Annotated in this window: 373 protein-coding genes and 5 tRNA genes (2 of these 378 cut by a window edge); 181 read left to right on the plus strand and 197 right to left on the minus strand. The window is 44.7% G+C overall.

Annotated features, from left to right (window positions below):
* Positions 1 to 828: the 3' portion of an NCS2 family permease gene (locus BC643_RS14250; protein WP_120273718.1), read on the plus strand. 465 nt of this gene lie to the left of the window's left edge; the window shows 828 of its 1,293 coding nt (coding positions 466–1,293); its start codon lies beyond the left edge, outside the window; the stop codon is at positions 826 to 828.
* Between the two features lie 128 nt (positions 829 to 956).
* Positions 957 to 1,031 (plus strand) — tRNA-Val (locus BC643_RS14255).
* 185 nt (positions 1,032 to 1,216) lie between these two features.
* Here BC643_RS14255 and BC643_RS23535 read toward each other — a convergent pair.
* The 4 genes from BC643_RS23535 to BC643_RS14275 form a co-directional block, all read right to left on the minus strand.
* A complete protein-coding gene (locus BC643_RS23535) occupies positions 1,217 to 1,549 on the minus strand; it encodes a hypothetical protein (protein ID WP_211338061.1) in 333 nt (110 codons plus the stop codon).
* A 125-nt stretch (positions 1,550 to 1,674) separates the two neighbouring features.
* Complete coding sequence (locus BC643_RS23765; protein ID WP_394340509.1) at positions 1,675 to 2,067, minus strand: DUF6527 family protein; 393 nt, start codon at positions 2,065 to 2,067, stop codon at positions 1,675 to 1,677.
* Complete coding sequence (locus tag BC643_RS14270) at positions 2,045 to 3,223, minus strand: ThiF family adenylyltransferase (RefSeq protein ID WP_120273719.1); 1,179 nt, start codon at positions 3,221 to 3,223, stop codon at positions 2,045 to 2,047. Before BC643_RS14270 ends, BC643_RS23765 begins: the two co-directional genes overlap by 23 nt.
* Positions 3,198 to 3,440: a multiubiquitin domain-containing protein gene (locus BC643_RS14275; RefSeq protein WP_120273720.1), complete on the minus strand. Its 243-nt coding sequence runs from the start codon at positions 3,438 to 3,440 to the stop codon at positions 3,198 to 3,200. Before BC643_RS14275 ends, BC643_RS14270 begins: the two co-directional genes overlap by 26 nt.
* A gap of 403 nt (positions 3,441 to 3,843) precedes the next feature.
* Between BC643_RS14275 and BC643_RS14280 the strand changes: the two genes are divergently transcribed.
* The 5 genes from BC643_RS14280 (at position 3,844) to dcd (ending at position 6,815) form a co-directional block, all read left to right on the plus strand.
* Complete coding sequence (locus BC643_RS14280; protein ID WP_120273721.1) at positions 3,844 to 4,188, plus strand: helix-turn-helix transcriptional regulator; 345 nt, start codon at positions 3,844 to 3,846, stop codon at positions 4,186 to 4,188.
* A 12-nt stretch (positions 4,189 to 4,200) separates the two neighbouring features.
* Entirely contained in the window at positions 4,201 to 4,716 is a 516-nt protein-coding gene (locus BC643_RS14285; protein WP_120273722.1) for an ImmA/IrrE family metallo-endopeptidase, read from the plus strand.
* Between the two features lie 180 nt (positions 4,717 to 4,896).
* Complete coding sequence (locus BC643_RS14290; protein WP_120273723.1) at positions 4,897 to 5,190, plus strand: hypothetical protein; 294 nt, start codon at positions 4,897 to 4,899, stop codon at positions 5,188 to 5,190.
* A gap of 4 nt (positions 5,191 to 5,194) precedes the next feature.
* A complete protein-coding gene (locus BC643_RS14295) occupies positions 5,195 to 6,238 on the plus strand; it encodes a hypothetical protein (RefSeq protein ID WP_120273724.1) in 1,044 nt (347 codons plus the stop codon).
* Entirely contained in the window at positions 6,225 to 6,815 is a 591-nt protein-coding gene (dcd, locus tag BC643_RS14300; protein WP_120273725.1) for a dCTP deaminase, read from the plus strand. The genes BC643_RS14295 and dcd overlap by 14 nt, the downstream gene beginning before the upstream one ends.
* A gap of 120 nt (positions 6,816 to 6,935) precedes the next feature.
* Here dcd and BC643_RS14305 read toward each other — a convergent pair whose 3' ends face one another.
* From BC643_RS14305 to BC643_RS14330, 6 genes are all read right to left on the minus strand, one after another.
* Positions 6,936 to 7,865: a phage/plasmid replication domain-containing protein gene (locus BC643_RS14305; RefSeq protein WP_120273726.1), complete on the minus strand. Its 930-nt coding sequence runs from the start codon at positions 7,863 to 7,865 to the stop codon at positions 6,936 to 6,938.
* Positions 7,866 to 7,953: 88 nt separating this feature from the next.
* Complete coding sequence (locus BC643_RS14310) at positions 7,954 to 8,430, minus strand: hypothetical protein (RefSeq protein WP_120273727.1); 477 nt, start codon at positions 8,428 to 8,430, stop codon at positions 7,954 to 7,956.
* Entirely contained in the window at positions 8,417 to 8,845 is a 429-nt protein-coding gene (locus BC643_RS14315) for a hypothetical protein (RefSeq protein WP_120273728.1), read from the minus strand. The genes BC643_RS14310 and BC643_RS14315 overlap by 14 nt, the downstream gene beginning before the upstream one ends.
* Positions 8,845 to 9,138 carry a helix-turn-helix domain-containing protein gene (locus tag BC643_RS14320; protein WP_120273729.1) on the minus strand — a complete coding sequence of 98 codons (294 nt, stop codon included), beginning with the start codon at positions 9,136 to 9,138 and terminating at the stop codon, positions 8,845 to 8,847. The genes BC643_RS14315 and BC643_RS14320 overlap by 1 nt, the downstream gene beginning before the upstream one ends.
* A gap of 188 nt (positions 9,139 to 9,326) precedes the next feature.
* Positions 9,327 to 10,211, minus strand: coding sequence for a hypothetical protein (locus BC643_RS14325; RefSeq protein WP_147377234.1), 885 nt, complete (start codon positions 10,209 to 10,211; stop codon positions 9,327 to 9,329).
* Positions 10,212 to 10,237: 26 nt separating this feature from the next.
* Entirely contained in the window at positions 10,238 to 11,386 is a 1,149-nt protein-coding gene (locus BC643_RS14330) for a site-specific integrase (RefSeq protein ID WP_120273731.1), read from the minus strand.
* A gap of 167 nt (positions 11,387 to 11,553) precedes the next feature.
* On the opposite strand from BC643_RS14330, the gene BC643_RS23410 reads away from it, so the two are divergent.
* From BC643_RS23410 to BC643_RS14385, 12 genes are all read left to right on the plus strand, one after another.
* Positions 11,554 to 11,617: transfer RNA gene (locus BC643_RS23410), tRNA-OTHER, on the plus strand.
* A gap of 323 nt (positions 11,618 to 11,940) precedes the next feature.
* Entirely contained in the window at positions 11,941 to 12,600 is a 660-nt protein-coding gene (locus BC643_RS14335; RefSeq protein WP_120273732.1) for a porin family protein, read from the plus strand.
* A 298-nt stretch (positions 12,601 to 12,898) separates the two neighbouring features.
* On the plus strand, positions 12,899 to 15,322 hold the full coding sequence (locus BC643_RS14340) for a TonB-dependent receptor (protein WP_120273733.1): 2,424 nt from the start codon (positions 12,899 to 12,901) through the stop codon (positions 15,320 to 15,322).
* 25 nt (positions 15,323 to 15,347) lie between these two features.
* Positions 15,348 to 16,169 (plus strand): DUF4249 family protein, encoded by an 822-nt coding sequence (locus tag BC643_RS14345; RefSeq protein ID WP_120273734.1) that lies wholly within the window; start codon positions 15,348 to 15,350, stop codon positions 16,167 to 16,169.
* Positions 16,170 to 16,453: 284 nt separating this feature from the next.
* The gene (locus BC643_RS14350; RefSeq protein ID WP_170154565.1) at positions 16,454 to 17,020 is read left to right on the plus strand and encodes an RNA polymerase sigma factor; all 567 of its coding nucleotides are present in this window, start codon (positions 16,454 to 16,456) and stop codon (positions 17,018 to 17,020) included.
* 48 nt (positions 17,021 to 17,068) lie between these two features.
* Positions 17,069 to 18,244 carry a FecR family protein gene (locus tag BC643_RS14355; protein ID WP_120273736.1) on the plus strand — a complete coding sequence of 392 codons (1,176 nt, stop codon included), beginning with the start codon at positions 17,069 to 17,071 and terminating at the stop codon, positions 18,242 to 18,244.
* An 88-nt stretch (positions 18,245 to 18,332) separates the two neighbouring features.
* Positions 18,333 to 21,926, plus strand: coding sequence for a SusC/RagA family TonB-linked outer membrane protein (locus tag BC643_RS14360; protein WP_120273737.1), 3,594 nt, complete (start codon positions 18,333 to 18,335; stop codon positions 21,924 to 21,926).
* Positions 21,927 to 21,937: 11 nt separating this feature from the next.
* The gene (locus tag BC643_RS14365) at positions 21,938 to 23,419 is read left to right on the plus strand and encodes a RagB/SusD family nutrient uptake outer membrane protein (protein WP_170154566.1); all 1,482 of its coding nucleotides are present in this window, start codon (positions 21,938 to 21,940) and stop codon (positions 23,417 to 23,419) included.
* A gap of 32 nt (positions 23,420 to 23,451) precedes the next feature.
* Positions 23,452 to 24,408 (plus strand): putative zinc-binding metallopeptidase, encoded by a 957-nt coding sequence (locus BC643_RS14370; protein WP_120273739.1) that lies wholly within the window; start codon positions 23,452 to 23,454, stop codon positions 24,406 to 24,408.
* Between the two features lie 81 nt (positions 24,409 to 24,489).
* Positions 24,490 to 26,886: a zinc-dependent metalloprotease gene (locus BC643_RS14375; protein WP_120273740.1), complete on the plus strand. Its 2,397-nt coding sequence runs from the start codon at positions 24,490 to 24,492 to the stop codon at positions 26,884 to 26,886.
* A gap of 30 nt (positions 26,887 to 26,916) precedes the next feature.
* Entirely contained in the window at positions 26,917 to 29,238 is a 2,322-nt protein-coding gene (locus BC643_RS14380) for a DUF5117 and DUF5118 domain-containing protein (protein ID WP_170154567.1), read from the plus strand.
* 14 nt (positions 29,239 to 29,252) lie between these two features.
* A complete protein-coding gene (locus BC643_RS14385; protein ID WP_120273742.1) occupies positions 29,253 to 32,468 on the plus strand; it encodes a DPP IV N-terminal domain-containing protein in 3,216 nt (1,071 codons plus the stop codon).
* Between the two features lie 152 nt (positions 32,469 to 32,620).
* Here the strand turns inward: BC643_RS14385 and BC643_RS14390 are convergent, their stop codons facing one another.
* Positions 32,621 to 33,910, minus strand: a complete 1,290-nt coding sequence (locus BC643_RS14390) for a DUF4861 domain-containing protein (protein WP_120273743.1) — start codon at positions 33,908 to 33,910, stop codon at positions 32,621 to 32,623.
* A 490-nt stretch (positions 33,911 to 34,400) separates the two neighbouring features.
* Between BC643_RS14390 and rplM the strand changes: the two genes are divergently transcribed.
* The 5 genes from rplM (at position 34,401) to BC643_RS14415 (ending at position 39,345) form a co-directional block, all read left to right on the plus strand.
* Positions 34,401 to 34,859 carry a 50S ribosomal protein L13 gene (rplM, locus tag BC643_RS14395; protein WP_120274300.1) on the plus strand — a complete coding sequence of 153 codons (459 nt, stop codon included), beginning with the start codon at positions 34,401 to 34,403 and terminating at the stop codon, positions 34,857 to 34,859.
* 2 nt (positions 34,860 to 34,861) lie between these two features.
* On the plus strand, positions 34,862 to 35,248 hold the full coding sequence (rpsI, locus tag BC643_RS14400) for a 30S ribosomal protein S9 (RefSeq protein ID WP_120273744.1): 387 nt from the start codon (positions 34,862 to 34,864) through the stop codon (positions 35,246 to 35,248).
* Between the two features lie 111 nt (positions 35,249 to 35,359).
* A complete protein-coding gene (gene rpsB / locus BC643_RS14405) occupies positions 35,360 to 36,193 on the plus strand; it encodes a 30S ribosomal protein S2 (RefSeq protein WP_120273745.1) in 834 nt (277 codons plus the stop codon).
* A 33-nt stretch (positions 36,194 to 36,226) separates the two neighbouring features.
* Complete coding sequence (gene tsf / locus BC643_RS14410) at positions 36,227 to 37,054, plus strand: translation elongation factor Ts (RefSeq protein WP_120273746.1); 828 nt, start codon at positions 36,227 to 36,229, stop codon at positions 37,052 to 37,054.
* Between the two features lie 152 nt (positions 37,055 to 37,206).
* Positions 37,207 to 39,345, plus strand: coding sequence for a rhamnogalacturonan lyase (locus BC643_RS14415; protein ID WP_170154568.1), 2,139 nt, complete (start codon positions 37,207 to 37,209; stop codon positions 39,343 to 39,345).
* 72 nt (positions 39,346 to 39,417) lie between these two features.
* Here BC643_RS14415 and atpG read toward each other — a convergent pair whose 3' ends face one another.
* From atpG to pyrH, 18 genes are all read right to left on the minus strand, one after another.
* On the minus strand, positions 39,418 to 40,296 hold the full coding sequence (gene atpG, locus BC643_RS14420) for an ATP synthase F1 subunit gamma (protein WP_120273747.1): 879 nt from the start codon (positions 40,294 to 40,296) through the stop codon (positions 39,418 to 39,420).
* Between the two features lie 45 nt (positions 40,297 to 40,341).
* Positions 40,342 to 41,919, minus strand: a complete 1,578-nt coding sequence (atpA, locus tag BC643_RS14425; RefSeq protein ID WP_120273748.1) for a F0F1 ATP synthase subunit alpha — start codon at positions 41,917 to 41,919, stop codon at positions 40,342 to 40,344.
* Positions 41,920 to 41,934: 15 nt separating this feature from the next.
* Positions 41,935 to 42,483, minus strand: coding sequence for an ATP synthase F1 subunit delta (gene atpH, locus BC643_RS14430; RefSeq protein ID WP_120273749.1), 549 nt, complete (start codon positions 42,481 to 42,483; stop codon positions 41,935 to 41,937).
* A 4-nt stretch (positions 42,484 to 42,487) separates the two neighbouring features.
* Complete coding sequence (gene atpF / locus BC643_RS14435; protein ID WP_120273750.1) at positions 42,488 to 42,982, minus strand: F0F1 ATP synthase subunit B; 495 nt, start codon at positions 42,980 to 42,982, stop codon at positions 42,488 to 42,490.
* A 71-nt stretch (positions 42,983 to 43,053) separates the two neighbouring features.
* Positions 43,054 to 43,320 (minus strand): ATP synthase F0 subunit C, encoded by a 267-nt coding sequence (gene atpE, locus BC643_RS14440; protein WP_120273751.1) that lies wholly within the window; start codon positions 43,318 to 43,320, stop codon positions 43,054 to 43,056.
* Between the two features lie 25 nt (positions 43,321 to 43,345).
* On the minus strand, positions 43,346 to 44,470 hold the full coding sequence (atpB, locus tag BC643_RS14445; protein ID WP_120273752.1) for a F0F1 ATP synthase subunit A: 1,125 nt from the start codon (positions 44,468 to 44,470) through the stop codon (positions 43,346 to 43,348).
* A gap of 55 nt (positions 44,471 to 44,525) precedes the next feature.
* On the minus strand, positions 44,526 to 44,675 hold the full coding sequence (locus BC643_RS23415; RefSeq protein ID WP_170154569.1) for a hypothetical protein: 150 nt from the start codon (positions 44,673 to 44,675) through the stop codon (positions 44,526 to 44,528).
* Between the two features lie 234 nt (positions 44,676 to 44,909).
* On the minus strand, positions 44,910 to 45,125 hold the full coding sequence (locus tag BC643_RS14455; RefSeq protein WP_120273754.1) for an AtpZ/AtpI family protein: 216 nt from the start codon (positions 45,123 to 45,125) through the stop codon (positions 44,910 to 44,912).
* Positions 45,097 to 45,477, minus strand: a complete 381-nt coding sequence (locus tag BC643_RS14460) for a bactofilin family protein (RefSeq protein WP_120273755.1) — start codon at positions 45,475 to 45,477, stop codon at positions 45,097 to 45,099. Before BC643_RS14460 ends, BC643_RS14455 begins: the two co-directional genes overlap by 29 nt.
* A 116-nt stretch (positions 45,478 to 45,593) precedes the next feature.
* Positions 45,594 to 46,061 (minus strand): MaoC family dehydratase, encoded by a 468-nt coding sequence (locus tag BC643_RS14465; protein ID WP_120273756.1) that lies wholly within the window; start codon positions 46,059 to 46,061, stop codon positions 45,594 to 45,596.
* Between the two features lie 22 nt (positions 46,062 to 46,083).
* Positions 46,084 to 47,079, minus strand: coding sequence for a beta-ketoacyl-ACP synthase III (locus BC643_RS14470; protein WP_120273757.1), 996 nt, complete (start codon positions 47,077 to 47,079; stop codon positions 46,084 to 46,086).
* A gap of 240 nt (positions 47,080 to 47,319) precedes the next feature.
* Positions 47,320 to 47,505 carry a 50S ribosomal protein L32 gene (gene rpmF / locus BC643_RS14475; RefSeq protein ID WP_120273758.1) on the minus strand — a complete coding sequence of 62 codons (186 nt, stop codon included), beginning with the start codon at positions 47,503 to 47,505 and terminating at the stop codon, positions 47,320 to 47,322.
* 11 nt (positions 47,506 to 47,516) lie between these two features.
* Complete coding sequence (locus tag BC643_RS14480; RefSeq protein ID WP_120273759.1) at positions 47,517 to 48,053, minus strand: YceD family protein; 537 nt, start codon at positions 48,051 to 48,053, stop codon at positions 47,517 to 47,519.
* 114 nt (positions 48,054 to 48,167) lie between these two features.
* Positions 48,168 to 49,325, minus strand: a complete 1,158-nt coding sequence (locus tag BC643_RS14485; RefSeq protein ID WP_211338062.1) for a sensor histidine kinase — start codon at positions 49,323 to 49,325, stop codon at positions 48,168 to 48,170.
* Positions 49,326 to 49,485: 160 nt separating this feature from the next.
* Positions 49,486 to 51,390, minus strand: coding sequence for a 1-deoxy-D-xylulose-5-phosphate synthase (dxs, locus tag BC643_RS14490; protein ID WP_120273760.1), 1,905 nt, complete (start codon positions 51,388 to 51,390; stop codon positions 49,486 to 49,488).
* A 111-nt stretch (positions 51,391 to 51,501) separates the two neighbouring features.
* Positions 51,502 to 52,284, minus strand: a complete 783-nt coding sequence (locus BC643_RS14495) for a histidinol-phosphatase HisJ family protein (protein ID WP_120273761.1) — start codon at positions 52,282 to 52,284, stop codon at positions 51,502 to 51,504.
* 170 nt (positions 52,285 to 52,454) lie between these two features.
* Positions 52,455 to 53,018 carry a ribosome recycling factor gene (frr, locus tag BC643_RS14500; RefSeq protein WP_120273762.1) on the minus strand — a complete coding sequence of 188 codons (564 nt, stop codon included), beginning with the start codon at positions 53,016 to 53,018 and terminating at the stop codon, positions 52,455 to 52,457.
* 108 nt (positions 53,019 to 53,126) lie between these two features.
* Positions 53,127 to 53,837, minus strand: coding sequence for a UMP kinase (pyrH, locus tag BC643_RS14505; protein ID WP_120273763.1), 711 nt, complete (start codon positions 53,835 to 53,837; stop codon positions 53,127 to 53,129).
* Positions 53,838 to 54,017: 180 nt separating this feature from the next.
* On the opposite strand from pyrH, the gene BC643_RS14510 reads away from it, so the two are divergent.
* The 3 genes from BC643_RS14510 (at position 54,018) to BC643_RS14520 (ending at position 56,807) form a co-directional block, all read left to right on the plus strand.
* Entirely contained in the window at positions 54,018 to 54,278 is a 261-nt protein-coding gene (locus BC643_RS14510) for a hypothetical protein (protein ID WP_120273764.1), read from the plus strand.
* 66 nt (positions 54,279 to 54,344) lie between these two features.
* Positions 54,345 to 55,898, plus strand: a complete 1,554-nt coding sequence (locus BC643_RS14515; protein WP_120273765.1) for a glycine--tRNA ligase — start codon at positions 54,345 to 54,347, stop codon at positions 55,896 to 55,898.
* Between the two features lie 435 nt (positions 55,899 to 56,333).
* Positions 56,334 to 56,807, plus strand: coding sequence for a hypothetical protein (locus tag BC643_RS14520; protein WP_120273766.1), 474 nt, complete (start codon positions 56,334 to 56,336; stop codon positions 56,805 to 56,807).
* A gap of 72 nt (positions 56,808 to 56,879) precedes the next feature.
* Here the strand turns inward: BC643_RS14520 and BC643_RS14525 are convergent, their stop codons facing one another.
* From BC643_RS14525 to BC643_RS14540, 4 genes are all read right to left on the minus strand, one after another.
* Complete coding sequence (locus tag BC643_RS14525; protein WP_120273767.1) at positions 56,880 to 57,806, minus strand: Gfo/Idh/MocA family oxidoreductase; 927 nt, start codon at positions 57,804 to 57,806, stop codon at positions 56,880 to 56,882.
* A gap of 80 nt (positions 57,807 to 57,886) precedes the next feature.
* A complete protein-coding gene (locus BC643_RS14530) occupies positions 57,887 to 59,197 on the minus strand; it encodes a nucleotide sugar dehydrogenase (RefSeq protein ID WP_120273768.1) in 1,311 nt (436 codons plus the stop codon).
* Positions 59,194 to 59,760 carry an acyltransferase gene (locus BC643_RS14535; RefSeq protein ID WP_120273769.1) on the minus strand — a complete coding sequence of 189 codons (567 nt, stop codon included), beginning with the start codon at positions 59,758 to 59,760 and terminating at the stop codon, positions 59,194 to 59,196. Before BC643_RS14535 ends, BC643_RS14530 begins: the two co-directional genes overlap by 4 nt.
* Positions 59,750 to 60,850, minus strand: coding sequence for a DegT/DnrJ/EryC1/StrS family aminotransferase (locus BC643_RS14540; protein ID WP_120273770.1), 1,101 nt, complete (start codon positions 60,848 to 60,850; stop codon positions 59,750 to 59,752). Before BC643_RS14540 ends, BC643_RS14535 begins: the two co-directional genes overlap by 11 nt.
* A 163-nt stretch (positions 60,851 to 61,013) precedes the next feature.
* On the opposite strand from BC643_RS14540, the gene BC643_RS14545 reads away from it, so the two are divergent.
* From BC643_RS14545 to BC643_RS14555, 3 genes are read left to right on the plus strand one after another with little or no spacing between them, the layout of a single operon-like run.
* Positions 61,014 to 62,303, plus strand: a complete 1,290-nt coding sequence (locus tag BC643_RS14545) for a glycosyltransferase family 4 protein (protein WP_120273771.1) — start codon at positions 61,014 to 61,016, stop codon at positions 62,301 to 62,303.
* Positions 62,304 to 62,340: 37 nt separating this feature from the next.
* Positions 62,341 to 63,465: a glycosyltransferase gene (locus BC643_RS14550; RefSeq protein WP_120273772.1), complete on the plus strand. Its 1,125-nt coding sequence runs from the start codon at positions 62,341 to 62,343 to the stop codon at positions 63,463 to 63,465.
* Entirely contained in the window at positions 63,462 to 64,316 is an 855-nt protein-coding gene (locus tag BC643_RS14555; RefSeq protein ID WP_120273773.1) for an alpha-1,2-fucosyltransferase, read from the plus strand. Before BC643_RS14550 ends, BC643_RS14555 begins: the two co-directional genes overlap by 4 nt.
* A gap of 15 nt (positions 64,317 to 64,331) precedes the next feature.
* Here BC643_RS14555 and BC643_RS14560 read toward each other — a convergent pair whose 3' ends face one another.
* Both BC643_RS14560 and BC643_RS14565 read right to left on the minus strand, forming a co-directional pair.
* Positions 64,332 to 65,168 (minus strand): glycosyltransferase, encoded by an 837-nt coding sequence (locus tag BC643_RS14560; protein WP_120273774.1) that lies wholly within the window; start codon positions 65,166 to 65,168, stop codon positions 64,332 to 64,334.
* Positions 65,169 to 65,199: 31 nt separating this feature from the next.
* Positions 65,200 to 66,690 (minus strand): lipopolysaccharide biosynthesis protein, encoded by a 1,491-nt coding sequence (locus tag BC643_RS14565; protein WP_120273775.1) that lies wholly within the window; start codon positions 66,688 to 66,690, stop codon positions 65,200 to 65,202.
* A gap of 71 nt (positions 66,691 to 66,761) precedes the next feature.
* Here BC643_RS14565 and BC643_RS14570 point away from each other — a divergent pair, with 71 nt between their 5' ends.
* From BC643_RS14570 to BC643_RS14610, 9 genes are all read left to right on the plus strand, one after another.
* Positions 66,762 to 69,269 carry a YfhO family protein gene (locus tag BC643_RS14570; protein WP_120273776.1) on the plus strand — a complete coding sequence of 836 codons (2,508 nt, stop codon included), beginning with the start codon at positions 66,762 to 66,764 and terminating at the stop codon, positions 69,267 to 69,269.
* Positions 69,241 to 70,119: a cell division protein FtsX gene (locus BC643_RS14575; protein ID WP_120273777.1), complete on the plus strand. Its 879-nt coding sequence runs from the start codon at positions 69,241 to 69,243 to the stop codon at positions 70,117 to 70,119. The genes BC643_RS14570 and BC643_RS14575 overlap by 29 nt, the downstream gene beginning before the upstream one ends.
* Before the next feature lie 26 nt (positions 70,120 to 70,145).
* Positions 70,146 to 70,403: a DUF3098 domain-containing protein gene (locus BC643_RS14580; RefSeq protein WP_120273778.1), complete on the plus strand. Its 258-nt coding sequence runs from the start codon at positions 70,146 to 70,148 to the stop codon at positions 70,401 to 70,403.
* Between the two features lie 78 nt (positions 70,404 to 70,481).
* Complete coding sequence (locus tag BC643_RS14585; RefSeq protein WP_120273779.1) at positions 70,482 to 71,366, plus strand: undecaprenyl-diphosphate phosphatase; 885 nt, start codon at positions 70,482 to 70,484, stop codon at positions 71,364 to 71,366.
* Positions 71,367 to 71,563: 197 nt separating this feature from the next.
* Complete coding sequence (truB, locus tag BC643_RS14590) at positions 71,564 to 72,277, plus strand: tRNA pseudouridine(55) synthase TruB (protein WP_120273780.1); 714 nt, start codon at positions 71,564 to 71,566, stop codon at positions 72,275 to 72,277.
* A 96-nt stretch (positions 72,278 to 72,373) separates the two neighbouring features.
* Positions 72,374 to 73,423, plus strand: a complete 1,050-nt coding sequence (queA, locus tag BC643_RS14595; RefSeq protein ID WP_120273781.1) for a tRNA preQ1(34) S-adenosylmethionine ribosyltransferase-isomerase QueA — start codon at positions 72,374 to 72,376, stop codon at positions 73,421 to 73,423.
* Between the two features lie 113 nt (positions 73,424 to 73,536).
* Entirely contained in the window at positions 73,537 to 74,010 is a 474-nt protein-coding gene (gene rnhA, locus BC643_RS14600; RefSeq protein WP_120274302.1) for a ribonuclease HI, read from the plus strand.
* A gap of 71 nt (positions 74,011 to 74,081) precedes the next feature.
* A complete protein-coding gene (locus tag BC643_RS14605) occupies positions 74,082 to 75,317 on the plus strand; it encodes a 3-deoxy-D-manno-octulosonic acid transferase (protein WP_120273782.1) in 1,236 nt (411 codons plus the stop codon).
* A 327-nt stretch (positions 75,318 to 75,644) separates the two neighbouring features.
* Positions 75,645 to 78,209, plus strand: coding sequence for an adenosylcobalamin-dependent ribonucleoside-diphosphate reductase (locus tag BC643_RS14610; protein ID WP_120273783.1), 2,565 nt, complete (start codon positions 75,645 to 75,647; stop codon positions 78,207 to 78,209).
* An 88-nt stretch (positions 78,210 to 78,297) separates the two neighbouring features.
* Here BC643_RS14610 and BC643_RS14615 read toward each other — a convergent pair whose 3' ends face one another.
* From BC643_RS14615 to BC643_RS14635, 5 genes are all read right to left on the minus strand, one after another.
* Entirely contained in the window at positions 78,298 to 79,329 is a 1,032-nt protein-coding gene (locus BC643_RS14615) for a DUF4837 family protein (protein WP_120273784.1), read from the minus strand.
* 124 nt (positions 79,330 to 79,453) lie between these two features.
* Complete coding sequence (gene tatA / locus BC643_RS14620) at positions 79,454 to 79,654, minus strand: twin-arginine translocase TatA/TatE family subunit (RefSeq protein ID WP_120273785.1); 201 nt, start codon at positions 79,652 to 79,654, stop codon at positions 79,454 to 79,456.
* Positions 79,655 to 79,706: 52 nt separating this feature from the next.
* The gene (gene rseP, locus BC643_RS14625; protein ID WP_120273786.1) at positions 79,707 to 81,041 is read right to left on the minus strand and encodes an RIP metalloprotease RseP; all 1,335 of its coding nucleotides are present in this window, start codon (positions 81,039 to 81,041) and stop codon (positions 79,707 to 79,709) included.
* A gap of 6 nt (positions 81,042 to 81,047) precedes the next feature.
* Entirely contained in the window at positions 81,048 to 82,220 is a 1,173-nt protein-coding gene (locus tag BC643_RS14630; RefSeq protein WP_120273787.1) for a 1-deoxy-D-xylulose-5-phosphate reductoisomerase, read from the minus strand.
* 8 nt (positions 82,221 to 82,228) lie between these two features.
* Positions 82,229 to 83,089 carry a M23 family metallopeptidase gene (locus BC643_RS14635; protein ID WP_120273788.1) on the minus strand — a complete coding sequence of 287 codons (861 nt, stop codon included), beginning with the start codon at positions 83,087 to 83,089 and terminating at the stop codon, positions 82,229 to 82,231.
* A 210-nt stretch (positions 83,090 to 83,299) separates the two neighbouring features.
* Between BC643_RS14635 and BC643_RS14640 the strand changes: the two genes are divergently transcribed.
* A tRNA-Met gene (locus BC643_RS14640) sits at positions 83,300 to 83,372 on the plus strand.
* Between the two features lie 66 nt (positions 83,373 to 83,438).
* Here the strand turns inward: BC643_RS14640 and BC643_RS14645 are convergent.
* The 3 genes from BC643_RS14645 to BC643_RS14655 form a co-directional block, all read right to left on the minus strand.
* Positions 83,439 to 84,659: a hypothetical protein gene (locus BC643_RS14645; RefSeq protein WP_120273789.1), complete on the minus strand. Its 1,221-nt coding sequence runs from the start codon at positions 84,657 to 84,659 to the stop codon at positions 83,439 to 83,441.
* Positions 84,660 to 84,876: 217 nt separating this feature from the next.
* Complete coding sequence (locus BC643_RS14650; RefSeq protein ID WP_120273790.1) at positions 84,877 to 85,509, minus strand: NAD(P)H-dependent oxidoreductase; 633 nt, start codon at positions 85,507 to 85,509, stop codon at positions 84,877 to 84,879.
* 39 nt (positions 85,510 to 85,548) lie between these two features.
* The gene (locus BC643_RS14655; protein ID WP_120273791.1) at positions 85,549 to 85,983 is read right to left on the minus strand and encodes a MarR family winged helix-turn-helix transcriptional regulator; all 435 of its coding nucleotides are present in this window, start codon (positions 85,981 to 85,983) and stop codon (positions 85,549 to 85,551) included.
* A 267-nt stretch (positions 85,984 to 86,250) separates the two neighbouring features.
* Here BC643_RS14655 and BC643_RS14665 point away from each other — a divergent pair, with 267 nt between their 5' ends.
* Positions 86,251 to 86,979: a peroxiredoxin-like family protein gene (locus tag BC643_RS14665; RefSeq protein ID WP_120273793.1), complete on the plus strand. Its 729-nt coding sequence runs from the start codon at positions 86,251 to 86,253 to the stop codon at positions 86,977 to 86,979.
* 81 nt (positions 86,980 to 87,060) lie between these two features.
* On the opposite strand, the gene BC643_RS14670 is transcribed toward BC643_RS14665, so the two are convergent.
* Positions 87,061 to 87,621, minus strand: a complete 561-nt coding sequence (locus BC643_RS14670) for an NADPH-dependent FMN reductase (protein ID WP_120273794.1) — start codon at positions 87,619 to 87,621, stop codon at positions 87,061 to 87,063.
* Positions 87,622 to 87,760: 139 nt separating this feature from the next.
* Positions 87,761 to 88,375 (minus strand): superoxide dismutase, encoded by a 615-nt coding sequence (locus BC643_RS14675; protein ID WP_120274303.1) that lies wholly within the window; start codon positions 88,373 to 88,375, stop codon positions 87,761 to 87,763.
* A 115-nt stretch (positions 88,376 to 88,490) separates the two neighbouring features.
* Between BC643_RS14675 and BC643_RS14680 the strand changes: the two genes are divergently transcribed.
* Positions 88,491 to 89,147: a helix-turn-helix transcriptional regulator gene (locus tag BC643_RS14680; protein ID WP_211338063.1), complete on the plus strand. Its 657-nt coding sequence runs from the start codon at positions 88,491 to 88,493 to the stop codon at positions 89,145 to 89,147.
* Between the two features lie 9 nt (positions 89,148 to 89,156).
* On the opposite strand, the gene BC643_RS14685 is transcribed toward BC643_RS14680, so the two are convergent.
* The 14 genes from BC643_RS14685 to BC643_RS14755 form a co-directional block, all read right to left on the minus strand.
* Positions 89,157 to 89,369 carry a DUF2569 family protein gene (locus BC643_RS14685; RefSeq protein ID WP_120273795.1) on the minus strand — a complete coding sequence of 71 codons (213 nt, stop codon included), beginning with the start codon at positions 89,367 to 89,369 and terminating at the stop codon, positions 89,157 to 89,159.
* Between the two features lie 71 nt (positions 89,370 to 89,440).
* Positions 89,441 to 91,966 carry a glycoside hydrolase family 95 protein gene (locus tag BC643_RS14690; protein ID WP_120273796.1) on the minus strand — a complete coding sequence of 842 codons (2,526 nt, stop codon included), beginning with the start codon at positions 91,964 to 91,966 and terminating at the stop codon, positions 89,441 to 89,443.
* Positions 91,967 to 92,101: 135 nt separating this feature from the next.
* Positions 92,102 to 93,223, minus strand: a complete 1,122-nt coding sequence (locus BC643_RS14695; protein WP_120273797.1) for a glycoside hydrolase family 88/105 protein — start codon at positions 93,221 to 93,223, stop codon at positions 92,102 to 92,104.
* A gap of 42 nt (positions 93,224 to 93,265) precedes the next feature.
* Complete coding sequence (locus BC643_RS14700; RefSeq protein ID WP_120273798.1) at positions 93,266 to 94,600, minus strand: rhamnogalacturonan acetylesterase; 1,335 nt, start codon at positions 94,598 to 94,600, stop codon at positions 93,266 to 93,268.
* A 52-nt stretch (positions 94,601 to 94,652) separates the two neighbouring features.
* Positions 94,653 to 96,575: a rhamnogalacturonan lyase gene (locus tag BC643_RS14705; protein WP_120273799.1), complete on the minus strand. Its 1,923-nt coding sequence runs from the start codon at positions 96,573 to 96,575 to the stop codon at positions 94,653 to 94,655.
* 26 nt (positions 96,576 to 96,601) lie between these two features.
* Positions 96,602 to 98,116 (minus strand): rhamnogalacturonan acetylesterase, encoded by a 1,515-nt coding sequence (locus tag BC643_RS14710; protein WP_120273800.1) that lies wholly within the window; start codon positions 98,114 to 98,116, stop codon positions 96,602 to 96,604.
* Between the two features lie 53 nt (positions 98,117 to 98,169).
* Positions 98,170 to 99,258, minus strand: a complete 1,089-nt coding sequence (locus tag BC643_RS14715; RefSeq protein ID WP_120273801.1) for a glycoside hydrolase family protein — start codon at positions 99,256 to 99,258, stop codon at positions 98,170 to 98,172.
* A 161-nt stretch (positions 99,259 to 99,419) separates the two neighbouring features.
* Positions 99,420 to 103,139, minus strand: coding sequence for a DUF4450 domain-containing protein (locus BC643_RS14720; protein ID WP_147377235.1), 3,720 nt, complete (start codon positions 103,137 to 103,139; stop codon positions 99,420 to 99,422).
* A gap of 19 nt (positions 103,140 to 103,158) precedes the next feature.
* Entirely contained in the window at positions 103,159 to 106,062 is a 2,904-nt protein-coding gene (locus tag BC643_RS14725; protein ID WP_120273803.1) for a glycoside hydrolase family 2 protein, read from the minus strand.
* A gap of 28 nt (positions 106,063 to 106,090) precedes the next feature.
* Complete coding sequence (locus BC643_RS14730; RefSeq protein ID WP_211338064.1) at positions 106,091 to 108,238, minus strand: hypothetical protein; 2,148 nt, start codon at positions 108,236 to 108,238, stop codon at positions 106,091 to 106,093.
* Between the two features lies 1 nt (position 108,239).
* Positions 108,240 to 111,098 carry a glycosyl hydrolase gene (locus BC643_RS14735; protein WP_120273804.1) on the minus strand — a complete coding sequence of 953 codons (2,859 nt, stop codon included), beginning with the start codon at positions 111,096 to 111,098 and terminating at the stop codon, positions 108,240 to 108,242.
* Between the two features lie 41 nt (positions 111,099 to 111,139).
* Positions 111,140 to 112,351, minus strand: a complete 1,212-nt coding sequence (locus tag BC643_RS14740) for an oligogalacturonate lyase family protein (RefSeq protein WP_120273805.1) — start codon at positions 112,349 to 112,351, stop codon at positions 111,140 to 111,142.
* Between the two features lie 636 nt (positions 112,352 to 112,987).
* Positions 112,988 to 117,388 (minus strand): hybrid sensor histidine kinase/response regulator transcription factor, encoded by a 4,401-nt coding sequence (locus BC643_RS14750; RefSeq protein WP_120273807.1) that lies wholly within the window; start codon positions 117,386 to 117,388, stop codon positions 112,988 to 112,990.
* A gap of 155 nt (positions 117,389 to 117,543) precedes the next feature.
* Positions 117,544 to 119,073: a hypothetical protein gene (locus BC643_RS14755; RefSeq protein WP_147377236.1), complete on the minus strand. Its 1,530-nt coding sequence runs from the start codon at positions 119,071 to 119,073 to the stop codon at positions 117,544 to 117,546.
* A 254-nt stretch (positions 119,074 to 119,327) separates the two neighbouring features.
* On the opposite strand from BC643_RS14755, the gene BC643_RS14760 reads away from it, so the two are divergent.
* Positions 119,328 to 120,020, plus strand: a complete 693-nt coding sequence (locus tag BC643_RS14760; protein WP_120273809.1) for a response regulator transcription factor — start codon at positions 119,328 to 119,330, stop codon at positions 120,018 to 120,020.
* An 11-nt stretch (positions 120,021 to 120,031) separates the two neighbouring features.
* Here BC643_RS14760 and BC643_RS14765 read toward each other — a convergent pair whose 3' ends face one another.
* Positions 120,032 to 121,036, minus strand: coding sequence for a bile acid:sodium symporter family protein (locus tag BC643_RS14765; protein WP_211338065.1), 1,005 nt, complete (start codon positions 121,034 to 121,036; stop codon positions 120,032 to 120,034).
* Between the two features lie 286 nt (positions 121,037 to 121,322).
* On the opposite strand from BC643_RS14765, the gene BC643_RS14775 reads away from it, so the two are divergent.
* From BC643_RS14775 to BC643_RS14795, 5 genes are all read left to right on the plus strand, one after another.
* Complete coding sequence (locus BC643_RS14775) at positions 121,323 to 122,048, plus strand: ABC transporter ATP-binding protein (RefSeq protein WP_120273811.1); 726 nt, start codon at positions 121,323 to 121,325, stop codon at positions 122,046 to 122,048.
* An 11-nt stretch (positions 122,049 to 122,059) separates the two neighbouring features.
* Complete coding sequence (locus tag BC643_RS14780; RefSeq protein WP_120273812.1) at positions 122,060 to 123,310, plus strand: ABC transporter permease; 1,251 nt, start codon at positions 122,060 to 122,062, stop codon at positions 123,308 to 123,310.
* 152 nt (positions 123,311 to 123,462) lie between these two features.
* Positions 123,463 to 124,725: an ABC transporter permease gene (locus tag BC643_RS14785; protein WP_120273813.1), complete on the plus strand. Its 1,263-nt coding sequence runs from the start codon at positions 123,463 to 123,465 to the stop codon at positions 124,723 to 124,725.
* A gap of 59 nt (positions 124,726 to 124,784) precedes the next feature.
* The gene (locus tag BC643_RS14790; protein WP_120273814.1) at positions 124,785 to 125,909 is read left to right on the plus strand and encodes an efflux RND transporter periplasmic adaptor subunit; all 1,125 of its coding nucleotides are present in this window, start codon (positions 124,785 to 124,787) and stop codon (positions 125,907 to 125,909) included.
* A 158-nt stretch (positions 125,910 to 126,067) separates the two neighbouring features.
* The gene (locus tag BC643_RS14795; RefSeq protein ID WP_120273815.1) at positions 126,068 to 127,384 is read left to right on the plus strand and encodes a TolC family protein; all 1,317 of its coding nucleotides are present in this window, start codon (positions 126,068 to 126,070) and stop codon (positions 127,382 to 127,384) included.
* A gap of 247 nt (positions 127,385 to 127,631) precedes the next feature.
* Here BC643_RS14795 and kbl read toward each other — a convergent pair whose 3' ends face one another.
* A complete protein-coding gene (kbl, locus tag BC643_RS14800) occupies positions 127,632 to 128,819 on the minus strand; it encodes a glycine C-acetyltransferase (protein WP_120274307.1) in 1,188 nt (395 codons plus the stop codon).
* 190 nt (positions 128,820 to 129,009) lie between these two features.
* On the opposite strand from kbl, the gene BC643_RS14805 reads away from it, so the two are divergent.
* Complete coding sequence (locus tag BC643_RS14805; protein WP_120273816.1) at positions 129,010 to 129,747, plus strand: dioxygenase family protein; 738 nt, start codon at positions 129,010 to 129,012, stop codon at positions 129,745 to 129,747.
* On the opposite strand, the gene BC643_RS14810 is transcribed toward BC643_RS14805, so the two are convergent.
* Both BC643_RS14810 and BC643_RS14815 read right to left on the minus strand, forming a co-directional pair.
* Positions 129,744 to 130,361, minus strand: coding sequence for a ribonuclease HII (locus tag BC643_RS14810; RefSeq protein ID WP_120273817.1), 618 nt, complete (start codon positions 130,359 to 130,361; stop codon positions 129,744 to 129,746). The genes BC643_RS14805 and BC643_RS14810 overlap by 4 nt on opposite strands.
* A gap of 73 nt (positions 130,362 to 130,434) precedes the next feature.
* The gene (locus BC643_RS14815) at positions 130,435 to 131,562 is read right to left on the minus strand and encodes a glycosyltransferase family 4 protein (protein ID WP_120273818.1); all 1,128 of its coding nucleotides are present in this window, start codon (positions 131,560 to 131,562) and stop codon (positions 130,435 to 130,437) included.
* Positions 131,563 to 131,724: 162 nt separating this feature from the next.
* On the opposite strand from BC643_RS14815, the gene BC643_RS14820 reads away from it, so the two are divergent.
* The 6 genes from BC643_RS14820 to BC643_RS14845 all read left to right on the plus strand — a co-directional run bounded on the left by BC643_RS14820 (position 131,725) and on the right by BC643_RS14845 (position 138,686).
* Complete coding sequence (locus BC643_RS14820; RefSeq protein WP_120273819.1) at positions 131,725 to 133,101, plus strand: oligosaccharide flippase family protein; 1,377 nt, start codon at positions 131,725 to 131,727, stop codon at positions 133,099 to 133,101.
* Positions 133,098 to 133,733, plus strand: coding sequence for a DUF3267 domain-containing protein (locus tag BC643_RS14825; protein WP_120273820.1), 636 nt, complete (start codon positions 133,098 to 133,100; stop codon positions 133,731 to 133,733). Before BC643_RS14820 ends, BC643_RS14825 begins: the two co-directional genes overlap by 4 nt.
* Positions 133,734 to 133,782: 49 nt before the next feature.
* A complete protein-coding gene (locus tag BC643_RS14830) occupies positions 133,783 to 135,996 on the plus strand; it encodes an APC family permease (RefSeq protein WP_120273821.1) in 2,214 nt (737 codons plus the stop codon).
* A 245-nt stretch (positions 135,997 to 136,241) separates the two neighbouring features.
* Positions 136,242 to 137,495 carry a tyrosine-type recombinase/integrase gene (locus tag BC643_RS14835; protein WP_120273822.1) on the plus strand — a complete coding sequence of 418 codons (1,254 nt, stop codon included), beginning with the start codon at positions 136,242 to 136,244 and terminating at the stop codon, positions 137,493 to 137,495.
* A gap of 74 nt (positions 137,496 to 137,569) precedes the next feature.
* Positions 137,570 to 137,884 (plus strand): hypothetical protein, encoded by a 315-nt coding sequence (locus BC643_RS14840; RefSeq protein ID WP_120273823.1) that lies wholly within the window; start codon positions 137,570 to 137,572, stop codon positions 137,882 to 137,884.
* A 298-nt stretch (positions 137,885 to 138,182) separates the two neighbouring features.
* Positions 138,183 to 138,686, plus strand: a complete 504-nt coding sequence (locus BC643_RS14845; protein WP_120273824.1) for a hypothetical protein — start codon at positions 138,183 to 138,185, stop codon at positions 138,684 to 138,686.
* Positions 138,687 to 138,918: 232 nt separating this feature from the next.
* On the opposite strand, the gene BC643_RS14850 is transcribed toward BC643_RS14845, so the two are convergent.
* The gene (locus tag BC643_RS14850; protein ID WP_120273825.1) at positions 138,919 to 139,329 is read right to left on the minus strand and encodes a helix-turn-helix domain-containing protein; all 411 of its coding nucleotides are present in this window, start codon (positions 139,327 to 139,329) and stop codon (positions 138,919 to 138,921) included.
* Positions 139,330 to 139,599: 270 nt separating this feature from the next.
* Between BC643_RS14850 and BC643_RS14855 the strand changes: the two genes are divergently transcribed.
* Positions 139,600 to 141,201 carry a hypothetical protein gene (locus BC643_RS14855; RefSeq protein ID WP_120273826.1) on the plus strand — a complete coding sequence of 534 codons (1,602 nt, stop codon included), beginning with the start codon at positions 139,600 to 139,602 and terminating at the stop codon, positions 141,199 to 141,201.
* 11 nt (positions 141,202 to 141,212) lie between these two features.
* On the opposite strand, the gene BC643_RS14860 is transcribed toward BC643_RS14855, so the two are convergent.
* From BC643_RS14860 to BC643_RS14925, 14 genes are all read right to left on the minus strand, one after another.
* Positions 141,213 to 141,908 carry a M48 family metallopeptidase gene (locus tag BC643_RS14860; RefSeq protein WP_120273827.1) on the minus strand — a complete coding sequence of 232 codons (696 nt, stop codon included), beginning with the start codon at positions 141,906 to 141,908 and terminating at the stop codon, positions 141,213 to 141,215.
* Entirely contained in the window at positions 141,908 to 145,000 is a 3,093-nt protein-coding gene (locus tag BC643_RS14865) for a type I restriction endonuclease subunit R (RefSeq protein ID WP_120273828.1), read from the minus strand. The genes BC643_RS14860 and BC643_RS14865 overlap by 1 nt, the downstream gene beginning before the upstream one ends.
* 11 nt (positions 145,001 to 145,011) lie before the next feature.
* A complete protein-coding gene (locus BC643_RS14870; RefSeq protein WP_120273829.1) occupies positions 145,012 to 146,853 on the minus strand; it encodes an ATP-dependent helicase in 1,842 nt (613 codons plus the stop codon).
* On the minus strand, positions 146,846 to 148,606 hold the full coding sequence (locus tag BC643_RS14875) for an ATP-dependent nuclease (RefSeq protein WP_120273830.1): 1,761 nt from the start codon (positions 148,604 to 148,606) through the stop codon (positions 146,846 to 146,848). Before BC643_RS14875 ends, BC643_RS14870 begins: the two co-directional genes overlap by 8 nt.
* Before the next feature lie 5 nt (positions 148,607 to 148,611).
* The gene (locus BC643_RS14880) at positions 148,612 to 149,940 is read right to left on the minus strand and encodes a restriction endonuclease subunit S (RefSeq protein ID WP_120273831.1); all 1,329 of its coding nucleotides are present in this window, start codon (positions 149,938 to 149,940) and stop codon (positions 148,612 to 148,614) included.
* Positions 149,941 to 149,944: 4 nt separating this feature from the next.
* Complete coding sequence (locus BC643_RS14885; protein ID WP_120273832.1) at positions 149,945 to 152,410, minus strand: type I restriction-modification system subunit M; 2,466 nt, start codon at positions 152,408 to 152,410, stop codon at positions 149,945 to 149,947.
* A 3-nt stretch (positions 152,411 to 152,413) separates the two neighbouring features.
* Positions 152,414 to 153,394, minus strand: a complete 981-nt coding sequence (locus BC643_RS14890) for a nucleotidyl transferase AbiEii/AbiGii toxin family protein (RefSeq protein ID WP_120273833.1) — start codon at positions 153,392 to 153,394, stop codon at positions 152,414 to 152,416.
* Positions 153,379 to 154,107, minus strand: a complete 729-nt coding sequence (locus tag BC643_RS14895) for a DUF6088 family protein (protein WP_120273834.1) — start codon at positions 154,105 to 154,107, stop codon at positions 153,379 to 153,381. The genes BC643_RS14890 and BC643_RS14895 overlap by 16 nt, the downstream gene beginning before the upstream one ends.
* Positions 154,108 to 154,234: 127 nt before the next feature.
* Positions 154,235 to 154,537 carry a hypothetical protein gene (locus BC643_RS14900; protein ID WP_120273835.1) on the minus strand — a complete coding sequence of 101 codons (303 nt, stop codon included), beginning with the start codon at positions 154,535 to 154,537 and terminating at the stop codon, positions 154,235 to 154,237.
* A 3-nt stretch (positions 154,538 to 154,540) separates the two neighbouring features.
* Positions 154,541 to 155,272: a relaxase/mobilization nuclease domain-containing protein gene (locus BC643_RS14905; protein ID WP_120273836.1), complete on the minus strand. Its 732-nt coding sequence runs from the start codon at positions 155,270 to 155,272 to the stop codon at positions 154,541 to 154,543.
* The gene (locus BC643_RS14910; protein WP_120273837.1) at positions 155,269 to 155,601 is read right to left on the minus strand and encodes a plasmid mobilization protein; all 333 of its coding nucleotides are present in this window, start codon (positions 155,599 to 155,601) and stop codon (positions 155,269 to 155,271) included. The genes BC643_RS14905 and BC643_RS14910 overlap by 4 nt, the downstream gene beginning before the upstream one ends.
* Before the next feature lie 535 nt (positions 155,602 to 156,136).
* On the minus strand, positions 156,137 to 157,309 hold the full coding sequence (locus tag BC643_RS14915; protein ID WP_120273838.1) for a VapE domain-containing protein: 1,173 nt from the start codon (positions 157,307 to 157,309) through the stop codon (positions 156,137 to 156,139).
* Between the two features lie 88 nt (positions 157,310 to 157,397).
* Positions 157,398 to 157,694 carry a helix-turn-helix transcriptional regulator gene (locus BC643_RS14920; RefSeq protein ID WP_120274308.1) on the minus strand — a complete coding sequence of 99 codons (297 nt, stop codon included), beginning with the start codon at positions 157,692 to 157,694 and terminating at the stop codon, positions 157,398 to 157,400.
* Between the two features lie 158 nt (positions 157,695 to 157,852).
* On the minus strand, positions 157,853 to 158,656 hold the full coding sequence (locus BC643_RS14925; RefSeq protein WP_120273839.1) for a hypothetical protein: 804 nt from the start codon (positions 158,654 to 158,656) through the stop codon (positions 157,853 to 157,855).
* Positions 158,657 to 159,794: 1,138 nt separating this feature from the next.
* Here BC643_RS14925 and BC643_RS14930 point away from each other — a divergent pair.
* From BC643_RS14930 to BC643_RS14955, 5 genes are all read left to right on the plus strand, one after another.
* Positions 159,795 to 160,526, plus strand: a complete 732-nt coding sequence (locus BC643_RS14930; protein WP_120273840.1) for a tail fiber domain-containing protein — start codon at positions 159,795 to 159,797, stop codon at positions 160,524 to 160,526.
* A 70-nt stretch (positions 160,527 to 160,596) separates the two neighbouring features.
* The gene (locus BC643_RS14935; protein WP_120273841.1) at positions 160,597 to 161,037 is read left to right on the plus strand and encodes a T9SS type A sorting domain-containing protein; all 441 of its coding nucleotides are present in this window, start codon (positions 160,597 to 160,599) and stop codon (positions 161,035 to 161,037) included.
* 17 nt (positions 161,038 to 161,054) lie between these two features.
* A complete protein-coding gene (locus BC643_RS14940) occupies positions 161,055 to 167,027 on the plus strand; it encodes an FG-GAP-like repeat-containing protein (RefSeq protein WP_147377237.1) in 5,973 nt (1,990 codons plus the stop codon).
* Positions 167,028 to 167,515: 488 nt separating this feature from the next.
* Positions 167,516 to 168,130 carry a hypothetical protein gene (locus BC643_RS14950; RefSeq protein ID WP_120273844.1) on the plus strand — a complete coding sequence of 205 codons (615 nt, stop codon included), beginning with the start codon at positions 167,516 to 167,518 and terminating at the stop codon, positions 168,128 to 168,130.
* A gap of 82 nt (positions 168,131 to 168,212) precedes the next feature.
* Complete coding sequence (locus BC643_RS14955; protein ID WP_147377238.1) at positions 168,213 to 168,653, plus strand: hypothetical protein; 441 nt, start codon at positions 168,213 to 168,215, stop codon at positions 168,651 to 168,653.
* Between the two features lie 475 nt (positions 168,654 to 169,128).
* Here the strand turns inward: BC643_RS14955 and BC643_RS14960 are convergent.
* Positions 169,129 to 169,202, minus strand: a tRNA-Ala gene (locus BC643_RS14960).
* A gap of 123 nt (positions 169,203 to 169,325) precedes the next feature.
* Between BC643_RS14960 and BC643_RS14965 the strand changes: the two genes are divergently transcribed.
* The 3 genes from BC643_RS14965 to hflX all read left to right on the plus strand — a co-directional run bounded on the left by BC643_RS14965 (position 169,326) and on the right by hflX (position 172,128).
* A complete protein-coding gene (locus tag BC643_RS14965; RefSeq protein WP_120273846.1) occupies positions 169,326 to 170,000 on the plus strand; it encodes an energy transducer TonB in 675 nt (224 codons plus the stop codon).
* Positions 170,001 to 170,137: 137 nt separating this feature from the next.
* On the plus strand, positions 170,138 to 170,824 hold the full coding sequence (locus tag BC643_RS14970) for an energy transducer TonB (protein WP_120273847.1): 687 nt from the start codon (positions 170,138 to 170,140) through the stop codon (positions 170,822 to 170,824).
* A 77-nt stretch (positions 170,825 to 170,901) separates the two neighbouring features.
* Positions 170,902 to 172,128: a GTPase HflX gene (gene hflX, locus BC643_RS14975; protein WP_120273848.1), complete on the plus strand. Its 1,227-nt coding sequence runs from the start codon at positions 170,902 to 170,904 to the stop codon at positions 172,126 to 172,128.
* Positions 172,129 to 172,224: 96 nt separating this feature from the next.
* On the opposite strand, the gene BC643_RS14980 is transcribed toward hflX, so the two are convergent.
* Complete coding sequence (locus BC643_RS14980) at positions 172,225 to 172,782, minus strand: 30S ribosomal protein S16 (RefSeq protein WP_120273849.1); 558 nt, start codon at positions 172,780 to 172,782, stop codon at positions 172,225 to 172,227.
* Between the two features lie 279 nt (positions 172,783 to 173,061).
* Here BC643_RS14980 and BC643_RS14990 point away from each other — a divergent pair, with 279 nt between their 5' ends.
* The 4 genes from BC643_RS14990 (at position 173,062) to ppk1 (ending at position 178,051) form a co-directional block, all read left to right on the plus strand.
* Positions 173,062 to 173,766: a hypothetical protein gene (locus tag BC643_RS14990; RefSeq protein WP_120273851.1), complete on the plus strand. Its 705-nt coding sequence runs from the start codon at positions 173,062 to 173,064 to the stop codon at positions 173,764 to 173,766.
* Positions 173,767 to 173,905: 139 nt separating this feature from the next.
* Positions 173,906 to 174,995, plus strand: a protein-coding gene (gene prfB / locus BC643_RS14995) for a peptide chain release factor 2 (RefSeq protein WP_394340510.1) whose coding sequence is annotated in 2 segments (ribosomal slippage) — positions 173,906 to 173,959 and positions 173,961 to 174,995 — 1,089 coding nt in all. Because the reading frame shifts where the segments join, the coding sequence is not laid out codon by codon here.
* On the plus strand, positions 174,988 to 175,590 hold the full coding sequence (locus BC643_RS15000) for a GNAT family N-acetyltransferase (protein ID WP_170154570.1): 603 nt from the start codon (positions 174,988 to 174,990) through the stop codon (positions 175,588 to 175,590). The genes prfB and BC643_RS15000 overlap by 8 nt, the downstream gene beginning before the upstream one ends.
* 64 nt (positions 175,591 to 175,654) lie before the next feature.
* A complete protein-coding gene (gene ppk1 / locus BC643_RS15005) occupies positions 175,655 to 178,051 on the plus strand; it encodes a polyphosphate kinase 1 (protein WP_147377239.1) in 2,397 nt (798 codons plus the stop codon).
* Between the two features lie 7 nt (positions 178,052 to 178,058).
* Here ppk1 and BC643_RS15010 read toward each other — a convergent pair whose 3' ends face one another.
* Entirely contained in the window at positions 178,059 to 178,847 is a 789-nt protein-coding gene (locus BC643_RS15010; protein ID WP_120273855.1) for a hypothetical protein, read from the minus strand.
* Positions 178,848 to 178,915: 68 nt separating this feature from the next.
* Between BC643_RS15010 and BC643_RS15015 the strand changes: the two genes are divergently transcribed.
* From BC643_RS15015 to upp, 10 genes are all read left to right on the plus strand, one after another.
* Positions 178,916 to 179,431 (plus strand): TrmH family RNA methyltransferase, encoded by a 516-nt coding sequence (locus tag BC643_RS15015; protein ID WP_120273856.1) that lies wholly within the window; start codon positions 178,916 to 178,918, stop codon positions 179,429 to 179,431.
* 49 nt (positions 179,432 to 179,480) lie between these two features.
* Positions 179,481 to 180,422 carry a hydrogen peroxide-inducible genes activator gene (locus BC643_RS15020; RefSeq protein WP_120273857.1) on the plus strand — a complete coding sequence of 314 codons (942 nt, stop codon included), beginning with the start codon at positions 179,481 to 179,483 and terminating at the stop codon, positions 180,420 to 180,422.
* A 182-nt stretch (positions 180,423 to 180,604) separates the two neighbouring features.
* Positions 180,605 to 180,676, plus strand: a tRNA-Glu gene (locus BC643_RS15030).
* Between the two features lie 33 nt (positions 180,677 to 180,709).
* Positions 180,710 to 180,961, plus strand: a complete 252-nt coding sequence (rpsT, locus tag BC643_RS15035) for a 30S ribosomal protein S20 (RefSeq protein WP_120273859.1) — start codon at positions 180,710 to 180,712, stop codon at positions 180,959 to 180,961.
* Positions 180,962 to 181,070: 109 nt separating this feature from the next.
* Positions 181,071 to 181,760 (plus strand): RadC family protein, encoded by a 690-nt coding sequence (radC, locus tag BC643_RS15040; RefSeq protein ID WP_120273860.1) that lies wholly within the window; start codon positions 181,071 to 181,073, stop codon positions 181,758 to 181,760.
* Between the two features lie 9 nt (positions 181,761 to 181,769).
* Positions 181,770 to 183,089, plus strand: coding sequence for a polysaccharide deacetylase family protein (locus tag BC643_RS15045; RefSeq protein ID WP_120273861.1), 1,320 nt, complete (start codon positions 181,770 to 181,772; stop codon positions 183,087 to 183,089).
* Complete coding sequence (locus BC643_RS15050) at positions 183,082 to 183,990, plus strand: hypothetical protein (RefSeq protein ID WP_120273862.1); 909 nt, start codon at positions 183,082 to 183,084, stop codon at positions 183,988 to 183,990. Before BC643_RS15045 ends, BC643_RS15050 begins: the two co-directional genes overlap by 8 nt.
* Positions 183,987 to 184,928, plus strand: coding sequence for a polysaccharide deacetylase family protein (locus BC643_RS15055; RefSeq protein ID WP_170154571.1), 942 nt, complete (start codon positions 183,987 to 183,989; stop codon positions 184,926 to 184,928). The genes BC643_RS15050 and BC643_RS15055 overlap by 4 nt, the downstream gene beginning before the upstream one ends.
* On the plus strand, positions 184,928 to 185,995 hold the full coding sequence (locus BC643_RS15060) for a GNAT family N-acetyltransferase (protein ID WP_120273864.1): 1,068 nt from the start codon (positions 184,928 to 184,930) through the stop codon (positions 185,993 to 185,995). The genes BC643_RS15055 and BC643_RS15060 overlap by 1 nt, the downstream gene beginning before the upstream one ends.
* Before the next feature lie 48 nt (positions 185,996 to 186,043).
* Positions 186,044 to 186,706, plus strand: a complete 663-nt coding sequence (gene upp, locus BC643_RS15065) for a uracil phosphoribosyltransferase (RefSeq protein WP_120273865.1) — start codon at positions 186,044 to 186,046, stop codon at positions 186,704 to 186,706.
* A gap of 47 nt (positions 186,707 to 186,753) precedes the next feature.
* Here upp and BC643_RS15070 read toward each other — a convergent pair whose 3' ends face one another.
* Entirely contained in the window at positions 186,754 to 187,548 is a 795-nt protein-coding gene (locus BC643_RS15070) for a class I SAM-dependent methyltransferase (protein ID WP_211338066.1), read from the minus strand.
* Positions 187,549 to 187,610: 62 nt separating this feature from the next.
* Between BC643_RS15070 and BC643_RS15075 the strand changes: the two genes are divergently transcribed.
* From BC643_RS15075 to BC643_RS15100, 6 genes are all read left to right on the plus strand, one after another.
* On the plus strand, positions 187,611 to 188,084 hold the full coding sequence (locus tag BC643_RS15075) for a regulatory protein RecX (RefSeq protein ID WP_120273866.1): 474 nt from the start codon (positions 187,611 to 187,613) through the stop codon (positions 188,082 to 188,084).
* A 247-nt stretch (positions 188,085 to 188,331) separates the two neighbouring features.
* Positions 188,332 to 191,970 (plus strand): DNA polymerase III subunit alpha, encoded by a 3,639-nt coding sequence (gene dnaE / locus BC643_RS15080; protein WP_120273867.1) that lies wholly within the window; start codon positions 188,332 to 188,334, stop codon positions 191,968 to 191,970.
* Between the two features lie 133 nt (positions 191,971 to 192,103).
* Positions 192,104 to 192,421 carry a thioredoxin gene (trxA, locus tag BC643_RS15085; RefSeq protein ID WP_120273868.1) on the plus strand — a complete coding sequence of 106 codons (318 nt, stop codon included), beginning with the start codon at positions 192,104 to 192,106 and terminating at the stop codon, positions 192,419 to 192,421.
* Between the two features lie 70 nt (positions 192,422 to 192,491).
* On the plus strand, positions 192,492 to 193,028 hold the full coding sequence (locus BC643_RS15090) for a dihydrofolate reductase family protein (RefSeq protein WP_120273869.1): 537 nt from the start codon (positions 192,492 to 192,494) through the stop codon (positions 193,026 to 193,028).
* A 34-nt stretch (positions 193,029 to 193,062) separates the two neighbouring features.
* A complete protein-coding gene (locus BC643_RS15095; protein WP_120273870.1) occupies positions 193,063 to 193,524 on the plus strand; it encodes a PaaI family thioesterase in 462 nt (153 codons plus the stop codon).
* A 36-nt stretch (positions 193,525 to 193,560) separates the two neighbouring features.
* On the plus strand, positions 193,561 to 194,493 hold the full coding sequence (locus BC643_RS15100; RefSeq protein ID WP_120273871.1) for a DUF58 domain-containing protein: 933 nt from the start codon (positions 193,561 to 193,563) through the stop codon (positions 194,491 to 194,493).
* Positions 194,494 to 194,495: 2 nt separating this feature from the next.
* On the opposite strand, the gene BC643_RS15105 is transcribed toward BC643_RS15100, so the two are convergent.
* Together BC643_RS15105 and prmC are read right to left on the minus strand one after the other, a co-directional pair.
* Positions 194,496 to 195,560 (minus strand): endonuclease/exonuclease/phosphatase family protein, encoded by a 1,065-nt coding sequence (locus BC643_RS15105; RefSeq protein WP_170154572.1) that lies wholly within the window; start codon positions 195,558 to 195,560, stop codon positions 194,496 to 194,498.
* A 107-nt stretch (positions 195,561 to 195,667) separates the two neighbouring features.
* Entirely contained in the window at positions 195,668 to 196,525 is an 858-nt protein-coding gene (gene prmC / locus BC643_RS15110) for a peptide chain release factor N(5)-glutamine methyltransferase (RefSeq protein ID WP_120273873.1), read from the minus strand.
* A gap of 38 nt (positions 196,526 to 196,563) precedes the next feature.
* On the opposite strand from prmC, the gene ribD reads away from it, so the two are divergent.
* Positions 196,564 to 197,604, plus strand: coding sequence for a bifunctional diaminohydroxyphosphoribosylaminopyrimidine deaminase/5-amino-6-(5-phosphoribosylamino)uracil reductase RibD (gene ribD / locus BC643_RS15115; RefSeq protein ID WP_262697252.1), 1,041 nt, complete (start codon positions 196,564 to 196,566; stop codon positions 197,602 to 197,604).
* A gap of 7 nt (positions 197,605 to 197,611) precedes the next feature.
* On the opposite strand, the gene BC643_RS15120 is transcribed toward ribD, so the two are convergent.
* Positions 197,612 to 198,013: a DUF6146 family protein gene (locus tag BC643_RS15120; protein ID WP_120273874.1), complete on the minus strand. Its 402-nt coding sequence runs from the start codon at positions 198,011 to 198,013 to the stop codon at positions 197,612 to 197,614.
* Positions 198,014 to 198,106: 93 nt separating this feature from the next.
* Between BC643_RS15120 and cls the strand changes: the two genes are divergently transcribed.
* The 3 genes from cls (at position 198,107) to BC643_RS15135 (ending at position 201,723) form a co-directional block, all read left to right on the plus strand.
* Positions 198,107 to 199,573, plus strand: a complete 1,467-nt coding sequence (gene cls / locus BC643_RS15125) for a cardiolipin synthase (RefSeq protein ID WP_120273875.1) — start codon at positions 198,107 to 198,109, stop codon at positions 199,571 to 199,573.
* Between the two features lie 231 nt (positions 199,574 to 199,804).
* Positions 199,805 to 201,274, plus strand: a complete 1,470-nt coding sequence (locus BC643_RS15130) for a RimK family protein (protein ID WP_120273876.1) — start codon at positions 199,805 to 199,807, stop codon at positions 201,272 to 201,274.
* On the plus strand, positions 201,271 to 201,723 hold the full coding sequence (locus BC643_RS15135; RefSeq protein ID WP_120273877.1) for a GNAT family N-acetyltransferase: 453 nt from the start codon (positions 201,271 to 201,273) through the stop codon (positions 201,721 to 201,723). The genes BC643_RS15130 and BC643_RS15135 overlap by 4 nt, the downstream gene beginning before the upstream one ends.
* Positions 201,724 to 201,791: 68 nt before the next feature.
* On the opposite strand, the gene BC643_RS15140 is transcribed toward BC643_RS15135, so the two are convergent.
* From BC643_RS15140 to sppA, 5 genes are all read right to left on the minus strand, one after another.
* The gene (locus tag BC643_RS15140; protein ID WP_120273878.1) at positions 201,792 to 202,748 is read right to left on the minus strand and encodes a pyridoxal-phosphate dependent enzyme; all 957 of its coding nucleotides are present in this window, start codon (positions 202,746 to 202,748) and stop codon (positions 201,792 to 201,794) included.
* An 11-nt stretch (positions 202,749 to 202,759) separates the two neighbouring features.
* Positions 202,760 to 203,461 carry a PrsW family glutamic-type intramembrane protease gene (locus BC643_RS15145; protein ID WP_120273879.1) on the minus strand — a complete coding sequence of 234 codons (702 nt, stop codon included), beginning with the start codon at positions 203,459 to 203,461 and terminating at the stop codon, positions 202,760 to 202,762.
* Between the two features lie 2 nt (positions 203,462 to 203,463).
* Positions 203,464 to 204,276, minus strand: coding sequence for a purine-nucleoside phosphorylase (locus BC643_RS15150; protein WP_120273880.1), 813 nt, complete (start codon positions 204,274 to 204,276; stop codon positions 203,464 to 203,466).
* Positions 204,221 to 205,321, minus strand: a complete 1,101-nt coding sequence (gene lpxK / locus BC643_RS15155) for a tetraacyldisaccharide 4'-kinase (RefSeq protein WP_120273881.1) — start codon at positions 205,319 to 205,321, stop codon at positions 204,221 to 204,223. The genes BC643_RS15150 and lpxK overlap by 56 nt, the downstream gene beginning before the upstream one ends.
* 140 nt (positions 205,322 to 205,461) lie before the next feature.
* Positions 205,462 to 207,225, minus strand: a complete 1,764-nt coding sequence (gene sppA / locus BC643_RS15160; RefSeq protein WP_120273882.1) for a signal peptide peptidase SppA — start codon at positions 207,223 to 207,225, stop codon at positions 205,462 to 205,464.
* A 91-nt stretch (positions 207,226 to 207,316) separates the two neighbouring features.
* Between sppA and folK the strand changes: the two genes are divergently transcribed.
* From folK to BC643_RS15195, 7 genes are all read left to right on the plus strand, one after another.
* On the plus strand, positions 207,317 to 207,805 hold the full coding sequence (folK, locus tag BC643_RS15165; RefSeq protein WP_120273883.1) for a 2-amino-4-hydroxy-6-hydroxymethyldihydropteridine diphosphokinase: 489 nt from the start codon (positions 207,317 to 207,319) through the stop codon (positions 207,803 to 207,805).
* Positions 207,806 to 207,925: 120 nt separating this feature from the next.
* The gene (locus BC643_RS15170; protein WP_120273884.1) at positions 207,926 to 209,155 is read left to right on the plus strand and encodes an LL-diaminopimelate aminotransferase; all 1,230 of its coding nucleotides are present in this window, start codon (positions 207,926 to 207,928) and stop codon (positions 209,153 to 209,155) included.
* 85 nt (positions 209,156 to 209,240) lie between these two features.
* Entirely contained in the window at positions 209,241 to 209,855 is a 615-nt protein-coding gene (locus BC643_RS15175; RefSeq protein WP_120273885.1) for a MarC family protein, read from the plus strand.
* Positions 209,856 to 209,956: 101 nt separating this feature from the next.
* Positions 209,957 to 210,733, plus strand: a complete 777-nt coding sequence (locus BC643_RS15180; RefSeq protein ID WP_120273886.1) for a carboxypeptidase-like regulatory domain-containing protein — start codon at positions 209,957 to 209,959, stop codon at positions 210,731 to 210,733.
* Positions 210,734 to 210,850: 117 nt separating this feature from the next.
* Entirely contained in the window at positions 210,851 to 211,672 is an 822-nt protein-coding gene (locus BC643_RS15185; protein WP_120274311.1) for a pseudouridine synthase, read from the plus strand.
* A 38-nt stretch (positions 211,673 to 211,710) separates the two neighbouring features.
* Complete coding sequence (locus BC643_RS15190) at positions 211,711 to 212,199, plus strand: RNA polymerase sigma factor (RefSeq protein WP_120273887.1); 489 nt, start codon at positions 211,711 to 211,713, stop codon at positions 212,197 to 212,199.
* A 1-nt stretch (position 212,200) separates the two neighbouring features.
* Positions 212,201 to 212,857 carry a hypothetical protein gene (locus BC643_RS15195; protein WP_120273888.1) on the plus strand — a complete coding sequence of 219 codons (657 nt, stop codon included), beginning with the start codon at positions 212,201 to 212,203 and terminating at the stop codon, positions 212,855 to 212,857.
* Positions 212,858 to 212,861: 4 nt separating this feature from the next.
* On the opposite strand, the gene BC643_RS15200 is transcribed toward BC643_RS15195, so the two are convergent.
* Positions 212,862 to 213,119 carry a hypothetical protein gene (locus BC643_RS15200; protein WP_120273889.1) on the minus strand — a complete coding sequence of 86 codons (258 nt, stop codon included), beginning with the start codon at positions 213,117 to 213,119 and terminating at the stop codon, positions 212,862 to 212,864.
* 237 nt (positions 213,120 to 213,356) lie between these two features.
* Here BC643_RS15200 and era point away from each other — a divergent pair, with 237 nt between their 5' ends.
* The 3 genes from era (at position 213,357) to BC643_RS15215 (ending at position 217,496) form a co-directional block, all read left to right on the plus strand.
* On the plus strand, positions 213,357 to 214,241 hold the full coding sequence (gene era / locus BC643_RS15205) for a GTPase Era (protein WP_120273890.1): 885 nt from the start codon (positions 213,357 to 213,359) through the stop codon (positions 214,239 to 214,241).
* A 129-nt stretch (positions 214,242 to 214,370) separates the two neighbouring features.
* Positions 214,371 to 215,681, plus strand: coding sequence for a ribosome biogenesis GTPase Der (der, locus tag BC643_RS15210; protein WP_120273891.1), 1,311 nt, complete (start codon positions 214,371 to 214,373; stop codon positions 215,679 to 215,681).
* A gap of 216 nt (positions 215,682 to 215,897) precedes the next feature.
* Positions 215,898 to 217,496: a SulP family inorganic anion transporter gene (locus tag BC643_RS15215; protein ID WP_120273892.1), complete on the plus strand. Its 1,599-nt coding sequence runs from the start codon at positions 215,898 to 215,900 to the stop codon at positions 217,494 to 217,496.
* 68 nt (positions 217,497 to 217,564) lie between these two features.
* On the opposite strand, the gene BC643_RS15220 is transcribed toward BC643_RS15215, so the two are convergent.
* Positions 217,565 to 218,332: a TIGR00266 family protein gene (locus BC643_RS15220; RefSeq protein WP_120273893.1), complete on the minus strand. Its 768-nt coding sequence runs from the start codon at positions 218,330 to 218,332 to the stop codon at positions 217,565 to 217,567.
* 335 nt (positions 218,333 to 218,667) lie between these two features.
* Here BC643_RS15220 and BC643_RS15225 point away from each other — a divergent pair, with 335 nt between their 5' ends.
* From BC643_RS15225 to BC643_RS15250, 6 genes are all read left to right on the plus strand, one after another.
* Positions 218,668 to 219,375, plus strand: coding sequence for a 3'-5' exonuclease (locus BC643_RS15225; protein ID WP_120273894.1), 708 nt, complete (start codon positions 218,668 to 218,670; stop codon positions 219,373 to 219,375).
* Between the two features lie 240 nt (positions 219,376 to 219,615).
* Complete coding sequence (locus tag BC643_RS15230) at positions 219,616 to 220,317, plus strand: 3'-5' exonuclease (protein WP_170154573.1); 702 nt, start codon at positions 219,616 to 219,618, stop codon at positions 220,315 to 220,317.
* A gap of 37 nt (positions 220,318 to 220,354) precedes the next feature.
* Positions 220,355 to 222,247 carry a DUF294 nucleotidyltransferase-like domain-containing protein gene (locus tag BC643_RS15235; protein ID WP_120273896.1) on the plus strand — a complete coding sequence of 631 codons (1,893 nt, stop codon included), beginning with the start codon at positions 220,355 to 220,357 and terminating at the stop codon, positions 222,245 to 222,247.
* 51 nt (positions 222,248 to 222,298) lie between these two features.
* On the plus strand, positions 222,299 to 222,715 hold the full coding sequence (gene arfB / locus BC643_RS15240) for an alternative ribosome rescue aminoacyl-tRNA hydrolase ArfB (protein WP_120273897.1): 417 nt from the start codon (positions 222,299 to 222,301) through the stop codon (positions 222,713 to 222,715).
* A 3-nt stretch (positions 222,716 to 222,718) separates the two neighbouring features.
* Positions 222,719 to 223,360 (plus strand): YiiX/YebB-like N1pC/P60 family cysteine hydrolase, encoded by a 642-nt coding sequence (locus tag BC643_RS15245; RefSeq protein ID WP_211338067.1) that lies wholly within the window; start codon positions 222,719 to 222,721, stop codon positions 223,358 to 223,360.
* Positions 223,361 to 223,461: 101 nt separating this feature from the next.
* Positions 223,462 to 224,121 (plus strand): hypothetical protein, encoded by a 660-nt coding sequence (locus BC643_RS15250; protein ID WP_120273899.1) that lies wholly within the window; start codon positions 223,462 to 223,464, stop codon positions 224,119 to 224,121.
* A 23-nt stretch (positions 224,122 to 224,144) separates the two neighbouring features.
* Here the strand turns inward: BC643_RS15250 and BC643_RS15255 are convergent, their stop codons facing one another.
* Both BC643_RS15255 and rlmH read right to left on the minus strand, forming a co-directional pair.
* Positions 224,145 to 227,807 carry a sensor histidine kinase gene (locus BC643_RS15255; RefSeq protein WP_120273900.1) on the minus strand — a complete coding sequence of 1,221 codons (3,663 nt, stop codon included), beginning with the start codon at positions 227,805 to 227,807 and terminating at the stop codon, positions 224,145 to 224,147.
* A 9-nt stretch (positions 227,808 to 227,816) separates the two neighbouring features.
* Positions 227,817 to 228,290, minus strand: a complete 474-nt coding sequence (rlmH, locus tag BC643_RS15260) for a 23S rRNA (pseudouridine(1915)-N(3))-methyltransferase RlmH (RefSeq protein WP_120273901.1) — start codon at positions 228,288 to 228,290, stop codon at positions 227,817 to 227,819.
* A 182-nt stretch (positions 228,291 to 228,472) separates the two neighbouring features.
* Here rlmH and BC643_RS15265 point away from each other — a divergent pair, with 182 nt between their 5' ends.
* Positions 228,473 to 228,865 (plus strand): DUF4783 domain-containing protein, encoded by a 393-nt coding sequence (locus BC643_RS15265; protein ID WP_120273902.1) that lies wholly within the window; start codon positions 228,473 to 228,475, stop codon positions 228,863 to 228,865.
* A 3-nt stretch (positions 228,866 to 228,868) separates the two neighbouring features.
* Positions 228,869 to 229,870 (plus strand): YihY/virulence factor BrkB family protein, encoded by a 1,002-nt coding sequence (locus tag BC643_RS15270; protein ID WP_120273903.1) that lies wholly within the window; start codon positions 228,869 to 228,871, stop codon positions 229,868 to 229,870.
* Positions 229,871 to 229,889: 19 nt separating this feature from the next.
* On the opposite strand, the gene BC643_RS15275 is transcribed toward BC643_RS15270, so the two are convergent.
* The 5 genes from BC643_RS15275 to BC643_RS15295 all read right to left on the minus strand — a co-directional run bounded on the left by BC643_RS15275 (position 229,890) and on the right by BC643_RS15295 (position 234,742).
* On the minus strand, positions 229,890 to 230,762 hold the full coding sequence (locus BC643_RS15275; protein ID WP_120273904.1) for a rhomboid family intramembrane serine protease: 873 nt from the start codon (positions 230,760 to 230,762) through the stop codon (positions 229,890 to 229,892).
* A gap of 55 nt (positions 230,763 to 230,817) precedes the next feature.
* Complete coding sequence (locus BC643_RS15280; RefSeq protein ID WP_120273905.1) at positions 230,818 to 231,546, minus strand: rhomboid family intramembrane serine protease; 729 nt, start codon at positions 231,544 to 231,546, stop codon at positions 230,818 to 230,820.
* Between the two features lie 81 nt (positions 231,547 to 231,627).
* Entirely contained in the window at positions 231,628 to 233,508 is a 1,881-nt protein-coding gene (gene mutL / locus BC643_RS15285; protein WP_120273906.1) for a DNA mismatch repair endonuclease MutL, read from the minus strand.
* A gap of 9 nt (positions 233,509 to 233,517) precedes the next feature.
* Complete coding sequence (locus BC643_RS15290) at positions 233,518 to 233,814, minus strand: hypothetical protein (protein WP_120273907.1); 297 nt, start codon at positions 233,812 to 233,814, stop codon at positions 233,518 to 233,520.
* Positions 233,815 to 233,932: 118 nt separating this feature from the next.
* Positions 233,933 to 234,742, minus strand: coding sequence for an ion transporter (locus BC643_RS15295; RefSeq protein ID WP_120273908.1), 810 nt, complete (start codon positions 234,740 to 234,742; stop codon positions 233,933 to 233,935).
* A 115-nt stretch (positions 234,743 to 234,857) separates the two neighbouring features.
* On the opposite strand from BC643_RS15295, the gene BC643_RS15300 reads away from it, so the two are divergent.
* From BC643_RS15300 to BC643_RS15315, 4 genes are all read left to right on the plus strand, one after another.
* Positions 234,858 to 236,396, plus strand: coding sequence for a YifB family Mg chelatase-like AAA ATPase (locus BC643_RS15300; protein ID WP_120273909.1), 1,539 nt, complete (start codon positions 234,858 to 234,860; stop codon positions 236,394 to 236,396).
* Between the two features lie 138 nt (positions 236,397 to 236,534).
* Positions 236,535 to 242,096, plus strand: coding sequence for an alpha-2-macroglobulin family protein (locus BC643_RS15305; protein WP_120273910.1), 5,562 nt, complete (start codon positions 236,535 to 236,537; stop codon positions 242,094 to 242,096).
* A gap of 55 nt (positions 242,097 to 242,151) precedes the next feature.
* The gene (gene pbpC, locus BC643_RS15310) at positions 242,152 to 244,506 is read left to right on the plus strand and encodes a penicillin-binding protein 1C (RefSeq protein WP_120273911.1); all 2,355 of its coding nucleotides are present in this window, start codon (positions 242,152 to 242,154) and stop codon (positions 244,504 to 244,506) included.
* Between the two features lie 178 nt (positions 244,507 to 244,684).
* On the plus strand, positions 244,685 to 245,350 hold the full coding sequence (locus BC643_RS15315; protein WP_120273912.1) for an inorganic pyrophosphatase: 666 nt from the start codon (positions 244,685 to 244,687) through the stop codon (positions 245,348 to 245,350).
* A 64-nt stretch (positions 245,351 to 245,414) separates the two neighbouring features.
* On the opposite strand, the gene BC643_RS15320 is transcribed toward BC643_RS15315, so the two are convergent.
* The 6 genes from BC643_RS15320 to BC643_RS15345 all read right to left on the minus strand — a co-directional run bounded on the left by BC643_RS15320 (position 245,415) and on the right by BC643_RS15345 (position 251,300).
* Entirely contained in the window at positions 245,415 to 246,272 is an 858-nt protein-coding gene (locus tag BC643_RS15320; RefSeq protein WP_120273913.1) for a hypothetical protein, read from the minus strand.
* A gap of 230 nt (positions 246,273 to 246,502) precedes the next feature.
* Complete coding sequence (locus BC643_RS15325) at positions 246,503 to 247,000, minus strand: dihydrofolate reductase (RefSeq protein ID WP_211338068.1); 498 nt, start codon at positions 246,998 to 247,000, stop codon at positions 246,503 to 246,505.
* A 73-nt stretch (positions 247,001 to 247,073) separates the two neighbouring features.
* Entirely contained in the window at positions 247,074 to 247,868 is a 795-nt protein-coding gene (locus BC643_RS15330) for a thymidylate synthase (protein ID WP_120273915.1), read from the minus strand.
* A 126-nt stretch (positions 247,869 to 247,994) separates the two neighbouring features.
* Positions 247,995 to 248,903: a substrate-binding domain-containing protein gene (locus BC643_RS15335; protein WP_245994981.1), complete on the minus strand. Its 909-nt coding sequence runs from the start codon at positions 248,901 to 248,903 to the stop codon at positions 247,995 to 247,997.
* Positions 248,904 to 249,199: 296 nt separating this feature from the next.
* Positions 249,200 to 250,702 (minus strand): NupC/NupG family nucleoside CNT transporter, encoded by a 1,503-nt coding sequence (locus BC643_RS15340; protein ID WP_120273916.1) that lies wholly within the window; start codon positions 250,700 to 250,702, stop codon positions 249,200 to 249,202.
* Between the two features lie 10 nt (positions 250,703 to 250,712).
* The gene (locus BC643_RS15345) at positions 250,713 to 251,300 is read right to left on the minus strand and encodes a bifunctional nuclease family protein (protein WP_120273917.1); all 588 of its coding nucleotides are present in this window, start codon (positions 251,298 to 251,300) and stop codon (positions 250,713 to 250,715) included.
* Positions 251,301 to 251,664: 364 nt separating this feature from the next.
* Here BC643_RS15345 and rplU point away from each other — a divergent pair, with 364 nt between their 5' ends.
* From rplU to serS, 3 genes are all read left to right on the plus strand, one after another.
* A complete protein-coding gene (gene rplU / locus BC643_RS15350; protein ID WP_120273918.1) occupies positions 251,665 to 251,976 on the plus strand; it encodes a 50S ribosomal protein L21 in 312 nt (103 codons plus the stop codon).
* 21 nt (positions 251,977 to 251,997) lie between these two features.
* Positions 251,998 to 252,264, plus strand: coding sequence for a 50S ribosomal protein L27 (rpmA, locus tag BC643_RS15355; protein WP_120273919.1), 267 nt, complete (start codon positions 251,998 to 252,000; stop codon positions 252,262 to 252,264).
* A gap of 193 nt (positions 252,265 to 252,457) precedes the next feature.
* A complete protein-coding gene (serS, locus tag BC643_RS15360) occupies positions 252,458 to 253,732 on the plus strand; it encodes a serine--tRNA ligase (RefSeq protein WP_120273920.1) in 1,275 nt (424 codons plus the stop codon).
* A gap of 336 nt (positions 253,733 to 254,068) precedes the next feature.
* On the opposite strand, the gene BC643_RS15365 is transcribed toward serS, so the two are convergent.
* The 12 genes from BC643_RS15365 to BC643_RS15420 form a co-directional block, all read right to left on the minus strand.
* On the minus strand, positions 254,069 to 255,742 hold the full coding sequence (locus BC643_RS15365) for a tetratricopeptide repeat protein (RefSeq protein WP_245994983.1): 1,674 nt from the start codon (positions 255,740 to 255,742) through the stop codon (positions 254,069 to 254,071).
* Positions 255,743 to 255,905: 163 nt separating this feature from the next.
* Complete coding sequence (locus tag BC643_RS15370) at positions 255,906 to 256,547, minus strand: deoxynucleoside kinase (RefSeq protein WP_120273922.1); 642 nt, start codon at positions 256,545 to 256,547, stop codon at positions 255,906 to 255,908.
* 77 nt (positions 256,548 to 256,624) lie between these two features.
* The gene (locus BC643_RS15375; protein WP_120273923.1) at positions 256,625 to 258,724 is read right to left on the minus strand and encodes a prolyl oligopeptidase family serine peptidase; all 2,100 of its coding nucleotides are present in this window, start codon (positions 258,722 to 258,724) and stop codon (positions 256,625 to 256,627) included.
* A gap of 66 nt (positions 258,725 to 258,790) precedes the next feature.
* Positions 258,791 to 259,276, minus strand: a complete 486-nt coding sequence (locus tag BC643_RS15380) for a hypothetical protein (protein WP_120273924.1) — start codon at positions 259,274 to 259,276, stop codon at positions 258,791 to 258,793.
* A gap of 91 nt (positions 259,277 to 259,367) precedes the next feature.
* Entirely contained in the window at positions 259,368 to 261,659 is a 2,292-nt protein-coding gene (gene pnp, locus BC643_RS15385; protein WP_120273925.1) for a polyribonucleotide nucleotidyltransferase, read from the minus strand.
* 104 nt (positions 261,660 to 261,763) lie between these two features.
* The gene (rpsO, locus tag BC643_RS15390) at positions 261,764 to 262,033 is read right to left on the minus strand and encodes a 30S ribosomal protein S15 (protein ID WP_120273926.1); all 270 of its coding nucleotides are present in this window, start codon (positions 262,031 to 262,033) and stop codon (positions 261,764 to 261,766) included.
* Between the two features lie 254 nt (positions 262,034 to 262,287).
* On the minus strand, positions 262,288 to 263,784 hold the full coding sequence (locus tag BC643_RS15395) for a RagB/SusD family nutrient uptake outer membrane protein (protein ID WP_120274313.1): 1,497 nt from the start codon (positions 263,782 to 263,784) through the stop codon (positions 262,288 to 262,290).
* A 21-nt stretch (positions 263,785 to 263,805) separates the two neighbouring features.
* Entirely contained in the window at positions 263,806 to 267,267 is a 3,462-nt protein-coding gene (locus tag BC643_RS15400) for a TonB-dependent receptor (protein ID WP_211338069.1), read from the minus strand.
* Positions 267,268 to 267,400: 133 nt separating this feature from the next.
* The gene (locus BC643_RS15405) at positions 267,401 to 268,444 is read right to left on the minus strand and encodes a FecR family protein (RefSeq protein WP_120273927.1); all 1,044 of its coding nucleotides are present in this window, start codon (positions 268,442 to 268,444) and stop codon (positions 267,401 to 267,403) included.
* A gap of 69 nt (positions 268,445 to 268,513) precedes the next feature.
* On the minus strand, positions 268,514 to 269,092 hold the full coding sequence (locus BC643_RS15410) for an RNA polymerase sigma-70 factor (RefSeq protein WP_120273928.1): 579 nt from the start codon (positions 269,090 to 269,092) through the stop codon (positions 268,514 to 268,516).
* Between the two features lie 100 nt (positions 269,093 to 269,192).
* On the minus strand, positions 269,193 to 270,227 hold the full coding sequence (locus BC643_RS15415; RefSeq protein ID WP_120273929.1) for a potassium channel family protein: 1,035 nt from the start codon (positions 270,225 to 270,227) through the stop codon (positions 269,193 to 269,195).
* Positions 270,208 to 271,587 (minus strand): DUF2851 family protein, encoded by a 1,380-nt coding sequence (locus tag BC643_RS15420; protein ID WP_120273930.1) that lies wholly within the window; start codon positions 271,585 to 271,587, stop codon positions 270,208 to 270,210. Before BC643_RS15420 ends, BC643_RS15415 begins: the two co-directional genes overlap by 20 nt.
* 189 nt (positions 271,588 to 271,776) lie before the next feature.
* On the opposite strand from BC643_RS15420, the gene BC643_RS15425 reads away from it, so the two are divergent.
* A complete protein-coding gene (locus BC643_RS15425; protein ID WP_120273931.1) occupies positions 271,777 to 272,304 on the plus strand; it encodes a VTT domain-containing protein in 528 nt (175 codons plus the stop codon).
* A gap of 91 nt (positions 272,305 to 272,395) precedes the next feature.
* On the opposite strand, the gene pyrF is transcribed toward BC643_RS15425, so the two are convergent.
* The 3 genes from pyrF to BC643_RS15440 form a co-directional block, all read right to left on the minus strand.
* Positions 272,396 to 273,229, minus strand: a complete 834-nt coding sequence (gene pyrF / locus BC643_RS15430; RefSeq protein ID WP_120273932.1) for an orotidine-5'-phosphate decarboxylase — start codon at positions 273,227 to 273,229, stop codon at positions 272,396 to 272,398.
* A 41-nt stretch (positions 273,230 to 273,270) separates the two neighbouring features.
* Positions 273,271 to 274,356: a peptide chain release factor 1 gene (prfA, locus tag BC643_RS15435; RefSeq protein ID WP_120273933.1), complete on the minus strand. Its 1,086-nt coding sequence runs from the start codon at positions 274,354 to 274,356 to the stop codon at positions 273,271 to 273,273.
* Between the two features lie 82 nt (positions 274,357 to 274,438).
* Positions 274,439 to 275,605 carry an AIR synthase related protein gene (locus BC643_RS15440; protein ID WP_120273934.1) on the minus strand — a complete coding sequence of 389 codons (1,167 nt, stop codon included), beginning with the start codon at positions 275,603 to 275,605 and terminating at the stop codon, positions 274,439 to 274,441.
* 183 nt (positions 275,606 to 275,788) lie between these two features.
* On the opposite strand from BC643_RS15440, the gene BC643_RS15445 reads away from it, so the two are divergent.
* Positions 275,789 to 276,952, plus strand: a complete 1,164-nt coding sequence (locus tag BC643_RS15445) for an MFS transporter (RefSeq protein WP_170154574.1) — start codon at positions 275,789 to 275,791, stop codon at positions 276,950 to 276,952.
* Between the two features lie 64 nt (positions 276,953 to 277,016).
* Here BC643_RS15445 and ilvA read toward each other — a convergent pair whose 3' ends face one another.
* The 4 genes from ilvA to BC643_RS15465 all read right to left on the minus strand — a co-directional run bounded on the left by ilvA (position 277,017) and on the right by BC643_RS15465 (position 284,966).
* A complete protein-coding gene (gene ilvA / locus BC643_RS15450) occupies positions 277,017 to 278,273 on the minus strand; it encodes a threonine ammonia-lyase (RefSeq protein ID WP_120273936.1) in 1,257 nt (418 codons plus the stop codon).
* 91 nt (positions 278,274 to 278,364) lie between these two features.
* Complete coding sequence (gene porE / locus BC643_RS15455; protein ID WP_170154575.1) at positions 278,365 to 280,368, minus strand: PorE family type IX secretion system protein; 2,004 nt, start codon at positions 280,366 to 280,368, stop codon at positions 278,365 to 278,367.
* 190 nt (positions 280,369 to 280,558) lie between these two features.
* Positions 280,559 to 282,607: a M13 family metallopeptidase gene (locus tag BC643_RS15460; RefSeq protein WP_211338070.1), complete on the minus strand. Its 2,049-nt coding sequence runs from the start codon at positions 282,605 to 282,607 to the stop codon at positions 280,559 to 280,561.
* Positions 282,608 to 282,776: 169 nt separating this feature from the next.
* On the minus strand, positions 282,777 to 284,966 hold the full coding sequence (locus tag BC643_RS15465; protein WP_120273938.1) for a glutamine synthetase III family protein: 2,190 nt from the start codon (positions 284,964 to 284,966) through the stop codon (positions 282,777 to 282,779).
* Positions 284,967 to 285,520: 554 nt separating this feature from the next.
* Between BC643_RS15465 and BC643_RS15470 the strand changes: the two genes are divergently transcribed.
* From BC643_RS15470 to BC643_RS15480, 3 genes are read left to right on the plus strand one after another with little or no spacing between them, the layout of a single operon-like run.
* Complete coding sequence (locus tag BC643_RS15470; protein ID WP_211338071.1) at positions 285,521 to 286,768, plus strand: glutamine synthetase family protein; 1,248 nt, start codon at positions 285,521 to 285,523, stop codon at positions 286,766 to 286,768.
* A gap of 11 nt (positions 286,769 to 286,779) precedes the next feature.
* On the plus strand, positions 286,780 to 287,859 hold the full coding sequence (locus BC643_RS15475; RefSeq protein WP_211338072.1) for a hypothetical protein: 1,080 nt from the start codon (positions 286,780 to 286,782) through the stop codon (positions 287,857 to 287,859).
* Positions 287,860 to 287,861: 2 nt separating this feature from the next.
* On the plus strand, positions 287,862 to 288,710 hold the full coding sequence (locus tag BC643_RS15480) for an HAD-IIA family hydrolase (protein WP_120273940.1): 849 nt from the start codon (positions 287,862 to 287,864) through the stop codon (positions 288,708 to 288,710).
* 162 nt (positions 288,711 to 288,872) lie between these two features.
* On the opposite strand, the gene BC643_RS15485 is transcribed toward BC643_RS15480, so the two are convergent.
* A complete protein-coding gene (locus BC643_RS15485; RefSeq protein ID WP_120273941.1) occupies positions 288,873 to 289,895 on the minus strand; it encodes a glutamine synthetase beta-grasp domain-containing protein in 1,023 nt (340 codons plus the stop codon).
* A gap of 417 nt (positions 289,896 to 290,312) precedes the next feature.
* On the opposite strand from BC643_RS15485, the gene BC643_RS15490 reads away from it, so the two are divergent.
* Entirely contained in the window at positions 290,313 to 290,744 is a 432-nt protein-coding gene (locus BC643_RS15490) for an FKBP-type peptidyl-prolyl cis-trans isomerase (RefSeq protein WP_120274317.1), read from the plus strand.
* 105 nt (positions 290,745 to 290,849) lie between these two features.
* Here the strand turns inward: BC643_RS15490 and BC643_RS15495 are convergent, their stop codons facing one another.
* Positions 290,850 to 291,389, minus strand: a complete 540-nt coding sequence (locus BC643_RS15495; protein WP_120273942.1) for an RNA methyltransferase — start codon at positions 291,387 to 291,389, stop codon at positions 290,850 to 290,852.
* Positions 291,390 to 291,409: 20 nt separating this feature from the next.
* Positions 291,410 to 292,681, minus strand: a complete 1,272-nt coding sequence (locus tag BC643_RS15500; protein ID WP_120273943.1) for an arginine deiminase — start codon at positions 292,679 to 292,681, stop codon at positions 291,410 to 291,412.
* A gap of 109 nt (positions 292,682 to 292,790) precedes the next feature.
* Here BC643_RS15500 and BC643_RS15505 point away from each other — a divergent pair, with 109 nt between their 5' ends.
* On the plus strand, positions 292,791 to 293,378 hold the full coding sequence (locus BC643_RS15505; RefSeq protein ID WP_120273944.1) for a DUF4294 domain-containing protein: 588 nt from the start codon (positions 292,791 to 292,793) through the stop codon (positions 293,376 to 293,378).
* A complete protein-coding gene (thpR, locus tag BC643_RS15510; protein WP_120273945.1) occupies positions 293,378 to 293,944 on the plus strand; it encodes an RNA 2',3'-cyclic phosphodiesterase in 567 nt (188 codons plus the stop codon). The genes BC643_RS15505 and thpR overlap by 1 nt, the downstream gene beginning before the upstream one ends.
* A 5-nt stretch (positions 293,945 to 293,949) precedes the next feature.
* Here the strand turns inward: thpR and BC643_RS15515 are convergent, their stop codons facing one another.
* Positions 293,950 to 295,365, minus strand: a complete 1,416-nt coding sequence (locus BC643_RS15515; protein WP_120273946.1) for a sugar transferase — start codon at positions 295,363 to 295,365, stop codon at positions 293,950 to 293,952.
* Positions 295,366 to 295,428: 63 nt separating this feature from the next.
* Complete coding sequence (locus tag BC643_RS15520) at positions 295,429 to 296,283, minus strand: hypothetical protein (protein ID WP_120273947.1); 855 nt, start codon at positions 296,281 to 296,283, stop codon at positions 295,429 to 295,431.
* Positions 296,284 to 296,421: 138 nt separating this feature from the next.
* Here BC643_RS15520 and BC643_RS15525 point away from each other — a divergent pair, with 138 nt between their 5' ends.
* The 4 genes from BC643_RS15525 (at position 296,422) to ispE (ending at position 301,647) form a co-directional block, all read left to right on the plus strand.
* Entirely contained in the window at positions 296,422 to 297,072 is a 651-nt protein-coding gene (locus BC643_RS15525) for a protein-L-isoaspartate(D-aspartate) O-methyltransferase (RefSeq protein ID WP_120273948.1), read from the plus strand.
* A gap of 63 nt (positions 297,073 to 297,135) precedes the next feature.
* Positions 297,136 to 297,774: an MBL fold metallo-hydrolase gene (locus BC643_RS15530; protein ID WP_120273949.1), complete on the plus strand. Its 639-nt coding sequence runs from the start codon at positions 297,136 to 297,138 to the stop codon at positions 297,772 to 297,774.
* Positions 297,775 to 297,916: 142 nt separating this feature from the next.
* A complete protein-coding gene (gene gcvP, locus BC643_RS15535) occupies positions 297,917 to 300,781 on the plus strand; it encodes an aminomethyl-transferring glycine dehydrogenase (protein ID WP_120273950.1) in 2,865 nt (954 codons plus the stop codon).
* Between the two features lie 53 nt (positions 300,782 to 300,834).
* Positions 300,835 to 301,647 (plus strand): 4-(cytidine 5'-diphospho)-2-C-methyl-D-erythritol kinase, encoded by an 813-nt coding sequence (ispE, locus tag BC643_RS15540; RefSeq protein WP_120273951.1) that lies wholly within the window; start codon positions 300,835 to 300,837, stop codon positions 301,645 to 301,647.
* A gap of 46 nt (positions 301,648 to 301,693) precedes the next feature.
* On the opposite strand, the gene BC643_RS15545 is transcribed toward ispE, so the two are convergent.
* The 4 genes from BC643_RS15545 to tgt form a co-directional block, all read right to left on the minus strand.
* A complete protein-coding gene (locus BC643_RS15545; protein WP_120273952.1) occupies positions 301,694 to 302,017 on the minus strand; it encodes a biotin/lipoyl-containing protein in 324 nt (107 codons plus the stop codon).
* A 17-nt stretch (positions 302,018 to 302,034) separates the two neighbouring features.
* Complete coding sequence (locus BC643_RS15550; RefSeq protein ID WP_120273953.1) at positions 302,035 to 303,579, minus strand: acyl-CoA carboxylase subunit beta; 1,545 nt, start codon at positions 303,577 to 303,579, stop codon at positions 302,035 to 302,037.
* Between the two features lie 200 nt (positions 303,580 to 303,779).
* Complete coding sequence (locus tag BC643_RS15555; RefSeq protein ID WP_120273954.1) at positions 303,780 to 304,874, minus strand: LptF/LptG family permease; 1,095 nt, start codon at positions 304,872 to 304,874, stop codon at positions 303,780 to 303,782.
* Positions 304,871 to 306,001 carry a tRNA guanosine(34) transglycosylase Tgt gene (gene tgt / locus BC643_RS15560; RefSeq protein ID WP_120274318.1) on the minus strand — a complete coding sequence of 377 codons (1,131 nt, stop codon included), beginning with the start codon at positions 305,999 to 306,001 and terminating at the stop codon, positions 304,871 to 304,873. Before tgt ends, BC643_RS15555 begins: the two co-directional genes overlap by 4 nt.
* 142 nt (positions 306,002 to 306,143) lie before the next feature.
* Between tgt and BC643_RS15565 the strand changes: the two genes are divergently transcribed.
* The 9 genes from BC643_RS15565 (at position 306,144) to BC643_RS15605 (ending at position 314,997) form a co-directional block, all read left to right on the plus strand.
* Positions 306,144 to 307,277, plus strand: a complete 1,134-nt coding sequence (locus tag BC643_RS15565) for a glycosyltransferase (RefSeq protein WP_120273955.1) — start codon at positions 306,144 to 306,146, stop codon at positions 307,275 to 307,277.
* Positions 307,268 to 307,879 (plus strand): RNA polymerase sigma factor, encoded by a 612-nt coding sequence (locus BC643_RS15570; protein WP_120273956.1) that lies wholly within the window; start codon positions 307,268 to 307,270, stop codon positions 307,877 to 307,879. Before BC643_RS15565 ends, BC643_RS15570 begins: the two co-directional genes overlap by 10 nt.
* Before the next feature lie 57 nt (positions 307,880 to 307,936).
* Entirely contained in the window at positions 307,937 to 308,572 is a 636-nt protein-coding gene (gene rsmG, locus BC643_RS15575) for a 16S rRNA (guanine(527)-N(7))-methyltransferase RsmG (RefSeq protein ID WP_120273957.1), read from the plus strand.
* An 85-nt stretch (positions 308,573 to 308,657) separates the two neighbouring features.
* The gene (gene rpmH / locus BC643_RS15580; protein ID WP_120273958.1) at positions 308,658 to 308,816 is read left to right on the plus strand and encodes a 50S ribosomal protein L34; all 159 of its coding nucleotides are present in this window, start codon (positions 308,658 to 308,660) and stop codon (positions 308,814 to 308,816) included.
* Positions 308,817 to 309,012: 196 nt separating this feature from the next.
* A complete protein-coding gene (locus BC643_RS15585) occupies positions 309,013 to 309,825 on the plus strand; it encodes a PASTA domain-containing protein (RefSeq protein ID WP_170154576.1) in 813 nt (270 codons plus the stop codon).
* Positions 309,825 to 310,889 carry an RluA family pseudouridine synthase gene (locus BC643_RS15590; RefSeq protein WP_120273960.1) on the plus strand — a complete coding sequence of 355 codons (1,065 nt, stop codon included), beginning with the start codon at positions 309,825 to 309,827 and terminating at the stop codon, positions 310,887 to 310,889. The genes BC643_RS15585 and BC643_RS15590 overlap by 1 nt, the downstream gene beginning before the upstream one ends.
* Before the next feature lie 178 nt (positions 310,890 to 311,067).
* A complete protein-coding gene (locus BC643_RS15595; RefSeq protein ID WP_120274319.1) occupies positions 311,068 to 312,045 on the plus strand; it encodes a D-alanine--D-alanine ligase in 978 nt (325 codons plus the stop codon).
* Between the two features lie 128 nt (positions 312,046 to 312,173).
* Entirely contained in the window at positions 312,174 to 313,733 is a 1,560-nt protein-coding gene (gene dnaB, locus BC643_RS15600) for a replicative DNA helicase (protein ID WP_120273961.1), read from the plus strand.
* The gene (locus BC643_RS15605; RefSeq protein WP_120273962.1) at positions 313,699 to 314,997 is read left to right on the plus strand and encodes an asparagine synthetase B; all 1,299 of its coding nucleotides are present in this window, start codon (positions 313,699 to 313,701) and stop codon (positions 314,995 to 314,997) included. The genes dnaB and BC643_RS15605 overlap by 35 nt, the downstream gene beginning before the upstream one ends.
* 132 nt (positions 314,998 to 315,129) lie before the next feature.
* Here BC643_RS15605 and BC643_RS15610 read toward each other — a convergent pair whose 3' ends face one another.
* From BC643_RS15610 to BC643_RS15645, 8 genes are all read right to left on the minus strand, one after another.
* Positions 315,130 to 315,960: a DUF4843 domain-containing protein gene (locus tag BC643_RS15610; RefSeq protein WP_120273963.1), complete on the minus strand. Its 831-nt coding sequence runs from the start codon at positions 315,958 to 315,960 to the stop codon at positions 315,130 to 315,132.
* Between the two features lie 21 nt (positions 315,961 to 315,981).
* Positions 315,982 to 317,412 carry a RagB/SusD family nutrient uptake outer membrane protein gene (locus tag BC643_RS15615; protein WP_170154577.1) on the minus strand — a complete coding sequence of 477 codons (1,431 nt, stop codon included), beginning with the start codon at positions 317,410 to 317,412 and terminating at the stop codon, positions 315,982 to 315,984.
* Between the two features lie 21 nt (positions 317,413 to 317,433).
* Complete coding sequence (locus tag BC643_RS15620) at positions 317,434 to 320,535, minus strand: SusC/RagA family TonB-linked outer membrane protein (protein ID WP_120273965.1); 3,102 nt, start codon at positions 320,533 to 320,535, stop codon at positions 317,434 to 317,436.
* Between the two features lie 610 nt (positions 320,536 to 321,145).
* Positions 321,146 to 322,606, minus strand: coding sequence for a SusD/RagB family nutrient-binding outer membrane lipoprotein (locus BC643_RS15625; protein ID WP_120273966.1), 1,461 nt, complete (start codon positions 322,604 to 322,606; stop codon positions 321,146 to 321,148).
* Positions 322,607 to 322,621: 15 nt separating this feature from the next.
* Positions 322,622 to 325,918, minus strand: coding sequence for a SusC/RagA family TonB-linked outer membrane protein (locus tag BC643_RS15630; RefSeq protein WP_120273967.1), 3,297 nt, complete (start codon positions 325,916 to 325,918; stop codon positions 322,622 to 322,624).
* Between the two features lie 372 nt (positions 325,919 to 326,290).
* Complete coding sequence (locus BC643_RS15635; RefSeq protein WP_120273968.1) at positions 326,291 to 327,052, minus strand: YjjG family noncanonical pyrimidine nucleotidase; 762 nt, start codon at positions 327,050 to 327,052, stop codon at positions 326,291 to 326,293.
* The gene (gene rsmI, locus BC643_RS15640) at positions 327,053 to 327,727 is read right to left on the minus strand and encodes a 16S rRNA (cytidine(1402)-2'-O)-methyltransferase (RefSeq protein ID WP_120273969.1); all 675 of its coding nucleotides are present in this window, start codon (positions 327,725 to 327,727) and stop codon (positions 327,053 to 327,055) included.
* Positions 327,728 to 327,754: 27 nt separating this feature from the next.
* Positions 327,755 to 328,612 carry a hypothetical protein gene (locus tag BC643_RS15645; protein WP_120273970.1) on the minus strand — a complete coding sequence of 286 codons (858 nt, stop codon included), beginning with the start codon at positions 328,610 to 328,612 and terminating at the stop codon, positions 327,755 to 327,757.
* A 145-nt stretch (positions 328,613 to 328,757) separates the two neighbouring features.
* On the opposite strand from BC643_RS15645, the gene BC643_RS15650 reads away from it, so the two are divergent.
* Both BC643_RS15650 and BC643_RS15655 read left to right on the plus strand, forming a co-directional pair.
* The gene (locus BC643_RS15650; protein WP_120273971.1) at positions 328,758 to 329,327 is read left to right on the plus strand and encodes a thymidine kinase; all 570 of its coding nucleotides are present in this window, start codon (positions 328,758 to 328,760) and stop codon (positions 329,325 to 329,327) included.
* 15 nt (positions 329,328 to 329,342) lie between these two features.
* Entirely contained in the window at positions 329,343 to 331,826 is a 2,484-nt protein-coding gene (locus tag BC643_RS15655) for a bifunctional UDP-N-acetylmuramoyl-tripeptide:D-alanyl-D-alanine ligase/alanine racemase (protein WP_120273972.1), read from the plus strand.
* A gap of 108 nt (positions 331,827 to 331,934) precedes the next feature.
* On the opposite strand, the gene BC643_RS15660 is transcribed toward BC643_RS15655, so the two are convergent.
* Positions 331,935 to 332,672: a lysophospholipid acyltransferase family protein gene (locus BC643_RS15660; protein WP_120273973.1), complete on the minus strand. Its 738-nt coding sequence runs from the start codon at positions 332,670 to 332,672 to the stop codon at positions 331,935 to 331,937.
* 178 nt (positions 332,673 to 332,850) lie between these two features.
* Between BC643_RS15660 and BC643_RS15665 the strand changes: the two genes are divergently transcribed.
* From BC643_RS15665 to BC643_RS15690, 6 genes are all read left to right on the plus strand, one after another.
* Positions 332,851 to 333,738 carry a LysR family transcriptional regulator gene (locus tag BC643_RS15665; RefSeq protein WP_120273974.1) on the plus strand — a complete coding sequence of 296 codons (888 nt, stop codon included), beginning with the start codon at positions 332,851 to 332,853 and terminating at the stop codon, positions 333,736 to 333,738.
* 74 nt (positions 333,739 to 333,812) lie between these two features.
* Positions 333,813 to 334,751, plus strand: coding sequence for a YeiH family protein (locus BC643_RS15670; protein WP_120273975.1), 939 nt, complete (start codon positions 333,813 to 333,815; stop codon positions 334,749 to 334,751).
* A 198-nt stretch (positions 334,752 to 334,949) separates the two neighbouring features.
* Positions 334,950 to 337,448 carry a CoA-disulfide reductase gene (locus BC643_RS15675; RefSeq protein WP_120273976.1) on the plus strand — a complete coding sequence of 833 codons (2,499 nt, stop codon included), beginning with the start codon at positions 334,950 to 334,952 and terminating at the stop codon, positions 337,446 to 337,448.
* Positions 337,449 to 337,743: 295 nt separating this feature from the next.
* Positions 337,744 to 339,033, plus strand: coding sequence for a fibrobacter succinogenes major paralogous domain-containing protein (locus tag BC643_RS15680; RefSeq protein WP_120273977.1), 1,290 nt, complete (start codon positions 337,744 to 337,746; stop codon positions 339,031 to 339,033).
* Between the two features lie 43 nt (positions 339,034 to 339,076).
* Positions 339,077 to 339,859: a hypothetical protein gene (locus BC643_RS15685; protein WP_120273978.1), complete on the plus strand. Its 783-nt coding sequence runs from the start codon at positions 339,077 to 339,079 to the stop codon at positions 339,857 to 339,859.
* A 111-nt stretch (positions 339,860 to 339,970) separates the two neighbouring features.
* Positions 339,971 to 340,855, plus strand: a complete 885-nt coding sequence (locus BC643_RS15690; RefSeq protein WP_211338073.1) for a 3-keto-disaccharide hydrolase — start codon at positions 339,971 to 339,973, stop codon at positions 340,853 to 340,855.
* On the opposite strand, the gene BC643_RS15695 is transcribed toward BC643_RS15690, so the two are convergent.
* A complete protein-coding gene (locus BC643_RS15695) occupies positions 340,843 to 341,424 on the minus strand; it encodes a GNAT family N-acetyltransferase (RefSeq protein WP_170154578.1) in 582 nt (193 codons plus the stop codon). The genes BC643_RS15690 and BC643_RS15695 overlap by 13 nt on opposite strands.
* Before the next feature lie 287 nt (positions 341,425 to 341,711).
* Between BC643_RS15695 and BC643_RS15700 the strand changes: the two genes are divergently transcribed.
* On the plus strand, positions 341,712 to 342,269 hold the full coding sequence (locus tag BC643_RS15700) for a PhnA domain-containing protein (protein ID WP_120273980.1): 558 nt from the start codon (positions 341,712 to 341,714) through the stop codon (positions 342,267 to 342,269).
* Positions 342,270 to 342,360: 91 nt separating this feature from the next.
* Here BC643_RS15700 and BC643_RS15705 read toward each other — a convergent pair whose 3' ends face one another.
* From BC643_RS15705 to BC643_RS15715, 3 genes are all read right to left on the minus strand, one after another.
* Positions 342,361 to 344,913, minus strand: a complete 2,553-nt coding sequence (locus tag BC643_RS15705) for a zinc-dependent metalloprotease (protein ID WP_120273981.1) — start codon at positions 344,911 to 344,913, stop codon at positions 342,361 to 342,363.
* Between the two features lie 112 nt (positions 344,914 to 345,025).
* Positions 345,026 to 346,372 (minus strand): RagB/SusD family nutrient uptake outer membrane protein, encoded by a 1,347-nt coding sequence (locus BC643_RS15710; RefSeq protein WP_170154579.1) that lies wholly within the window; start codon positions 346,370 to 346,372, stop codon positions 345,026 to 345,028.
* An 18-nt stretch (positions 346,373 to 346,390) separates the two neighbouring features.
* Positions 346,391 to 349,453: a SusC/RagA family TonB-linked outer membrane protein gene (locus BC643_RS15715; protein WP_120273983.1), complete on the minus strand. Its 3,063-nt coding sequence runs from the start codon at positions 349,451 to 349,453 to the stop codon at positions 346,391 to 346,393.
* Between the two features lie 645 nt (positions 349,454 to 350,098).
* On the opposite strand from BC643_RS15715, the gene BC643_RS15720 reads away from it, so the two are divergent.
* Positions 350,099 to 350,878, plus strand: coding sequence for a hypothetical protein (locus BC643_RS15720; protein ID WP_120273984.1), 780 nt, complete (start codon positions 350,099 to 350,101; stop codon positions 350,876 to 350,878).
* 103 nt (positions 350,879 to 350,981) lie between these two features.
* Here BC643_RS15720 and BC643_RS15725 read toward each other — a convergent pair whose 3' ends face one another.
* From BC643_RS15725 to BC643_RS15755, 7 genes are all read right to left on the minus strand, one after another.
* The gene (locus BC643_RS15725) at positions 350,982 to 351,698 is read right to left on the minus strand and encodes a hypothetical protein (protein WP_120273985.1); all 717 of its coding nucleotides are present in this window, start codon (positions 351,696 to 351,698) and stop codon (positions 350,982 to 350,984) included.
* Positions 351,698 to 356,425, minus strand: coding sequence for an efflux RND transporter permease subunit (locus tag BC643_RS15730; protein WP_120273986.1), 4,728 nt, complete (start codon positions 356,423 to 356,425; stop codon positions 351,698 to 351,700). Before BC643_RS15730 ends, BC643_RS15725 begins: the two co-directional genes overlap by 1 nt.
* A 5-nt stretch (positions 356,426 to 356,430) precedes the next feature.
* Entirely contained in the window at positions 356,431 to 359,517 is a 3,087-nt protein-coding gene (locus tag BC643_RS15735) for an efflux RND transporter permease subunit (RefSeq protein ID WP_120273987.1), read from the minus strand.
* Positions 359,518 to 359,530: 13 nt separating this feature from the next.
* The gene (locus tag BC643_RS15740; protein WP_120273988.1) at positions 359,531 to 360,589 is read right to left on the minus strand and encodes an efflux RND transporter periplasmic adaptor subunit; all 1,059 of its coding nucleotides are present in this window, start codon (positions 360,587 to 360,589) and stop codon (positions 359,531 to 359,533) included.
* A gap of 31 nt (positions 360,590 to 360,620) precedes the next feature.
* Positions 360,621 to 362,111, minus strand: a complete 1,491-nt coding sequence (locus tag BC643_RS15745) for a TolC family protein (RefSeq protein ID WP_120273989.1) — start codon at positions 362,109 to 362,111, stop codon at positions 360,621 to 360,623.
* 128 nt (positions 362,112 to 362,239) lie between these two features.
* Complete coding sequence (locus BC643_RS15750; protein ID WP_120273990.1) at positions 362,240 to 365,572, minus strand: golvesin C-terminal-like domain-containing protein; 3,333 nt, start codon at positions 365,570 to 365,572, stop codon at positions 362,240 to 362,242.
* Positions 365,573 to 365,677: 105 nt separating this feature from the next.
* Positions 365,678 to 366,571 (minus strand): ABC transporter ATP-binding protein, encoded by an 894-nt coding sequence (locus BC643_RS15755; protein WP_120273991.1) that lies wholly within the window; start codon positions 366,569 to 366,571, stop codon positions 365,678 to 365,680.
* A gap of 283 nt (positions 366,572 to 366,854) precedes the next feature.
* On the opposite strand from BC643_RS15755, the gene BC643_RS15760 reads away from it, so the two are divergent.
* Both BC643_RS15760 and BC643_RS15765 read left to right on the plus strand, forming a co-directional pair.
* Positions 366,855 to 367,466 carry a hypothetical protein gene (locus BC643_RS15760; RefSeq protein ID WP_120273992.1) on the plus strand — a complete coding sequence of 204 codons (612 nt, stop codon included), beginning with the start codon at positions 366,855 to 366,857 and terminating at the stop codon, positions 367,464 to 367,466.
* Positions 367,467 to 367,657: 191 nt separating this feature from the next.
* Positions 367,658 to 368,605: a mechanosensitive ion channel family protein gene (locus BC643_RS15765; protein WP_120273993.1), complete on the plus strand. Its 948-nt coding sequence runs from the start codon at positions 367,658 to 367,660 to the stop codon at positions 368,603 to 368,605.
* Between the two features lie 111 nt (positions 368,606 to 368,716).
* On the opposite strand, the gene BC643_RS15770 is transcribed toward BC643_RS15765, so the two are convergent.
* Positions 368,717 to 369,394 (minus strand): hypothetical protein, encoded by a 678-nt coding sequence (locus tag BC643_RS15770; protein WP_120273994.1) that lies wholly within the window; start codon positions 369,392 to 369,394, stop codon positions 368,717 to 368,719.
* A 168-nt stretch (positions 369,395 to 369,562) separates the two neighbouring features.
* Here BC643_RS15770 and BC643_RS15775 point away from each other — a divergent pair, with 168 nt between their 5' ends.
* The 3 genes from BC643_RS15775 to BC643_RS15785 all read left to right on the plus strand — a co-directional run bounded on the left by BC643_RS15775 (position 369,563) and on the right by BC643_RS15785 (position 373,336).
* On the plus strand, positions 369,563 to 371,188 hold the full coding sequence (locus tag BC643_RS15775; RefSeq protein ID WP_120273995.1) for a sensor histidine kinase: 1,626 nt from the start codon (positions 369,563 to 369,565) through the stop codon (positions 371,186 to 371,188).
* 14 nt (positions 371,189 to 371,202) lie between these two features.
* The gene (locus BC643_RS15780) at positions 371,203 to 371,898 is read left to right on the plus strand and encodes a response regulator transcription factor (RefSeq protein ID WP_120273996.1); all 696 of its coding nucleotides are present in this window, start codon (positions 371,203 to 371,205) and stop codon (positions 371,896 to 371,898) included.
* 223 nt (positions 371,899 to 372,121) lie between these two features.
* On the plus strand, positions 372,122 to 373,336 hold the full coding sequence (locus tag BC643_RS15785; RefSeq protein ID WP_120273997.1) for an acyloxyacyl hydrolase: 1,215 nt from the start codon (positions 372,122 to 372,124) through the stop codon (positions 373,334 to 373,336).
* A 10-nt stretch (positions 373,337 to 373,346) separates the two neighbouring features.
* Here the strand turns inward: BC643_RS15785 and gldB are convergent, their stop codons facing one another.
* Both gldB and BC643_RS15795 read right to left on the minus strand, forming a co-directional pair.
* Positions 373,347 to 374,345 carry a gliding motility lipoprotein GldB gene (gldB, locus tag BC643_RS15790; RefSeq protein ID WP_120273998.1) on the minus strand — a complete coding sequence of 333 codons (999 nt, stop codon included), beginning with the start codon at positions 374,343 to 374,345 and terminating at the stop codon, positions 373,347 to 373,349.
* Between the two features lie 191 nt (positions 374,346 to 374,536).
* Positions 374,537 to 375,352, minus strand: coding sequence for a hypothetical protein (locus BC643_RS15795; RefSeq protein WP_120273999.1), 816 nt, complete (start codon positions 375,350 to 375,352; stop codon positions 374,537 to 374,539).
* A 305-nt stretch (positions 375,353 to 375,657) separates the two neighbouring features.
* On the opposite strand from BC643_RS15795, the gene BC643_RS15800 reads away from it, so the two are divergent.
* The 3 genes from BC643_RS15800 (at position 375,658) to BC643_RS15810 (ending at position 378,940) form a co-directional block, all read left to right on the plus strand.
* Positions 375,658 to 376,320, plus strand: coding sequence for a porin family protein (locus BC643_RS15800; protein WP_120274000.1), 663 nt, complete (start codon positions 375,658 to 375,660; stop codon positions 376,318 to 376,320).
* A 128-nt stretch (positions 376,321 to 376,448) separates the two neighbouring features.
* On the plus strand, positions 376,449 to 378,092 hold the full coding sequence (locus BC643_RS15805) for an NAD+ synthase (RefSeq protein ID WP_120274001.1): 1,644 nt from the start codon (positions 376,449 to 376,451) through the stop codon (positions 378,090 to 378,092).
* Between the two features lie 146 nt (positions 378,093 to 378,238).
* The gene (locus BC643_RS15810) at positions 378,239 to 378,940 is read left to right on the plus strand and encodes a Crp/Fnr family transcriptional regulator (RefSeq protein ID WP_120274002.1); all 702 of its coding nucleotides are present in this window, start codon (positions 378,239 to 378,241) and stop codon (positions 378,938 to 378,940) included.
* A gap of 459 nt (positions 378,941 to 379,399) precedes the next feature.
* Here the strand turns inward: BC643_RS15810 and BC643_RS15820 are convergent, their stop codons facing one another.
* From BC643_RS15820 to BC643_RS15840, 5 genes are all read right to left on the minus strand, one after another.
* Complete coding sequence (locus BC643_RS15820) at positions 379,400 to 380,887, minus strand: Gfo/Idh/MocA family protein (protein ID WP_120274004.1); 1,488 nt, start codon at positions 380,885 to 380,887, stop codon at positions 379,400 to 379,402.
* A gap of 120 nt (positions 380,888 to 381,007) precedes the next feature.
* Positions 381,008 to 381,289 carry a pyrimidine/purine nucleoside phosphorylase gene (gene ppnP / locus BC643_RS15825; protein WP_120274005.1) on the minus strand — a complete coding sequence of 94 codons (282 nt, stop codon included), beginning with the start codon at positions 381,287 to 381,289 and terminating at the stop codon, positions 381,008 to 381,010.
* 595 nt (positions 381,290 to 381,884) lie between these two features.
* On the minus strand, positions 381,885 to 382,652 hold the full coding sequence (locus BC643_RS15830) for an SDR family NAD(P)-dependent oxidoreductase (RefSeq protein ID WP_120274321.1): 768 nt from the start codon (positions 382,650 to 382,652) through the stop codon (positions 381,885 to 381,887).
* 30 nt (positions 382,653 to 382,682) lie between these two features.
* Positions 382,683 to 383,549, minus strand: coding sequence for an MBL fold metallo-hydrolase (locus BC643_RS15835; RefSeq protein ID WP_120274006.1), 867 nt, complete (start codon positions 383,547 to 383,549; stop codon positions 382,683 to 382,685).
* 91 nt (positions 383,550 to 383,640) lie between these two features.
* Positions 383,641 to 384,153, minus strand: a complete 513-nt coding sequence (locus tag BC643_RS15840) for a phenolic acid decarboxylase (protein ID WP_170154580.1) — start codon at positions 384,151 to 384,153, stop codon at positions 383,641 to 383,643.
* Between the two features lie 109 nt (positions 384,154 to 384,262).
* On the opposite strand from BC643_RS15840, the gene BC643_RS15845 reads away from it, so the two are divergent.
* Positions 384,263 to 385,033 carry an AraC family transcriptional regulator gene (locus BC643_RS15845; RefSeq protein WP_120274007.1) on the plus strand — a complete coding sequence of 257 codons (771 nt, stop codon included), beginning with the start codon at positions 384,263 to 384,265 and terminating at the stop codon, positions 385,031 to 385,033.
* Positions 385,034 to 385,165: 132 nt separating this feature from the next.
* Here BC643_RS15845 and BC643_RS15850 read toward each other — a convergent pair whose 3' ends face one another.
* From BC643_RS15850 to BC643_RS15860, 3 genes are read right to left on the minus strand one after another with little or no spacing between them, the layout of a single operon-like run.
* On the minus strand, positions 385,166 to 385,915 hold the full coding sequence (locus BC643_RS15850; protein WP_147377241.1) for a carboxypeptidase-like regulatory domain-containing protein: 750 nt from the start codon (positions 385,913 to 385,915) through the stop codon (positions 385,166 to 385,168).
* Complete coding sequence (locus BC643_RS15855; RefSeq protein WP_120274009.1) at positions 385,855 to 386,739, minus strand: M56 family metallopeptidase; 885 nt, start codon at positions 386,737 to 386,739, stop codon at positions 385,855 to 385,857. The genes BC643_RS15850 and BC643_RS15855 overlap by 61 nt, the downstream gene beginning before the upstream one ends.
* A gap of 1 nt (position 386,740) precedes the next feature.
* Positions 386,741 to 387,100, minus strand: coding sequence for a BlaI/MecI/CopY family transcriptional regulator (locus BC643_RS15860; protein ID WP_120274323.1), 360 nt, complete (start codon positions 387,098 to 387,100; stop codon positions 386,741 to 386,743).
* Between the two features lie 298 nt (positions 387,101 to 387,398).
* Here BC643_RS15860 and BC643_RS15865 point away from each other — a divergent pair, with 298 nt between their 5' ends.
* The 4 genes from BC643_RS15865 to BC643_RS15880 all read left to right on the plus strand — a co-directional run bounded on the left by BC643_RS15865 (position 387,399) and on the right by BC643_RS15880 (position 390,054).
* The gene (locus tag BC643_RS15865) at positions 387,399 to 387,800 is read left to right on the plus strand and encodes a GNAT family N-acetyltransferase (protein ID WP_120274010.1); all 402 of its coding nucleotides are present in this window, start codon (positions 387,399 to 387,401) and stop codon (positions 387,798 to 387,800) included.
* A gap of 35 nt (positions 387,801 to 387,835) precedes the next feature.
* Positions 387,836 to 388,363, plus strand: coding sequence for a hypothetical protein (locus tag BC643_RS15870; RefSeq protein ID WP_120274011.1), 528 nt, complete (start codon positions 387,836 to 387,838; stop codon positions 388,361 to 388,363).
* 21 nt (positions 388,364 to 388,384) lie between these two features.
* A complete protein-coding gene (locus BC643_RS15875; RefSeq protein WP_120274012.1) occupies positions 388,385 to 389,464 on the plus strand; it encodes a carboxypeptidase-like regulatory domain-containing protein in 1,080 nt (359 codons plus the stop codon).
* Between the two features lie 125 nt (positions 389,465 to 389,589).
* On the plus strand, positions 389,590 to 390,054 hold the full coding sequence (locus tag BC643_RS15880) for a hypothetical protein (RefSeq protein ID WP_147377242.1): 465 nt from the start codon (positions 389,590 to 389,592) through the stop codon (positions 390,052 to 390,054).
* Positions 390,055 to 390,155: 101 nt separating this feature from the next.
* On the opposite strand, the gene BC643_RS15885 is transcribed toward BC643_RS15880, so the two are convergent.
* The 9 genes from BC643_RS15885 to BC643_RS15925 form a co-directional block, all read right to left on the minus strand.
* Complete coding sequence (locus BC643_RS15885; RefSeq protein WP_120274014.1) at positions 390,156 to 392,636, minus strand: TonB-dependent receptor domain-containing protein; 2,481 nt, start codon at positions 392,634 to 392,636, stop codon at positions 390,156 to 390,158.
* 241 nt (positions 392,637 to 392,877) lie between these two features.
* Complete coding sequence (locus BC643_RS15890; RefSeq protein WP_120274015.1) at positions 392,878 to 394,152, minus strand: MFS transporter; 1,275 nt, start codon at positions 394,150 to 394,152, stop codon at positions 392,878 to 392,880.
* Between the two features lie 56 nt (positions 394,153 to 394,208).
* The gene (locus BC643_RS15895; protein WP_120274016.1) at positions 394,209 to 396,845 is read right to left on the minus strand and encodes a DUF5686 and carboxypeptidase regulatory-like domain-containing protein; all 2,637 of its coding nucleotides are present in this window, start codon (positions 396,843 to 396,845) and stop codon (positions 394,209 to 394,211) included.
* Between the two features lie 80 nt (positions 396,846 to 396,925).
* Positions 396,926 to 398,254 (minus strand): SpoIID/LytB domain-containing protein, encoded by a 1,329-nt coding sequence (locus tag BC643_RS15900; protein WP_120274324.1) that lies wholly within the window; start codon positions 398,252 to 398,254, stop codon positions 396,926 to 396,928.
* A 67-nt stretch (positions 398,255 to 398,321) separates the two neighbouring features.
* The gene (locus BC643_RS15905; protein WP_120274017.1) at positions 398,322 to 398,714 is read right to left on the minus strand and encodes an endonuclease domain-containing protein; all 393 of its coding nucleotides are present in this window, start codon (positions 398,712 to 398,714) and stop codon (positions 398,322 to 398,324) included.
* Positions 398,715 to 398,819: 105 nt separating this feature from the next.
* Positions 398,820 to 399,770 carry a DUF4922 domain-containing protein gene (locus BC643_RS15910; RefSeq protein ID WP_245994984.1) on the minus strand — a complete coding sequence of 317 codons (951 nt, stop codon included), beginning with the start codon at positions 399,768 to 399,770 and terminating at the stop codon, positions 398,820 to 398,822.
* 22 nt (positions 399,771 to 399,792) lie between these two features.
* The gene (locus BC643_RS15915) at positions 399,793 to 401,241 is read right to left on the minus strand and encodes a glycosyltransferase family 2 protein (RefSeq protein WP_120274019.1); all 1,449 of its coding nucleotides are present in this window, start codon (positions 401,239 to 401,241) and stop codon (positions 399,793 to 399,795) included.
* Positions 401,242 to 401,305: 64 nt separating this feature from the next.
* Positions 401,306 to 402,814 carry a glycoside hydrolase family 10 protein gene (locus BC643_RS15920; protein ID WP_245994985.1) on the minus strand — a complete coding sequence of 503 codons (1,509 nt, stop codon included), beginning with the start codon at positions 402,812 to 402,814 and terminating at the stop codon, positions 401,306 to 401,308.
* Between the two features lie 62 nt (positions 402,815 to 402,876).
* The gene (locus BC643_RS15925; RefSeq protein ID WP_120274020.1) at positions 402,877 to 403,974 is read right to left on the minus strand and encodes an acyltransferase family protein; all 1,098 of its coding nucleotides are present in this window, start codon (positions 403,972 to 403,974) and stop codon (positions 402,877 to 402,879) included.
* A 171-nt stretch (positions 403,975 to 404,145) separates the two neighbouring features.
* Here BC643_RS15925 and BC643_RS15930 point away from each other — a divergent pair, with 171 nt between their 5' ends.
* The 3 genes from BC643_RS15930 (at position 404,146) to BC643_RS15945 (ending at position 406,518) form a co-directional block, all read left to right on the plus strand.
* A complete protein-coding gene (locus BC643_RS15930) occupies positions 404,146 to 404,982 on the plus strand; it encodes an ATPase (protein WP_120274021.1) in 837 nt (278 codons plus the stop codon).
* A gap of 470 nt (positions 404,983 to 405,452) precedes the next feature.
* Positions 405,453 to 406,052 carry a hypothetical protein gene (locus tag BC643_RS15940; RefSeq protein WP_120274023.1) on the plus strand — a complete coding sequence of 200 codons (600 nt, stop codon included), beginning with the start codon at positions 405,453 to 405,455 and terminating at the stop codon, positions 406,050 to 406,052.
* Positions 406,053 to 406,137: 85 nt separating this feature from the next.
* Positions 406,138 to 406,518 (plus strand): VOC family protein, encoded by a 381-nt coding sequence (locus tag BC643_RS15945; RefSeq protein WP_120274024.1) that lies wholly within the window; start codon positions 406,138 to 406,140, stop codon positions 406,516 to 406,518.
* 65 nt (positions 406,519 to 406,583) lie between these two features.
* On the opposite strand, the gene BC643_RS15950 is transcribed toward BC643_RS15945, so the two are convergent.
* From BC643_RS15950 to mfd, 3 genes are all read right to left on the minus strand, one after another.
* On the minus strand, positions 406,584 to 408,266 hold the full coding sequence (locus BC643_RS15950) for a TonB family protein (protein ID WP_120274025.1): 1,683 nt from the start codon (positions 408,264 to 408,266) through the stop codon (positions 406,584 to 406,586).
* A 1-nt stretch (position 408,267) separates the two neighbouring features.
* Positions 408,268 to 408,657, minus strand: a complete 390-nt coding sequence (locus BC643_RS15955; protein ID WP_245994987.1) for a BlaI/MecI/CopY family transcriptional regulator — start codon at positions 408,655 to 408,657, stop codon at positions 408,268 to 408,270.
* A gap of 127 nt (positions 408,658 to 408,784) precedes the next feature.
* Positions 408,785 to 412,108: a transcription-repair coupling factor gene (mfd, locus tag BC643_RS15960; protein WP_120274026.1), complete on the minus strand. Its 3,324-nt coding sequence runs from the start codon at positions 412,106 to 412,108 to the stop codon at positions 408,785 to 408,787.
* Positions 412,109 to 412,295: 187 nt separating this feature from the next.
* Here mfd and BC643_RS15965 point away from each other — a divergent pair, with 187 nt between their 5' ends.
* Entirely contained in the window at positions 412,296 to 412,637 is a 342-nt protein-coding gene (locus tag BC643_RS15965) for a thioredoxin family protein (RefSeq protein WP_120274027.1), read from the plus strand.
* A gap of 111 nt (positions 412,638 to 412,748) precedes the next feature.
* Here the strand turns inward: BC643_RS15965 and BC643_RS15970 are convergent, their stop codons facing one another.
* The 12 genes from BC643_RS15970 to BC643_RS16025 form a co-directional block, all read right to left on the minus strand.
* Positions 412,749 to 414,914: a TonB-dependent receptor gene (locus BC643_RS15970; protein WP_120274028.1), complete on the minus strand. Its 2,166-nt coding sequence runs from the start codon at positions 414,912 to 414,914 to the stop codon at positions 412,749 to 412,751.
* Positions 414,915 to 414,975: 61 nt separating this feature from the next.
* The gene (locus BC643_RS15975; protein ID WP_120274029.1) at positions 414,976 to 415,386 is read right to left on the minus strand and encodes a Fur family transcriptional regulator; all 411 of its coding nucleotides are present in this window, start codon (positions 415,384 to 415,386) and stop codon (positions 414,976 to 414,978) included.
* Positions 415,387 to 415,457: 71 nt separating this feature from the next.
* Positions 415,458 to 416,855, minus strand: coding sequence for an alpha/beta hydrolase family protein (locus tag BC643_RS15980; RefSeq protein WP_147377243.1), 1,398 nt, complete (start codon positions 416,853 to 416,855; stop codon positions 415,458 to 415,460).
* Positions 416,856 to 416,908: 53 nt separating this feature from the next.
* Positions 416,909 to 418,237, minus strand: a complete 1,329-nt coding sequence (locus tag BC643_RS15985; protein WP_120274031.1) for a serine hydrolase domain-containing protein — start codon at positions 418,235 to 418,237, stop codon at positions 416,909 to 416,911.
* Between the two features lie 122 nt (positions 418,238 to 418,359).
* A complete protein-coding gene (locus BC643_RS15990) occupies positions 418,360 to 418,881 on the minus strand; it encodes a hypothetical protein (protein ID WP_147377244.1) in 522 nt (173 codons plus the stop codon).
* Between the two features lie 19 nt (positions 418,882 to 418,900).
* Entirely contained in the window at positions 418,901 to 420,568 is a 1,668-nt protein-coding gene (locus tag BC643_RS15995; protein WP_120274033.1) for a rhomboid family intramembrane serine protease, read from the minus strand.
* 93 nt (positions 420,569 to 420,661) lie between these two features.
* Positions 420,662 to 421,672, minus strand: coding sequence for a hypothetical protein (locus tag BC643_RS16000; protein ID WP_120274034.1), 1,011 nt, complete (start codon positions 421,670 to 421,672; stop codon positions 420,662 to 420,664).
* A 97-nt stretch (positions 421,673 to 421,769) separates the two neighbouring features.
* The gene (locus BC643_RS16005) at positions 421,770 to 422,240 is read right to left on the minus strand and encodes a DUF4328 domain-containing protein (protein WP_120274035.1); all 471 of its coding nucleotides are present in this window, start codon (positions 422,238 to 422,240) and stop codon (positions 421,770 to 421,772) included.
* 72 nt (positions 422,241 to 422,312) lie between these two features.
* Positions 422,313 to 423,155: a DUF4349 domain-containing protein gene (locus BC643_RS16010; RefSeq protein ID WP_120274036.1), complete on the minus strand. Its 843-nt coding sequence runs from the start codon at positions 423,153 to 423,155 to the stop codon at positions 422,313 to 422,315.
* A 36-nt stretch (positions 423,156 to 423,191) separates the two neighbouring features.
* Positions 423,192 to 423,812 (minus strand): hypothetical protein, encoded by a 621-nt coding sequence (locus BC643_RS16015; protein ID WP_120274037.1) that lies wholly within the window; start codon positions 423,810 to 423,812, stop codon positions 423,192 to 423,194.
* Positions 423,813 to 423,818: 6 nt separating this feature from the next.
* On the minus strand, positions 423,819 to 424,328 hold the full coding sequence (locus tag BC643_RS16020) for a hypothetical protein (RefSeq protein ID WP_147377245.1): 510 nt from the start codon (positions 424,326 to 424,328) through the stop codon (positions 423,819 to 423,821).
* 154 nt (positions 424,329 to 424,482) lie between these two features.
* Positions 424,483 to 425,007, minus strand: coding sequence for an SMI1/KNR4 family protein (locus BC643_RS16025; RefSeq protein ID WP_120274039.1), 525 nt, complete (start codon positions 425,005 to 425,007; stop codon positions 424,483 to 424,485).
* Positions 425,008 to 425,624: 617 nt separating this feature from the next.
* Here BC643_RS16025 and BC643_RS16030 point away from each other — a divergent pair.
* The gene (locus BC643_RS16030; RefSeq protein WP_120274040.1) at positions 425,625 to 426,494 is read left to right on the plus strand and encodes a Cbp1 family collagen-binding glycoprotein adhesin; all 870 of its coding nucleotides are present in this window, start codon (positions 425,625 to 425,627) and stop codon (positions 426,492 to 426,494) included.
* A gap of 106 nt (positions 426,495 to 426,600) precedes the next feature.
* Here the strand turns inward: BC643_RS16030 and BC643_RS16035 are convergent, their stop codons facing one another.
* On the minus strand, positions 426,601 to 427,944 hold the full coding sequence (locus BC643_RS16035) for a dihydroorotase (protein ID WP_120274041.1): 1,344 nt from the start codon (positions 427,942 to 427,944) through the stop codon (positions 426,601 to 426,603).
* Between the two features lie 106 nt (positions 427,945 to 428,050).
* A complete protein-coding gene (locus BC643_RS16040; protein ID WP_120274042.1) occupies positions 428,051 to 428,800 on the minus strand; it encodes a polyprenol monophosphomannose synthase in 750 nt (249 codons plus the stop codon).
* 222 nt (positions 428,801 to 429,022) lie between these two features.
* Between BC643_RS16040 and BC643_RS16045 the strand changes: the two genes are divergently transcribed.
* The gene (locus tag BC643_RS16045; protein WP_120274043.1) at positions 429,023 to 430,585 is read left to right on the plus strand and encodes a sigma-54 interaction domain-containing protein; all 1,563 of its coding nucleotides are present in this window, start codon (positions 429,023 to 429,025) and stop codon (positions 430,583 to 430,585) included.
* A 50-nt stretch (positions 430,586 to 430,635) separates the two neighbouring features.
* Positions 430,636 to 431,103 (plus strand): GNAT family N-acetyltransferase, encoded by a 468-nt coding sequence (locus BC643_RS16050; RefSeq protein ID WP_120274044.1) that lies wholly within the window; start codon positions 430,636 to 430,638, stop codon positions 431,101 to 431,103.
* A gap of 119 nt (positions 431,104 to 431,222) precedes the next feature.
* Here BC643_RS16050 and BC643_RS16055 read toward each other — a convergent pair whose 3' ends face one another.
* Positions 431,223 to 433,862, minus strand: coding sequence for a right-handed parallel beta-helix repeat-containing protein (locus BC643_RS16055; protein WP_147377246.1), 2,640 nt, complete (start codon positions 433,860 to 433,862; stop codon positions 431,223 to 431,225).
* Between the two features lie 4 nt (positions 433,863 to 433,866).
* On the minus strand, positions 433,867 to 434,397 hold the full coding sequence (locus BC643_RS16060) for a T9SS type A sorting domain-containing protein (RefSeq protein WP_120274046.1): 531 nt from the start codon (positions 434,395 to 434,397) through the stop codon (positions 433,867 to 433,869).
* 644 nt (positions 434,398 to 435,041) lie between these two features.
* Here BC643_RS16060 and BC643_RS16065 point away from each other — a divergent pair.
* From BC643_RS16065 to BC643_RS16130, 14 genes are all read left to right on the plus strand, one after another.
* Complete coding sequence (locus BC643_RS16065; RefSeq protein ID WP_120274327.1) at positions 435,042 to 435,407, plus strand: DUF423 domain-containing protein; 366 nt, start codon at positions 435,042 to 435,044, stop codon at positions 435,405 to 435,407.
* Positions 435,408 to 435,875: 468 nt separating this feature from the next.
* On the plus strand, positions 435,876 to 436,226 hold the full coding sequence (locus BC643_RS16070) for an NADH-quinone oxidoreductase subunit A (RefSeq protein ID WP_120274047.1): 351 nt from the start codon (positions 435,876 to 435,878) through the stop codon (positions 436,224 to 436,226).
* A gap of 11 nt (positions 436,227 to 436,237) precedes the next feature.
* Complete coding sequence (locus BC643_RS16075; protein WP_211338074.1) at positions 436,238 to 436,777, plus strand: NADH-quinone oxidoreductase subunit B; 540 nt, start codon at positions 436,238 to 436,240, stop codon at positions 436,775 to 436,777.
* Positions 436,778 to 436,786: 9 nt separating this feature from the next.
* Positions 436,787 to 437,242, plus strand: a complete 456-nt coding sequence (locus BC643_RS16080; protein WP_120274048.1) for an NADH-quinone oxidoreductase subunit C — start codon at positions 436,787 to 436,789, stop codon at positions 437,240 to 437,242.
* A gap of 9 nt (positions 437,243 to 437,251) precedes the next feature.
* Positions 437,252 to 438,379, plus strand: a complete 1,128-nt coding sequence (locus tag BC643_RS16085) for an NADH-quinone oxidoreductase subunit D (RefSeq protein WP_211338075.1) — start codon at positions 437,252 to 437,254, stop codon at positions 438,377 to 438,379.
* 12 nt (positions 438,380 to 438,391) lie between these two features.
* Positions 438,392 to 439,480, plus strand: a complete 1,089-nt coding sequence (nuoH, locus tag BC643_RS16090) for an NADH-quinone oxidoreductase subunit NuoH (protein ID WP_120274049.1) — start codon at positions 438,392 to 438,394, stop codon at positions 439,478 to 439,480.
* An 11-nt stretch (positions 439,481 to 439,491) separates the two neighbouring features.
* Positions 439,492 to 439,974, plus strand: coding sequence for a 4Fe-4S binding protein (locus BC643_RS16095; RefSeq protein ID WP_211338076.1), 483 nt, complete (start codon positions 439,492 to 439,494; stop codon positions 439,972 to 439,974).
* A complete protein-coding gene (locus tag BC643_RS16100; protein WP_120274050.1) occupies positions 439,971 to 440,486 on the plus strand; it encodes an NADH-quinone oxidoreductase subunit J family protein in 516 nt (171 codons plus the stop codon). Before BC643_RS16095 ends, BC643_RS16100 begins: the two co-directional genes overlap by 4 nt.
* A 4-nt stretch (positions 440,487 to 440,490) precedes the next feature.
* A complete protein-coding gene (nuoK, locus tag BC643_RS16105; RefSeq protein ID WP_120274331.1) occupies positions 440,491 to 440,808 on the plus strand; it encodes an NADH-quinone oxidoreductase subunit NuoK in 318 nt (105 codons plus the stop codon).
* 119 nt (positions 440,809 to 440,927) lie between these two features.
* Positions 440,928 to 442,847, plus strand: coding sequence for an NADH-quinone oxidoreductase subunit L (nuoL, locus tag BC643_RS16110; RefSeq protein ID WP_120274051.1), 1,920 nt, complete (start codon positions 440,928 to 440,930; stop codon positions 442,845 to 442,847).
* Positions 442,848 to 442,880: 33 nt separating this feature from the next.
* Complete coding sequence (locus BC643_RS16115; protein ID WP_120274052.1) at positions 442,881 to 444,386, plus strand: complex I subunit 4 family protein; 1,506 nt, start codon at positions 442,881 to 442,883, stop codon at positions 444,384 to 444,386.
* 27 nt (positions 444,387 to 444,413) lie between these two features.
* Positions 444,414 to 445,838, plus strand: coding sequence for an NADH-quinone oxidoreductase subunit N (locus BC643_RS16120; protein ID WP_120274053.1), 1,425 nt, complete (start codon positions 444,414 to 444,416; stop codon positions 445,836 to 445,838).
* A 16-nt stretch (positions 445,839 to 445,854) separates the two neighbouring features.
* Positions 445,855 to 446,178, plus strand: a complete 324-nt coding sequence (locus tag BC643_RS16125; RefSeq protein ID WP_211338077.1) for a hypothetical protein — start codon at positions 445,855 to 445,857, stop codon at positions 446,176 to 446,178.
* A gap of 307 nt (positions 446,179 to 446,485) precedes the next feature.
* Positions 446,486 to 447,718 (plus strand): acetate/propionate family kinase, encoded by a 1,233-nt coding sequence (locus BC643_RS16130; protein WP_120274055.1) that lies wholly within the window; start codon positions 446,486 to 446,488, stop codon positions 447,716 to 447,718.
* 148 nt (positions 447,719 to 447,866) lie between these two features.
* Here BC643_RS16130 and BC643_RS16135 read toward each other — a convergent pair whose 3' ends face one another.
* The gene (locus tag BC643_RS16135) at positions 447,867 to 449,051 is read right to left on the minus strand and encodes an OmpA family protein (protein WP_120274056.1); all 1,185 of its coding nucleotides are present in this window, start codon (positions 449,049 to 449,051) and stop codon (positions 447,867 to 447,869) included.
* Between the two features lie 713 nt (positions 449,052 to 449,764).
* Here BC643_RS16135 and BC643_RS16140 point away from each other — a divergent pair.
* From BC643_RS16140 to BC643_RS23795, 3 genes are all read left to right on the plus strand, one after another.
* Positions 449,765 to 450,445, plus strand: coding sequence for a hypothetical protein (locus tag BC643_RS16140; protein ID WP_120274057.1), 681 nt, complete (start codon positions 449,765 to 449,767; stop codon positions 450,443 to 450,445).
* A 148-nt stretch (positions 450,446 to 450,593) separates the two neighbouring features.
* Positions 450,594 to 452,522, plus strand: coding sequence for a peptide-N-glycosidase F-related protein (locus BC643_RS16145; RefSeq protein ID WP_120274058.1), 1,929 nt, complete (start codon positions 450,594 to 450,596; stop codon positions 452,520 to 452,522).
* Positions 452,523 to 452,652: 130 nt separating this feature from the next.
* Positions 452,653 to 454,938: an NADP-dependent malic enzyme gene (locus tag BC643_RS23795; RefSeq protein WP_120274059.1), complete on the plus strand. Its 2,286-nt coding sequence runs from the start codon at positions 452,653 to 452,655 to the stop codon at positions 454,936 to 454,938.
* A gap of 194 nt (positions 454,939 to 455,132) precedes the next feature.
* Here the strand turns inward: BC643_RS23795 and BC643_RS16155 are convergent, their stop codons facing one another.
* The 4 genes in view from BC643_RS16155 to BC643_RS16170 are tightly spaced (at most 40 nt apart) and all read right to left on the minus strand, a layout consistent with a single transcriptional unit that may run on beyond the window.
* Positions 455,133 to 456,524, minus strand: coding sequence for an efflux transporter outer membrane subunit (locus BC643_RS16155; RefSeq protein WP_120274060.1), 1,392 nt, complete (start codon positions 456,522 to 456,524; stop codon positions 455,133 to 455,135).
* 24 nt (positions 456,525 to 456,548) lie between these two features.
* Positions 456,549 to 459,698 carry an efflux RND transporter permease subunit gene (locus BC643_RS16160; RefSeq protein WP_120274061.1) on the minus strand — a complete coding sequence of 1,050 codons (3,150 nt, stop codon included), beginning with the start codon at positions 459,696 to 459,698 and terminating at the stop codon, positions 456,549 to 456,551.
* Positions 459,699 to 459,714: 16 nt separating this feature from the next.
* Positions 459,715 to 460,884, minus strand: coding sequence for an efflux RND transporter periplasmic adaptor subunit (locus tag BC643_RS16165; RefSeq protein WP_211338078.1), 1,170 nt, complete (start codon positions 460,882 to 460,884; stop codon positions 459,715 to 459,717).
* Positions 460,885 to 460,924: 40 nt separating this feature from the next.
* Positions 460,925 to 461,373 carry the 3' portion of a MarR family winged helix-turn-helix transcriptional regulator gene (locus BC643_RS16170; protein WP_120274062.1) on the minus strand. The gene runs 1 nt beyond the window's last position, so 449 of the gene's 450 nt are visible here — the last part of the coding sequence; the start codon is cut by the window's right edge — 2 of its three bases fall inside, at positions 461,372 to 461,373; its stop codon occupies positions 460,925 to 460,927.

The raw sequence follows: 461,373 nt of genomic DNA on the forward strand, positions 1-461,373 counted from the left end.
GCTAATCCGGCGACTTTTGTTGGATTGGGAAAATTCACCCCAACTTTGCTGATTGGTATTGCCGGGTTGGTGATTACTGCTGTTTTGGAAGTGAAAAAAGTACGCGGTGGAATTTTCTACGGTATTATCATTACGACGATAATCGCATTGATTGCCGGTCAGGTTACTCCGCCGGATAGTCTTATTTCGATGCCACCGTCAATTAGTCCGCTGGTTCTGCAGCTCGATGTTTTGTCGGCTTTGAAATTTAGCTTGATTGGTGCGATCTTCTCGTTCATGTTCGTTGACTTGTTTGACTCGGTAGGTACCATTGTGGCTTGTTCGTATGAAGCGGGTTTTGTGGATAAAGACGGCAAAGTAGAACACGTTGACCGTATTCTGGAGGCTGATGCTGTGGCAACTGTTGCCGGTGCTCTGTTGGGAACCAGTACAACAACTACTTACATCGAGTCTGCTTCGGGAATTGCGAATGGTGCTAAAACCGGTTTTGCATCGGTAGTAACAGCGGGTTTGTTTTTACTGGCGCTGTTGTTTGCTCCGATTATCGGTATTGTTCCTGCTTATGCAACAGCTCCCGCTTTGATCATTGTTGGGGTGTACATGTTCAAAAATATCAAGCAGATTAACTTTACTGATTTCTCGGATTCAATCCCGGCATTCCTGACAATCATCCTGATGCCGCTGACCTACAGTATTTCAACTGGTTTGTCGTTCGGATTCATTTCGTTCATCCTGTTGAAATCAGTTGCAGGTAAGTTCGAAGAGATCTCTTGGCTGATGTGGATCATTGGTGCACTTTCTGTGGTCAACCTTTGGTTGGGCGTTTAATTTGAAAGTAAGAGAATCAAAACATACAGGAAGGAGCTTCATCAACGGAGCTCCTTTTTTTATAACATAAAATGAAAATACAACCGGGCATTTTTCGAATTGAAAAATTTGTATTTTTGCCCGCACACGGGTTGTTAGCTCAGTTGGTTTAGAGCATTACCTTGACAGGGTAGGGGTCACTGGTTCGAATCCAGTACAACCCACTTAGTTACGACGTTTCAACAAGGAATGAGTAACAAAATAGTAACACAAGTCAACGCTTAGGCTATATGTTTGTACGAACATCTGCTAATGGATGGTGAATTTGTTTAACTACATTGCGTGAAAGACATCGAGCTTGATTACTTCTAACCGAAATCTACATTTTCAATGCAGCAATAAATGAAAGCTATCGAGAATGATTATCGTGGGTTCTACAAGATTGCTCTTGATCTCGTTTACTTTGTTCCATTTTCTCTATTATCTGAGCAACGTATTTCTGGTATGGAGTCTGTTTTACTCCGTTTATTATATCATCAGCTTCACTTGTTGCACGGGGCAGTACGTAAGGCATTAGCTTAATGATGAAGTCTGCTTTTTCCTTTGGTTCCAGTTTTATCAACAATTCAGGTAGGGTTTCAATCTCGTCAGTAATCGCCTGATGTATCATTTCCTTTAAACTACCAGTTAGCTTATTTGGCGTCCCTTTTGTTCTTCCTCCTGTTTTAATCCCTTTCGCCATAATCTATTTTGGTCTACTTTAGATAAAGATAATAGAAATTCCATTGATTGATGGTTAGCGTATAAAAAATATCAGCTGATGGACAGTGTGTAGAACGAAATGGATTCCACCTCCCAGTTATTTGTCTAGAATGTGAAATATGAAATGAGTTTGTTCCAAAATAGAACTGGTTTTGACTTAGTACATGATTTGCTGCTCCGTTCTCGCGATTGCTTTCTACGACGTGCTTTTATTTGTCTTTTTGACCATTTTTCGGCCCAAATAACCTTGTTATTTTTAATCCAGTAGTGTGATTGGCATTCAAAACTCCAGTTTCCTATCGAAGGGTATAGAGATATTTGTTCTCCGTTGTAGGTTAATTCCCAATCAGATGGAGATAACGGTGTTACTACTTCATTTCCACAGCCGCACATACATTTGTGAACGGCAGTGTTGTAGTAAGTTGTAATGTAAACGATTCCTGAGTCTAAGGAATCAGGAATCGTTTTTACGAATTTAAACGTCACATTTTTCTTCATTATTTAAAAAGGAATTGTTGATAGAGTAGACAGAGTGAAACTCTTGTTCTAGATCTTGGTAGAATCCGGATAGCTTTTTCCATTTTAAGACTGCCTGAGCGGCATTTAGCATGTTTAGTTCAGCTATTTGGATATTTGTAACATAGTCGTTTTCTGTTTCAACACCACTTGGCAAATACTTATCCAAATGATCATTCTTTTGATGATTCGCCGACGTAACTCTTACTTGTCCGATTAGAGCGTCATCTACAACATTAACACCCAGACCGACGTCAATTATTGTTATTGATTTAGTCATGCAATAATTAATCAGCGTCCTTCTTGCTCTATTATTATCAATACAAATGAATACAAAATTGAGGTTTTGAAGGTTCTCGAAGTTCTCTTCAGTAACATAGTAGTTATGAGCGAAAATTGCTTTACGCATATTTGAGTAGATGCGATAGTAGTAATCTACTTTACTGATTGAATTTTCGAGTTCCTGGATGCTCGGCGCTCCCGGTGATCTAAAGGCATTGTGGTTCAGAAATACATCTCCGTCGTAGATGTGAATCTCTTGAACTCTTGTCTTTGCTATTAAATCAAGGATATACGCCCCCGTCCCCCCCATTCCTATGATGCCGATCTTTTGATTTGAGAATTTTTGGTTGATGGAATCAATATTGGCCCTACTGGAATTGGTATCAATATAGTGGAAGACTGCTCCTTCCTCATCGTCAACGACTGGCAGATATGGTTTTTCCGTTACTGTCGCATCAATCGACTTAGCAGGAGCAGAAACAATCTCTGCGTACCTCTTTATCTTTTCATAATAGTTTGCATATCCCTCAGGGGGCTTGTTTGAAAATGAAAAGCTAGCCCTTACCGAGTTCCCCAAAAGGGTACCATTATTTGCATGCCTTATTTGTTCAATTGATGATCCATTTTTATTGCAGGGATATTCTCCACTAAACATTATTACATGTGTCTCAGGCTTTATAGTGCTTGACCCACTAATGTTCAACGTTGAAATCAAAATGCCATATTTAATCTCTCGATTTGAATTTACATATGGGATATGGTGGGCAAATAAATGCCCACCATTAATTTCAATACTGTAGCCTTCGTCTCGAAGGCGCTTCAGGTCTTTACTATGATTTATCAGTTGCTGTGACATTGAAGATCATTTTATGTTTGACATTCACAAAATCACCGGCAACCAAACTCCCTTGCGGTTTTTCATTTTGTCCGCGGGTGAAAGTCACTGTGTAAATCGTTCTATCGTTGTTCTGATAGGTTCCAAATGCAAGTGTTACCACTTGTTCGAATGTAATGGCCTTGTCGTTCCATTCTTTTTCGCGGCCATTTATAATTAAAATAGTTGCGTGCGTCATAATGATTGTATTTGACGGTTAATAATTATTTTGTGCTGAATAATCCATCCTCCCTCAACAGGATAGGTCGCGTTTACTGAGGTCAAAAAAGCACAGTGTCTATCGATTAGCTTTCGATAAACCTAACAGTCAAATACTAAGAATTTGGATTTCTCAAGAGAAGGTGTTACCTTTGGGGTCTCAAACACAAAGAAAAGACACATTTTCTTTAAAAATACAAGCTCAGTTTAACTGGGCTTTTTTTATTTAACTTCTGTCTACATATTGACTCTTTTAAATTTCATTCAACAAATATAGTAAACAAAATCGAATAATCAATAAAAATGCCATTTATTTTTATGTTTGTATCACAAACGTTTGTAATGTAAACCTTTTTTGCTATATTTACCAAATAAACTTTAGTATGACAGAACAAGAACTCGAATTATTTTACTCCCAGCTATCAAATAAAATAGTTGAGTTGAGATCTAACCTGAACCTTACACAGCAGGTTTTTGCAGATGAATTAAACATTTCGAGGGCATCGATTGTCAATATTGAAAAAAAACGACAACGACCTACGATTCATCTTCTTTATAAGATTTCCGTCTTAGCGCAGGTAGAAATGAATTATTTTTTTGATTCTTTCAATAATCAGAATTTGATGGATGGGAAAATTTCAGATAAAATAGACAAGAAGAAGCTTAATGAAGATGAAAAGTTAATGCTGAAAAATTATATCACTAAGCAATTTATTTCTAAAAAATAAAATTGTATCGAAATGATAAAGATTAAAGACATAGAAAGAAAAGCTCAAGAAATACTGTTACAATTAAAAATTAATAAAGCTCCAGTACCTATAGAAGAAGTCGTCGTGAGTTTAGGGTTAGTAATAGACAAGGGGATCTTTGGAGATACAATTTCTGGATTTCTTTTAACTAAAGAAAATGTGAATCTTATCGCGGTAAAATCAACAGAAAGTGAGGTCCGCCAAAGGTTTACTATTGCTCATGAGCTCGGACATTTTTTGTTTCACAGCACTAATAAGGATGATATCTTTATCTCAAATGTTCTTTTTAGAAATGAAAGTTCTTCTACTGGGGAAATAAGAATGGAGAGAGAGGCAAATTCGTTTGCAGCAGCGATTTTAATGCCGGCTAAGTTTATTAATGATGAAATACAAAATCTAAATAACAAGTTGACAGTAGAGGAAGCGATAAAAGATTTAGCTGACGTGTTCAAAGTTAGTGAGGTTGCTATGACCTATAGATTAACTAACCTTGGTTACAATATCTAAACGTGTAAGAACACTTTAAATATGAAGGCTTTTTTCATATTCAGTTGACAAAAGGGTGTTTTTAACAGATAGAGGTTCATAACTTTCGCGATAATTGGTGATTTATTCTCCGGTGATATTATTCTTTTTCATATAGAATTTGTTTAATTTGTTGATATATGTTTCATAAAAATACTCCCTATGTACTTCGCGTTAAAACAAGACAAAAATAGTTCGGAAGCATATTTGAACTTTTTGGAGGATATAATTGATCGAGGAAATAAGGAATATGCTATTATCTTCAGTCAAATAGTTGATCAAGCGCAAAGATTGGCTAAGACCGGAGATTTTTATTCTGTTGATAGTGATAGATTTGGCATCGTGAGCTATTTTTCTAGATTTAAGGGGGTTATTGATGGAATGGATTATAAAGCACTGCAAATAAACGACTATAGGAAATTGAAGAGTTGTTTAGAGCAAGAAGCAATCTGCTAACCTTATGTCACCAGAGCTTCTTAGTCTCCATGTGTCGCAGCTAAATAGGGCTGTTGGTAGATCAAAGACCAACAAATACGCAGATCCTAGAAAGCAAGATTACCATGCTTCGTTAATTGAACTATTTAGCAAAGTATCGACTACGGAATTTTCGAAGGCGAATGATACGGAGCGGAAAGAGTTGAAATCGATTTTAGATTTTTGTTTTTTAAGCATTGAATTTCTAGATAATAGCACGCTTGTTAATATTCCGTATGAAATTGTTTATTGTTTAGAGAAAGCGTTACAAGATTGGGATAATTCCAATGACTACATTATTGTAACGTCGCTTCAAAATAATCTTCTAAGTTATAGTTTTGATCCTACTTTAGCTTTAGATGTCACTATTTATGATTTGATAAGAGCTAAATATTCAATTGAATTTAGGCATAAATTAATTCAAATAAATTTGCCCAAATATCTAGCGCATGATTATCTAGCTAATGTTGTCCTCTATCATGAATTAGGTCATTTTATAGATCAGAGATTTAGAATTTGTAACAGGATAGCCATCATTTTAGGCTTGAATCCAGCGCAGGAAAATCATTATGAAGAATTTTTTGCTGATATATTTGCGTCTCAATATATCGGAAAAGCTTCTAATTTCTACTTGGGGTATATTGCGCATGGTGATGGAGATTGTCATACTCATCCTGCCACAGATAAAAGAATCACGATGGTTGAAGAGTATTTATGCGGCCACGATAATTCAATATTAGAGACTTTCAAAATTGCAGTGCCCGCTATAGTCAATAAAGAACTCTTTATAAATGATAAAAAGATAGACGACGGAGATTTTAGATGCTTTATACCTTCAGAGCCAGGTTCCAGTTTGGAACTTCATTCAATCTTTGAAGTTGGATGGGGCTTATGGCTGAATGAGATTGCGGAATATGATAATCGCGGAATTACTCGTGATCAAAAATATCGCATCATTAATAACCTATTGGAAAAGACAATAAGTAATTTCATGATAACTGAAAAATGGAAAGCGAATGTACCTAACTAAAGCTGAAATTCGTGCATTGTACGAAAAAGGTGAATTCGTCATCAGGCCTTTGCTTTCTAATGGCCAGTTCGGTGAGGTAACCGTAGATTTAAGGCTCGGGACAGATTTTCTCGTCAGTATTCAAGGACGCGAACCAGTAATTGATGCGACTGGAAATCCAGATGCCAAGCCGATTGCAAGTTTCTTTCAAGAAACCAAACGTTTAGTAGGCGAGGAATTTTACTTACATCCCCATCAAACGGTTTTATGCTCTTCTCTAGAATATATTAAGATACCCGACGACATTTTTATGGTTTTGTCTACTAGAAGTTCATATAATAGATTAGGGCTTTCATTAAATACCGTAGTCCAGCCCGGATACTGCGGATGTCTTTCGTTAGAATTAACTAACAGTAATAATAATCCGCTAAAGTTGTTGGTTGGGGCATCAATCATACAAGCAAGACTATTCAAGCTAACAGAAGGTACTAACTATTTCAATTCTGATAGAAAGTATTCATGCCAAGTTCGGCCAGTAGCTTCTCTTGCAAGCAACGATAAGGATCTGAGTATATTGCGAGACCTTTTTTTGAAGTAGGGTGTATAATTAAAACTTTTAGAAATCCTATTTAAGGACTTTGAATCAAAACATTGAGAAAGAATAGAGGTTTCGACTTTCTAGACAACATACTTGAGTGCAGCTGCAAGGGGATTACCGTTACACTTCATATTTTGCAGCCGTCTTAATTTTCAAATTCAGCTCTCTGATTAGTTCATTTTCAGCATTCGGATACGGCTCACTGGAATTGGTTTTAATAAATTTGCGCATTTTGTAGGCCTCCTCCTTCGTAATCTGGCCAGCTGATTGCCAGGCTGAAATTTCATTTATTAGATTATCCAAGCCGATTTGGTGAATTTGAATCAATGCCAACTGCTCCAATAAATTGGCTTTACTTCCAGTTGGTGTAAGCCCGGTTGGAGCTTTCATCTCCATGACAACGCTTTTGTATTCAGTTCTCCATACTTTGCAAAGTGTATTAATGAAGCTTTTTTCAAGTAAATCAGCAAGGAATAGTTCTCGTCTTTCAAAATGTTTGCCCAGTTTTCTGCAATATCGGACTTCAAAGCGAAGAACATTTTTATTCTGAAAGTACTGTGGTATCGGTGTCCTCTTTTTCTTCATTTCCTTTAGCTTATCGTAAAAAATGAGCTCCTTCTCCTCTGACGAATACCTAATCCCTCCATCTAGTACGATTTTTTGAAACCTGGATTTTTGACAAAAAAAATTGAAATACAACGCGACAGGATGTTTGACTAGGAAATTGCCTGAAAAGTCGAGACGCGACACTCTTGCAAGTCTGACGGGATACGCAGTTAGCGATTCTAATTCTGCAACCGACATTCTAAATTCATCAAAGTGCATAGGTGTTATGTTTTCGCCTTTACAGAAGACATGGAAGCTGCCTTCAATTACTACTCGACTAGTCTTAATGTTGACTTTTAGGTTTCTGATTTTAGCTTTAACGACAGGGGTACCATATTCGATACCATGGAAATATATGTCGATTGTAGACGGTAGGTTCTCAAGGAAGTTGAAGCTAGGGTTAAACTCATTAGTTAACACTAACTTGAGTGTGTCGTACATCATTTTTGAAATAATTTAGGTGACAAAATCAGACTACTCATCCCACTTAATAAGGAGAAGAAAAAAGCAGGAACTTACGTTCCTGCTTCATTTAACTTGCGATAGGCAGCTCCTTGGCGCTTTGCCGGAGGAAATCCAACTCATATTCTAATTCGCCATCGACTAGTTCATACCACAGGTTTTTCCTGTTGTGCTTCTGACCGCGAGCGATGAATATTTCAATCTCAGAGATGCCCTGAATTCTAAAGTCTTCATTTAAGAGCACAATTAAAGAATCATTAGTTCCTTTGACATCTCCATATCCGTAGGGTATTCCTGGCTCTGGAAATACAATGCTGCTGATGTTTTCTGACCGTTTTGTAAATGCCATATCTGGCCTCTCCGAACCGCTCCATTCAACTGGTCTAGGAATGAAATAAATTGACCATCCATCCGAGTTCGGATTTCGTTTGTTCTTGAGTAGAAATTGAAACCGATCATACTCCATCGTAGAGCGAGCAATCTCATACCTATATTTTGCCTTTTGCTCCTTGAGCTTTTTCGCTAGATAGTAGTCAGTAAAGTTCATTTGCACTTTCCAAACGAGTAATTTCACTTTCTAAAATAAATCCAAACGTCTCGATATTTTTGAGGTGTTTGTGAAAATATAGGTATTGTTCTTCTTCGATTTCAAGGTCTGTTGAGATTAAGAAAGAAAGGTCTTTTAGAAGAGTGCAATTCCCCGGTAAAATCCATTCATATGAACCGAGAAAACTCAATGCTGCTTTGTTCGTATCTCCAAGGGACTTATCTTGTTGTCGGGAATAACGGTCGAAAATTGAATTTAAATCGGGTAGAAAGGACATCATCCACTTCTTTGTTTCGAAATCGGAACTTTCTTCGTTGTAGATAAACCAAGACAAATCACCGAGGAATCTCCTAAGCTCAGAACCATGATAAGTACTTAGCAGCCATTGTACGCTTTTTAGATCCTTTACCAACATTATTTGCTTCCTCCCATATTAATGGTTACATACTTTGATGCCTGAGCATCTATTGAATCAATGGTGCTAATCGGATTTTGTTTTAAATATTGTTCAAGTTGAACACGGTCAAAATAAATCATCTTACCTCTTGGCTTAAAATGAGGAATTTCTCTGCTGCTTGTCCGTTTGTACAAGTCGCTTTTGGATATTCCGATATAGTTTGCTGCTTCATCAAAAGTCAACACATTTTTTTGGGCTAATGCTGCCTTTTCTATTCGATCAAGCTTCGTGTGGAAGTCTTTTAATTCCATTTTTTGATTTCTTTAACGATTAAAAAAAGGTATAACGTGTACTTTGTTCTACCTTGTTATTTTTGTTGCAACGGAACAAAGGTAGGCATGAGAAAACTGCTTAAACAAATGTAAATCAACAAAAAGAGCGACTACTTAGATTGTCGCTAAGTAATCGCTCTTGGTCGCGTCTTCTTTGAATCAGCAAGTTAAAGAGTCGCTAGTTTTTTGTGTATATTCGCAATAGCGTTACTTTCTTTGCTTCTTACCTTCTTGTTGTTAGCCAGTGTAAGTGGATTACCATCCTCATCAACAAATACCTTCGCGACTAAACTTTTATAAGTAGAAATATTAATGCCCTTTGGTATAAGTGGGACTAGTAGCTCACGTAGCGTCTGCTTGTTTTTGAGCCATTTTATCGGAACGCAGGAAGTTCTTTTATTGAAACTACCAAAAGCATATAAAAATGTTTCATTATTTGTTTCCTTCGGAATAAAAGAACCGACCAATAGTTCATATAGTAATTCTCGTTGTTTATCACTTAGTATTGTAGGTAAAAATGGGTGGTCATCTTTTTTTAGGTATTTTAAATCTATTCCGTTTTCTTCAGCAATCGATCTCAAGCTTATGGAAAAGCGATTGAAAACTTGTTCAGTCATAACGACAAATAGTTCCAATGCAGATACTAATTCAGAAACCTCTATGTATTTTTCGTTACTTTCGAAAAGACGAACCTCTTGCTTTTCGATTTTCCCGTTAATACTAGAAAGATCTGCCAAAGCCTTTGGTAAAGTCAGATACATCTTTCTCTCCTCGTTATAGTATTTAACAACTTCAATAAAGTCAAGTTTATCGACTAGTCGACGCGTAAGGCAAATTTCCAATTCTTCAGCTACCATGAGTGCGTATATTTTCCTTTCTGCCTCACCCATAAAGGATAAATTATAAAATATTCCATCTCTGCAATTCAGCAACACATTTAAGTCAAACGTTTCAACTGAACGATAGGGGTAATTCTGTGCTGGTGATCCAAGACATTCTTCAGACCTTAAATTGCGAGATATTTCGTCAAAGAAATTTCTTATGTTTTTCATTTTTTTCAATTAGATATACTGGGTGGTCATAATTCATAGTCCGGGAGAGAGTTGACGGCCTTTTTCTTAAGTTCGTCGACTACATGTAGATAAACCTCAGTAGTTTTTGTTGAAGAGTGACCAAGGATACTACTGACGGTCTTTATATCCGGTTTTTCATCGCTTGTTAGTAGGTTTACAGCAAGACTGTGACGAGCACAATGCCATGTTATGTGCTTATTTATGCCTACATTCTTAACGAGGCTATTAATAGTTTTTGTGGCCCATTTTCTTCCGGGTAAACTAAAAACAATCTCATCTGACGACCTGGTTTCGCCAATTAGTTTAAGTGCTGTTTTGTTGAGGTCAATTATAACTGGCTTGCCTGTCTTCTGCTGTTCGATTTTAAGCCTAGCAGCGGAAAAATCAATGTTGGAAAATTTAAGCGCTTTAACATCAACAAAACGTAAGCCTGTGCAAAGGCAAAATAGAAAAGCCTTTTTTATTTCGGGGCGTTTGCAAGGGGCTTTAGCGATAAGTTGAATTTCCTCATTTGTCAAAATATCTTTTTGCAATCCTATTGGCTTTTTGCAAATCAGTTCTGTGTCTCCCGGCTCTTTTTTTTGTGCGGGGCTCTTAGGAATAATATTTCTTGCTACCGCATTGTTCAGAATTTTCTTAAACCTTGCATAATAGGAATTTGCTCCTTCTCCTTTATGCTTTTCTTCAAGAAAAGCTATAAACTGAACGACCATTAACCTGTCGATCTGGTGAATTTTGAGGTGCTCCGGTTTGATCCTGTTTTGTTTGTTTATTAGAAATAGCTTGAAATCTTCAATTGCACCTTTGATCATCGCTTTGTCCTTTTTTGTGTAGTTCTCCAGATAACGTTGAGCAAAATCAAAGAATAATACTTTTTGTTTAGTGGGAGGGATATAGTCGAAGGCGAGATTATTTAATTCATTTTCGCGGTCTGTTCTAATTCTGTTTGCCAATTCGTAGTTTGCCTTGTTTTGTTCCTTGTCTATAGGACTTCTGGCTTTGGGGTTAATGTATAACTTCAGAAACTCATATGAACGTTGTCCGTCTCTGTAGATATCCAAATAGAGGCTGATGCTCCCGGATGCTAGTTGCTTTTCCCGGAGAACAACATTGTTCTTTTTGGTTCCTTTTCTAATTCTTTTTTCTGTTCCCATTATTTTCGGTTATTGTGCTCTTGTTTGCTAAAATAGTCACAAAAACAATCCGAGTAACAAACGGGTAACAAAAAATAACAAAAAAAGAGTAATTCAAAGGAAACTTGACTTACTTGAAAATAATGTAACCAGCTAAATAACAGGCATGTGTGTTTTCTTTTGATTTCGGTTGTTCTTTTGGTAATTACCTTGACAGGGTAGGGGTCACTGGTTCGAATCCAGTACAACCCACATATGGATCTAAAAAATAAATAGAAGTCCAGCGGTCAGATGACTGTTGGACTTTTTGTTTTCCCCTGCTATTTGTTCGCCGCACTATTTTCCCAAATTTTTCCCCCAATCACATCTCATAACCAATTATTCAACCAAATTCTTTCGCTTAAAAGCTGCCAAAGGTTGACCAAAGTTGCTGTTCGTGTATGCTATTCTGTCGTTTGATGAATTCTTTTAAACGCCGTGGATTTGTACCCTTATGTTTGAACCAGACTTCGAAGTTCAGAAATAAAGGTCCGGATTACAGTTAAACAATTATTTAAATAAAGAACAGAATTACCATGAAAAGAACAACTATTATTTTGACACTGCTACTGGCATGTCTGGGCTTAAACGCCCAGGTTTACATCAAGACAATCCAATTACCAGACCAACCCAACATGCCAAAACTTGGTCTTGTGGGCGGGTTCCAGTTGAGCAACTTTCACAGCACGGAGATCGGAGAGCCCAATGTGCAGGGAGGTTTTCATTTTGGACTTACTTACAACCTACCCATTTCTGAACGAATTTCATTTGAGCCGCAACTGATTTATTCGAAAAAAGGCGGACAAATAGATTACGCGCAGGTCGCCTACTTTTACTACTATACTGGAACATTACGCTACAGGCTTCACTACCTCGAAACACCCATTCTTTTTAACATTCATGCCAATAAAAGATTGGACTTTGTAATTGGAGGATATACCAGCTACCTGGCCGACGCCACTTTTAGTCTGACTACTCCCGTAGGCTATGGGTACGGCGAACTCAACTATGACGACTTTGAAAAATTTGATTTTGGAATGGTCGGTGGAATCGCGTTTAACTTCCCCTTTAGTAAGATGACCCTGAAATACTCGCATGGACTGCAAGAAGTAGCCAATGCCAATAGTGCTTACTTGTTTCTTGAAGGTGCACAAAATCAAGTTTTTTCAGTCTCTTTTACCCGGTATTTCAGGTAAATTCAGAAGTGCCGTTTAACGATTTTTTCGATCTAAACGCAAGTTTTACAATCAGATAAACAATATAACAGAGACAGAAACCACAGCCTATCTGTACAGCGCAGCTTTCAAATTAATTTAGGTGAAATCAGGACAGATTGTACCCTTTTCCTTGAGGCCTGATATCCCTTTGCCGCGAACACGACTTCTCTGGGATTTCGACATGAAACCATCGTATTTTTCAACCGAGTTCCGGCACGAGGATGTCCTCACAACAATACAAGCATGAACGTCAGATAGGCAAAAAAACAAGCAAACAATGATCTTGAAAAAAAACACAAGTTTTCTTTTAATGCTGACCACTGCTTTTTTAGGCCTATGGTTCTCACCAGCATCGGGGCAGACGACCAAACACAGCATTCGAGGAATAGTAAATGAAAAAAGCACAGGGGAAACTTTGCCTTATGCAAGTGTTATGGTAACCGGCACCAGCAATGGAACAACAACCAATGCTGATGGCTATTTTACCTTATTTAACCTCCCGGAAGGAGGCGTTGAACTGAATGTCCGTTTTTTGGGATACACCAATGCAACCGCCAGCATCACCGAAAGTGACTACGATCAACTCATCATTATTGAAATGGAACAGGAATCAAAAAATATCGACGAGGTTGTGGTTGCTGCACAGCAAAATATGATGAAAATGTCAGAAAATGTTGGTCAGGTCAGCATCTCGCCGAAGCAACTCACCTCGTTACCAAGCCTTGGAGAAAAGGATATTTTTCGTTCCATGCAACTGCTCCCTGGTATCAGCGGTACAAACGAGGCGTCGTCCGGCCTCTACGTGAGAGGTGGAACTCCCGATCAGAATCTTATTCTATTTGACGGGTTTACCGTTTACCATGTCGATCACTTCTATGGATTCTTCAGCGCATTTAATGCCAATGCAATCAAGGACGTTCAGCTGTATAAAGGCGGATTCGAGCCGAAATTCGGCGGACGCACATCATCGGTTGTTGAAATAACAGGAAAAACAGGAAACGAAAATACCTTTAAACTAGGAGCAGAAGTCAGCTCGATCAGCGCGAACGCCTACACCGAGATCCCCTTGGGGGGCAAAGGATCTATTCTTTTTGCAGTCCGCCGCTCTTATGCGGAAATACTTCAAAGCGGATTATACCAGGACATCTTCGACAGAACCAACAGCGAAACGACTGCACAAACCTATTCCAGCAGTAGATTTCAGCAGCAGGAAACAGAACCCGTTTTCAGTTTCTACGACATGAACCTGAAAGGGACTTACAAACCTTCGGACAAAGATGTCATCTCATTTTCCTATTATTCAGGAGCTGATAAGCTTGATAATACAACCGATTTCAATACAGCCACCCGGGGAAGTTCAGGCTCCAGCACAACCGTCGACATCAACACGGCGGACCTAACAAACTGGGGAAATCACGGGATGAGCGGGAAATGGGGACGAACCTGGAACAAACGCTTATACAGCAACACTGTAATTTCGCACTCCGAATTTTACAACGACCGCGACCGAACAACAAGGACTATTTTGACCCGGGAAGAAACCGACACAACATTGGTCGGACTTATTCAGAATAACGAAGTACTCGATTTCTCAATCCGCCAGGATTTTGAGTACGAGCTGAATGCGAAGCACAATCTTGCCGCTGGTTTTCACCTGACAGCCAACAACATTTCTTTCGAAAATTCGCTTAACGACACAACCCTACTTGATCTGCAAAATAAGGGAAATATTTATGCCACTTATCTCCAGGACAAATGGGACGTCAACAAAACAGTGAACCTTACCTACGGTGTCAGGCTTAATTACTTCGATATCACCAAAGAATATTATTTCGAACCGCGAATCCAGGCAGTCCTCCATCTTTCTCAACGTATTAAAACAAAAGCAGCCTGGGGAATTTATCATCAGTTCATCAACCGAAGTGTGCAGGAAGATATTCAAGAGGGCAGCTATGAAATATGGCTTCTTTCTGACGACGAGTTAATTCCGGTTCAATCGGCCACTCACTACATCCTTGGAGCTTCCTACGAAGTCGAAAACTGGCTATTCGATGTGGAAGCTTACTATAAAGACCTTAGCGGACTATCCGAACTCAACCCTCGTGTTGGAAGCAGTGTTGCCAGTTCGGACGATTTGCAGGACATCTACGCAAACTCTTTTTTCGAAGGAACCGGGATCTCGAAAGGAATAGAGTTTCTGTTACAACGAAAATTTGGGAAATACACAGGCTGGCTGGCTTACACGCTAAGTAAAACAGAACAAGAGTTCAAGGATATTTCCGATCATCCTTTTCCTGCCTTACACGACCAAACACACGAAATAAAAATTGTAAACAGTTATAAATGGCGTAAATGGAATTTGGCTGCAACCTGGGTTTATGCCACCGGAAGGCCCTATACCGCGCCGGCTGGAGGGTATTCACTAACTCTGTTAAATGGCAGCGAGCAATCCTACATCGCCTTGGGTGATAAAAACGGACAACGACTTCCATCCTACCACCGGCTGGATTTAAGTGCCACATACAATTTCAAAGTAGGTAAAGCTCCGGCTACAATCGGTTGCTCCATTTTCAATTTATATAACAGGTCGAATGTATGGTATAAAGAATTTACAATCGATTCTGAAAATGAAATTTACACCGAAACGAATGTCAACTTTATTGGCTTCACCCCCAGCTTGTTTGTCGGCATCGAATTCTAAACAAATCTCCCAAAAGCAATAAGCAATGAAAAACAAATTAATTATACCCTTTTTTATTTTCGGCAGTCTCTTCCTTTTTTCGTGTCAGGAAGAAAATGAGAGCGAGGAAACCGCAAACGACCCGATCGTAGAAGCGTACGTCTACGAAGGAAGTTCGAATATTGATGTGAAACTTTCTGAAATTATTCCATTTCAGGATCTGAACTCTGAAGATGAAACAATGATCTCAAACGCGGAAGTATCGGTCTCAATAAACGGAAATGAATTTCTGTTAGACGAAAAAAGCGACATGCCTGGACACTATACCTATGATGGTTCCGACATGTCAATACAAGCAGGACAAATCATTTCTTTTTATCTGAGATACAATGAAACAGATATAACGGCCAAAACCGAGGTTCCTGAAAAGCCTCAGGATGTTCAGCTTTCTGAATCCGTAAAGTACATCGAAGAAATTAATAACTTGATAGACCTTGCAAATATAGGCGAATCGTCTGTCGAGGTTTCCTGGTCTAATCCGGACAACTCTTATTACTATCTCACGGTAAAAAACATTGAAACTGATCCGGAAACAATTGATCCAAACAATTACATTCCTGATGTTGATGGCATCAATACGCCTCCCCTACCCACCGATTTCTCTATTTTGTGGCTCAATCAATTAAACGACTATGGCACCTACGAGATCATCGTTTACAAGGTAAATTCTGAATATGTGGACCTATACAACTCTCGTCAACAGAACTCACAGACCTTAAACGAGCCATTGACCAATATTGAAAACGGGTATGGCATATTTACGGCTTTTGCGGCAGACACTGTTTATTTGGAAATACTAAAACCATAGCAATTACAATTAGCTGGAAGTCAAATTTGGCGTCAGCTTTGCAACCCTCGCAAGCATTTCGTATTCAGAAAAAGAGAGTGGAGATCCAGTGATTTTCACTCTCTTTTTTTTGTGCTTTTGATTCCGATTCATCTAACGACGATCACCGGAGTTGAAACTTCGATAGTTAAGCTTTCTGCTGGATGTAAATTGAAGGTCTCCCCCAAATAGTCTCCGGTGATGGTTGACTTTCCGTTTTTATGAAATATCCTGTTATTTTTGTTTTTTTGATCAAGGGGGAGTGCATGAAGAAATTAACAGACGAAGCGATACTAAATCTTTTGAGGCGAGACAAGTCTCAGGGGATTCGCTGTCTATTCGATAAGTATTATGTCTCCTTAGTGGTTTTCGGCGAACAAATCGTGAAAGATCGCAACCAGAGTGAAGACCTGGTGCAGGAATTCTTTGTTCGTTTGTGGACGCACGACTACCTGGACAATGTTCAGGCTACCGACCTCCGTTCCTACTTGTTTCGAAGTATCCGCAATTCATCCCTCAGCAGTCTCAAAAAAAACGATTCCCTGAAAGAAGCAGTAGATCTTTTGGACATTCAGTTACCGGAAGACAACAATTTTTCAACGAATGACAGAAAAGTTGAATTAGCGCTTCGTGAAATAGAAAAATTGCCCGAAAGAACACGAAAAGCTATCCAATTAGTCATGCTGGAACGTAAAAAGTATCAGGAAGTTGCCGACGAAATGGAAATCTCTGTCAATACCGTAAAGTATCTACTGAAAGAAGGGACGAAAAAGCTTCGCGATCGCCTTCGAGACTCCGAAATGGAATTATTTTTACTTTTTTTCAGAAAGTGACCTACCCGTTTTGTCTTTTTGGTAGTCTTTAGAGAAAAGACGATCAGAATGACAAATGTACCCGAGCATATTTTCGACCTCATCATGCAGGATTTTGCAGAAGGATTGCCTCCTGGAAAATCTGTCGTGTTAAAAGAATGGTTGGAAGAATCTGCTGAAAATAGAATCGCTTGGAATGAACTATTCGATACCTGGCAAGCCGGAGCTATTGCGGGCTTTCCAGCCAATCAAACCAACGAGGCGTGGTCGAAGATTTCGAACAGTGCCAACACCACCAAAACAAGAAGGCTGAATTGGAAAGCTCTTTCCGCATCGGTTGCGGTGGCAGCTTCCATCGCTATAATTGTAGGTCTTTGGTTTGCCTTGGGTGGTCGCAACAGCAGCGACGCGCAATGGGCAAAACTGAATGAAATGGCAACAATTCCCAGTTCCGTGAAATTGGTTTTGAATTCAGGTGAAGAGGTTTTACTGCAGGATACCGTGGATCATGAGTTGGAATTGGACGGAAAACTGGTACACACCAAAAAAGGAGAGGTGTCGTATGTCGATTCTGCAGAGCAAGCTAAAACAGCCATTCCTGTATACCACGAACTGGTGGTACCTCGGGGAGGAGACTATGTGCTGACCCTTGCCGATGGAACGGTGGTCACAATCAACTCGGATTCTCATTTAAAATTCCCGGTTCTGTTTACCGGCGAAACACGCGAGGTTTGGTTAACCGGAGAAGCTTATTTCGAAGTGGAGCACAATCCGGCGAAGCCTTTCATTGTGCATGCGAGTGGCGCTGCCACGCGGGTGTTGGGAACAGAGTTTAATGTGAAAGCTTACAGAGATGATTCGTTTGAAGAGGTAACCTTGGTAAATGGATCGGTAGAATACAGCGCCGGAGAGAACCAAGTTCGGTTGAAGCCCGGCTACCAGGTGCATGCCGAGCTGAATTCAACTGATATTTTGAAAGCCCAGCCGGTTGACACGTATATGTATACAGCCTGGAAAGACGGAACAATGTATTTCGACGACATCAGTTTGGAGGAATTGATGATCCGCCTGAATCGCTGGTATGATTTTGATTACGAGTTTAAAGATGATGCGTTGAAAGAGCGCTTGTTCACCGGTGGTGTGAAGAAGAATGACGATTTGCAGAAAATCTTCAGTCTGATTGGAATGGTGAATGATGTATCGTTCTCAATCAAGGATAACCGAATATTGATGGATAAAAAATAAAGCAGCCGGGTAGTTGCGATACCTGACTGCTTCGAGTTCACTAATAGTGGGAATATTCCCTTAGTTAAATTGTTTAATCCTCAAATGTATGAAAAAATTTCTATGGAGAAGTTATGTCCGACCCGATCGGTGGTTGAGTGGCAGGTTAACCATTCTCGCTTTGCTGACTTTTCTTTGTGTGAGTCATTCTTTTGCATTGACTTTGAAAGATTTGCAGAAAAAGATAACGGTTAATTTCACGGAGGCTCCTTTAAAAGAAGTCCTGAATGAAGTGCAGCGACAAAGTGGGATTATTATCATGTACAGCAGCGAAAAGCTGGACGTTTCAAAGAAAGTAACGGTTAACGTGAAGGACGCAGAAGTTCGGGATGTTCTGACACTCGTGTTGGTCGGATCGGGTTTGACCTTCGATGTGGTCGATAGTTACATCCTGATTAAGCCCAGTCCGGTGGAGGAAACCAGGCCCGAAGCCGGTGAAATTCAGATTATCGGTCATGTGGGCGACGAAGATGGATTACCACTTCCCGGTGCGACGGTGATTGTGAAAGAAACCCGGGTTGGTGTAACGACCGACGGAAACGGCTCTTTCGCCCTTAAAACCCGCCAAGGCGAGACCACGACTTTGCTTTTTTCGTTTGTCGGATTGAAGACGCAGGAAGTCGTGTACAACGGAGTCAATCCAGTCAATATTCAATTGAAACGCGACGACAAAATTATCGGCGATGTGGTTGTTACCGGTTATCAAAACCTGGATAAACAGCGCGTTGCAGGAGCTGTGAGCAAAGTGGAACGCGATGACATGAACTTCAACACCATTAACTCGATAGAACAGGCTTTACAAGGGAAACTTCCTGGGGTTACCGTTCTGAATACTACCGGTGAAGTTGGAGTTCGCCAACGCACCCGTGTTCGAGGTACTTCAACTTTCATGGGAAACCAGGAACCAATCTGGGTCGTTGATGGAATTATTCAGGAAGACCCGCTGCCATTCTCGACCCAAACATTGGATAGCGAAGGTGGAATTTCAGAAGACAATTTCGATTTCATCCGCAACTACGTGGGGAATTCTATTTCGTGGTTGAATCCGAATGATATCGATGATATTACGGTGTTGAAAGATGCATCGGCAACGGCTATTTATGGTGTGCGTGCGGCCAATGGCGTGATAGTAATTCGCACCAAACAAGGTGAAGTTGGCCCATTGTCGGTTTCTTATTCACTCGGGTTGAATGTAGCTGAGCAAGTTACTTACGACAAATTGGAACTCATGAATTCGCGCGAACGAGTGGCTGTTTCCCGCGAGATTTTTGAACGCGGTTTGGTGGCCAGTTTTACCAATAACAACATTGGTTATGCCGGCGCGCTGCAACAATACCTGAACAAGGAACTTACTTACGACGAATTTAACGCACAGGTAGCGCGGATGGAATCGGTGAATACCGATTGGTTCAATATTCTGTTTCGCAATCCCTTCAGCCAGTCTCACCATGTAAGCCTGTCCGGAGGAAATCAGAAAATGCGGATTTATTCGTCCTTAGGATATACCAGCCAGAATGGTACGGCGATTGGAAACGACCAGAACACCTTGAATGCCAGTATCGGGTTCAACAGCCAGGTGAATGAAAAACTGAATGTTAGCTTTCGTTTAAGTGGTAGTAAATCAGAGACCAATGGGTTCAATGGCCTGAGTCCATACGAATATGCCAGTACGACAAATCGGGCCATTCCGGCCTACGACGAAGATGGCGAACTGTATTACTACGTGAAAGACAACGGATTTCTGTTCAATTACATCAACGAACGGGATCAGTCGGGCAATACTAATACGAGTCAAAGTATCAACTCCAATCTGAATCTTCAGTATAACATTTTGCCGGAGTTGAAACTGAATGTATTGGGTAGTTATAACATCAGTTCTACAACGGGAGTATCCTATGCAACTGAACGTACGAATTCAATTACCGCTATTCGTGGCTATGAATATGGAACCGTTAGCTCTACGGATGATGCTTATGCTCAATCTCGTTTACCCATTGGTGGATTGTACAACGAGGACGACAATAAATCTTCGAACTGGAACTTCCGGTCGACGCTTTCATACGACAAAGTTTTTAATCAAAAACATGCGTTGACAACCATGATCGGTTTCGAAATGCAAAGTGCGAAGTACGATGGTTATGCATCAACGGTATACGGTTATTTGCATGATCGCGGAAAGTCGTTTGCGAAAGTACCACCAACGATTACTTCTTATGGCTACTCGCTGGAGAATGGATTATTGGATGAATTTGATTACACGGTAACTGATAAGCTGACCAACAATGTTGGTTATTACTTGACCTTAAATTACGCCTACGATGGTCGCTATGTGGCCAACTTCAGTGTGCGTGGTGACGCTTCGAACCGTTTCGGACAATATCCGAATGAAAAATTCAATCCCGTTTGGGCCGGAGGTGCACGTTGGAACGTCAATCGGGAAAAATGGATGCAGGATGTGCATTGGGTTTCTGGTTTAAGCTTGCGCGGAACGTATGGTTTCCAGCGAAACATGGCAACCGATTTTAGTCCAAGTTTGATCGTGCGAATCCCGAACACAACGGCAACATCTCAGCTTTACGACGCGAATACGGGAGACTATTTGCTGAACATCAGCAACCTTCCTTATGAAGATTTGCGCTGGGAAGAAACAACTTCGTACAACATTGGAGCCGATTTCAGCCTCTTCAACAATAAAGTTTATTTCTCGGGCGACTATTACCAAAAGAAAGGGCAGGACATGATTACCCTGCTGAGTATTCCGGTAGAGTATGGAATGGAAACCATGCCGGTGAATGGTGGTAGCATGAAGAATAAGGGTTACGAGCTGACGCTTGGTTTTACACCTGTTCGTACCGGCAATTTTACCTGGAACCTGAATTTGAGTACTTCGAAAAATAAGAATGAAGTGACCAAAGTGGGTACGCAAAATCCAACCTGGAAATCAGCAGCTCAAGGCTCTTTGTTTAAAGAAGGTTATGCTGTTTCCTCTTTTTGGGCCTTCAAATCAGATGGTATTGATCCGGAAACCGGCTATCCGATTATCGACTTAACCGTTGCTGAAGGAGAGAATCCGGTCGACAACCCAACTTCTTACATGGAGTATGTCGGAAAATTGGATCCGGATTTCACAGGTTCGTTAGGGAACACCTTCCGCTATAAGCAACTTTCAATGGTCGCAAGCTTCTACCTGCAACTGGGAGGAAAGAAATTCCTGAGTCCAGCTTATGCGTCATCTGTTATGCCAACAGAGTACGAAAACTTGTCGTCGGAATTGAACGACCGCTGGACACCAGAAAATACCAGTGCGACAATCCCCGGTTTACCTGATGCTTACATTGTTCAGAATCCGGTAACTCTCCCGGGAACAACCAATACGGGCGAGACACTCTACGAAATGTACAACTACAGTACCGACAGAGTTGTAGACGCTTCGAGCTTGCAGCTGTCGATGCTTACCTTGAATTACAATTTTGGCGATAATATCTGCAAAAAACTGAACTGTCGTTCTGTAACACTTGGTGTATCGGCCTCAAACGTATTTACGATTGTGAGCAAAGACTTTCAGGGGCGTGATGCTGAAGTAGCCACAGGTAATCAACCTCGTACACGTTCCTATTCGCTTAATCTGAGTGTCAACTTTTAATGCAATTCAAAATGAAATTTCTAAAACCGACCATATATACGCTGGGGCTGTTGAGCATGGTGTTTTTGACCTCCTGCAGCAGCTTTCTGGAAGAAACCAGCCAGGACGAATTGATTCCGTCGAGCCTGGAGGACCTGCAGTCCACCATGTATGCCGAAGCCTATCCGTATAATTTCAGTTCAGATATGTTTCTGAACCTTTTAACGGATGAGCTGGTATGCCAGGGGTTAAACAACGATTATTACGTAACTCAATATTCCAACGGAACAGCCATGTTCCAGTTTGACAAGGCGATGTTTGATGGCGACTATGCAATCCCGTCAGATGCCAATTCCTGGAAGAATTACTACGAAAAAATAATGGGCTGTAACGTAGTGCTGGATTATCTGCCTTTTGTATCCGGCTCTGAATCGGAGAAGAATGCGGTAAAAGGGCAAGCTCAGTTCCTGAGAGGATTCTACTATTTGCGTCTGGCAATGATCTATTGTCAGCTGTATAATGCTGAAGGCGTAAATCCAGAGCAGGCGTTGGGTGTTCCACTGGTATTGACCATGGATGTGACAGATGATTTTCCGGTGCGTGCCAGCCTGAAAGATACCTATGCACAAATTGAAAGTGATTTGACGGAGTCCATCGCACTTCTGCGTGATAATTACGATGCGCCCTCAGCACACCGGGTAAGCTACCTGGCCGCTGAAGCCATGTTGAGCCGCATGTATTTGTACATGGGCCGCGATGAAGATTGGCAAAAGGTGGTTGATTATTCAACTGATGTACTAGCTGAAAAACCGACCTTGACGTACTTGAGCTCATTCAGTGCCGCATTTCACAACAAAGGTATCTATGACCTGGATGTGAGCGAGGAACCAATTTGGGTTTATGGCGTGGCTACTACAGCCAACAACGATTATTTACCCACACAACTTCAGTGGGGCAGTGTACCTCCTTACACTGTATCGTCAGAATTGAGCACTTTGTATGACGCCAATGATTTGCGCCTGTCCTCGTATTTCTACAGCGTGAATTACAACGGTGTTGACTATAATTTGAGACCGAACAAAATAGGGATGTATCAATCAAATTACGGCGATTGGGGGATCCGAAATGCCGAGGTGTATCTGAATCGCGCTGAAGCTTATGCTCGCTTGTACAAGGCGGGTGGCAGCTCTGATAATTTAGCCAATGCGCTCGCAGATTTGAATTACCTGCGCCAAACGCGTTATGCCACTGGTACGTATGAGGATGTTGACATGAATGATGCCGACGCATTACTGGCTTTTTGCCTGGAGGAGCGTCGCCGCGAGTTGTGTCTGGAAAACAGTTTGCGCTGGTTTGATATTAAGCGTCTGAGCTTGTCAGTAACGCATACTTACATGGACGCAGCCGGGGTTTCTTCGGACTATACGCTGGACTCGGGCGACCCGCTCTACGCGTTGCCTATTCCGTACGATGCGATTAACCGAAACTACAAGTTGGAGCAAAATCCACGCTAGAGCATGTTTTCAACCACAAAAAATGACGTAAAATGAAAATTAAAAATCTATATACCATTCTTGCTGCGGGCTTGCTTTTGTTTTCAGCATGCGTTAAAGAAGAAGGCGAATTGGAACCTTCGGGCATAGAAGATGGTTACACGGTGCCTCAGGGAACCAACGATTTCGATGCAACCATTGTCGATTATTACAATCGATTTGGATCATGTTTGTTGTATGAATTTACAGAGAAGGATGTTTACTGGACGCCATCGAAATGGCAAAACGGAACGCCGACTTCAGAAGATCAAGACGGAGTAACCGGGCTGTATGTTACGATGCCCGATCTGGACTATATAGCTCCGCAACTGGACTTGCTGGATAAAACCTGGTTTAGTTTGTACAACGACCAGTTTTTGAAGGAATTTTTACCGGTTAAAATTATGCTTTGCGATACGGTAGCCTATTGTGATTACGACTGGTCAACCTGGCCGGCTACGATTGCACCAACACTCCAGTATGCCTATTACAATTACGACAACATTAGTGTTGGCTATGCCAATGAAGCTGTTTTAAACATGACTTCTTACGATACGCTTACTTTTGCCCGTGCCGTTAACCGCGCTTTTATCGAGAGTATGGCGGGTCGTGATAAGCTTGAGCCAACAACGGTGTTTGTTGCATCAACCAGTTATGCGAATGTTTCGACCTTGTATAACAATACTGACATTTGGGGAGTGGGAGTTTTCCAGCCTTACTATCAGGCTTCTCCCGAGAATGACTGGCAGAACTTCGTTTTGATGATGGTCTTATATTCGGAGGATTATTTAAATCGTGAGGTGAGTTACGTTAGCGAATGGGACTGGGAAGAAACAAGCTGGGAAGGCATCTTCACCAGCCAGAAAGATGTGAACGGAATGATGAAGAAGCGTTACGACATTGTTCGTAACTACTACATCGACAACTACGGAATCGATCTGCAAGAGATCGGTAATACAATCGGGCAGTAGCCACTTGTCCTGAAATTCAAAAGCAGAAATTAGATACAATAGTTTCGGTGCCATCGGGCGCCGAAACTTCATAAAATTACCATGAAAAACACGTTTACACTTTGTTTTTTGATGTGGTTGGGGCTTTCATTTGCCCATGCTGAATCATCGGCAAAGGCTGATAGTTTGTTGAGCATTAGTGAATTTGTGACGAACGCAGCTATAGCCGATAGTGGGTTTGTCAACTACTATCAAATCAAGGAACGACATTATTTAGAAATACCGGACCGGGTTTTGGGCAGAGATATTCTGTCGACCATTACCATTCTGAAAGGAGCTCAGCAGAATACCCGTCGGATGGATAAGCGCTTTGGCTACGGAGGAGACTCCATGAACAACAACCTGGTTCGTTTTACCAGGCATGAAAATACGCTTGATTTGGTGAGCCCGGATATCAAATACACCGAGAGTGGAGATGCCTTATTTGCTGATTTCTATAAAAGCCTGTTGGAACCGATCATTCATTCGTTTGAAATAACAGCTCGCTCCGATAGTTCAAGCTTAATCGATATTACCGATTATTACGAGGGAGACTCTGAGTTATTTGGCTTAGCAGGCGCGCAAGTATCGCTGGATCTGGGGGGCTATTTGCAGCAGGAATCCTATTCTGTGCAGGTGAAAAGTTTTCCGGAGAATATCAATTTCAGGTCCATCCGTTGCTACGCTGCTGCGAACCCCAAACAAAGCACCTACGGAAAGTTGCAATGGGAAGTTGGTGCATCCTGGTTCTTACTACCTGAAAAACCCTTGAAGATTCGTTTGGCCGACAAGCGTGTTGGCTATTTTACCTCATCAATGCGTGGGCAGGTTCACAATGTTGATGAAAATGAAATTTTCCCGATCGTGAATCGCTGGCGCATGGAGCCAAAGCCGGAAGACGTTCAAAAGTATTTGGACGGAGAATTAGTTGAGCCTGCGAAACCGATCATCTTTTACATTGACAAAACAATGCCGGAATACCTGGTTGAAGGTATTCGCGAGGCAATTGAAGCCTGGCAAAAACCTTTTGAAAAATTGGGTTTTAAGAATGCCATATTGGCTCGGGTGGAACCTAGCGAAGCTGAAGATCCCGACTTCTCGGTTGAGGATGCACGCTACAGCTACATTTCTTATAAAGCATCACCCATCCCCAATGCCTACGGACCATCGATTGTCGACCCAAGATCGGGCGAAATTATTTGTTCGCATGTGGCTGTTTTCCACTCGGTGATGGATTTAATCCAGATGTGGTATTTCGCCATGTGCAGTCCTTCTGATCCGGCCGCCCGAATTTACCCCTTGGAGCATAATGTCATGTCCAAGCTGGTGAATACCGTGGTGAAGCACGAGGTTGGCCACACGCTGGGGCTTCGGCACAACTTTATGGGAAGTACTTACTACCCGGTTGACAGCCTGCGCAGCAACAGCTTTATTGCTCACAATGGTTTGGGAACGTCTATTATGGACTATGAACGTTTCAACTATGTGGCGCAACCCGAAGACAAAGTAACACAGGAAAACCTGTTTCCACGAATTGGTGTGTACGACGATTTTGCTATCGACTGGGGTTACCGCTATTTCCCCGATTCGTTGACTGCCGTGCAGGAGTCAGTCCTGCTAAAACAATGGGTAGCCGAAGAACTGGAAAGAGGGGGGCGTGACTATGTGGAAGAGTCAACAAAATCAGATCCAAGAGTACAGGCTGAGGACTGCGGCGATGACGTGGTTTATGCCAGCGAACTGGGGATGAAAAACCTGCAATACATTATGAAGCATTTGCAGGAATGGACCAATGAACAGGGCACGGAAGACTATGTTTTGCTCAAGCGCCGTTTCTATTATGTCCTCCATCAATACGAAGCTTATGTGGGTCACGTCATGCAGTTGATTGGTGGTTACTACACCGAGGATTGCAGTTGTGGGGCAACAAACAATCATAGCTACCATGCGGTATCGGCGGAAACACAGCAAAAAGCCATCGATTTTCTAACGACCTATTATTTGCAGGAGCCGGAGTGGTTGCTTAATGCCTCTTTTATTGACAAAGTTGATTTCGATTTTGATGATCGGATCCAGAATCCGGCTTTCATGCGGATGGGGCAGCTCATGGTCAGCAATATGAACTATTCCATCAGCGAGTCTATCGATCCAACTTCGGCAACTTACGCCTATTTCTTACAAAAATTGTATGGAGGGCTGTTTCCCGAAGGAAAGCAAACACAGGCAGTTTCTGCGTACAGCCGAATGATGCAGCGCACTTTCCTGACTCAATTAACCATTAATCTGGAGAATCAGGCTGTGATCCCATATAATGTTTTGCAGGGAATGAAACAGACCATCGACAGCTTGAAAGCTTACGCTGAGAAAGGCGCCAGCTCTGATGATGACCTGACCAGCGTGCACTACCGCTCAATTTTGAATTTTATTAAAGTCTGGGAAACCGGCTCACAAAAGCTATAGGCTATGAATCGTTCAGATAAAAACAAGCACATGAAAATATTAATTGCACTTTCCATTTTAGTCGGGCTGACCTTTGCCGGGTACCACGCCGAAGCTCAGGCCAAGCAGGAGCCAAAGACCTTCGATCAGTTTTACGACGCCAAAACAATGACTGTCGAGAAAGCTTATTTCCTTGTTTATCAGTCGGGCGACAACTACTACCTGGAAATTCCGGAAGAGGCTTTTGGGAAAGACATCCTCATTACAACCCAGGTTGTTGGTGGTTATTCAAACTATGTTTCTCCCCAGTCGGGACTTATCCAGATCAAAAAAGGGCGTAATAACAGCCTCGATCTGTTTCAAAATAAATCAACGACTTTTGCAGCCGACTCTGCTGATTTCTGTATGACTGCAGCCATTCAGAATTCGGGATTGGTACCGGTATATCGTAATTTCCCGATCGTAGCAGAAGGGAAGGAAGGCAAATCAGTTATTATTGATTTGACACAAGAGTTGAATAGTCCGCAGGGAATTTTCAATGTAAGCGATATGAGCTCGTTAAGCAGTCCCGATCCTTCCCGTTCACGGGTTGAGGGCTTTAGATCGATCGAAAATGGCGTTGTATTCTCGGCCCTGCGCACACAAAGTCAGTTTTTACCAAACTCAGAGAGTGGCGAACGCAGCAACCAAATCTCCACCTTTCGGATTGAAATGCTCATTCAACGGATACCGGATCATTCGGTTGCGATGAAAAAGGATCACCCGGCTTATGGATTCAACAGTGTTGAGCGCGTTGAATACGACACCCGGAATTACCGGGCAAACATTGAAAACTATATCAAGCGTTGGAATTTAGCGGCTTCAACTGAGAATCAAAAGTTGCAAGCGAAGGGCATTGCCGTTGAACCGGAACTGCCGATTGAGGTCTGGATTGATCCGATCACACCGGCACCTTTTGTGGAATCGGTAAAGTCTGCCCTGAAGCAGTGGGACGCAGCTTTTGAAAAAGCAGGATGGAAGAATGTTTTTCGCTATACGAATGAAGGTACCCTGAGCTACAAAAAACTCATGTTTTCATGGGGGCATGCATACAGCGGAATTGTCAAATCTGTGATTGATGACCCGGTTAGCGGTGAAATTCTGGCAGCGCGGATCAGTCTTTTGGATGAATCGGCTAAGGACATGCAGATCAATTATTTTTTGTGGTGCGGCCTGACTGATGAGCGTTTGGAGACGGAATTGCAATCCTTGGAACTTCGGGAGCAAATCTTGACTTCTCATTTGGCTGGTGTCATTGGCTCGGTGTTGGGATTAAAGGAAAATTATCCCGCTTGCACGGCTTTCACACCAAAACAAGTTCGCAATACCGAGTGGTTAAAGCAATGGGGACCAACAGCCACAGTAGTTGGTGCAAAAATGGTGGATTACCTCGTTCAGCCGGAAGATAAAATCGCGCCGGAACTGCTGTTGCCCAAGGTGTCGTTGTACGATGTTGAAGCGATAGCTTATGCTTATGGCAATCGCACTGAATCGCCTTCGATGAAAGCGTGTTACTATGCCGAAAATGATAAACTGGATCCTATGTCGCAACCCTTGTTCTTATCTAATGATCTCTTGGAAGCAAGCGAGTTGGGATTAAATAACCTGGAACGCATCTATCCGCAAATACCTGAACGGGTAGCTAATTGGCCGGCAGCACAAAGCGGCCCCGAAATGGTTTCAAAGTTGGCGGGTCAAGCCTTTTCGATTTACCAGTTCTTTATCAACCAAATGGCGATGTATGTTGGTGGTCGCACCAAGCGCACCGTTATTCGTGGCGAAAATGAAACCCCTTTGGTCTATGTGCCGAAAGCCAAGCAGGAAGCTGCCTTGGCAGCGCTGGAACAATATGTGTTCAGCGGAGCACCTGCCTGGTTCTCGAATGAAGAGATCAACCGCGTATTTCCGGTCGATCAAAGCAAATTCGCGGTAGACATGGCCAATGGCGTCATGCGGAATCTGTTGCGTAAAGAGGTGATCAACTCGTTGGCCGAGGCCGAGAGTGCTTATGGTGACACGGTTTTCACTTGTTCTGATCTGTTTGCCTATTTTGATCGCGTCATCTTTGCCAATTACAATCCGGCTGTTTCTCAAACACAGGTGCAGTTAAGTATTCAGTTGCAGTTTGCAGTCAACCTCATTCAGGCGGCTAGCGAAAACAATATCACCGGCGGATTATCCGATTCTTCGGCTATGCTTAACTTGTACCTGATTCATGTGCGTGATGAGATTCAGAAACTACAGGATCATAAGAAGACTGATGCTCGCGTAAAGGAGAATTGTTCGTTAATTCTTTTGAAAATGAATCGCGAGTTTTTCAATAAAACGGTTTAAAAGCTAATCAAACCATGAATGATTTTTTCATTACTAAAATAGTCTTGGTTCTCCTGCTGGCGCTCTTCGGAGTGCAGGTAGTTGAGGCGCAAAACCGGGAAGTCAATTTTCAGCACAGCACGCTGGATGAGGCTTTGCAGCAGGCGCGCGAACAAGATAAGCTGATTTTTATCGATTGCTATACGAGTTGGTGTGGCCCCTGTAAGATGATGGCCAAAACAGTATTTACCCTCGATTCGGTGGCGGATTTTGTCAACCAGTCTTTTATTCCGCTGAAGCTGGATATGGAAGTGGGTGAAGGACCTGAGGTTGGGAAACGATATGCCGTTCAGGCTTACCCTACTTATTTGTTCCTGAATGGCAAAGGCGAACTCATCTACAAGTTTGTAGGCGGTATGAAAGGTGATCGCTTTATCGACAGTGCCCGGGTGGCGCTTGAGCCTGCCAACCGCTTTCGCCTGATGAATGAGCGATATGCCAGTGGAAATTACGATGACGCCTTTATGCGTGATTTCATTCGCCTGAAGTTTAAAGTGAGCGAGTTTGAAGAAGCGGTTAGCCTGGCCGATCAGTATTTTAATAAACTGTCGCCTGATGAGCGCGCTTTACCTGAAAACTGGATGTTGTTTGGCGAAAGCTCTTTCAGCAGCCGCATTGCCTATTCCAATAGTCGAAATTTGAATTACCTGGTTGAACATTGGGCCTACTTTAAAGGGCAGGTAGACGATTCGCTGCTTTACGGACGTATTTCCGACAACTTTGTTCAGATTACCGCCAACACATTCAATGGTCGTTATTTCCGCGATAATGGTCGCAACTGTGCTGACTTCGATGCCTTTAAAATACGAATCAAACGGGTAGAAGGATTAGTCGATAGACCCGCCTTGCTGGTGTTGATGGATGTGGCCAAAGCCGTATGTGTCAGCGATACTGCATTGGCTTTGCAATTGCTCACAGACCATGTCTCCGATTTCAGTGCGGCCAATCAAAAAGCCTTATTCGATTTTTTCGGCTTTTATTTGAATGCAGATCAAATCCGAACCCATGTAGTTTACGAGTTGATGCGGCGAATTGTCCTGTGCAATCGCAATCCAAACCTGGTAGGTTTGATGAAATATTACATGAATGACGCTGACCCGAATGTGGAACGCTATGACGTGCCGAACCTGGAAAACAAGATCGGTTCCACGACCATAATTCCATTCTTCCATCCCGAAAAGCAGGTTTGTTACTTTGGCTGGACGGAGCCCGGAGGCAAAAGCGAATTTAAAAGTTATGAAGCGGGGAAGGGTACTCGTTCAATCTATAACAAAATGATCATTGACTCGCTACTTCTCGCTGAGGGTATCGACACTTCCTGGGTGTCACTTTATCCTTCATTTGATGAGCAGGGCTTGGTCGCCAGTTTCACCGCCGGGGGGCAACGGTTTGCTTATGATTCTGAACGGAAATCCATTGAGAAAATTCCGGAAAAGCAATTTCCTCCAGTCCTCTGGGGCTTGTCACCTGATAAAAAGTTTGAACTGTTTGAGCAAAATTACAATCTCTTCTCCAGAAACCTGGGCGATTCGAGTATCGTTCAGCTCACCAATGACGGTGAAGCTAAAGCGGCCTACCAGCTTTCTGAAGTAAAATGGATTTCAGACTCTAAATTCGTCATATCAAAGAATGACACCCGCGGAGTTCGGCAAATGAGTGTAATCAACTCAACTACTCAGCCTTACCCAACTACCATCAATTACGATTTTCAACTGCCTGGGGATCAAACGATCGATCGTACGGAAGTTTATATCGGCGATGTGGCTAAGGGCGAAATTCAGCAGGTTGATGTGGAACGTTGGGAAGGGCAGCAGCTTTACCCCGTTCGAGCTGATGAGGTCAATGATCGCTTCTATTTTATGCGGATAAAACGAACACGGAAAGAAATTGAACTTTGCTACATCGACCGCAGCGGGGAGTGCAAGGGATTGGTTCATGAAGTTTGCGAGCCGGTTTTCAACGAGATGAAGTTTGCCTGCAAAATCCTGAATAAGGGAGAGGATATCCTGTTTTGGTCGGATCGGACCGGATGGGGCCATTATTATCGCTACGATAAAGATGGAAAGTTAAAAAACAGCCTGGGTACCGGAAATTGGACCGCCGGACGAATTGCCGGATTTGATCAAAAAACACAGCAGGTTTTCTATTCTTGCTATGAGCGGGAGAAAGGCATCAATCCGAATTATAAGTTGCTATATCGCGTTGACCTGGATGGTAAAAATGCCAAACTGCTGACGCCCGAGAATGCCGATCACAATGTGTTTGTAAATATCTCTGGCAATATGCTCATCGACAACTATTCGCGTATTGATACGGCTCCGAGAATTATAGCCCGAACTTGCTCCGGCAATCTGTTGGATACCGTTGCAACACCTGACATTCAACCGCTTTTAGACTACGGTTGGAAATTCCCCGAGCAGTTTACGGTAAAGGCTGCTGATGGAAAGACCGATTTATATGGAATCATATGGAAGCCCTTTGATTTTGACCCGAATGAAAAATACCCGGTTGTGTCGCAGGTTTATCCAGGCCCATTCACCGAAACGGTGTGGACTAATTTTACCGTGCTGGATCGGTATAACAACACAGCTCTGGCACAGCGTGGAGTCATCGTGGTTTGTATGGGGCATCGGGGATCAGCTCCACACCGGGGCAAGGCGTATTCTTCCTACGGGCATGGAAATTTACGCGATTACCCGATAGCCGATGATAAATACGGACTGGAGCAATTAGCTCGTCGCTACAACTTTATTGATTCAACCCGCGTGGGGATTGTTGGGCATTCCGGAGGTGCTTTAATGTCGGTTGTAGCGATGTGTACCTATCCCGATTTTTATAAAGTAGCTGTGGCGTCGTCCGGTAACTACGATAACTACATCTACCACCGGAACTGGGGCGAATATTACCAGGGAATAGGTGAGGATAACAGCTTCTCGGTAAAAACTGCCATGGAGCTTGCTCTAAATTTAAAAGGTAAGCTGTTGCTGGCCACTGGCGAATCGGATATCAATGTGAATCCGGCAAACACCTATCGAATGGTGGATGCGCTGATTAAAGCGGAAAAAGATTTTGACTTGCTGGTGTTGCCCGGGCAAGGGCACCATTTTGAAGGCCCCTATAAAACGTATTTTGAAAATCGGAAACGTGATTACTTTACGAAATACCTGATTAATCGACATTCGGGTAATTAAACAGTAACTCCCTTCTTTTCCCCCAAAGAAGAATGTCGATATTTTTCCAAAGCTGACTTATTCACAAATCAGCTTTTTTCATGTAATGGCCGTCAAAAAATAAGCGCGCAGATCATTTGGTCTGTGCGCTTATTTTTCGTTTTATGTCTGGGTTATTGGATACTGACATCAACTTTGGCAGAAAGCTGCTGAACCAGGTTTTCAACATAGCTCTTCCAGTAGTCGTGATTTTTGAAGCGGTCGTCGCTCAATTCCCAGCCGGCTGCTGCGTAATAGGTAACCGGCTTATCATTTTCAACTTTCAGCTTAGCCAGGAAACTGTTTGTCAGCTTACCTGTTTGGGGAGCCTCGGTATAACCTTCGTAAATCGAACGTGGCACAATAATGGCGAGGCCCAACCACCAACCGCGGTTATAGGTTTGCATATCATGTGTCAATAACACCATCCAATCATCGTTCACGGCGATCTCTTCCAGCGGATTCTGGTTGTTGATATTTACTAAACCAACGACTAAGGTTTCGTCACCATGCAGTTTTGAGAACTTCACTGTGTTTTGATAGGCGTAAATACCCGGCCAGATAACGGTTCTTTCGTCAACATTGTAGCTGCGGTCCAGAGGGTGCCAGTTTTCGTAATGGTAATCCATAATTGACTTGACCGGGCCTTCGTCTACAATATTGAAGGTCGTTTTCTCTACATTATTAATTGAGTCGGTTACCAACACGCCAAGTCTAACCAGGCTGTCGCCGATCATCAGCGAGTAGCCACCAAGTCCAACCGAGTTACCTACCGCTAAAATATCGCGACCCCAATCGGCCATCACGTGGTAATTGTCTTCCACTTCACCGTTGGCGTTGATGCCAACATTCTCGGGCGAAATAAAAGAGGCTCTTTTACCGAACAGATCCTGAGCATTGCGCCCATCGAAATAGTGGCGGAAACCAATTTTGTCGTTTTCCCACGAAGGGCCGTCGGTTTGGTAGGCCTGGTAGCCGATGCTCTTTGGAAGTTGGTTAGCCAACAGGACCTCGCTGGTTGCGGGTTGAACCGGTGTATCAGCAGAGCTGCGTTTCCCGAAGCGGGCGCTGGTACGCACGGTGTATTCCGGTTTCTCATTGACCCAGGTTAGCGAGTATGTTTCATCGCCACCGGCCATTAAGTCGGCAACAAAAAACACCTCGTCCCATTTTTGATCGCCATCCAGGTCATTCAACTGAGATGCAATTGTATCTCCCGTCGAGGCGATGATCAATGGATAGACTTCCCCTTCAGTGATGTTGGGGAGCTGTGTGCGTTCAATCGCAATTGCTTTGTCGGTCAGGTTTACCGATGAAGTGTTCGAAAGCTCGATGCTTGTTGCTTGCGGAGCGGTTTGGCATTGGCAGAATACTAATGTACAAAGCACGGCGCTCCCGAGCGTAGTAAATGGATTTCGTATCATATCGTAAATATATAAGATTGTTTATGGCGTAGTGTTTTCGTTTTCACTCACTTTTGTCGGATTCGTCAAATCCGATTGACTAGTGAAATGTCAAAGTTAAAGGATAATAGACAGGATGCATCATCGAATTTCTTAAAAATTGCAATCGATTGCAATTTATTTCCGGCTCAGTCTTCAATTTGAATTTTTACAAAAAGGAGTATGGCACTTTGCCACTCGCTTCCTTGCCGAAACGATTTCAGCCATTAATTCCTATAAATCTTTGTGTTAAAATTTTATTTCACCGAGTTCTACCACTTGTTATTTCAAAAAAAAGAAATACTTTTGCAGTCCCGATTATTGTCCGTACTTGCAGTTCTTATAATTGATTGAAAATGTTGATGATAGAAAAGTTATTAACGAGCCCGATGTTGATAACCGGGAAATCAGCAACAGATTGAGATGTAAGTTTTTGCAACTTTTAGTGTTTAATTTAAAAAAATTAGAGCAAGTGGATACTTTATCTTACAAAACCGTATCGGCCAACAGTGCCACGGTAAACAAAGAATGGGTTGTTGTTGATGCAACCGGCATGCCGCTGGGTCGTTTGGCCAGTGCTGTAGCCAAGTTGTTGCGTGGAAAACACAAACCCAATTTTACTCCTCACGTAGATTGTGGAGACAATGTAATTGTTATCAACGCTGAAAAAGTGAAGCTGACTGGTAACAAGTTAGATGACAAAATTTATCTGCGCTACACTGGTTATCCAGGTGGTCAACGCAGCCAAACTCCGGCTGAAATCATGAAAAAATATCCGGAGCGTTTGGTTGAAAAAGCAGTAAAAGGTATGTTGCCTAAAAATCGTCTGGGACGTGCTATTTATGGTAACATGAAAGTGTATGTCGGCGCTGAGCACAAACAAGAAGCTCAAAACCCGAAAGTTATTGATTTGAATACAATTAAATTGTAACCATGGAAGTAGTAAACACCTTAGGACGTAGAAAGACAGCCGTTGCCCGCGTTTATGTAAGTGAGGGTAAAGGTAACATCACCATTAACAACCGGGAGTTAAACGAATACTTCCCAAATGGTACTCTTCAGTACATCGTGAAGCAACCTCTGAACTTGTTAGGCGTTGCTGAGCAGTACGACATTAAAGTAAACCTTGACGGTGGTGGTATCAAAGGACAAGCGGAAGCTGTTCGTTTGGGTATTGCCCGTGCAATGGTTGAAATTAATCCTGAATACAAGCCAGAATTGAAACATGCAGGCTTCATGACTCGTGATCCACGCGAAGTGGAACGTAAAAAACCGGGTCAACCAAAAGCTCGCAAACGCTTCCAGTTCTCAAAACGTTAATATATTATTTACAACGAATAACTGTGGATCTGAAACCATTGAGACTCCCCGGCACAGACGAGGGACTACTCAGCGGTTGCTTTTCAACATTTTATTTCAAAAGTTAAAAAGATGCCAAGAACAAATTTTCAAGAATTATTGGATGCAGGTGTACACTTTGGTCACCTGAAAAGAAAGTGGAATCCAAACATGGCTCCATTCATTTTTATGGAGAAAAACGGTATCCACATCATCGATCTGCAAAAAACTGTAGTGAAGATCGATGAAGCTGCTGCTGCCATCAAACAAATTGCCAAATCGGGACGCAAAATCTTATTTGTGGCTACAAAAAAACAAGCAAAAGAGCTTGTTGCTGAAGCTGTTGGCAATGTGAACATGCCTTACGTTGTAGAACGCTGGCCTGGTGGTATGTTGACAAACTTCCCAACTATCCGCAAAGCGGTTAAGAAAATGATCTCTATCGACAAAATGATGAAAGATAGCAGTTGGGATAACTTATCAAAACGCGAAAAGTTGCAAATCACTCGTCAACGTGCGAAACTGGATAAAGTATTGGGTTCAATTGCTGACCTGACTCGTCTTCCAGCTGCTCTGTTCGTAGTTGACGTATTGAAAGAAAAAATCGCTGTACGTGAAGCTCAAAAATTGGGTATCCCTGTATTTGCGATGGTTGATACAAACTCTGATCCTGAAGGAATCGATTTCGTAATTCCTGCGAACGACGATGCTTCTCAATCAATCCGCCTGGTAACTCGCATCATGTGCGAAGCTATCGCTGAAGGTTTGAGCGAACGCAAAGTTGAACGTGAGAAAGAAGGCGACGAAGCTGCTCCTAAAAAAGCAAAAGCTGACAAAAAAGAAGCTGCTAAAGCTGCTGTTGCTGCTGACGACGATGAAGACGACGTAGACGTTGATCTGGATGACGAAGATGATTCAGAAGAATAATTGCTCATTATAAAATAAAAAAACAAGAAAGATATGGCAATTTCTGCTGCAGATGTAATGAAGTTGCGTAAAGCAACCGGCGCTGGTATGATGGACTGTAAAAATGCCTTAACAGAGGCAGAAGGTGACTTCAACCGCGCTGTAGAAATTATCCGTGAAAGAGGTAAACTGGTAGCTAGCAAACGTTCTGACCGTGAGGCTTCAGAAGGTGCTACTTTGGCTAAAACTAGTGCCGATGGCAAATTTGGTGCAATCGTTGTGGTAAACTGCGAAACTGACTTCGTTGCTAAAAACGAAGGTTTCGTTGCGTTGACTCAAAGTTTCCTGGATGTTGCTGTTGAAAACAAGCCAGCTGACCTTGACGCTCTGAAAGCGTTAACTCTGGATGGTCGTACCCTTGCAGATCACGTTACTGAACAAACCGGTGTTATCGGTGAAAAAATCGATTTGTCTTACTACGGATGCATCAATGCTGCTTCTGTTGTTGCTTACATTCACCCGGGTAACCAATTGGCTACTTTGGTTGGTTTCAACCAAGAGAATGTTGACACACAAGTTGCTAAAGACGTAGCTATGCAAGTAGCTGCAATGAATCCGGTAGCTGTTGACAAAGATTTCGTTTCTCAGGAAGTTATCGAGAAAGAATTGGAAATCGCTAAAGAAAAATTCCGTCAGGAAGGTAAACCAGAAGCAATGTTGGATAAAATTGCTCAAGGTGCGTTGACTAAATTCTTCAAAGAAAACACCTTGTTGAACCAAGCTTTTGTAAAAGACAACAAAGTATCTGTTCAAGAATACTTGAATTCTTCAAGCAAAGGTTTGACTGCAACCGGTTTCATCCGTTTCACATTAGGTGAATAAATAGCAAACTACGATAAAGTTTGAAAGGGCTTTCGGCACTCGCCGGAGGCCCTTTTCTTTTGGCTTGGCTACCGATTTTTGACTATCTTTAAAGCCGCTACCGGTTCTGCCGGTTTCTACTAACTACTACATAAAACTAAACTACTGAACAGATGAAAAAAGTCTTTCTTCTGGCGGGATGGTGCTGCATTCTCCTTTTTTGTGGACAGTGTGTTACAGGCCAATCCCGACAAATGGAGTACCTCGATCGTGGCCTTCTGGCTATTAAGACAACCAACGCCGTATTTGTAAGTTGGCGTTCCCTTGGAACCGACGGTTCAACAGTTACCTTTAATCTTTATCGAAACAACCAGCTGATCAACGAGAGTCCGCTCAGCTTGACCAATTTTACAGACACTTCGGGGTCACAGGCGGATAGTTACGTGCTCAAAGTACTGGTTGACGGCGAAGAAGTTTCAGGAATGGAATCGCAGCCGGTAACTCCTTGGGCGCAACAGTATCTCACCATTGCTTTGGATCAGCCGGCGGGTGGCACGACTCCTGACGATGTTACTTATACTTATTTGCCCAACGATTGCAGTGTTGGCGACTTGGATGGCGATGGACAATATGAAATTGTACTGAAATGGGATCCGACCAACTCAAAAGACAATTCGCAATCGGGTTACACTGGTAATGTTTTTATCGATGCTTATGAATTAGATGGCACCAAGCTATGGCGGATTGATTTGGGCCGGAATATTCGCGCAGGAGCACACTATACGCAGTTTATGGTGTACGATTTGGATGGCGACGGAAGGGCAGAGTTGGTTTGTAAAACAGCTCCTGGAACAGTCGATGGAAAAGGAAATGCGGTGATAATGGGCTCCGATGATTCTTCAGCTGACTATCGTACCAGCAGTGGAACAATTTTGTCTGGTCCGGAATATCTTACCTTATTTGATGGATTGACCGGAGCGGAACTAAATACAGTTGCCTATGACCCGCCACGTCATCCCACGAAACTGAATCCCACGACTTCGGAATTGAAAGCGATTTGGGGCGATAATTACGGAAACCGTCAGGATCGGTTCCTGGCCTGTGTTGCCTATCTGGACGGCACCAAGCCAAGCGTGGTCATGGGGCGCGGTTATTACACCCGTTCCTGTTTAGCTGCTTATGACGTGAAAGATAAGAAGCTTGTGCAACGCTGGTTTTACGATTCCGGATCTACTTCCGGTATTGGCGCGTACGGACAGGGTAATCATAACCTGAGCGTTGGTGATGTTGATGTTGACGGTAAGGATGAGATTATTTATGGGTCGTGTGCGTGGGACGACGATGGAAGTTTGTTGTATCGAACGGGTTTGGGACATGGAGATGCGCTGCATCTCTCGGATTTGGATCCGGATGAAGATGGATTGGAATTATGGGATGTTCATGAAGAAAAAACGGCTACCTATGGCTACGAGATTCACAATGCCGGAACCGGAGGTGTGAAGTGGGGAACGTTTTCAGGGACAGATGTTGGCCGCGGTTTAGCTGCGGATATCGATCCGAATCATCGTGGATTTGAGATGTGGAGTACGGCAAGTTCAAATGTTTATTCATGCAAAGGTGAAGTTGTTTCAACAAGTCGTCCGTCGGTTAATTTCCGAGTTTATTGGGATGGCGATTTACAGGATGAGTTGTTGGATGGAACTAAGCTCGATAAATGGAAAACAACTGGTGGTACGGACCGTCTTTTCACCTTTTACAATTATTCTAACGCTAAAGAAATCAACAGTACAAAAGCGAATCCTTGCCTGAGTGCCGATATTTTGGGCGATTGGCGAGAAGAGGTTGTCTACTACAACAGCTCCAATGGCAGCGAGCTTGTTTTATTTTCGACTGTTATTCCGACTGACTACAAATTGTATACGCCAATGCATGACCCCGTTTACCGGATGGGGATAGCCTGGCAGAATGTTGCCTACAACCAGCCTCCGCATTTGGGCTTCTACATTGGTGATGGGTTGACAAGTATTCCGACGCCATCAATTTATACGCCTCAATATAGTATTACAACAAGCTCTAAGCTAATTAAGTCTGCAGATACCAGGGTTTACAAAGTGAATGACAAAATCAGGATTGAGTCAGACGATGAGATTGATGCCGTATCAGTTGTTAATATGAAAGGGCAGACTATTTTCAGCGATTGTGCCGTAAAGGGTAAAACCTACGAATTCTCCATCGCAGCGAATCATTCAATGGTTGTTGTAAAATGGCGCTCCAAAGACCGTGTTTTTACGAACAAAATACTGAACTTTTAGCCATTAGGTTAACTGAAAAGAAAAAGCCTGTTTTGATCGTCAAAACAGGCTTTTTTATGCGGTTTATTGTAATTATCCGTTCAAGGCATTGGCACCGTTGGTAACCTCCAGAATCTCGTTGGTAATTGCCGCCTGACGTGCTTTATTGAATGTCAGCGTCAGTTCTTTGATGAGTTCCGAAGCATTGTCGGTGGCTTTGTGCATGGCAGTCATTCGGGCGCCGTGTTCAGCCGCATTCGAGTCCAATAGTGCTTTGAAGAACTGGATTTTCAATGATCTTGGAATGAGGTCATTGACAATCTCGGCCATGCTGGGCTCGTAAATGAAGTTTGTGTTGACATTTTTGAGGTCGCTGTCTTCTTCCTGAACAGGTAAGAATTGTTCGACCGTACAATTCTGCACAGCCGCATTCTTGAATTCGTTGTATACCAGTTCAATCCGATCGTGATGTCCCGACTCGAAATCATCCATCAGGTTTTGAGCCAATACAGATGCGTGTTCAAAAGTCAACGAATCGAATACATGGTTCGCTTGTCCTGAAATAGGCATTTTACGCGATTTCAGATATTTTTCACCCTGCTTTCCAACCACAAGGAAACTGACTTTGCCGGCCTGAAGTTGTCGGTAATATTTGGTTTGAGCCAAATCTACCGCAGTCTTCGAGATCGATGAGTTGAATGCTCCACACAAGCCGCGATTCGATGTGATCAGCACGATCAGTACTTTTTCCGGCGTGCGTTGCTCTGTGAAAACTGACTCAACCGAGTCGTCCAGGAGTGTGCTTATCGTTTGTAAAATGTGGTGCAGTTTATCAGCGTACGGGCGAATCTGAAGAATCGCATCCTGTGCTTTCTTCAGCTTAGCTGCCGATACCATTTTCATGGCACTGGTTACCTGTCGGGTTGTTTTAACCGATGATATTCGGGTTCGTATTTCTTTTAAACTAGCCATTTCGGTAATTTATGCTTCCGTGGGGACATGCCCCAATCCAATCAATTATTTAAAACGGGCGGCAACTTCCGCTGCTGCTTTCTCAATGTTGGCAATACCACTGTCTGTCAAATTCCCGTCGCGGAGCTCGTTCAGGGTCGGACGATATTGCATTTCCATCAATTCAAGGAATCCTTTTTCGAATTCTTTCACTTTCGCGATTGGCACGCTGCGAAGCAATTCTTTGGTACCGCAATAAATAATAGCGATTTGATGCTCAACTTTCATTGGCATATATTGTCCCTGTTTCAGGATCTCAACGTTCTTACGACCTTTATCCAATACACGCATGGTAGCCGCATCCAGGTCTGAACCGAATTTCGAGAAGGCTTCCAATTCGCGGAACTGGGCCTGATCAAGCTTCAGGGTACCGGCAATTTTTTTCATTGCTTTCACCTGGGCGTTACCCCCTACACGAGATACCGAGATACCTACGTTGATCGCCGGGCGAACACCTGAGTTGAAGAGGTTCGATTCCAGGAAAATCTGACCATCGGTAATTGAAATTACGTTGGTTGGAATGTAGGCAGAAACGTCGCTGGCCTGCGTTTCAATGATCGGAAGTGCAGTTAACGAGCCGCCACCTTTCACTTTGCCTTTCAACGATTCTGGCAGGTCGTTCATGTTTGCTGCGATCTCATCCGAGTCGATGATTTTTGCTGCACGTTCCAACAGGCGGGAGTGCAGGTAGAAAACGTCACCCGGATATGCTTCACGACCCGGTGGACGACGAAGTAACAAGGAAACCTCACGATACGAAACAGCTTGTTTCGACAGGTCATCGTAAATGATCAGTGCATCGCGACCCGTATCACGGAAATATTCGCCAATAGCAGCTCCTGCATAAGGTGCGTAGAATTGCAACGCTGCCGGATCAGATGCGGTAGCCGAAACGATTACCGTATAATCCATTGCACCGTGTTTTTCCAAAGTTGATGCAATGTTGGCAACAGTAGAACCTTTTTGTCCCACGGCTACATAGATACAATATACTGGTTTGCCTTTTTCGAAGTTTTCGCGTTGATTGATGATGGTGTCAATTGCCACGGCTGTTTTACCAGTTTGGCGGTCACCAATAATCAACTCACGCTGTCCACGGCCGATTGGAATCATCGCGTCGATTGCTTTGATACCTGTTTGCAAAGGTTGCTTTACCGGTTGACGGAAAATAACCCCCGGAGCTTTACGTTCCAGTGGCATTTCGAATTTTTCGCCTGCAATAGCGCCCTTACCGTCCAGCGGAGCACCAATTGTATTGATTACACGACCCAAAACGCCGTCGCCAACCTCGATAGAGGCAATTTGCTGCAAACGTTTAACGGTGTCACCTTCTTTAATTTTTTCTGAAGGACCGAGTAATACGGCACCCACGTTATCTTCTTCCAGGTTCAGCACAATTCCTTTAATCCCGCTGTCGAATTCAATCATTTCGTTCGATTCAACGTTGGATAAACCGTAAATACGGGCAATTCCATCACCCACAGTTAGGACTGTACCAACCTCTTCCAGTTCGGCTTCCGACTTGAATCCTTCCAGTTGTTGTTTAAGTATCGCAGATACTTCAGCAGGTTTTATATCAGCCATGGTTATCTTGTTTTTCTATTTGATTTCGGATTGTAATAATTTCTCTTTTACTCTGCGCAATTGACTCGCGATGCTGGCATCCAGCTGCTGGTCTTCGATACGGAGGACAAAACCGCCGATCAAATTCTCGTCAACCTGTTTGCTCAGTTCTATCTGGACTTGGAGTTCGGTTTCCAGTTTCGATTTAATTTTTGCAATAATCGCAGGATCCAACTCGACAGCTGTCGTTAACAAAGCCGATTTCACTCCTTGCTCCTGGCGATAAAGGCCTAAAAAGTTACGGCATATCCCCGCGATATGAGATTCGCGTTTGTTCGTGGTAATCAGTTCCAGGAAATTAAGCGTCAGTGCGTCGATGCTTTTGGCGAAGATGGCTTTGATCAGCTTGATTTTTTGGGACGTTTTTACGACCGGGCTTTCCAACAAAAGCCTGAATTCCGCACTGTCCTTGCACAAACCGGAAATAAGCTCAATGTCTTTTTTAAGCGCATCGAGTTTATTTTTCTCTTTGGCAAGGCTGAAGAAGGCTTTGGCGTAACGGACTGTGATTTTACTTTGATCCATACCCTTAGTTCATTTTCAGATCTTTAAGCAGGCTGTTTACCAATTCTTCCTGATCCTTTTGTGCTTTAACTTCTTTTTGAATGATTTTCTCGGCAACCAGAACCGAAAGCTCAACCACTTGTTTCTTCATCTCGTTAATCGCTGCCGTTTTTTCGGCCTCGATTTGCACCCGAGCTGATTCAATGATTTTTTTGCCTTCTACCTGGGCTTGCGTCTTTGCTTCAGAAAGCAGTTTATCTTTCAGGTCACGAGCTTCTTTCAGAATAACTTCTTTCTCTTTGCGGGCTTCAGCAATAATCTGTTCCTGGTCTGCTTTAAGGTTTTCAACTTCCTGCTTTGCTCTGTCGGCAGAAGAAAGTGCGTCTGCAATTGTATTCTCGCGGTCTTTCAGACTGGCGAGGATTGGTTTCCATGCAAATTTTTTCAGGATGATCAGCGTAATCGCGAAGATGATGAGCATCCAAAAGATGGTACCTATATCGGGCGTAACAAATGACATAAAATTTCGATTTTAAAGCGGCAGTCGAGGCTTCCGGCAACCCCGGAAGCTGACAGCCTGATGAAAAATTTCTAAATGAAAAGAATCAACGCACAGATGATCACGGCGAAGAAGGCTACCCCTTCGATCAAAGCCGCAGATACAATCATGTTTGAGCGGATGTCTCCACTGGCTTCCGGTTGACGGGCGATAGCTTCCATTGCACCTGCACCGATACGTCCAATACCGATACCTGCACCAACAGCTGCTAAACCTGCACCAAATCCGGCACCAATTTCAGCCAAACCAATCCCAACGTTTCCGATTGATTCTTGTAGAAGAATTAATAAAGTACTCATAATCTAAAAATTTATGTTTGAGTAATCAATGATGTTCTGATGTTGCCATTCCGAAATACAAGGCTGAAAGTAAGGTAAATACATATGCCTGTATGAACGAAACCAATACGTCGAGTAATAAAATGAAAACCGAGAAGGCGATGGATAACGGGCTAACCAAGCCACCGGCCACCGGGCCTTTCAGGTTTGCAAAAATGAAAATCAAGCTTACAAATACGGTCACAATCATGTGGCCGGCCATCATATTCGCGAACAAACGGACCATCAATACGAAGGGCTTCGTAAAGACTCCGGTAAGTTCGACGATTGGCATTAAGGGAAGCGGGTATTTCAACCACCAAGGTACATCGGGGTTGTAAATCTCTTTCCAATAATGTTTATTGGCGTTAATCGTTGTAATCACGAATGTGAACAGTGCCAAAACCATGGTCACTGCAATGTTTCCCGTAACGTTTGCACCGAATGGGAAAATCGGGATTAGTCCCAGAAAGTTGTTAATCAGGATGAAGAAAAACAAAGTCAGCAGGAACGGGAGGAATTTTTCACTTTTATCTTTCCCGATTGCCGGAATAGCCACTTCATCGCGAATGAACAGGATGATGGGTTCTACCAGGTTTTGTAGCCCTTTAGGAGCTTCGCCCGACCGCTTTTTCGCCGCTTTGGCTACATTCAGAAAAACCAGCAGAATAACGATGACACTGACGAAAATTCCAATAACAGCTTTCGTCATGGATAAATCGAGCGGAAGCCCAATGACTTCGCCTTGCTGGTTCAGCTCAACGATTTTTCCTTCATTTTCCCCTTCGTGTTCAATCCTGAAATTTCGGTAGGTCTCGGTTCCGTGGTGGAACTTTGACGATGAAAATACGTTTAGTCCGGAGTTGTGACTATACAATATAATTGGAAGGGGGATACTGACGTGTGTATGTCCATAGGTTAAAATGTGCCACTCGAAGGAGTCGGAAACGTGTTCCATTACAAATTTACCCGCGTTAAATTCGCTCGAGTGCGCCTCTTCGCCGGTCTCATGTGACCCATTTTCTTCAGCATAAACGTTAGTGGAAACAAGACCTAATACGAAGATAACTGCTAGTAAGACAAATCGTTTGGTCGTGTTTAGTGGCGATGATTCAAGATTTACCATGGTCATGTCTAGTCTTTTCAAAAGGAGCCTCCAAATTAATAAATTTAATCAGAAGTATCCATTATTTTTTTCGTTTTACGATGCGTGTTACTTCGATCACTTCCAGGACGGAGAAACACACATAAACAATAAAAAAGCTTATCAGAAATTCCAGCGCATAGTCCCGGTAAAACCAAAGGTAGGCAAGCACGGCAATAAAATAGATAAACATTTTTATCATGTTCAGCCCTAAAAAATAGGGGTTGAACTTCTTCACGTTTTTTTCCGCGATTTGTAACAACTTATAGTGTATAAAGTTTGTGATCACGAAAAGAAAACATACAATTATTATAAAAAGGGGAATGTGGGTGTTCGGATAGACGTGGAGGGATAGGAAATACTCAATTAAAATGAGTAGGATTGAAAGTGTTAAGGTTTTGATGATAAAGCTTTTCATGTTCGTTAGTTAGTGCTTGTTAAGGAAATTCTTTATGGCATGAAATATAGCGCCAATTACGGAGAAAATCATCAAAATTAAAGTAAAGACCGGACTCGTATTCAGCCAGTCATCTATTTTAATGCCTGCAAACACCCCCAATCCCATGATAACAATCATTTCGAACGCCAGGCTCGAATATTTTACAAAGTCCTTGCTATTTTTCGGTGGTTTTAAGTTTTTCATGAATCACTTGATTTCCCATCATGCAGTTTCCGGTGAAAACAGATCCGGGTTCTATGCTCAGCTTGTCAGTGGTAATCTCGCCCTGTACCGTCGAAGTTGATTTCAAAGTGATCAGTTGCTCGATCTTCATTTTACCCTTCACATGGCCGGCAACTTCACAATTTTTACAAACGATCTCGCCTGTTACTTTTCCTGTATCGCCGACGACTACCCGCCCATTGCTGGAAATGTTGCCGTTCAGCTCTCCATCGATGCGAATATCGCCTTCCGATTTAATATCTCCTGTAATAACAGTTCCTTTTCCGATCAGGTTGATTACTTGTGTGTTAACTTCGTTGTACGTCTTTGCCATCTCTTTCTTTTTTTAAGCGTGACCAAATATAATAAAGGTTTCATTCTTTCTAAAGAACGAAACCTTTCTATTTTGGGTATGTCGAGTGTAAAAGAATTACGCCGAAAAGGCGAATTTTATTTATTGAAGTGATACAAGAATGTTGCTTCGCCTTCGAAAGCGGGTTTTTTGTTTCCTTCAATCTCCATAGATACCTTCAACTGTACTTTGCTGATACCACGCAGGTTTGCAATCGATTTCAACCAAACGTGGGTACGGATACGGCTGTTTACCAATACCGGTTGTCCGAATTTGAAATTGTCAATTCCGTAATTAACCAGCATGCTGAAATTTTCAACCTGCACCACTTGTTCCCACATAATTGGTAACAAAGACAGGGTAAGGTAGCCGTGTGCGATAGTTGTACCAAAGGCACCTTCTTTTTTTGCCCGCTCAGGGTCGGTGTGAATCCATTGGTAATCGAGTGTTGCGTCGGCGAATTTGTTAATTTGCTCTTGCGTCACCGTGTGATATTCGGATACACCAAGCTTTTCACCCAGGTGCTTCTCGAAATCTTCGTGACTCGTAATCAAAAGTCGACTCATTTTAATATGTTTTCAAATTAGTTTACGAATTATAAGCCCATTTCAGGTAGACGGAACCCCAGGTGAAACCTGCACCGAAAGCTGCCAGGATGATATTGTCTCCTTTTTTCAACTGTTTCTCGTAGTCGAAGAGACAAAGTGGAATTGTGGCAGCAGTCGTGTTACCGTACTTTTCGATGTTGATCATCACTTGCTCGCGGTTAATTTTCATTCGGCGGGCAACAGCATCAATAATGCGCATGTTGGCTTGGTGTGGAACCAGCCAAGCCAGGTTTTCAGGCGTGATGTTGTTTTTGTCCATTATTTCAACAGCAACATCGGCCATACGAGAAACGGCATACTTAAATACGGTTTGTCCGTCCTGGTGCACGAAGTGTTCGCGGTTTTCAACCGTTTCGACAGATGCAGGTCTTTTCGAACCGCCGGCCTTCATGTGCAGGTAGTGGCGTCCTTTTCCATCTGTATAATTGATGTGATCCATTACGCCAATTTCCTCAGTCGTCGGTTCGAGCAACACAGCGGCTGCACCGTCACCAAACAGCGGGCAGGTAGTACGGTCGGTGTAATCGGTGATGGCACTCATCATATCGGCGCCGATAATAATCACTTTTTTATACTTTCCGGTTTCGATGAAACTGGCACCGGTCGTCAATGCAAACACAAAGCCGGAGCAGGCTGCACTGATATCGTAGCTCCACGCGTTGTGAAGCCCTGCTTTTCGACAGATAATGTTGGCTGTTGCTGGGAATGGCCGGTCAGGTGTGATCGTAGCACAGATCACTAAATCAATTTCTTCGGGAGCTGTTTTTGTTTTTTCAAGCAGTTGTTTCACCGCTTCGACTCCCATATCTGAAGTTGCTTTGCCGCGTTCCTTGTAAATTCTTCTCTCCTTGATCCCGATTCGCTGCATGATCCACTCGTCGGAGGTGTCGACCATCGTGCTGATTTCTTCATTCGTCAGCCTGTAGTCAGGCAAAAATGCACCAATACCAGTTATTGCTGCATGAATTTTTCCCATAATTCAAAAATTTTAACAGTAATCCAAAATCACAACAAATTGGATTTTAGGATATAATAACAAGATTTCTGTGTTAAAAAAAGAGGTCGAAAGATAGAATGAAAAAATTGAAGCGCAAAGAAAAAACGCGCAAAATGAGGAGCTAAGTCGTTTTAAAACAATTAATTAAAACGTTCGAAAATTTCAGTTTTGGGATAAAAAAAGATCAGAAGAAATTTCTTCTGATCATCTTATAGAGAATTAAACAGTTACGTTTTTCTCAATTGCAAGCTTTCCACGGTAGTAACCGCATTCGCCACAAACAGTGTGGTATTTTACAGTTGCTCCACAGTTTGAGCAAGTTGCTAAAGTTGCAATTGCAGCATGGTGATGAGATCTTCTTTTATCTCTTCTTGCTTTTGATGTTTTGTGCTTTGGATGTGCCATTTTCTAATTCTTTATTCGTTTCCTAATAATTTTTTCAAATCGTCCCATCTCGAGTCGGTTTCTTCTTCCGGCTTTTCCTGGGTGTGAGTCAGGTTTTTTAGTTTCTGCAGCATTTCCGGGTTGCATAGACTTTTACCGTCTTTGCCTTTCGGGTGAACCTGCCTAATCGGAATCGCTAAAATGATGAAATCGTAGATCATTTGCGCTACGTTGACCTGATGATCATTGACATTTACCCAAATCACATCGTCACCATCTTCGAAATCGTCTTCACCATACTTGATGAAAACCTTGTTTTCGCTTTCTACGGGTTGGTCGTAAAGCTCCAAGCATCTATCGCATTGGATTTTAACTGTTCCGCTAACATGAAACCAAAGAACCATTAATGAACTCTGTTTTTCGAGAACGACTTTTGCCTGAATGTCTCCATCGTCGGCTATTCCACCGTCAAAATGGTCGAAAAACTTCTTATTAATCTGAAAGTCAAACTCATGTGTTCCAAGAGCGAGACCCTTAAAGGCGATATTATAAGCTGATATTCCGGCCATTGCTTCGAAAAAAGTTTTGCAAAAGTATAAAAAATATAGAAACGAAGAAAATTATCTGATTTTTTTAACACAGAAAAGCGAAACAGTTTTGATCGCTATTCAATGATCAGTATTTCAGTTGATTATGGATTTTGTTTTCTGTTGAAAAAAATCAGCCTTTTTGAGGATGATTCGGAAGGTTGTTCCCTTGCCGATTTCTGATTGCTTAATAAAGATCTTTCCCTGGTGATAATTCTCGATGATTCGTTTGGCGAGAGAAAGTCCCAGGCCCCATCCTCTTTTCTTCGTTGTAAAGCCGGGATCAAATATGGTTTTAAATTGAGACTTTGGAATTCCTTTGCCGTTATCGCGAATGTCGAAATAGATTTGATTGTCCTCTTCCCGGAGCAAAAGCGTTATTTTGCCCGAATTTCCCATCGCATCGATGGCATTCTTGCAGAGGTTTTCAATAACCCAGCTCAACAGTGCGGCATTGTGCGGTGTAATATAGGATCGGTCTGCGGGGAACTGCATGTCATATTGTACTTTTTGCGAGGTGCGGCTTTGTAGATAGGTGACTGTAGATACAATCGTTTTACGCAGATCGTCAATTTTCAATTCCGGTTTCGAGCCGATCTTTGAGAATCGTTCTGTTATTTTTTCCAACCGAAGAATGTCTTTCTCGAATTCATCAATGAGTTTTTCGTCGATATCCTGTGTCTTAAGTAACTCTACCCAAGCCATTAATGACGAAATCGGGGTTCCCAATTGGTGAGCCGTTTCCTTAGACATACCCACCCAAACCTGGTTTTGTTCTGCCTTGCGCGATGAGTTGATGGTGAAATAGACGATAGTGACAAACAGTCCAATAACTGCGATCTGGATAAGCGGAAAATATTTTAGATTCTGTAGGGTCTTTGAGTCCCGGTAATAGATGTATTGAACCTCATGCTCGGAAATGACAATCTTGATGGGAGGACGGTCGTGCATCATTTTGGCCAGTTCGCGCTGTAATACCTGGTCTTTTCGTTTTTCGGAATACTCAATATTAGCGGCAGAAATGATATTCTGAATGCTGTCGGTCCAGATAATCGGGATGCCGGTGTTGCCCTCGAGTATGCTGACCAGAAATGACATGTTATCGTCCGGATCTTCAACGGGGGCGGTTAAACGTCGCGTTGCTTCGGCCCACATGGCGACACTTTTATGCTCTTCTTCTGCCATTTTGCGCGCAAGCCAATTGGTGTATTGAAATGACGCAGCACCGATAATGATCGCGATCAGTATCAGCAAAAATTTCCAGCGACGTTTTTTTAGATAGGACTCCAAGTTGAATGTTCTGTTACTTGTTTACCAACGGATAAAACGACCAGCGAAACTGAAATCCCGCATTTTTGTCTGGTCATTAGAGCGAAAACGGAAAACCAGTTAAAATAGTATGATCAAAATACAATTATCCTTGCAGCAAATCAAGTGTTGTCTGGATGATGCTCTTTTGGTCGAAGCCGCACTCGCGTATCAGTTCATCAGGTGTGCCATGTTCTATAAAACGATCGGGAACTCCAAGACGCACAATTTTTGATGTGTATTGGTGGTCGGCCATGAACTCTAGCACCGCCGAACCGAACCCGCCCTGAATTGTGCCGTCCTCGATCGTGATGACTTTCGTGAACTTTTTGAATATCTGATGCAGAAGCTTTTCGTCCAGTGGCTTTACAAAACGCATGTCGTAGTGAGCAACCGAGTGTCCGTCCTTCGTGAGTGATTTCACTGCGCGGGAAGCCTGTATTCCGGTTGTTCCGAAGGTTAAAATGGCCAAATCGTTACCTTCTGTGATAACCCGGCCTGTTCCGACAGGAATGCTTTCGAACGGTTGTCTCCAGTCAACCTGGCAACCACAACCTCTCGGGTAGCGAATTGAGAATGGACCCATATTTTCCTGCTGAGCGGTGTACATCAGGTTGCGCAATTCAATTTCATCCATTGGAGCCGATACAATCATGTTCGGAATGTGACGCATGTATGCAATATCGAAGACTCCATGGTGAGTGGGGCCGTCTGCTCCAACCAGACCTCCACGGTCGAGACAGAAAACAACGTTCAGGTTTTGGATAGCAACGTCGTGTATAATTTGGTCGTACGAGCGCTGCATGAAGGTGGAGTAGATATTACAAAACGGTACCATGCCGCGGATTGCCATCCCGGCTGAAAAAGTTACTGCATGAGGTTCGGCAATACCAACGTCGAAAGCACGATCCGGCATTTTCTCCATCATGATATTCAGTGAACTTCCGGTTGGCATTGCTGGAGTAACGCCGACAATCTTGTCGTTCTTCTCAGCCAGTTCAAGTAGTGTGTTTCCAAATACGTTCTGGAATTTTGGCGGTTTGTTCATTGCGCATTCGCAATCAAGAAGCTCGCCCGTCACTTTATTGAATTTGCCGGGAGCGTGGAACTCTGTTTGATTCAGCTCAGCCTGTTTGAAACCTTTTCCTTTTTTGGTCAGCACATGCAACAGTTTCGGGCCGGGAATATCGCGGAGATCCTGTAATACTTTTGTGAGGTATTTTATATCATGGCCATCAATCGGCCCGAAATAGCGAATGCCGAGGCTTTCAAAAAGATTGGATTCTTTCAGAAGTGCCGATTTCAGCGCGCCTTCGGTTTTTTGTACCAGTCGGCGGGCTTTTGGTCCAAAGCCGTTCAGTTTGCCCAAGCCATCCCAAACTTCTTGTTTCAGGCGATTGTATGATTTCGACCGGGAGATATTCAGTAAGTAATTGCTAACGCCACCAACGTTCGGGTCGATCGCCATGTTGTTGTCATTCAGGATGATTAGTACGTCTGAATTGTTGACGGCGGCATTGTTTAAGCCTTCAAAAGCCATTCCTCCGGTCATGGAACCATCGCCGATAACAGCAACGATTTTACGCTGTTCGTCTTTTTGTATCGAAGCAGCGACGGCCATTCCCAGCGAAGCGGAAATGGATGTGCTGGCATGGCCAACACCAAAAGTATCGTATTCGCTTTCACTTGGTTTGGGGAATCCACTTAATCCATGGTATTTCCGGTTTGTGTGGAATTGATCCCGGCGTCCGGTCAATATTTTGTGACTGTAGGCCTGGTGCCCGACATCCCAAACTAAAAGATCGTAGGGTGTATTGTAGATATAATGCAGCGCAACGGTGAGCTCAACAACGCCAAGGCTCGCGCCAAAGTGCCCCGGATTAGTGGACACCTCGTCGATAATGAATTGTCTAAGTTCCTCACAAACAACTGGTAGATCTTCTGGCCGTAATTTTCTTAAATCTTCGGGGCTGTTGATCTTACTTAGCAGTGTACCTGCATTTCCTTCCATGTAGCCAAAATTAGAGCTCAAATATACAATTTATCGTTTATGCAACCACTTTGAAATGTCAGTAATGCGGTATTGTAAACTTGAGTGATGTCAATAACGAAAATAAAAGGGTCAGATTTTCAGGATTCCACGTTCCCGGTTTTGGAAGGTGACCAATTCTTCAAATCCGATTGATTTCAGCAAATCCACAGCGGTTTCGAAGTGACGGCCGATTTGATCGACACGATGAGCATCTGAGGTGAGGGTCATCGGAATGTGGTGGTGGTAACATCTTTCGACGATGGATGGCGCCGGTGTGAATTCTTTGCACGGGCGATCCATTCCGCCGGTATTGAGTTCGACCACCATGTTGTTCTCCTTGATGACTTTTAATGTCTTCTCAATCAGTTCGGTTTGGTCGCTCTCCGGGTAAACCCGGAACTTTTTAATAATATCGAGGTGGCCAATAATGTCGAATAGACCTGAAGACGCGGCTTTTTGTATGAGATCAAAATACATTTCGTACAGGCGGTCGTTGGTCCATTTTCCGTAGAGTGATTTGTCGGTGTCGAAATTCCAATTGCCAATGAAATGAACTGAGCCGATAATGTAGTCGAGTGGGAGCGAGCGGATAGCGTGGCTGATCTCTTCCTCCATCCCTTCGAGATAATCGACTTCAATCCCGAATTTGACGCTGATTTTATCCTGATAGCGTTCCCGCAGAATCTCGATTCGCTCAGCCATCACTGGGATGTCAACTTCCGATATCGCCCAATCGACTGGTTTGAGACAGAGGTGATCGGTGAATCCAATTTCGTCTAGTCCAATAGCAATGGCTGCTTGTATCATTTCTTCGTGGCTGTTCTTCCCGTCCGATAGCACCGTGTGCATATGGTAATCTGTCATTCCGATCATAGTCGTACATTGATAAATTTTCGGTATCCGTAAAATTAGTCAATGGAAATTCAAAAATGAAATATTATTTGGGGCTGAAAAGTAGGGACAAAAAAAGGCAGCTTCAACAAGCTGCCTCAAAGCCATGAAAACAATTAAACAATGTTCAGAAAACAGAAAACTAGAAACAATTATATTGTAAAAATCTCTTTTGTCTTTTTCTCCAACAAGGTATCAACTTTTTTCGAAAAATCATTGGTCATATCCTGAACTTGTGCTTCAGCATCTTTTTCCATGTCTTCCGATAACCCGTCCTTCATTAACTTCTTTAACGCATCGTTCGAATCTTTTCGTGCTGAGCGGATGCTGACTTTTGCATTTTCGCCTTCTGCACTGGCTTGTTTCGATAACGATTTTCTTCGTTCTTCAGTAAGTGCCGGAACGCTGATGCGAATAATTTCGCCGTTGTTCTCGGGGTTGAACCCTAAATTAGCGTTGATGATTGCTTTTTCGATGGCAGAAATTGTTTGTTTCTCCCAAGGTTGAATCGCAATCGTTCTCGCGTCCGGAGTGTTGATGTTTGCAACTTGTTGTAGCGGAGTCATACTTCCGTAATAATCAACAGTAACACCATCAAGCATCCGGGTCGACGCTTTTCCTGCACGGATATGAACTAATTCTTTCTCTAAATGGTCGATGGCAGATTCCATCTTTTCTCTACATAAATCTAATATCAGTTCTACTTCGTCTTCCATAAAAATAATATGGTCAGTTCATCTTTTTGTGCTGACAGCAAATATAGAAAAATTTAAAGAATATTAAAATTCGTGAAAATTTTTAATCAAAAAATGCGCAGCTGATTATTATAAATGGACTAAAGTCCCAATGTTTTCGCCGGTTATAACTTTTTTCAGATTTCCGACAATGTCCATATTGAACACAACAATTGGCAAATTATTTTCTTTGCACATGGTTGTCGCCGTCAAATCCATCACCTTCAAACCACGATTATAGATTTCGTCGAAGGAAATTTTGTCGAATTTTTCTGCTTTCGGATCTTTCTCCGGATCGGCGGTGTAAATTCCGTCAACACGGGTTCCTTTCAACATCACATCGGCTTCAATTTCAATTCCGCGAAGCGATGATCCGGTGTCGGTTGTAAAGTAAGGATTACCTGTTCCCGCCGAGAAAATTGCAACTTCTCCTTTTTCGAGGGTCTCAATTGCTTTGTCTTTCGAGTAAAACTCGCCAACTGGTTCCATACGAATAGCAGTCAATACCCGCGATTTTACACCAAGAGCCGTTAAGGCTGAGTTTAGTGCCAGGCTGTTAATAACTGTTGCCAACATTCCCATTTGGTCGCCTTTAACCCGGTCGAAACCGTTGGCCGCACCACTAAGGCCTCTGAAAATGTTTCCTCCACCAATGACAATGCCAACCTGCACTCCCAAATCGGTGATTTCTTTAATTTGTTCGGCGTACTCGGTCAACCGTTTTTGGTCGATCCCATATTCTTGCTGTCCCATTAAAGACTCGCCACTAAGCTTTAGAAGTACTCTTTTATATGCTGTCATTGTTGTTTGTTTTAGGCAAAAGTAGGAAAATTAGAAAAAGTGATTGACCGGCTTTTGTAACTTTTCGGTCACAATTTACCTTCTTTTTACGCTTATCCTAAAAGCATTTCATTATTTGAGGGCATCAATTTTCGTTTCGTAATTAATTATTACTTTTACAGCCGCTGATTTTCAATAGCTATGATATTAAACGCGATCTTGTTTTTAGTTGGTTTTTTGCGCACACTGTTTTTTGTTGTGGTTTTTTATTACCTGTTTAAATTTTTGATCCGGCTACTGGCGCCTTTGTTTGGTTACCAGGCTGTGAATAAGAACCAGCAAAGCAGAGCACAACGGGCGGATCGCCGTGAAGGCGACGTTCGGGTTGACAATGCGCAATACCAGCAATCCCATATTCGTAAAGATCAAGGTGAATACGTAGACTTTGAAGAGATCGATTGATGATATATTATATATAGAGAGAAGACCAAAAATTAATTTTCAACAGCAAATAACGCATTAGATAGTATGGCTCAGGAAGATATTTTTAAAAAGCTGGTTGCCCACTGCAAGGAATACGGCTATGTATTCCAGTCGAGTGAGATTTATGACGGACTTGGAGCAGTTTACGATTACGGGCAAAATGGTGTAGAACTAAAGAATAACATCAAAAAATACTGGTGGGATAGCATGGTGCTTCTGCACGAAAATGTGGTTGGTATTGATTCCGCCATTTTTATGCACCCGACCATTTGGAAAGCCTCGGGCCACGTTGATGCGTTTAATGACCCGTTGATTGATAACAAAGATTCCAAAAAACGTTACCGCGCCGATGTTTTGATCGAAGAACAATTGGCAAAGTACGAGGAGAAAATGAATAAAGAAGTCGAAAAGGCTGCCAAGAAGTTTGGCGATTCTTTCGACGAAGCCCAGTTTCGTGCAACCAACCAGCGAGTGTTGGCGAACCGGGAAAAATGGGATCAATTGCACCAGCGTTTTTCCGACGCGTTGAATGCATCTGATTTGGCCGAACTGAAGCAAATCATCGAGGACGAAGGTATTGTTTGCCCGATTAGCGGTAGCCGCAACTGGACGGATGTGCGCCAGTTCAACCTGATGTTCTCAACCGAAATGGGATCGACGGCTGATGGTGCATTGAAAGTTTACCTGCGCCCGGAGACGGCACAGGGGATTTTCGTGAACTACCTGAATGTGCAAAAAACCGGCCGTATGAAAATTCCATTTGGTATTGCGCAAATCGGTAAAGCGTTCCGTAACGAGATTGTTGCCCGTCAGTTTATTTTCCGTATGCGTGAGTTCGAGCAAATGGAAATGCAGTTCTTCGTAAAACCCGGAACAGAGCTGGAGTGGTTCGACCTGTGGAGAGAAACACGTATTAAATGGCACCGTGCACTCGGGTTCGGCGATGATAATTATCGTTTCCACGTACACGAAAAATTGGCGCACTACGCCAATGCTGCGGTTGATGTTGAGTTTAAATTCCCGTTTGGTTTCAAGGAAGTTGAAGGAATTCACTCGCGTACTGATTTTGACTTGTCGCAACACCAAAAATATTCAGGTAAGAAGATTCAGTATTTCGATCCGGAATTAGGTGAATCGTATGTGCCTTATGTGGTAGAAACTTCAATCGGTGTTGACCGGATGTTCCTGCAGGTGGTTTCAGCTTCATATCACGAAGAGGAAGTTGAGTCATCAAACGGGCAAAAAGATACCCGTGTTGTGATGAAGTTGCCTCCTGTACTGGCACCTGTAAAATTAGCTGTAATGCCATTGGTGAAAAAGGATGGTCTGCCTGAAAAAGCGCGTGAAATTATCGATGATCTGAAGTTCGATTTCAATTGCCAATACGATGAAAAAGACAGTATTGGTAAGCGTTATCGTCGTCAGGATGCAATTGGTACGCCTTTCTGTGTAACAGTTGATCACCAGTCGCTGGAAGATCAGACGGTGACCATTCGTTACCGCGACACTATGGAACAAGATCGTGTTGCTATTGCTGATCTGAAAAACATTATTGCAGACGAGGTAAGCTTTAAGAAGCTTTTTGCTAAGCTGAAATAGTTTTAACAAACATAGATATTGAAAGAAGCTCCTTTTGGGAGCTTTTTTTATGCCCGATAGTGAAGATTGGCTTTCAAATTGAAAGTATAAATATTGCAGATAGCGAATTTGATTGAGAATGAAGCTATTTTTAGATTATAATTTGGCTTGAAATGTTTGTAATACACACTTAATTAGATTGTTATCCTTTGTTATTTTATAATTGTGCTGTAGAGCATATGAGTTTTTGTTTGAAAGGTCTTTGCATGTTCTTGCATGTTTTCGTGTCGTTAGAGTTTGTTTTTATGAATAAAACTGCAAAAAGTAGAATTTTTACTTTCAAATTGAAAGTAGTCTGTTTTTAACAAAAAAGAAACATGCGTTTTGTCATCTTTCCAGAGTTTGTCAGCATATACTTTTGCTACCGTTATCATAACCATTTTTAAAATCGATGACATGAAAATTAAACAAATTTTATCAAGCTTAATTCTTGTTGTTCTCTTAGCTGTAACAACAAATTTATACGCTTCGTCTTTCGAAGCTTTCAACGACAATTACAAAATCTCTTCAGAGGAAATCGCCATTCCAAGCAAGGATGTGGCGAAATGCTGGAGCATTGTTTACGGCGAGTCCAATCGTCCGGTAAAAGTAACTTTGAAACAAACTAAAAACGGTGATGAATATATCGTTCGTTCGGGTTATTTCGAAGTGAAGTATGTAAACGGTGCCAAAGGATTTGGTGTTCGCGAAGTGAGAGGTGCTGATCAAAAAGTGCCAACTGACTTAAACTACAAAGTATTGAATTCTGTGAGCTTAAATAGTCAAAAAGTTATTAGTGGTTCAAAAGTGGCCGATGACCAGGTATTGGAAATGATCGCCAGCTTTTTGCCTGAACTGATTAACGACGAATTTAAAACGATACTGAATTAATAATTTTAATAATTCAAAACAGCACAATCATTAGCCGTCACGCCCCCACGTGACGGTTTTTGTTTTTTATAACTATTTCGAAAGTAGCGGGTGGTGTTCTGTGGCCGTGGCGCGCTGCGCAAGCGAGTTACGGATTTCGTGCGTTAAAAGGATGCTTGTTTTGGCATCCCGTGGTTTAAAGCCAGAGCCATCCAGTATGCTGCGGTAGCTGAGCGTGTGGAGGTCCGTAAATCCTTCACTGAATTCAAACTCCTCGTTATTAATCACCAGAGAACGGTAAGTTCTTTTTCCCAGTTGTTTTATAGGATTTGGGATGTCGTTGTAATCGAGACTGAGGTACCAACGCACATTGGCTTTTTTCAATTGCAGGGTTCCTGCTGCTTTATCTCTTTCATTTAAATGAACCTGGCTTTTTTCAACGCCACCAAAAATCCATAAAAGCATATCGAAGAAGTGAATTCCGATGTTGCAAACAAGTCCGCCTGATTTCAGGTCATCGCCTTTCCAGCTTTCAAAGTACCATTTTCCCCTGGAGGTAATGTAAGTCAGGTCGATGTCGAAGATCTTATCTTGCGGGCCGTTGTCAACTTTCCTTTTTAACGCTACGATCGCCGGGTGCAAGCGGAGCTGAAGGATGTTGTAAACTGTTTTGCCACTTTGCTCCTGCGCTTTTTCAATGGCTTCGAGCTCGCCGGGGTTCAGTACCATCGGTTTTTCGCAAATCACGTCGGTGTCGGCGTGCAAAGCTGTTTGAATGTGCATAGCGTGCAGGTAATTGGGACTGCAGATGCTGGTAATATCAACCCTGTGGTCGATGATGTATTGTTCAAATTGGCAGAAGTCGGTGAAAAATTCGGTGTCCGGGAAATACTGGTCCAGTCTTCCAACTACGTCAAAGGGGTCGGTTGCTGCGATCAGGCGGTTTCCGGTTTCACGGATGGCTTTTAAGTGTCGTTCGGCGACAAATCCTGCCGCACCAATGAGGGCGAAGTTTTTCATATTCGATATCTCTGTTGTCTCGCCGCAAAGGCGGAGAGAAGTATTTTATCTAAATTGAACGTCGGGTTTGGCGGTTCGTGTTAGAGTTTGTATACTTTTTCTGAAGGTTCTTTGATTGCGTTCCTCAAATCTACAATCAACCGTGAGTTATTCAAAATAAAAGTTGGATTGAATACATCATGATTGGTGCTGATGACCACGCAATCGGCATTTTGTAATAGTTTTTCAGTGAGGTCTTCCGATTTTAGCGTGTCGCTGCCCGGCGTTTCAAGCTCCGGAACGAATGGGTCATGATAACTAACCAATCCCCCTTTCTGTCGAACTTCCTCTATGATTTTCAACGCTGGCGATTCGCGGTAGTCGTCGATATTTGCTTTGTAAGCGACGCCCAGAAAAAGGATTCGGCTTCCGTTGATTGCTTTTTGGTGACTGTTTAGGGCGGAAGTAATCTTGATCGTCATCCGGTGGGCCATCATATTATTAATGTGTCCGGCGGTATTGATCATGCTGAGGTCGAAGCCAAATTTCTTCGCAATGTATTCCAGGTAGAAGGGGTCGAGCGGAATGCAGTGACCGCCAATTCCGGGGCCGGGGTAAAAAGCCTGAAATCCGTAAGGCTTGGTTTTGGCCGCTTCAATCACCTCCCAGATGTCGATTTCCATCTTTCCGCAGAGCAAGGCCAACTCATTAATCAGGCTGATGTTGACCAGGCGGTAGGTGTTTTCCAGGATCTTCACCATTTCGGCAACTTTTGGCGAACTCACGGGGTGAACTTCGTCAATGATTTTTTGGTAGAGTGCCTGGCCGATTTCCAGGCCTTCGTTGGTAAGGGCGCCAATTACTTTAGGTGTATTCCGGGTTTGGTATTCTGAGTTGCCTGGATCAACGCGTTCTGGCGAAAAGGCCAGCCAGAAATCCTCGCCGTGTTTGAACCCGGATTGGCTCTCGAGTATTGGGCGCACAAAATCTTCGGTTGTTGTTGGGTAGGTTGTGCTTTCCAGGCAAATGAATGTCCCTGGCTTCATGTTCGCCGCAATCGCTTCGCAGGCATGTTGAATGAAGCTCATGTCGGGTTTTCGGAATTGGTCCAGCGGCGTGGGAACACAAATGAAAATAACATCGAAAGTTGATAGTTGGGAGAAGTCGCTGCTGGCTTTTAGTCTTCCGCTGGACACAAGTTCTTTGAATTGCGTGCAGTCGAGGTCGCGAAGGTAGTTTTCTCCGGCATTCACTTGGCTGATTCGTTTCTCCGACGTTTCAAACCCTGTGACCGACAAACCTTCCGCAGCAAAAGCAAAAGCCAGTCGCAGGCCAATTTCGCCCAGCCCGATTACGGCAATTTGCTCTACGGAGGCTTCTATCTTTTGTATTATGAGATCTTTCGGATTCATTTTTGTTCGACCAATTCACCATTAACAACTGTGTATTGCTCGCCTGTTTCGGGGCAGCGAAGCGATTCGTCCAGTGTTATGCCAACCCGGCTTACCCAACCAATTTGCATAGCAGGGGCGCCTACCACGAGGGCATGGGCTTTTATATCTTTTGTAACGACAGCTCCCGCTCCGATCATGGCGTACTCGCCAATTGTAGTTCCGCAAATAATCGTCGCATTGGCGCCGATTGTTGCTCCCCGTTTTACCGTTGTAGGCTTGTACTCGTCTTTGCGTTCAATGAAAGCACGCGGATTTTTCACGTTGGTGAAAACACAGCTGGGTCCGCAAAAAACTTCGTCTTCCAAAACAACGGAATCGTAGATGCTAACATTGTTCTGGATTTTTACGCCGTTGCCAATCCGCACCTTGCCGCCAACAAATACATTTTGGCCCAGGGTGCAGTCTCTCCCGATTTGGGCGCCCGGCATCACATGGCAAAAATGCCAGATCTTGGTGTTGGTGCCGATGTGTGCACCCTCGTCGATGCAAGCCGACGGGTGCGCGTAGAAATTAGCTTTCATGTTCCATGAATTCTTTCAGTGATTGTGCAATGTATTGAATTTCTTCGATCGACAAAAACGCGTGCATCGGTAGCGAAAGGACTGCCTCGGAAAGTAACGATGCAACCTCAAAGCTTTCGCCAGGTGCGACAATATCTGCAAAAGCATCCTGCATTGGAAGCGGCAGTGGGTAGTGAATCGTTGTTGGAATTCCTTTCGCCGCCAAATATTCTTTCGCTTGGTCGCGGTTGCCCAGTCCTACGGTGAATTGTGCCCAGGAACTTTCGCGTCTGTTAACAACTTCGGGCAGGAAGATTCCTTCGGGAAGCAAGGTTTTGTAAGTCGCAGCAACTTGCCCGCGCGCTTGAAGTTCGTCATCCAGGTGCTTCAACTTGACACGAAGGATGGCTGCCTGAATGGTGTCGAGCCGGGAGTTTAGGCCAACAAGTTGATGGTAGTAACGGGAGGTTTGCCCGTGCGATTTCAGCACCCGAAGTTTTTCGGCCAGCACATCGTTGTTGGTAAAAATGGCACCGCCATCGCCATAGCAGCCCAGCGGTTTTGCCGGGAAAAAGCTGGTAATTGCAAGGTCGGTGAGCGAACCAGATTTGTCACCTTTATAGGTTGCTCCAAACGATTGCGCCCCGTCTTCGATGGTCCACAGGCCGTGTTTGGCTGCTAATTCTTTGATGGGATCAAAATCTGCACACTGCCCAAATAGAGACACGCCGATGATTGCTTTGGTCCGGGTGGTTATCTTTCCTTCGAGCTTTTCAATGTCGATATTGAAGTCCAGCGGCGAGACATCGACAAATACAGGTGTCGCCGAGAGCAAACGCGTCATACTTGCCGGTGAGATGAAACTGAAGGCCGGGCAAATAATTTCTTCGCCGGGCTGCAGATCCAGCGCCATCAAACACAACAACAAAGCATCTGTTCCCGAGGCGCAGCTGATCGCATGTTTCACTCCTACATATTCTGCCAGCTCTTGCTCCAGCAAGCCGACTTCTTCGCCATTAATGAATTGCGAGGAACGCAAAACCTTCTGAATTGCTTCATCAATTTCAGATTGGTAAGCGGTGTATTGTCGTTGCAGGTCGTTGAATTGCATGTTGTCAAAGTCAATAGAGCTGGTTCATAATTCAAACTTCAAAATAGCTGAAATTATTTCGGTTTCGCGGGAAATAACGATAAAAAGTGAATGGGAAGAACTTCGGCCGGCTTTTCTGTCTAAAACTCGTGAACAGTATTATTTTTGTTGTTGAAAAATTTCGATGAATAAAAAAGCACTCATTATCACGTATTATTGGCCGCCGTCGGGAGGGGGAGGTGTGCAACGCTGGCTGAAGTTCGCCAAATACCTGCCCCAGTTTGGCTGGCAGCCCATTGTGGTATCGCCTGAAAACCCCGATTATCCGACAGTTGACCAGAGTTTACTGAAGGATATTCCCGCCGGTATCGAGGAAATAAAAATCCCGATTTGGGAGCCCTACAAGTTGTTTAAAGTGCTTAGCGGGAAAAAAAAGCAGGAAAAGGTCAATACCGGAATTCTACAAAATGAAGGCAAAAAGTCGGCCGTATTGCGACTGGCGCTTTGGTTAAGAGGAAATCTGCTGATTCCTGATCCTCGCGTGTTTTGGGTGCGCCCCGCTTTTCAGGAACTAAAAAAACGAATTGAAATACTGAAGCCCGATGTGATTATTACCACCGGGCCGCCCCACAGTGTTCATCTTATTGGGTTGAAGCTGCACCGCAAGTTTGGTGTGAAATGGATTGCCGATTTTCGCGATCCGTGGAGTACGATTGATTACCTGGACTGGTTTAAACCGTCGGCATTGGCTAAAAACCGTCAGCGCAGCCTCGAGAAACGAGTCCTTACCGAGGCATCGTCAGTTTTAACGGTGAGTGAAAATTGGGCCGATGAACTTCGGCAACTGGGAGCCCACAGCGTGCGAGTGATTACGAATGGTTTCGATGAGGCCGACTTTCAGCAAAAGGAGCCAGTCTCATCATCCGGTGATTTTGTGTTGCTGCATGCCGGAATTATCACTTCGTTTCGCAACCCATCTGGTTTGTGGAAAGCACTGGATCAGCTTTGCCAGAATGACGATGTGATTGCATCCCGGTTTCGCCTGCGACTGATCGGCAATGTGGATGAGCAGGTGAAAAAAGAAATTTCAGCCTTGAGTGTGCTATCTCAGCGAACAGAATTTGTAGGCTACTTGTCGCACGATAAAGTGATCGGGGAATACCGAAAGGCATCCATGCTGTTGCTTTTGATGAACCAGTCGCACAACGCCGCGGGCCACATTCCCGGTAAATTTTTTGAATATTTGGCCGCCGGGAAACCGGTTCTTGGACTGGGAGATAGAAATGGTGATGTTGCGCGGATCTTGGAGGAAACAAAGGCCGGGCGGGTTTTTGCCAGCGGTGAAATGGGAAAAGTAAGGTCGTTTATTGAAATGAGTGAAGCAGATCCAAAGTCGATTCGTTCCGATAATGCCGCACGCTTTACAAGGCGGCAATTAAGCAGCGATTTGGCAAAGCTGTTGGATTCGCTTTAAATTCCCCTAATTTTGATTCTGTAACCCGTGGGTCATTATGAATATCCTGTTTATTACGCAACTTTTTCCGGCTAACGACGAGGCCGTTCGTTACACTTCATCTGCTTTGCGGGAGTTTGTTACCTGTTGGGGAAACAGCGGCCATCAGGTGCAAGTTATTCGTCCTTATTTTTCGTACGAGAAAGAGCCATTTCCGCAGGAAGCAACTTTTAAGATTGGGGCGAATGTTGACGTAGAATTTATTCGACCCGTACGGATTCCTTTACTGAAGCTGAACTATTACAGCAACAACCGAATACTGAATAAGCTGCGGTTTAAGCCTGATGTTGTGATCTGTCATCTTTATAACTCGTATTTTACCTTTCACCGGTTGGCTCAAACGCTCGGCGTTCCTTTGGTGATTGGTATTCATATGTCTGATATTAAAATCTCGCACAATCGGTTCCACCATTGGCATCAACAAAGGATATACGCAAAGGCATCGGCTTTTGCTTGTCGGTCATTGGGCTATCAACGTTTATTTAACAAGCAGTTTCAGGGCTTTGAGTCTAAAACTTTTGTTGCGTTGTCCGGTCTGCCGGATCATTTTTTCACAACGGTTCACAGGCGGGAGCAGCACCGGGAGTTGAAAGTCATCACTGTAAGCTGGCTGATTAAGCGGAAGCAAGTGGCGCAGGTTTTAAAGGCTTTGGCTCTTTTGCCCAAAGCAATTGAGTGGACCTACAGTGTGATTGGTACCGGTGAGGAAGAGCAGCGGTTAAGGGCGATTTGCGGGGAACTTGGTTTGCAAACTAAAGTTAGCTTTTTAGGCCAGCTCTCGCGGACCGAAGTTTTGGCCGAGTTGCAGCAAGCCGACTTGTTTGTGTTGCCGTCGGTTAACGAGACGCTTGGTTTGGTTTACCTGGAGGCTATGGCGAGTGGTTGTATCGCCATCGGTTCAAAGGGTGAAGGTATTGATGGCCTGATTGTGGACGGGGAGAACGGTTTCCTGTGCGATCCGTCCAGTATTGATTCCATTGCCGAGAAGATTAAGCTCGTGGCCGATATGGATGAGGGCCATCGGAACGAGATTAGGGTGAAGGCAACGGAAACACTGGCTGAATTTACAATCGGGAAAAAATCGGAAGAGTATTTGGAACACGTAAAAAAAGCAATCTCATGATAATTATCCGGATGCGTAGCGGTTTGGGCAATCAAATGTTTCAATATGCCTTTTTTAAGCAAATGCAACAATGGCATGGAAATGAAAAGGTAAAGTTGGATATTTCGACCTACCATTGGAATGTTCATAATGGTCTGGAGCTGGATCGGGTTTTTGGAATCGACCTGGAGGCCGACAGTGTTCCGGCTTCGGTTTCACGATCGTTTGCCGACGTTGGCTATCGTTTTCAAGATCGCTTGTTGCGGCGCCTGAGGGGAATAAAGCACCGCTCTTACCGTTTTTGGGAGAATGTATCGTTCGAAGAGTACAGAACGATGGATGACGTTTATCTTGAAGGGTTTTGGAATAATGAGCAGTTCTTTGCGGGGGTTAAAGATGAAATTCGTGCCACCTATTGTTATCGGGGAGCTTTGTCTGCAGCAGATCAGCAGTTAATTCAGGAAATGAAGGACAAGCAGTCGGTGGCCATTCACGTGAGGAGGGGAGATTATAAAAAATACCCGAAGAAGTTTCCAATGTGTACGCCGGATTACTACAAACAAGCGATTGAACGGGTACAGCGGGAAGCCGAAAATAGCTCGTTGAGTTGCTTTGTTTTTTCAGATGATTTGGATTGGTGCAAGCAAGAGCTAACTTTTCTGCCTGACGTTACTTTTGTGGACAATCCGAATCCGCTTCATGCGAGTAAAGACATGTATTTGATGAGTTGTTGTAAACACAATGTCATTGCCAACAGTACTTTTTCCTGGTGGGGCGCCTGGCTGAATTTGAATCCAGATAAACGTGTAATTTACCCGGAAAGCGCTTTGCTGACTTTTGAGTTTATGCCGGAGGGCTGGCAGAAACTGTAAGGGTATCTCATCTTTTTAATTCGAAAAAAGCCGAACAATTGTACACTTCAGGTATCGTTTCCAGATAACGTAATTTGTGTATTTGGGTAATGAGGTTAGCGCTTGTTTTGTGCTGGTTATTTGCAAGCCAAATTGATTGAGGTTTTGGGGGCGGAGAACGGGAAGTCCCCTGTGAAAACTGTTTCGAACGTTCTGTTGGTGAATAACCTGTATCCAATAGGGTTTTTCCAGGGCGAAAGCTGCGAGCTTGTTTTTGTGACTGAGCTCTTTGACTAGGCCAAACTGCAGTCCATCCCAGTGCGAGTGTTCTTTTTTGAAAATTCCGGTGAGCTCTCTGTTGGTTTGTTCAACAATACTCATGAAGGGAGAGCCGGGGTAAAAATAATGAGATAGTTTGTTGTTTTGGGTGTTTAGTGTGTAGCCCGAGGCTAACGAAATCATAAACTGATTTTGAGGCTTGAACAGTCTTTGAATGGTCGCGATCGCGTCCTGGTGCAGACAGTCGTCATTATCGCAACGTGTTTCTATAATCCATTCTTTCTCCTTGGCAAGTTCTTTCAGGTCTCGGCGATAACGGCTGATGAATTCCTCGTGTCCATCTGCTTTATAAACGTGAATAAAATCCAGTTGCTTTAATCGTTCAAGAAACGGGTTGAACTCGGATGGCGTATCTACATCAAAATAAATTAACCATTTGAAATTTTTAGTTGTCTGGTTCATGAACGACGGAAGACAATATTCCTGAAACAGTTTTACTCGCTCTCGTGTCCAGTTTGTCCATTTGTGTTCTGATTGCATGGACAGTGGAAATCGTTTGAGGTTAAATTGAGTAATCACAAAATGTGCGAACATCTTAACTTGTTTTTGTCGAAAACGACTTAGGTTATTTTTTATTAATTGATGATTTTATTCGTTGTACCTGAGCCCTGATAATAGACTGTATGTCGGGAGATGCTGGCACGACCGCTAAAAATACAAAACTTACGAGGCTTATTATGGCTCCCCGGATAATGATGTCGATGATTAGGCTGAATTGAGGAATCAGCGAGACGACAAAGTATAATCCAACATAAAAAGCAGCTACAGCTACGAAATACAGGTTGAAGGGTTGTAGCTGGAATTGTTTGAGTAAGTAGAAATACCGCATCAGGTTGTATAAAAACAGCGCTCCGCAAATGGCGATAGCTGCGCCAACAATGCCACCAATGGGGATGAGCAGGTAAAGAAGTACGATCACAAACAGCAGCAAGAACAGCAGGAAGTACATTGCCGCCCGGTATTTGGCAGAATAGCTTAAAACATGTCCGTTAGCTCCGGTCATCATGTCGAATAAATAGCCGATTCCGATAAAAAAGATCACCCATTTTGATTCGGCGTAGTCCGGTCCAAGGATGTCGAGGATGTTGCCGATATTGGCCCAAATTCCCAGGAAAAGAAAGCCTCCGATAATGAATTGATTGATGCAGCTTTTGTAATAGATTTCTTTGATCTTTTGCCGGTCGTTGTTGGCCCAGGCATCCGCAATTAATGTTCCCGATATCTTAAGCAACGGCCTGGAAGGAATGATGACAAGGGTCCCAAAATAAAAGGCAATGGTGTACACTCCGGTGTTACTGAGGTCAAGCATTTGATTGATCACGATCTTGTCGATATTGAAAACAATCATGGAGCCCAATCCTGTAATGATTGAAAATACAGCTACGTCGATTATCTCTCGTCGGAATTTCGGGGTTAAAAAATCCCGATCGAGTGTGAAACGAATTTCGCCACGAGCACTCAATATAGCTGTCAATGCGATTGCTTTTACACAGACGATAGCTGCGAAAGAAAATATTAACTGTGCCAGAGTTAGCCACCCGAGTGCGAACGCAACGGTAATGCCAAACAGGAGGAATCGTTGCAGGAATTCTTGTAGGAATATTCCGGAAAAAGAATCGTAAAGCACTTTGTTGTAGGTGTCAAGTTGTACAAAGATCATCGTGCAGATACTTAACGGAACCAAAAGGTAGACATAGTCGGCAAACAGTTTGGAGCTCTCAATATTGCTTTTAATTAGCCAGGGCGAAAACAGAAAGAAGAATGTCAGGAAAAGTATTAAGCCGAGTGCGAAAAATATAAGGCTGACAGTCAGGAATCCATGGTGTCCCGTTTCTTTGTCTCTAAAATGAGGGAATAGCCTGGCTGTGACTCCTTGCATGCCTAAAAGGCTGAATTGCCCGAACAGTGTTGAATACGAAATGAGTAGTCCAAATAATCCGACAATGTCGGTGGTGAGGTAGTTGGGATACAAATAAGAGGTTGTCACAAAGCCAATAATTACACCGATATAGGACCAGATGCTGCCTTTGATTGATTGCTTTATGATAATCCCCATTTTTCTCGGTTTCCGTAATTATTTACTTATTTTTGCTTCAACTCAAAAAATTGAAATCCATTCATTGAACTATGGCAAAGATAAAAGGCAATCGCAATTTATTCGTCACAATCGGAATTATTCTCTTTTTCATCGTCCTGTCCTTTGTTTATTACTCGCCCCAGTTAGAAGGGAAGAAGCTTTTGGCTTCTGATAACGTTAATTTCAAAGGGATGGCCAAGGAGATTGGCGACTACCGGGCTGAAACGGGTGAAGAAGCGCTCTGGACGAATAGCATGTTTGGCGGTATGCCTGCCTATCTGATTTCGACGCGATACGGAGGAGAGTTGTTAGCGAAAGTGCAATCAGCTTTCTTGTCAGTCGTACCTCGCCCAGCCGGTTACCTGGCGTTGGGTTTCATTTGCTTTTTTGTGATGTGCCTGTTGTTGGGTGTCAACGCGTGGATCGCGATGGTTGGCGGGTTGATGTACGGCATGGCAACCTATTTCTTTGTGCTGATCGAATCGGGACATTACACCAAAGTGCACACGTTGATGTACATGCCTTTGGTTGTTGGAGGAGTAATTAGTGCCTTCCGGAACAAACCATACTGGGGGGCTCTGGTAACCGGCTTGGGACTCTCGTGGATGCTGAGCGCTAACCATCCTCAGATGACTTATTATGCCGCAATCATGGTGTTGATTATCGGCATTGCTTATTTGGTTGATGCGATTCGCGAGAAAACGGTTCCTGCTTTTTTAAAGTCGACCGGCTTGTTGTTGGTTGCACTCATTCTGGCTGTTGGAACCAATTTCGGAAGATTAGCTACGGTGTACGAATATGGCAAATATTCAACCCGTGGAAAGTCGGAATTGAAAGTTGATGAGCAAAATCAAACACAAGGCCTCGATAAAGACTATATACTGGAATACAGCTATGATTTCGGTGAAGCGATGACCGCTTTTATTCCTCGTTTCAAGGGAGGTGGCATGAGCGAACCATTGGGTGAAAACTCAGAGGTTTATTCATTCTTCGAGAAAAATCAAGGGAAAGCAGCTGCCAAGAAAGTTACTGAAGCACTGCCGCTTTACTGGGGGAGTCAGCCAATTTCTGCGGCTCCGTTTTACTATGGCGCAGTCGTGTTTTTCCTGTTTGTGCTGGGGCTTTTCATTGTGAAAGGAAAAGACAAGTGGTGGATTCTCGCGGTATTCATTGTGTCACTCTTGTTGTCCCTTGGGAAGAACTTTGGCGCATTAAGTCATTTTATGATCGACTATTTTCCCGGCTATAACAAGTTCAGGGATGTCAAGAATATCATCGTCATTCAACATTTCGCCATGGTATTGATGTCTGTTTTGGCAGTTCGCGAATTATTCAGGAATCAAACCGAAAAGAAAGAGCTGATGAAATCGCTGAAATATACCTGGTTCATCCTCGGTGGACTGACCCTGCTTTTCGTTTTGGTGCCAGGCTTGGCCGGCGATTTCAGAGGGCCGTCGGATGCCCGTTTTGCGCAGGCCGGTTGGCCGCAACAACTGTTGCAAGCGCTGATGGACGACCGCCGCTCAATTTTGCGGGTTGATGCGTTTAAAGCTTTTGTCTTTGTTACGCTTTCTGCCGGTGTTGTCTGGCTGTATATTCAGAAAAAAATTAAAGTATCCTACGCTGTCGCTTTATGGGCATTGTTGGTGTTGGTCGATCTTTGGCCGATTGACAAGAAATACATGAGCAACGATAGCTTTGTATCCAAGTCGAAAGTTGAAAAACCTTACACGGCGAGCAAGGCAGACCAAGCAATCTTGGCAGATACCGATCCTGATTTCCGCGTGCTGAATTTGACAGTGAGCCCGTTTCAGGATGCGTCAACTTCCTACTTTCATAAATCGCTTGGTGGCTATCATGGTGCCAAAATGGAGCGATACCAGGAATTGTTCGATCATGAATTGTATCCTGAAATTCGCCTGTTAATTGGTGGATTCCAGCAGCCAAATACCCTCGATTCTGTTTTGAATTCGTTGAGCGTGATCAATATGCTGAATACGCGCTATGTGATTTATGATCCAAATAGTGAGCCGTTGGAGAATCCGGACGCGCTGGGCAATGCCTGGTTTGTGAACGACTTTAAGACGGTTGCCAATGCCAATGAGGAAATGGATGCCTTGAAAAGTTTCGATGCTTCTGAAGAAGCCATTGTTGACGAACGTTTTGCGGAACAATTGAAAGACGTGAAACTGGGAACTGGTCACAATTCGCAAATTCGGCTGGAAGAGTATCGCCCCAATTATTTGAAATATTCAGCGAGTGTTTCCGGTGGAACGGCGCTGGCTGTTTTCTCCGAGATTTATTACCCGAAAGGTTGGGATGCCTTTATCGACGGGAAAAAGGTTGACTATATGCGGGTCAATTACGTGTTGCGCGCGTTGGCAGTTCCGGAAGGAAGGCATGAGATTGAGTTCAAGTTTGAACCGTCATCATATTTCATAGGCAATAAAATCTCGCTGGCGAGTTCGTTAATTTTGCTTTTGGCAGCGGCAGGACTTATTTTTATGGAGTGGAAAAAGAGAGCAAAACATGAAGAAGAAGCGTCCGACAAAGCTTAGGCGGCGATTATTTCGCTCGTACATAACCGCAACTATCAGCATAACCCTGGTTTTATTTTTGGTTGGGCTGATGTCGTTACTGGTACAGAACGCCGGCCGACTATCCGATTATGTGCGCGAACATGTTGGTTTTACCCTCGTGTTGCAGGATGATGTTCGCGACGTTGAGGTCCTTCGTTTGCAGAAAATGCTGAGCGCCACACCCTATGTGAAATCCACAGAATACATCAATAAAGAAGATGCGGCAGTAACGCTGGCGAACGATTTAGGCGAGGACTTTGTCGACTTTTTGGGTTTCAATCCGCTGTTTTCATCATTGGATGTCAAGTTGTACGCTCCGTACATGGACACAGACAGTTTGGTGGTTTTGGAAAAGAATTTCCTGCAATATCCGCAGGTTAAAGAAGTTTACTACCAGCGCGATTTGGTTCGGGTAATCAACAACAATGTTCGTCGCATTAGTTTGTTCCTGATGATATTTGCTCTCCTGTTACTGTTTATCTTTACAGCGCTCATCAATAATACCATTCGGATTTCGATTTACAGCCAGCGTTTTGTGATCAATACAATGAAACTCGTAGGAGCGACGCGCTCCTTTATTCGAAAGCCATTCCTATGGAAAAGCATTGCTTATGGGCTGATTGGTGGATTAATTGCCAATATCACCATCCTTTTGTTAATTTATTCTTATCAGAAAGATTTTAAAGAAATTTTAGATATTCGTCAACTGGACACCGTAGGGCTAACATTTATAGTGGTTTTGGTGTTTGGTGTATTAATTTCGGGCTTGTCTACCTATTTTGCCGTCAATAAATTTCTCAGGCTTAAGTTCGATGAATTGTATTATTAGTTAAATTTGATTATCTGTTGTAAAACATGAAAACGACAAAAAAAGAACAGGGCGAGGCAAACGGACAGTTTGCATTAGGTAAAGAAAACTATCGATTGTTATTGATTGGTTTTGCGATCATAGTAGTTGGATTTATTTTGATGGTTGGCGGTAAGAGCGACGATCCTGCTGTTTTCAATCCCGATATTTTCAGTTTCAGACGCATCACTTTGGCTCCGGTAGTTGTTCTTTTCGGATTTCTTTTCGAGATCTATGCCATTATGAAAAAGCCCTCGAAACAGTAGAGATAACAAATCAATAATTCGGTTCATTTTATTCATCCCTGGGCGTATTCGGATGCGCCTTGATATACCTTTAGTCGCATGAGTTTAATACAAACGATTATAATTGCTATTGTCGAGGGGCTCACGGAGTTTTTGCCGGTTTCTTCAACCGGACACATGATCATAGCTCAGAATATGCTGGGTGTTCAGAGTACGGAATTCGTTAAAGCTTTTACAGTAGTCATCCAGCTTGGAGCAATTCTCTCAGTTATTGTGCTTTATTGGGAGCGTTTTTTCAAGGTTAACCCTGGTAAAATCTTTTGCACAACAGAGATGAAATCAATGTCATTTGGAGGAAAGATTGTTGCTGCCGTTAAAGGTATCCTATACAAATACGATTTTTATTGGAAGCTGTTGGTCGCGTTTATTCCGGCTGCAGTCATAGGGCTTATTTTTATCGATCAGATCAACAGCTTACTCGAAAATGTTTTGGTTGTGGCCATCATGCTTGTTATTGGGGGTGTTCTGATGTTATTTGTCGACCAGATTTTTAAGAAGGTTGATGAAGGCCAGAAAATCACTGAAAAGAAAGCATTCATGATCGGTCTGGCGCAGTGCGTTGCCATGATTCCGGGTGTTTCGCGCTCGATGGCAACGATCGTTGGCGGAATGAGTCAGCGGTTGACACGGAAAACAGCTGCGGAATTTTCATTTTTTCTGGCCGTGCCAACCATGTGCGCTGCTACGGCCTATAAACTTCTGGAATTGGCGATGGAGCCCAACGGTTTCGATATTATCAAGGAAAACTTAGTTGTATTGCTTTTGGGCAATGTTGTGGCTTTTGTAGTGGCCATGTTGGCTATTAAGTTTTTCATTGGTTTCGTTACACGTTACGGTTTTCGAGCATTCGGTTGGTACCGCATTATAGTTGGCGGCATTATCATTACCTTGTTGCTTTCCGGTTATAATCTGGAAATGATCTAAGCGTCATTCTTTTGTGAATGGGCTCGGTTGATCTGGTTCGAATCGAACCTACCTTCCTCCTTTTTCCTTCAAAAAGAACAAGAAAGCAGATTTATTTCTTTGCTTATTGGCTGATTGTCGGGTTAATTACTATTTTTGCAGGCTGAAAATTCGGCAGGTCCAAATTTTGTTAATCAGATAATTAAAGCACATCTTTCATGGGCGATACAGCCAGAACATACGATTTTGAAAAGGGCGAAGTTTTGCTTTTTGACAAAGCGCTCGATTGGACTTCGTTCGATTTGGTTCGAAAGGTTCGTAACCATCTGACTCGTGCAATTGGCGTTAAGAAGCTGAAAGTGGGGCATGCAGGTACGTTGGATCCGAAAGCTACCGGCTTGATGATCCTCTGCACAGGTAAGGCAACCAAAAGTATTGATAGTATTCAGGCTCAAGTGAAAGAGTATGTTGCAACGATCAAATTGGGAGCCACGACGCCTTCTTTTGACCTCGAGTCGGAAGAGGACGCAACTTACCCGACATCACATATCACCCTTCCATTAATCCAGGAAGTACTTAATGATTTTAAAGGCGAACAGATGCAGGTTCCGCCCATCTTCAGTGCTGTTAAAGTTGATGGCAAGCGTGCATACGAACATGCCCGTAAGGGGGAGGATGTGAAGCTGAATGCCAAATTGATTCAACTTTACGAGCTGGAGGTCGTAGAATTCGATGGCACGAATTTGGTGCTTCGTGTGGTTTGCAGCAAGGGCACTTATATTCGCGCATTGGCCCGCGATTTGGGGAAAGCGCTGAATTCGGGTGCTTATTTGACGGGTTTGAGACGCACTAAGGTTGGTGATTATCAGATTGGAGAGGCAATGTCGCTGGAATACTTTCTAGAAAATTTGAATCTTTTTGTAACAAATTAGAAAACGCCCCGTATAAGGTAGCTTTGAATTGTGGCGAGCTTTTTGTTGAAATTAGAAGTTGCCGAAAACATTGAAAATATTCAGAAATAGATACGTATGAAGTTATCCAAGTTTAAGTTTAAATTACCGGAAGAACTAATTGCTCTGCATCCGGCTCAGAATCGCGATGAATCGCGTTTGATGGTTGTTGATCGCAAAACCAAGAAAATTGAGCACAAACTATTTAAGGATGTAACCGATTATTTCGACGATCAGGATGTGTTGGTGTTTAACGATACCAAAGTATTTCCTGCCCGTTTGTACGGTAATAAAGAGAAAACCGGTGCTGAGATCGAGGTTTTCCTGCTTCGTGAATTGAATCGCGAGCAACGTCTTTGGGATGTTTTGGTTGATCCGGCACGTAAAATCCGTATCGGTAATAAATTGTATTTCGGCGAAGACGATTTGTTGGTGGCCGAGGTAATTGATAATACAACTTCTCGCGGAAGAACACTTCGTTTCTTGTTCGACGGGCCTTACGACGAGTTTAAGCAAACATTGTACAGTTTGGGCGAGACTCCGCTTCCTAAGTTCATTCAACGTCCGGTTCAGCCGGAAGATAAAGATCGTTATCAAACGATTTTTGCGAAGCACGAAGGTGCTGTTGCTGCTCCAACCGCAGGTTTGCACTTCAGCCGCGAGTTGATGAAACGCTTGGAGATTATTGGTGTCGATTTCAGTTTTGTTACGTTGCATGTTGGTCTTGGTAACTTCAGAAGTGTGGATGTTGAAGACTTGACCAAGCACAAAATGGACTCAGAGCAGATTTGGATTACTGAAGAAGCCTGCGATGTGGTGAACAAAGCGAAGACCAACAAGAAAAATGTTTGCGCTGTTGGAACAACCGTGATGCGTACACTTGAAAGTTCGGTTTCAACTCAAGGGTTTTTGAAGCCCTACGAAGGATGGACCAATAAATTTATTTTCCCTCCTTACGAGTTTAGTGTGGCCAACCGTATGATTACAAACTTCCATTTGCCGTTGTCAACTTTGATGATGATGGTGGCTGCTTTTGGCGGTTACGATTTGACAATGGAAGCTTATAAAGAAGCAATCAAAGAGGGTTACCGTTTCGGTACCTACGGTGATGCAATGCTGATTCTTTAGAATTCAATCTTTCGAAATATTCAAGGCTATGCGGTTTTTCCGGATAGCCTTTCTTTTTTTGCGGCGACTGGTCTGCTTGTCGCGAAATGTTATCTTTGCACGAAACAACAAAAATGACTACAGGACCCCGCATTACGATATATACCGACGGAGCAGCCAAAGGAAATCCCGGCCCGGGAGGCTATGGTGTTGTGCTGATGTCGGGTCAGCACCGGAAGGAAATGTCGGAAGGCTTCGAGCTTACCACGAACAACCGTATGGAGTTGTTGGCAGTTATAATCGCCTTGGAAGCGCTGAAGGTTCCCAATAGCCAGGTGACGATTTATTCGGATTCAAAATATGTGGTTGATGCCGTTGAAAAGCGATGGGTTTGGGACTGGGTCAAAAAACGTTTCAAGGGGAAAAAGAATGCCGATCTTTGGCAGCGTTTTTTGAAAATATACGACAGGCACCAGGTTCGTTTTGTATGGGTGAAGGGGCATGCTGATATTCCAGAGAATGAACGGTGCGACCAACTCGCCGTTGAGGCTGCTACGGGGCCCGGTCTGAAAAAAGACTTCGGATATTTACAGGCTCAGGATAACTAAATCCGAATGTTGGTACCCTTTGTCGTGTCAACTAATTTGTACATTTGCTTCCATCAAAAGAATTCGGTTTCATGAATGCACTTTATCAGCTCGGAATATACTTTTACCGATTGGCGGCCGCTGTCGCATCTCTTTTTAACGAGAAAGCCCGTTACTTTCATCGTGGGCAGAAACAGGTTTTTGGCTATTTGAAGCAAAACTTCCCTGTTGATTTTAAGGTTGTTTGGGTGCATTGTGCTTCGTTAGGCGAGTTTGAACAGGGCCGTCCGCTGATTGAAGCGATTAAGAAGCAACATCCGCAATATAAAATTCTACTTACGTTTTTTTCTCCCTCGGGCTACGAGATCCGTAAAAATTACGATCAGGCTGACTTTGTTTGCTATTTGCCTGTCGATACGACTGGAAACGTCCGCCGCTTTCTGGATTTAGTCAATCCGCAGATGGCCTTCTTTGTGAAGTATGAGTTTTGGAAGAATTACATGGAGGAGCTTTCCTCTCGAAATATTCCTTTGTTTTTGGTTTCTGCTATTTTCCGACCCGAGCAGTTGTTTTTCAAATCGGGTGCACGGGCAAATTGGTATCGGAACGTGTTGAAAAGTGTTGCGCACTTCTTTGTTCAAAACAAGCAATCGGCTGAATTGCTTTCGAAGTTTGGTTTTACGAACTACACGATAACCGGAGATACTCGCTTTGATCGTGTCGCTGAGATTGCTGCGAACAGAAAAGATTTGCCCATTGTTGAACAATTTAAGGGTGATTCGCAGTTGTTGGTTGTGGGTAGTTCCTGGCAGCCTGACGAAGAATTGCTGGTTGCTTATTTGGAGCAGAATCCGAACGTCAAGATGGTCTTTGCCCCGCACGAGGTGAAAGAGACGAATGTAAAGCGCTTAATTGGCTTGGTTCCCGTGCAGTCAGTTCGTTATACACAGGCTGAAAAGACTGATTTGGCAACCGCGCGTGTATTGATCGTTGATTGCATCGGCGTCCTCTCCAGTATTTATCGGTACGCAGACGTGGCGTATATTGGTGGCGGCTTCGGTGTTGGTATTCACAACACGCTTGAAGCGGCTATATATAATGTCCCGGTTCTTTTCGGCCCCATTTATCTTCGTTTCCAGGAAGCTGTTGAATTGGTGCGCCGGGGATTGGCTTTCCCTGTTCAAACTTCGCCTGAAGTTTGCGGGAAGTTGGATGAGCTTTTTGGACAGCCGCAAACTTTGGTTCAAATTGCCGAAGGTTGCCGCCAATTTATGGATGAAAATGTTGGTGCTACGCAACAGATTCTTGAAAAAGTTTTTAACAATTAACAAATTTCGAAACTTCCCCAAAGGGCATTACGTAGCAGGCGGAATTGTCCCGTAAATGCTTCATTTTCCGTTAACTTTTTCTCAGTTGTGCTTTCCTAAATTTATCGTTTTGGTAAACATTTTTTAATTATCAAATATTCAACTAGCAGGTAGTCATCAAATTAACGTATTGAAGTTGATAACTTTCGGTCATTCTCCAAAATAAAGTATTCCATTTTTTTGACTCGGATATTATCTTGCATGAAGGAAAATTGACGTAAACAAAACTGGTTTCTCTCTTTGTAAACAATCAGTTAATTGCATTAACCCTTCTTAATTTTTTGGTGTATGGCTTTTAAAAATGCGGTTATAGCGCCTCAAGTGGGCAAGGAGACTTTCTCCCAAGATGAAGCGTTCCAGGAAACGCTCAAGTATTTTAACGGCGACGATCTGGCTGCTCGCGTATGGGTAAACAAATACGCGTTGAAAGATTCGTTTGGCAATATCTACGAACAAAGTCCGGATGATATGCACAAACGTTTGGCGGCGGAAATCGCACGAGTTGAAAAGAAGTATGAAAACCCGATGGGTGAGCAGGAAATTTATCAGTTGTTGAAAGACTTTAAATTTATTGTTCCGCAAGGTGGTCCGATGACCGGTATTGGAAATGATTACCAGATTGCCTCCCTTTCTAATTGCTTTGTAGTTGGAAACGAAGGTAACTCTGACTCTTACGGAGGTATCATGAAGATCGACCAGGAGCAGGTTCAACTGATGAAACGCCGCGGTGGTGTTGGACACGATTTGTCTCACATCCGCCCGAAAGGCTCTCCTGTGAAGAACTCGGCATTGACTTCAACCGGCATTGTTCCGTTTATGGAACGTTACTCAAACTCGACTCGCGAAGTGGCTCAGGATGGCCGTCGCGGAGCGTTGATGCTTTCGGTGTCTATTAAACACCCCGATTCAGAAAAATTTATCGATGCCAAGCTGGAACAAGGGAAAGTTACCGGGGCAAACGTATCGGTAAAAATCCACGACGACTTCATGAAGTCGGTTGAAAGTGGAAAACCATATAGCCAACAGTATCCGATCGATGCTGAGGTTCCTACTTATTCAAAAGAAATTGACGCGAATGGATTGTGGCAAAAAATTGTACACAATGCCTGGAAATCAGCTGAACCGGGAATCCTGTTCTGGGATACAATCATCAAGGAATCGGTTCCGGATTGTTATGCCGACTTAGGTTATAAAACAGTATCGACTAACCCTTGTGGTGAAATTCCATTGTGCCCTTATGATAGCTGTCGTTTGCTGGCCGTGAACCTGTATTCGTATGTTGAAAATCCATTCACCTCTCAGGCTAAATTCAACTTCGACCTGTTTAAAGAGCACGTTGCTTACGCACAGCGGATGATGGATGACATCATTGATCTGGAGTTGGAAAAAATCGACGCTATTATCGGAAAGATCGATGCTGACCCGGAAGGTGAAGATATTAAACATGTGGAACGCAGCCTGTGGGAAAAGATTCAGACCAAAGCCCGCGAAGGCCGTCGTACCGGTGTTGGGATTACTGCAGAAGGTGACATGTTAGCAGCTTTAGGCTTGTGCTACGGAACCGACGAAGCAACTGATTTCAGCGAAGAAATTCATAAGACTTTGGCTGTAGAAGCCTACCGTTCATCTGTAAAAATGGCGAAAGAGCGTGGCTCATTCACTATTTATAGTGCAGATCGCGAGAAAAACAACCCGATGATTAACCGGATTCGCAAAGAAGATGAAGCGTTGTATCAGGATATGGTGAAATACGGTCGTCGTAATATCGCGTTGCTGACCATTGCACCAACCGGAACAACCAGTTTGATGACTCAAACAACTTCGGGTATCGAGCCTGTGTTTATGCCGGTTTACAAACGTCGTCGTAAAGTGAACCCGAATGACAAAAATGTTCGTGTTGACTTCGTTGATGAAGTAGGTGATAGCTGGGAAGAATACACTGTATTCCACCACAAATTCATCACTTGGATGCGGGCGAATGGCTACGAAGTGAAGAAGAACTATCCGCAGGATGAGCTGGACGAATTGGTGAAAAAGTCACCTTATTACAAGGCAACTTCAAACGATGTTGACTGGTTGAACAAAGTTCGTATGCAGGGACGTATCCAAAAATGGGTTGACCACTCAATCAGCGTAACCATCAACTTACCTTCTGATGTGGAAGAAAGCTTGGTAGGTAAACTTTATTTCGAAGCTTGGAGAAGTGGTTGTAAAGGTGTAACCGTTTATCGCGACGGCTCTCGCTCCGGAGTATTGATCTCGAACAAGAAAGAAGATAAAAAAGAAGGTGAGTTCTCACTCGGGTTCCCTACCAAACGTCCGGAAGAGTTGGAGGCAGAAGTTGTACGTTTCCAAAATAACAAAGAAAAATGGGTTGCTTTCATCGGTTTAATCGATGATCTGCCTTACGAAATCTTTACCGGTTTGCAGGATGACGAAGACGGTATCCTATTACCTCGTTCAGTTACAAAAGGAAAGATTATTAAAAACCGCGATGAAGACGGTAACTCTCGTTATGACTTCCAATACGAGAACAAACGCGGATACAAAACGACAATCGAAGGACTGTCATACAAGTTCAACCCGGTATTCTGGAACTACGCGAAATTGATCTCTGGAATTCTTCGTCACGGAATGCCTATTCACAAGGTTGTGAACACGGTGACCAGTTTGCAGTTGGATAACGACACCATTAACAGCTGGAAAGCCGGTGTTGCCCGTGCTCTGAAGAAATACATTCCGAACGGAACAATTGCTGAAGGTGCTGCTTGCGGCGAATGCGGTTCTAAAAATGTGATCTACCAGGAAGGATGTTTGACTTGTCCGGACTGCGGATCATCAAAATGCGGTTAATTAAAATTTGTGCCATACAAGAAAGGCTGACCAATTTGGTCAGCCTTTTCTTTTTATGACGGGTGTAAAATTATAGCTGGTTGAGGGTTTAATTCCCCATGTTGATTTGACTGTTTATTTTGTCATTTTTAGCCTGATCAGGAAACTTCAGCGAATAAAGCATCGCTTCAACCTGGCGCAGATAGTTGCGTTTGTCGAAGCGCGGAGCGTAAACAAATCCGTCGGCTACTACAATGCGGTTATTCGAAGCATCCAGCACGGCGAGGCTAACAAACGGCCCGCCCATGAAGTCGTGTTCTACGCGCCATAAACCACGAATTTCGGCTGCATAGTTGTTCTTATAACTAAATACATTCATTGTTACCGGAAGGCGATGCTCGGTTACCATATAGCTTCCTGATGAAGGTCCTTCGATGTATTTTTCCAGAACTGAATCCCGTTTGGCCAGCAAGTATGATTCGGTAAACGTACTGTCAGATGTGTAGGGAAAAGAGTACACTGCAACGCCCTGCATGATTTCGGGAGTATCGTAACGCATCCACATAAAGTCAGTTCCCTCCTTGGCCACCTTAAATCCAACCGGTACGGTGAGGTCTACATTCAACTTTTTTAAGGCCGGTTCAACGCTCTTTTCACTGTATTTCGCATAATTGCCCATTAAGCGATCGCGTTCGGCCTTCAACAAGTATGCAACAATCCGGCTCGAGTTGGCATTAAATACCTGGTCGAAATCTTCAGACGACTTCGCTGAAATATTGACAACAGCTTGCGGCCATGCCCAGATGTCTTTTTTGAATTCAACTTTGGCTGAATCGATACTGGGCGAGATGCGCACGTTCACAATGTTGCGGCTCGTCTTAAAAATCTCCTTGAATGCGGCAGGTGGGACACTGATCAGGTCGAACAAAGGTTCGGCTTGTGGTAAAGAGATCTGTGGTTGAGCCAAAGTTTGCCGGATTGTTTCACCGACATTGCCATCCCATGTTTCTTTGGGGATCACGACCACGACTTCTCCTGCTTTGCCGGTTACTTTTTTTCGAAGTTTGGTGTCGTCCTTGCACGAGCTTAAGATTAAACTTAGGCTGACGAAAACAAAGAAAATGAGGCTTATACGTTTCATGTTGCTGATTTTTACGGATGTGTAAGGATTTATACAAAAATCTTACCAGAGTGCGTGTTTTTGAATGTGTTGATAAAAAAAATCCCGCCAAAATATGACGGGAGTGAATTATGTGTGTTGAAGTTTATTCTTTAACTTTTCCTTTTGGAGAGCTATCCTCTTCATCGTCGTCCTCTGAAGATGCCTTTTTGAATTCCTTCATTCCTTTTCCAAGGCCTTTCATCAGCTCCGGAATTTTGCGTCCTCCAAATAACAGAAGAACAATAACCAATATAATGATGATCTCCTGCGGACCGAACATTCCTAAAATAATTGATAACAGCATAGCTAAATAAGTTTAACGGTTTCTACAAAATTAGAAAAAATATAGTTGCTTCTTATTTAAAGAGTTTAAATATGTCGTTGGCATTGGCGAACAGCACCAGAGCCAGCAGAATAATCATACCGGTGATTTGTGCGTATTCCAGGAATTTCTCACCGGGCTTGCGTCCGGTAATCATTTCAAACAGGAGGAAGGTCACGTGACCACCATCCAGTGCCGGAATTGGCAGCAGGTTCATTACACCCAGGATGATCGACAGGAAGGCTGTCATGTTCCAGAATGCGTACCAGTCCCAGGCTCCAGGGAAGATATTACCGATGGAGATAAATCCACCCAATGACTCGTATGCTTTGGTTTTTGGCGAGAAAATCAGTTTGAACTGTTTCAGGTAATCCTTCACTGTATTCACACCTTTGTTGATCCCCGCAGGAATTGATTCGGCGAAGGTGTACTTGGTGGTTTTCGTTTGGAGATACGACATCGTTTCCTCATCGAAATCAGCCTGGAAGCCCAGTTTACCCTCTTCTGAAACAACTACAGGGATGTCCATTGGTTGATTGTCGCGAAGGACGCTGACCGTAACTTGCTTTTCCTTATGTGCACGCAAGTACTTAATAAATTGGTCGTAGAACTGGAATGTTTGTCCGTCAACGCTCACAAACTTGTCGCCTTTTTCCAAGCCAGCTTCCGAGGCCGGGCTGTCTTTTGCAACTTTGCCCACCGAGCAGTCGAACAGGTAACGTGGTGTGATATCTACTTCGCCTTTGATGAGCGGTACCAGGTGTTCGTCGGTAATTTCAATGTCAACTTTCTGTCCGTCGCGCTCCACGGTAATGGTGTGCGCTTTGTCGAGTACTACAGTTGGTAGAATTTTCTGGAAGTTCTCGATGTATTGACCATCAACAGCCAAAATCTTGTCCCCGTTTTGCAGACCGATTTCTTCTCCGGCTTCATTGACCATGATACCGTACTTCGCATTTTCAGTTGGCAAATACTCGGTTCCGTAAGCATACAAAATAGCGATGTAAATAATGAAGGCCAGGATGAAGTTCATCAGTACGCCCCCGATCATAATCAACAATCGTTGATAAGCTTTTTTGGAACGGAATTCCCATGGTTGAGGTTCTTGTGACATCGCCTCTTTGTCCATCGACTCGTCGATCATCCCCGAGATTTTCACATAGCCGCCCAATGGCAGCCAACCAACACCGTATTCGGTATCGCCTTTTTTCACTTTAAAGAGCGAAAACCAAGGGTCGAAGAAAAGGTAAAACTTTTCAACCCGTGTTTTAAATAAGCGGGCAAAAGCATAGTGACCAAATTCGTGTAAAATTACCAGTATTGATAGACTTAAAATTAGCTGAGCAGCTTTTATCAGGACTTGTTCCATTCGTTTCTAGTGTGTTTTTAGACTTCTTTGTTTAATTAATGAAGTTGTTAACAATCGTGTTTCCTTATCGGTTTGAATATAATCATTCAAATCCGGATTTTTTATGAAAGCGACTTTTTGCATGCTTTCTTCAATGATGTCGGGCATTTCAACGAAACGTACTTTTTCGCGAAGAAATGCTTGTACAACGACCTCATTGGCTGCATTCAAAATGCAGGGCATATTGCCGCCTTTATCCATGGCTTCGTAAGCTAGTGCAAGGTTACGAAAAATTTTTGTATCAGGCTGTTCGAATGTCAGCGTGGGGTAATTCATAAAGTTGAAGCGCTCGAAATCAGAAGGCAGTCTCTGTGGAAAGTTCATGGCGTACTGGATTGGGAGCTTCATGTCGGGCAAACCCATCTGCGCTTTCATCGATCCGTCGCGGAACTGCACCAGCGAGTGCACAATGCTTTGCGGGTGGATCACCACGTCGATTTGTTCCGGTTTCAGATCGAACAACCACTTGGCTTCAATCACTTCGAACCCCTTGTTCATCATACTGGCCGAGTCGATGGTGATTTTAGCGCCCATGTCCCAGTTCGGATGTTTCAGTGCATCGGCAGTTGTAACGGTTTGCAATCGATCAAGGCTGAAACCGCGGAACGGACCGCCGGAAGCAGTCAGGTAAATCTTTTCAATCTCGTTCATGTGCTCACCCGCCAAACATTGAAAAATGGCTGAGTGTTCCGAATCTACCGGGTAGATGTTCACCTTGTTCTCGATTGCCTCGCGGGTGATAATTTCACCGGCAACAACCAGTGTTTCCTTGTTCGCCAGCGCAATGTGCTTTCCGGCGCGGATGGCGTTCAGTGTTGGCAGTAAACCTGAGTAGCCTACCATGGCTGTCAACACCATATCGATCGAGTCCATTTGCACCACTTGCTCCAGTGCAGCTTTGCCGGCGTAGATTTTAATGTCCTCGTCTTTTAGTGCTTCGGTCAGAATTTCGTAGCGGCACTCATTGGCCACCACTACTGCATTAGGCTTGAACTTGCGGCTTTGTTCAATCAGTAAATCAATATTATTGTTGGCTGTCAGCACTTCAACCTGAAAATGATCGGGATTTTGTTCGATCACTTCAAGCGCTTGTGTGCCGATAGAGCCGGTTGAGCCGAGAATAGCAATACGTTTTTTCATAGGTCAGCTTAAAAATCAATGTAGTCCTGAGGGTTCAGCGGTGTACCTTTGTACCAAAGTTCGAAATGCAGGTGCGGGCCGGTTGTGAGTTCACCGGTGTTTCCCATAAAGGCGATGGCATCGCCTGCTTTCACAACATCGCCCACTTTTTTCAGTAGCTCCGAGTTGTGTTTGTATACCGAGATCAGGTTGTTTTGATGTTGGATGTAAATCACGTAGCCTGTGTCAACTGTCCAGTCGGCGAAAACAACGGTTCCGTCCAGTACGGCAGAGATGCGCGAGTTGGGTAGGCCAACTACGTCGGTGGCAAAGTGATTAATGTCTTCGTTAAAACCGTCTGTCACCATTCCTTTTAATGGGCGGAAAAAGTGAATGTTGGCTAAACTTGTCGAGCTGTTATCACCTTTTTGAATGGAGAGGTCGAGTTGCTCTTCTAACAAATGCTGTTCAAATATCGAATCGTGATTATAGGTTTGCATGTTCAACTCAGCCGGCTTGAAGGTCGTGTCGACATTTGAAACCTGGTCGGCTGGAATTTCTCCGTTCATCAACGTCTGAATGGTTTTGAAATAGTTGTCGCGCAAAGCAAGCTGAGCTTCCAACGAGTCAACCATAATTGCATTTTTGACCATCAAGTCGCGAACGTTGCCCGACGGGTAACCGGGAATGAATTCTTTAACCGGCGTCAGTGCAATAATCAATACAGTAATAAAGATCAGGAATAAACCACCCAGCCCGAACATGAGAAACACATTGATTCGTGTAAGGCGGGTGCTCCAAACAGTTTGAAAAGAGGTGTCGTTATAGATGATGAGCCGATACCGGTTCTTTAGCTTTTCTAAAATTTTCTTTTTTTTCTTTTCCTTCATGCGCCCCCAATTGGATCGTCAAAATTAGCAAGATTAGGCAGATACCCACCTTTGCGGGGCTGAAATTAATACTTTTTAACGCAAGCAGAAAATTTAAAAATTTCACATTATAATTTGGAAATAGAAAAACTTGTTCTATATTTGCAACCGCATTCGGGAAATGAAACACCGAAAACGTTCAAAAAAAGACTAAAAATATTTAAGATATATTGCGGGGTGGAGCAGTTGGTAGCTCGTTGGGCTCATAACCCAAAGGCCGCACGTTCGAGTCGTGTCCCCGCTACTACAGCAAAGGAGAATCAAGAGATTGGTTCTCCTTTTTTATTTTCTTGGGATTAGTTGAGATTCCCTATTTCCCAAAGAATTTTCTGATTGGTGCTTTTATTTGGTTGTCTTTGTTTAACCAATCTTCGTAAAACCACGTTGCTACTGATTTAACTTGTCCCTCAACGGCATACAGGACGGCGTCGAAATACATTACTATGGCTAACCCATTTTGATCCTGCCCCTTGGTTATAGTTGCAGGGCTGCGCAAAGCTTCGAACGTATCAGTTGTCCCCGATTCAGAAATTAGTATCTGTGAATCTCCCTTTCCGACAGATAGTCTAAAGTCTTTTATTGATTGGATATCGTTTGTCACTTGGGCTGTCTTCGAGCGGCAAAAGGTTTTGTTGTGCAAGCCCAAGGTGTCGGCTTTTGACAATAGTTGAGGGTACCAGTTGATGCAGACATCGTCAACAAGAGTTTTTATTTCCTTATTGGCATTTTCGAAATCTCTAAATCCCATAAAAGAGATATAACCTTTTATTCCTTTGCTTTGAGCATAAAACAGACATGCTTTTAGCATATCGATGTTGCTGTATATACTGTCTTTTTTAATGGAGCTGTCAAGGTCGAGGTTGGCATAGTTTGATTCGTTATAATAGTATGGAGCTTCGTTGGCGATGTATATTTCATCAAAATACGATCCGTAGGTATCAATAATGTTTTTGATGTGGTTGATATACTTAAATCGTAAATCTGATCTTTGTTTTTTGGTTAAAGTAGTGTCATTAATAGTTACATATCCTTTATATTGGTTGTCGAGATGTGTGGTTGAAAGTTTCAACGCAGGGACTTTAATGTTGTACTTTGCACACAAAGAGATAAAGTCGGGAATTGACATTTTTCTGTCATCAATATAAAAATTTTTGCCATCGAACTCTTGGTATAGGCCCATCACTATTTCTTTTATACCGAGCTCAGCAGCTAACTTTATTCTCGTGTCTGTTATCGATAATCCGTCTCGTCCAGGCGCCTGGACGTTAATTCTCATTTTTACAGAAGGATGATAGTCTTCGTTATTTAGTTGACGTCGAGAGAATGTTGTGTTTTTGTTACTGCCATTCGTGAAAAGGTTTTTTATTTTTAGGCTGTTGTTGGTTGGTGACAACCAGGGGGAACTGTTTATATTAGAATTAAATGACCAAGACGGATAAGTCATGAAGATAAGAACGGGAAGAACTGACCATAAGAACATGATTGGCGTTTTCATATATTGAGAAAATTTCTGTTTCTGAATGTCTTTCATAAGTTACTAAATTTAACTTAGTAAGTTGATGGAAAAATGTTTATGCGATTGTATCAGAAGCTATTTCTGACATTGGGAAGGGAATGTTGCGAGTCGCAATAGTACGAAATGAAGATAATATATTTTTGTCGGTTGTAAAATGTGGTAATCTCAAGAGTAGACATCGTAAAAAAGGCTACCCAAATGGGCAGCCTTTTCAATTGTATCACAGGTCGGATTAATATTCCAAAACAAATTCTTCTTTTGGGTTGCGCACTTTTTTCATGCCGGCCAACCAGTCGCCCGAACCATCGCGGTAACCGATTGGAAGCATAGTGACGCTCTTCAATCCTTTTTCTTTTAATCCCAATAGTTCATCCAGTTCTTCCGGCGTGAAGCCTTCAACCGGAGTACAGTCAACTTTGAGCTCGGCTGCTTGCGCAATAGCGAGGGCAAAGCCAATGTATGCTTGGCGAGCAGTATGTACAAAGTTCTCTTCTTCTGTTTGTGGGAGGTAAGCGGCTTTCAATTTGTCGGTGTACGAACCGAAACGTCCGCGTGGAAGTCCGCGTTCATCGGTTGTGCGGTTGTAAATTGAATCGATACGCTCTTCGGTATAACGATTCCAGGCAGCAAATACCAATACGTGCGAAGCATCGGCCATGATCTCCTGTCCCCAGGCAATTGGAACCATTTTTTCTTTCAGTTCCTGGTTCGAAACAACAATTACTCTGAATTGCTGCAAGCCTGATGAAGTAGGTGCCATACGGGCAGCTTCTACGATTTTATCGACATCTTCTTGTGCTACTTTTCTTGTAGGGTCGTACTTTTTGGTGGCATAACGCCAGTTTAAATTTTCCAGTAATGACATGTTCTGTTTTCCTTTGTTATTGTTCGTGTAATAAAATATTCAACTGTTGCACGACTGCTTGTTCAGAATTTTCAGAACCACTTCTTTGAGTTCCGATAATTCTTCAGCCGTCACATTCATGGCTTCCATCACTTTTTGCGGTACCGAGGCTGCTTCAATTTTCAATGCCCGCCCTGCTTCTGTCAGGTTGATTTCAACCACTCGTTCGTCGCATGACTTGCGCGTGCGGATAATGAAGCCTTTGGCCTGTAAGCGTTTCAGCAGAGGTGTCAACGTACCACTATCGAGGTGAAGCTTACAGCCGATTTCGTTGACACACTGGGGGTCGGCTTCCCATAAAACCATCAGTACTAAATACTGCGGATAGGTGATGCCCAGTTCATCAAGGAACGGCCGATACCTGCTGCTGATTTCCCGCGATAGATTGTAAACGGGAAAGCAAGCCTGGTTTTTTAAATGTAAAGGATCGTCCATAACGTTTGTTTGTGTGAGCAAAGATAGTTTGAATTTAAATTGTGCACAATTTAATAGGCTGACATTTAATATTGAGATAACAATAGAGGATAAATTCATCTTATTTAGCGTTCAGCTGAACTTGAAACTGATTCTAGTGTTTCATGCTTGGGCATCAATGGATGCTTACTCACCAAAACGACTCACTCGGATTAGCATTCAGCTAGAAAACGGAAATCTGTTCCTGACAGATTATAGAGTTTAAACACTTGATTTTAACAATTCAATATGAAAACAATGAGACAATTCATTTTCACGATTTCTATTTTATTGATTTTTGCGGTGCAAGCTAGAGCGCAAACTGATGCAGGTAGCCTTCAGGATGCTTTGAACGCGCGAAAAGCGAACTTTGAGAAGAGCGCACCGGAGCAATTGAAAGTTATTTATGCCGATGGAATTTCTTCGGTTGCACACAGTGGCGTATTGGAGCACGCCATGAATGTTGGGGACCAGGCGCTCGATTTTGAATTGACCAATGCGGTGGGAGAAAAGGTGATGCTGACGGATTATCTGGCGAAAGGGCCGGTGATTCTGACTTGGTACCGCGGTGGCTGGTGCCCGTATTGTAACCTAACGCTGCACAGTTTGCAAGAGGAATTGCCGAACTTTAAAGCCGAAGGAGCCAATCTGTTAGCTTTGACGCCTGAATTACCGGATAAATCAATTTCGACGTCGGAGAAACATGGGCTTCAGTTTGAAGTATTAAGCGATGTTGGAAATAAAGTTGCCCGCGAATACGGTATCGTGTTTAAGCTGACCGATGGGGTAGCTGAAAGCTATCAGAAAGCCTTCGATTTGCATGGTACCAACGGTGATGAGAGTGATGAACTGCCATTGGCAGCCACATATGTGATTGATACTGACGGTACAATTCGTTATGCTTTTTTGGATGCCGACTACAGAAATCGGGCAGAACCTGCTGATATTTTGGAAGCACTAAAAAAACTTAACAATTAAAAACGAAAGTATCAGAAGAAAAATAAGCTGTTCCTGATTCAGGGACAGCTTATTTTTTAATGTGTTTTTTATGGCTGGGTTTTATGCAAACGAATACTGCGGAACGCTGGTACTCGACAGTAACTGAGCCATTAAATTGAATTTGTTTTGATATTCTTCGGTAAATTCGTTGGTTTCGGGATCCGTCAGTAATCGACGAACAGCCGGGATACAATAAGGAAGAGTCCATGCGCGGAGTGCTTTGGCAACCGAGTCCATGGCGTTAATGCCCTGCATCGCTTGTCCGCCGTCGGCCCAACAAACCATCCCCACCACTTTGTTGGTCAGGTACGGCTCGGGTTCCTTGGCGCTCAATTCCAGCCAGTCAAGGCAGTTCTTCATGGCACCTGTCATGCTGCCGTGGTACATTGGAGTCAGCCAGATGTGGGCGTCTGCTTCGCGAAATGCTTTGTTCATGGCAACTACCGATTCTGGTGCCTCCCAATTTTCAACGTCGAGAATCGGAATGTCTGCATTGCCGAGATTAAATACGGTGACTTCGTGTTGCTTCTGCTCCAGAGCCTCCTTAAAAAAGTTGGCAATCCGGTGGGATGTAGAATTCTCTTTCCGTTCGAATGAGCCGTTAAATATCAATACTTTCATGTTAATCTGCTTTCTGCGTCTTGTTGTTTCGATTGTTTTCTGTGCGGACAAGCTGCTTGTTTCCCAAGTCGAGGGTGGCAAAAACGGCTTCGGTTCGAGTGGCGCTCAAGTTCCGAAACCGGTTTTTGTCTGTCATTGTTTAATTGCTTGCTGCTTTGTAGTTTTCTTCAACAGCTTTCCAGTCGAGTACATTCCAAAAAGCGCCGATGTAATCGGGGCGTTTGTTTTGGTACTTCAGGTAATAAGCGTGTTCCCAAACATCAAGACCAAGAATTGGCGTTCCCTGGCCGGTTGTGTTGACATCCATCAGTGGATTGTCCTGGTTTGGAGTCGAACAAATTTCAAGCTCTCCGCTTGCCGTAACAATCAGCCAGGCCCATCCCGAACCGAAACGAGTAGCGGCTGCTTTGTTGAATTCTTCTTTAAACTTGTCCAGGCTACCCCATTTGGCTTCAAGTTTCGCTTTTAGCTCGCCTGAAGGTGCCAGAGCGGGGCTTGGTGAAAGAATCTTCCAGAACAAAGAGTGATTGAAGTGTCCTCCTCCGTTGTTGCGCACGGCTGTACTGTATTTACTAATTTCTTTGATAATCTCTTCCAGTGATTTACCTTCTGCGTCTGTCCCGGCTATTGCGTTATTCAGGTTTGTAACGTAAGCCTGGTGGTGTTTGCCATGGTGGATTTCCATGGTTTGTGCATCAATGTATGCCTCGAAAGCGTCGTGTGCATAAGGTAATTGTGGTAATTCAAATGACATGATCTTTTGTTTTAAGTTAAACATGGCTAATTTCTAGTTTGCGTCAATTTTAAACCGGTTTTGTTGATGACACACGACAAAATTACTATATTCGCATAATAAAACAAGTAAAAACTTGGAAAAATATTTGAGCACATATCAACGAGCGTTAAACAGCACGCCGGAGCGCATGCTTGTTTTTCTGAAAATGAGGGGACCGCAGTCAGCTGCAGTCTTGTCAAAGGCTTTTGAAATCACGAACGAAGGAGCACGTCTTCATTTAAAGAAATTGATGGATGACGGTCTGGTTGAAAGTGAAAAGGTTTCGAAAGGTGTGGGCCGTCCAACCGTTTTATATGGTTTGTCGGCAAAAGGCTACGAACGTTTCCCGAATACACATGCCGAATTGACGGTACAGTTGCTCAGTTCTATAAAAGGAATCTTGGGGCAGGATGCGTTGGATCAGCTCATCGCCGCGCGCGAGCAGGCGACGACGAGACGATACGAGGAAGCCCTTGGGCAATGTACTGACGTGGAAGATAAGCTGAACCGATTGGTCGAGATTCGTTCTGAAGAAGGCTACATGGCCGAATGGGAAAAGGACGATGAAGGTTACCTGTTGATGGAAAACCACTGTCCGATTTGCGCCGCCGCTACTGAGTGTCAGGGATTTTGCAGGGCAGAGTTGAATACCTTTCGTTTGGCAATGGGCAACCAGTTTCAGGTTGATCGAACCGAGCACATTGTTAAAGGCGAACGTCGCTGTTCCTACCGGGTGAAGGCGAACGGCTAGTTCCGGCTTTTAACTCGAATAGGCAGCATCGTTTTCCGGTTCGCGATCGGGTTCCCCGTCTTCAGCTTGTCGGTTTTCCAAAGGTCGGTTCCAGCAACGGGTAAAGGTATCTCTTACCTGTTCCGAAAGAGAGAAGTAAGGGATCCAGATGGCAGCATAAATAACTTCGCGTACGATGGCTGAAATATCAGGTGACTGGCCGTTAATGAAATACGTTAGCAATTTTTACTTCATCAAAAACAAAAGAGGGAAACCGCGGTTTCCCTCTTTGCAATAAAAAATCTCAGTAAAAACTAAAGGGGGGCAAATGCCAATTCACCCCCTTTGGGTATATCGATCTCGTACGTAAAATATTTTTTATTGTTATTGGGTTGAAGGTCGGGTGTGCCGATTACTTTGGGCGCGGGAACCGGTGTTGGCAACATCAGACTGTTGGGTTTTGCGTCAGCACTGGCTTCTGGCAAATTCAACGGCCACTCCGAACGGATGAGGCATTTCCCACCCAAAGCTGAATGAATTGTTGCTGAAGTTAGTTTGCCATCTTTCCAACTCAGGTCAACTGTAAAACCTCCGCGAGCTTTCAGCCCGGTAACCGAACCGGTTTGCCATTGGTCGGGCAGGGCAGGCAGCAAGTGGATGGCTCCGGTGTGGCTTTGCACCAGCATTTCGGCAATGCCTGCTGTAACGCCGAAGTTTCCGTCGATCTGGAAAGGCGGGTGGGCATCGAGCATGTTCTTGTACAAACCACCTCCGTGTATGTTTTGTGGCCCGAAGTCGATCGGGGTAAACAGGTTGCTTATTATTTTGAGGGCATGGTTACCGTCGAGCATGCGGGCCCACATGTTGGTTTTCCAACCCATCGACCAGCCTGTTGCTTCATCACCACGACGGAGCAAGGAGTTTTCAACGGCTGTAAATAGTTCCGGCGTGTCCCAGAGGTTGATCTGATTGGCTGGGTGAAAACCGTATAAATGGCTCATGTGGCGGTGGTGCGGATCCATCTCTTCAAAGTCTTCATTCCACTCCATTAGCGTACCTTTGTCATTTACCCGGAAAGGCTGCAGTCGTGGAATCAGGCTATCCAGTTCTGCCCGGAACTCCATATCGGTATTCAATATTTTACTTGCCAACAGACAGTGGTTTAGTAGTTCGTTCGTCATGGCCAGATCGCTGGCCGGGCCAGCACAAACCGACACAGGTTCGCCGGTCACGGGATCGTGGAACTGGTTTTCGGGCGAAGTGCCAAATTTCGTTTCCAGATAACCCTCGTCATTTTCAGCCAGCATACCAATCAGGAAATGGGCAGCACCTTTCATGCGCGGATACATCTCGGCAAGGAAGGCTGTGTCGCCGGTGAAAGCGTAATGCTCCCAGGCATGGCTCAGCATCCACACGCCGCCCATCGGCCAGTTGGCCCACATGGGATCATCGTGTCCGTTGTCGCCAACCGGAGCACAGTGTCCCCAAATATCGCCGTTGTGGTGGCTGCACCAGCCATCCAGGTTATAGTATGATTTGGCGATGGCTTCACCTTTCACCGAATTGGTGCGAATCAGGTTCATCAACGGGTCAGTCAGTTCGCTCAGGTTGGTGAGCTCGGCTGGCCAGTAATTCATTTCCAAATTGATATTTTGCGTGTAGTTGGAGTTCCAGGGTGGCTGGACCGAACGACTCCAAATTCCTTGCAGGTTTGCAGCCTGCGTTCCGGGGCGCGAACTTGAAATTAACAGGTAGCGGCCGTATTGGAACAGTAGTGAAACCATTGCCGGGTCTTCGTTTTCGTGAAAAGCGATCAGGCGCTGATCAGTCGGGATGGTGTCGGTACTGGGCAATTGGCCTAAGTCGAGTTTCACCCGGTTGAACAGCGATTGATAGTCGGCAGTCTGTTTCTGTTTCAGTGTATTCCAGTCCGATTGTTCCGCGTGACTGAGGATACTGTCGGCAATGGCAGCGTAATCTTTTCCTTCGAACGCCGGCGATTTAAACGGCCCGTTAAAACTGGTAGCTGCCGAGATCAGGATCAGCGCTTCTTCCCCATTGGTGAGTTGAATACCGTCGTCTGAAACCGACACATCGGCATTGTGTGCCAGCACGCGAACATCAACTTGGGCAAACATGCCTTCGCCATCCCAGCCATCAGACACACGGGCTTCGTCGTCGGTAACCCGATAATTGGGAAGGATGTCTTTGTCGGTTTTAACAACCATTTTGTAAATGTCGCCCTCTGCTTTCACTTGATAATGAAGCAGGCTTTTTAACCCTAGCTTGAAGTTGAGCGAATCGGTGACGGAGGCAGTCAGATGAATGGCGATGACCTGATCCGGAAAGCTGGAAATCAGTTCACGGGTATATTTTACACCGTTGTTTTCGTAACTCAGGTTGGCTGATGCATTCGAAATATTGAGTTCCCGCTTGTAGTTCAGCGGATTTTCATGGTCGAATTGCAGGTTGAGGTCGCCCAAAGGTTGGTAGGGTTCGCTGTAGGGACCTTGTATTTTGCGAATCAATTTGTTGGCCTCCGCGTATTTCCGTTCTTTTATGAGTTGGGCAACCTTATCGGCAACGCCAGCTGCATTCGGGTTGGTGAGGTCACGGGGTGCGCCGGCCCAAAATTCGTCGTGGTTCAGTTTGATAATTTCCGTGTCGGTGCGGCCATAAACCATGGCGCCCAGCGAACCGTTGCCTATTGGCAGCGCTTCCATCCATTCGGCTGCAGGTTGATTGTACCACAGTTTCAAATCCGGTTTTTCTGCCTCGGGTGTTTGGCAGGCCGCAAGTGCGAATAAGAGAAAAAGGTAAAGGGAGGTCTTCTTAAGCATGATTGGTTTTCGTTATCGATTACTCAAAAATAGAAGAAAATTGGCTGGCTTGATGGTTTCATTTGATAAGAAAAGGGTGAAGAAATGTTACCAAGAACACTTCTTCACCCTTTTTAGGTGGATTTTGGCGATTTACTATTCCGCCATTTTGTAAACTTCGCTTCCGGCGAGCAGATAGCAACCTAAGCCGTAATCTTCAAAATCGGGCATGCTGGTGTAAGTTACCGGTTGGCCATCTTTCGGTTCTTTCCCGGTTCCCTGTACATAACCCAGGAATCCGTTTTCGTGAACCGCATCTTTAGCCATGGCATTCCATGCTTTTTGAATGATTGGTTTGTAGGTCGCTGCGTCAACCAGGTTGTTGTTCACAGCCCAGGCCATCCCGTAGACAAACAACGCTGTTCCGGTTGTTTCTTTGCCACCAAAATGATCCGGATCGTGCAGGCTGCAGTTCCAGAAACCATCTTCGCGTTGCAGGTGAGTTAAGGCTTCCAGCATCTGCAGTAACGTTGTTTCGTATTCGTCGCGGTGCGGATCGTTTGGCAGAATGTCCATTACGCGGACCAAAGCTGCAACAACCCAGCCGTTTCCACGCGACCAATAGCAATCTTCGCCGTTTGGCTCGGTGTACGGAGGCAGGAAATCAGCATCGCGCCACCACAGGCTGTCGGCGGCATTCCAAAGTCCTTGGGTTACTTTGCTGTCCATATACATGTCGTAGGCACGCTCTGCATAAGCAGTGTCACCGGTCAGTTTTGTCAATTGCGCGAAAACAGGCATTGCCATTTGGATGGCATCAATCCAGTCCCAGTCGTCAATTTTATCGGTTACCATCATCGAGTCAATCGACGCTTTGATGTCGTGAATACGAACCGAATCCTGTTTGATGTTGTACAGGTCGATGTAGGTTTGTCCACAGCACTGATTGTCGGCGTTTCGGGTAGTGATACCGTCACGGAGTCCCCAATTGTGGTTTTCACCCCACGACAACGCGTAGTCGTGGAAAGTTTGATCAGCATCAATTGAATACAGCGCCATCAAACCTTCATAGTAAACGGCACGAGTCCAAATGTTACTCGGACGTTCTTTATTGGTAATGATGCTTTTGCCGGTGTCCGGCCATTTGTCCATAAAGTATTTGTTTGTCAGTACCATCTTGTCGAGTACCTCCTGCTTCGTTGGGAAGGTTTCTGCCTTCGGTTGGCACGACATCAGCGCTACTGCAAGGGCCAAAAAGCCCAGAATTCTTGATTTCATAGTATAATTGAGTTTAAGTATTTATTTCTGAATACATAGTTACTAATTTCCGTCGGGTTTCACCACATCGGCAGCAGGACTCAGAGGCCAGAAGAAGGTCTCGAAATCGTCTGGTTTAGCCGGGTCAAAACCTGCAAAGTCGTCGACAACATAGTTCGCCAATTCCAGTTTTTGGTCGATAATGCTTTGTACCACGCATTTTGCCAGTTCGTATGCTCCGTATGGGTTGAAGTGCGTGTTGTCTTCCAGTGCCTTATCCTGTCCCGGGAATGTGTTTGCCGGATAGTGTACAAAGGCATGAGTCGAATTTGCAACGCCCAATGTTTCGTAAAGCACTTTTGTCATCGCGTTCAGGTCAACCAAGGCAACATTTTCTTCTTTCGCTAATTGGCGCATTGCATCCGGATATTCCAAAAGTGTTTTTTTGATTTTTCCGTTTTCGTCGAAAGCTCTTCTGGCAGTTGAGGTAACCAGTACCGGAATGCCTCCTTTTTTGCGGGCTTCGTTCATGTAGAAGCGGATTTGTTCCTGGTAAGTCGTAAACGGATCGACATGGTTGCCTCCCGGTTTTTGGTCGTTGTGACCAAATTCGATAAACAGGTAATCGCCCGGCTTCATCACGCTGATGATTTTCTCCAACCGGTTTGCACGGCGGAAAGCTTTCAGGGTCTCTCCGGACTCGGCATAGTTGCAAACAGCGATTTCCGGTTTCAGAAAGCGCGGGAACATTTGCCCCCATGATGCCCAGGGTTCGTTTTCCTGGTCGGTAACGGTGGAGTCGCCGGCGAGGAAAATTGCACGCAGTCCATTGGCACTTTCGATAACGATCGACGAAACACAGGGTTTTGGGCCGTTGAATTCGAGCGTGAGGCTGTTGTCCCAGTTCAGGTAGGTCATTTCGCGTGGTTTGCGACGTACCTCCAGCGTGTCGTTGATACGCGGCGTGCGCACATCGACGATAAATGTCCTGGTGATAACTTCACCTTTTGGGGTTTCAATATTTTCGAGCATCAGACGACGCGACTCCGCTTTTACGGTTGTAGCGGTTGCTTCTTCCGAATTACCCAATGTCACCGTAATCCGGTAACGTCCTTCAGGCAAGTCTATTTTGAAGTAGAACGGAGCGTCGGAAGTCACCCAGTCGTTCGTCAGATTGCACTCTCCTTCTCCGGCCTGTGCCTTTACAGGTGAAGTGCTGACAATACCGAATCCATTTTCAGGAGTGTAAACTGACTGAGCATCAACTCCGGTGAAGCCGCTGAGAACAGCTCCGCTTCCAAAGTCAAACTTCCGGACAATATCTTGTGCCGAAATTGTTTGGCTGCCAATGATCCCGGCAGCGAGCATTAAAAAGACTTTTTTGAAATGTAGTTTCATGAGTAGCTATCGTATTTATTTATTTATTTATTTCTTTTCTGATTTAGCCTTGCTAGTTGCAGCTGCGGCTAATACCGTCTCCCTGGTATTTGACCAGTTTCATTGCCGGTTTTACGGGGGCTTTCATTTCGTCATCAATATAGAAACCGGGTTGAGGTGGCTGGTTGTAGGCCACATTTTGCCAGGCGATGCTTAACCGATAAATCGGGTCTTGCATCAGCGTTACGAAACGGTGTGTCGTGGGAATGGTTGTCGTATAAATTCGCAGTGATTGGTTGTCGCGTGTGCGCAAAATAACTTCCTCGCGCCAGTCGCCAAACAGGTCGGCACTGAGCACCGGAGTTGATTTTGTACCGTTGTTGCTCCAGCAGCCGTCAGCCTCGAGCAAAGTCACCAACTGTTCGTTTTTCCAATCCCATTTCATCACCCGGTTTTTGTCGAGCAGTTCGCGAAGCAGATCGCCGTCCCACCAAACCGCGAAATTGCAGGTACGTGGTGTTGTCTCGCTGATCTTTTTACCCTGAGCATTCCAGATGCCTTCAATGCCTGCACCAAAGGCCCAACATTCATCCCCGGGGTAGCGTGGGTCAACGTTGAAGGCCACACCGCGGCCCGGTCCTTCGCCTTTGTCACCACCTGATTCGGCAGCGTGAACGGAGGCCACTTTCCACAAGATCTCGCCGGTTTTGGCGTCCCGAAAATTCATACCGGCATCGTCAAAACGTTCCTGTATATTGAAAACTTCCAGACCCGGGTGTGTCGGATCGAGATCCGAAAAATGCAAGGCATCAGCGTGTCCCAAGCCGGTTGAATACAAACCTTTGCCATCGTTATCAATGACCGCGGCTCCGTAAACAATTTCATCGCATCCATCGCCATCCAAATCACCAACGCTTACGCTGTGGTTACCTTGTCCGTGGAAAGCGCTGTTTCCGGGCGTGCCATCGTCGCTATCGAATAGCCAGCGTTTGGTGAGTTTTCCATCTTGCCAATCAAAAGCAGCCAGTGTGACGCGCGTGTAGTAACCACGGCACATCACGATAGACGGATGAATACCATCCAAGTAGGCAACGCAAGCCAAGTAACGTTCCGAACGGTTTCCTCTTCCGTCACCCCAAACTTTGGCCAGATCTTGTGGCGTTGGATTTGCCTTTGTCGGGTGGCGGCGCGGTTCGAAAGGAACGGTTGACAATTCAGCGCCGGTCAGCCCGTCGAATACGGTGAGATATTCCGGTCCTTCCAAAACATGGCCCAACTCATTTCGGTGGTCGGCTTTGGAGTCGCCAATAGTTTTGCCCATCCCGTCAACGCTGCCATCGGCGCTTTTTATCACAACTTCAGCCCGGCCATCGCCATCGAAGTCGTACACCAGGAATTGCGTGTAGTGCGAACCTTCGCGAATATTTTTGCCCAGGTTGATGGTCCAGAGTAGCGTTCCGTCGAGCTTATAAGCCTGGAAAATAGGTGGATCAGTCGAACCATTGTGGCTGTTGTCGTGACCTTTGCCAGTCATGTGGATGACCAGCTCGTAGTCGCCGTCGCCGTCCAAATCGGCTGCAGAGGCATCGCCGGGAGAATAATTCTCAGGCGTGCGTAAGGGCACCGAAAACCAGGGATGGCTATCGTCTGATTTTTCAAATTGAAAACTTCCGTCCGCATCTGTTTCTTTACCGGCAATAACCGGTTTAACAGAATAAGTGTATTCGCCGTTAGCCAATTTGGCGCAATCCATAAATGACGTTGCATCTGTCAGAGGCGTGGGATTCAACTTTGTTGATTCCTGATCTTCAGATTCCCGGTAAATGTTGAAAGCGATGTCGTCGGCATCGGATGCTAAAAGTCGCCAGCTCACAAAAACATTGTCCTGCCCGGCTTGTATCGCTTCAAGTCCGCGTGTGAGGTATTCCATTTGTCGTTGGGCCTGAGTAGTGTTGAGCCCAACGACAAAAAGAATGATTGTTAGTAATTGTTTCATGGTAGTAGGTAGGTTTATCGGAGAAACTAGTTTCTGGGGATCTCAACATACCCGTAAAGCGGGCAGTCTCGCAGATCCTTAATTTCTTTTGCAAGTGTCAGCGCATTTAAACGTGCCCCTGCATCATTGGTATGGGTGTGGTCTTTCGGGAAAAACTTTTTCACAATATCCGGTCCCATTGCTTCATATTCTTCGGCAACTTCTTCGTTCAGATTAATGAAGAACGCGCCTTCTGCCTGAGCTGCTTCAGCTGCCCAGTCTCCATATGATCCGGTAGCTCTTTCAACCTTGCCGTCTTTCCAGATGTTGCGTGGAATCATGCTGATCACAATTGAAGTGGCACCTTTGGCTTTGGCTTCTGAAATGTATTTTTTCATGTACCAACCGTAAGTGTGAACGACTTCGATTCCTGCGCTGTCGCGGTGAGCTTCCTGGGTTTCTTCTCCCATTCCCTGCAGCGAGCCACGATATTTCGGTTGGTCAATATTTCCGCCGTCATTGTGTCCAAATTGGATTAACAGGAAGTCGCCTTTGCCCATTTGCTCCAATACTTCATCCCAAAGACCCTCGTAACGGTAGCTGCGGCTGCTGCGTCCTCCACGGGCTTTGTTGATGATTTCAACACGTGTGGTATCGAAGAATGAAGGAAGTTCACGTCCCCAGCCAACAATGGTTCCGTCGCCGTTAGCAACTGTTGAATCACCGATGATGAAAACTTTCTTTTTTACCGGGAAGTTGATCACCGGATTGGCGAGCAGGTAATCTTTCAACCAGCAATTATCCAGTTCCTTCAGCCCTTCAACAACTTTACTGGCAGACAAGGATGCGCCTTTAGCGCTGGTATGCGTGTGATCCCAATCGAAGAAATAGGTACCGGTTACTTTTTCCTGTCCGATCGTATCGAGTACAGCAGCCATTTTTTCGTTCAGGTTGATGAACGGAACTTCTTCCAGTTCGGCCACCTCTTTTGCCCATTTTCCGTAGCTGTCGTCATTGCGGATGATTTTTCCGTCTTTCCAGTCGTTACGAGGAATGGGTGCAACAACAACCGGAACAGCTCCTTTTTGCTTCGCTTCAATAATATATTGACGCATGTACCAGCCATAAGAGTGTACAATTTCGTGCTCGCCGGTCAGCATGTTGTCGATCTCTTCGGTTTCCTCACCAATACCTTTGAAGGTTCCGCGAGCGCGAATGGTATCGTTGATCGGACCGTTGTCGTTGTGCCCGAATTGCATCAATACGTAATCTCCGGGTTGAATTTTACGCAGCACTTCATCCCACAAACCTTTGCTGCGGAACGAGCGACTACTGGTACCACCAAGTGCATGGTTTTCGATGTCAATTTTTGTGGTATCGAAGTACTGTTGGATCGGATCTCCCCATCCCCAAAGCCCTCTGGCTCCATCGCCCCGTCCGTTTTTCACGGTCGAGTCTCCAATGATGTAGAGCGTTGGTTTACCGGTAATTGTTTCGTCTCGTTTTACCTGGCAATTGGTAAATAGAAAGATTAATAAACTCAGGGATAATAAACGTATCATGATTCTAAGATTTTTTGTTCGGGACTCGCCCGAAGGGTGTATTTTATGCTTATTTAATCGTTGATTTTGAAAACAAACGGTGATGCAGTTTGGTATTTTCCACCCTGTGAAGTTACAAATAAATAGGTGGGCTTGCCTTGCTGCATCAGGATTTGTGGCCGTTCGAAGCGTCCGTATTTCTTTAAATGCGGCGGAGCAGGAGGCTGCTCCATATAATGCGATGTTCCGAAATAACTGATTTTGGGCTCCGACCACTTGATCCCATCTTGAGATTCGAGGATGATGCCGACCTCGTGATCAAAGCGTCCCATGTCGCGGGCCAGCATGTAAAACTTGCCGTTTTCCATAAATACATTCCCGTCCTCCAATTGGCGGTTGTTGCCCAATTGCGAATAGTCGATAATCGGGTTCTTGCTATATTTTGAATAGGGGCCTTCCGGGTGCTCAGCAACGGCCAGCCCGTACTTTCGGTTTCCTCGTATTTTCGGATCAACCGGGTGTTCGTATTCTTCGGTATTCCACGATTTATAGTACAACCAGCACGATCCGTCGGGGTAATTGATGAATGAAGGGTTTGAGGTACAATGATCGTCCCAGTCTCCCGTTTCACCGGCGTCCAAAATCGGGTGATCCATGCGCTCCCAAGGCCCGTCTAACGATTCGGCTGTTGCCAGCCCAATCCGTTTCGTGTTGGTGCGCCCGTTCGAATTTCCCATGTAGAACAGGCAATATTTACCTTGCGAGTATTGAATGTGCGGGTTGTGACAGGTGGTGGCGTCCCAAAATCTTTCGCCGCGAGGCGCCAGGATTGTTTCAATATTTTCGTAAGGACCTTCGGCTTTCTCAGCTACGGCGTGAGCGATCTCGCTTCCTTTAATCCAGCCGCCCATTCCTTTTTGAGCATCCCAGCGCGAAAAGAACACATGAAACTTGCCGGCAGGGTCGACAAAAGAACTGCATCCCCAAACATAGTAACCTTCCAATTCCAGAATTCGGCCAAGAGGTTGCAAACGTTTCGAGAAATCAGAAATGTCTCCCTTTTTATATGTTCCTCCTTCCTGAGCCCAAAGTTTAGCTCCCGGCAATAACAACAGGCTGCCTGCGGCAAGACTTTGTTGTATAAATTGGCGTCGTGTGCTCATATTTGTTTCAGGTTCAAAGTTTCTAGTTTCGGGTTTCTTAAACCCTCTCAGTTTCTTATCGTTCAGCGTCCTTATTCTTGTCCGGTGGTCTTGTGATCCGGCAAACTGTGCTGCGAGATTTAGGTTTTGCAATATTGCACTACCTATTAGACGTATTTTTCTTATTCTACCCTACCCAGCGTTAAGCCCATAAGACCAATTACCAGGTCATTTGATAGCGTACGCAGACGAAGGCTTTTCAGTTCTTTTTTCGGATCCAGCGGAAGGTCGAGCAAGGTTGCCGCTCCACCTTCTATTTTTATTGTTTTGTTTTTCGACAGAATCTGGTAGCTGTCCATATGCCATTCGCCTGTTTTTAAGTACAAACGGGGCGGACGTGCAGACGGTAGCTTAAAGGCATAACCGTCATCGTAATAATCCTGTTCGATCGGCCACCAGTTATTAGGACTTTTTAACGTCAGCGTGTCGCTGCTGCCGTCGGTGTAATCCACTTCCACCAAACCGTTGACCATGTTTATGCGCATGTGATGCACTGATCCGGCCATGAGCAGGTAGGCATGTGAGGCTTTTCCGTTCAGGGGAATCTCAACACTTTCGGGATAAACATCCCATTGTGAGGTGAAAACAATATTTGAGGTTTCTGCTGAAGGTGTTGCAAATGGAATTCCTTGCTGAGATACAATTTGTCCGGTTTTGCGAGCCGCGTTTCGCAGGCCGCTGTCATCAATTTCTTCATGCTCCTTGTACGAACACCAGTCGCCAATGCCTTGAATTGGGATTGAAAGCGTTGGGTACGGGGACCGCGGAGAGGTATATTGCTCGGTGAAAATATCGGTGACCCGATCGTTGAATTGGCCGTCAAGCGGAATCGTTTCCATCTGGCCTTTAGCCTGGATGTTCCAGTTTGTAATGTTGGCGGTCAAATCGCCTTGTTTCGTTTTGAATGCGACTGAGTTAGTTCCGGCAACTAAATATTTCGAAGGAATAGTAATCAAGGTCGATTTTTCACCAGCTAAGAGTTTTAGCTTTTGTTTGTAGCCGCTCAGCAGAACTGTTCCGGTGATTTCGTGGTTCGAGTTGTTTTGAACGGAAAACTCCAGTTTGTCTTCGGGCTGATTTTTATCAAATACGAATTCAATCGGCTCCTTCAATTCAAACGAAATGGGTTGCCACCAGCTTAATTTTCCTTGTTGAAGTTTTACAAAGAAAGAACGGCCACCCAGTTCGCATTTCAGCTTTGCGGTCACGTTATGCGGGTTTGATTGCAATAGTTCTAAAACTGACTGCGGATCGTTGATATGAAGAATCTGCGCCTGTTTTGTTTGAAGTTGAATTTGATCCCCGATTGCCAAAACCGAATCAGTTGTAATGCTTTCAATTGGTAATTCTCCCCAAACAATCTCAATATCGTACTTCTCCGCTTTTGGAGTTTTTAATACGATCACTGGTTTCCCAATGGCTGCGGTATCACAAATCCAATCTGCTTCTTTTCCGTTTATTTTGACCGATTGGACAGCTGCACTGCGGGCTGTCAATTCCAAGTTTAATTGCAGTGGTTTCCCAAAGCGGTTGTCAATTTTGTAGCTATCGGTTTGCCTATTCCGTTTGAAATCAACTTTCAGGTAGGGCGTCTCCATTTGGGCATATTCCCATTCGGCAGGCCATCCCGGTTTCAGCGTGATTTTGTCATTCAGCAGATTGGGTGAAAAGCCGAACAAACCTTCAACAAATACGCGCGATGCGACGCCAATCGGGTCGGCAAAATCGCGGTACAGTTCGCCGCGGAAAGCATCGTAGTAGGAGAGTTGTCCGTAATTGCCGGGACAGCTTCCCATAAACATGTAGTCGAGGAAACTGCCTTTGGTCAATTGGAAAGCTTCGGCACTGCGTCCGCTTTGCCAGTAGGCAAGGGCTGTGTGCAACACTTCGGCCAAGGCCACATTGTTGATCGACCAGGTGTAGGGCATCCAGTTGGTTGTCGAAATGGTGTAGAATCCTTCCGGAACTCCTTCACCTTTTATCGGAATCCGGGGGATTTCCCGATCCACGTATTCCGTGCTTTGCCAGGCCTGAAAAGGATCGGCCAGACCTTCGTCGATAGCATGGTAGATGGTCCAGACTGCTGCTGACGGGTGAACTTGTTGCTGTCCCAAAAGATCTTTGTACTCAGCAAACCAGCCTTCTTGCGGCAGCCAGAGTTGGGAATTCACAGCCGCTTTAATCTTTTCAGCCTCGGCCCGGTAAGTGGACGGATCTTTCCCAACGATTGGCGCCAGTTCGGCAGCCATCAGATTTGCCCGGTAATTGTAGGCCGACGAATAGGTGACGGCGCCGCCGCTGTATTGAAGCGCGTCGCTGGCCCAAATGCAGCAATAGGCATCGTAAAGGCCGTCATCGTTGGCATCGAAATTTCTTTTTTCCCAGGCCAGGTGGCGTTCCAGCACCGGCCAGCTTTCGCGAATGAAAGCGGTGTCGCCCGTCCAGCGGTAGTGCCACAGCAGTTGGCTGATGAACACCAAGTTCATGTCGTAGTGGTGCGGCTTGCTGATTTTTCCGGGATTGCGGCTGATGTAGCCATCGGTAAACAAGGCCGTGCCCACTTCTTCTTTTTGTCGGGCGAGATGTGTTTTTGGATCGGGCACGCTTGGGCCGGAAGCCGGTTCGGTGTACTGTGCTTTGAAGTAGCCGCGGAAATGCGTTTCGGCGCGGTCGGGCCATCCGAGCCAGTCGGCAGCGTACGCGCCACGCCAGCCATTCAGCGGCATACGCCAGGCCACGGCACCGTGCATAAATGCTTGGCCATCCCACACGCCGTCGGCAGCTGCCGCCAAAGCAGCGCCGGCCGCGTTGATGTACTCGTCGGGGGTATTTATTTTGAAATGGTTGGCCAACTCGAGACGAGCTTCTTCTGCATCTTCAAAAAGTGCAGCCAGCTCGTTGTAATTCGGTTTCTCAATCGTTTCGGGGTTTGCCAGCAACAGGTATTCAGATTGATTGTCGTTCAATTCCAATTGCCCGCAAGCAACAGGTGCATCTTTTGCTTCACTTTCGAAAAGTGCATTCGGAGTTTCTTGTTGTGCGGCGTCGGCCAGTTTCAATTCGCAGGTTTGCGGGAAAAGACCGATGATTTTCTTTTTACTTTTCAGTCGGGTCGCTTCGAGTTCTTCAGTCGTAGGTTTGTAATCATTTTCATAAACCTCGTCATCCGAAAGTGCTCGCTCGGCCCCGTAATACAGGTCGAAGCTGTTGTCGTTGAGGAAATATTCGTTGGTGGTGCATTTGTCGGCAGTCAGGTAAAAAACCGATTCCGGGTCAGCGCCCAGATCTCCTTCACGTGAAAAACGCTTATCGGAGGCTGCACCAAATGCGAAGAATAGTTTGACATCCTTCGGAACTTTTAGTCCTTCAATTTGGAGGATCATACCGTCGGCGTTGGGTAGGGCCAGTATTTTCAGTTTTAGTTTGCCTTCACCCATTAGTTTGTCGCTAATGCTGTAGCGCATGCTGCCACTGTTGTAACGGGCTTCAATGCGATCGGCATCTATCAGCCATTTCGACGTTTTGCCTTTTTGCAGTCCCAGACGAAGCGTGCCTCCCAGCCGTGGCATGTACATGCTGAACTCAGGCAAGTCGCCGGCTTCAACCCTGAATCCGGTATTTGAACCGTATAACGAGCGGTTGAAACGCTTGTCTCCATTTACGATCACAAAATCGCCATGATCGGGTGTGTAGCGTAAACTGCGCCCCGTCTCCGACCAATGTTGCATGGGGATTTGTGCGTCGGCTTTCGATGTCAGCAAAACCAAAATCAAGGCAATAAGCAGAAGCCGGAGCTCCTGCTTACGCAATGATGAACAAACTAATAAAAAACTAATCTTCAAAACAGTATTCAATTTTTACTTATCTCAATCCAAAATAGAAATAGAGGGTGCGGCTAACCGGTTTTTCCATCACATTCAGTTCGCCGGATGGTCCGAGGTTCCAAGTGTCGTTGCTGATACCCATGGCCAGTTTTGTTCCGATTGGAGGAATGCCGTCCAGGAAGCTAATGTCGCCAGCCGGCAATTGCGGATAATTCTCAGGACCTGAAATTCCGTAGAAGCTGAACAAACGAACGAACAGATCCGGCTCCTGCGCGACAACGGTGAATTTACCGTCAACCGTGTTGAACTCCATCCAGGTAACGTCGGCATAATATCCTTTGAATTGATCGCCCCAGCTGTTTGTCGCCGGCATAATGGTGTTGTACAAACGTTGGTAAACGTCCAGTTGGCCTCCTTGCAGGCGGTTTTTCCAAACATGCGCAGGACCATCGCCCAGCCATTTGGCACTGATGATGTCCGACTCGGGGAAGCTGAAGGTGATACCGGTAAACAGTTGTTTGTCGGCAACCTGGTATTCATAGTTCAGCTCCAACCAGCCGCTGGTGTACATGGTCCAGCTCAGTTTTTTGATGTCGCCGCTGTAAGTCATTTCCAACACTTGCGCACCTTCGGCCTCGTGATGGCTCACTCCGGCTAATTCAGCGTTTCCGCTAACCAAAACCGGACCATTTCCAAACGGAATTGGCAAGCCAAAGTCGTTGGTGACTGTTTGAATTGTGCCATCTTTTTTGCTGAAGGTCACGGCAATTCCTGATGCTTTTAGGATAACTTGCTCGTTGTTTTCGGTTAGCTCAACTTTTGAGCTCAGACCTGAGTCATCTCCTTTTTGTTGCTCAATCGGCAGGATGTTGTCTTCTTCAACGCCTTGTGCTTTCAGTTCTTCCAACAGTGCTTTTTCGTCTTCGCCCAGCGATTTCTCTACGAGTTTCAGAACCTCTTTGCGGTTGCCGTTTGTTTTCCAGCTCCAGCAATACAGTTCGTTTCCGTGTTGGTCGAAGGCGCGCAGGTACAAGCCGTCGTATTTTTTATAGTCTGAAGGCAAGTTCAGTTTCAATTCTCCTTTAGCTACAGGAGCAACATCGGGGGCTGTTGCCGTTCCGCTTGCCATCACTTTGTGACCTGCTTCGCGAACTTCGGGTTGTACGAAGTTGACCAGCTCCCATGTGAATTTGCACTCGTTAAGGTTGGTAAAGTGGAAGCGGTTTTCAACGGCGATTGTTCCGTCGAAATCGCTTGGCAGTTTCTTGAGATCAATTTTTACCGGGCTGTAGATTTGGCGCAGTGCATAGTAGCTGCCTTCTTTTTCGCGGTGTGGCCCGAGAACGCCGTCGGGAGCATTTACCCGGTTCACATCAATGGCGTTATCCAGGTCGGTGCGAACGATACCTTCGTCGGAGAAGTTCCAAATGAAACCGCCGGCACCTAGTTTCGAGTTCCAGTGCAGTTCCCAGAAATCAGCCAAACTGGCCGCGCCGCCACCATCGTCCTGGGCATGCAGGAATTCAGTTGGCATGTAAATTAACTTGTCTTCCAGTATTTTTTTCGTGCTGTAGTAGTTTTCGTAGTGGTTGCAGTCGATGCCGTTGAAATCGTTGCCCGGCTTGTGGTGGGCGTGAATGACAGGGCGTTTCGATGGATCGTAAATATCGAAATCATCGTCCAGCTCTTTGTTGGTTCCGCCTTCGTTACCGTTGCTCCAGAAAATAATTGATGGGTGGTTTACATCGTGAATTACCATCTCGCGAACCAACTTGCTGCCCGATTCAGTGTCGTACGCATTTTGCCAGCCAGCCAGTTCATCCAGTACATAAAGACCCAGCGAGTCGCAGATGTTCAGGAAGCTTTTGTCTGGCGGATAGTGAGCGCAACGCACGGCATTCAGGTTCATTTCCTTCATCAGCTTTACATCGTCAAGGTCGATGCGGGCATTGCTGCAACGGCCGGTTTCGGGCCAGAATACGTGGCGGTTGATCCCTTTGATTTTAATTTTCACGCCATTCACATAAATTCCGTCTCCCTGGTGAATCTCGATGGTGCGGAAACCGAATTTTTCCTTCAGTTCGTACTTTGTGGTGTTGCCTTCTTTCAGGCTAACTTTTACAGAATAACGATTTGGTGTTTCGGCGGTCCAGGTAGCCGGGTTATCAACTTGACAACTCAATGTCACCAATGAGTCTTTCGGGCTGATTTTCGTTTCGCAGGTTTTCACGACTTTACCGTCAGCATCAATGATTTCGGCGTAAATTGACTGTTTTTTTTGCGCGTTTACCGGGAAAGCATCCATGCTGAACGAGCCGTCTGCTTTAGCTGCAATGGCAACGCGTTCGATGTAAGCTTCTTTTGGGAACGCTTCCAAATAAACGGGACGGAAAATACCTCCGAAGATCCAGTAGTCGGCATAACGTTCGGCACGGTTCACCGAAGCATTTGCCGAGTTTTTATGAACGGTAACTTCCAGTTCGTTTTCACCGGCTTTTAATTTGTCGCTAATGTTGTAGCGGAACTGGTAGAACGATCCCTGGTGAATTGGGCCAGCCAACTCGCCGTTAACCTTCACTTCGGTATCGGTCATCGATCCGTCAAACACGATGAAGATGTCTTTGTCTTTCCAGTTTTCCGGAATGGTAAAGCTGTGTTTGTAGATGCCGGTTTCGTCGGCGAACTTGAATTTTTTACCGTAGGTGCGGTAGTCTCGACCGTAGTCGTATTCACCAAAACCTTGTTGTTCCCAGTGCGAGGGAACTTCAATCTTTGACCAAACGCCGCTTTTACGACCCGAGGTGCAATAAAAATCCCAGGTCGCAGTGTTTTCATTGTCAGTGCCGGAAAGAAACATTGTTTCTTTCCGGTCTTGGGCTGACAAATCAATAGTGTAGTTAGTTAGTAGTAGTAAAAAAGCCAGAAAAAAGTAATTCTTCATTTTTAGTTTTTGTTTTCGTTGAACATGGTTAAAACATCGGGTTCAGACCTTCCCATTTTACATCCCACTTCCCGTCTTTTGGGAAACCCGGATTATTCTCAGTGCATCCATCCCAGCCGGCACACATCATCGCGATGGTTGTCAGGAACCCGCCGTTACCGGGCAGGTAAACGCGCAAACGCTCGCTTTGGTAGTTGTGTCCGTTTTTGAGGTACGTATTTTTTTGAACGTCTTTTAATAAGAATTCGAGTGCCAGTTCGGGTTCGCCCAGACGTACTGCCGACATGGCAGCCATCGGGTAATCCCAGCCCCAGGTTGAAGGCCAGTCCCAGCGTTCGGCAATCACATGCATGGTTTTGCGCGTCACTTCGGGATCAATTTTATCCCAGGCCGGCAGGATTCCGTAAGCACCCAAAACAACCGGGTGGTCTTCCATCAACTCCATATTGGTGTAAGAATCGGTTGCACCTTGAATGCCGAGGTAAACGCCATCGGCCTGATCGGGTTTCGCAAGTTTTAGCCGAACGTCTTCCCATTTGTCATCCTTCGTTTCGCCGGCACGTTCTTTCCACTCGTTGGCAACGGTGAGTGCCCAATGCCAATAGGCCAGTTCGAAGGGGGGATTTTCGGTCGATTCGCGCGGCCAGTGCTCCTGGGCCGGAATTAATGGCGGTTCGAGGTTGTATTGTTGCTGTTCCTCGCTCCAGACGGGGAAATCAGCCATGAAATCAGCCGTTGCGAATACAAGCCTTTTGAATGCGTTAATGGTCTCTTCGCTCGGATTTGCTCGATACATTTGCTCGGCAAACCAAATGATGTGCGGTTGTTGCCAAATGAGGTATGAACCAACCGAAGAAGGACTGTTTTCACCGTCCGGTCCGATCATTTTTGGCCAGCGCACACCTTTGTATCCTTGGTCTTTTGCCGTTTGAAGAGACTTGTCATATATTTTGTTGTAGTAGTTCATTTGTTCGAGCATGTACTCAGGGCGGTTCCACTGCGCAAAATGAGCAATGTGCCACCAGTGCATTTCCAGGTGGAATTTGCCGTACCAACTGTTGTAGGTCAAGCCGGTCTCCGCAGGAGGCAGATTTCCGGAACTTTGAATCTGGATCAGGTATTGCGAAAGTACTGTTCTGCGTTCCAGTTCTTTGGCCCGTGGATCGCTACAAGCTGAGAAATCAACAGCGCCGCCTGATTGCCAGAAAGCCGGCCATTTTTGCTCGTTGTTGGCTTTGGTTGCGGAAAAATCAGCAACTGTCTCGTTTCCCAACTCCGAGGCAAACAGGCAGTTTACTTCCAGGCTTTCTCCCGTGGCAGGTTGAAGAACAAAAGTGTGCGGTTCAGCTTCTGCTAATTCTGCATCGCCGGTCCAGTTTAGAGCAACTTCGTAACTGTCGGTATCCAGCTGTCGGTGGATTTTGGCTTGGTTGCCCGTATTTTCTTCTAGCACAGACTGGTGAATGCCAGGTGAGTTGAAATCGTAGCCGGCGTGCGTGTTTTCGGCTACTGCTGCAGGGAATTTCCATTGAACGGCTAACTGGCCTTTTGCAATTAATGGCGATTCAATTTGCGCCGAAATTTGGTCCTGATCCTGATTGCAGTAGGTCTCAACCGTCACAGGTTCACCTTCGAATTCAAAGTTACTGGTAATTTTGCCGGTCCACATATCGAGCTCGTGACGTGCATTTTTGATATCGCCGATGACAGCCGACGTGCCGTCTGCTTTCGTCAGTTTCAGCCCAATCATTCCGAGGTGAAGACGCTGCGGGTTTTCACGGAAATAATTGCAGGCTGCATTAGCCCGTGGGTTATCTTTCAACTGGTGGCGGTAGGGAACTTCCCGACCCTGAACATCCCAGTATTTCAAGGTTTCCGACCATTGGTAATTTTCGGTATTCGGATTAGTGTGCCATCCCCAGTTGCTCTGCGTTCCCAGTGGCACCCCGTTTTCGTATTCGTCATAAAATGTTTGCAAACCCGTGAGGTCGGTGGTAAAGGCGAAATTGCCGTTTCCAACTGAAAGGCTTGCCAGAGAGTCGAATCCTTCAACGGTCACATTGTTGCGGGTTACCAACGCGTGGCGGTCGATCTTGGCGACTGGTTTTTCAGCGCAGCCAAAAGCTGCGAAGATCAAAGCCAGTGCCGCGATTTTTATGGTTTTTATTTTAATCATCTTAGTTTATGGTTTTCGTTTGCAATGGTGTTAGTGAAATCGGGCCAACTAATCCGGAAGGAAGCGGTTCCCAGGATGCTGCAGTAAACAACCCGTCAGCACCGCGGTTTTCGCGCTCGTGAGCCGCGAAATTGGTATTGTAAAATTTCTTGTATTGTCCGCCTTCTTTGTCCATTTCAATCATGCGGTTTGCCATGAGGTTCGACACGCGGATTTCCAATTCGTTGCTGTCTTTCAGTTTTTCAGAAGGAATGACCAGGCTGTAAGATGGTCCGTAAAGTGTCTGCAACTCTTCACCGTTCAAGATAACTTTAGCCGATTGGTACACTTCTCCCAAATCCAAACGGTAGCCAGCGGCCGTTTCTGAAGGTTTTGAAAATTGTGTTTTATAGGCGGCTGTTCCGGAGAACACTTTCAGCTCGTCTGAAATCTCGGGCCATGATTGCAATTTTTCAGTGGTGAATGTCGGCGGTAGACTTGGCCCTCCGTGAATGAATGAAACGGTCCATTCTCCTGCCAATTCAGTTTTATTCTCGTTTTGCTCGTAAACCGGATAGTTGTCCAGATCGAAGCTGTAGGGGTACCATTGTAAAATCAAGGTTTCGCCCGGTTGTAGCTGAAGATAGACTTCCGATTGGCTGTCCGATAATTTTTTCACCTCTGCTTTGCCAATCGCACGGTTCATCGGGTTGAACCAGGCGGCTTCTTCGCCGGATGATTCGATTTTCACCCATTGATCGATGGCTTTGTCGGTCCAGTTGCAGATGAAATAGGCTGTTCCTTCCAGGCGTTCAACACGGCTGAACCATAATCCGAGTGAGGCCATCTCTTCCGGATAAACCGAGCGGCGTTTCAACATGGACGAAATATCCGAGCAGCAGATGAAGAATCCGTTTCCAACGCGGGCCACTTCCATGTCATTTTCTTCCTGGAATTCGATGGAGGCGATCAGTTCATCGTAGGATTTTTGGCGTTCCTTGAGATCTGCAACTCCTGGAACATCCATAGGCAGTTTGCTCTCAAAAATAATGGTTGCACCACCTTCCGCCAGTGCTTTCAATTTTTTCATGCTTTGCAGTGGAATGTACTCACAGGTAGGGATCAATATCGTTTTGTAAGTTGCCCCTTTCGCTTTGATTAAATCTTTTTCCCCGGAGAGTGTTTGTATCTGGCGGTCGGAAATATAATCGAAAGTGTAGCCTTGGCTCAGCAGCGATTGGCTTAGCTCTTTGGTCAATTCTTCGGTATGCATGCCGAAGTGGCGAAGCATGCTTCTGCCGCGTTCCGACCAGGCATCGTAGATCGGGAAGTACAGCAACAGATCGTTGTCGGGGGCAGCGTGTTGCAGGAATGACTGACTGTTGGTGACGTACTGGTTGAGGCTTTTTAAATCGGGCCACCAGGAGTTTGTGGGTGCGTAATGAACCGCTGCGTAGAACATCCATCCGGGGAACGGATCGTTGATGGGTGAATAGGGTGTTCCGTGATAGACGATGTGGTTGACGCCGTTGGCCAGGTAGCGGTCGAAGTTTTGTTTCGACTTGGATAGTGTGGCTAAAAAGTGATCGTCGAGCCAGGTTGCGGCTTCGCAGGCGATCAGCGGTTTCCCGCTAACGTGTCCGGCAGAGGTTGCCATTTTGATGCGCATGGGGTCGGTACCTTCTGTTTCCGGAATTCCGCTGGCTTCATACAAATCAAGAATGGCGGCAGGTGAACCGTGTGCCTGGTTGCGGATCAGTGCATTGTGCGATTTTGCCCAATCGGCCCAAACGTTGGTAAAACGGGTGAGCAGCAAATCGGATATTGTTTCGCGGTAGTCACACATCACGCGGCTATTCATTTCTTCCGAGTCCTTGCCGAACAGTGCTGGCAAGTCTTCGCGTAAATCGTAGCCACGCAAGGTCTTGAATTCATCAAAGAATTTTGGTGTCCAATCTGCCTCTCCGTTAGCGTCGTCCACTTCATACGAATCGTTGAAGAAGGCTCTCAAACCGGAAAGATTGTGCCCGGTAGCTGTTGAGTCGTAGAAAGCCAGAAAATCTTTGGCTGCTTTTTCTGAGAAATGGTCAATCACATTACCTTCTCCGCCTTTGCCGGCGCGTTCAACCATTTTGCCATGCCAACCTTCAAAAACAGCATACAAATCCCAATCTCCTTCGGGGGCTGTCCAGTCGAGTTGTCCGTTGGCATCTACTTTGTCGGTCAGGTCGATAACATCTCCCTGATTGCTGTATGCCATGAGGGTTTGCAGCGGAAGCGGCTTTTGGAAGCGAACCTGGTCAAGTGCCATTTCCTGCAAGTTGGTGTTGCTACTGATCGGGAATTTAATGTCTTCCAGTTTCAACTTGGTTCCAACAGTACGTAAAATCGGTTTCTGGATGAATTCAACTTTTTCAGTCAATTTACGACCGCGCTTTACATGATATTGTTTGTAAGCGACGTATTTGCAGGCATCGTCTGCTTGAATCCAGCGGCCACCAAAGGGCCAGCCGGATGCGTTGGCCAGGTCGATTCCCAGGTCCAGTCGCTTTCCTTCCTGCAAGGTATGTTCGAACATGTCCATCCATTCGTTAGACTGGAAGCTCAAGTCCTGATCTTCGAAACCTTTCACACCATAGATGGGGGTTATTTCCAGTCCACCGAACCCGGCTTCGTGCAGTTGTTCCATGTTGTCGGTTAGATCTTTGGCATTCACTGCGCTTCCGTGCCACCACCAGCGGGTCCACGGGTGGGTTTCGTTTGTTGTTGAGGGCCAGCTCGGAGCAGGTCCTTTTTTCGGGGAGTGGCAGCTGCTCAAAAAAACTACGGCCAATACCAACGGTAAAAAGAATTGTCGATATCGCATTAGTCGTGTTTTCATTTTAATTCGTTCTAAGGTTATTGGGATTTAGGTTTTATTCGTTATTTGGTCAGGTCAACCGCATAAATATCGGAATGACCTTCAAAATTGGCACGGAAAATTACTTGTTTGCCATCGGGTGAAAAATGAACATTTGGCTCCAGTTTGTAGTCGTGGTGCTTCATATTAACCAGTTTCTCGGAGCGAAAATGATCACCCTCGGGATAGAAAAGGTAGATCCACATGCCATCTTCCGCTTTTGCTACTTGTCCCGGGTCGCCGCCGTCGCCGGCAAACAGGCTTTGGTCGGGCGAAATCGTGTAATGAATGGACCACTCGTTGCGCGTCAGGCTGTAGCGCTTTTCATCACCTGTTTCTACATCGGCTCCGCTTAAAAAGAATGTTTTACTACGAGGCATTTGCAGGTCGAACCAGATTCGTTTTCCATCAGGGCTGAAGAATTCGTGCCCGGCTATTTCCATGTCCATACTGCGTTTGTGCATCAGTTTCGGCTCACCACCAGTGATGTCGATTGTCCAGATCCGGTCTACTTTGTGCCAGGGACCTTCGTGACAAAACATCAGCAAATTCGGCTCGATTGGCGAAAACTGGATATGATTGAGCCAGGCATGGTCTGAGAAAATCTTTTTCAGCTCACCGGTTTCAACGTCGATTGTAAAAAGAGAACGCTCCAGTTTGGCTTCGTAGATCAGGTTGAAATAATCGCTCTTTTTCGGGTTGTTGCGGAATATCTCGCGTTCTTCAGGAGAACTGATTGCTCCGCCAAGCAATGTTTCGTCGGCATTGACAGTGGTGATGTGCCCACGGAGGCTATCGGGAAATACATAAATCAAACGGGTTTCTTTACGCTCAACTCCAGTCACGAAAACACTGTCGCCGCATTGGTAATAAACGCTGCGAGTCTTTGTCCCCAAAACTTCACCGGAAACACCCTTTTTATTGGTGAGTTGTTCGGCCTGTTTGGTTTTCAGGTCGACGGCAAACAGTTGAGAGTTGTCACCGACTTTTCCGGAGAAGATCATTTTCTCGTTGACTTCGGCGGTTGCCGGTAAAAACGGGTTGTTATGAAAATAGAAACTTCGATTGTCTCCTTCCCGATCAACGAGATGCGTTATTTTATGGCCGGTATCCTGATCGATCCAGGACTCTGGCATCGGAGTTTGCGATCCGGTTTCAATAACTAAAAGTTCTTTGTTTTGACAGGCTGATAGAAACAACACAATTAATAAAAAGAATAGCTCATACTTCTTCATCGCTTCATTGGTTTGGCGTCGATCGGGAAAATCAATTGTGTCCTGACAACTGATTTTCCCGACTCAAACACCGGTTAGGTCCAACTTGAAAAATAATTGTGTAGTAGTAGTAGTTTCTTTGCAATACGTTCTTGGAGGGCAATTTTCCCCCGGGGCCTGAATGCTCCCCGGGGAATTTATTCTGAATGTTGTCCAGTCGAAGGCTTGTGGCCGATTCTCCTGTTGCCCATATATAACTAATTGTAGTAGTCGAAATTTCGGTTGACCGGTTAGTGGCTGTCTTAACCAAACTGTTTTTTCCCTGAGGAAAAATTTGCAGTGTCTGTTTTTTGGTTAAGTCAGGCATTGTAAAGGTCGCTGTTTAGTTTGTTACCGTTTGTGTTCAAAGTTGTCTTGCTTCGAAGCATATCACAAAGGTCAGTTATTGGCGCGTTTTTATCCTGCATTTTTGTACACAAATGCCATGACAAACTGGTTTTTATCCCGGAAATAGTGGTTGTACAGCAGGTTTTGCTGTTTTCACAGATTGTAAAAGGTAAATCTGAATCTTCCTGTTTTCTTGACAAGAAGCATATGTTTTATGAAGAACTTAAGATCGTTTTATCGTTCGTTATTTTGGATTTTCAACGAATGAATTTACTCAGCGTCTTCCGCTATTTTTTGTTTTTTCTGAAAATCGGATGGGTTTTCGCCGAAGTGCTTTTTGAACTGGCGGCTGAAATAATTTGCATCGCTGAAGCCAACTTCGAAAGCAACTTCGCTTACGGTGACGGATGAATCAGCTAACAACTTGCCGGCTTTCTTCATTCGGATAATTCGAACAAAGTCTTTGGGTGAATAGCCCGAAATTCCTTTCATTTTTTTATAAAATACGGTGCGCCCGAAATTGAAATGAGGGAGCAGGTTGTCAATAGAGAATTCCGGGTCAGTCATGTGTTCCTCTATCAGGGCAACCACTTTATTCATAAATTCCTGATCGGCCGTTGATGGACTTAGTTCCTCAGGTTCTGCATTTACGTCGCGGCTGAAACGTTCGCGAAGCTGCTTGCGTTGTTTTAAGATGTTTTCAATTCGCTTCTGCAGGTAAATCATGTTGAAGGGTTTCGTAATGTAGTCGTCGGCACCGATCTCGATTCCTTCAATTTTGTGTTCTTCCAGCGATTTCGCGGTGAGTAATACAATTGGGATATGGCTAGTGTGGAACTCATTTTTCAAAATGCCGGTCATCTCAATTCCATCCATTTCAGGCATCATGATGTCACATACAATCAGTTCCGGATCTTCTGTTTTGGCAACTTCCAAACCAATGCGCCCATTTTCAGCCTGCAAAACATTGAATTTTTTACCTAGCTGTGTTGTCAGCCAGCTTCGCAGATCCGGATTGTCTTCGACAACCAAAATGGTCTGTTTCTTCAGAATGGCTTTACCGTTGGTGTGTTCTTTGGGCTCTGTTTCCGGTTCTTCTTCCGTGGAAATAAATTGCGCGGTGTATTCCAGTTCCCTTGAATAATCAGCGGGAGCTGTTGTTTCTACGTATGGAATTGTTACCGCAAAGCAGCTTCCCTGGCCGATCTTGCTTTCCACACGAATGTCGCCGTCCATCAGTTCGACAAGCTCTTTGGTAAGCGACAAGCCAATGCCTGTGCTCGATTCGTCTTTCCAGCGCGAACGTTTTCCGAAGGTGAAGCGCTCGAACAAATGCGGAATATCTTGTTCGCGAATTCCTTCGCCTTCGTCTTCTACAGCAATTTTGACCTTCTGAGCTTTTTCGTCAACCGTCAGTTTCAGTTCAACCCGCTGATTTTCGCCGGTGTGTTTGAAAGCGTTGGACAAAAGGTTGAAGACAACTTTCTCGAGCGATTTGAAATCGAGGCTGACATCCAGCCTGTCAATTCCCGGATTGAAAATGAAATTAATGCTCTTTTTCTCAGCGAGTGGCTGGAAAGCGTGAACGATCTCCGTAAGGAAATAGATCAGGTTTCCGGGGCTGTACTCATTTTTAAGAAATCCCTTCTGGATTTTGCGGAAATCCATCAGCTGCTCAATTAGTTCCAGTAAACGACGGGTGTTTCGTTTGACCATCCGTAACGGTCGCGACACGTTCAAGGGCAGATTTTTATCAGCCAGCAAATCTTCTACTGGTCCAAGAATCAATGCCAATGGCGTTTTGAACTCGTGCGAAATACTGGTGTAAAATTTCAGCTTATCGTCGGCCAGTTGTTTTTCAAATTCAACCTCGTGTTTCAGTTTGATGCGTTCGAGCGTGAATTTTCGGGCCAGGTAGAAAATGGTGGCGGCAACCAAAAGGTAGAGCAAATAGGCCCAGTTCGTCCGCCATGGCGGTGGTTTGATAGTGACCGGAATCTGCAATTCGGGATTGACCCAAAGCCCGTCGCTGTTACTAGCCCGCAAACGGAACAGGTAATTTCCGGGTTGAAGTTCCCGGTAGATTGCTTTGTTCAGGTTACCGCTTTTGTTCCAGTTTTGTTCGAAATTGTCGAGTTTGAATTCGTATTGAATTTTGGATGGCGCTTTAAAATCGAGTGCCGCAAACTCGAACGTAACAAAGTTTTGGTTGTACTTCAGTTTTATTGGTTTCGAGGCGTTGTTGATTGACTCCCGAGCCTGGTAAAGCACATCTTTGTTATTTTGGTTGTTTATCTGGAGATTGGTTAAAACAACCGGAACCACCCGTTCCTGCTTTTTGATTTGCGTTGGGTTAAACCACAGGAAGCCGGACAAGTGTCCAAAGACCACGCATCCGTTTGACGAGAATGTTCCTTTTCCTTCCGAGAATGAATTTTCAGTCAGCCCGTCCGACTCGTAGAAACTTTCAATTTCGCGGGTTGGGAGGTTTATTTTGTCCAGTCCGAAGTCGGTACTAATCCAAAGGTTGTGCTCCCAATCCTCGGTGAAGCCCAGAACCAGGTCACTCGATAAACCGTCGTTGGTGGTGATGGACCGAAACTTGAATTTACGGTCGTCCTTGTTCTCCTTCAGAAGGCTGATTCCTCCGCCGTACGTGCCAATCCAGATGTCTTTGTTCGAGTCTTCAAAAATGGATATGATGTCGTTGTAGGAAACACTTTCCGGGCCACCATCCTGCAGAAGCGGGATGAATTTTTTGTTGTCGTTTTCCAGGTATTCGTGGCTTAAAAAGTTCAGCCCGTTGGCAGTCCCGATCCACATGTTGTGGTTAGTGTCTTCCAGAAAACAACGCACGCGATTATCGGTGATCGAATATTTATCGTTGGAGTTTTGCAGATAACGCAGTATTTCCTGTTTTTCCTGCATGGGGTAGCGGATGACATTAATGCCCCCATGATACATGGCCACCCACATTTGGCCTTTGTAGTCCATGTGCAAATCGAAAACATCGTTTCGCGAGATGCTGTTGCCATCTTCATAGCGCCCGTAACGGATTATTTCCGGCTTGTTGCGCAGGTTGCTGCCCCGAAGCGGAAGGTTCGTGAGCACTATAATTCCGCTGCCTTTGGTACCAATCCAGATATTACCAAAGCGGTCTTCCTCAAAACAATAAATACCAGCCAGGATTTGCTGGTCTCCAAGCACCTTGTTCAGGTTGAAAAGGATATCGAAATTTTGGTTGTACACAACGACGTCGCCCCGTTTATTGCCAGTCCATATCCATTTTCGCGAATCTTCGAAAACGGCCCTGATCTCACTCAGGAAATCCGGTTTCCGGTCGAAATCGTTTGTCCGGTTGTTAAAATGGTTTTGCTGAAGATTGATTTTGTCGATCCCCCGCTTGTAGGTTCCCACCCACAAATTTCCCGAATGATCTTCAAACAGCGAAAGAATCAGGTTGGACGACAGACTACCCGGGTTATTTTCTTCGTGCAGGTATTGTTTGAAGGTTTCTGTTTCCCGGTCGAAACGGGAAATACCTCCTCCGTAAATACCTACCCAAAGATTCTTGTTCTGATCTTCAACAAAAATTTGTTTTTCGCCTTCAACAATCGACTGCCGGATTTCAGGACTGAGCGGGAAGTGGGTGAATTTTGTTTTTGAGGGCTCAAACCGAACAATACCACGCAGGTTGGTGATCAGCCAAAAGTTATCCTCGTAATCTTGAAAGCAACCGGTAATATAATTGGTTGTCAGCTCCGAGTTTCGGGCGGTCAGGTGTTTTGTCTCTCCGGTTTTTGGGTTGTATCGAAGAAGCCCGTTTCGGGTTCCACCATAAATAGTGCCGTCTCTTGACTCGCGAATAAATGAAAACTGGTTGAACGAAGCATTGGAGTGGTTGCTCTTCCAAATCAGTTTTAGGCTATCGTTGACCAGTTCGTAAAATTCACCGCTTTGGCAGCCAATCCAGCAAGTGTCACCGTTTTCGTACAAACTGGTGACGCTGATGTTTTGTCCGGGAATATAGGTTTTGGCGGCAGCACTGTTTGTCGGATCAATTTTATCGTCAGGCAGGTAGCACAAACCGTCGTAGGTGCCAATCCACAGGCCGCCGCGCTCCGATTTTTGCATAACGTTGAGGCTATTGGTCGGCAACAAATTCGTTTGGTTGATCCACTGCCACTTGAGTTCAGACGAGTTTTCAGACTCCGTTATTCTCACGCATCCGCGATCCGAAAGATACATCCAAACCACACCCGGTGAACTTTCATATACAAAGTGAATCGTACAATCTGCAAACTCGTCGCCCAAAGCTGACGGAAAGTTCACAAACTCTTCTGTCCGCGGATCGTAACGGTGTGCCAGATCATCGTAGGTTGTCACCCAAATAAAGCCGGCTTCATCCTGAAAAAGTTCCCGAATTTTGTTGTTTGCAATCGAGTAGGGATCATTGGGGGTGTAAAAGAAGTTCTCGAAGCGTTGTCCATCGTATCGGCTCAGTCCGTTTAACGTTCCAAACCAAAGATAGCCATCTTTGTCCTGTAGGATGTTTCGGACGGAATTGTTCGCCAATCCGTTTTCAATGCTCAGGTGTTCGAAAGCCAAGTGCACCTGGGCAGCGGAGCAAAACGAAAGACAAACTAATATGGCAAGCAAACAGCTTTTCATCGAGTCCGGTCGAATTAGTGTCTGCTAAAATAGAAATAATATCGGAGCTATTGAAGGGACTAAAAAGAAAGAGATCACCAATATGGCAATCTCTTTCTGGCAGAGTTTAATTGATAAAGCACCTTATCGGGAGATTTATTTTGCTTCGTTCCGGATTAGTCGCCTTTATCTGCCGGTTTTTTACTGTGCGAAACTTCGGTTGCCGTGAATGTAAATGGCGAAGATTCCCGGTCAATTGCCTCATCATCGCTCCATGTTGGGGTAGGCATCTGCCAGGTTAAGAATTCTTCGTTGTTGTGGACGACTTCAAGTGCTTGAACGTAGTCGTCAGCCTGACTTGCAAAACCCAGTGCGCCTGTTATCGGTTGACCTTCTTCCTGGGTGTATCGGTATTCTGAAATTACGATATCCGGTAGTGGCGAATTTCCGGTTAAAATATCGTCGAGTGCGATGCCTTCAATCAACAGTTGTTTTTCGTAACCACCGCCTTCGACCGGGACAATCGACCAAAAGTCGACGTAGGTTTCTTCAAACTTTTGGCGGGTGTAGCTGAAAGAACTGTAATCTACATAGAACAGATCAGTGGAATATTGGTGCTTGTCGGTTTTATCCATTTTTCGCGTTGTCTGCTTTACGTAGGGCAGGAAGCATTGAGCAGTTCCGTCTCCATTGGGTTTCGGAATTTGCATAAACAGGTTAAGGAATACAATTTCGTCGATCGTCAGGAAATTGCTTTTGTCTGAGCCGGCAGCAACACAGGCAGCAGCCAGGTTGGCTACAAACTGCTGTTCGTCGAGATCATTACTAAGCGTTGTAAACAGGATCGGGCCTGCGTCCCAGTCTGAATCCAGATGAGATTGAAAATTGAAGCCGCCTCTCGGGTCTTCTTCCTCAACCAGGAATTTTAGGCCACCCTGAAGTGAAGGCTTGGACAAACCGTTTATCATTAATTCATTGTAGATCGCCAGGTTTTCCAATGGCGAATCAATTGGCTTGTCGTCGATGCCATCGTCAAGGGCTGCATCGGTTCTGATCATGTACAAGCGACCGCAATAATCCCGGATCACATCGGCAACAGTACCATCGCCAAAGTTTTGGATAACTTCGGACATCCGGTTTGCAAGCACGGTCGAAGGTGACCGAATGATGTTGAGTCTGCCTTCTTCGATCGGGTAAACATGTAGTGCTGCTTCGGAGAGGATCTCGCCTTCGGCGTCGTACAAGGCGATCGGTGAAAATTCAGTTTCTGTTGTCAGAAAGCCGTCAACGTTTGGGGTAATCATTACCTGCTCGGTAACGACTACTGGGTCAGTGCCATCGGTGGGTTCAGTGTAAATGGCATACCCATCTTCGTCGCGCTGAACGATAGTGAGTGAGAAAGCTCCATTCAACCTTGGATTCTTAACATCAATAATTCCCTGGACAGTTTCATCTTGGTAATCGACTCTGTACTTGAGTTCGTATTGAATCGGAACGCCTGACGCCTCGCGTTCCAGTTCCCATAAATCACCATACAGGTCACCTTGTTCAACGTTTGCCGGGCTTTTGGAATTACCACCTTTTTTAAGGCTGAGATCGTCGCTTGGGAGCGACTCGGACATTGGGGTTTCACAAGCAAAAAGTAAACTAAGTCCCACGAAAATTGCGATCGCCGGGACCTTCATTAATCGTAAAAAACTCTTCATAACGGTAAGGTTTAACATGCATAACAGAGGGTGTTACATAAATAAAATAAGAGCGGAAACTAATTAATAAGTTAACAAAAAGAGGCTCGCAGGACAATCCTCTAAGAGTGTATTTGGAGCGGCGTTTTGATGAATAAAATCTAAGCAAAACGGACTTTTGTTCTAAACAAAATTGTTGGATTATCGTAGACAAAAATCACAATGCGATTTGTTTTCCGTCCATCCCTGTTTAACCGAATAGTCTGTTTAAGAAAATGTCAACGAGCAATACAATCCGAATTTCAATTTCCTACGATCAGCAGATTGTTGCCGAAGGAATTGCTGCAGTTCTTTTAAAAGACAAACGTTTTGAGATTTGTGGTTTGAAACCAAACAAACGCGACCAACTGACTAATGGGAGTTTGACTATCGATTTCTGGATTCTGGAGTTTTGTAATATGTCGGCCTGTCAAATTGAACATATTCGTCAAATTCGAAAGGCGAATCCCGGATTGAAAATTTTGGTGGTCACAAGTCCTTTATTGCGCAGCGCGATGGTAACACTAATGCAACTCATCAATGGTTTGGTGATTCGAAGTTGCTCGTCGGATAAACTGCTCACGGCGATTTACGAAATTGAAGAGACCGGTAAATATTTATCACCGAAAGCTGTTCGTGCGCTTTTTGAAGAAAACGGTGACGGAAATTTGGTGAAAAGCGAATTGACATCAAGAGAAAAAGAGATTCTTTCGGCTTGGCTGACTTGTCGCGATAATGCTGAAATCTCGGATAGGTTGAATATTAGCGGTACTACCGTTAGAACCCACCTCAAAAATATCCGTGAAAAGTTTGGCTGTGCCAACCAGATTCAGATGATGACCTATGCCTGTAAAGAAAACCTGCTCTCGGAAAACTTCAAACCCATCTGCCCGAATTGCCGCTGCTATTGTTACTCGACGCCCAACTAGCAGCCCAAGAACTAGATGCTCGCCGGATTCAGCTCTTTGTTGTATCTGCGGGCGACCACGCTAATGTAGAAGAGTTGGAAAGCGTGATAAATCATCACCGGAACCAGGAAAAGACTGCCCATGGTGCTTCCGGCGAATAGTACCCCAACCATTACAGATCCATGTACCAACGATTTCTTCGATCCGCAAAACAAAACGGTAATTTGATCCTCGCGATTGAAATGCATGAACTTGGTTAGCAGTTTTGTACCTTCGAAAACGGTGAAGAACAGGGCGATGACGCAAATTGACAGCACCAGTAATGAGTGCATCGGGATGCTGCTAAAGATGCCGTTCAGAAATGAATCACTGAAGCTTCGGTACACAATGGCCAGGATTACCGACTTGTCGAATAAACTAATTCGGCTTTTATTTCGGTTTGCCCAATTGCCCCAAAAGCGGTGCATAAAAAGCCCGATAGCAACCGGTATCAATATTTGGATCACCAAGTCGCGGATGACTTCACCGAATGCAAATGATTCGGCCTGCTGGTCGAGGAACAAGCCCATCCAGGCAGGCGTTAAAACAATGCCAATCACACCCGATATACTGGCGTTGAAAATGGCGCTTGGAATGTTGCCCCCGGCAATGGAAACCATAACAACTGATGATGAAACGGTGCTAGGCAAAGCAGCTAAAAAGAAGACGGCCAACCAAAGGATCTCCCGGTCGCTTCCTTTAAATATAGGGTAAAACAGTAAAAGCAATAGCGGGAACACCAGGAAGGTAATCAACTGGATGAGCAGGTGCAGTCGCCAGTTGCTGAGGTCGTTCTTCAATTTTTCGGGACTTAGTTTCAAGCCATAAAAGAAGAACAGTAATGCAATTCCACCTTTAATCAACACGGATAGCTCGATTAAACTGCCGTCGTGCCCGATTCCCGGAATTAGTTTGGCGAGCAGGATCATCAACAGGATTCCGGCGATAAACCCATCCGGGAGGTATTTACGAACAGTCGACATGAAATTGGTTGACATGGCTACAACAGATTTTGGGCAAAGATGGCCAATTTTCGTCAATTCGCCGATTTGAGGCTGAGATTTGGTCCCTTTGAAAATAAAAGTTCAGAATCCTGTAACGTCCAGTATTTTCGTTCGTCGTATGTACATCAATGCGATGATAAAAGGTAGCAGGTAATCCAAGTTACCATACCAATAACGTAATTCACGCCAAAAATTCTGCAGTTCATCGAAATAGTTCTGCAAATCGATGACAGAATCATCAAATTTGAATACAGAAACGGAAACACAAAACAAACAAGCCATGATTAAACTAAACGACATTCACAAATCGTACGAGATGGGGAGCAGCAAGCTGCATGTTTTGAAAGGCATTGACCTGGACATCCATCAAGGCGAATTTGTTTCTATTATGGGCTCATCCGGCTCAGGAAAATCAACCCTCTTAAATATTTTAGGGATTCTGGACAACTACGACCAGGGAAGCTACCATTTGGGTGGTAAGCTGATTTCGAACATGAGCGAGAAAAAGGCCGCCCAGCTTCGGAATGAAATGGTTGGCTTTGTGTTTCAGTCGTTTAATTTGATTTCTTTCAAAAATGCCATGGAGAATGTGGCACTGCCGCTTTATTATAAAGGTGTGAACCGAAAAAAACGTAACCTCATGGCCATGGAATACCTGGATCGTTTGGGCTTGAAACCCTGGGCTGAGCACATGCCGAGCGAGATGTCGGGTGGGCAAAAACAGCGTGTGGCAATAGCCCGTGCACTGATCTCGAAACCGCAGATTATTTTGGCTGATGAGCCAACCGGTGCGCTGGATACGTCTACTTCGTATGAGGTGATGGACATTCTGCGCGAGATCAACGAGTCCGGAATCACCGTGATTATTGTGACCCACGAACACGACATTGCTGCGATGACGCAAAAGATCGTTCGCCTGAAAGATGGTCGGATTGACGAGGTGATTCTGAACGGAGAGCTTGCTGATTTCCGTACCCGCTATTCAAAAGAAATGCAACCTGCCTAAACTCTTCTGTCATGTTTGATATCGATAAGTGGCAGGAGATTCTGGCCACGATCAAAAAAAATAAAATGCGCACCTTCCTGACCGGCTTCTCGGTTGCCTGGGGGATTTTCATGTTGATGATCCTGCTGGGCTCGGGCAACGGCTTGAGTAATGGTGTTGCCAACAACTTTATGGGCGATGCAGTAAACGCCATGTGGATTTGGAGCGGTGAAACAACTGTTCCTTACCAAGGTTTGAAATCAGGTCGACCCATTCAGTTTCACAATGAAGACTACGATGTTTTGAAAAGCCTTCCGGGTGTGGAATCAGTTTCGGGCCGATATTATATGGGGAATACGCGCTATTCCTACGGTAGCGAGTCTGGTGAATACACGACGGTAACCTGCCACCCTGAGTTGAACGATGTTGATCAGAATGTGATGCTTGAAGGGCGTTACATTAATAAAGTTGACATTAACGAGAAACGAAAAGTGGTCGTGCTCGGGAAAGACATTCGTGATGCGCTGTTCAAGGACAAACCAGCTTTGGGCGAATATGTGAAAGTGAATAACGTTCCTTTCAAAGTCGTTGGTGTTTGTGTGGAGCCGGAGTCGACCCGTAATCGGAATGCGTTTATGCCGGTCTCTACTGCTCAAATGGTTTTCAACGGATCGAACCGCTTGCACAACTTCGCGATCACGATTAATGGAAAAGATTTGGAAGAAAGCAAAGCCATTGAAGAACAGATTCGCAACACGTTTGCCCGTAAGTTAAGGTTTGATAAAACGGACGAGAGTGCGATGGGGGTGTACAATAAACTGGAAAACTACATCCAGACCATGCGCATTTTTCAGGCCATTAAAATATTCATCTGGATCATTGGAATTGGTACGCTAATCGCCGGAATCGTGGGCGTGAGCAACATCATGCTGATTGTGGTGAAGGAACGGACCAAAGAAATCGGGATTCGGAAAGCTATTGGTGCAAGTCCGTCATCCGTGATTGGTTTGATTCTTTTGGAGTCAATATTGATCACCACCATTGCCGGTTACATTGGCTTGGTGCTGGGCACCGGTTTGATGGAACTGATCAATTACCTGATGATGCAATCGGCAGGCGGCGGACCGCAGCAAGGTGAGACTCTTTTCCTGAACCCGACGGTTGATTTTGGCGTGGCCGTGGCGGCAACTTTGTTGCTGGTTGTTGCCGGAACCATAGCCGGCTACATTCCTGCCAAACGAGCCGCGAGCATAAAACCAATTGTTGCCTTAAGAGATGAGTAAGAAGACAAAAGAGTGAAGTCAAAAGGCAATGGAGATCTCCCTTTTATTATTGGTAGAGCTTCCAATGCGATTAATGACAGATCTCTGCGAAAGCGAAAAACGACGAAAACAACTAACCATGAAAACGACGATAACAACGAAAATGAAGCGCTATGTTTGACCTTGATCTCTGGAAAGAAATATTAAGTGCGCTGAAGCAAAACCGGATGCGCAGCTTCATGACAGCCTTCGGGGTGTTTTGGGGAATCTTCATGCTTATCATCATGTCGGGGGCCGGCCGCGCGCTGGAAAACGGCGTGTTGGATGGGGTGAAAGCATTTGCAACCAATTCCGCCTTCTTCTGGACCGAACGAACCAGCGTTCCGTATGAGGGATTTCAGCGCGGTCGTCGCTGGGATTACGACAACCAGGATATTGAATACATCCGCCAAAATGTGAAAGAAGTCGAGTACCTGTCGCCGCGTTTGTTCGGCTGGCAGCAAAACGGTGACAACACTGTTCGCGGCGAACGCACCGGAGCTTTCAATATTTATGGCGATTATCCCGACTATTTTAAAATTGACGGCTGGACACCTATAAAAGGACGTTTGATGAACGAAATCGACGTGTTGGAAAAGCGCAAAGTTTGTGTGATTGGCGAACGCGTTGTTGAGGTAATGTTTGCCAGCGACGAAGATCCAATCGGGCAGTATTTGAAAATTAGTGGTGTGTATTTTCAGGTTGTCGGTGTCATTCATCCGGAAACGCGCATCAATATTGGCGGCGGTAAAAAGGAGGAGACGATTATCATTCCGTTTACCACGATGCAAACTGCCTACAACTATGGGAATGTCATTCACTTTTTCTCGGTAACTGCAAAAAAGGGCTACAAAGTGAGCGACTTGCAGGAAAAACTGAAATCTATTCTGAAAGACCGTCACAAAATTTCCCCCGACGATTTGCAGGCAGTCGGATCATTCAATATTGAAGCTGAATTCATCAAGTTTAACGCGTTGTTCACCGGGATCCAGGTACTGACGTGGATCGTTGGTATCGGAACCCTGTTCGCCGGGATCATTGGTGTGAGCAACATTATGCTCGTGATCATCAAAGAGCGCACGCAGGAAATCGGGATTCAGCGGGCTATTGGCGCTACCCCGTCAAAAATCATCACTCACATTGTGGCTGAAAGTGTGTTCCTCACTGTTATGGCTGGCTATGTTGGACTTTCGCTGGGAGTCGGCCTCCTCGAAATTCTTAGTAGGATTTTGGAAGCCGGCGGCGAAGAGCTGTTCTTCCGAAATCCGCAAGTGAATTTAAATATGGCCCTTTCAGCCCTAATGGTATTGGTTATCGCGGGCTGTTTTGCCGGACTCATTCCGGCGAAACGCGCCATCAACATAAAACCAATCGATGCCTTGCGCGACGAAGGCTAAGCCACAATTATTCAATTTGAAACAGAAACAAGAAACAGAAAACAATAAAAACCAACAAAATGAAAAAGCTCTTTAAAATTTTAGGAATCGTGGTAATCGTAGCCATTTTTGGCGGAACGATATTCTTCCTGTATACAAAATCGAAGAAACAACCTGATATTTTCGAAAACAAAACGCCGTTTGTATCCAACGTGATCAAAAAAACGGTGGCGACTGGCTCTGTTGTTCCCCGTCAGGAAATTGAAATTAAACCGCAGATCTCGGGGATCATTGACGAGTTGTTTGTCGAGGCCGGCGATTTCGTTAAAAAGGACCAGGTAATTGCGCGAATCAAGATTATTCCCGACATGGTAACCTTGAATAGTGCCGAGTCTCGACTGAATCGCGCAAAGATCAACTTCGAAGATGCCAAGGTTGATTTTGACCGGCAACAGAAATTATTTGATGACAACGTGATTTCGTATACCGATTACAAGAGCTCGAAAGTTTCCTACGATTCGTCGAAAGAAGAATTGTCGGCTGCTGAGAACAACCTGGAGTTGGTGAAAAACGGTGTTCTGAAAAAAGCAGAAACAGCAACCAACACGCTGGTGCGATCGACAATTAACGGGATGGTTTTGGATGTACCGATCAAAGTTGGTAACTCGGTGATCCAATCGAACACTTTCAACGATGGAACAACCATTGCTACCGTGGCGGATATGCAGGACATGATTTTTGAAGGCAAGGTTGACGAAACTGAAGTTGGCAAGATTAAGATCGGAATGCCGATCGAATTGGAGATTGGAGCCATCGAAAAAGAGAAATTTGCGGCAACGCTTAAGTATATTGCCCCGAAAGGAGTTGAGGAGAATGGTGCGATTCAGTTCGAAATCAAGGCAGATGTCGATTTGAAAAACGATCAGTTTATCCGAGCAGGTTATAGCGCCAACGCCAATATTGTACTGGATCGCAAGGATAGCGTGATGGTGATTCCCGAAGGTATGCTGAAGTTTGAACACGATTCCGCTTATGTTGAAGTGCTGACCAACGAGCAGGAGAGCACGTACGAAAAGCGCAATGTGAAAACCGGACTTTCCGACGGTATCAACATCGAGATTGTAGAAGGTTTGTCGAAGGATGACAAGGTGAAAGGGGATAAAATCGATCCGAAAAAAGCAAAAGAAGAGAATAAACAAGGCTAAGTGAGCGATAGATCATATGCAGGATGATGCCGATTTTGTGATGAAACAAGTTTTTAAATAAAATAGGTAGGGCAGAATATGCGTTTAGTTGGAAACAATTTAACTCTGCCTACTCATTTTGAATTGAATCGTTAAATTAGCACAACAAAAAATAGAAAATGAAACTCATCAATCAATTAATCATAGCCGTTTTGTTGCTGGTTTCTGTTGGTGCTCAGGCACAGGAGAGCTGGGATCTGCAGAAATGCATCGATTATGCTTTGGAAAATAACATCCAGGTGAAGCAGCAACAAATCAACACCAATTACTACGACAACTTGTCGAAACAAGCTCGGAACAACAGGTTGCCTGGTTTATCCGGATCGATTTCGCAAACCTATAATTTTAAAAATTCTCAAAATTCGACTGGTAGCTATCAATCTGGCGATATTCATCAGGTTGGTGCAAGTTTGGATGCTAGTCTCACTTTGTGGAATGGCTTTAAGTTGAACAACACGGTGAAACAAGCTGATTTTTCGCTGCAAGCTCGTTTGCAGGATTTGCAAAAAGCTAAAGATGATCTGATGCTAAATATTGCTGCGGCCTATTTGGAAATTTTATTTGCTGACGAATTGATCCAGGTTGATAAGGATCAAATTGCGGTAACGAAGTCCCAGGTTGATCGCACCGGTAAATTGGTAAAGGCCGGAAGTCTGGCAAAAGGTAGTTTGTTGGAAATTGAGGCCCAATTGGCGAGTGAGGAATTGAATTTGGTGGAGGCAGAAAATTCGCAACAACTGGCTTATCTGAATCTTTATCAGATGTTGGAATTGCCAGCTACAGAGAGCTTTGTTGTTGAGAAGCCTTATCTGCCGGTTGTTCGGGCAAATAGCTCAGTGATCAATTCAATGGATGTGTATCGGAAAGCAGTTCAAACACGACCGGAAGTGAAAAGTGCTGAATTTGATCTGCAGGCGTCGCAGAAAAGTGTTGCAATAGCTAAAGGTCAACTGTATCCATCGTTGGCTCTCGGCGCGAATTACTCCACCTACTATTATAATATTTATGAAGGATCACTGTTTTCTCAATTTAAAGAACAGGCTAGGCCATCGGTCGGATTATATTTGAGTATTCCTATTTTCGGCAAGCTGCAGGCTCGAACGGATATTAGCAATGCAAATATAGATGTGCTGAGTAGAGAGCTGGATGTGCAGAACACCAAAAATGTATTGCGAAAAGAGATTGAAACGGCCTATACCAATGCGGTTGCTTCGTTGAAAAAATACATGGCCAGTACAAAGGCGGTTGAGTCGATGCAGGAAGCTTTTCGTTACACCGAAGAGAAATTCAATGTCGGAATGGTTAACTCGGTTGAATACAACCAGGCAAAAAATAACCTGACAAAGGCACAGAGTGACCTGGCTCAGGCCAAATACGAATACATCTTCCGAACTAAGATTCTTGATTTCTACAATGGCATTCCGATCCAGTTGTAGAAATGGAAAAGTTTTTATTCATATTGATTCTTAGCAAATAAGGTGATAAATTTATATTGATAGATTTTCATATAGGATTCGATAAATAGGACCACAAATGCGGTTGAAAGTATTCTAAAAGCATCTGTGGGAGATATTTATCAAGATTGATTATGGTATTGGAGGCATCGCAAGGGCGATGCCTTTTCCTTTTTGAAAAAAAAGCTGCCCGATTGGAGCAGCTTTTCAAATGAAGGGTATTTCTAAATCAGATCACTTTTAATTCTTTTCCCACTTTTATTAAAGCTTCAACGGCTTTGTCGATTTGCTTGTTCGTATGAGCGGCCGATAATTGGACGCGAATTCGTGCTTTTCCTTTGGGCACAACCGGGTAAACAAATCCAATCACATAAATTCCTTCTTTTAGCAACATGTCGGCAAATTTCACCGCTAAGGGTGCATCGTAAAGCATTACCGGAACGATGGCCGTTTCGCCTTTTACCAAGTCGAATCCGGCGGCTTCCATTTTAGTCCGGAAACGAATGGCGTTTTCCATCGTTTTATGTTGAAGCTCTGACGAACTGGTCAGCATATCCAGCACTTTCAGTGTGGCGCCAACTGTTGCGGGAGCCAAGGTGTTGGAGAATAAATACGGACGGGAACGCTGACGAAGCATCTCGATAATTTCTTTTCGACCCGACGTGCAACCACCGTTGCCACCACCCAATGCCTTCCCGAAGGTTGTGGTAATAACGTCGATTTTTCCCAGCAGTCCGAAATGCTCGGCAGTACCTCGACCGGTATCGCCAATATAACCGGAGGCGTGCGAGTCGTCGACCATAACCAGTGCATCGTATTTTTCGCACAAGTCTACAATTTCGGGCAATTTGGCTAAATCGCCATCCATCGAGAAAACGCCGTCGGTTACCACAATTCGGTATTTCGCCGATTGCGCGTCTTTCAGGCATTGCTCCAATTCGGCCATGTTCGAGTGTTTGTATCGAAAGCGCTGCGCTTTGCAAAGACGAACACCGTCGATGATGGAGGCGTGGTTCAACTCATCGGAAATAATGGCGGAGTCTTCTCCTAACAGTGGCTCGAAAACACCACCATTGGCATCGAAGGCAGCACAGTATAAAATGGTGTCTTCCGTTCCCAGAAACTCCGATGTTTTTTGTTCCAGCTGTTTGTGAATAGCTTGTGTGCCGCAGATGAAGCGAACCGACGAAAGTCCGAATCCCCAATCGTTCATGATATCCTGCGCTGCTTTCACAACCTCCGGATGGTTGGCCAGTCCGAGGTAATTGTTCGCGCAGAAATTCAGTACTTCATTTTCGTTTCCAACCCGAATGTTTGAACTTTGAGATGAGGTGATAATCCGTTCTGTTTTATACAAGCCTTGTTCTTTCAGCTCTTCCAGCGTTTGCTGCAGGTCCTGCTTAATTCTTCCGTACATGCCTTTGATTTTTGTTTCTACCAAAAGTAAAGCTCCGTTGACAAAAAAAAGGTGATAAAAAACATTTTCGGTAGGGTAACTTGTTTATTATATGGAATAAGAGGTAAAGGTCCGAAAATATTATTCTGCAAAAGTATCGATGCTGAGAAGGTGATAAACGGACTAATGAAGGTAATTAAAACCCAGAAAGATGGAACGTAAACAATTTTTAAAGCAAGGCATAGTTGGTTTGGGGTCGATTGTTGGCTTGTCGAAAGTAATGTTGGCTTGCGCAAGCGGGCAGGACGATGTCGTTGATGAAACAGAAGTAACCGATAGTAGTTATACGAATGAGAGTAGCACGAGTGATTCTTGTGAATTATCTCCAAGCGAAACCGAAGGGCCATATCCAATTAAAACTCCAGCAGATCTGGTGAGGGAAAACATCGTGTCGGATCGAAGCGGTGTTGCTTTGTTGATTACGCTGACAGTTGTTGATCAAAGCGCCGACTGTGCACCGTTAGCGGATGTTTTGGTTGATATTTGGCACTGCGACAAAGATGGTTATTACTCGGAATATAAAGGAAGCGGATATGTTTCGACTCAAGTTGACAACACGAGTAAACATTTTCTCCGTGGTCGTCAAACAACCGATTCAAACGGACAGGTTTCTTTTATCAGCATTTACCCGGGATGGTACCAAAGTCGGGCACCTCATATTCACGTTGAAGTACTGAATTCATCTGAGCAAACCATTCGTGTCACGCAAATTGCCTTTCCGAAGGATATTTGCGATACCGTTTATGCGACTTCCGGCTATCATGGTTCGGCCGATACCTTGAATGCCAGCGACAACGTATTCTCAGATAGTTTGGATGGGAATTTGGCCGACTCTATTTCCGGAAATACAACTGATGGCTACACTTTGTTGAAGACGATTGTGGTTTAGAGGTTCAGTTTTAGCTGGTCTTCCAATAAACGGAAGCTCATTCGGTGATGCGGCGACACGCCGTATTGCTCGATTGCTTTTCGATGGGCAACAGTAGGATAACCTTTATTCCGATCCCACGCGTAATGCGGGAATTTTTGATGTAACTCGTCCATCATATCATCTCTGTAGGTTTTTGCCAGGATGGACGCTGCAGCGATGGGCAACAACTTTCCGTCACCTTTTACCACGCAGGTGTGCCCAATTTCAGGATACGCTTTAAAGCGATTACCATCAATTAGAAGGTGTTCCGGAATTACGGAAAGTTGTTCAACGGCGCGGTGCATGGCCAAAAAAGAAGCGTTAAGGATATTGATTTCGTCGATTTCAGTGTGACTCACAATACCGACAGCGAATGCCAGTGCTTGCTTTTCAATAATTGGTCGAAGTTGGTAGCGCTGCTTTTCGGTCAGCTTTTTGGAGTCGTTCAACAGATCACTTTCAAAGTCAGCAGGCAGAATAACAGCGGCAGCCACAACGGGGCCAGCCAGGCATCCGCGCCCGGCTTCGTCACATCCGGCTTCAATACGGCCTTCTTCCAGAAATAATTGAAGAGCTGATTTTTCTTTCTTCATCTGATTCGCTATTTGAATCGGTGTTTGTTGCTAGTGCAAATAAAGTAATTTGAAAGAAAATTGTAAAGCGACATTAGGTATTCATGCAAATTTGGACGCTTCCCCAAAGCATTTCGGCGGTTTTGTCCCATGTGAATTTTTGTTGCTGTTTTCGGCCTTTTTCAATCAGCGAATCGCGTAATCCGTTTTCGTTGGCAATCCGAATCATTGCGTCTTTGATTTGGGTGACGGCAAAGGGATCGGCGTACAAAACGGCATGCCCGCCCACTTCGGGCAACGAGGTCGTGTTGGAACAAATTACCGGGATACCGGCGCTCATGCCTTCAATAACCGGAATGCCGAAACCCTCGAAGAACGGAACGAAGGTGAGCGCCATTGCCGCTCCCAGCACTTGGTGCAATTCCTCGTTGGGTAAACGCCCTGTAAAAATCACATCATTGCGATGGCGCATGCCTTCGTAGGTTTTTACGATGTCCTCAGTTTTAAACATTGTGTCCCCGGTTATCAGTAGCTTGGTTACTTTTTCGGTCGAGGTTCGGTAGGCATCGAATGCCCGCAGCAAACCACAGATATTTTTCCGCGGATGTAATGACCCGATGTATAAAAAGTACGGGATTCCGTCGGTGTATTTGTTTCGTGTCGAAGCTTGTTCTTCCGCAGGAGTAGGTGTGTAGAGAGTATTCACACCATTGTACACCACGTCAATATTGTCCGGGTTTATATGGTAGGTGCGCACAATATCCTCTTTTGAGTAATAGGATACCGTCGCGATTCGCTTGGCACGTTTGGCAAAGCGGGGAAAGAAAAAATTGTAATAAGCCGCGTAAAAAAAAGGTAAGTCCTTGGGACGGTGTGCAAAGTTAATGTCGTGAATCACAGCCAACTGTTTCACTTTGGTGCTTAACGAAAGGTAACCGTCGGGCGATAGAAAAAGATCGGCTTTGTATTTTCGAAGAATATGCGGAATCCGCCATTCAAACCAAATGTACCACAGAATGGGATGGCGTGTTGGCGGAGAAACTACCACGGGGGTGACATTCGTTGAAAAAATAAACTCTTCGTCGTAAGGCCGGTCAAAGATGAAAATGAACTGGTGTTCAGGATGATTTCGGGTCATCCGCAAAAGTGTCTCCCGCGTGAATGATCCAATTCCTTCCAATTTCCCCTTGAGCAGCATGCGTGTGTTAACAGCAATAATCATTGCGTTTCGGTTTCTTCGATTTAACTCAAATGTACAAAGTCTGGCTAAATTTTTTTTTACATTTAGCCATTAATCTGCCAAACGAAAGCTGCTTTGAAGCGAAAGTTTTTTACAAATCTTGTCCTTCTTCTTCTCCTTAATCTGCTGATTAAACCTTTTTGGATGTTCGGAATCGATCTCACGGTTCAGAATCTGACAGGGGCAGAGGAGTATGGTTTATATTTCGCCGTGTTCAATTTCTCGCTGGTACTCAATATCTTTTTGGACCTGGGGATTACCAATTTTAATAACCGTTCCATTGCGCAGCACCAGCAATTGTTGCAAAAGTATCTAAGCTACCTGGTTAGTTTGAAGCTTTTACTTGCCGTTTTTTATGCACTGATCTGTATTGTGGTGGCCTTGGTTATTGGCTACAACGAGAGGCAGATTTATTTGCTGTTATTTCTGGTCGGCAACCAGTTTCTACTTTCGTTTACGCTTTATCTGAGGTCGAATATCAGCGCATTGCATTATTTCCGGACAGATAGCTTCCTCTCGGTGCTAGATCGTACACTGATGATTGCACTGTGCGGGTTGCTGCTTTTTACCAATTGGTTTGGTATTCGGTTTTCAATCGAGTGGTTTGTGTACGCACAATTCATTGGTTATGTATTGGCTGCGCTGATCACGATTGGATTTGTGGTCTATTACTCCAAGGGGTTTCGGCTTCGTTTGAACTACAAAGTTTCCCGGTCTTTCTTGCGACAAAGCTTCCCGTTTGCGCTTTTGGTTTTGTTGATGTCGATTCAAAATCGGGTTGGAACCGTTTTGCTTGAACGTTTCTTGCCGGTGGATGGTAACGAACAAACAGGTATTTACGCGCAGGCTTTTCGTTTGCAGGATGCCGCGGCGATGCTGGGTTTTCTGTTTGCTGGATTGTTACTGCCTATTTTTTCGCGTATGTTGAAGAAGAAGGAAGACATTTCGCAAATGCTGCGATTCTCGTTTGAATTGATTATCGTGCCGTCAATTTTAGTGGCAATCGTTACTGTTTTTTACGGACATGAGATTATGAGCATGCTCTATCACCAGCATGCCGACGAGTCCACAAGTTTGCTTCAGATGCTGATGGTTGGTTTCATCGGCATATCGACGACCTATATTTTTGGAACGCTGCTAACGGCGAACGGGAGCCTGAAAGCCCTGAATCAGGTCGCATTCATTTTAGTTGTGTTGAATGTCGGGTTGAACATCATCTTGATTCCGCATTTCCAGGCGGGAGGAGCAGCTTTTACTTCGATGTTCACACAGCTGGGAGCAGCATTGATACAAGTCGTGTTGGTGTGGAAGTATTTTAAACTGAGCCCAAATTATTTGCTTGTACTTCGGTTAATTGGCTTTGTTTTGTTTCTGCTGCTGGTTGGTAAAATCAGTTTATTCCTCGAGAATTGGCTGTTTGGGATTGCTGTTTTGGTCTCATTGGGCTTGATTTATGCGATTGTTGTCAAGCTGATTAATTTGAAAGCCCTGCGGGAAATCTTAAATGAAAAAGCATTATGAGAACTTATTCGCCGGAGGATATGCAAGAGGCAACAGATTTTGAACTGCTGAAAGAGGTGGATCACCGGCAGATTAAAGGTTTTATTTTGGAGCAAATGTATGAACCAACAAAATGGCTGCGTTTGTATGGAATTTACCAAGTTGCGATGATTTTTCTTTTTCTGGTGCTCCTTGGCTTTGCTTTGCAAAAGGCGTTTAACGGAAACCTTTCACCACTATGGTGGATATTGGGAGCACTTGTTTTTTCAGTAACGGTTCTGGTTGTTTTGCATGAAGCAATGCACGCGTTAGTCTATTGGATTTACGGCGCCCGCAAACTGACTGTAGGAGCAATTTGGCGGAAATTTATCTTTTATATAGCGGCCGATCGGCAAGTCGTGGATTATGCCGTTTTTAAAAAAGTTGCATTGGCACCATTTGTAGTGGTGAATGTGCTGACCATTATTCCGGGTGTTCTGCTTTGGCCGCAGCCGGTTGCCGGTTTCTTTCTCAGCATCATGTGTATTCACTCGCTGTTTTGTGCGGGAGATGTCGCCATGCTTTCTTTTTACGCGAAACATAGCGACAAGACAATTTATAATTTCGACGATCTGAGCCGGGGAAAAACTTTCTTCTACGCTAAAAAAAATTAAGTCAGATCGGGTGTTTCTAGTTCCGATTCCGTTAATTTAGGTGCATACTATGAGCAGCAAAACAAAATCGTTTGGTACAGCGCCGGTGTTTTTCACGGCCATTTCTACTATCCTTGGAGCAATCCTGTTCCTTCGTTTCGGATTTGGAGTCGGTACCCTTGGCTTTTGGGGAGTAATTCTGATTATTCTGGTTGGTCACTTGGTAACTATTCCAACGGCATTGGCTATTTCGGAGTTGGCTACCAACAAACGTGTTGAAGGGGGAGGCGAGTATTTCATTATTTCCCGGTCTTTTGGTTTGAATATTGGGGCGACCATTGGGATTGCCTTGTACTTGTCGCAAGCCATCAGCGTCGCGTTCTATGTAATTGCGTTCACCGAGTCCTTTGAACAACTTTTCAATATTGCCAAGTATCATTATGGCTGGGATTTACCCCGACAGGTCGTTAGTATACCTTCCATGGCGATTTTAGCCGTACTTATTTTTACCAAAGGAGCCAACCTGGGAGTTAAAACCTTGTATGTTATTGTTGCTATTCTGGCGGTTTCGCTGGGAATGTTTTTCTTTGGAACGACCGAATACGCTGATATTTCCACCTTCAGTATTTTCAAAGCTGAATTTCGGAACATGCACGAATTCTTTTTCATTTTCGCTATCATATTCCCGGCATTCACGGGGATGACCGCAGGCGTCGGGTTGTCTGGCGATCTGAAAAATCCGGCAAAATCAATTCCCCTCGGAACAACTACGGCAACCGTGCTCGGTATGATCGTTTATATTTTTGTTTCGTGGAAGTTGGCCGGTTCTGCTTCGGAGGCTGATTTGCTAAACCGGCAATTGATTATGGGAGACATTGCGATTGCTGGAAACATCGTCGTTCCGATCGGGTTGGCTGCTTCGACCATTTCTTCGGCCATCGGATCGATTTTGGTGGCGCCGCGAACCCTGCAGGCTTTGGCAGTTGACCGTTCGTTCCCCAGCAAAAAGGTTAATGATTACCTTGCTGCCGATGACAAAAAAGGGGAACCGCAGAAAGCAACGCTGGTTACAATATTGATTGCGATCGTATTTGTGGCAGCCGGAAATGTGGATATCGTCGCCCGAATTATCTCCATGTTTTTCATGGTTACTTACGGTTCACTGTGTTTAATTTCGTTTTTAAATCATTTTGGTTCTTCGCCATCCTATCGTCCGTCGTTCCGCTCGCGCTGGTACTTTTCGCTCATCGGTTTTGTAACTTCTCTTTATGTGATGTTTAAAATTGACACGGTTTATGCGTTAGTAGCGCTCGGCTCAATGACGCTAATCTACTACGTTGTTGATTACTACCACAGGGATCGTAAAGGATTGGAGATCATATTTACCAATGCGATATTTCAGCTAAACCGGTCGATGCAGGTGTTTTTGCAGAAGTCGAGGAAAAGAAGCTCGTTCAAGGAATGGCGTCCCAGCTCCATCTGTATCACCGATCGCAGTTTCGACCGGAAACATGCCTTCCGTTTGCAAAACTGGCTCGCTTACAAATACGGTTTCGGAACTTACATCCATTTTATGGAGGGCTATTTCTCCAAATCGGCCAATGTTGAAGCGCATAAAAATCTGGATATTCTCGTGAGCCAATTCGATCGGATAGAAAGTCATGTTTACGTTGATACCATCATTTCTCCTTCATTTACTTCTGCCATTGCCCAGGCAATTCAGTTGCCGGGAATTGCCGGGATGGAAAATAACATGCTGATTTTCGACAGTGATGTTGAGGACAATGTTAGCCTGGAACGAATTATCGATAATTACGCGTTGGTGAATGCGGGTGATTTTGATGTATTGATTCTTCGGACAGGAAAAAAGAAGATTGACACGCGCAACGACATCCACGTATGGTTGCAGCGCACCGACGAGCACAATGCCAACCTGATGATTCTGTTGGGCTTCATTATTGGAGCACATCCGGATTGGAAGAAAGCGAACATTAAAATTTTCGAATTGTCGACCCCTGAGAATATTGAAAAGAGTAAAGTTGAGTTGCAAGAGCTGATCACCAAAGGGCGACTACCTATTACGCTTAAGAACATTGAAATTTTGGAAGAAAAACCGGGAATTGGCATCCGGGAAATGATCAATGAACGTTCGATCGACGCCGGTCTTGTGATTACCGGCTTCCGCGGCGACCATTTAAAACACGACGGCAGCAGAATTTTTGAAGGCTACGAAAGCAACGCCTTGTTATTCGTGAATAGCCACGACGAAAAGACGATTGAGTAGAAACAAAAAAAGAGCTACAATGTAAATTGTAACTCTTTGTTATTGTGTGTGGAGAATATCGGAATCGAACCGATGACCTTTTGACTGCCAGTCATAAAAAATCGTATTTTTTTGATTTCTTTTAGTTTTCTATGTTTGCACAATGCGCTGTTGTACAGTGTTATACCTGCTTATTTTTTCTTTTTATATTATGATTTATTCGAAGTTTGTGTGTACATTTGTGTGTATAAAAATGAATTGTACACATGGGAAGAAAGAAGCCTGATATAGCGACTGCAATCATTTTGGAGAAACGAGTGACAGATAAAGATGGATTGCATCCCGTAAAATTAAGAATAACCTACCAAAGAAGACGTAAGTATTATGCCGTAAAGGGCGAGCATTATAGTGTTGATGGATTCACTGCAGTGACAAGCCCTGTGGGGAGGGGAAAAAACAAGGAAAAACGAAAAACACTCGAAGCAATTGAAAATCGGGCGATCGAGATCATCGACGATGTTCTTGTCAATTTCAGTTTCGAGGCATTTGAAAGAGAGTATTTAAGTCATAAAGTAAGAAATAGTACTGTCGCAGATTTTTTTGAGGATAAAACGAAAGAACTTGATGAAGCAAACAAGGTTCAGACTGCGATACTCTATCGGTCAACTTTGATCAGTCTCTTGAAATTTGACAAGAAAATCACATTTCAGAAAATTACGCCTGGCTATCTTGAAAAATACCAAAAGTGGATGATCGAACAAGAGAATTCATATACCACTATTGGAATGTATATGCGCAACCTAAAGCATATTGTCAATAGAGCAATTGACGCAAGAATCATTGGAGATTATCCTTTTGGCGATCCTAAAAAGGGGAAATATAAAATACCCGGAGGGAAGAATAAGAAAAAGGCTCTGACTTTGAAGGATATTGAAAAGCTTTTTAGTTATACCCCGACGGATAAAAATGAGTACCTGGCTTTGAATTATTGGATTTTGAGCTATTTGTCAAATGGGATGAATATGGTTGACATTGCGAACCTCAGATACAAGGATTTGAAGGGTGATAACATTGAATTTATTAGGCATAAGACTCGGGATACGTCGAAAGAAGTTCCGGTTATTAGGGTGTATCGTCTCAAAGAAATAGACGCAATTATCAAAAAGCTTGGTAATTCTGATCGGTCAAAGGATAATTACATATTTCCCATCTTTTTGAAGGGGGACGATGGGATAACTAAACACAAGAAGCTTCAGCAGCATATTAAGCAGACAAATAAATATATTCGCAGAATAGCTGAGAACGTAGGGATTGCAACCGAAATAACGACGTATTGGGCAAGGCACTCCTATAGCACCATTCTCAAGCGTTCCGGCGCTCCTATTGAATTTATCAGTGAGCAGCTAGGGCATCAAAGTACTAAAATCACAAGGCATTATCTGGATAGTTTTGAAGATGAACACAGAGAAAGATTTTCTACCATTTTACTTCCTCAAACTGATGGAACAAAGTCTGTTTAGTTAAGAGAGCACTATCAATAGCCGGTAGAAAGACAAGAAGTAAGAATCTTGACTCGCAGTATCTCAATAATTTGATGGAGACAAATCCGGAAACAGGCCCGCTGGCACTTGTTCCCGGTTGCATTTTTAACTATAAATCCAAGGCTAAAATACGTATTTATCGTTTGCTCGTAGCGCAATTCATATTTTCAAAAGAAGAAAAACGGCAAAAAAGAAGAAAAGTCTCCGGTCAGCGCTCCGCTGGAAAAACAAGACTGTTCTGCCAGCAAATGAGAAATACGATAATATTGAATGAAACGGGCAGCAGAACACTTGTCTTGGTCTTGTCTGTCCCCAAAGGCGGAGGGCTAATTTTATTTTTATTGTTTTTAAGGCGGTTCCCTTTATAACTACATGAATTGATGAAAATTCCTTTGAAAAATTATTTTTAAAATTTGTATTTATTGTAAATTAGAGCTTAACAACTAATCAACTAGCTATGCATACTATTCCCCGCGAAATCAATAACCATATTGGGCTTCCGGCTCAAGACTCAACACAGTCTGAAAGTTTTTCCGATATCCAGAAAAAGTATAGAGGAAATTTATAGGCATGTAAGTACAAGATCTCTGGCAAAAATTAAAAGACCACCGGACAAATTTTAAATTTTTTGCAGTTCAATTTTGATAGAAACTTTCACCTAAGAAAATGACAGAGCTTCAAGTAATGACTTTTATAAGTGAAATTGTGCTCCAAACAAAAATAGCACAAAGGGCGGCTGAGCGTTTACAAGTTACACAGAGAGAATTTGACAGAATCGAAGTGTGGTGTTCTATTCAGTCTATTCTTGTTGCTGCGGGAAATGTGTCCAAAATCCTTTGGCCAGGCAAAGAATATGTGCTACGTGGAGAAAGATTGCGGCAAATACTCAAAGTAGAAAACGGTAATCCTCTTTCGAATCGTAAGTTTCGTAACCATTTCGAGCACTATGATGAACGAATTGAAGAATGGTTTGAAAAACATTCTTCCGCTGTTTATTCTGATTTGGCAATGAATCCAACCCTTTGGGGCAACATGGCTTCCCATGCTCACCGGGGATATAATTCCTGTAATAATACTCTGGTATTTAGAGGAGAAACGTTAGATTTGAATGTAATATTGAAGGCATTGGAAGAGCTCAGAGATAGTTGTAAGCCATTTGCATTGCCCTAAAATGGGAAATATTGAAATTGACCCTTGGAAAATTACACGTCCGGATAGTTCGAAATTTTGTATTTTGACGACACTACAACTTTAGTAGCGAGAAATTTATCTATTGATGTGATCGAAAACTAACAAATTTTCTCACTGTCATTAAGCCCATTTATTGTCGGCAACATTGAAGACAAAGACACAGCGAAGATTCCGGAGGCATTTGTAAAATTAATAGGATCACAAACTATTACTATTTCTCGTTCAATAACTTTTCCAGTCGTTCCATCATCTCATCTTTTTCCTTTAGCATGCGCTCGTAAAGAGCTATTTTCTCTTCGTGGAGCTTAATGATTTGGTCGATGGGGCTTACGTTAGAATTGTAGTTGATCGCAATAGCGCCGTTGTCAAAATTATCAAATGAATTGGAGATGATGTTGACAGCTTGCTCTTCGTCAAAATTCTGAAAAGCCTCTACCGGGATTTTCAAGGTGTTGGAGATCTGCTGCAAAAGCGGAAGCTCGATAGTTTCTTTTTGTTCCAGGAGCGAAATTTTTTTCTGGTTCCAGCCTTCACCAAGCTCATACGCAAGCGCGTCTTGTTTGATACCGAGCATCTCGCGGAACCGTTTCACATTGCGACCTTCATGTACTTTACCTTCCATAGCTTCTGGATTTTTGCATTCAATTCAAAGATAAAACAATTTTGATTAACTAAAGGAAACGCTCGCGCCAAACAGCGAAGGTAAAATATCCCATGCAGGGCTATGGGGTTTATTACCGGCAAAGGCAAAGGATTACAGTTTATATAGAGTCAATGAGTCTTCACAATCATCAGGGGAGCGGGTGATATCGGTATATTATATCCACTGTCCGAATTGAATATGCCTAAGGGGTGATTGAAATTTGTGTTGTAACCTTCAAAATTGCGACACATGAAAACAGTACCAAGCCCCGAATTTGCTACGCTGGCAGATAAAGTACTTCAAGAAAGACTGCTACAGCTAGTCCGTGAATTTCAGATTAGCTACGTTTTTTTTGAACAGACTAACAGTCTAACACCGTCGCATCTTATCATTGTAACATCTAAGCAAAAGGACATTCTAACAATTCAGTCCCGGAAGTGGATTCGGTGTTGCAACGCTTCAGCTAATGTGCTGATTCATGTTACAAGTCAAACAAGAATGGACTTTGAATTAAAAGCAGGTAACCCGTTTTTTTCGAGTTATTGTCGAAGGTCAGCTACCTTGTATCAGAACCAGGAGGCAAAGGATTTGGAGGACTTTGATCGGAAATTATTTAAAAAGAGGTTCACTGGATTCAAAAATAAGTACTACCACGACAGGGATATCCTGTTGTCCGAAGCTGTACGCTTTCAAAAGGTTGATTCTCTGACGGGATTATTTATGACCTACCTTTCTGTTTTTGAGTTTGATGTTAGGTACCTGGAGGCTTTGCATATTGGGCAGTGTTTTGTGTCTGACATTCTACACGAGCGGATTAGGCGCCTAGCTCGGTTTTTCCCCGAGATCGAAAAACTATTTGTGAAAAAGAATGGGGAAGAGTACTACCTAATTTTAGAACTGGAAAAAGCAAAAGAGGTAGGAGAATTTGGAGATGAAATCCGGCTAAATGAAAAGTTAGTTAACAGCGTCGTCGAAATAGAAAATCGGCTTAGCGAGCTGGTTTCTTCCCGCTTTAAAGATCTTAAAACGAAGCTAAAGGCTGACACTGCCCGCGGCACTGTGACCGTTGTATCCGAAAGCAACGGCGAAGACAAAGAGCTGCAGGAGATAGTGTCTCAAATCCTGAGTATTCGGATGGTTGAAGAAATCTACTGCTTTCACCGGACCACAAATCACCAGTCGACCACTTATTTTTTTCTTTTCGTTGGAGAAGGTCTGGGAAGAGAAGTTCTTGGTCGAATTCAGCAATCGGTACAATCAAAGTCAGAGGAAAAATGTGAGCTTATTCTAATTGGTCATAGCAGAGCTTGGATACAAACTAACTTGTATTCTTACCAGTCCTTCTTTCAAAAGGTAATGACTCTTGAAAACCTGGTATTTCAATCTCGAAACAATCTTCCAGCAATTCATTGGGAAAATCCACACACCCCTGAATATCCCGATCTGGAGTATTACTATCTATCAGCAACAAAACTTACAGAGCAGTATTTCGCACTACGGAAGAATTCAGATAACTCAAACTTCGAAGGACTGGAGAGTCTTTTTAGTCAGTCAGTTACTAGAATGCTTCGCACTTTTGTTTTTGCCGGGCTAAGTTATCTTCCAAATTACTTGCCAGCTAGAAGCCTATGGCATCTATGCGTGTATGCATCGCCAAAACTAGAAAAGCTGGAGTATCTGTTTGAAAAGCTAAGTGGAGAGAGCTTCTTTAAAGAGGTAGACTACTACCGTCGGTTTTATCACAAGCTCTCCCGAATGACCGAGGAGAAGCTTGAAGTGACGGATGAGATTTTGAAATCGATGAAACAATATTTAGAAACGGTTTGTGCTCGATTAATTTGTATACGTTAATATGGCGTCATTTAAACGATAAACTCATTTAGCTCATGCTTTAGCAACCCCCAGTTGGGGATATGGGCGTCCAGAATTGCCGTAAAACGTGAATTGTGGAGTCTCTCAATCAGGTGGGTCATTTCGTGGGCAACGATATATTCGATGCAATGCGTTGGTTTTTTGATTAGTTCCAGATTGAAAATCAGGCGTTGGGTCTTGTGATTACAACTACCCCACATTGTCTTCATCTGTTTTATTTCCCAATGTTTTGCTTTCACTTGAAGTATTTCTTCCCATTTCTCGATCAACGGAGGAAGTGTGGCTTTCAATTCATTTCGGTACCATTCACGTAAAACCTCAGCTCGTTTTTCCGAATCAGAGCCACTACGTACGTGCAGATTGATAAATTGTGTGCCACTTAACGACACTGTAGGAGGAGCCTGCTGGTAGACTACATTCAATCGGTAACGTATACCTTTATAATAATGGTTTTCACCTGAAACATATTCTCGTTTGGTTTGACGAGCTTGGTTGTGAATCATTTCGATGCGCTTGTTTATCCAACTCAGTTTTGATATAATGTATAGTCGGATAGAGTCCTTTTGCATATTTGTTGGCGCCGATATATGTATCCTTGCGTCGGGAGGATAAACCGTTAGATGGATGTTTTTAATCTCTTTCCATTCAACTTCAACCGAAATTTTATTGACAGTAATTATCTCCATCAATATTCTTTTTGAGCAATAATTATACCCATAACTTCACGCACCTTCTCATCACGATTATCCGATAGTACCTTCTTAACTGCGTTTCTGACCTGCTTCATTTTCTGAGGAACGTCATTGTTTCTCCATCCATGTTTAGCATAGTTTACCACTGCCTCGTGAACTGCTAAAGCCAGTTCTTCATTTTTTTCGAGGTTGTCGTATAGTGCTTGTTTTCCTGAAGTATTGATTGTCGTTGGGTATTTCTTTTTCGTTTTTCCTCTTACTTCTCTGATTTTTTCAATCATCCTGTCAATCATCTCCTTGTAGGAAATTTTATCCGCTTGTTGGTCAAGAATAAGTTGGTTCAGTAATTCCGAAATCTTATCGAAATAGGCAGGGTTGTTGGGCCGCTCGTTGATAATCATTTTGCGCATGTTGGCAACAAGCGTTTCGGCTACCGAGCGTTGATTATTCTTTATGTCACTTGGTAATTTGTCAATTGCGCCCTCTCCTTCCAGATCAATCAGTTCAAGAAACGAAATATCTTCGAGTTTGAAGATTCCTTCACTATCTTCTGCACGTACGTAGTTGTCAATTAATTGACGCATGGCGGGGTCGTAGAATTTCAAATCCAGTGCGTCTCCACTTTTTAATTTAATTTCATCTTTCAGGTCGTTGTAGAAATCGACCTGTTTTTTTAATTCCGCGGCTTCAGAAGGACTGTATCCAGCATTTGCCATATCATTGGCAATGTCAATATATCTCCGAACAAGGGTTCCGACAAGTTTATAGAGCTTTTCCCGTTTTTCCGCATTGATTTCACATTCCACGCTTTGTTCTTCAGGCACGGTGCTTTCCCGATATACAAAGTATGCAAAGAAACCTTCTCGCGTTTGTGGATCAACGACTTCACAAAGCGTAACAACAGCTTGCAAGGCGTCTTCAAATCCTTTGCGACCTTCAGTTAGTCGATTAGTCAGTAATTTTGATATGTCTTCTTTGTCGTAACCTTCAAAGGCTTCGGAAGTGTAATCCTCAATGGCAGTACGGATACTACCGAATAAATCCTGGTAGTCGATGATATAGCCAAAATCTTTTTCTTCTGAATCTACTCTGTTAACTCGGCAAATGGCTTGAAAGAGATTATGGTCGCGCATCTTCTTGTCTACATATAAATAGGTTGCTGAAGGAGCATCAAACCCTGTTAGTAGTTTGTCTACAACTATCAATAACTTCATGGAGCCCGGATGGTCTTTAAATTCATTTTTCGCCCATGCTTCAAACTGCTCTGGATTTTTATCACCCATCATCCGTTTGGTGATTTCATACTTTATTTTTTCTTCGGTATCTCCGGCACCGGTTGCCTCGTCTTTTATATCAGAAGCATTCGCTTCGTAGCTGGTTACTACGGCACAATGTCCTTTCAAATCTGTATCCTGAAACAGTTCCCAGTAACGGCAAGCCTGATAAATACTGTCTGACACCAGCATCGCGTTTCCGTATCCGCATTGTAGCGCGCGTTTGGTGTCCATGTCCTGGCAGATATCAGCCACAATACGTTGCATGCGTTCTTTGCTGCTAAATAGCTTTTCCATACGAGCCCAGCGGTCTTTCAGCAAAGCTTTAGCGACATTGGATAAACCTCCGGTACGGTTTTCAAACCATTCATCTATCTTATTCTTGTTGCCGAGATATTGCGGTACATCTCTTGCTTCGTAACGAAGATCTAGAACAACCCTGTCGTCAACTGCTTCATCAAATTTGTAGGTATGAATGTAGGTGCCGAACGTTTCGAGGGAGTTCTTTTTATCGGACTTCAATAAAGGTGTACCTGTAAAACCGATGAGCATTACAGATTCGCCCATGATTGCTTTCATCGCTTCGTGTAGCATCCCTCCTTGGGTTCGGTGACATTCATCCACAAACACAAAAATATTTCCTTTGGGCCTGAAATTCAGCGGTAGTTTTTCCTGAACTTCTTTCAGATATTGTTCCACCGATTTGTTGGCTTTCTTTTTTCCCACTTCAGGCAAGTCGCTATCTGTTTTATTGCCGAATTTGTGTATCAAAGTACAAATTAACCAGGGATTTGCTTCGTCGAGCATTGAAATAAGCGATGCGCCAGATCTGGCCCGGGTGATGCTTTCATCCACTCCCTTGAACCCTGTTTCAATTTGTTCATCCAACTCATCACGGTCGGTAATCACCACAACGCGGGCATCGTCGACATTTTCGCGTATCCATTTGGCCAGCCAAATCATGGTTAGACTTTTCCCTGAACCCTGTGAGTGCCAGATGATACCACTGTCCTTTGTTCTTATACGCGGTTGTGCTGCCTGAATGGCGAAGTATTGGTTGGGACGGGCGGCTTTTTTGATGCCACCGTCAAAAATCAAGTAATCATGTATAAAGTCAAGCAAACGACTTTTATCGAAGAATTGCGTAATACTTCTATCCAGCTCATTCGGAATCGCTGGGTTCGGCTCTTTCCATCGTAACCAAAATTTTTCGGGTGTTTTTATTACACCATAATGTAATCCTTCCGTATCGTTTCCAGCTAAAACCAGCTGTACTGTAGTATAGAACTGAGGTATAAATTCGTCGGATTGATTGTCCAGATTCTGTCTAATCCCATGGTGCACGGACACGGTACTGCGTTTCAGTTCAATAACAGCCAATGCAATTCCGTTAATGTAGACAACAAGGTCGGGACGTTTGGTATTACGGCCTTTTACTGTTACTTCTTCGGCTACATAGAAATCGTTCGCCAATGGATTTTTCCAATCGATCAGGTGAACGTACTTTTTATTTTCGGAAGCTTCTCCGCTGATATTGACTCCGTAGCGAAGGAGGCCATACACTTCCTTGTTGGCATGATACAAACCAGCTGCAATGTTCCCGGCTGCCCGTTTCAACTGAGTGATGGCGCTACTTATTTCGGTAGCGGAGTATTGCTGTACTCCTTTCAGGTATCTGCGCAAATAGGCTTCTTCAATATTGCTGTTCTCCCTTTCATTCCAGTCTCCCAGATTGGAATACTTCAGCGATTTGTCTAACAACCGGATAATGCGCTTTTGGGTAGTGATTTCTTTTGAGCCGATTTGTTCCATGAATTTTTTTATTAAATTTCCGGGAGAAGTCTTGAAATTTTTCTGGGTTTAATATCTCCCCAAGGCATTGCACGGTTAATTGGATAGGTAATATATAAATGCCTTTTAGCCCTTGTTATTGCAACATATAAATTGTTTTTTTCCTGTTCTAATTCTAATCCGCCCTTTTGAACTGCTCTATAATCCGGAAAAGTCAAATCATCCATACCCATCAAAAATATAATTTCACTTTCCTGACCCTTCATGGTATGTACAGTGCTTAAAATCAAACCGTCATTTTTTTCATTCTGGAAAGTTTGACCTAAAGCCATTGCGTTTCTAAATGATGCAATTGATTTATCATCTATTAATTTTGCATAGTTATACCAGTGTTTCAAGATCTCCGTGAAGTCATAGTGAGCAAGATTAATCTCATCCTCTTCTTCTTTAAATACGCTATTAACATTCTCTAATTTGTTTTTCAAATTAGTTATAAGGTATTTGAAATTACTACCATCATCCTTTATCTTCAATACAAGTTCGAGTACCATCTTGTTAAGACCATCATCACAAGCTTTATGGATATCTTCTAATGCTGTTTTCCCTTTTACTTTGACTAAACTCAATATTTGGGAAATATGTAATTGGTCTTTTGGATTCACCTTTATTTGTAGGGCCAGATTTAACAGTTTGCCTGCATTGGATTCAAAACTTAACCCCTTAACGGAACTTTTGTAATAATACTTTTTATTATTCTTCTTTAATAATTCCTCCACAGGATATAAAATGAACTTATTTCGTGCGAGTACCGCGATATTTTCAAGTCTTATTTCTTCATCGATATCTTTAATCTTGCTTGCATCCAGTAATTCATTGATCTTATCGAATATCCACATAGCTTCTTCGTCTACTGTATCAAACTCATACAGTTCGCAGACCCCTTCTTTCACTAGATTCTTAATGTCTGATGCGTTCGGTATTAATTTATTTGCGTATTCAATTACTTTTCTTGCACTCCTGTAGTTTTCATATAAAACTATTTCTGTTGGATGAAAATCTACTTTAAATTGATCTGTCATCCATTTGCTACTTGAACCATTAAAGCCATATATCGCCTGTTTTGGATCGCCTACAAGCATTACATTTTTGTGTTCATCTCCAGTCAAAGATCTTAAAACCATGTATTGAGCTTTATTCAGATCTTGCGCTTCGTCAATGCATATATATTCGTAATTTCTTCTGTACAAGGCCGCGATATTAGAATTTTCAACAAACAATCTATAAGTCAGATACAGCAAGTCATCAAAGTCGATAGCATTGAGATTGCTCATAATTTCATTGTAATTTTTATAAACTAAAATTACGGATTGATCGTCAATCTCTTCGGTCAAATTTTCATCGAGAATTACTTCACGCTTTATCTGGGATATTATATCTAAAGCATCATGCCGAAATTTTTCTCTTTGTTTCTGATCCATACGTTCATATCTTATTTTCAAAGTAGGAGTCAGGATTATTGCAGCTTCCACAATTTTCATCCGATCATCCGTTTCCGAAAATACTAGAGGTAATTGGTTGTATCCTATTGCACTACCATGTTTTTCAAGAACTGAACTACAAAATGAATGAAACGTTCCGACAAACAATCTGTCTTGCATATCTATGTCTTCTTGTAACCGTTCCCTTATTTCTTCGCTAGCTTTATTCGTGAAAGTGATCGCAAGAATTTTCCGTTTAGTTTTTTGAACCAATCGTTTTATTCTTTCTGTCAGTACACGCGTTTTTCCACTGCCTGCGCTCGCAGTAACAAGTAGTGCTCCCTTGTCAAAAGCGGCAACTTCTTCCTGTATCTGGGATAATTGAATTTTAGTCATAATGTAAATCAGATTTTATTTGATTCAGCATCTTTATTACTAATGGTGGTAAAGCCTGTCGTGACTGGTAAATTGCATATGCGAATATAAGAGCCCATTCAGTTTTGTTGTTTTTTGCTTGATCTAAAACATATTGATTATTGTATAACCTGTCGATTTCAGCTTCTTTTCTTTGCCGATGTTGAATATTTACGCATTTGGGCAACTCTACAGATTTGACATAGGTGATAATGTCGTTTAAGAAATTTAATCTAACGATATATTTTTCAAAATCCTCATTCCCATCAATTATAAATATATTTTCCTCATTTTGAATGTTTGTAAATGATGTCCCCATTAGCTTTCTAACCGCAGCAGTCATTTTAGCTACCGGGTCAGGTTCGCCGTCACTAAATATATACCATGGAATATTAAATGCTTCCGCAAACTGAATAAAAGGGAAATAGGCTCCAGCACCACCTACCCCAATAAAATCAATCCCCAATTCGTATGCGGGTCGATTAAAATATTTTTCAGCTAATATTGGTAAAGCTTGTTCTTCGGTTTCTCCTTCAAATAAGACAATCGCTTTAGAAAAGAAGATTTCGCCGCGGGTATTTATCACTTTTTGTCTTAATTTTCTCTGCTCATCAGAGGTAAGTGAATCATAGTTAAATTCACCGCACTTTATTCGACCATTCTCTTTGTAAAGACCTCTTATTTCATTAAAGCCGGCACAAGAAGCGATATACGGTGAATGAGTTGAAATAATTTTTTGTCCAGGCATATCGTACATCTGACCATATAACTTTTTCTGAGCATTGGGATGCAAATGCGCTTCTGGTTCTTCGATGGCAATTATTGGGAAAAACGGAATATCTTCTGCCGCTGACAGAGTAGCATTTTGAGTAACAAATGCTTTGAATGTTAATAGTGAAGACCAGCTACGAGTACCCATACCATGATAATCCATTGTGAAACTATTGGCCGCTTCACCATAATGAATTGAAATATTCTTATTTAAATCTCGCAATTTTTTTGAAAAAGGACTTAACTCAATTTTAGAATCTTGTCTATCCATTGCAGTATCAACCCCTTTCAATACTGTCCTGATAGTCGAAAGAATATCGCTTTTTTGAACAGCCTGCTCATTTAGTTCTTTGATTAGTTCTTCTAATGCTCCGATATCAGCAGAAGAATACGACTTCGACACATCCGCGAGTAATTTACCTAAAAAAGAAGTTCTTTGTTTTAAGTCGTCAACAACATCTCTTTGAGCTTCAATGTAATAAAATGGCATCTTACTAAGATCTATTCTTGCTCTTGTTGTAGGTAAGTCTTGCCACTTCTGTCCCGCAGCAGGGGTCCACGATTTTAAGATTACTTGGCTCTTTTCAAATTCACTTTTGAGTCTGTTGTAGCTGAATATATTACGAAGTCCAACATAGTTCTGTGCTCCTTCAATTTGTATATTGTCAGCTGTAAATATAGTTTCCCAATCCTCTTCAAATTCATTTGCCGGTTTACCATCTGCACCAACAGGGATAATTCTAATATCTACAATTATCTGATCTGCTACGGAATTTTCGGCAATATTGAGGTCATCTACAGTCAAGAAAGTTCTGCTTCCTAAAGCCAACTGCAGTGCTTTAAGTACAGAAGTTTTACCAACATTGTTTGTCCCTGTGAGTACTGTTGAGTGACTTAGGCTTATCTCAAAGGCATCCAACCCTCTAAAACCAGAGACTCTTAATTGGTCTATTAGTATCCCCATAATATTTAATTTTTCATTAATCGTATTTTCCCCGTCAACAGCACCTGCATCATCCCAGCTTTTAGCTGAATATATTTATCGCGCTCTTCCTGCAATTGAGCTATTCCTTTGTCCATATCAGTTAGGATTTGGGCGATGACACATTGTTCAGGCTTTGTAGGAACAGGAATAAACACCTGTTCAAGATTCTTCTTTGAGACTCCAAATACCTTCATTCCAGTGGATAATTCAATCAACTGCTTTCTAACTTCATTAATTTTAAATATATAGCCTTTAAATCCATTTTCAAATACATCATTTCGGTCTCTTAAGAGTATGGTGTGTAAGCCGGAAATTGCCTTTTTATTTCCAATATTTTTTATTTCGACGCTCTTACAAAGTCCAGTGTAATCCTCGGAAGCATCGGCCATAATGATATCCCCATCACGTAAAAGCGGATAGCTTAGTCCCCTTTTCCCAATCACTTTCGGTAATTCAACAAAATTGAAGTCAATGAACTCATCGTATTTCGTATGAACATCACCATAATGGAGGCATTGAACGTTACCGACAGAACCTAATTGATCACGAGAAAAACTGGCTGTTGTGAGAAATTGGAAAGCATCTCCAACCTTAATAACTCCCCACCCATCTGGAATTAATCCAATCTCAGTTTCTTTGTATTTATTTCCTTCGCCAAACCCAGGCAACCTTTTCTTGCCGGTAAGCAGTTGTTGCATGGCTCCCTGCTTGATTTGTTGCTTTTTGGCTATCTTCTTATCCAGCGATGCTATTAAGGCATCGGTATCGCTAAGGGCCGTGGCAATGGCGGTTTGCTCTTGGTGGTCTTTCGGGCAGCAAATCGGGAGCTTCTTTACTATTGCCGCAGTATAGCTTTGTTGTTTTGTTCCTTGGCAGTATTTAAATGCCAGATAACTTCCGTATTGACGATAAAACCAGAACAGGTAATCTGTGGTCATCTTGCCAGTTCCGTTTAATGCTAAACACGACTGATTTGTGGTAGAAGGTGCTCCAATAATTGCACATCGGCCTCTTGTGCCTTCGGCTTCCAGTCCAGTTATTGCCATTAAAAATGTGCCAGGCTCATGTATTTTTAGATTTGTATTTTTTATAGCAGCTTCGGAAATATGCTCTAAAGTATCATATATAACGTTGTAATTCAATTCGCCGCTGGATATCCATCGTATTTTACCTTTATAATATTCCGCAATTGCCCTGTATGGAGTAGCTCCACTTGAAAATGTGATTAAAACATCTTTAAATGTACAATATCTCCAGTCAGATGGGACTTTCCCGAACTCTGTATTTATATATTTCCCTTTTTCTTCTTCCATGACCTTACAATTCAAATCCCATTAAAGCCAAATGTTTTTTTACCTTTTTTTCCAAATCCACAATATCGGTATCGATGGCCGATAGGGTTTGTTCGTACCGTTCGGCCAACTCGCTTACGCGGGTAGTCAGGTTTTGGCTAATTTGCAGCATTTCGCTGTCTAGCCGGGCAGCCAAAGTGGCGAACCATTTTTTCTCAACCACCAGTTGCTTGGTTTCCGTTTCTGTGAGTTGCCTGTATTTCGCAATCAGCATTTCAAGCAATTCGTATTTCAGTGCTTTTAGTACCCGTTTGCCATCCGAAATATCTTCTTTCAGTTCCATGTATTGTTCCAGAACTTTTATATCCTCTTTGGCGCTGGCTTTACCTTTCAATTCTTTCATTCGCTTTTTTACATTGCCATCGTTAATGGTGTCGTTAGCAAAATTGGAGCTGTCGAGATAGTTTTCGACTTCTTCTTCCAGCAATTCACTCAAAGCTGTTTCACTCTCTGCAATCTTTTCTTCGGCTGCCAATATCAACGCCTTCATATCGGCAAAATATTCGTCAATCACCACCGAAACGGGTAGGAGGTCGCATACCACCTCGTTGGGAGTAGTCGCTTTTTTCACTTTCACCGGCTTCAGGTTTCCATCTTTATCTTTTTTTGCAGCAGGTTGTGGCGTGTAAAGATTGGCTTTCCAACCGTCTGCAATAATCAGATAGGCATCGTCCTGCATGGTCTCGTTCCAGTAAGTCATCAATTGCTCGTACACGTCGTAGGCGTCAACCAGAAAGTTGTCGCTGGCGAACGCTTCCAATATAAGGTCCCCTAGTTCCTGAATCAGGCTCTTTGGTTTGCTTTCGGCATTCAGCCCATAAAGCATTGGCGAAACCTGCTCTTTCCATTGTTTGAAATGGGCTTTGTAGCTTTCGTCCTGTTCCACAAAATCGGGGTGTAGTTGTATGGTTTCCCGAATCTGTTCTTTTGTGCATTTCAGACTGTAATAACCATTTCTATCTGCATGAGGTAGAAATAAGGCATCTTTCAATACCGGGCAGGCGTCCCAGTAATGTTGCAACTGGTCAATATCGTGCTTGGGCAATCCTCCCTTGAGGTGCGCTTCAATATCCTGCAAAATCTCGGAGTCTTCCGATTCAATGTAGCGGGGCAGGTTCAGATTGTAGTCGTTGCGCACAATTTCTTCTTTCCCTACAAAACGCGCAAAATGAGAAATAGGCTTCTGTGCTTCCCATGTATCTACAATTTTCCTTACATCCTGTTCGCGCAAGCGGTTTTTCGGTCCATCCTTGGCATATCCGCCTTTGGCATCAATCATGAAAATACCTTTCCGGTTGGGGGCATCCTTTTTATCGAGTACAATTATGCAAGCAGGGATACCGGTGCCATAAAACAAGTTCGCGGGTAAGCCGATAATACCTTTGATAAATCCCTTTTCAATAATGTATTTGCGAATGGTCGCTTCAGCATTACCGCGGAACAGAACCCCGTGGGGCAAAATGCAGGCACCTTGTCCTGTTCTGTTATTCAAGGTGCGGACGATATGCAGTAGAAAAGCATAATCGCCATTCTTTTCTGGAGGAACGCCAATAGTACCTGTGTTCCACCGTCCGTAAACATCTTCTTCCAGCGCACTCTTCAGCCACGACTTAGTCGAGAATGGGGGATTGGCAACTACAAAATCAAAAGTCTCCAATGCATTGCTGTCGGTTGTTGATTTATGTTGTGGATTATTAATTGTATCACCTTGTTTAATGTCGGCCAAATCCTCACCATGCAAAATCATGTTCATTTTTGCCAGACCCACCGTGGCACTGTCTTTCTCTTGTCCATATAAGGTCGCGCCGTTGGGTGTCTCAGCCAGTGCCCGGAGCAGCAGCGAGCCCGATCCGCAAGCCGGGTCGTAAATGGTAGTCGATACACTTTGAGAATTTTGTAAGCCAATTACTTTGGCCATAATTCGGCTTACCTCGGCCGGTGTATAAAACTGACCTTTGCTTTTTCCACTTTCGCTGGCGAAGTGTTTCATCAAGTATTCATAGGCATCACCCATCAGGTCGTCGTCGTTGGCTCGGTTTTTCCCGAAATCCAGTCCCGACGATTGAAAGATACCAATCAGATTACTTACAGTGTCCACCAGGTCTTTGCCTTTGCCTAGTTTTTGTTCGTCGCAGAAATCAGCGACGTTAATAACCCCAGTCAAGTTGTTGGCTTCAGCCAACGCCGCCATTTTCTTGTTTAATTCTTCTCCGATGTTCGATTTACCTTTGAGTGAGACAAAGTCATCAAAAGAGCAACCTTCAGGTATCTCGATCATAGAATCAGCGTCGTTTTTATATTTGTCGCTAATATATTTTACAAACAGAACCACTAGCACATAATCCTTGTACTGACTGGCATCCATTCCTCCACGCAATTCATCACAGCTTTTCCAAAGAGTGCTGTATAACTCTGATTTTTTAATAGCCATTTTCTATTTTGTGTTGTGTAGAAAATTTATAGTATCCAAAAATGCACTTGCAACATCTTTTTCATCAGGGATAGCTGTAAATGCCAGTTGAGAAAGTTCGTTGCGGTATGTTTCTTTAATTTTGTTCCACTGAGAGTTGAAGTCAGTGAGTAAAACTGATGTTGCTATTGTTTTATTCTGCCATCCTCCCGGTTCTTTAAATGTTTTTTGATCGTGTTTAAATAGCTCTGCAAAATCGTTGTTGAAATTATCGGACTTTAAATATTCTTGGCATTCCATGTCGTTGAATAAGTAATATATATCATAGAAATGACGTATTTTAGAAGCTATTGCAGTTGTTGGATTTTCTGAAAAGGAAAAACGGATTAATGAAACGAGTTTTTCAATCATCGTCCGCCGCTTGTCCAATACGTTAATCGAAAATGGATCAATTAGATATTGAGAAATCAAGTGTTGGTTGTTGGTTCTCTCCAGAAAATCAGTGATAAAGCTTTTAACTTGCTTTGCTTCGAAAGGATACGGATTGGCGAATGTATTGATCTCAACCAATAGGTTTCCTGAACTCACTGCAGATTTTGGGGTCTGTCCCAATATATTGGGGTAGGCATAAACGGCTTTGTAAAAGTGAGAACCCTTACTGGTGAACCCGTCTAGTGGTATTTCCTGCAATCCAACAGTCATTTCTTTGGCTACTTTCTTTATCAATGTTTTCAGTTGATTGCCGGTAAAGGAACTGGAGTCAATCACGGCGATGTCTATATCCTCAGAAAATCGGTCCACCAAGCGGTATGCTTTTGACAGTGAAGTACCGCCTTTGAACACTAGCCTGTCGGCTTCATTGCTTTGAGACATTAACTGCAATGAATACGTTATCCAATAATCTTTTTCGATGTAGTTTGGTAAGATGGAAAAATATTCCGCGGTAGCTAGCAGAACATCTGTAAATAGCTTTTTATCGTTATGCAGTGTCATCTTATCCTCCATTCATTTTTTGTTGCGAGTACTGTTTCTGAAATCGGTATATTGTACTCTGTAACTGGATTGAGTGAATCTTTTATCTTTTTTAAAATACTTTCGTCAGCTCCTGACATCTCCAGTATCGCGCCGCTAAGTGCCTGTACAAAAGGTGCATATTTTAATGACAGGGTTGCAAGTGTGGCCTTTTTTTCTTCGGTTAATTTGCTCACAATCGATATTAAGCGAGAGCAAGCCTCTTCTGGGGTTGTTGCCGGTATTTCTTTGATAAATCGAATTGCATCTAAGATTCGTAATAGTTCAATGTTCTTCTTTGTTATCTTATTGGGTTGAACGATAAACGAGATCGTGTACATCCCTCGTTTTACTGCCCGGCGATACTTGTTTGTGCCGATATGCAGGGTTGAAGGAATCTGAGTCGTTAGTCCCATACTATTGAACGCGGAGTACCCCGAGATATACCCAACTAGTTCTCCATTTTGTTCTAAAAAATCTTTCGCTATTTGGTAAGATGAGGGTTTCAGTGCTCCAAACTGAGTCTTCCGCGGTTTATAAAATCGGCCTTTGGAAAGCTTGCTTATTTTTCCCGTTGCAACCATTCTATTTAAGGCTTTTACTACTGCCGATTTGTTGCTCACCTCTATGTCAAAATCACTATAGGTGAAAATGTAGTCTGCAGGAAATCGGTCAATTGTATTGGCTATTCTGTCTGATACTTTCATCTAATTAGTTTTGGCTAAATATAGAATATTTGTCCCGTTTTTTACGTAGAAAACGGGACAAATATTTAGAGATATTAATCATGATTGACTGTGGTTGCACGATGTGATGATTTGTTGGAAGTGTCGTTTATGGAAGAGAGAACCAGCAAAAAGAAAACAGAGCCAGAATTACCAGAATCAGAAATGCCACAAAATAGAGAAACCACTTTGGGATGATGGTTTTTGAATTGATGACCTGTTGGTGCTCTTTTAGTAATTTCTCAAGGTGGTCGGTCTTTACTTCAACTACCAGTTTGGTCGTTTTCAGTTCCCGAAGCTGGCGGTCAATCTCCGGAGCGATTTCGTTGATGTTTTTGGTTGTTATTTGGAGCTTGTCTATTTCGTCTGTTAGTATACTTAGTAAGACTTGTTGTGATAGCTTCTCTCTCATGGCTTAACGTTTTAATTTGAAACTGTATTGATTTTTGTTGAATAGCTTTTGAAGGTTAGCAGCGCTTAGTGACCGATGCACTGCACTGGCTTTGATTGAAGAATCATCCATCTTGAAACTGGCTCCCACTAATTTGCCGTTTGATGCGAATTTCGGAAGGACCTCGATCCCGCAGGCCCGCATCACAGAGGTATAGTCGGCGATACTTTTCGGACGCGTTTTCAATGCTGTATCGTGAGCTGATAATACTTTTTCTTTTCGCCGGTCTTCTTTTGCCAGTTGAACCTGTTTGGCCGAGATGAGTTGATGCTCGAGCGCAATACGGTCTGCCAGGCGCTGAGTCTTCTTCCCAATGTAATTGTCTTTGTAAGCACGCCCGCGTTCATTCACCCGGTTTACGAAAATGTGAAGATGGGCGTGTTCCCGGTCCCGATGAAGGTAGGCTATATACTGATGGTTTTCCAGCTGCATGTGTTTTAGAAATTCAACAGATAGTTGACCAAACTCGGAGTTGGTCAGCTTCAGTCCATCTTCGATTGCCGGACTCAGGACAAAAGAGAATGAATTCCGGTGGCAGCGGTTGTTCAGGTTTTGAAATATGCGAAACTCCCGGGCTATCTCTTTGCCACTGTTGTTTGCTACAAGATTTCGGGAGACTTCGACCGCTTTCATTTTTAGGCGGGCGTAATCAATGGCGTTGGACACGTGTGATATACTCTTTGCTTTACCAATCATTGTTCAAATCGTTTGAGGTGTTCATTTAGCTGCGTGATGACAAACTCCAGATCTTCCAGGATTCTGTCATTTTTGTTGAACCGGTCACTTTTAATCAAATTGGAAATTGATTTAAAGTTGCGGTGAAATTTATGAAGGTCCTGGTAGGCTTGGAGCTCTTCGGGCGAAAAGCGTAAAGTGACCTTCTTGTCAAAAACAGCCTTGCGGGCAAAGCTGCTGGTGCTGAGATTGACGCGCTTTGCGGCAAGTTCAATCGCCTTCTTTTCGATTCCGCTTACGCGAAAGGAAACATACGACGTACGAGTAGGGAGTTGTTTTCTTCGTGGCATAAATTACGATAGTAATTTGTGCTCTCTTTGCGAGTTTAGGAGCAAAGCAAGATTGTATTTGTGCAACAAAGACACATCTTGAAATAGCCAACCGCTGCGATGAACGCGAGAGCTTAAAATGAAGTGGGACGCACGGTCAAGAATTCTCGAACTGACTGCGAAAGTAGCAGGCAGGAGAGCAGGATAATCCATTGTGTGGATTGTCCGGGAGGGATTCTTGCCGGGCATGTTCTGGGGAGAATTAAGCTCGGCAAGAGTGGAAGGCGTTTGGCTATTAAGGTTATCTAGGATTGTATAACTGTCAGATGTATTCATTGTCAGTCTATTTCTGTTTTCGAATTTTGGCTACCTACTTACCTGTGATTTGTATTTCAGGTGTTTAGAACACCGTAGGATTAGAGTTCCATCTTACCAAAGTTACCTTTCAGGTAAGTTAGGTAAGAACCAGGTAACTTGAAGGATGAGACCTTACCTGTATCGAAGTCCCTTGGATAAAGGCTTGCAGCTGGAGAGGTAAGAAGGTTAGAATAACTACTCAAGGGCCCAAATCGGAGTTTGGTTTCGCTAGATAGCCCCATACCTGACGTTTGGAATGTTTAACCCGTTGGAAATTGAACCCGGATAGCGCTTTGCCGATGTTGATGTGATTCAGCCTAACATTTAAACAGTTTAACTCCATAACGATATCTGAGGCTGTACGGAATTCTTCGAATTCCACGGCCTTTTCGTAATATTTGGCAATTAACTCCTGTTCTGTTGTCAATCGCATGTACTTTTGATTCCGAACCTCGTTCTCTGAAATGTCTTGAACAGTTAACTCCGGGTAAAAATCAGGTGAAAAGTAAGCCAGATGATATGCCTGCGCCCAAACCTGGTTAATATCCATTTCTTTTGAATAGGCAAAGTCAATCCTGTCTTTCAGCTCAAAACATAGCCACCTGACAGAACCGGTCTCATCATTCAAAAAAGAACTCATGTTAGTGGAGCCAATAAAAGAGCAGATCCGCGGTAGGTTAGTGTTCTTCCGGTCATATGGAAGACGTTCATTGATGAACGTCTTCGAAAAAAAAGCTTTCAGGGCATTTACGTCTTTTTTAGAAAGTACTGCAAGCTCGTCAAGATTGAATAGAAAGTTGCGGCATAACTGTATCCGAGCATCTTTATCGCCGCTGATGTCTTCGGCCATATAGGGATAGAGGGTGGATGGGCAGAGGAAACGACACCATGTCGATTTTCCTGAACTCTGGCCTTTATGACTGATGATAAAAGCTTGCTTGTTGAAATAAGTTGGTTCGAGAGCGCACTTTACCGCTCGCACGATCCACTTTTTGAAATGATATTCGAAGGCTTGAGGCTCGTAGGTTGGCACATACGAACAATGTTTTTTGATGTAATCAGTCCCATCCCACTTCGGGAGGGAAGTGAAGTATTCCAGAATGGGATTGTACTTCTCAATTAATTCTGATTTGATCAGAATTTCTAATTTTCCAGGACTGGCATCTATTCCACATTTCGCGAGTTCTATAAGTAGGGAGTTTGTGTTAAGATCATACCATTCACGACCGTCTTTCAATGAAATCTGGTAGTCCTGAGAAATCTGATTGTAGCGGATGTCGTATTTCTCAAACAGATAGTCACTAACGTAGTCGTAGATTGTCTTCTTTTTGGGGTTCTCAACCCGATAAAGGTTGTTCTCATTTGTTGTCATAATACAAATGTTATTTATGAAAATCGTATATTTATTAGTCGGTTATCCGGTAAAGAAATGGGTTGGCTGAAAGCGTGAGGCATTTGCCTTACGCTTTCTTCTTTTTATTATTAAGGATGTAATTCGGAGCTTGCCGCTCTATGTCCTCCATAGTAAGCGTAGGACGTTTGAGCAACCATTCGTCCAGCTTTTCGCGATCAAAGAAGATTATTTTCCCGGTTGGTTTGGAATGAGGAATGACGCGTGAACTGGTTAACTTGTACATGTAACTGCGTGATATACCTGTGTAATCACAAGCTTCATCAAAGTTGAGCACCTTTTTTGTTGCCTTGAATAAAATACGTTCTATTCGTTCCAGGCGTTCTGATAATTTTAAATCGTCCATTGTTCTTGTTTTTCGGTTAACATAGGACAAAAGCGCTTTTGTTTTCTTTTTGAGGAAATCCTGTAACAAAGGAAAAGACTAGCAATCACTCCTAAAAGAACTATAAGCGATGTTGTAGGTCAATTTATAGCTTGAAAGTATTTGTAATGGGTTTGTAGTTAGTGTGTTGTGTTTTGCTTATTTTTTATGGCGGATTGGATAGCTTTTCTAATTTGTAGCTGTTCATTGGTGGAACGAGCCGATTTTTTCCAATGAGATATTATCGAATCGTCGGTTGAGATGATATTTCCCTGTTCATCGCGGAAATAAGTTTCTACGATATTTTTAAGCTCTTGCCGGTTTAACCGGTTCGAACTAATCAGACCTGGGAACAATTCGATTATAAGCTCAAACAGTGTTTGTCGGTTGGCCGGTGTATTGGAGCTCTCTCCTTTTTCTTTCCAGACAATTGGTTTGGATCGCTTAAGTGGTTTCCGCTTAACTAGCCTGGAAAAGGTGACAAGCTTGCATTCCATATAATTTAATTCCGCCGTAAGTATGAGGTAGGCATGATGAATAGACTCATCTGTTTTCAATACACAATCACTGTTATAGTCCTGAAATTTAATGGCGATCTCTTCCGTTATATGTATTGCTTTGTTCGCAAATCTTTTGGTCCAAACGAAATGAAGAAAGGCTGCGCAAAAAAGAACGAGTATTAGTGCAATATATTCCGCCGTTATCGTGAGTTTGGAGGGATTAGAGTCAATTAGGTCTTTTATTCCACGATGTAGTACATAAGCCACCCCTCCGAAAAGGAGGTAGAAAAATATTCTTGGCTTGTCAATTTGGTTATCCCAACTTGAGGGTAAGTTGAGCATGAAGGGCATAAATACCTGGGCAATAAGCCGTCTTAGTAGTAGAGCTAAAGGAACGGCAAATGCTAAAGCGAATATCCAATTGACAATCTGAATTGAAAGCATTATAACTGGCTTTGAGGTGGTCGCGTTTTTATCGACTGTTTTCTTTTAGTGAGAAATATATTGTTTTCTAGAATAAAGTCAAGAGAGACAGTCTATTTTAAGCCGGTTCTTGTCAATAAGTTAACTCGTGGTACTGGACGAAGTTGGAGGGAGTTTGTTATCCTTGGTCTTGATCTCTTAAGTTGAGGTAAGCGTTATTTAAGATTTTGCTCAAAAACTTAAATAAGCGCATTGCTAGTTTAAGTTTAATCCAAATGACTTAAATAAGGGGGCGGCTATTAGAGCGGGTTAATAGTATTATGAATTATAAAATTGGAGTAAAAGTCGTCTTAAAACCGTCGACAACAGTATTGTCATAGCACCAAAACGGAGCAATAACATATTCTCCAGGAATGATAGTCAATCATCCAATCTTCAAAAAGAAGAAAAGTCTTTGCAAGCTGGACGGCTGAAAAAGCAAAACTGTTCTTCCCCGAATAAAACTTAATACTTGGTATTTGCCAAACAAGTAAGGAGGAAAGAGCACTAGGCTTGGTCTTTCTTTTTCGAAACGCCGTGCTGCTAATTTAGCTTTTGTTGCTTTAGTTAGTTTATAATTTTTATCTGAAAATACAATCTAGATATGATTGGGAGATTAAGAGTTCAATGGATGAAGTCGTGCACACTGGAATAATATTGATCCGTTAGTGGAATTTTCACTCCCCCTCAAAAAAAATTTATTCAAATTTTTTTTCACCTACGATTTATCGATTATTAATATGGGATTCAGATTCGGGCTCATAAGTGAATTCTTTTTGGGTGGGTTTTGATAACCTGTTTTATATCAATGAATTCGATTAAAATATAATTAAATTAAGCATTGATATTTGTCAACTGCAGTAAGGGGTTACATCATGGAATACGGAGGTATAAAGCGATGTTTAGTAGGAAATAACGGAAACTGATGTGTCAATCTCAACTAGAATAGAACTGGAATACCGCAAAAGATTCGTGTTAATTTCAGTGCAAAAGGTTCTCGGTTCTTATGACTGATTTTCACAATAGTTCTAGTTGATTTAATGGCGACGTTTATGTTTTCAAAGTATTATGAGATCGCATTTTCTAAATAGTAAATAATACCCCAAAATCTTAAAGAATTATGAAAAAGCTTATTTTAACAGTACTGCCATGTTTGTTTTTTGCGAGCCTTTATGCCCAAATAAAAGTGGTAACAGATGGTTCGCTGGAAGTAAACACGTATGGTACAGTGCATGTCTCTCAAACAATAACTACTGGCGATGCAAGTGGTTTTGATTTTAATACAGCATCGACGATTCCTGGATTCTTGTTCGAACAAGACAGGTCGGAAAGCTCCGGTTTCTATTGTGACGGAGATATTGTTGCAATATATAGCCCGGGTGATCGTGACCGGTTATTGAGAATGTATGATTCTGACGCAGGAATGGTTGAAAAATGGTATCTCGATGGAAATGGCAACGCTTACACGATAAGTGATGAGCGATCAAAAAAGAATATCACTGATATTCAAAACAGCCTGTCTCTGCTAATAACACTTAAAGCCAAGAAATACAATTACATCGGAAATGACAAAGAAAAGTATGGTAAAGCTGAAGAGAATAAATTTGATTCGTCGCAAAAGCAATACTATGGATTCTTAGCTCAAGACGTGGAAAAAGTATTTCCGAATGTTGTTTCGGAAGATGAAGATGGTAACAAGTTCGTTTGCTATACCCAATTAATCCCGGTAATAATAGAAGGCGTTCAAGAACAGCAGGAAACAATCGATCAACAGCAAGAAGAAATAGACTTATTAAAAGCTCAAGTAGAAGATCTCGCCACCAAATTGTCAGCCTTAATTTCAGCTAAATAATTCAATTCGACCTCAAAGCCTTAATTACATAGCAATCCAAATTTAGATATTAATCTGTAATTATAGAGATATGAAACACCTGATATTAAGTGTGTCCATATTGGGCCTCGTAATCTTTGCGGGAACAAATGAAGTAAGTGCTCAAAGCAAAATTTATTTTGAGTATGATGGCTCCGGTAATCGTGAACTTAGAACCATCACTTTAAATAAAAGTGCTACGATCAATTCCGAAAAACAGGAAGAAGAAATTGTAATTGAAGATCAGTTAGAGAATCAAGCAATTCTCATTTACCCTAATCCGACAAAAGGAATACTTCGCATCGATATAGCAGAACTCAATGGTATTAACATGGTCGTCGGGATTTATGATTCGAATGGACGCTTGTTAATAAACCAATCCCTGAAAGAAAATACTAGCCAATTTGATCTATCTGCTTATCCTTCCGGATTGTATTTTCTGATAATTAAATCTAACGATGAAAAGAGAGAGTGGAAAATTATCAAGGAATAAAATTGTATAAATCGAATATGAAACAGCTATACCTCACTTCAATAATATTCCTGGTGACCTACCTTTTCTGCGGTGCTCAATCTGCCAATGTTGTTCTGAGCAGTTCGGAAAGTGGAGTTCAAGTCCACCAGGCAACCAATAGTATCCAATTTTCTACAGGATATTCTTACAGTCCTGATGGAGGAACTATGATTGCTGAAATTCTGCAAGCACCGGATTTGCCAGATATTTCGGGGAGCGTAACATATAACTCGACTCCCATCGACCCTGATACCTATGGTATTGATACCAGTTTGCCTTTATCAGCCTTTTGTGGAAATTTATCGATAAATGGTGCAGCCAGTTACACTGTCCCTATCGAGGCTCCCAAAGGGTTGAATGGAATACAGCCAGATATTAATCTAAATTATTCGGGTTCTTTATCAGATGGCTTAGCTGGTATCGGATGGAACATCGGAGGTTTATCAGAGATAAGCCTTATAGCTCCAGATTACTATCATGACGGAATTACAGCCTTTTCAAATAACTATCTTCAATATAAGTACGAGTTAGATGGAGGCAGATTGATACTGACGGATGGTGACTTTGGTACTTCGGGGAGTAGTTATCAACCAGAAATCGACAATTCTTTATTAGTTGAAGCTGTTGGTAGTTCGGGTATTGGTCCTCAGTCTTTTATTGCTTATTCCAAAGAGGGGTTAATATATGAATATGGAGCAACATCAGACAGTCGATTAATGCTTGATGGAAGCAGTATTATGGTTTGGAAATTGAGTAAAATAACTGATAGGCAAGGGAATTACATTTCGTTCGAATATTTTACAACGGAGCAAGAACTACCCATAAAAAAAATAGAGTATGGTGGTAATACCAATGCTGGATCAGATTGCTCATTTAAAATCTACTTCAGTTATAAAAGTAGGGGAAAGACATATCGTTTTATACGGGCAAATACTCCAATTGACAGAACTGTCCTTCTGGATCAAATTGAAGTTCTCAGAAATGGAGTTCGTTATAGGCGCTACACCTGTTCTTATACTAATACTGCCAATATGCCGATTCTGGAAAGAGTTGATAAATACAGTTCTTCCAATGTTCAACTTAATCCTATTGTTTTTAGTTATTCGGCGGGCAGTTCGCAGATGGAAATCTCAAGTATTTATTCCAACTCAACAAAGAAGCGAATCTTTCAGGGAGACATTAATGGTGACGGAAGAACCGATATTGTAACCCTACCTACCCTTGATGACACGTCTTTAAATCCTGTATTAACTGTTTATTTGGGGACAGCGAGCGGCACACTCCAGTATGGTTGGCAGATGAATATATATGACAACTTTACAGAATGCTATATTACCGATTTAAACGCTGATGGCAAATCTGATTTACTATTAATTAGATATGAGGTGGATGAGTACGTTGTCTATCCCTACTTATCTAGCGGAACCAGTTTTGCAATGCCTTCCGGTACATCGTATTGGAGTATCGAAGGAAACTATGACCAACATAAAGTTGTAGACTTCAACGGCGATGGGATCAAGGAGATTCTATATTATACCAGCGCGGCAGGCTCGTACTTTCTGTACAGTTATCTGGGAGAACAAGTAGTTCCTCCCAGCATTAAGTCTGCGACTGGTATAGCTGTAGAGGGAGATGCTAATGAGTTCGACTATTACAATATAGACTTTGACGGAGATGGTTGTACCGACATACTTGTTGTTAGCGACACCGGCTATTCTATATATCAATTCAAAGGAGAGGATGGAAAACCCATTTTAACAGATTCTGGTAATGACATAACAAACGAAGACAATATATGTGTCGGGGATTTTAACGGGGACGGACTGACAGATTTGATTCTTTCAAGCAGAGATTCAAGTCCTGGCTGGACCTACATATACTATACAAAAAATGGGCTTAAGGGAAAGTTAGTTTCTGGGCTACCCTCAAGTATTAATATGACTCGAACCGTTACCCGCTGTGAGTCATGTGACATCAATGGAGATGGAAAGACAGACCTGATTTTCTGGAATAACAGCAAAAAGATATTTGTGGGACTAAACCTTGGGAATGGTTATGAATATTCATGGACCGAATATACATCGCCGGTCTCTTTCGACATGGCTGAGGTCAGCCAGTCTGTTCCCTTATATTATGCCGTTGGGGACTATGACGGTAACGGACGTGATGATTTTCTTTATTCAAAACCGGGGAGTGAACAATGTTTCTCTTTTGAAAGTGTAATTCCTGAGAATTTTCTGACAACGATCATTGATGGGACAGGAATCGAGTCGCGGATAACCTATAAGCCAATGACTGATCAAAGCGTATATAGTTCGTCATGGAGTTCTTCAACCACTTATCCTATATATGATTATCGTTCAGGGATTCCACTAGTCAGGCAGGTTGAGATTTCGAATGGAGTTGGGGGAACCAATGTCAAATATTACAGGTATTTTGCCGCTAAAATGCATTCTCAGGGAAAAGGCTTTCTCGGTTTTTCCGCCACTACAATTACGGATTCGGCGACTGGTATGAGAACGGAGAACTACTTCCAATTCGATTCCAATTTTTTCCTTCCGACGATTGATAAATGCTATCTATATTATGGTGAGGATGATGACCCGATCAACTACACTACCTATGTTTGGGATGTTGTAGATTTAGGAAATAATAGATGTTTTCCGTACATTTCTTCTTCTGTCTTCGTGGATAATCTAACCGGACTTTCGACCTCGGAATCGTGTTTGTATGAAAAGCCCAATAGTACGTCGAAGTACCTCGTATTAACTGAAAATACGAAGGGGTACGGGTCTGGAAATTATGTTGAAACAGAATACTCCTATGACAATGACCTTGAATCAAATTGGTTGATTGGTCGTCCTACAAATATCACAACAACGTCAGTCCGGGGAGCAGACACCCAAATAACAACTCTTGCCAGGTCTTACTTTTCAACAAATAATCTTCCTGATGTCGATTCATACAATTCCGGGGATGAATCTGCTTGGGAGCTGGATCGCGATTATGATGTTTTCGGTAATATTACTAAAGAGAAAATATCAACAGCGAATTTAACAACAAAGACGACTGAATATATTTTTGATGCCCAAAACGGAATTGAACTTGATTCTATCGTAGATCCTTTGGGGAGAAAGACATCTTTTACCTACTTCCCAGCCACCGGCTTGGTGAAATTGGAAATGGACCCATATGGAAACTCGAAATCATACTGTTACAATAATGCAGACAAGCTAAGTTTCGTCGAGCCATCGAACGGTATTGTCACAAATTATTCTTACAGTCTCGATGTTTCAGACGGACCGACCTACGCAAGTTATTACATTGAACAGAATGGCAACGACGGCTCGTATGGCAAGACCTGGTACGACCTGCTTGGACGGGAAATACGAAAAGAAACAAAGAATTTTGCTGGCTATCTTGTTAAAGCAGATAGATCGTATAATAGCAAAGGACTCGTGACCAGCATATCCGAACCATCCACCGGGACACCTTCAAAATGGACCAGCATTCAGTATGATAAGTATGGAAGAATCCAAACGAAAACTCCATATTTTGGGGCAGCCTCATCATATAGCTATGTTGGGGCAACAACCAAAGAAACTGTAAATGGACGGCTCTATACGACTTTGAGTGATGCTGCAGGATTGGTGACTAAGCGTACAGACCCGGCCGGGAGTGTGGCATATTCGTATTTTGGTAATGGAACACTTGAATCGACGAAGGTATTGAATACGGTGGTGACGAGTTTTTCCTATGATAAAAATGGTAACCGGAAAACCATAGACGACCCAAGTGCCGGTTTGCTTCAAAACACATGGTATGGTACCGGTCAGTTACATACCACTACAAACGCGGACGGAGAAGTAACAACTAACGTTTATTTAGCCAATGGTTTACTCGACTATTACATAGATTCAGGCGGTCGCAAAGTTGACTATAGCTACAATTCTGATCAACTTGTAAGTAATATTACCATAACAGAAACTGGACGGCCAACGGTGTCCCAATCATATACATACGAAACTGGCAGGGTAAAAACCATTACTGAGTCAATAGAGAGCGTTACCAATATAATTACGTATGATTATGATGACAAAGGCCGTCTTTGGAAGAAATATTATAATGGTACTACTGACTACGAACAATATTTTTATAATACATATGGCTATCTCTATTTAATCCAATTTAATGGATCAACGGTGTGGCGTTTGACCTCAATGGACGTTTACGGCCGAGAATTAGCGGCTACCATTGGCTCAACAAGTGCTACTTGGGGGTATGATGCCAACAATATGTTGTCGCAAATTAAAGCAACAGGCGTGCAACAGTACGATTATAACTTTGATGCAAGTACCGGAAATCTGAATTCCAGAGCTAATACAGTGAACAGCTTGTCTGAGACTTTTGGATACGATTCCAGCGGGCTTGATAGGTTAACAACAGTAACTGGTTCAATCGCACAAACTATTGGCTATAACACAAATGGTAATATTCTGAATAAGAGCGATGCCGGTACTACTTATGCCTACGATGAAACTCCTTACGCAGTGTCATCGATAGAGAACTACCAGAACATCTCAACTACCGATCAGGTAATCGACTATTATTCCTTCGAGAAAGTTAAGAAAATAACCGAAGGCAACCTAACGGCTGATTTTGAATATAATGCAAATAACCAACGGATCAGGATGGTCCTGAAAAACAACGGAACCGAAACCAAAACCCGCTGGTACTTCGCCGGCAACGTAGAACGGGAGAAAATAGGAAGCACTACTTATGACTACATTTGGATTGGTGGCGATGCGTATACGGCGGTTGCTGTAGCCAAACGAACAGGTACAGGAGCTTGGACGGTGTACAATATTTTCCGAGATCACCTCGGTACGATTACCCATCTGAAAACAGGTAGTACGATTACCGAGTATAGCTTTGATGCCTGGGGACGCCGACGCGATAAGGACGATTGGACTTACACGCTGACCAGCGAACCTACCTTGTTTGCCGATCGTGGCTTTACTGCCCACGAGTACCTGGAGGATTTTAAGCTTTACAACATGAACGGGCGTATGTACGACCCGGTTGTTGGCCGCTTTTTGAACCCTGATCCCGCTGTGCAGGCACCCGGTTTCACCCAAAGCTTTAACCGGTATAGCTATTGTTTGAACAACCCGTTGAAGTTTACTGATCCGAGTGGCAATAAATGGAAATGGAAATGGCTTAACCCGATGCATTGGTTTAGTGAAGGGATGCAGTGGGTAAATGATAACACCGAAGGGGTTCGGAATAAAATGTCTGATATCGGAATTCCCGATTTTAGTGTGGGAACATCGATTAATATGGCCGGAAATGTTAATTTTAACGGCAGTTATCGAGGACAGGAGGTGTTTAATTCTGAAAACGTAGACCGAAGTAATGCTGTACAAGTTGTAAATCAAGCAATAAATCAGACGAGACAGACTTATGGGCAGGAATGGTGGGAGGCTTCAAATGGTGGTATTACATCTTCAAGTGTTGTTTTGCCTACGATTAGTTCAGCCGCGTCTGTAAATATTAATAGTATTAATCTCAACCGAGGAAGATATATATTTAGCAATACCGTTTATGCCCCATCAACTTACATAGTTAGAACCCCGTTGTTTAATATGGAAGTTTCTGCGAAATTAATGAATAGGACGGGCAAGGTATTAAAATGGGGAAATAGGATCATGTCTGCATATACTGCGTTTAATACCGTTTCGGACCCTCAATTATCAAACTTTGAAAAGACAACCGAGATTACCTCACAAGGTTTATCTACTTTCTTGCCAGGATATTATGGGGTGGCATGGAATGTTGGTTGGGAAGGTGGTAGAAGTATTGTTAATACTTCAGCATATCAATATTGGAAAAGAGATTTTTTGTATAATATTGGGATTATTTACACAATTCCACTTGAGTTTAGGAGATCGGCGATTGAAATCGAATAAAATCTGGACGTATGAAGTTATTTAATACAATTTTTTACCATTTCTACTTATTCTACAAAAAATCAAAAGTAGAGGATCAGCCTATTTCTACTGCGATTTTCTCGATGAGTGTTACACAATCTTTTTATGTTGTGTGTTTTGTTAGCTATTATCTTTCTTTAAATAACCTGCCACGGATGAAGGTAACTCCAATGGTTGTTATTTGCAGTGTCATCATAGCTATAAACTTTGCGACTATATACCGAAAGGCAGAAAAAATAATTGACTCGCGACCAGAGGTCTATTCAAAGACAGTATCAAAGGTAATTTCAATTTTATTTTTTGCGTTAGGTTTTCTTTTATTTGTAACACTCAATTTTATAGTGAATTAATTGAATTTACGAATCTAAATGGGTGCTTTTATAAAAGCGCAATGAACAGTAATTTCCAGTAAGCCACCCAAAACTACGAGGTGGCTTATTGGATTCTCCTTCCAGGTTGGAGTTGGTATGACCGGCGGTTCTCCGTATCCGTTTGCAGGGGCGGATTTACCCAATGGTACGAGTGTTCGGGCTGGATACAATACCGGAAGCGGGCAGCTTTTTGCTGGTGCAACAAATGATGGTTTTACAAATCTTCCAACTTCAGATGAGAAAAGCGTGTCTGCCGCAGTAAATAATATAAAAGCTGTGAGCCGTGCTGATGTTGGAGTTTATTCGCCGGGATTATTAGGGAGTCAGGCGGTTCTTGAGCTATTGAAGTCGTATGGGGCATACATGGCTCAATCTCTTGCGAGGGTATCAGTAGTTAGCCCATTGTTGGCATTAAGTGGAGATTCAGATGATCAAATACGTGGAAAAATTGTGTATCGAGGAGTTGCTACAAATCATCCAGATTATCCAAATGCCTTGTTAGGAATTGCCACACCAATTGGAGGGCATGGAGATCCCAAAAGACATAATTTGGGAAATACTTATAGTATATTTACATCTTGGACCTTCGATCCCAATATTGCGAACTATTATGCCAATAAATCGGGAAAACCTGGAGTTGTTCTGGTCTATAGAGTTCCTCCTGAAGAATGGTGCCGAGTCCAGATTTTTTCCATCAGGCAGAAGTGTTGATAATAGGAGTGGTTAGAGGAGCGACGGTTACTGCTCCAACAGGCCCTGGTTATCCAAATTTAAATAATAGATGATAATAGCTATGGAATTAGTAGAAAGATTGAAGCAAATAAAGAATCAGTTGATTGAAAATGATTCGATTCAATTGGTTTCAGATTGTTTAACTGCAATGAACAGAGAAGAGATATATTTCGAAGATCATGATACTTTGCCGAGAAGTATTGTTGAAGAAAACTATCACGACAAGTTTGCTGTACAAAAGAATATTCTACATGAAGAGCGAGTCTTGGGATATACTGATCTTCTGAAAAGCTTAAAACAATTTCGGGGAGATAATGTGCACCTTTATACGGTTGCTTCTTCCGATTCAGTATTCATTTTATTTTTTAATGAGGATAATGACCATCTAATAGGTTTGCTAAGAACATTTAGTCAACGAAAGCAAGATTTAGAGAAGCTTAATCGAGAGTATCGCGAGAAAGGTTTAGATGTTGCTGGAATTTCGATAAAGATATCTGAATAGAGCTTTTTTACAACGATTCCCCTCGCTGGCGCGCTTTCTGTTAAGTGTGCCGTGTGAACGAAACAAAAAAAAAAGAAGCTATCCGCAAGTGCAGGATGGCTTCTTATATTTTCTTGTGTCTCCCGTTGAAATCGAGTTTCTTATCTCCCCCTCATTTCTGCTTTAGGGGTGACGATGAAAAAAAATGTCTGTGCCGATAATATTTTACCGATTAAAAAGCAGTTCGATTGCTTTCAAAAAAAAGGGATGGATTAACAAAAAGAAGAGGAATAAGTCCAATGCGATATACTTTTTTCTCGTGTATTTGATGCAGTCTATCATTTAAGGTTCGATTTCGTTCGTTTTAGAGCCTAACGTGCGTCCTTAGCTGACTTAAGTTTTATGTCGAATAATCATCTAAAATTCTGTGTGTACATCTGTGTGTATAAAAATAAAAAGAGTTACAAATTATGTCTGTAACTCTTTGGTTTTCAAGTGGAGAATATCGGAATCGAACCGATGACCTTTTGACTGCCAGTCAAACGCTCTAGCCAACTGAGCTAATCCCCCATCATTTTTGCACGGCAAATATAATAATATTTTTAAAACACCAACAGCGGATGTTTTTTTGGTTTGATTTTTGTTTTTAACGCTTTCACAACCACCCCGGTTCAAAACCTAAATATTTAAGCTATGAAAACAAAAAAATCTCCAAAAGCCGATTTGGAAAAGAATCGTTCCTTGTTTTTCTCAGTGGGTCTGGTTCTGGCGTTAGGACTTGTTTTAGCGGCCTTCAGTGTTAAAACCGAGCCGGTCGCTATTCCGGAAACCGGCACCGTATCCTGGGATCCACCCGAAGAAATTATTATTCCGATAACAAGACCGGAAGAAAAGAAAAAAGAATTACCAGTAGTTTCCATCACCGAAATTGTTGTTGACCTGGAAGCAGGTCAGGAGGAACTTGACATGACTGACTTTACGTCGGAAGCTAGTGAAGGAGAGCTTTTCGAAGTGAACCCGGTTTTGGCCAGCACGCCTCCGGAGGTTGAGGAAGAGATTATGATTGTAGCCCAGGAGATGCCTGAGTTCCCGGGAGGAATGAAGTCGTTGATGGCATTTATCGGAAATTCACTTAAATACCCGGTGCTGGCGCAGGAGAATTGTATCTACGGCAAGGTGTATGTTCGCTTCGTTGTTAATAAGGACGGAAGTATCGCTGATGCCATGGTGGTTCGTCCGGTGAATGACTTGCTCGACAAAGAAGCGCTTCGCGTGGTGAGCAGCATGCCAAAATGGAAGCCCGGAATGCAGAACGGAAAGCCGGTTCGTGTCATGTATACAGTACCGATTAATTTCGTTTTGCAATGAAATCAGGAAAATAAAAATGAAATTGAAAAGGAAACAATATTTTGAGGGGCGAACTCTTGGTTTTGTCGATTATTTTCTATCTTTATCCCCTCAAAGTAAAAATGTTCTGTCACAGGATAAACTTCTAAAACTGAATTATGGAATTGAAGAAATCACCAAAAGCTGATCTCGAGAACAAAAGAAATATTTTTGTTCAGATCGGACTTGTGATCTCTCTTGGTATAACATTACTTGCTTTCGAATGGACTACACGTGTGGAACAAGCGACATCGTTGGGTTCGGTAGTTCAGCAGGATGTTGAAGATGAGATCATTCCGATCACCCGTCAAGAAGAAGTAAAACCACCGCCACCACCACCACCACCAAAAGTGGTTGAAGTGTTGACGATCGTTGATGACGACACTGAGATCGAAGAGGAGTTGGATATTGAAGACACAGAAGCCGATGATAACACGGTGATTGATGTTGCTCCGGTTATTCAACAAGAAGCTGAAGAAGAAGAAGAAAGTGAAGTATTCTTCATCGTAGAAAACATGCCGGAATTCCCGGGAGGGGAATTGGCACTTCGTAAGTTCATTGCTAACGCTATCAAGTATCCTGTAATCGCTCAGGAAAACGGTATTCAAGGTAAAGTATATGTGAACTTCGTTGTGGACAAAGACGGTAGTGTAAGTGGAGCCCGTATCGCCCGTGGTGTTGATGCCTCTTTGGATAAAGAAGCTCTTCGCGTGGTGAACAGTCTTCCGAAATGGAAGCCAGGTATGCAAAGGGGTAAACCTGTAAGAGTATCTTATACGGTTCCTATTAGTTTTGTATTGCAGTAACAAGCGAATTACAATAAAAACCCTGGTTTCGTTTTTTCGAGACCAGGTTTTTTTATGCGCTAAACTTTAGTATTTAAATGATCGAAACTTCTCCGCAACAGGAAACCGCAGTTCTGGTAGGTTTAATTAACCAGTATCAGGACGAAAAACAGGCGAAAGAATACCTGGATGAATTGGAATTTCTGGCCGATACGGCCGGTGCTGTTGTGAAAAAGCAATTCTTCCAGCGGCTCGATGTGCCGAACCCCGCCACTTTTGTTGGCTCGGGTAAGCTGGAAGAAATTCAAAATTACATTAAGATTCACGACATCGACAGTGTAATCTTTGACGATGAATTAAGTCCAACGCAGCTACGAAACATCGAGCGTGAGCTTGAATGTAAGGTGCTGGATCGGACGAACTTGATTCTCGATATCTTTGCGAAACGTGCACAAACCGCGCACGCGAAAACGCAGGTTGAATTGGCTCAATACCAGTACATGTTGCCACGATTGACACGTATGTGGACTCACTTGGAGCGTCAGCGAGGTGGTATTGGTATGCGTGGACCCGGTGAAACACAGATTGAAACCGACCGCCGAATTATTTTGGACAAGATCGCACGTTTGAAAGAACAGCTTGTGAAGATTGACAAGCAAAAAGCAACACAGCGAAAGAATCGTGGAAAGATGGTGCGGGTGGCCTTGGTGGGTTACACCAACGTTGGCAAATCAACCATTATGAACATGATGGCCAAGTCGGAAGTGTTCGCTGAAAACAAGTTGTTTGCGACTTTAGATACGACCGTTCGAAAAGTGGTGATCGGCAACATTCCATTCCTGCTTTCGGATACCGTTGGATTCATTCGGAAATTGCCTCACGGCCTGGTCGAGTCGTTTAAGTCAACCCTGGATGAGGTTCGTGAAGCGGATTTGTTGGTGCATGTTGTCGATATTTCGCATCCCGGTTTTGAAGAGCAGATTGATACGGTGAATGGAACCTTGAGTGAAATCGATACGCGCGAAAAGCCGACCATTTATGTCTTTAATAAGATAGATGCTTTCAGCTACGTGCATAAAGATGATGACGATTTGAGCCCAAAGACCAAAGAGAATTACTCGCTGGAAGATTGGAAGAACAGTTGGATGGGCAAGAAGAATACGCCGTCGCTGTTTATCTCGGCCGTCGAAAAGCAAAATGTTGACGAATTCCGCAAAACGCTGTATGAGGAAGTTCACAAGATTCATATCACCCGATTCCCCTACAACGACTTTTTGTACGATCCGGATTGGATTGTTGATTCGGGGAGCGACGAAGAAGAATAAAAAAGTATAGATACGAAAAAAGCGATGGAATTTCCATCGCTTTTTTTATGCCGTTCTGTATTAAGTTCGAATCTTAAAAACAGTGCCGACCAATGCTTACTCAGCAGTTTCTTCACCTTCAGCAGATGCTTCAGGGGCTTCTTCTGTAGCCTCTTCAGTAGCTTCGGCAACAGCAGCTTCAGCTTCAGCAGCCAATTCTGCGTTTTTCTTAGCGATTGCGTCTGCTCTGTCAGCGTTGATTTTTGCTTCAGCTTCCAAACGAGCTGATTTAGAATCGCTGTCTTCTTTCGATAAGCGATCTTTTTTAGCCTGGATTTTTGAGTCTTTATCAGCTACCCATGCTTTAAAGCGTTTTTCTGCTTCTTCTTCAGTGAAAGCGCCTTTTGCAACACCGCCAAGAAGGTGTTTCATGTACAAGACACCTTTGTAAGAAAGAATAGCTCTTACTGTGTCAGTTGGTTGAGCACCTTTGTTAAGCCAGTTTAAAGCTTTATCAAAATCAAGATCGATCGTAGCAGGATTAGTATTCGGATTATAAGATCCAATCCTTTCAATGAAACGACCATCTCGTGGTGCCCTGCTATCAGCTATCACAATGTGATAGTAAGCTAAACGTTTGCGACCAAATCGCTGCAATCTGATTTTTGCTGGCATTGAATTAAAATTTAATTGATAAACAATTTGTAAAAATGTGGCGCAAAGATAGTCTTTTATTTTATTTCCCGAAATGCCTGTTGTGTTTTATTAACGGCAAATGACCACGTTGTTCACGAAACTTTCCTATTTTTGCGAAGGTTTTAGCGGTCAGGAAGTTGTTTGTTCGATTTGGTGCGACTTTCAGAAGGGGATCCCGGGAATTCCGGATTCCGCCCCAACCGTTCCAATCAATCCACATCTGTTAATCGGAGATTTAAAAAAGAGATAGAAAAAGCTATGAAGAAATTATTTGCAACATTTTTTATTGCAGTTTCGGTGTTCGCCGTGGTTTCGTGCGCTAGTGAGGAAGTGCTGCCAAAGGCCTATTGCGACACTTTTATCATTTCAAAGAAAGTTAACGATGTTACGGTGCACGGATTGGGATTCTATGCTTACGCCAACGTTCCAATGAGTTCGGTAATCGCCGAATCTCCGTCGGGAGAAGTTTCGCAGCTCAACTCGTACGGAGCCAATACTTACGAATATTATAAGGAATCGAGCGACGAAGATTTTTCAGCATCACTTCCTGAAATTGGGGCCTACACTTACACCGTTGTTCCGGTTAGTGGTGATGTTTTAACAGCTACCGACGCGATAACCAGTGAAACAATTGAACCGGGTACGTTTACCTCGTGCGTGTTTGATACGGGAGACAATCGAATCGAAGTAAATTGGGAGGAGAATGACGATGCGGATTATGCAGTTGTGGTCTTAAGGAATACCGACGGTGAAGCTGTTTATTATAGCAGTACGCTTTCGTCAAGTACAACCACGGCTTACATTAGCTCAAGTAATTGGCTGGATGGATATTCGCCTGCCGACGGCGTAACTTACACGGTAGATCTGAATTTCTTTTTGCTTGAAAGTAGCTCCAGCGATTATCTGCAAGCAAAATCAGTTGTCAGCCAGGATGTCGTTTGGGGAGAAGCAACTGAAGAGTAATTGAATAATCTCAAATATTTTCAAAAGCGGACTTGCCAACAGCAGGTCCGCTTTTCTTTTTAGTCGAGACGGGGTTTTTGTTGAATTATCGGATGGTAATGTCTAATTTTGCCATTCAACACATTTAACTACACAATTTATGATTTTAAAGGAGCAGCTAAAAGAGCTTGCTGAGCGCCGGGATGCGCTGAGGAGGCATCTTTGACTACGATGCAAAATTAATTCAACTACAGGAAGAAGAGCTTAAAACACAAGACCCGGATTTTTGGACAGATTCGAAGACAGCCGAGGAGCAAATGAAAGTGATCCGGTCAATCAAGGTTTGGACGGAAGGGTACGAGCAGGTCAATAAATCGTTTGACGATCTCCAGGTTTTGTTTGAGTTTTACGAAGCCGACGAAGCCTCGGAAGAAGAGGTGAATGCGCAGTTTGATGAAACACAGGATTTGATTGAACAGCTTGAAGCCAAGAATATGCTTCGGAACGAGGAAGATAAACTTGGTGCCGTGCTGCGAATCAATGCGGGCGCCGGAGGTACGGAGGCAAATGACTGGGCCGATATGCTGATGCGCATGTATTTGCGTTGGGGCGAAAAAGAAGGCTACAAAGTAAAGGTTTCCGAATTCAATGCCGGCGACGAGGTTGGTGTTAAAAACTGCACCATCGAGTTTGAAGGCGATTACGCTTACGGTTATCTGAAGAGCGAGAATGGTGTTCACCGCCTGGTTCGCCTGTCGCCGTTCAACGCGCAGAATAAAAGGATGACCTCATTTACATCTGTTTTCGTCGCGCCACTTGTCGACGATACCATCGAAATCGAGATTAATCCGGCCGATATCTCCTGGGATACTTTCCGCTCGGGTGGTGCCGGTGGGCAGAACGTGAACAAAGTAGAGACTGGTGTTCGTCTGCGACATGCGCCAACGGGTATCATTATCGAAAATACTGAAAGCCGTTCGCAGCTGGGGAACAAGGAAAACGCGTTGCGTTTGCTGAAATCTCAATTGTACGAGCTGGAACTTCGAAAACGACGTGAAACCGTACAAGCCATAGAAGCCGGGAAGAAGAAGATCGAGTGGGGATCGCAAATTCGTTCCTACGTCCTTCAACCCTACAAATTGGTGAAAGATGTACGTACTGCGCACGAATCTGGTAATGTGCAGGCTGTGCTGGATGGCGAGATCGATGGATTTATCAAAGCCTATTTAATGCAATATGGCGATGAATAAAAAAGTACATATAAGGATGGCCTCGCTCGGTGATGCGGAGGCCATCCTCAATATATACCGCCCTTTTATTACGGATACCGTTGTTACTTTCGAGGAGATTGTGCCAACTGTGGACGAGTTTAGGGAGCGAATGAAGTCGATTCTCACCGAAAGTCCGTACCTGGTATGCGAGGTTGATGGAGAAATTGCGGGCTACGCTTATGCATCGGCCTACCGGTCGCGTGCTTCATACCGCTGGAATCGCGAAGTAACCGTTTATCTTCGGCCCGAATACCGTGGGATGAACATGGGCACAGCTTTGTATTCGGCGTTGATTCCAATTTTAAAAGCTCAAAATTACACCAACTTGCTGGCGGTTGTCACTTTGCCAAATGAAGGGAGTAAGCGGCTGCACGAACGCATGGGCTTTAAGGCTTGCGGCGTGTTTAACCAGGTTGGCTACAAAAAGCAGCAATGGCACCAGGTTGGCTGGTGGGAGCTAGCTTTGATCGATAAGGAAACTCAGCCACTTGAACCGATCCTTTTGAAGGACTTTAACGACGATTCTTTTGTGAGGCAAACAATGCTGAAAGCGGCGGATTTAGTGAAGATTTAGACGGTTTTTCTTGAGCATCTCGGAAAAATCTACTTACTTGTGAATGTTAGCAAAGGCTTTAGTTATGATTAGACCGGAAAATTACATCAATCGTGAAATCAGTTGGTTATCGTTTAATGCTCGGGTGTTGCAGGAAGCAGAAGATCAGACGGTGCCTTTGTTCGAACGGCTCCGGTTTTTAGGGATCTTCTCGAATAACCTCGATGAATTTTTCCGCGTGCGTGTTGCCTCGGTCCGTCGTATGGTTGATTTTGGCGACGATGGCAGTATTTTGGGAGACTATTCGCCCGAAGAATTGCACGAGAGAATTTACGATGTTGTTTACGCTCATCAGCGAAAATCGCAGGAGATCTATCGCAACATCATGGTTGAGATGGCGGCAGAGAACATCTTCATTATTGATGAAACCCGCCTTACCAGTGAGCAGGGGATTTTTGTAAAGCGCTATTTTTACGAGAAAGTGCTTCAAAACCTCGTTCCCATTATGCTGGGCGACGATCACAAGTTTCCGTATTTGCGGGATCGTTCGGTTTACTTGGCAATCAAGCTTTACCGATCCAACAAGCCGGATAAATTTGCTTACGCATTGGTTCGGGTGCCTAGTATTTCACTTACCCGTTTTCTGGTTTTGCCTTCACGAAACGGCAAAAAGTATGTGATTCTTCTGGATGATATTATTCGGTACTGCCTGCCGGATATTTTCCCGTTGTTTAAATACGATAAGTTTGAGGCGTACACCGTAAAAGTTACCCGCGACGCCGAGTTGAATATTGACGATGACATTTCGAAAAGTTTCATCGAAAAGATGGAGCTTAGCTTAAAACGTCGGAAAGTGGGAACGCCGGTGCGTTTGTTGTACGATAGCCAAATTCCGGAAGAGATGCTGTCTTTTATCACCAGTAAAATGCACCTGGATCCGGAAAATATTGTTGCCGGCGGTCGTTACCACAACCACAAGGATTTTATGAATTTCCCGGAGATTGGCGCGCCACATCACTATTATAAACGTTTAACGCCGGTTCGTCACAAGAATTTGCCGCCACACGACAGCATTCTCAAAAAGATGCGTCACAGCGATATCATGTTGCACTACCCCTACCAAAGTTTCAACCATTTTCTGGATCTGTTGCGCGAAGCTGCAATCGACCCGAAAGTGGTCGAAATTGGTATCACCATTTACAGGGTAGCCGAAAATTCGCGGGTTGTAAACTCGTTGCTGAATGCGATTCGGAACGGAAAAAAAGTAACGGTGATGATCGAACTGCAGGCGCGGTTTGATGAAGAAGCCAATATTTTCTGGTCGAATAAATTGCAGGAAGAGGGTGCTCACGTGATTAATGGTGTGCCCGGTTTGAAGGTGCACTCGAAAATTACCTGGATCAAGCGAAAGGAAGGGGACTCTTTCCGGAATTACGCGTATGTGGGCACCGGTAACTTCCACGAAGGTACTTCCCGCGTTTATGGTGACGACGGACTGCTTACAGCTGATCCGCGAATTGCAGACGAAGTGGCCAGCCTGTTTGGTTTCTTCAAGCACAATTACCGCAATAACCAGTATAAGCACATCATTGTGAGTCCGTTTGCAATGCGCGATTTCTTCTCCAGCATGATTGATAAAGAGATTGAAAACGCCAAATCCGGCAAACGCGGATACATGCTGCTGAAGATGAATAGCCTGATTGATCCTGAAATGATGGACAAAATTAAGGAAGCAGCCAAGGCCGGCGTCAAAGTTCGATTGATTGTTCGGGGGATATTCGGTTTGAAAATCGACGACGAGGAAATCCGGAAAAACATTGATGCGATCAGCATTGTGGATAAATACCTGGAACACTCGCGAGTGTTTATTTTCGGTAATGGCGGCGACGAGAAATTCTTTATTTCGTCAGCCGACTGGATGCCTCGAAATCTGAATCGTCGCATTGAAGTTGCCTGCCCCATTTACAATCACGACATTAAAGACGAGTTGCGGAAGATGTTGAAGATCCAGTTGCGCGACAACACGAAATCGCGGATCCTCGAAAATACCCTTTCGAATACTTACAACCGACCAGAGGTTGAAGGGCGATTCCGAGCTCAGGAAGATTTTTACCAATACATTAAAGAAAAACACCAGGTAATCATGAAAATATATCACAATCCACGTTGTTCAAAAAGTCGGGCCGGGCTGCAGTTCCTGGAAGAAAACGGCTATGAAACGGAAGTTGTCAACTATATGAAAGATGGTATTTCGGAAGATGAAATTCGCCACATCATGAAATTGACGGGTATGTCGGCTTTCGATTTGGTACGGACGCACGAAGAATTGTACCGGACCGATTATAAAGACAAGTCGATTAGTGATGATGAATGGGTGAGCATTCTTTCTGCCAACCCGAAATTGCTGAAACGCCCGATTGTGGTCAATGGTAAAAAAGCCATTTTTGCACAACCGGCCGAGCTGATCGATAAAATTCTGTAGTCGGTTTTTAACCGACTTTCGACTGCAGGTCTTTGATTTCTTTCTCCAGTTTTGCTTTTCGTTTTAGTGCTTTCGAAAGCGCTAGCGTTTGAACAAAAGCCTGCTTGTCGTAGTCTTCCAGAACAATATAGTAATAGCGCTTGCCCAGGAAGACGGCTTTCAGGTTGCGGTCGGCATGTTGGGCGATAAATTCAACAACTCCGTTGTCTTTGCCGTCCATGTAAGTTACTTTTTCCCATTTGGTATTCAGAAAATCGCTGTGGTGATTTAACGGCGAGCCAACCGGAACGGTATCGGTTTTAGCTTGAAGGTCGCCATCGTAAACGCGGATGGCCACGTGATCCAGCCATTGTTCTCCATAGTAGTTGCTCGAGATATAAATCTCACCGCGCTCGTCGAGGTAAATCTGGATGAATGATTTGTTCCATCTGCGCTGGAATTCCTGGCGTTTATGGATGTATTGCGTGTACCGGTCAAATTCAGTTTTCTCTTCCACGAAATTCTTTTTCAAATCAGCCATCCCGGCGTTCAGCGTATCGAGTTCGTCTTGCGCGCTGTAAAGCATTTCACCGTAAACTTTCTTTTTGAACTGGTCGCTGGCAACTACCTGTTGGATGGCTCCTTTGTAAAGCAAACGAACTGAATCGGCGGTTTGAATGGCAGTCAGCGTATCACCTTGCTGAAAAAGTTGTTCGGCCAGTTGCAGTTTTTCTGCAGCCAGTTGTTTTTCAGATTTTCCGCACGAGATCAATTGAATGGAGATTAAAAAAAGAAGAAAAAAACGGATCGCTTTCATGGACAAATGATTTAAAATCTTTTCTTTCGTAGTTTCTGAATGCTCAAAGAAACAGAATAATTTTCAGGATGGAAACAAATTCAGTGGCATTTTTTCAATCTCAAAATACCCCGGAACTTCCGGTAAAGCCCATCGTTGCAGCGTGGAAGGTGAAGAATCCGCAAAATGTTGGTAGCCTCATGCGGCTGGTCGACAATCTTGGCTGCGAGGAACTCATTTTGCTGGATGACGAGAACGACAAACGGGAGGCTTCAATTAAGAAAACAGCAGGTTTGAGCTATAAGAATGTGCAGTTGCGCTATCAGTCGGCTGATGACTTTTTTCAGCAAATACCCGAGGAATATTCCGTTTTTGCGATTGAGACGTCTGAAGGAGCCACAAATGTTTTCCAAACAGAATTGCCGCAACGGATTGTTTTTCTACTTGGCAGCGAAATGCGAGGCCTTCCGGAAGAACTTATTTTGAAGTGCAGCCGGGTGGTTTTCATCCCAATGACTGGTAAGTGTAAGTCAATGAATATTTCACACGCCCTGGCAGTCTGCCTATTTGAATGGCAGCGGCAACAATTATTTGCAGGTGAGTAACCATACTTATAGATTTTTTCTATATTTATCCAAAACAAATTGAAAAATCATGATTACGCTAACCCAACTCGAATACATCGTAGCGGTTGATACCTTTCGCCATTTCGGGCGTGCGGCAGAGCATTGTTTTATTACACAGCCCACGCTCAGTATGCAGATCAAAAAGCTGGAGGAAGATTTGGAGGTGGTCATCTTTGATCGTAGCAAGCAGCCATTGATTCCGACTGATGTGGGTAAACGGATTATTGAGCAGTCGCGCATTATTTTGCAGGAAACCGAAAAGGTGAACAATATAGTGAAGGATCACAAAAACCTGATTTCCGGTGAATTGAAAATTGGCATCATTCCAACCCTGGCGCCGTACCTGCTGCCATTGTTTATTGGTAATTACAAGCGGAAATACCCAAACATTAATATTAAGGTAGAAGAGCTGACAACCGAGAGTATTGTTGATCACTTGAATCGTGATTTGTTGGATGTTGGTATTTTGGTAACTCCCTTAAAAGAAGACCGCATCAGCGAAAAGCCGATCTTTTACGAGGAAATGATGCTGTATGCACACAAAGACCACCCTTTGCACAACAAGGCGGAGGTGAAAGTGAAGGATATTTCGGTTCCCGAGATTTGGTTGTTGAGCGATGGGCATTGTTTCCGTCATCAGGTTATTAATCTGTGTTCGTTCAAAGGGTCACACAACGAAGATCTGCCTTTCCATTTCGAAGCAGGGTCGCTGGAAACGCTGATGAATATTATCGATAAAGAAGGAGGAATTACGCTGATTCCGGAACTGGCGGCCATTGAAATGGCGAAAGAACGCTCGTTGCATGTGCGGGCTTTCGACGATGTAACGCCGCTGCGGGAGGTGAGTTTGGTCTATTCTCGTCACTTTGCCAAGAATAAACTGATCGAATTACTGTGGCGGGAGATTGTTAACTCGATGCCGCAGAGTTTGTTAAATAAAGATCGGGGTACGATCGTCGATTGGAAGTAAATTTTTTTCAAATTTTTGTTTGCAGTTTCAAAAATCTTCCATTTCTTTGCATCGCTGAAATCGAAAGCAGTTGCGCTAATAGAAGCGGGACAGATTTTAGAAAAATTTCTTGAAAAAGTTTGGAGACTAAAAAAAAGAAACTATTTTTGCAGTCCCAAAATCAAGGGAGACAAATTAATGATGGCCCGTTCGTCTAGCGGTTAGGACGCCAGGTTTTCATCCTGGTAGCAGGGGTTCGATTCCCCTACGGGCTACTTTACAAAGAAAAAAATTGAGGAAATTATAAAATGGCAAATCATCAATCTTCAAAAAAGAGAATCAGACAAGACGAGAAAAAACGTCTTGAAAATAAATACTACGCAAAAACAATGCGCAACGCATTGAAAAAACTGCGTGCTGCTACTGAGAAAGAAGCTGCTGTTGCCGAGTTGCCGAAAGTAACTTCGATGATTGACAGATTAGCTAAGAAAAACGTTATTCACAAGAATAAAGCTTCAAACTTAAAGGCTAGTTTAGCTTCACACGTGAACAAATTATAAGAAATTACTTATATAGTGAGAAGCCTCTTCAGCAATGAAGAGGCTTTTTTTTGCTTTGCAAAGTCGGTTTGGTGGAATTTTCATAACTTAGTTAGAAACCGACTGACTGATGTATAAAAAGCTAAGTATTAAGGAGTGGGCTGTGGAAGACCGGCCTCGGGAAAAACTTCTTCAGAAAGGAATCCGCTCTCTTTCTGACGCCGAGTTGATGGCAATTTTGATAGGCTCCGGCAATACGGAGGAATCTGCTGTCGAACTTTCCCGTCGCATTTTAGCGCAGGCTGGTAATAATTTGAACGAACTTGGGAAACGGCAGGTCAACGATTTGTTGAAATTCAAAGGAATTGGCGAAGCCAAAGCAGTCAATATTTTGGCCGCTTTGGAGCTGGGCCGACGACGCAAGGAACAAACGCCCGCTGAAAAGTTGGTGGTTACAGCCAGCCGGGATGCCGCTGACTATTTTCGTCCTTTGCTGGAAGATCTGCCAGTCGAGGAATTTTGGGTGTTGCTGCTCAACCGTTCCAATACGGTGCTTGATCGGTTTATGTTTAGCCAGGGTGGCTTGACGGGGACTGTCATCGATGTGCGCATCATTCTAAAAACAGCCCTGGAGAAACTCGCGTCCGCAATTATTCTGTGCCATAACCACCCGTCAGGGAGTACCAAACCCAGTGACGCAGATCGAAACATCACCCGAAAAATAAAACATGCTGCAGAAATCATGGAAATTTCTGTTCTCGATCACATCATTATCGCGCATCATCAGTATTTTAGTTTTGCCGATGAAGGAATTTTGTAGATCGAGACCATGATTGTTGTTTTTGCCACCAATATTACCAATCGCTTGCGTTACATTTTCGAACTGTATTTCGAGGAGCTGCTGAATGTTCCTGTTAGCTTCACGACTGAGCCGGATATTTTTCAGAAAGAAAGCGGCTTGAAAATTAATTACTCGGATCAAAAATTTGCGGTTGGCCAACTGGATATGCGGCCGCACAAGCTACTGTTTCAGACAGGGCTTGATTACCAGAATTTATCGTCAGTAACTTGCGACGAGCAACTTTGTCTGTTTCCTAGTTCGAAGGATTCGTTTCTGCCTTTCGACCCTTTTGCGGCTGGTTTTTTCATTGTTACCCGCTATGAGGAATACCTGGAAAGGCAATTCGGTAAACATCAGCGCTATCCGGCTAAGCACAGCATCCTTTATCGCAACAAGGTTTTGGATCGGCCGGTTGTCAACCAGTGGGCCATGTTGATCGCTCAAAAGCTTCATGAGCACGATCCGAATTTCTCATTGCCAAAGCCGGCTTTCAAATTTCTAACGACGATTGATGTTGACAATGCCTGGGCATTTAAAAATAAAAGTCTTGGGCGGCTGGCTGGTGCAAGCCTGAAAAGTATCCTTCAGGGGCGGGTGCGCGAAATGCAAAGTCGGTTTCGGGTTTGGGCCGGAAAAGGAGATGATCCGTATGACACGTACAACTACATCCGGGAGTTGTACAAAGGCAACGAGCATTTGTTGCAGTTCTTCTTTTTGCTGGGCAAGAGCGGCCGGTATGATCGAAATATTTCTGCTAAGAATGAAGAGCTCAGAGCGCTCATTCGTAGTTTGGCAAAAGATTTTAAAGTTGGTATTCATCCATCCTATCGTTCCAATCGAGTGAAGGGAGAATTGTTTCGCGAGCGCAAAGTTTTGGAAGAGATCATTGGGAAGCCGGTGTTGTCGAGTCGGCAGCATTTTCTGAAACTAATTCTTCCTGTGACTTATCGGCGGTTATTGAAGGCTGGTATTCGAGAAGATCACACCCTGGGTTACGCAGAGTGTGTTGGTTTTCGTGCCGGAATTGCCGCACCGTTTTGGTTTTACGACCTGAAAGAAGAGCAAAAAACGAACTTGCGCGTGTTTCCGTTTCAAAGTATGGATATCAGTTTACGCGATTATATGCGGAAGTCGCCGGAAGAGGCTTTGGAGCTGCTGAAGAAAATGATGCTTGAAGTCAAGAAAAGCGGCGGAACTTTTATAAGTTTATGGCATAATGAAAGTTTGAGTGATGTTGGCCGATGGAGTGGTTGGAGAAAGGTTTTTGAAGAAATAACGGCCTTGGGATTAGCTTTAGAAAATGAGTAACATCGAAATTAGCTACCTACGATACGACGAAGTTGATACAGATAAATGGGATCTCTGTTTGGCAAATTCACCCAATGCGTTGGTGTATGCCCAATCCTGGTATCTCGATAAATTGTGCCCCGAGTGGGACGCACTGGTAGTTGGCGATTACAAGTATATCATGCCGTTGACTTTTCGGAAGAAGTATGGTTTCCGGTACTTGTATCAACCTCTGTATTGCCAGCAGCTCGGTATCTTCCCAACGCCGACGAAAGAAATCTCGGAAGCATTCTACCGGAAGGCGATGTCGCTTTTCTCGTTTGCCCAGATTCATTTGAACGCGATGAATCTACCGGTGCCAGACATGCAGGTGGAAGTGCGTTACAATTTATTGCTGGGTTTGCAGGAATCATACCCGGAATTGGCCTCGCGTTTTTCGGACCACACTGTTCGCAAGTTGAAAAAGGCTTCGCATAATCGGCTGAACTTCATTCATGGTCTTTCGTTAAAAGAATACCTGGACTTCAAAAAGGAGCATTCGGCGGTGAAGTTGAGTAAACAGGATTTAATGTGCCTTCATCATTTGCTGGCATTTTCTTTATCACGAAATTTGGGAGAAGTTTACGGAGTTTACGATCGAAAGAATAAGCTCTGTGCTGCAGCTTTCTTTGTTCGTTATCAAAAAAGGGTGACCTTTGTAAATGCGGCAACAAGTCCCGAAGGGCGTGAGCTGAATGCCATGTATTATCTAATCGACCAGTTTATCTTTCAGCACGCCGGGAAAGACTATTTATTGGATTTTGAGGGCTCGATGATTGAAGGGATAGCAAGATTGTATAAAGGTTTTGGTGCAAGTCCCGAAACTTATTATTACCTGAGCTGGAATAATCTTCCGGTTTGGGCAAAATGGTTGAAACGATGAATGAAATTTCGCAACAATTAATATCCGAACTGGCAGTAATGACCCCTTTCAGCTTATTGAAGTCAGGGAAGTCGACACCGGTTTTATTGCCATTTTATCATTTGGTAACCGACGAAAGTTTAGCTTTTCGTTCCAATTACGATTATCCGTCGGTTGCGCAGTTTGAGGCCGATCTCGATTTTTTGCTGAAGCATTTTAAGCCGTTGAGCTTAGGCGATTTGTTGAAAGGCGGAGATCTTTCTCATTCTTTTCACCTTAGTTTCGACGACGGACTAAAAGAATGTTACGAAATCGTCGCGCCAATATTGAAACGGAAAGGAGTGCCGGCAACCTTCTTTATTAACCCGTCGTTTGTCGATAACAAAGATCTTTTTCACCGCTACAAAGCGTCCGAGATAATTGCCACACTAAAAGCCAGGAACATCCAGATCAGCCTTCAGCGAACCTATGCCGATTTGGCTTCGCTTGACGAAATGGCCGAAGAAATTGGGCTGAATTGGGAAAGCTGGCTCGAAGAGAAGAAGCCCTATATGAGCATGGAGCAGGTAAAAAGTCTGGTGGCTGACGGATTCACGGTTGGCTCCCACTCGATGGATCATCCGGAATTTGAATTGCTGGACGAGGAAACACAACTCGAAGAAATTCGCGAAAGTATGGACTGGGTGAATCGCAAGTTGAAGCCCGAAATTAAAGCTTTTGCTTTCCCGTTTACCGATGTTGGTGTGTCGGATGCTGTGTTTGAAGCTTGCCGGGATGAAGGAATATTCGATATTAGTTTTGGTACGGCAGGCATAAAGCGAGAGCATTTCCCGTTTCATTTTCAACGGTTGCCTATGGAGAGTAAAATTGAGTTGAGCACCAAGAAACGGCTGAAAGAAGCCTATATGGCATATCGGTTAAAGCGCGTATTGGGTAAACATTACGCCAGGAGGTTTTAATGGAGTTGCGCAAAGTCCGGATCGGCGAATTAAAATTCTTTGCGGAGAGTCAGTGGTTTCAGCAACTACCGGTACATCCGGTGAGTCTCTCTCGGGTAGCATCCTACGTCGCTAACCCGCATGCCCGGCCCGAAGATCCAGTCCTTTATTTTTATGCTGAAGGTGATGAAATTCTCTCATTCCGCACGCTCTTTCCCGGAATTTTGAATGGTGATAGCCGGCGTTTTGCCTGGCTTAGTGGTGCATGGACACATCCCCTGTATCGGAAGAAGAAGTTGTCGATTAATTTACTGAAAGAGGCCGCTGCTGATTGGGACGGTTGTTTGATGGCTACCAATTTTGCGCCCCTTTCCGGAAAACTATACCAGCGATCAGGACTGCTCAAATCGTTTTCTGAAATAAAGGGAAGACGGTTTTATTTGCAGCCCGATTTTCGGAAGCTTCTGGAACCGAGGCTAGGCGCTCATGCCTATTTGGGAGCGATCCCGAATGCGTTTGTGCGAACTGCTGCCGAGAGGAGAATCAGTCAATTTAAGCCAGAAGTTCCGACGGATAGGAGCTGGGAAAAAATGCCTTTCCCGGATCGGGAGTGTATGGACCTGGCGAATTCGCAGCAACCGAACTTCCTTTTTAGGCGAGGTGAGCAGGAGCTGAAGTGGATTTTAGCATATCCTTGGGTATCGACCGATGATCACACTTTCGAGACTAGCTATCCATTTAGTTCCTACTCCCGTCAGTTCGAGGTTTACATGGTCAAGTTTTTTCAGGAAGGGCAGTTTCTCGGTTTTCTGATTTATTCATTGCGAGACGGACATTTAAAACTTCTGCACCTGCATTTCAGTAGAAATTGCACCGATTTGGTCGCCTTATTTCTGACTCAAGAAGCTGTTGAGAGCCGAGTTGAAATGGTGACAATTTTACATGAGGAAGTTGCTGAACGCATATATGGACAGGAAAATCCATTTTTGTTTTCGAAAGAATTTAAGCAGAGCATCTATAGTAGCACGGCAGACCTGCCACAAAACAGTCAGATACAGCCCGGTGAGGGGGATTTTATCTTCACTTGATTCCCGCCGAAAGGGAAAAATTATGTATTTTCGGCAAAAATTTTTGACATGAAAATTCACAATCTCAGCGAATCAACATCAATCTTCAATCAATACATCTCCGAAATACGCGACGAGAATATTCAGCGTGACCCGCTTCGTTTCCGTAGAAACCTGGAACGGTTGGGCGAAGTTTTTGCCTACGAAATCAGCAAAACTTTAGAATATAAAGTTTCGGACGTGAAAACACCGCTTGGAATTGCACAGGTGCCGGTTTTGAAACAACAACCTGTTTTAGCAACAATCCTGCGCGCTGGTTTACCTTTGCAGCAAGGCTTGCTGAATGTATTTGATAAAGCAGAAAACGCGTTCATTTCGGCCTATCGTAAATACGACGATGAGGGTGAGTTTCATATTGAATTCGAGTACCTGGCGACTCCGGATTTGAGCGAGAAGGTGGTGATGATCACCGACCCTATGCTGGCATCGGGTGCGTCGATGGAAATTGCTTACAAGGCGATGATGCAAAAAGGCGATCCAAGTCATGTGCATCTGGTCTCAATTATTGCAAGTCGCAAAGGAGTTGATTATGTGAAAGAACACATTAAGGATAAAAATGTGACGCTTTGGTTGGGTGCAATCGACGAAGAGATGACGATGAAATCGTACATCGTGCCAGGTTTGGGTGATGCCGGTGATTTGGCATTTGGGCCTAAAATTGATTCACACTAGAAGATATTTTCGAAACAAGATAGATGAGCCGGAGTTGTCCGGTTTTTTTATTTTTTCACAGCTTCAACCGAGAAAACCATTGGAATTTTATTGTCAAGATGCTCAATCCGGTATTGGTTTTTGCCGCAGGAAACAGTTTTGTTGAAACAATTGTAGGGGGAATAATCAAACTCATCGAAAGCCTCAATGGTGAGGCTATTTTTTATAAGGCTGTTCAGCACTTCGCTTGTCGGGTGATTCCAGCAAACTGATTCGAGTTCAATCGGTGCATCCCGGTCTGTGTAAGTTCCGGTTTCCGTTTCAACAATCGTTTCGCGGTTAAAATAATCGTATTGAATGCGGCTGAAATTGGCATCGAAAATCCAAACCATCGGGTGGAACTCAACTAACAGGAGGCGTCCTCCGGGCTTCAGGAAATGCGAAATAACAGACGCCCACTTGTCCAGATCGGGCAACCAGCCGATAACACCGTAGCTGGTAAATACCAAATCGAAATTGTCTTCCAGTTGATTGGGGAGATCGTACAAGTCGCAACAAATAAAACGGACCTTTGCATTGCAGTCACAGGCCAACTGTCGTCCCCGCTCAATTGCCTCGTCAGAAAGATCGACTGCCGTTACTTCGGCACCCAAGCGGGCCAGCGAAATACTGTCCTGTCCGAAATGGCATTGCAGGTGGAGAACTTTTTTGCCTGTAAGATTCCCCAGTCGCTCAAGTTCAATGGGGCGCAGAGAGTTGCCGCCTCGGATGAATTCATTTACCTGGTAGAAGTCCGATTCAAAATGAATGGCTGTTCGGGCGTTCCAAAGTTTCCGGTTGATCTCGATGTAGTTTTTGTCCATTTCGATTTGTTTTGAAAGGTGTTTGAAGGTATTAACTTTACAGTTTAAAGGCAAAGAAAAATATGATTGAACTGAACGAGGAGCAAAAACAAGCGTTTTCGAAAGCTGCTGCATTGTGCAGCCGGGCGGAGAAAAGCCCGGGATCAATTCAAAACAAATTGGAGCAGTGGGGCTTGTCGCCGGAAGACGCCGAGCCGGTTATGCAACAACTGTTTCAGCATCAGTTTTTGGACGAGGAACGCTTTGCTTGCAGCTATGTGCGCGACAAGTTTCGGTTCAACCAATGGGGACGGGTGAAGATCGCCTTTCACCTGCGTGCCGAGCGGATTTCACCTGCCGCCATTCAGAAAGCACTGGAAGAATTGGACGAAGAAAGTTATTACGAATCGCTAAAGACGTTAATGAGAGAAAAACTTCGGAAGACGAAAGGGGCGAATTCCTATGATTTGAAGGCGAAAATTTTTCGTTTTGCCCAAAGCCGTGGTTTCGAGCAGGATCTGATCTTCTCGGTTTACAAGGAGCTAACCAATGACTAATTCGGTCGAAATACCACGGCGAAATTTTCTACTTTTGCGGATCTAAATCCACAGTTTTTAGCATTGTTTCGTTGAACCAATTGGCTCATTTGAGGGTTGGAGATTTGGCAGGCATGAAGTGTCGATCGCTTCATTTCTTATTCACATTTAATCAACAGAAGCTTTCATGCCGCGATGAAAACTGTAACTTTAAAGAGAATGATTTGGCCTTCTTTGGGCTCGTGAGAAAGATTAAAAAGACTAGAAAATGATTCCATTTACGCACCTACATGTCCACTCGCAATATTCGATTTTGGATGGAGCTGCCAGCATTAAAGGACTGGTAGGCAAGGCCAAAAAGGACGGCATGACTGCCCTTGCCCTGACCGACCACGGTATGATGTTCGGGATTAAAGAATTTTGGGACACCTGTAAAAAGGAAGGAATTAAGCCGATTCTGGGCTGCGAAACCTATGTTGCCAGCCGTACCGTTGCTGATAAATCAGATAAGGTTGACCGCTCGGGCGACCACTTGATCTTGCTGGCCAAGAACAGAATCGGCTATGTAAACCTGATCAAGTTAATCTCGGTTGCAGCGACCGACGGTTTCTACTATAAGCCCCGTATAGACAAGGATTTGTTGAAAAAACACAGCGAAGGTCTGATTGTTTCGTCGTCGTGTTTGGGGGGCGAAGTGCCGCAGCACATCATGAACACCACCATGGAAGAAGCCGAAGAAACCGTAAAATGGTTCAAATCGGTTTTTGGTGAAGATTACTACCTGGAGCTGCAGCGTCACAAATCGGAAATGCCTGAGCTGAACGAGCAGGTTTACAAGTACCAGGTGATGGTGAACGAGCGGGTGCTCGAGCTGGCGAAGAAATTCGATGTAAAGGTGATTTGTACGAACGACGTTCACTTTACCAATAAAGAAGATGCCGATGCGCACGACCTGCTCATCTGTTTGAACACCGGTAAAGATTTTGACGATCCGAACCGGATGCGCTACACCAAACAGGAATGGTTTAAGACGCAGGCAGAAATGAACGAACTGTTTGCCGATGTTCCGGAAGCACTTCGAAATACACAAGATATTGTCGACAAGGTTGAAGAGTTCGAACTGAATTCATCACCGATCATGCCCCCGTTCCCGATTCCTGAGGAATTTGGAACTATGGAGGCCTACCTTGAACAATTTGATGAGGCGGCCATCACCGAGGAGTTTGGTGAGAACAGCGTGAAACGTAACGGCGGTTACGAAAAGACTGTCCGTGTAAAGCTGGAATCCGATTACCTGGAGCACCTGACATACGACGGTGCCTACGTGCGGTACGGAAATCCGTTGCCTCACGATGTGAAGGAACGGATCGACTTTGAGCTGGATACGATCAAAACGATGGGTTTCCCGGGGTACTTCCTTATCGTGCAGGACTTCATTGCTGCTGCCCGAAATATGGGCGTACTTGTTGGGCCGGGCCGTGGATCGGCAGCGGGGGCTGCGGTTTCGTATTGTGTGGGGATTACCAACATCGACCCGATTAAGTACGATTTGCTGTTCGAGCGTTTCCTGAACCCGGACCGGATCTCCATGCCCGACGTCGATATCGACTTCGATGATGACGGTCGCCAGATGGTACTCGACTGGGTGACCGAAAAATACGGGCAGGATAAGGTAGCTCACATTTGTACATTCGGTACCATGGCTACCAAACTGGCCATCCGGGACGTTGCCCGTGTGATGAAGTTGCCTTTGCCCGATGCCGACCGCTTGGCGAAGCTGGTGCCTGAAGCGCCTAAAATGAGTTTCGAAAAAGCGTACAAGGAAAGTCCCGAGCTGGCAGCAGAACGCGATTCCGACAATCCGTTGGTGCGCGACACGCTAAAATACGCCGGGACACTGGAAGGCTCGGTGCGTCAAACGGGTGTTCACGCCTGTGGGATCCTGATCAGTCGCGACCCGTTGACCGATCACATCCCGATTATGCCAACCAAGGAAGAGCACCTTTACACGACTCAGTACGACGGGCGTTTCGTAGAGGCGATTGGTTTGCTGAAGATGGACTTCCTGGGGCTGAAAACCCTTTCAATTATAAAAGAATGTCTGGAGAATATTCGACTTTCCAAAGGGATTGAGGTTGATATCGATTCGGTTCCGATGGACGACGAGAAGACATTCGAACTTTTTAGCCGTGGTGATACGACAGCGATTTTCCAGTTCGAATCGCCCGGAATGAAAAAGCACTTGCGTAACCTGAAACCAAACCGTTTTGAGGACTTGGTGGCAATGAACGCCTTGTATCGTCCGGGGCCTATGGAATACATTCCCGACTATATCGAGCGAAAGCACGGTCGCAGGAAGGTGGAGTACGACCACCCCATGATGGAAAAATACCTGAGCGATACCCACGGTATTACCGTGTTCCAGGAACAGGTGATGCTTTTGTCGCGGCACTTGGGCGGTTTTACCCGTGGTGACTCCGACTCGTTGCGTAAGGCGATGGGGAAAAAGTTAATTGCCATGATGGATAAGCTGAAAGTGAAATTCGTGGAAGGCTGTAAGGCGAATCCGGATTTTGTGGAAGGCTGCAAGCAGATTGGGAAAGAAAATGAGATTGAAAAACTTGTCAATAAGATATGGAAGGACTGGGAAGCGTTTGCCAGTTATGCCTTCAACAAGTCGCACTCGGTGTGTTATGCCGATATTGCATATCGCACTGGATATTTGAAAGCCCATTATCCGGCCGAGTTTATGGCGGCCAACATGAGCCGAAACCTGAGTAATATTGCCGATATTACCAAGTTGATGGAAGAATCGAAGCGAATGGGAATCAACGTACTTGGCCCCGACGTTAACGAAAGTTTCCTGAAATTTACGGTAAACAAAAAAGGTGATGTACGTTTTGGTATGGCTGCAATCAAGGGCGTTGGTGCCGGAGCAGTTTCGAACATCATTGAGACACGCAAAAATGGGCCGTTTACTGATATATTTGATTTTGCAGAGCGTGTCAACCTGCAGGCGGTTAACAAGAAAAACATCGAAGGTTTGGCCAGTGCGGGGGCTTTCGACAGTTTTGGCTTGAAACGAAGCCAGTTTTTTGCCGGCGCAGATGAAAATGATGCGCCGTTCATGGAAAAGCTGATTAAATACGGGCACCAAATTCAGGCGGAAAGCCAGAATGCCATGCAATCGCTTTTTGGTGAAGTGATGTCGGCGCAGGCTGTGAAAAAACCGGACATTCCCAATGTTCCGGAGTTTGCAAACCTGGTGATGCTCGAAAAAGAGAAGTCGCTAATTGGAATCTACCTTTCGGCTCACCCGTTGGATGAGTACAAGCTGGAATTTGAAAATTTTGTCAGCCGGGAATTCACGCTGAAGAATCTGAACAGTAATATCGATGCGCTGAAAGGACGGGAAATTACCTTTGCCGGGATGGTGACTGAGGCTTTTGAAACGGTTGGGAAAACCGGAAAGCCTTACAGTAAACTAACGCTGACGGATTATGAAGATTCATACACTATTTTCTTCTTTGGCAAGGACTACGTGGAGTACGGCAAATATTGCAAACCCAATATTTTTATTCTCGTCAAGGGACTTGTTCAGGAGAGTTTCCGAGGCGGCCTGGAGTTTCGGGTAAAATACATCGAGATGCTGGAAGAGGTTCGGAAAAACCAGGTGAAGACCGTCACCGTTGATGTGGCGATTCAGGCGATTACACCTGAGCTTGTTCAGAACATGGAGTCGATGAGTAAACAGCACAAAGGGACTGCCTTGCTGAAGTTTAATTTGTGGGATACGGAAACAAAAACCGTTGTCAATCTGTTTTCAAGAAATACTCGGATTGAGATGAATCGGGAGATCGAGACATTTTTCCGTCAACAGGAAAATCTGTCTTTCAAAATTAATTAGTTTTGTGTTGAAAATGAATTCTCAAACGGTCGTTCAAATTAGCGAATGTTTGTTTGAGTATCGTCTAAGTATAAAGTGAAAAGAGGGTCCGTTGACCTGAAAATTGAATTTCAAATCAAAAAAATATTGAATTATGGCAATTGAAGTTACTGATGCAAACTTTGAAGAAGTTGTATTGAAGTCTGAAATCCCTGTTTTAGTTGATTTTTGGGCAGAGTGGTGTGGACCATGTCGTATGGTGGCACCCGTTGTTGAAGAGTTATCGAGCGACTACGAAGGAAAACTTTTGGTGACAAAAGTTGACGTTGACAGCAACCCAAATGTTGCGATGAAGTTTGGTATCCGAAACATCCCGACAATCCTGTTCATCAAAGGTGGCGAGATTGTAGACAAGCACGTGGGTGCTGCACCAAAATCGACTTTAGCAGCTAAAGTTGACGCCGTTTTATAAGCGAAATAAAAACATTCAGGAAAAGGCGTGAATTTTTTCATGCCTTTTTTTGGCAAAATATCGAACGGATATGCGTAAAGTAATTTTATACATTGCACAAAGTCTGGACGGGAAAATTGCCCGGATGAACGGGGATGTTGATTGGCTGGATAAAGTTCACAGCGTTGAAAACGAAGATTACGGCTATGCTTCGTTTTACGAATCAATCGATACAACTCTGATGGGAAACCGAACCTACGAGAAGATTCTTTCGTTTGGGATTGAATTTCCGTATGCCGGAAAAGAGAATTATGTATTCAGCCAGCAAAAAGGTAAACACGACACCGAGCATGTCAAGTTTATTGGTGACGAACTGACCTCTTTTGTTCGCGAGATTAAGCAGGAAGAGGGTAAAAACATTTGGCTGGTGGGCGGCAGCGAAATCAATACGTTACTTTTTAACGCCGGTTTGATTGACGAAATTTACCTGTTTACGATGCCCATAACGGTGGGCGAGGGAATTCCGTTGTTTGCCGGGCGCCTGACTGAAAGGCAGCTGAAGCTCGCCGAAGTGAGTACCTATACCTCGGGTGTTATTTGCAAGAAGTACGTCATGAAAAAAGATTGAGCTTGGCTGCCGATCTTCGAATTTAATATCGAAAATGAAAAAGAAAGCTATTCAGGACTATTATGAAGATAGTCTCAGTCATTGTTATGGCTGTGGAACAAATAACCCGCACGGGCATCAAATCAAGAGTTACCTGGAGGGGGACGAAACCATTGCCCGGTACAAACCGGATGAGAAATACAGTGCCGGGACACCTGATCATGTTTACGGCGGAATGGTGGCCTCGCTGCTTGATTGCCACGGAACCGCATCGGCTGCGGCATTTGCCTGCCAAGCGGAAAACACAAGCATGGAAGAAAGTCAGAAACCGGTTCGTTTTGTGACAGCCTCGCTGAAAGTTGATTTCAAAAATCCAACACCAATGGGTGTGGAACTCGAAATGAAAGGCCAATTGCGGTCAATCTCGGGGCGGAAAGTTTGGGTCGACATGAGCTTGACCGCAAACGGCGTCGTTTGTGCAACTGCTGAGATTTTGGCAATCCGGCTGAAAGAATAATTTGCTTTTGGTGCCAGCTGTCCTAAATTTGTAAATATGAACAACCTCTTCGATATTCAGCAGTTTCAACAATTCGACAATCTGGAGCTAATTGCGCGGGAAGTTGTCGAAGGCTTTATCACGGGCTTGCACCGCAGCCCGTTTCACGGCTTTTCGGTGGAGTTTGCAGAACATCGGCAGTACAACCAGGGCGAGGCAACCAAGCATATCGACTGGAAATTGTTCGCCCGCTCGGACAGGTTGTATGTGAAGCAGTATGAAGAAGAAACCAACCTGCGATGCCAGTTGGTGCTGGATGTATCGTCGTCGATGTTGTTTCCGTTTGATAACAAAGGTGAAAACAGGCTGATGAATAAGCTGGCTTTCTCGGTTTACTCAGCAGCAGCACTAATCTATTTGATGCGAAAACAGCGCGACGCCGTTGGATTAACACTTTTCTCTGATCATATTGAGTTTCATTCCGGCAATCGAATCTCGTCGGTGCATGCCGAATTGTTGTACGGGAAACTGGCTGCGCTGCTTGCCGCAGGGAAGAAGGATTTGAATAAAACCACTAACACGGTTGAGGCGCTCCACCAAATTGCCGAACAGGTGCACAAACGCTCACTGGTAGTTTTGTTTAGCGATATGCTGGATGATAGTGCGGGCGACGAATTGTTTTCAGCGCTGCAGCATCTGAGGTACAATAAACACGAGGTGATTCTTTTCCACGTCACCGATCATAAACAGGAGCGGGAGCTTGATTTTATCAATCGTCCGTATCGTTTTGTGGATTTGGAAACCGGGCATCACTTAAAGCTGACACCGGGAGAGTTGAAGGACCGCTACCGAAAAGCTGTTCGCACTTATTTTGATGAGTTGAAGATCAAATGTGGCCAATACCAGATTGATTTGGTTGAAGCTGATATTCACCAAAATTTCTCCGACGTCCTTCTGAACTTCCTGTTAAAACGAAAACGACTTTTCTAGTTTTACTCCTCTTTTCGAATCAAGGTGCAACTTACTGGATAGTGATCCGAATAATCGACATGGTCAATTTTGAAATTGTAGCCATCAAAAATGGGGCTGTGCATGATGTAGTCGATCCGGAATGACGGTAAGCGTCCCAGGTAGGTATTTCCGATTCCGGCTCCAGATTCAACGAAAGCGTCTTTCAAATCTCCCCTCACAGTGTGGTAGGCATACGAAACCGGAGTGTCGTTAAAGTCACCGCAAACTAGCACCGGGTAAGGCGAATTGTCGATTTGTTTCCGTAATTCTTCGGCCTGTTCTGCTCTTTTGATAAATGCTTTTTTCAATTTCGAGCCAAAAAGACGGACCTCTTTCATATTTTCACCCTGTTTTTCCAGCGAAATGGAGTCGAGTGAGCTGATATCGGTCGGCGTAAAACGATAGCTTTCCAGGTGGCAGTTAAAAATTCGGATCGTATCCGTAGGCGTGACAACATCCGTCAAAATAATCATATTGGAAGTGTTGTCGAAGTGAATCTCATCTTTGTTAATTATCGGGAAGTTACTAAAAGTCACGGGGCCGTGCTTCCGACTAGCGTCGGCATATTTGGGAAGTCCCTTCAGGTCGAAATTCTTCTTGAACCAGGGATATCCTTCCCATGAAATAAAAGCCATTTCCTGAAAACACACGATGTCAGGGTTCTTGGCTTTCACATGGTCCAAAATCGTTTGTGCATTTTGCTTGATTTGTTTGTACCCTTTGGCGCCCAGTCCCTTTACATTGTAGCTGCAAACGACAATCCCTTTGTTGTCGGTCTCTTTAGCCGAGAACTGGAAATAATTCTGAAGGTGAGCGTATCCTGCCAGGATAATTACTAATGACAACAGCGACCATTTGGGCGAAGAAAACAGCCAGTATAATACAAATAAAATATTAACGAACAGGATGTAGGGGTAGGCCAAGCCTAAAAGTGCAGGTGCCCAAATATCTTGCGGGCTGACTTTTACGGACAGGTAAATGATTAGTAGCGCAACGGCGACTATCAGGTTCAGAAAGACGACAATACTTCTAAAAAAGCGCTTCAATGGGCGAATGTTTAATTGTGTTTCAAAGGTAAAGATAAGAAACCACAAGAATCTGTCAATTGCTTCGGCCGGCAAGCTTCAGAATTTCACAATTTTTAAAATGGTGTTTACATGTGAGCTTGGGTAAACCGGGCTCTAATCATCCTGTCTTTACCATTGAGGTCTTGACGAAGCACGATATCCGAGTAACCTTCTTGCTCCAGAAGTTGGCAGCATTGTTCTCCGAATGCTTCATTGATTTCCCAGTAAATCAAACCGCCCGGATTCAGATTATGAGCTCCGAAGCTGGCCAGAGCGGCGTAAAAGATTAGCGGGCTTTGATCGTCTACAAACAAAGCCAGATGAGGCTCAAACTGAAGAACATTGTCGTGCATCAATGCCTTCTCCTGGTTTCGGATATAGGGTGGGTTACTGACAAGTACATCCAGCTTTTCAGGCAAAATCAGGCTTGTGTTTGCAAGAATATCCAATTCGAAAAAGTCAACCTCTGTTTGATTGAGAGAAGCATTGTTTCGAGCGGTTCCCAGTGCTCCGGTCGAAATGTCGCAGGCCGAAACGGTTGCTTGTGGCAAGTTCGCTTTTAAGGTAATAGGGATACAGCCGCTGCCGGTACCCACATCCAAAATGCGGGGAGACGGAATTTGATTGTTACGGATGATCCAGTCAACCAGTTCTTCAGTTTCTGGTCTGGGGATGAGCACATCTGTTGAGACTCGGAAAGTCAAGCCATAAAACTCAGTCTCCTCTAAAATATACTGAATGGGTTCGTGCTGCTTTAATCGCTCAACAATCGAAACGACTTTGTCCCGTTCATCCGCGTTCAGCGAATCATCCTTCTTTAAGAGCAGGTCTGTGGTTGAATAGTTTTTCAGCCAGGAGAAAATCAGTCGGATAAAACTTTCGATTTCTTCCGGTGGATAAAGGTCTTTCAATTCTTTGCGGATAAATTGGAGGCTTGCCTGCATTTATTTGTATTTTTGGCAAAGTTAAGTTTTTCCAACCTTTGACTCAAGCAGAAAAATACATGCGACGTTGTGTCGAACTTGCCCTGTTGGGTAAGGGAGAAGTAGCGCCCAACCCGATGGTTGGTGCTGTGGTCGTGCACGCGGGGAAGATTATTGGCGAAGGATATCATCGTCAGTATGGCGGGCCTCATGCCGAGGTGCATGCGATTGCCGCGGTGAAAGACAAGGAACTGCTGAAAGAGTCGACCATTTATGTGAGCCTGGAGCCGTGTGCTCATTACGGAAAAACGCCTCCTTGCTCTGATTTAATCATCGCCAGCGGAATTCCGCATGTTGTGGTTGGCTCTGTCGATCCGTTCGCGAAAGTGGCTGGCAAGGGGATTGAGAAAATGCTGAAAGCCGGGATTAAAGTTGAGGTAGGTGTTCTGAACGAAGCTTGCCTGGAGTTGAACCGACGCTTTTTTACTTTTCATCAGCAAAAGCGGCCTTTCATTTTCCTGAAATGGGCGCAAACTCTCGATGGTTTTCTGGACATCGATCGCTCTCATCCGGAGTTCGGACAGCCAACCTGGATCAGCAATGAGCTTTCGCGGCGCATGGTTCACAAGCAACGCACGGAGGTTGATTCAATCTTGATTGGAACAAATACGGCCTGGAAAGATAATCCTTCGCTTACTGTTCGCGAGTGGGTAGGAAGGCAGCCGGTTCGCTTGGTGCTCGATCGTAAAAATCACTTGCCTGCTGATCTGCATCTAAAAGACCATTCTGTTCGCACGGTTGTTTTTACGCAAGAAGCTGCGGTTTCGTCAGAAAAACTCGAATACGTACAGATTGACTTTCGCAAAAATATTGTGCCTCAGATTTTAGGTTGGCTGTACGAGCAAAACCTGCAGTCTGTGGTGGTCGAAGGCGGTCGTCAGTTGCTTCAGGCTTTTATCGATCAGGAAATGTGGGATGAAGCGCACGTTTACATTGGCCATACCTGGTTTGGTAGTGGGGTTCCTGCTCCAAAACTCAACGCGCTTCCTACAAAACACGAACTGTTGCACGATACACAACTTCAGGTTTTTATCCGTTAGTGGTTTCTTAATAAATCCTTGGGCCGTCAGGAATGAGCTGAATGTCCAGTTCATTTTCAACATACATGAAATAATAAAACAGCTTGTGGTTCAATTCAAAACCATAATCAACGTCCGATTGGTAGTCGATGTTTCCTTCAATTAATTGCGCATATCGGTAACCCATTCGCTGGTAGTTCCAGGCGTTTACATAGCGCTGGTTCCATCCTTCGTAATAACTTTGCGACCTGTATTTGCTGGGTACTCCGTGCATGGCATACCACGAATCAAAACCAGGATCCAGCACAATGAGCTCGTAGCTCACACTGTCTTCAACTTCATCTTGCTTTTCCTGGATGGTCAATTCTTTCTTCCCGGTGCACGCAATAGCCAGTACGGCGATGAAGGCTATAAAAAGAATATTTTTCATGGCATTCGTTTTTTATATTTTTTACGAAATAGAAATTCGTTTGTTAATCAATAATAATTTATCGAATTTTAATGAAGGAATCAAAATCTGAGCATGGATAGTTTTCTTTCCTTTCTTTCGGAAAACCTTACGACGGTGCTGAGTGGTCTGTATTTACTGACCGTTATTTTTATTGCCATTTTAATTGTTTTGGAAAACCGTAGCCCGCTGAAAACGATCAGCTGGGTATTGGTCTTGGTTTTGCTGCCGTTTGCAGGCATTGTGTTTTATTTGTTCTTCGGGCAGGAATACCGGAAGAAGAAAATGTTTTCGCGCAAAGGGTTGAAAAGTCTCGAGCGCCTTCGCAAGATGACCCAGGATCAGCTGGTGCGGATGCCCCAGGTTCACAATAGTTTCGATCCGAATATTTTTCGTAAAAAGCACTTGATGAGTTTGATGTTGTCGAATTCGAATGCTTTGTTGACCAGCAATAATGAAGTGCAGATTTTGAAAAACGGCGCGCAGACATTCCCCGCGATTTTTCGGGCGATCGAACAAGCAAAACACCATATTCACATTGAATTTTATATTATCGACAACGATACGCTGGGGAACCAGTTAAGGGAATTGCTCATCCGAAAAGCAAGGGAAGGCGTTGGAGTTCGTTTGATCTACGACGATGTTGGAAGTTGGGCTTTGCCACGCAAATACATCAACTCGTTGAAAGAAGCAGGCGTGAAAATTGACTGTTTCATGAAAGTGCGTTTCCCGCATTTGACATCCAGGGCAAACTACCGAAACCATCGTAAAATTGTTGTAGTTGACGGGCACACGGGTTTTCTGGGAGGTTTAAATGTGGCCGACCGTTACCTGAATGGAACCAAGTCATTGGGTATCTGGCGCGACACGCATATGATGGTTAAAGGCGGTGCGGCAACCATGCTCCAAATTATTTTTATGGCTGACTGGTATTTTGTGTCGAAAGAGATACTGCAGGGAGAGAATTATTTTCTTCCGTTGAAGGACGGTGAGGGGAAGCTGGTTCAGGTTGTCGCCAGCGGACCCGACTCGGATTGGGAAAGTATCGGGCAGGCCTATTTTTCGGCGATTGCCTCGGCTACCGAACGCGTTTACCTGACAACTCCCTACCTGATACCGACTCCGGAGATTTTGAATGCGTTGAAAGTAGCAGCCATGGGCGGGGTGGATGTTCGGATTTTGGTCCCTCATAAATCGGATGCAATTACTCCTAAATGGAGTACCCGTTCGTTCGTTTCAGAACTGCTGGAAGCTGGCGTCAAAATTTATTTTTATGAAGCGGGCTTTTTGCATAGCAAACTGATTGTCGTCGATGGCGTGTTTTCCTCAGTTGGGTCGGCCAATTTCGATTTCCGCAGTTTGGAGACCAACTTTGAGGTGAATGCGATGATTTACGATGAAGAAATTGCCCGGGAACTGGAACAACAGTTTTTGGCCGATCTGCAACAAAGCCGGCAAATCGTTTCCGAAGAATGGGAACAAAGATCCCGGTCTGAGAAAGCGAAGGAATCGTTTGCCCGTCTGTTGAGCCCGATGCTTTAAGCGGATTTTGGGTGTTCGTTCGCACTCGAAGTTTTTCATCAAAAAAATATTCTCAGGTGAATAATAAGTCAAGAAAATGTTTACACTTGTATTCCCGGTTTTTAGAAATCGAACTTCTTTTAAAAATTTGATTGTCAGACAAATGTGGTTGTCAAGTTTTATTTGCAGAGTTTCTGCTACCGGACATGTAGTGGTAATCTTTTTAAATGATTTTCTTTTTAGAACAGAACAATGCAATCAACATTAATCCTGGTCGATTCGATAGACCAATGGAGACCATACTACGAAACCGAAACTTTAATTACAGCTGCCGATTATTTGCAGGATGACGAATTGAGCAAACGTCCTTTATTGGTCATAAACCTGTGCGGCACCATGAATTATCATTCCGAAGGCTACTACTGTTCGCTGCTGGCACAGGCACGCGGGCACAAAGTTTTACCGGATGTGGACGTTCTGAACCGGTTGGAAAACGGCGCGTTGATGCGGATGGACGACTCGTTGCAAAAAGTTTGTTACAAATGGATGCAGTCGAAGGATTCGGGCGCTGAATCGTTTGATGTTGACATCTACTTTGGCTTGACAAAGGATCCGGAACTGGCGAAGATTGCACGGTTCATTTTCGAACAACTGCCTTGTCCGCTGATCCGGGTAACGTTGGCGAACCGGGCGAAGAACCAGATCGAGTCGGTGAAGGTTTTAAACCTGAAGGAGCTTTCGGAGGACGACGAAGATCTTTTTGCCAATGCATTGGACAACTTCAACAAGCGAATCTGGCGCCAACCGCGTCACCACAAAGCCTTTCGTTTCGATTTGGCCATTTTGCATGACCCTGCAGAGCAGTTGCCTCCGAGTAATAAGGCTGCATTGAATAAATTCATTAGTCAGGCGAAGAAAATGAATATCAACGCCGAACTGATTACCGAAGAAGATACAACCCGATTGCTGGAGTTCGACGGTCTTTTCATCCGCCAAACAACAGCATTGAACCATATAACTTATCGGCTGTCGCAAAAGGCACACCAAGCTGATATGGTCGTAATCGACGATCCGTTGTCGATTATTCGTTGCACCAATAAAGTTTACTTGAAGGAACTATTGGATCGTGAAGGAATTCCGACACCCAAATCGAAACTGATTTTCAAGAACAACCTGATTTCGTATTCAGAATTGACCGAATGCCTCGGAACGCCAATTGTATTGAAGATTCCGGATGGGTCATTCTCCATTGGAATGTACAAGGTGAGTAACGAAGATGAGCTGAAGGCGGCGATGGAAAAGCTTTCTGAAAAGACTTCCGTGTTCCTGGCGCAAGAGTTTGTTCCAACGCCGTTTGACTGGCGGATCGGAATCATCAATGGTGAGCCCCTTTACGCTTGTAAGTACTTTATGGCGCGCGGCCACTGGCAAATTTATAATCACGAAGGTGCCAAAACGAAATCGGGCGCCTGGGAATCGGTGCCGGTTGGCAAAGTACCCAAGCATGTGGTTCGCAATGCGGTAAAAGCTGCCTCGTTGATTGGTAAAGGATTGTACGGTGTGGATGTCAAAGAAGTCGATGGGAAATCGCTGGTTATTGAAGTGAACGATAATCCTTCCATCGATCAGGGGGTTGAGGACGATATTTTAGGCGACGCACTGTATCGTCAAATTCTGCGCGAATTTGTTACCCGTATGGAACAAAAAGGCCGGAAATCATGAGTCAACAGCAGGTTGAAGAAGCCCAAAAAACTGATTTGAAAGAGTTGTTCCGTTTGGAACAGCTCTGCTTTGATGCAGAAGCTTTTTCGCGGCGACAGTTGCGTTACCTGTTAACGCAAGCTAACAGCGATTTCCTGTTGACGCGTACCGATGGTCAAATCAGCTCCTTCATGATTCTGCTGAAAAAGAAGAACAGCTTCGGCATGCGTTTGTACTCGATTGCTGTTTCTCCCTTGTTCCGCGGAAAAGGTTTGGGCCAGTTGATGCTCGATGAAGCGATTAAACGGGCGGCTGCCAATGGGTTCAAATATCTCACGCTAGAAGTGAGTGAAGAAAACAAAGCGGCAGTTAGTCTATATCTGCGACAAGGATTTGAAGTGTTTGGAGAACGGCGTGCTTATTACAAAGACGGCAGTAAAGCTTTGCTGATGCGAAAAGCAACAAACTAAAATCCGAACTTTCGTACTCTCTGCTCTTCGCCCTTCGCTCTTTGCCTCTTGCCCTTCGCCCTCTGCCGCTACACAAACTCGTGAAATGGCAGTTTCTCCAGATCAACGTTTCCACCACTCAGGATGATACCAATTTTCTTGCCCCTGTAATCAAATTTGTTTTCGAGAATCGCAGCCAAAGGTACAGCGCCGGATGGTTCAACAATGATTTTCATGCGTTCCCAAATCATACGCATGGCACGAACAATGCCGCGCTCCGACACGGTCACAATCTCGTCTGTTTTACGCTGGATGATGCGGAAGTTGATCTCGCCAACCGAGGTCAAAAGTCCATCGGCAATAGTTTTCGGATTGACAGACGGAATCAGTTTTTTTTCGTGAAACGATCGGTAGGCATCGTCGGCACCTTCAGGCTCGGCCCCAATAATCATTGTTTTCGGACTCATTGCGCGCGTGGCAATTGACGTACCACTTAAAAGTCCGCCACCACCTACGGGGCACATGATAATGTCGAATGGCCCATTGTCTTCAATTAATTCCTTGGCTGCAGTACCCTGCCCGCAAATAACATTGAAATTGGTGTACGGATGAATTTCGCGGGCACCGGTTTCAACCGCAACATTAGCTAAGGTCGTTTCACGGGCTTCCAGCGTTGGCTCGCAAAAAGTGATTTTGCCGCCGTAGCCTTCAACAGCCTGCCGTTTGATGGTTGGAGCAGTTCGCGGCATAACAATGTAAGCCGGAATTCCGCGCATACTCGCCGCCAATGCCAAGGCTGCAGCATGATTACCCGATGAATGCGTACAAACGCCATTGGCAGCCTGTTCGTCAGTCAGCGAAAATACGGCATTGATGGCTCCTCTGAATTTAAAGGCGCCGACCTTCTGGAGGTTCTCGCACTTGAAATGGAGTTCACAGTCCAGAATCCGGTTCATGGTTGAGGAGCTGAGTACGGGAGTACGATGCACAAAGGGTAGAATTCGTTCGTGCGCTTGTTCAATATCAGTAAATTCAGGGAGTTTCATCTTGTTGAATGTTAATTGTGTTTGAGCGGATCTTTCGAGTTATAGTCGAAACGAAAGACAGAACTATCGGAAAGCTCCCGCATCTTTTTCAAACCAAAGCGCCACATCCAAATGACGAAGGGGATGAAAAGCAGGAGTAACAATTGTTGTTGGGACATCAGGATAAAGTCGTAAATGCCGTGCAGCAGCATGGGGACCAGTAGTGCCATGCGAATCATCGCCGGTCGCCGGTCGGCATAAAAGCGCGCCATACCGAAAAAGTAGCCCATGCTCACACCAAACAGGAAATGAGCTGGAACAGCAGTCAGTGCCCGGGTGATTCCAACGCCGTGCCCATAGTTTAACACGTACATCACATTCTCAACTCCCGCAAAACCGAGTGAGATGAAAACGGCGTACACGATCCCGTCAAACTTTTCGTTGAAATCCCGGCTTTTCCAAATGAGGAGGTACAGGAAGATAAATTTGAAAAGCTCCTCTGTGAAAGCGGCCACCACGAATGCATTCCAGAATGCCCGCAGATACCCGCTAAACAGATCAATAAAGCCCATCAGAAAGCGCTCAACAAAAAGAACCGGGATGACAGAAATGGCACCCAGTGCCAATGCTTTTAACAAAAGCTGCCAGGGTTCTTTCTCATATTTGTCGCGCAGCCAGATGTAGGCTAGTAAAATGGCTACCGGGGCCAGGGCAATCAGCAGGAGGCTATTCATGCTTAAATTTCTTCAATCAGTTGTTTCAGGATTTGGGTCATGAATGGTTCCGATTTCATCGCGACTTCCTGAACTTCCTCGTGCGAGATTTCCACGATTTCTCCAGGAACGCCGCTGTCGGTCACGATCGAAATCCCAAAAACTTTCATGTTCATGTGGCGTGCAACGATCACCTCAGGCACGGTTGACATACCCACCACGTCGCCGCCCAGAATGCGGAACATTTTATATTCGGCCGGGGTTTCGAAGGTCGGACCTTGTACGCCAACATAAACGCCTTCCTTGATTTCAATCTTGTTTTTAAGGGCGATGAACTTGGCTTTTTGGCGCAGTTCCTTGCAGTAAGCCTGGCTCATATCGGGGAAACGAGGTCCCAGTTCTTCAATATTTTTACCGTGCAACGGGTGCTCCGGAAACATGTTGATGTGGTCGTTGATAATCATCAAATCACCGATCTTGAAATCGGGATTCAGACCGCCGGTAGCGTTGGACACGAATAGATACTCGATCCCCAGTTTTTTCATGACACGAACCGGGAAGGTTACTTCTTTCATGTTGTAGCCTTCGTAGTAGTGGAACCTGCCTTGCATGGCCAAAACCTGCTTGCCACCAAGCTTTCCTGAAATTAGATGGCCATTGTGTCCCTCGACGGTGGAAACCGGAAAGTTGGGAATTGCCTCGTAAGGGATTTCTTTTTCAACTTCGATTTCCTTGGCTAATCCGCCCAGTCCTGAGCCCAGGATGATGCCGATTTCGGGTTTACACTGTATTTGTTCGCTGATGTAGTTTGCGGTTGCTTCGATTGTCTTTAACATAGCCTACAATTTTTTTGTTGAAACTTTTTCCTTCGTTATCCAGGAACTTAATTTCAACCGGTATATAGAATAAACTTGCTTTCACGTCATCGCTGAGTCCTTCTGCAAATCGTAGCCGGACGGCATCTTTTTCCGTCGTTAGGATGAAGGCATTTTTTGTTTTATGCGCTCCAAACAGCTGTTCGATTTCCTTAAAGTCCCGATTTGTGAAGTTATGATGATCACTAAACACGATTTCGTCCAACAGGTTTGATTTTGATTTTAAATAATCGCGGAACGGAGCGGGATTAGCAATGCCAGCCAGCAGAATACTGTTGGTGTTTCCCTCTTTAAAGTTTGGAGTTTCTTTTGCTTTTTCGGGGAAAACGGGCTGCGGTTTGCCATAGGCCATCGTGGTGAAATAGAGCGACTGGTAGGGACGCAGGTTCACGTTCTTCATGATGATCCGGCGGGAAATCGGCGTTACTTCGTCGGGACACTTGGTGTAAATAATGATGTTGGCGCGGCGGCGTTGGTGAACACGTTCGCGCAGGCGGCCCATTGGCAGCAGGTGATCTTCCTCAATCGGGCGGTTATAATCGATGAGCAGGATGTTGATTCCGGGTGTTACTTTCCGGTGTTGGTAAGCATCGTCCAGTAAAATCACATCCGGCGAATTGGTCTGATCTTTCAACAAAGTCTCAATTCCATGAACTCTGTTCTCATCAACAGCAACGGTTGCTTCGGGGTATTTCTGCTTAATTTGAAGAGGTTCGTCTCCTACGTTCTGAACGTTCGACGTTTCCTGAACCAGGAAAAATCCTTTCGTTTTCCGCTTGTATCCGCGACTCAATGTTGCCACCTCCACTTCATGCTTTCGCAGGAGTTTCACCAGGTATTCGGTATGCGGTGTCTTCCCGGTTCCTCCAACCGTAATGTTCCCGATGGAAATGACGGGAATTTCGAATTCGGTGGATTTGAATACTTTGGAGTCATAGAGCATGTTCCGGATGTAAACAATTAGTCCGTAAATTAAAGAGAGTGGATATAGGAGAATTTTCAGCATAAACTCGTTTTGTATGGCGAATTTATCAAAATGAATTGAAATAAAAGAAGCTACTCCTAAGGGGTAACTTCTCTTAAACGTATTTTATTGTCCTAAAATCTTATTTGTGCGGGAGTTAGCATTTGTTGATCCCGGAGGTTTTACTCAAATTTAATATCGTAAGGCATTCGAGCCAGGATACCTTTTGAGTTCACCACATTCTTGAGCTGTTCATACAATTTGTACTGGTCGCCCAATTCGCGTTCCATGAAGAAGCTTTGAGCCTCACCTGTTAAATCCTTCAGCAATTCTTCCAGTGGATCTTTCAACTTGGGAAGTTTGGTGATTCGGTAATCTTCCAGTTTGGCCATTTGAGCAGCCAGTTTCACCGCATCAGTTACACCACCGTACAAATCGACCAGACCGATTTCCTTCGCATTTGATGATGCCCAAACGCGACCCTGCCCGATTTCGTCTACTTGTTCTTTGGTCATGGTGCGGCCATCGGCAACACGACCAATGAATGTATCGTAACCACGCTCGATGTAAGCTTGCATTTTCGAACGTTCGAAGCCAGTCAGCGGCCGGGTAACCGAAAGAAGATCTGAATTGGCATTTGTAGAAACCACATCTTCGGTAATACCAAGCTTATCATTCAGCAGTTCTCCGGCGTTCGGAATCATCCCGAAAATACCGATGGAGCCGGTAATTGTTGTGCGATCGGCCATGATGGTGTCGGCAGCGGCAGAAATATAGTAACCACCGGACGCTGCGACGTCGCCCATGGACACGATAACCGGTTTGGTTTCTTTGGCAAGTTTCACTTCGCGCCAGATAACTTCCGATCCGTAGGCGCTTCCTCCCGGAGAATTCACACGCAATACAATTGCTTTGATGGAGGAATCGCGACGTGCTTCGCGGATAGTTCTGGAAAGTGCTTCGGATTTGATGCCGTCAGTGTCGGTTCCGTCAATGTCGCCTTCGGCATAAATAACAGCGATCTTATCGCGGATCAAACCTTTGCCTGAGCTTGCCGGAACTTTGGCATATTTGTCTACACCAATCGCCGGAACATCGTCTTCCATGTCAATTCCGGTTAGTTCTTTCAGGGTGTTGATCATTTCGTCTTTGTACATCAAGGTGTCGATCAAGCCGGCTTTCACCAGTTCTTCGGCAGGCATAAACATGGTCACCGAGTCGGCCAGTTGATTGATTGCCTCCGGACTTAGTTTGCGTGAGGCAGCGATATCTTCGACCATGGCCGACCATACGCTGTTGAGGTATGTTTGCGTTTGAAGCTTATTCTCCGGGCTCATATCTTCCCGGATGAAGGGCTCAACAGCTGCTTTGAATTTTCCGTGACGGATGATTTGCATTTCGACCCCCAATTTTTCCAGGGCTTTTTTGTAGAAGGTGCGCACGCTGCTTAAACCTTTCAATTCGAGCATTCCTTGCGGATTTAGCGCAATTTGGTCGGCAACCGACACCAGGTAATAGGCTTTTTGTGAAAACGAATCGCCGTAGGCATACACAAATTTGCCCGACTCTTTAAAGTCGATCAGTGCTTTCCTGATTTCTTCGACCGTGGCAACCCCTGCCTGAATGCCGCTTGGACACAGGTAGATTCCTTTGATTTGGTCGTCGGTTTTTGCTTTCTCGATGCTCTCCAGGATGTTGTCTAATCCTGTTTTTCCGCTGCTGTAAAAACCATTAAACGAAAAATCGTCGAAGGGAGTGTTGGCGGCTCGCTCGACGATTTCATTTTTAAAATCGAGTATCAAAACCGAATTATCTTCAACGACAACCGGCTTGTCGGTATATGACATGATTGCCGAGAAAACGCCGATTAACAGGAAAAAACCGACAATACCGGCAATGATCAAACCGACAATTGTTGCCAGCATGTACTTTAAAAAATCTTTCATATTCGTGATTTATTGTTTTGTGTTTGTAGCTTTGTGGCGCATATCCTATTGGACACGAATTTACTAATTTCATTACAATTTTGTTTAGAAGATGGCGAAGCTTTTTTTACTGTTGGGAGGCAACCTGGGGAACAAAGAAGAGATTTTTGGAACCGCGCGGAGAAGATTAGGTGAAGAGTTAGGAGCCATCGTTCAAACCTCATCGGTTTATGAGACCGAGCCTTGGGGATTCGAGTCTGAAGACATGTTTTGGAACCAGGTGCTTGTGATCGAAACAGGTTTGACGCCCGAGGAAGTGCTGGTTCATACCAAGGCAATTGAACTGGAACTGGGCCGAATTCGGAAAGCAGCCCGCTACAGCTCCCGACTGATTGACATCGATTTGCTTTTCTATGACGACCTGGTGCTGCACGAGCCCAATCTGGAGCTGCCTCACCCCCGGATGATCGACCGCCGTTTTGTGCTGGAGCCGCTGGCCGAAGTTGCCTCTGAATTCATTCACCCGGTATTCAAACAGAATATTATCAGCCTGCTGGAGGAATGCAGCGACGAATTGCAGGTTAAACGTTTGATTGATTAGGACTTTCTGTCCGTCGATTTTACACATTCCGTTTTTTCTTTCCCCGGCTATTTGTACCTTTGTGCTCGCTAAACAGTGGCATTCTGTATTAAGAAATTCATTATAAATACTCTAAGATAAATGGCATTAATTAACGAAAACTATTTGAAGCTGAAAGCCGGCTACCTGTTCCCGGAAATCGGCCGTCGCGTGAAAGAGTTTGCTGACGCAAACCCGGACAAAAAAGTGATCCGCATGGGGATTGGTGACGTAACACAACCATTAACACCAACTGTATTGAAAGCATTTCACGATGGTGTGGAAGAGATGGGTGCAGCGGCAACTTTCCGTGGTTACGGACCGGAGCAAGGGTACGACTTTCTGCGCGAAGCGATTGCCAAAAACGCTTACCAGGCAAATGGTATCGATATTAAAGCAGACGATATCATCGTTTCGGATGGTTCGAAATGTGACACTGGTAACATCCAGGAAATTTTTGGAAGCGACAATAAAATTGCGATTTGCGACCCGGTTTACCCGGTTTACGCCGATACAACGGTGATGAGCGGAAAAACAGGGGAGTGCGCAACAAACGGTTACTACTCAGGTATCATTTACATGCCTTGTACCGATGCCAACGGTTTCATCCCGGATCTTCCGTCTGAACGTCCCGACCTGATTTTCCTTTGCTATCCGAACAACCCAACCGGAACAGTTGCTTCGAAAGAAGAATTGGCCAAATGGGTGAAATATGCTAAAGAAAACAACAGCATCATCCTGTTCGATGCGGCTTACGAAGCTTTCATTACCGAGGCTGGTATCCCTCGTTCGATCTACGAAATTGAAGGAGCCAAAGAAGTAGCGATCGAATTCCGCAGTTTCTCTAAAACGGCCGGTTTCACCGGAACACGTTGCGCATTCGTTGTTATTCCTGAAGAGCTGAAAGCTTTCGATAAAGCTGGTAACGCACACTCGGTGAAAAAACTGTGGTTGCGTCGTCACACCACGAAATTCAATGGTGTTTCGTACCCGGTTCAAAAAGCGGCTGCTGCTGTTTACTCCGCTGAAGGTCAAAAAGAAGTAAACGAAGTTGTTGCTTACTACATGGAGAACGCCCGCATCATGCGCGAAAGCCTGAGCGCTGCCGGTTATCCCGTGTTTGGTGGCGTTAACGCACCGTACATTTGGGTGAAAACCAAAGGCGGAATGAAGTCGTGGGATTTCTTCGATAAAGTATTGAACGAAGCAAACGTAGTTGGAACTCCGGGGTCAGGTTTCGGACCTGCCGGCGAAGGCTACTTCCGTTTCTCAGCCTTTGCAGATCGCGCCAGTGTGATCGAAGCAATGGAACGCGTAAAAAATCTGAGCTAAGATGAGCTCAACTCAAAAATAAAATGAACCCTGGCCGCAACGCCGGGGTTTGTTGTTTTAGTTTCCATCCCAAAAGAAATGCAAAATGGACCATTTACTGACTTACACGTTGACCGTTTTCACTGGTTTCTTCGCCATTATGAACCCAATCGCCAATACTCCAATTTTTTTGGGTTTAGTGGAAGGTGAAAACAGCAAAACAAAAAAGAAAATTGCCAAGAAGGCAACTGTTATTGCTTTCCTCATTGTTGCCGTGTTTGTGATCGTGGGCAAGTATATTTTCGAGTTGTTTGGAATCACTGTCCCGGCATTTAAAATCACCGGCGGAATCCTGATCTTTTTTGTCGGTTTCGAAATGTTGATGTCGCGGAAATCGAAAGTGCACAATACGCAGGACCCGGACGACGGAGAAGCGATTGCCGTTTCACCATTGGCCATTCCGATCCTGGCAGGACCGGGGACAATTGTTACAGCGATGAACAATGTGACCGATGCAAACTTTATACATATTGGGATTGTCATTGCGGTTTTTGCGGTGATGGCGTTGCTGACTTACTGGGCGTTCACACTTAGCGATTTGATTTTGGAAAAGTTGGGCAACAGCCTGATTTCGGTAATTGGGAAAATCATGGGATTGATTATTGCCATTATCGGAACCGGAATGATTGTCGAGGGCATTAAGCTGTCTTTCAATCTTTAACAGGCAACATAAGTTTACAAATCCCTTAAATCTTGTTAAATATTGCCGGGCACGGTTCTTGTCGGGCGAAACAAGTTTTTAAATCTCTATTTTTGTGACCTATGCGAATTCTATTTGGTTTGATCATCTTGTTTTGTATCGGGTTGCCCCGGGCCACGCAGGCTCAGGACGATCTGATTGATCCGGTATTGATCTATCTGAAAGCGCGTTTGGTTGACAAGGAAGATGGCGCTCCGGTAGGATATGCGCACGTGGTGAACATGCGAAATCGCGGAGGGACAACCACTGACAGCAACGGTTATTTTTCGATGGAGATGCTGAACGTCGACAGTTTGGGCATTACGGCCATGGGTTACATGAAAGAATACGTACACATTCCGGTGACTTACAACGAGGACAGTGTACTCACGGTTTATGCCCGCCCGCTGCGGATTGCCATTGGCGAGGTGAAAGTAACCGGCGAGGGAAAGAAAGTGAATATGGATGGCGTTTCAACCGGGAAACCCTCGGACATTCCGGCCGAGTTGAGAGGAGATGCTTTTAATAAAAAGCCGTCATTCCTGGCTGCTATTTTCTCGCCCGCTTCATTTATGCAGTATCACCTTAGTAAGCGTGAAAAGGAAAAACGCGAAGTTCGTGCCACGATGATTAGCGATGCGCAATGGGAACGGCTGTCGCAATACTACAATAAGGATGTGGTCATGGCGCTGACTGGGCTGAATGAGGCTGACGCAGATTCGTTCATGATCTACTTCAACCAAAAAAGTGTATTGACGGCTCACTCGCGCGAATACGATGTTCGCGAAGCCATTCTGAAACAATACGAATTGTACATGCGCGAGAAGCTTTTCGAAGGTGAAGAGCCAAAGTCGAACTAGCTAAAATCCCGTTTTTCTAAATTTCATACTCCCGTGTACGAGCTTCTGTATGCGGATATTCCGGCAGCTTTTTTATTCGCATATTTTTCCGACCTTTGTCGCAATTCAGAAGACGTTATGAGAAATCCAAAAAATACGGGTGACGGCAAGAAATTTGGCCGTAAACCTCAGTCGCAGGAAAAGTCCTTTCAATCGGAGCCGCGCAAACTTTCAGTTGTTAAAAAAGGTGACGAACAAATCCGTTTAAATCGCTACATCGCTAACTCGGGCATTTGCTCGCGCCGCGAAGCCGACAAGTTAATTGCTTCGGGCGAGATTACGGTAAACGGTGCGGTTGTGACCGAGCTTGGCGCCAAAGTGAGTAAAAGAGACGAGGTGCTTTACAAAGGTGAAGCGTTGAATGTAGAGAAGAAAGTGTACCTGCTGCTGAATAAACCCCGTGGTTTTGTAACGACGCTGGATGATCCGCACGCCGAGCACACCGTGATGGAGTTGGTTGACAATGCCTGCCCCGAGCGTATTTACCCGGTTGGTCGTTTGGATAAAGAAACTTCGGGCGTTTTGCTGTTCACCAATGATGGTGATCTGGCGAAAAAGCTGACTCACCCGAGTTACGAGAAGAAGAAAATTTACCACGTTTTTCTGAATATTGATTTTAGCGAGGAGCATATGGAGCAGATCAAAAACGGGATCGAGCTCGAAGATGGCTTCATTAAAGCGGATTCGATCAGCTTTGTTGATCCGGCCGATAAGAAACAGGTCGGCATCGAAATTCACTCGGGCCGGAACCGGATTGTGCGCCGTATTTTTGCCCATTTCGATTACAAAGTGGCACGCCTCGACCGCGTATTTTTCGCCGGCTTGACCAAGAAGAACCTGCCGCGGGGAAAATGGCGTTTCCTTTCACCCAAAGAAATCAGCTACCTGAAAATGAACTGATGTAACAATTTTGACTTTTCAAGACTAATCAAATCGAGTTGGAAAAAGAATTCGTCAAAATAATTACAGAAAACCAGGGAATCATACACAAGGTATGTTCTGTTTATTGTGACTCGGAGGAAGATCGCCGCGATCTTTTTCAGGAGATTCTTACCCAATTGTGGAAGTCTTATCCGTCTTTTCGGCAGGAGGCTAAATTCACCACCTGGATGTACCGGGTGGCATTGAACACAGCGATCACCACCTTCAAAAAAACGAAACGGCAGCCCGACCAAAGTGGTTTGACCATAGAGAATGTGCAGCTGGCTAACGAAGAATACGACCCGACGACTGATGAGCAAATGCGTTCGTTGCATCAGGCTGTTGCCCGTTTGAGCGGCATCGAAAAGTCGATTATCCTGTTATTTTTGGAGAACAAGAGCTACGAAGAGATTGCCGAAATTACCGGCATAACGCAGAATTACGTTCGGGTGAAGATGAACCGGATTAAGAATAAGTTGAAGAAACAAATGAATACGGAAGGTTAACATGGAACTGGATCAACTGAAAAATGCCTGGAACAAGTACACAAGCTCGGATGCTGATAAGCACCGGGTTGGTGAAGATGAAGTTCGCCGGATGCTCAAGGGCCGAACCAAGGGCTTGATTGCCCGAATCGACCGGAACGTTCGCACTGGCTTTGGTGTGATGGTGGCGCTGGTCTTGTTTTTTCTGATCGACGATTTTTACCTTACCCCAACTTTTGGCGATGGCGTTGAAGTGCCGTTGTGGATTTACCTGATTGATGCATTGAATACCTTCTTCCTGCTGGGAACTTTCCTCTATTTCTGGGCGCAGTATCGCAATGTAAAAAAGCACTACTCGCAAAGTAACGATATGCGGGCTGTGTTGACTTCTTCCGTGCAGCTTTTGGGAACTTTCCGCCGCTTGTTTTACAGTGCGTTGAGTGTGTTGCTACTGGTCATTGTTGTTTCTGCCTTGGCAGGCTTCTTTGCCAATCCGGATTTGCGAAGCGAGGAGATGCTGGCTGAAAGAAATCAAACACTTGTATTTGGGAGTCTGGCTATTTTGTTGGGCATAATTGGCCTGATCTTCATTGTTTTCCATTGGGGATTCCGAAAACTTTATGGCCGGTATATTCAGCAGCTCGAAGAAACGCTGGCAGAGTTGGATGAGATTGAGTAGTCAATTAGCCGCGATAAAGATCCACGGTATCACAATTTTTCTTACGCTTCAGTTTTTTATAGTTCAGTGCAATGCCAATTCCGATGATATAAGGTAACTTGGGTTCTAAATGAATCGCGGACCAGAAGTTGATGTTTCGAAACGGAACTCCACCAAAGAAATCTCCGAGAGGTATGTACAAATCGAACAGCATAAATATCACCGTCAGGGAAAAGATGCTGATCAACGTACTGATTGCAAAATATTTGAGTTTACTTTTCATAAATTGACCTCTCGTCGGTACCATAGTTCGGCTCAGCAAGTTAAGACAAAACAATCAGATATAAAACACTAAAGAATAAATTTTTAGTTAAATAATTTTAGGTGCTTTCAATGTTGTGAACGTATGTTTTTAATTTAGCTTTTAGCCAATAAAAATCCGGTGAGAGGAGAACTTTCTGCTGCAATTCAATTTATTGATTATCTTTGCGGCGATTTTAAAACATTCATTTTTAAATAAATGGCGCATAAATCAGGATTTGTAAATATTATCGGGAACCCGAACGTCGGGAAATCAACCATTATGAATGCCTTGGTAGGCGAACGTCTGTCTATTATTACCAAAAAAATGCAGACAACCCGCCACCGGATTAAGGGGATTGTGAATGGTGAGGATTTCCAGATTGTGTATTCGGACACTCCCGGGATTTTGAAACCGAACTACAAGTTGCAGGAGTCGATGATGAGCTTTGTGAATACGGCTTTGATCGATGCTGACGTGATTTTGTATGTGACAGACGTTGTGGAGAAGGCGGACAAGAACAGCGAGTACCTGGAGAAAATCCGCAAGTCGAATGCGCCGGTGATGGTTTTGATCAATAAGATTGACCTGTCGAACCAAGGGCAGGTGATGGAATTATATAATTACTGGAAGGACATGCTGCCTGCAGCCGATGTGTTCGCCATTTCGGCGACGGAGAAATTCAATATTGCCCCTATTTTCGACCGGATTATTGAGTTGCTGCCCGAAGGTCCTCCGTATTTCCCGAAGGATGAGTTGACCGATCGCAACGAGCGTTTCTTTGTCACCGAAATTATCCGCGAGAAGATTCTGCTGAATTATCAGAAAGAAGTTCCTTACTCGGTGGAAGTAGAGGTCGAAGAATTTAAGGAAGAAGACAAGATTCTGAACCTTCGTTGCGTGATTCACGTGGCTCGCGATAGCCAGAAAGGAATCATCATCGGACACCAGGGAAAAGCCCTGAAGAAAGTGGCCACGGAGTCGCGGTTGGATTTGGAGGAATTCTTCCAGAAAAAAGTTTTTATGGAATTGTATGTAAAAGTTAGCAAAGACTGGCGGGATAAAGACCGTATGCTTGGCAACTTTGGCTACGATTTCCAATAGCCGGTGATCATTGTTCGGTGTTCAGTCGCATTGGCAGAACTCGAAACTTGAAACACGAAACTTGAAACTGATTTTAGAGGAGGGCAGATGGTTTGGCCGGAAGCCCGGAACATATAATTAAAAAAAGCAATGAGCAATATTGTAGCAATAGTAGGAAGACCGAACGTTGGAAAATCAACTTTCTTCAACCGATTGGTGGAGTCCCGTCAGGCCATCGTTAACGAAACAGCCGGGGTGACCCGCGACCGGAACTATGGAAAGTCGCTTTGGAACGGCAAAGAGTTTTCGGTGATCGATACCGGTGGTTATGTGGTGAATTCGGACGATGTGTTTGAAGGAGAGATCCGCAAGCAAGTGGCGTTGGCAATTGAAGAAGCCGACGTAATTATGTTTGTGGTTGATGTTGAGGGAGGTATCACCGACCTGGACCAGGCCGTGTCTAACATCCTGCGTCGCGTTGAAAAACCGGTTTTCCTGGTTGTAAATAAAGTCGATAACAACCAACGCGTCATGGAAGCCAATGAGTTCTATGCGTTGGGATTAGGAGATAAATTGTATCCCATTTCGGGGATGAACGGTAGTGGAACCGGCGATTTGCTGGATGATGTGGTGGCCGCTTTCCCAAAGATTGAACGGGAAGAAGTGGAAGAAGGTATTCCTCGCTTTGCTGTGGTTGGCCGTCCAAACGTTGGAAAATCATCCTTCATTAATGCACTGACCGGAGTTGACCGCAACATCGTGACTGATATTGCCGGAACAACCCGAGACGCCATCAACACCCGTTACAATAAATACGGGCACGATTTCTACCTGGTGGATACTGCCGGTTTGCGCAAAAAAGCAAAAGTACGTGAAGATGTCGAATTCTATTCGGTGTTGCGTTCGGTACGTGCGATTGAAGAAGCCGACGTTTGTTTGGTGATGATTGATGCTACCCGTGGCGTTGAGGCACAGGATGTCAACATTTTCAACCTGGCTTTGCGTAACAAAAAAGGTGTTGTGCTGTTGGTAAACAAGTGGGACTTGATGGAGAAGGACAACTACTCAGTGAAGCAATTCACGGAAACCATCCACGAGCGCATTGCACCGTTTACCGATGTGCCGATCATTTTCATGTCGGCCATGACTAAGCAGCGTATTTTTAAAGCACTGGAAGTAGCCGTTGAGGTGTACCAAAATAAATCACAAAGGGTGAAAACTTCAACCTTGAACGAGGTATTGCTTGCTGCTGTAGAGAAGTACCCGCCACCGGCATTGAAAGGAAAATTCATTAAAATTAAATACGTGACGCAGCTGCCAAGTCCAACGCCGTCGTTTGCGTTGTTCGCCAACCTGCCGCAGTACATCAAAGATCCGTATAAACGTTACATTGAAAACCAGATTCGCGAGAACTTTAATTTCTCGGGAGTTCCAATCCAGGTTTTCTTCCGGAAAAAGTAGAATACACAAAAATGATATGCCGAATCCGATCTGTTTTCAGGTCGGATTTTTTTTGCCTTGCGAGTTGAAACCGTCCTTTCAAAATGCAATGATCCAACGGTTTTCGGTATTAAGCCTTTATTAACATCTCATTAAGAAATATGGAGCGAGGCCTATTAAAGAGCAGAAAGTCTATTTTTGTCCGCTCAACCAAATGTTCTGTGAAAAAATTACGACATGAAATATAAGTTCAATTTTATTGATAAAAAGCAGGGGAGTATCAAAGATGATATCCTCTCGGGTTTGACAGTTGCTTTGGCTTTGGTGCCTGAGGCTGTTGCGTTTGCATTTGTGGCGGGTGTGTCGCCAATTATTGGTTTGTACGGTGCCTTTATGATGGGGTTGGTAACTTCCATTTTGGGTGGACGCCCCGGAATGATCTCAGGAGCAACCGGAGCTATGGCCGTGGTTATGGTGAACCTGGTTCGTGAGGGAAATGCCATGGGCGCTGCCGGCGACAACATGGGCCTGCAATACCTGTTTGCCACTTTGTTGCTGGTCGGTGTGCTGCAAATGTCGGCCGGTTTCCTGCGTTTGGGGAAATTTATCCGCCTTGTTCCGGCTTCGGTAATGATGGGCTTTGTGAATGGTTTGGCAATCGTGATTTTCCTTTCGCAACTCAACATGTTTAAACTGGGTGGCGAGTGGCTAACTGGTCCGTCACTGTGGACAATGCTTGGTTTTGTTGCGTTGACGATGGCCATCATGTTCCTGCTGCCTAAAATCAGCAAGGCGATACCAGCTGCTTTGGTCGGTATCCTGGTTGTTTCGGCGATCGTTATTTTCGGCGGAATTGAGACCGAAACGGTCAAATCATTTATTCAGGCCGGTGGCGGAACAGGTATCAAAGCAGGCTTGCCGAGCTTTCACGTTCCGGTGATTCCGTTGAATTTTGAAACGTTGAAATTCATTCTCCCCTACGCGATTATTTTAGCTTCGGTTGGTTTGATTGAATCACTGATGACTTTGAACCTGGTTGACGAGTTGACCGAGACCCGTGGTAGCGGTAACCGGGAGTGTGTTGCTCAAGGTGCTGCGAACTTCATCAACGGACTGTTTGGCGGTATGGGCGGTTGTGCCATGATTGGCCAAAGTATCATCAACATCAAGTCGGGTGGGCGTAATCGCTTGTCGGGAATTGTTGCCGCAGTTTGTTTGCTGGCCTTCATCCTTTTTGCGTCGGCCTATATTGAAATGATTCCGATTGCAGCCTTGGTTGGTGTGATGTTCATGGTGGTGATCGGAACGTTTGCCTGGAACACCTTCCGGATTATGGATAAAATTCCGTTGGCCGATTTGATCGTGATCATCCTGGTGACTGTTCTCACGGTAATTTTTGACCTGGCGATCGCGGTATTTGCAGGTGTCATTGTTTCGGCTTTGGTTTTTGCCTGGGAAAATGCTGTTCGCATTCGTGCCAACGAGTCGGTTGACGAACACGGAATCAAGCACTATAAAATTGTTGGCCCGCTGTTCTTCGGTTCAACCACGCTCTTCAATCAAAAATTCAATGTGCAGGACGACCCGAACGAAGTGATTATCGATTTCAAAGAATCACGCATCATGGACCAGTCGGCAATTGAGGCCATCAACAAGGTGGCCGAGCGCTACCAAAAGGAAGGCAAGACCGTTCACTTGCGCCACCTGAGCCGCGACTGTACACATTTGATCCGGAAAGCTGAAAAGATTTGTGATGTGAACATTGTTGAGGATCCAAACTACTTTGTTGCGATTGACCACTACAAAAAGCTGACTAGCGAAAGTTCGGCTTCGTAGTTTAAATTATAAGATATGAAAAACCCGGTCTGTCAATTGACGGACCGGGCTTTTTATTTGCTAGTCTGTTAATCCTGTAAAAATTGGTTCAGTAAGCCGCCTGATTCTTTGCGTTGGTTACCACCGCGTGGCGACAACTCTGCAATCAGTTTACGAATAGGCATGGACTGCAGCCAAACTTTACCTGTTCCGCGAAGTGTTGCCAGGAAGATTCCTTCACCCCCGAAAACCATACTGCGCAGTCCACCTGCTTGTTCAATGCTGAAATCGATTCCCGGCTCGTAAGCCACAATACAGCCTGTATCGACACGGAGTACTTCGTTATTCAAATGACGTTCGATAACTGTTCCGCCGGCATGGATGAACGCTTTGCCGTCGCCTTGCAGCTGCTGCATGATAAATCCTTCGCCCCCAAAGAAACCGGCACCCAGTCGTTTGTTGAAGGTGATCGATATTTTTGTTCCCAGCGCAGCGCAAAGGAAAGCATCCTTTTGAACGATGATTCGGCCTCCCATTCGTGCCAAGTCCATTGGTATGATAGTGCCGGGGTAAGGCGCCGAAAAAGCAACGTGTTTTTTGCCCCAACCCTGGTTTGCAAAGTGGGTCAGGAAAAGCGATTCGCCGGTGATCAGGCGGGAACCGGCACTAAGCACTTTGTCGAAAAAGCCGGCACGCGGATTGGAACCGTCGCCCAGCTTCGCTTCAAAGCTGATTCCGTCTTCCATGTACAGCATGGCGCCAGCTTCAGCAATGACGGTTTCCCCCGGATCAAGTTCGACTTCAACTAATTGTACATCGTGTCCGATGATCTTGTAATCAATTTCGTGTGATTGCATGGTATTTCAGTTTTTGATGTTTTCTGCTTACGAATTTATAAAATCGTTCGGCTCTGGCAGTCTGTTTTCGATAAATGGAGGCTGACAGCAGGTGAATGGGGAAATCGGTTTGGGAATTGGTGCGGGCTGAATCGATCTCAGACGAAAATTTCAAGCGAAGTCAGAATGACATAAAGGTTTTAAATCGCGACTTTGATTTATTTAATGTAATGTCAATGTTAATAAAATTAACCCAAAATTACGTTTGCGGTAAATCTTGAGTCATTCTGTAAAACCGGCGTTTGATGAGTTGTTTAGTTCGTAATTTAGGTTATCAATGTGAAAATGGGACTAGTATGAATGATTACATTTTATTCATCGATATTGAGACGTCGGATATGCCGCAGCGGTGGAACGCACCGACCAAAAAAGTTGATGAATGGCCTTACATTTTGCAGGTGGCATGGATTGTTTGCAGGGATAACGGAGAGCTCGTAAAGCGGGAGAATTTTTACATTGCCCAGCCGGATTTGGAGCAGGAAGAAATCATTTCACGACTCAGCGGGATCACCCCTCAGGAATACCAGGTTATGTCGGCGAACCGGAAAATTGTGTTGAATACCCTCGCCGCCGATTTTCAAATTTACAAGCCTTTGATTGTCGGTCATTTTATGGACTATATTAAACGGATGCTGGAGGTTGGGTTCGAGCGGGAACAGATTAATCGCAACTTTCAAGGCTTGAAGAAGTTCTGCACCATGATTCGCACGGAGCGCAAAAACACGCACATTTTCGGCGGCAAGAAATATTTGGGATTGCATGAGCTGTACGAACATCTTTTCGATAAAAAACTCCCCGCCCAAAAGAATGCCAATGTTGACGTTGAGGCTTTGATGGACTGCTTTTTTGAATTGGTGAGACGCGGTAAAATTACCGATCGCAAGATTGACAAGCAGAAGTTAGGAACGACAAGACGCTGGGAACTACCAATCGGCTTGGTTATTTTTATCGCAGTCATCATGGGGGCGAGCCTGTTTCTTGTGCTTCACTTTTTTATAAAATAATCGACACTCTTTTACAGGCTACGTTTTTTCGTTCATCGAAATTTTATTCCTTTTCCGCTCAACCGTTTTGGCCTCATTCCGGGTGCTGAAATAAATTGGAACAGGTTTCGTTTTTCGGGAATTCCGGTTAAAAATGGCAGATCGCACGTTTTGTTAAAACTTGCTGGTTCTTGCTATGCTGTGTTCTTAAGTGATGTAGATAGTTTGTACCTTGGGCGTACAATACCAGACCGAATGCTTATGAACGACTACATCTTATTCATCGATATTGAAACTTCTGATATCCCCAAACGCTGGAACGCGCCAACTGCCAAAGTGGATAAGTGGCCGTTTATTTTGCAAATAGCCTGGATTGTTTGCGAGAAAAGCGGGAAGGTCATCTCAACTCACGATTACTACATTCGCCATAAAGACATCCCAATGGGGGAAATGGCTTCCTTGTTGCACGGAATAACTCTAGAACTACTGGAGCATAAAGGAGAGGAGCGCAGGATTGTGTTGAATAAACTGGCGTCCGATATCGAACTTTACAAACCACTGATTGTCGGCCATTTTATTGAGTTTGACAAGCGCATGCTGGAAGTTGGTTTTAGCCGCGAGGAACTGAAGCGAAACTTCGATCATCTTCCGAAGTTTTGTACCATGCTGGTTACCCGAAGGTCGAAGGACATTTTTGGGGGCAATTCATACATGCGGCTCGACGAGTTCTACCAATCGCTGTTTAGTAAATCGATGGAAAACCAGCACAATGCACTTTACGATGCCAGTGCTACCAAGGATTGTTTTTTCGAGTTGGTGCGCCGCGGCGAAATTACAGACCAAACTATTCAGAAACAGAAACGAAACCAATCGCCCAAGCGGGAATTACCGATGGGTTTGGTAATTTTGTTCGCAGTCGTAATCGCTTCGGCAGTTTTCTTTGTTCTCTATTTTATCAGGTAGAATTTAGGGCCCGACGATTACAAATATCAAATTAGTGATGGAGACACAAATTGCATTTTTAAGAAGAGTTGCACCTTTCAACTTACTTCCCGAAAACGTTTTGGGAGACTTGGCAAGGATGATGGAGCGGAAAGAATATGCTTCGGAAACGACTGTTTACACGCAGGACGAATCGGAAGTTACGGGGGTTGAAGTGATTGTTTCCGGGGAGTACAATGCCTTCTTTTACGACTCCGAAAAAATACTGAAACTGCAGGAGCACTACGACTCGGGAGCTATCTATGGTGCCAGTTCTGTTTTGCTGAATAAGAAAAAATCGATTCGTACAGTTGTTGCGCAGGCGGGCACAGTTGTTTTGGTGCTCGACAAGGCTGAATTCAAAGCGCTCTGTCGCAGCTTCGACGATTTTTTCCACCATTTTACCGAGCACTACGGACAGAAGTTGCTGAACGATGAGTATGCTCATTTTGTCCAACGAAATACGACCCGCGAAGGTAACTTTATTGATGCCGATCTGATTTTTACGCGTAGGTTGAATACCATTTTCCCGCGGCAACTGGTAACCTGCCCTCCCGAGACAACGGTGCAGGAAGTGGCTGCCATGATGGTCGAGAAAGAACTGAACTGCATGTATGTTGAAGAGGACGGTGAGATTCGGCGGATTATTACCAAAGATATTCTGATTAAAAAAGTTCTGGCAGCCGGCTTGCCTGGGGACATGCCTGTAAAAAAGGTTGCCCGCAAGAAGTTCGTTACCATGCACAAGGATGCGCTGCTTTACGATGCCCTGTTGGCACTGTTTCAGAGTGAGCACGAGTTTGTTTTGGTGACCGATGGAGAACGCTACCTGGGATATTTGAGTCGGTACCGGCTGTTGACAGAACATGCGCAATCGCCACTGGTGTTTATCCAGTCGGTGCGACTGTCGAATACGGTTGGGGAATTGAAAGACAAATGGCAGAAGGTTCCGGCATTAGTGGCGACACTGCTTGAGCGCGGGGTGAATGCCGAAATCGTCAATCGGATTGTGACAACCATAAACGACGAAATTTTGCTTCGGGTAATTGAGGGCGTGAAAGATGAAATGCCGCCTGCTCCGGCGCGCTTTGCGTTTATGGTAATGGGCAGCGAAGGCCGACGCGAACAAACCCTGGTAACCGACCAGGACAACGCGATCATCTACGAGGACAAAGCGAACGAGCAGCGCGAATTGGTTCGCGAATATTTCCTGGAGTTCGCCAATCGTATTTCAACAAACCTGAATGAAATTGGCTTCAGTTATTGCGATGGTGGCTTTATGGCGAAAAATCCGAAGTGGACGCATTCCCTGTCGCATTGGAAACGAAATTACGAACAGTGGATCAACGAATCCATTCCGGAGACCGTGATCAAATTTGCGACCTTCTTTGATTGTCGTTTCGTGTTCGGCGAGAAAAAGCTTTTTAATGAGCTGAAAGAATACATGGTCACCTGTCTCGAAAAATCAACTTCTAAATTTATGTACAGCCTGGCATCAAACGCTTTGCATTTCGAGCCGCAGTTGACGCTGTTTAATTCAATACGCACCTTTTCAAAAGACGAGCGGAAGGTGTTCGACATTAAAAAAAGCATGACACCGATTGTGGACCTGGTTCGAATGTTGGCCCTCAAGAATAAAGTGATTGAGACTAACACGGGACGGCGCATGCAGAAGTTGCATGAACGCGGATTTCTGAATGACAACCAATACAAGGAATTGATGCATGCCTATTACTACATGATGGGGATGCGCCTGAAAAACCAGACTTACTATATTCTGGAGGAATTTGTGGAGCCAACCAACCTGGTGGAACCGCAAACCCTGACCAAAGTGGAGCAAATGAGCCTGCGTGAAATCTTCAAGTTTATCAAAGACTTCCAAACCACCATCCACATGGAGTTTAAGGTTTAAGTGGTGATGTCATTTGCATTGCTCCCAAAGAAAGGTTTAACTTTGTGCCCCATGAATTTTGATATCCAAAATATTCCTGATCTGAGCTCGGAATTTGTTTTTCAAACTTCGCGAAGCAGTGGGCCCGGAGGACAGAACGTCAACAAAGTGAACTCGCGTGTGGAGTTGCGTTTCGATCTGGCACATTCCATTTTGCTGACCGAGGTTCAGAAATCCGTACTTTATCGAAAACTGGCCAACCGGATAACGGATGATGGCGTGTTGCTGCTGGTGAGCCAGGAAGACCGCTCGCAACTGAAAAATAAGGAATTGGTAGTTGCGCGTTTTTATGCGATGTTGGCTGAAGCGCTGAAACCGCAGAAGAAACGAAGAGCGACGCGCCCGACCCGAGCCTCGGTTGAGAAACGTATTCAGGCGAAGAAAAATCGGTCGGAGCGAAAATCGGCTCGCGGTAAAATTGACTATTAGAAGATGAAGATTTTGTACAAACTAACAACCATACTTCTGGGAATTGTCTTTTTCTCGTGTGTGGAGAACCAACCAGCTATGCAACTAAAATCAGGAGATCTCTTGTTTCAGGGGGCAACGTCGAGTAAGCTTTCTGAGGCAATCGACAAAGTAACACAAACCGGAGCCGAAACTCATTTTTCGCATGTGGGTTTGTTGGAGATTGAAGAGAGCGGTGACTGTTTCGTGTTGCATGCAAGTATCAAAGGTGGCACCTGCAGAGTGCCATTGGCAGAGTTCCTGAAGTCGGAGAAAGACTCACTTGTAACAGTTGTTTACCGGTTGAAAGAACCTTGGCAAAAAGATATTCCGGCCGCGTTGATCCAGGCGAAGACAATGTTGGGAAAACCGTACAACTTTTCCTACGTGTTGTCGGATTCGTCCCACTATTGCTCCGAGTTTATTTACAAAGCATTTGAAGCCGACTCTGTTTTCAAGCTCAACCCGATGACTTTTAAAGATCCGGCAACGGGCGAATTTTTTCCGACCTGGATTCAGTTCTACAGGCAGCTTGGTATGGAAATTCCGGAAGGCGAACCCGGTTGCAACCCCAATGGAATGGCGGAATCTGAGAAGCTGGAACGAATCGGTATTCTGAAACCCTGATTGTTGATCAATCGAAACCGAATGTTTCCCTTTCTTTAAATTATCTGAAAGCTATGTGATTAGCTTTCCGCGCATCGGGCTATTTTTATAACTTCAGCCTGATGAGGTATTCTAGTGTAGTCATATTTTTTCTTCTGAGCCTATCAGCTTTTGCAAATTTCCCGAATCCGACGCCTTATTTTGACGACAACCGGATTGCAGAGCTACTGGCTGGGATAGACACGACTGCCTACGAAATTCCGGAGGATTTTCACACACAGGCCTATTTGGCGATGACCTACTACCCCGAACTGCAAGGCCGGAAAATCAAATTCAAGTATAAAGATCAAAAGACGACGATGTCGTGCATTCCGCGCTGGGATTTCATCTTTCACAAAAAAGCGAATCGTACTTATGTGGTTCGGATTGACAAGGCTTTGAAAGGCAACGAGGGTGTTTTGCTTGGCGACGTTCCTTTTGATGCACAGGTGGGTGTGATTGGTCACGAACTTGGTCATATTATCGATTACGAAAGCAAAGGTACATTCGGCGTTATCGGCACCGGTTTTAGGTATTTGTTTTCCTCGTATCGTCGTAAGCTGGAGAATCATGTTGACGAGATAACCATCGATCGTGGGTTGGGTAACCAGTTGGCTGATTTTGCCGATTACGTTTTCCACGAATCACAGGCGAGTCCGAAATACCTCAAATACAAGCGTAAATTTTACTACCAACCCGAGGAAATTCACAGTTTAATGACTGGTGCAAGCCTGGTTCCCTAAGTCTTGTTTTCCTTCCTGAACAATTAATCGATATCAATGTAGCGGGGAATTTCGATGTAAAATGTTGTGCCTACATCCAGTTCTGTATCGAACCAGATTTTGCCGTTCGACGATTCGACAATTTTTTTGACGATAGCCAGACCAAGGCCCATACCACTTGTTTTCGTGGTAAAGTTGGGTTGAAATAACTGTTGCTGAATATCCGGTGAGATTCCCGTTCCGTTGTCCTGGACTGAAATCGTTGCATGCGTTTCGTTACAGTTCATGCCCACGACCACAAAACCTTTGCGTCCGGATGGAATGGACTGCATACCGTTTTTGATAAGATTGATGACAGCCCGCGAAATCTGTTCTTTGTCCGCAAAAACAGAGATATCCTTATTTGCGCAAGGGGCGAGTTGCACCTTCATCTGTTTATTCGGTTCAAACAAGTCGACAACCTGTTGCAGACGATCCGGAAGATTGAACACTTCATTTTTGGCATTCGGCATTTTGGCGAAGTTCGAGAACTCGGTTGCAATATCCGAAAGGGTGTCAATTTGCTCGATCAGGGTTCGTGTTACCCGGGCGAAAATTTCATCGTACTGTTCACTGTTGGCTTCCTTTGCTCGTTGCAAATGCTGAATATGGAGCTTCATTGGTGTCAGCGGGTTCTTGATCTCGTGTGCAATTTGTTTGGCCATCTCGCGCCAGGCCATCTCGCGTTGGGTGCGGGCCAGTAAGTCGGCACTGTCGGCCAGTTCTTCTACTTTACGGTTGTACTCTCGCACCAAAGCTCCGATTTCGTCATCGGCATTGTAGCTGATTTGCTCATTTTTTTTATCCAGCTGCATTCCTTTTAAACGTTCGCGGATTAGCGTTAATGGGCGGGTAATTTGGTTGGCCAGCAGCAGTGCCACAATCACACTGACGAAGAATAGCAGCACATACAGGTTGATGAAGGCCACAATGAAAGTGGTTACTTCCTGCCGTAACTCGTCGCCGCGGGTAAAATAAGGCAGGTTCACAAAGCCAAGGTACTCACCTCGGTTATTGATGATTGGTTCGTAGATCGACAAAAACGAGAGCTCGCCGATCTGCTCTGGCTGAATAATGCTGATCTGATAGTTTTCCGTCAACTCGTAGAATGCTTTTGCGTCCATCCGCGTCGAAATAATTCCCCGGTTGAATACCTCGGGGCGCGATGACGCAATCAGCTCCCCATTGAAACTGTAGATGTTGATGTCGGTGCGAAAGATGTTGGAAAGTTCGCCCAAATCCTGCCACAGCCAGTCGAGGATGTCGGGGGTGAACGTGTCCACGTCTTTCAGCCTCAAATTAATTTCCTCCGAGATTGATTTCATCTTTTCGTTCAGGTCAAACTGGTGTTTGTTGCTGTATTCGCGCAGGTTGTAATAAATGGTTCCCGAGGCAACCAGCAGCAGCGAGAAAAGTACAATGGCAATAATCGATGCCTGGATTCGGAATTTGAGGTCGTAAACCAACGCTTGTGTGCGGTAGTTCGCGTTACCGATAAACACAATCAGCAAAATGAATACAAAGTAGAAAACGAACAGGTAGGGAAACGAGATCAGATATTCCAGAAATCCGAACGATTTGGTACTGACAATGATGTAGTTGTCGTTGCCGAGCGCGTAAATCAAGTGTACGTAGCCATCCCATTTTCGCTCAATCAACCCCCGTTCTTTGGCGTTGATGTTGTAGGTGCTGATGTAATAGTTGTACTGGTAATCCCCACTCAGGTTAACCAGCTCATTCTTGTAATATTTAGCGTACGAGAAGTATTTGTAACGATTCGGTTCCTGCAGTGATTTGTCGAGCAGCAATTCGGGGAAACCAACTCCTTCGGGGAGAAGTTTCGATTTCAACTCAATAAACACCGACTGACCCAACGGGTTTGATTGTAAAGGGTAGGTGAAACGCCCGAAATACGAGATACGGCCATTCATGTTGTCCATGTAATAGAAGCTCGTGCCCGGAATCTCGGTTCCCGACTCTTCGATCATCTGCTCGAAGAAGGGGTAGCACGGAACCAGTTGGTTATCGGGTTGGACAAACAGGCTGTCGCCGCCGTCGCAAACCGTTACCCAGCTGTCGTATTTACGGAAATAGCCACTAAAGTAATTGCGCTTCACATAGTCTTCAACCTGCCCGTATTCGTTGGCCTCAAGCAGCGACGGAATAATGGTGTCGACACTGATTTTTTGCTGCATTTCTTTCAGGAATAATTCGGCAGCCGGGTCGTGTTCCGAGTACAACGTAATCGCCATCAGCTTTTGAATTTGAAGTCGGCGTGCGTTGTTGTTTGCCTGAATGATGATGAGGGAGAAGAACGTATAGAGTGAAACAAAATAGATGATGAACGATAACGAGACCCTTTTTAACTGAGTTTTCTGCAGGAGGAAAACCGACAGGTTAGTGGTCAGGTAAAGGGTGATCATGTAAACGTTCGTGTTCCTGAAGATCCAGCAGCAGGGCATGAAAATCAGCAGCAGTATGAAATGGATCCAAAAGAAATGGCGTCGAACAATAAATCGTTCGCTAATTTCCATCACCTTCAGGTTGATAATGAAAGCTGAAAAGAATAGCAGTGCTATGATCACGTAGCCAATGATACTGTACTGGTTGATATCGTCAATCCGGTTCAGTTGAAATGAAAAGCTTGAGTTACGGATGAGGTTTTGAATGAGGAAGTTGATCGAGAGGTAGAACAGCATGATGAAGCTGAATGCTGCTACCAATTCGTAATTTTTTCGCGTTCTGCTGAGGACGAAATCCTTGGCAAAGTTGAAGCTCCAAAAGAAGATGAAGATAGTGAGTAACAGTAAATCACCCAGCGAAGGAAGCCAGTAGGAATAGGCATAAAGCGAAGGACCGAAGATTTCGAAGACATCACAGAATCCCGGTGCATGAAAGAGGATGCGAACCCAGTAAAGCCCCAATAAAACCATTCCCAGCACAAATACTCTTAAAATAAAATGCTCGTGATGATGTTGCCGGAACACTTTTCGGGCAAAAATCAGGAAAGCAAGCAGTGCGAGGCTGTACAAAATGATGGGCCAAACGAGGGCCGATGGCTGCACAATATCGCCATTTCCCGGAACCAGCGAGAACAGGAAATTTCCGGCTTTATCGTGAATTGCTGTTGCTCCCGAAGTCGGGGCACTTTTTACGGCATAACTACTGGGAACATCAAAGTCTTTGTCAAATTTATTTTGAATGTAATCATTCTCGATCGAGTAGTTGTCTTTTAGGTGAATCAGTCCATACACCGTGTAGGGAGGGTACTCTCTGCTCTCGATGAAATAAATACCGTTGGGCAGGTAGACAAGCTTTGACTTGAGATCGCGATTGAAGATTCCCGAGAACGAAAAATGATTTTCCGACCAATAGAGAAGTTCATTGCCATCGGCTACCAGGAACCCAATTCCATCGGTGTTATATAGCGAAAACAAGTCGCTGAACGTGCTTTGGAAGTTGCCGTTGAAATCGGGCGATTCAATTGTCTCGGTCATCAGATCCAGCTCGGACTCCAGTTTGTCGTGTTTCGCCTGGAAGACAAGTTCGAATTTCTTTTCCAGTTTTGTGGCGTGGTCTCTTTGAAAAACAATGCTTTCAACTAAAACTCCCAGGATGATCAGGACGACAGAAAGAAGCAAAAAAGCATAGTGTTTCAGGATTCTCATAATTGCGCGTTATTCGTGATGGTATGGTTCACCTTTTAGAATGGTCAGGGCCCGGTAGAGCTGCTCACAAAAAATGAGCCGAACCATCTGGTGCGAGAACGTCATTTTCGACAAACTTATTTTCCCGGTACAGGCCCCGTATACCTTCGATGAAAAACCGTAAGGGCCGCCAATGCAGAAAATCAGGTTCTTGACACCGCTCAACATTTTTTTCTCCAGGTAGCTGGCAAAGTCAACCGAGCGGAACTCTTTCCCTTTTTCGTCCAATAAAATCAACTCATCACCCGGTTTCATCTGCGCCAAAATCAATTCGCCTTCTTTTTCTTTTTGCTGTTCTTCCGAAAGATTTTTGGTGTTTTTTATATCCGGAATAATCTGATATTCGAAAGGCAAGTAGTGAGGTATCCGGCTCTGAAACAAGTCAATTCCGTCCTGTAAGTACTGTTTGTCGGTTTTACCAATAACTACCAGCTTTATTTTCATAGGGTGTTCGCGTTGGAAAAATATTAACTTTACAATGTATTATGCCCAAAATTAGTATTTTTCGGGTTTTGGTACAATTTATGTTTCTACTGCGTGGTTCTATCACGGATGAAGCGATTCTGGGGGGAATAAAATATATTGCAACATCTTGTGATTTAATAAACGGAAATTAACGAGTATAGATGAAACAGAAATTAATAAAAAGAACGCTGGTTTTACTAGCCTTTGTACTGAGCGGTATTTGGGCAACAGCGCAAATACCCGATGAATTGGTGCTCAGTCTGAAAACCGGTAATGCTTCCACATTGTCGAGTTACTTTAATCAGAATATTGAACTTTTCGTTGTCGATCAGGATGACGTTTATAGTCGGGCCCAGGCACAACAAATCGTGTCTAACTTCTTCAACCAGAATAAAGCAACAGGATTTTCGATTATCCATCAAAGCGGCAAAGAAGATACAAAGTATGCCATTGGTAAATTGACGACCAATAAAGGTGTTTTCCGCGTTTCGTTTTTGGTGAAGAATGAAAATGGAAAATCTGTCATTCATCAATTAAGAATTGAAAAAGAATAGGGAATGATCAACCGGTATCATCGGTTAAAACGCTTTTTTCTCAGCTGGATGATTCGTGCCCGGAAGGTTACACTTCCCGGTTTCGACCGAATTCCGTTGTACGATGTCGGGCTGTTCTTTTTTCGCAGCATTCAAAACGGAGCGATTACAACACGGGCATCGGCCGTGGCTTTTAGCTTCTTTTTGGCTGTTTTTCCAACAATGATTTTCCTGTTTACGCTGATTCCCTATGTTCCGATTGCCAATTTTCAAGAGGAACTTTTTTTACTCATCCAGGGAGTATTGCCACCACACACCTTTCAGGCGGTCGACGAGACTGTTAAAGAAGTGCTAACCCAACCGCGCGGGGGCTTGCTGTCGATCGGTTTCTTTATGGGTTTAATCTTCTCTACCAACGGGCTGGTGTCGATGATGAATGCTTTCGACGCGTCATTGCACATTTTCGAGAGCCGTCCCTGGTACATGCAGCGCCTGATGGCCATTGTGCTGCTCATGATCTTGGCTTTCCTGCTGACAATCGCCATCTCGATGATCACCATAGGGCAGGTAATTATCAACTATCTCGATGCCCGGGATTTACTTGGTAGTCATTTCACCTACTACCTGTTGACCTTTGGTAAGTGGATTGTGATTATTGCACTGTTTTTCTTCGCCTATTCGTTTTTGTATTACCTGGCACCTGCCCGAAAAACACGCTGGCGTTTTATTTCGGTTGGCGGCACCATGTCGACCATTTTAAGCCTGGTGATTATTTTGGGCTTCAATTATTACATCACCCGCTTCAGTCAGTATAACAAACTTTACGGATCGATTGGAGCACTGTTGGTTGTGCTGTTGTTGCTGTACTTGTTTTCGTTGGTATTGCTTTTTGGATTCGAACTGAATGCGAGCCTGATTGCCGCAAAACGACAAGGTAAAAAGCGCATCGTGCAGCGGAGTAAGGATAAAACGAAAAGTCGACTGCGCTATCGTTTAGGGCTGAAGCGCAAGAAAACTCATGCTTAGTTTTCGAAGAACCTGCCTTCTATTTCCCCATCTTGAATAGTAATTCTTTTTCTTCCTTGGAGAGCGAGTCGTAGCCTGATTTGCTGATTTTGTCGAGCACGCGGTTTACTTCATCCTGCTTCACATTTTTTTTGCGATTGTAATCGATATCCGGATCACCACTGCCGCGATAAGTGACTTTCACATGCGAGCGAGGTTTCGACTGCTTTTGTGCCCAGTCTGCCACTCCGCTAACGCCGGATGTGAGGTCGGTGCCTTTCTTAAGCAACAGCACGAAAACAAAACCTAAAACGGCGCCCCCAATGTGAGCAAAGTTGCCTCCCGGATTGGATGATGCGATAAGGATAATGCTTAGGATAATATAAAAGAGTGCTAAGTGCTTCAACTTGATTTGACCTACAAACAGGAGGTTGATCGGATGGTTTGGGGCGTATGCAGCAACTGCGACGATAATTGCCATGACAGAGGCTGATGCACCCAGCAGGCGCGAAAACCGAACAATGTCGTCAAAGGCGGGGAACAGGTTGTAACTGGCTAAAAAGAAAAGCCCACCGGCAAGTCCGCCTAAAATGTACACACCAAGTAACTTCTTGGCATCAAAGTATATCAGGAATATTTTGCCCATCCAGTACAGCCAAAGTATGTTGAAAAGGATGTGGAGGAAATCGAAATGCAGAAACATATAAGTAAACAGGGTCCATGGGCGGGTCAGCAGAACATGGCTGTCAGCCGGAAGTGCCAGCCAAGCCAGAATCGGTAGATCTTTACCCATCAAAAAGAAAACAACGTTGATCAGTCGGACCAGCACAAATACACCAATATTCACATAAATCAATCGTGTTAGTACCGATCCTTGCCGAAACGATTCTTTGATTTCGTCTGTAATGTTCATGACCTTTGGTTTCTGTTTTTTTGTTTTCTGTTATCGCCGTTGTCGCCTCTTGTTTCTAAAAGAAATGTTTGCTGTTTTTATTCCAGTATTTGATGATCAGGAATCCGAACAACGCACCACCTAAGTGGGCAAAGTGAGCGATGTTACCGCCTGAGTTCGTAAATCCTAAATAAACCTCAATCAGGATCATCCCCCCGATAGCATATTTTGCCTTGATGGGGATCGGCGGAAAAATCAACATCAGCATGGTATTGGGAAATAACATTCCAAAACCGATCAGCACTCCGTAAACAGCACCTGAAGCGCCAACTGTCGGAGTCATTAGGATTGATGTAATTTGCTCAGATACGGTCCCCTGAATATATTTTCCTTGTATTGCCAGTTCCCGATAATAATCAATTTGTTCCGGAGAGAGACCGGAAATAGCATGTTGGTATTCCAGGTAGCCGACAAAAGTGTGCAGTGCTGCAGCACCCAGGCCGGTCGCAAAATAGTAGATGAAAAATCGTTTCGGTCCCCAAACATTCTCCAATACCCGTCCAAACATCCAAAGGGCAAACATATTGAACAGCAAGTGGGTGAATCCGCCATGCATGAATAAGTGAGTGACCAATTGGTAGGGCTTAAAAGCAGGCGATCCGATGTAGTGCAATCCAAGTATGTTTTCCAATCTTATCCCGCGCGTTGCTAGTACCCAGGTCGCCAATAGCATAAGAACATTAATGATGACGAGGTTTTTGACAACCGGAGGCGTATTGGCAAATGGTGATCGAATGTTATTCATAGTCAAATTTTAAGTGGGTGCTCACAAGAGCCTTGCCAGAAAAACGATTTCTTACAAATTAAATGAATACAGGTCAAAATGTCACTTCAGGAGTTTTTCAAACTGCTCAACCGGCATAATTGTTAACACTTGTTTGCCGGTGGGTGAAAAATTAGGTGTTGTACAAGCAAACAATTGGTCGATAAGTTGGTTCAACTCTTCCACTTTCAGCAAGTGCCCGTAAGGTATTGCCGAGGCGCAGGCCAAGGCCGCCGCGATTTGTTCGCGTGCTTTTTCTTGCATGTCAACCGCCGTATTTTTCAAGTCCTCCAACATACTTTCTATAATTTCCAGCGGCGAGTGGTTCTCCAAAATTCCGGGAATTCCGTTGACAACGAAATGATTTGCTTCGGCTTCTTTCACATCGAAACCCAATGCTTTTAGGTCAGTTAAAACCGAACGTAAAAGCTCCGAGTCGGATGCTTCCAGCTCGAAGGTATGCGGAAACAGCAACTGCTGACTGGCAATTTGTTGTTGAGCCAACATCGCCATAAAATTTTCAAACAATATGCGCTCGTGAGCCCGTTTTTGGTCTATCACCATCAGCCCCGATTTAACCGGAGTGAGGATGAATTTATTTTTGAACTGGAAGCAGGTGCGGCCGGTATTAAAGCTGTCGTGGTTAACAGACAGGTTTGCCGGTTCTTCCTCCTGTTGCATCATGACTTCAGTTTGCGTTTCCTCGTCTTCGTCTGATTTTGTGAAATCGCTGTACAATTTTTCCCAATGCTGCACCTGCTCGTGTTTGCTGGTCGAGTAGGAATGACTGTTGCTGCCGCCACCACCGCTCGGGTAGTTGCGCACTTCAACATTGAAGGGGTTGTAAGTCGGATCAACCTGAATTTTCGGCATCTCAATTCCTTCGCGGCTTTTGGGTGCAATGGGAATTTCGATACTTCCAGCCTGATCAAAATCAATCGAAGGCATCACGTTGAACTTGCCCAACGCTTCGCGTACCGATGCCTGAATGATTTGCCAAATGGCTGTTTCATTCTCGAATTTAATTTCGGTTTTGGTTGGGTGAATGTTGATGTCGATGCATTCAGGATCAACATCCAGGTACAGGAAATAGGACGGATAACTATCGGGAGCCAATATCTTTTCGTAGGCTTGCATGATGGCCCGGTGAAAAAACGGGTGCTTCATGAAGCGGTTATTCACAAAGAAAAACTGCTCGCCATAAGTTTTCCGTGCGTATTTGGGTTGGCCGATAAAGCCTTTTATTTTCACTAAACTGGTTTCGGTGTTGACCGGCACCAGGTTTTGATTGATCGATTTTCCGAAGATGGAAACAATGCGCTTGCGAATGTTGTCGCCAACAGCCATCTCGTAAATCGGATCCTGGTTGTGTATCAGCGAAAGTCCGATTTCGGGGTTTGCCAGTGCAATCCGCTGAACCTCGTTGATGATGTGTTTCAACTCCGTTGAATTCGCTTTCAGGAATTTGCGCCGGGCAGGCACATTGAAAAAAAGGTTTTTCACCAGGAAATTTGTTCCGTTGGCACATTGGGTTGCTTCCTGCTTTAACACTTTCGAACCAACCATGTGGATGAAAACACCAACCTCTGCTTCGTGTTGTTTCGTGTTGAGCTCAACATCGGCAATCGCTGCAATGGAGGCCAGCGCTTCGCCGCGAAAGCCCATCGTGCGAATGCAAAAAAGATCGTTGGCCGAGCGGATTTTCGAGGTTGCATGACGCTCAAAAGCCATGCGGGCATCGGTTTCTGACATGCCGCAACCATTGTCGCTCACCTGGATCAGTGTGCGGCCGGCGTCTTTAATATTTAGCGTGATTTGTGTTGCCCCGGCGTCGATCGCATTTTCAACCAATTCTTTTACCACAGATGCTGGTCGTTGAATGACTTCTCCTGCAGCAATTTGGTTGGCTACCGCGTCGGGGAGCAGTTGGATAATATCAGGCACGGAATCGCTTTAAAATTTTAAAAACAGGTAAACAGCTAAAGCCAGAATTGCAACGAAAAAGATAAGACGGGTGTTGGAACGGCGTCTGGCTTCATCAGCCGATTTTGAAAAACCGCCCATGTTCTGTCTGAACTGTCCGCGAATATTCGCGCGATGGTTGGTGTCCCAGCTTTTCTTTTCACTCATCCCTAATTCCGACTTAATGCGTTCTTCCCGATCCCGCAATTCCTCCTTGTCGGCATCATAATACCGGGTTGTAATGTGAAACCGCTTCGCTCTTGGTGTATGGAAAAACTTTCCAATCATGTTTTGTAAATATTAGGTGACCAGCAAAAATACAAAAATCAACACAGACCAAGAAGTGCTATTTGTTAAAGGATGTCAACTTTCGGTACTACCGGCCTGCAAACGGTTTTACGGGCAATTAGTTAGCATCGTTCAGCTTCGTTCCACATTTCTTGCAATAGCGGGCGTCGTTGTCGTGCTGATCGTACAGGCAATTGGGGCAAACCTGCGTGTTGGCGGTGGTTTGCGTTCCCTTAATAATTTCGGAGGTGACAATGCCGGTTGGTACAGCGATAACTGCATAGCCAACGATCATAACAATGCTGGCTAAAAACTGGCCGGTTGGCGTTTCAGGGGAGATGTCGCCGTACCCCACGGTGGTCATGGTGACGATAGCCCAGTAGATGCTCTGCGGGATACTTCGGAAACCATGCTCCGGGCCTTCAATGAGGTACATGAGCGTGCCTACGATAATAACCAGGTTGACGATGAAAAACAGAAAGACGAAAATCTTCTCGCGACTGGCCCAAAGTGCTTTTCCCAGGTTTTGCCCTGCTGCCGTAAATCGACTAAGTTTTAAAATCCGGAATACCCGAAGCAAACGAATGGCTCGGATAATCATCAGGCTGTGGCTGCCTACCAAAACCAGGCTCAGGTAGGTTGGCAAGACTGATAGTAAATCGATGATTCCGTAGAAACTTAAAATATAGGTCCATGGCTTGCGGACAACCCATACACGAAGAATGTATTCAATGCTGAAGAAAATGGTGATAACCCACTCCACAATGTGAAGTAGTTCGCCATACTCCTTGTTGATGCGCGGCACGCTTTCCAACATGACGAGAATGATGCTTGCCAGAATAATCAGAAGTAAAACAACATCAAAGGCTTTTCCCTCTTTGGTGTCTGCTTCGAATATAATTTCGTAGAGTTTGTCTCTAAGGCTCATGAATAACGGAATCCGGTTGATAGCCTAAAGATAAGAAAAAGCTTGTTTTCCCCTACTTGCTATTTATTGTTAATCGGCGTAAATTTAGGGAAACTGAAACTACAACCCTAAGCTTATGATGATCAAAACCTTTGCGTCTGCCGTTCATGGCATCGATGCAACCACCATCACCATCGAAACCGATGTTTCGCAGGGGATCCGCTTTTCATTGGTCGGGCTTCCGGATAACGCGGTGAAAGAGAGTCAACAGCGCATTGAGGCTGCCCTTCGACTGAATAACTACAAATGGCCCCGCCAGAAAATCATCATTAACATGGCTCCTGCTGATTTGAGGAAGGAAGGTTCGTCGTACGACTTACCGCTGGCAATTGCCGTGCTGGCGGCTTCGGAACAAATTGGAGCCGAAAAGCTCGATCGTTTTGTCATTATGGGCGAACTTTCGCTCGACGGGACTTTGCAGCCGATTAAAGGGGCACTGCCAATCGCCGTTAAAGCGCGGGAAGAGGGTTTTGAAGGGTTTATTTTACCCCAGCAAAATGCCCGCGAGGCAGCTGTAGTAGACAAACTGAAAATTTATGGCGTAGAGAATATCCGGCAAGTAGTTGATTTTTTCAACGACGAAGCTGAATTGGAACCAACCGTTGTGAATACGCGCGAGGAATTTTATAAAATGTTGAATCATTCGGATGTGGATTTTTCGGATGTGAAAGGGCAGGAGAATGTGAAGCGGGCTTTGGAGATTGCCGCGGCTGGTGGACATAATTTAATTATGATAGGCCCTCCCGGCGCTGGAAAGACGATGCTCGCGAAACGCATCCCGACGATTTTGCCGCCTTTTACCTTGCACGAGGCATTGGAAACAACCAAGATTCATTCGGTTGTTGGTCGAATTGACAAGGAGACTTCGCTAATGACCGAGCGGCCTTTTCGAAGCCCGCATCATACCATTTCGGATGTGGCTTTGGTTGGTGGCGGCACGTATCCGCAGCCGGGCGAAATTTCGCTCGCACATAATGGCGTGTTGTTTTTGGACGAGCTGCCGGAGTTCAAACGAACCGTTCTGGAAGTGATGCGGCAACCTCTGGAAGATCGGAAGATTACCATTTCGCGGGCTAAATTTTCGGTGGAATACCCGGCCAGTTTGATGCTGGTAGCCTCCATGAATCCGTGCCCCTGCGGCTATTACAATCATCCCACCAAAGAGTGCGTTTGCGGGCCGGGCATGGTTCCAAAGTATCTCAACAAAATCTCAGGTCCGTTGCTGGACCGCATCGACATTCACCTGGAGGTTGTGCCGGTGCCTTTTAAAAAGTTGTCGGAATTGCAGGACACAGAAGGGAGCCAGGTTATTCGGGAGCGGGTAATCGCCGCACGGCAAATTCAATCCGAGCGCTATAAAGGGATGGACGGAATTTTCTGCAATGCACAAATGTCGTCTCGTCAAATTCGAGATTACGTGCAACTCGATTCAACCAGCAATACGCTGCTAAAAAATGCGATGGAGCGACTTGGCTTGTCGGCGCGTGCCTACGACCGTATCCTGCGCGTGGCACGAACAATTGCCGATTTGGAAGGCTCCGGTCCCGTCGAAAGTCATCATATTTCCGAAGCCATTCAGTATCGCAGCCTCGATCGCGAAAGTTGGGGAAGCTGATTTCGATGTTCTTCAGCAAAAAATGCGCAATAATTGCCCATTGGCATAAATTCTGTATTCACATAAATTATTATCCTAGTCAATATTTTTTATTTTTGATTGCGCTTAAAATCAAATAACACCTAAATTCTCCCGACAATGAGATTTCAACTCCAAACCCTGATCTTTTCTTTTTTGGTGGTTTTTCTGTTAGCCTCCTGTGGTGATAAAAAAGGGAAACCCACAGCCTCCGTCGATACGGCTTATACCCAGTTTGTTCGAAGTTACACAAGTGGCGTCATTTCGTGCAAGGCTCCCATTTTGGTGGAGTTTAACCAGGAGCCGCTTCATCCCGGGCAACCAGGCGATGAAGCTCCGGCCGAGTTGATCAGCCTTTCGCCAAAAGTGGAGGGAAAAGTTCAATGGGTTGACGGGCACACGATCGCTTTCACGCCGACGGAACGGATGAAGTCGGATGCTGAATACAAAGTCAGCGTCGCTCTGGGAAAGGTACTGGCGGTGCCTAATGAATATAAAACCATGCAGTTTGTGGTCAAAACGATTAAGCAGTCGTTCAGTGTGAATAACCTGGCGGTGAGAGCTTATGATGGTCAAAATATGAAGCTGCAGTATTTGTCAGGCGTTGTTTATACGTCCGATTGTGCCGACGACAAGCAGATCGAGTCGATCGTGACGGTTCGTAAGGACGGAGAAAAAGTGGATTTGAACTGGCAACATGCTGCCGACGGGAAAAAGCATGAGTTTCGGGCAGATAGCCTGTTGCGGACAGCAGAGCCGCAGAAGTTGCTGGTGAAATGGGATGGTGCCGTAATCGGTGACGAGAAAAAGGGAGAAGAAGAAATTGAGCTACCGGCCCTGGATGTCTTCAAAGTGGTTGATGTTCGGGTGATTCAGCAACCAGAGCAGTATTTGCTGATTCGCTTTTCGGATCCGTTGGCAGCCGACCAAAATTTGCAGGGTTTGGTTACCATTGATAAGATAGATGGTTTGCGTTACCAGCTTGAAAGCAACGAACTGAAGGTTTATCTTCCCTCGCGTCTGGCGGGAGATCACGAGGTCTACGTTTCCGGTGGTATCCGAAATGCGCTCAACTTCAAACTGAAGGAGTCGACAACGATGCAGGTCCGTTTCGAGGATCTGAAGCCCGCTGTCCGGTTGGTGGGCAAAGGAAGTATTGTGCCGTCGTCCAATGAGTTGGTTTTCCCGTTCGAAGCGGTCAATTTGCAGGCGGTAGACATCCGGATTATCAAGATATTTACGAACAATATTCAGCAGTTTTTTCAGCAAAACAGCTACACCGAGAGTGACGATATCAAGCAGGTGGGACGCCTGGTGTTACAAAAGAAAATCGATTTGAACGTGGCTTCGTTCGCGGAGTTGAAAAACTGGAATACCTACAGTGTTGATCTTGCCCGTCTCATTCAAATTGAACCGGGAGCGATATATCGCGTTCAGATTCGCTTCAAGAAAAATTATTCGCTTTACGGGATGGAGCAAATGCCCGAGTCGAACCAGGTTTCAACGATTGATCAGCTGGAAGAAGAGCAGGAAATGCAAGAGGATTTGGCGGACTGGAACGAACCGGGATGGTACTCGGATTATTATCGGCCGAGAGGTTTTGATTGGGATGAAAGCGGCAACCCGGAGCACGTTTCGTATTACAGTTACGAACATTTTGTTGCCCGTAATTTGTTCGCGACAAACCTGGCTGTGATTGCGAAGGGAGGCTCGGATCAGAGCATGAACTTCGCGGTAACCAATCTGAAAAACACGGAACCGGAATCCGGCGTTACCCTGAAGATTTTCAATTTTCAAAAACAGTTGATGGAAACGGTCACCACCGATGCGATCGGGATGGCCAAAGTTCAGCTTAAATACAAGCCTTTCCTGCTGGTGGCTGAAAAGGGTGGCCAACTGGCCTACCTGCGTTTGGATGATGGTTCGTCGCTATCGCTCAGTAACTTTGACGTGACGGGCGATGTGGTGCAAAAAGGCCTCAAGGGTTATGTTTACGGTGAACGAGGCGTTTGGCGTCCCGGCGACCGCATTTTCCTGACCTTCATTCTGGAAGATAAAAAAGATGTTTTGCCGGACAATCATCCGGTCATTTTTGAACTGATTAACCCGAAGGGGCAAACGGTGAGCCGTCAGGTGAAGACCAATGGAATCAATGGTTTTTACAGCTTCACCTGCGAAACAGACCCGGAAGCGCCAACCGGAAACTGGATGGCCGTGTTGAAAGTCGGCGGACAAACATTCAGCAAGCGGGTAAAGGTTGAAACGGTGAAGCCGAACCGCCTGAAAATTGATCTGAAATTCGATGAAGATCCGCTTTCGATTTACCAGGGCTACGCCGAGGGAACCTTGAAGACCGCCTGGCTGCACGGAGGAACAGCAAAAAATCTGAAGGCACAGGTTGCGCTCAATTTCTCGAAAGCAAAAACAAGTTTTAAAGGCTTTTTCAATTATAATTTCGACGACCCTGCGAAGAATTTATACTCGGAAGAACAGGAAGTGTTCAAAGGCAAAGTGAATGAACAAGGCGTCGCTTCTATCAATTTCAAACTGCCGGAAATTACTTCTGCTTCGGGGATGCTGAATGCACATTTCAGTACGCGGGTGTACGAAGAAACCGGCGATTTCAGCATCGATGTGAAAACAGTGCCTTATGCGCCTTACTCGTCTTTTGTGGGTGTTAAGTTGCCGGCTTCCGACTCGAATTGGTACAAAACAGGCACGCGGTATCCTCTGGATATTGTAACGGTCGACTACAAGGGTAATAAAGTTGATCGCGATGACCTGGAAGTGAAAATCTATAAAGTTGACTGGCACTGGTGGTGGGATTCCGGCGAGGATAACCTGGCCCGCTATGTCAATAATTCGTATAAAAAGCCGGTGTTCAGAACCACGGTGAATACCGTGAATGGGCAGGCGAGTGTACCGCTCCAAATTGACTATCACAATTGGGAGGACAATGGCCGTTACCTGATTTGGGTAAAAGATTTGGAGAGTGGCCACAGTACCGGGTTGACAGCTTATTTCTCGAAATGGGGATACTGGGCTGCCGATGGTATGCAGGGAGCAGCGACCATGTTGTCATTCAAATCAGACAAGGAGAAATACAATGTTGGCGATAAAGTAACGGTGACCATTCCGTCGGGTAAAAACGGGAAGGCGCTGGTCAGCATCGAAAACGGAACGTCGGTGTTGGATATGTTCTGGGTGGAAACGAAGGAAGAAAATACGGTCTTCAGTTTCGAAGCCAAGCCGGAAATGGCGCCGAATGCTTATGTGCATATTTCGCTGATCCAACCGCATGCCCAAACCGAAAATGATGCCCCGATTCGACTTTATGGCGTTATCCCGATTTTGGTTGAAGATCCCAATACCCATTTGAATCCAATTCTTAAAACGCCTGCCGAGTTGGAGCCCGAGAAAGACTACGAGGTGAAAGTGTCGGAAAAAGACGGTAAGAAAATGACTTACACGCTGGCGGTTGTCGACGAAGGTTTGCTGGACTTAACCCGTTTCCAAACGCCTGATCCTTGGCCATCATTCTATGCCCGCGAAGCGTTGGGCGTAAAAACCTGGGACTTTTACGATGATGTAATCGGTGCATACGGCGCTCGTCTGGAGCGGGCTTTTGCTGTTGGTGGTGATGAAAATCTGGCGGCAGCAAAACGAAAAAAAGTGAATCGATTTAAACCGGTTGTGTCGTTCATCGGGCCGTTCAAGCTGGATGAAGGAGAGACGAACACGCACCAGCTGAAGATGCCGAATTATGTAGGAGCGGTACGGGTGATGGTTGTTGCGGGTGATAACGGCGCGTACGGAAATGCCGAACAGTCGGTGAAAGTGTTGAAACCACTGATGCTACTGGCGACTTTGCCTCGTGTGCTTGGCCCGGGCGAAGAAGTGAGCCTGCCTGTGAATGTGTTTGCCATGAAGCCGGAGGTGAAAAATGTGAAGGTTAGCATAAAGACAAACGAAATTTTAACGCCTGTTGAAGGCAGTTCCAAGCAAGTTCAGTTTGCAGAAGTGGGCGATCAGATTGCCGCTTTCAAATTGAAAGTTGCAGAGAAAACCGGCGTTGGTAAAGTGACGGTTACGGCTGAAAGTGGACAATTCAAAGCCAGCTACGACATCGAGATCGAAGTTCGGCCGTCGAATCCCCAGGTTGTAAACATGGAGGAAACAGTTATCCAACCGGGTAAAAGCTGGGACGTTGCTGTGACCGCACCGGGTATGGAAGGAACCAATTCCGCACGAGTCGAGCTGTCCGGCATTCCGCCGATCGACCTCAGCCGTCGTTTAAATTACCTGATTCGTTATCCGCACGGTTGTATCGAGCAAACCACATCAGCCGTCTTCCCGCAACTCATGCTGGATCGCCTTACGGTTGTTTCGGCTGAGCAAAAGCAGGATATTGAAGATAACGTTCGCGCTGCATTGAATAAGTTTACCCGTTTCCAAACTTCGGAAGGTGGGTTCGCTTATTGGCCGGGCGAGCGCTATAACTCTGAATGGGGAACTAACTATGCCGGGCATTTTATGCTGAAGGCGGAAGAGGCCGGGTATTCGTTGCCGTTTGGCATGAAAGACAAATGGCTGGCTTTTCAGAAAAATGCGGCTCGAAACTGGCAGCGGTCGGATCGGGGTTACGAGCGTTCCGAGTTAATCCAGGCCTACCGTTTGTATACCCTGGCGCTTGCGCAATCGCCCGACTTTGGTGCGATGAATCGCTTGCGTGAAGAGAAAGGATTGGACCAGTTGGCACAGTGGCGTTTGGCTGCAGCTTATGCAGTTGCCGGCCAGCCGGAAGTTGGGGCGAAAATGATTGCAAACCTTAGCAGAACGATCAAACCTTTCCGAGAACTTTCGTACACCTTCGGTTCTGATATTCGCGATAAGGCGATGATTTTGGAGACTTTGGTTATGCTGAAGCGCCAAACCGAAGCTTTCCCACTGGTAACCGAAATTTCAGCTGCGCTGTCGTCGAACGATTGGATGAGTACCCAAACAACTGCATATTCCTTACTTGCTATTTCTGAATTTTCAGGAGTGGGTAAACTGGAAGACAATCCGCTAAAAGCGAAAGTGGCATTCAATGGTGCGGACGCCCAAAATGTGGCGGCAACGGTTCCTGTTTGGCAAGCGGATGTACCTTTGAAAGGGAATCAATCGGCGCAAGTGAAGGTTGAAAACCAAACCGGAAAAGTGATGTACGCCCGAATCATGAGCGAGGGTATTCCGGTTACAGGTGATTCAACGTCATCCCAGAGCAACCTGTTTATGGAGGTTCGCTACACCGATATGCAGGGGCAGCGTATTGATCCGGCAAAACTGGTGCAGGGAACCGATTTCGTGGCTGAAGTGAGTGTGCAGAATCCGGGGCAACGCGGCGTTTACAAAGAAATGGCTCTGACGACGATCTTCCCGTCCGGTTGGGAAATTATCAATATGCGATTGAATGATGTGGACAGCCCGTTGAAGAGCGATGCGTTTACCTACCAGGATATTCGCGACGATCGGGTGCTGACTTATTTCAATCTGAATCCAAATGAGAAGAAAACATTCCGGATTCTGGTGAGCGCAACTTATGAGGGTAAATTTTATCTGCCGTCGGTGCAGTGTCAGGCGATGTATGATAACAGCATTAATTCGCGAAAACCCGGAAAGTGGGTTGAAGTTTTGAAATAAGAGTGCATGAGATTCTGAAACAAGTTCAGAGTGACTTTTTGTTGAACGTGAATTTATGATTGGAGCATTGAAACGAGTAAAACCGAAATATTGGATTGGAGCTGTCATTTTTATGGCAGCTTTTCTCTTTTGGTGGTTTAGCCTGCCTTCACCTTTGTTTTCCGCCCCCACTTCAACAGTCATCGAAAGCCGGAATGGTGAATTACTGGGAGCTCATATTGCGACCGACGGCCAATGGCGTTTCCCCGAAGTCGAAGCCGTTCCCGAAAAATATAAAGCCTGTGTGCTCGCTTTTGAGGATCGTCATTTTTATCGTCATCCCGGTTTTAATCCTGTCTCGCTGACAAGGGCTTTGGTACAAAATATTCGTAACGGGCGTGTGGTTTCGGGGGGAAGTACGATCACCATGCAGTTGATTCGCCTGTCGCGTAAAGGAAAGGAACGCACGATTTGGCAAAAGCTGATCGAGTTGTCGCTTGCTGTTCGGGCAGAATTGTCTTATTCCAAAGAAGAGCTTTTGCGCATGTATGTTTCCAATGCTCCCTTTGGTGGAAATGTGGTTGGGTTGGATGCCGCAGCCTGGAGGTACTTTGGTCGTAATGCGGCTGATCTTTCGTGGGCTGAGTCGGCGACCCTGGCTGTGCTGCCGAATGCGCCTTCGCTGATTTATCCAGGTAAGCGAAATGAGTTGTTGGCGCAAAAGCGAAACCGACTGCTTGATCTTCTTTTCAAACGAGGGCAACTCGACGAAACAACACTAAATTTGGCTAAACTGGAGCCGCTTCCGATGCAGGTTTATGCTATTCCGCAAACGGCTCCTCATCTGCTCAATCGTGCTTTGGAAGAACATCCGGGCGAGCGGATCCAAACAACAGTTGATCGCCAGTTGCAGCAACATGTGAATGATGTGGTTCGCCAACACCTGGTTAATTTGCGAGCCAACGAGGTTCACAATGCTGCCGTTTTGGTATTGAATGTTGAGAAAGGAGAGGTGCTGGCGTACGTCGGCAATTCACCTGATCGCGGCGACGGACAGCACGGGGAGCAGGTAGATGTGATTACATCACCCCGAAGTTCCGGTAGTATTCTCAAACCCTTTTTGTATGCCGCAATGCAGGATGATGGGCTCATTTTACCGCAGACATTGATTCCGGATATTCCAACGCAAATTGGCGGCTTCAGTCCTCAAAATTTTAACCTGCAATTCGAAGGTGCAGTTCCGGCGTCGATGGCCTTATCGAAGTCGCTGAATATACCTGCTGTGCGGATGCTTCGTGATTACGGCGTTGAGCGTTTCTACAGTTTGTTGCGTGAGCTTCATTTTTCAAGCCTGGACAAACCGGCTAGTCATTACGGATTATCGCTCATACTGGGAGGGGCCGAGGTGAAGCTTTGGGATCTGGCTGGCGCTTATTCCTCGCTGGCCCGGATGCTTGTCCATTACGAGGAGCAGGACGGTGTGATTTTCGAAGATGATTTCAGAGCGCCGGAATACACGCCGCAGAACCATTCCGAAACTGAGATTTCGAAAAAGCCAATTTCGCTGGCTGCTGCCTGGTTAACTTTTGAAGCCCTTTTAAAAGTTAATCGACCCGACGAAGAGTCGGGGTGGCAGTCTTTTTCTTCATCGCGCCAGGTAGCCTGGAAAACCGGTACCAGCTTTGGTTTTCGAGATGGCTGGGCGGTTGGTGTGGATCGAAATTACCTGGTTGCGGTGTGGTGCGGAAACGCGGATGGTGAAGGCCGCCCCGGTTTAACAGGGACTTCGGCAGCTGCACCTTTGATGTTCGATGTTTTCAACCTTTTGCCGGCATCCCGCTGGTTTACCCAACCGGTTGATGAGATGGTGCAGATCCCCGTTTGTCACGAAAGTGGCTATCGGTTGGGCGCCTATTGTGAGCAGGCTGATACCATTTGGGTAACGCCGAAAGGCTTGGGTAGTGCCGCTTGTCCTTTTCACCGGATGGTTCACCTCGATCCAACAGGAAGCTGGCAGGTGACGACCAATTGCTACCCGGTTGATGAAATGATTCATGAGAAATGGTTTGTGCTACCCCCTGTAATGGAATGGTATTACAAACGTCGGAATTTGATGTACCGGCTATTACCGCCATTTAAGCCTGGATGTACGGAGGAAACACAGGCGGTTATCGAGATGATTTACCCGAGGGAGAACAACAAGGTGTTTGTGCCGGTGCAACTTGATGGAAAGCCCGGACAGGTTATTCTGGAAGCAGCTCATTCGTCGCCCGATGCCATTATTTTTTGGCATTTGGATGATAAATACCTGGGGCAAACTTCCGGAGATCACCAGATGCCAATTAATCCGGAGCCCGGAGAACATAGTCTGAATTTGATAGATGACAGCGGAAATACGTTTACTAAAAAAATTGTCGTAGCCGAGAAATAGTGCTGGTTTCCCGAAGTATTGATGAGGCTTGTTTAGGGCAATCAAAGAAATTTCGTTCAATTTACAGTAATGAAACATGCTGAGCAGCATCTTTTTCGTAAATTTGAAAAATTCGTGTGACTGACAAAAACTTTTTACTGCCAGTTCGGTTACACATTTAAGTTATAAACAAAAAGTTATGGTAGATAGATTGTCTGATCCAATCGGTCGGTTGATGGGGCTTCGTTACAAGTCGCATCCTTGGCATGGTGTTTCAATTGGTACGCATGCGCCGGAAAAAGTAGTTGCCTTTATCGAGGTGGTGCCAACTGATACAGTAAAGTATGAAATCGATAAAGACAGTGGCTATTTGCGACTCGACCGACCTCAAAAATATTCGAACGTTGTTCCGGCTTTGTATGGTTTCATTCCACAAACTTTTTGTGGCGACTCGGTAGGTGAGTATTGTATGGAAAAAACCGGCAAAACCGGTATTCGCGGAGATGGTGACCCAATCGATATTTGTGTACTAACAGAAAAGGATATCACCCACGGTGATATTTTGGTACATGCACGCCCAATTGGTGGATTCCGTATGATTGACGGTAACGAGGCCGACGACAAAATCATTGCCGTGTTGAATAACGATGTGGTGTACGAAGGTTATAAAGATGTAACCGATCTTCCTGCCGTTGTAGTTGAACGTCTAAAGCACTACTTTTTGACTTACAAGGATATGCCGGGTAAGGACAAGGATACCGAAATTACTCACCTTTATGGTACCACCGAAGCCTACACTGTTATAAAGAAGGCGATGGACGATTACCAGAAACGTTTCGACAACCTAGGAAAGTTACTTTACTAAATATAAAAGTCCGGTGTTCGCCGGACTTTCTTTTTGTATCTCTTTTTGTTTGTCGAGTGTGTTCTTAGTTCGCGTTCACATTTCGTGTTTTCGTCAATGTGATGTCCTGGCTGTAATCGCCTTTGCTGATTGTCGCTTTGTTGTCGCAGGTGCCATCGCCGTAGTCCAGGGTAAAAGCTAACTCGTTATTTTGGCTAACCTTTAAAATACCGCTTGTGAAGTAGCTGCAGTCGAGATTGGCAGTCAAAGGAGTTGTTGTTGTAATGGTGTAAGTTTCTCCCTCAGAGGTGAGGTCAGTAATTGTTCCGCTTATCTGAATAATATTATCGGTCGCATCAGAAGGTGTGTCGAATCCGGCGATGTAAGAGCGGGTTTTCGTCATTTTGCGGTTGATCCAGTAGCCGTCTGACCAGGTAAAAGTCAGGTCTGAGGTAACTGTAAATGTGTAAACTCCGCTGTTAACGCCATCGTAAGTCATGCTTTGTGTTCCGCTTATCGCTACTCCGTCAATTTCAAATCCGTCGAAAGTAACCGAGTGCGTTGCTCCTTCTGTATCCCATGCGGAAGATAATGCAATGTAGAGTAAACCGCTGATGTCGTTGTCGCGCTTACCTTTGCAACCATCCTGGAAATCAATCGTCACTGTCAATGGATATAAACTCTCGGAAGCTGTTTGAACGGAAATCTCGGGGCAAACGGGTGTAGCTTTTGTCGTAAAGCTGCTGCTGGTTTCAGTAGCCGAGAATAACTCAATGTTGTCTTCAATGGCTTCGGATAGTTGGTTAACCTCGTTCAGCACATAGGCAACATCAAAATTTTCGCTGGTCAATCCGGGTTGTTCTGTTACGTCTTCCTCTCTTACAAATTCTTTGTGACACCCAGCCAATAAAATCACAAGAATTAAAAGCAAATTGGTTTTCATAGTTACTCAGTTTATCAAATTGCAAATCCATACGAAGTAACGACAATTTGGAGGATAAGTTGTACTTTATCTGTTAATTTTTTTATGTTATAGAAGAATTAGAGTGAGATTAGATGTGCTACTGTGAATACCGGTACTCACTTCATCGAAAAATATTCAAAGAAAAAATTACAGTTAAGTGAATGAGTGGAAGGCCTGACTTTAATTAGTTTAGATACTTGCTTTTAAGGTTATTTCTTGCGAGAGAGGTTGATGTAGGAATAGTTGAAATTGTTTTTCTCATCGAACAGATCCTCCCTTGATTCGACTATCCAATCGTCCTCATTGAATATGTTAAAATAGGTGTCGCCTTCAAAATTCTGATGCACCGTTGTTAAATACAGTTTGGACGAGAGTGGATAAAACTGCTCGTAAATGGAACCACCTCCAATAACGAATGCTTCTTCCTCGCCGTCAACCTTTGCGATGGCTTCCTCGATGGAGTTAACGGTTTCGCATCCTTCAAATTCTGCATTTGGATCGGAGCTGATGACGATGTGTCGGCGGTTTGGGAGTGGCCATTTGGGAAGCGACAATAATGTTTTGCGCCCCATAATAATCGTATGGCCGGTGGTAATTGTTTTAAAACGCTTTAAGTCGCCGGACAGGTGGAAAAGCAGATCGTTATCCTTGCCAATAGTACCATTTTGAGCCATGGCAACGATCATCGATATATTTTGGTGAATCATTTTTATCAAAGCTGAAAGTGAGCACATTACTATTCATTCAGGATTTCACTTGAGGTGAAGCCCTGAATCATCACTAAACTGAAACTTTTCCCGGAATGTGCGGGTGTGCATCGTAATTAACCAGTTCGAAGTCCTCGAATTTGAAATCAAAGATTGATTTTACTTCCGGATTGATTTTCAATTGCGGAAGCGGTTTGGTGTCGCGCGTCAGTTGCAGTTTGACTTGCTCCATGTGGTTGAGGTAAATGTGCACATCACCACCGGTCCAAACAAAGTCGCCGGGTTCGAGATCACAAACCTGGGCCATCATCAAGGTCAGCAATGCATACGATGCAATATTGAACGGAACACCGAGGAACACATCACAACTGCGCTGGTAAAGCTGACACGAAAGTTTTCCGTCGGCAACATAAAATTGGAACAACAGGTGACAGGGAGGAAGCGCCATTTGGTCGACTTCGCCCACATTCCAGGCACTCACAATATGACGGCGTGAGTTTGGATTATTCTTAATGGAATTAACAACTTCAGTAATTTGGTCAATGTGTTTACCGTCGGGCGTTGGCCACGAACGCCACTGATAACCATAAACGTGTCCCAAATCGCCGTTTTCGTCGGCCCATTCGTTCCAAATTCGAACACCGTTATCGGTTAAGTATTTAATGTTGGTATCACCGGCTAAAAACCAAAGCAATTCGTGAATGATGGATTTCAGGTGTAATTTTTTGGTCGTTAAAACAGGGAAGCCCTCTGCCAGATTAAAACGCATCTGGTGACCAAAAACACTGATTGTTCCTGTTCCTGTCCGGTCTTTCTTTTCGGTTCCGTTAGTCAGAACATGGTCCAGTAAATCAAGATATTGCTTCATAATAATTCGGTGATTTCAATAATTAAATTCTTCGCTCAAACGAGGCGACAAGATAGAGACAATATAGCAAAAAAAGAAGCGCGCAACTCAGTTACGCGCTTCAGGAAGGGTTTCGGGATAATCGTATTATTCAAATATCTCTTGTTCTGCAACAAACCCTTCAGAAATGACTGTCATCCGAATGTTTTGTTTATTTACAACTTGCCCGTCGAGCAGAATAGCCGGAACAAGTCGGTGACCGTTGTTGACGGTGAAACTCATATTATCGGATGGATTTTTGCCTTTTGCCAGTTTCATCGCTGCGTCGGCGGCATTGTAGGCCAGCGATTCAATTGGTTTATACACGGTGATCGTTTGATCGCCCAGCATGATGTTCCGAATAGCGCCTATGTCGGCATCTTGACCCGCAACCAGAACTTTGCCGGCCAAATCTTTTTCTTTCAAGGCTTGGATGGCGCCACTGGCTAACGCGTCATTTCCTGCGATGATCGCATCGACGGTTTCGCCACTATCCAGGATTTCCTTAACCATTTTGTAGCCGTCATTGCCTTCCCACGAAGAAACGAATTTGCTCCCCACTACATTGATATCTCCTTTATCGATCATGGGTTGAAGGACATTCATCCAACCCAAGTACAATTGGTAGGAGTTGTTGTCGGAAGTTGGACCGCCAATTAAAACGTAGTTCCCGGTTGGGCTCACCGTGGTTAGAAACTGGGCTTGTTCCTCTCCAACTTTTATGTTGTCGGTGGAAACATAGAAATCAATATCGCTATCCTTTATTAAGCGGTCGTAAGAGATTACCGGGATATTTTTGTTTTTAGCCATTTTCACGATGCCTGCGGCAACGACCATGTCAACCGGGATAATGACTAACACATCAACATCATTGTTGATTAGTTCCAAAGCCTGCTGGAACTGAACATCGGGATTTGAATCAGCCACTTTCACAATGACTGTTCCTTTGTTTTCCTCCACTTTCTCAACGAAAGCATCGCGGTCTTTTACCCAGCGTTCCCTGGCAATTGTATCCATTAATAATCCGATTTCGGGTTTTTGATTACAACCGGAGAGAAGCAAGAAGACCAGAAAAATCTGAAATAGAAAAGAGATTTGCTTCATAACGGAGAGATTTTGATTAATACTACTCTCCATTACGAAGTATATAACGAATATGTTAAGATTTTAAAAACATGAAGTTTCTTGTAACCTCAGGCTTATGATGAGTGTACGCCGTCAATGGCCTGTCAACTCAGAATTTCAAGAATCAACACGGGATAATAAAGAATCAGAAGTCTGATATTATCAATATAATACTTAAGGATAGACGATTAGCCCAGGATCATCCCAATGATCGTCGCCGACATCAACGAGGCTAATGTCCCTGCCAGCAAGGCGTACATTCCGTATTTCGACAAAACAACGCGTTTCCCCGGTGCCAATGCTCCAATTCCACCGATTTGAATACCGATAGACGCGAAATTGGCAAAACCACAAAGAATGTAAGTCGACATGATCACTGATTTATATTCGAAGAATGATCCGGCTGATTTCAGATCCGAGAGGCTGATGTAGCCGATGAACTCTGTTAGAATCAGCTTTTCACCCAACAAGCGGCCGACAAGCATGATATCCTGCTGGCAAATACCGATGAGCCACATGACCGGGGCAAACAAATAGCCCAGCAAAAATTGCAGCGACAGTGATGTGAAGCGTCCGTCGGTTCCGCTGGCGATTAGTCCGTTCAAGCCGGTGAGTGATCCAACTAAACCAAAAATATAGTTGAGCATGGCGATCAAAGCCAGGAACGCGAGGAGCATCCCTGCAACGTTAACTGCCAGTTTCAACCCTTCGCTTGTCCCGTTTGTGATGGCATCCAGAACGTTGCTGCCGATTTTATCCTTGCTGACTTCAACGTCTTGGTTAACTTCTTCTGTATTTGGAACCAATATCTTTGAGAAGATTACAGCAGCCGGGGCAGCCATAACCGATGCGGTTAACAGGTGTTTCGCAAATTCCAGCCTGAGTACCGGGTCGTTGCCACCAAGCATACCGATGTAGGCCGCTAGAACACCACCAGCCAAAGTTGCCATCCCTCCGGTCATGACCAACATAATCTCGGAGTTGTTCATCTTTGCCAAATAGGCTTTAATCATCAGAGGCGACTCGGTTTGCCCCAGGAAAATATTGCCGGCAACTGACAAAGACTCAGCTCCGGAAAGTTTTAGCAAGCGTGTGAAAACCCAGGCCATTGCCCAAACAACACGCTGGATAATTCCCCAATAAAATAAAAGGCTGGTTAGTGCGGAGAAGAACACAATAGTCGGCAAAATCTGGAATGCGAAAATCATTCCGAAATTACTACTGTCGGCCAGTGAACCAAATAAGAACTCGCTGCCTACTTTCGTGAAATCGAGAATTTTGACAAAGATCCTTCCGAAGAATTCAAATCCAATACGGATGAATGGGACGTACAAAACGCTGATAGCCAGTACGATCTGAAAAGCTAAGCCGATACCGACGGTTTTCCAGGGGATATTTTTGCGGTCTTTCGAAAATACCCAGCCAATGGCAACCAGAACCAGCATTCCAATCAGGCCCCGGAGAACGGTCATCAGGCTGAAAGAACTTTCATGCTTTTGATTTAAGAGGATGTTGGACGTTGACTTCGGGGTCTCAGCCTGTTTACTCTGAACAACTACTTGCTCAGTGGTTGTTTGGTTTGTTGAATCAGCAATGCTGATCGAATCGGATTGGGGTGTCGCAAAAGCGAATGTCGAAATCGGGCTGATTGATACTATCAGCAGCATCAGCAATAGGGTGAGCTGTTTCATACGCCAGCAATTATTTTTTTCTGCGGTTAATTTCGTCTCTGATTCGGGAGGCTCTTTCGTAATCTTCGTTGTTGATGGATTCGTTCATCATGTCGGTGAGTTCGTTCACCGTGTATCGCTCGAACTCCGATTCGGGTTTGTAATTCGGAGCCGTGTCGTGTCCGAATTCTACATCCGACGGAGTTTCGGGATCCAGGATGATACCGGCTTTCCGTAAAATCTCTTCTGTGGTGTATATCGGGCATTTAAAGCGAAGCGCCAAGGCTACAGCGTCAGATGTCCGGGAGTCAATACGAATCTCCTGGGAACCCATTTCGCAAACCAGTTCCGAGAAGAAAATACCTTCTTCCAGTTTATAAATAACGACTTCTGAAATATTAATATCGAAAGCTACAGCAATATTTTTAAACAAATCGTGGGTTAACGGGCGTGGAGGTTTCAAACCTTCCAACTGAATAGCAATTGCTTGTGCTTCTACCGGTCCAATAATGATTGGAATTCTGCGATCACCGGTCTCTTCAGCCAAAACCAATGCATAGGCACCGGATTGCGTTTGACTAACAGACAGACCTAAAATGTTTAGACGAATTTTATGCATAAAATATCAAGCCTCGGAGGATGTGTAAGACAAATATAACAATTGTTTCAGGGAATAAAATGAAAAGCCATCCATATTTGCCTTAAGTTTACAGGCCTGTAAAAGGCTATTCTAAGTTCATTTGTACCAAATCGATTTCTTAATGAGTTGTTAATGGCCAATATTTCAGTAAATTGAATGATGCTGGACTTTAACTGATTTACAGGTCTAAAAAAGAGTATTCTTTTGTAAAAAGCTATCTAAATCTTTGGTAGTCATCAAAAAATATCTACTTTTGCAGTCCGAAAGTTTCGAGTAGGCTCAAAAAGCGGATTTTATCAATAAAGATCCCGCCTTCCGGACAAAATTTTTAAACGTTCAATTGATGTACGCTATTGTAGAAATTGCAGGACAACAATTCCGTGTTGAAAAAGACAAGAAATTGTTTGTTCACCGCCTTGAAACAGCTGAAGGCGAAACTGTAGAATTTGAAAAAGTTCTTTTGACTGACAACGATGGTACGATCGCAATTGGTACTCCGGTTGTTGAAGGTGCAAAAGTAACAGCAAAAGTATTGGAACACCTGAAAGGTGAAAAAGTGATTGTTTTCAAAAAGAAACGTCGTAAGAGTTACAAGAAGAAAAACGGTCACCGTCAGTACTTGACTCAAATTCAGATTGAAGAAATTATTGGATAACCCTAAAAACATTAATTAACCATGGCTCATAAGAAAGGTGTCGGTAGTTCGAAGAACGGACGCGAATCGGAAAGTAAACGACTTGGCGTAAAAATCTACGGCGGTCAGGTTTGCAAAGCTGGTAATATCTTGGTACGCCAGCGTGGTACTGCTCATCATCCTGGTAATAATGTAGGGATCGGTAAAGATCATACTTTGTTTGCCTTGATTGATGGTACTGTTGTTTTCAAAAAGAAAAGAGACAACAAATCGTATGTTTCTGTTGAACCCGTTGAGGCAGTAAACTAAGACGATATTAAAATACGTATAGAGAATCTCCTGTCTTGTTTGAGGCAGGAGATTTTTATTTTATACATTTGCCAAGCAAAATAAAAAAGCTATCGTTTTCATTGTTATCGCAGTTATCGTAGTTTGTCTTTGTTGAAACAATACGATACGGCGGAAAGCAAGAAACAAAGACAACAATAAAAATCTGTGCCTTATGCTCAACTTACGATTTATCCAGGAAAACCCGGACTTGGTTATTGAAAAATTGAAAAAGAAGAATTTCGATGCCAGCCAAATTGTTGGTCAAATCATCGATCTGTACAAAACCAAAAACGAAATTCAGGCTAAAGCCGACCAGACGAAAGCCGAAATGAACAAGCTTTCGAAGGAAATCGGGCAGTTATTCAAAGACGGAAAACAGGCTGAAGCAAATGCAGCCAAAGAACGTACTTCGGAACTTAAGGACAGCATTAAGCAACTGGATGATGAGTTCGCTAAAATTGACAGCCAGGTATTTGCGCTGCAGGTGCAATTGCCGAATATTCCAGCTGAGATTGTTCCAGCCGGTAAATCGGCTGAGGACAACGAGATTGTGAAAACAGGAGGTGAAATTCCGGAGTTGGGCGATCACAAATTACCCCACTGGGAACTGGCTTCAAAATATGACCTGATTGATTTTGAATTGGGTGTGAAAATTACAGGAGCCGGATTTCCTGTTTACAAAGGAAAAGGTTCTCGTTTGCAACGCGCTTTGATCAACTTCTTTCTGAATGAAGCGCAAGATGCTGGTTACCTCGAAATTATGCCACCACTGGTGGTGAACGAGGATTCAGGGTTTGGTACAGGACAGTTGCCTGATAAAGAAGGGCAGATGTACCACGTTACCGAAGATAACCTTTACCTGATTCCAACAGCGGAGGTTCCGGTAACCAACTTGTATCGTGATGTGATTGTTGAGGCGAAAGAATTGCCAATCAAAAATACGGCGTACAGTGCCTGTTTCCGTCGCGAAGCTGGTTCGTACGGTAAAGACGTTCGTGGTTTGAACCGTCTGCACCAGTTTGATAAAGTAGAGATTGTTCAGGTCGCTCACCCGGATAACAGCTATGGTATTTTGGAAGAAATGGTGGCTCACGTTGAAGGACTTGTTAAAAAACTGGGCTTGCCATACCGCATTCTTCGTTTGTGTGGCGGCGATATGAGTTTCACTTCGGCTTTGACTTACGACTTCGAAGTGTATTCAGCTGCCCAGGAGAAATGGTTGGAAGTTAGTTCTGTTTCTAACTTCGAGTCGTTCCAGGCAAACCGTTTGAAGCTGCGTTACCGCGACGAGCAAACTAAGAAACCTGTGATTGCACACACGTTGAACGGTAGTGCTTTAGCTTTGCCACGTATCGTAGCTGCATTGCTCGAAAACAACCAAACTGCTGATGGTATTAAAGTACCAGAAGTATTGGCTCCATTCTGTGGATTTGATCTGATTAACTAAGAAAGCATTCTTACTCGATATTGAGGCTGTCCTTCTGGACAGCCTTTTTTGTTGCCCGTTCGTTGATGAGGATCGCAGTATTCCATGTATTTTGTATCAATGTCGATCTGTCGTGGTTAGCGAATGTAACAGGTAGATACGCAAATTCGGCTTGGTTTAAGGCAGTTTCTAGTTGGCTGGTTGAAGTGCCAACGTTCGTTAAAGCTAGACGATTTTACTTCGATTTTTGCGTCTCAGCGCGCTGCACTTTTATAAAAAAGAAAGGATGCAAACCTTGCGGTTGCATCCTTTGAATCTTATTCTGACCCGTTCGGATCAGGAATTCTCAAGTTGAGATTATTTTACAATTTCCTGGAAACGTGGTTCGTCGAAATATTTCGCGAATTCCATGTCAGTTGCAATAGTCGGTTTCAAGTCAGCATTCATTGATACTGCTTTTTCCAGACTTTCGTACATCAGGTTTTCTTTAGCAGTGCGTGCACCAACTACAGCTTTGAAGTATTCAGTCATGTAGCAACCTTCCCATGGGCAGTTTTCCAATGCTTTCAACGCACCAGTGTTGTCGCCTGCCATCAATTTAGCCAAACCTTCGTTAGGAGTGTTTGAACCGTCAAGCAATTTTGCTGCTTTTTCGTATTCGCCTTTTTTGATTGCAACGATACCCAAGTTGTTGTTTACTTCAGGACCTGCGCCAGAAGCAGCACCGAACAATTCTTCAGCTTTAGCAACATCGCCGGCAACCAAAGCGCAAGCACCCAAGTTGTTTTTGATGATTGGTTCGCTAGGAGCCAATGATTCAGCTTTTTCGAACAATGGTTTTGCTTCGGCAAATTTCATTTGCTGAGCCAATACCATACCTTCGTTGTTGTAACCTCTCCAGTCGTTTGGATAAACTTCGGTGAAAGATTTGTAGATTGACAATTGTTTGTTTTTGTCGTCTGTCAATGTTGCAGCGTACAACAATTCTGCTGGGTTCAATGAAGCAGGATCTGTAGCAGCCAAGGCAGCAATTTCCTCGTCAGTTTTACCAATCAAGTCAACACTTGCAGTAATTTTTGCACGACGAAGTTGTGGAAGAATATCATCAGCTACAGCTGTGAAAGCTGAAGACAAGTTTTTGATTTCACGTTCGCGAACTTCAGGATCTGAATACATAGACAATACGCGCAGAATCAATTCTTTATCCTGGATGTCTGATTTTTCCATCAATTCTTTGAAACCATCCCAGTCTTCAGGAGTAAATTTAGATTTCAACTCAGCTTCGATTTTTGCTTTCTTCAGCTGGCTTTCAACGTATTTGCTTGAAGTACCTTCACGTCTTTCAGACAGTTTAGTGTTTAATTCAAGTTCACCGTCAGGTGATGCATAAGCAGATACTTCCACGCCTTTCAGCTCTTTGCGTTCTGCTTCGTAAGCATCTTTTGTATATTCTTTCAATTTCTCGATATCTTCTTTTTTCAACTCGCTGTTTCTCAATACAGCACTGTTGATCAAATATTTGATATCAGTTGTATATGTGTCAGGAACGATTCTTTGGAATGGGTCGATGTTTGGATCGTAAACACCGGTTGTGTTTTTCTCACGTTGAACACCCAGGATTGGGAACGGGAAGTTAACAACTAAAGAAGGAGTTGCAATAACACCGTCGGCTACTTTGATTGGTTCGAAATCAACGCTCTTAGCACCTTTTGAGGCAGTCATGCGGATTTCCAACTCTGATTTTCTCATGTCGGCAGTATATGGAACACCGTCTTTGTAGCTAAAGTTACCGCCGTTTGTGTAGCTGATCACTTTATTGTTTCCACTCACTTTTTCTCCCTGTACAGTAACAGGCTCGTAGGCAGTTTCTCCGCCTTCATACACCAAAACCGGTGTGGCAACGATTGTTGCTTTTTTGTTGAAATACTTTGAAGGGAATACACCGTCGATAGCAACATCTACGTCACCTCCGTGTTCTTCCAAAACTTCAGGAGTTACTTTGAAGCTGATATCATCAGCATTCTTTTTCATTTTTTGAAGACTCGCACAGCTCGATAAAACCACCGATGCCAGTGCAACAGAAGCTAGTGATTTAAAGTTAAAATGTTTCATTGTAGCATTATTATAAAGATTAATCTTTTCAACCCTCACGAATATACAAATTTTGTCGATTATATATCCGTACATAAAGGCTCTATTCTCCTAATATTATCCGGTTTATACCCGGAGCATATTTTGCATCAAATATAGTACCAAGAATCTTTGTGAAATCATTGCTATCATTGACAAAGTCGATGTTGCTTGTGTCAATCAGCAAGATAGGAAAATCGGGGTTTTGCTTGAAGTAGGCGAAGTATCCTTTCTCAATTTGAGAAAGATATTCCACACTGATATTCTGCTCGTAATCCCGCCCTCTTTTACGGATATTTTTTAAAAGGTTTTCGGGTGTTTGATGGAGAAAAACATAGAGGTCGGGCTTTGGAATGCGGTCGTATATGATGCTGAAAAAGCGCTGGTAGAGCTGGTACTCGTCTTCGCGAAGTGTATTCTGCGCAAAAATGAGGCTTTTTACAAAATAGTAGTCCGATACCAAAAAGGAACTGAACAGTTCGAATTCCCGGATATGTTTGTTCAATTGGTTGTAGCGATCGGCCAAAAATGACATCTCCAACGGGAAGGCGTATTTATCCTGCTCCACGTAGAATTTCGGAAGAAAGGGGTTGTCCTCGAAACCTTCGAGCAACATTCGGGCTCCAAACTTCTTCGAAATCATTTTTGTCAGGGTCGTTTTCCCCGAACCAATATTTCCTTCAATGACCAAATAATTGATATCCATGCAAAAAAAATCCCGGCATCAAAAAATTTACCGGGATCTAAAAATACATTTATTAAAGTACTTAGCGAATTTTTCCGCTAGATTTTCATTCCTAAATGGTAAAATGTGAACGACCAAACATCGGTGTATTCCTCAATGATTTTGGTTGTCGGCTTACCGGCACCGTGTCCCGCTTTAGTGTCAATCCGGATTAAAGCCGGCAACTCGCTGTTGGCCAGTTCCTGCATGCGGGCAGCGTATTTGAAAGAGTGAGCCGGAACAACACGATCATCGTGATCGGCAGTGGTAACCAGGATCGCCGGGTAGTTGGTGTTGGCTTTAATGTTGTGGTATGGCGAATAGTTGTAGAGGTACTTGAACATCTCCTCGCTATCGTCACTGCGGCCATAATCGCCAGCCCAGGCCCAGCCAATGGTGAAGTTCTGGTAACGCAACATGTCGAGCACACCAACTGCAGGAAGTGCAACCTTGAACAGGTCGGGGCGTTGGTTGATAACTGCGCCAACCAGTAGTCCACCGTTCGAACCGCCCATCAGAGCCAGTTTATCCGGGTTCGTATATTTTGTTGTAACCAGGTATTCGGCTGCTGCTATACAATCATCGAACACGTTTTGCTTTTGCAGTTTGGTTCCGGCTTTGTGCCATTCTTCACCGTACTCGCCGCCGCCGCGCAGGTTGGCAATAGCCAATACGCCGCCGTTCTCCAGTAATACCATTCGGGTTGAAGAATAAGACGGAGTGAGGCTGATGTTGAAACCGCCGTAGCCATAAAGCAATGTTGGATTATTTCCATCCAGCTCAATACCTTTTTTGTGTACAATAAACATTGGCACTTTCGTGCTGTCTTTTGACGTGTAAAACGCTTGCTTCACGACGAAATCATCCGGGTTGAAGCCAACTTTCGGCCGGAAATAAAGCTTCATCTCCTTGGTCTCGTAGTTGTATTGGTAGATTTCGCCCGGGGTGTTGAACGAGGTGTAGCTGAAGAATGATTCTGTTTCGTCTTTTTCGCCCGTGAATTCACCAACCGTACCGATTCCCGGAAGCTGTAGTTCATAGTCAAGCTTTCCATCTGCATGATACACTTCAACGACATTGTGTGCATCTTTCATGTATTGCGCTACAATTTGTCCGGCGTGGAACGAGGCTGATTCCAGTACATTTTCCTGTTCCGGTAAAATCTCGGTCCAGTTTTCTTCTGCGGGATGCGCAAAATCAATTTTGACCAGGCGGTATCTTGGAGCTTTATAATTTGTTTTGATGTAGAGTTGATCGCCGATATTATCCACAAGGTCGAAGTCGTATTCGTAACTTTCCATCAACGAAACAAACTCGTTTTTAGGGTTCGAAAGATCTTTCACCATTAAGGCATTTCCACTCGTGCCTTCGCTGGATGATAGTATCAGGAAACGCTTGTCCTCGGTGATACCAGCTCCCCACATCCGCTTGGAATGTTCGAGATCTTCTTTCACAAGGACGTCTTCCGATTGTGGTGTCCCTATCTTGTGGTAATAAACTTTCTGAAATTCATTCAATTTCGACAACTCGCTGCCAGCTTCAGGCTCATCGTACCGACTGTAGAAAATGCCACCATCGTACCAGGCAAGGCCCGAAAATTTCACCCACATGAGGTGGTCATCCAGAGATCTGCCGGTTTCGATGTCCTTTACAAAAACTTCGTTCCAGTCCGACCCGCTGCGTGCGATCGAGTAAACAAGGTACTTTGCGTCGTCCGAAATTTTCATGGTCGAGAGGGCAATGGTGCCATCTTCCGACAATTGATTCGGGTCGAGTAACACGCTGGCTTCTCCGTTCAGTGAATCAGTCATGTACAAAACGCTTTGGTTTTGCAAGCCGTCGTTTTTGAAGAAGAAATATTTGTTTCCTTTTTTCGAAGGTGTGCCAATGCGCTCGTAGTTTAAAAAGTCAGTCAGTTGCTGGCTGATTTTATCGCGGTTAGGCAGCTTACTTAAATAGCCAAAAGTAACTTCGTTCTGCTCTTTAACCCATTCTTCGGTTTCGGGTGCAGTATCATTTTCCAACCAGCGGTAGGGGTCTTCAACGACAGTTCCAAAATAGTCGTCGGTTATATCCTGCTTCTTGGTTGTCGGGTAATTCAGTTTCTGATTACATGATGCCATAAGGGTCAATGTAAGTAAGTAGATTAATCTTTTCATCTGTAAAATTCTTGATCCGTAAAAGTTGTAACATGAGTTTCATATGTACAACAGGATCTTGAATCATTACAGAATTTTTTCGGAATCGCGTATTTTTCGATCTTTTCGGCCGCCAATTATTTGGCCGGTAACAACACCGATGGCGAAAGCCGGCGAATAGAAAACGACTTTCTCGATGGAAGGGAACGCAAAGGTTAGCATGAATGCAGCGAGCATGAATCCCAATGTCCAGTAGGCCGATTGTGTATACGTATGATAATATGGTGGGTAGAAGCCGTGCGCTTTCCGCATGTGGTCGTTAACGCCTGATTGAATCCGATCCAATTCACGTCTTTCTTTTCCAGGTGTTTGAACCGCCGTAACAACGTCGTCCGCCATCTTTTCCATTTCATTCCGATAGGAATAACATTCGCGGCATTTCGGTGCAAAACCATCTATACGTTCGGCATTTCGCAGATATTCTTCGACCCGGAAAAAACGCAAATCGCGTTCCTTCGCACCTTGCAGTTGGCCAACTACTTTCTTTTCAAATCCGGGGTACCAATTTTCCATTCCCTGTTTTGTTAGTTCAAAATTGAATTCAAAAATAAGGCAAAAAAAATGCCCGCAAAAGCAGGCATTTTATTCTATTTATGAAACTGAATTATTCTTCATTTCTCTGAGGACGACGATCTCCACCTTCACGGCGAGGTCCGCGGTCACGATTGTCACGACGATCACCACGGTCGCGGTTGTCACGACGGTCGCCACGATCTCCGCCTTCACGGCGTGGAGGACGTTCGCGTTCCGGACGTTCTACATAACCTTCCGGTTTTGGCAGAAGGGCTTTGCGAGATAATTTCAGTTTGTTGTCGCGATCGATGTCCAACAATTTCACTTCAACTTCTTCGCCAACTTTCAATACATCTTCTGTATTTTGAACGCGTTCCCAGGCAATTTCGGAAACGTGCAACAAACCTTCTTTACCAGGAAGAATCTCGATGAAGGCACCGAAAGTCGTGATCGACTTCACTTTACCTTTGTAGACTTCTCCTTTTTCAGGCAGAGCAATAATTTTCTTGATGCGTTCTTTGGCAGCTTCCAAAGCATCTTTGTTCAAGCCCGAAATTTCAACATAACCTTTTTCGTCTTTCTCTTCGATAACGATGGTGGTTTTTGTTTCTTCCTGCAGTTTCTGAATGTTTTTACCTCCAGGGCCAATGATTGGTCCGATCATTTCTTTCGGAATAATCACGGTTTCAACGCGAGGTACATTCGGTTTGTATTCAGAACGAGGTGTGTCGATCACTTCAAGGATTTTGCCCATGATGTGTTCGCGGCCTTGTTTTGCTTGCAACAAAGCTTGCGACATTACTTCGTATGACAGACCGTCAACTTTGATGTCCATTTGGGTAGCGGTGATACCTTTTTCGGTACCGGTTACTTTGAAGTCCATGTCCCCCAAGTGGTCTTCGTCACCAAGGATGTCTGAAAGGATCGCGAATTTGGTGTTACCTTTATCGGTAATCAAACCCATTGCGATACCCGATACCGGGCGTTTCATTTGGATACCAGCGTCCATCATGGCCATTGTACCGGCGCAAACCGTTGCCATTGATGAAGAACCGTTTGATTCGAGGATGTCAGAAACCACACGAACAACGTATGGGAAATCCTGAGGAATCATGCGTTTCAGTGCGCGGTAAGCCAGGTTACCGTGACCAATTTCGCGACGGCTCAACCCACGAGGTGTTTTTGCTTCGCCCACACAGAATGGAGGGAAGTTGTAGTGCAAAAGGAATTTTTCAGTTCCCTGAACAGTAACACCGTCGATGATTTTTTCATCCATTTTGGTACCCAAAGTCACTGATGACAATGACTGAGTTTCGCCACGGGTGAAGATTGAAGAACCATGAGATCCCGGCAGGTAGTCGGTTTCACCCCAAATCGGACGGATTTGAGTTGTGGTACGACCATCCAAACGGATACCTTCGTCCAGAATCATGCGACGCATGGCTTCTTTTTCCACATCGTGGTAATATTTTTTGATCAGCTTAATGTGCTGGCCCAAATCAATTTCTTCGTTTTCAGCATTGGCTTCTTCGTAAGCAACGATGTACTCGTCAACCAATTCTTTGAATGAAGACATACGCAATTGCTTGTCGGCAATACGTTGTGTTGCGATGGCATAGCATTTTTCGTACAAATCAGCGTGTACTTTTTCGCGCAATACTTCGTCGTTAACTTCGTGGCAATATTCGCGTTTGGCTTTACCAACTTCGGCAGCCAGTTCTTCTTGTGCTTTACAGTGAATGCGGATGGCATCGTGTGCGAATTTGATAGCAGCAAGCATATCTTCTTCGGTCACTTCATCCATTTCACCTTCCACCATCATGATGTTCTCGTAAGAAGCACCAACCATGATGTCGATATCAGATTCTTTCAGAAGGGCTGCGCTTGGGTTCAGTACGAACTCACCGTTGATCCGGGCAACACGAACTTCAGAAATCGGACATTCAAAAGGGATATCAGATACCTGGATGGCTGCAGACGCAGCTAAACCGGCTAATGCATCAGGCATAACTTCTTCATCAACCGAGATCAATGAAATCATCACCGCTGTTTCTGCGTGGTAGTCAGCAGGGAACAGGGGACGCAGTGCACGGTCAACAAGACGTGCAATCAGAATTTCGTCATCCGAAGGACGAGCTTCACGTTTTAAGAACCCACCAGGGAAACGGCCTGCAGCAGAGAATTTCTCGCGGTAGTCAACCGATACAGGCATAAAATCAACATCTTCTTTGGCTTCTTTGGCCGATACAACTGTTGCTAACAACATGGTACCGCCCATTTTTACAACAACTGCCCCGTCTGCCTGTCGGGCCAGACGTCCGGTTTCGATCGTAATCTGACGACCGTCGCCCAGGTCAATTGTCTTAATAATTGCTTGACTCATAAAGTTTTGAACTAAAATTTAACAATTAAAATTGTTTTTGTGTGGTGGTGGGGCTATCAAAAATAATAAAAGGCAATAAGAATATTGCCTTTTATTGTAAAATTTTATCGACGTAAACCAAGCTCTTTTACGATGCTACGATATCTTTCGATATCTTTCTTGGCTAAGTAGTCTAACAAGTTACGACGCTTACCTACCAGGCTAACCAATGCACGTTGTGTGCTGTAGTCTTTCTTGTTTTTCTTCAAGTGCTCTGTCAGGTGAGCGATACGGAATGAGAACAAAGCGATCTGACCTTCAGCTGAACCGGTGTCAGTTGCATTTTTCCCAAACTTTTCAAAAAACTCTGTTTTCTTTTCAGAAGTCAAATACATAATCTATGTTTTTAATTGTGGTACAATGTTTAAGCTGCAGCATCGCGTTCAATAACAACAGCTTAAAATTAATTTGCTTAAAAAGCTGTGCAAAAGTAATTAAAATATTTGAATAACAATAGCTTGGGGTTATAAATCCCACGAGCCGTTTTTTCTGAAAAGAAAGGATCCCGACCATGTGGCCGGGATCCTAATGCATTGCATACTACTACACTACTTTAAAACTGATATGCAAACGCTATAGTTTAGCTTCCCTAATAACCGGGATTTTGGTCGTAAAGACCTTCTTTTACATCCAGTTGATCCTGGTGGATGGCATACAGGATGTCGTCGGCAACGATGGTTCCGATTTTGCTGGAAGCATCGTCAACTGCCGCCCAGGCATTCATCACGGTCAACACTTTTCCGGTGCGCACTAAATCGTGCCAGCGTTGGCCTTCTGCGATAAATTCATGGCGTCTTTCGTCGAGCAACATATCCATATCAACATTCGAAACATCGCTTAAGCCGGCACGTTCGCGAACCTGGTTCACGATTGCGTCAACCGTAGTTTGGTCTTGTCCCAATTGAATCAACGCTTCTGCTTTCATCATCAAAACATCGGTATATCGAAGGATCGGGAAGTTGATTCCCCAATTGAAACGGTCGGCCGGTACGTGATCCAGGCTAACGAATTTCAGGTACTGAGGACTGTTGATGGTGTTACCGTTTTCGTCCAGGTAGCTCATCAAAACAGAGAAGTCGTCGCGAACATCGCCATCTTCAAATGAACTCAGGAAATCGTCGGAAGGGTCGATGGCCCCGCTGGCATCAACCGGAACACCGCCGGCAAATGGCAGGTAGATGCGGGCCCAGCTTTCCTGGTACATCAATGTTGGCAGAATAGTTCCGATACCGCGGTCACCTGTTGAGCCGTCGTTGATTGACTGTACGTCGAAAACAATGTCGTCGTTGTTTTCATTGGTGTAGCTGAAAATTTCGGCGTAGTCATCAACCCAGCCGTAAACACCGCTCGAGATAACTTCGTTGATTAAGCTCAAGGCGTCCGAGTACTTGTTGGAGTTCATTCCCGGTCCATCAATGCCGAAGTCAGGTCCCGACTCGGTAAGGTACACTTTTGCCAAAAGACTTTTGGCAGCACCCGAGGTTGCTTTACCCGGTGAGCTGTACGAGGCCGGAAGCAGAGACGCTGCTTCGGTTAAATCGGCTTCAATCAGGTCATAAACATCGGCAACCGGTTGGCGAGAGACTTCCAAAGCTTCGGTAGGTGTCAGCACGTGGTCGAAAATTGGCACTCGTCCGAAGAAACGAACCAAATCGAAATAGAACAATGCACGGATGAATTTCGCTTCACCAATCATGCGGTTACGTGTTGATGCATCGGGCACCAAATCTTCGTTCACCTGATCCAAGATCAAATTCGCCCGGTAGATTCCCAGGTAAGGAACATCCCACGCCGGAGCCATCAGCGAGTTGGTAACCAGGTTATGCTCGAAGTTGTTAATCGGGTTCCAGTCGCGAACACCTGTTCCGGGTGAGTAAATATTATCGGAACGAACCTCAGACAGGTAGAAATGGTTGGCAGCATAATCCTTCAGGGTGTTATACATGCCGTTTACAGCTTGCTCAAATTGTGTTGTATTTTGGTAGAAGTTGGCTGCACTCGGCTCCGAGATTGGAGCCAGATCAAGATCGTCTTCGCAAGCAGAAAATACAGCCAGAACAACCAATAGATAAAATATTTTTTTCATGATTACTTTCATTTTAATGGATTAAAATTTGAGGTTCAATCCGAACACCATTGATTTCGATAATGGGAATGCACCATAGTCATCGCCACTGTTGTTCACTGCTTCGGGGTTGAAACCGCCATCATACTTATCCTTGCCAAAGAAGTTCTCTGCCGTCGCGTAGATACGTGCTCCCGAAATTAAATTAGAGTGGATCAATCGACCTAAATCATAGCCCAATGTGATGTTGCGGATTCTCCAGTAATCGTTTTTATATAACCAGTCGGTGTTTTTTATACGACCGAAAGTTGAAGGAGATTTGCGTTCTTTGCCGGCTACATCAGCCGCAGTTAACACCTGGCCTTCTACCCAGCGAACACGGTCGCGGGTTTTGCCAAGGGTGTTTTCGTTACTTCCCATGCCGGTACGATACATTGCACGACCAAAGGTGGAGTAGATCATACCGCCTGTTTGGCCTTGAATAAGGATTGAGAGGTCGAAACCTTTCCAGGAGAATTCGTTGGTGATACCCCAAACATAGTCCGGGTTTGGATGTCCTGAATAAGTACGGTCATCGCCATCAATCACACCGTCGCCGTTTTGATCGACATATTTCGGGTCGCCGGCTTCCTCTTTGTTATACATGGCAACTCCATTGGCGATATCTTCCGATGTCAGCAATCCATCCTGTTGAACCAGGTACAGCGTGTACATTGGTTTTCCAACCTCCAAAATGTTGTGTGTAATGTCAAACGCACCGCCCAGGATTGGTGTGTTATTCGGCCCCAATTTCTTAACCTCGTTGGTATTGTGGCTCAGGTTAAACATCGTTTTCCATTTGAATTGGTTAACGAGGTTTTGTGTTGTCAGCTCCAATTCCCAACCCTTGTTCAGTACTTCGCCGATGTTGGTTAAAGCCACGTCGAAACCACTGGCTGTAGGTACCGGAATACTCAGCAACAGGTCGGTATTACGTTTGGTATAATAGTCGAATGAAGTATAAATACGTCCGCCTAACAAGCCGGCATCGAAACCAACGTCAACAGTTTCTGAAGTTTCCCAGCTCAAGTCCGGGTTTGCAAAGTTCGATGGAACCAAACCATTCACCAATGTTCCGTTGTTGCTGTAGTTGGCGTAGGCCAAACGGGCAATCTGGTCGTAGTCGCCAACACCGTTGTTACCGGCCAAACCCCAGCTGGCTCTCAATTTTAGGTCGCTGAAAATTTCATTGTCCGCCATGAACGATTCGTTGATGATTTTCCATCCGACAGATACAGACGGGAATACCCCCCACTTGGTGTTGTCACCAAATTTGGAAGAACCATCGCGACGCAAACTGGCTTGCAGCAAGTATTTGCTCATGTAGTTATATTGCAGACGACCGAAGTATGAAATCAGAACGTTTTCGGTATTGGTTGATGTGCCGCTTGTTGTATTGGCAGCATTTAAAGTAGGAATGTCGTCGGATGCGAAACCGGTACCACTGATGCTGTAATCTTCCAGTTTGAATTTGCTGTAGGAATAACCACCCAACAGATCGAAGTTGTGGTCGCCGATTGACTTGTTATAGTTTAAGGTGTTTTCGTTTACGAAGTTGATGCGGTTGTACCCAGACTTGCTTCCGGTTGCTGTTCTGTTGCGGGTAACGAAGGCTGGCGTGAACGCACTTGCTTCATTATTATGAACGTCGAAGTTCAGGTTAGTTCTGAATTTCAATCCTTTGATGAACTGATATTCCAGGAAAGCAGTTGTGATTGTACGGAAAGTCTGGTTATCACGCTGTTTGTATTTTGCCTCGGCAATTGGGCTAACGCGCGATGTACCCCAGGCATACATGGTATTGTCGCCAACATTTACGCCTTCTGGTCCTGTTGATGATTCAACAACCGGGTTCATACCAACAATAATGTGCGTGATCGCGTCTTTGCCTTCAACCCCGGGATCATCCTGAACACTGTAGGACGGAGAAAGGTTGATGCCGAATTTCAGATTTTCGGTGGGACTAACTTCCACATTGGCGCGAGCGCTGTAGCGACGATATTTCACGCCGATAGCGACACCTTCCTGATCCATGTAGTCTCCGGAAATATAGTAGCGAACGATGTCGTTACCGCCGGTTGCCGACAATTGGTAGCTTTGTACCATCCCTTTGCGGAAGTACAAATCTTGCCAGTCCACATAGTCCAGTCCCGGGTGACCGTCTTCCAGCCAGCGGTCGTCCCACATATATTTAACGTTGTACTGTCCGTCGGCCAAGCCCAGCAAAGCACGACGTTCGTTGTTAGTTTGCGATGAAGTAGCTCCAAGGTCAGAAGCATGGTCGCGAACCCAGAAATAGTTCATGTGCTCAATCTGGCGTTCAACCCATTCGTCTGATGACAGAACATCTAATTTTTTGGCCGTTTCGTTCCAACCCACATAAGTATTAAATGAAATTTGAGGGCGACCAGTTTTCCCTTTTTTTGTTGTGATGATCACAACCCCGTTTGATCCGCGAGAACCGTATATTGAAGCAGCAGCAGCATCTTTCAAAACCTGGATTGACTCAATATCATTCGGGTTCAAGTTAGTCAGCGGGTTACCATTGGAGAAACCACCGCTTGATGATTGTGGCGAAACTTCCAGCGGGAATCCGTCGACAACGTACAAGGGTTCGTTATTCGCAGAGATTGAGCCGGTACCTCGAACCTGAATACTGAAGCCTTGTCCCGGCAGACCGCTGGTTTGTTGAACACGCACACCGGCCATCTGGCCAATCAAAGCCTGGTCAACTTTATTCACCGGGCGCTCATTCAATTTTTCAGCGTCCATGGTGGCAATTGAGCTGATGATGTCGCTTTTCTTCTGCGTACCGTAGCCCACAACAACTACCTCGTCGATACCCAGGGTTTCTTCTTCCAAAACAACATCAATATTAGCTTGGCCGGCAACTGCAATTTCTTTCACTTGCATACCCACAAAACTGAAAACCAAAGTTGCACCGGTCGGAACTTCGATTGCGTAGTTTCCATCAAAGTCGGTAATGGTACCGTTGGTTGTTCCTTTTTCAACCACCGTCACACCAGGGAGGGGCGCGCCTTGTTTGTCTTTAACATTACCCTTTACCGTTTTAGATTGTGCCACTTGGGTGTTACCGCCCGATGGTGTTAAAACAATTAAATTATTCTCCAGCACCTTGTAGGTGATGGAAGAGTTCGCGAATATCTGATCCAGGACTTCTTCGACATCTGCGTTTTCGGTGTTCACCGTAACGGTCCGATTCAGGTCGGTAAATTCATCGTTGTATAGAAAGTGAAACTGACTTTGTTCCTCAATTTCGATCAGTACATCCTTGATTGTCTTTTCGTTAAGCTTAAGTTTAAATTTGGTGGCCTGCGAGTAGGAACTCGCGCTTACATGAAAGACGATAAGGAAAGTAAATAGCGTCGTTAGTTTCATGATTAAGAATAGTTTTTTCATTCCGGACGCAAAGAGCCAACCGGAATAATCCAGATTTTTTTTCATAATTTAGCATTGTTAATTAGTTAAACAACTTCATTGAGGGGAACCGCCAAGAACGCCTCAAGTGGTTTGGTTAAGAATTTTAACGAATGGGAGAGCGATCTCCCATTTTTGTTTTGGTTATTTCATAGAGTGACTATTTTTTAATTAGTGGTTCATACTCGCGTTTAAGTTTCTCGTTGATCGTTAGGATTACCTTATTCTCGTTTATGGTATAGTTCAAAGGAATAGTCAGCTGCACTGCCTGTAACAACTGTCCGAGTGTTTGTTGCTCAATGGATCCGGAAATTTTATACGATTTTAGTCGTTCGTCTGCGATGGTAATTTTCACGTCATAACGACGTTCCAGTGTTTTAGCAAAATCCAGCATATTTTCTCGTTCAAATATCCAGCGTTTGCCTCTCCACGACGTGTATAGCTCGGTGTTAACGTTATCTGCAATTTTATACGACATATTGTTGTTTAACGAGCTTCCCAAATTGATGGTTATCTTTTGGTTGGGTTGAAGAACTACATGGTCACCAAACTCCGATACATCAACTTTTCCTTCAACCAGGGTCGTCTCCAGTAAGTTCTCGTCGGCGTAGGCTTTTACGTTAAAGGCGGTACCAACAGCTTTAACCTTTACATCACCGGCTTTAACAACAAAGGGGAGATCTGTATTTTTTGCAACCTCAAAATATCCTTCACCGGTAAGCTGAATGTCGCGGTCTTTTGAGTTGAAGGTGCTGCTGTAAGTCAATTTACTGCCGGCGTTCAACCATACTTTGGTACCATCGCCAAGATTCATGTTCAACTTGGCACCATAGGGAGCCTCAATTTCGTAATGAGCGACTTCTGACTGAAAGCCTAGTTGTCCTCTGTTGCTCATCCAAACGGCACCCAGTAAAAAGGCCAAAACAAATACGGCCGCAATTTTTATCCACTCGGGAATTCTTTTGATTGGAATGGTTTTCGATTTTTGAGCTGGAGAATTTTGAATCCGGTTTTGGAGTGCGGAGTAACGCTGTTCGATGTTTAGATGTTTGGAGTCGGCCAATTGGCCTGCTGCAAACCAAGCGTCGCGAATCTCTTCGTAGTGCTTGAAGTTCTCGGGATCAGTATCGATCCAGGCTTCAACTTGAGAAACTTCGTCTTTTGAAGCTTCACCCTGCAGACATTTTAAAATAAGCTCATCCATCCAACTGTGAATTTTGGGGCGTTACAGAGGAGTGACAACTTTGTGGTCAAAAGAGGTGACAAAAATTTTTCAGTTTTTGAAGAAAAGAACGACGAGCAGGTGTTTGAGATCTTTTTGAAGTCGGGTTAAAGCTCTCAATAATTGTGTTTTAACGGTGTTGACTGAGACCTCCAGAATTTCAGCAATTTCTTTGTTTTTTTTCCCTTCAAGCCGGCTCATTACAAAGATTTGGCGACACTGATCCGGTAGTTTCTCGATCGAATTTTGCAGTTTGATCTCGTATTCTTTTTCGATCAGGGTTGAAAGGGGGAAGCTGTTGTTCGCTTTTTCAATTTCCTCAAATGCCTGGTGGGTTTGATAAAGGAGAAACTTATCTTCAACCTTTTTATGTTTGAGGTGATTCAGGGAGTTGTTGTAAACAGTTCGGTAAAAATAGGCAGCTGGTGAAGTTTGGACGACAATTTGATCCCGTTTTTCCCAAACCCGAAAAAACAGTTCTTCCACGATCTCTTCGGCGGCAAGACTGTCCTTCAAAAGATCGTAGCAATAGTTATACAAGCGCCCGTAATATTTCTTGAAGAAATACTCAAAAGCACCCTCGTCGCCACGACTCATTTTACGAAAGATTTCAATTTCGTTTGTGGTCATTCAATCGGGATCGTTACACTGACGTTTATACTTAACCTATCTAGAGTCGATAAGATTTAACAATAAAAGTAAAATCTGTGTTGCACGTAAATGTATTGGTTTATCCTCTCTCGAGCAAATGTCTGAAGCGTTTAATCTGCTCGGGCGAGCCCAGAACAAACAATTGGTCGCCGCGGCTCAGTGTTAATTCCGACGAAGGGTTGAAGATGTACTTGGCTCCGCTGATCTTGATTCCGACGATATTGATTCCGGAAATGTCCTTGCTGCGAAGTTCTTCGATGGAGTGATTGACAAAGCAATCGGCCATGTTTGTGCAGCTGATTTCTTCCAGACTTACATCTTTACTGTGTTGAAGGAGAATGTATTCGAGGAATTCGACGACATCGGGCTGTGTAATCAGTTTCGCCATTCGCTGGCCGCCAATGCGTTCGGGCATGATCACGTTCGTAACCCCGGCCCGTTTGAGTTTCGATACCGATTCCATCTCGCTTGCACGGCTGACGATCTTCAGGCTCGGGTTCATACTGCGCGCCGTTAGTGCTACAAAAACATTGTCGGCGTCGTTTGGCGTGGTTGCAATTAATGCACGGGCGTGATCAACACCGGCTTGCTTTAGCACATCCTCATGGGTGGCGTCTCCCCGAATGTACAACAACTCTTCATTATCGCGAATTCGACTGATCACGTTGTCGCGCTTGTCGATGATGACAAACTCAATTCCGTAATCCATTAATTCCATGGCTACTTGTTCACCGTTTCGGCCGAACCCGATGATGATGACATGGTCTTTCAATTTTTGAATTTTCTTGTCCACCCGATATGTTTTTAAGTAGTTAACTAATTCGCCATCAAAAACAAAGCGTGCCAGGTTGGAGCCCACATAGGCCAAACTTCCCAGGCTGGTAATAATCAACCCTGATGTGAAAATCTTACCAATGTCGCTAAGCGGATGTACTTCGCTGAACCCAACCGTAGAGATGGTGATGATGGTCATGAAAAAGGCATCGATCAGCGAATATTTTTCGATATACATGTAGGCCAAAGTCCCAATGGAGAGCATCGAAAAAAGCAGCAGAACACCAACACGGAGGGTTCTGTTGGAAACATCCTGAAATTTATTCGTCGACTGGCTCATGCTTTTCGTGGTTGCTGTGATGGATCAACTTCATTCCTACAGGGCAATTTAAGCATTTTTTGGCATTGCAATAATTATTCTTCAGCTGAATCAGCGCCTGTGTGTCGAAGGCGGATCGCGCCGCAATCCCCAAGCCGGCCCAGTTGGCGATTATTGAATTGGTTTCAGCAGGTATCTGTTCCAGGTAGTTTAGTGCCAAATCCTTCAAAGGTTGCTTTTTATGGTATTCACCGTAGACAAAAAGGAATGGTACCAACGTATTAATCACTAGGTTGAAGAAAGCCGAGTCACCAAGGTGCTTAGCTTGCTTTTTTGATAGCTTGTTGAATTTAAAATGGCTTTCCCAATAGGAAGAGGCTTCGATTTGAAAGAGCTTTTTAACGTCGCTTAATTTCTCCGTTTCGATGATATGGGAAAATAAAGCCGTCGATTGGTGAACGAGCATAGCGAATTGAGCAATCCGCACGGTTGGGAAGTTGACCGGTCTCAGGCGCAGGAATTTCCACAAATGTCCTTCAATGGGTTTCAGCTTGTATTTTTTATAAAGGAAAGAGAATTCCTGGCGCAAAGCCAGAAAATAGTCATCGCCAACCAATTCTTCGTTCAGTAAACCGGCTGTGCCGTAGAGCAGTGCTTCCAGCTGAAACAGGTCGTTTTTGTGTTTCCCCAGAATGGATAGTGGTAGTACTTTTGCCAGCAGTTCGAACGGTACAGCATTTGTTTTGAAACCGAAGTTTCGCGCCAGAAATTGGTAGAAAGTTTCATTCCAGTCGTTGTTGTTTTGTTGCAGCCGCTCGGTGATTTCCGCTGTTTTTTGTTGCAGCCGCTCTACCATTAGCGCGTGATACCAGATTTGCAATGTAATCGATGGAACACGATGAATAGAATCTGCACAGGGAATCCAGCTGGTCGATTTCTGAAGTTTTAGGTAGTTGTGTTCCAGTATTTCGTCGTAGTTCAGGCAGGCACATTCAATGTGTTCGCCTTTTGAATTTTGAATTGCGGTGTCGTCTTCTTTTACCACATGAAGAATAACATTGTCGTAGGCGCCGTCTTTCTCGTGCTTGTGTTTGATCCAATCGCTGGATCGCCAATGAATCTCCACATTTCCAGCCCAGGTTGTTTCGCCGATTTTTAGTCGGGCATTGAAAAAGTCCGGTCCGGCATCGGTATTCTGAAAGCCAGGTGAAATGACTTTGATTGGTTGTCCCGAGCTGGTTTGAAATGGATCCTCGTTAAAAAGACGGTGTTTCCACAAAAATTGAAGGAAGAACTCGTTCATAGGTTTTGGCTTGATCAGGTTAACTAAAATAAGAAAAATATCACTTGACAACCAGCTGTTTGTGAGCATTGTGCTCATTCGTTGAGGTGAATTTGGCTGCTTCGCGATTTCGGAAAATCTGTTTTAATCGTAAACCGCCCATTTCGCTACAAATTCAAGCTTTTTGATGTAGCTTTTTCAGTGTTTTTTCACGTATATATTTAATGTAAGGCTGGATGTATTTTCGGATAGAACCGACTAACTTTAATAGAGAACCTAAAGCTTGTGATGAATTTGAGTAAATTAAATATCACGCGAATTGTCGTAGTTGTGTTCTTTTTCGCAATTGCTGTTTCGATCGCTTCGGCGACCATCGGAAGAGAAATATACGGGGCAACGAAGGTGAGTTTGCTGTCGTTTGGGATTATCAACTTCTCGGGCTATCTCTTCTTTTTGATTATGCCGGTTGAGTTGGCTTTTATTTACTACCTTCACTCGCATCTCAGTCTTTTTCTGCTGAATATTATTGCAATTGTAACGGCCCTAGGGGCGCAGCTCATTGATTACTGTATTGGTCGCTGGCTGAGTGCGTCGTTTATCGACAAGCTGGTGGGGCGTCACCGGTACGAAAAAGCGGAGGAGGAAATTCGTGCGTATGGTAATATTGCTATTTTCCTTTTCAACTTATTACCGCTTTCATCGCCTATTATTCTGTTGGCTGCCGGTATGCTGAAACATCCGATCCGGCAGGCCATTTTTTACAGCCTGCTTGGGCTGGTTGCTAAATACCTGTTTATCTCGATCATCTTCTTTTAGAAAAACAAAGCCCGAAGCTCTTGCGAACTCCGGGCCGGATTATGATTGATTATAAACATTTGTAGGTGCGGACAAGTCGTCCTATTTATCTTTACAGCAAATCTGCTTCCAGTAGCAATTCTTCCATATCAACTTGCACATCCATAGCAGCCATTCTCGCTTTCTCAGCAAAATCCTCGTCGTTTGAAGCGTAAATGATAGCACGGGAAGAGTTCACCAACAATCCGCAATGATCGTTCATACCGTATTTAGCCACCTCTTCCAGGCTGCCGCCTTGCGCTCCAACACCCGGAACCAACAGGAAGTGATCCGGAACCAGCTCGCGGATGCCTTCCAGGTTTTCAGCCTTGGTGGCGCCAACCACGTACATCATGTTGTCGGTTGTACCCCAGGTTTGCGATGTTTTCAGCACCGACTCGTACAGCTGGTCGCCGCTTTCCTCATCTTTCAGGAATTGAAAATCGAAAGCACCCTTGTTTGACGTCAAAGCCAATAAAATCACCCAGCGATCCAGGTAAGTCATGAATGGTTTTACTGAATCTTCACCCATGTAAGGTGCAACAGTTACGGCATCAAAATCCATGTGATCGAAGAACGCACGAGCGTACAAATTCGATGTGTTGCCAATATCGCCGCGTTTGGCATCGGCAATAATGAATTGCTCCGGGTATTTCTCGCGAATGTAGTTCACGGTTTTTTCCAAAGCCACCCAGCCGGCAACGCCCAGGCTTTCGTAAAAAGCCAGGTTTGGTTTGTATGCCACACACAAATCCTGTGTTGCGTCGATGATTTCTTTGTTGAAAGCGAAAATCGGGTCTGAAGTATCTTTCAGGTGAGCTGGGATCTTCAGAATATCGGTGTCTAGTCCAATGCACAGGAAACTGCGCTTGGCTTTGATCTGTTCAAAAAGTTGTTCTTTGTTCATTTTATATCGTCGTTATAAAGTGAGGGCCTCACTCGATAAATTTAAATTTCAGCCTCTTTCAAACGCTCTGCGTTTTCTTCGAGCATCAGTTTTTCGATGATCTCGTCGATATCGCCGTTGATGATCGCCTGCAGGTTGTAAAGTGTCAGGTTGATACGGTGATCGGTTACGCGTCCCTGTGGCCAGTTGTAGGTACGGATTTTGGCAGAACGGTCACCCGTTGATACCATGGTTTTCCGTTTCGAAGCAATCTCGTCCAAATACTTCTGGTGTTCCATATTGTAGATACGGGTACGCAGTTCGATCATCGCTTTATCGAGGTTTTTCAACTTCGATTTCTGATCCTGGCACTGTACCACGATACCGGTCGGAATGTGTGTCAAACGAATGGCGGAGTATGTGGTGTTCACCGACTGTCCTCCGGGACCTGACGAACAGAACTCGTCGCGACGGATATCTTCATTGCGCAGTTCGATGTCGAACTCTTCTGCTTCAGGCAACACGGCTACCGATGCCGCAGAAGTGTGCACACGTCCCTGTGTTTCGGTTTGAGGCACGCGCTGAACACGGTGCACGCCCGATTCGTATTTCATGATTCCGTATACATTCTCTCCGGTGATGGTAGCAACAATCTCTTTGTAGCCGCCAGATGTACCCTCGCTCACCGAGCTTACTTCCAAGCGCCAGCCTTTTCGTTCGGCGTATTTTGAATACATTTTGAAAAGGTCACCGGCGAAAATTGAGGCTTCGTCGCCACCAGTACCGGCACGGATTTCGAGAATGGCATTCTTGGCGTCTTCCGGATCGGCAGGTACCAGTAATAACTTAATTTCTTGTTCTTTGCCCGGAATTGCGTCTTCGCTTTGTTCAATCTCTTCTTTGGCCATTTCGCGAATATCCGGGTCGCTCTCCTCAGCCAACATTTGTTTGCCTGATTCAATATTTTCAATCAGGTTTTTATAATCTTTAAAAGCTTGCACCAAAGCTTCCAGGCGACGATACTCCTGGTTCAGCTTCACGTAGCGTTTCATGTCGCTCATCGTTGCCGGGTCAGTAATTTGCTGGCCAACCTCGTCGAAGCGGTGCTGAATGCTTTCGTATTTTTCTAATAATGAATAATCTGCCATATAATCAGTTCCAAGTTAACAGTTTAAAGTTCCAAGTTTCGAGTTCCAAGTTTCGGTTACTCACGACTCATGTCTCAATACTCTAATACTCGAATGTTCCGAATTCGGATGTAATGGTGAGTTTTTTGCCTTCGTGAGCTTCAACCCGACCAACAACCTGCGCGTCGATATTGAATGATTTTGAGATTTCGATAATCGCATCAGCCAATTCAGGCTTCACATAGATCTCCATGCGGTGTCCCATGTTGAAGACTTTGTACATTTCAGCCCATTCGGTTTTCGATTCTTCCTGAATTAATTTAAACAGCGGAGGAACCGGGAACAGGTTGTCTTTAATCACATGTACGCCGTCAACAAAGTGCAGCACTTTTGTTTGCGCGCCACCCGAGCAGTGCACCATTCCGTGGATTTCGGAGCGGTGAGCATCCAGAATTTTTTTAATAACCGGAGCATAAGTACGCGTTGCAGAAAGCACCAGTTTACCGGCATCGATGCCCAAACCTTCGATAGCATCGGTCAGTTTTTTCGTTCCCGAATAAACCAGTTCTGCCGGAACTTCGGCATCAAAGCTTTCCGGATATTTAGTTGCCAGGTAGTTGGCAAATACATCGTGACGAGCCGAAGTCAGACCATTGCTGCCCATGCCTCCGTTGTATTCTTTTTCGTAAGTTGCCTGGCCAAATGAAGCCAATCCAACAATGACATCACCTGCCTGGATGTTGTCGGCTGAAATCACATCCGAGCGTTTCATGCGGCAGGTCACCGTCGAGTCCACGATAATGGTCCGAACGACATCGCCCACATCAGCTGTTTCGCCGCCGGTAGGGTAAACACCAACGCCCATTTCCTGCAATTCGCGACAAAGTTCGTCGGTTCCATTAATGATCGCGGCGATCACTTCACCCGGAATTTTATTTTTGTTACGACCAATGGTTGACGACAGCAAAATGTTATCCACTGCTCCAACGCACAACAAGTCGTCGATATTCATGATCAACGCATCCTGAGCGATTCCCTTCCAAACCGAAATATCACCGGTTTCTTTCCAGTACATGTAAGCCAGGGAAGATTTGGTTCCGGCACCGTCGGCGTGCATAATGTTGCACCAGTCCGGATCGCCGCCCAACACGTCGGGAATAATTTTGCAAAACGCTTTCGGGAACAGTCCTTTATCGATGTTTTTGATGGCGTTGTGCACATCCTCTTTCGAAGCCGAAACGCCCCGTGCCATATACCTGCTGTCGCTCATAAAATTGGATTCTGAATTCGGGGCACAAAGTTAATATTTTTAGGGAAATATGCAGGTGTAAATATGCAGGGGCATCGATTGCTATTTGAAGAAAATGAGGAAACCTTTCTTCGAGCTCCGATGTTTACTACCTTTGTCGCACCCTCCAATAAAAACTGGTCGCTTCGAAATCGAAGGTTTTATATGAGCAAAACAACGCGCCAATTAGCCAACATCATTTCCGTAACACTCGGAATGCGTCTCTTCTCCATGTTAATTATCATCCCGTTTTTGTCGGTTTATGCCCTGAATTTAGAAGGTGGGGCGCCATGGCTGACGGGTTATGCACTCGGGATTTTCGGTCTAACGCAAGCTGTTTTGCAGATTCCGTTCGGCATGTTGAGCGACCGGATTGGTTACAAGAAAATGATGCTAGCCGGTTTGATCATGCTCATTGTGGGCCTGTTGACCGCTGCCTATGCCACCAGTATTTACTGGCTGATTTTCGCGCGCGCTTTGCAGGGGAGTGGTGCCATCGTTACGGTTGGCTATTCGTGGATTTCGTCGGCAGCCGGTGATGAAGAAAGGGATAAACAGTTAACTCGGCTGGGAGCAGTTTTGGGAACTTTCACCATGCTTTCTTATCTGATCGGTCCACTGGTTCACATTGTGCTTAGCGTGAGTCACATGTTTGTCTTTTCGGCTGTGTTGATTGCGATCTGCTTTGTGTGGGTGCTGTTGTTCACCAAACAGGTTGATCCGGAAGTTCGGAAATTGAAGAGCGCTGAGAAGGCAAAGCAGAAGTCGGTTTTTAATCGTCGTAATTTGATGATGGGACTCATGCTGACGACGAACAACCTGATGAGCATGGCCTTCTTTTTTATGCTTCCGATGTTACTAACCGGAGTGCTCGAAACAAACCGCATGTGGATGATTTTGACGCCCGCCATCCTTTGTTCTGTTCTCTTGCTGCCCGTATTTTCCAGGTTGAGTCAGAAAGGCAAGGGCAAAATTACGATTGGCTCGCTGTTTATTGTTGAAGGACTTGGATTTGGGCTGATGTACATCGGCAATATCGCCGGCATTGTTGCCGGAACGATTTTGCTAACCACCGGTACATTTGCTATTTCAACCATTGTGCCGATGCTCGCCAATCGCGGCATCGATAATCAGCAACGTGGCAAAGGAAACGGGATTATTGTCAGCTTGCAGTATGTCGGATCATTCCTGGGAGCGGCGCTAACGGGAACACTGTGGAACTTCTCTCCCGATTTCGCTTTTGTGTTTACCGGATTGGTTGCTCTTGGCGGAATGACGTTAGTTGCGACCTTCCCGAAAAACAAACAGGCTGAAGCGGCCACTGCTTAAGCCAAACACAAAAAAAAAGGATGCCATTTGCGGACATCCTTTCAGCTATATTTTTGATTCACCTTCAAAGTAAATATTGAAAAAGATCCGGTTTATCGTTGATGTATTCATGAATGAAACCGTGTTCTGTCATGCGTTGCACAAGGCCATCAAAGTCTTTTTTGTCGGTCAACTCAATGCCCACAAAAGCGGGGCCTTTCTCGCGGTTTGTCTTTTTTGAATAATCGAAATGGGTGATGTCGTCGTTGGGCCCCAAAACATTGTCGATAAAATCGCGCAGAGCTCCGGCCCGCTGAGGAAAACGGATGATGAAATAATGCTTCAATCCTTCGAACAGCAGTGAACGCTCCTTGATTTCTTCGGTACGGGTAATGTCGTTGTTGCTTCCGGAAACGATGCAAACCACATTTTTCCCTTTAATCTGATCAGCGTAATAATCGAGTGCTGCAATGGAAAGTGCTCCGGCAGGTTCTACCACAATGGCATCGCGGTTATAAAGCTCCAGAATCTTCGTACAAACACGTCCTTCTGGAACCAGCACGATGTCGTCAACCACCTCTTTGCAAATTTCGAAAGGCAGATCGCCGACTCGTTGCACGGCTGCTCCATCGACGAACTTATCGATGTTTTCCAGTTTCACAACCTCGCCTTTTTTCATCGATTCCGACATGGACGGTGCTCCGGCGGGTTCAACCCCGATAATTTTCGTATTTGGGCTGACTTGTTTGAAGTAACTTCCAACGCCGGCAATCAAACCACCACCACCAATTGGTACAAACAGGTAATCGATTTGGCAGGTTGAATCCTGGATGATTTCCAGCGCAACGGTTGCCTGACCTTCGATAATCAGCGGGTCGTCGAACGGGTGGATGAATGTTTGGCCATTTTCCTCGCAGTCCTTCAACGCTTCGGCACTTGCCTGGTCGTAGGTGTCTCCAAACAGAATGATTTCGACATTGTCGCGGCCGAACATTTGTGCCTGTTTAATCTTCTGCTTCGGTGTCGTCGTCGGCATATAAATTTTTGCCTTGATACCCAGCTTGTAGCTGGAGTAGGCTACACCTTGTGCATGGTTTCCGGCGCTGGCGCAAACAATTCCGTTTTGCAGCTGCTCAGGGCTCAGGCTTTTGATCTTGTTGAATGCCCCGCGGATTTTATACGAACGTACTTGTTGCAGGTCTTCGCGTTTCAGCATGACGCGCGCCTGAAACTGTTCCGACAAGTTCAGGTTGGCGGCCAGCGGCGTTCCGCTTAGAACTTCATTAATCGTCAGTTTGGCCCGGTTGATGGCCTGTAAACTTGGGAAATATTTTTTTGTCATTTGTACTCGGTTAAGAACATCATTTTGGAAAGGGATGGTTGTCCCAAATTGAATATTCGGGATAAGTCTGCAACCCGCTTAAAACATTACGTTATTTTTCCGTTTCCGGCGTAAATTTTTCGTGGTAGTCTGTAGAAAGAACACGGAACTCGGTTCTTCGGTTGATCGATTTCGCAATTTCCTGTTGCTCGGGTGTTAATCGGTTGATGAATTCTTCCGTCAACTCGTCATTCCGCTTCAGGAAATCGTACTGACGAGCCAACTCACGGGTGATCTTTTTCGGCCATGTTTCGCCATAACCTTTTGCCACCAATCGATCCGGATTGATACCCCGTTCAATAAGATAATCTACGGCTGCCTGTGCCCGCTTTTGTGATAAGTCGAAGTTGAACTTGTCGGAACCAACGTGGTCGGTGTGCGACATAAGCTCGATGGTGATCGTTGGGTTGGTTTCAAGAATTTGCACCACGCTGTCGAGCGAATGTTTTGAAGCTTCATTCAACTCCCAGGCACCAAAAGCGTAGCTGATGTTTTCAACCTTTATTGGCGCATCTGTCGGTGTGAGGTACAGGTTCACATGAAAATCTTTACTGTCGGTCAGCCCAATTGTGTTTTCGCGGATTTTGTCATTTAAATAGCCGTCGCGGTATGCTGCAAAAACGTACTCGGTTTCGGGATTCAGCTTGAGCTGAAATTTTCCGTCGGTTGCACGCATGCGCAGGTTGGTACCGTCGGTCGCAATCACACGAACGCGGGCCCCGTCGATGCGCTGTCCTGTTTCTTTATCGAAGATCTCGCCGGTTATCCGGTACACTTTGGGTGGAAGATAGAAGGAATAAATGTCGTCGCTTCTCGATCCTTTGCGATTGGAGGAAAACAGTCCGCGCGGATTTTCCTCATGAATGAAGGTCATTCCGAAGTCGTCGCCGGATGAATTAACCGGGACCTGCAGGTTTTCGATTGTCCATTTACCGTCTTCGTCCTTGGTCGCTTTAAAAATATCAAGTCCGCCCATACCAGGGTGGTAGTCCGACGAAAAATACAGGTTTCCTTCCCAGTCGACTGAAGGGAACATTTCGTCGCCGGGAGTATTAATTTCTTTGCCTAGATTGACCGGCTTGCCGAAAGTACTTCCTTCGCGGGTAGCCATCCAAATGTCGTATCCTCCATAACCGCCGGATTTGTTGGAAGTGAAATAAAGCGTGTTGCCGTCGGGCGAAAAAGCCGGGTGGGCAGCAACCAAACTGTCGGACGTCAACGGCAGTAAAACCGGTTCGGACCAATTACCACGAGACATGCGTGCCGCGAAAAGGCTCGCACCCAGATCTTTGGTTTTGTCGAAACGGCAACGGGTAAAAACCATCAGGTCGCCGTTTGGTGATATGGCCGGAGCCCCTTCATCTTCTTCGGTATTGATAATTCCGCTGTCGTCGATCAGCTCCGGCTCAGACCATTTCTGCTTTTGCAGCTGAAATTCCGAGCGGTACAAATCGCCAAAATGCTGGCCGGTGATCGCACTGGTGCGTTTCCCGCTGATGTCGCTTTCCCGCATCGATGATAAAATAAGTTCGTTGTCGCGGCCGGCGATAAAAGCAGGAGAGTAGTCGCTGAATTTGGAGCTCAGTTCTTTTACCGGAGCAACGATGTAGCGTGAAGGATTTTCCTCCCATTCCGGAACATAGGTGCAGGCTGCGAGTCCGTTCTGTGCTTGTTGGTCGTCGGGAAACTGTTCCAGGTATTGCTGGTAGTAAATTTTGGCTTCTTCAAAGTTTTGGTAAGCGCGCAAACACTCGGCGCAGTAAAGCATGGCTTTCGGATCGGGATAGTTTCGGCGGATGGCATTCTTGTACCAAATTGATGCCCTGCCGTAGTCCCCCAACTTGCGATAGGCTTCAGCCAATTGAAAAGCCATTTCCATGCGGTGCTGCGGGTTGTTGTCCTTGCGGTATGCTTTGCGAAATTTTTCAGCCGACCGGTAATACTCACCCATCTCCACGGAGGTCATTCCCGAGCGATACATTTTTTGAGAAGTACAGGCGCCCAGGATAAATACCAAACCAAGAAGAACGAGACGGGTCAATAAAATTCGCTTCATGAATAACAGCTGATTAAACGCTAAAGTAAGCATATTTTGTACGTAAGATGAAACGCAAATTTCGGAAATAAAGTATCCAACACGTTGGTTTTTATCCCTCGGTGAAAGAGAGTGCCTGTTGGAAATGAAAAAGCCCGGCATTTACCGGGCTTCACTTTATAGCTTGTTGTAGCTGAATCAGAAATGAATTTTACCAGATTTTCACGCGAAGGCTATCGGGTCGCCACATCGCATCGCCTTCTTTTACATTGAATGTTTTGTAGAAGGCGTCCATGTCGGCCAGCGGCCCGTTGACGCGGAATTTGGCCGGTGAGTGAACGTCGCTGCGTACCTGGTTGGCAACAGCTTCGGGGCGCATGTTTAGCATCCAGGCCATGGCATAGCCCAGGAAGAAGCGTTGATCCGGGCTTAGCCCCGCGATGATTTCGTTGGTTTCGTATTGCGGGCGTTTTTGGAAAGCCTCGTAGCCCATCATGATGCCACCGAGGTCTGCAATGTTTTCGCCTTGGGTCATGTCGCCGTTAATGTGAAGACTGTCGACAGCAACATAGCCGTCAAATTGTTCCACGATCATTTTGGTTTTGCTGTAAAAACGAATGCTGTCCTCAGGTGTCCACCAGTTGTTAAGGTTTCCCTTTTCGTCGTACTTGCTTCCCTGGTCATCAAACCCGTGCGTCATTTCGTGTCCAAAGGTTGAGCCTCCGATGATGGCATACAAGATAGCATCGTCGGCCATTTTGCTTTCGTAGCCCGGCACCATGATGTTGCAACCCGGCACCACAATCTCGTTATTCGATGGATTGTAGTACGCGTTGTAGGTTTGCGGTTGCATGTGCCACTCTTTGCGGTCAACCGGTTGGCCGTATTTTGAAATGTTGTAGCGGGTGTACCACTCGGAAGCATTCATCACATTCTGTACGTAGGATGAACGGTCGATCTGCAGTGAGCTCAGATCTTTCCACTGATCCGGATAACCAACTTTCATGATCATGGCGTCGAGTTTGTGCAAGGCTTTCACCTTGGTTTCCTCTGTCATCCAATCCAGGTTTTTAATGCGCTCGGCGTAAACGTCCTTGATCGCATTCCCGATTTCTTCCAATTTTTCCTTAGTTCCTTTCGGTAAATAATCCTCCACATAAACTTGCCCGATCAGATCGCCCAACAGGCTGTTTGTGGTTCCTACAACCCGTTTCCATCGCGGGCGAGGTTCTTCGATACCGCGCAGGGTTTTCGAGTAGAAGTTGAAAGAAGTCATGAAAGTATGGTCGTCCAGGTAGCTGGCTACTCCGTCCAGAAAATGAAGTTTCAGGTAATCTTTCCAAACCGACAGTGGGTAGCTCTTCAGGTAGCCGTTCAAGGCAGTCAGGAATTCCGGTTGACCAACGATTACCGTATCAATTTGGGAGAAACCCATTTCAGAACTGAATAGCGTCCAATCCAAATTCGGTGCGAGGTCGTTCAGTTGTTTAAATGAAAGTTTGGTGTAGTTTTTCAATGGGTCTCGGGTATCCTCGCGTTTACGGGAAGCTTTTGCCAGATCAGTTTCGAGTTTCATCACGCTTTCAGCTGCTGCCGACGCTTTTGTGGCGTCGTAGCCCATAATTGTAAACATGCTGTCGATGTAATTCACAAACTCGCTGCGAACCGTTTTTGCACGATCATCAGTGGCGAAATAGTAATCACGATCCGGAAGGCTCAATCCTCCCTGGTAAATGTTGACAGCATTTTTGCTGCTGATTTTATCGTCCTGTCCAACGTAAATTCCCAACATGGGCGAGGCTGCAGTCAAATGCACGAAGGCCGCTTCTTTAAAAAAAGACTGGAGATCCTGAACCTGGTCAATCTGATCAAGGTATTTTTGGACAGGTTCAATTCCGGCGGCGTTCAGGCTGATGCTGTCCATTCCGGTGTAAAACGCGTCGCCGATTTTTTGTTTGGCGCTTCCGGGCTCCGCTTTGTCGAGCGCAGCCGCTGATTCGCAGATATTGCGGACCTGTGCGTTCACGGTATCCTGGATAATCTGGAAAATGCCATTGTACATTTCGCTGGCAGGGATTGGATTTTCTTTGAACCACTTTCCGTTTGCAAACAAAAAGAAGTCGTCACCCGGTGTGATTGTTGAATCGATGTGGGCTGCCAGGGCATCTGGTCCGCTTTCGGAATCGGCAGTCGGGCGGTTGCAGTCTACCATTGCGATTAAAGCGACAAAGGCCGGCAATAGAAATTTGTAAGTCTTCATTTGCAGTATGAATTTAATTTGTTTCGAATTCAGGGTTGCTATCGTTAGTCGACTCATCGACAGGATTATTACAGAAGTCTCGAAGTAGAAACGAATTTAAGCGATTTTATTTTGTTTAAAACAACAAACCCTGCAAAAGCAGGGTTTGGCTATGATTGGTAATACTCACTTATTTTACGAATAATAGTTCCCGATATTTGGGCAATGGCCAAAGTTCGTTGTCAACAGCCAACTCCAGTTTGTCGATGTGGTAACGAATATCGTCTAAAAACGGGAAAACTGTTTTTTCGTAAGCCTTGGCTTTTTCGGCTGAGTTTTCAATGACGTTGGCAACTTTTCGTGCTTCCACCATTTCTTTCACTTTCAATTTGATGGTAGAAATGTGGCTTCCTACTTCGCGAATCAAATCCAGACGTCCTTCGGCTAAACTCTCAAATTCTTCCGCCGGGAAAAGATCTTTGATGTGTTTGACATTTTCCATCAAGCTGGTTTGATATTGCACGGCTGTTGGCACAATGTGGTTGATCGCCAAATCGCCCAGTACGCGAGCCTCAATCTGGACTTTCATGGTGTATTTTTCATACTCCACTTCCGACCGGCTTTCCAGTTCATTTTTATTTAGTACATCTACTGATTTGAACAAGTCGATTACCGATTGAGTGGTGTAGGCTGAAATGGCCTCGGGTACGCTGCTCACGTTGGTCAGCCCGCGTTTGGCGGCTTCTTTTATCCATTCTTCACTGTAGCCGTTTCCGTCGAAGCGAATCGGCTTGGTTTCGATAATCAGACGTTTCAGAACCTGGAAGATCGCCTCGTCTTTTTTCACTCCTTTGTCAATCAAATCATCCACCTCGGTTTTAAACTTGGTCAATTGGGCTGCCATGGCTGTATTAAGTGCGATGAGCGACGCTGCGCAGTTGGCTGAAGAACCCACGGCGCGGAACTCGAAACGGTTGCCGGTAAACGCGAAAGGCGAAGTGCGGTTGCGGTCGGTTGTGTCCAGAATGATCTCCGGAATGCGACCGATATTTAATTTTAAAGCTGTTTTTTCGTCCGGCGTCATTTTGCGATCAACGACGGCTTCCTCCATCAGGTCGAGCATTTTGCTTACTTCGGATCCAAGGAATACCGAGAGAATTGAAGGAGGAGCTTCGTTTGCTCCCAGGCGGTGTGCATTGCCGGCACTGTAAATACTGGCGCGCATCAGATCCTGGTGGTCATAAACGGCCTTCAGCGTGTTAACCACAAAGGTCAGGAACTGCAGATTTGATTTTGGATTTTTACCCGGTGAATACAGGTTGATTCCGGTGTCGGTTACCAGCGACCAGTTGTTGTGTTTGCCTGATCCGTTTACGCCGGCAAACGGTTTCTCGTGGAAAAGAACCATGAATTTATGCCGGCGGGCGATCTTTTTCATGATGTCCATCAACAGCTGGTTGTGGTCGTTGGCCAGGTTGGCCTCCTCGAAAATCGGAGCTACTTCAAATTGGTTCGGTGCCACCTCATTATGGCGTGTTTTTACCGGAATTCCCAATTTGTAGGCTTCATTTTCAAGATCCTCCATAAAACGGTAAACCCGTGTCGGAATCGAACTGAAATAGTGATCGTCCAATTGCTGGTCCTTTGACGAAGCGTGTCCCATGAGTGTGCGGCCGGTCAAAACCAGGTCGGGACGAGCCATGTAAAGGGCTTCGTCAATCAGGAAATATTCTTGTTCCCAGCCCAGGTTGGCTTGTACTTTTGTAACTGTCTTGTCGAAATACAGGCAAATTTCGGTTGCAGCTTTGTCCACTGCACTTAACGAACGTAGAAATGGCGTTTTATAATCGAGTGCCTCACCAGTGTATGAAATGAAAACAGTTGGAATACAAAGCGTGCCGTCGACAATGAATGCCGGCGATGAAGCGTCCCAGGCTGTGTAGCCGCGAGCCTCGAAAGTCTGGCGAATTCCACCGCTTGGGAACGATGAGGCATCCGGCTCCTGTTGTGCAAGTAATTTGCCTGAAAATGCTTCGACAACACCACCATCTTCTCCGTGAACGATAAATGCGTCGTGCTTTTCGGCTGTTCCGTCTGTCAACGGATGAAACCAGTGTGTGTAGTGTGTAGCGCCGTTTTCCGTTGCCCAGGCTTTCATTCCCTGTGCTACCTGGTCGGCCATTTTTCGGTCGATCGGCGCACTGCTATCAATCGCATCGCTGACGGCTTTGTAAGCTTCGCGCGACAGGTATTTCTTCATTTTCGGGCGGTCGAAAACTTTGACACCGTAGTAGTCGGAAGTCAGGTTGTGTTCCCTGTGTATCTCTATCGGTTTGCGCGAGAGGACTTCCTCCAACGCTTTAAATCTAAATACAGCCATATTAGTCTCAGAGGTTAAGTTAAATCAATAATGTCATAAAATGTGGTTTTTGTTGGTTTCGACATTTCAAACACGCATTGCCTGAAGGTGAACGAAAGATCAACAAACGCAAAATAATCCCGCAAAAATTTTGCACCCCAAAATTAGAGTTTTTAATAGATAAACGTCACATTTAGATGTGTTTTGTAAGGTAAAACCGCTTTTTGATTTTAGATCCCTATTATAAAACAACCATACTCTTTCCCGGACCGATTTCCACCAGAAGGGGGCTTCAGAAAGTTGTCCGGGATTCTGTGCGAAGATGGGTTGAAACGCGTCTCTGGCAGCTTGTGGCGGCCCTTGTTAAGAAAATTCGCACGGTGTGCAACATTTCCTCTAACATTGTTTTATTACTTATCGGTTATGCTTAATTTAATATCTTCGTAAATGTAGATGAAAGAAAGTAGCCCATGGGAAGAAACGAAATAGTCAAGAAGTTAGAGGAAGCGGGACATCGAAAGATCAGATTTGCGATATGTGATATTGACGGAATCCTTCGCTCGAAAACCCTTCTTTTGGATAAATTTATCGAAATAACTGAAAAGCAAACCGGGTTTTGCGACGTTGTTTTTGGCTGGGACAGCAGCGACGTTTGTTATGATAATGTTGAATTGACCGGTTGGCATACCGGTTACCCTGATAAAAAAGCAAGTATTGATTTAACGACTTACCGAAACGTTCCGTGGGATAATAATATCCCCTATTTTTTGGGCGATTTCGGTCAGGATGAATCCAATCCAGCCTGCCCGCGAACGTTGCTGAAAAAGATACGCAACCAGGCGACAGAAATGGGATATTCCGCCATTTTTGCCGCTGAATTTGAATGGTTCAACTTTTTGACTACGCCCAATGAACTGGCTGCTGACAAATTTCACACCTTGGAGCCGATCTCTCCGGGCATGTTTGGTTATTCGCAATTGCGTCCGTCACTCAACCGGGAATATTTCAATGAACTATTCGATTTGTTAAGCCAGTTCCGAATTCCGTTGGAAGCTCTTCATACCGAAACGGGCCCCGGTGTTTACGAAGCTGCTATTCGTTACGACGATATTTTGCAGGCAGCCGATAAGGCGACACTGTTTAAGACAGCCGTTAAAGAAATAGCTTACCGACATGGGATTGTGGCCACATTTATGGCAAAGTGGAACGAAAATTTGCCGGGTTGCAGCGGACATATCCATCAGAGTATTTGGAGTAATGATCAGAGTAAAAACCTGTTTTATTCGGGCGACAAAGCGAAGCCGATGAGCAGCATGATGGAAAGCTATTTGGCAGGATTGCTTTATTGTTTGCCAGAGGTGTTACCCATGTACGCACCAACCATCAACAGCTACAAGCGTTTGCGCGATGGTGCCTGGGCGCCGACAACCGTCACCTGGGGCCACGATAACCGCACAACAGCTGTTCGCGTTTTGAATGGTGATGCAAAATCAACACGTTTGGAAATGAGGGTGCCCGGCTCCGATATCAATCCGTACCTGGCTATGGCCGCCTCGCTGGCATCGGGATTGTATGGTGTGCGCAACGGATTGAAGTTGGACACGCCTGCGATTGTTGGTAATGCCTATGCGAATCGCGAAGTGACAAAACTACCTTCGAACCTGCTGGATGCCACGCGCCAAATGGAACAGTCTAAATTAGCAAACGAGCTGTTTGGAGAGGGCTTCACCAATCACTTCACAAAGACAAGGGAGTGGGAGTGGCGCGAGTTTGGCAAGGCCGTGACCGATTGGGAGTTGAAACGTTATTTTGAGATTATTTAGAAAAAGAGCAGATGGAGCGAGTGATTCGCAGACCTTTAAAACGAAAAATGGAGAAGCTGGACAATTATCATATTATAAGGCAAGCTTGGAGAGAATTTGACGACCGGCACGAGATCAAAGGAATTTTTGATGTGAGTGCACACGTGTCGACAAATTCGGTGTATAAAGTTTCTTTTTACAACCGGCAGCCAGTGTTCGCCAAGTTATCCGATTACGGGAAGTTTGAGCATTTCAAAGAAGACCACGTCATCATCAATAATTTGGCTAATAACCTGGAAATTCCGTACGAGACCTTTCTGGCGCAATCGCTGGAGAAACGCAACGACCTGTACATTTATCGCTATTACTCGCAGGATCATTGTGCCTGGGTTGTTTTTTACAATCCAATCAAGGTGAAGAATAAATTGCCACGACGGCTGGAGGATCGGCATGTGAAGAAAATGGGGCGCGAGTTGGCTCGTTTTCATAAAGCTTGTTACAACATCAGCGCGCAACTGCCGATCGCGTCAAAAAGCGTGGTAACGGATATTCACCAGCTGACGAAAACCATCCGCGAGCAAAAATTCTGTGCGACACAGGCGCAAAAGGATTTAATTCTGAAACAATGCGACGTCTTTCTGAATAACGCCGATCATTACAATTATATGACCGAGATAGAAATTATCCCGGTATTTGTTGACTGGAACATCGGGAACTTCTCGGTTACGCCTGAGGGGAAATTTTATTCTCGCTGGGATTACGACTGGTTCCGCATGTCGTCGCGGGTGATGGATTTTTACTTTTTCAGCCGCGTTTGTTCCGATATTGGTGATCGCACGGTTTTCAGCTATGTCGTTGATACCTTAATGGAAGAGCGATTCATTACCTTTTTGAAGGAGTACCACAAAATTTACCCGCTCACCGAACCGGAAGTTCGGTTGATTGAGGAGTGTTACCGCTTTTTCATTTTGAATTACGTAATTAAGGACGGACCATACTTTTTCCAAGAATCATACTCTCGCAAATTGCAAAAAGAAGCCTATGAGGTCTATTTGCCGAGAATAGAATCCAACTTTCAGGCTGAAAAATTGCTGCGCGCTTTAAAGCTATAATTATGAGGACGAAAGATTTTAAGTCGGTTGCACTGAAGTATAAAACGATTTTTTTTGATGCGTTTGGTGTGTTGAAAAACCACAAAGGGATTATTCCCGGCGTAGAGAAGACATTTGATTTCCTGGACGAAAACGGGATCAACTATTTTGTGGTTACTAACGATAGTTCGCGTGGCCCCGAAGGACTGGCAGATGGTTACATTCGCCGCGGGATCAAAAGTATCACACCGGATAAGATTATTTCGTCCGGGATGCTGGCTCGCGACTGGCTGTCACTTAAAATAAAGGAAGGGACGGTTGCGTACCTGGGTACGGGTGATTCAGCTCATTATGTCGAAACAGCTGGGCTGGATACGCTTGCCATTCGGGATTTGGACCTGGAAGATATCGACCACATCAAGTGCCTGGTTTTTCTGGATGACGAAGGTTTCGACTGGAACCAGGACATCAACAAAGTGATCAACCTGCTGCGGAAACGCAACATGCCGGTAGTGGTGGCCAATACCGATATTCACTATCCCGTCAGCAAAAATGACGTTGCCGTGGCTATCGGCGGTATTTCCGATTTGGTTGAGGAAGTGCTCGGTAAAAAATTCATCCGCTTCGGAAAGCCCGATGCGCAGATGTTTATGTTTGCGTATGAGCGAGCCTGCGAGATGAAGCCAGTGAAGAAGAATGAAATCCTAATGGTGGGTGACACCCTTTATACCGACATCATCGGCGGGAACAAGTTCGGAGTTGATACTGCGCTGGTACTTTCCGGAAACACGCTGCCCGAAATGGCTAAAGTTCGGATTACCAGCTCCGGTATTATCCCAAACTTCATTTGTGACTCGGTGATTATTGATTAGCCGATTTCTGTTTGCTGCAGAGCTACCCGCAGATTGCAGGAAGCGCTATTAGCTGTCCCATATCTACTTCGCGCACTTTTCTGTTATTCTATTCGATACTAAAGACATAAAAAAAAGCTACTCGGTAAGAGTAGCTTTTTAGATATGCTGTGTTGTAATAAATTACATTTTAGCAACTGCTTTTTCAGTTGTGTCGATGATAACAGCAGCGATTTTGTATGGGTCACCGTTTGAAGCAGGACGACGGTCTTCCAAACGACCTTTCCAACCATCTTCAACAGTACCAACAGGGATACGGATTGAAGAACCACGGTCAGATACACCATAGCTGAAGTCATTGATAGAAGCAGTTTCGTGTTTACCAGTCAAACGTTGGTCGTTGTATGCACCGTAAACAGAAACGTGTTCTTGGATGTGTTTTCCGAATTCTTCGCAGATTGCGTCGAATACTTTTTTGTCACCACAAGTTCTCATCAAACCGTTAGAGAAGTTGGCGTGCATACCAGAACCGTTCCAGTCAGCATCTTTACCAAGTGGTTTTGGGTGCCATTCTACGTAAACACCATATTTTTCAGCAACTTTTTCAAGGAAGTAACGTGCAATCCAGATTTGGTCACCTGCATCGTGAGCACCTTTTGCGAAGATTTGGAATTCCCATTGTCCGGCAGCAACTTCTGCGTTGATACCTTCAACGTTCAAACCAGCTTCCAAACAAACATCGAAGTGTTCTTCAACGATCTCACGACCGAAAGCAGCTTTCGCGCCAACACCACAATAGTAAGGTCCTTGTGGGCCTGGGTAACCACCTGCAGGGAAACCTAAAGGTAATTTTGTATCCACGTCATACAGGAAATATTCTTGTTCGAAACCGAACCAGTAGTCATCGTCATCTTTAGCGATAGTTGCACGACCATTTGTTTCGTGTGGAGTACCGTCTGCATTCAAAACCTCGCACATAACAACGTAAGCATTTTTACGAGTTACGTCAGGATAAACTGCAACTGGTTTCAACAGACAGTCTGAGCTTCCACCTTCTGCTTGTTCTGTAGAAGAACCGTCGAATGACCACATTTTTAAATCTTCCAGTTTTCCATCGAAACCATCTTTAGACATCATTGTTTTTGCTCTTAATGTCTGAGTTGGCTTATATCCATCTAGCCAGATGTACTCCAATTTTGATTTCATCGTGTTACAAATTATAAGTTAATGATATGTTTTTCTTAAAATTTAACGTCAAAAATAGAACAGACTGACAAATCTATAAATAAAATATCAACTCCTAAATAAAAGTTAATAATAAATTCATATTAAATTTTGGATTCAAAATCAGCCTCAATCCACAAGGGGGTATGACCCCAAAATTATAAATTAATTTGGTACCTCGTACCGAGAAAGATGGAGAAGGTCGAAATTTTTAACGTCTTTTTGCTGTCAATACCCCGAATTTTGCGACCCTCGTGTTGCCAAAAAATCGCTTAAATCCCCATTGGTAGGAAGTTGCGAGCATTTTGTTCTTTGTGCAGTCGGTCATCGCACCTTTTGTTTTTTGTGTCTGAATTGATTTCAATATTTTTGTTTCAAGAACCTAAAAATGCTATCAAATTGGCAAAACGAGAAGCTAAGACAAAGAACAAAGGTGCAGCAGGGCACCATCGGAAAATGGGCGACGATTTTCTGGAACAGAACCGGCGAAAAGAAGGCGTTGTTGAAACGAGCAGCGGCTTACAATTTTGCGTTGTTGAGGAAGGATCCGGTGCCCGACCGGATGAATGGTCGACTGTTTTGATTCATCAGCGGGCGCAGCTGCTGGATGGAAAAATTTTGGAGGACACGTATAGGCAGAATAAGCCCGATGAAGTTGCCCTAAAAGAAATGATTGAGGGGCTGCAGGAAGGATTGCAGTTAATGACCTTGGGTAGTCGCTATAAATTTTGGGTTCCGGCTGATTTGGCCTGGGGGCGTAAAGGAACCTCGAACAAAATACCGCCTTTCGCTGTGCTCGCCTTCGATATTCGTTTGGTGGAGATTCGTTGATCGAATCTTTCAGAGATGTTTATTCCGCCGTTACTGGACGCTGTAATAAAAAAAAGCGACCTCGTACCGAAAGTCGCCTTTCTTGTAATATTTCTTTTGGTTATCCTAGGAGATACCCCATTTCATCTTTTTGAAAAGATCCCAAAGTACAATCCCCGCACTCACTGATACATTAAAAGAATGCTTTGTTCCGAACTGCGGAATTTCGATCGCGCCGTCGCAGAGGTCGACAATTTTTTGCTGAACTCCTTTCACCTCGTTGCCAAACACGAGCGCGATTTTTTCGCCAGCCTCGGGTTGAAACTCAGGAAGCATAATGCTCTTGTCGATTTGCTCGATCGCATAAACAGTAAAGCCCCTTGATTTTAAATCGGCCACAGCATCTTCGGTGTGCTCGAAATATTTCCAGCTCACTGTTTTCTCGGCATCCAGCGCAGTCTTGTGAATTTCCTTGTTGGGAGGCGTTGCGGTGATCCCGCACAGGTAAATCGAGTCGATGAGCAGTGCATCGGAAGTCCGGAAGAAGGAGCCAATGTTGTTGCAACTTCTCACATTATCCAATACCACCACGAGGGGCATCTTCCCGGTTTCCTGGTATTCATCCGGATTTAACCGGTTCAGTTCGTTTGTTCGGAGTTTTCGCATGTCTACTATTCTATCTGGAATTACCAGTCTACTTTTTTACGTTTGAACGGCATGGTCATACAGCGGGCGCCGCCGCCGCCGCGTGCCAGTTCTGAGCCTGCAATGGTAATCACACATTTTTTGTTTTTTGGGATTTCGGCTTTCCCGTCGATGATATTTTGCGCTTTAATAACCTCAAAGCCGCTTTTGTTCAGCTCTTCTACCGTATTCACGTTGCGCTCGTAACCGATAACTTGCCCCGGTGCGATGGCAAAAAAGTTTGCGCCACTGTGCCATTGTTCCCGCTCCTGCGTCCAGATGTCGTTTCGTCCGCCGCAGTAAATTGGATTCAGATCGATGCCCAGCTTTTTCAAGGCCTTTACCAGGTTTTTCTCCTCTGTTATTTTGGTTACTTCGCCGTTTTCAATTTGAATATGAATGGTGTGGTAGCGGGTTGTTCCCAAAATCAACGGTTCGTACACCATGCAGGCGTCACGGTCCAGGAAGGTGAAAACCATATCGAGGTGGATAAACGATTCGGGCATGTCGGGCAGTTCCTGAACCAACACGTGGCGGATCGGTTCCTTTTTTGCTTTGATGCTTTCCAGTATGAAATCAATACCCTGCGTTGAAGTTCGGATGCCGGTTCCGATCACCAATACATCTTCCCGGGCAACCTGAAAGTCGCCTCCTTCGATGGAGATGTTGCCGGTCGTCGGAATGTTTCCTGCTTTTTGCGAATTCACAGTGGTGGCTTCAATCATGGGATGATGGTTGAAAATCGCTTCCATGATCAGCGCTTCGCGGTCGCGGACAGCATTTGCCATTTTCCCGATTACCACTTCGTCGCGGAAAGACATGGATGCATCGCGGGTAAACAGGAAATTGTGCAGCGGCCAAAGGCTGAAACGCTCCTGGCTCAGGTAGCGCGTCAGGTTGTTGCGCATGATCGGTACTCCTTGAATAAGTTGCCGGGCCAGCTCCGGCGACGTCAGCTCAAAAAGATCGGCGTGAATTTCCTGGGCGTTTTCCTGCCGGCAAATTTCATCCAGAAGTTCTTTGCGAACCTGTTCCGATTTCAGAACCTCGGCCAGCAGGTCGGTCACTTCAAAAACACGACTTACTTTGTTGAGCACACCTTTCAGTTGTTTGTATTCTTCGGTGGCAACTGCCAGGTTCAGAATGTCGCTGTACAACGCGCGCTTGGCCGTTTCCGGAGTCATTTCTTCAACTTCCAGACCCGGTGTATGAATAATGACTCCCTCAAGTTCCCCAAACTCGGTAGTCACATTCACTTTCATTTTGTCTGTCATAGAATTCCCTTTTCTAATTTTCAACAAATATAATAACTCGCGACGAAGCAGAATCTTTTCGCGACTTATTCGTTTTAGTTTCAGAACACATTATCTTCGTCATTAAGTCATGTGGAAACAGATTGTATTTATCTTAATTGTGATCACCTCGACGTCGGCTGCATTCGGGCAGGTGAATGATTCCGTTCATTATTTGAGCGGGATGAAGGAGAATGGAGATACGATTCCACACATCGAACTGAAGACAATTCCGGTTTTCCCCCGAACGAAATTTAAATCGAAACGCTTGGAGCGCAAATACTGGCGTTTGGCCATGAAAGTGAAGAAAGTTTATCCATATGCCAGAGTTGCTGCCGAGCTAATGGCGGAATACGATGCAAAGTACCGAGCCTCGGACAATAAAAAAGAACGCAAGGAATATTTGAAAGAAGCCGAAGCGGAGTTGTTTGATCGTTATGGTGATGAACTGAAAAAGCTTTCCATTTCCGAGGGGCGAATTCTGATTAAATTGATTGACCGGGAAACCCAGCATACTTCTTATGAACTCATAAAGGATTTAAAAGGAGGTGTTTCTGCTTTCTTCTGGCAGGGCATTGCGCGCTTGTTTGGAAATAATCTGAAGGAAGAGTACGATCCGGATGAAGAGGACAAGATGATCGAAGAAATTATTTATTACATCGAAGCCGGAGTGATCTGATGAAACGGATGTTTGTTGCCATAAAAGTTCAGCTTGATCCGCCGATGACTCAGTTTGTAGACGGGCTAAAAAAGGCGTTTGCGGCAGAGTCCGTTCGTTGGGTAGATCCTGACAATTTCCACGTTACTCTGCACTTTTTCGGGAGTATTGATGAAACCAAGGAATTTGCGCTCAATCGTATTTTTGAGGATTTCGCTGCAGAAGAAAGAACTTTTGAGTTCGGGTTAAACGGTGTTCATTTCTTTGGCAAAGGACAAAAACCACACGTGTTGTTTATTGATATTTCTAACGGCGGGGCGCTTGCTGATTTGGCGGCGAGAATGAAAGCTGTTTTACTAAATCGAGGAATGATCGGCGAACAAGAAATGGCCTTTCGTCCGCACCTGACGATTGCGCGTTTGAAAAGTCTGAAAGACAAAATACGATTTGCGGAGTTGGTAGAATCCTGGCGGCAAAATTCACCGGAACAGAAAATAAAGGCAAAAGAGATTGTTTTCTACGAGAGTCAGACCCGGCCTGGTGGTCCGATTTATACGCCGCAGGCAATTTATGCACTACAGGAATAAATACTTTATTTCCCTTTGCCGTGGAAAATTTCCAGGATACTGTAAATCATGATTTTGAAATCGAGGTACAGTGAGGCGTTTTTCATGTAAACCAAATCGTAGGGGAGACGCTCCAGCATTTCTTCAATATTCGAGGCGTAACCGTATTTCACCTGTCCCCAACTGGTAATTCCTGGCCTTACTTTGTGAAGCAAATTATATTGTGGTGCTTTTTCCACTAGTTGGTCAATGTAGAATTGCCGCTCGGGGCGTGGTCCAACCAGCGACATGGTTCCGACGATCACATTACAAAACTGAGGAATCTCGTCAAGGTGCGTTTTGCGTAAGAAGCGTCCAATTTTGGTAATTCGGCTGTCATGATCAGACGAAAGTTCCGGCCCGTTTGATTCGGCATCGGCCACCATACTCCGGAATTTGTAAATTTTAAAAGGCTTTCCGTAACGGCCGACACGTGTTTGTGAATACACAATCGGTCCTTTCGATTCTGCTTTGATCAAAATGGCTATGATTAGGCTGACCGGCAGGAAAATAAGGAGCCCGACAACGGATAAAACCACATCGAGTATGCGTTTTACGTTGGCTTCCCAGACCGGCATGATACCGTTTGATATTTTAAAAAGCGGGCGGCCGTAGAGGTTGTTCGTTTTTTTATTCCCCGAAAGGATGTCATAAAGGTCGGGGATACCCCAAACAACCACGTTGAATTTTTGCAGTAAGATCAGAATCTGGCTCAGCAAGCTGTGTTGCGAAGTATCGAATGTGATGATGACTTCTTCTACCTGATTGGTTGAAATTATTTGCGGGATGTCCTCCGCATTTCCCAAGCATGGCAGTTGATTTTCCAGGGGCATTGTTTGTTCGTGACCGGTCTTCACAAATCCGATCAGACGGTTTCCCGAAGGGCGGTTTTGGGTGGTCAGATCCTGATAAAGTTGAACGGCCTTCTCGTCACCACCGATTAATAAGGTGTTGAATCCGTATTCGCGCCGGTGTATTTTGTGGGCGATAATGCTCGTATGTATAATTCGAAACAAGTAGGTAATTCCGAAGTGTAAACCGAGCAGGGTAAAAAACAGGCGGTAATAATTTTTATAGGTGTTCACATAATCGTCGAGTAAAAGGCTGAAGAAGAGAATGACAACTCCGCCGAGAGAGGTAAAGAATGTTTGATTCAGTTCAATCAATCGCGATTTGCGGCAAACGTTGCTGTAATAGCCGGTAACGTAATAAATCAGAATCCAGAATGACGGGATGATCAACAATGCCAAATAAAAGCGGGAAGTGTAATCAAGTGATATTTCTGATCCGAGGGCTGCTCTTTCGATGTAGATTTTACGGTAGGTGTAAAATAGAAACCAGCTCAGGCAAGCTGCTAAAACATCAAAGAAAAGGTATATAATTCGTGTCTTCTTGCTATCCATTCCATTTTCAACGACTTTGCAAATATAGCCGTTACCTACAGAAACGAACTTTCAGCTTATAAATTATACAGCATATCGGCTACCGGATGAAAAACCACCCGAATAGTTCATTTTAGCCTGAAGGTTCGACAAAATACGCTGTGCTTGCAGGAGATGGGAGAACCCAACAGAAACCGATTTTTTCTGATTGATCTCGGCCGAGAACTGTTGGATGGCGATCTTTTCACTGTTGAGAATGGTGATTTCAGAGCCTTCTCCGTTGTTGAAATAAACGACGTCTTTGCCCGACTGGAAAAACTCGATTTGCGATTCTGCTTCTTTGATTTGGTTGGAGAAGAGAATTCGGGCAACCGATCCGGACGAGAAAACGATGCGGCATTCGAGCAGGTTGCTTCCGTCGGGATTGGGGATCGTCATTAAATCAGTTTTCCGAAACTCGCTGTTGCTAACAACGACCACAAATAATAAAAGTTGAAAAAGCTGCCTTTCTTCGTCGATACCAGGCTCAGATTTCATTCGAATATTGGCTAAAAACGGGCTGGTAATTTCTGCCAGTTTTCTGAAATTATCGGGTTGAAAAACCTGAGGCACGAAAAACTGAACTGTGGAGCTTGCTTCGTGCGACAAATTAATGAGCTGCTTCAGTTCTATTTCGGATAACCGGGGGTAACGATTAAAATACAGGTTGTTGCGTTTTCGCACGGCATGCTTAATCATGTCGAAGGACGGAATAATCCGATCGAAGTAGATGGCTTGTGATGAATTGATGAGTTCTTCAGCCTGAAAATAAAGCATCTTCTCGGTCAGCTCGTTGTGCCCCGCAGAAAGGCCAATGACCTTCAAATCGTTAATTGTTTGTGCGAGCTTTAAGGTTTTGCTGGCCGTGTCGTCCCCCGATATAATCCCCATATTGATCATAGCTGCAAATTAGAAATAAAAAGCTATTTTAAAGCTTTGAACTGGATACAACTTTTCAACCAGCGGCGGTTGATAATGTCGGTTGGACAGTTTAGTAGAAAAATCAATTTAAACTATTTTTACTAAAAAATTGACGTAATGAATCCTTTGGATACTCTGAGGCACCAGGGATTGAGGAAACGTTTGGTTGAAGGGCTGCGAATCAAAGGGATAAAAGATGAAAAGGTTTTGAACGCGATTTCAAAAGTACCCCGTCATTTATTCATGGATAGTGGATTTATTCAATTCGCCTACCGAGATCAGGCATTCCCGATTGGTGCCGGACAAACTATTTCACAGCCCTACACGGTGGCTTTTCAGACTTGGCTGTTGCAGCTAAGTCCCAACGATAAAGTACTCGAAGTCGGTACCGGCTCCGGTTACCAGGCTGCCGTTCTATTGGAAATGGGGGTGAATGTTTTTACGATTGAACGCCAGCGCGAGCTTTACCTGAAAGTGCAACAGTTGCTGCCCAGTCTCGGCTATTTTCCGAAATTCTTCTACGGCGACGGTTATAAAGGTTTGCCGACTTACGGCCCGTTTGATAAAATCATTGTCACTGCAGGGGCTCCTTACGTCCCCGAAGATTTGATGCAACAGCTCACAATTGGCGGAAGAATGGTGATCCCGCTCGGCCCAACCGACCGACAAACCATGACTGTGGTTGTGCGCACCGGTGAAAATGAATTTAAAAAGGAAACACACGGAACATTTGTATTTGTCCCCATGTTAAAGGGAACGGAAAAATAAATTGTTGTTTCGGTGTAATGCAGATTGCTTTCCGGGAACACATTAACTCGAAAAAAAGGAAAAATGATACAAGTCCAAAAGTTTACTTTCAATCCGGTTCAGGAAAACACCTACGTGTTGTACGACGAAACAGGCGAATGCATCATCGTTGATGCGGGGTGCTATTTCGATTACGAGCAAAAAGAGTTGTCAGATTTCATTGAAAAAAAGCAGTTGACGCCCGTTAAGCTGGTGAATACGCATTGCCATTTGGACCACATTTTCGGTATTACTTATTGCCGGACAAAGTACAAGGTTCCGTTTGTTGCTCACCAGGCCGATTTGTTCCTGATTGAAGGGTTTGTTGCCAGCGGCGAACGTTGGGGCATTCCGGTTGAACCGATGGATGGCCCGGATGAGTTCATCGACGAAAATGATGTGATTGAATTCGGAAATTCGAAACTGGAATTGATCCATGTTCCGGGTCACGCACCGGGACACCTGGTGTTGTATTGCAGCGAGCAAAGCTTCATGATGGCCGGCGATGTGCTGTTTTACGGAAGCATCGGTCGTACCGATTTGCCCAAAGGAAACTACGAGCAGCTGATTACCAATATTCAGCAAAAGCTTTTGATATTGCCCGAGGAAACTTTGGTTTACAGCGGGCACGGACCGGACACAAGTATTGGTTTCGAGAAAAAGTCGAATCCGTTTCTTTCCTGATTCTGGCAAAAAGCAGACAATAATTTGAGGACTGTTGAAGCGTGTGGTTGTTAGCTGAAAAGGCGAAAACCGGTAAAAATCATTTTTTTATCTTAAACTTCAACTTAATATTGGCGCACACTTATAAAAACAAAATAGCAGCATGGCAAGTGATAAATTCGTAACCCGTCATATTGGACCCAGAGCGTACGAAATTCAAGAGATGTTGGAGAAAATCGGCGTCTCATCTCTTCAGGAACTGATCGATCAAACGATCCCCGAAAATATTCGTTTGGAAAAACCGCTTCAACTGGAAGATGGTTTGACTGAACGCCAGTACTTCCGTAAGATTTTAGCCCTGGCAAAAAAGAACAAGGTTTTCAACACATACATCGGTATGGGGTATTACGACACCATTACGCCAGCCGTTATTTTGCGTAATGTTTTGGAAAACCCGGTTTGGTACACCTCTTACACTCCTTATCAAGCTGAGATTTCACAAGGGCGTTTGGAGGCTTTGTTGAACTACCAAACCATGATTTGCGAGATGACTGCCATGGAATTGGCAAATGCGTCGTTGCTGGATGAAGCAACCGCTGCTGCCGAGGCAATGGTGATGATGTTGAATTCTCGCAGCCGCGCCAAAGTAAAAGAGAACGCGAATGTGGTTTGGGCCGACAAGAACATTTGGCCGCAAACGCTCGACGTTTTGAAAACAAGAGCAATTCCGTTGGATATTGAATTGAAAATTGCGGAAGTCTCGGAATTTGAAATTAACGCTTCAACAGTTGGTATTTTGTTACAGTACCCCAACGCAAACGGCGAAGTTATTTCGTACAGAGAATTGGCAGAGAAGGCGCACCAGGTAGAAGCAAAAGTTGCTGTTGCTGCCGACCTGTTGAGCTTGGCGCTGTTAACGCCTCCCGGAGAGTGGGGTGCCGATATCGTGTTCGGTAATTCGCAGCGTTTTGGTGTCCCAATGGGATACGGCGGGCCTCACGCGGCATTCTTCGCTGCCCGCGATGAGTTCAAACGAAACATGCCTGGCCGTATTATTGGTGTGTCGAAAGATGTTCACGGAAACCGCGCGTTGCGTATGGCTCTGCAAACCCGCGAGCAACACATCAAGCGCGAACGTGCAACCTCAAATATTTGTACGGCGCAGGCGCTGTTGGCAAACATGGCAGGGTTTTATGCCGTTTACCATGGCCCTGCCGGAATTACGCAAATTGCCAAACGCGTGCACCGAATTGCAGTGTTGCTTGAAAAAGAGATTACAACTTTGGGGTACACGCAAAAGAACGAATCGTATTTTGACACCATCCGTTTTGCATTGCCAAAGCATGTGAAAGTTGAAGATATTGAGTGGTTGTCGTTGGAGTTGGAAATGAATTTCCGCTATTTCGAAAACGGCGAAGTCGGCTTGAGCATTGACGAAACCACGAACCTTGAAGATATTAACTGGATTATTGAAGTGTTTGCAAAAGCAGCGAACAAGCCATATCCAACAATCAAAGCATACCCGGAAGCTGACAAAATCGGTGGCGAATTAGCTCGTGCGTCAGAATTCCTGCAGCAGGAAGTGTTCAATAAATATCGCTCGGAAACCGAGATGGTGCGCTACATCAAAAAACTGGAGCACCGCGATATTTCGTTGACACATTCCATGATTCCACTTGGGTCATGTACCATGAAGCTGAACGCAGCAACCGAAATGTTGCCGCTGAGTTGGATTGAATTCGGAGGGATTCACCCGTTTGTTCCGAAGAACCAGGCTCGGGGTTACCAGGAAATGATGGAAGAGTTGCGACGCGATTTAGCTGAAATTACCGGTTTTGCCGACGTCAGCTTGCAGCCAAACTCTGGTGCTGCTGGTGAGTACGCCGGTTTGATGGTGATCCGCGAGTACCACCTTAGCCGCGGTGAAGCCCAGCGTAATGTTGTGCTGATCCCATCATCTGCTCACGGAACAAACCCAGCAAGTGCTGTAATGGCCGGTATGGAGGTAGTTGTTGTGCCTTGCGACGAAAAAGGGAACGTGGACGTTGAGGCTCTGCGCCAAAAGGCTCAGGAATACAAAGATACGTTGTCTGCATTTATGGTGACCTACCCATCGACACATGGTGTGTTCGAGGCGTCGATCATCGAAATGTGTGATATTATTCACCAATACGGAGGACAGGTTTACATGGATGGTGCCAACATGAATGCGCAGGTTGGCTTGACCAACCCGAAGCGAATTGGCGCTGACGTTTGCCACCTGAACCTGCACAAAACATTTGCAATTCCTCACGGTGGTGGAGGCCCCGGCGTTGGCCCGATCGCGGTTGCCAAACACTTGGTTGAGTTCCTGCCATCACACCCGGTAATGAATAACGGTCACGTGGGTATTTCCGCTGTTTCAGCTGCTCCATGGGGTAGCGCTTCGGTATTGCCAATTACTTATGGTTACATCAAGATGCTTGGCGCCGACGGTTTGCAGAACGCTACTGAAATTGCAATTCTGAACGCTAACTACATTGCTTCAGCTTTAAAAGATACTTACGGAATTTTATATACCGGCGAAAAAGGTCGTGTTGCACACGAAATGATTCTGGAATGCCGTCACTTGAAAACGACAAGCGGAATTACAGAATCCGACATTGCCAAACGTCTGATGGACTTTGGGTTTCACGCGCCAACATTGTCGTTTCCGGTACACGGTACATTAATGATTGAACCCACTGAAAGTGAGTCGAAACAGGAACTGGATCGTTTCATCGATGCGTTGAATTCAATCTACCAGGAGATTCAGGATATTGTGGACGGTAAGTCTGACAAGGAAGATAACCCGCTGAAAAACGCGCCGCATACGGCAGATTCAGTGACTTCTGATGAATGGAGCCATTCTTACAGTCGCCAGCAAGCTGCGTTCCCGTTAGCGTGGTTAAAAGAAAATAAATATTGGCCACCTGTAGGGCGTGTTGATAATGCTTTTGGCGACCGAAATTTGGTTTGTACCTGTGCGCCGATAGAGAGTTATCAATAGGTAGCGATTTAATGGTTCGCATTTCGTAACTTTGGGTAAGGAATTTATATACTATGATTACTTATCCAATTGCAAAAATAAATATCGGGCTGCTCGTTACCGAAAAACGGGCAGATGGTTTCCATAATTTGGAGACCATTTTTTACCCGATTCAGATGCAGGATGTTTTGGAAGTTGTCGAAGCGGATGAGTTCAAATTCAGCATGTCGGGATTAGATTTGGATGGAGATCCGAACGACAATCTGGTGGTGAAGGCTTACAATCTGATTAAAAATGATTACCAAATTCCTGCGGTACAGATACATCTACATAAAAATATTCCTTCGGGAGCAGGTTTGGGCGGCGGATCTTCGGATGCCGCCTACATGCTTTTGGCATTGAATGATCTTTTTAGCCTTAAAATCAGCGAAGAAAAGTTGATGGACTATGCACTCCGTTTGGGGAGCGACTGTCCTTTCTTCCTGAAGGGCAGGCCCGTTTATGCCACAGGGCGGGGCGAAGTCATGCAGGACGTTCCTGTTGAATTAAAGGAATACTATTTAATATTAGTGAAACCGCCGGTGCATGTTTCAACAGCGCTTGCCTATCAGAATATCGTGCCACAGAAACCTCGTTTGTCACTCAAGGGCTTGGTTGGTTTTGCCGTTGGTAAATGGAAAGGCAATATTTTGAATCACTTTGAAAAATATGTTTTTCAGGAACATCCTGAAGTGGCACAGATTAAGAAAACACTGTATGATCAGGGGGCTGCGTTTGTGCTGATGTCAGGTAGTGGATCTGCTGTTTACGGGCTGTTCCGATCTGAGAAACGCGGAATTGAAAACTATTTCCCGAAAGATTACCAGGTTTTCAGGCAACGGTTATAGGAACGAATTTAATGAGAAATAAAAAGGGGCTTTTAAAGCCCCTTTCTTATTTTTTAGCGATTTCAATCATTAGAAATCCTTTTGGAATCCGATCTCCGGCTTTCACATGAACCGTAGCGATTTTGCCATCGAATGGCATCTGCACGACGTTGTGCATTTTCATCGCTTCAAGAATCATCAGTGGATCGCCTTCTTTTAACTTGTCACCGGGCTTAACAAACAGGTCGATGATTGTTCCGGGAATGAATGAATGCAATTGATTCTCATCCGGTTTTTCCCATTTTACACGACGACGGTATTTCTCGGTATACTCGGTTTTGTACACAGCGCTGTGTACAATAATCGTTTCGTTTTTTTCTTCTTCTTGCATAATGCGACAATTTTAGATTAAAACGGAGGAATACCGTGTTTCTTTTTAGGTCCTGAAATAGACTTGTTGGCTGACACTTTCAACGCGTGCAACAACATGCGGCGAGTATCTTCCGGTTCAATTACCTCATCAATGTAACCTCTTGAAGCGGCTACATATGGATTGGCAAATTTGTCTTTATATTCCTGGATTTTCAATTGGCGCATTGCTTCAGGATCTTCCGCTTCTGCAATTTCCTTACGGAATACAATGTTGGCAGCTCCTTCAGGTCCCATTACCGCGATCTCGGCAGTTGGCCATGCAAATACGAAGTCGGCGCGCAAGTGGCGAGAGTTCATCGCGATGTAACCACCACCGTAGGCTTTACGGATGATAACGGTGATTTTTGCAACTGTTGCTTCACTGTAAGCATACAGAATTTTTGCACCGTGACGGATAACACCAGCATGTTCCTGGTCAACACCCGGAAGGTATCCCGGAAGGTCTTCCAATGTAATGATCGGAATGTTGAAGGCGTCGCAGTAACGGATGAAACGGGCAGCTTTATCAGAGCTGTCGCAATCCAATACACCGGCCAAAACTTTCGGCTGGTTACAAACAAAACCAACGGTTTCACCTTCCATACGTCCGAACCCGATTACAACGTTCGGAGCGAAGTATTCCATTACTTCGAAGAAGTCAGATTTATCGGTGATTGCTTTAACGATATCGCGGATATCGTAAGGCATTTTTGCGTCGGCTGGAACGATGTTTTCAATTTTCTTTTTGAAAGTTGGTTTAGCCGGCTCAAGCGTTTTTGCTTTTTGCGTGTTATTCCACGGAATGTAGGTGATCAGCTTTTTAATTTGCTCGAAACATTCCAGTTCGCTTTCAGCATAGAAGTGAGCATTCCCGGTAATTTCAGCGTGTACTTTTGCACCACCAAGGTCTTCCATCGAAATTTCTTCACCCAAAACGGTTTTAATAACGCTAGGGCCGGTAATAAACATTTTCGAGATGTTGTTCACCACGAAAACGAAGTCGGTCAGAGCAGGCGAATAAACCGCTCCACCGGCGCAAGGTCCTAAAATTACAGAGATTTGAGGGATAACACCTGAAGCCAGTGTGTTGCGGAAGAAAATTTCGCCATAACCTGCCAAAGAGTTTACCCCTTCTTGTATACGTGCACCACCCGAGTCATTGATTCCGATAAGCGGAACTCGCATTTTTAATGAGTGGTCCATGATTTTGGTGATTTTCCGGGCGTGCATCAAACCTAAAGATCCACCGGCAACGGTGAAGTCCTGAGCGAAGATACAAACCGGAGAACCGTAAATTGTCCCGGTACCGATGATCACCCCGTCACCATGCAACTTCATTTTGTCCATATCGAAGTCGCGGGCAACGTGTTCAACGAACATATCATATTCGTGGAATGAGCCCTCATCCAGGATGTAAAGGATCCGTTCACGGGCAGTAAGTTTCCCCATAGCCACTTGCTTTTCAATGGCCTTCTCACCACCACCCTTGAGAACCTCGTCTTTGCGTTTTCTGAGGTCCAGGATATTCCGTTTCAACGACATAATTTGTAGTTTTTAATTAAAATTAGCTCCGCAGAGGCCGGAGTCTTTACTTCATAATGGTCTTTCTGTTGAAAGTTTTACGTGTCAAAATTATAATTTTTTCATACAGGCAATTGTTTTTAAAAACATTCTAAAGTTTCCGTGAACTTTTTTGCCTTTTCTTGGTTTTGAACAATTTTATGCAGAGTTTGAAATTTTTGTTAACGGCGTGCCCGATTGTATAAATAGGCAGCCAACGCACCGAAAATAAAATTCGGAATCCAAACGGCAATATAGGGCGGGACTGATCCGGAGAGCGCAAAGACTGTAGAGATTTGCATGAACATGATGTATGAGAAGCTGATCAAAATGCCAAGCCCGAGGTGAAGCCCCAATCCTCCTTTTACTTTTCTTGACGCCAATGAAACGCCGATTATCGTAAGTATAAAGGCTGAAAATGGATTTGCACGTCGTTTGTGCTTTTCCACTTCGTATTCGATGGTATTGATACCCCGAAGTTTTAGCGATTCGATTTCTTTATTCAAATCCGGCAAAGCCAGTGTCTCGGCCATATTGGCCATAGTCACGTAGTCAGCCGGAACCATATTCAGTGTTGTGTCTTTCTTTGTGCCGGTTGTAATGGTTTCCTTATACCCGTCGATGTCGCGGATAAAATAGTTGTTGATTTCCCATACCTTCCGTTCCCGATCCCATTTGATAAAATCTGCCGAGAGTTTCGAAATTAAATTCCCCTCTTCAAATCGTTCAATTGTAAATTTATAACCTACATCGTTCGACGTATTATAACTTCTCATGTAAATGTAGGTGCCTGGCGTTATCTGCCGGTGTATGTTATTTTCGAGACTGTTCCGCTTGTTTTTAATATAAGCATCTTTGAATTCGACCATGGTTTTGTTAGCCGGTGGAATAATATAATCGCCCAACACATAAGAGAACAAGGCGATAATTGCAGCACCAACCATATAAGGGCGAACAAAGCGATGGAATGACACACCGGAGCTCAGAATAGCAATAATCTCCGAGTTGTAAGCCATCTTGGACGTGAAATAAATAACCGCAATAAAGTTGAAAAGCGAGCTGAACAGGTTGGCAAAATAAGGGATGAAGTTCAGGTAATAGTCGAAAATAATGTCGTGGACGGGAATGTCCTTCGACAAGAATTCATCCAGATTTTCCGAAACGTCGAAAACCAAGGCAATGCTGATGATCAGGGCGATGGATACAAAGAAAGTACCCAGGAACTTCGCGATGATATACCTGTCAATTGTTTCTATGCCCGGAATTTTCAATTTCATAAGCGTTGAGCCAGTTTAACAACCATTTCTTCTTTCCAATCTTTAAAGGTGTCGGCTAAAATCTGCCGACGTGCTTCTTTTACCAGCCACAAGTAAAATGCCAGGTTGTGTTGGCTGGCAATTTGGGCTCCCAGCATTTCGCCCGAAACGATGAGGTGGCGCAAAAAAGCTTTGGTATAGTTGATGTCTACGAAAGACGTCCCTTCCGGATCAATTGGCGAGAAATCATCGGCCCACTTGGCATTTCGCATATTCATGAAACCGTTTTTGGTGAACAGCATGCCATTGCGGCCATTGCGGGTTGGCATCACGCAGTCGAACATGTCAACACCACGATCGATGGCCTCAAGTATATTTACGGGTGTTCCGACACCCATCAGGTAGCGTAGTTTGTCTTTCGGAAGTATCGGGTTTACCACATCAATCATGGCGTACATGTCGGCTTCGGGTTCTCCTACCGAAAGTCCGCCAATGGCGTAACCGTCACTCGGGATCGTGGTTACGTGGCGAGCTGCCTGTTCGCGCAATTCCGGGTAAACACCTCCTTGCACAATCGGGAAAAGCGATTGGTTGTGTCCGTAAAGCGGACTCGTTTTCGCCATTTGGTTCACACAACGGTCAAGCCAGCGCTGTGTAAGTGCTAGCGATTTTTTGGCATAGTCGAAGTCAGCATCACCCGGAGTGCACTCGTCGAAAGCCATCATGATGTCGGCGCCGATCTTACGTTGAATGTCAATAACGCTTTCCGGCGTAAACAAGTGGTACGAACCATCAATGTGCGACTGGAACCGGGCTCCTTCTTCCGTTAGTTTGCGAATATCTCCCAGTGAAAAAACCTGGTAGCCACCGCTGTCTGTCAAAATAGGGCCATCCCAGCCATTGAATTTGTGTAATCCTCCGGCACGTTCGATAATGTCCATGCCCGGACGCAAATAAAGGTGGTAGGTGTTGCCCAGAATAATTTGAGCACCGATGTCTTCTTTGAGATCTTTTTTATGGATTCCTTTCACTGAACCGGCTGTACCCACAGGCATGAATATAGGCGTCTCAATGACTCCGTGGTCCGTTTCAAGTATGCCCGCCCTCGCTTCCGATTGGCTGGCTGTATGTTTCAGTGTAAAATCCATGTTTCTTTTTTTCAGCGAGCAAAGATAGCACATTAATATAAAAGCTGAAGATGTAAAATCTCATTATCCGTTGTTAATTAAATTTAAAAAGAAGCTGATGAAGAATCGCTTCGATTATTAAATTTGTCATCAAATTTCGACCATGACGCAAGAGTTTTTCAATCGTCCGTTTTACGAGTGGGGTGGGTATTTAATCCTGTTGTTGGGCTTTGTGCTGACGTTGGTGATACAACTTGTATTTTACCGCAGGGTAATTGTGGCTAATCGCGCGCCGTCCAAAAGTCGGGCAGAGAGGCCGATTAGCGTACTGTTAAACGTGCGCAATGAGTCGGAACGTCTGGAGCAATTCCTGCTTAAATTATTGGATCAGAATTACTCGAATTTCGAAATCGTTGTCGTTGACGATTTTTCGGCCGATTCAACCTTAATTATTCTGGGAGTGATGGCGAAGAAATACCCGAAAATCAAATTCAGCTCGTTGAACCAGGAGAACCGCTCGTCGGAAAAGATGGCGATGAACCTGGCAATGAAAGCTGCAAAGAACGATTGGGTGCTTTTACTCACGCCGGAAACCAATCTGGATGATCGGGATTACCTGGCGAAAATGAATCAGGAGTTGGACGATGACTCACAAATGCTGGTAAGCTATGTGAATTATAATAGTGGTAAAACCCGCTACAATCGTTTGTGTCGAGTGGAACGAATGGATGCGTTTTGGCGGGCTTCGGCGAACCAACGAGCATCGATCCCACTGTTGTATCAGCAAATCAATGTTCTTTTCAATAAGCGCTTGTATTTTGAAACCGGAGGTTTTAAAGGGAAAATGAATGCCCATTATGCAGGCCTGGAGCTCGTGTTTAATCAGCTCAGTAAACTCAATGTGAAATTCTCTACCGCGATTCAGGCTAGTTTGCGCGAGGATCGCGTGACTGATAAGGACGAATTCCAGGATTTAGTGAAAAAACACATCCGCATATTTAACGATATCAGTTTTTCGAAGAAGTGGCTGGCATGGCTTGAGCGTCTGGCGAAACTATTGTTTCTAACCGGCCTTTTGACGCTCTTGTTTACCGATATTCGCTACTGGTATGTTTTTGTTCCGGTTCCATTTATAGCAATCATAATCCAAGCAGTTTTGATTAAAAGTCTGCTGAAATGCTTGGCAGAAAAGAAAATCTTTTTATCTTCGTTTGTATACGTTTTTGTGCGACCTTTTCTGTATTTTTACTACAGAGCGTCAATCTATTTACAAGTACAACGCAATAAATGGAACTAAACCCGAACCTGTCAGATAAAGCCCAACAAGATTACGCCTTGGTGGAGTCTGCATTGCGCGGAGAGGAAAAAGCCTTCGCGAAACTGCTTGGTAAGTATAAAGATGCCATTTATTACATGTTGCTAAAAATGGTCAACAACAAAAGCGATGCAGAGGATTTGACCATTGAGGCCTTTGGAAAAGCGTTTAAAAACCTCCACCAGTATTCACCGAATTATGCATTTAGCACGTGGTTGTTTAAGATCGCTTCAAACAACTGCATCGATTTTCTCCGAAAGCGCCGCGGGGTGACTATTTCAATTGAAACCACGCAGGAGAGCAACGAAAACGATCCGCCGATAAAATTGAAATCAGTTGACCCCGATCCCGAACAAAAGCTGATACGTATTCAAAAAGCAATCTTACTTCGCCGCATCGTCCACAAACTCAAACCTCGTTATCGTACTTTAGTCGAATTGCGTTATTTCCGCGAATATTCGTACGAAGAAATTGCAAAAGAGCTAAATTTGCCGCTCGGGACCGTTAAAGCGCAGTTGTTCAGAGCTCGGGAAATGCTGTTCAAAATGATTGAGTCGACCGAAATGGACGACCATAAAGAATAAGCGAAATCCTTTGCGGGCCGGTTGCCGCTCCCGATAACCGGAATCAGTTAGTATTTTATGGAACTTATAACGAAATATTTTCCGTCGTTAGACGAAACCCAGCAGAAGCGCTTTGCCATGTTGGGCGATCTTTATTCGGAGTGGAATGAACGAATCAATGTCATTTCACGTAAAGATATCGATCAACTTTATGAGCGGCATGTCCTGCATTCGTTGGGAATTGCCAAGGTGACGGGTTTTGTTCCCGGTACGCGGATTATGGATGTGGGCACAGGTGGTGGTTTTCCAGGAATTCCCTTGGCCATCATGTTCCCCGAAACCGAGTTTTTGTTGGTTGATTCGATTGCTAAGAAGATTACGGTGGTGAACGAAGTTGCGAAAGCACTTGGCTTGACAAATGTGAGGGCAGAGCAGCATCGGGCCGAGAAAGTGAAAGGCCAGTTTGATTTTGTGGTGAGTCGCGCCGTAACTGCTTTCCCAAAATTTGTGTCGCTTGTTCGCACAAAAATCAGCGGAATACAGCGCAACGAATTTGCAAATGGGATTTTATATCTCAAGGGTGGTGACTTCGATGATGAGCTGGAAGCGTTTCAAAATAAGGTCAAAGTGTTCCCGTTGAATAAATATTTTGAAGAGGAATTCTTTGAAACTAAGAAAGTTATTCATCTTGTGTTGAAAAATACAGGAAAATAAGTCGTTATATTTTGGAAGGAAATAAAAAAGATATATTTTTGCAGTCCGAAATTAACAGAGAAAGAAATAATAAAAAGATATACCAATGAAAAGGACATTTCAACCATCTAACAGAAAGCGTAGAAACAAACACGGTTTTCGCGAAAGAATGTCTACTCCGGGCGGCCGCTTGGTCTTAAAAAGTCGTCGTGCCAAAGGTAGAAAGAAACTGACTGTTTCAGACGAACCAAGACACAAACGTTAAGAAATCTTATACGTATTACTGCATAGGAAGGTAAAGAATTACGATTCTTTACCTTTTTGTGTGTTATAACCATTGGTCTTGGATTCGGTCAGGTCTTCAAAGTCGGGGTGATATTTACCTTTCGGCTTTCGATTTTTAAGCTATTTTTGTTTACTGCAAACATCATTCTGATTTTACCATGAGTTTTAAATCATTTTTGACCAGTAGAACATTTTTCATCCAGTTGGCGATCGCAATCGCAATCATTGTTGTTTTATTATTGCTGACAATGTTTGGTATTCGGAAGTATACCAATCACGGCGAATCGCAACCTGTGCCCGATTTGGCAGGACTGAATATTGAACAGGCTGAACAGCTGCTGGCTTCAAAAAATTTGACTTACGAAATATCAGATTCAACCTACCTGGATTCAGCGGAGCCTGGTTCAGTTATCGGGCAAATGCCACAGGCCGGACATAGCGTTAAAGAAGGCCGGACGATATTTTTGAGTATCTGTGCAATTGCGCCGGAGCAGGTTGCGATGCCGAAATTAACCGACATCTCTTTTCGTCAGGCGGTGAACATCATGCAGGCGGAAGGATTAAATGTTGGCGTAATCGACTACGTGCCTTCTGAATTCTCGAACCTGGTTTTGGGACAGCAAATCAATGGCCAGGAAGTTGAGCCGGGTGTGATGGTGAATAAAGGTTCGCGTGTTGACCTGAGAATCGGCAAGTCGAGCAGCGGAGAGAAGACAGTGGTGCCGAATTTGTTCGGAGAAACACTTTCGCAGGCTCGCTCTGAAATTGCCAGTTTGTTCCTGAATGTTGGAGCAATCATTTATGATGAGACGGTTCAAAGTCAGGAAGATAGTCTGAATGCTAAAGTTTGGCAGCAACGGCCGTCAAACAGCCGCTATGACGAAATTGAACTGGGTGCTTCTATCGACGTTTGGTTAACATTGGACGATAGCAAGCTGATCCAGGAAAGTGATATGGAAATGACAAATGATTCAACCGGAGGATTTTAATGCAGGAAGAGTTTGACGATATTTTTGATGATCAGGAAGAAGAAGGCCAGGAGTCGGCGCTTTACGAGCATTTTAATCTGGTTGTTGATTCCGGACAGAAGCAGGTTCGGATTGATAAGTTTATTGTCAACCGGATCGACAATGCTTCCCGAAGCCGGATTCAGACGGCTGCTGATGCCGGAAATATTTTGGTTAACGGCAAATCAGTCAAATCAAATTATAAAGTAAAACCAGGCGACGAGATCAGTATCGTGATGGATTTTCCTCGTCGCGAACTGAAAATCATTGCCGAGGATATTCCGTTGGATGTGGTTTATGAAGATGATCAACTGATCGTCATTAATAAGCCTGCTGGCTTGGTTGTTCATCCGGGGCACGGAAATTACAGCGGTACTTTGGTCAATGCCTTGGCTTGGCGTTACAAGGATCTGCCGATTTTTTCATCGGCCAATGATCCGCGTCCAGGTTTGGTACACCGTATCGACAAGAACACCTCGGGGTTGATGGTTGTGGCAAAAACAGAAGCGGCTAAAACCAAGCTCTCCAAGCAATTCTTCGATAAAACCACGAAACGTCAGTATGTGGCGCTGGTGTGGGGGCGTTTGAAAGAGCCGGAAGGAACCATCGAGGGAAATATTGCCCGCAGTGTGAAAGACCGCCAGGTTTTCACGGTTTACGAAGATGGCGACAGCGGTAAACATGCCGTGACCCATTACAAATTGATTGAAGAACTGGGGTATGTCAGTCTGGTTCAATGTCAGTTGGAGACTGGCCGCACGCATCAGATTCGCGTTCACATGAAATATATCGGCCACCCGCTGTTTAACGACGACACTTACGGAGGCGATAAAGTTCTTTGGGGAACGACGTTCTCGAAATACAAACAGTTTGTTGCCAACTGTTTTAAGATTCTTCCGCGACAGGCACTACATGCGAAAACGCTCGGCTTTGTTCATCCGACGACTGGTGAAGAGATGCTGTTCGAATCAGAATTGGCCCAAGACATGCAAGATGCCATTACCAAATGGCGCGATTACATCGCCAATCGCGAAATCGGCGAATAACGGTTAGATTTACCATTTCTTCATTTACGATTTACGATTCGGGGCTGTTGAGTGTCTTTGCCTTCTCGTGTTGTAGCGCGAGCAAAATAATTAAACTAAATAGTTATATTTTTCGTCATTGGCGGGCGGACAATGCCAATTATTGATGATATTTGAGTTTTCAAAAATTGAACTCAAAATGAAGAAAAATATAGCTGTTGTTTATGGTGGCGACTCTTCGGAGTACATTGTTTCAGTGCAGAGTGGTAAAAACGTCTATTCCTCAATCGATCCGGAAATCTTCAATCCATGGATGGTCGAGATGAAAAACTCTGAATGGTCGGTGATGCTCGAAGGGCAGAAAATTGCCGATGTGGATAAAGGATCGTTTAGTTTTTCCTTCGGTGGGAAAACCGTCAAATTCGATTACGCTTATATTATCATTCACGGAACACCGGGCGAGGACGGCATTTTGCAAGGCTATTTCGACCTGTTGAAAATTCCATATTCAACATGTGGCGTTCACTCTTCTTCACTCACTTTCAATAAATATTTTTGCAGCAACTACCTGCGCAATTTCGATATCCCGATGGCGAAATCGGTTCGCATGATGAAAGGAACTGCGATTGATGCCGAACAGTTGGTTTCAAAATTAAATCTTCCGGTTTTTGTAAAGCCGAATGCAGGCGGTTCCAGTTTTGGAGTTACCAAGGTGAAGACTATCGACGAATTGCAACCGGCCATTGAACGTGCCTGGATTGAAAGCGATGAAGCCTTGGTGGAAGAATTTGTGGAAGGTGCTGAGTTCACTTGTGGATTGGTAAAATTGAAAAACGAAACCTTCATTTTCCCGGTAACCGAAGTACTGCCGAAAAAGGAATTCTTCGATTTTGAAGCAAAATACACAGCTGGGATGACGGATGAAATTACTCCGGCCCGCATTTCGGCGGAACTCACGAATGACATTCAGCAATTGGCGTCGCGTATTTACGACTTGTGCAACTGTAAAGGAATTGTTCGTGTGGATTTCATCCTGCGCGACGGGAAGTTCTATTTCCTGGAAGTAAACACGACACCGGGCATGACCGCAACCAGTTTTATTCCGCAGCAGATTGCTGCAATGGGGCGTGAATTGAAGGAGATGCTGACACTCATTATCTTAGATAGTATCGGTTAAAAATTAACATTGAAAATAGAAAAAGAGGGGCTGATAAGGCTCCTTTTTTTATACCTTTAAAATTCGTTTCGCTAAATTTTTCCGGGCGAAATAGGTATTGACAATCAACCAGTTTACACAATTTTTCGATGGCAGTAGAGCGTAAAAATACAAGAGGGAATAACAATATAAGCGCAACAATTGAGCAAATCAATGCTCAGTACGGCAAGCTTCCGCCGCAGGCAATAGATGTGGAAGAAGCGGTATTGGGTGCTCTGATGTTGGAACGTGATGCCTATGTAAGTGTAGCTGATATTATTGATACGGGCAGTTTTTACAAAGACGAGCACAAAAAGATTTTCGAGGCTATCAAATATCTTTCGACCCACGAAAAACCGGTCGACTTGTTGATGGTGACCCAGGAAATGAAAAACCGCGAGCAGCTGGATGAAGTTGGCGGTCCGCTCTACATTACTCAATTGACGAGTCGTGTGGCCTCGGCTGCGCACATCGAATTTCACGCCCGTATCATTGCGCAGAAATTTATTCAGCGCGAATTGATTCGTGTTTCATCTGAAATCCAAACAAAAGCATACGACGCCAATATCGACGTTGACGATTTGATCGACTTCTCGGAAACCGCCCTGTTTAAGGTGGCTGAGGGGAATATCAAGAAAGAAACCTTGCCGATTAAGCCCATTCTGAAGGAAGCTGCGATCATGATTGAGGAAGCTTCAAAACGGGAGGACGGTTTGAGTGGTACGCCAACTGGTTTTACCGCTTTGGACCGAATGACTTCGGGCTGGCAGAAGACCGACTTGGTGATTATCGCGGCCCGTCCGGCGATGGGTAAAACGGCCTTCGTGTTATCGATGGCCCGGAATATGGCGGTTGATCACCGTGCTCCGGTAGCGATATTCTCTCTGGAGATGGCGTCGGTTCAGTTGGTGAACCGTTTGATTGCGGCCGAAACCGAGTTGGGCTCTGAAAAGATTAAAACCGGTAGGTTGGCGCAGTGGGAGTGGGAAAACTTCAACCGCAAATTGAAAGTGTTGGAAGATGCGCCGATGTTTATCGACGATACGCCCGCTCTTTCAATTTTCGAATTCCGAGCGAAATGCCGCCGTTTGAAAATGCAACACAATATTGGCGTGGTGATTGTCGACTACTTGCAGCTGATGACCGCCGGTGACATGGGGCGCGGTAGCCGTGAACAGGAGGTGAGTATGATTTCCCGTTCGTTGAAGGCGATCGCCAAAGAGCTGGACGTTCCAATCCTGGCACTTTCACAGTTGAGCCGTGCCGTAGAAAGCCGCGAAGGAAAGCGTCCGCAGCTGTCCGACCTTCGTGAATCGGGAGCGATTGAGCAGGATGCCGACTTGGTATGTTTCATCCACCGTCCGGAATATTATGGTATCACCGAAGACGAAAACGGAAACTCGCTGATCGGTGTTGCTGAGATCATTATTGCTAAGCACCGTAACGGTTCAGTTGGTGATGTGCAGCTGGCCTTCAAGAAGGCGCAGGTTAAATTCTGTGACCTCGAGAGCACGATACCGGAAGAAATTGGTGGCGGTAATTTTGGTCAGACGTTCAGCTCGAAAATGAATAGTGATTCGGGTGGTTTCGGCATGCCGGCCAATACCGGTTTCGAGACGGAAAACAGTATGAACTATGGCAAACCCAACGCAGACGACGCGCCGTTCTAACGGGCTCAAAATAGCTTTCCTTTTTTTTCTTTTAAGTTTCACCTTCGTGAAGCAAAGCTCGGCTTTATACCTGTTGATCCCGATGGACGGGCAGCAGCGAAACCAGTTGAAAGCCTATGGCATTGCCTACTGGACCCTGGAGAAAGCCATTGAGGTGAAATGGCTGCTTAACTACCGGGGCGGCAGTTTCCTCATTCAATATGCGCCTGAAATTGAGTCGGAGTGCGTCATTCGGGGAGTGAGTGTCGAGAAGATTGCCGATGCGAAAGCCAACCTCATTCTAACAGAAATTGCCAGTCCTGAAGTTAACCAGGATGCAGTGAGTATGCAGAAGGCACCGAAAATTGCCGTTTATTCGCCAAAGAACAAGCAGCCCTGGGACGACGCCGTTACGATGGTGTTGACCTATGCGGAAATAAAATACGACCTGATTTACGATGACGAAATTCTCGCCGGTAAACTGAAAGACTACGATTGGCTCCACCTGCACCACGAAGATTTTACAGGGCAGTTTGGGAAGTTCTACGCGAACTATCGTAACATGCCCTGGTACCAGGAGGAAGTTAGAACCAATCAAGAGGCTGCTCAGCGAAACGGTTTCCTGAAAGTGTCGGAGATGAAGCGGGTAGTTGCGGAGCAAATTCACAGTTATGTGGATCGCGGTGGCTTCCTGTTTGCCATGTGTGCTGCTACGGATACCTACGATATTGCCATGGCTGCTCACGATGTGGATATTTGCGACGTTATGTTCGACGGTGATCCGGCAGATCCGCAGGCAAACGAAAAGCTGGATTACGGCTCAACCCTCGCCTTCAAAGATTTCAGCCTCGAAATGAATCCCTATATCTACCGCTTTTCGGACATTGATGTGACAACCATCCGGAAGGTACAGCAACCGCAGGATTTCTTCACCTTGTTTGATTTCTCGGCCAAATGGGATCCGGTTCCGACAATGCTGACTCAAAATGACAAGCGCGTTATTCGTGGTTTTATGGGCCAAACCACTGCCTTCAACTCAAAACTGATTAAGGCGAATGTGTTGATTATGGGTGAGAATAAAGCGGCAGGCGAGGCCCGTTACATTCATGGCGAATCCGGCAAAGGTTTCTGGACTTTTTACGGAGGGCACGACCCGGAAGATTATCGCCACCTGGTTGGAGATCCCCCCACTGATTTAAATCTTTATCCCAACTCTCCGGGCTACCGTTTAATCCTGAACAACGTGCTGTTCCCTGCGGCTAAAAAGAAAAAACAGAAAACTTGATTGGACTGAATGTAGAGGGGTTAAGTGTCAATTTAAGATGTTTACTCGCTCGTAATTACTTGATAGAATTAAGTATATAAAGAAATAGAGGCGATGGATCATCCATCGCCTCTATTCTTGTAAATCGAAAAATTATTCAATGGAAATTATTTCAGTGAAATAATCTTGGTCTCCAAAGTATTCGACATATGAGCCAACACCGGCTTGGTTGAAATCATAATACAAATACATAGTGCCGGAACAGGCATTTAGGAATCCGTGTGCCGACAGGTAGTAGGTTGGTTGCGGAGCTCCATCCCACGTTGTGGTGATATACGCTGCTTCTTCAATCGTAAATTCGCCTGATTCTAAATCGACGTCTACAGGTAGCGTCTCCATCGTTACGATTTCTTCTCCCCAGTATCCTGTTAAGAAGGAAACTCCAACTCCGGTAATTTGAAGGTTCCCGTCTCCATCTAAAGAAGTGACAACGTTAGTTGAACCCCAGCCGCCCATTGTTTCTCCGCTATATGTTCCAACGAACTCATTGATATCTAATTCGCAGTGTTTCTGGATTGTCAGTTCAGCTGGATCTCCCGTGAACAGCCCGATTTCGTCAGCGATTTGAAGGCCTATTGTGACTGGGTCTTCACCAAGATTATTATCTACGGCAGTAACGGTAATTGTTCCAACGCTTGAGTTTGCCGGAATTGTTACTGTTGCCGGAATAGAGTAACTTTCAGGGTTCGCGGTTGTCGCATCTTCAACTACTTCAACGCTGAAAGTCCGGTCTGAACCTGTTTTTTGAGTACTGTAAACATGGACAGTAGCTTCGGTTGTACCCTCTTTTTCAACGACTATTGTAGGAATCTGAATTTCAAATGAAATGAAATTCAGATTTTTAGTGAACTCGGGATCATCGGAACAGCTGTTTAGGAATGCCCCAAATGTCAGGAGTACCAATATGTATGTTAGTTTTTTCATAATTTGCTGAATATTTAAGATTTAACGTCCATCGTTTACCGAAGCATCAATGTTCGGGTTGGCATCAATTTCAGTTTGCGGAATTTTCAGGAAGAAACGCTTGTCATTCGGATCAAGTGTTAGCACAACCCGGTGGTTTGCACCTCTGACGATACCACGCTGAAGGCGTTTTGCATCAAACCATTCTACGCCGAGCTCGCCGTACATTTCTTTTCTTCTTTCTAACAGGATCTCTTCCAACAAAGCGGTTCCTGTCGCAGATGATTGAACGGCATAAGGATCGCGGTCAGACTGCAACGTGAAAAGTAAGTCATGTGCTTCTGTCTCCCTACCCTGGTGATACATGGCTTCTGCTTCCATCAAAATCATTTCAGGCGTACGCATAATTGGAATATCTGCGGAGAATGAGAATACAAATTTGCTGGTTACAAATTCCCACCAGTCGCCGGATTCACCACCGTAAATATTGAAGAATAAACTGCGAACGTCGGTGCCGGAGAAGTTAGCAACAAAGTTCTCGTCGATGTAGGTTCCAAAGTAGGCATCAGCAAAGTGGTCGGTGAAAGCGTGCGGGGCAACGTAATAGTAGTTACTTTGATCCGCTTGTTGGTCCATTCCCCACATCCATTCGCTGGCGTTAATGTCGTCGAAACCTGCGCCGTATTCTGATGCATACAGCGCTGCATCAGGATCGCCGCCGTAGGCTGCGTTGGCAGCTGCTTCAACCTGATCCCAATCTTTGTTCATTGCCATCAGAATCCGTGCTTTCAACCCGTACGCGACCGATTTATTAATGTAGGACTTATTGAGCCTGTCTTCAGGTAAATCGGCGATTGCATCGTTGATGTCCTGCACGATCAGGGTGTAAAGTTCTGCCAAGGTACTCATTCCCTTTGCTTCATATTCTACCTGGTCGTAGAGAGGTGGGGCCGGAGCGCTCGGGTCAACAGCGTAAGAAAGTTGGTATTCCAAAGCGAGTTGGAAGTAGAAATATGCTCTCAGTGCTTTTCCGTGGGCAATGTAGATTGCCTTGTCGGCATCAGAGAGAGTACCATTCGTTACTCCCTGAATAAGAGTATTGGCGTGGTTAACGAGGTCGAACAGGAACTGCCAGGTTACCCGTGTACGACGGTAGGTGGGTTCGCGGTTGTCATTCTCGTAATCGAAGTTGTACCATGAGTTCTGAATCAGGTCTTTTCCTTTTACCGCACGAGCAAAATACATGGAGTAAATACCACCGACATCAGTTGTGGCAACATCCGTTGAATATTCGTATTGAGCGCGCATGTTGCGATAGATCCCTGAAAGGTAGGCATCCACACCTTCCGTCGAAGAGTAAATGGCGTCAGAAGTTAAGCTGTCAGTAGGTTTGGGCTCGTCCAAGTACGACTCACAGCCGGAGAAGGCAAATAATACCAAAACTCCCAATAATATTCTATTTATATTTTTCATATTCTTCATTTTCAAAGACGATTATAAATCAATGTTTAGACCAAATGAGATGGTTTTCATTTGGTTCGAACGGTTGTTTGTTGTACCGGCAATGTTCTGCTCCGGGTCGATTCCCTTGTGCGACTGGTAAGTCCAGATGTTGTCAGCCTGCATGTAAACTCTTACGTTCTGAAGGTTTGCTTTGCTGGTCACAGACTTCGGTAGATTATAGCCGATTGTCAATGCTTTCAAACGTACATAATCGTTATCGAACAGGAATCTCGTAGAAACCGCGTTGTAATCGTTGTTTGCCTGGTACAGTTTTGGTACGTCGGTAATGTCGCCTGGTTGTTGCCATCTGTCTTTGATATCGGCAGAAAGCTGGTCACCGGCTGACTCCAAACTATTCATCAAACCGGCATAAGATGAATCGTAGATTTTTCCGCCAAAGCTGTAGTTGAAAAGAATATTCAGGTCGAATCCTTTGTATTTGAAATAAGAAGAAACACCACCGATAACATCAGGAAGCGCCGATCCCTGGTAGTATTGCGTTGCATCGGAGTAATCCTCAGTTAAAACCTTCGAACCATCATCAGCGTCCATATACCACATGGCATTACCGTTCGCCGGGTTTACGCCTGCATACTCGCGGATGAAGAAGTCGTAAATTGATTTACCGACCATCCATTTTTTGGTACCGTTTGTAATCTCATCCTGTGGTAATTTCAGGATTTCGTTTTTGTTGGTTGAGATGTTGAATGAAGACGTCCAGTAAATGTCTCCTTTGTGCACGTTAACCGTGTTAACCATGAATTCCCAACCGGTGTTTTTAACTGTACCAATATTGGTGAAAATAGATGGGTCACCTAAAGACGGAGCCAGCGGTTTATCGAATAGCAGGTCGATTGACTTCTTGTTGTAATATTCAATTGTACCTGTAATACGGTTATTCAGGAAGCCATAATCCAAGGCAACATTGAACAAACCGGTTTTCTCCCACTTGATGTTTGGATCAACAACACCACCTTGCAGAACGCCGCTGTTGTCGCCGTTGCTCCAGCCAGTGTCGTAACCTTCCAAATAAGGGAAGTATCCGATACCTTGGTTGTTGCCTAATTCTCCGTAAGAACTACGAATTTTCAACAGTGAAATTTGCTCGACTGAAGACAGGAAAGCTTCGTCGGATACAATCCAGCTACCTCCCACAGAGAAGAAGTTACCCCAACGATTGTCTTTCGAGAATTTTGTCGATGCATCGCGGCGGAAGCTGAAATCGATGAAGTATTTCTGTTTGAAGCTGTAATCGGCACGAGCCAGGTAACTGACCAGTCTCGTTTGGTTGATGTATCCACCCACTGATTCAGGAACTGTACTTCCGGAAATAACTTTCACATTCGGAAGGAAACCGGTTGCCTGTGCATTCAAATAATCGTATTTGTAATCAAACGTTTCTGAAATCACGTCGACATTAATGGTATGGTCGTTAATTGTCGTGGCGTAGTTCAGTAAGTTTGTCCAGGTCAACGATTCAGTGATCGAACGTTCCTGAGAAACGCGACCATTAACAGATGCGGCAGAACCATATTGGTTATGATCGTATTCGTACGAGTCGAACAGGTATCTTTCGTAGCCTAAGGTTGTTTTGAAAGACAAACCTTTGTACAGGTCGAATTTCATGGAAGTTGCCGACAACAAGTTGGTTCTTGTATACAGAATGTCGTTGATTTTATTGGAAGAAACGGCATTTTCTCCACCGAGGGTCGGACGAACCGCATTGACCGATTGACCACTTGCATTACCGTAATCATAAATCGGATTTCCGGCAGAGTCATATTTCAGGTTTCCATCAGCGTCTCTGGCATACAGCGGGTAGATGTTTGGAACCACATAAACCCATTGTAAGGAGCTGGTGTACGATGTACCTTCCTGGTTCGGGTAGTTCTGAATGGATTTAGAATAAGAGTTGTTAGTTGATAACTCCAACCAGTCTTTCAGCTTCACATTCAGGTTTACACGTGCTGAATAACGTTCGAAGTTTGATTCGATAACAGCACCGTCCTGATTCAGGTAGCTACCACTGATGAAGTAGTTGATGTCTTCGGAACCTCCGGAAGCATTCAAATTGTATTCGTTGTAAAAAGCGTTGTCGTTGGTTAGTTCATCATACCAATCGGTATCCCAAAGCTGCTCAGCTCCGGATACGATTTGGCCATCAGTTCCGACCGGATTAGACACGCTGTATGGATTGTAACGCAATGAGCTGATTAGGTTATTGGTGGCATAAGTTGATGCTGCAGCTTCTGAATTGCCGTCGTAATACATGCTGCGGTTTTTCAATGCTTCCCACGAATACTTCATGTAGTCTTCGGCTGAAACCAGGTCATAGGTGTCAACAGCAGGATTGGAAACACCAACTTTTGCATTGAAACTGATTTTCGCTTCTTTACTACCGTATTTCCCGCTCTTGGTCGTGATTAGGATAACCCCGTTTGACGCACGTGATCCGTACAATGCAGAAGCAGACGCATCCTTCAGAATGTTGATTGTTTCAATTTGTTCGGCACTAATAGAGTTGAGGTTTCCAGAGAAAACAATTCCATCGACAACGATCAGTGGGTCATTCGATAAGTTCACACTACCAATACCACGGATACGGATTGTTGGGTTTTCACCCGGCTGACCACCCGAGGTCAGAATGTTTACTCCAGGAGCAGACCCCTGGAGAGCCCGTAACGGAGAAATTGCTGTTTGATTTTCCAGTACGTCGGAGCCGACGCTGGTGACAGCCCCGGTTAAAGCACGCTTGGTCTTTGTACCGTAGGCAACTACAATTACTTCGTCAACGCCCACTGTTTCCTGACGAAGCGCAACGTTTATCGCATTCCCTGTAATTGGTTGCTCTATCGTTCGCATACCAACAAAAGAAAATACCAGAGTCGTTGCAGATTCCGGCACATAGATCGTGTACTTACCGTCGATGTCGGTAATAGTACCTATGGTGGTTCCTTTCACTGAAACCGATACTCCCGGAAGTGAATATCCATCTTCCGAACTGGTCACGGTACCTGTAATTTCTCGGGTTTGTGCCAAAGCAGCACTCACCCAAATTGCTAGAATTGCAAGCAATAGCGTGATTTTTTTCATAGAATTATTAATTGTTAAAGTGTGTGTTCCCCCATTTTCGTCCCAAGGAATTGCCCCCAATTCTTCTTTCCCCCAAAAAGCCCGCTTGGGTCAGGCCTATATCAAAATTAGTTAAAAAATGTGAAAAAGGACTAAAGGATAACATAAGATCTGAAGATTTGTTTATTGCTTTATCTGTAAGAAGTTTTAAATCAGGTTTTCTGTAGGTGGTATATTCTGTTTGATATCATAAAAATGAAATGGCGCCTATGCTTGATTTGAGGAATGAACACGGCCAAGAATAGGCACGAGGTGAATACTTAGCTTGGTATCACTAGAGATACGGTTGGGCTGATTCTTCTTGTTCGTCTTCGGGACTTTTTGAGAGGGGAACCAGATGGGGTTTCAGGCCCTAAAATTCTTTTCCTGGTTCATTGGCAAATATTTCAATGTTTTGTAAGAAAAGTTTCGGGGATTGAAACCGGATATGAAATTAGGATTTAGTGTTCTGTAGAAAAGAAAGCGATGGTTGGCGTGCCGCAGGCTATCTAATGAGCATAAAAAAAGCTGTCCCGAAAAAGGACAGCTTTTGTATTGTAAGCTTGGGGTTTTTCCCAAGATCTTGTCGAGCTTAATTTTTATCCCAGAAGATTTTTGTTGAAATTACGTCGCCACCAATCATTGTTGATGCCGCAGCATAGTTTTCAGCATTCAATGTTTGTTCGTTTACAGGGAATGTAAAACGTACAGGTATGTCACTGTAGCTCTCAGCATCTTCAGGAAGGTTGAAGATCGGGTAGTCCAATCTTCTCCAGGTATTGTAAGCTGTTGCACCACGAGTGTAGTTTGCTAACCACGATTGTACCCCGATTTTTTCTTTCCAGGTACCGCTTGCAGTAGCGTAAGCAACGTCTGTTTTTGCGATATAGGCTTCCGCTCCGCTAACTCCCCAGAAATCAAATGAAGCTTCGATACCTTTGCCGTACCATTCAGCCGCTGTACCGTCAACATCGTAACCTCTTTCAGCTGCTTCTGCCAAGTAGAAACAAAGCTCGGAATAAGTCAACATGATTCCTGGAAAAGTAGGTTCCTGAATCATATCGCCGATATGTGAATATTGGCTGTAAGAGTTAGAGTATCCGTATTCGCCACCAACATAAGCCAGTTTTTCAACACCTGTGACTGTTGATGTGTCTGTCTCAGTAAAATAAACTGATCTACGTGGATCGTCCAAATCGTTCATTACGTCAACAATTGTATTGGCAGGAACAAAGTCGTGACGACCTGAAGCAACCAGGTCAGCGTACAATTGGTTGTAGTTTGGAGATGAAGAAAGGTATTGCAACAAGCAGTCGTCGTCGTTTGATTCGAACGCGCCATCTACAGCTGCTTCAATCGCTGATTTTGAATATGAGTCGTTTGCATCAGCAGTTGTGATGGCCATACGGATTTTCAACGTGTTGGCGAATTTTACCCATGAAGCAACGTCTCCACCGTAATACAAGTCTGCATTGTCGTAGCTATCTGCGCTGGCATCAAGGCCGGCAATCGCAGCATCTAAACGAGTGAACAAGTCAGCATAGATATCTGAACCTGCATCATAAGATGGGTATACGTCTGCGATGTTTAATGCTTCAGTATAAGGAACGGCACCAAACACGTCTACCAGGTGAGCAAACACATAAACATTCATGATTTCGATAATCTGAAGTTTGTTGTTTTTAACCGCTGTTTCTGAAGAATTCACCTCGGTTGCCTCGATCAATGTTGCCGCTTCTTTTAAGTCGTTCAATACGATCAGGTAGCCACGGTTGAAGATGTTTTGTGCGATGTTACGGGTTACCAAGTCGTAGTTCGCTTCATCAATATAAGTTGTCTCAGTCCAGTATTGAGAAATGAGTTTGAAAATATTGATGTTAACGCTCGTGTTGTTGACATAGTCTGAAAGTTCCTTTTGTGCATTCGTAAACAATGACTCACCGGGAACCACAGACGGGTTCTTTGTGTCCGTGTTGAACTCCTCAAATTTATCCGTACACGAAGTGGTCGCAAATACGAATAAGATAGGTAAAAAATATAGTATTCTTTTCATTGTAATTCCTCCTTATTAAAATTGAAGATTCAGAGTGAAACCAAAGTTTTTGTTTGCTGGCATTACACCACTCTGCCATCCTTGGTAGTTACCCGAACCTTGACTGGCTTCCGGATCAGCATAAGGCAGGTTTTTGTGGATAATCCAAAGGTTTGAAGCTACGATTCCGATAGAAGCGTTTTCCAGGTACAATTTGTTGACGATGCTCTTAGGAAGATCATAAGTCAATGTTACTTCTCTCAATTTGATGTAAGAAGCATCGTAAACGAATTTTTTATTCGGACTCACAGCCCAACCATCAGCACCGTAGTTTTGGTTGCTTACGCGAACAGTATTTGGGTTTCCGTCAGCATCAACACCCGGGTTGATTGTACCACCACTGGTAGATGCATATGTTCCGTCTGAGTTTTTCTCAATCGCAGAACGTTTTTCGTTACCCAGGTCATTCAAGCCGGCAGTCTCTTTGTACAGACCGGTTCCCATACCGTACCACAAGTCAAGCGAGAATACATCACCACCTTTTTGCCAGTCGATCAGGAAGCTCAACGCCAGGTTTTTGTATTTGAATGAGTTTGATAAACCAGCGTTCCAGTCTGGGTTAGTATCACCAATTACCTGGTCGTTGGTTGAAGTTTTCAGGTAGCGACCTGTTGTTTGGCTTACAATTTTACCACCGTTGTCAGCGTATTGGAAGTCAGAACCCAGGATGGTTCCGTAAGGTTGTCCAACGCGAGCATTAGTAGAAACACCACCTTGGAAGCTAGCTAATTGCAAGTTTGTAATTTGGTTGCCTGATTCGTCTTTGTACAACGAAATTACTTCGTTTTTATTGGTTGACCAGTTCAAACGAGCATCCCATCTAAAATCTTTTGATTTTACAGGAGTACCCATAATTGCCAATTCAATCCCTTTGTTTTGGAGTTCACCGGCATTCACCCAGTTTGAAGAGAATCCAGTTGCATAAGATACAGTTACTGGCATCAATTGGTCGGTGGTGTTGGTTTTATAGAAAGCTAAGTCAAATCCAACGCGGTTTTTCACAAAGTTCATTTCCAAACCAGCTTCCCAGGATTTTGTTCTTTCTGGTTTCAGTGTTGAATTTTTCTTTGTGTTTGGTAACGTAACCAAAGAAGTACCACTGAACGGAGAGTTTGCAGAGTAAACATCTTTTGTGCTCAATGCCGGAGCAGAGTTACCTACTTCAGCGTAGTTCAAACGAACTTTACCCAATGACATCCAGTCAGCTTCTGCTAAGTTTGAGAAGATAAAGCTGGTAGTTACAGATGGGTAGTAGTAAGTGTTGTTTGCTTCTGGCAATGTTGAAGATTGGTCGCGACGCAAAGTACCGTCTAAGAACAAAGTGTTTTTGTAGCCCAATGAAACGCTACCAAAAATACCGTTAACACCTACGCGATAGAAAACTTCCTCTGGAGGTAACATCGCGTCAACACTGTTACTAAGCGCATACAAACCTTCTACAGCTAATCCGTTGTTGGTTGATGCATAAACAGTTTCGTTTTTAGTACGGCGAACGTTCATACCCAATATGGCAGTGAAATCCAAGTCTTCAGTGAACGATTTGTGGTAGTTCAACATCAGGTCAAGGTTCGTTTCAGTAAACGCTTTTGTGTAGCGGCTGTAACCTGAAGTTACGTCAGGACGGTCAACACCGAATTCACCGGCACCAGAACCAACTGCTTTACGTTCTTCTTGTAATTCTTCGTAGGTGTCGATTGAGTAACGACCCATTGCACTCAAATCGCTTGTAATATCCCAATCCAACTGAGCATATCCGATTAAACGACTTCTGCCGTCAGTCTCATAATTTTCGTAACGTACCCAGTATGGGTTATCCCAGTATGCAGGAGCTAGGTCGTCGTATGCAACCGGGTTCCAGGTAATGTTTTGGTGTGTCTTCTTGTACATTTGTTCTTGCAAACCAAGGTCAACGTTTACTTGGTACCACTGACGGAACGAAGACATGATGTTATCTGAGTAACCAGTTGAAGGACGACCTTTACCACTTGTTCTGATGTAGTTTGCAGAAGAAGTGATTTTCAAATTGTCCAAAATTTTGTGTGAACCGTTGAACATCAGGTTGTGTTTGTCCAAGTGGCTGTTTGGCATTACACCTGATTGATCGAAATAGGTGTAGTTGAAACGATAAGTTGTTTGATCGTCACCACCAGATACGTCAACTGAGTTTGATGTGCTAACACCTGTTTCGAAGAAACTTTCCGGGCCATTTGCTCCGGCAACCCATGGTGTTGCTTTCAGGTAGTTTGGAGAATCCGCATAAAGAGCGTCCCATTGATAAACCATCAAACTTGCGTCGAATTTTTCACCACGAGAAGCATCTTCATAGTAAGGAGTTGTATAATCGGTTACACCATCGCCGTTAACGTCAGCATAGTACTCCAAACCAGGATGATCACCATCACTATAGTAGTAATCACCATAACCTGCACCGTAGCTTGTTTGATACTCCGGGAAAGTTTTTTTGTCGATCTTGCTGATGGTCACGTTCGAACTAACTTTTACTTGTGGACCTTTACCGGCACTGTCTTTACCTTTCTTAGTTGTAATCAAGATAACACCGTTGGCAGCACGAGAACCATAAAGTGCAGTTGCTGCAGCACCTTTCAAAACACTGATTGACTCGATGTCATTCGGGTTGATGTCGGCAGCAGCGTTACCGTAGTCATAACCACTACGACCAGTCGTCTGACCAGAATTGTTAGTATTGGCGTTGTCGATTGGAATTCCGTCTACAATAAACAAAGCCTGGTTGTTACCGGTCAACGATGAAGAACCTCGGATAATAACGTTGGTAGAACCACCGAAGTTCGTGTTGTTTTTCACCTGGATACCTGAAACACGGCCTGACAGAGAAGTTACGAAGTTGTCACCTTTTGTGTTGTTAACTTCTTCCCCTGAAACTTCCTGTACTGCGTATCCCAATGACTTTCTTTCACGTGAAATACCCAAGGCAGTTACAACTACTTCGTTGATACCAACTACGTCTGATTGAAGAGCAGCGTTAACAGTTGCACCTTCGATAACTACTTCCAATGTTTGCATACCAACAAATGAGAATACCAATGTCTTGGCATCTTGAGGTACTTTCATGGAATAGTTACCATCCAGGTCGGTAATTGTTCCCAGGGTTGTCCCCTTAACCGATACAGAAACACCGGGTATGGTACTTCCGTCATCCGCGGAAGTCACAGTACCTGTAATTTCCTTGGTTTGAGCCAATACAGACTGCAAACCAATTGCAAAAATTGCAAGCAATAATGCGATTTTTTTCATAGAAATAATTTTAATAATTAAACAGCATCAATTCTTTTTCAGAAATAAGATCAGCAAAATATAAGTGTATATTCCCCTTTTAGAATTTGTTTTTTAATACAGCGCTCGCTATTCCCCCAAACAGTCTTTTGCTGTATTTTGTCATTTGTTAACATCGGTCTCCCCAAACATTTAATAAGTGTTAAAAATGACTAACGATTACAAAAATAGAAATTTATAGATAGGTTACTACACTTCGGCATTCTTTTTTACTTTGCTAAATATGATAAATGTCAGGGTTTGACTTGTAGGTCGGAAGGTGCGAAAGATCCGTATTTTTTTAAATGTTTATGATTGAGTGTATTGAAGATGTTTTTCTCTTCTTTTTTTTACTCAAATAATGAGTAAAATATTTGTTAATTTTTGAATACAGAATGTCTTCAAAGAAGGGGGTTCGCTAGAAAAAATGTCATTTTTTTGATTGTCCAAGATTGAATCGAAGGGGTAAAGTTCATTTTTTCTGTCTTTTGAGAAAAAAATCTGATCAATTCCGAAGTTTCGGGCTCCAATAATATCGGTTTCCCAGTTGTCACCAATCATGATGCTTTTTTCCTTTTTGGCGTTGCTGCTGCGAATGGCGTGTTGAAAAACGCGGATGTCGGGTTTTGGGAAGTTAAGATCCTCTGAAATAAACACATGGTCGAAGAATTGTGCTAATCCGGAATTTTTTAATTTGTTGAGTTGCACTTCCCGAAATCCATTCGTTATGATCATTAGGCGGAAGTTTCGTTGTTTCAAAGTCGTCAGCAATTCTATGGTACCTTCTACCAAAGTGGTTTGTTTCGCCATGTGTTCCAGGTAGCATTCGTTCATTGCTATCGGGTCGATGCTTTTTATTCCGAATTCGCTCAGCGTGTCGGAGAAACGTTTGGTGATTAATTCATTTTTAAAGATTTCCTTTTTGCGGTACGCGTCCCAAAGTTGGTTGTTGACATTTTCGTAAAAATTATAGAACTCATCGAAGTCTTCCAGCTGTTCGAGTAAGTTCATTTCTTCTACAGTATCATACATTGCCAGCTTAGCGTTGTGGTCAAAGTCCCAAAGCGTGTTATCCAGGTCGAAAAAAAGATGTGTGTATTTCGGATTGAAACCCATCTAGCTTGTTTTTCCTTCCAGTACGATTACAATTTCACCTTTAACGGTTTTAGCGTTGAAGTGCTCCAGCGCTTCTTTCAATGTTCCGTGGAAGTTTTCTTCGAAGAGTTTCGACAGCTCGCGTGAGACGCAAACGCGACGCTCTTCGCCAAAATGTTCGATAAATTGTTCCAGGGCTTTTGTTAGTCGGTAGGGAGATTCGTAAAAAATCATAGTACGCTCTTCCTCCACCAATGACAGCATCTTTTTCTGACGACCTTTCTTTTGAGGAAGGAAGCCTTCGAAACAAAATCGGTCGCAGGGTAGTCCTGAATTGACCAAAGCGGGAATGAGTGCCGTTGCACCAGGCAAACATTCTACTTCAACACCCAATTCAATGCATTGGCGAACCAACAGAAATCCCGGATCACTGATACCTGGAGTTCCGGCATCTGAGATCAACGCAATATTTTCACCGGCTTCAACGCGCTTGGCAATATTCTCTGCAGTCTGATGTTCGTTGAACTTATGGTGCGAACTCAGTTTGTTTTGGATCTCGAAATGGTGCAGTAATTTGGATGATGTTCGGGTGTCTTCAGCCAAAATTAAATCCACTTCTTTCAGGATTTTGATTGCGCGGAAGGTCATGTCGTCCAGGTTGCCAATAGGTGTTGGGACCAAATATAATTTTGCCATGGTGATTATCTTGGTGTCGTGCTGATGTTAAAATAAATTGGAGAAACGGCGTTTTACCAGGTGCATGAATTGCAGGCTGGTGTCGGTTTTCTCCCAGTTAAATTTCGAATCCAAATACGCAAGTGCTTCCTCCAGCGTGTGCATGCGGTCGAGTTTGCTAATCGTTTCGCGAAATCCGTCAGCATCATTTTGAAACAGTTCGCGAATGTACTGAAAACGATCGTTTAGACCGATGGCATTTTCGAGTTTGGCAATTGGGCTGCTGGCAAAGCGATGATCCAGCTTGTTGCTGGCAGTTAGCAGGTCGTTCAGCGATTTCGAAACAAACTGATCGGTCACTGTCTTCTTGTGTGCAGCACTTCCGTTTTGAGGCGTTTCGATTTCGTGGGCAACCGGTTCGTCTACTTTCGTAGGTTGGACGACCTCATTCGGTAGCACCGTATCTTTTTCCGGAATGGGCACTTCAACCAGTTCGGCTTGCGGAATCTCAACTTCAACTTCCTCCGGTTCTTCTTCAATTGCCTTTGTTGGTTCTGGTTTTTCGGTTACCGGTTCGTGCTTCGGCATTTCTTTAACCGGACTCGGAGTTGGTGTTTTGTAAACACTAGGCGCAACTTCGGTCTTTTTGGGTTGCGGCTGAACTACCGGTTCTGATGTCGCTGGTTCAACCTCCGCTTTTTCAGTTTTGGTCATTTCACCTGAAGTTGTTTCCTGTTGGCAGATTTCCTGCAAAAACTCGTATTCCTGCAGAAGTAGTCGGGCTTTGTTTAATGCTAATTCTACTTCGAATTTCGAAGGTTGAGAGTCGCGGTTCATTTCCTGGTTGATCTCGCTCAACTCATCCAGATTCTTCTGTATAATTTGGAGTAATTTGGTCCGGTTCATAAATTTATAAGATGTTAGCTGTCAGATTTCAGAAGCCGGTTTAAATTGATTGAGACTGATAATCCGTCGTCTGTTTGTCCGAAGCCTAAGGTCTAAAATATTACATTTGCGTAAAAGTACTAAAAACTCCATTGAATCGAATGATATGTTTTTGGAAAGAGATTTAAGTCACCGGAAACCGGGAGGAAGCATTGAAGTCATAGCCGGATCGATGTTTTCGGGAAAGACCGAGGAATTAATTCGTCGCATGCGTCGGGCTCAGTTTGCACGTCAAAAAGTTGAAATTTTCAAGCCTAAAATTGATGTGCGTTATTCCGTGTCCGAGGTAGTCTCGCATGACGAAAATTCCATTCCCAGCACGCCGGTTGATAATTCGGCGGCTATCCTGTTGTTGTCGGGCGGCTACGAAGTAGTGGGCATTGACGAAGCCCAGTTTTTTGACAAAGGTTTGGTGGAGGTGTGTACCAAATTGGCCGAGATGGGCGTTCGTGTTATTGTGGCCGGGCTCGATATGGATTTCAAAGGGAAGCCGTTTGGACCCATGCCAGAGTTGATGGCTGTCGCTGAGTACGTGACGAAGGTGCATGCCATTTGTGTTCGCTGCGGAAGTATTGCTCAGTTTTCGCATCGCTTGTCGGCTAATGAAAAGCAGGTGATGTTAGGCGAGAAAAATGAATATGAGCCGCTTTGTCGGTCGTGCTACAATAAAAAATAGAAATTCAATTGCGCTATGGCTGTTTTTGGGTTGAAAGAAATCGCTGGTTTGGTTAACGGAGTATTGAAGTCGGCTGCCGATCTGGATTCAAGTCCGACTATTCAGTCTGTTTCGATCGACAGTCGAACGATTGCCGATGTCCATTCGTGTTTGTTTTTCGCACTCAAGGGCGTTCGCCACAACGGGCACCAATACATTGGCGACCTTTACCATAAAGGTGTGCTCAGTTTCGTGGTTTGCGAACCGATTGAAGTGCACAAATACCCTTTGGCTTATTTTGTAAAGGTTGAAGATTCGCTGGATGCACTACAAAAGTTAGCAGCCGCTGTTCGCGCGAAATATGATTATCCGGTTTTGGCTATCACCGGGAGCAACGGAAAAACCATTGTCAAGGAGTGGTTGTATGATTTATTGCATGAAACCGTCAAGATTATACGAAGTCCCAAAAGCTACAACTCGCAAGTGGGTGTGCCGTTGTCGGTTTGGAATATGAGCGACCAGTTTGAGCTGGCCATTTTTGAAGCGGGTATTTCCATGCCCGGCGAGATGGAGAAGTTGGCCGAAGTCATTCAACCCACCGTTGGTATTATTACAAACTTGGGTGAAGCGCACCAGGAAAACTTTTCGAGTTTAAGCAAAAAGCTGGATGAGAAGTTGAAGTTGTTTGCTTCCTGCGATTCTTTAATTTACCGCAAAGAGCAAGACCTGGTAACCGAGCAGATTGGTCAGACTTACGGAAAAGGAGACAAGAAGCTTTTTGCCTGGTCAACTTCGGATGAAACCGCTGATTTGTTTTTATACATGCACCCTCAGGCTCATTCAACCCGCATTCAATTTAACTGGAATGGACGAGAATATGAGTTAAACGTTCCATTCACTGATTTTGCGTCGCTTGAAAATGTTGGACATTGCCTGGCATTTATCTTCAGTTCCGGTTATGCCAATGATTCGGTGATGGCTGCTTTCTCTCAATTGCAGGCTGTGGCAATGCGTTTGGAGTTGAAACAGGGTATCAATAATTGTTTGTTGATTAACGATTACTATAATTCCGATATCAATTCGCTGACGATTGCTTTGCAGTTTTTGAAGAGCCAGTCGATGAATGAGAAGCGGCCGCGATGTTTGATCTTATCGGATATTGAACAGTCAGGTTTTTCGGGTTCTGAGTTGGCGCAGGCAGTGAATCGTTTGTTGAAGGTTTACGAGATTGACCGACTGATTGGGATTGGACGTCGTTTGTACCTGAACCGGGAGTTGTTTGTTGCGGGAGCAAAATTTTACCAATCGACCGAGGAGTTTCTGACAAATTTCAGACCTGCCGAGTTTCGTAACGAGCATATCTTATTAAAAGGGGCACGCGATTTTCGCTTTGAGCGGATCGCTTCCGTGCTTCAACAAAAATATCACCAGACCCAACTTGAGGTCAATCTGAATAATTTGGTTGAAAACCTGAATCGCTATCGGGCTCGTTTGAATCCGGAAACGAAAATCACCATCATGGTGAAAGCGTTTTCGTACGGCAGCGGTACGGTTGAGATTGCCCGGGCGTTGGAATTTCAGCAGGTAGATTACCTGGCTGTGGCGGTTGCCGATGAAGGTATCGAGTTACGGCAAGCCGGGATCAGCACGCCAATCATGGTGATGAATCCGGAGGAACACAGTTTTGAGATGATGCTGGAATACCGCCTCGAACCGAATATTTACTCGACCGAAGTTTATGAACAGTTCGATCGGGCGGCGCGCCGGATGGCAGTGAGCAATTTCCCGATTCACCTGAAATTGGAAACCGGTATGCACCGATTAGGGTTTTCGTCGGCTGACGAGCTCGAGCAGATTGCGTTGCGTGTGCCCCGCGAAGGACGTCTGCGTATTCAATCTGTGTTTTCGCACCTGGCGGCCAGCGATAGTTCCGACCACGATGGGTTCACAAAAGAGCAATTTCTTCGGTTTAAAAAATTGAGCACCCCTGTTGTGGCGAACCAGCCGAATAAAGTCATTCGGCACATTTTAAACTCGGCCGGTATTGAACGCTTCGCCGATTACCAAATGGAGATGGTTCGTTTGGGGATTGGACTTTACGGCGTGTCGCAGTCGGATGCCTTGCAGGCAGAAACGGTTGCCCGATGGACCACGGTAATTTCGCAGGTAAAAACAGTAGCCGCTGGCGAAACAGTTGGCTACGGACGCAAAGGAAAAGTGACAACTCCGAAGCAGGTTGCTATTATCCCGGTGGGCTATGCCGATGGTTATGATCGCCGATTGAGTAACGGTGCCGGAAAAGTGTGGATTGCCGGACGTCAATACCCGATTATCGGGAACATTTGCATGGACATGAGCATGATTGATGTTACCGGAGCGGATGTACAGGCCGGTGAGTCTGTTGAGCTGATGGGCGAACATATTCGCCTGACTGACCTGGCCGACTGGATGGGAACGATTCCTTACGAAGTACTGACCGGAATTTCACAGCGCGTACGTCGTGTTTACATTCAAGAGTAGTCTGGAGACGCGAGTCGCTATTTGGAGCTGGACTGCCTATTCTTTAATTCAGATTTTTGCTGGGTTTCTTTCCAATCGTAAATAGTAATTCGTGAAATCGTAGATAAGCTAGTCTTGCCCTAAGTGTTGCTTGATTTTTTGCTCGATTTCGGCGGTTAATTCCGCTACGTCGCGGCCAGCCGGTTCAATCGGGTCAAGCACGGTGTAGTTCAACTTTGTTCCAACCTGAAGCGGAAAATATCCTTTCGCCATCAACTGACTATTTCCATCAATTACAAAAGGAACGATACAGGCAGAAGGCGCCGACTTCAGCAGCATAGCAATACCCGGCGACTGAAAGCGTTTCACTTTGCCGTTTTTGCTGCGGGTACCTTCGGGGAAAATACTGGCACTATAGTTTTCTTTCTGAATATGCTTACCCAATTTGCTGATTTCAACCAGCGACTGACGCCCATTTTTGCGGTCGATTAGGGCTGAGCCACCATGGCGCAGGTTGTATGAAATACTCGGAATGCCTTTCCCCAATTCTTTTTTCGATACAAATTTTGGATGGTGTTTGCGAAATCCCCAAACAATTGGTGGGATATCAAACGTGCTTTGATGGTTGGATACAATAATAAAAGGTCGTCCTTGCGGTAGCTTTTCGAAGCCGCGAAAACGAATGCGAGAACCCAAAATAACAAGGCTATATAGTAAAAGGAAGTTCAGGACATCGACCGACTTTTTGCGCAATTGGTAGCCTCCCGTGTAACGACAAATCACCTGGATTGGGTGAAAAATAAGTAGCAACAGGCCAAATGTGAGGAGGTAAACGGGTGTCAACAAATAATTTAATACGGTCTTCATAAATTCCCTATTCTGTTTTCAGCTCACAAAGAAACACATTTTGAGCTAAAACGACGAATGTTTGAGTTGAGCAGAATAAGTAAAGCGAAATAGGGAACAAACAATGATGGGTGTTCTGATTTCATATTTTTCATTTCTTGTTCGATGTTTCTTATTTTTAGCGGTAAAAGAAAACCCAATGGATTACCGCGACGAAGTGTTTATGGCTGTTGCCGAAAAGCTGAGTTTTTCGAAAGCAGCCGAGGATTTGTTTATCAGCCAGCCGGCCGTTACGAAACATATCAAGGAGCTGGAGAATAAATTGAATACCGCACTTTTTGATCGCAAGGGCAACAAAATTTACCTGACGCAGGCCGGCAAAGTGGCTTACCAACATTTGCGAAAAATCAGGGAACAATACGGCGAAATGGAATTTGAACTTGGGCGTTTAAATGATGCGCACCGTGGTTTGCTTCAAATTGGTGCCAGTTCTACTATTTCGCAATATGTTATTCCGGCTGTTCTGGCAGCTTTTCACCAGCGCTATCCGCAAATCAAGCTCGACTTGTTCAATGGAAACTCCTTTGATATGGAGCGGAAGCTGTTGAATAATGAAATTGACCTGGCTTTGGTTGAAAACGACAGTTCGCAGGCCAACATTCGGTATTTCGATTTTATGGACGACGAAATAGTGGCTGTGGCTGCAGCGAACCAGTTAATAGCCAGGCAGAAATCACTGACGATTGCTGATTTCCAGGAAATCCCCATCGTGCTGCGCGAAAAAGGCTCCGGTACACTGGAAGTGATTCAGCACGCACTCTCCATGCAGCAGGTTGATTTGGAGCGGCTGAATATTTTCATTCACCTCGGGAGCACAGAAGCAATCAAAAACTTCCTGCTCAATTTCGATGGACTGGCTTTGGTTTCAGAGAAGTCAATCGAAAAGGAATTGGCACTGAAACAGCTGGTTCGCGTGAAGGTGAAGGATTTCGAGATTCGTCGGAAATTCAGACTGGCGGTACGACAGGGACCTGAGAAAAGCATTCCTGAATTGTTTCGGAGTTTTCTTTTTTCGTATAATATATAGTTATAGAGAATAAAAATATACAATTTGACTTGGTTATAGTGTTCTTGTAGCTTTGTAAGCAAAAAGAATACGTCATGAATCTCAATCAACGTCAAATTCAACTCATCTACTTTGTGCTGTTGGCAGCCTGTTTTATGCCGTTTATGTCTCCCGCTTTGGCACTTCTCATCGGCATCGGCCTATCGCTGCTTGGTTTGAAACACCAGAAAATGTCAAGTTTTACAGCTATTGTTTTGCAGGCATCAATTGTACTAATGGGCTTTGGCATGAACCTGAGTCAAGTGGTGCAAGCTTCAAAGAGCGGTTTCGAGATTACAGCCGTTTCTGTTATTGCAACGATTTCGCTGGGGCTTTTGCTCGGAAAACTTCTGAAGGTTGATCACAAAATCAGCGTGCTGATTGCTGCCGGAACAGCGATCTGCGGAGGAAGTGCCATTGCTGCGTTGGCCCCGGTAATTAAAGCCCGAAACTTCCAGATTTCCTTCTCGCTGATTGTAGTTTTTGTATTGAATGCATTGGCGTTGCTGTTGTTTCCCATGATCGGCCACTTCTTTCACCTAAGCCAGGAAGCCTTTGGCTATTGGGCAGCCATTGCCATCCACGATACCAGCTCAGTTGTTGGAGCAGGCGCTTCATACGGTGCGAAGGCATTGGAGATTGCTACCACAGTTAAGTTGACCCGCGCGCTCTGGATTATACCGGTTTCGGTGGCCTTTGCTTTTATCGATCGTAAAAATGAAAAAGGTAAAATTAAAATCCCCTGGTTTATCGGGCTGTTCGTATTGGCGCTGCTATTTGCACACTTTGTTCCGCAAATGCAAGATACTTTTGGACATCTGAATTGGCTTGGAAAACGGGGAATGGTAGTTGCTTTGCTGCTGATTGGCTCTAATATTTCCATTGCCGATTCGAAACAGGCTGGCCTAAAAAGTTTCGTTTTGGGAATCGTACTTTGGTTTTCAATTGCGACACTCTCTTTTCTGGCTATTCAGCATCATTTAATTAACTATTAGAGATCTTTTTTTGAACGAATACGTAAGATGCAGAAGCTCCCGATAACCGGATTTCTGCATCTTTTTTTCATAAAAAGCAGATGTTAAATCTTCTAAACAGGACGTTAAAATTACTTTGCAGATGATTGTGTTTTAATAAATATCTAGATATTTGCATGTCTATTTATAAAGATAGCTTTTTACACAAATAAATATAAAATGGCAAAGTATGTTATTATAGGTGGAGTGGCCGGCGGGGCTACTGCTGCCGCCCGTTTAAGAAGGTTGGATGAGCAAGCCGAAATTATCATGTTCGAGCGCGGACAGTATATTTCGTATGCGAACTGCGGGTTGCCGTATTACATCGGCGACACGATTAAGGAGCGCGAAAAGCTGCTGGTTCAAACACCCGAGAGTTTCAAGGCAAGGTTGAATGTTGATGTTCGGGTTTTGCAGGAAGTGATGAAAATTAACCGTGAAGCAAAGACGGTAGAAATTCAGAATCACAAAACAGGCGAAAGTTATGTCGAGAGCTACGATAAGCTGATTGTTTCGCCGGGAGCAGAGCCGGTTCGTCCGCCGATTCCGGGTATCAGTCACCCTTCGATTTTTACACTTCGTAATGTACACGATACTGATAAAATCAAGACCTATTGTAACGAGAGAAAGCCGCGTCGTGCTGTTGTAATCGGTGCCGGTTTTATTGGTTTGGAAATGGCTGAAAACCTACACGCGCTAGGCATGGATGTGACGATTGTGGAAATGGCCAACCAGGTGATGGCGCCGCTGGATTACGAAATGGCAGCAGAAGTTCACCAGCACCTGAAAACCAAGAATGTTGAGTTTTATCTGAAAGATGGTGTAAACGCCTTTGAAAAGGTTGACGACCATGTGAAAGTTGTTTTGCAGTCAGGTCGTGAAATTGAAACTGAGTTAGTGATTTTGTCGATTGGTGTTCGCCCGGAAACAAAACTGGTGAAAGAGGCTGGTTTGGAATTGGCTGAAAACGGAGGGATCAAAGTAAATGAGTACCTTCAAACCAACGACGAACATGTTTATGCGTTGGGTGACGCCATCGCTTTTCCACACCCGATTACCGGGAAATATGTGAATACCTACCTGGCTGGTCCGGCAAACAAGCAAGGGCGTATTGTGGCCGATAACGTTGTGATGGGAAATACCCGTGTCTACAAAGGCGCTATCGCGACGGCAATTGCCAAGGTTTTTGATATTACTGTTGCATCAACTGGTTTGGCTGCAAAAGCGCTCAAGAAAGAAGGAATCGATTATATTTCAAGTATCATTCACGGATCGTCTCATGCCGGCTATTACCCGGGAGCGATGCCTTACACGCTGAAAATTCTGTTTCAACCGAAAACCGGAAAGCTGTACGGTGCGCAGATGATTGGTTACGATGGTGTTGACAAACGCATCGACCTGATCGCAACGGTTCTGATGAAAAATGGTACTATCTATGACCTGCAGGAAATTGAGCATGCTTACGCTCCGCCGTATTCTTCGGCAAAAGATCCGGTTAACCAGGCTGGTTTTGTGGCTGAAAATATTCTGACCGACAGATTGAAAGTGATGAACTGGAGAGACGTCAGCAATATGGATTCGCGCAACATTTGCTTGTTGGATGTGCGTACGCCGGAAGAACACGAGTTGGGACACATTGAAGGTTCGTTGAACGTTGAGGTGGACAAGATCCGTGAGCGGTTGGACGAAATTCCGCGCGATAAGAAAATCATTGTGTATTGCGGTGTTGGTATTCGCGGATATTTTGCTTGCCGAATCCTCACACAAAATGGTTTTACCGACGTGTACAACCTGAGCGGTGGTTACAAAACTTACGAACACACTACTTCAAAACAAAGTAACGAGGATATTTTCGAGTCAAGCTACATTGCGCACGATAGTAACATTTATCGTGGAAAGATTGGCGGAAATGTTGAGCCGATTCCGGCAGTAGCAAATTTCAAAACCATCGAGGTTGACGCTTGTGGATTGCAATGTCCTGGTCCGATTTTGAAATTGAAAACGGAAATGGCGAACCTGAATGTTGGCGATCGTTTGTTGCAGAAGGCCAGTGATCCGGGTTTCCTGAAGGATGTACAGTCGTGGTGTAACATGACCGGTAATAAGCTGGTTTCGCTCGATAGTAATGCCGGAATTATTTCGGCTGTGATTGAAAAGGGAGGCGATAAAAAGCCAGCGGCTGCTAACGGTGCAACGGTAGCCAATTTGCCACAAAATAAAACGATGGTGGTTTTTAGTGATGATTTGGATCGTGCGCTGGCATCGATGGTGATCGCGAACGGAGCAGCCTCTACCGGAAAAGAAGTAACCTTGTTCTTCACCTTCTGGGGATTGAATGTCATTAAAAAGACTGAAAAGCCAAAAGTGGAAAAAGATTTCATGGGGAACATGTTTGGCAAAATGATGCCTGAAAGTGCCGGGAACCTGAAGCTTTCGAAAATGAACATGTTCGGTATGGGATCGATGATGATGAAGAAGCGGATGCTTTCAAAGAAAGTTGATTCGGTTGAAGATATGATCCGCACCGCACTCGATAATGGTGTTCGTATGATTGCCTGCCAAATGTCGATGGATGTGATGGGGGTGAGCAAAGAGGAACTGATTGACGGCGTTGAAATCGGTGGTGTTGCCACTTACCTGGAAGAGGCCGAAAAATCAAATTTGAACTTGTTTATTTAGCAATAGTTTTTTTACACCAAGAATAGCTTTCGCCACTGTGCCTTCGGGCCGGTGGCGATTTTTTTTTGATTAGTCAGGTGATGAAGGTTGAATGGGTGGGCAATAAGTCAGTTATTTAGACTTGATATAAATTGAGTGTTTTTGTAAAATAAATATATTAAATACACGATTTGTTACGTTGTAGATTCTATTATCTAATTAATATAATTTAAGTTTGTTTCGTGCGTTTGATAGTCGTCCGATTCTGAATCGATAATTACTGTCAACCTTCGTTGAACGAATAAAATCTACACCTATGAAAAAAGCGATTTTCCTTGCCGGCATGCTATTGTTGTGCTTCGCCTGCTCTAAAGACGATCAGGAATTTGAGAGCATTTACGACGTGTCATCCAATTATTATTTTGCAGCAAATATGGATGGTGTTCCATTGATTATCCAGGCTGACAATACGAATTATTACAATTACAGTGCAGAAGAAGGGGAGGAAAGTCTTTTCGGATATGTTGCGGGAAGTGAGAGCTATTTTGTAGGTTCAGAGGAAGATGCAGAGCAAGTAAGTATTTTCTTTTTGAAAACATTCGAGAATGAGCCGACCGATTGTGCAGAGCTTTCTACGATTCTGAATGTCGGTAGTAATAATTATGCTGGCGTGACATCATTTGAAAACCTTACGGTGAGTGATGGTGTAGCCATTAACTATGTTGATGCGAATGGTGTTTTGTGGAGCACAGGAACTCTCGACGGTGATTTTTCTGACGGTGAATTTAAAATCACGGAGATTACAAAATACAAGGATGATCCCACGACTTGTGTTGTGAAGGCCCGGTTTAGTTGTACCCTTTACAACGAATACGGAACTTCCGTTAAGCTTACAAATGGCGAGTTATGCGCTATGTTCCCTTCCTGCAAAGAAGCAGAAGAAGGTTCCGAAGATCCAGAGGACCTGGAAGGTGATTCGGGAACTTTTGTTGATGCTCGCGATAATCAGGAATACAGTTGGGTGCGCATTGGCAACCAGATCTGGATGGCCGAGAACCTAAAGGCAACAAAATATCGAAATGGCGATGTTCTGCCTAATGTGACAGAAAATGCAGAGTGGTATAATCTTAAGAAGGGCGCATACTGTAATTTCGAAAACAATGCTAATAACGGCAGCAAAAGCGGACTTTTATATAACTGGTATGCCGTAAACGACGACAGAAAGATAGCACCAAAGGGGTGGCATGTTGCAACCGACGATGAATGGGCAGAACTGCTTAATTATGTCTCAAATAATTTGGGTCAATCCTGTGGTACTAATTCAGCATTAGCGGCACAAAGTGATTGGGGGACTAACTCCAGCAATGAATGTTTTCCGGGTAAGAATTACAGTACCAATAATTCGTCGGGATTTACAGCACTGCCCGGAGGTTATCGGTACCTGGACGGGACATTTGATGGTGATTATGATGCCTACTGGTGGAGTGCAACAGTACATACGTCAGCTCATGCTTACTGCCGATATATTTGGGCTCACATGGATGAAGTTGAAAGAGGCAGTTTGTCCCAAAAAACAGGAATGTTTGTGAGATGTGTCAAAGACTAATTTATTCTTACTCTTTATCTAAAAATCAAAACCTCAACAAAATATGAAAAAGCTAGTTGTGCTTACAGCTGCCCTTCTTTTGTCCGTTTCTGCCTTTTGCCAGGAGCTGGATAACAAGGTTTACTTCCGGTTTGGCTATTCCATTCCTTCGTGGAATTACTTTGAACTTGGCAAAGATGGCTGGGACAGCGATGTAACCAAGTTAGGAGCAAACTTCGATTTGGGTACCATTATTCAGGTGATGCCTATCGGGGCAGGCGATCAAATGTCGATCGGTTTGAACTTTGATATTGCCTATCTTAGTTTTTCCCGTTTTCAAACGATTAACGATGAAGAGGGAACACTGCAGGATGGTACCGGTGAAGACCTGGTTGATGATTCCGGTGAAGATTTGATCGGATATGGTTCCACCGCAAATCTGGGAATCTTTCGTGCAGGAAGTAAAATAGGCCCCTGTTTGACCTATTGCCCCGGAAGAAGAACAGCGATTGATCTTTTCGCAAAAGCGGACATTGCCTGGGCGACCTTGATGATGCCTTATGGAAAAGATCTGGGCGACCTGGACGACAAATACTCTGCTTCAGTAACATTAGGTTATGCTGCCGGACTAAATTTTCGCTATGGGAAGCTGATGATTGGTGTGGAATACAACGCCATCAACCCAAAGCTCGAGTACCGGAAGGAGCGTGGAACTTATTTCCAGCAACAGTTGGTTTTTATGGTGGATACCGGGGATGATTACACCTTTGAGTTTCCCGAGTCTGATTTAGGGAAAAAAGAATCGAAAATGCGAAACCTCAATTTGACGGTCGGGATGTGCTTTTAGCCAATCGCACAAGTTTGAACGGTGATGGGGTATGAGTAAACGATACAATTCGCGAATTAAAGCTATCTTTAGAAGGCTAAACCGGTTTCTAACCCAATAAACCTTAATCTCATGAAGCGCTTCCCGTTCCGAGCACAGCTGTCAGCAATGCTGTTTCTGGTGTTTTCCAGTTTTTCCCTGTCATCATTCGGTCAAACAATCAACTTGCTCGACAAGGATTTGTCGCAGTGGGAAATGTACCAAAGCTACCGTTATCCGAACAATTATAATGGAAGTCAGCCGGTGGATGAATCCGGAGAGCTCCTACCTTCGATCGGTTATAATAAAAATGTCGCCAACGTTTTCTCTGTGAACATAGAAAATGGAGATCCCGTTTTGCGCATCAGCGGCGAAATTTACGGTTGCTTGTTTACCAAAAACGAATTCGAAAACTATCACCTGACATTGAAGGTGAAATGGGGAGTACAGAAATTTGAGCCCCGGTTGGATAAGCTGAAGGACTCGGGATTGCTCTACCACTCTCAAGGCGAATGTGGGGTCGATTACTGGCGTTCGTGGATGCTGTCGCAGGAATTTCAAATTATGGAAGGGCACATGGGCGACTATTGGGGAATCGCTAATTCGGCGATTGATGTGCGCGCGTTTTTACCTGAAGGGATGATGAATACTGTTGCTGATGTGTCTCAGGAATTTTTGCCAATTGGGCCCGGCAGCGGTCGCGATGGTTTTTGTTTGCGCTCCGCCAATTACGAAAGCGCACCGGGCGATTGGACAACGATCGAGCTGATTTGCTTTGGAGATAAAAGCATACACCTGGTGAATGGACATGTCGTGATGGTACTTCAAAACTCTCGTTTAGTTAAGGATGGGGAAAGTTCCCCGTTAACCAAAGGCAAGATTCAGTTGCAAAGTGAAGCGGCTGAAGTTTTTTTCAAGAATATTCAATTGGAGTCTATTTCGGAAATACCTGCTACCTATTCTGTTTATTTTAAGTAGTAACGCATAATCCACCGTTTTCCGCCCTCTCCGACTTTTTCAAATCCCAATCGTTCGAACACCTGCGGAACCCCACTGTAGATGGATGACGAGGAAACTCTTCCGTCTTCAGTTACGGTTGGATAGGCTTCGACGATACTGCCGCCTTTTTCTTTTACAAATGAAAGAGCTGCTTTTACCAATTTGCCGGCCAATCCCATTCCCCGGAAATTACGGTTAATGAAAAAGCAGGTAATTGACCACACCGGTTGCTCATCAATCGGTTTCAGGGTGCGTGAATTTTGCAGTCGCTTGTAATTGGAACGCGGAGCGACAGCAATCCAGCCGCAAACCTCGCCTTGCGGCGAAAACGCTAAAAGTCCAAGATCTGTGTCATCCAATACCAGTTGCATCATCGCTTTCCGGTTATTTTGTCCGCGACCTTCGCTGTATTCCTTTGTGTTTTGCTTCCACCACATACACCAGCAACCGTCGCAGGCACCATTGGGGGCAAACAGTTGTGCGAACGCGGGCCACGTTTCTTTTTGCAACGGGCGAAAAAAGTATCCGTCAATGTGATATTCCATCATTTGGGCGTTCATTTGTTCATGATTTGATTGATTTGTGTTTATTAGTCATTGAGTTGTCAATGATAGTCATTTCAAAGAAAGAACAACAAATGACCACAAAATGACAGGTGAATGACCATCAATGACTTTCCCAAGAGAACAACATCGTAGGGTATTGAAAGTTTTGTTTGAATAATATTGCGGAGTCAGCAAACTTGCTGATTTTCAATTTACAGATAAAGGATTAACTTTGCGCCCTCAAAAAATAATTCGGCTGCACGTTCGGCCGACTAACCAAGAATCGACAAATGAGTATTGAAAAAGCATTGAATGAACGCAGTGGTTCGGTTTGCGAACTTTGCGGAAATACAGAAGGGCTGACTGTTTATGCTCTTCCTCCGGTTACCGAAAACAACAGCGACAAATGTGTTTTGCTGTGTTCAACTTGTAACAGTCAGGTTGAAGAACCGGAAACAATGGATGCCGACCACTGGCGCTGTTTGAACGACAGTATGTGGAGCACAGTTCCGGCGGTACAGGTGTTGGCGTGGAGACTGCTGAACCAATTGAAACAGTTCGATCTGGTTGACATGCTTTACCTGGACGAGGAAACGCTGGCCTGGGCGAAATCAGGTTTGGCCGAAGACGAAGCGAAACATGTTGACAGCAATGGCGTGCGATTGGCAGGCGGCGACTCAGTGGTGCTGATCAAAGACCTTGTTGTGAAAGGTGCTGGTTTCACTGCAAAACGCGGTACTCCGGTTCGCAACATTTCGCTTGTAAAGGATAATGTGGAGCATATCGAAGGAAAGGTGAACGGTCAGCAAATTGTGATTCTCACCCAGTATGTGAAGAAAACGAACTAAGAGAATAAATCTGAATACAAAAAGGGATACACGATGATTGATAGTGTATCCCTTTTCTATTTTTAAGCCGGCAGTAATGTGCCTTTTGTCCTTAGTTCGAAGTTGTACTTTTCGTATTTAGTTCGAGGGCGAGGCCAATACGATGATCCAAATCGGCCAAATGAACTTTGCTGGCTTGGTCAAGCGAGCTCAGTTTTTGGTTGGTTTTAACCAAAGCTTGTATGGTTTTCAACTGATCCAACAGAATTCCTTTACTGTCGTACAATGTTTTCGCTGATTGAGGCCCGGCTACCATTGGCTTGTTTTTGTCGTCTTTGGGTTTACCGCTATCGGTAATTTTTAAAATGAGTTGTTCAACAAATAGCTTTTGGAGTTGCTGACGGAAGAATGAAGCATTTTTGTGTTGATACAATTCCGTGAAGATTCCCTTGTCGAGATCACTCATAAATTCGAACACCGAATAGCATTTCTGGTTGGCGTAATCGACCTCGGAACTCATCAGGTTACTGAGTTTTTTAGCATCCAACAATTGCTCGATTATCCCTTTCTGGATTTTGGCCAGTTGCTCGCCGAAGGTCATCGGCACCTTTTCAAACAGCTCTGTGTGATTCAGCCAAACCGGAGTTTGGAACAACTGTTCGTTCAAAAAGGCTGTAGCCTGTTTTTGCTTGTCGTAAGGAGTTGGGGCAAAGGCTGGTTCTGGCATACCGGCTACCACGAAGGTGTGTTCAATTCCACCTATATTCTTCGCAACATGGCCCATATAGCGGTTAAATTGGGCGATTAGTGCTTCGAAAATCTCCTGTGTGTTGCTGTAATCCTGTGCATCTTCGGTGGTCCATTCCAACAGGTTGTCGGCAATTCGTTGCAGGTTTTTAATACCGTATTCACTGGCGAGCATCGCATTATCTCCCAAGTCCTCATTCTGATCGCGCGGATCAAATTCTTCGCCTTGGGCTCCGTACCACAGGCGGTGATTCGTTGCTAAACTGTCGGTTACCACTTTGGCCAGGTAAGTTTGCTCCTCGTATTCGTCGTCGAATTGCGGATACCAGCGATATCCCCAATAAATGGCCCAGTTGTCGTAATCGCCGATGCGCGGGAACAGACCGCTGCGGCTGATGTTATCTTCGGGTTGTGCTACGTAGTTGAATCGGGCATAATCCATGATCGAGGGTGTGTGTCCGTTTGCTTCCACCCAAGCTTTATCTCTCAGTTTCTCAACAGGAACAGTCGAACTGGAGCCGAAATTGTGCATTAGTCCGAGTGTGTGGCCTACTTCGTGCGACGAAACAAAGCGAATTAGTTCCCCCATCAGCTCATCGTCGAAAACGGCTTTTCGTGCCCCTGTATCAACAGCGGCGGTTTGAATGAAATACCAGTCGCGCAAAAGCTTCATCACGTTGTGGTACCAGAAAATATGGCTTTCCATGATCTCTCCGGTTCTGGGGTCAGCAATGCTGGGACCCATCGCATTTTCAATTTCCGAAGGCCGGTAAACAATAGCTGAATAAGCTGCATTATCCAGGCTCCACGTACTATCTTCTTCTACAGTTGGCGCTTCGCGTGCATAAATGGCATTTTTAAACCCGGCTTTTTCGAACGCTTTTTGCCAGTCGTTGACCCCCTGAATCAAATAGGGAACCCATTTGGCAGGTGTTGCCGGATCGATGTAAAACACAATTGGTTTTTGCGGTTCAACCAGCTCGCCGCGTAAGTATTTCTCCCGGTCTTCGGGTTTCGGTTCCAATCGCCATCTTTTAGCCAGTTGGATGTTTTCTACCCCTTGCGGATTGGCGTTGAAATTGCGTTGTTTCAAACGGAAATAGCCAACACGTTCGTCAACTATGCGAGGTTGCATGGGTACTTCCGGGAGTAAAACCATCGATGAGTTTAGCTCGAGCGAGTAGTTGTTTGAAGTTTTGTTTTTACCGGCTTTGTAGGTTTTAAAAGCACGAATTTCCAGGTTGTTCTCGTAAGCATGAATGAATTTGACGTAGCTTTTCGAGTCTTCTTGTGCACCCATTCCTTCGTCTTCCTTTATTTTTTCGTTTTTGAAATAAAGAACGTCACTGTCGCTGTTCAAGAAGTCGGTGACTTCGATGACAACGCCCGAAGAATCGGGAGAGAATGCCTTGATGTTGAACGCCTCTGCAATGGCTTGCACGTTGTTCGATACAACACTTGCGTACATTGGTTTCGTGCTGTCGTTTTCATACTCCGTGTACGAAATACGTTTCAGGAAAACCTTGTTCAGGGAGCCTTTTTCAAATTGATAGACCGCTTCCCCGATATTGTCGCCGGCCAAACCCAGGAAGCCTCTGCGCATATCAGCCGATGCTTTGGCAATCCGGTTGACAACCAGAATCTCTTTGTTAAAGCTGCTATTGGGAATCTCGAAGAAGTATTTTCCCTCCTTTTCGTAGACATTGATGAAGCCTTTTTGACTTTTCATGTCGGCTGTGATGACCTCGCTAAACGCTTTGATCGCATTCTCATCGGGTTTTTTCTTCTCTTCTGTTGGCTTTTCCTCTTGCTCCTGCTTCTTCGGAAGCGTCGTATTTCCTAACGTCTGCTTCGGATGTAATCCGAGCATCAACGATGCACCGATCGTGAAGAGTAGTACTAGTTTTCCGGTAGTCATTTTTGCGTTCTGTTTTGTATTTAAATTGATTGTGCTCTGTGAATGTTTTTCAATATAACACTAAAAAAGGACAGTTTCTGCAACTGTCCTTTAAGCTTCTCCGAAGAGTATTTTAGTATCCAGGGTTTTGGTCTCCCGAACTGATGGAGCCGTTCGCGTCAATTTCGGATTGCGGAATCGGCCACAATTGATAATTACTGGTGAACGAGCTTTCGTCTTTGTTGGCAATCACGTCGTCAACAATTCCCAATCGCACGGCGTCATACCAGCGATGTCCTTCTCCGTAAAACTCAACTCTGCGTTCTTGTGCAATCAGGTCGATGTAGTTTGAAGAAGTCAGGTCGATATCTTCCATTCCGGCTCTTTCCCGCACTTCATTTACATAGCCGGTTGCTGTTGCCAGCTTGTCGCTACTTCCTTGCTGAGCCAGCGCTTCGGCATACAAGAGCAGAACATCGGCATAGCGGTATATGTACGGTTGGTCGGTACCGGTTGAGATGTCGCTGTATTTGTTCAGATAGACGGCGCTCAACGAGGATGTTTGAGCCAGGATCTCCGAACGAGTACCTCCGTCTGAATCGAAAGCATCCAGTGATGTCTGGTTTGGTGCAGCCTCGCGGCGTCCGCCCAAGCTGGATGGGTAGAAGAAGAAAGCCAGGTAGTTTTTGTCGTCCGACGAATAGTTGATTCGTAGAATCGCTTCGTTGTTTGAGCCGGTTACGAACAAGTCAGCATAGTCGCTAACCAGGCTGTACTGGCCGATTACAGATTCCAACGCTGTTTGAGCGCTGGCATATTCTCCTTGGGTCAAATATATTTTTGCTTTCAACACTTTAACGGCATCATTCGAGAAATGGTAAATATCGCTATCGGCGATGTTACCATCAGCGTCGTTCAAGTCCGACAGAATGTAGTCGTAAACATCGGATACACTTGAACGGGCATAATTGTATGCGCTTGCATTACTAGAAATCAATTCGGTCGGGATCGGCAATGCTCCCCAAAGTCGCACCAGGTCGAAATACAAAAAGGCGCGTAGTGCTTTTGCTTCAGCAATCACGGCTGTTTTTACCGAAGAAGAAACAGCGTCGTCTCCCAGGCCTTCCAGCGTAATGATAACAGCATTTGCCCGGTAGATTGTCGCGTAATAGTTGTTCCAGATTGTTTCCAGGTAGCTGTTATCGGCTGACAACAGGTTAACCACAAACTCATCGTACGACGTGTATGAGCCCGAGTGTGCAAATTCGTCGGCATACAAACCGGTCGTCATGTACGGGGCACCGTAGTAGAAAGTGGTTTGAAGCTCATCGTAAATACCGTCCAGCGCCAGCTGTGCCGATGCGTCGTCGGTAATGTAATCGTCGGAGCTGATTAATGTCGGGTTCGACAATTCCAGTTCATCATCGCAACCGGTAAAGAAAAGCACCGAAATAAACAGGAGGTAATATATCTTTCTCATCTTTTCAGGTTTCATGGGTTAAAAATTCACGTTAATTCCAAATTTGAAGGTCTTGGCACCACCTAGCGAAAGGAAGTCAGTTCCTTTTGTTACGGCTGCGTCACCCGAGTAGTTTACTTCAGGGTCAATACCGGAGTAGCCGGTAATCATCAACAGGTTGTCTGCCGAGAAATAGAGACGAACATCGGCAACTCCGTTGAACACGCTGCTCGGAACCTGGTAGCCCAGGGTAACGTTTCTAAGTTTCAGGTACGAGCCATCTTCCACAAAGCGTGTTGCGTCCTTGTTATTGTATGAGCGGGTACTTGATTTTGGATGTGGCAGGCTGGCATCCGGATTTGATTCAGACCAGTAGTCCAGTTGATCTACAAATTTGTTGTACCAAACCGAAGAGGTTGAACCGGCATATTGCAAGGTTGAGTTGAACACATCGTTACCTTGTGAACCGGTAAACAGGAAGTCCAAGTCCCAGCTTTTGTATTTCAGCGAGTTTTTCAAGCTGTAGGTGAAATCGGGCCAGGGAGAACCACCAATAATGTAGTCATCGTCATTAATCAGGCCGTCGCCGTTTTGGTCAACGTATTTCACGTCGCCGGCACCAACTCCGTAGTTCGAAGCGATGGCTTCAGGAACCTCGTCGTCGCTTTTATAAATACCTTCCGATTGCAGAACGTAGAAGGCGCCCAATTCAACACCTTCTTCTACACGGCTGGCAAATCCGGTTGTGTAGGGCGAGTTACCGTCCAGCGAGACAACTTCATTTTTCAAGGTACTCAAACTGGCAATTGCCGTCCACGAGAAGTTCGATTGGCTGAAAATGTCGAAAGTCAACAGGATTTCATGCCCGGTGTTTTTCATCTCACCAACATTCTTGTAAATCTCCGTGTAACCGGTTGAACCTGGCAGTGGAACGTTCAGCAACATGTCTGAAGTTTTCTTATTGAAATAGTCGTACTCAACGCTGATTTTGTTGTCGAGCAGGTGAACCGAAAATCCAAGGTCGAGTTGCTTGGTGGTTTCCCATTTCAGGTCAACGTTCCCCAATTCAGTAATAGCGGTTCCCGAAGTACCGGCATATGGCGTACTCGAAACACCCGCTAAAGCCGTGTAAGGATCAATGGCCGAGTCGTTACCGGTCATACCATAAGAGGCTCTCAATTTGAAGAAGTTGATTGGTTTTACGTCAAACCAGCTTTCTTCTGACATTACGTAGCCGGCAGAAGCTGAAGGGAAGTAACCCCACTTGTGGCTTGGGCCGAATTTTGAAGAGCCATCCGCACGCATAGAAAGTTCAGCGATGTACTTGTTGAAGAGCTTACCGGTAACACGCGAAATAACCGAGTACAGGTTTGTTTTGGAATACGAGCCCAGTGCTTCGTCCAGTGTGGAACCTGAAGACACTTGCTTCAGTTCGGTTGATGGGAAGTTGGTGGTAGCTGCTCTTACGTATTTGTAATATCTGCCGGTGTATTCTCCAGCCAAAAATCCACTGAAAGAAATGTCATCGTTGATGATTGGTTTGAAGGAGAAAGCTTGTGTTGTGGTAGTCCGGCGGATGGTTGAAACATCTTCGCGGGCATAACCATTTGACCCTGACCCTGACGAAGAATCTGACGGATCATATTCTTTTTCATCAGCCTGAAGGTTGTCCAAGCCATATTTTGAGCTAAATGTCAGCCAGTTGGTCAGGTCGTACTGGAACTCAGCATTCGTTAACAAACGAAGTGTTTTCAGTCCACCCTGGTTCTCCAATGCGTTTTGAACCGGGTTCGAGAATGTCCACACGTCTGATGTGTAGTCGCCGTTTTCGTCGTAAATATCGTTACCCGGCGCTTCCAGGATCGCGGTACTCAATACACCGTAAATGTTGTTGTCGTTGTTAACCACAGCCTGGTTTTCGCTGGTTAGGGCGAATCCAACATTACTGCGGAACTTGTCGTTGAATTTTTGGTCCAGGTTTAAGCGGAAGTTTGAGCGTTTGTAATCCTGGCCAAGCAACATCCCTTTTTGGTTGAAGGATGAAGCACCAATGTAATATTTGGTGTTTTCATCGCCACCGCTGATGCTTCCGGACAATTCGCTAACCGCAGCGTTGTCACGGTAAATCTTGTCTATGTAGTTGTCACCTTGATCGGCAACCGATGCGTAAAACGAAGCCAATGTTTCATCCGTAGCTCCCCAAAGGCTTTCGTCGCCGGTTTGATAGTACGACCAGTAACCCGCGCCATAGGCTTCAGCATACGAATCGTCGCCATATTTCAGCCATTCGCCGTAGTTGGCGGTTTTGTATTTTTTGAGCGGGTTTTGAATACCGTAGTACGAGTTGATCGATATTTTCGCTTTTCCTTGCTTACCTCTCTTTGTGGTGATCAGAACAACACCGTTGGACGCACGGGATCCGTAGATGGCTGCAGAGGCAGCATCCTTTAGGATTTCGATACTGGCAATGTCTTCCGGGTTAATGCTTGAAAGTGCGTTGTTTTGTTGTCCTCCGTAGTTGTTCGACAAGGTTGACGAGGTTTCCACTGGCACACCGTCAACAATAAACAAGGGGTTGTTGGAACCATTCAATGAGGTCGCACCACGAATACGCATACTAACCTCGCCACCGGGAGCGCCCGAAACCTGAGAGATTTGCACCCCGGTTGTTGTACCTTGTAGCGCTCCTGACAGGTTCGCCACAGAAATCTTCTGCACGTCTTCAGCGTTTACGGAAGAAATCGCGGAGGTTACATCTCTTTTCGATTGTTCTCCGTAGCCCACAACAATCACTTCATTCAAACCCACGAGGCTTGGTTTCAGTGAAACGTTTATAGCGGTACCGGAAATTGCCACTTCCGCAGTTTCCATACCTACAAATGAGAATACGAGCGCGCTTGCGTCGTCTGGTGCCTTAATGGAATATTTCCCGTCGATATCGGTAATGGTACCGATGGTCGTACCTTTTACCAACACTGCGACTCCCGGCATTGTGCTGCCATCGTCGGCTGAAGTCACAACTCCGGTCATTACTTTGGCTTGCGCGAATAATGACTGCAAACCAATTGCAAAAATTGCAAGCAATAGGGTGATTTGTTTCATAGATAAAATATTAAGATTAATCAAAATGCGCTATAACAAGTCAGCTTTTCGGCCCGATATTAAGGAGGTAGAAAGCTGATATTTTCAAATTGCACAAGTCTTGTAAGTCCGATTGGTCGGTAAGCGTTAGTGAAGATATTCGTGTTAAAAGTATGTATAGGTTGTGAAAAATTGCTAAAAATGTTATTCTTTTTTAATTGATAATAAGAATATTAGGGTGTTTGCGTTTTTGTCTAACAATAAGAATTTTAATTTATTGTTAGGTAGATTTTTTAGCAAATGATTGTTCTATTGCGCGAAAGAAAAAAGCTTAAAATATTATATTGTTTATAAATACATTTGGATTTAACAATAAGAAGAATTTAAGATTATTTTAACTTTTGTTACATTTCCGAACCTATTTGTGCGGCTATGCCGAAATGTGAGTGAAGTTTGATGGAGAGTGAAAAGCAGAGACGAAAATCTTTTTACCAGCCTTTGAAATTTACTGACTCAGGGGGTATTCTCTGCCAGATCATTCCACTTCCGAACTATGTGACTCCATCGGCGTAGAAACAAGTATCGAAGAAGCCGGAATTTAGCCTACCTCGTATTGCGCAATCTAATTTAATTGAAGAATCAGCTTTAATCTAAAACGATTTAATCATGAAAGACAAAAACAGTTCGGGCTTGCAATTCTGTGTGTTATTGGTGGGAACCTTGATAATAATGGCATTGACTGTAAGTTGCGACATGACAGAAAACGATGACTTGGCAAGCGACAACACGACCGAGTCTGCTCTTAAAAGCAAATCCTTTTTGCCCGAATTCCCGGGAGCCGCCGCGTTTGTGGACGGTTTCACAAATCCATACCTGGCATTCGATGAAGGAAAGGTCTTTCACTACGAAGGTGAGACCGAGGATGGTACGGAAACAATCGTTGTTACGGTTACCAGCGATACCAAGGAAATCTATGGCGTCATGGCGACTGTTGTGAGCGACATTGCCTACCTGGATGGGGAGATGGTTGAGAAAACAGAAGATTGGTATGCTGAAGATCTGGAGGGGAACGTCTGGTATTTTGGTGAGTACAGTGAAGAATATGAAGACGGTGAACTTGTGGGAACAGAAGGATCGTGGGAAGCTGGAGTAGAAGGAGCTTTGCCCGGAGTTCTCATGTTTGCCAACCCCGAAATGGGGATGAAGTATCAACAGGAGTATTTGGAAGATGAAGCCGAAGATATGGCGATAGTGATTAATCTGAATAAAACCGTTGAAATTGATTACGGCACATTTGAAGGGTGTCTGGAAACGATGGAGTGGAGTCCGCTTGAACCTGGAGCTCGGGAGCATAAATTCTACAAAAAAGGCGTCGGTTTAATTCAGGAGTTGCAGCCAGGCGGAGGTCGATCCACCGTTGATTTGGTTTCGGTTGAAATGCCCTGAAAACACAGAAAAGGCTCCCATGGGAGCCTTTTTCTTTAAACTAAACTATTGATTTGTCAGAGCGGCAATTGCTACTACTCAATTGCCGTGATATAGGAGATTTCTAAATAAATTTCTCGCGTTTTTGGAGGTTAAATAACCCATACAAAACAAACACGATTGCACCGACTACCAGAAAAATCCGGTTATTGATTGCGATACCTTCCCAAACCATCTCGTTCATGTTGCGCGGAACGCTGTACGGATTCAAGAAAATATTCCACATTGTGCGGCTCAGGGTATCGTTCAAAATTAGTGCCAAAACTCCCAGAATTACCATAACTACTGCGGTTCCGTTACCATTTTTTATAATGGTCGAAAACATGAAGGCCATGCAGCCAAGAAAGAAAACAGGGAACATCAGTTGGTAAGTCATTTTAAATAAGCCAACAGGGGTGAGAAAAATATAACTCAGGCCCGCAAAACCATACAAAATGATCGATACCAGCACAAACACCAAAACCAGGCGAACGAGCCATACTTTGTAGCGATAATCAGGAATCCCGAAAAGAATTTCGAGAATGCCCGCGTCCACGTCATTTTGTATGCCGAAGGTCATCGGATAAAAAATGAGCAGAATAGCCGGGAACAGGAGAATGCCGTAAACGAATTCTTCGTCAGGAACCTCGCCGTTGATGACGTTTACGATGGCGATAAACACGTAGAAAGCCAGTGCTGCCAGTAAAAACCAAATGAATTTTCCGGCGAAGATGATCCGGAAATTGTACCGGATCATACTTGTCAGCAGGTTTATTGTATTGCGTATTGTTCGTTTGTCCATCACTTTAAGTCTTTAATCAAACACAAATAAGCGTCTTCCAGCATCGGGTTCACCAGGATCGCTTCGGGCGATGGAGCCGTTTGGGCCAGCACCCGTACACGGATTTTGTCTTCAACCCGCATGTGGTGAACCACCATTTGCTTGTTCGGCATTTTGTCGAATTCGCTGGCGGGCACATCGTACTGCCAAACCAGGTTTTCTGCCAGATGTACCATGTCGATCGGTGTTCCGTGGTATTTTACGCGGCCCCGAATGATAACGGCAACCTGGTTACACGAGCTGGCAATGTCCTCGATAATATGGGTTGAAAAGATGACGATACGTTCGCGGCTCAACTCAACCAACAGGTTACGGAAACGGATACGTTCGCGCGGGTCGAGGCCGGCAGTCGGTTCGTCAACCACCAGGATGCGCGGCAGGTGCAGTAAGATTTGTGCAATACCGATACGCTGTTTCATACCACCCGAGAACGAACCGATTTTTTCGGTGCGACGGTCGTACATGTGCACGGCTTTCAGTACGTATTCCAAACGTTGGTGGCGCTCTTCAACATCCGACAGTCCTTTCAATAGTGCCTGGTATTCCAGGTAATCCCAAGCGGGCATGTTTTCGTAGGTACCGAATTCCTGCGGAAGGTAACCAATCAGGCCTTGCAGCTCTTCGCGCTTTTCCTGGGTATCAATGCCGTTAATCCAGATTTTGCCGTAGCTCTGTTCCAGAATACCGCAAATGGTTCGCATCATGGTTGATTTACCGGCGCCGTTGGGGCCGAGCAAACCAAACATCCCGGTATTGATTTCAAGCGAAACGCCGTTCAGTGCTTTAAACGGAACCTTGCGTTTACCAATCAGTGGAATTTGTTTCACAAGGCGGTACACGGTGCGGCGAAGCGAGCCAAAGTGGCCGGTAATACGGTCAACATTCACTTTCTCTTCGTACAATCGTTTGGCCGTTACCGAAACAACCAGCCCGAGGTACCAAAGTACGGCCATGGCAACAACCAGCCCGATGAACTTCGTCTTTTCGTACAGGAAGAACAGTTCGACGAGTGGTAAAAACCAGTAAATTGCCTGGTAGCTGCGCGATGCCAGTGTTTTGTAAATTGTCTTGCCGGTATCGGTGTGGCGGTTATTCAGGTAAATGGTCACCGGTTTGTAAATCGCCAGCACGTAGAAATAGGTCATCAGCATCATAAAGGCAATCCAGAAAGATTGGCCCAGGAAGAAGAAGCTGAAGTAGACGAAGAAGCCCAGCAGTGGCAGTTGCCAGATGAGCTGGTCGAACTCGCGGATCGTGCGGAACTCTTTCTCGAGACCGGCGCGACGGCGGATGTTGAGGCCGCCAATCCACTCGCGGGAGAAACGTCCCGGGCGGTCGTAAATTTTCACCAGGTTCTGAATCCGGATTTGCACTTTTTCGTTGGGGCCAATCAGTTTGGTACCTGCTTTTTTCAAACTGTTGAGAACAAACCAGGTTGTTCCCGGAATCAGCACCACGGCCAGTACAATGTCGAGCATCTTCATCGTAAAGTCGTCGACCTTGAAATAAATGAGCGCGAATGCTCCTCCCATCGCCAACAACTGGAAGGTTTTCAGTTTCCAGTTCAGCGAGTAGAACCACTCCAGCGCGTTTTCCAATCCGGAATATAAAGTTGGGATGAAAATCAAAGTCAGTAAGGTGCTCAGCGTCAATCCACCGATCACCACAATGGCAAAAGGAGCACCGATCACGCTCACGTATTCGGCTTGCCCCATTGCGAGCGGCACCATCGCCACAATGGTGGTAATGGCTGTGATCAGGATCGGTCGCACCCGCGACAAACCGGCAGTCATCAGCGCACGCGAGCGGCGATAACCGCGTTTGCGCAAAATGTTGCTGTAGTCGATAAGGATGATCCCGTTGTTGACCACGACACCCAGCAGGATTAGGAAGCCGATCATGGTGTTGGCGTTGAACAGGCTGTTGCCGGTAACGACAAGGGCAGCCAGCGAGCCAATGGCAGCCAGCGGAATGGAGAACAGCAGCACGAATGGTGTGACGATTGATTCGAAAACCGACGCGAGGATCATAAAGATCAACAGGATGGCGGCGCCGATCAAAAAGTAGAAGTCGTCCAGTTCGTCGTCCTCGTGGATCACTTCCGCGGCAATACCCGTCGGGAAATTATAGCTGGCAATCAGGTTGTCAATTTCGTAGCGGTACGATTCCAGCAGGTCTTTCGATTCCTGCGCTTCATCAACCAGGCTGTAGGTAATTTCAATCTGTTTTTCCTGGTTCACCCGGTTAATGCTCGACAATCCGCGCGAATAAACCAGTTGCGTGAAGTTTTGCAAATCGTGTAAACCGCCGCTGGCATCCGACACTTGTACCTTTTTCAGATCGTCCATGCTGCGGGTTTCTGTTTCGGTACTTTCTTCGCTGTTATCCGATTGTTGTGTGATGATGATTTCATATTCGTCAACCCCCTGGTTGAAGTTCACACCGGTTGAAATCTCGCTCGAGAACGAATTCAGCTCACTGGCGACATTGGCCAGGGTGATGTTGTATTCGGTCATCAGCAGCGGGTCGAATCGCATGTGCACCTCGGGTTGATTGTCCGAAACATTCAGGCGCACACTGTTGATGATATCCATGTTTTCGAGGAAATACTCCAGATCCTGAGCTACTGTTTTCATCGACTCAAAATCCTGACCTTTCAACACAATGCTTTCTTCGTTGGTTCCGATACCCAGCATTTTTTGGAAACCGCCGGTCATATCGCGCGAACCGCCGCCACCTCCGCCACCACTGCTGCTTCCCGAACTGCTTTGTTCGAAGGAGATTTCTGCCGGACGGGTGTTTTTCACCAGCTCGTACACGCTTTTCTTAATTTCGGCAAAGCTGCGTCCGTCAACATCTTCATAGTCGTCCACCAACTTAAGCGTAACATTGGCCGACTCTTCTTCGATCCGGCTGACAACGTCGAGCTTCTCTTTGACACCATCGAGCTTTTCTTCAATTTTCTGCACAGTCTCGTCCGTCTTTTGAAGGCTGGAGCCCGTTGGCATGGTGACATAAAGTTGGATTTGGTCATTTTCAACCTCGGTGAGCGAACTCACACTGACGGTTAAAGCAAGGAAAATGCTCACAAAGAAAATGAGCACGCCCCCGATAACCGTAGCTGCCGGGTTGCGCATGCTTGATTTTAGCAGCAGCAGGTAAATCTGAACCATCCGGTTGTTGGTGGTCACTTTTTCGAAAGCGATGTTCCGGCCACCGCGTCGTTTCAACAGGAAGTGAATTCCCATGGGGATCAGCAGCAGTGCAACAACCAGCGAAACCAGCAAGGTTGAAATGATCGAGATGCCGACGTTTTTGCCGAGCATTTCAATCATATAGTTACTGGAAAAAACGAAGGGAAGGAAGACGGTAATTGTGGTTAGGGTGGCTGCCACAATTGACCGCCATACTTCTGTTGTGCCCTGCGTCACCGCAGTGTCGGCATCAACGCCCTTCCCTGCAAGGCGGTAAATATTTTCAAGTACGACGACACTATTATCCAGCAGCATCCCGACGGCGAGTGCCATGCCAACCATGGTTAAGCTGTTCAGTGTAATGTCGTAGGCATAAAACAAGTTGAAGGCCGTAAAAATCGAAACGGGTACAGCCAGCGCAACGAACGCCACGATGCGCACGTTTTTCAGGAACATCCACAGCACGAAGACCGCCATTAAACCACCAACCAAAGCTAGGTTGATAATTTGATTGATGTTATCTTCCATGGTTTCTGCCGAGTTGCTCTGAACTACCAGCTGAACATCTTTGCTTTCGAGCTTTTGGTTGATGCGGTCCAGCAGTGCCAGAACTTTGTGCGACAGTTCAATCTGGTTCGCCTGCGAGTCGTTTACCAGCTGAATGGTTATGGCATCCAGTCCGTTTACCCGGCTGTAGCTGGTTTGCTCTTTCACGCCAAAGCGAACCTCGGCAATGTCTTTCAACAAAATAGGACCATCGGCCACTACAAGATTTTCAATATCCTGAACCTTATCGTATTCGGCAGTCACATGCACAAAGTACAGTTGATCCTTTTCGACCAGGTTTCCGACGTAAGTCCGCGATTGCGAATTCTGCGACAACAGGGAGCGAATCTGTGCTGGTGTGATGTTGTAAGCTTCACAGGCCGCTTCGTTGGGAATGATTTCGATGGTCTTTTCCTGTCCACCGTAAACATTCACCCCGGCAATTCCGTCCAGGTTTTCCAGGTCATCGACCACTTCCTCGTCCACCACATTTCGAACACGGTCAACGCCGCCGCTACCACGCGCCTGAAGTTCCATAAACTGGTTGTTCATTTGCGTCAAGTCGACCCGGTTCACGCTCACCGTAATTCCGTCGGGTAAGCTGGACTGCATTTCATTGACCTTTTCCTGCAGTTTCAGGTAGGCCATGTTCGAGTCGACATTCTTTTGGTAGTAAACGACGATCGTTCCGCGTCGTGTGTTGATGCTTGATTCGAGTGATTCGATCCCTTCGAGCGTGCTGATTGCTCCTTCGAGCGGAATCACCACTTCGTTTTCGAGGTAATTCGGATCCGTTTCCTGGCTTGCACTTGCCTGAACATACAGGAAGGGCAACTCGGCATTCGGCAGCAACTCCACCGACAGCTGCTTGTACGACACATACCCAAGCAGGGTAAGGCCGATAAACAGCATGCTGATCAGAGTTTTTCTATCGATTATAAATCTCATAATTTTTAAACTTCAGCTTTGGGTTTAACAAAGCGATCTTTGATACTCTCAAACAGGTCGTAAACACAAGGAATGACTACCAGTGAGAGTAGGGTTGATGTGACCATACCGCCGATAACCGCCAAAGCCATGGGCGACCGCAGTGAAGCACTTTCGCCGATACCCAAAGTCAGTGGAACCAGGGCCAGAATAGTTGTTAAACTGGTCATCATGATTGGGCGTATCCGTTGTTGACCGGCCTGCAAAATGGCTTCGTGTCGGGTGAGACCGCCTTTTCGCAGCTGCAAAATCCGGTCGACCAAAATGATGGAGTTGTTCACCGCTATACCTGCCAGCATGATGATACCGATGAAGGCCATCATGTTGAACGATTTGCCAAGCAGGAAGAAGATCAGAATGGAGCCAACAACCGCCAACGGAATAGTCAGCAAAATGGTGAAGGGGTGCAGCAGCGACTCGAATTGCGAGGCGAGTACCATGTAAACCAGCACAATGGACAGTAGCAGCGCAAAACCTAAACTTTGCATCGATTCCTGGCGTTTGGCTTCTTCACCGCTGATGGTCACTTTGTAGTCGAGCGGAAGCGCGATTGGCGCAATAGCCTCTTTAACTTCTTTCACGGCTTTATCCAGCGGGGTATTTTTATCCAGTTGAGCGGTCAGTTTCCCAATCCGGTTCTGGTTGCGACGGTAAATTTCTTTGGGTGAGTGTCCCATCTTTACGGTTGCCAGTTCGTTCACGTAAAATTCCTGATCATCGCTGGTAATGCGCAGATCGCTCAAATCTTTCAGCGATTTATCCGGTAGTTTCAGGGTGATATCCTGAAGTTCGCCTTGTCGTTCTACCTGCCCGGCTGTTAACCCGGTCAACTGGTTTTCAATTTGCGAAACAACGGTACTCACGCTGATGTCGTGCATGCCGGCACGCATCCGGTCAACCATAATTTCAATCTCGGGCGAACCGCCTTCCATCGACGATTCCACGTTGTAAATTCCCGAAAGGCTGTCAATTTTTGTTTTCACTTCCGCAACCAGTTCCTGGATTACATCCAGATCTTCTCCCTGCACTTCGACAACCAGCGGTGGATCGTCGGTGCCCATGATTGTTTTCAGCGCGGTTTCGTCCTGTTTATAACTGATCTCCGTATCGGGCAGCTCGCCAATCGTATTGCTGATGGCGCGTATCGCCGCACTCGAAGTAATTGTACTTTCCGGTTTCAAAATGATTTTGACGGTCGCCGTATTTTCACCTTCGAAAATGGAGCTTGAGCTAGTGCTGATTCCGGTTGAAGGACCGATTTGACTGAACACGGTTTGCAGGTTGTCGCCCAAAATTTCGGTGACAATGGTTTCAATATTCCGAACAGCATCGCTGGTGCGCTGCAGGCGGGTTCCTTCGGCCATGTGAACGTCGAGGCTAAACTCGCGGGTTTCTGTTTTCGGCATAAACTCCGTTCCAATCATCGGAACCAACAAAACTGAAAGTCCCATCATAGCCAGTGCAGCAACGATGACGAGGTATCGGTTTTTCAACACTTTGTCTAGGAAACGTCCGTAGCCTTTTACCTCTACTGTCCGAACTTTCACCTGCTTTTTGTTCTTGTAAAACAGGTTGAAAAGCATGGGGATGAGCAGGATGGCAACAGCCAGTGACGAGATGAGCGAGAACGCAACCGTCCAGGCCTGGTCTTTGAACAGCTCGCCGGATGCCCCGTGCAGGTAAACAATCGGCAGAAAGACCACGATGGTCGTTAAAGTTGAAGCCGTGATGGCGCCACTTACCTGTGACGTTCCGATAATTGCTGCGTCGCGGACGGACATGCCCTCGTCGCGGTTTCGGAAAATGTTTTCCATCACCACAATGGCATTGTCGACCAACATACCCGCGCCAAGCGCGAGCCCTCCCAAAGTCATGATGTTCAAGGTGAGGTCGTTGAAATACATCAGGTTGAAGGTAGCGATAATCGAAATCGGGATGGCGATACTGATAATCAGTGTGCTTCCGATTCGGCGCAGGAAAACAAACAAAACGATGATGGCCAGGAAAATCCCCAGCAAGGCTGAATCTTTTACTTCGCCGATAGCGCTGCTGATGAAGTTCCCTTGATTGGAAACAACGGTCAGGTGGTATCCGGGCAGGGCTTTTTCGATTTCGCCGATTTCTTCGGTGATGGCATCAACTGCTTTTACAGTGTTGAATTTGGTTTCCTTGTAAACCGATAAACCGAGGCATCGCTGTCCGTTGAGGCGGACAATATTTTCAGGGTCTTTGTTTTTGACTGAAACCTTGGCCACTTCGCGCAGGAAAATTGGCGCGTAGGCAGAGTTGGTGTTGTCACTATCAATCTGCTTGTAGCCAACAATGACATTTTCAAAATCGTCAACATCGGTGAGCAAGCTCACGCCTTTCACCACGTAGCGGGTTCCCATTTCTTCGATGGTTCCGCCCGAAATGCTTTCGTTGAAGTTGCCGATTTTGGTTGAAATGTCGTCGAGGGTCAGGCCAAAAGCGTCCAGCAGATACTGGTTGGTTTCAATCAGAATCTGTGGTTCTTCGTCGCCGGTGACTTCAACTTCGGCAACACCTTCCAATCGGATCAACTCGTTACGGATGTAGTTTTCGGCTACCTTCCGCAGTTCATTCATGTCGTCGAGGTTGTCATTGGACAGTCCCAACTGTAACACCGGCGAGGTATTGGGGTCGTATTGGGTGATGTTGATTTCGTCCAGATCTTCGTTTTGTGAAAAGGATGAAACCGCTTTCTGCAAATCCAGAAAGGCATCTTCCATGTCTTTGTTCCAGGCATACTCGACGGTAATCTGGGCACTTCCGACTTTGCTGATCGACGAAACCTGTGTCACGTCACTTTGGCGGATGGCCAGTGCTTCGAGGTTTTCGACAAATTGTTTTTCAATTTCCTCCGGCGGACGCTCTCCGGCTGTTAGCTCGATGTAGAGGCGCGGATTATTTAGGTTCGGAAAAAGGTCGATTCCCAGTTTGTCGTAGGAGATGACCCCCAGCAAAACAATGCCGGCGATAATCATGAAAATAGTGACCGGGAATTTGACCGAAAATTCGCTTAATTTCTTCACGGTTTATCCCTTTCTATTTGATGATTTTTACTTTCGAACGGTTACGCAGTGTTTCAAATCCTTTGACAACCAGTCGGTCGTTTGCTTTCAGTCCCGAAGTAATTTCAACCCGGTCGTCTTCTTCGTAACCAAAAGTCACTTGTTTTTCTTCGGCGGTACCTTTGCTAACCACGTAGACAATTTTTCCGCGACGGCTCGAAACAACCACATCTTTCGGGATGACCACCACGCTGTCTTTGCGGTCGAGAATCACTTCGGCCTGAACGTACATTCCCGGGCGGAGTTTCATTCCCGGGTTTTCAACAGCCATCTTGGTGGTGAAGGTGCGGGTGTCGGTGCTGATTGCCGGCGAAATTTCTTCCACGCGACCGTGCAACGTGTCGTCAGGCAGGGTGTAGTTCATCACGCGGATTTCTTGCCCCGACTTCAGGTCGTTGATGTATTTTTCGGGTAAGTTGGCTTCGAGCATCAGTTTGCTGTAGCTCATCAGGCTGACAACCTCGGTGCCGCTGGCCACTTTGGTGTATTGCGTGTAGGTTGGCAATTCGGTAATAACACCTTTGAAAGGTGCACGAACCTGCATTTTTTCGAGCTGTATTTGAGCCAGTTCAGCAGCATCTTTCGCATCGACCAGCGATACCTGTGCACTGCTTAGCTCGCTGAGCGTCACACCACCTTTGTCGTATAGCGACTTTTGTTTGTCGTAGGTTTGCTGGGCGATTTTCAGGTTGAGTTCTTTGGCTTCCAAACCAATGCCGTTGAGGTATTCCTTATCCTCCAGTTCAATAATCAGCTGTCCTTTTTCGACCATATCGCCCAGAGCAAATTTGCGTCCGGTGCGCGGATTTACTTTCAGTACATAATTTCCGTCAGTCTCGGTGCTCAGCGTTGTTTCTTCGGAAGCTGTAACCGTTCCGGTTGTATTGATGGTTTGCTCGATGGATCCGAGCTTAATATCTTCGACTGATACGGGGATGGCCGTGTCGGTCTCGGCATTCGTACTTTGGTTGCTGCAGGCTGAAAATGCCAGGAGGGCTGCAAAAGCTATTGGTGTATATAATTTCAGTTTCATTATTGTAGTGTTTTCAAATTTCGGTTAGCGATTATTTTTTCTGTTTTGACGCATCAATGATTTCCTGGGGAACGATGGGTTCCTGTTTTTCGAAATCGTACAGCGACTGAACTTTCAGGTTTAGCAATTCAATTTTGTAGTCGATCAGGGCTTGCGCATACGCCATTTTTTGTTCTGAAAGCTGGGTTTGGTAAAGGCTGAGGTCCATACCGGTGAGGTCGCCGTTTTTGTAACGCTCTTCGTTGATTTCGTAGGTCAGCTGCGCGTTACGTTCGTTTTGTTTGGCAATGTCAATCTGCATGCGGTCGTTGTCGAGGGTGCGGCAAACCGAGCGGATATCGATAATAATTTGCTTTTTCTCTTCTTCCAAATCCAGTTGCGTCGATTGGATCACTGCTTCCTGTGCCTTGATGCGCGCTTTCTTTTCGCCCCAGTCGAACAGTGGTACATTGAAAGCGACTGACACTCTCGGGTTTCGGGTCGGGGTTTCGAAAATGTTGTTGAGTTTTTCATTCTCGCCAATCAAACCGATCGACAGGGCAACGTCTCCCTTGAATTCGTTTTCAGCCTTGGTCGTAATCAAATCAAACTGCGAACTCTCGACATCAATTTCGCGTTGGCGGATTTCCATACGGGAACTCAAACCGTATTCGATGGCTTTTTTCGAATCAATTTCAACGGGGTTAACGTTGACGTCGGTCATTACCATAATTTCTTCGAAAATATCCATCCCGATGTATTGTTTGAAGATGTCCTTGGCATTGTCTAGCGAAACCTGTTGGTTTTGCACATCCGACTGCGAAGTGGCATAGTTTAGTTCGGCCTGGTACAATTCTTCCATGGCCGATAAGCCCGCATCGACTTTGTTTTTCGTGATTTCGTAAGTTGCCTTGGTATTTTTCAGCTCGTCCTGGGCAATGGACAGGCTCATTTGCGCCAGGTACACATTGTAAAAATATTGACTTACTTGTTTCTCGAGGTTCAGCTTGGCCATGGCGTAACTCAGGTTCGAGTTTTCCAGGTCGAGCTCCAGTGTTTTCAGCTCCAGTTTCAACTTGTTGTAGGTAAACAAGGGCTGATCGATTGCCAGATTCAGGGTGTTTGTGAATACCTTGTTCTCGATTCCACTGGCTGTGGAATTGCTGTTTTGCCAGCCAAATTGGTTGACAAGCGAAATGGTTCCGTCGGTGAGCAAAACCGGCTGTGCAACCGTAAAAGTACCATACGATGCAAAACTTTCGTTGGTATACCAGGTTGACGTATAATCGTCGAATGTGCGGTTTTTGCTGTATTCAACAGGCGTGAGGCTGAGTGTAAACTGCGATTTCAGTGCGGCTTTCTGAGCCTTCAATAGTTGCTGTGATCGCTCCAGCGCCAGCAGCGAGGTACGAATGGACGGGCTGTGCTCCATGGCAATTTCCATGGCTTTGTCGAGGGTGATGAACTGCTGTGCTGAAGCAATTCCTCCCTGGAGCAGCAGTCCAAGCAGTAGTAGTTTGGTTTTCGAGAACAGGTTTTTCATTTCTATCTGATTTCAATTTTTAAATTTCATTATCGATAAAGCTTCAAGCTTTGAGCTGTCAGCTTTAAGTTTTCCATCCAGCCGCTTTCTTTTCATTCTGGTTACTGCGACTGAATACTGGCCACTGATCACTGTTTAACCAGTTTTACCGCATCGGCAATCACTGTTCGTCCCGAGTTTTCGTTGCTCAGTTCGACTATCGCTGTGTCGGGCGAGAAGTAGAACGCACCCAGGTGGTTCCAGCCGTCGTCCGCCGTTTTAATATCGACGATAGCGGCTTCGTCTCCATCGTCGTGATGAACGGTGTAATGGTATTCGCCGGGGTTGTCATTCCGGCCTGGTCCACGACGCTGCATCTTGGCGATGTAAGCGTAAACATCGTAAAAGCCGGCTTCGGTGATTGGAATATTCCAGGTTGCTATTTGGTCGCCGCTTCCCGAACGGATGTAGTAAGCCGAACGGACGTAAGTTCCGTAGAACGATGAGTTGGTCGTCAGCGTCCAACTGCGAGGTGGTTGCCAGTTGTTCATTCCCGAGTATTTCTCGGTGGTGACGTCATCTTTGGTCAGCAGTTTTTTCAGTAAACTGGTTTCTGTGTTGTCGCTCACTTTAAATCCGGGATCCTCATTGTCCAGAATAATTTCGTTGTCTTCGGCAACGCGTACCGGGATGTCGACCACTTTTTCGCCTTCAAAGGGAATCGCTTTCGGGTCTTCCTGGATATTGTCCAGTGGCAGACGGATCTCCGAGGGTAGGTTGCGCGAAACCAGCGTGTTGATGGTTCCGCCCCGCGGTGTTCCGGCAAGCAGGAAACTTACCTCCTTGGTTTGGTTGCCGTCCAGGTGAACAAGTTTCGTAATATTGTCAGTCGAACTTCTTGAGCCGGGGCCAAATCCGCCGCCAATACGGAATTCAACCGATACGATCCCTTCTGTTTCTTCGGTATTGCTGATTTTAAATTTGACCATGGTTTTTAGCTGGTCGCCATCGAGCACATTCACGGCCGAGACATTGCCCACCAGGAATGCCGGCAGCTCTTTGCTGCTGAACCAGTCCTTCATGTAGGGAATCAGGTCGATGTCGAAGCGGCTTTTTACTTCATCGTTAAAATCTTCAATGGAGGCATTGCCAAATTTCACCCGGTTCAGGTAGCTATAAAGGAAATCCTCGAAAGCGTCGTCGCCCGCTTTGCGTTTAATGATGCTGAATAGCGAGGTTCCTTTGAGCTGGATAACATTGTCGATGATTTGTTTCTGTTCGGGGTCTTTCAGCAGTTCCTCAAGGCTGTTTGAAAGCAGCGCCATGTTGGCCTGTTCGTCCTCCGAAGTTCCCTGCATATCGCGCAGCCAGCCCATCTGGTTGCTGCTCAGGTTACTTTTTTTGTAGCCCTCAAAAACGCGGTCGGTCACCGGCCATTCTTTCGACGAAATGTAATAGGCATAGTCGTAAAACAGCGGGAAAGCGAAGTAGGTATTGGTACTTTCTTCAACCTGCATTTGCCCCCCCGAGCGGCTGAAATTGGGTCGGCCGCTTTCGCTGGTAAAGGTTGAAAGGAAATTCTTCAAAACCTGTATTTTCTTTTCTTCGGGCGTCATGTCCTGTTGGCGGTCGCGTGGCCCAAAGCCTTGCTGTCCTTCAAAACGTCCGTTGAAATCGGCTTCGTCAACCAGCACACCTTTTTCGGCATACAACATCATCTCGGGTTGCATCTGTTCGCGGGTGCCGCTCAATACGCGGTCGTAGCTGTAATACTGTACCGGCACTTCAACCAGCGAGAAGCGTTCGAAGGGGTAATACATGTCCAGCGAGCGTTCGAAGTCCTGCAACGATTCGAGAACCAGTTCCGGAATCGTGTCCTTTATGTCCTCGAAGATGCTCGAAAAGTAATCGTGTCCTTTTTTCGTGTAGATATTGAAGTCGAGACCGTCAATGTTTTGTTCAAGTCTATCATATTCGCCGATAACCAGCGAAATTTGCGAGTTGGCATGGCTCGATTCAAACCGAAAAGTATCGCCGTCTTGTTCCGATTTGCCTTGCGAAATGGCTGTCAGTCCGGGTTTGGTTGTTACTTCAAGTTTGTAGCGGCTAAACTGGCGGGCCAGCCACTGGCTGTTTGTTTTTCCGTAACCGGCGCCGGGTACCGGATACCAGGCATTTTCACGGGTCAGCAGCACATAATCGTCCGTTAAAAATGCGTATCGCTTATCAATTTGGTACATGAAATTCTTGAAAGCTTCCTCGCGGGTTTCATCATCAATGTCAAGGAAAGCAGCAGCTTCATTGATGTTTCCGGCGTAGGTGAATTCAATTTCGGCCCGGTCACCGGCATTCAATTCATAATCTTTCAGCTCAATAATTCCCAGTTTCTGTTCAAAGGCTTGAGTTTGTCCGCCGACTTTCAGTTCACTCACTTTTAGTCCGGGATTCAGGCTGAATATGACTTTTTTGATTGGTTTGCTACCTCCGTTTCTGACGCTCAGCACAGCCGTTGTCTCAATTTTATCGCCTTCGTGTTTGAGTTTAATGTCGTAATCGCGAACCCGAACGGCAGGGTTACCCAAGTAACTTTCGTTCAGGGTCTGCATGTTTTGGCGCAAGTCGCGTTCAGTCATAAACTGGTGTACATGGGAGTAGCCCAGGTAAAGCGCAACGAGCAAACAAACGGTTCCTAAAACAGAAGCTCCGTAGCGGACTCCCTCCGAATGCGGCAGGCGTTTTAGCAGCAGAATGGTATATAAAATGAATGAAAGTCCGAAGAAGAAATACATGCCGCGGTGAACCAGCAGGGTGTGCATGTTGCCAAAGCCCACAAAATCAGAATAGGTAAGCGGAATATTGAAGGCCATGTAGTCGAAGAGGTAGTAAAACTTGGCCTGCAAATAGAACAGCGAAATGGCAACGTAGCCGAGCAAAACCACAAAAGTTACGGCCTGGTTTTTAATAAGCGACATAACCAAAAATGACAAGCCCATGATGAACACCAGCGTCGGCACGCTAATGAGCAGGAAGTACCACAGGTAAGCGATGTAAGTTACCTCGGTGTGTTTGGCAATGAGGTTGAAAATTAAGGCGATGCCCAGGATGATGAGGTTGAGCACGATGAAAACGCCCAGGTTACCGAGGGTTTTCCCGATTACATATTCGCCGTTGGTCATCGGGCGCATGTAGATCACCTCAGTGGTATCGAGTTTTTTGTCGCGTTTCAGGAAGTCGCTGGCCAGGAAGATGGCAATAATGGCTTGCACCACATTCAGCAGCAACAGGTTCACATAAGGGATGTTAGCCGGTAGTCCCTTTAGCGCCCACATGCCGGCACCTCCGCCCATCTGAATTAATGTGCCGATATTGAAGAATACCAAAACGACCATCGCCAGGATGGCGAAAATGCGGAAGAACCAGCTTCGTAGCAAGGTCGTTGTTTCATACTTCGCGATGGCACGAATGTTATGCAGAGAGATCATAGGTTACTATTTTGTTGTTGTCGTTATCTGTTTGTCAATTTCATCTTGGCTTCCAGTGAGGGTTTGACTTGAAGTCAAGCCCTCACTGAAAACACAGTTTTGTCTTTACACCGCCGACCACTGGTTCAGTTTGTTTTCCATGTAGTACACGTATGCATGTTCCAGGTTCGGGTCGATGTTGTGCCCGTAGTAGCCGTTTATCTGGTCGGCTACGACCTGTATTTCCCAGCCTTCAGCAGTTGGAACAGTTGAAATAACCGGGTATTTTTCGTTGATTTCCATGTATTCACTTTCGGTCGCTTTAATCAGCCAAACTTTGCCATTGGCTTGGCTAACAATATCATCCGGTGAGCCGCTGTAGGCCAGTTCACCTTTGTTCAGCAGGGCCATGTTTTTACAGGTACTCGAAATGTCGCCAACAATGTGGGTTGAAAGGATGATGATAACATCCTGGGTTGAGATCGTCGACAGCAGGTTACGAAAGCGGATGCGTTCTTCGGGGTCGAGGCCGGTGGTTGGCTCGTCGACGATAATTAATCGCGGGCTGTTGATGAGAGCCTGCGCAATGCCGAGGCGGCGTTTCATACCACCCGACAGTCGGTTGGCTTGCCGGTCTCGCGCTTCAAACAAACCAACTTCTTCCAGCATTTTATCAACCGAGTCGGCGCGAAGTTTTTTGTCTTTAATGCCGGCAAGGCGAGCGGCATAGTCCAGAAATTCGTAGGTTTTCAATTTCGAGAAAAAGCGAAAATCCTGCGGCAGGTATCCCAGCATTTTCCTGATTTGCTTGCGATCCTTCACCAAATCGAAACCATCGATGGTGACTTTCCCCGAGCTGGGTTTCATCAGGGTGACCAGAATGCGCATTAGGCTCGATTTCCCCGCGCCGTTTGGCCCGAGTAAGCCGAACATTCCGTCATTAATTTCCAAGTTGATGTTATTGATGGCCCGATTCCCGTTCGGATAGATTTTGCTTAGTCCTTCAATGGTTATCTTCATTTGTTCAGTCGCGTTGTTTGTAAACTTTTAGGGGAGGCATATTTTTAGTTCTGAGACTATCGTTCTTTGGAATCGTTTAATCCGGGAATAGGAAATTAACGTATTAAAAATCATTTTTACTTTTAATTTCGATGAACGCTTCTCAGCAGGCGATAAGCCGCGCGTTTACAGGAAATTTTATGCCAATGCCGGATAACATTTCATTTCCACACAACTAATTTGAGGTTTATGATAATTTAGGGTTTGGATTGTGCTTGTGTATTTCAGTTCCTAAATCTAAATTATGATTCGTCCGGGTGTTTTGTTGATTTTCATGTTTGTCTGTATTCGATTATCGGCACAGGAAATTACCCCACATTCCTATTATATTTCAATAGACGGAATGCTTGGAAATTTTATTGGTCACGAGTTTCAATTCAATTACGTCTTGTCTGAGAAGTATACTTTTCGATTCGGACATGCATTCCAGGATCGAAAGGCCGCTTCGATACCTGCTGACTTTAGTGGTGGTCTTGCGGGGGGATTGACTTTCGGGTTGACAAACCCTCGGGATGAAATTCAAAGCTATCAGTTACTGGTTGGACGTATTTTTATGATTGAAGATCAGCACAAGGCACGCTTGAATTTATCAGCCGGAATTGCGCGGTCGCATTTGAAGGAATACACAAATTGGAAGGGCGAGAATAATGGTATCTTATCGCTTGGTTGGAACTATTCCGCCGATTTGGTATCTTCAGAAAAGTGGAGCTTTGTGTTTAATCCCCGGCTCGAGATTGTTGCAACCCGTTATTTGGGTGTGTCTCTTTCTACTTTTCTTCAATATAATTCTTCAGGGACGACTTGGGGATTTGGAGCAGGATTGTTGCTTGGAAAACTTCGCAATAAGCAAAAATAATCGGTACACCTGTGAAGGTCTCTCCACACCCCGGAAAGCCATTCTACATTCGTGTTGAATCGTCATTTTAGACTTCTGCCTTTTTATCGTATTGATATGTAGTTACCTATGGGGTTTAGTCATTGCTAATTCTTAGCTTGGCACCTTTTTCGTTGACCAAGGGGTGAATCATTCACCCTCAAATTTTATTTATGGAGAAGATATTTACGACTGAATTTTGGGAAACGGTCGCAACTAGTCTTGCACATTGGGTGGTTACCGAGTTGCCTTCGCTGGTGATTTTATTGGTGCTGTTCATGATCCTGCTGCGTGTTGTCAAGTTTTTCATTTCCAAATTGAAAAAGTTATTAGTCACTCAAACGATTCATCGGCAGGAGGAACCCGACACAGAGGCTGAAAAACGCCTGAACACACTGATGGGCATCGTTCGAAAAGGAGCAGTTATCATTTTATGGTCGCTGTTTATTATGATTTTTCTGAAAAAGATCAATATAGAAATCGGTCCGATTTTGGCCGGTGCCGGTATCATCGGTTTGGCTGTTGGGTTTGGTGCTCAGGAGTTGGTTCGTGATTTCATCACCGGATTTTTCATCCTGCTTGAGAACCAAATTAGAACAGGCGACGTGGCTATAATCAACGGAACCGGAGGGTTGGTTGAAAAAATTGAGCTTCGTACAATTACGTTGCGCGACCAGTCGGGCGTGGTGCACATCTTCCAGAACGGGAAAATCAATACTGTTTCGAATATGACGAAAGGCTGGTCGGCCATGGTATTTGATATTGGTGTGGCTTATAAGGAAGATCTGAACAAAGTGATGAAGGTCATGAAAGAAGTTGCAGATGGTATGCAGAATGATCCGCAGTTTAAAGATCGCATTCTGGAGCCGATGGAGATTTTCGGTCTCGACAGTTTTGGCGACAGCGCGCTGGTCGTGAAAGGGCGTATCAAAACCCGTCCGATCGAACAGTGGAACGTAGGCCGCGAATACAACAAGCGGCTGAAGGAAGCTTTCGATGAACATCGGATTGAGATACCATTCCCGCACCGCACGATTTATTGGGGAGAAGAAATTGACCCGCTGAAACTGAGTATGCAAAAAGCTGAAGAGATTGCCCGTGAAAAGGCAAACAAAGAATAAGTTCTGATTTGTGATTGTTTTACAATGTGAAAAGGCTGTCGGCACAGAGGTGCGACAGCCTTTGTTTCACTGTTTAATTGCTTATTGAAAAAGGGAGGGGAGAATATCGATTTATTTCGTTTTTCCTGTTTCTACCTGAACTTCAGTTTCGACTTCAACTTTCTTTTTTGTTGGTTTTTTGCGAATAATTTCGATTTTTTCACGACCATCGCTCATGTCTTTTTTTGTGAATGAGATAATATCCGGATCATTCAAATCAATCAGGTTCGACTTGTCCATTCGTTGCATCTGTTTTACGTGCATTGCTCTTGGTGGGCGTTGCATGTCCGGTCCACGGAAGCTCATGAAATCGTCACCTCTTTCACCTTTATGAATGAACATCATGTGGTGTGTTGAGTCTCCATCCTGGAATTTGAATTCGCGCATGGCTTCAAATTCGCCTGGTCCGCGGTGCATAAATACTTCTCGTCTCTGTCCGTCCGGACCTTCGAAACGGAAATGTTTCATGTGTTTACGCATTACCGAGTCATTCGGGAAATCAGGAGGCATTGGTGGTTCGCCGCCCGGGAAAAATTCGTCGAACTCGCCTTCGCCAAACCAGGTGAAGTCTCCGTTATCGGTGATGACAGTGTCCAGTTCTGTTTTTACGCCATCTTCAATTTTTACGATTTTCAAATGCTTTTTTGCGGGTTTCTCGTCCTGCTTTGTATCATCGGTTGTTTGGGCCCAAGCCCCGGTTGCGCAAAATAGTGTTGCGGCAACGAATAGTGTTTTTGCGTACGTTTTCATGTTTTATTTTTTTTGATTTCGAATTCTGAAACAAAGATAGAGGCGACCCCCGGCAACTATGAGTTAACGGCAAGCTAAAATGAGTTAAAGAAAAGTTAAAGTCGAAAAGGGCTGTATTTTAAAGCCTTATATTTGAACTGAAATTAGAGGTGGAAATAAATCAGCCGGATGAACAGAAAGACTTTTAGTTATATCGTGATTCTCATGGGACTGTCGATTGTGGGCATTATCCTGGTGCAAATCATTTGGATTAACAACGCGATTGGAGTTAAGAATGATTTGTTTGACCGGAGTGTGAATGAAGCCATGGGGCAGGCTGCTCAGCGATTGGAGGATCGGCGTAATTTTCGGATTTTTACCAGGTTGGGAGATCGCGATAGCGTGATTTGGGTTGAAAACAATACGCCTCCGCCGCCTCGCCGGATGGACATGTTTCGGGGTAAGAAATATCCCGGAGATATTCAATTCGAATTCCATACGGATAGTGCCGGAGTACAGAGACACAGCTATTCTTTTAAAGGTGATTCGGGTCAGCATTTTCAATCCGAGACGGTTGTAATTACCCGCGACGACAGTACCATTGTTAACGTGCAAAAAGTAATTGCCGAGAACGAACGGAAACTGGATTCACTGAACATGGCGCTGGATTCGCTCGAGTTTACATCGCCCGGATTTCAAAAGCGGGTGGAGCGAAAGACGCAGGATTTAAAAAACTTCACACACCGGGTAATTACCGAGATGACCGATGTTGAACATGAGCGCATTCCGATTCCGGAAATTGCGGAGGTAGTTCGGCGCGAACTTTCGGATAAAGACATCCCAATCGATTTCGATTTGGCAGTCGCGGAGCATGATACCATTCGGGGATTGTCGGCCAATGCTGATAGCCTGGCTTTGGTGAATACTTCCTATGTCGTTCGGTTGTTTCCGCGCTCAATCTTTGATCGCGACACTGAGCTTCGGCTGTATTTTCCGCAACAGGGCACTTTTATTTACCAATCGGTGACCTGGCTGTTAGCGGCATCGTTGATTTTTTCGCTGATCATTTTGCTCACCTTCAGTTTGAGTATTTGGTTTATGCTTCGTCAAAAGAAAATCTCGGAGATGAAGACGGATTTCATCAACAACATGACGCATGAATTCAAAACACCGATTGCAACAATATCGGTGGCTGCCGATTCTATTTTAAATGAAAAAGTGATTCGCCAGCCCGATCGGGTTCAGTACTACGTGGACATGATTAAGAAAGAGAACATCCGGATGAACCGTCAAGTCGAAGATATTTTGACCATCGCACGGCTCGACAAAAAGGAGTTCGATTTTCAATGGCAGGCAGTTGATCTGCATTTGTTGATCGAGGATGTTTGCGAGAGTATTCGGCTGCAGGTAAATAAACGGGGTGGCGAATTGAAGGTGAAACTCGATGCTATGAATCCCATTGTGACCTCGGATCCGGTGCACTGCTCCAATTTAATTTACAATTTGCTCGACAACGCGAATAAATATTCTCCTGATCACCCGGAGATTGAAATCTCGACGAAAAATACGGCCACTGGAGTTTTGGTTTCGGTTAGCGATAAAGGCATCGGGATGACGAAAGCGGTGCAGGCGAAAATATTTGAACGTTTTTACCGCCAGACGAGTGGAAATATTCACAACGTGAAAGGGTTTGGACTGGGGCTCAGTTATGCGAGAGCCGTGGTCGAGGCCAACAAAGGGAGCATTCAGGTGCACAGCGAGCCGGGGAAAGGTAGCCGGTTCGAAGTATTGTTGCCCTTTGCTTTAGACGTTTAAAAGAGGATTGATTCATGAAAGACCAGAATATACAGATTTTCTTGTTGGAGGATGACCTCAGTTTTGGGGCTGTGCTGAAATCGTACCTGGAGTTGAACGACTACGAAGTTACTTGGGTGGACGATGGTAAACGTGCCGTGGAGCGCTTCCGGGAGGGCAGTTTTCAGCTGTGCCTGCTGGATGTGATGCTGCCCAATGTGGATGGATTTACCGTTGGAAAAGAAATCCGCCAACTGGACAAACAGGTACCTTTCATCTTTTTGACGGCCAAAGCTATGAAGCAGGACGTTTTGAAAGGTTATGAAGTAGGAGCGGATGATTACGTAACCAAACCTTTTGACACGGAAGTGCTTCTTTGTAAAATAAAAGCAATTCTGAACAGGGGAAGGGCGACTGAGGCGCCGGAGGCCGAGTGGTACGATATTGGGAACTATCGGTTTCATCTTCAGAAAAGGAGCATCACCAAAGGAGAACAGGAGCAGAAGTTGTCGCCGAAGGAAGCCGAATTGCTGCAGCTGCTGGTCGAATACAAGAACAACCTGCTGCCTCGCGAAACGGCCTTGAAGAAAATTTGGGGCGACGATGGCTACTTCACCGCCCGCAGCATGGACGTTTACCTGACCAAGTTGCGAAAATACTTCGCTGAAGATCCGTCTATCGAAATAAAAAATATTCACAGCAGCGGTTTTATCCTGCAGGTTCGCGATTAACGCAATTGATGAGTTTTTTTAGTGCCGAAAAGAAATTTACTAAGCTTCTGAAAGACACGGGGGACGATGGATTTTAAAGGAATGGGATCGATTATGTTTTGTTAAAAGTTTGGGGCTTTCGCATTAAACTGGCTTAATAATTGTAATCAATCGTTCGCAACTTCATACTTTTGTCAATATAAATAGAGGCAAATTACCGTTTGTCCACCCTGTTCCATTTTTTATGATACGTCGCATTTTTCAAATACTGATTCCCTGTGTCTTTCTTTTTGTGGCTCGGGCTGAGGCCTTTGGCTGGGATCCGCTCACGTCGATTCTGAAAAAAGATACCTTAAAAACGGAACCGAAACGATACAGCTATTTTTCTGCCCGATACGAAATTGGTCGTGTTTTGCAAACCAACGATTTTGTGCGCGGAGAAAATTTGGCAGGAAAGCCAATTGATACTTTTCATGCCCTGACCTTGAGTTATGGTGTGCAAACGACGGGCCGAAAAGAATGGCAACACGTGTTGAATTTCCCGTATTACGGAGTTTCTTTTTACAATGCTAATTTTTTCAATTCAAGGGAATTGGGTTATCCAACGGCACTTTATGGTTTTATAGGTTTGCCGATCAAACGTGGCCCGCGGTCGAGTTTTGGTTACGAGTTGGGATTTGGACTAACCTACAACTGGCAGCCGTATGATGAATACAATAACCCTTTCAATATTGCAATTGGTTCGCACCGCACGGTGTATGGTGGAGGTAACTTGTACTACAGTTACGATCTGACGCCGCGTTGGGAGTTGAAAGGGGGAGTTGAATTTTCGCACTTTTCGAATGGGGCGACTAAGCAACCCAACAGCGGGCTCAACCTGTTTTCTCCTTTTGTCGAGTTAAAATATTCATTCCACGATCGCCCGGAGTTAGTTCGGGTGATGCCTCCGGCTTATCAAAAACATTCAGAGATAGCGGTGCAGTACGGGATCGGCAAGATGCAGGAGGAATACCGCAGTAAGGAGAGCGAAGATATTTTTGCCCTGGAATCGTTCATGATGATGAATGTATCGGTGGCTTGGTTGAGGCAAACGACCTGGAAGCATAAATTCGGTATTGGTACGGATTTGACCTACAACGAAGAGGGTAATGTAAAAATCACTTATCACGAAGGACAGGAGCCCGATGTTGAAAAATCGTCAGCTTTTTTCGATAAAACGTCGATGGGGATTTACGGGACCTACGAGTTTTGTATCGACCGCCTTTCGCTGGCTTCATACCTTGGTGCTTACGCTTTACGGAAACACGATGATCGGGAACCACCACTGCTTTATCAAAAGTTCGGTGCGAAATACCATTTCAAGAATGACATGTTTATTGGGATTTTGGTGCGTGCACACAACTTCTCCGTTGCCGATTTCATCGAATGGAATATCGGCTACCGCTTTAAATGGTATTGATGTTCGTCGGTTATTCCGGTTGATAGCCTGAAAGGTTCAGTATTTTTTTGCAGTCTTTTTCTTCCATTAATTCAGGGATCGTCACTTCCGAATGTTTATTCATGTAAGCTTTCACAATCTGCCAACCCAGCCAGGCTCCGGTTCGTCCGGGTGAATCGGCGGTGAAGCTTGATGTGTACGGCGAATCGTCGACATAACGTTTTATGTCCATACGCTCGGTTGAGAAAAGCATTTTGTATTCAGCCAGGTAGGTCCACATCGCATTTTCTTTGATGGAACAAAACTCCAGTTGTTTTTGGGTGTATCCGATTTTTAGCGAGTCCGGTGTATCGGGCAAAGTCGCGTCCAGCAGGTACAACATTTTCCCTTCATAAATCATCCGGTCAATCAGTTGCTGACCGTAACCGTTAAAGGGGAAAATGGTGGTGCTCCAGGCGTACATGGCATCCGAAACAATCTTGTCCGGATTCATATTGATTGTTTGGTAATTCGGAATTCCCAGGCGCGGGTAATAATTGCAATCGCGTCCAAGGTACTTGTCGAGTCCGATTCCCATCAGGCTGTCCGTCATGATTACCGACTGGTTGAAGCCGCTGATGCAGGTGAAAACTTCTGGGATGACTTTGTCCGGAAAGTAGTAGTTGAAATAGCGGAAAGCTTGTTGAAGTCCGTCTTTAATTTGATTGCGGTCGATTGTTGCATCAACTTTTCCTTTCACCTCTAAAATCAGGCTGTCGGACACAAACGAATTCAGCCGCTCGGCGAAACCCTCGTCCTCCGGATAGCCAATTGTAATTATTTCGGAACTGAAAAGCGGTAGGATGTTCGGGTATTTTTTCTCCAGGTCGGGAAGTTGTTGTTCCAGATTGGTGCCGGCTGCAAATAGATCAGTATCGAAAGCATAAAACTGAAAATCGATTTTCGTATTCGATAAATCAACCTTAAACGGATTTCGGCCACAGGATACCAACAAAACAAAGCAACATGCAATCAGGAACAATTTTTTCATAACTCAGTCAATTTTCAACCTTGCATTTTTTCATGCAAAAGACCCCGGTTTTTCGGGATCTTTTCTGTTCAAACTAAAATTTGCAGGAAATATTTTAGCGATGATAGTTAAAAAAAGATAACTGCACAAAAGTTGAAACGGAAGGCCGAAGGAAACACATGACGCTGCGGCCCTTCCTTTTTGGGGCTGGTTTAGTAAACGGCGTCAATCAGCTCCCAAAGTTCAGACCGAACAAGCTCTCGCGTTTCATTGGTTTCCTGGCTGATTTTGCCCATGTCTTCACCCGGATGCGCAGCTTTCATTGCCGCATTGTAGTCCGCTTGTCCGAGCTGCGAGAAGTCTTTGAAGTCGTTTACGGTGATGTATTGATAATCGAGTCCGTAACCGGAGGGGTACACTCTGCCCCAAAGCGACCAGCCCGCCCGGGTTCCGGCTTTGATGAATTGTTCGTGGATAGGCTTCCAAACCTGATCTTCCATTTTCAGGTATTCGCCGTCTTCGCCTTGTTTGACGCGCATGTAGTCTACCTGCACAAATTTTGGCTCGGTGCTGTCGGGAGGCATTGGAATGTAATCCTGGCGGTACAAAAGATTTCGGGTAACCAGGTCGCGGCTTTCCTCGGTGTCGGTGTTTACCGCTTCAACATCCTTATCCGGATGCACAGTTATCGGATCAACCGACCACGGGTTTTCTAACTTTTCAGGATTGTTGAAAATAGTAACCGTGGCATAATTGTATGGATCCGAGGTTGCAGTGTACCGAATCCGATAGAACAACCAGGCAACAATATCGCCGTTGTCAGCACGAGCCTGGTGCACTTGCTTCCAAAAATTATGTTCTAATTCAACGTAATGCCACTCCTGTCCGGGTTTGGTTTTCATGTAGTCGACAATGGCAAACAGGTTGTCGTTTTGTGAAAAACTATCGAGCGAGGAGAGTGAAAAGAGGAGTGCGAACAGAAATGGGGCGCTTTTTTTGAGCGAGAGTTTGGGTAATTTCATTTTCATAACAGGGAAACTAAGATGTTAAACATAGGTTCTTTACGAGGTGTGTAATGCAGATGTTGGAAAAAAAGATGTAAAAATCTGTAAATATGTTGAGAAAATCATTTGTTGGGTAGAACGTGCGCTTCAGCCTGGTTCTGTTTTCCGAACCAGGGAATCAAACACATTTTTATGTTGAAGGAGACTTGGATAAAAAAAATAATATCCGAGCTTTGTGAATACCAAAAACAGTAGGAAAACGTTTTCCGGATAGCCGATGATCCTTTTGGGAAGTGCGCCGGAATAATTAGTAAAACAGAAAATCTGCCATGAAAAGAAATTTTAGTCTATTGGTCTTGTTGCTCTTTTTAAGCGCGACAAGCTTTGCTCAGGAAAAATTTGCACTCGCATTTACGGCCAGCCCAACTATCAACTGGATGTCGGCGGGCGCTTCTGAAATCAATAATAACAAATCGACGCTGGGATACGAGTTTGGTGTGAACGGCGATTTTTATTTCGACCAGGAAATGCGTTACGCGTTTGCCACCGGTGTGTTGATTAGCCAAACTGGAGGCGAGTTGACCTACAATACACAGCAAGACTTTAACTTTGGAGGAGAGACTTTTGCTCCGGGTACCAGTATCCGCTATCGGATGAAGTACATCGAAATTCCGGTAGGATTGAAATTGCGTACGAACCAATTTTACCGCTGGACTTACTGGGGGCTGTTCGGTCTTTACGGTGCTGTAAATGTTGGCGACAAAGGCGACTCGAGCGATGGTTTGCTGGATAAAGCGGACATCAATAAAGAAGTAAAGCTTTTTAATGCCGGTTTGAACATCGGAATTGGTGCCGAGTATGATCTGGGAGAGCGCAATTCATTGATTTTGGGCCTGACCTACAAAGATGGTTTCACCGATGTAACGAAACACGGACTGGGTGAAAAAACGACCGTAAATTCACTTACCTTTAAATTCGGCCTGGTTTTCTGATATTTCAGTAACAGGTTTTCCGATTTCACTTATTTTTGTCGAGTCGCCGGTTTGTTCCGGGACTGGCGAAAAAGTTTGACTGATGAGCAGGCTTTTTCGTTGGATCGATTATTTGAAAAAACAAGAAAATGAAAGTTGCGCTAGCCCAGTTGAATTATCATATTGCTAATTTCGAGAGTAATTCGGAAAAAATTATTGATGCCATTAAGGCGGCCAAAGATGAAGGTGCCGACTTGGTTGTGTTTTCCGAATTGGCCGTTTGCGGTTATTATCCCCACGATTTACTCGAACGCAAAGAGTTTATCGAACTGGCCATTCAAACTATTCACGAAATAGCAAAATCATGCGTGGGCATTGCAGCCATCGTTGGTGGGCCAAGTATCAACGAAAGCAGCCGGGGTAAGAAATTATTCAATTCAGCCTATTTTTTAAACGAAGGTGAAGTGAAGGCCGTGCGCCACAAATCTTCGTTGCCAACCTACGATATTTTCGACGAGTACCGTCACTTCGAACCTAATCGCGATTACGAGGTGGTTGAGTTCATGGGGAAAAAGCTGGCCCTGACAATCTGCGAGGATTTGTGGGACGAGCAGCCAACTCAAAATGAATTTGGCCGCGACAAGCTATACCAGCGCAACCCGATGAAAGAGCTGAGTCAACTGAATCCGGATTTGGTGATCAATTTGTCGGCTTCGCCTTTCTCGTACAACCAGGAAAGCTGGCGGAAAGATATTTTGGTGATGAATGCACTGAAATACAAACTGCCGATTATTTACGTCAACCAAACCGGTGCGCAAACGGAATTGATTTTCGATGGGGGCTCGTGCTTTGTGAAAGCTGACGGCTCGATCCCGGTTGAGATGGCTTATTTCAAAGAAGATTTTCAGATTGTTGACACCGAAAATCCGATGGAGCTGAAACAGCCCAAGCAAGATTACATCGGAAAAATTCATCAGGCATTGATTTTAGGGATCCGTGATTATTTCAAAAAGATGCGGTTTCAGGATGTTGTGCTCGGTTTATCCGGAGGGATCGATTCGGCGGTTGTGTGTGCACTGGCTGCCGAAGCGTTGGGAAGTAGCAATGTTCGCGGAATATTGATGCCTTCGCGCTATTCGTCGGATCACAGTGTGGCCGATGCGATTCAGCTGGCTGAGAATTACGGCGTGAAATACGACATCGTAGGAATTCAAAATATGGTGGATGATTTTGAAAAAGAATTAGGACCCATCTTTGAAAATTTGCCGGCTGGTGTTGCCGAAGAAAATGTTCAGGCCCGCACACGCGGAATTTTGGTGATGGCCGTCTCCAATAAATTTGGGAACATTCTGTTGAATACGACAAACAAGAGCGAATGCGCTGTTGGATACGGAACCTTGTATGGCGATATGAACGGTGGTTTGTCGGTTTTGGGTGATGTTTACAAAACGGATGTTTACAAATTGGCCCGCTACATTAACCGCGATAAGGAGTGGATTCCGGAAAACAGTATCGTCAAAGCACCGTCTGCTGAGCTTCGTCCCGACCAAAAGGATACCGATTCGTTGCCGGATTACGATATTCTGGACGCCATCCTGTTTAAATACATCGAAATGAATCAGTCACCCGAAGAAATCATTGAACAAGGTTTTGAGCGCGAGACGGTATTAAAAACGGTACGTATGGTCAACCAAAACGAGTATAAACGTTTTCAATCCCCTCCAATTTTAAGGGTTAGTTCCAAAGCTTTTGGTTTTGGCAGAAAGATGCCTTTGGTTGCTCGTTATAGTTAAGCAAAAGCTCATTTTTGGTGCCGTAAACGAGAACGGCTATTTTTCTTCGCAGCAAGGTTTTAGAAGCTCAAAATAAGTCAGTGAAAAATTTCATATTTCACAAAATTAATTAACTTTGATGCTGTAAAACATGTAAAACGAAACCTATGCTGAGTCAAGAACAGGGGATCAAAGAAATTTTTGAAAACCCGAAGTCGGTTTTCAGTCTATTGAGTCTCCCGGAGCGAGAAGAACTACTAACCCAAATGCAGATCGTCAATTTCAAAAAGAATGATTTCATCTATAAAGAGGGCGATGTCCCCTCAGCCTTTATGTTCCTGATTGACGGAAAAATCAAAATTTTTAAAGAAGGTGTCGGAGGCCGCGAACAAATCATCCGAATGACCAAGCCCTTGGGCTACGTTGGTTACCGCGCACTGATTGCAGAAGAGATCCACAACGCTTCGGCGGTTACTTTGGAAGATTCCAATGTTTTAATTGTGAACTCGGAACATTTCTTTGGGAAATTACTTCGCAACCCGGATTTTGCCTTCCGGTTGATTCAAAAACTGGCCCGTGAGTTGGGCTTCTCAAACTCCAGAACCGTTACTTTAACCCAAAAACATATTCGCGGACGTTTAGCCGAATCGCTGTTGCTTTTAAAAGAAAAGTACGGCTTCGAGCACGATGGTATTTCATTGAAAGCTTACCTTTCCCGCGAAGATATCGCCAACCTGTCGAACATGACAACTTCCAATGCAATCCGGACACTGTCGACTTTTTCGAGTGAAAAAGTTATTGCAATCGACGGTCGGAAAATAAAGATATTGGATTTAAATAAGCTTGAACGAATAAGCAAACTAGGATAAAATAGGAATCCCGCTTCGGCGGGATTTTTTGTTTCTAGAAAGTTGTAGCACGCAGAGTCTAATTTATTTGGCTTGCCGTAAAAATGAGTCTGGGTTGAAACTGACAACTTTCGATAAGCAAGACAATAAGATTGCCGGAAAATTTTCAGATTCTTTTTCAGTCATTTATAGATTAGTCCTATTTAAATGTGCCGTTTGTGATCGTTTGGGCATCCAGATGGTATTTCAAGATACTGCTCAGCCTCAGAATCTATCTGTCCTCAAGCCGGACTGGCTCTTCCTTTTCCAATCGATGAAAAGGAAGCAAAATTCTTGTCAAAACGAACCCTCGGCCGGGCGTTTTGACGGCCAATGCACGAGCTATGAACTACCTATTCCGAAATATTAACCTTGACTTTTGAGGTTAATCCCCAAAGTAACTTCAGTCCGGGAGGACACTCTTGTTCAGTATTATTGAAACTAAATCTGTTCCCAGCCTTTCCGGTAGGTGTGCCGAATCCATTCCTCCGCCATCGGTTGCGCCGGCAACTCCAGGTATTGGTTGTTAAAGCGCGGGTCTCCGGCAATAACTTCAAAATCGCTTTTACGTAGAATCGACAATTTATCGTCGGGCATGATGTTCGTGAATTGCATGGTCGCACCTTCCCATTTGAGTTTTCGCCCGAGACTTTGCAGACGCACAGCCAGTACGCCAAGCATCACCATTTCGTTCAACGGGCCGGCGTAGCCAAAGTTGGACGACGCCTCGACCCGGTTGTCGCGGCTTTCCTTGCAGGCGCGAATCCAGTCTTTTTCGTGGCCACCGGTCATGGCATCGGGTATGCGGCGGAATTGTCGCATGGGCTTTTCAAAGTGAGCCATCTCGCTCGTTGGCAGCAGGCGTGGATTGAGCGCATAAGTTCCGCACATGATTTTACCTTTGGTGCCGTAGAAAATACAACCGCCATCGCGGTCACCCATTTCTTCGCCTTCTTTTAGCTCGTCCGGACGCGGAGGCATCAGGCCGCCGTCGTACCAATTCACAGTAACCGCGGGCATGGCCACTTTTGGCAAATTGTCGCGGGCAGGGAATTCATAATAAATAGTTTGAGCATTTGGAGCCGAGTCGGTCGTGAAATTCGTCGAGCTGGCCTGGACTGAATCCGGATATTCGAGCATCAGTGCTTTGAATACCGGGTCGAGAATGTGGCAAGCCATATCGCCAAGTGCACCGGTTCCGAAGTCCCACCAACCGCGCCAGTTCCACGGATGATAGATTTCGTTGTAGGGGCGCATCTTTGCCGGGCCGATGAAGGCATCCCAGTTGAGGGTTTTCGGGATTCGCATCTCTTTTGAAGGGCGCTCCAGCCCCTGTGGCCAAATTGGGCGGTTGGTCCAGGCATCAACATGTGTAACCTCGCCAATTTTCCCGGCCCAAATCCATTCGCAGATATCGCGAATACCATCGCCCGAGTTTCCCTGGTTACCCATCTGGGTAGCTACGCCGTATCGTTTGGCTGTTTCGGCCAACACGCGCGATTCGTAAACCGAATGTGCAAGCGGTTTTTGCAGATAAACATGAATGCCTTGTCGCATGGCCAACATGGCGGGCAACGCGTGGGTGTGATCCGGAGTCGCAATCACTACGGCATCAATGTCTTTTTGGTGGTCAAACATCTCCCGGTAATCTGAGTAGCGTGCAGCCAGCGGCCACTCCCGAAGCGAGTTCCGGTTGGCATATTCCGCATCCACATCGCAAAGTGCGACGATATTTTCCAGCTCCATATTTTTAAGGTTGCGGTAACCCATGCCACCAATACCAATACCGGCAATGTTCAGTTTGTCGCTCGGTGGACGGTGTCCGAGTCCTGCAATTACGTTGCTGGGCAAAATGGTAATTCCGGCCAGACTGCTAGTAGCTGTTTTGATAAAAGATCGTCTGCTGAAAGAAGAATTTTCAGTTTTCATTTTTCGGGGATGATGGTTGCGCAGCAATTTAGCAAGAAAAGCCTATTGTAAAAAGCGAACGCGAAGAAATAGGGATTTAAGAAAGGATCTGCGGCAAAGTTCTGCCGCAGACTTTTTCGTTTAAATATACAAGCAGTAATAAGCAACCTGTTGGGCAGCTTTTACTTTGAATTTAACGTCTTTCTCAACACGGAATGTTTCTCCGGTTTCGTAAGTTTTCCATTCGGTTTCGCCTGGTAACAGCACATCCAGGCTTCCGCTGGTAATGGTCATCAATTCGATGGTCGCAGTACCGAATTCGTATTCACCGGCTTCCATAACACCAATAGTTGCAGTGCCTTCCTCGTTTTCCAGTGCAATGGATTTTACGGTTCCGCCGAAATATTCATTTACTTTCAACATAAATCTATTTGTCTTTTAGGAGTTTTGTATAGCGGTAAAAATACGATAAAAGTCAGAAGAATAGTCTTGCTGTATAAAATAGTGTCATTCGATCGCTATGATAGTAATGCTATTGATAAAATGACGATGGGATTCCAAAAGTATTTATTTGATAGATAAAGGTTCTTTATTGAGTTTAGAAAAAATCAATTTGATTGATTGGTTTGTTTGATCTATTTTTGAGTCATGAGTTAGATCGAAAAGATCATTAGTTTAGTTAGATCAGAAAATTTCTACCGTAACAGACAACATTCAGTAAATAGCTTTCTTATTCAACAAAGAAAAGGGAACCGAATACCGATCGGGTCCCTTTTTCGTTTTCTTTCGGGAAAAGTTAATGATAGATCAAGCGGATGCGAATCCGCTTTTTTTGTTTTTAAGGGAGAGTATCGGGGTAGAGCGCTGTGGGTGATATCACTGAAGCGACTGAGATTTCCTGAGTGTTGGGAGAGGCTACCCATGATTTGCAAACAGAAAATAGTCTGTATTAGAGGGAAGAAAAAAAAGCCCTCAGCAAAATTCGCCAAGAGCTTTCTCGAGTTATTGAAAAACAATTTTAGTGTGCCGTCTGTCCACCGTCGACAACAAATACAGAACCGTTTACAAATGACGCTTGCGGTGAACATAGGAACAGTACCGGGTTGGCAACCTCACCAGGTTCAGCGGGTCTTTTCATCGGGCTGTTGTTCATTAATGCCTGACTAATTTCCGGATCTTTCAACCATCTTTCTGTCATGGGTGTGCGGATTAAGCCCGGAGCAACCGCATTCACACGAATGTTACTTCCGGCATAATCCAGCGCTGCCGCCTTCGTTAATCCAATAACGCCGTGTTTTGCCGCGGCGTAGGGCGCCATTCCCGGGTCGGCCACCACGCCGGCCACCGATGCGGTATTAACAATCGCACCGCCACCCGATTGAAGCATGGCTTGTAATTCATATTTCATCGCCAGGAAAACCCCTTTCAGGTCTACCGACAATATTTTGTCAAAATCATTTTCCGCTACATCGGCCAGGGGAGCCGTTGGCGGAAGTATTCCTGCATTGTTGAAAGCAAAATCAAGCTTGCCATATTTCTGAACGGTATAGTCGATCAGCGCTTTTACCGATTCTGCATCCACCACATTGGTTTTTACAAATTCGCCTTTGTGTCCGTTTTGTTCGATGAGCTTAACAGTTTCGATCGCTCCATCGCTTACATCGCCAATTACGACCTGTGCGCCGTTTTGGGCAAAGGCAAGTGCTGTTGCACGTCCAATACCTGAGGCTGCACCGGTGATGACGACGGTTTTTCCTTCGTAATTGAAATTTATATCGGTTTTCATCATTTCTGTTTTTAAGTTTTCAATTTGCTTTTAAATCTCTGGAACCAGGTCTCGCAGTGCCTGTGGATATTCACCTGCCCAGGCATAACGATCTTTCAAAATTTTGGCACTCATTTCGAGGCAGATTTTTGCTGCAAGGCCCGGGTATTTCGCCGTCATTTTTTCAATGATCTCGTCACTGGTTTCTGCATTTTTCCAGATTTCGTCGAAGTCCTGAATGTATTGGCGGGTAAATTGGATATTGCTGGGATTGAAATATTTGGGATCGTTGGATGGAGAGTGCCCCGGAACAACAACTTCTGGTTTCAGCGCTACGAAGGTATTGAGCACGGTGAACCAATCCTCTCTCGACTCAAACGTTTTGGCATCGGCTATCCAGACATAAGCCTGCGAGAATACCGCATCGACGGCTAATAAGGTTTTGATAGATGGAATCCACAAGGCCGAAGCATCGTCGGAGTCAGCACGCAGTGGCCCCAAAATCTCAATTTTTTCGCCTTCCAGTTCCAGGTAGTTTTTATTGTAGGCATTCACCTGTACTTTTTCTTTGGCACCGTTTAAGCCCAGCACGGTATTTCCCCAATAGGCAATTTTGAAATCGAAAGCCTCATTGATGTCCTTGGCGATCGAAGGCAAGGATAGCACCTGGATATCGGGAAATGCTTTTTTGATGACACTTAAACCCAAAAAGTGATCGGGGTGAAAGTGACTGATGTACACGCGTGACGGTTTAACACCGTTTTCAACAATCATCGCCACTAAGCGGTGGGCACTTGATTCTGAAAATTGAGCGTCCAGTAAAATAGCATCATTTTCTCCGTAAATAAGGGTGGAGTTTACCGCAAAGCCTTCGGGGGTATCACCGCCGTTAAAGACTTTAATATTTAAATTTGACATCTTAGTATGTATTAAATTAATTGTTTGTTTTCTGTGTTTTTCTGTTTTGAAAAGCAGCTTACTATAGCTCCCGTAAAGCAGTTCCCTATAGTTATGAAAAAGCCAGTTCCTGGCTCATCATCTTTTCAATCATCCCTTCGTAGGGAGCTTCCGAAATCACTTTTTCATTGTTAATTCCTTCGTTTTTCTTGTAGAAGATTTTGCCAAACTCGGGTACCACATATTTGGGGTAGGTTTCATATTTCACACGGGACGCTTCCATGACATCGATAAAATCGTTTTGGAAGCACACGGTGATTTCGGGATGTTCGTGAACCCATTTCGGAAAGAAGATGACACCGTGAAGCTTATTTTCATTCGGTACAAAGTCTAAACTTACATCGGTTCCGGTAGGTTCTGTCCAGCAAACTTTGAACACGCCGTCGGTAATTTTTACAATGTCAGCCTTTTGATCTTTCACCCAACGTCCGCCAACCATACCGGTGTGGATGCGATAGTCAACTGTATTTTTATTTTTCACGTAAAACTCATATTTCCAGCCATTATCGTAAGTGTACAGGAAGTGTGCACCCAGGAATTCATTTAAGTCTTTTATGTCTTTCATAGCTCTTTATTTTTATTGAGTCTAAATTAGTGCTTATATTCGCGGTCAATATTGTCAATAAAGACAATTACTTGACAAATAAGGACAGCGCACTATTTGGGGGTATCGAATGGAAAATGGAACGATTTATACCAAGACGACCGACATTGAGCATTTGAACATGAATACCCATTTTCATGAAGCTCATCATCAGCTCATTTACATGATTAAGGGGACCCTGCGTGTTCGGGTGGCTGAAACGCAATATTTTTTGCCCGAAGGATTTATTGGCCTTGTTCCGGCTAAGGTGATGCACAGCCTGCATAGCCGCAACGAAATGGTGAAGATGTTTTTAATCTATTATCCTTCCAATCTCGAGTTGAATGAATTTACCTTATTTAATGCGAACGATTTTATTATCGAGAATTTGCGCTACCTGAGTAAGCAGGAACAGCAGATTGATCGTGTTGTCCATTCGGTATTGTTTAATTATGCCTATTCGTTTATTGCCTTATTAAATAGGAGTGAGGAAGAACATACTTTTCCGGTTCGGGGATTGATTGCGCCCAAGAACGACCGGCTTGCCGAAATTATGCAGTACCTGGAGCGGAATTATAGCAACCCGATAGATCTGAATACCGTTGCTAAGAAGTTTGGCTTTTCGAGCCGGAATTTAACGCGGCTGTTTAAGAAGGAAAATATCAGTTTCAACAACTATGTGAATTACATTCGTGTTGTACACGCCATTGAAATGTTTACCGATCATCATGAAAGTGTGGAAAGTGTTGCGTATGCGGTGGGCTACAGTACAGCGAGTAATTTTAGCCGCACCTTTAGAAAATATACCGGCTTTTCGCCCCGGGAGTTTATCAATGCCAATGCGACCCGGGCTATTTTTTAGTGGATTGAATGTCATTCAAAAAGAAAAATCGGCCGGATAATTTGCAATAATTCACCAGTGAATACTAAAAATCGCCCGACCGATTAAATTTCTGTGAGTTTAATTTTAAAGCAATAATGCTATTGGGGCATTTTATCTTTTTGTCGTAATCAGAATCACTCCGTCCTTGCCCTCTTCACCATATTTTTCGATTGCAGACTCACCTTTCAAAACGTCGATACTTTTAATGTTTTCCGGATTAATTTCTAAGCTTTTAACGTCAATATTTCCTTTGTTGACACCATCGACAATGATTAGCGGTTTGGCACTGGCGTTTTTGGTCGATCGAATTTGAACGATTGCGGTTTCCGGAGCTCCGCTTCCAATTGCGGTGATTCTTTCGTCTTGCTTTTTGCGCTTCTTCTGCTCTTTTTTCAGTTTAATGTCGATTACCCCATCCTGCGCTTCTTGTCCGTAAAGTTCGATGCCACTTTGGGCCTTCAATACACTGATCGATTCAATGGTTTCCGGATCAATTTCGTTGATGCTGTCTACCTTTTTTCCGTCGACAATATAAAGTGGGTTTGGGCCAGGTTCCCAGTCTGCCGAAGCACCTGAATTGTTTGGGGAGAGGTTTACGGCTAATTGCTGCGGTTGTGCAACCACAATTTCCTGTTGCGCAAAGCCGGGAAAGGCAAACACCAGTGTGCTTGGAAAGCTGGCTATTTTCATGCTGAATTCTCCCTTGGTGTCCGTGATTGTGCCTACCTGTGTTCCTTTTATCAATATTGAAACACCGGCTAAAGCTTTCGTGTTGTTTTCGGTTTTTACAGTACCGCTGATCAGGTCGCCGTTTGCGCTAAGTGGTGCGGCTTCGAAGCGCTTGTTCGAGAGGATGAGCACGAGCACAGTGAGTAGCGGGAGCAACAGTAGTTGCCGCCAGATCTGTTTTTTGTTGTTTTCTGTTTCATCATAAGTATTCGGTCTTTTAGTTGTGAGCCGTTTAGGGCAGTTAAAAATGGTGCCACACCTTCTTTGTCGGCCATGGCGAGCATGGCTAGCTGGTAGTGTTGGCGGTTGGTTGTTTGAATAATTTGGTCGTCGGTCAGGTATTCCAGGTTGTTTTTAAGAGCATCTTTCAGCAACCAGGCAAAAGGGTTAAACCACTGGAGCAGGAATAGGAGCTCGGTGGTAAACACATCTATGGTGTGTTGTTCGTGAACGTGTATCAGTTCGTGTTGAAGAATGACGGGCAAGTGCTCGCTGTTTAGCACCTCGCGCGGAATTATAATTTGGTTGAAAAACGAGAAGGGGTGCACCTCCTGGTTGCATACGCAGCAGACGGTTTCGAGCAGCCGGGCTTTTTCACTTTTGCGGATCAGACTGATGGCGCGTAGGTTGCTAATGAGCAGGCGCAGCAAAAAGAAACCAGCTCCGGCGGCAAAAATCAGCAACGCTATTGCCGGCCAGTTGGTTGTTGCCGCTTCTGTTGCCAGTGGTTGCGCAGCAGTAGTGGGCGTTGTATTGATGATTTGCGGAATGACGACCTCTGTTGCGGTAACTTTGATGGTGATCAGTGGCAACAAGTAACTTACGGGCATAGCCAAAAACAGGTATAGCCGGTTGAATCCGAACTGCTTTCGGCGGCGGAAGACCAGCAAGAAAAAAAGGTAGAAGGCAGCGAGTGCCGCTCCCGATTTTAGGAGATAAATTAAGAAAGCTTCCATGTCAATCTTCTTTTTTAATTAGCTCGATAAGTTCTTCCAGCTCCTCAGGACTCAAGCCTTTTTCTTTTACAAAAAAGGCCACCGCATTTTTGTACGAGTTGTCGAAATAATCTTTAATGACTTGCGACATAAAGCTGCCGCGGTAGTCCTCTTTCGATACCAAAGGATGGTACTCGTAGGTGTTACCGTAGGCTGTGAAGCCAATCAGACCCTTGTCCTGCAGTAAGCGCACCAACGACGAGATTGTATTGTAGTGGGGCTTTGGATCGGGATACTCGGCGATGATGTCTTTCACGAACGCTTTTTCCAGCTTCCATAAAATTTTCATCAGCTCTTCTTCTTTGCGGGTTAGTTTCTTCATCTGTTTGCGATGTTTTGTTTCGGAATTAAAAGTATAACTGATTTTGCAGTTTTGCAACTGAAAATACAGTTAGTGAACTGAAAAATTAGTTTGGTGTCTTTGGAGGTGTTACTCTTTTGTTGTTTGTATTACGGGCCTAACTTCCTGTCTGGGGATTAAAAACGTTGATAATGAATTGGTTTATAATCATTTGGTGAAAGTATGGGCACAAGGATGAACGATCAGGGGTAAACGAATATTTTTAAACTATTGGTTGAAAGTGCTAATTTAGACGGGTGTCTAATTGGAATGTCGAAATATGACAGAAATTAAATTTGAAATTGGGAGTGTTCCGGATACAGCACAAATCATTGAGGTTTATAATGGTTCAGGAATTAACCGGCCTACAGCAGATTTCAACCGAATTGAAAAAATGTATTCCAATTCGAACCTGGTCGTCAGTGCCTGGAAGGGAGATGAACTTGTTGGAATCGCACGTTCGCTGACGGATTTTTGTTACGCTTGCTATTTATCTGATCTGGCTGTAAAAAGAGAATACCAGAAAGAGGGCATCGGAAAACGGTTGATTGAGCTGACCCAACAAGAAATCGGAGAGGAAACCGCCCTGATCCTTTTATCGGCACCCGCTGCGATGGGCTATTATCCCAAAGTTGGTTTTGATAAAGTGGAGAATGGATTTATTATCAGGCGTACAAAATAGGTGCTGTAACCACAAAGTGCACACAATCTAAATCGATGATGAATAAAACAGTGTTTCACAGATTGAAAGCAAACGACGACTATCGTCATGTCATCGCAGCCGGTTTTTTGGTTGTTCTCGGCTTTGTCTTTCTTTTGGGAATTAGCTCATTTTCCCGGAATGTCTTGGTATTTATCGGATTTTGTGGCTTGGCAGTGTTTGCGTACCGGTTTGTAAAAACGACTAAACCAATAACAATAGCTACAAACTCAATTTGCTTGGGGAAAGGGGTTGTAGGCTTCAAAAGCATTTGGCTAAAAGCTTGGGAAATTCGGAAAATAGAACTCATTTACGAGAAGAAAATTGAAGATCAGCCAGTGGCGCGTTTGAAAAGCGGTGTCGTTCAAACTTATTCCAATTATTACCTTATTTATTTGAAGCAGGGGGAATTATTGAAGTTTGATAATTCATACGACGACAACCTGAAAGTACACATCCGTGGATGGTGCGAGGTAAATCAGGTTGAAGTAAATTTAGAAATAGAGAAATTAACAGATGTTTCGACAGAAGATCTGTTTGAATGAAGTCAAGCTAAAAATCGAAGGATGAAATTAAATCGGTTTTGTATTGTACTCCTCTTTTTTCTGGCGGTAACTAGCGTTGCATTTTCGCAGGGGCAGATTCTTTCAGGCCGTGTAATCGACACGGAAACTGGGGAGCCAATACACAATACCGAGATTTTTATTTCGGGAACGACGGTTGGCTGTACCACGGATGCACTCGGGCAATTCTCCATAAAGCCTCCTTTTCTGCCATGTATTCTGATCGCCAATCATGTTTCGTATGAGGCCTATGTGAAGCCCATCGATTCTACGAATAATCTAATGATAGAACTGCAGCCTTCAGTATACCGGATTGGCGGAGTTAGCGTGGCAGGTAAAGACAGACGAAAAAGAAACCTTCGCTTTTTTTATGCGCATTTCATTCGGGAAAATCAGCATGATATTCAAATACTGAACGATAGTGTCCTCGTTTTTGAACGGGATGACATGAGTTTTAAAGCACACTGTTCCGACCCTCTTCTTATTGAAAATGATTTTTTAGGTTACCGGATCACGGTGATCATTGACGAGTTTAGCGTGACTGTGCATGATGGTCCAACAGGCGAACAATTGCCGTTGAATTCGGGCCGGGGCGGAGAAATATCGAACCTGAAAGGCTACTTTTATTACGAACCGCTGGAAGAGAGCATAAAAGATAAGTCCGAAATTTTCGAGGAAAACCGGCGGTCTGCCTATTACGGATCTTATCGACACTTTTTAAAAGCATTGTATGATGCTGATTTTTCGGATCAGGGCTTTGCTTTGGAGCCATTTCCCAAAGACAGTATTCCCTTCTACCAAATCAAAGGTGGCGGAGCCTTGCTCGATGCCAAGCAATACCTGATAAATGTCGATTCGCTGCACGTGACGTACTACTTCGATAACGATCAAAAGCCGGTTCCTGAAAAATATGTCAACACGCTGAATTATGTGTTTCGGAGAGGGTCTGCTATTTATCCAACCAAACAAGCTTTTGTGGTCCGAAAGAACGGAACCAGTCCCAAGTTGACTTTTACGATTCGCGGTGCCATGACGATTAAAAACTTTGCGAATTCACTTCCGGAGGATTATACCCCGGAATAGTCGGAGAAGGCTGTTTTACATTCATTTTTAGTTGTTTCCAGATAGATGCTTTGGGTAAATCGTCGTAACTTTTGTTAATCAAAGAAATTCCACATTCATTCACGATTAACCCAAAAAGAAAAAGCATGAAAAAATTAGTTTCAATTTGTACACTGTTCTTGGTATTTGTAACGGTGGCTTTCGCACAGGTGCCGCAGGAAGAAGTTGATTATTACCAATCGGTTTTCGGAATGCAGAAAAAAATGATTGTTGCTGCTTTCCTGGAGTTAGACGACTCGGACGCCTTTTGGCCGGTTTATAATGAATATGAAAAAGCCCGAAAGGAATTGGGACAGAAAAAGCTGAATTTGACACTCGACTACCTGGAGAACTACGGAAACTTTACCGATGACAAAACCGACGAGTTGGTGAAAACAAGCATGAGCAACCGGAAGGCAACCGAGGCTTTGATGGCTAAGTACTATAAGAAAGTGAAGAAAGCGTCGGGCTCAAAAATTGCTGCTCAGTTTTACCAGCTCGAATGTTTCTTCCAGACAGCTGTCAGCGCAGAAGTGTATAATTCGGTTCCTTTGATCGGAGAAATTGAATAAAAAAACCACCACGGTATTTTCATTGTTAGCAAAGTAAAGAGATAAAAAAAGAGAGGGAAAAACCCTCTCTTTTACAAGTGTAACCCTATTTGTTTTGGAACTTAATATGCTCCACCGTCAAATTCCATTTCGTTGGTGCCGTCGCCACCGTTTCTGCCGTTTTCAGTTTTGTAATTATTCAGTTTGAAGCTCAAGGTCAGCTGCACAACGCGAGGTTCGTGCTTGAACTTAAAGGTTGAGTTAAAGTTGGTGCCGCTGTTGGTACCTTGCCAGCCACCTGAACCAAAAATATCCTGCATGCTCAAGGTTGCTGTCAGTTTGCGGTTCATTAGCTCCTGGCGGTATGAGATATTCGAGTAGAATGATCCGTCGCGATCACCTTGGGCCGAAACTGAAGGCCCGCGGTAGTTACCGTCAATCTGAAGGCGTGCACTCTGCGAAAATTTGAAAGTTGCGTTCATTCGCCCGTCTTTGTTCAAACTTGAACGGCTAACATATTCACCCAAGACTTCAGCTTGTAATTCGTATTGGTAAACCGAAATACTGGTGTTCACCAACAACCATTTTGCCAGGTTCAGGTTCAGCATCAGCTCGCCCCCGGTTGATTTGTTATCGCCAACGTTGGCACTGGTCAACAGGTAAGTTCCGTCGTCGAGCACTTCTGTAATTCGGTCGTTTACATCCTTCGTTTTGCGGTGGAAAGCGTCAAGGGATACAAACGATCCTCCGAAGCGCTTCATCACACTCATGTCGTACGAGTTGGTGTAGGCCGGTTTCAATTCCGGATTTCCCTTCCGGATCGTCGTTTGATTCATGAAGGTTTCGAACGGATCGAGGTCACGGCCTCTCGGACGGTCAATTCGCCGCGAGTAGCTAGCCATCAATTGTGTACCTTCCAAAACCTCATATGAAGCGTGTACCGAAGGGAAAAAATCGAAACGATTCAATGTATAAGTCTCGGCATCGGTTCCCTGGTGTTTGGTTTCCCGGTTGGTATATTCACCTCTCAAACCAGCCATCATTTCCAGTTTGTTGAATTTATTGGAGTAAGTTGTATACAGGGCATGAATATCGCGTTTGAAGTCCATGCTGCTGGTGTAGTCTGCGTTATTTATCCAATCCTGGGTTTCTGTGTCATAATCTTCAAAAATGTAGTCTTGGGTCTCGCGACGCATCGTACTTTGAAATCCGGCTTCCAGTTTTCCGGTTTCGCCCAACGGACGCGTATAGTCCAGCTTGGCCCGGTAGTCCTGCGAATCCTCACCTTCTGTTGTTCTTACGCGCAAGTCGTAAACGTCGCTCGGATTGTAGTTTTCGTCCGCAATTACTTCCGATTGGTATTCAACGTCATCTCCGTTACGGTCGCGGAAGTAGAACATTCCTTCCAGTTTGTGGGTGCCATCTTCGCTGTATTTGTGCAGGAAGTTCACGCTCGCATCCACGAAATTGTTGTTCCGGTCCGCGTCTTCAGTTTCGAGCGTATATTTTTCAGTGAATGGAGAATTATCCAGATATTCGGTCTTGTAGTAATCATGTACATCCGATTTCGAATCGAAATTAAATGTTCCAACGTTGGCATTAAAGCCCAAGGTCGTTTTATCAGTCAGGTATAAATCGACACCACCTTTAAATCGGTAGCCATGGCGGTTAAACTCTCGGTCGCCATCCGAATTCATGTACTCGGTACTGTCGGTATAAAATGTTTCGCGTGTTGAGTGGTGTTCCCCATTCGAAATTCGATCGCTGGTATCAAAACCAAAAGTAAACTGACGCTTTTCATTTTTGTGGTTTACGGTGAAGTCCAGGCTACGACTTTCGTTCGTACTTCCCGAAACATTTAAAATTCCATCGAACCCGGTTAGCGCATTCTTTTTGGTAACCAGGTTGATGATACCGGCCATGCCATCGGGATCGTATTTGGCTGATGGGTTTGTAATAATTTCGATGTTTTCGAGGGCCGAAGCCGGAATTTGTTGCAAGGCATCACTTCCACTCAGCGCCGACGGCCGCCCGTCGATAAATACCGTGAAGCTGGATGATCCGCGCAGGGTAACGTTTCCTTCAATGTCGACCTGAACCGAGGGCGTGTTTTCCAGAACGTCTACTGCCGTACCTCCGGCTGCATTAATGTCCTGATCAACATTGATGACTTTCTTGTCAACTTTGTACTCCAGGCGGGGTTTCTCGGCAACAACCTCTACACTACCCAATTCCTGGTGCGACGCCTCGAGCGGGATTGTACCCAGGTCGATTGCCTTTTTGTCGTTGGTGACTTTAATGTTGTTGATCCGTGTTTTGTTGAACCCGATAAAATTGGCTTCAACGTAGTAAGTTCCGTTATTAATTTTTTCAATTGTAAACTCTCCTTCCGGGTTGGTAATTCCTCCGGTAACCAGAGTCGAGTCGGCGCTGTTATAAATGGAAATATTGGCGTATTCCATAGGGGTATTGGAATCTTTTTCTATTACTTTTCCCTTAATAACCGACTTCTCAGAGGGGGCGTTGTCGGGATTTGCCAGAGCGCTGATGTTCGCAAAGCACGCTGCAAATAGCAACAACCACGTGATTCGTTTCTTGTACATGTTTAATTGTTTTGTTTTTTCATATCGAAACAGGATGGAAAATGCTGAAAATCTCTCCCGGAAGGATTGCTTTCACATCACTTCAGCAAAACCTGCTTGTTTTTTAATTGCGTTTACATGTATAAGACGTCAAAAGCCATGTGTGGTTTAATGTGATTTTTGTCAGTTTTGTTAATAAGTGTAAACCGAATGTTTTTGTCTGAATTTGGAGTCTGAGTGCCGGAAAATGCTGCGAAGTGCCCTAGTTCTTCTTGCCAAATTCGGGGTCTATTTTTAGGTATGGAGCGATCATAAAACCGGGTAACGTGCATATCATCACCCAAATGAAGAAGTACAAATAACCGACCTGGTCCTCTATCCAGCCGCTGATCATCCCGGGCAGCATCATGCCCAATGCCATGAAGCCGGTACACAAGGCGTAGTGAGCGGTTTTATGTTTACCGTCGGCCAGCTGAATCATGTAAAGCATGTAGGCTGTGAAGCCGAAACCATAACCAAATTGTTCGACGACTACTGACGTGCTGATGATCGCGAGGTTTTGAGTTTGAACCAAAGCCAGGAAAATATAAACGAGGTTGGGCAGGTTCATAGCGAAAACCATCGGCCAGAGCCATCGCTTCAGTCCGTGGCGCGAAACCACAATACCACCGACGATTCCCCCCAGCGTTAAGGCGATAATTCCGGCGGTTCCGTAAACAAAGCCAATGTCGCTGGTCGATAAGCCGAGGCCGCCTTTTTCGAGCGCATCAAGCATAAAGGGAGAGGCTAGTTTGGCGAGTTGTGCTTCGCCCAAACGAAAAACCAGCAGGAATACGATGGCTAGCCCGATTCCTTTTTTTTGAAAGAAGGAGACAATGGTTTCTCCGAAGTTTTTCAAAATGTCGCCAAAGTCTTTGTTCTCACGCTTGGTATCGCTTGCCGGGTAGGGAAGCAAAAGTAAATGGTATAGAAAGAAAGCGACAAATAAGGATGAGAAAGCGAAGAAAGCCATACTCCAGGCCGAAGAAATGCTTTCCGAGTTGTTTTCGAGATAGCCTGCTAAAATAACCAGTGGACCTTGGCCGGCCAGCATGGCAAAGCGGTAAAAGGTATTGCGGATTCCAACGAAAAAAGATTGGTCGCCTTGCGACAAGCCGAGCATGTAAAAGCCATCGGCCGCGATATCGTGGGTTGCAGAACTAAAGGCCATGAGCCAGAAGAAGGCCAAACTGTACTTGAAAAAGCTGCTTCCGGGCAAGGTGAAGGCGACACCGGCCAAAGCGGCTCCAACAATCAGTTGCATACAGATAATCCAAAAACGTTTCGTACGCAGAATGTCCACAAAAGGACTCCAAAAAGGTTTGAAAACCCAGGGAAGGTAAAGCCAGCTGGTGTACAGCGCAATGTCGGTATTCGAGATATCCAGCCGCTTGTACATGATTACCGAAACAGTCATTACTAATACATAGGGAAGTCCTTCAGCGAAGTAAAGGCTTGGGATCCAGGCCCAGGGATTGCGGCTGGTCGGTTTATTCATGTTGTCGTTTTGGTTTGATGCCTCAAAATAGTCAAAAAAAAGCAGTGTTGAAGTTTTTATTGGATATTCACGCTGATTCGAAATCCAGTTGTTGTTTGATCCCAGTCACTAATGCCGACATTGAATTCAAGATCAAACAGGAAGAAAATATTATTTAGGCCGTAGCTGAATTCAAAGTAGTCGGCAACTGACTCACTGGTATAAAAATGGAATTTCAGTTTCTCGCTGATGAGAGTCTGGTTTAACAACGGCAACCGCGTCAGCAGGAATTTATCCATGTTCAGGGTTGCATGTCCCTCTGCATAATACTTACGGCTAAACAAGTTGTAATAGCCGGGCAGGGCAAAGTTCTCGTTTGAGTTTGAAAGTGTAATCCACTGGTCATTGGAGCTGACATAGCTGTAGTCGGCTGCATACAGTTTATTGCGGTTGAGATATTGCCCCACCTGCAGGGAGTAGTTGAGGTAGTCGTTAAAACCAACATCCAATCCTTGTTTCAGGCCAAGTTCCAGCAAATCATAGTCCGCATCGCTTCCGGCCAAACCACGAATACCTTTGGTGTAGTTTAGCTTGAAGGTTGGGTATTTGCTGTTGGCCGGATATTTTACTTGCTGGCGAATTCGGTAGCGCTGACTTGGAGTGTAGCTCAATCCCAGGGAGAGTTTGGCTGCCTGGTTGGTCTCGAGTTGCCAGGCTTCCAGTCCCGGGATAGCCGGAATGTTTTCCGTGTAATCCCGCTTGTTGGACGAGATAAAGGTGTAGGAAGAATTGTTCTGGACCGGCAGGCGTTTCGCATATTCGAAGGCGGCACTCATTTGCAGACCATTGGTTAGCTCGGTGGTTCCGTTGAGGTTGATGAATTGTTTCTCGTAGAATTTCTGAAAGTTGCGTTCCATGAGCAAGGCATAAATGTCATACTCCATCGGCCTGATTCCTTTATATTCTTTGAAATCCCGGAGCATTCGTCCTCCTTTTAGCCCAAGCCATTGTCTTTTCATCCCATTTAGCCGGTAACGGATGCTGCCGTCGGCATAAACTGCTTTGCGCGAAAAAGCATAGGCAACCGATCCATTGGCGTTAAAGGCATGTCCGAGGGTGTCGTTTTGGTTGAAGGAAAAAGGCAAGCGATAACTGAAGCCATCAACAGTTGTGAAATGAATTCCCTCGAGGTTGATGATTCCCGGAATGGTCAACTGTGAACGCGTTTTGCTTGAGTCGTTGCCGTAAGAATAAGTTCTGCCCATCAACAGATCGGATAGCTTGAACTTTGTGCGTGCGTCGCGAATAGAATCCTGGTATTCGGGAGTGCTTTGTCGGGTAACGATGGAATCTTTTAAGCCAAATTCGGTAGATTCTTTTTCTGTCAGCGGAATCGGACGCAGTTCAGCCCAGTAAGCAGAATCGTTCTTCACGGCTTTATCGTTCACCTTCACGCGTTCAGGAATTTCCAATGGTTCCGGCGGAAGGGAGCGCTGTGTTGCCTTGTCCATGAGCTTTTCCAGCTTATACATATCGCGCGTCGACAAGTCTTCTTTCGCGAGCAAGTCATTAATCTTTTCCTGGTCTTTGGACACTGGTTTAATTTCTTCTACAGTCGATTGAGTCTCCTCTAGCGAATCAAGAACGGCGGTCTCTTCAGCATTTTCCTCGTTGAGACGATCTAAAAAGCTATGATCCAGTTTGTCATTCAGCTGAACTTCGTAGTCGGAAACAGAAGCAACATAGTCGTAGTTCAGCCCAAAACCAAGTGCGCTGACATCCATTTTGAAGTCGAAGCTGGTCGGCATCCAAGTGTTCTCATCGACTAGAGAATACATTTGACGCATGTCCACATCTATCATCGGCATTGAGAATCGGAGATCCGCCGAGTGAATATTCCAGTACCCATCCACAATGTTGATGATTCCCTCGAAAGTGCCTTTTTCTTTTGTCTTCGGAATGACTTTCACTTTGTTGATCAATCGTCCCTGGTCTTCAAAAACACCAACCAGCTCAAAACGGTAGGTTCTCATTGCCTGTCGCCCAACTGGCGAAACAATGCCGTATTTGTCAACATTGTACAAATTGGTAATGATCATTTGCATGGGGTCGGTGTTGTTGTCTTCGCCCGACGAGCGCATGGCGATCACTTGCTGATCGAGTTTGTCGGGCTGCTCAAAATGGATCTTGTTGATGGATTCCATCACAAAAGGCTTGTCTTTTTTGATCCCTTCTTTTTCCATTTTCTTTTTAAACAGGCCGGGAACTTTATAAACTACTCCGGTGCCTTTCAGGTAAACCTTGCAATCGTAAGTGGCCACTTGTTTTTCGTAGTACGGGGCCATAGCGATGGCATGGCGCATGACATAATAGGCGGGATCTTCACCCGATGCGAGCACTTTGATTTCACTTAACCTTACGTTTTGTGGTTGCAGCGTGATCGCCAGTTCTTTGAAATCGTCGCCAATGGTTACGGTTTGTTTAACTGACTGATAGCCGATGTACTGAAATAAAATTTCCCATTCACCTTTCGGGAGTTTCAGCTCGAAGGCACCGTTTATGTTCGAAGTGGTTCCTGTTTTTAGCTCCGGAATGTAAATATTGGCGTAAGCAACAGGTTGTTTTTCAGAATCGGTAATGGTACCCCGAATCCCTTGGGCAAGGAGGTTGGTGGTTGTAAACAGTAGGACTAGGAATGTGAACAGTAGTTTCATGGCAACTCGATCGGTTTTGGATGCAATTTATGCTAAACGATTGTATTGGCCATGTTAAATAGTTTTAAAGACAGCTACACTTAATATTGCTTAACCAATTCGGAATCGCGGAAATAATGTTGCAGGATTTCTTGATAGCTGTAGCCTTTTTCGCCCATCACGGCAGCTCCGATCTGGCAAAGCCCAACGCCATGTCCCCAGCCCGCCCCGGTCAATACAAATTTTTGCGGGACTCCGTTCTCGATGTCCAAGTGGTCGATCACAAAAGCAGAACTGTACAGGTGGCTCGTCGAAAGAGCCCGCCGAATTTCAAGCTCTTTTCCAATGATTTTGGTGCATGCGCTCCCAGTAATTTTTAGCTTGATGATTCGTCCCGAGTGACCGCGGCTGATGGCTTCCATGCTGATGATGTCGCCAAAATCAATCCCGGTTCGTTCGTGAATTAGTGTTGATAGTTCGGTTTGCGAATAGCTGACTTGCCAACGATAGAAATCCTGAGTTTTTTGGTCGAAGTCGGGTAGGACTTGTGATAACACTTGCTGATCCGTTGTGTTGCAGAAAGCGTTGGGAGATGTTCTGATCCAGTGCTCGGCTTCGTCCTCCCGGCGCAAATCCACGCAGGTGGTTGCTGCTTCTTCCGAGTCAACAATCTTGCTGAGGTACGGATGGTACACCGGCTCCCAGGCATTTTCAAAGTTCTCGGAAACACCGCCGCAGCATTTCGAAAAACGGGCGTCGCAAATGTTATTGTCGTACATCAAAAACTCGCCGAAAGTGGCATCAATGGCTTCATTGGCCTTGTCGCTGATGATTTTGGTGATTCCCTGGTAGCGCTGGCAATGGTCGTCGGCACACACGTCGAACAACGTATGGTCTTCCCGGTCGTACCAGCGGATTCGCTCGTCGGCCGTTTCAATGGTCGCCTGGTAGTTGGTTTGTTCGGTTTCGATTTTTTTGCTTTTCACAATTTGCGCCATCAACCAGCTGCGCGAAATCACTGCGTGTGCTTTCAGCAGTTCGGGCGAACTGGTTGCACTCATTTCCGACGAGATGACCGAACGAAGATACTCTTCAAGCGGAACCACGTTCACGCCACGTACTTTTCCGTCTTCGATAATCAGTTTCAAGCTTCCCCGGAATTCCTGATCCTGCTTTTGTTCCCAATGAAAGTTGATACCGATTGTCACGTCCTTCAGCAGGAAAGAAGCATCTGAACTTTTTGAGCCAAATTTGAATTCATTGGCCTTTTGCGTGTGACCACTTTCGTCAGTGAGCCATAAATCTTCACCCCGTATTTCGACGGAGAATTTGATTCCGGAGCAACCGTCCGGTAATTGATAGTTGCCTTTTAATTCAAATTGAATCGTTGGTTCGGCCATGATGCCGACTTGTATTTCGGGTTGATTCATTGGTTTAAAGTTTTTGTCCGATTTCACGCTAACCCCTCCCTAAAGGGTGGCGTGAAATCGATGCAATTCATGACTTCAGTCTTAGATTTATTTCTTCTTGGATTTTCAAAACAACAGATTCCAGGTTATTATTGACTTCTTCATTCGTGAATCGAATGGTTTTTATCCCAAGCCTTGCTAATTCACCTTCACGTCCCACATCGTACTCATGTTGTTCTTTTGATAAGTGGTATTCTCCATCAACTTCTATCGCAAGTCTGGCGGGATGGCAGTAAAAGTCGAGGATAAAAATATCCAATGGATGTTGTCTTCTGAATTTAACACCACATACCGTTGGATCCTTTAACTGATTCCACAACAAAGCCTCAGATTTTGTCATATTTTCCCGGAGAAGCGATGCTTTCTCAAAAAGATCAGGCTTTGCGCCAAAAAACATGGAAACTTTATCGTCGATGGACATGCAGTTCAATTTAGTCTCAAGGTTGCCCTGATTTTTCTTTCTCCCTTTAGGGGTGGGGTAAAAGAAAAATCAGATTTTACCGATGCTTAATATAGTGAAAGTTTCTTAGTCAATTCCTTTGATTAGATTCTTCAAGTGTTTAAAAGCTGCATCATTCAAACTGACCTGCTTGTAAATATCGATAAAATCGGCAGAAGTTATTTTCTCAAAATCTTCCCTTCGGGGGAGGATTGCCAGGCCTCCCATTTCAACCGAGGCCGGGCTCATCAGAATTTGCTCGCTTCCTTCCTTAAAATATTGGCAAGGGCGCTGTCTTTCGCGCGGAAAGAGTAGTACTTGCCATTGCCCGTTTTCAAAGTTGGCGAGTATATTCATCATCGGCTCATCATCGTTTTCGTTTTTGGGTAACAAGCCCAAAACTCGTTCGACAAACAGAATTAACTCGGTTGAATCAGTCGACGTGAATACAATCAATTTTCGAAGGTAGACTTCATCCAACGCGTAAACCTGTGTTGAGTTGAGATTTGCAAGTTGTTCGGCTTTTGATTCCAGTCGTTTTGTTACCTCCCGGTCAACAGGCATTACATTTTTTCCTCCGGCCTGAAAATGAAAATGGTCTGGGGCCGAAGCACCGCACTTTGGGCCGTTGTAAAATAGCGTGAAATCAGGCAAGGCCTCAGCGAGCACCAGCATATCCAAAAGTCGTCCTTCGAAATGTTGAGGCACATGTTCGTAGCCAACAATGGTCAGGTGCTTTTCGAAAATCGGGTAAGGGTTGATGAGAACCTCATATTTGCCTTGGAAATCCACCCCGGCCTGTTCGGTCGGGCGATTGCTTTTGCACAAAAAACAGGGACGTTCACTAATCGATGTTCGGTCGGTTTTAGCGGCAGACGAGTGAATTCGTCCGGGGTTGAACTGAGCTACAATTTGAAAATCGTCGAACTGGAAGCTGCGTTTTTCGACGCTGGCCAGATCGTCGTAATTTTTCCGCGCCAGCTTCCATTCTCGGGTTTGCTGATTGATTAATTTGTCTATCTGTACGGCTAGTTTCAAGTTTTTCGTTTCAAATTTTATCTTATGACTCCAGTTTGTTTAGCTTCAACCGTGCCTTCAGCTCAAACGTACGCAGACCATCTTTGTATTGGTTGTGCGCATTTTGCTTGTTAATATCCAACGATGCATCCGAGTTGTCTTCCCAACGGCGGCAGCGGTAGATGGGGTTGTAAATCCGGCCAATTTTCCATTGGCGTGAAATAGCCAGGCCCATGGCGTAATCTTCGCCGTAGCTGGTATTCGGAATCCGAATGTCTCGGTAAATCGGTGTGTAAAATGCCCTCGGTGCTCCCAGTCCGTTAATTCGCAGCGCATTGTTGGGGCCATTCTCCGGAGTCCATTCCCTGTGTTCGATTAGTCCCGGTGGAATCTCTTCCAACTTGAAATTACACATCTGGTACGATCCAATGACCATGGCGCACTGCTCCTCGTGAAACTTGTCGACCACCTGTTGCAAGGTTGTTTCATCAAAATACAAATCATCGCTATCGAGTTGAACAGCGAAACGGCCACATTGCGGATGGAAAACGGCTTCGTTCCAGCAACCACCAATTCCTAAATCGTTGCGTTCGGGAATGAGATGAATCAGCCGATCGTCCGTGTAACTTTGGAGTAGTTCCGTTGTTCCGTCGGTTGAGTGATTATCGATGATAATTAGGTTAAAGGCAAAATTACAGTTCTGAGACAGCACTGAGTCTACCGCATCTTTGATGGTTTTGATCCGATTCCGAACAGGAATGACGACAGTGGCTTCAACCGGGAAACCGTCCTCGAACTGAACCGTTTTAAAATCCGGTTTCAAAAAGGCGCCTATTTTTTGCAGGTGAACGGTACAGGCCTGTTCCAACTCGATTTGCCGTTCCCGGGCCGAACTGGTCACGTAGTCGAATAACTTTTCTCCCGACTTCCGGGTGTCGGTTTCCGCCATGGTGAACAGCAATTCAGGAACTCGCGTAATTTCGCCCATGCGAGAGGCCAGCAAGCGCAAAGCATAGTAACCCGCATGGTTCCAATCGCCGGTAACGGCCGCTTCGAATGTTTTCAACACATCCGTGCGGTACAATTGTACCGGGCCAAAGTTGAAATCGTCGCGCAGGCTACCTTCCTGGTAGGCAATTACCGGGTGCGCCGCCAATACACCTTCTTTTTCTTCGTAGTAGTCGGTGTACAGCATGGTCGCGTCGGTGTAATCTGCCAATTGTATCAGGCGTTCCAATGCGAATTGGCCGATGGTCAATTGTTTTTCGTTGAGGGCCAGCAAAGCGTAGTCACTTTGCGCATGTTCTGTTATTGTCTTGATGGTTTGTGTCGACAACGGCAGACCGGTAGTTAAACAGTTTGCACCGGCCACTTCAACCGGTTTCGGCGCTAAAACATAAATTGATCTGACCAAGGGCAATTGCCGAAGTTGGTCAACGATATCTTGTGTTTCTTTGAGCCCGATCCAGGCGATAAAACTGTCAATTTGCATAGGCTGAAAAGTTGATCCCGGCAAGTCCGGGAGTTCTAAGCTCTGTTATTCCGTTTGTTGGTCGTTACCATTTTATGACTTCCGGTTTGGTTGCTTTCCCTTCATTATTCATTCGGTCCAGCGCAGTTACCCGGAATTCGTAGCGCTCTTTTTTGCCTTTCCGTCGTGCCAATTTAATTTCAGTATCTTCCGTAATCATGTAGATTGAACGCACATCGGCTTCATTCAGTTGCTCACCGACTTTGTTTTTATAAACGATGTAGCGTCTGGGTTCATCCATGGGGTTCGAGAAATCTGATTTCTCCCATATTAATTTGCGACCACTTTTCCGGAAGTTGACCGGAGTTTTCGGAGGCATGAAATCGATCCATGGCATAGGCGGAACCAGTGCCTGTGTGGCGTAAAGGTTGTTTTGAAGACTATCCTGCAGCCCCAGTAAATTTCTTTTCAGTTGTTTTGCGCTAAAGAATACGCTTCCCTGAATTCCGGGAGTTTGGCGGGTCAGTCGGATTTGTTCCGGCATTTGACCGGCCTGTGTCCATTCCGGTGTCGACGACTTGGCATCAATCCGGTACAGCCCGTGCCCGATATAAACGTCGCGGTTAAAGGCGTTCTTACTCCACCAGTCAATCAGTGTAATATAGTTGGCAGCCGGGTGCCCGATTTGCCAGTAAAGTTGCGGCGTTACATAGTCGATCCAACCGTACTGCAGCCACTTCAGGATGTCGGCATATAAGTCGTCGTAATTGGTAACACCGGCACGGGTCATCGAGCCGCGGGCATCTTTATCGATGTTGCGCCAAACGCCGAAAGGGCTGATGCCAAATTTCACCCATGGCTTGGTGGCTTTAATCGTCTTGCCCAGCAATTGGATTGTCAGATCAACATTGTGACGTCGCCAGTCCTCCAACTGATCAGCCCCGAAATGATAAGGATTGGTGGCAAACTGAATGTCGTCCGGGAAAGCTTCGCCGGCAACGGGGTACGGGTAAAAATAGTCGTCGCAGTGGATGGCATCAACATCGTAGTGTAGCACGATGTCCTTCACCACGCCGGCGATAAACTGACGGGTTTCTTCCAGTGCCGGGTTGAAATAGAGTTTGCCGCCGTATTTCACAATCCACTCCGGATGTTTAAAGGCGATATGTGATGAAGAAAGCGGTTCGTTGGCATCTTGTGCAACGCGGAAGGGGTTGATCCAGGCGTGGAACTCCAATTGACGTTTGTGTGCTTCATCAATCCAGAACTTCAGCGGATCGTAACCGGGATCTCTACCGGGCGTGCCAGTGAGGTAACGCGACCACGGCTCCAGTTTGGAAGGATAAAATGAATCGGCGGTTGGGCGAACCTGGAAAATAACAGCATTCATTCCATTCTCGACCAACAGATCCAACAGTTCAATCGCCTCCGCTTTTTGTTGTTGAACGGTCAGGCCTGGTTTCGACGGCCAGTCGATATTGTTGACAGTAGCTACCCAGGCTGCCCGAAATTCGAACTTAGGGGCTGGTTGCGATTGTGCAAATCCAGAAAAAGTCAGTAGGATGAAGAGCAAAGCAAAAACATTCCGCATCATGTGCATAAGAGTTTCAGTTTATCAAAGCGTTTGTCATGAAACAGCCAATAGGCCCGGCTGTTTTAGATTTTGATGAATATTTTCTTTTTGTACAAAATAAGGGCAATTATCCAGAAAATTATGGCCAAATGCAAGGCAAAAAACAGCGACCCGTTGAGCTCGCCCGCCCATGGAACCAGTAATTTGTTGTAAATGAACCCCTGGAGGCTCGTTCCGTCCGGAAGTTTGATCACCCAGAGCATGGTGGCCCACACGCCGGCAAGTACATAAATGAACAGCGGGTTCATGCCGTAAACCAGGAAGGGGTGTGCCCATTTTCGTATTCCTTTGATGTCGATCAACCAAATGAGGAATGCCAGGAAGATTGCCGCGAGCCCGCAGGTCAGCAAAACGTAGGAGCTGGTCCAGATAGGTTTATTGACAGGAAAAAAAGGATTCCAGATCAGTGCCAACACAAAACCGGCCAGTCCCCAAAGAAACAATTTGATGACAACTTCTTTTTTATTTTCATGCTCATCAATTAGTTTCCCGGCAAAGTAGCCAAACAGAACATTCACAACGGCCGGTAAGGTACTCAGCAGTCCTTCCGGGTCGAAAGGAATACCGTAGCCTCCGTACATATGGCTTTCACCGAGTAGTTTCAAATCGAGGCTACGCACGACATTGTCCTGCAATGTGAGTGGATGGTCGCCACCAAACAGCAGGAGGATTCCCCAATAGGCAAATAAGATGATGGCCGACGACCAGTAACTTGCACGGACCGGAACCAAAAGCACCAGAAAGGAAGCGGTGCAGTAGGCCAGTGCGATTCGTTGTAAAACACCCATGATTCGCCAACTTTCAAGACTGAACCCAGTAAAAGGGAAAGCGTTCAGAAACAAGCCCAAGGCAAAAATGATCACGGTTCGTTTGATGATTTTCAGGCTCATCGGTAAAGAAAGCTGGTGATCTGTCTTTTTGAAGGAATACCACATGGCTGTTCCGACAATAAAAAGAAAGAAGGGAAAAACGAGGTCGGTGGGTGTCCATCCGTGCCATTTGGAATGCTCTAGCGGCGGATAAATGTGACTCCAGCTTCCGGGATTATTCACAATGATCATCAGCATAATGGTCATTCCCCGAAGAACATCAAGGGATTGAAGTCGTTTGCTTGACTGCATGATTGAAATGGTTTAAAGTTGTATTCGGATTAGGTTGTCGACGCCAAGCGATTTTAACTGTTTGATTGCGCGTCGGAAGCAAAGCTAGTGATAATTTATTTGCCGTAAAACGGACCGGAAGTACAGATGATCCGTTAAATTTGAGACAACTTACATAAAAATTTGACAGATATGATTTTGCTTGCAGATAGTGGTTCTACAAAAACAGATTGGTTGGTCGCGGACGATTTTGGGGAGACGCGTCGTTTTCAGACTTCGGGTATCAACCCTTTCTTCCGGACGACAGAGGATATTGTCAATGAACTGGCTCCCGTTTTTAAACTGCACCACCTGCCGGTAGAGGAAATCTTTTTTTACGGGGCGGGCGTGGTGAACGAAGAAAAAGCGGAGGTGATCAAACAGGCCATGCGCCAATTGTTTGGCGATGTTCGTTGTGAAGTAGCCAGCGACGTACTGGGTGCAGCCCGGGCAGTTTGCGGAAATACGGCGGGGATTGCCTGTATTTTAGGTACGGGAGCAAACGCGTGTTACTACGATGGCGCGCAGGTGGTGAAGGGCATTCCGCCGATGGGATTTATTTTGGGCGACGAGGCCAGTGGTGCCGTTTTAGGCCGCAATTTGATTGGCGACTACTTTAAGGGAGTGATGCCAGCCGATTTGCGCGAAAAGTTTTATGCTCAGTTTGGCGTAGAAAAGGATACGGTGTTGGAGCGTGTTTATCGTACCGAAAAGCCGAATAAATACCTCGCCACCTTCACCGTGTTTTTAAGTGAAAACATTGGTGAAAGCTATTGCCGGGATTTGTTGCACATGCAGTTTCGGGCTTTTATCGAGCGCAATGTGTTGCAATTGCCTGAGTCGGCAGATCATCCGGTTAGTTTTGTTGGCTCGATTGCCCACTTTTTTCGCGATATTCTGAAAGATGAACTAGAGAGACACAAGCTGACTTTAGGCACGATCCAAAAGGGGCCAATTGAAGCTTTACTGGCTTATCATTTTCAACATTAAGAATTAATTTGCGTAATCGATTGCACTGCAAATAAGCTGTTTGAGAATAAAGCGGTTAGATAAAAGTAGAAATAACATTTAAAAAATAGAATTTTTAATTTTCGATATCAAGGAAAATGATATCTTTGCCCTCATAAACATGTGTGTTTGTCTTTCAAATCCAATTTGTTAGCAAACACGAAATCAAGTAGTGATCCCGCATTCGCGGGTGAAGCTCATGGTTTAATAGGTTTAGTTGGTTTAGGTTAGTTCCGGGAGACCGGAGCGGAAAGGCAATCGGGAGGTTGCCTTTTTTCGTTTTCAGGCTGTAACTGCGGCATGAAATTCTTCGTTGTATTCGGAAAAGCCGTTCGTGGTAAGCATCACTTTTAGTACGAAAAGGAGCAAAATACAAAATCAAAACCGATGATCCTTTTTGCTGCGTCATTCCTACTATCGGCTTTTAGTGTTAAACCTCACAAAACCAAACGATGAAAACAATCAAGCTTTTTTTTATCGCCATGCTGGCAACTGCAATGTTGGCCGGCTGCGGAGATGATGACGAAGGTGATTCAAATCCGGCGAACTATTTCAAAGTAGATGGAAAGACCTATGAGCTAAAAGTAGGCTATTTGCAAAATTGGGGAACAGATGAAGGCTATTACGAGGGCTACAATCTGGACCTGGTTTTGGTATCCGATGGCTTTAGTTTCGATATGGAAAGCTATGAGTTGACGGGCATTGGCGATGCTGTTTATTTTGAAATGTTTACGACAGAGTCAACCGGGTTGGATGCCGGGGAATATGAATATTCGAGTACCGAACCGTATCCGACCGGATCTTTCGATTACGGGGAATATTACGTGGGCTTCGACATTGAAACGGAAGATTATGAAAGTTACGGCTACTTTACAGCGGGAACGGTGACCGTGAGTAAAAGTGGCAGCACCTACCAAATCTCGTTCAGTTGCACAACTTCGACCGGGAAAAAAGTGACCGGTTATTTCAAAGGAATATTGACCAGCTTGGACTATGATCTTTATGGAACCGCGAATCGGGCGGCTAAGAAGATCAGCTTTGCAAAAAACTGATGTCGGGATTGGAGTGCTCTGTCTTTGGGAATTATTTAGGCAGAACCAAAAAAACGTTGATATTTTAATTCATAAACTGTGAATTATGCAATTCAGATATGCCCGTCACACCCCCGATTTAAATGCTTTGGAAGATTTTTACACCGGCGTTTTGGGACTTGAAGTGCTTGGCCGTTTCGAAGGTCATTCGGGTTACGATGGTGTTTTTCTGGGTAAAGAGGGAAAAGGATGGCACTTTGAGTTCACCCAATCCGAAGACTTGCCGGAGCACAGTTCGGATGACGATGATTTGCTGGTCTTTTATGCCGAGTCTCAACTGGAGTACGACACGATTTGGGCTGCGATTCATGAAGGCGGATTGGAACTGGTTTTGCCGAAAAATCCGTATTGGATTGAACACGGCATTTGCATTCTGGACCCCGATGGTTTTCGGGTGATGATTAGCCGCCAGCGGGTGAAAGGTTAGAGTTTGCCCTCGAAGTATAGTTGGGAAAGGGATGTCATCTTTCGAAAGATGACATCCCTTTTGAATTAAAACTCAATTTTTACGGCATAATCCACCGGAACGGCTTTGCCGCGCTGCTTGCCGGGTGTCCAATCTTCCATTCCTTTGACTATAGTGGCCGCATATTGGTCGACCTTTTCATTGCCACTACTATCCCACAGGTCGAAATTAGTTGGTGTTCCTGTTTCTGAAACAGTGAACCTAATTACAGCAGTTCCGGAAAGTTTAATGCCGTCAAAAAACTCCTTGTTTTTTATTTCTTTCTTTTTCTCGTTTATATATTTCGCTAACGCATACTGTCCTCCGGGATATTGCGGCATCTCTTCAACCACAACAAATACTTCGTCAGAACCAGAACGACGGATTGATTCCGGAACTGGAGGAGGAGGTGGTGGTGGAACATCCCCTTCTTTAAAATCCGTTGAGATATTATTAAGGCTTCTATTCATTATAAATCTCACCAACGGTTTTTCTGAATTGTTGTCGTTTATGCTTGTTAGCCCTCGGTGGTAACCCACGAAGGAGGCGACGAGTCGCATCGGTTCCGCATTCGGAAGTTTCACGGCGAGCCAGATTTTCTCTGGTTTTTCTTTTGGCTCTTTATTTAGAAAAACTTTTGTTCCTTCAGGTAATTCAAGTTTGAATCTTCCATCAGGACCAGCAACCGTTCCAATTGTCGTTCCTTGAATAACAATGGAAGCACCGGGCATTGGGAGATTAAATTCACTCTGAACAGTGCCTGCTAAGATGATATTGTTTTCATTATTATCCACTTGAAGAGAAGTGCTATTGATCGGAGTTGGAGATTGCTGATCTTGCTTCAGATGATACTTCGGTTGCGCAAAAGCAAATAATAGTCCTGCAACAACAGGGAAAAGCAATCCGAAGCGTAGCAATTGTTTTCGTGATGTTTTTTGTTTTTTCATCATGTTTAAACGGGTTGGGCCAAGGGCGAAGTTCAGGTTGTTCGATAAGCCGAGCACCTGCATGCCCATCAGCTGATTAACTAATAAAAGCTGATACCTGGCTGGTGATTGGCCCCGGGAAAGTACACCTTGATCGGCCAGGTATTCGTGATTTTGTTTAATGGCCTGTTCCAGTAGCCAGCTGATGGGGTTAAACCAAAAGACCAGCGTGAACAGTTCTATAACGAGCAGATCAATCCAGTGTCGCTCGCGAATGTGCACTTCTTCGTGAGCCAGGATGACATCCAAATCTTCCTGCTTGTGATATTCAGGATGAATGAAAATATGATTGAAAAAGGAGAACGGAACCGAAAAGTGTCGGTTCTCGACAATTGAGTAATTGCCGCTTTTCCCTTTTTTATTGGTTAAGATCAATCGAATGGGCTTAATGCTTTGGATCAACAGCCGCAGGGCCAGTAAAAACAAACCGGTGCAATAAATGGCAATGAGTACAGACGACCAGCTAAATCCATTATCGGTGGCTAGCAACTGATCATTGGGAACTGTTGTAGTTGACTTGAATAGTTCGGCCCAATCTTCTGCTTGTACCGGAGTTTTTCCTTCTACCCAAACCGTGTATTGCAATGGAAACAAGGCAAATAATACGGGCAAAACTATGGCGGCCAGCAGGTACAGGCGATTCAACTTAAAGAAGGTGGTTTTACGCAACAACAGTGCATAGAATGCATAAAATAGTGCGCTCCCAATGCTGATTCGGATGATGATTTGCAGGATTGTTTCCATGTTAGTCTGCTGTTTGATCTGGTTTGTTCAGTTCTTGTTCGGCTTCTTTTAAAATGGCTTCGAGGTCGGCTAAATCCAGTTGGTTCTCGCGGGCAAAGAAGGTCGCCATTTTCGGGAACGAACCGTTAAAGTAGTTTTTCAACAAGGATCCAAATTGGAACTTCGTGTATTCGGCTTTGGTCACTTCAGGAAAGAACAGATTGGTGTTGCCAATTTTTTTGCGACCAACAAAACCTTTTTTCTCCAGTACCGACAGGACAGTGGCAACGGTCGTATAAGCTGGTTTCGGATCGTCAAATTGTTCCACAACGTCTTTAACTACAGTCTCCTTCAGTTTCCAAACATATTGCATCACTTGTTCTTCTGCTTTGGTCAATTGAATCAGTTCCATCCGTATAAATTTTAATTCTACTACAAATATAGTAGGTCGATTTGAAATTATTACTATGTTTTTAGAAATAATACTATGAAAATAGTAATGTTGAAATTAAGAGATTGTAAAACAGCGGTTTTATGATTTAAATCTCACTCAATACTGTTTTGGCTTTAGCAACGGTCGAGATGTTTTCGAAGCTTAAACTCAACTTGTTCAACTTTTCTTTCATGCGGCATTTATTCGGGTTGTGCTGCACGTAGCTCAATACCCTGGTAAAAGCTTCCGACTGGTAGTAGGGCGACTGCTGGTCGGAAATAAAGTAGCAGATCATTTTTTTGTTCTTCAGAATGATCCGCTCAATACCGAGGTTGATAGCCACCCAACGCAAGCGAACCACTTCCAGTAGCTCCACGCTTGGTGCCGGCAGCTTGCCAAATCGGTCGGTCAGGCTAATTTCAAATTGCTGCAGGTTCTCCTCGGTTTCCATGCTGTCTAACTCGCGGTAGAGCAGCATACGCTCCGAGATACTTTGGATGTATGCGTCGGGGAACAGCAATTCCATATCCGTGTCGATCTGGCAATCGCTGATGAATTTATTTTTCAGGAAGGCTTTGCTGGCGTCGGCCTGCTGTTCTTCCTCAAACAGGTCTTTGTACTCGGTTTGCTTCAATTCCTGGATCGCTTCGTTCAGAATGCGGTGGTAGGTTTCGTAACCTATGTCGGCAATGAAACCGCTTTGCTCGGCTCCCAGCAAGTCGCCGGCACCACGAATGTCGAGGTCGCGCATGGCAATGTTGAACCCACTGCCCAGTTCCGAGAATTCTTCGATGGCCTGTAGTCGGTGTCGGGCCTCGGTGCTTACCATCGAAAGTGGAGGTGTCAGCAGGTAACAGAAGGCTTTTTTGTTCGAACGTCCCACGCGGCCACGCAGCTGGTGCAAGTCGCTCAAACCAAAGTTTTCAGCGTGGTTGATGATGATTGTGTTCGCATTCGGAATATCCAGTCCCGACTCGATAATGGTGGTGGCAATCAACACATCCTGTTCGCCATTGATAAAGTCGAGCATGATTTTCTCCAGCTTCGGTCCCTCCATTTGTCCGTGACCGACAACCGTTTTTACGCCCGGAACAATGCGACGAATTGTAGCTTCCACTTCGTAAATATTCTGTACCCGGTTGTGAATGAAGAATGCCTGTCCGTTGCGAGCCAGCTCGTAGTTGATCGCATCGCGGATCAAATCTTCATTGAACCCGTGTAGTTCCGTAATAATCGGGTATCGGTTGGGGGGAGGTGTTTGAATGATGGATAAATCTCGGGCACCCATGAGCGAAAACTGCAAGGTACGCGGAATCGGTGTGGCAGTTAGTGTAAGCGTGTCCACATTCACTTTTAGTTGTTTCAGTTTCTCTTTCACCGAGACACCGAATTTTTGTTCCTCGTCGACAATTAATAACCCGAGGTCTTTGAATTTCACATCTTTCCCCACCAAACGGTGTGTGCCGATGAGAATATCAACTTTTCCGTCGGTTACATCTTTCAAAATTCGTTTGATCTCAGCGGCAGGACGTAGTCGGCTGATGTATTCCACCTTCACCGGGAAATCTTTCAAACGATCGGAGAATGTTTTGTAATGCTGAAGGGCCAGAATAGTGGTTGGAACCAGTACGGCAACCTGTTTGCTGTCGGTGGCTGCTTTAAAGGCGGCGCGCACGGCGATTTCGGTTTTCCCGAAGCCTACGTCACCACAAACCAGGCGGTCCATCGGGATGTGACGTTCCATGTCTTCTTTTACAGCCTGGGTTGTTTTCACCTGATCGGGCGTGTCTTCGAAAATGAACGACGCTTCAAGTTCGTTCTGCAGATACGAGTCGGGCGTAAAAGCATGCCCTTTTTCCTGCCGGCGCTTTGCATACAACTTAATCAGGTCGCGCGCAATGTCCTTCACCTTGCTTTTGGTGCGCTCTTTCAGCTTTTGCCAGGCACCGCCACCCAGTTTATTGATTTTCGGTTCAAGACCTTCTTTGCCTTTGTATTTTGAAATGCGGTGCAGCGAATGAATACTTACCAACAACACATCGTTGTCGCGGTAGGTCAGGCGAATGGCTTCCTGCATTTTGCCGTTCACCTCGGTTTTCACCAGGCCGGCAAACTTCCCGATCCCATGGTCGATATGCACGACGTAATCGCCGGGGTGCAGTTTATTTAGTTCTTTGACCGTGATGCTCTCGCGCTGGTCTTTCCGGGTTTTAATCTTGAAACGGTGATAGCGCTCAAAAATCTGGTGGTCGGTGTAACAGGCGATCTTGGTGTCGTGGTCCACAAAACCTTCGTGCAGAGTGAAACTGAAATCGGTGAATTTCACATTCAGCCCCTGGTCGTTGAAAATGGCGTGTAGACGTTCAATCTGCTTCTCGCTGGTTGAAAGAATATAATTTTTGTAGCCGTTGGCCAGGTTCTGTTGCATGTTTTTCGCCAACAACTGAAAGTTCTTGTTGAATACCGGCTGCGGTGCACTGTTGAATTCAATCACAGGAGTTGCGTCGAAACCGGTACGGTTGCCGGTTGCAATAAGGCTGAATTGAAGCGCTTTCTTTTTGAAATCCGGTCCCGAGATGATGCGGTTCGGCAGATCCTCCGGAACATCATCGCCTTGCAGGGCTTGTTTGTAGCTGTTCTCAATTAACTCGGTAATTAAGTCCAGGTCGTTGAAATAGAGGATACTATTTTCGGGGATGAAGCAGAGGAAATTATCCCGGCGTTCATCGTCCAGTCCGCTTTGGATGTTGGGGATGATGACAATCTTCGACAGTTGCTTCTTCGAAATCTGGCTTTCAATATCGAAACTTCGAATGGAGTCCACATCGTCGCCAAAGAAATCGAGTCGGTAGGGATCTTCATTCGAGAACGAATAAATGTCGACCAAACTCCCCCGAATCGAATATTGACCGGGCTCGAACACAAAGTCGACCCGCTCGAATCCATATTCAAACAGCACATCGTTCAGGAAATCGATGGAAAGCTTGTCACCCTTATTTACGGTAAAGCTGTTGGAGGCAAGTGCTTCGCCAGTGATCACTTTCTCAACCAAAGCCTCCGGATAGGTGACAATGTTTACCGGGTTGCCTTCGCGGATTTGGTTGAGGACTTCGGTTCGTAAAATAATGTTCTCCTGCTCCAGGTGCTCACTTTGGATGGCACGCTTGTACGAACTGGGAAAGAACAGCACGTTCTCACCGGTTTGGAGGTTGTTCAGATCGTCGAAAAAATACGCTGCCTCTTCCCGGTCGTTCAAAATACAGATGGTAACCTGTTGTTGTTGCTCGGCCAAAATGGAGGCGAAGATGCTTTTCAGAGACCCCACTAATCCGTGCAGGTGAACTTTAGATTTGGGGGTAGCAATGCTCGTCAACGCATGTTTGAAAGCATCGTGGTTCTGATAAATTTTACGAAATTCGAGTAAGTCCAAAGCACATAAATTTGCGGGCAAAGATACAAATTTGTTTCCGGCTGTAGTCGGCCGGGTTCATCTTACCCTTGTGATCTCAAATATTTCATGTTCGCTTAGCAGACATTTTCTGCCAACAAGAGATGAACAAAAACGATGGCATGAAAGTTGATATATCCAGATATCTAGATATTAAATTTAAGTTGCCATGTTACACACCAATTTAAAGCATGTTTTATCAGCTGCCGATCACGAAAAGCTGATTTCAGAAAACGAAAATGTGATGGTTTGTTGTGGTCGTATGGGGCCGATGTGTATTCCGGTATACGCGGCGATGACCGAGTTGGAAAACGAGTATGACCAGGTGGTTTTTGCGGACATGGAATTTGATATTCCGGATGCAGCGGTTATTCGCAATGCGCCGGAATGCCGGAACTTCATGGGACTGCCATTCGTGGTGTATTATAAAAACGGGAAACTGGTGCATGCAACCAGCAGCATCCAGAACCGCCCGCAAATTGAATCGATTTTGAAGGAGAAATTATTATAGTAAATCTTGATGTGACAATTTAGCGGCCACCTTGAGGTGGCAGTGGTTTAGGTTTAATTGTTTTGTAGTAGTGGAAAGGTTGCCCGTGTGGCAGCCTTTTTTATTTTCGTCTTATAACAGGCGAATACGTACGCCAGCATTCATAACGAATCCATCTGTTGGTGCCCAGATATCAGGGAATACGGGATTGTTGTAAGGTGGTAAAACCAGCGGTTCAAAATCGGTTTGCTCGGTATCGCCGAAGTTCTCAAAATTTACAAAGACTGAAAACTTCTCAAAATGGCGCATCGCCATAAAGCCCATTACCCAATAGTTTGGTTTACGATCGTAAGCTTCGTTGTACTGCCAGCCTGTGTAGTACAATTCATAACCGATCGACCATTTTTCTTCCCGGTCAAACATCAGGACTGCTCCCGCGCTATGCTTGGGCGTTAATGGCTTTTGGTTGTTCAGGTTATCGTACTTCAATTTGGTGCTGCTAAATGCGTAGTTCACAAATAGTTTGAAGTCGCTGTACGTGAATTTTAAATTTGTTTCGAAACCTGAACTCAGAATATTTCCATCGGCATTCTCAAAATAATAGTTGTTATCCGTTTCGTCTCGCAGCACCAGCGCGTCTTTTAATTGGGTGGCAAAAAACAGCTGGTTGATGGAGAATGTCAGTTTATCGAAGAATGTAGTTCGGTAGTTCAGATCGAAGTTACCGCCAACAGACCGTTCAGCCTTGGCGTCGTCCTCGTTCAAGGGTTCAATATTTCGGTAGTACAAACGCTCGGCATCTTCGGTGAAGATGGTTGGCAGCTTGTAGCCCATCGCACCACCCAGTCGCATGGTCAGTCGATCCGTGGCTTTATACATCAGCGATGCTCTGGGCAGAACAAACGATCCGAAATCCAGATCGTAATCGTAACGCAGTCCGCTTTCCAGTGCCACATTCTCCGTAAAATCGGTGGTATTTTGCACGAAGGTTCCCAAGGTGTTGTGCGTATAACTCCGATCTTCATTCGTGCCCAAAAGGTCTTCATTGAACTGCTCGAAATAGTGGTTGGCGCCCAGTTGCCAATCCGAATCATCACCTTTTTGAAGGGTGTACAGGAATTCGGTGAATCCCGAAAGTTGATTTCCTTTAAACTGATAACCGGGAATTTCGAGGTCGCGGTCGAAGTATGTCACGCTGTTTTTGACGCTGAAGCTGCTTTCTTCTTTTTCGTTGAGGAACTGAAATTGGGTTGAGAAGCGCTTCGACTCGTTGGCTTCGGTAAACACATGTTCTGCATCCGGGTTTCCCTTTATCACCTGCACGTCGCCACCGGTGCGGTCATCTACATTGGCATTCACGCCAAACAGTATTGTTGAGTTCGGGTTGAGGTAAAAATAAACTTTCGGATTCAGGCTGAATGATTTCGCTTTGGGAATATTGGAAAAACCATCATCGTCGGCATCGTAAGCTGATTGCCGGCTGGCAGATCCGTAAATTGAAAAACCGATGTGTTCATACTTTTGCGCGTAAAACAGGTTGCCCGTTGTTCCTTTGGCACTGGTCTGGTTGATCATCACCGAGAGGTCAGGTTTCTCTTCCGGCTGAATGGAGATCAGGTTGACCAATCCCGCGATCGCTCCGCCGCCGTACAAGGTTGAATTACTTCCTTTGATCAACTCAACCTGCTTTAAGTCCAAAGGCGGAATCTGCATGATCGACAAGCCGCCCGCGAAACCGCCGTAGAGTGGAAAACCGTCTTTCAGTATTTGCGTGTATCGCCCGTCAAGCCCCTGGATCCGGATGCTCAGGTTGCCGGAACTTAAAGACGTTTGCTGCATTTGAACACCGGTTGTTTCGCTGAGCAGCATCCCGATGTTACTCGAATTCATGGCCGCTTTTTCGCCCAGTTCTTCGCCGGTAATGGCTTCAATGCGTGTTGGTATATCTTCGATGGTTCGGGACGATCGGGTAGAGGCAATCACCACTTCCTCAATCTCTTCACCTTCCTCTAGTTCAACTTCGAATGTACGATTATTGTCGGCCGGGAAATGCAGTAGCAGTAGTTGTGCTTCGTAGCCAATAAAACTGATTTCAATTTTGGTCTCTCCGTTTGAAAGATTTCTCAGTTGTGCTTTCCCCGATTCATCGGTTACGGCACCGGTCGTGGTTCCTATTAACACAACATTGGCGCCCACCAATGGTTTTTCATCGTCGTCGTTCACAATAAAGTTGACGGTATTTTGAGCGTACGAACACGCCGAGGCAAAGATGGCCAGTACTAGCAGCAGCTTTTTCATAAATGGTTGTTTAATTGACGAGCAAAAATACAACGAATTGGAGTGCAACAGGATTGCAAATTCAGCGGCAGGCGGCGCAAATCCCCTTGATGACGTAGTTGGCGCTTTCGAAACGAAATCCATCGGGCAAAACCGGTTGCTCAATCAGGTGATCTTTTAAACAGCTTGTTTGCCCGCATTTGTTGCAATAGAAATGGGCATGCAGATCGCCTAGGTTGCAGGAACAGCCTTCGCTGCAAAGCGCAAACTTTGTGGCACCGGTTCCGTCGTCAATTTTATGGATGATGCAGTTTTCCTGGAAGGTTTTCAAGGTTCTGAAAACAGTTGAACGATCGACATGATCCAGTTGCTGTTCAATCTCGAGCAGGCTTACGGCTTGTGGGTTGTTGCGTAAAATTTCCAGTACCAACTGTCGCATGGCAGTGGGCTTAATGTTTTTTTGCTGCAGTAATTCGGCTGCGGTTTCTTGCATAACGATAAACAATTAAACGGTCATGTCCTTTTAAAACACGGCTTTCGTGTGGATTGTTCCCGCTGTTAATTTCAATGGCCGGGTGGATTCAGGTATTGGCTAAAGAAGTTGTAAAGTTTTGTTAGTGATCCACCGTCCTGAGGTAATGAATGACCGTGTCCGTAGTCGACCAAGCTTTCGGTTGGAACACCGAGCTTTTTCAGTTTATTCTGAAAACGGGCAATTTGATCCTGGTAATAAATTTCGTCGTCGGTATTGTAAAAGAAAAGCGTTGGTGCCGTTGCTGCGGTTTCAACGAGGAATTCGGAGCCCATCGATTTCCAGCGCTCGTAGTTTTCGTCCAGCGGACCCCAAACCCACGGACAACGAGCTTCCAGGTTTTTGTCGCCATCGTCGATCGCATTGTAGATTTGGGTGTAGTCGAACACGCCCGGCCCGAGTGCGGCAACTTGTACGTCGTCGGAAATTCCTTGGTGGAAACCGGCATTTTCAAACTCGGGAACTTTTCGGTCGCCAATAGCCATTGATCCGGCAGTTGATCCGCGGGAGAAACCAAAGACCCCGATTTTCCCGGAAAGCCCCATTTCGTCACCTAAAAATCGCAAGGTGCGGATAGCAGATTTCACTTTTTGAGCAGCATCGGGGTTGGTCTCATACGATTTGTACGCATCGTTCGGGCCATCGGCGGGCTTGCCTTTTCCCCACGAGCAATATTTGGGGTGGTCGGCAATGGCCCAGGCCATGCCGTTGGCAGGAGCTCCTTCGAGAAAGGAATCGTTGAAGCCTGCCAGCGTGTAATCCAGTTTTAACCGTAAATTCTGATTGGCTGCGGTCAGTTTCTTTTTATTCGAATCCCAGGTGGCGTAGCTGTTGCTGTATGAAAACGACAGGATCACCGAAACAGGCTCTTTCGGGTTGGCCGGGTAAACGATGTCCATACGCAGCGAGTCGCCAACAGTGTATTCGGTGGGAGTGTTGTAAACGGTCGGATCATCGACAAAATAAGGAACATCGCGGGCAATCCGGTACCCCTCGAACAGCACGTAGGAACGGTAGTGAGAACAATCCGTCAATCCGCAAAACGAACCGGATCCGATGGAATCGTTGATGGCGATGATGTCTTTATTGATGAGCGGAGAAACTGTGTTTGAATCATGTGCATAATCCAGTTCGACAACACGGTACCCTTGTGCAAGCAGCCAGGCAACATTTTCCGGATTGCTGTTTTGACCAATCTTCGGAACAACCAGATTCTCGAGGTAAACTACCGTCATTGGGCTACCGTAAAAATCGAGCTTTGGCGATTTGGGATTCGTTACGGTGTAGCTGATTTCACCTCCGGTGACTTGGCTTGTCCATTTCCCGGTTGAGGCAGCAGCCCAAAAGGGTAGGGCAAGCAACACTAATAAAAGGGTAGCTAAGCGATAGGAGGCTGTTCGTTTGGTGTGTCGGAAGTCTGAATTTTTCACAGCTGGTTTTTCTTGTTCGGTTTCTAGTCCGGCAAAAATAACAGATTTGGGCGCTACTCGGACTCTTTGGTGAAGTTAAACACCCCTCCGCCTTGTTTTAGTAACATCGTCTTTTCATCGGGCTTGAACTCCATCACCAAGCCCGCCTGCGGAAATTCAAACTTGTCTTTGCCCGTCAGTTCCAGCGGGAAGGGAGCCTGCCCTGTGCCTTGCCCAATGAGCTTTCCATCTTTAATGCTGATTGTAATTTTTAAGGGGAGTTGAGCTGAGGCATAAGTGCCCACATATTTTTCCAGTTCTTCCGGGCTGAGCTCACTGTTCATAAACACAGGGATTTCAAATGGTTTGTCGTATGCCGCACTCAATACGGCAACCGAAATGTCGTTGTTGTTCATCCGGCTGCCATTGGAGGTGAGTGCAAAAGAGACCTTTCCATCGGGGAAATACATAAACACAGATCTAAAACCATCAATGCCCCCGGTGTGTCCGTAGCCTTTTCGGTCGTAAAACGGAAATTGAAACAGCCCGAATCCCAGACCGTCGACGATTGTCTCCATTTGTTCCAGGCTTTCTGCGCTGACCAATTTCCCGCTAAACAATGCGTCGCTGAATTTGGCTAAATCGCTCGGTGTTGAAACAATACTTCCGGCGCCCATTGGAATCGACAAGTCGGTTTCTTCTTCCATCTTCCAGACATCGTCGATATATTTGTAAGAATAACATTCGTTTTTGTCCGCATTAATCTTTCCACCAAAATAAGTGTTTGTCAGCTCTAGAGGTCGGACAATCGACTCGTGTAATAAAGTAGCATAGGATTTCTTTTCGACCTTCTCTAAAATGTAGCTCAACAATACAAAATTCGAATTGCTGTATTCGGTTTTGGTTCCCGGCTCAAAATCGCTGCCGCCCTTGGCAATGATTTCCACCATCTCGCTTTCCGACTTGGCTTCGGTGTTCCAGTCGAGGTAACTTTTGTCGTTGGTGAAATTGTGAATTCCGCTGCGATGTCCCAGCAGGAGGCGGATGGTTATTTTATCGGCATTGGGAATCGCAGGGAAATAGCTTTCGATGCTTTCATCCAGTTTCAGTTTGCCGGCTTCAACGGCTTTCTGCACCAAAACAGTGGTGAATGTTTTCGAGATGGAACCAATTCGATACTTCGAGTCGGTGTTGGCTTTCGTTCCGCTTTCGAGGTTGGCAAAACCGATTGCCCGCGCGTAAATGAGTTGTCCGTCTTGCGAAACGGCAACGCTGCCCATGAACCGGTCGTTGACTTCCAGTGTATCGAAATAATCATCGAGTTTGGCTTTGTTGAATTCCTGGGCAAAAGCAATATGAAACAGAGCGACAAAGAGAAGCGTCGATAAAAGCTTAGTTTTCATTTCGGTAGATTTTTAGTTAAATGTACAACTAGTGCTCATCTTTGCCGAAGGAAATCGGTGTAATTTTTCCAGTGTTTTGATCCTTGTTTATCTACTAAAGAGAGACTGGAAGCTACTGAAAGTTATAATCGTTGTTTGATTTCTGAAAAGTAACGATGTTCTGAATAGAAATTATAGCCATGTGACAGAAGGTTGAGTTGATCATTACTGCAAATAACTGTCAGCGACATTGGAGTGATACCATACTCAGATGGGTGTAATCTGAAATATCTTGCATATCGGATGTGGACGCCAAGTGCTAAAAGTAACATCATGGGGCTAAATGGAAAGGGTGTAATTTCTTCTGCTCCTTTTTTCAGAATGATTTCTGTTATTTCCGTGTAAGGGATTGAGATGAAGCTAAGTTTCTGGCGGTGGTTGATTCGCAGTAAAAGGCCGTTCTCGAATTTTTCGAATATTGATCTGGTTTCCAGGTCATCCCAGTTTTTCTCCAAATCGTTGATTTTCGATTTGTTTAACTGGTACATACTACTGCCGATAGTGCCGAATTTTATTTGATTGGGGATCGAAATTTGGGGTCCTAGTTGAGATTCGATTTTGAGTTTAAAGGCTCCGGTATATTCTTTTTCGTCAAAGAAGATCATAAAAAAAATAATTTGAATTTTAGTTCTCATCCTGTGTTGCACCCATTTCCCGAAGGATATCTTCAATGGCGGCGTTGTAGTTCATAATCGCGGTGTCGTATTTTCGGGTTTTTTCGGAGATGGCTCTAGAGATTGCTCCGTAGGATTTCAGGCGCAGGTCGCAATATAGCCGTAGCTTGTGAATATGATCATGAAGTCCCGACGGCAGTTCATAATGGTCAACACTGTCGAGCAGGGCAATGCTGGCCTCCCAGTTTTTGATCCCGTTATTTTCAATTTCAGCCAGAATCTGCTCATCACTCGAGTTAGGTTGCATGCGGTAAAGTCCCAGTGCTTCTTCTTCCATTCGGGCAAATTTCTGCATATCGGCCTGGTAGTGAGCAAAATCGCGTTCAATGCTATTTCGCATTAAAACCAATGAGCCAGCAGACGCAACAAGCAGAAGTGCACCCATCGTGGCGTACTTCAGTTTTAAGTTTGGCGTTTTTAGCTCGGGATAGTAGGCATAGCCAATCAATAAACCGCTGACTAAACCGCCGATGTGGGCGGCGTTGTCAATGCCGGCTTTCATGCCATTAGCCAGGTTGTAAAAGACAAACACTCCAATGCTGATGAGTAGCGATTTGCGGGCCGATTTCTCCATGAGGTTGGTCGTCAGCATGGCGAGGAAAACACCGTAAAGTCCGAAGATGGCACCCGACGCCCCGGCAGAAACTTCAAATTCGTGCCAGAATACGCTGGTGGCGCCTCCAACGATACCCGATAGGAGATAGGCGAAAGCAAGTCGCGTTTTTCCGAGATAGGGTTCAAGCAACAGGCCGATGTAAACCAGCGCATACATGTTCATTAGCAAATGGAAAACGCCGATGTGGACAAACAGGTGGGTGATGAGTCGCCATCCTTGACCATCGAGTGTATACGGCCGGAAGTTCGCGCCCCAGTGGAGCAGTTGCTCGCCGTCGGGTAGTAGTGGGCTCACTCCAAAGGCAATCATTAGTAGGAAGACCAGTACATTTAGCATTACAATAATCGGTGTAACGAAATAGCCTTTCTGTGGAACAAACAGCGAGAATACACTGGTTATTTTTCCTTTCTTAATCAGCGGAGGATGATCCAGCTGATCGATGTCGGCAGCGAATTGTACCGAGAGCTCGTTATATTTTTCGGCGAGCATTTCAACATCGAAACTGCGATGTAGCTTTTCAAAAGTCTTTCGGAAATCCTCGATGTTTCGGCGGTTTTTACCCCAGTCGAACGGTTGGTTGCCCGTGCATTCACTTTTCAGATCGATGCGTGCGATGCCCACTTTTACCTGCACTTCCTCGCTCCACGAGGCCAGCGAAAAACCGGTGTAGGCCACAAAACCCGATGCACTCGAATAGCCGGTTTCCCATCCCAGCTTTTGCACGGTTTCCCAAGCAAGCACATAAGCTTGTTCGGGTGTGAGATCGCCATACAGCACGCTGTCGGTTTGCCGGGGCGAAAAGCCAAACGACAGGCGTTCCTTATGTTCGCCGGTTGCGCGTTGTTTTTGTTTTTCAATGTTGGCCTGGTCAATTTCGAAGCGGTCACAGCTTTCCTCGAAATCGGCTTTGGCGGCTGTCAGCTTGCAGATGATTCCCTGTTGTGAATCAAACTTTCGGTGTTGGCAAATTTTACAGTATTCCAGTTGGTGTAGCCGATCCATGGTCTTGAGGTTTTGGTTTATGATAAAACGAAGAAAACGTTGGTTTTGTGTTTAGAAAGATGTTTTAAATGGCGGTTAAATATCTGTTTTTGTTTAGTTTTTCTCTACCGATAGGTCCTCAATAACAAAGGTGTCGTAATCCCAGTCTTCCATCACCAGGTAGACATACCACAAGGGGCCGGTGGTTGAGGTGGAAACGAGGGAGTCGTTGATGTAAACAGAGCAGTAGTCTTCGTTTTCGATCTTTTCATAATTCATCGTCAGTTTAACGCCGTTTTTGGCATCGATAGGGATGTCGAAGGTTCCATGAATATAGGGGTTTGACGAATTTTCACTTAGTGAATAGACCTTATAATCTTCATTATTTTCAATGTTGAAGAAAGTTCCGATTAGCGGCAGTATTTCTTTGTAGTCGTAGAGGCGTGCCCGGTCGTACGATCCGTCGCAAATGAATCCTATTGAAGGGAGGATTAGCCTTTCGGGCAATTTTAGGGTAAACGAAACTTTCAGTTGCTCTTCACCATTGGTCTGAAGTCTTAGCCAGCGGAATTGCCGAATGTCGCAATTCGTGTATGTCAGTGCTTTGGGGCCGGTTGCCTGCCAATCTCCGATATATTCCCATTCGTTGTCTGCAATTTGCATCGTTCGAGGAGTTAAGGATTCGAAATACAAACGATAATCAATTGTCTCAGAAAAAGAAGCTTTCAAGTAAACAGCCACGTATAGACTGGAGTCATTCTCAGCCGTGAAGGACAAGTTGGAGTATGAGCCGCTGCGATACGATTCAGCAATGGTGTCCTGCTCCGAATCCAAAAGTGTCATGGCGATTACGGAGCTGTTCACACCGGGTTGTGTGCTGGCGACCTGGTAGGTCATTCCGCGCTGGATATGAAGCCGGAAAAGGTGTAGTTCTCCCGGATTTAACGTGCCGTAATAGAAATGATCATCATTTTCGGCGACATAGGAATTATAGTAATTATTAATTCTTAACGAAACGCTGTTTTCTAAATCCAAGCTTGGTTGATCGTCCTGGTCCTCTTTCTGGCAAGCGAAAAACAACAGCGTTGACACCATGATCAGCAGAATTCCGACTAGTCGGTTCATAGTAATTGAGGTTTTGGTTTATGATAAAACGAAGAAGTTGGCCGTTTCGTGTTTGGGAGATGTTAAGCTGCCTCTCTTTTTTAGCTAGGTCAGGTTGCTAAACATTCGCAGCTGTTTGCGGCTGTTGCAACTTCATTTTGCATTCGTGCATTTTTACCCAGAAGATAATCCAACAAACCAGCGCAGCTGGAGCGGCCAGTGTATTGACAATCGGGATGACGGCACAACACGACAGGATACAAAAAGCCAGGCCAATGCTTCGACCCGGGGAGCTTTCGGTGCTGTTGATGTTGCGTTCGGCAAATTCAAACCGTAGCGATTCGCTGATCCGGTCGACCACAATAAAATGCCAAACTAGATTGAAGACGGGGATGAGCAGCAGCCAAACCGAGCCGGGTGACATTTTGCGGTTCTCCGTGCTAACGGCGTAAAGCGTGTTTTGCAGGGTGACCAGGTAGAAAATAAAGGGAATGATTCCGAGTAGGAATACACCAAGAATCGCGATGATGACGAAGATCTCTTGAGGACCGAATAGTCCCAGCAGAATAGAATTGATTTTGAGTAGCATAAGGTTTGTTTTAGGGTTTGTTTGAATTCGGTTGATTAATGCTGTCCCTCGTTGCAAACGAGGGACAGGTGATTATTTTTTCTTTCTAAATTTTTTCCAGGCATAACGAACGACTGCAACAAAAATCCAAAGTGGCCAAAGGTTAAAGAGAAGGAGCGTAAAATCAATTAGCCCATACCACCCCTTGAATAAGGCTTGTTTTAATTTCTGAACGAAGTTGCCCCGCTTCACAGGATTATATTTGAAATCTTTCTGCTTCGAGATGGTCAAATCCAGCGTACTGTAATCCACTAAATCACTCAGATAGTTTAGTCGGCCTGTCGTACTTTCGATTTCTTCTTCAATTCCACGGATTTTTTCCTCAATCTCAAGGATATCTTTCACCGTTTGTGCTTTAGCTAATAATTCATTGTACCGCTTCAGGTAATTCTTTTTGTTTTGAAGGCGTGTTTCCAAATCAATAAACTGGTCGGTTACATCCCGTGCATCAATCTCTTTGTATTTTACTTCTCCCTTTCCGGTCTCTACGGCGTTTAAGAAACGATCAAAATTGGCCGACGGAATTCGTACTTTTAGATTGTAAGAAGATTCCCAGTTCGAGTTGTTATAACTCTCGTTGTCATAATAGCCGCCTTGATTTTTAACCAAGGTGTCGATGCGGGATTTCGAATCTTCCAGGTCGTTTACCTCTATGCCAATCCGCCCGTCTTTAATGATTTTCTTTTTAATCACCTCCTGACTAGTCACCGGAGGTAAAGGCGGAGCCGGCGGATTAGCCAGTTCCTGTCGGGTTGTCGGGATGATCTCATTTTCTGCTGCCATGTCGAGGATCGCATAAGAATCGATGGAACTCGGCTTTTGATGGCAGGAGACAAATAGCAAGCTGAAAATAAATATTGATAAGATGTTTTTCATGTTTGATAGATTTTGTTTGTAGGAAACGGATGATTGCTATTCCTGAATTTTAGCATAAGGCTCTAATTGTTTGATGGAACTTTCCAGTGCCTCTTTTACCGATTCCACTGTTTTGAGGTTCGGTAATTCATTCCGCTGGTAATTGCTCATCATCGGTTGGGTGACAAGTATTTTCATCAGTATTTCCAGATCGTTTAGCTTTTGTGTCGCCGAATCTACTTGCGAAGCAACTTCATCCAGCTGAGCCGTCTTTTTCAATTGCTTGGCTTTTAGTGTTTCAATTAATTTGTTTAAATCCTGTCTTAGGGTTGAGTCACTCAGTTGGCTGGAGTATCTCGCGAGTGTATTCCAGTAATCTTGGTTATTCCTTCTATAAATCTCATAAGCCATCAGGCTGTCCGATTTATGTTCGCGTACTTTTTTTAGGTCAGAAGTCAACGACTTTAGCGACTCGTTAGTCTCGACCGCCTCATCAAACAGTTGCTGAATGATGTCCGAATCGTATCGTTTGCTGTAGGACGAAACATCAATCTTGTTATCGTCAACCAAGGCATCCGGGGTTTGTTGGTTGGTGTTTTGCTCTGCCACCTTACTTTTGTCGTTGGAGCACGATAGCGTGATGGTGATAAGTGCGAGAGCTAATAGTTGTTTATGCATATGACGCTATTTTTCAGTATTATTTTCTAGCCGTAAAAGTCGGGCAACAAAATTCAAGTTTGTGATTAATAGGTAACCGATTAAAATATTCAAGCCATTTACAAACCAGTTCCATTTGTAAGTAGGAGTTACTGCTTGCGACTGAATGTCGGTATAAAATGTGTTGATGGTTTGATTTATAAATACAGGGATATTGTTGATGATTAGAAAACCACCGATAATGAAAGTGGCGATTTTCACAATTTCCACTGTTGTCAGGTTGCCCAACTCAATCTTGTCATTGTCGAAACCTTTGTCAAGTTTCAGAAGGTTTACAATTTGGCTGGCTTTAAATATCAGGAAAACGAAAAGAGCAACGATCACGAATAGTATAGCCAGTAAATAGAGAATCGATGTAACTCCAAAATCCATTATAATGAACGAAACATTGCTCGGTAGTGTGAAAAATACTGCGGTAATTATTGAATAAAGCCCGAAAAGCTTTATAACCAGAATAAAAAAATCTCTTTTAGTCATTGTTCATTTTTTTAGGATGCACTGTACGGATTCCATATGGATTGTGGCGGTCTCGAAGCACTTTTCTGTCAACCGAAACCAAAGCTAGCTATGGAGCGGAAAACTTGCCGGTAGCCGTTCGTCCGCCATAAGCTATATGCGTTGTTGAAGACATTTATTTTTTATTTTCTTGTATTTGTTCATTCAAAAATTCAATAACACCTTCTAAATAGCTTTTCAAATCTTGATATTCTTCTTCTCCAGGAATCCACATCGCAAATTTCCAGTACTTCCATTTATTTTGTCCATTAGTTGGTGGGACAATGAGAAACTGTTGTTCATCTTCAAGTCCTGCAATCATAATTGCTCTTTCTAAATCGCTCACGACATCGTTCAATTCTTCCATCTCTTTCCAGGTGTCAATCACATTCCACTGGAAATTTCTATAAAAATCGATTTCATCTACTTTTTGAAAACTTGGTTCAACACTATTCGAACAAGGTGGAAATCCGTTTGCAGTACTTACCATTTCGATATAGTCTTGAGGAAGTTTTATTCCCAATCGTTTTTCTGCATTCTCAATTTCTGTCCCACTTGCTGGAAGATTACCAATCCATTTAGTTTTGATTTGCTCTTCAGTGTAGTTTTCGTCACAAAACTCAATGGATTTGTCAAATAGTATTTCTAAGGTCTCTTTCATTTTTATTGGCTACAACGTCCTAGGAGACGCAATTGCGTTTATTTCTCTTATATCTTTTTGATGCTATTGTTCTTTCCATGCTATTTTGATGTGGAAATAACAATTGCTGCCTTTGCGCATCTCAATTTACGAAACTTATCAAAATACAAATCCTCGTTAGTTTAATTTATTGCTGATCTAAATAAGGTTTGGTATTCAAATGGATTAGGTTTGGTTGTTATTTGGAATTATGTTGGGATTTGCCGGTTGCTTATGCTGAGTTTCAGATGGGGCGGTCGCCGGAAATTAATCGATCCAATTGGTTTTTAGGATCTTTGGCGCGATGGCGAAAAGGAGCAACTGCGCACCCTGTCCGGCCCGTCGGTCGATCCCCGTACCCGGGAGCTCGAGGCACAGTTGGAGGAGGTCACACAGCGCCTCCACGACCTCGAAGTGGAAAACAGGACTTTGCTCAAAGTTTTACAACAATCGAAAGTTTAAGGAATATTCTGCTGATTCTCAGTCTTCTTTTATCTTCACTGCTTTGTATTTCGGAGCGGTTGAAAAATATGGCTCCGAATCTGCGTAAGTGTTGAAATTCCGTTAATTTTGGCTTAAAATAAAATTGCGTTTACGTTATGAAAAAGCTAATCTATCTATGTGTTGTTGTCCTTTTGGCGTCGTGTCAACAAGGTAAAATCAAACAAATGCAGGCTATGCAGGACAGTCTGGCTCAGGCTGCTGTTGAGAAAGATTCCGCGATTATCAATTTTGTGTCGGCCATGACCGAGATTCAGGAAAACCTGGATTCGATTAAACAAGTGGAAGATATCGTGCGCATTGAATCAAGTGCGGTAAGCGAAGGCCGTCCCAGCGATAAAGATCGTATTTTGAGTGATATCGCAACTATTCACGAGCTGATGCAGAAGAACAAGGAGCTGATTAATAAGCTGCAAAAGCAGTTGGGCAGTTCGAATGCAAAGGTTGCCGAATTGCAGCGGGCCATTGTGGTGCTTCGTCGTCAGGTGGAGCAAAAAGATGCTGAAATTGCTGAGCTGAATGCTGAGTTGGAAAAGATGCATGTGGATTTAAACAATCTAAATACCCGTATCGAAGAGATGACTGCTGAAGGCATGCGTAAAGATGCAGATCTGCAGGCCCGGGCGTCAACCATCCAGTCGCAGACCATTGCAATGAATACAGCTTTTTATGCTTTTGGCAGCCAAAAGGAATTAATCGACAACGATTTGGTTGAGAAAAGCGGAGGCTTCCTGGGTATTGGTCGCACACTGAAAATGAAAAAGGATTTTAACCAGGCTTATTTCACACAGGTCGATATTCGCGACTTCACCCGAATGGAACTTCACGCCAAGAAGGCGAAGTTAGTGACAACTCACCCGTCAGATTCGTACCATTTTGAAGAAGGCGATTTAGTTGAGGCCATTGTGATTGATAATCCGCAGACATTCTGGCAAAGCTCGAAATACCTGATTATTGAGGTGAACTAAGAAGTTGCCGTTCCATACAAAAAGAAAGTCCGCTATCCCGAAATGGGTAGCGGACTTTTTTTATTTTGTCTTAATGAATGTAGTATTTCAACGAATGACAACTGTTTTAGTAGTTGAATTCGAGTCGTTTCCCGCGAACGCTAGGTTCAATGTGGCCGCGATCGTAAGCCAGTTGACCGTTGATAAAAGTCTTCGATACTTGTGTGTTGAATGTTGTTCCTTCAAATGGTGACCAACCGCATTTGTAGATGATGTTTTCCGGGCAAACCACCCAGCTCTTATTCGGGTTTAGCAGCACCAGGTCGGCATAGTAGCCTTCGCGAATATATCCGCGACGGTCGATGCGGAACAGGTCGGCCGGAGCATGGCACATTTTCTCAACTACCTTTTCAGCCGTTAGTTTTCCCTGGAGCACAAACTCGAACATCGCCGTTACTGAGTGCTGTACCAGCGGTCCGCCCGATGGCGCTTTAAAGTAGGAGTGAGATTTTTCGTCCAGCGTGTGCGGGGCATGGTCGGTTGCAATCACATCAATGCGATCGTCGAGCAGCGCTTCCCACAAAGCTTTGCGGTCGTCGGCCGATTTCACAGCTGGGTTCCATTTAATACGGGTTCCGTAAGCGGCGTAATCTTTTTCTTCGAACCAAAGGTGGTGCACACAAACCTCGGCGGTAATCTTTTTATCTTTCACCGGTCCCGGTTGGAACAGCACCATTTCGTCGGCAGTTGAAATGTGCAGCACGTGCAAGCGGGTATCGTATTTCGAGGCCAGCTCCACCGCTTTCGACGATGATTTGAAACAGGCTTCGGCACTCCGGATTTTCGGGTGGCGCGAAATCGGCACAACCTCACCGTATTTTGCCCGGTAAATTTCAATGTTTCGTTTAATGATGGCTTCGTCCTCGCAGTGCGTCGCAACCAGTGTTGGCGCATTTTTGAAGATCTCCCCCAGTGTTTCCTGGTCGTCAACCAGCATGTTCCCGGTAGAGGAACCCATAAAAACCTTAATGCCGCAAATTTTACGCGGATCGGTTTTCAGGACTTCGTCCAGGTTGTTGTTGGTGGCACCCATGTAAAACGAATAGTTCACGGCCGACACTTCAGCAGCGCGCGCGTATTTCTTTTCCAGTTCTTCCTGAGTGGTGGATTGCGGATTGGTATTCGGCATCTCCATGTATGAAGTCACCCCGCCGGCTAGTGCCGCCATCGATTCGGTGGCAATTTCACCTTTGTGGGTCAAACCCGGCTCGCGGAAGTGAACCTGGTCGTCAATAGCTCCCGGAATCAACCAACGCTCTTCAGCATCAATCAACTCGGCATGTTCCATTTGCGATTCGGGAAGGTCTCCCCGGAATATTTTTGCGATAAATTCACCTTCGATAATGACTCCTCCCCGGAAACGCTGTCCTTCATTGATGACAATAGCGTTGTGGATGATGGTCTGTTTCATGTGACTTGGTTTTTGTCGTAAATTACGAATTGAAAATTAAAAAGGCTACAGTACTGCAGCCTTAAGCAATTATTTCTCGGTTTTGTTCAAACCGCATGAATGTTGTTTACGATAGTTGCGATTTTTGTGGAATGTAGTGTTTGAACCAGCTGCGAATCTTCATTCTCAGGATTCCCCAAAGCGCTTCATTGAAGATCCCGCCACTCATTTTGGAGCTTCCTTCCTGGCGGTCGGTAAAAATGATAGGTACTTCGGTAATGTTAAAGCCGTGTTTCCAGGCCGTGAATTTCATTTCAACCTGGAAGCCGTAGCCCTTCAGTTGAATGTCATCCAGGTCAATCGCTTCGAGCACCGAACGACGGAAACATTTAAAACCAGCTGTGGTATCCATAATCTTCATGCCGGTGATCATCCGCACATAAACTGATGCAAAGTACGACATCAGTACGCGTCCAAGCGGCCAGTTGATCACGTTAATTCCCTTGATGTAACGGGAGCCGATAGCTACGTCTGCTTCATTTTTGTCGCAGGCCTCGAGAAGCTTTTCCAGGTCTTCCGGATTATGCGAAAAGTCACAGTCCATTTCGAAAATATAGTCGGCGCCATATTCCAGTGCCCACTTAAATCCGGTGAGGTAAGCTGTACCCAATCCTAATTTCCCTTGGCGTTGTACCAAATGCAGTTTTCCGGGGAATTCAATCTGCAACCTTTGCACAATTTCGGCCGTTTTATCAGGTGAATTGTCGTCCAGAATTAAGATTTCAAAAGGGGTTTTTAAAGAGAAAACCTTGCGAATCATTCGTTCAATGTTCTCTTTTTCATTGTAGGTTGGAATGATAACCAAATTAATTTTCACGTGCAGTTTCCAATTTGTTCTATGCGAAATTAAACTTTTTGAGCATATTTGAATGAGAGGGCTAAATTATTTTTGAAGAAGGGTCTGTCGAAATGACAGCAAGGGTATTATGATATCGTTAAAATGATATCTTTACAATAGGTTTTGTTTGCTCGGAGATTTATAATTGTAAAATTTGTGGCAAAAAGAAACCGAAATCAAATCTGTTTACGCGGGAGAATTATGGAATTTAGATGCAAAAAAGCAGGAAATGAATGTTACGGCGTAAAGGAGCTAACCCTTTTGTCTGAGATTAGTCAGCGACTAATTCAGAGCAAAGAACTCAAAAATGATTTGTCGGTAATTCTGGAGCTTCTGGTTAAAAGTCTCTATGCAGAAAGAAGCTTTCTTACAATTTTCAACAGGCAGAATTCAACAATTTATATTGAAGCTGCATATGGTTATAGTTCAGCGCAACAGGCCAGAGGAAAGTATGATTTAGGAGAAGGAATTATTGGACGAGTCGTTGAGTTAGCGAGACCGATTGTCGTTGACAAGATCGCAGAATCGAGTTTGTTCCTGAATAAAACCCAGCAGGAACTCAAATCGAAGGAAGGAAAAGATTTAACTTATGTATGTGTGCCGGTTATGGAAGACGGACAGGTGACGGGCGCGCTAAGTTTAATCAGAGTCTACAATCCGTTTATTACCAAAGATGAAAACCTTTATTTACTGTCGGTTATCGGCGGCCTCATTTCACGTGTTGTGAGCTCGAAGCAGGAGCAGGTGGAAGAATTGGAGGTGCTCCGTCAGAAAAATAAAGAACTACAAAGCAAGCTGGACGATGACCATCGCCCGGTAAATATTGTCGGAAACTCGGGGAAAATGCGCGACGTGTATTCTCTGGTGAATATGGTGGCCGAGACAAACTCGACTGTTCTGATTCGCGGGGAGAGTGGTATTGGTAAGGAATTGATTGCCGATGCGATACATTACACCAGCAAGCGCGCGAAGAACAGCTTTGTGAAAGTGAACTGTTCTGCACTTCCCGATTCGCTGATCGAAAGTGAATTGTTCGGGCATGAAAAAGGTGCTTTTACCGGGGCCGACAGTCGCCGCAAAGGGCGTTTCGAGCTGGCTGATGGTGGAACGATATTCCTGGATGAAATCGGGGATATTCCGCTTTCGACGCAGGTGAAGATCCTTCGTATTCTTCAACAGCGCGAGTTCGAACGGTTGGGCGGAACCGAAACGATTAAAGTTGATGTGCGTATTGTTGCGGCAACAAACCGAAACCTGGAAAAAGCCATTGAGGACGGTGAGTTCCGCGAGGACTTGTTCTATCGGATCAATGTTTTCCCGTTGTACATTCCGCCATTGCGCGAACGCCGCGACGACATTCCGTTGCTGGTTGACCACTTCATCGAAAAATTCAATAAGCGAAACGGAACGGGAGTGAAGCGAATCACAACCAGCGCGCTGAATATGCTGATGGTTTACAGTTGGCCGGGAAACATCCGGGAACTTGAAAACTGTGTGGAGCGGGCTTGTATTTTGACGACTGATAACGTGATCCATTCCTATAATTTGCCACCATCGTTGCAAACAGCCGACTCGACAAACACACAGTCTCGTGGAGGTTTGGTTTATACGGTTGAGCAGGTAGAGAAACAGTTGATCCGAGAGGCATTAACAACAACCAAAGGGAATATTGCCAAAGCGGCAGACCTGTTGATGGTTACTGAACGGATGCTGGGAACACGTGTAAAGAAGTACGAAATCGACGCCTGGCGTTTTAAAGTCTAGTTTAGTAAGGTTTTTATTCACCGCTATTTTAGCTACTTTCAAAAGCAAAAATGCATTTGACTTTTGTTGAAATTGATCTGGAAAATCAGGAGCATGTTGATGCTTTGATCGTTCTGTTGGATTGCTACATGCAAGACCCGATGGGAATTAGCGATCCAATGCCTGAGGGATTGGCGCCGAAAATAATCAGTGGTTTGCGGGAGTATCCCGGTTATTTGGGGTTCCTGGTGAAAGCTGGTGATCGTTATGCGGCCTTAGCAAATTGCAATCGAAACTTCTCGACCTTCAAAGCCAAGTACCTGATCAATATTCACGATTTTATTGTACATCCCGACTTTCGTGGGCAAGGTGTCGGACAGTTTCTGCTGGACGAAATTGCTTCCTACGGCGAGCGGAATGGTTATTGCCGCGTCAATCTCGAGGTTCGGCACGACAATGAAAATGCTCAGAAATTGTATATAAAGGCCGGATTTGTTGAATGTAATCCGCCCATGTATTTCTGGGAACGAGTTTGGTAAATTATTTTTTCGACATGTTATAAAAGAAAACACTCCCGGATTCGAGAGTGTTTTTTCTGTTTATCGCCTTTTCTACGTTTCGGCTAGTTCGAACTATGATGTGAGTTAAACAAGTCTCTTTAGTTTGACGTTTCCACCGAGATCAGTTTCCCGAGTTTCATGAAGATCCCGCCGTTTACGATGAAGTTTTGGCTGTCCAAAGCATAAACACCAACAGCTTGGTCGTCGACTGCACTGGTGCTTGTACCGGTAATGTAAAAGTTTGAAATTGTTGCCGTCGCATCTCCTTTTAGCATTATACCGTAGGAATTTGTTCCCGAAGCTTTTGTTCCAGAGATATTCAGGTTCGTTAAGGATACCGGTGGGTTAATATCTGTGCTGCTTCCAGTAATCTCAATCCCGCTTCCGGTTGCATTTTTTACCGTCACATTCGAGGTTGTAGCTGATGACTCAGAGATGATAAGTCCATTTCCATCTGTTGAATTAATGCTAATATTAGCGAGGCTGAAGCTTTTGGTTGGAGATTCAGATGTTGTGTTTTTAGCTAAAGTCAGTGCATCGTGAGCTGTGTTGGAGATTTTTATACGATCAAGTTGGCCGGAACAGCTATACATTATAAAAATGCCTTTTCCTTGAGATTCGTCTATAGTCATATCTTCAATCGAGAGGTCATCGACATTTCCGAGGATACATACAGCGGCTGTTTCTCCTGAGTTAACCGAGTTCAATACTTTGATATTATTGAAAGTTAAGCGACTGGTTTGACTAGATCCCGCGCTTCCGTTTTTGTAAATAGCACGTTCGAATGCTGACATACGAAGGTTACTTAACGTGACATCTGTAAGCCCGGATTCGATAGAAAGGGCAACGCCGCCGCCGCTTGATGCAAAGAGTATATTGTCAATCGTCACATTGCTGGCGTTAATTGTAAAGGCGTTTGTGCCTTTCGTAGAGATTGTTTTAGGGGCACCAAGCGACTCCATACGGAGGCTGTAGGCAATAGTGATTGGGCTAGTAATTTCGAAGTCAGCGTCGATAACAATATTGGAAACTTGATTCTCGATTGCTGTTTTTAGTTCAGCTTCGGTGCTGATGTAGTCGCCGGTAGTTGTAGCGGATGCCTCGGCTGTCAGCGATTTCCACTCGGTACCATTGTAGCCAAGAAAATCTTTATCGTCAGCATCGTAGCGGATCATACCTTCCGCGGAAATTGTATCGTTGTTCCCCGACAACCGAAGCTCTTTCAGCTCGGTTAAACCGTCGGTGTATGAAATCGATTTATCCTCTGAGCCTAGTGTCCACAAGGTATCAACCACTGTTGTTTCTGTTCCGGCATCAGCAATCATTGATTTCCATTCCGTACCGTTGTAACCCACAAAATCTTTCGTTGTGGAGTCAAAGCGAATCATTCCTTCTTCTGCGTCAACATTGCTGCTTCCTGAAATTTTCAGATCTTTCAACTCAGTCAAACCATCGGTATATGAGATGGATTTTGTTTCGCTATCTACAGTCCACAGGGTATCCACAATTGTGGTTTCAGTTCCTGCAGCAGCAGTCACAAGTGATTTCCATTCGCTGCCGGTGTAGCCGGTGAAGTCTTTCGTGTCGGCATCGTAGCGAATCATCCCTGCTTCCGGAGTAGCATCGCTGTTTCCAGAAATTACGAGGTCTTTCACTTTCGTGACTCCATCATTGTAGGTGATTGATTTGCTGGTTGCATCAACAGTCCAGAGAGTATCAACAATCGTCGTTTCTGTATTTGTTGAAGCGGCAATCATCGATTTCCATGCTGTGCCATCGTAGGCTTGGAAGTCATTGGTCGAATTGTCGAAACGAATCATCCCTGCTTCCGGCGATAAGTTACTGCTGCCCGAGATTTTTAAGTCTTTTAGTTCAGTTAAACCGTCGGTATATGAAATCGATTTGGTTGCAGCATCAACTGTCCACAGGGTGTCAACAACTGTTGTTGTTGTATTGGTCGCAGTCGCTGTCAACGATTTCCATTCCGTTCCGTTGTAGCCTTCGAAATCATTGCTACTGGTATTGAAACGAACCATCCCTGCTTCCGGTGACAGATTGCTACTACCATAGATTTTCAGGTCTTTCAACTCTGTTAATCCATCGGTGTATGAAATCGAATTGTTTTCGGTATTAAAAGACCAAAGTGAGCTTGATGACTCAGAGGATGAATTGCCTTCAGTTAGTGACTTCCACTCCGAGCCGTTGTATCCAATGAAGTCGTTGCTTGAAACATCGTAACGAATCATCCCCGCTTCCGGAGAAAGATCACTGCTGCCGTTAATTTTTAAGTCCTGTACTTCTGTAAGCCCTTTCGTGTATGATAACGAATAATCGCCTGAGTTATACTCCCATGGATTATCCATTGATTTTACAGCATAAAGTGCAATTGGCACTGCTGTAACATTCGATATACCCAGCAATTCTCCGTTCATGGTTACTCGGATTTTGTAGGCTCCGGCTCCCCAATCAATATCGGTGAAGCTTCCACTTGTTGCAGTTCCTTCTCCGATTTTGAAGTTGACAATTCCGTTGGTGCCAGTGTCAATTCCGGTATGTGTTTCGGAATAAACGGCTTGGCTGTTTAAGATGATGTCGATCGCAAAATCGACAACTTTATCGGTCATTACTTTTCCTTCAGAGTCTCGTACGACAGCTTGATAATTAAATGAATAGGGTGTTTGGGCGAAGACGCTTACCTGGAGCATCAATAGTGCCAATATGACTAATAACCTGTTCATTGTTCTAAGATTTAATAATTTTAAACGTTCGCAATTTCTGATTTTCCTGATTGTAAAATTTGATGAAATAAATCCCTTTGGGATAAAGTGATAGGTCCAACTGTTGTGTACCCGAATTGTAGTAGTCACTGTAGTTCATAACGACTCTGCCAGTGATATCTGTCACTGAGACATCCATTGCCAATTCTTTCGCGAAGGAGTACGCGATATTAATCGTCTTTTTGAAGGGGTTAGGGTAAACGCTAAGTTCCTCGTCCTGAAATTCTTCCTCTTCGTCAATTCCACTCACGATGCCCTGTTCGGTCGAAGCAGACCCCAAATCTGATTGATGGAATCCTTGGGTGAGCATTACAGTAGCACCTTGAAATGCATCTGTTATCACTTCACCAACCGTAAAATCGACCATGTAACTGCTTGACTGCATTGTGCCACCCGCGTTGCCAGTTACCCGCAACTCTGCCTGTTCACTTTGGGCTTTTGTGCTAATGGTCAAAATTGAACATAACACGGCACCAAACAAAAGTAATTTGTTCATTTCTCTCTTTCATTTTTTCCACATTCCTAGCTCGACCCAAACGCATATAGCGCATACGTTGGGCCATAATTTTCCCTTACAAGCTCAAATTGCTGCCACTCTGAAACAGCAATATTAAAATGCGTTAACAATGAAAAGTGAGTATTTCTTTTTTGAATCTTCGCGCCATCTCAGAAATGGCAATAGGGTGATAAAATTGAAGAATCTTTCATTCCACTCGAAACGCTCTCTTTCCTAAAAAATTCAGTCAAATAATCAAACGCAATAGATTACCCGACACGAATTAATGCCGAAAATGCAAAAAAGGTTCCACATAACAAGCATATTTTTTCAAAAAAAATCGCTATCTTAAATTAATCCAAATAATAAATTGTCAGCGTGTTGCAGGGTTCTCTACTCTATCTTTAGCTTTAGTTAACTAAAATAGTAATACGGTAATTTTTACTTTATGGCAATGGAGTTTCTTTGAATATTGGCTTTTTCAATTGACAGCTTTTCTATTTTTAGAAATGACTTCCTATTTAGGGTTATTAACAAACATTATGATTAAATTATTTAAATGAACTTTTTTTCAAAACGTGTGCACTAACAAATTTTGCACGTTGGCTGTTGTTAGTACTATAAAATTGAACATTCGATACAAAATGAAAACAATATTGATTACCGCTGCAGTAAGTTTAGCCCTGGCCGTTGTAATAGGTGCCTTTGGAGCACATGGTTTAAAATCGAAGTTGTCGCCCGAAATGATGGACGTCTATAAAACGGGAGTTGAATATCATTTCTACCATGCTTTGGGATTACTTTTAGTAGGAATTTTATCCATTCAGATGCCTTCTTCGCTCATCAATTTCTCAGCTTTGTTTCTGTTCCTGGGAATCGTGATTTTCTCAGGTAGTTTATATGTACTTGCTATAACCGGAATAAAATGGATCGGTGCAATCACGCCAATTGGCGGTTTGTGCTTTATTGCCGGATGGCTTTTGCTTGTTTTGGCGGTTCTTAAAAAATAGCGACCCGAAGTTTTATTTTTTAGAATCTCTTTCCTCATGTGCAGACGATGTTTGTTTTAGTGGAGGCAGAAGGAGAGGAAGAATCGCCTTTTTCAAAAAAATGCTTCTGTTTATTAAGAAATTATGACCTGTTTATTTAGATTCGATATAAATCATAGGTTCGTTAATTTCAAATACAAAAATGTCTTTAATTTCCCTATCGGATTGTTTTTCAGATTTTTTTGTTTAAAAGTAATGAGAATAAGTTGAATATATATCCAGATATCTGTATTTGTTCCTTCCGTAAAAAGTCTCTTCCGGATTTTTTCAAATAAATTAAGATTTACATTTGCTAGCTCATTTTCATCCGAATATTAATATGTATTCAATGCCGGATGAAACCCTCATGCTTTGTGTATGTAATGCCCTCCTTTAAGAGAGTAAAAGCATTGCGTGTCCGTTTCACTGACATTACTTAGAGCTTGTGTTATGAGTAGTGAAATGTTAATTCTGTTCTTTGTTGTCGCCATTATTTTAGTTGGAGGAGCAATCGTCTTTTCCTCATTGGCTGCGCCCAGCTCGCTTAATCCTGCGAAGTCCGAACCCTACGAATGTGGTATTCCAACCGAAGGTCCTGCCTGGATCCAGTTTAATGTTGGTTATTACCTGTTCGCAATTATTTACCTCATTTTCGATGTTGAAACTGTGTTTCTGTTCCCTTGGGCAACAGTGATGCGCAATATCGGCATGAGAGCCTTTGTCGAGATAATCATTTTCTTTTTTATCCTGGGAATCGGATTGTTGTACGCATGGAAAAAGAAAGCACTGAGATGGGTATAAAAATTAAATCAATGAATTACGAAGAATTCGAAGACAATGACTCTTTGGAAATCTTCAAGAAATCCGGTGGTAGTATTTTAATGACGAGTATTGATAACCTCCTGAACTGGGGGCGTTCGAACTCAGTATGGCCGTTGACTTTTGCTACCAGTTGTTGCGGGATTGAAATGATGGCAGCTGGAGCATCGCGGCACGACTTTGCCCGCTTCGGGATCGAAGTTTACCGTGCTACACCACGTCAGGCAGATGTGATTGTGGTTGCCGGAACAATCGTTCACAAAATGGCGCCAATCCTGAAACGCCTTTACGACCAAATGGCTGACCCCAAATATGTGATTGCGATGGGAGCCTGCGCCATTTCCGGTGGCCCCTTCTTCTATAATTCCTACAGCGTTGTGCGCGGAGTTGACCATGTGATTCCGGTCGATGTGTATGTACCGGGCTGTCCGCCGCGCCCCGAAGCATTGCTATACGGTGTGATGCAATTGCAACGCAAAATACAAACCGAATCAATTCGCGAACCTCGCAAAGCCAACGATAACCTGCTTTAACCGGAAGTCATGGAAAAACTCGAATTACGAACCGAATTACAAAAGCATTTTCCCGAAGCAGAATTTCCCGAAAATACGCCAATCACCGAAATGGTGATCTCCAAAGATAAAATCCACGAAGTTGCCGCAACGCTGAAAGCCGAAGAAGCTTTGGCTTTTGATTACTTAATCAGTATGACCGCGGTGGACTGGAAAGAAAAAATGACGCTCGTCTACCATCTTGAATCTGTTAATCATCGTCATGTATTGGTGTTGAAAGCAGATGTTACCGATCGAACAAATCCGCAGATTGATACGGTGGCTGATGTTTGGCCAACTGCGAATCCGCACGAGTGCGAAGTTTTCGACTTGTTTGGAATCCGCTTCAATAATCACCCGGCGTTGCGCCGCCTGTTTTTGGAAGACGATTACGGCTATCCTTTGCGGAAAGATTTCCTCGACGAAGTCAATTTCATTGAACGTTAATCTCCTGTTATGAGCGAAGAAATAATTAAAGATGTCATCATCGGCGAAAGCGAGGATTACATCATTAATATGGGGCCTCAGCACCCGTCAACGCACGGTGTTTTAAGGCTGGAAGTTTGCCTGCAAGGGGAAACGGTAAAATATTTGATCCCGCATGTCGGTTATATCCACCGAGGGATTGAGAAAATGTGCGAGGCGAATACGTATCCGCAAATCATTCACCTGACCGACCGGATGGATTACTTGTCAGCACACATGAATAACGAAGCAGTTTGCTTGTGTGTGGAGAACGCGTTGCAGATTGAAGTGCCTGAAAAAGTAAAATATGTGCGCACCATTTTGTCAGAGCTTAACCGCCTTGCTTCGCACCAGTTGTGGTGGAGTGCTTTCGGGATGGACCTTGGAGCATTGACAACCTTTTTCTACGGTTTGCGCGACCGGGAATTGATTCTCGATATTTTCGAGGAATCCTTCGGTTCTCGCTTGCTGCACAGTTTCAATACGCCGGGTGGTTTAATGCACGATATTCATCCGAATTTCCAGACGCGGGTGAAAGAATTCATCACCTATTTCCGTCAAAAACTTCCTGAATACGACCAGTTGCTGACCGGCAATGTCATTTTTGAACAACGCGCCAAAGGTGTCGGTGTAATGAGCAAAGAAACAGCAATCGCCTACGGTGTGACCGGACCGTCGGGCCGTGGTTCTGCCTTCTCTTGTGACTTGCGGAAACATGCGCCTTACAGCGCCTATGACAAAGTACAGTTCAACGAAATTTTATATACGGAAGGCGACACCTTTGCCCGCTACAAAGTTCGGATGGACGAGATGTGGGAATCGATGAACATCATTGAGCAATTGGTGGACAACATTCCGGATGATGGCTTTTCGGCGAAAATGAAACCAATCATCAAATTACCGGCCGGCGAGTATTTCCAACGGGTTGAAACGGCTCGCGGCGAGTTTGCAGTGTTCATTGTGAGCGATGGCGACAAAAAGCCTTATCGCATCAAGTTCCGCTCGCCCAACTTCAGTAACCTTTTTGTGATGAACGAACTGGCCAAAGGTGGAAAGATTGCCGACCTGATTGCGATCAGCGGTTCGCTGGACCTGGTAATTCCTGACATTGACCGATAATATCTGTGTGCTATGCAGTCAACCATTTATAATTTTCAAGATTTAACAGGATCAGTTGATTCCACTTTTCTGAGCTGGTTTGGAACCACCGGTGCGCTAATTGCAGAGCTGGTGCTGGTTGGAATCGTGTTCCTGGCTTTTTACGCGTTACTGGGTTTGTTTCTGGTATACCTTGAACGTAAAGTTTGTGCAGTCATTCAAAACCGTTACGGGCCTAACCGGGTTGGTCCGCTGGGATTGTTCCAAACGGTAGCCGACCTTATCAAGTTGCTGATGAAGGAGCTGATCCCGATTCGCCGCTCGGACAAATTCCTGTTCAACCTGGCACCTTTCATCGTCATCATCGCTTCATTTATGGCCATTGCTGCTACGCCTTTTGCCAGAGGTTTGCAGGCTGTTGACCTGAACATCGGGGTGTTTTATGTGATGGCAGTTTCGTCGCTAGGTGTGGTGGGGATTCTCATTGCCGGTTGGTCGAGTAACAGCAAATATTCACTGATTGGTGCGATGCGAAGCGGAGCCCAGATTGTGAGCTACGAGCTTTCAGTTGGTTTGTCGCTACTGGCGATTGTAACTTTCGCCGGTACAATGCAACTCTCCGGAATTGTGGAAAGTCAGGCTGATGGCTGGTGGATTTTCAAAGGACACATTCCTGCGATTATCGCTTTCATCATCTTTTTAATTGCCAGTACAGCGGAGATCAACCGCGGACCTTTCGACCTGGCGGAAGCCGAATCGGAATTGACAGCTGGTTTTCACACCGAATATTCCGGTATCAAGTTCGCCTTCTTCTTCCTGGCCGAGTATATTAACATGTTTATTGTGGCGGCCATCGGGGCAACCGTGTTCCTCGGCGGGTGGATGCCTTTCCATATCGGTTCGTGGGATGCTTTCAATCACGTGATGGATTTCATCCCGTCGATGGTTTGGTTCTTCCTGAAAGCGTTCTTCATTATCTACATCATCATGTGGTTCAAGTGGACTTTCCCGCGTTTGCGGATCGACCAGTTGCTGACCCTGGAGTGGAAATACCTGATGCCGCTGAGCTTGATTAATATCATCATCATTGCTTTTATCGTCCTGATGGGATGGCACTTTTAAACGAGTAGAAGATGAATAGTGTAATTCAATATTTCAAAGATATTTTTCACGGCGTTTCCACCTTGTGGTCGGGAATGCGCGTTACCGGAAAGTATTTTGTGAGCCCGGGCGAGATTGTCACCCAAAAGTATCCGGAGAATCGGGCGACCCTGAAAATGGCTGATCGTTTCAAGGGCGAGATTGTCATGCCGCACGACGATAATAACCAACACCGTTGCACCGGATGTGGCATTTGCGAAATGAACTGTCCGAACGGCTCCATCGAAGTGCTGACCAACCGGGTTGCAAATGAAGATGGAAAATTGGTTCGTGTAATCGATAAGCACGTGTATCATCTGTCGATGTGTACGTTTTGCGGATTATGTGTGAAGACCTGTCCGTCGGATGCATTGGCATTCGGCCAAAAGTTTGAGCATGCCGTTTTCGATCGCCATAAATTGACTAAAATTTTGAACCGCGAAGGTTCATCACTCAAGAAGGAGGTTAAATCATGAATATAGCAATGTTTTACCTGCTTTCAGCAATAATCCTTGTGTTCTCTATATTGACTGTTACCAGCCGGAAAATCCTGCGAGCGGCAGTTTACCTTTTGTTCGTGCTGATTGGAACATCGGGAATTTATTTTCAGCTGAACTACGAATTTTTGGCCGCGGTGCAGCTGACGCTGTATGCTGGCGGTATCGTGGTGCTGATCATCTTTAGTATCCTGCTGACACATCATATCGATCACAAATTTGAACGACCGGCGCTCTTCAATTTGCTGGGTGGTATCGCAGTGGCGGCAGTCGGTGTTGGAGCCGTGTTGTACACTGTTTTTGATCATCGCTTTGTGCCTTCTGCTGCTCCGGCGGTGGATGTGAATATGACCGTGATTGGTGAGCAGCTGCTCGGCATGGATAAGAATGGTTATGTACTGCCCTTCGAGCTGATCAGTATTTTGTTGCTGGCCGCTTTGATCGGCGCAGTTGTGATTGCAAAAAAAGGAAAAGAAACCGAAGAACTTTAAAACCATGATAGAGGGAATTCCAATTTATCACTTTCTCGTTGTGAGCACCATCATGTTTTTTGTTGGTGTGTGCGGATTCATCATCCGGAGAAACTTGATTACCATGCTCATGGCAGTCGAACTGATTTTGAACTCGGTGAACATCAACTTTGTGGTTTTCAACCGCTATTTGTATCCTGACCAGTTGCAAGGGCATTTTTTCACCCTGTTCATTGTGGCTGTTGCAGCAACGGAAGCGGCTGTAGCCATTGCATTGATCATTAACATTTATCGTCGCTTTAAGAATATTGAAGTGCAGAATGTTAGCGAGATGAAATATTAGTGATTGACTATTGATTAACGATTAACGAATGCAGATTATCGATTCAAGAGTGCACTGGAACTTGAAACCTGGAACTCGAAACTGATAGCTGTAAACTGAATAACTGAAAAAATTACATCATGACAGGATATGCTTATACTGTACTGATTCCGTTGATTCCTCTGGCGATGTTTTTGATCATCGGTTTGTTGACGGTAAAATGGAAGCCGATCGTTTTCGGAATCATGGGAACCATCGGCATGGGAACTTCATTTGTGCTCTCGCTGATCACCGCCATTAATTATTTTTTCGTGGTGGGGCCGGGACCAAACGGTTTTGAACCGATTATTGCGACTAAAGTCACCTGGTTGCGCCTGACTGAATTCCTGCACATCGATTTGGGCGTCATGCTCGACCCGATTTCGGTGATGATGCTGGTGGTGATTACCACGGTTTCGTTGATGGTGCACCTTTACAGTATGGGTTATATGAAAGGAGAAGTTGGTTTCCAACGCTTTTATGCTTTCCTGTCGCTGTTCTCCTTTTCGATGTTGGGACTGGTGCTGGCAACCAACATTTTCCAGATGTACATTTTCTGGGAGCTGGTGGGTGTGTCGTCCTTTCTGTTGATTGGTTATTACTACGAAAAACCTTCGGCAGTGGCCGCTTCGAAGAAGGCGTTCATCGTAACGCGTTTCGCCGACCTTGGATTCCTGATCGGGATTCTGGTTCTGTCATTCTACACAAAAACATTCGACTTTGCGGATTTAACTGCGCCTCATACAACCATTTTTGCTGAAAGCGCTTCGGTAAGTTTCATGGGCGTTTCTGTATTTACCTGGGCAATGATCCTCATTTTTATGGGTGGTGCCGGTAAATCAGCCATGTTCCCGCTGCACATTTGGTTGCCCGATGCGATGGAAGGCCCGACTCCGGTTTCTGCCTTGATCCACGCCGCAACGATGGTTGTTGCCGGTGTTTACTTGGTTGCCCGCATGTTTCCGGTATTCCATTTTCAGGCACCCGATGCACTCGAAATTGTTGCCTGGGTTGGTGGTTTTACCTCGCTGTTTGCTGCCGTAATTGCGATGACGCAGTTCGACATCAAGCGTGTGTTGGCCTTTTCAACTTTGTCGCAAATCGGTTACATGATGCTCAGTCTGGGTGTCTCCGGATACGGTGGCGAAGAAGGTTTGGGCTACATGGCTTCCATGTTTCACTTGTTTACACACGCTATGTTTAAAGCGCTGTTGTTCCTGGGAGCTGGTTCCATCATTCACGCGGTACATTCCAACGACATGAACGACATGGGCGGTTTACGCAAATACATGCCTATTACGCACATCACCTTCCTGATTGCCTGTTTGACAATCTCGGGTATTCCACCGTTCTCTGGTTTCTTCAGTAAGGACGAGATTTTGGTAGCCGCTCACAATTACAGCACAACGCTGTTTTCAATCGAATACATTACAGCAGGTTTAACTGCCTTCTACATGTTCCGTTTGTATTTTCGGGTGTTCTGGGGAAATGAACGTCATTATCATCACACGCCGCACGAATCGCCGCTGGTGATGACCATCCCGTTGATGGTGCTGGCTTTTGCATCGATCTTCTCGGGCTTCCTACCTTTCAGCGAGCTGGTAACTTCCGACGGTATTGGTTTCGAAACTGAAACTCACCTGATGGTTGCGCTTCCTTCAGTATTGATTGGCGTACTTGGAATTGTGGTGGCCTTCATTTTATACAAAAAAGAAAGTCTGGTTCCGAAAGCAATTACCGAAAAATTGGGGATCTTCTATACGGCAACTTTGAATAAATTTTACATCGACGAGATTTACCTGTTTGTGACCAAGAAAGTCATCTTCAACTATGTGTCTCGTCCGGTGGCTTGGTTCGACCGTCACATCATCGACGGATTCATGGTGGGCATCGGAAAAGTAACCGAAAAAACATCGTACGAAATAAAACAAATGCAGTCGGGGCAGTTGCAGCATTATGCGTTTGCCTTTGTGGCCGGCACCTTGATCTTGGTGTTGTCAATTTTGTACTGCTTCATTTAGAATTAGAAATTAACACGATAAACCAGCACAGAAATGAATATTTTGAGTCTGTTTGTAGTGGTTCCGGTTCTCACGATAGTGGGGATACTATTTACCAAAGATTTTAGAGGTGCCCGTGTGGTGTCGGCCATCGGTATGAGCATCCAGCTGGTGTTGGCTGCTGCACTGGTGCTGATGTACCTCGGTGCGCGCAAGGCCGGCGTCAGCGACGAGATGTTGTGGACGGCCGATTACATGTGGTTTCCCAGTTTGAACATCCACTATGCGATTGGGGTCGACGGCATTGCTGTGGCCATGATCGGCTTGACGGCGATCGTTGTTTTTGCCGGAATTTTTGCATCGTGGGGCGTTGAATATTTGTCGCGCGAGTTTTTCATTTCGCTGATTTTGCTGGCAACCGGGGTGTTCGGCTTCTTCATTTCACTCGACTTGTTTACCATGTTCCTGTTCTATGAGGTGGCGGTAATCCCGATGTACCTGTTGATTGGTATCTGGGGTAGTGGACCGAAAGAATCTTCGGCCATGAAACTGACGCTGATGTTGATGGGGGGCTCGGCCCTGCTGATGGTTGGTTTGTTCGGATTGTACTTTAACTCGGCGCCCGATGGTGGTGCGCTGACCTGGAATATTATGGAAATAGCGAAAGTGCACATTCCTGACGCTGCACAACGCTTTTTCTTCCCCTTTACCTTCATTGGTTTTGGTGTGTTGGGCGCTTTGTTCCCGTTCCACACATGGTCGCCCGATGGTCACGCTTCGGCGCCAACAGCGGTTTCGATGCTGCACGCCGGTGTATTGATGAAACTGGGAGGTTACGGTTGTTTCCGGGTAGCTATGTTCCTGATGCCGCAAGCGGCGCATGAGATGGCCTGGATCTTTATCATCCTCACGACAATCTCGGTTGTTTACGGTGCGTTTGGAGCCATCTGGCAAAAAGACCTCAAATTTATTAATGCTTACTCCTCGGTGAGTCACTGTGGCTTGGTGATCTTCGCCTTGTTGATGATGAATAAAACCGCCATGGACGGTGCCATCCTGCAAATGATTTCACACGGTTTGATGACGGCACTTTTCTTTGCTCTGATCGGGATGATTTACGGACGGACCCACACCCGCGACATTCGCGAGATGGGTGGTTTGATGAAAGTAATTCCGTTCCTGGCAGTAGTTTATATGATCGCCGGTTTTGCCTCTTTGGGTTTGCCGGGTTTGAGCGGTTTTGTAGCCGAGATGACGGTGTTTGTTGGTTCGTTCCAACACCAGGATTTATTCCACCGCGTAGTAACGATCATTGCAGCTTCGTCCATCGTAGTGACGGCAGTTTATATTTTGCGTGTGGTTGGCATCATCTTGTTGGGGCCAATCAAAAACGAGCATCACCTGGAGTTGACCGATGCGGTTTGGTTTGAGCGACTGAGCACAATTACTTTGGTATTGGCAGTTGCAGCTATCGGTATTGCACCGCTTTGGTTGTCGGACACCATTCAGCAAAGCCTTGGGCCGATCATCGCTAAACTGACGGTTTTCAATCCATTTTAACGAATTCATTCTGAAAAATACAGAATCATGACTATCGAACAATTTTTATTGATGCGCCACGAGTTGCTGCTGATCCTTGCAGCAATGATCGTTCTGATTGCTGAATTGGCAATGAGCGAATCGGGCAAGACAAAAATAATTCCCTTCGCTGCGGGCTTGTTTGCTCTGGTGACGGCGATTGGTTTCATCCCTTCGGAAACGGGAAGGCTCTTTGGCGGTTCGTTCCAAAGTTCGCCGCTGACGCTGTTTATGAAGAATGTGTTGAACCTGGCAGTTCTGATCATTTTCCTGCAGTCGGAAGGCTGGTTGAAGAAACCGGAAAATAACGAGCGAATCAGTGAGTATTTTATTCTGACGATAGTTACGCTGGTGGGAATGAATTTCATGATTTCGTCGGGTGACTTCCTGATGTTCTACCTGGGATTGGAAACAGCAACAATTCCGGCAGCGGCGCTGGTTGCTTTCGATCGCTTGAAAAGCCATTCGGCTGAAGCCGGTATTAAATTGATTTTGTCCTCGGCCTTGTCATCAGGCATTTTGTTGTTCGGTTTGTCGCTGATTTACGGGGCAACCGGCTCCATCTATTTTGCCGATGTAGTTGCTAAAATAGAACCGTCGCCCATCCTGATCCTGGCTTTTATCTTTTTCGTGGCGGGTATGGGATTCAAAATTTCATTGGTTCCTTTCCACTTTTGGACAGCCGATGTTTACGAAGGTGCGCCAATCAATGTCACTTCCTACTTGTCGGTGGTGTCGAAAGGGGCGGCTGCTTTCACCTTCAGCATTATTGTATTTAAAGTATTCGGAGGCCTGTTTGAACAGTGGCAACATCTGGTTTACGCCTTGGCCGTGATGACCATGACCATTGCCAACTTGTTTGCTCTCCGTCAGGATAATATCAAACGGTTCCTCGCGTTCTCGTCAATTGCACAAGCCGGTTTTATTTTGCTCGGTATTTTAGGTGCAGGCGAAATGGGAATGGCGGCTGTGGTGTATTTCGTGTTAATCTACGTTTTCACCAACCTTGGCGCATTCGGGGTGGCAACCTCGGTGTTCAACGCTTCGGGAATCGATACCATCTCGGGTTATAAGAGTTTGTACAGAACCAATCCGAAATTGAGTTTGCTGATGACAGTGGCTTTGTTCTCGTTGGCAGGAATTCCGCCGGTTGCAGGTTTCTTTGGAAAATTCTTCCTGTTTACATCGGCTGCCAGTCGCGGTTATTACATCCTGGTGTTGATTGCTGTGTTGAACGCAACTATATCACTTTATTATTATTTGCGCGTCATCAAATCAATGTTTATCGATCAAACCGACGAGCCGATTGCTGCTTTCCGGAGTTCAACATCCATGCGGATCAGTCTGATCATGTGTGTGGCCGGTATTTTTCTGGTGGGTTTTGCCAGCGGAATCTTCGAATACATTCGCGAAATCAGCCAGTTGTTTTTATAATTTAAATTGAATGAAAATGACACTAGATAAAGCACAACACAGCATTGAAGAAATTGACGGGGTACGTTGTTCGGTTGTTGAAAAAGGAGTGAGCACCGAACGCGCCGCTTTTCTGAAAAACTTATTGGAACACAATGGGTATCAAGTGAAAATAAAAGCTGAAGGCGACAGCGGCCTGGCAACTTTGGGGGTAACCGACATTGTTTTTAATGTTGTTTTGGCGGTCTACGGGCGCCATTTAAAAAGTGCTTCCGGAAAAAAGGTAACACCGGCTTACTGGTTACAGCAATCAAATAAAGAAACGGAAATTGAAGTCAACTATTGGTCATTTGGGAAATGACCGGTAAAATCTTAAGTATATAGAGGGAGCAGCGGAAGTTGCTCCTTTTTTTGTCTTTTATCTTTGTACTATTAAAGCTGTATGTTCAGTAAAATAAGGATAAGCGTCCTTTAAACACCTTTTTGGTTTAGTAATCATTTGATCAATTGATTTTTAGTTGGGTTTGGGTGTGTAGAGGCAGTCTAATTAAAGTCGTTTTTTTGTTTGACGATGAATATTATATTTGCGGCCCTTTTAGCGAAAAAATCGCTCTATCTTTTTGTCTGACAAAAAAATAGGGCATCAACCATCAAATCGAAAGTATTAAATGATTGTATTAGTATTAAATTGTGGTAGCTCATCCATCAAGTATCAATTGCTTGATATGGTGAATATCGAGGATCCGGAAGTAAAGGCTATTGGTGTTGTGGAGCGTATCGGACAGGAAGAGGGCGTTCTGACACATAAACCTTTGATCGACGGTGAATACCAAAAATTCAGGTTTACGGGTAATATCCCGAATCACGAAGCCGGTATTTCCTTAATTATGGAATCACTCGTAAATGAAGTGCACGGCGTAATCGGGGCTGTTTCCGAAATCCAGGCTGTTGGCCACCGGGTTGCTCACGGCGGCGAGTCGTTTAGCGAGAGTGTTTTGATTAACGATAGCGTTAAAGAAGAGATTAGCAAATTGAGTGATTTGGCTCCGTTGCATAACCCGGCTCACATTTCGGGTATCGAAGCCATGGAGAAGTTGTTGCTCGGGGTGCCGCAGGTTGCTGTATTCGACACATCGTTTCACCAATCCATGCCGCCGGAATCGTTTCTGTATGCTATTCCTTACGAGTATTACACCAAGCACAAATTGCGTCGCTATGGTTTCCACGGAACCAGCCATAAATACGTAGCCGAGAAAGCATGCGAGCATTTGGGTCTCGAAATGGATAAAATCAACATCGTCACCTGTCACTTAGGAAACGGTGCCTCTATTGCAGCTATTAAAAAAGGAAAGTCGTATGATACTTCCATGGGTTTTACACCGGTTGAAGGTTTGATAATGGGAACCCGTGTTGGTAACCTCGACGTTGGTGCTTTGTTGTTCCTGATGGAAAAAGAAGGACTTGACCTGCAGGGGGCAAACGACCTGATTAATCGTAAAAGTGGTATGCTGGGTATCTCAGGTGTTTCGTCAGATATGCGTGATATTGAAGATGAAGCATGGAATAAGAATAATAAGAGAGCAGCCTTAGCGCTGGATATGTACTACTCGCGCGTGAAACGCTACATTGGCGCATTTGCTGCCGAAATGGGTGGAATTGATGTGATTATCTTCACCGGTGGCGTAGGCGAAAATGGCCCTGAAACCCGCGAAGCGGTTTGTGCCGGTTTTGGATACATGGGCGTTGCATTTGATACCGATGCTAATGACGGGGTTCGCGGCGAGCTGAAAGAAATAAGCACTCCAAAGTCGCGCGTAAAAGTAATGGTTGTTCCAACCAACGAAGAAAAGGTGATCGCAGTAGATACCGTTAATGTATTAAAGTCAGTTGCTGTAAACTAGCATATCTTTAAAGTCCGGCACTGCCGGACTTTTTTATTCGATTGGGCTGTCCTTATATATACGAGGATGCGAGATCAGCAATTCTTGTTAAGCACAAAAAAAGGCCTTGGGAATTCCCAAAGCCTAATATTTTTTCTTCAAATATTTCTTATTTCACAATAAATGTTGCTCTTCTGGCAATTTGGCGGGCTCCCGCTGAACTTTTATCAACGCTTGTGTCTTCGCCTTTACCAATTGCGTTCAAACGTGAGGGGTCAACACCTGCTTCAGTCAACAGTTTCACAACTGCATCTGCACGTTTTTGAGACAATTTTTGATTGTATTCATCAGAACCCAATTCATCAGCAAAACCCTGCACGTCAACCGATGCTGCAGTATTTTTAGTCAGGTATGCTTTCATGAAGTTGATTGAGTTGGTTGAGCTACCTTGCACCTTGGTGCTGTTGAAATCAAAGTAAACGCTGATATATCCATCGTTAACCAATTGCTTTACGAATTCATCGTAGCTTGCAGGTTCTTGGTTTTTGAGCGCATCAACATCTTTCGCTAATTGATCCACATCAGCCTGGGTTTGCTCTAAGTCTGATTTTTCCGCTTTGGTGTCATCAACAGCTTGGATTCTTTCTTCAATGTTTGACACATTAGAATCCAACACTTTAATTTTTTCATCTTCTCTAAGATACCAATCTGCATGAGTTTTGTTTTTACCCAAGTAAACAGATAGCCCTACGGTCCCATTGAAAAAACCAGCCAAGTTGTTAAAGTCGATTTCGTCTCCACCGAAACCTCTATTTTGACGAATATTTGCTCTGTAGGTACCGTCTAGGTTCAAAGCCAGTCGGTTAGATAATTTTATCTGAGCTGTCAGTCCGCCAACAACATTTCCAACCCAATCCTTTCCAACGCTGATTTGATCATAGTCCAGATAACCGACGCCTGCTCCTGCATGACCCAATAGACCCAATGTTTTTGTCCAGCTTTCAAAATGCAGCATTCTGCCGATATTCATTACGCCTTCCAGCGCTACGCCATACTGTTTTGTTGTATAGTCAATATCGGCATCACTGCTTGCAGAGAACTTGTTGTAAACAAAATTCATTTTGTAACCGAATTTTTCATCAAGCATGTGACGTAATCCGAGGTCAACAGCGAGAAAATTTGGATCCACAGCATAGTAGCCCGGGCTAAAAGTGCGCTGCCATTGTTTTGTGAGACCAACGCCTCCCTCGATAGACCACTTGTTGAATTCTGCTTCGAATTCTGAATCGTCCTGAGCGAACGCGTAGCTTCCAGAAATACAAATAAGAACGAAAAGTAAAAACTTCTTTTTCATAAAACTCTTTTTTTAGATATTAATGAGATAATATATAAATGCACACAGCAATACTCTGCTATCTCTTTTCAGTTAGTTTTCGCATTTCACAAAGACCGACCAATATATCTGCAAACCATTGTAATTTTCAACCGAAACTAACAAGTCGCCTGGTTTCGATATTTTTATAGTTATAACCTTTTGTTTTGTCTAGTCCTGTTGTGACAAATAATTAGTTGGTAAATATAACTATTCTTGTACATCATAAAAGGTTTACTGTATTGTATTTTGCGTTCAACTAATTGTTTTCTATTTGATTGGGGCATTTTTCATGTTAAAACTTTCCCCGCGGCAAATATGATCATGTTGTTGCTAGCCTGTTAATGAGACATTGTAGACTTAAACGTGATAAATTACAGACTATTTTATTTGATAAGTATGAATTTTACGTTCTTAGAAAGAATTCCTACACAATCCCAATAAATTCATCCGGTTTATCTAAATGAACGACGTGCATAGCATTAATTTTTTTATGAGTGCCACATTGCAATGACCACATCACTTTGTCAGCATCTATTAGCAATATAAATTAGACGAAGTATGTTTTGCTACTATTTGGTGTCGGTTGATTTTTGGAAATCAGATGTGGAAAAGTGCGCTGTACAGGAGGCTTCGGTATTTTGTTGTTTTCCGGTTGTTGATTAAGTTTACTTGAAATAGAACAAAACCTAAACATGAACAACCCGGAAATCATTATCCTGATTGCTTGCGCTTTTCTGCTGATCATTTTTCTCAGTTGGTATTTCAACAAGAATACAGTTATAAAACGTAAGTTGAAACGTGCGACTTATCGTCGCTTCACCGAAATACGCCGCGGCGAGCTTGCTAAATTGGTTGGCAAAGTACAGTTTATAGACGAGCCTTTGAGAGCCCCGCTTTCAGGAAGAACCTGTGCCTATTACCACGTGGTGGTTGAGCAACGGGTTTCGAATGGGAAGAACTCGCATTGGAAAACGTTAATAGAGGAGGAGCGCAGCTGCAAATTTGCGTTGCGTGAGGGAAGTCGCTATGCCTATATTCGATCCGAAAAAGTTAAAAGCTACGTGGTTGACGATGCGAAGTATAAATCAGGTTTATGGGAGGATGCCAGCCAGCAGTTGGAGCGCTATTTAAATGAGCATGGAATTAAAAGCGTTTCAAGTTTGGGTTTCAACAAAACGATCCGTTACCGGGAGGGTGTTTTGGAAGAAAATGAAGAAGTTGCTGTGCTGGGAACCGGCGAATGGCACAATGCTATGGACCTTGGTTTGCCGCCACAGTTGGAACGGGTATTGCTGGTCCAATCACCGCAGGATGGCGTTGTCTATCTGAGCGATTCACCCGATACAGTGAAGCATTCGGATGCTCGGTTTTAGACTTTGCAATCCTTCTTTCATATACTGTTGGTATTTTCATTTTTAGCGAATAATGCTACTTTTGAAAAATATTTCTAAAGTTGTTGGTTGATTAACCATACTTTGGAATTGCAATTTATTTCAGCTTAATCCTAAACCACAGTATACCATGTTATCTCGATTAATCATTTTTACAGTGGCGTTTGCTCTTTGCTTCGGATCCCTGGCGGTGCAGGCCGAAACAAAAGTGGTGACTTCTCACCCGAATGTGACTATTACCTGCGACCCGAGTGGCGAAAATCATTTTGCGCGCTGGGCCGTGTTTCCTGACAAAAAAGTGCCGGTTCGGCGCGTGTTTATGGAGTTAACGCTTGGCTATCCGGACTCCCTGAACATTGCCCACTGGGATTACCTCGATCACATCACTATCCGGCGTGTCGGTGGAATTAAGGGAGATACGCTGAACCTGGAGTTAGGCCGAATGCTGACGCCTTACGGGAGTAATTTCAAACCGTGCTGGAAATGGAAATGGCGGGTTGACGTAACCGATTTTGCATCGTTGTTGCGAGACAGTGTTGAAATAGATTATATGCACTCGGGTTATGAGAGCAAAGAAGTGGGCTGGTCGTTGAATATCGATTTTCAGCTCCAACTGGGCACTCCTGCGGCAGAATTGGTGAGCTACCAAAACTTGTATACCGGCAATTACGCTTATGGCGATACGCTTAACCCGATCAGTAAGTCATTGGCACCGATTGACGTAAATATGAGTCCAAAGGCAGAGTTCGGTCGTTTGCGAATTCAGCACACTGGCCATGGTATGGACAGGCCCCGTGGCTGCAGTGAGTTTTGCAGTCGTTGGCGTGAAGTTTATCTTGACGGAACGGTGATCGATCGCCGGAACATGTGGAAAGAGTGTGCCGATAATGCTTTGTACCCGCAAGGCGGAACCTGGATTTTCGACCGAGCCTATTGGTGCCCCGGTGATTTGCAACCGGCCGACTTGATCGATTTCAAGGTAACCAAGCCGCAGCACGAGATTGATATTGAAATGGAATCCTACACGGCAGAAGGCAAAGCATCCGCTAACGAAGCCATCAATGCGATACTTTTTCAATATAAAACCCCTGCGAAGGAATTTGACGTTGCAATTGACGAGATCAAAGTGCCCAATAACGATCCAAGTTACAACCGACTTAATCCATCATGTTTCGAGCCGAGAGTTGTGATTCGAAATATGGGTAGCGAACCCTTGCAGGCTGTCGAGATTGTTTACGGAACCGAAGGTTTTCCTTTCAAAACTTTCTCATGGACCGGTAGCCTAAATTTTTATGAGTCAACAGAAGTTGTTTTGCCGGGGAATATCGATTTTCAGCCAGGGAAAAACACGTTCTCGGTTCAGGTGAATTTGCCCGAAAAACATAACGACGGTTGGGAGGGCGACAATTTCCTTCAATCGCAGTTTGATGCGCCGAAAGAGTTGCCGGAGAAAATGCTGTTGGTTTATAAAACGAATAATGCACCAAAAGATAACACGATCGCGATTTTAAACGGCGATGGCAAGCTTGTTTATGAACGAACCCCGGATTCGAGCGAAGCAAACACCATCTACACTGACACGCTGAAACTTCCGGAAGGTCGGTACCGCATGGCTTTGCGCGATACCGCTAATAATGGTCTGGAGTTTTGGTTTATGCCCGATCAAGGCTACGGCTACCTGTACCTGTCTGATTTGAGTGGACGTAAACTGCATCGTTTTGAAAGCGACTGCGGACTAGGTGAAACACTCGATTTTACAACAAGTCTAAGTGCTCGGATCGATAGTTCGGTGGAACAGGAGATGTTTATTCTGCATCCCCGGATGTTCAAGGACAAGACCGAGCTGTTTGTTGATTTGGATGGTCCTTCAGATGGAGAAATTCATATTTTGGCAGATGGTAAGCTCGTTCGATCGGTTCCGTTCACCCAGGTAAAAAAACGAACTTTTGAACTGGATTTCTCCGATTTTGAGGATGGGCGTTATGTGGTTGAATTGTTTGTAAACAAAGAAAGCAAGATGAAGCTTCGGGTTAACAAAACCCAAAGGCAGTACAATTAAAGATGATACGAATGAGAGGAGCAGCGCAAGTTGTTCCTCTCGTTGTTTTGATACCTTGGGGAACTGACCAATGTTCTGTTATTTGGTGTGGTTTTGTCGTAACTTTTATAGAAAGCCAAAATCACCAGCCATGGAAAAATCTGTCTACAACGATGCTTTGCGGTATCACGAAAAGGGAAGACCGGGCAAGATCGAAGTTGTTCCGACCAAACCACACGAAACACAATACGATCTCTCATTAGCCTATACGCCCGGAGTCGCGCAGCCCTGCCGCGAAATCCAGCAAAATCCGGAAGAAATTTATCGCTACACATCGAAAGGAAATTTGGTTGCTGTTGTCTCGAACGGAACAGCCGTTTTGGGTCTGGGCGATATTGGTCCCGCTGCCGGTAAACCCGTTATGGAAGGGAAGGGGATGCTCTTTAAGATATTTGCCGATGTTGACGTTTTCGATATCGAGGTGAACGAAAAAGACCCCGATCGGCTGATTGAAGTAGTGAAAGCTATTTCGCCAACTTTTGGAGGAATCAACCTCGAAGATATCAAAGCACCGGAGTGTTTTTACGTTGAAGAAAAGCTGAAAGCGCAATTGGATATTCCTGTATTTCATGACGATCAACATGGGACAGCTATTATTTCGGGGGCGGCGCTTTTGAATTCATTGGAAATTACCGGGAAGAATATCGCAGACATTCGGGTTGTGATCAGTGGGGCAGGAGCTGCCGCTATTTCCTGTGCTAAATTGTATGTACAGTTGGGGGTGAAGCAGGAAAGCATTGTCATGTTCGATAGTCGGGGAGCCCTTTCGAAAAGCCGAACAGATTTGAATGAAGCCAAAAAGCAGTTTGCATGCGATATGGACTATCAATCATTAGCCGATGCGATGGATGGCGCGGATCTGTTTCTGGGACTTTCTGTTGGCAACCTGGTTTCCGCGGATATGGTTCGGTTGATGGCTAAAGACCCGGTAGTTTTTGCGATGGCGAACCCGACTCCGGAGATTGCCTACGACGAAGCAACCAGCGTGCGCGATGATATAATTATGGCGACCGGTCGCAGCGACTTTCCCAACCAGATTAATAATGTGCTGGGTTTCCCGTTTATTTTTCGCGGAGCATTGGATGTTCGGGCGCGCGAGATCAATGAACCCATGAAAATTGCTGCGGTGAAAGCATTGGCTGCACTGGCAAAAAAATATGTTCCCGAGTTGGTGACCAAGGCGTACAACATGGAGAATATTGTTTTCGGAAAAGAGTATATTATTCCGAAGCCTTTGGATCCGCGCTTAATTACAACAGTTGCGCCGGCTGTCGCCCGGGCCGCAATGGAAACCGGTGTAGCCCGCAAACCGATTGAAAATTGGGATGATTACGAGCGGGAACTGAGCGCTCGTTTAGGCTCGGAGAACAAGCTGATTATGACGATTTGCAACAAGGCGAAACTGAATCCCAAGCGGGTTGTTTTTGCCGATGCCAATAATCTGAAGATGTTGAAAGCGGCGCGTTTTGTGCAAGAGCAGGGAATTGCTCACCCGATTCTGCTCGGGAAAAAAGCAGAGATTCAGAAAATACTTTCCGACAATAAAATAGAACTGGATGGCGTGCCGATCATCGATATTTTTCAGGATGTGACGGATGAAAAACGGCAACAATATGCTCGCCTGCTGTTTGAAAAGAGGAAGCGAAAAGGTATGAGCTACGATGAAGCGCTTGAAAAAATGGACAGCCGCGATTATTTCGGTTGCATGATGGTAGAGACGGGAGAAGCCGATGCCTTCATTTCCGGTTTTTCAAGAAAATATGCGGATACCATTCGACCGGCGATTCATGTGATTGGTACGAAGGAAGAGTTCAACCATATAGCAGGCATGTACATTATGCTGACACCGAAAGGGCCGCTTTTTCTGGCCGACACAACAGTGAACTCCGATCCCGCACCGCAGACCATTGCTGATACCACGGTTTTAGTGGCGAATGAAGTTCGTCGGTTTAAAATTGAGCCACGGATTGCCGTTTTGAGTTATTCCAACTTTGGTGCTTTTAAAGGAAAAGGAAGCCCGGTAAGGGCAAGCGAGGCCGTGAAAATTCTGCATCAGAATTATCCCGATCTGATTGTGGATGGCGAGATGCAAGCCAACTACGCGCTGAATGGAGCTTTGCGGCAAAAGAAATTTCCGTTTACCAAACTCGGTGATGCGGATGCAAATGTACTGATTTTTCCAAACCTCAGTTCCGGGAATATTCTGTACAAAGTGTTGCAGGAACTGGGAACAGCCAAAGCTCTCGGTCCGATTCTGCTGGGGATGAAAAAGCCCATCCATGTGTTGCAAATGGAAAGCTCGGTTCGGGAGATTGTCAACCTGGTGGCTATTGCAGTGGTCGATGCCCAGGAAGCAGAAATAACAAAACAGACTTGAGTTGAAAGAATCACAGATTTTCCAGAATGACGAAAATTTTCCATGTAAATGGTTGTCTTGGTTGTCACGTTATCAACCCATTTCATCCTGGTACCGATGAATACCTTTGCGCCTTTGCGTGCATCGCTTTTACTACAAAAAAGGAGACATCGTAATTGATGCCTCCTTAATCGTGTTTTCAGATTGTGATCTTCTTATTTCCAGCCACCACCCAGTGCACGGTATAGCGTGACAACTGCGTTCAGCTTCTGGATGTGATCACTGACATTGCTTAATTGCGCGGCCAGCAAACTTTGTTGAGCATTCAATACTTCGGTATAAGTTGCTGATCCGTATGTGAGTAATTCTTTGGTGTATTCAACTGATTTTTCCAGTGACTCCAATTGTTTTTGGCGAAGTTCCATTTTACGTACCGATGCGTCGTAAGTGTTCAGTGCATTGTTCACTTCTGCACCTGCATTCAATAAGGTACTTTTGAAACTTAGCAGTGCTTCTTGTTTTTGCGCTTCTGCTACCTCAAGTCGGGTTCGGTTTGCCCGTTTGTTAAAAATGGGCTCGGCTAAACCACCAACTACTGTCGCCATGAACGATCCGGGATCAAGCAGTTCACTCCAATCCAGCGATTCAAAGCCTCCGGTAGCGGTTAATGTTACCGATGGGTAAAAGTATGCCTTGGCGTTGTTACGCATTTCGAAAGCACTGATCACCGCATATTCAGCTTGCATCACGTCCGGACGATTGTCCAATAGCTCTGAAGGGACACCGATTGTCAGCATTGAATTGGCTTGTTGATCTTCCAATTTGCCGCGAGCAATCGGGCCCGGAGTGCGTCCAAGGAGCAAACTCAGCGTATTTTCGGCTGCTTTTATTTGCTGTTCCAGATCCGGGATGGTTACTTCTGCCGCATAGCGTGCCGCTTCACTTTGTACAACCGCTGCTCCGGTTACGTTGCCTTGGTCCTTCAAAATTTTCATGGTTTCCACCAGGTTGGCGTTGGTTACAACTGTTTCTTTTGTAATCTTCAGTTGACTATCCAGTGCCAATAAATTATAATAGGCCGTTGCAATGCTTGAGATTAAGCTGGTTTGAACCGCTTTGCGTGCTGCGTCGGTTCCTAAATAATCGGCGTATGCCGCTTTTTTCGCTGTGTTCAGTTTTCCCCAAATGTCGATTTCCCAACTGGCTTCCAGCGAAAGCTGTTGTCCCTGGTATTCGCGGGGACCATCCGGGTAAGTCGATTCCGAGTTTCTTACGTAGGTGTAACCAGCTTGTGCAGATAAAGAAGGAAGCATAGCTGCCCGACCTTGTTTGAAATAGGCTTCGGAGGCTTTTACGCGTTGAATTGCTGCCTGTAAATCCAGGTTGTTCCGAAGTCCCTCGGCAATTAAAGTGTCCAAAATTGGATCGTTGAAAAGCTTATCCCAAGATTCGTTGGCCAGGTTGCTGGTGCTGTCGGCAACTGATGAATTGTAAAGTCCATCTGTGCTCTCAGGACTGCGTTCGTAGTGTCGGCTGCCGCTACACGAATAAAGCGTAGCTGCAGTGACGACCGCGAGGATTATGTTTTTGAATGAATTTGTTTTCATATTTCTTTCAACTTATGGTGGACATTAGTCCAGGCTGTTCATGTCTGATATTTCAGTTGTTTCCTGTTTTTTAATCTTTTCCTGCAAGGTTTGGAAGACGACAAACATGGCCGGGATTACAAGAATACCGATCAACGTTCCGATTAACATACCTCCAACAGCCCCGGTTCCGATTGAACGGTTACCGTTTGCACCAACACCACCACCAACAACAAGCGGCAACAAGCCAACAATGAAGGCGAACGAAGTCATTAGGATTGGGCGCAAACGTGCGGTGGCGCCTTCAATGGCGGCCTGCACAATGCTCATTCCGGCTTGGCGTCGCTGCAGGGCAAACTCGACAATAAGGATCGCGTTTTTCGCTAACAGACCGATCAACATGATCAAAGAAATTTGCAGGTAAATGTTGTTTTCAACGCCCAGCAAACGAGCGAATATAAACGCGCCTGCAATACCGATTGGCAGCGGGAAAATGATCGACAACGGTAGAATGTAACTTTCGTATTGGGCAGCAAGGAAGAAGAAGACGAAAATCAAACTCAACGCAAAAATCACGATTGTTTGGTTTCCGGCGTTGATTTCCTCACGTGTAATACCCGAGAACTCGTAGGCATAACCGGTTGGCAGGGTTTGAGCCGCTACTTCTTTAATCGCGTTAATGGCGTCCCCTGTACTGTATCCGTCGTTAGGGTTACCGGTAACGTTTATTGAAGTGTACATGTTGAAACGGGTGATGTTTTCGGGCCCGTAAACCCGGCTCAACGAAATAAACTCGGTGATTGGAGCCATCTCTCCACTTGATGTTCTCACTTTAATGCTGTTTAAATCGTCCGGGTTTCCGCGGAAGGAAGCTTCTGACTGAAGCATCACGCGATATTGTTTCCCGAAGCGGTTGAAATCGGAAGCATAATATCCCCCGATGTAACCTTGCAGGGTTGAAAGCACTGTACTTACGTCAATTCCCGATTGCATACATCTTGCGGTATTCACATCAACCATGTATTGCGGGAATGCGGTATTGAAAGAAGTTTGTGCGTATTGAATTTCAGGGCGCTGGTTCAATGCGCCCAGGAATGCTCCTGCAACTTGTTCGAAGTTTTTAATATCACCCCCTGTTTTGTCTTCCAGTTTCAACTCAAACCCTCCTGTCACACTAAAGCCTGGAACCATCGGTGGCGAAAATATGATAACGCGGGCATCTTTGATACCTGCAGTCATTCCGTAGAGTTTACCCACAATACTGTTTTGGTCTTCTCCTTTTCCGGTACGTTCGTCGAACGGCTTCAAAGCGGCGATTATCATCGCGTAGGAACTACCCTGACCACCAATGAAGGAATAGCCGGCTACCATTGAGCGACCGTCAATTTCGGGAACGTTTGCTAAAATTTGATCAACCTGGCGGGCAACTTCAATGGTTTTTTCAGAGGAAGTAGCCGGAGGCATCGAGATGTCGACAAACACACGGCCTGTATCTTCTGCCGGTACGAAACCTGTTGGTGTTGTTTGCATGAGATATACCAAAACGGCAACGAACGTAACGATCATACCTGCAGAAAGCCATTTCTTTTTAACAAAGAAGTTGGTTGTCTTTTGGTACTTTACCGTCATTGTTTCGAAGGCAACGTTGAAGGCAGTATAGAATCGGCTCATAAACCCTTTTTTGTGTTTTCCTTCTTCGTTGTGCGGTTTCAGGAAGATAGCACAAAGCGCGGGACTTAAGGTCAACGCATTGATGGCGGAGAGGATGATGGAGACGGTGAGGGTGATACCGAACTGGCGATAGAACACCCCGGTAGTACCGGTAATGAAAGTAACCGGGATAAATACGGCAGCCATAACAAGGGTAATGGAGATGATCGCCGTTGAGATTTCGCTCATTGCCGATATTGAGGCTGTTCGTGCATTTTTTGCTCCCTGGTCGAGTTTGGCATGTACCGCTTCAACCACCACAATCGCATCGTCGACTACAATCCCGATTGCCAGCACCAGCGCGAAAAGCGTCAGCAGGTTGATGGTAAAACCAAACAGGTTCAGGAAGAAGAAGGTACCGATGATCGACACCGGAACAGCAATTGCCGGAATTAAAGTAGCCCGGAAATCTTGCAGGAAGATAAACACCACGATAAACACAAGGATAAATGCTTCGAGCAGGGTATGCAATACTTTCTCGATTGAGCTGTCCAGGAAGTCGTTGGTATTCATCAGTATTTGGTAATCAACTCCCGGAGGGAAGCTTTTGGAGGCTTCTTCAATTACGTCCTGACATTGAATAATAACATCGCGGGCGTTTGAGCCTGCAGCCTGGAAAATGGCCATGGCAACCCCAGGTTTATTCATGGTTGCTGTCGTCATGGAATAGTTTAAGGCTCCCATCTCAATGCGGGCAACATCCTTTAATCTTAAAATATTACCGTCGGCATCTGCCTTAATGATGATATTCTCGAATTCGCTCGGCTCCCTGAGCTTTCCTTTGTAGCGGAGAACGTACTCGAATGTTTGATCGTTTTGCTGACCAAAGCGACCGGGCGCAGCTTCCAGGTTTTGCGCTGCAATGGCAGCGGTAACGTCTGAAGGCATTAAATTATAGTTTGCCATCACGTCCGGACGGAGCCACACGCGCATGGAATAGTCTTTGGCACCGAAAACCATCGCTTCACCAACCCCGGTTACCCGCTGGATTTGGGGAAGAACGTTGATTTTTGAGTAGTTCTGCAGGAAGGTTTCATCGTATTGCCCATTTGGGCTGTATATCGAGAATACCAAAAGCATGTTGTTCTGACGTTTCGCTGTGGTAACACCAGCTTTCGTTACTTCAGCAGGAAGAAGCGCATTGGCTTGAGCTACACGGTTCTGTACGTTTACCGCCGCCATGTCGGGGTCGGTACCTTGCTTGAAATAAACTTCGATCGTTGCCGATCCGGTGTTACTGGCAGAAGAGGTCATGTAGATCATGTTTTCTACACCATTGATCTGTTCTTCAAGCGGGATAATCACGCTGTTCATCACGGTTGCGGCATCGGCTCCGGTGTAGGTTGCCGATACCCGGATGGTTGGCGGTGCAATATCCGGGTACTGTTCGATGGGGAGGGTGGTTATTCCCAAGACCCCAAGGATCACTAATATGATAGAAACGACCGTGGAGAGAACCGGTCTTTCAATAAATTTTCTAAACATGTTCGTCGAGTTAAGATTACTGATTGGAGCTGTTGCTGTCGATCGCTTGCTGAGTTTCGACCTTCGGTTTTATTTCCGTTCCGTCGCGCAAGCTGCTTATTCCTTCAAGTACAACTTTATCGCCGGCTTTCAGACCGCTTGTCACGATGTATGAATCTTTCAGGTTTCCGGTTACAACCTCTATCAGTGTGTTTACAACTTTGTTTTCCTCGTTAACTGTGTAGGCAAAGTGCTTGTTTTGAATTTCAACTGTAGCTTTTTGTGGAATGATGATCGCATTGGTATAATGTTGCGGAATGCGAACTGCGCCACTACTGCCTGAACGCAAAACGCCTTCCGGATTATAGAACGATGCGCGGATGTTGATTGCCCCGGTTGTTTGATCCACGATTCCACTGGCTGTTTCAACTTTACCTTTGTTGGCGTAAATCGCACTGGTTGGTAAAACCAGGTCAACAGCCGGGAGATTTTCGAGTTTCTGCTTCGTGCTGGCACCTTCCAAATCCTGCGTCATTGTCAGAAATTCTGTTTCATTCATCGAAAAATACGCGTACATATTTGCGGTGTTCGAAACAGTGGTCAAAGGTTGGGTAATGGTGCTGCTAACCAAGCTACCAACACGATATGGGAAATTGCCAATGATGCCGTTTGTAGGGCTGGTAATTAAAGTGTATCCCAAATTCGCTTTAGCGTTGGCAACGTTCGCGTTTGCATTTGCCAGTTGCGCTTCGGCTGAGGCCAGAGCTGTTTTTGCCGATTCCAGCTCAAATTCACTGATGATGTTTTTATCGACCAGAGGTTGTGTTTTGTCAACATTGATTTTCGCCGTTGAAACCTGAGCTTCAGCAACTTTTACCTGAGCCTCGGCGGAGCGAACTTGTGCCTGTAGGTCGTTGGCATTCAGTCGGAACAGAACTTGTCCTTTCTTTACAAGATCACCTTCGTCAACCATGATTTCTTCAATGTATCCTGCAACCCGCGGACGGATTTCAACGGTTTGGGAACCTTGCAGCGTTGTTGGGTAGTCTTTGTAAAGTGTGATGTCCTGAGGTTGTAGGGATACAACGTTGTATTCCCGTACCTGCCCGGCCATACCGGTCTGCCCTCCTTTTGAATTAGAGCAAGAGTATACCGCTAACAGGATCGCGATAAAACTTAAATTCTTGAATTGCATAATTGTTTTCATGTTATTGTGATATTTGGAAAAATCTATTTAGTTGCATTTGTCAACATTTGCATTGTTCGGGTTCATGGCCTGTATTGCGTTGAATTTTTTCGATTACATTTTCAAAATTTTTTAGTTCTTCAGTGGATACGCCCTGGAGTAGTTCTGCCGACAACGTTTGGGCTATACTTTTTGAAAATGTGAGTGCATCGTAGCCTTTTTGGGTCAAGATGAGATTCTTTTTTCGTTTGTCTTCTTTGTCCGGAAGTCGAACAACATATCTTTTTTCGAGCAATGTGTTAATCTGACGTAAGATTATTGATTTGTCCTTTTGGAGTTCATTCGACAAATCTTGCTGCGTGATATTTTCATTTTGGCTGAGCTGGTGTAAGATGATAAATTGTTCGAGGCTCAGTTCTATGTCATGTTTTTTAAATTCAGCTATAAAGCATAGCTTCACCATTTGCATGGTTTGTCCCAATAAGTATGTCAGTGGTTTTTGCGTATTCA

This window comes from Mangrovibacterium diazotrophicum (assembly GCF_003610535.1).
Taxonomy (GTDB): Bacteria; Bacteroidota; Bacteroidia; order Bacteroidales; family Prolixibacteraceae; genus Mangrovibacterium; species Mangrovibacterium diazotrophicum.

Bases quoted from the DNA above. Each gene is read 5' to 3' on its own strand.
- BC643_RS23535 (WP_211338061.1), bottom strand. From the start codon at position 1,549: ATGGCGAAAGGGATTAAAACAGGAGGAAGAACAAAAGGGACGCCAAAT.
- BC643_RS23765 (WP_394340509.1), bottom strand. From the start codon at position 2,067: ATGAAGAAAAATGTGACGTTTAAATTCGTAAAAACGATTCCTGATTCC.
- BC643_RS14270 (WP_120273719.1), bottom strand. From the start codon at position 3,223: ATGTCACAGCAACTGATAAATCATAGTAAAGACCTGAAGCGCCTTCGA.
- BC643_RS14275 (WP_120273720.1), bottom strand. From the start codon at position 3,440: ATGACGCACGCAACTATTTTAATTATAAATGGCCGCGAAAAAGAATGG.
- BC643_RS14280 (WP_120273721.1), top strand. From the start codon at position 3,844: ATGACAGAACAAGAACTCGAATTATTTTACTCCCAGCTATCAAATAAA.
- BC643_RS14285 (WP_120273722.1), top strand. From the start codon at position 4,201: ATGATAAAGATTAAAGACATAGAAAGAAAAGCTCAAGAAATACTGTTA.
- BC643_RS14290 (WP_120273723.1), top strand. From the start codon at position 4,897: ATGTACTTCGCGTTAAAACAAGACAAAAATAGTTCGGAAGCATATTTG.
- BC643_RS14295 (WP_120273724.1), top strand. From the start codon at position 5,195: ATGTCACCAGAGCTTCTTAGTCTCCATGTGTCGCAGCTAAATAGGGCT.
- dcd (WP_120273725.1), top strand. From the start codon at position 6,225: ATGTACCTAACTAAAGCTGAAATTCGTGCATTGTACGAAAAAGGTGAA.
- BC643_RS14305 (WP_120273726.1), bottom strand. From the start codon at position 7,865: ATGATGTACGACACACTCAAGTTAGTGTTAACTAATGAGTTTAACCCT.
- BC643_RS14310 (WP_120273727.1), bottom strand. From the start codon at position 8,430: ATGAACTTTACTGACTACTATCTAGCGAAAAAGCTCAAGGAGCAAAAG.
- BC643_RS14315 (WP_120273728.1), bottom strand. From the start codon at position 8,845: ATGTTGGTAAAGGATCTAAAAAGCGTACAATGGCTGCTAAGTACTTAT.
- BC643_RS14320 (WP_120273729.1), bottom strand. From the start codon at position 9,138: ATGGAATTAAAAGACTTCCACACGAAGCTTGATCGAATAGAAAAGGCA.
- BC643_RS14325 (WP_147377234.1), bottom strand. From the start codon at position 10,211: ATGAAAAACATAAGAAATTTCTTTGACGAAATATCTCGCAATTTAAGG.
- BC643_RS14330 (WP_120273731.1), bottom strand. From the start codon at position 11,386: ATGGGAACAGAAAAAAGAATTAGAAAAGGAACCAAAAAGAACAATGTT.
- BC643_RS14335 (WP_120273732.1), top strand. From the start codon at position 11,941: ATGAAAAGAACAACTATTATTTTGACACTGCTACTGGCATGTCTGGGC.
- BC643_RS14340 (WP_120273733.1), top strand. From the start codon at position 12,899: ATGATCTTGAAAAAAAACACAAGTTTTCTTTTAATGCTGACCACTGCT.
- BC643_RS14345 (WP_120273734.1), top strand. From the start codon at position 15,348: ATGAAAAACAAATTAATTATACCCTTTTTTATTTTCGGCAGTCTCTTC.
- BC643_RS14350 (WP_170154565.1), top strand. From the start codon at position 16,454: ATGAAGAAATTAACAGACGAAGCGATACTAAATCTTTTGAGGCGAGAC.
- BC643_RS14355 (WP_120273736.1), top strand. From the start codon at position 17,069: ATGACAAATGTACCCGAGCATATTTTCGACCTCATCATGCAGGATTTT.
- BC643_RS14360 (WP_120273737.1), top strand. From the start codon at position 18,333: ATGAAAAAATTTCTATGGAGAAGTTATGTCCGACCCGATCGGTGGTTG.
- BC643_RS14365 (WP_170154566.1), top strand. From the start codon at position 21,938: ATGAAATTTCTAAAACCGACCATATATACGCTGGGGCTGTTGAGCATG.
- BC643_RS14370 (WP_120273739.1), top strand. From the start codon at position 23,452: ATGAAAATTAAAAATCTATATACCATTCTTGCTGCGGGCTTGCTTTTG.
- BC643_RS14375 (WP_120273740.1), top strand. From the start codon at position 24,490: ATGAAAAACACGTTTACACTTTGTTTTTTGATGTGGTTGGGGCTTTCA.
- BC643_RS14380 (WP_170154567.1), top strand. From the start codon at position 26,917: ATGAAAATATTAATTGCACTTTCCATTTTAGTCGGGCTGACCTTTGCC.
- BC643_RS14385 (WP_120273742.1), top strand. From the start codon at position 29,253: ATGAATGATTTTTTCATTACTAAAATAGTCTTGGTTCTCCTGCTGGCG.
- BC643_RS14390 (WP_120273743.1), bottom strand. From the start codon at position 33,910: ATGATACGAAATCCATTTACTACGCTCGGGAGCGCCGTGCTTTGTACA.
- rpsI (WP_120273744.1), top strand. From the start codon at position 34,862: ATGGAAGTAGTAAACACCTTAGGACGTAGAAAGACAGCCGTTGCCCGC.
- rpsB (WP_120273745.1), top strand. From the start codon at position 35,360: ATGCCAAGAACAAATTTTCAAGAATTATTGGATGCAGGTGTACACTTT.
- tsf (WP_120273746.1), top strand. From the start codon at position 36,227: ATGGCAATTTCTGCTGCAGATGTAATGAAGTTGCGTAAAGCAACCGGC.
- BC643_RS14415 (WP_170154568.1), top strand. From the start codon at position 37,207: ATGAAAAAAGTCTTTCTTCTGGCGGGATGGTGCTGCATTCTCCTTTTT.
- atpG (WP_120273747.1), bottom strand. From the start codon at position 40,296: ATGGCTAGTTTAAAAGAAATACGAACCCGAATATCATCGGTTAAAACA.
- atpA (WP_120273748.1), bottom strand. From the start codon at position 41,919: ATGGCTGATATAAAACCTGCTGAAGTATCTGCGATACTTAAACAACAA.
- atpH (WP_120273749.1), bottom strand. From the start codon at position 42,483: ATGGATCAAAGTAAAATCACAGTCCGTTACGCCAAAGCCTTCTTCAGC.
- atpF (WP_120273750.1), bottom strand. From the start codon at position 42,982: ATGTCATTTGTTACGCCCGATATAGGTACCATCTTTTGGATGCTCATC.
- atpE (WP_120273751.1), bottom strand. From the start codon at position 43,320: ATGAGTACTTTATTAATTCTTCTACAAGAATCAATCGGAAACGTTGGG.
- atpB (WP_120273752.1), bottom strand. From the start codon at position 44,470: ATGACCATGGTAAATCTTGAATCATCGCCACTAAACACGACCAAACGA.
- BC643_RS23415 (WP_170154569.1), bottom strand. From the start codon at position 44,675: ATGTTTATCTATTTTATTGCCGTGCTTGCCTACCTTTGGTTTTACCGG.
- BC643_RS14455 (WP_120273754.1), bottom strand. From the start codon at position 45,125: ATGAAAAACTTAAAACCACCGAAAAATAGCAAGGACTTTGTAAAATAT.
- BC643_RS14460 (WP_120273755.1), bottom strand. From the start codon at position 45,477: ATGGCAAAGACGTACAACGAAGTTAACACACAAGTAATCAACCTGATC.
- BC643_RS14465 (WP_120273756.1), bottom strand. From the start codon at position 46,061: ATGAGTCGACTTTTGATTACGAGTCACGAAGATTTCGAGAAGCACCTG.
- BC643_RS14470 (WP_120273757.1), bottom strand. From the start codon at position 47,079: ATGGGAAAAATTCATGCAGCAATAACTGGTATTGGTGCATTTTTGCCT.
- rpmF (WP_120273758.1), bottom strand. From the start codon at position 47,505: ATGGCACATCCAAAGCACAAAACATCAAAAGCAAGAAGAGATAAAAGA.
- BC643_RS14480 (WP_120273759.1), bottom strand. From the start codon at position 48,053: ATGGCCGGAATATCAGCTTATAATATCGCCTTTAAGGGTCTCGCTCTT.
- dxs (WP_120273760.1), bottom strand. From the start codon at position 51,390: ATGGAAGGAAATGCAGGTACACTGCTAAGTAAGATCAACAGCCCCGAA.
- BC643_RS14495 (WP_120273761.1), bottom strand. From the start codon at position 52,284: ATGATCGGAATGACAGATTACCATATGCACACGGTGCTATCGGACGGG.
- frr (WP_120273762.1), bottom strand. From the start codon at position 53,018: ATGGAAGACGAAGTAGAACTGATATTAGATTTATGTAGAGAAAAGATG.
- pyrH (WP_120273763.1), bottom strand. From the start codon at position 53,837: ATGACAGCATATAAAAGAGTACTTCTAAAGCTTAGTGGCGAGTCTTTA.
- BC643_RS14510 (WP_120273764.1), top strand. From the start codon at position 54,018: ATGATATTAAACGCGATCTTGTTTTTAGTTGGTTTTTTGCGCACACTG.
- BC643_RS14515 (WP_120273765.1), top strand. From the start codon at position 54,345: ATGGCTCAGGAAGATATTTTTAAAAAGCTGGTTGCCCACTGCAAGGAA.
- BC643_RS14520 (WP_120273766.1), top strand. From the start codon at position 56,334: ATGAAAATTAAACAAATTTTATCAAGCTTAATTCTTGTTGTTCTCTTA.
- BC643_RS14525 (WP_120273767.1), bottom strand. From the start codon at position 57,806: ATGAAAAACTTCGCCCTCATTGGTGCGGCAGGATTTGTCGCCGAACGA.
- BC643_RS14530 (WP_120273768.1), bottom strand. From the start codon at position 59,197: ATGAATCCGAAAGATCTCATAATACAAAAGATAGAAGCCTCCGTAGAG.
- BC643_RS14535 (WP_120273769.1), bottom strand. From the start codon at position 59,760: ATGAAAGCTAATTTCTACGCGCACCCGTCGGCTTGCATCGACGAGGGT.
- BC643_RS14540 (WP_120273770.1), bottom strand. From the start codon at position 60,850: ATGCAATTCAACGACCTGCAACGACAATACACCGCTTACCAATCTGAA.
- BC643_RS14545 (WP_120273771.1), top strand. From the start codon at position 61,014: ATGAATAAAAAAGCACTCATTATCACGTATTATTGGCCGCCGTCGGGA.
- BC643_RS14550 (WP_120273772.1), top strand. From the start codon at position 62,341: ATGAATATCCTGTTTATTACGCAACTTTTTCCGGCTAACGACGAGGCC.
- BC643_RS14555 (WP_120273773.1), top strand. From the start codon at position 63,462: ATGATAATTATCCGGATGCGTAGCGGTTTGGGCAATCAAATGTTTCAA.
- BC643_RS14560 (WP_120273774.1), bottom strand. From the start codon at position 65,168: ATGTTCGCACATTTTGTGATTACTCAATTTAACCTCAAACGATTTCCA.
- BC643_RS14565 (WP_120273775.1), bottom strand. From the start codon at position 66,690: ATGGGGATTATCATAAAGCAATCAATCAAAGGCAGCATCTGGTCCTAT.
- BC643_RS14570 (WP_120273776.1), top strand. From the start codon at position 66,762: ATGGCAAAGATAAAAGGCAATCGCAATTTATTCGTCACAATCGGAATT.
- BC643_RS14575 (WP_120273777.1), top strand. From the start codon at position 69,241: ATGAAGAAGAAGCGTCCGACAAAGCTTAGGCGGCGATTATTTCGCTCG.
- BC643_RS14580 (WP_120273778.1), top strand. From the start codon at position 70,146: ATGAAAACGACAAAAAAAGAACAGGGCGAGGCAAACGGACAGTTTGCA.
- BC643_RS14585 (WP_120273779.1), top strand. From the start codon at position 70,482: ATGAGTTTAATACAAACGATTATAATTGCTATTGTCGAGGGGCTCACG.
- truB (WP_120273780.1), top strand. From the start codon at position 71,564: ATGGGCGATACAGCCAGAACATACGATTTTGAAAAGGGCGAAGTTTTG.
- queA (WP_120273781.1), top strand. From the start codon at position 72,374: ATGAAGTTATCCAAGTTTAAGTTTAAATTACCGGAAGAACTAATTGCT.
- rnhA (WP_120274302.1), top strand. From the start codon at position 73,537: ATGACTACAGGACCCCGCATTACGATATATACCGACGGAGCAGCCAAA.
- BC643_RS14605 (WP_120273782.1), top strand. From the start codon at position 74,082: ATGAATGCACTTTATCAGCTCGGAATATACTTTTACCGATTGGCGGCC.
- BC643_RS14610 (WP_120273783.1), top strand. From the start codon at position 75,645: ATGGCTTTTAAAAATGCGGTTATAGCGCCTCAAGTGGGCAAGGAGACT.
- BC643_RS14615 (WP_120273784.1), bottom strand. From the start codon at position 79,329: ATGAAACGTATAAGCCTCATTTTCTTTGTTTTCGTCAGCCTAAGTTTA.
- tatA (WP_120273785.1), bottom strand. From the start codon at position 79,654: ATGCTGTTATCAATTATTTTAGGAATGTTCGGTCCGCAGGAGATCATC.
- rseP (WP_120273786.1), bottom strand. From the start codon at position 81,041: ATGGAACAAGTCCTGATAAAAGCTGCTCAGCTAATTTTAAGTCTATCA.
- BC643_RS14630 (WP_120273787.1), bottom strand. From the start codon at position 82,220: ATGAAAAAACGTATTGCTATTCTCGGCTCAACCGGCTCTATCGGCACA.
- BC643_RS14635 (WP_120273788.1), bottom strand. From the start codon at position 83,089: ATGAAGGAAAAGAAAAAAAAGAAAATTTTAGAAAAGCTAAAGAACCGG.
- BC643_RS14645 (WP_120273789.1), bottom strand. From the start codon at position 84,659: ATGAAAGACATTCAGAAACAGAAATTTTCTCAATATATGAAAACGCCA.
- BC643_RS14650 (WP_120273790.1), bottom strand. From the start codon at position 85,509: ATGTCATTACTGGAAAATTTAAACTGGCGTTATGCCACCAAAAAGTAC.
- BC643_RS14655 (WP_120273791.1), bottom strand. From the start codon at position 85,983: ATGGACGATCCTTTACATTTAAAAAACCAGGCTTGCTTTCCCGTTTAC.
- BC643_RS14665 (WP_120273793.1), top strand. From the start codon at position 86,251: ATGAAAACAATGAGACAATTCATTTTCACGATTTCTATTTTATTGATT.
- BC643_RS14670 (WP_120273794.1), bottom strand. From the start codon at position 87,621: ATGAAAGTATTGATATTTAACGGCTCATTCGAACGGAAAGAGAATTCT.
- BC643_RS14675 (WP_120274303.1), bottom strand. From the start codon at position 88,375: ATGTCATTTGAATTACCACAATTACCTTATGCACACGACGCTTTCGAG.
- BC643_RS14690 (WP_120273796.1), bottom strand. From the start codon at position 91,966: ATGCTTAAGAAGACCTCCCTTTACCTTTTTCTCTTATTCGCACTTGCG.
- BC643_RS14695 (WP_120273797.1), bottom strand. From the start codon at position 93,223: ATGAAATCAAGAATTCTGGGCTTTTTGGCCCTTGCAGTAGCGCTGATG.
- BC643_RS14700 (WP_120273798.1), bottom strand. From the start codon at position 94,600: ATGAAACTACATTTCAAAAAAGTCTTTTTAATGCTCGCTGCCGGGATC.
- BC643_RS14705 (WP_120273799.1), bottom strand. From the start codon at position 96,575: ATGAAACAATTACTAACAATCATTCTTTTTGTCGTTGGGCTCAACACT.
- BC643_RS14710 (WP_120273800.1), bottom strand. From the start codon at position 98,116: ATGATACGTTTATTATCCCTGAGTTTATTAATCTTTCTATTTACCAAT.
- BC643_RS14715 (WP_120273801.1), bottom strand. From the start codon at position 99,258: ATGAGCACACGACGCCAATTTATACAACAAAGTCTTGCCGCAGGCAGC.
- BC643_RS14725 (WP_120273803.1), bottom strand. From the start codon at position 106,062: ATGAAGAATTACTTTTTTCTGGCTTTTTTACTACTACTAACTAACTAC.
- BC643_RS14730 (WP_211338064.1), bottom strand. From the start codon at position 108,238: ATGATTAAAATAAAAACCATAAAAATCGCGGCACTGGCTTTGATCTTC.
- BC643_RS14735 (WP_120273804.1), bottom strand. From the start codon at position 111,098: ATGAAAACACGACTAATGCGATATCGACAATTCTTTTTACCGTTGGTA.
- BC643_RS14740 (WP_120273805.1), bottom strand. From the start codon at position 112,351: ATGAAGAAGTATGAGCTATTCTTTTTATTAATTGTGTTGTTTCTATCA.
- BC643_RS14750 (WP_120273807.1), bottom strand. From the start codon at position 117,388: ATGAAAAGCTGTTTGCTTGCCATATTAGTTTGTCTTTCGTTTTGCTCC.
- BC643_RS14755 (WP_147377236.1), bottom strand. From the start codon at position 119,073: ATGAAGAGTTTTTTACGATTAATGAAGGTCCCGGCGATCGCAATTTTC.
- BC643_RS14760 (WP_120273809.1), top strand. From the start codon at position 119,328: ATGTCAACGAGCAATACAATCCGAATTTCAATTTCCTACGATCAGCAG.
- BC643_RS14765 (WP_211338065.1), bottom strand. From the start codon at position 121,036: ATGTCAACCAATTTCATGTCGACTGTTCGTAAATACCTCCCGGATGGG.
- BC643_RS14775 (WP_120273811.1), top strand. From the start codon at position 121,323: ATGATTAAACTAAACGACATTCACAAATCGTACGAGATGGGGAGCAGC.
- BC643_RS14780 (WP_120273812.1), top strand. From the start codon at position 122,060: ATGTTTGATATCGATAAGTGGCAGGAGATTCTGGCCACGATCAAAAAA.
- BC643_RS14785 (WP_120273813.1), top strand. From the start codon at position 123,463: ATGTTTGACCTTGATCTCTGGAAAGAAATATTAAGTGCGCTGAAGCAA.
- BC643_RS14790 (WP_120273814.1), top strand. From the start codon at position 124,785: ATGAAAAAGCTCTTTAAAATTTTAGGAATCGTGGTAATCGTAGCCATT.
- BC643_RS14795 (WP_120273815.1), top strand. From the start codon at position 126,068: ATGAAACTCATCAATCAATTAATCATAGCCGTTTTGTTGCTGGTTTCT.
- kbl (WP_120274307.1), bottom strand. From the start codon at position 128,819: ATGTACGGAAGAATTAAGCAGGACCTGCAGCAAACGCTGGAAGAGCTG.
- BC643_RS14805 (WP_120273816.1), top strand. From the start codon at position 129,010: ATGGAACGTAAACAATTTTTAAAGCAAGGCATAGTTGGTTTGGGGTCG.
- BC643_RS14810 (WP_120273817.1), bottom strand. From the start codon at position 130,361: ATGAAGAAAGAAAAATCAGCTCTTCAATTATTTCTGGAAGAAGGCCGT.
- BC643_RS14815 (WP_120273818.1), bottom strand. From the start codon at position 131,562: ATGATTATTGCTGTTAACACACGCATGCTGCTCAAGGGGAAATTGGAA.
- BC643_RS14820 (WP_120273819.1), top strand. From the start codon at position 131,725: ATGTTCGGAATCGATCTCACGGTTCAGAATCTGACAGGGGCAGAGGAG.
- BC643_RS14825 (WP_120273820.1), top strand. From the start codon at position 133,098: ATGAGAACTTATTCGCCGGAGGATATGCAAGAGGCAACAGATTTTGAA.
- BC643_RS14830 (WP_120273821.1), top strand. From the start codon at position 133,783: ATGAGCAGCAAAACAAAATCGTTTGGTACAGCGCCGGTGTTTTTCACG.
- BC643_RS14835 (WP_120273822.1), top strand. From the start codon at position 136,242: ATGGGAAGAAAGAAGCCTGATATAGCGACTGCAATCATTTTGGAGAAA.
- BC643_RS14840 (WP_120273823.1), top strand. From the start codon at position 137,570: ATGGAGACAAATCCGGAAACAGGCCCGCTGGCACTTGTTCCCGGTTGC.
- BC643_RS14845 (WP_120273824.1), top strand. From the start codon at position 138,183: ATGACAGAGCTTCAAGTAATGACTTTTATAAGTGAAATTGTGCTCCAA.
- BC643_RS14850 (WP_120273825.1), bottom strand. From the start codon at position 139,329: ATGGAAGGTAAAGTACATGAAGGTCGCAATGTGAAACGGTTCCGCGAG.
- BC643_RS14855 (WP_120273826.1), top strand. From the start codon at position 139,600: ATGAAAACAGTACCAAGCCCCGAATTTGCTACGCTGGCAGATAAAGTA.
- BC643_RS14860 (WP_120273827.1), bottom strand. From the start codon at position 141,908: ATGGAGATAATTACTGTCAATAAAATTTCGGTTGAAGTTGAATGGAAA.
- BC643_RS14865 (WP_120273828.1), bottom strand. From the start codon at position 145,000: ATGGAACAAATCGGCTCAAAAGAAATCACTACCCAAAAGCGCATTATC.
- BC643_RS14870 (WP_120273829.1), bottom strand. From the start codon at position 146,853: ATGACTAAAATTCAATTATCCCAGATACAGGAAGAAGTTGCCGCTTTT.
- BC643_RS14875 (WP_120273830.1), bottom strand. From the start codon at position 148,606: ATGGGGATACTAATAGACCAATTAAGAGTCTCTGGTTTTAGAGGGTTG.
- BC643_RS14880 (WP_120273831.1), bottom strand. From the start codon at position 149,940: ATGGAAGAAGAAAAAGGGAAATATATAAATACAGAGTTCGGGAAAGTC.
- BC643_RS14885 (WP_120273832.1), bottom strand. From the start codon at position 152,410: ATGGCTATTAAAAAATCAGAGTTATACAGCACTCTTTGGAAAAGCTGT.
- BC643_RS14890 (WP_120273833.1), bottom strand. From the start codon at position 153,394: ATGGAGGATAAGATGACACTGCATAACGATAAAAAGCTATTTACAGAT.
- BC643_RS14895 (WP_120273834.1), bottom strand. From the start codon at position 154,107: ATGAAAGTATCAGACAGAATAGCCAATACAATTGACCGATTTCCTGCA.
- BC643_RS14900 (WP_120273835.1), bottom strand. From the start codon at position 154,537: ATGAGAGAGAAGCTATCACAACAAGTCTTACTAAGTATACTAACAGAC.
- BC643_RS14905 (WP_120273836.1), bottom strand. From the start codon at position 155,272: ATGATTGGTAAAGCAAAGAGTATATCACACGTGTCCAACGCCATTGAT.
- BC643_RS14910 (WP_120273837.1), bottom strand. From the start codon at position 155,601: ATGCCACGAAGAAAACAACTCCCTACTCGTACGTCGTATGTTTCCTTT.
- BC643_RS14915 (WP_120273838.1), bottom strand. From the start codon at position 157,309: ATGACAACAAATGAGAACAACCTTTATCGGGTTGAGAACCCCAAAAAG.
- BC643_RS14920 (WP_120274308.1), bottom strand. From the start codon at position 157,694: ATGGACGATTTAAAATTATCAGAACGCCTGGAACGAATAGAACGTATT.
- BC643_RS14925 (WP_120273839.1), bottom strand. From the start codon at position 158,656: ATGCTTTCAATTCAGATTGTCAATTGGATATTCGCTTTAGCATTTGCC.
- BC643_RS14930 (WP_120273840.1), top strand. From the start codon at position 159,795: ATGAAAAAGCTTATTTTAACAGTACTGCCATGTTTGTTTTTTGCGAGC.
- BC643_RS14935 (WP_120273841.1), top strand. From the start codon at position 160,597: ATGAAACACCTGATATTAAGTGTGTCCATATTGGGCCTCGTAATCTTT.
- BC643_RS14940 (WP_147377237.1), top strand. From the start codon at position 161,055: ATGAAACAGCTATACCTCACTTCAATAATATTCCTGGTGACCTACCTT.
- BC643_RS14950 (WP_120273844.1), top strand. From the start codon at position 167,516: ATGACCGGCGGTTCTCCGTATCCGTTTGCAGGGGCGGATTTACCCAAT.
- BC643_RS14955 (WP_147377238.1), top strand. From the start codon at position 168,213: ATGGAATTAGTAGAAAGATTGAAGCAAATAAAGAATCAGTTGATTGAA.
- BC643_RS14965 (WP_120273846.1), top strand. From the start codon at position 169,326: ATGAAAACAAAAAAATCTCCAAAAGCCGATTTGGAAAAGAATCGTTCC.
- BC643_RS14970 (WP_120273847.1), top strand. From the start codon at position 170,138: ATGGAATTGAAGAAATCACCAAAAGCTGATCTCGAGAACAAAAGAAAT.
- hflX (WP_120273848.1), top strand. From the start codon at position 170,902: ATGATCGAAACTTCTCCGCAACAGGAAACCGCAGTTCTGGTAGGTTTA.
- BC643_RS14980 (WP_120273849.1), bottom strand. From the start codon at position 172,782: ATGCCAGCAAAAATCAGATTGCAGCGATTTGGTCGCAAACGTTTAGCT.
- BC643_RS14990 (WP_120273851.1), top strand. From the start codon at position 173,062: ATGAAGAAATTATTTGCAACATTTTTTATTGCAGTTTCGGTGTTCGCC.
- BC643_RS15000 (WP_170154570.1), top strand. From the start codon at position 174,988: ATGAATAAAAAAGTACATATAAGGATGGCCTCGCTCGGTGATGCGGAG.
- ppk1 (WP_147377239.1), top strand. From the start codon at position 175,655: ATGATTAGACCGGAAAATTACATCAATCGTGAAATCAGTTGGTTATCG.
- BC643_RS15010 (WP_120273855.1), bottom strand. From the start codon at position 178,847: ATGAAAGCGATCCGTTTTTTTCTTCTTTTTTTAATCTCCATTCAATTG.
- BC643_RS15015 (WP_120273856.1), top strand. From the start codon at position 178,916: ATGGAAACAAATTCAGTGGCATTTTTTCAATCTCAAAATACCCCGGAA.
- BC643_RS15020 (WP_120273857.1), top strand. From the start codon at position 179,481: ATGATTACGCTAACCCAACTCGAATACATCGTAGCGGTTGATACCTTT.
- rpsT (WP_120273859.1), top strand. From the start codon at position 180,710: ATGGCAAATCATCAATCTTCAAAAAAGAGAATCAGACAAGACGAGAAA.
- radC (WP_120273860.1), top strand. From the start codon at position 181,071: ATGTATAAAAAGCTAAGTATTAAGGAGTGGGCTGTGGAAGACCGGCCT.
- BC643_RS15045 (WP_120273861.1), top strand. From the start codon at position 181,770: ATGATTGTTGTTTTTGCCACCAATATTACCAATCGCTTGCGTTACATT.
- BC643_RS15050 (WP_120273862.1), top strand. From the start codon at position 183,082: ATGAGTAACATCGAAATTAGCTACCTACGATACGACGAAGTTGATACA.
- BC643_RS15055 (WP_170154571.1), top strand. From the start codon at position 183,987: ATGAATGAAATTTCGCAACAATTAATATCCGAACTGGCAGTAATGACC.
- BC643_RS15060 (WP_120273864.1), top strand. From the start codon at position 184,928: ATGGAGTTGCGCAAAGTCCGGATCGGCGAATTAAAATTCTTTGCGGAG.
- upp (WP_120273865.1), top strand. From the start codon at position 186,044: ATGAAAATTCACAATCTCAGCGAATCAACATCAATCTTCAATCAATAC.
- BC643_RS15070 (WP_211338066.1), bottom strand. From the start codon at position 187,548: ATGGACAAAAACTACATCGAGATCAACCGGAAACTTTGGAACGCCCGA.
- BC643_RS15075 (WP_120273866.1), top strand. From the start codon at position 187,611: ATGATTGAACTGAACGAGGAGCAAAAACAAGCGTTTTCGAAAGCTGCT.
- dnaE (WP_120273867.1), top strand. From the start codon at position 188,332: ATGATTCCATTTACGCACCTACATGTCCACTCGCAATATTCGATTTTG.
- trxA (WP_120273868.1), top strand. From the start codon at position 192,104: ATGGCAATTGAAGTTACTGATGCAAACTTTGAAGAAGTTGTATTGAAG.
- BC643_RS15090 (WP_120273869.1), top strand. From the start codon at position 192,492: ATGCGTAAAGTAATTTTATACATTGCACAAAGTCTGGACGGGAAAATT.
- BC643_RS15095 (WP_120273870.1), top strand. From the start codon at position 193,063: ATGAAAAAGAAAGCTATTCAGGACTATTATGAAGATAGTCTCAGTCAT.
- BC643_RS15100 (WP_120273871.1), top strand. From the start codon at position 193,561: ATGAACAACCTCTTCGATATTCAGCAGTTTCAACAATTCGACAATCTG.
- prmC (WP_120273873.1), bottom strand. From the start codon at position 196,525: ATGCAGGCAAGCCTCCAATTTATCCGCAAAGAATTGAAAGACCTTTAT.
- BC643_RS15120 (WP_120273874.1), bottom strand. From the start codon at position 198,013: ATGAAAAATATTCTTTTTATAGCCTTCATCGCCGTACTGGCTATTGCG.
- cls (WP_120273875.1), top strand. From the start codon at position 198,107: ATGGATAGTTTTCTTTCCTTTCTTTCGGAAAACCTTACGACGGTGCTG.
- BC643_RS15130 (WP_120273876.1), top strand. From the start codon at position 199,805: ATGCAATCAACATTAATCCTGGTCGATTCGATAGACCAATGGAGACCA.
- BC643_RS15135 (WP_120273877.1), top strand. From the start codon at position 201,271: ATGAGTCAACAGCAGGTTGAAGAAGCCCAAAAAACTGATTTGAAAGAG.
- BC643_RS15140 (WP_120273878.1), bottom strand. From the start codon at position 202,748: ATGAAACTCCCTGAATTTACTGATATTGAACAAGCGCACGAACGAATT.
- BC643_RS15145 (WP_120273879.1), bottom strand. From the start codon at position 203,461: ATGAATAGCCTCCTGCTGATTGCCCTGGCCCCGGTAGCCATTTTACTA.
- BC643_RS15150 (WP_120273880.1), bottom strand. From the start codon at position 204,276: ATGTTAAAGACAATCGAAGCAACCGCAAACTACATCAGCGAACAAATA.
- lpxK (WP_120273881.1), bottom strand. From the start codon at position 205,321: ATGCTGAAAATTCTCCTATATCCACTCTCTTTAATTTACGGACTAATT.
- sppA (WP_120273882.1), bottom strand. From the start codon at position 207,225: ATGAAAGATTTTTTAAAGTACATGCTGGCAACAATTGTCGGTTTGATC.
- folK (WP_120273883.1), top strand. From the start codon at position 207,317: ATGGCGAAGCTTTTTTTACTGTTGGGAGGCAACCTGGGGAACAAAGAA.
- BC643_RS15170 (WP_120273884.1), top strand. From the start codon at position 207,926: ATGGCATTAATTAACGAAAACTATTTGAAGCTGAAAGCCGGCTACCTG.
- BC643_RS15175 (WP_120273885.1), top strand. From the start codon at position 209,241: ATGGACCATTTACTGACTTACACGTTGACCGTTTTCACTGGTTTCTTC.
- BC643_RS15180 (WP_120273886.1), top strand. From the start codon at position 209,957: ATGCGAATTCTATTTGGTTTGATCATCTTGTTTTGTATCGGGTTGCCC.
- BC643_RS15185 (WP_120274311.1), top strand. From the start codon at position 210,851: ATGAGAAATCCAAAAAATACGGGTGACGGCAAGAAATTTGGCCGTAAA.
- BC643_RS15195 (WP_120273888.1), top strand. From the start codon at position 212,201: ATGGAACTGGATCAACTGAAAAATGCCTGGAACAAGTACACAAGCTCG.
- BC643_RS15200 (WP_120273889.1), bottom strand. From the start codon at position 213,119: ATGAAAAGTAAACTCAAATATTTTGCAATCAGTACGTTGATCAGCATC.
- era (WP_120273890.1), top strand. From the start codon at position 213,357: ATGGCGCATAAATCAGGATTTGTAAATATTATCGGGAACCCGAACGTC.
- der (WP_120273891.1), top strand. From the start codon at position 214,371: ATGAGCAATATTGTAGCAATAGTAGGAAGACCGAACGTTGGAAAATCA.
- BC643_RS15215 (WP_120273892.1), top strand. From the start codon at position 215,898: ATGAAATATAAGTTCAATTTTATTGATAAAAAGCAGGGGAGTATCAAA.
- BC643_RS15220 (WP_120273893.1), bottom strand. From the start codon at position 218,332: ATGCAATCACACGAAATTGATTACAAGATCATCGGACACGATGTACAA.
- BC643_RS15225 (WP_120273894.1), top strand. From the start codon at position 218,668: ATGAATGATTACATTTTATTCATCGATATTGAGACGTCGGATATGCCG.
- BC643_RS15230 (WP_170154573.1), top strand. From the start codon at position 219,616: ATGAACGACTACATCTTATTCATCGATATTGAAACTTCTGATATCCCC.
- BC643_RS15235 (WP_120273896.1), top strand. From the start codon at position 220,355: ATGGAGACACAAATTGCATTTTTAAGAAGAGTTGCACCTTTCAACTTA.
- arfB (WP_120273897.1), top strand. From the start codon at position 222,299: ATGAATTTTGATATCCAAAATATTCCTGATCTGAGCTCGGAATTTGTT.
- BC643_RS15245 (WP_211338067.1), top strand. From the start codon at position 222,719: ATGAAGATTTTGTACAAACTAACAACCATACTTCTGGGAATTGTCTTT.
- BC643_RS15250 (WP_120273899.1), top strand. From the start codon at position 223,462: ATGAGGTATTCTAGTGTAGTCATATTTTTTCTTCTGAGCCTATCAGCT.
- BC643_RS15255 (WP_120273900.1), bottom strand. From the start codon at position 227,807: ATGAGAATCCTGAAACACTATGCTTTTTTGCTTCTTTCTGTCGTCCTG.
- rlmH (WP_120273901.1), bottom strand. From the start codon at position 228,290: ATGAAAATAAAGCTGGTAGTTATTGGTAAAACCGACAAACAGTACTTA.
- BC643_RS15265 (WP_120273902.1), top strand. From the start codon at position 228,473: ATGAAACAGAAATTAATAAAAAGAACGCTGGTTTTACTAGCCTTTGTA.
- BC643_RS15270 (WP_120273903.1), top strand. From the start codon at position 228,869: ATGATCAACCGGTATCATCGGTTAAAACGCTTTTTTCTCAGCTGGATG.
- BC643_RS15275 (WP_120273904.1), bottom strand. From the start codon at position 230,762: ATGAACATTACAGACGAAATCAAAGAATCGTTTCGGCAAGGATCGGTA.
- BC643_RS15280 (WP_120273905.1), bottom strand. From the start codon at position 231,546: ATGAATAACATTCGATCACCATTTGCCAATACGCCTCCGGTTGTCAAA.
- BC643_RS15290 (WP_120273907.1), bottom strand. From the start codon at position 233,814: ATGATTGGAAAGTTTTTCCATACACCAAGAGCGAAGCGGTTTCACATT.
- BC643_RS15295 (WP_120273908.1), bottom strand. From the start codon at position 234,742: ATGAGCCTTAGAGACAAACTCTACGAAATTATATTCGAAGCAGACACC.
- BC643_RS15300 (WP_120273909.1), top strand. From the start codon at position 234,858: ATGATGATCAAAACCTTTGCGTCTGCCGTTCATGGCATCGATGCAACC.
- BC643_RS15305 (WP_120273910.1), top strand. From the start codon at position 236,535: ATGAGATTTCAACTCCAAACCCTGATCTTTTCTTTTTTGGTGGTTTTT.
- pbpC (WP_120273911.1), top strand. From the start codon at position 242,152: ATGATTGGAGCATTGAAACGAGTAAAACCGAAATATTGGATTGGAGCT.
- BC643_RS15315 (WP_120273912.1), top strand. From the start codon at position 244,685: ATGGTAGATAGATTGTCTGATCCAATCGGTCGGTTGATGGGGCTTCGT.
- BC643_RS15320 (WP_120273913.1), bottom strand. From the start codon at position 246,272: ATGAAAACCAATTTGCTTTTAATTCTTGTGATTTTATTGGCTGGGTGT.
- BC643_RS15325 (WP_211338068.1), bottom strand. From the start codon at position 247,000: ATGATTCACCAAAATATATCGATGATCGTTGCCATGGCTCAAAATGGT.
- BC643_RS15330 (WP_120273915.1), bottom strand. From the start codon at position 247,868: ATGAAGCAATATCTTGATTTACTGGACCATGTTCTGACTAACGGAACC.
- BC643_RS15335 (WP_245994981.1), bottom strand. From the start codon at position 248,903: ATGGATACAATTGCCAGGGAACGCTGGGTAAAAGACCGCGATGCTTTC.
- BC643_RS15340 (WP_120273916.1), bottom strand. From the start codon at position 250,702: ATGAAACAGCTCACCCTATTGCTGATGCTGCTGATAGTATCAATCAGC.
- BC643_RS15345 (WP_120273917.1), bottom strand. From the start codon at position 251,300: ATGCATAAAATTCGTCTAAACATTTTAGGTCTGTCTGTTAGTCAAACG.
- rplU (WP_120273918.1), top strand. From the start codon at position 251,665: ATGTACGCTATTGTAGAAATTGCAGGACAACAATTCCGTGTTGAAAAA.
- rpmA (WP_120273919.1), top strand. From the start codon at position 251,998: ATGGCTCATAAGAAAGGTGTCGGTAGTTCGAAGAACGGACGCGAATCG.
- serS (WP_120273920.1), top strand. From the start codon at position 252,458: ATGCTCAACTTACGATTTATCCAGGAAAACCCGGACTTGGTTATTGAA.
- BC643_RS15365 (WP_245994983.1), bottom strand. From the start codon at position 255,742: ATGAAAAAGAATGCTGATGATATCAGCTTCAAAGTAACTCCTGAAGTT.
- BC643_RS15370 (WP_120273922.1), bottom strand. From the start codon at position 256,547: ATGGATATCAATTATTTGGTCATTGAAGGAAATATTGGTTCGGGGAAA.
- BC643_RS15375 (WP_120273923.1), bottom strand. From the start codon at position 258,724: ATGAAAAGATTAATCTACTTACTTACATTGACCCTTATGGCATCATGT.
- BC643_RS15380 (WP_120273924.1), bottom strand. From the start codon at position 259,276: ATGGAAAATTGGTACCCCGGATTTGAAAAGAAAGTAGTTGGCCAACTG.
- pnp (WP_120273925.1), bottom strand. From the start codon at position 261,659: ATGAGTCAAGCAATTATTAAGACAATTGACCTGGGCGACGGTCGTCAG.
- rpsO (WP_120273926.1), bottom strand. From the start codon at position 262,033: ATGTATTTGACTTCTGAAAAGAAAACAGAGTTTTTTGAAAAGTTTGGG.
- BC643_RS15395 (WP_120274313.1), bottom strand. From the start codon at position 263,784: ATGAAAAAAATATTTTATCTATTGGTTGTTCTGGCTGTATTTTCTGCT.
- BC643_RS15400 (WP_211338069.1), bottom strand. From the start codon at position 267,267: ATGAAAAAAAATCTGGATTATTCCGGTTGGCTCTTTGCGTCCGGAATG.
- BC643_RS15405 (WP_120273927.1), bottom strand. From the start codon at position 268,444: ATGGATGAGCTTATTTTAAAATGTCTGCAGGGTGAAGCTTCAAAAGAC.
- BC643_RS15410 (WP_120273928.1), bottom strand. From the start codon at position 269,092: ATGACCACAAACGAAATTGAAATCTTTCGTAAAATGAGTCGTGGCGAC.
- BC643_RS15415 (WP_120273929.1), bottom strand. From the start codon at position 270,227: ATGAGCCAGTCGACGAATAAATTTCAGGATGTTTCCAACAGAACCCTC.
- BC643_RS15420 (WP_120273930.1), bottom strand. From the start codon at position 271,587: ATGAGCACAATGCTCACAAACAGCTGGTTGTCAAGTGATATTTTTCTT.
- BC643_RS15425 (WP_120273931.1), top strand. From the start codon at position 271,777: ATGAATTTGAGTAAATTAAATATCACGCGAATTGTCGTAGTTGTGTTC.
- pyrF (WP_120273932.1), bottom strand. From the start codon at position 273,229: ATGAACAAAGAACAACTTTTTGAACAGATCAAAGCCAAGCGCAGTTTC.
- prfA (WP_120273933.1), bottom strand. From the start codon at position 274,356: ATGGCAGATTATTCATTATTAGAAAAATACGAAAGCATTCAGCACCGC.
- BC643_RS15440 (WP_120273934.1), bottom strand. From the start codon at position 275,605: ATGAGCGACAGCAGGTATATGGCACGGGGCGTTTCGGCTTCGAAAGAG.
- BC643_RS15445 (WP_170154574.1), top strand. From the start codon at position 275,789: ATGAGCAAAACAACGCGCCAATTAGCCAACATCATTTCCGTAACACTC.
- ilvA (WP_120273936.1), bottom strand. From the start codon at position 278,273: ATGACAAAAAAATATTTCCCAAGTTTACAGGCCATCAACCGGGCCAAA.
- porE (WP_170154575.1), bottom strand. From the start codon at position 280,368: ATGAAGCGAATTTTATTGACCCGTCTCGTTCTTCTTGGTTTGGTATTT.
- BC643_RS15460 (WP_211338070.1), bottom strand. From the start codon at position 282,607: ATGAAGACTTACAAATTTCTATTGCCGGCCTTTGTCGCTTTAATCGCA.
- BC643_RS15465 (WP_120273938.1), bottom strand. From the start codon at position 284,966: ATGGCTGTATTTAGATTTAAAGCGTTGGAGGAAGTCCTCTCGCGCAAA.
- BC643_RS15475 (WP_211338072.1), top strand. From the start codon at position 286,780: ATGGAGCGAGTGATTCGCAGACCTTTAAAACGAAAAATGGAGAAGCTG.
- BC643_RS15480 (WP_120273940.1), top strand. From the start codon at position 287,862: ATGAGGACGAAAGATTTTAAGTCGGTTGCACTGAAGTATAAAACGATT.
- BC643_RS15485 (WP_120273941.1), bottom strand. From the start codon at position 289,895: ATGAAATCAAAATTGGAGTACATCTGGCTAGATGGATATAAGCCAACT.
- BC643_RS15495 (WP_120273942.1), bottom strand. From the start codon at position 291,389: ATGCGAAAACTCCGAACAAACGAACTGAACCGGTTAAATCCGGATGAA.
- BC643_RS15500 (WP_120273943.1), bottom strand. From the start codon at position 292,681: ATGACAGACAAAATGAAAGTGAATGTGACTACCGAGTTTGGGGAACTT.
- BC643_RS15505 (WP_120273944.1), top strand. From the start codon at position 292,791: ATGTGGAAACAGATTGTATTTATCTTAATTGTGATCACCTCGACGTCG.
- thpR (WP_120273945.1), top strand. From the start codon at position 293,378: ATGAAACGGATGTTTGTTGCCATAAAAGTTCAGCTTGATCCGCCGATG.
- BC643_RS15515 (WP_120273946.1), bottom strand. From the start codon at position 295,365: ATGGATAGCAAGAAGACACGAATTATATACCTTTTCTTTGATGTTTTA.
- BC643_RS15520 (WP_120273947.1), bottom strand. From the start codon at position 296,283: ATGATCAATATGGGGATTATATCGGGGGACGACACGGCCAGCAAAACC.
- BC643_RS15525 (WP_120273948.1), top strand. From the start codon at position 296,422: ATGAATCCTTTGGATACTCTGAGGCACCAGGGATTGAGGAAACGTTTG.
- BC643_RS15530 (WP_120273949.1), top strand. From the start codon at position 297,136: ATGATACAAGTCCAAAAGTTTACTTTCAATCCGGTTCAGGAAAACACC.
- gcvP (WP_120273950.1), top strand. From the start codon at position 297,917: ATGGCAAGTGATAAATTCGTAACCCGTCATATTGGACCCAGAGCGTAC.
- ispE (WP_120273951.1), top strand. From the start codon at position 300,835: ATGATTACTTATCCAATTGCAAAAATAAATATCGGGCTGCTCGTTACC.
- BC643_RS15545 (WP_120273952.1), bottom strand. From the start codon at position 302,017: ATGCAAGAAGAAGAAAAAAACGAAACGATTATTGTACACAGCGCTGTG.
- BC643_RS15550 (WP_120273953.1), bottom strand. From the start codon at position 303,579: ATGTCGTTGAAACGGAATATCCTGGACCTCAGAAAACGCAAAGACGAG.
- BC643_RS15555 (WP_120273954.1), bottom strand. From the start codon at position 304,874: ATGAAATTGAAAATTCCGGGCATAGAAACAATTGACAGGTATATCATC.
- tgt (WP_120274318.1), bottom strand. From the start codon at position 306,001: ATGGATTTTACACTGAAACATACAGCCAGCCAATCGGAAGCGAGGGCG.
- BC643_RS15565 (WP_120273955.1), top strand. From the start codon at position 306,144: ATGACGCAAGAGTTTTTCAATCGTCCGTTTTACGAGTGGGGTGGGTAT.
- BC643_RS15570 (WP_120273956.1), top strand. From the start codon at position 307,268: ATGGAACTAAACCCGAACCTGTCAGATAAAGCCCAACAAGATTACGCC.
- rsmG (WP_120273957.1), top strand. From the start codon at position 307,937: ATGGAACTTATAACGAAATATTTTCCGTCGTTAGACGAAACCCAGCAG.
- rpmH (WP_120273958.1), top strand. From the start codon at position 308,658: ATGAAAAGGACATTTCAACCATCTAACAGAAAGCGTAGAAACAAACAC.
- BC643_RS15590 (WP_120273960.1), top strand. From the start codon at position 309,825: ATGCAGGAAGAGTTTGACGATATTTTTGATGATCAGGAAGAAGAAGGC.
- BC643_RS15595 (WP_120274319.1), top strand. From the start codon at position 311,068: ATGAAGAAAAATATAGCTGTTGTTTATGGTGGCGACTCTTCGGAGTAC.
- dnaB (WP_120273961.1), top strand. From the start codon at position 312,174: ATGGCAGTAGAGCGTAAAAATACAAGAGGGAATAACAATATAAGCGCA.
- BC643_RS15605 (WP_120273962.1), top strand. From the start codon at position 313,699: ATGGCAAACCCAACGCAGACGACGCGCCGTTCTAACGGGCTCAAAATA.
- BC643_RS15610 (WP_120273963.1), bottom strand. From the start codon at position 315,960: ATGAAAAAACTAACATACATATTGGTACTCCTGACATTTGGGGCATTC.
- BC643_RS15615 (WP_170154577.1), bottom strand. From the start codon at position 317,412: ATGAAAAATATAAATAGAATATTATTGGGAGTTTTGGTATTATTTGCC.
- BC643_RS15620 (WP_120273965.1), bottom strand. From the start codon at position 320,535: ATGAAAAAAATCACGCTATTGCTTGCAATTCTAGCAATTTGGGTGAGT.
- BC643_RS15625 (WP_120273966.1), bottom strand. From the start codon at position 322,606: ATGAAAAGAATACTATATTTTTTACCTATCTTATTCGTATTTGCGACC.
- BC643_RS15630 (WP_120273967.1), bottom strand. From the start codon at position 325,918: ATGAAAAAAATCGCATTATTGCTTGCAATTTTTGCAATTGGTTTGCAG.
- BC643_RS15635 (WP_120273968.1), bottom strand. From the start codon at position 327,052: ATGGGTTTCAATCCGAAATACACACATCTTTTTTTCGACCTGGATAAC.
- rsmI (WP_120273969.1), bottom strand. From the start codon at position 327,727: ATGGCAAAATTATATTTGGTCCCAACACCTATTGGCAACCTGGACGAC.
- BC643_RS15645 (WP_120273970.1), bottom strand. From the start codon at position 328,612: ATGAACCGGACCAAATTACTCCAAATTATACAGAAGAATCTGGATGAG.
- BC643_RS15650 (WP_120273971.1), top strand. From the start codon at position 328,758: ATGTTTTTGGAAAGAGATTTAAGTCACCGGAAACCGGGAGGAAGCATT.
- BC643_RS15655 (WP_120273972.1), top strand. From the start codon at position 329,343: ATGGCTGTTTTTGGGTTGAAAGAAATCGCTGGTTTGGTTAACGGAGTA.
- BC643_RS15660 (WP_120273973.1), bottom strand. From the start codon at position 332,672: ATGAAGACCGTATTAAATTATTTGTTGACACCCGTTTACCTCCTCACA.
- BC643_RS15665 (WP_120273974.1), top strand. From the start codon at position 332,851: ATGGATTACCGCGACGAAGTGTTTATGGCTGTTGCCGAAAAGCTGAGT.
- BC643_RS15670 (WP_120273975.1), top strand. From the start codon at position 333,813: ATGAATCTCAATCAACGTCAAATTCAACTCATCTACTTTGTGCTGTTG.
- BC643_RS15675 (WP_120273976.1), top strand. From the start codon at position 334,950: ATGGCAAAGTATGTTATTATAGGTGGAGTGGCCGGCGGGGCTACTGCT.
- BC643_RS15680 (WP_120273977.1), top strand. From the start codon at position 337,744: ATGAAAAAAGCGATTTTCCTTGCCGGCATGCTATTGTTGTGCTTCGCC.
- BC643_RS15685 (WP_120273978.1), top strand. From the start codon at position 339,077: ATGAAAAAGCTAGTTGTGCTTACAGCTGCCCTTCTTTTGTCCGTTTCT.
- BC643_RS15690 (WP_211338073.1), top strand. From the start codon at position 339,971: ATGAAGCGCTTCCCGTTCCGAGCACAGCTGTCAGCAATGCTGTTTCTG.
- BC643_RS15695 (WP_170154578.1), bottom strand. From the start codon at position 341,424: ATGATGGAATATCACATTGACGGATACTTTTTTCGCCCGTTGCAAAAA.
- BC643_RS15700 (WP_120273980.1), top strand. From the start codon at position 341,712: ATGAGTATTGAAAAAGCATTGAATGAACGCAGTGGTTCGGTTTGCGAA.
- BC643_RS15705 (WP_120273981.1), bottom strand. From the start codon at position 344,913: ATGACTACCGGAAAACTAGTACTACTCTTCACGATCGGTGCATCGTTG.
- BC643_RS15710 (WP_170154579.1), bottom strand. From the start codon at position 346,372: ATGAGAAAGATATATTACCTCCTGTTTATTTCGGTGCTTTTCTTTACC.
- BC643_RS15715 (WP_120273983.1), bottom strand. From the start codon at position 349,453: ATGAAACAAATCACCCTATTGCTTGCAATTTTTGCAATTGGTTTGCAG.
- BC643_RS15720 (WP_120273984.1), top strand. From the start codon at position 350,099: ATGAAAGACAAAAACAGTTCGGGCTTGCAATTCTGTGTGTTATTGGTG.
- BC643_RS15725 (WP_120273985.1), bottom strand. From the start codon at position 351,698: ATGGACAAACGAACAATACGCAATACAATAAACCTGCTGACAAGTATG.
- BC643_RS15730 (WP_120273986.1), bottom strand. From the start codon at position 356,425: ATGAGATTTATAATCGATAGAAAAACTCTGATCAGCATGCTGTTTATC.
- BC643_RS15740 (WP_120273988.1), bottom strand. From the start codon at position 360,589: ATGAAACTGAAATTATATACACCAATAGCTTTTGCAGCCCTCCTGGCA.
- BC643_RS15745 (WP_120273989.1), bottom strand. From the start codon at position 362,111: ATGAAAAACCTGTTCTCGAAAACCAAACTACTACTGCTTGGACTGCTG.
- BC643_RS15750 (WP_120273990.1), bottom strand. From the start codon at position 365,572: ATGATCTCTCTGCATAACATTCGTGCCATCGCGAAGTATGAAACAACG.
- BC643_RS15755 (WP_120273991.1), bottom strand. From the start codon at position 366,571: ATGAAGATAACCATTGAAGGACTAAGCAAAATCTATCCGAACGGGAAT.
- BC643_RS15760 (WP_120273992.1), top strand. From the start codon at position 366,855: ATGATTCGTCCGGGTGTTTTGTTGATTTTCATGTTTGTCTGTATTCGA.
- BC643_RS15765 (WP_120273993.1), top strand. From the start codon at position 367,658: ATGGAGAAGATATTTACGACTGAATTTTGGGAAACGGTCGCAACTAGT.
- BC643_RS15770 (WP_120273994.1), bottom strand. From the start codon at position 369,394: ATGAAAACGTACGCAAAAACACTATTCGTTGCCGCAACACTATTTTGC.
- BC643_RS15775 (WP_120273995.1), top strand. From the start codon at position 369,563: ATGAACAGAAAGACTTTTAGTTATATCGTGATTCTCATGGGACTGTCG.
- BC643_RS15780 (WP_120273996.1), top strand. From the start codon at position 371,203: ATGAAAGACCAGAATATACAGATTTTCTTGTTGGAGGATGACCTCAGT.
- BC643_RS15785 (WP_120273997.1), top strand. From the start codon at position 372,122: ATGATACGTCGCATTTTTCAAATACTGATTCCCTGTGTCTTTCTTTTT.
- gldB (WP_120273998.1), bottom strand. From the start codon at position 374,345: ATGAAAAAATTGTTCCTGATTGCATGTTGCTTTGTTTTGTTGGTATCC.
- BC643_RS15795 (WP_120273999.1), bottom strand. From the start codon at position 375,352: ATGAAAATGAAATTACCCAAACTCTCGCTCAAAAAAAGCGCCCCATTT.
- BC643_RS15800 (WP_120274000.1), top strand. From the start codon at position 375,658: ATGAAAAGAAATTTTAGTCTATTGGTCTTGTTGCTCTTTTTAAGCGCG.
- BC643_RS15805 (WP_120274001.1), top strand. From the start codon at position 376,449: ATGAAAGTTGCGCTAGCCCAGTTGAATTATCATATTGCTAATTTCGAG.
- BC643_RS15810 (WP_120274002.1), top strand. From the start codon at position 378,239: ATGCTGAGTCAAGAACAGGGGATCAAAGAAATTTTTGAAAACCCGAAG.
- BC643_RS15820 (WP_120274004.1), bottom strand. From the start codon at position 380,887: ATGAAAACTGAAAATTCTTCTTTCAGCAGACGATCTTTTATCAAAACA.
- ppnP (WP_120274005.1), bottom strand. From the start codon at position 381,289: ATGTTGAAAGTAAATGAATATTTCGGCGGAACCGTAAAATCCATTGCA.
- BC643_RS15830 (WP_120274321.1), bottom strand. From the start codon at position 382,652: ATGAAAACCGATATAAATTTCAATTACGAAGGAAAAACCGTCGTCATC.
- BC643_RS15835 (WP_120274006.1), bottom strand. From the start codon at position 383,549: ATGTCAAATTTAAATATTAAAGTCTTTAACGGCGGTGATACCCCCGAA.
- BC643_RS15840 (WP_170154580.1), bottom strand. From the start codon at position 384,153: ATGAAAGACATAAAAGACTTAAATGAATTCCTGGGTGCACACTTCCTG.
- BC643_RS15845 (WP_120274007.1), top strand. From the start codon at position 384,263: ATGGAAAATGGAACGATTTATACCAAGACGACCGACATTGAGCATTTG.
- BC643_RS15855 (WP_120274009.1), bottom strand. From the start codon at position 386,739: ATGGAAGCTTTCTTAATTTATCTCCTAAAATCGGGAGCGGCACTCGCT.
- BC643_RS15860 (WP_120274323.1), bottom strand. From the start codon at position 387,100: ATGAAGAAACTAACCCGCAAAGAAGAAGAGCTGATGAAAATTTTATGG.
- BC643_RS15865 (WP_120274010.1), top strand. From the start codon at position 387,399: ATGACAGAAATTAAATTTGAAATTGGGAGTGTTCCGGATACAGCACAA.
- BC643_RS15870 (WP_120274011.1), top strand. From the start codon at position 387,836: ATGATGAATAAAACAGTGTTTCACAGATTGAAAGCAAACGACGACTAT.
- BC643_RS15875 (WP_120274012.1), top strand. From the start codon at position 388,385: ATGAAATTAAATCGGTTTTGTATTGTACTCCTCTTTTTTCTGGCGGTA.
- BC643_RS15880 (WP_147377242.1), top strand. From the start codon at position 389,590: ATGAAAAAATTAGTTTCAATTTGTACACTGTTCTTGGTATTTGTAACG.
- BC643_RS15885 (WP_120274014.1), bottom strand. From the start codon at position 392,636: ATGTACAAGAAACGAATCACGTGGTTGTTGCTATTTGCAGCGTGCTTT.
- BC643_RS15890 (WP_120274015.1), bottom strand. From the start codon at position 394,152: ATGAATAAACCGACCAGCCGCAATCCCTGGGCCTGGATCCCAAGCCTT.
- BC643_RS15895 (WP_120274016.1), bottom strand. From the start codon at position 396,845: ATGAAACTACTGTTCACATTCCTAGTCCTACTGTTTACAACCACCAAC.
- BC643_RS15900 (WP_120274324.1), bottom strand. From the start codon at position 398,254: ATGAATCAACCCGAAATACAAGTCGGCATCATGGCCGAACCAACGATT.
- BC643_RS15905 (WP_120274017.1), bottom strand. From the start codon at position 398,714: ATGTCCATCGACGATAAAGTTTCCATGTTTTTTGGCGCAAAGCCTGAT.
- BC643_RS15915 (WP_120274019.1), bottom strand. From the start codon at position 401,241: ATGCAAATTGACAGTTTTATCGCCTGGATCGGGCTCAAAGAAACACAA.
- BC643_RS15920 (WP_245994985.1), bottom strand. From the start codon at position 402,814: ATGATGCGGAATGTTTTTGCTTTGCTCTTCATCCTACTGACTTTTTCT.
- BC643_RS15925 (WP_120274020.1), bottom strand. From the start codon at position 403,974: ATGCAGTCAAGCAAACGACTTCAATCCCTTGATGTTCTTCGGGGAATG.
- BC643_RS15930 (WP_120274021.1), top strand. From the start codon at position 404,146: ATGATTTTGCTTGCAGATAGTGGTTCTACAAAAACAGATTGGTTGGTC.
- BC643_RS15940 (WP_120274023.1), top strand. From the start codon at position 405,453: ATGAAAACAATCAAGCTTTTTTTTATCGCCATGCTGGCAACTGCAATG.
- BC643_RS15945 (WP_120274024.1), top strand. From the start codon at position 406,138: ATGCAATTCAGATATGCCCGTCACACCCCCGATTTAAATGCTTTGGAA.
- BC643_RS15950 (WP_120274025.1), bottom strand. From the start codon at position 408,266: ATGGAAACAATCCTGCAAATCATCATCCGAATCAGCATTGGGAGCGCA.
- BC643_RS15955 (WP_245994987.1), bottom strand. From the start codon at position 408,657: ATGGAACTGATTCAATTGACCAAAGCAGAAGAACAAGTGATGCAATAT.
- BC643_RS15965 (WP_120274027.1), top strand. From the start codon at position 412,296: ATGTTACACACCAATTTAAAGCATGTTTTATCAGCTGCCGATCACGAA.
- BC643_RS15970 (WP_120274028.1), bottom strand. From the start codon at position 414,914: ATGAAAAAGCTGCTGCTAGTACTGGCCATCTTTGCCTCGGCGTGTTCG.
- BC643_RS15975 (WP_120274029.1), bottom strand. From the start codon at position 415,386: ATGCAAGAAACCGCAGCCGAATTACTGCAGCAAAAAAACATTAAGCCC.
- BC643_RS15985 (WP_120274031.1), bottom strand. From the start codon at position 418,237: ATGAAAACTAAGCTTTTATCGACGCTTCTCTTTGTCGCTCTGTTTCAT.
- BC643_RS15990 (WP_147377244.1), bottom strand. From the start codon at position 418,881: ATGATCTTCTTTGACGAAAAAGAATATACCGGAGCCTTTAAACTCAAA.
- BC643_RS15995 (WP_120274033.1), bottom strand. From the start codon at position 420,568: ATGGATCGGCTACACCAACTGGAATACTGTAAAATTTGCCAACACCGA.
- BC643_RS16000 (WP_120274034.1), bottom strand. From the start codon at position 421,672: ATGAACCGACTAGTCGGAATTCTGCTGATCATGGTGTCAACGCTGTTG.
- BC643_RS16005 (WP_120274035.1), bottom strand. From the start codon at position 422,240: ATGCTACTCAAAATCAATTCTATTCTGCTGGGACTATTCGGTCCTCAA.
- BC643_RS16010 (WP_120274036.1), bottom strand. From the start codon at position 423,155: ATGAAAAACATCTTATCAATATTTATTTTCAGCTTGCTATTTGTCTCC.
- BC643_RS16015 (WP_120274037.1), bottom strand. From the start codon at position 423,812: ATGCATAAACAACTATTAGCTCTCGCACTTATCACCATCACGCTATCG.
- BC643_RS16020 (WP_147377245.1), bottom strand. From the start codon at position 424,328: ATGACTAAAAGAGATTTTTTTATTCTGGTTATAAAGCTTTTCGGGCTT.
- BC643_RS16025 (WP_120274039.1), bottom strand. From the start codon at position 425,007: ATGAAAGAGACCTTAGAAATACTATTTGACAAATCCATTGAGTTTTGT.
- BC643_RS16030 (WP_120274040.1), top strand. From the start codon at position 425,625: ATGAAAAAGCTAATCTATCTATGTGTTGTTGTCCTTTTGGCGTCGTGT.
- BC643_RS16035 (WP_120274041.1), bottom strand. From the start codon at position 427,944: ATGAAACAGACCATCATCCACAACGCTATTGTCATCAATGAAGGACAG.
- BC643_RS16045 (WP_120274043.1), top strand. From the start codon at position 429,023: ATGGAATTTAGATGCAAAAAAGCAGGAAATGAATGTTACGGCGTAAAG.
- BC643_RS16050 (WP_120274044.1), top strand. From the start codon at position 430,636: ATGCATTTGACTTTTGTTGAAATTGATCTGGAAAATCAGGAGCATGTT.
- BC643_RS16055 (WP_147377246.1), bottom strand. From the start codon at position 433,862: ATGAACAGGTTATTAGTCATATTGGCACTATTGATGCTCCAGGTAAGC.
- BC643_RS16060 (WP_120274046.1), bottom strand. From the start codon at position 434,397: ATGAACAAATTACTTTTGTTTGGTGCCGTGTTATGTTCAATTTTGACC.
- BC643_RS16065 (WP_120274327.1), top strand. From the start codon at position 435,042: ATGAAAACAATATTGATTACCGCTGCAGTAAGTTTAGCCCTGGCCGTT.
- BC643_RS16070 (WP_120274047.1), top strand. From the start codon at position 435,876: ATGAGTAGTGAAATGTTAATTCTGTTCTTTGTTGTCGCCATTATTTTA.
- BC643_RS16075 (WP_211338074.1), top strand. From the start codon at position 436,238: ATGAATTACGAAGAATTCGAAGACAATGACTCTTTGGAAATCTTCAAG.
- BC643_RS16080 (WP_120274048.1), top strand. From the start codon at position 436,787: ATGGAAAAACTCGAATTACGAACCGAATTACAAAAGCATTTTCCCGAA.
- BC643_RS16085 (WP_211338075.1), top strand. From the start codon at position 437,252: ATGAGCGAAGAAATAATTAAAGATGTCATCATCGGCGAAAGCGAGGAT.
- nuoH (WP_120274049.1), top strand. From the start codon at position 438,392: ATGCAGTCAACCATTTATAATTTTCAAGATTTAACAGGATCAGTTGAT.
- BC643_RS16095 (WP_211338076.1), top strand. From the start codon at position 439,492: ATGAATAGTGTAATTCAATATTTCAAAGATATTTTTCACGGCGTTTCC.
- BC643_RS16100 (WP_120274050.1), top strand. From the start codon at position 439,971: ATGAATATAGCAATGTTTTACCTGCTTTCAGCAATAATCCTTGTGTTC.
- nuoK (WP_120274331.1), top strand. From the start codon at position 440,491: ATGATAGAGGGAATTCCAATTTATCACTTTCTCGTTGTGAGCACCATC.
- nuoL (WP_120274051.1), top strand. From the start codon at position 440,928: ATGACAGGATATGCTTATACTGTACTGATTCCGTTGATTCCTCTGGCG.
- BC643_RS16115 (WP_120274052.1), top strand. From the start codon at position 442,881: ATGAATATTTTGAGTCTGTTTGTAGTGGTTCCGGTTCTCACGATAGTG.
- BC643_RS16120 (WP_120274053.1), top strand. From the start codon at position 444,414: ATGACTATCGAACAATTTTTATTGATGCGCCACGAGTTGCTGCTGATC.
- BC643_RS16125 (WP_211338077.1), top strand. From the start codon at position 445,855: ATGACACTAGATAAAGCACAACACAGCATTGAAGAAATTGACGGGGTA.
- BC643_RS16130 (WP_120274055.1), top strand. From the start codon at position 446,486: ATGATTGTATTAGTATTAAATTGTGGTAGCTCATCCATCAAGTATCAA.
- BC643_RS16135 (WP_120274056.1), bottom strand. From the start codon at position 449,051: ATGAAAAAGAAGTTTTTACTTTTCGTTCTTATTTGTATTTCTGGAAGC.
- BC643_RS16140 (WP_120274057.1), top strand. From the start codon at position 449,765: ATGAACAACCCGGAAATCATTATCCTGATTGCTTGCGCTTTTCTGCTG.
- BC643_RS16145 (WP_120274058.1), top strand. From the start codon at position 450,594: ATGTTATCTCGATTAATCATTTTTACAGTGGCGTTTGCTCTTTGCTTC.
- BC643_RS23795 (WP_120274059.1), top strand. From the start codon at position 452,653: ATGGAAAAATCTGTCTACAACGATGCTTTGCGGTATCACGAAAAGGGA.
- BC643_RS16155 (WP_120274060.1), bottom strand. From the start codon at position 456,524: ATGAAAACAAATTCATTCAAAAACATAATCCTCGCGGTCGTCACTGCA.
- BC643_RS16160 (WP_120274061.1), bottom strand. From the start codon at position 459,698: ATGTTTAGAAAATTTATTGAAAGACCGGTTCTCTCCACGGTCGTTTCT.
- BC643_RS16165 (WP_211338078.1), bottom strand. From the start codon at position 460,884: ATGAAAACAATTATGCAATTCAAGAATTTAAGTTTTATCGCGATCCTG.